Below are 461,373 nucleotides of genomic sequence, written 5' to 3'. Positions count from 1 at the left end.
GGGGGCATGGTCACCACCGACGATCCTGGGCTGCACCGGCGTATGTGGGCCTACAAGGACCACGGCAAGAGCTGGGAAGCGGTCCATGAGCGGGCCCACCCGCCGGGGTTTCGCTGGCTGCACGACAGTTTCGGTACCAATTGGCGGATGACCGAGATGCAGGCGGTGCTGGGAAGACGCCAGCTCGAGCGCATGGCTCAGTGGAGTCAGCGCCGCCGCGCCAATCTTTACGCCATTCTCGACGCCGCAGATCGCTGTCCGGGACTGCGGGCTCCGCGTCCGCCCGAACACATCGTCCATGCCGGCTACAAGGCCTATGTGTTTGTCCGTCCCGAACGCCTGGCCGAGGGCTGGAGCCGCGACGCCATCATGCAGTGTCTCAATGCCCAGGGGGTGCCCTGTTTCAGTGGCAGCTGCTCCGAGGTCTACCGGGAACGCGCCTTCGACAACACTCCCTGGCGCCCGGCGCGGCCGTTGCCGGTGGCCAGGGAACTGGGAGAGACCAGCCTGATGCTGCTGATCCATCCGACCCTGACCGAGGAACAGATGGACAAGACCTGTCGGGTGCTCGAGGAGGTCATGGCGCGGGCAACGCAGCCTGCACTCTGTCCCGAGTGACGCCGCCCCGATTGACGCCGCCCAGCATGACTCGGTCATGAGTCACTCTGTCATGACCCACTCTGTCGCTAGCGGGTCTGTCCTGAGTGACGCTGTTGGAAAGGATCTATCAACGTCGGTCTATCGACGTCGGTCCGTGGAGCGTGGCTGCGGCTAAGCCTCTGGAAAAACCGCAATGGGCAGGGCCTTCGGGTCCTGCCCATTGCGTTTCTGGGGCACCATTTTGGCTGTCTGCCGGGCACCTCGTTCGCCTGCGACGCCGCGGCGATTGGCCAGGCGACTGCGGAAGGAAGGGACGCAAGGCGATGGCCGCTGCAGATGCCCAGGCGTGGCTACGGACGCTAGAGGCGCAGATACAGATGCCCCCAGGCGTAGTTGCTAAGGCTAGAGGCGCAGATCCGCCGCGCCCTTGGGCAGCAGATACTTGAGGTCATACAGCACGTGTTCCGGCTTGCCCCAGCCGCGGATTCGCTCGACCCCGATATCACGGAATTCGTGGTGAGCGACGGCGATGATGACGGCGTCGTAGGCGCCGGGTTCCGGTTCGTCGACAGGGCGAAGGCCAAAGGCGGCCACCGCCTCGTCACGGTCCACGTGGGGGTCGAGCACGTCCACCGCCACGTTGAACTCGCGCAGCTCGTCGATGATATCGATGACACGGGTATTGCGCAGGTCCGGGCAGTTCTCCTTGAACGTCAGGCCCATGATCAGTACCCGGGCATCCTGCACATGGATGCGTCGCTTGGCCAGGCACTTGATCAACTGATTGGCCACGTAGGCGCCCATGCCGTCATTGATACGGCGGCCGGACAGGATGACCTCGGGATGGTAGCCAACCTGCTGCGCCTTGTGGGTCAGATAGTAGGGGTCCACGCCGATGCAGTGCCCGCCCACCAGGCCAGGACGGAAGGGCAAGAAGTTCCATTTGGTGCCGGCGGCTTCCAGCACCTCTTCGGTGTCGATGCCCAGACGCTCGAAGATGATGGACAGTTCGTTGATCAAGGCGATGTTGACGTCGCGTTGGGTGTTCTCGATGACTTTGGCGGCCTCGGCCACGGTAATCGAGCTGGCTCGGAAGGTGCCGGCGGTGATGACCGAGGCGTAGAGCTCATCGACGAAGTTGGCGCTGGCCGGCGTCGAGCCGGAGGTCACCTTGCGGATGTTGGTGACCCGATGCTCGCGATCACCGGGATTGATGCGCTCCGGGCTGTAGCCGGCGAAGAAGTCGCGGTTGTAGCGCAACCCGGACAGCTTCTCGATGACCGGTATGCACTCGTCTTCGGTGGCGCCAGGATAGACCGTCGACTCGAAGATCACGATATCACCCTTGGCAATCACCCTGCCCACCGTGGCACTGGCCCCCAGCAACGGTGTCAGGTCGGGATTGTGCTGGGCGTCGATCGGGGTGGGTACCGTGACGATGTAGACATTGGCGTCGGCCAGCCTGGCCGGCTGATAGGTGAAACTCAGCAGCGGCGCCAAGTTCAGCTCGCCTGGTGTCACTTCTCGCGTGGTATCGATACCGTCGTGCAACTGAGCAATACGCTCGGCACTGATATCGAAGCCCAGAGTGGGGTAGCGCTTGCCGAATTCGACCGCCAGCGGCAGGCCGACATAGCCAAGCCCGATGACCGCGATGCGTGCCTTGTCCAGCGTCAGTGAATGTTCCATGGGGGCCTCGTGTCAGCAGAACCTGGGGGATCGGCGCTAGAGTGGCTTTGCCGCAAGCGCAAGGGGGGCGGGGCTGGGGTCTGCGGCGCCAGCGAGTCGTCGTGTCGGTGAGGACGGCTGGGCCATGTGCTGGCGCCAGACAAGATCGGCGATACCCCCGGTAGGGCTGTAACCGGTAGGCGGCAGGCGCAGCAGTTCCCTCACGCGCTCGAGTTCAGCGCTGTCCAGTGCCGAGCGCAGCTGCTCCAGGTAGGGAGCCAGTTGCGACCAGGACCAGTAGCCTTCGTTGGCGGTCATGATCCGAGGGTGCTCCGAGGGCTGGTCGTTCTGCCCGATCAGCAACTCCTCGTAGAGCTTTTCGCCGGGACGTAGTTGGGTGAAGACGATGTCTATCTCGCCATGGGGGTTGTCGGCCGTGCGAGGCTCCAGCCCCGACAGCCGAATCATCTGCCTGGCGAGATCGAGAATCTTCACCGGTTGCCCCATGTCCAGCACGAATACGTCTCCCCCCTGGCCCATGGCGCCTGCCTGGATGACCAGTTGCGCCGCCTCCGGGATGGTCATGAAGTAGCGGGTGATCTCTGGATGGGTCACGGTGACCGGGCCACCTTGTTGAATCTGGCGCCGGAACAGGGGAATCACCGAGCCGGAGGAACCCAGCACGTTGCCGAAGCGCACCATGCAGAAGCGGGTGGTCGATGATTGCTCTGCCAGCGCCTGACACACCAGCTCGGCGAGGCGCTTGCTGGTGCCCATGACGTTGGTGGGGCGCACCGCCTTGTCGCTGGAAATCAGCACAAAGGTCGATACCCCACTGTCGATGGCCGCTCGCGCAGCGGCCAGGGTGCCAAAGGTATTGTTCTTGAGGCTTTCGACCATGTTGTGCTCGACCATGGGCACATGCTTGTAGGCGGCGGCATGGTAGATGGTGTCCACCTTGAAGCCCTGCAGGATGATGCGAAGACGCTTCTGATCCTGGATCGTGCCGAGAAATGGCTTCAGCTCCACAGCAAGGTTCAGGCTGTCCAGGAACCCCAGGAGCTCCTGTTCGATCTGGTACAGCGAGTACTCGCAGCTATCGAAGAGCAGCAGTTGGCGTGGGCGTTGAGCCAGTATCTGTCGGCACAATTCCGACCCGATCGAGCCGCCGGCACCGGTCACCATGACAACCTGGTCGCGGATATTGGCGTCCATCAGGTCCTGTCGCGGGGGGACCGGGTCTCGGCCCAGCAGTTCTTCGACACTGACGTCACGAATATCTTCGATCTTCGCTCGGCCCTGCACCACATCGTCCAGGCGTGGAATGGTCTGAATCGTGATATTGAGGGGTTCCAGTGACGCCACGATCTCCTGGCGACGTCTGCGTCTGGCACTGGGAATGGCGAGCAGGATCTTTTCGATGTTGAGGCGCTCGACCAGCTCCGCAATATGACGAGGAGAGTGGACCTCTAGACCTTCGACATGGGTACCCTCCATGCCGCGCCAGTCATCGACGAAGGCCACCGGAAGGTAGTCACTTCCCTGGCGAAGAGAAGCCACCAGCTTGCATCCTGCAGAGCCCGCACCATAGATCAGCACCCTGGGCTTGTCCTTCATCAGACGATGCTGGTAGAGGCTTCTCAGGGCAAAACGCGTGCCGCCGGTCAGCAGTAGGCTGAGCAGAAAATAGTCGAACAGGACGCCTGCAGGAAGCGGAAAAAATATCGCGCGGCCAAGCAGGTCAAGCACCAGCGTCGAGGTGGCGACGCCAATGAACAGGGTCACGATGGCGCGGCTGCCGACGTATCTGAGTACAGCGCGATAGAGGCCTAGCTTGATAAACACGACCAAGGAAATCGCCGTGACAAGTACATTCAAGGCGTAGGCGGAAGGGGCGCGCATAAAGGCGCCAAAAAGCCCGTTGATGGCCATGGATACGACGAGGCTGGCCTCGATAAGCATGATATCGGCGGCGAGCTGAAATATCCTTTTCTTGCGACGAGGGAGTCGCAAGGCGGCTTCGATCATGTTGCCCATGGTAGGGATCCCCTGCTTGGAAAATCGTCCATGTTTTAGGATTTTATTTGGACGACTGTGCTGTTTCCTCGTTGTCTGGATTGGCTTTACGACGTGCGATTCTTTTCCTGCATCATATCTGCATTGAAATATTTCACCAGCGTCAAAAAACTCCTATTTCTTGATGGTTTTGATAATTGGTCAGCGAGGTTTAGAGAAGTCATTTATATGCGTGAAATTAGTGGTGTGCTTATGATGTGTTGGTATGAGGTAAGTCAGGTAATCGTGTCGAAATTTCTAGATGTACAAGGGAAATGTTGTCCTCCTCCATTGAAGTAAATGGAAAGGTGTTGATAATGGCGTGTATGCAGAGGTTCCGTAAGATTTACTGTGCAGAAAGTCAAAAAGTGTGCAGTTGTAGGCTGATGGTAGAAGGGGAAAGCGTAGTTGATTGATGCGGCAAATATTATTAGGAGCTTTGCCGTCGAGCATTAGATATTGACCAATCGTCGGACTAGTGGAGCCCTGTTGGTGCTCGGTTCAGGGTGTTTCCAGCACGGCGGTCGAACGTGGCGAGAGTGCCGTGGACGGACCTTGCCAGCACCATGGGAGAGGGAATAGATGAAGGTGCTTGTTACCGGGATGGCAGGGTTCATTGGCTCGACGCTGGCCGCACGTCTGGCCAGTGACGGGCTGGAGGTAGTCGGTGTGGACAATCTCAACGACTACTACGACGTGTCCTTGAAGAAAACGCGGCTGGCACGTCTCGAAAAGCTGCAGAACGTACGTTTCGTGCGGCTGGATCTGGCCGATCGCGAGGGTGTCGGCCGGCTGTTTGCCGACGAGCGCTTCGATCGTGTCGTACACCTGGCGGCACAGGCGGGGGTAAGGTACTCCTTGACCCATCCCCACGCCTACGTGGATGCCAACCTGGTGGGGCACCTGAATGTGCTCGAAGGATGCCGGCACCAGCAGGTAGAGCACCTGCTCTATGCCTCGTCCAGCTCTGTCTATGGCATGAATCAGGTGGTGCCCTTCGCCACACGCGACAATGTCGACCATCCTGTCAGCCTCTACGCCGCGACCAAGAAGGCCAACGAGCTGATGGCGCACACTTACTCCCACCTCTACGGACTGCCGACCACCGGACTCAGGTTCTTCACCGTCTATGGCCCCTGGGGGCGACCGGACATGGCGATGTTCCTGTTCACCAAGGCGATCCTCGAAGGTCGTCCGATCGACGTCTACAACCACGGGGAGATGTCGCGGGACTTTACCTATGTGGACGACATCGTCGAGGGCATCGTGCGCTTGCTGGAAGTGGTCCCCAGCGCGGACCCCGACGCCGGCGTGGTCGACGACTCACCGGATCGCAGCAGTGCACCCTACGCGCTTTACAACATCGGACACGGTAGCCCGGTGGGGCTGATGGACTTTATCCACGCCATCGAGGCGGCACTGGGGCGCAAGGCCGAGTACAACTTCCTGCCGATGCAACCGGGCGATGTTCCTCGGACCTGGGCCGACACCACTGCACTGTATCGCGCTACCGGCTATCAGCCGCGCATCGGGGTCGAGGAGGGCGCGGCTCGATTCGTGGACTGGTATCGCTCCTATCATGGCATCGTCGCCTGAGCCATGCGCACGCCGCCGGGTGTGGCAAGGCACTATCGAGGATGGCCGGCGCAGTCCTCGTCGGCGATCCAGGGGCTGGCACTGTTCGTCTTCCTGTCCAGTCTGCTGACGCTACCCTGGGCGTATCGGTTAACCGGAATGCTGCTGGTGTCACTGGCGGCGATGGCGGTGCTGGTGCGGCGCAGCCTTCCCCGGGACGCCGAGTCCCTTGCATGGGTGGCAATGCTGGCGCTTTTCGGCTGTCAGCTGGTGTTGGACGCGGGGCGTAGCGGGCCGCCCCTGGCGCGTTATAGCGTGCCGTCACTGCCCTGGTGGCCCTGGCTTGGGCTGCTTTTGTTATTGGCATGGCGTGCCAAGCCTCCCTCGCTTTACTGGTGGTGGCGCGGGATTACCCTGGGGGCGGTGCTATCCGGGCTGAAGGCGCTGTATGACCGACTGATCGAGGATGAGCGTCGGGCTGGCGATCTGATCAACGCCATTCCCTTCGGCAATCTCAGCCTGGTGCTCGGGGTGCTCAGCCTGGTGTGGTGGCTCGACAACGTCAGTGAAGGGCGGCGCGGCCTGTTCCTCTGGTGGGCGGCGCTGGGAGCGGTGATGGGTCTGCTTGGCTCGCTGCTGTCCGGCACCCGGGGCGGCTGGCTGACCCTGCCGCTGGTGATGCTGGTGCTGGTCCTGCGCCACGGCCGGCGGGCGCGCCTCTACTGGTCGACGCTTACACCCCACCGGCGCTTCGCCATCCGGATGACCGCCACCCTGGCGATCGGCGTGGCGACCCTGGTGGCACTGCCTCGGCTGTGGGCACTGGCCGAGGATATCGTCTTGCTATGGCGCCAGGGGGCCGTCGACACCAACGCGGGCTTGCGCTGGCATCTGTGGGGCATCGCTGGCGAGGCGTTCGCAGCCAGGCCCCTCTGGGGCTGGGGAGAGGATGGTCTGGTCGCCTGGCTCGAGACACTGGTCGCGGCGGGCCGGCTGCCCGAGGGCATGGCCGGAATCGGGTTCCAGCTTCACAGTGACGTGCTGGACACCGCCGCTCGACGTGGCCTTGCGGGGGTGGCGCTGCTGCTGCTGTTCTATGGGATTCCGTTGGCGAGCTTTGTGCGTCGCCTCGATCATGGCGATGGCCAGTGTCGTGTGCTCGCCCTGTCCGGCGCGCTGATCGTGGTGATGTATGCGGGGTTCGGCCTGACCCAGACGATGTTTCGTGACCCCCATACCTTCAGCGCCTATCTGGTGATGTGCACCGCCTGCTTTGCCCTGCTGAGAACGCGAGGCTGAACTCCCGGGTGCTCGAGGACCGCAGCAGCAGCCGTTGATGCGCAGGCGGAAGAGCGCAGCGTCCAGCCCGCCAGACAGGCACAGTAACAGGCACAACAAAAAGCCGCCCGAATCCGGGCGGCTTTTTTTGACGCTTCCCGTGGACCAGGTGTGGCCTCGGGGAAGCAACCGTCGCTGGCACGTCTGCGCCGAGGCTCAGGCCTTGGTATAGGCAGCGGCGGACTTTTCGATGGCCTTGCGGGCGGCCTCGACACCTTCCCAGGATTCCACCTTGACCCACTTGCCCTTCTCGAGATCCTTGTAGTTCTCGAAGAAGTGGGCGATCTGCTGACGCAGCAGCTCGGGCAGGTCGGTGACCTCCTGAACATCGTCGTAGAGGCTGGACAGCTTGGGGTGCGGGACGCACACCAGCTTGGCGTCTTCGCCGGCTTCGTCGGTCATGTTGAGGATGCCCACCGGGCGGGCGCGGATGACACTGCCGGGTGCGACGGGGTAGGGGGTGACCACCAGGGCGTCCAGGGGGTCGCCGTCGTCTGCCAGGGTGTGCGGAATGAAGCCGTAGTTGGCCGGGTAGAACATCGGCGTCGCCATGAAGCGGTCGACGAGCAGGGCACCCATGTCCTTGTCAATTTCGTACTTCACCGGGGCGTGATTGGCGGGAATCTCGATGGCGACGAAGAGGTCGTTGGGGAGTTCCTTGCCGGCGGGGATGTTGTCGAAGTTCATGCTCGCGTCCTTCGTTGGGCGGATGTCCGCCTGGGCGGCGGAAAAAAATCCGTCGGATTATACGAACCCCGTGACGGGATTACCAATATGGTGGGCGTATCTTGACGCGCTGCAGCAAGGCGCGCAAGACAACCAAAGGACGAGGCGATCCGAGGAGACGTCACTAAAGCACAGTAAACAAAGCCAAAGGCGACTTGTCAGGCATATCAGGGATTCGGTGTGTATCATACCGCCGGTAAAGGCGTCGGCCCCCTGGCCCACGTCTTGTCGCGTCATCCACGCAGGAGTCACAGGAGGTGATCTTGGCCACCGCACGTCTCGCTCTGAGTTATGGGCAAGCCTTTGTGGCGCCCGAACGCCATCGGCAGCGCAGTTCGATGTCGGTGCGCCTGCCGGAAGAGGGCGAGCCCAAGGGTGCCTGCGCGCTGATCAGCGATTCAGCCTCTGGCCATGCCCTGGCCAAGCAGGCGGGAGATCTCAGCGTGCGCGGATTTCTCAACGACTACTACGCCACGCCGGCGCACTGGACCATCAAGGCCTCGGCCCAGCGAGTGATGCGTGCGCTCAACGCCTGGTGTCATGGCATGACCCGCCAGATGGAGGACGGCAGCTATGTGTCGTCGTTGTCGACGGTGGTGTTCAAGGACCGTTGCGCCCACCTCTTTCATGTGGGTGACACCCTGGTGTTTCGACTTCGGGGAGCCGAGTTCGAGCAGTTGAGCCGCGACCACGTCACCGATCTCGGGGGCTATCGCTACCCGGCCAGGGCGCTGGGCATGGATGTCGCTATCGACATCGACTATTCGGAGTGGCCGCTGAAGCAGGGGGACATCTTTCTGTTCACCACCCAGGGGGTGCGTGGGACCCTGATGCCCTCCGACTATGTGCGGCTGATTCGCGAAGATGCCAGTGACCTGGACGCGGCCTGTGAGCGCCTGGCCGAGGCGGCAAGCTCCAGGGCTCGTGAGCGGGGCTACGGCAGTGACCCCTTCTGCTTTCAACTGGTCAGGGTGGATGAACTGCCTGATGCGGCCAGCGACGCTCCCAGTCGGCTGTACGGGGATCTGCCGATTCCCCCCGAGCTTGCGGTGGGTGACCAGATCGACGGACTGGTGGTGGAAGCGGTGATGTCACGCACCGCCCACTCACGGGTCTACCGGGTGCGCGATGTGGATACCGAGCGGGTCTGTGTGCTCAAGGCGCCAAGTCCTGAATTGTCCAATCGAAACGCCTACCTGGAGCACTTCCTGCTTCAGCAGTGGGTGGTGGAGAGGGTTCACTCGCCCTTTGTGGTCAGCGTGGTCGAGCCTTCCCGGTCCCGCCGCCATCTCTACTACCTGATGCGTTACGTCGATGGCATGACCTTGAGCGAGTGGGTCGCGCGCTATCCGCGTGCCAGTCTCGGTCAACGACTCGACATCGCGCTGCAGCTGGGCAAGGCGCTGCAGGCGCTGCACCACCGTGACCTGATTCACCAGCAGGTCCATCCGGACAACGTCTTGATCGATGATCAGGGGCGGGTGGTACTGACCGACTTCAGCGCCTGCCATCTGCGCGATGTCGATGGTCACCGGCGATCCCGCCGGCTGGTGGCCCAGGTGGGTCTCAATGAACACAGTGCGCCCGAGTATGCCCTCGATGATGAGGTCGGCCGGCGCAGCGACCAGTACGCCCTGGCATCCACGGTGTACTGGTTGATCAGCGGACGTCTGCCCTACGCGGTGCCGACCCATCAGCTGCGCAGTCATACCGATCTCGAGCAGTTGAGCTACCGGAGCGTGCGTCATTACCGGCCGGATGTCAGCGCGGAGCTCGACGAGGCCTTGAAACGCGCCCTGGACCCGCAGCGATCGCTGCGTTTTCGGCGCCTGTCGGAATTTCTCTATAGCGTGCGGCCTGGCCGCCAGCAGGTGTCTGAAGCGCCGAGGCGTTCGGTGCGCGCCTGGAAGGAACCCGCCAACCTGTGGCAGGCCATCGCCGGACTGTTGCTGGTGCTGTTGATCCTGTCCTGGTGGCTACGCTAGGGCTTGTCTGAAAAGTGCCTGCGCTCGTCGACTTATCGGAGAAATCCTGGGGCTTTGGTGATCCGTGGCGGGGCCAGCCGGTCTTCCTGACACACCCTGCGGCGTCAAACGAAAAGCCCCGAGGCCTGGCCTCGGGGCTTTTTTCGGTGCATCGCAGGGTCGCGCTCGCCGGGTCTCGGTAGCAGCGACCGGTGGCGTCAAGTGTTACCGGTTTACAGGCTGAATGCCGGCAGACGCTTTTCCACCCGCGCGAGCTTGAGGCGCGCCATCTTCGGCAGGCCGTTCTCGAAGGGAGGGAAGTCCTCGCCCTGGATCAGCGGTGCCAGGTAGGCGCGGCCGGCGTCGCTGATACCGAAGCCATCCTCGCGGATGTACTCGCGCGGCATGAACTTCTCGCGGTTGGCCACATCGGCCAGCGGCGCCGCCTCGATCTCCCAGCGGTAGGGGTTGTCGCTGACGCGCTTGATCGCCGGCATCTGGGCGTTGTGCCCCTCGAGCGCCAGTTCCACCGCCTTGACGCCCACCGCGTAGGCCTGCTCGACGTCGGTCTTGGCGCCAAGGTGGCGCGCGGCGCGCTGCAGGTAGTCGGCAACCGCCCAGTGGTACTTGTAGCCCAGGTCCTGCTTGACCATGCCGGCCAGGGTCGGGGCCACGCCGCCGAGCTGGCGGTGTCCGAAGGCGTCGGTGTTACCGGAGTCGGCGAGGAAGGTGCCGTCCTCGTAGCGTGCGCCCTCGGAAACCACGATCACGCAGTAGCCGTAGTTCTTGACCGCGTATTCCACACGCTCCATCACCTGGCGACGGTCGAAGGGAATCTCGGGGAATATCACCAGGTGGGGTGGCTCACCCTCGCCCTGGCCGGCCAGGCCACCGGCACCGGCGATCCAGCCGGCGTGGCGACCCATGACCTCGAGCACGAACACCTTGGTGGAGGTGGCGCACATGGAGGCGATGTCCATGGAGGCCTCGAGGGTCGAGGTGGCGATGTACTTGGCCACGCTGCCGAAACCGGGGCTGTTGTCGGTGATCGGCAGGTCGTTGTCCACGGTCTTGGGCACGTGGATGGCGGTCAGCGGGTAGCCCATCTTCTCGGACAGCTGCGAGACCTTGAGGCAGGTGTCGGCGCTGTCGCCGCCGCCGTTGTAGAAGAAGTAGCGGATATCGTGAGCCTTGAACACCTCGATCAGGCGCTCGTACTGGGTGCGATGGCTCTCGATGTCCTTGAGCTTGTAGCGACAGGAACCGAAGGCACCGCCGGGCGTGTGGCGCAGGGCGGCGATGGTGTCATCGGACTCCTGGCTTACGTCGATCAGGTCCTCGGTCAGGGCGCCGATGATGCCGTTGTGGCCGGCGTAGACCTTGCCGATGCGATCACTGTTCTGGCGGCAGGTCTCGATGACGCCGCAGGCGCTGGCGTTGATCACGGCGGTGACGCCGCCGGACTGGGCGTAGAAGGCGTTGTGCTGGGCCATGTGGCGTGGGGCTCCTGGTTCTGGATCGTGAATACGGTGAAACGAACAACGTCCCCACGCGGCGTGGCGAAGGGAAAGAATCGGTGGGCGCGTCGCGGTCGGCCAGGCCTTCGTCGGGAAGGGCTTCGCGGACTAAAGCCATCGCGTGGCAACCATCGCCGGGACAGCGCCGGAACATGGTCGGCGATTCTAGCCCATCGGCCTGGTGCCTGCATCCGACGGGCATGACCCGGCGCAGCCGAGCGCCGACGTCGAAGTAAAACAGTGGGCGATCGGCAACAGCGACGAGGGCGTGACGTCGCCTCTGGAGGCCTTTGTCGGGGCATGCTAGGCTGCCGCCAACCTTGAGTGCCGTTGTCTGCCGGGGGCGCCGTGCGCGTCGACTCGGGGACGGGGCAGCAGCAGCGCACCGGAGGCGCCATGCATCTTCATATCGTCGGTATCTGCGGCACCTTCATGGGCAGCCTGGCGCTGTTGGCGCGGGAGCTTGGCCACCAGGTCAGCGGCTCGGATGCCAGCGTCTATCCCCCCATGAGTACCCAGCTGGAAACGGCTGGCATCGCCCTGATGCGCGGTTACGCCGCCGACAATCTGACGACGACACCGGACCTGGTGGTGATCGGCAACGCCCTTTCGCGGGGTAACCCTGAAGTCGAGGCGGTGCTCGATCGTGGCCTGCCCTATGTGTCCGGTGCCCAGTGGCTGGCCGAGCACGTGCTGCCGGGGCGCCCGGTGATCGCGGTGGCGGGCACCCACGGCAAGACCACCACGGCCAGCCTGACCGCCTGGCTGCTCGAAAGCGCTGGGCTGGCCCCTGGCTTTCTGATCGGCGGGGTGCCGAGGAACTTTGGCGTATCGGCGCGACTGGGCGGCGAGCAGGCGCCCTTTGTGGTGGAGGCCGACGAGTACGACACCGCCTTCTTCGACAAGCGCTCCAAGTTCGTTCACTACCGCCCGCTGGTCGCCATCCTCAACAACCTCGAGTATGACCACGCTGACATCTTTCCCGACCTGGCTGCCATCGAACGCCAGTTTCATCACCTGGTGCGTACGGTGCCCGGGCGTGGCCAGTTGCTGGTGGCGGACGACGCGCCGGCGCTGGACCGGGTGCTGGCCCAGGGCGCATGGACTCCGGTGTCGCGCATGGGGCAGCAGCAGGACTCGGCCTGGCGCATCGAGCTCGAGCGTGACGATGCCAGTCGTTTCAGGGTGATCCAGCGGCGGCCGGACGGTGTCGACGAGGATGCCGTGGTCGACTGGGGGTTGACCGGTGACTACAACGCCCGCAATGCCCTGGCCGCCCTGGCCGCCGCCAGCGTGTTCGGCGTGGATCTGGCGCGCGGCGCCGCTGCGCTGTCGCGTTTCGAGACGCCCAAGCGTCGCCAGGAGGTGCGCGGCGAGGTCGGCGGCGTCCAGGTGATCGACGACTTTGCCCATCATCCCACCGCCATCGCGGCGACGCTGTCCGGGCTGCGCGCTTCGACCCAGCGCGGTCGCCTGCTGGCGGTGATCGAGCCGCGTTCCAACACCATGCGTCTGGGCACCCTGCGCGATCGCCTGGTGGACAGCGTGGCCCAGGCCGACCAGGTCTGGTGGTACCAGCCCGAGGGGCTGGACTGGTCGGTGGAGGCACTGGTCGAGGCCTCGCCGATACCGGCGCACCGTCGTGGTGACATCGATGCGCTGGTCGCCGATCTGGTGGCACAGGCGCGTCCTTATGATCGTATCGTGGTGATGTCCAACGGCGGCTTCGGCGGCATCCACGAGCGCCTGCTTAAGGCGCTGGAGGCCGCTCATGGCTGAAGGCTTCAAGTCCCCTGTGACCGTGGCCCTGACCGGCGCCTCCGGCGCCCAGTACGGACTCAGGCTGATCGAGGCGCTGGTGTCGGCGGGGCACGAGGTGTGGGTGATGATCTCCAAGGCCGCGCATCTGGTCATCGCCACCGAGACCGAGGTGTCGTTGCCGCCACGCCCGGCGCTGCTGGCCGAGGCGCTCAGCGAGCGGTTCTCGGCGGCCGAGGGCCAGATCCGCTGCTTTGGCCGTGAGGACTGGATGGCCCCGGTGGCGTCGGGCTCCGGCGCCAGCAGTGCCATGGTGATCTGTCCGTGTTCGACGGGAACGCTGTCGGCGGTGGCCTGTGGCGCCAGCAACAATCTGATCGAGCGCGCCGCCGATGTGGCGCTCAAGGAACGCCGCCGCCTGGTGCTGGTTCCCCGGGAGACGCCGTTCTCGGCGATCCATCTGGAGCACATGCTCAGTCTGACCCGCATGGGTGCGGTGGTGTTGCCCGCAGCACCTGGCTTCTACCACCAGCCGCAGAGCATCGATGATCTGATCGACTTCATCGTGGCGCGCATCCTCAATCAGCTGGGTATCGATCATCAGCTGATGCCAAGGTGGGGCGAGGGTTCCTCCGGGTCCACCGCCAACGACTGAATGCGTAGCTGGCATCGTCATCACAAGACACCGCCATCACCTGGCACCATCTTCACCTGACACCATCATCACCTCGCGCCGTCAGACACCTCTCCAGCGCTGCTCGGGATAAGGAAATCCATGCCCAGTCTGTCCGTTCTCTCTGTGTTCGTTCCGACCTTCTTTCTGGTCTCGCTGACGCCAGGCATGTGCATGACCCTGGCCATGGTGCTGGGCATGACCCAGGGGGTGAAGCGGGCGCTGTGGATGATGCTGGGGGAGCTGGTTGGCGTGGGGCTGGTGGCCTTCTCCGCCGGTGCGGGGGTGGCGGCACTGATGCTCAAGCTGCCGGCGTTGTTTGCCTTGTTCAAGTGGCTGGGTGGGGCCTACCTGGTCTATCTGGGCTGGCTGATGTGGCGCTCCCGGGGGCGCATGGCGATCCCTGACAATCTTGAGGATACGGCGCCGCCGAAGCGACGGGAGCTGGCCATGCAGGGCTTTGTCACTGCGGTCGCCAACCCCAAGGGCTGGGCCTTTTTCGTGGCATTGCTGCCGCCCTTTATCGATCCGGCGCGGCCGGTGCTGACCCAGTTGGCGGGGTTGATCCTGGTGATCCTGAGTCTCGAGTTCAGCTGCCTTCTGCTGTACGCCAGCGGCGGCAAGAGCCTGCGTCACCTGCTCGCACGCGGCGGCAGTGTACGGCTGCTCAATCGAATCGCCGGGACCTTGATGATTGGTGTGGGCCTGTGGCTGGCGCTGGGCTAGGGCTTGTCTGAAAAGTGCCTGCGCTCATCGATGTCTGGACAAGGCCCCGGGCCGCCTTGCCAGAGGTGTCGGTTCGGGGGCGTGTCACTTTCCTATACCGGCGGCAGCCACAGGATGCGTGCGCTGACCAGGGCCAGCGAGCAAAGCAGCAGTGCCGGTAATGGACACGGCGTCAGGGCCGTCCGGTCTCGCCTGAGCCAGGCCAGTTGAACCATGGCGCAGACCACCAGGCCAAGCAGGGCTCCCCCGACGAGATCGCTCAGCCAGTGCACGCCCAGCACGATGCGCGACAATGCCATGGGCACGACGATGGCGATCGCCACCCAGTAGGGCCAGAAGCGTTGGCGGCGTGGCAGCGTCTGGGCGATAAAGGCGGCCGCCATGCCGTACAGGACCACCGCCGTCGAGGTGTGGGCGCTGGGATAGGACAGAGAGTGGACGAGATAGTCAGGGGCGTCCGGACGAAGGCGTCCGATCACCTCCTTGCCCAGGGTGTTGAGCGTGGCGATGGCCATCAGCCCAGCGCTCACGTGGCCCAGTGCCGCCCAGTGACGGCGGCTGGCCAGCCACACCAGCCAGGGCAGTGCCAATGCCGCCACGCCGAGGGTATCTCCCGCCTCGGCCAGTGTCTCGGACAGCGCCAGAAGTCCGGGTAGCTCGAGCCCGCCGATCAAGGCGTGAAGCCGCGTATCCATCATCAGCGGTCCGTCTGCCTGGAGCACGACCAGCGTCCAGGCGCTCAGCGCGGTCAGTGCACCCAGGAGCAATAGCCAACTGGCCAGGGGAGGCTCTTCCTCGTGGTGGGGGGCCAGGGCCTGCCACAGGCGTCTCCCGCCGGGCAGGTGATGGCTGACCCAGGCGAAGCTACGGTAGAGCAGGCCCTGAGGCGAGGCGTGGTGGCGGACCAGCGAGAACAGAAGCGCCAGCACCGCCACGGTGACGCCGAGCGCTGTCAGCCAGGGGTGGAGGTCGTCCGGCAATGCCAGCCACTGTTGCCAGGTTCGACCCAGCAGATAACCGGGCAGGATGTAGGCTGGTGCCCACAGCAGGGCGGAGCCAAGATTGGCCCAGGTGAAGGTCGTCGGCGGCATGCGCAGAATGCCCGCCACCAGCGGCACGATGGGGCGAACCGGCCCGACGAATCGCCCCAGCAGCACCGAAAGAGGACCATGACGCTGGAAGAATCGAGCGCCTCGGGCCAGCCATTCCGGGTGATGCGACAACGGCCACATGGCGGTGACCTGTTCGCGGTAGCGATAGCCGATGGCGTAGCTGGCGCCGTCTCCCACCACGGCACCGGCAAAGGCACAGGCCATGACCCAGCCAACCGCGATGTCGTAGTGGCCGGCCAGGGAGGCGGCGGCGGTGATCAGAACGACGCCAGGCACCACCACGCCGATGAGGGCAAGCGACTCCACCAGCGCGATGGTAAAGATCAGCAGCAGCAACAGTCCGGGCGAAGGCGCCCACTGAATCAACCAGTCCCCGGCATTTCCCACCCTGTTCTCCTTTGCGTTGGGCCGTCGTGATGTTTCGGCATTCTGCCACAGTCAGGGTGGGCAGGAGCGACCGGGTGGGAGGGGAGTGACGGCCAGTGCCTCGCTGCGGCGAGCCAGTCGCTGCTCGAAATGCTGCCAGGGTTCCTTGGCGTTCAGGGCGCAGAGCCGTGAGCGGAGGGTCAAGGGGCCGATGTCCGACAGGCGAACCTCGGACAGCGCCTGTTCCAGTCGCTTGATCACCAGCATGGCACCGCTTTCGGTGGTGTTGGGCAGTACCAGCCAGAAGGTGTCGTGGGATTCCCGTCCCAGAATGTCGTGGTCACGGCAGTGAAGGCGTACCGCCTGGCACAGTTGGTCGAGTTGCGTTAGCTGAGTGCGAGAGCCGTACTGCTCACTGGCGATTTCCAGTTGTGGCAGGTGCAGGATCACCACCGCCAGCCGCTGGTCCAGATGCTGGGCGCGCTCGAACTCCCCGTTCAGGCGCTCGTGCAGGGTGGCGCGATTGATCGCATCGCAGTCGACGTCGCTGGGGTCGGTGGCCCGGTTCAGGTCGCGCTGACGCAGGTATTCCCAGCCGGCCAGGGAGGTGACCGCAAGGAAGGTCAGCAGAAACTTGATTTGATCGAGGCTTGGCGAAGACTGGCCGACCACCATGAGCCAGATCGGCATGACGGCCAGCGCCAGCACCAGAGCAGGGCCGAAGGGCAGTACCAGCAGGATCAGGGTGATCGGTACGCTGATCCAGAAGGCGTCGAACGATGCCTGCAGCACCGTCTGGTCGTACAGTGCCAAGCAGCCGCACAGCAGCAGCAGATAGTTCGAGACGCGCGAGGCTCTTCTGGTATCGAAGACCGCGATCACGGCCATCAGGCAACTCAGGGACGCCGGCAGCAGGATGCTCTCGTATTGCCCGAGCAGATAGTGCCACAGGGCCAGTGACGCCAGCAGCAAGGTCCCCATGACATCGGCACAGACACGCCAGGAACGGACCCACTGGGGTGGCTCGATCATGCGTCGTCCTCCACCACCTGGGTGACAGGGCACTGCTTGTCCAGGGCCGCCAGCACCATGGGCAGGTTGTCCAGATTGGCAATCGATACGGTGCGTACCGTGATCGGCACGGCGATGTCTTCCAGCAGTTCCTGGCGTCGCTGTCTGGCCTGCACGGCGTCTCGACTGGTCAGCATCACGGCGACGGTACGTCCGTTGAGCCGATAGGCGTTCTCGAACCGCTTGATGCGCGTGCAGATGTCCTGGGCGACTCGCCACAGAGAACGTCCATGGATCTGGATCACCACCAGCTCGGCGTGGACGCCGTCACGGGTGGCGCGGCTGTTTTCCCGAGCCAGGTCGCGTTCCAGCTGACTGGCCGACCACAGCGGCAGGCCGGGCGCCAGACGGGCTCTCCTGCGCATCAGGCGTTGCGAATGCCCGCCCGGCAGCGCACGTCCAATCGCAAGAAAGCACAGGCACAGCAAGAGCGCGCCTGCCAGGCCCCAATGGTGAAGGCTCATCTGGGTGATCAGGCTCCACCAGCTTATCCCGGCAAGGCTGGCGTTGAGTATCAGCATCCACTGGGGTTGGGGCAGGATCAACAGGAAAGGCCAGGCCCACAGCCAGGCACCGTTGGCGTCGGGCGATAGCATCACCAGGGCGGCAAGCAGCACGCTGGCCACCACCAGCCAGGCGCGGTAGGCATGGCGGCGGTGGCTGAACTCGATGACGATGCCGGTGATCCCGAGCCACAGCGCGGCCAGACCAAGCAGCGTAGTGTCCAGCGCCCGCGCCGAGGTCGCCGCGCAAAGGGCCAGCAGTGCGGCCGCGGCGAACAGGTTCAGCTTGAACAGGCCGACTTTGTACTTGTTCCGCATGCTGTCTTAATATGATCCTTTCAGTGGTTCACGATCCGCATCACGTCCGCGTTGTCATCCCGGTGCAAGCTTTCTTTCTTTGCCCGGAGACCTCGTTCTACCAGGAGACTCGTTTCACCGTGTCCGACTCATCCGCCAATGCCACCGCCGAGTGCGTCGCCGATATCGACGCCTACATGACCGCCATGGGCCAGGCGGCCCGTGTTGCTGCCACCGATATGCGTCGCCTGCCACCCGCGCGCAAGAACCAGGCGCTCAAGGCGATGGCTCAGGCGCTGGACGCGTCTCGTCAAGAGATCCTGTCGGCCAATCGGCAGGATCTGGCGCGCGGTCGCGACAAGGGGCTCGACGAGGCTCTGCTTGATCGCCTAGCCCTGGATGACGGCCGCATCGACGCCATGATCGAGGGCCTGACCCAGGTCGCTGCCTTGCCCGACCCTGTCGGTGAGATCGATGGCCTGAGCACTCGGCCCAGCGGCATCCAGGTCGGCATGATGCGCGTGCCCCTGGGTGTCATCGGTATCATCTACGAATCTCGCCCCAACGTCACCATGGAAGCCGCCAGCCTGTGCCTGAAATCGGGCAATGCCTGCATTCTGCGCGGGGGCTCCGAGGCCAGCGCGTCCAACCAGGCGCTGGCCCGCTGCATCGCCTCTGGGCTGGCCGAAGCCGGACTGCCCCAGGGCGCCGTGCAACTGGTGGCGACCACCGACCGCGCCGCCGTGGGTCGCTTGATCAGCATGGACGAATTTGTCGATGTGATCATTCCCCGCGGTGGCAAGTCGCTGATCGAACGTATTTCGCGTGAGGCCAGGGTGCCGGTGATCAAGCATCTGGACGGCATCTGTCACGTCTACGTGGACGCCGCCGCCGACCTTGACAAGGCCCGTGCCATCGCGGTCAACGCCAAGACCCATCGCTACGGCGTGTGCAACGCCATGGAAACGCTGTTGGTGAATGCACAGGTGGCGCAGACCCTGCTGCCGACCCTGGCCGCTGACTACGCGGAAAAGGGCGTCGAGGTGAGGGGATGTGCCCGCGCCCGGGCGATCGTCGATCACTGGCTCACGGCGAGTGACGAGGACTGGGCCACCGAGTACCTTGCGCCGGTACTGTCGGTCAGGGTAGTCGATGATATCGATGAGGCCATGGCGCATATCGAGCGCTACAGCTCGCGTCACACCGAGTCCATCGTCACCGAGAACTACAGCCTGGCACGCCGCTTTCTGGCAGAGGTCGACTCGAGTTCGGTCATGGTCAACGCCTCGACCCGGTTTGCCGATGGCTTCGAATACGGGCTCGGTGCGGAGATCGGCATCTCCACCGACCGACTGCATGCCCGGGGGCCGGTGGGGCTCGAAGGGCTGACCACGCGCAAGTATGTGGTCTTCGGCGATGGCCAGATTCGACAGTGAGTGGCGCCGTTCGCTTTGACGTCGAGGGCCGTCCTGCGCACATCGGCATGCTTGGCGGCACCTTCGATCCCGTCCATCTAGGCCACCTGCGCACCGCGCTTGAGCTTCGCGCTGCGCTGTCGCTCGATGGCGTGCACATGATCCCCGCGGCTCAGCCTCCGTTGCGCGATCGGCCCCAGATCACCGCCGAAAAACGGCTCGAGCTGTTGCGCCTGGGGATCGGCAATACCCCGGGGCTGGCGGCGGACCCCTGCGAGCTGGAACGGGAGGGCCCGTCGTTCAGCGTGCAGACGCTCGAGTCCCTGCGTGAGCGCTACGGCCACGAGGCGCGCATCGTCATGGCCCTTGGTCACGACGCCTTTCTCAAGCTGGCGAACTGGCACAACCCGGAAAGGATCTTCGCGCTTGCCCATTTGGTGGTGGTCGAACGCCCCGATCACGAAGCGCCCTTGCCCGAAGCGCTTCGGGCGCTGATCGAGGGGCGCGAGGTCGAGCATGGCGATGCCCTGATGGCCAAGCCCCAGGGCCGACTGCTGCGCCTGTCGCTGCCGTCGCGGATGGCGATCTCGGCCACCTTCGTCAGGCATAGCCTGATGCAGGGAAAGAGCGTGCGCTACCTGCTGCCGCCGGCGGTGGAAGAGCGCATCCAGGCGCAACGCCTGTACCGCGCGGTCTGAGCGCGGCAGCCAAGGCAACACGGTCCGAGAAATTCGATCAGGCGCTGGATTGGCGCTGCCACTCGGCTTCCCAACAGGTACAATGGGAGGTCGATGACTACCCAGTGATGAGGGGCTATGCAGATTGAAGCATTGAAGGCGCTCGTGATCGAGTCGCTTGACGATATCAAGGCCAAGGACGTCGAGGTGCTCGACGTGTCTCGGCTGACCAGCGTGACCGATTGGATGGTGGTGGCGAGCGGGACCTCGACACGACATGTGTCGGCGCTGGCCAACAGCGTCATTACCAACGCCAAGGACAATGGCGTTCAGCCGTTGGGCGTCGAGGGTGAAAACGGGTCGGACTGGGTGCTGGTCGATCTCGGCGGCGTGGTGGTCCACGTGATGATGCCGGACACCCGTGCGCTGTACGATCTGGAGCGACTGTGGTCGGACCTTCCCAGCGATGCACCGGCACCAGAGGAAGAGGCCAAGGCATGAAGGTCCGCCTGTTGGCGGTGGGAACACGCATGCCAGGCTGGGTAACCGACGGTGTCGAAGAGTACCGCAAGCGTCTGCCGCGGGATTTTCGTCTGGAGGTCGAAGAGATCGCCCCGGGCCATCGCGGCAAGAACGCGGATACCGCGCGCGCCGTGGCCCAGGAAGCCGAGCGCATCGAGTCACGCCTCAAGGGTGATGAGCATCTGGTGGCGCTGGAGGTGCTCGGCAAGCCATGGACCACCGAGCGGCTGGCCGATGAGGCCGATCAGTGGCGTCATGCCGGGCGTGATGTGGTGCTGCTGGTGGGTGGCCCGGATGGCCTGGCCCCGACGCTGTCGGCCCGCGCCCACCAGCGCTGGTCGCTGTCACCCTTGACCCTTCCCCATCCACTGGTGCGGCTGGTGCTGGCCGAGCAGCTCTACCGTGCCTGGACCCTGATGGTGGGACACCCCTACCACCGATGATGGCTCCTGCGTCAGACAAGGATTGCCTCTCGCATGCGTAAGCGTCGCGAAACCCTCAAGAACCCCGAGAACGCGCTGCGCATCTTTCGTGTGCGTGCGACGCTTGCCGGGGTGGTCGTAGTACTGCTGTCCGGCCTGCTGGTGGGACGGTTGTGCTATCTGCAGATCGTCCAGCACGAGGTCTACAGCACTCGATCCGAGAAGAATCGGGTGAGGGTGGAGCCGCTGCCCCCGACCCGCGGGCTGATCTACGACCGCAACGGCCAATTGCTGGCCGAAAATCGTCCCACCTACAACCTGACCCTGGTGCGTGAGCGGGTCGATGATCTCGATGCCACCCTGGAGCTGCTGGTCGAGCTGCTGGATCTGCCGGACGAAGAGGTGGACGCCTTCAAGGTGCGTTCACGCCAGCGTCAGCGTCCCTACCAGCCGGCGCTGTTGATGAGTGATCTGACCGAGTCGCAGATCGCCAGGCTTGCGGTCAATCGCCACCGCTTGCCGGGAGTGGAGGTGCAGGCCCAGCTGCTGCGCTTCTATCCCGACGCCGAGATCATGTCCCATGCGCTTGGCTACGTGGGCAGGATCAACGCCGAAGAACTCGAGAGCCTGGATCCGGGCAACTACGCCGGTACCCACTTTATCGGCAAGACCGGGGTGGAACGCTTCTACGAGGATCAGCTGCACGGTCGTGCGGGATTGAGAAAGGTCGAGACCAACGCCCGGGGGAGGGTGCTGCGTGAGCTGGGGCACACCGACCCCGAGCCGGGGCAGGACCTGACCCTGACCCTGGACATGGACATGCAGCAGCTCGCTGTGGATCTGCTCGATGGTCGGCGCGGCGCCATCGTCGCCATTGCGCCCCAGACCGGCGAAATTCTGGCGATGGCCTCGGTGCCTGGATTCGACACCAACCAGTTTGTCACCGGCATCGACGTCAAGTCCTACCGCGGGCTGCAGAGCGATATCGATCTGCCGCTGTTCGATCGGGCGACCCGGGGCAGCTATCCGGCGGGGTCGACGATCAAGCCGTTCATGGCCATGGCCGGGCTGATCGAAGGGGCCGTTACCCCAGACGAGGTCATCTACGACCCGGGCTACTATCAGCTGCCCAATGACGACCGGCGCTACCGCAACTGGCTGCGCTGGGGTCATGGGCGGGTGAATCTCGAACGCGCCCTGGCGGTGTCCAACAACACCTATTTCTATTCATTGGCCCACGAGCTCGGCATCGATCGTATCGACGAGAACCTGGGGGCCTTCGGCTTCGGCAGCCGGGTCGCCGCCGACGTGGCCGGGCAGGGGGATGGTCTGCTGCCATCCAGAGACTGGAAGAAGGCACGCTTCAATCAGCCCTGGTATCCCGGCGAGACGCTGTCGGTGGGTATCGGCCAGGGGTATCTGCAGATCACTCCGCTGCAGTTGGCGGCCGCGACCGCCGTGCTCGCCAATCGCGGCCACTGGGTGCGCCCGCGGCTGGCCAAGCGCATCGGCGACCAGCCGGTGCCGGTTGATCTGCCCGACACGCCGCCGGATATCGAGGCCCCCGAGAACTACTGGACCCGGGTCTTCAACGGCATGGAAAAGGTGTTGTCCGGGCGCGAGGGCACGGCACGGCGCACCGGGGCAGGCCTTCAGTATCGCATGGCCGGCAAGTCGGGTACCGCCCAGGTGTTCTCGCTGGGGCAGAACCAGAAGTACAACGCCGCTGAACTGCGGGAGCGTCTGCGCGACCATGCGCTGTTCATGGCCTTTGCGCCGGTGGAGGACCCTCAAATCGCCATTTCGGTCATCGTCGAGAACGCCGGTGGCGGGTCGACCCACGCCGCGGGGCTGGCTCGGGCCATGGCCGATGCCTGGATTCTCGAACACAACGCCGGTCGTCCGCGCACCGACGAGACCGCCGCCGAGGAGGAAGACTGATGGCCATCGATTTTGTGCGCTCGTTGCGCGGCCACCCGGTGCGTCCCCCTGCCAGCGGTATCGCCCGACGCACCTCGTTCTGGCAACGGATGCACGTCGATCCCTGGTTGCTCGGCATGCTGCTGGTGCTGATGTGCAGTGGCCTGGCGGTGCTCTACAGCGCCAGTGGCGAGAACGTTCACGTGGTCACCGCCCAGGCGATTCGCTTCGGTGTGGCCTGGGCGGTCATGCTGGTGCTGGCGCAGTTTTCACCGGCGACGCTGATGCGCTGGGCGTTGCCGGCCTATCTGGCCGGCCTGGTGATGCTGGTGGCGGTGGAGATCCTCGGTGACGTCGGCATGGGCGCTCAGCGCTGGCTGGTGATTCCCGGCGTGGTGCGCTTTCAGCCTTCCGAGATGATGAAGATCGCCATGCCGATGATGGTGGCGGCCTGGCTCAGTCGCCACGAGCTGCCACCCAATTGGCGCGCGCTGGCAGGTTGCGCGCTGCTGATCGCTCTGCCGGTGGGCCTGATCGCGCGCCAGCCGGACCTTGGCACCTCGCTGCTGGTGGCGGCAGCGGCGGTCTTCGTGATCCTGCTGGCGGGGCTGTCCTGGCGCTTTATCGGTGTCATGGTGGCGCTGGCGGGGGCAGCGCTGCCGCTGTTGTGGATGAATATGCACAACTATCAGCGTCAGCGCGTGCTGACCTTTCTCGATCCCGAAAGCGACCCGCTGGGCGCCGGCTGGAACATTATCCAGTCGACCACCGCCATCGGCAGCGGGGGCGTCTGGGGCAAGGGCTGGCTCGAAGGCACCCAGTCGCAGCTCGAGTTCCTGCCGGAGCGGCACACCGACTTTATCGTGGCCGTGCTGGGCGAGGAATTCGGGCTGGTCGGCATGCTGGCCTTCCTGCTGCTTTACCTGCTGATCGTCGCACGTGGACTGTGGCTGGCGGGCGCCGCCCAGGATACCTTCGGCAGATTGCTGGGAGGCGGCATCATGCTGACCTTCTTTATCTACGTCTTCGTCAATATCGGCATGGTCAGCGGCATTCTGCCGGTGGTCGGCGTACCGCTGCCCCTGGTGAGCTACGGGGGGACGTCCAGCGTGACCTTGATGGCCGGTTTCGGTATTCTCATGGCGGTCAATGCACATCGCCGGTTGCTGCCACGCTAGGGGCTGGCGACCAGGCTAACGGGAGCCCGGAGAGAGGCGGCGACAGTGGCCCCGGGGCCGGCGAGCGAAGCGCTTGCCGGCTTTGCAGGGGCGGCGGCGCCTGCGGGTTCCCCAAGGGAGAAGATCGATGACAGTACCCCTGGTCCAGGGAAGGAAAGGCCTCGGCGCGGCGTTGTGTGGGCTTCTGGCCTCGCTGTCGCTGGCGGCCCAGGCGCAGGATTTCGCCTCGCCGGAGGTCGACGCGATGATGGATCGGCTCGAGCGCCAGGGCGTCTCGCGCCAGTGGCTGGAGCGCGCCATGGCCAGGGCAGAGTTCCAGCCGTCGGTGCTCGAGGCCATGAGCGGTGCCGCCGAGCATCACCTGACCTGGGAGCGCTATCGTGGCATCTTCCTCGGTGAAGAGCGCATCAACGAGGGCGCGGCCTTTATCGAGGCCCATCGTGACGCCTTCGATCGCGCTGAAGCGCGTTATGGTGTGCCACCGGAGGTGATCGCTGCGATTATCGGCGTCGAGACCCGCTACGGGCGTATCACCGGTGATCATCGGGTGCTCGATTCGCTGTCCACGCTGGCCTTTCATCATCCCCGGCGCGGTGAGTTCTTCGAGGGGGAGCTCGAGGCCTTTCTCGACATTGCCTACCAGCAGAACGTCGATCCCGGAGCCTTGAAGGGCTCCTACGCCGGTGCCATGGGCTATCCCCAGTTCATTCCCACCAGCTACCAGGCCTACGCGGTCGACTTCAACGACGACGGCCAGCGCAACCTGTGGACCGATCCGGTGGATGCCATCGGCAGTGTGGCCAACTATTTCGCCGAGCACCGCTGGCAGGCGGGTGGCACCCTGTACTGGGAGGCCGAAGGCCCCAGCTCGGTGCCGTCCTCGATTCGCTTCAACCGCACCGATCCGCCCTATGTGCGTGTTGCCGAACTGGAAGCCCAGGGCATCCAGCCGGTGGAGCCGCTGCCGGGGGATGCCAAGGTGGTGCCGCTGGCTTTGGACATGGAAGACGGCAGCACCCACTACCGCCTGGGTGGGGCCAACTTCTACGTGATCACCCGCTATAACCACAGCCACCTCTACGCCATGGCGGTCACGGAACTGTCGGAGGCCATCGCCGAGGTGCGCTCGCTGGGAAAGCCCCAGTGGTGGCATGCCCTGGACACGGAGGTGAGTTCATGACCCTGCGCGCGCCCTTGTTGCCGACCCTGTCGCTGCTGGTGGCCCTGACCGGTTGTGCCGGCGGCGGCGGTACCGCCCCGGAGACCACTCAGCAGGCGGCCGCGACGCCTCAGGATTCGCGGGCGACGGCGGGTGGGCGCTATGCCATGAGCGGCGACGCCTATCCCGAGACGCCGCCGGACGTCAGTCAGGTGCCGGACGCCGTGCCGCGCGACGAGCCACGCTCACGCGCCGGCAACCGCTCGACCTATGAGGTGTGGGGCAAGACCTACCATGTGCTGGATGAGCCGAGTGGCTATCAGCGCGAGGGTACCGCTTCCTGGTACGGTCAGAAGTTCCACGGCTACGCGACCTCCAACGGCGAGATCTATGACATGTACAAGATGACGGCGGCGCACAAGTCGCTGCCGTTGCCGACCTTCGCCCGGGTGACCAACCTGGACAACGGGCGGTCGGTGATCGTGCGAGTCAACGATCGCGGCCCCTTCCACGACGACCGCGAGATCGATCTGTCCTACGCAGCGGCCGCGCGGCTCGATATTCTCGACCATGGCACGGGCCGGGTGCGGGTCAGCGTGATCGATCCCGATCAGTGGCAGGCCAGTCGCGGCGCGGGTGCCTCGAGCGACTCGGTCAGCGGGGGTGTGCGCGCCGCGCCAGCCAGCGCTGCGGCCAGCGCTGCGGCCAGTACTGGGACCAGAACTACGGCCAGTACTGCAGCCCGTACTGCAGCCAATGCGGCGCCCAGCGCGCCGTCCGCCGCGTCGCCGGCAGCAGGCCAGAGCGCCCCGCAGGCGCCCGCGGCCGGGACTCCCGGCATCTATATTCAAGTGGCAGCCCTGGGGTCGGCGGATAGCGCCCAAGACCTCAAGGCGGATCTGGAGACGCGGTTGAATCAGCAGGTGCGTGTGGCCAGCGCCGCCGGTCTGCACAAGGTGCAGGTCGGGCCGTTGGCGAGCCGCGGGCAGGCGGAGCCGGTCCGCGAACGCTTGCGCCAGGCGGGATTCGCGCAGACCTTTGTCGTCGATGCTCGCTAGGTATCGACGAAGTGCAGCCGACGCCTCGCTGATCGTCCGGCCGGTCGATGCCGGCGGTTCCAGTGAGGCCGGCTGTTGGAAGCATTGTGCGGTGGCCCTGATCACCGCTTTCCCTGATTGTTGTAACGAGACATTTCACCATGATCGCTAAGTCATCCTTTACTCGCCGCTGGTTGCCCGTGGCCTTTGTATGTGCGGCCCTGGTGGCGCCCCTGACGAGTGCTCAGCAGCCCGACTCGCCTACACCGGACGTGCCAGAGCCCCAGGTCATGATCCCGGCACCGCCTCAGCTGGCGGCCAAGTCGTGGATCCTGATCGACGCCAACAGCGGACGAGTCCTGGCCGAGCACAATTCTGACCAGCGCCTGCCGCCGGCCAGCCTGACCAAGCTGATGACGGCGTACCTGGTCGAACGTGAACTTGATCGGGGTAACATCCAGCCCGACGACATGGTGCCGATCAGCGAGAAGGCCTGGCGTACCGGCGGCTCGAAGATGTTTGTCGAGGTCGGTACTCGTGTCTCCGTCGAGGAGCTGCTCCACGGTATCGTCATCGTCTCCGGCAATGACGCCAGCGTCGCCATGTCCGAGTATCTGGCCGGCGGCGAGGCCCCCTTTGCCGACCTGATGAACCAGCACGCCACCCAGCTGGGCATGGAGAACACCCACTACGAGAACGCCACCGGGCTGCCGTCGGAGAATCACTACTCCTCGGCCCGGGACCTGATGCGTCTGGCCAGGCACATCATTCTGGACTACCCGGAACACTACGCCATCTACAGCCAGAAGCACTTCACCTACAACGGCATCGAACAGGCCAACCGCAACCGTCTGTTGTGGCGCGACCCCAGCGTCGACGGCCTCAAGACCGGCTGGACCGAAGAGGCCGGCTACTGCCTGGTGTCCTCGGGCCAGCGTGATGACATGCGCTTGATCTCGGTGGTGATGGGGACCAGCTCAGAAGAAGCCCGCGCCCAGGAAACCCAGAAGCTTTTGAGCTATGGCTTCCGCTACTACGAGACACTGAAGCTGTATGACCGTGGCGCCGTACTCAACACGCCGCGGGTGTGGGAAGGCAGCACCAACGAGCTCAAGGTGGGCGTCGACAATGGCGTCTACATGACCGTTCCGCGCAACCGCAATGACGAGCTCACCGCGCGCCTGGACATCGACAGTGGCTTGACCGCGCCCATCGCCGCCGGCCAGCGGGTCGGCACCATGGAGGTGCGCCTCGGGGACGAGGTGGTCGGCGAGCGTGACCTGGTGGCGCTGGAAGCGGTAGAGCAGGGTGGGCTGTTCAAGCGCATGATCGACAAGGTTCAGCGCTTCTTCAGCGACCTGGTCGGCGGCTGGTTCGACTGATCGTCCCTGTGGTGCGGCCCTGGCGTCAATGCGCGCCCTGTGGTCGCCTGACGCCGGCCGAGGTGAGCCGCCTCGGCCGGTGTCCTTGGTCGTGATGCCAAGGTTGAGTAGAATACTCGGGTATCCATTGTAAGGGGCATCGGATGAACGACAGGACCTTTCGCGATCTGCGCACCCAGGCAGGGCCGGATCCGGCGGATGTCACCATCACCTTTCCCTGCGACTATCCAATCAAGGTGGTCGGAGACGCTGCCGAGGACTTCGCCGCCACCGTCAGCCAGATCGTGCATCGCCATGATCCGACCTTCGAAGGCAGCAGCCTCGAGGTGGTCGACAGTCGCAATGGGCGTTTCCAGTCGGTGCGGTTGACCATGCGCGCCACCGGTGAAGCCCAGCTCAAGGCGCTGTTCGACGAACTCAAGGCCACAGGCCGCGTGCACATGGTGGTGTGATGGAGGCGATCGACGTCTATCATCTGGGGCTCAAGCCCTATCGGCCAGTGTGGCAGGCGATGCGCGAACTGACCGACACCCGAGATGGCGATACGCCTGACCAGATCTGGGTGGTCCAGCACCCGCCGGTGTTCACCCAGGGCCAGGCAGGCAAGCCCGAGCATCTGTTGATGCCGGGCGAGATCCCGGTGGTGGAGACCGATCGCGGTGGGCAGGTGACCTACCACGGGCCGGGTCAGCTTGTGCTGTACCCGCTGATCGATGTCAAGCGTGCCAGACTGGGGGTCCGAGACCTCGTCAGTGCGCTGGAAGACAGCGTGGTCGATGCCCTGGGCGAGCATGGCATCGAGGCAAGCGCCCGGCCTGACGCGCCTGGCGTGTATGTCGGTGAACGCAAGATTGCCTCGTTGGGGTTGAGGATTCGACGGGGTGCCAGTTTTCATGGCATCGCGGTCAATCTCGAGGTCGATCTCACGCCATTTTCGTTTATCAACCCATGTGGCTACGCTGGACTCGAGATGACCCGGCTGGCCGATCTGGTCTCTTCGAGGCTGGACATGGAAGCCGAAGCGCGTCGGCTTTTGCGCACGCTGGCGACGCGACTGGGACAACGCGAACTGATCGAGCGCCCCGGCTTGCCGGGAGTGCTCGACGCCCACAATTTTGACTGATCGCACAGGGCACGCCGAAGGCCGTCACAGCAACGTGTCTCCCGAGCGATCCTCACAGGACAGTGAAATGACAGACAGTTCCGCCATCCAGGCGGCGGCCGCCGCCGCCAAGGCCAAGAAGAACGCCCGCAGCGAAAGGGGAGTGAAGCTTCGCGGCGCCGACAAGGTGGCGCGGATCCCGGTCAAGGTGATCCCCACGGAGGAGATTCCGCGCAAGCCGGACTGGCTCAGGGTACGCATGCCGGTGTCCAAGGAAGTCACCCGCATCAAGGAGACCCTGCGACGTCATGGCCTGCACACCGTCTGCGAGGAAGCCTCATGCCCCAACCTGGGCGAGTGCTTCAACGGCGGTACCGCCACCTTCATGATCATGGGCGATATCTGTACCCGCCGCTGCCCGTTCTGTGATGTGGCTCACGGGCGTCCCAACGCCCTGAACGAGCGCGAGCCGCGCGAACTGGCCGAGGCCATCGCCGAGATGCGCCTGAACTATGTGGTGGTGACCTCCGTCGACCGTGACGATCTGCGTGACGGCGGTGCCCAGCACTTCGTCGACTGCATCCGCGAGATTCGTCGTGATAGCCCGAGCATAGAGATCGAGGTACTGGTGCCGGACTTTCGTGGTCGCATGGAGGTGGCGCTGGACATCCTCGAGACCACGCCGCCCGACGTCTTCAACCACAACCTGGAGACGGTGCCGAGCCTGTATCGCAAGGTGCGGCCGGGGGCCGACTATCAGTGGTCGCTGGACCTGCTCAAGGGCTACAAGGCGCGCCGTCCCGAAGTGATGACCAAGTCTGGCTTGATGCTGGGTGTCGGCGAGACCGACGAGCAGGTCATCGAGGTGATGCGCGACCTGCGTGCACACAACGTGGACATGCTGACCCTGGGGCAGTACATGCAGCCGTCTCGCAATCACCTGCCGGTGGATCGCTGGGTGCCGCCGTCCACGTTCGACTGGTTCGCCGAGCAGGGGCGCGCCATGGGCTTCACCCACGTGGCTTCCGGCCCGTTGGTACGTTCGTCTTACCATGCCGATCAGCAGGCACACGGCATCGAAGTCAAGTAGAGCGAAAGCGGTATTTCAGCTACCCACAACGCCCGGCATTGCCGGGCGTTGTGCTTTTGAGCGTACCCGCTCTACAGTGAATCTCCTACGCGATGTGCAGCTCCGAAAAGAGGGGGCTTCGCAGTACCTGCATTATTGCGCTATATTGCACTGCAACAAGTGCGCAGACGCAAGGATCGCCGCCTGCGCATCACGCAACCCTGGGAGCCTATATGAATGCGTTGATGCCAAGCGCCACCGCGCCCCTGTTCGCGCTGGCGGAACCCTTTGCTCCACTGTTCGACCCCTTCGGCTTCGGCCGTGCCGCGGCCGACTACTGGCGTGACAGCGTCGAGCGCAGCATCCTCTACTGGGATGTCATGCGCCAGCGCGGCAACGAATACCTCGAACATATCGAGAAGACCCGCCCCACCGTACTTGGCTTCGATACCGACATCGTGATGGAAGGCGAGACCCTGCCTCGCCCCGTCAACTATGAGCTTTTGCGCGTGCACCCGCCCGAGGGTGTCGAGACCGATGAACTGGCACGCCCCTTCGTGGTGGTCGACCCGCGCGCCGGGCATGGCCCGGGTATCGGTGGCTTCAAGCCCGACAGCGAGATCGGCATCGCACTGCGCGCCGGCCATCCCTGCTACTTCATCGCCTTCATGCCCTATCCCGTCCCGGGGCAGCGGGTCGAGGACGTGGTTGAAGCCGAGGTCACCTTCCTGCGCCACGTCGCGGAGCTGCATCCCGATAGCGAAAAACCCATGGTCGTGGGCAACTGTCAGGCGGGCTGGCAGATCATGATGGCGGCAGCGCTCGAGCCCGAGCTGTTCGGACCGATCCTGATCGCCGGTGCACCGCTGTCCTACTGGGCCGGGGAGCGCGGCAAGGCGCCGATGCGCTATACCGGCGGCATGACCGGCGGCAGCTGGGCCACCCATATGCTCTCGGACATGGGCGATGGCCTGTTCGACGGAGCCTGGCTGGTGCAGAACTTCGAACGCCTCAATCCGGCCAACACCTGGTGGGACAAGCAGTACAACCTGTACGCCCATGTCGATACCGAAGCCGATCGCTATCTTCAGTTCGAGCGCTGGTGGGGCGGCCATGTGGTGCTGGGTGGAGAAGAGATCCAGTACATCGTCGACAACCTGTTTGTCGGCAATCGCCTGTCCACGGCCCAGCTGGTGACGTCCGACGGGCGCCGTATCGATCTTCGCAACGTGCGCTCCCCGGTGGTGGTGTTCTGCTCACAAGGTGATGACATCACGCCGCCGCCCCAGGCGCTTGGCTGGGTGCGTGATCTCTACGACGGCGTCGACGACATCATCGCCAACGAGCAGACCATCGTCTACTGCGTCCATGACAAGACCGGCCACCTCGGCATCTTCGTTTCCGGCAGCGTCTCGCGCAAGGAACACGCCGAGTTCACCGCCAACATGGACTATATCGACGTGCTGCCGCCGGGGCTCTACGAGACCACCGTGTCCAAGGCCAGCGAGCGGCCCGACGCCGAATTGATCGAGCGGGACTACCTGCTGGAGTTCTCTACCCGGGACCTCGACGACCTGAATCAGGTGGTCAAGCATAGCCCCGAGGACGAGCTGCGTTTCGCCACGGTGGCCAGGGTCTCGGAGATCAATCTGGGGCTCTATCGTCAGTTCCTGCAACCCTGGATTCGTGCCGTGTCGACACCCGAGTCGGCTCGTTGGATGCGCAAGATGCACCCCAATCGCATGGGGTATCGCCTGCTGTCCGATCGTAATCCGATGATGTCTTCGTTGCCGGTCATGGCGGAGTCGGTGCGCAAGCATCGTCATGAACTCGGTGATGACAACATCTTCCGAGTGTATGAGGACATCGGGTCGAGCCTGATCTCGCGGAGTCTGGATGCCTGGCGGGTACTGCGCGATCGCGCCCTCGAGAAGGCCTTCCTTGACCTCTACGGTCAGCCGCTGTTGCAGTCGCTGGTGGGGCTGAAAGGCGCCGTGGAGGGTGAGCGTCAGGTGCCTGGCTCCGAGCCGGAGCGTCGTCGCTTTATCCAGCGTCGCCAGCAGGAGGTGCGCGAGCAGGTGGCGCAAGGCGGCGCCCACGAGGCCGTGATGCGCTCGGTGATCTTCGTGCTGGGTGGTGCTCCTGCTACCGATGGCCGCAATTTCCGCCGGCTGCAGGCGTCGCGCAGCGAGCTTGAGCCGGAGCTGCGGCTGGAAGACTTCAAGCATCTGATGCGCGATCAGTTCTTTATCCTGAAGCAGGATCGTGAGGCTGCGCTGGAGGCCATTCCCGAGCTGCTCAAGGGGCTCGATGCCAGGACGATCGACGGCCATATCGAGCATATCGAGCATGTACTGGCGGCCAGCGGTGAGCTCAGCGAGCACGCCGCCGCTCGTTTCGAGCGTATCAAGGCGCTGTTTGGCAAGGCCCGTCCGGCAACGCGTCGTACGGCCCGCCGCAGTAGTGGGGCCAGTGGTAACAGCCGCACCAGGACGGCGCCGGCTAGCGGCACTTCAGCCAAGCGCGGCACTCGTCAATCTGCAAGCGAAGCTTCCCGCGTCGAAGGGCAGGCCCAGGCCGCGCCCAAGGCCGACGCCGAGCCTGCTGATGCGCCTGCGGCAAAGGCTCAGGCGAGGACCGAGGCGAAGCCGGCTGCCGAAGCGAAGCCTGAAACTAAACCTGAGGCGAAGCCCGAGCCCAAGCCCGAGTCCAAGCCGGCGGCTGAAACTAAACCTGAGGCCAAGTCCGAGACCAAGCCGGCGGCTGAAGCCAAACCTGAGGCCGAGCCCAAGGCTGCCCAGGCCGCCACGCCAACCTCTTCCGAGGTAGGCAATGACGCCGAGAAGGCGCCGGCCGCCACCCGTCGGCGCAGCACCGGATCGCCCCGAGGCCAGCGGCGCAAGCGCTAGTCAAGCGCCTGTCAGCCTTCGATGATCGAGTGTGAGACATCGACCATTCTGCTTGCCCCTGCTTCGTGCAGGGGCAAGTCGGTTCTGAGGGGCGGCTTGTCGGCCGTCGAGGTAAGGGCTAGTCTCTTGGCGATGTCAGGTGGACGCCAGGGCGTCAGTCGTGGGAAACGGCTGGGCATGCGTCTAGCCTGCCTGGGGCTCGAACCGATGTGACTGGCGCGACGTTCGGCGCTGGGTTAGGGTAAGCGCATTTTTCCCGTCCACCATCGGCGGGAGTGGCACATACTGGCGTTCGCCAAGGAGCGCGGCGCCCTGACTACTGTGGAGTACTATGGGCAAGTCTCTGGTCATCGTCGAGTCGCCCGCCAAGGCGAAGACGATCAACAAGTACCTCGGCAACGAGTTCATCGTGAAGTCGAGCGTGGGTCACATCCGTGATCTTCCGACCAGCGGCTCTGGCAAGGCGGCTTCCGATCCCAAGGAGCGGGCTCGCCAGGCGGCCGCGACGCGCAAGATGTCGGCTGAGGAAAAGGCGGTCTACAAGCAGCAGAAGGCGCATAGCCAGCTGATACGACGCATGGGTATCGACCCCGACCATGGCTGGCAGGCCAACTACGAGATCCTGCCGGGCAAGGAAAAGGTCGTGGCCGAGCTCAAGAAGCTGGCGGAGAAAGCCGACACCGTCTATCTCGCGACCGATCTGGACCGCGAAGGGGAAGCCATCGCCTGGCACCTTCGCGAGACCATCGGTGGGGACGAGCAACGCTATCGCCGGGTGGTGTTCAACGAGATCACCAAGAATGCCATCCAGGAAGCCTTCACCGATCCCGGTCAGCTGAACATGCCCAGAGTCGAGGCCCAGCAGGCTCGCCGCTTCCTCGATCGTGTGGTGGGCTTCATGCTGTCGCCGCTGCTGTGGGCCAAGGTAGCCCGCGGGCTCTCGGCCGGTCGTGTCCAGTCGGTGGCCATGCGCCTGATCAGCGAGCGCGAAAGCGAGATTCGCGCCTTCGTGCCCGAGGAATTCTGGGACGTTCATGCCGATCTGGTGACGCCGGACGGCGAGGCCATCCGCTTCGAACTGGTACGTCAGGATGGCAAGACGTTCAGGCCCACCAGCGAGAGCGAGACCCTCGAGCGCATCGCTGCGCTGCGCAAGGCCAGTCTTGCGATCACCTCGCGGGAAGACAAGCCGACCCGGTCCAAGCCCAACGCCCCCTTCATCACCTCGACGCTGCAGCAGGCCGCCAGTGGCCGGCTGGGGTTCTCGGTGAAGAAGACCATGACCCTGGCCCAGCGGCTCTACGAGGCGGGCTACATCACCTATATGCGTACCGACTCGACCAACCTGTCCCGTGAGGCGGTGGAGAGCGTGCGTGACTATATCGGTCAGGAGTTCGGCGATCGCTACCTGCCCGAAGCCCCTAATCGCTATTCCAGCAAGGAAGGCGCCCAGGAGGCTCACGAAGCCATCCGGCCGTCCGAGGTGTCCCGCCGCTCGACCGACCTGGCGGGCATGGAGCGGGATGCCGAACGCTTGTACGAACTGATCTGGCGGCAGTTTGTCGCCTGCCAGATGACCCCCGCAGAGTACCTGTCGTCGACCCTGAGCGTGGTGGTGGACGGCTACGAGCTCAAGGCCAAGGGCCGGGTGCTCAAGTTCGATGGCTACACCCGGGTGATGACCCCCATGGGGCGCAAGGAAGAGGATCAGGCGCTGCCGGATCTGGGCGAGGGCACCCCGATGCACCTCGACGCGCTGGACCCCAGGCAGCACTTCACCAAGCCGCCGGCCCGTTACACCGAAGCCAGCCTGGTCAAGGAGCTGGAGAAGCGCGGCATCGGTCGCCCCTCGACCTACGCCGCCATCATCTCCACCATCCAGGATCGTGGTTACGTCAAGCTCGAGAACCGACGGTTCTACGCCGAGAAGCTGGGCGACATCGTCACCGAGCGACTCAAGGAGTCGTTTCCCGATCTGATGGATTACTCCTTCACCGCGCGCATGGAGGATAGCCTAGACGAGATCGCCGAGGGCGAGCGTAGCTGGCGTGAGTTGCTCGACGCCTTCTATCAGGAGTTTCGCGGGGAGCTGGCCAAGGCCGAGAGCGACGAGGGGATGCGGCCCAATCAGCCGGTACCCACCGATATCGACTGCCCCACCTGTGGGCGAAAGATGCAGATTCGTACCGCCTCGACCGGTGTCTTCCTCGGCTGCAGTGGCTACAACCTGCCGCCCAAGGAGCGCTGCAAGACCACCATCGACCTGCTGCCGGGTGAAGAGGCTGTCGCCGCCGATGCCGGCGAAGAAGCCGAGACCGATGCCCTGCGTGCCAAGGAACGCTGCCCGGTGTGTTCCACCGCCATGGACAGCTACCTGATCGATGAAGGGCGCAAGCTGCATATCTGCGGTAACAGCCCCGACTGTGAAGGCTACAAGATCGAACAGGGCAAGTTCCGCATCAAGGGCTACGACGGCCCGGTCATCGAGTGTGACAAGTGCGGCTCCGAGATGCAGCTCAAGTCCGGGCGCTTCGGCAAGTACTTCGGCTGCACCAGTGACAGCTGCAAGAATACCCGCAAGCTGTTGCGCAACGGTGAAGTGGCTCCGCCCAAGATGGATCCGATTCCGATGCCGGAACTGGCCTGTCAGAAGGTGGAAGACCACTACGTGCTGCGCGATGGCGCCAGCGGGCTGTTCCTGGCCGCCAGCAAGTTTCCCAAGAACCGGGAGACCCGTCCGCCTCTGGTCAAGGAATTGAAGCCCCACGCCGCCGAGCTGCCGGAGAAGTACCACTACCTGCTCGATGCGCCGGACCAGGACCCGGATGGGCGCCCGGCTCAGATTCGTTTCTCGCGCAAGCTCAAGGAGCAGTTCGTGATGACCGACGGCGACAATGGCAAGGCCAGTGGCTGGAAGGCGAGCTGGGACGGTAACAAGTGGGTGGTGGAGGATAAGCGCAAGTGACACCGCGGGCCCGCACCAATCAGTTGTTGTATCAGGCGCAGTTGCTGCTGGACGTGGCGCCGGGTGATGACGAGCACCAGGGCGCCAGAAAGAGGGCCGGCGAGGAGGGCGCCCTGGCGTTGTTCGAGCTGGCGATCGACGCCCTGCTGCGCGACGTCTGCGAGCATGCGCATCTGGCGGAGCATGACTGGCGAAGCCTGTTGCTGGGTGATGACCCACCCGCCGTGGCCGAGGTTCATCGGCTACGTGAGCTGGCCCGCGACGGCAGCAGTTGGCTATACCGTGTCATCGGTCATCTCGAGGCGCTGCACGGCGATGAAGGTGCGAGTCGGCCTCGCTCGCCGGCATTGTCCGGGGTAATTGCCGTGGATCGGCAGGCGGATCTGGGGCAGGAATTGCAGCATTGCCTCGAGGCGGCCAAGGTCGAGATAGCCGCCTTACGCCAGACCAGTGAGGAATGGTAAAGGCAGAGTGTCGTCGGCCGGCGACGCTTCTGTGCGCCGTCGTTTGATAGCTGCGACAGAGCTCGTTTGCCTGCCGTGAAATCGGCCAGGTTCCGCGTGAAGTTCCGCAGAATCGGGATTACACTGCGTCACAGATGTTTTCGTTTATTCACAGTGAGTTTGTCCATGTTCGCCCAGAGTCAACGTCGCCGTTTCATCCAAATGATACTTGGTGCCATGCTGCTACTCCCTCTGGGTGTCAGTGCCAGCATGGACATGGTGGAGGACCAGCTTCGCCGTGCCATTGTCCCGGACTCCTCCAGCGAGATCTGGGTCCTGATCGATAACCAGGAGTCTCGCCTGACGGTGTATCGCGGGGGGGTGGAGCTGGCCCGATACTCACCGATTTCGGTCGGTAGAGGAGGCGCCAAGTCCCAGCGGGTCATGGGCGACAAGACCACGCCCAGAGGCGAGTTCCACGTCAATCGCTTCAACTTCGACAGCAAGTTCGACATCTTCATCGGGCTGGACTATCCGACACCCACCCACGCCAGGATGGCGCTGGAGACGGGGCTGTACAGTCAGCAGGATTACGACGACTATTTCGACTACTATCGCCGGCATCGTAGCCCGCCCCAGCAGACGATCCTGGGCGGTTATATCGGCATACACGGAGTCGGCGATGGGGACATGGACATCCATCGCAACTTTGACTGGACCAACGGATGTGTCGCCGTGACCAATCATGAAATTCGGGAACTTTCCGGCTTGATTGATGTTGGCACTCGCGTCGTCATCCGCTAGTCTTTAGGGGCGCAAGGGACGTTCAAGACTATGGACAAGCGCCGTTGTGTATTATAAAACAGCGTTTGACTCCTGTGCTTAGCAGCACAAGTCGCTGCAAGAAAGGCCTGCCTTTGCAGGAAGCCTGATGGATACATACCCTGATCGGGTATGTTACTGTCACCAACGCAGTACCAAGGAAGACTCAAGGAGAACACCATGACTCTGAAGACTACCCTGAAGCTGACCGCCGCCGCCGCTTCTCTGGCCGTTCTGGCTGGCTGTGCTTCTTCCAGCGCTCTGGAAGAAGTCCGCATGACCGCTGAGTCCGCTCAGGCCGACGCTGCAGAAGCTCGCAGCATCGCCACTCAGGCTCAGAACACTGCCAACCAGGCACAGCGTGACGCTCAAGCGGCCCTGCAGCTGTCTCAGCAGAACCGCGAAGAGATGAACCGCATGTTCGAGCGCTCCATGCGCAAGTAATCGTTTCGCATCCCTTTCGCGGGATTGACCGACAGGACGTCAGGGTTTCATCGAAATCAGGTCGTCCAGGTCATGAAACGATAGGCTGAGGCCCCACCGAAAGGTGGGGCCTCAGTCGTTTGTGGTGTGTGATCATGGCATGACGATTGATGGTGGGCGGGAGCTGCCAGTCAATCGTCTGACCGCTGCCTGTTCCTTCGTCTGACGGCTGCCTGTCTGGCTGCCTGTCCTGTCGCTTGTCTCCTGACGGCTGACTCTCCTCTGCCTGACGGCTGCCTGTCCTGTCGCTTGTCGCCTGACGGCTGCCTCTCCTCTGCCTGACGGCTGCCTGTCCTGTCGCTTGTCGCCTGACGGCTGCCTCTCCTCTGCCTGACGGCTGCCTGTCCTGTCGCTTGTCGCCTGACGGCTGCCTCTCCTCTGCCTGACCACTGACTGCTGCGGATGCGTCGTTTGAGCTGGATCATGGTGTCGCCACCATGCCGACGAGGCTCGCTCTGGAAATGTTGGCGCCAAAAAAAGGCGCCCCTGTCGGGGCGCCGTGCACGTCACGTGCTTGATGTGGTGCCTGTGGTTGCCGGTTCAGCCTTCGTGGCTGACCTGTCCCAGCAGGGCAGGCTCGTCGGCGATCAACTCGATATGGTCATAGAGGCTGCCAGGCAGCGGCTTGGGTTCTGCCGGGGTGGTGGTCTGCATGGCGACCGGCAGGCCGCTGGGCGTCTCCATGGCGCTACGCAGGCGCGCAAAGTCGACGTCGTAGTCCTTGTCCTTGACGGCGGCCTCGACCTCCTCGATAGCGGCGGTCATGTCCTCGATCGGCGCGCCTTCTTCCTCGTCGAGGTAGGGGTAGGCCTGGACATAGAGGTGCTCGTCGGACCAGCCGAGCTTGAGCGGTTCGTTGACCAGTCGGACACGGGTGCCCACCGCGACTTGATCGAACAGATTCTCGACATCGTCGGGCAGCATGCGGATGCAGCCGTGGGTGACGCGCATGCCGACGCCCTCGGGCTTGTTGGTGCCGTGGATCAGGTAGCCGGGGATGCCCAGGCGCATCTTGCGCGTGCCCATGGGGTTGTCGGGTCCGGGCGGCACCACGCCGGGCAAGGGGTCGCCGGCCTCGGCGTGTTCGCGGCGAATGGAGGCGGGGGGATACCAGGACGGATTCTTGACCATCTGGGTGATGGTGGTGGAGCCCAGCGGCGTCTTCCAGTCCATGCGACCCACGGCGATCGGGTAGGTCTGCACCGTACGCGGCTCGCCTTCCTTGGCCGGCGGGTAGTAGTAGAGGCGCATCTCGGCCACGTTGACCACGATGCCGTTGCGCGGTGCATCGGGCAGGATGAACTGGGCCGGGATGGTCACTTCGGTACCCTCGCCGGGATACCAGATGCTGATGTCGGGGTTGGCGCGGGTGATGGCGTTGAAGCCGATGCCGTGCTCGTGTCCGATATCGATGAGGGTGTCTTCCTCGTCGGCTTCGACGGTGTAGACCTCACCGATCAGGTCGCCTTCTTCGGGCAGCAGGTAGTGGCCTCGGGGCAGGTCGTCGGCCGCCGCCAGAGGTGCCGCCAGCGCGCCCACGACGCCACACAGGGTGGCGAGGCGGACGAGTGGCCGGCGAAGTGAAGTCGAAGTCATTGCAGCAGTCTCGATAATGGGTGAAAGCCGGGGATCACCCGGCCGGAATTTGCGGTGTCCTATGTACATAGATTGCCCGCTAATGCGGCGTTGCGCCAGTCCCTTGCAAGGGATGGCTCAGGCCGCCTGAGTCTTTCGATTGAGTTGGTCCAGCAGCGCCTCGACGGCCTCGAAGCGGGTCTCCTCGACGGCCATGTCGGCCTGGAAGCGCAGGGTGTCGGCGCCCTCCAGTCGATAGCGTTCCGGCGCCCCCTGGATCAGCCCCACCAGCGTCAGTGGATCCACCGCGGTCTGGCCGCCGAACAGCACGCGCCCGCGCTCGGCGCCCGCTTCCAGGCGCACGATACCGAGCCTTTCGGCACGCTGCCTGAGGCGGGTCTGGCGCAGCAGCGTCTTGACCGGGGCGGGCAGCAGCCCGAAGCGATCGATCATCTCCACGCGCAGTTCCTTGAGCTCGGCCTCGTTGTCGGCGTTGGCGATGCGCTTGTACATCACCAGACGCTGCTGGACATCGGGGAGATAGTCGTCGGGAATCAGCGCCGGCAGGTTGAGGCTGATCTCGACGCCTTCCTGCAGCGGCGCCTCGATATTCGGAGTGCGGCCTTCACGGATGGCCTTCACCGCCCGGTCGAGCATCTCCATATAGAGGCTGTAGCCCACCGCTTCCATCTGGCCGCTCTGTTCGTCGCCCAGCAGTTCGCCGGCGCCGCGGATTTCCATGTCGTGGCTGGCCAGGGTGAAGCCAGCGCCCAGGTCCTCGGCCTGGCCGATCGCCTCGAGGCGCTTGACCGCATCTCGGGTGATCGAGCGAGGCGGCGGCGCCAGCAGGTAGGCGTAGGCCTGGTGGTGGCTGCGGCCTACCCGGCCGCGCAGCTGGTGGAGCTGGGCCAGTCCGAACTTGTCGGCACGCTCGATGATGATGGTGTTGGCGCTGGGCACGTCGATGCCGGTCTCGATGATGGTCGAGCACACCAGCACGTTGAAGCGCTTGTGATAGAAGTCGGACATCACCCGTTCCAGCGAGCGCTCGGGCAGCTGCCCATGGGCCACCGCGACGCGGGCGTCGGGCACCAGTTCGCGGACCTTCTCGGCGGCGCTCTCGATGGTCTTGACCTCGTTGTGCAGGTAATAGACCTGGCCGCCACGCAGGATCTCGCGCAGGATCGCCTCCTTGATCACGGCTTCTTCGCGCTGCTGGACGAAGGTCTTCACCGACAGGCGTCTGGCCGGTGGGGTGGCGATGATCGACAGGTCGCGGATGCCGCTCATGGCCATGTTGAGGGTTCGCGGGATCGGCGTTGCGGTCATGGTCAGTACGTCGACCTCGGCACGCAGGGTCTTGAGCCTTTCCTTCTGGGACACGCCGAAGCGATGTTCTTCATCGATGATGACCAGCCCCAGCTCCGGGAAGTCGAGCTTCCGAGACAACAGCTTGTGGGTGCCGATGACGATATCGACCTTGCCTTCGCGAACGCGCTTGAGGGTGTCCGTCTGACTGCCGCTGCTGGTGAAGCGGGACAGCAGCTCGATATCCACCGCGGTATCGGCGAAGCGGTCACGGAAGTTCTCGAAATGCTGGCGGGCGAGCAGGGTGGTCGGCACCAGCACCACCACCTGGCGTCCGGACTGTACCGCAAGAAAGGCGGCACGCATGGCGACCTCGGTCTTGCCGAAGCCGACGTCGCCGCAGACGACACGGTCCATCGGGCGCGGTGCGGTCATGTCCTGGATCACCGCCTGGATGGTGACGCGCTGGTCCGGCGTCTCCTCGAACGGGAAGTTGGCGACAAAGCGCGCGTACTCCTCGTCGGGCGGGGTGCAGGCGAAGCCTTCCCGGGCCTCGCGGCGGGCATAGATGTCGAGCAGCTCGGCGGCGGTGTCGCGGATCTTTTCGGCGGCCTTGCGCTTGGCCTTTTCCCACTGTTCAGAGCCGAGGCGATGCAGCGGTGCCAGTTCGTCGTCGGCACCGGCGTAGCGCGAAATCAGGTGCAGGCTATCCACCGGCACGTAGAGCTTGGCACCGTCGGCGTACTCGAGGCTGACAAACTCGGCCGCCTGGCCGCCGGCTTCCAGCGTTTCCAGCCCGCGGTAGCGACCGACGCCGTGGGACTGGTGGACCACCGGGGCGCCGACCTTGAGCTCAGACAGATGGCGTACGGCGAGTTCATTGTCGTCGGTGGCCTTGGCCTGGCGGCGGGTCTGGCGCACGATCTCGCCGAACAGCTCCGTCTCGGTGATCACGCTGAGGGCGGGGGAGCCGAGCGACAGGCCGCTGGAGAGCTGGCCCTCGGCGATGGCCAGGCGAGTGCTGCCGGCGAGGAAGTCGGAAAATCCGTCCACGGCGTGCAGTGCACCGGTAGCGGGGGCCAGGGTCTCTTCCAGCGCTTCCCGGCGCCCCCGTGACTCGGCGACGAACAGTACCCGGCGCTCGGCGTGCTCGCTCAGAAAGCCCTTGAGTGCCGCCAGTGGATCCTTGGCCCGGGCGTTGATCGCCACCTGGGGGGCGTCGCTGGCATCCGAGGGGTGGGCGTGGGGATGCTCGCTGTCTGCCGTCAGTTCGACCCTGGGGTGAGTCTTGATCAGCCCGAACAGTTCCGCTTCCGGGATAAAGGCGCGGTGGGGCGGCAGCAGAGGGCGGGTCGGATCGACGCCGAGATTTTCGTAGCGGCTGGTGATCGCCTGCCAGTGGTGCTCGGCGGCCTCGCGGCAGCCGGACATCAGGGCGACCCGGGTGTCCGCAGGCAGATGGTCGAACAGTGAGGCGGTGGCCTCGAAGAACAGCGGCAGATACTGCTCGAGTCCAGGTGAGGGGATGCCCTTCAGCGCATCGACATAAAGCGGGCACTGGCGTGGGTCGACGTCGAACAGGGTCTCGAAGCCTTCACGAAAGCAGGCGATGGCCGAGCGTGACAGCGAATACTCGTGCGCCGGCAGCAGGTCGATCCGCTCGACCTTGTCGAGGCTGCGCTGGGTGTCCGGGTCGAAGCTTCGGAGGGTGTCGATCTCGTCGTCGAACAGGTCGATGCGAAGCGGATGGTCGCTGCCCATGGGAAACAGATCGATCAGGGCGCCACGCAGCGCATATTCCCCCGGCTCGAAGACGGTTTCCACCGCCCGGTAGCCCGCCCGTGACAGCTGTTCGCGGAAGGTTTCACGCTTGAGGGTGGCGCCGACCTCCAGGGTCAGCACTCGCCCGGCGATATAGTCCACCGGTGGCAGGCGCTGCATCAGGGTATTGATCGGTACCAGCACGATGCCGTGCACGCCGTCCTGCAGATGCCTGAGGGTGCGCAGCCGCGACGAGACGATGTCCTGATGGGGCGAAAAGCTGTCGTAGGGCAGCGTCTCCCAGTCGGGGAAGGGCAGCACCGGCACGTCGGCATAGAAGGCCAGTTCATTCTCGAGCCTCAGCGCCTCGGCGGTATCCTGGGTGATCACCAGCAACGGCGCGTCGGCAGCCAGGCGCGAAAGCGCCAGGGCGCTTGCGCTGCCGGCGGGCGTGGTGAGGTACAGGGTGTCACGTGCGCCCTGGGGATGCGGCGGATCGAGCGGCGAAAAGGTAGGCATAGAGGAAGTCGTTTCGCTGGCGTTCAGAGGTCGAGCAGGCATCATACCAGCCCGATCTCGCTCATGTAGTCAAACCGCGATTTGTGTAACGGGCCTACAGGAGGTGCGACCATACAGTCATTGCCCCTTTCAAGGGGGGAGCCGATAATACGCTCGTTTCCCCATCAGACTTAGAGGTCTCTCGTGAGCCAGCAACACGATATCGTCTTCCAGCAATGGCACGACAACCAGGCCGTGGCCGAGCAGATGATCCCGCTGATCGGCAGCCTGTATCGTCGCAATAACGTGGTCACCACCATGTTCGGACGTTCGCTGTTCAACCGCAGCGTCATCCGCATCCTCAAGGACCATCGTTTCGTCAGGAAGATCGAAGGTACCGAGTTGTCGGTGCAGGATACCTTCCCGCTGGTGCAGGCGATGACCCAGCTGAATCTGGGGCCGGCTCACGTCGATGTGGGCAAGTTGGGTGTGGCTTTCAAGAAGCAGGGCGGTGGCGATGCGCTGGCGTTCATGCGCGAGCAGCTGGCCGAGATCGTCGACTGTCACGATCCTGACGCCGGCAATGGCGAGCCCAAGGACGTGGTGCTCTATGGCTTCGGCCGGATCGGTCGTATTCTTGCACGCGTGCTGATCGAGAAGGCCGGTGGTGGCAATCTGCTGCGCCTCAAGGCCATCGTGGTGCGCGGTCGTGGCGATATCGCCAAGGATCTGGAAAAGCGCGCCAGCCTGCTGCGTCGTGACAGCGTCCACGGCCCCTTCGACGGCACCATCAGCGTGTGTCCGGCGACCCGCACCCTGACCGCCAACGGCAACGTGATCCAGGTGATCTACGCCGATTCGCCGAGCGATGTGGACTACACCGCCTACGGCATCAACAACGCCGTGGTGGTCGACAACACCGGTATCTGGCGCGACGAGGCTGGCCTCGGTCAGCACCTGGAGTGCAAGGGCGTGTCCAAGGCGCTGCTGACCGCTCCGGGTAAGGGCGACCTGAAAAACATCGTCTATGGCATCAATCATGGCGACATCACCCAGGATGATCGCATCATCTCTGCGGCGTCCTGCACCACCAACGCCATCGTGCCGGTATTGAAGGTGATGAACGACGAATACGGCATCGAGCATGGCCACGTCGAGACCGTTCACTCCTACACCAACGATCAGAACCTGATCGACAACTACCACAAGGGTGACCGTCGCGGACGCAGCGCACCGCTGAACATGGTGCTGACCGAGACCGGTGCTGCCAAGGCGGTTTCCAAGGCACTGCCGGAGCTGGGTGGCAAGCTGACCGGCAACGCCATCCGCGTGCCCACGCCCAATGTGTCGATGGCGATCCTCAACCTGTCGCTCGAGCGCGAGACCGACGCCGAGTCGCTCAACGACTACCTGCGCCGCATGTCCATCGACTCGGCCTTCCAGAAGCAGATCGACTTCGTCGACTCGCCGGAGGTGGTCTCCACCGACTTCGTCGGCAACCGTCACGCCGGCATCGTCGACGCCAAGGCGACCATCGCCCAGGGCCGCCACGCGGTGGTCTATGTGTGGTACGACAACGAGTTCGGCTACAGCTGCCAGGTGATTCGTATCCTGCAGCAGATATCCAACGTGGCCTTCTGTAAGCTGCCGCGTCACGCCTAGTCCGTGCCGAGCGGGGCGAGAGTCTCGCGTTGAGGTAGCTCGAATACCCCTTGCCAACCTTGTTTGGCAAGGGGTTTTTCTGTTTGGGATGGAAGCGGTTTTGCAGAATCACGCAGTTCTGCGACGTTCGATCATGTGGTCAATCCACTGGCTTGTCTTTATAATGCTGGGGATTTTTCGGGGTGGTTCGATGTCGCCTCGGCGTGACTGGTGATGCGTGGCTTATAACAAGAATTCCTCTCATTTCCACCGAACCTCCGTCCATTATCTACGATCCATCAACTGGGCGAGTCTATGATCGAAGTCAAGAAAGGCCTGGATCTCCCCATCACGGGAGCGCCGGAGCAGCGTATCGAGGATGCGCGACCGGTGCGCCACGTGGCGCTCCTGGGGACCGACTATATCGGCATGAAGCCGACCATGGAGGTCAAGGAGGGGGACAAGGTCAAGCTGGGCCAATTACTGTTCACCGACAAGAAGATCGAGGGCGTGCGCTTTACCTCGCCGGCCTCGGGTGAAGTAGTGGCGATCAATCGCGGGGAAAAGCGCAGGCTTCTGTCGGTGGTGATCGAGGTCGACGACAGCGCCGAGGCCGAGTCCTTCACGGCCCATGGCCGCAATGCGCTCGAGTCCCTCGAACGTCAGACCGTGGTCGACCAACTGGTGGAGTCCGGTCTGTGGACCGCGCTGCGCACTCGCCCGTTCTCGCGTACCCCGGCGCCCGACGCCGTACCCACCGACATCTTCGTCACCGCCATCGACACCCAGCCGCTGGCCGCCGATCCGTCGCTGGTCATCAACGAGCAGGCCGAGGCGTTCGAGGACGGCCTCAAGGTGCTGGGACGACTGACCGAGGGCAAGGTGTTCCTGTGCACCGCCACCGATGCCCAGATTCCGGGCACCAAGGTCAAGGGCGTCCACCACGAGAGCTTCGCCGGTCCCCATCCTGCGGGCCTGGTCGGTACCCACATTCACTTCCTGTCCCCGGTGTCGCTGCAGCGTCGCGTCTGGCACATCGGCTATCAGGACGTGATCGCCTTCGGCAAGCTGTTCAGTGAAGGCAAGCTGGATCTGAGCCGAGTGGTCGCCGTGGGCGGCCCGCGTGCCGAGCGTCCGCGTCTGGTGCGTACCCGTGTGGGTGCCAGCACTGACGAGCTGCTGGATCACGAGATCAAGTCTGCCGATGACACCCGCGTCATCAGCGGAGGCGTGTTCTCCGGCTTCACCGCCGAAGGCAGCCTGCGCTACCTGGGCCGCTTCCACAACCAGATCACCCTGCTGGAAGAGGGCAACAAGCGTGCCTTCATGGGCTGGTTGTCGCCGGGTGCCAATCGTCACTCGGTACTGGGTATCTACCTGTCGAGCCTGAAGGGCCTGCGCAACTATGCGCCGACCACCTCGACCAATGGCTCCGAGCGCGCCATGGTGCCGGTGGGTGCGTATGAAAAGGTGATGCCGCTGGACATCATGCCCACGCAGCTCTTGCGTTCGCTGATCGTCGGCGACATCGAGTCGGCGATGGAGCTCGGCTGCCTCGAGCTGGATGAAGAAGACCTGGCGCTGTGCACCTATGTGTGCCCGGGCAAGTATGAGTACGGTCCCATCCTGCGTGACAACCTCACCATGATCGAGAAAGAGGCCTGATGATGGGTATTCGACAGACACTCGACAATCTCGAGCCGCACTTTCACAAGGGTGGCAAGTACGAGAAGTTCTATCCGCTGTACGAGGCGGTGGACACTATCTTCTATGCGCCTCCCAGCGTGACCAAGACCACGGCTCACGTGCGTGACGGCATCGACCTCAAGCGCATGATGATCACGGTGTGGTTCTGCACCTTCCCGGCCATGTTCTTCGGCATGTGGAACGCTGGCTGGCAGGCCAACGAGGCCATTGCCGCGGGTTACGACTCCATGGGCGGCTGGCGCGAGATGATCCTGCTGACCTTCGCCGGTGGCCACGATGCCGGCAGCCTGTGGTCCAACTTCGTGCTGGGCGCTACCTACTTCCTCCCGATCTACCTGGTGACCTTCGTCATCGGTGGCTTCTGGGAAGTGCTGTTCGCGATCAAGCGCGGCCACGAGGTCAACGAAGGCTTCTTCGTCACCTCCGTGCTCTACGCCCTGATCCTGCCGGCTACCATCCCGCTGTGGCAGGTAGCGCTCGGCATCACCTTCGGTGTGGTGATCGGCAAGGAAATCTTCGGTGGTACCGGCAAGAACTTCCTCAACCCGGCGCTGACCGGTCGTGCCTTCCTGTACTTCGCCTATCCGGCGCAGATCTCCGGTGATGCCGTATGGGTCGCCGCCGACGGCTTCACCGGCGCTACGCCGCTGTCTACCGCCTACCAGAGCGGTATGGCCGCACTGCAGGACCAGTACAGCTGGTGGGACGCCTTCCTTGGCTTCATTCCCGGCTCCGTGGGTGAGACCTCGACGCTTGCCATCCTGATCGGGGCGGTGGTGCTGATCGGCATGAAGATCGCCTCGTGGCGGATCGTTGCCGGCGTGTTCCTCGGCATGGTAGCGATGAGCTCCATTCTCAACCTGATCGGTTCCGACACCAACGCCATGTTCGCCATGCCCTGGTACTGGCATCTGGTGGTGGGTGGCTTCGCCTTCGGCATGGTGTTCATGGCCACCGATCCCGTGTCGGCGTCCATGACCAACCCGGGTCGCTTCATCTTCGGCGCTCTGATCGGTGTGATGACGGTACTGATCCGTGTGGTCAACCCGGCCTTCCCCGAGGGCATCATGCTGGCGATCCTGTTCGCCAACCTGTTCGCGCCGCTCATCGATCACTTCTTTGTTCAGGCCAACATCAAGCGTCGCGCCAAGCGCACCGCTGTCGTGGCCGAGGAGACCGCCTGATGGCACAAGGTAACAACTCCATCAAGAAGATCCTGACGGTCGCCTTCTCCCTGTGTATCGTCTGCTCGATCATCGTGTCGACGGCGGCGGTGGGACTCAAGGCGCGCCAGGAGCGCAACCAGGAGCTGGACCGCAAGTCCAACATCCTGGCCGTGGCCGACCTGTACGAACCGGGCATGGACGTCGGCAAGGAGTTCTCCCAGGCGGTGACCGCCAAGGTCGTCGATCTCGACACCGGGGAGTACACCGATGAGGTCGATCCCGAGACCTATGACGGCTTCCAGGCCGCCAAGGATCCGGCCCAGTCGCGCACCCTGTCCGGGGAGAAGGACATCGCCGGTCTCGGCCGTCAGGAGCAGTTCTCCACCATCTATCTGGTCGGTGACGAGAACAACCCCGAGCAGATCGTGCTGCCGATTCGTGGCCAGGGCCTGTGGGGCCTGATGCGCGGCTACCTGTCTGTGCAGGGTGACGGCAACACCATCGGCGGGATCACCTTCTATTCCCACGCCGAGACACCTGGCCTGGGTGGCGAGGTCGACAACCCGCGCTGGAAGGCGCAGTGGGAAGGCAAGGAAATCTACGCCTCGAGCGACACCATGGAGCCGGCCATCCAGCTGGTGAAGGGTGGTGCCAGCGAGTCCACCGAGGTCGACGCCCTGTCCGGCGCGTCTCTGACCAGCCGCGGCGTGACCAAGCTGGTGCAATTCTGGCTGAGCGAGGAAGGCTTCGGTCACTACCTGGCGCGCTTCCGCGATGGCGTGGACAGCCAGGCCAGCGCCGACGCCAGCCCCTCTGACGACAGCGAAGGAGCCTGACGATGTCTGCACCGACTCCCAAGGGCGTCATCCTGACGCCTATCTTCAAGAACAACCCCATCGCCCTGCAGATCCTCGGTATCTGTTCGGCGCTGGCGGTGACCTCGAGCCTCAGCGTCTCGCTGGTCATGAGTCTGGCCGTGATCTTCGTGACGGCGTTCTCGAGCATGTTCGTCTCGCTGATCCGCAATCACATTCCGTCCTCCATCCGTATCATCGTGCAGATGACCATCATCGCCTCGTTGGTGATCGTGGTGGACCAGATCCTCAAGGCCTTTGCCTATGAGATGTCCAAGCAGCTGTCGGTATTCGTCGGTCTGATCATCACCAACTGCATCGTGATGGGCCGCGCCGAAGGCTTTGCCATGACCAACACCCCGACGCTGTCGTTCCTCGACGGTGTCGGCAACGGTCTGGGCTACGGCTTCATCCTGATGACCGTCGGCTTCTTCCGCGAGCTGTTCGGCTCCGGCAGCCTGTTCGGCGTGACCATCCTGGAAACCGTGCAGAACGGTGGCTGGTACGTGCCCAACGGCCTGCTGCTGCTGCCGCCGTCTGCCTTCTTCATCATCGGTCTGATCATCTGGGTGCTGCGCAGCCTCAACCCGGAGCAGGTCGAGGACAACGAGTTCGTGATGAAGGAAAACACCCAGCCGAAGGAGGCCGTGTAACATGGAACACTATCTGAGCCTTTTCGTTGCCTCGGTGTTCGTGGAGAACATGGCACTGGCGTTCTTCCTGGGCATGTGTACCTTCATGGCCGTGTCCAAGAAGGTATCCTCGGCCATCGGTCTGGGCATCGCGGTGGTAGCGGTACTGACCATCACCGTGCCGGTGAACAACCTGATCCTCGAGTATCTGCTGGCGGAAGGCGCGCTGTCCTGGACCGGTATCGCCGGCGCCGAGAACATCGATCTGTCGTTCCTGGGTCTGCTGTCCTACATCGGCGTCATCGCCGCACTGGTGCAGATCCTCGAGATGTTCCTCGACAAGTTCGTGCCGGCGCTCTACAACGCCCTCGGCGTGTTCCTGCCGCTGATCACCGTGAACTGCGCCATCCTCGGTGGCACCCTGTTCATGGTCGAGCGCAGCTACAACTTCGGTGAGTCCGTGGTCTATGGCCTGGGCGCCGGTGTCGGCTGGGCGCTGGCGATCACCGCCCTGGCCGGTATCCGCGAGAAACTGAAGTACAGCGATGTGCCCGCTTCCCTGCAGGGACTGGGCATCACCTTCATCACCGTGGGTCTGATGTCCCTGGGCTTCATGTCCTTCTCCGGCATCCAGCTCTGAGTGCCCTGCACCGGGGGCGCTGGCCCTCGGTGCAGGCCCTAACCCTAGCAATAGGAAACCGACATGGTTGATACAACAGTCATCGTGCTCGGCGTCGTCATGTTCACCATCATCGTCATCAGTCTGACGGCGGTGATCCTGGCGGCCCGCTCCAAGCTCGTGAGCTCGGGCGATGTGACCATCGAGATCAATGACGATCCCGAGAACACCCTGACCACCCAGGCCGGCGGCAAGCTGCTCAACACCCTGGCGGCCAACGGCATCTTCCTGTCCTCCGCCTGTGGCGGCGGCGGCTCCTGCGCCCAGTGCAAGTGCCGGGTCGAGGAGGGCGGCGGCTCGATCCTGCCCACCGAGGAAAGCCACTTCACCCTGCGCGAGAAGAAGGTCGGCTGGCGTCTGTCCTGTCAGGTACCGGTCAAGCAGGACATGAAGATCCAGGTCCCCGAGGAAGTGTTCGGCGTCAAGAAGTGGGAATGCGAGGTCATCGAGAACCCCAACGTCGCCACCTTCATCAAGGAGCTGAACCTGAAGCTGCCGGAAGGCGAGGAAGTGGCCTTCCGTGCCGGCGGCTACGTGCAGCTGGTGGCACCGGCCTACGACATCAAGTTCTCCGACTTCGATATCGAGGAAGAGTACCGCGGCGACTGGGAGAAATTCGGTCTGTTCGACGTCTCGCACAAGAACACCGAAGAGGTCATTCGTGCCTACTCCATGGCCAACTATCCGGAAGAGAAGGGTATTCTCAAGTTCAACATCCGGATCGCGACGCCTCCGCCCAACTCCAGCCACCCGCCTGGCCTGATGTCCACCTACGTCTTCAGCCTGAAGCCGGGTGACAAGGTCACGGTGATGGGGCCCTTCGGTGAGTTCTTCGCCAAGGACACCGACGCCGAGATGGTCTTCATCGGTGGTGGTGCCGGCATGGCGCCGATGCGCAGCCACATCTTCGACCAGCTGAAGCGTCTGAACAGCGAGCGCAAGATGACCTTCTGGTACGGCGCACGCTCCTGGCGCGAGACCTTCTACAACGAAGAGTACGACAAGCTGGCCGAAGAGCACGAGAACTTCGACTGGCACCTGGCACTGTCCGATCCCCAGCCGGAAGACAACTGGGAAGGGCCGACCGGGTTCATCCACAACGTGCTCTACGACATGTACCTCAAGGACCATCCGGCCCCCGAGGACTGCGAGTACTACATGTGCGGGCCGCCCATGATGAACGCCTCCGTCATCAAGATGCTGCTGGATCTCGGCGTCGAGCCCGAGAACATCATGCTGGATGACTTCGGCGGCTGATCACACGCCTGTCCGTGTGCCCAAGGGCACCTTGCGAGCCCCGCCCCGTGCGGGGCTCGTTGGTTTGTGCGCCTTGTGATTTTGCCGCGAGAGGAGATCTGGCATAATTGTCGCGCCGACTCGAGAATGCCCCGCTGACTGTCCTGCGAGGACACGGGACCTTGTCGAGTCGGTACCTTCAACGCCTCGGGCGTATGGCGACGGCCATTCGTTGTTCCGCCCAGGGATATCTCTTGTCCAACCGCTGTCCAATGGGAGAAAGGCAGGCGATGGTGTTCGCGACAAAGTGTTCGCGAGAAAGTGACCAGAGCCATCCTGCCCCATCCAGCGAGGAGTCCATCATGACCATCTACCTTATCGTTTTCGGTGCCATGCTGCTGATCATCGGCGCCATGGCGATCGGTGTCATTCTTGGCCGCAAGCCCATCGCCGGCTCCTGCGGCGGGCTCAACCAGCTTGGCCTGAAGGACGGCTGCGAGATCTGCGGCGGCAAGGATGAGGTGTGCGAGGAAGAATCGAAGAAGCGCGCCACCAGTCAGCGCCGCCAATCCGACGAGAATCGCGGACTGGACCTGGGCTACGACGCGACTCGTCGCTGAGCGGCAGTATCGACGCCCCCTGACCATGACGGCGCCTCTCGAGGCGCCGTCCTCATGATAAGCAGTGCCCGGCATCTCACATCCGGGTCGGTTTCCAGGAGAAGGAAGACACGATGGCAGTCCACAACTATGACGTGGTGGTGATCGGCACCGGGCCCGCCGGCGAGAGCGCAGCGATCAATGCGGCCAAGCATGGCAAGCGGGTCGCGGTGGTCGAAAAGCAGGCGCGGGTCGGCGGCAATTGCACCCACTGGGGCACCATCCCTTCCAAGGCGCTGCGTCATCAGGTCCGCCAGATCATGTCGTTCAACACCAATAGCATGTTCCGGGATATCGGCGAGCCGCGCTGGTTCTCGTTCCCCAAGGTGCGTGAACGCTCCCGGGTGACCATCGATCAGCAGGTGTCCATGCGCACCAACTTCTACGCGCGCAATCGCATCGACCTGTATCACGGGATCGCACGCTTCAAGGACGAACACACCCTGATGGTAAGGGGCAGCGGTGAAAACCAGGAAGAGCTGGTAGCGGACAAGGTGATCATAGCCACCGGGTCACGGCCCTATCGTCCGGCGGACATCGATTTTCGCCATCCTCGTATCTACTGCTCCGATACCATTCTTGGTCTGCAGCACACCCCGCGTACCCTGATCATCTTCGGCGCCGGCGTCATCGGCTGTGAGTACGCCTCGATCTTCTCCGGGCTCGGACTCAAGGTGGATCTGATCAACAACCGCGGCAGCCTCTTGTCCTTCCTCGATGACGAGATCAGCGATGCGCTGTCCTATCATCTGCGCAAGCATGGTGTGTTGATCCGCCACAACGAGGAGTACGAGCGCGTCGAGGGTGACGAACACGGCGTCACGGTGCATCTGAAGTCGGGCAAGCGGCTGCGTGCCGACGCCTTCCTGTGGGCCAACGGGCGCACCGGCAATACCGACCAGCTGGGCCTCGAGAACATCGGTCTCACCGCCAACGGCCGCGGTCAGCTGCAGGTCGACGAGCACTATCGTACGGCGCTGCCCCACATTTACGCCGCCGGAGACGTGGTCGGCTGGCCGAGTCTCGCCAGCGCCGCCTACGATCAGGGGCTGAACGCCTGCGACGAGCTGCTGGACCGGGAGTTCCGCTACGTCACCGAGGTGCCCACCGGGATCTACACCATTCCCGAGATCAGCTCCTTCGGTCGCACCGAGCGCGAGTTGACCGAGGCCAAGGTGCCTTACGAGGTCGGCCATGCCTTCTTCAAGGACACCGCCCGCGCCCAGATCACCGGCGATACCGTCGGCATGCTCAAGATCCTGTTCGATCAGGATACCCTGGAGATCTACGGCATCCACTGCTTCGGCGACCAGGCCTCGGAGATCGTCCATATCGGCCAGGCGATCATGCAGCAGGAAGGGGAGGCGAATACGCTGAAGTACTTCGTCAACACCACCTTCAACTATCCGACCATGGCCGAGGCCTACCGGGTGGCCGCCCAGAATGGCCTCAACCGGGTGTTCTGAGCCGGCCAGCACGACCGACAAGAAAGGTGCCCTTGGGCACCTTTCTTGGTCTGGGGTCGGACTATGGGTGCCGGCTGGATCCGGTGCCTGAGCGCTAGGCTCTATCCGAAAAGTCGACGAGCGCAGGCACTTTTAGACAAGCCCTAGGCGCTGTCCGAAAAGTCGATGAGCGAAGGTTAGACAAGGCAAAAATCGGTGAGAAAGCGCAGTTTACGGGGTGTAAATGAGCATTTTGATCCGATTTTTAACGCCGTATTACCGAGCGCAGGCACTTTTCAGACAAGCCCTAGTGCTGGCCGCTCTCGTGGGCAAAGCAAGGCGGCGAGGAGGGCAGGGCGTCTTCCTGATCTTCCTGGTGCAGTGCCTCGAGCAGGCGCTGGCGCAGCTCGGGCAGATGGGTGCTGTCGATATCACGTGCCGCGGTCACCAGCGTCAAGCGGCCACACCGGGCCAGGCGCATCAGCGGATACAGCCGGTCGGGGTGGTCGCGTAGCTCGCCGCGGTAGCGAATCTCGAAGACCCTGGAACTGATCTCCTCAAGCTGATACTGGCGTCGCAGGGCATTGCTGGGTGAGGCCTCACGGTACCACTCGGCAAGCGCCAGGGACTCGCGGCTGCGTCCTCTGGGCCACAGGCGGTCGACCAGTACTCTGGCGCCGTCGTCGGGCTCGGGCGCCTGGTAGACGCCCTTGAACACGATGTCGTAGCTCATCGAGCTCCTCCTTGCTGTTCGTTCAGCGCCTCCCTGGCGCCTTGCTGCCAGGGCCCGTCAAGCGAAGCCGCACGCCTGAGCGCTTCTCGAGCCCCTTTGTCATCGCCTTGGGACGCCAGGGTGAGACCCAGGTTCAACCAGGCCGGCGCCAGCGACGGATCGTTTGCGACAGCGCTGCGCCAGGCGTCGATGGCTGCGTCAGGCTGGCCCGCCGCATGGTAGGCGTTGGCCAGCGCGAAGTGCCCCATGGCCTCCTCGGGAAAGCGATCGACCAGGGCTTGCCAGGCCGGCAGGCTTTGCTCTGGTCCCTGGACTCGTTCGAAGTCCGAGGTCGCCTGGATGGCCGCCTCAGGTGCAATCGTCACCGGCAGCTCTCCTGGCGTCAGTGCCACGAAGGCCCAGCGCTCGGAACGTTGCCAGGTGGCGTCGAAACGCCCGAATTCGGTGGCATCCTGACGGGTGACGCCGGTGCGCAGCAATACCTCTTCGCTCTCGAGATCGTAGCCGTTGACCACCGCGAAGTGCCACAGCGGGAAGGCCGGCAGCGACAGGTTCTGCAGTACCACCACCGCGCGGTCGGCATCGACTTCCTCGAGCAGCGAGGCGAAGCGCGGCGCCAGAGTGAACGGGATTCGCCCGTGCCGGCGACTGGCGGCCAGCATCTCGGGCTGGAAGCTGCCCTTGCGGCTGGGCACGTAGATTTCGGGGATCAGTTGATCGACGCCGACGTCGACCCCTGCATGGTTGAGCACCATGGCCAGTGTGGCCGGGCCGCACTGGTAGTCACGCTGGGGGTGAAAGGGGACGTCTTCGAGGAGCTGGCGTTGGGGCAGCGTAGCGGTGACGCTGTGGTCCAGCTCGGGGGCGCTGGCACAGGCGGTGAGCCACATCACCAACGAAAGAGCGCCCGCCAGGCGGGCGCTCGAGACGAATGAGCGCATCACGCGCATGTCCTTAGCGGGTGAACGGGTAGACGTCGGTCAGACCCAGGATGTCGGTGACCAGCAGGATGACGAAGACCGCGAACAGCACGCCAATGACGCTGGCGCCGGCGGGCATCTGGTCGAGCTGGTCGGCCATCTGCTGAGCTTCGGCGTCGGACAGGGCGGCTACGCGATCCTCGACCTCACCGGGGTCGACGCCCTGGAGTTCGAGTTGCTGGCGTACGTCATCGCGGGCCAGTACCTGATGGATGCGTTCTCGGGCGTCCTGGCTCTGCTGGGAGGCCAGCACGTCGTTGGTCGAGGCCAGCGGGACCGAGGTGGCGGCCCCGGCGCTGGCGGCGCCCAGGGTCAGGCACAGCATCAGAACAGTACACAGCAAGCGGCGCAGTCGTGAAGTCATGGGGGCTTCCTTGTTGATGGTGTCGGGAATTGTTCGATCCTTGGTGATGGCGACATGCATTCAGTGGCATCCTGCCTGCCGGATGCGTTGGCGACAACAAGAGTATAACGAAGGTGGTACAGGAATTTCATGCAGGTTGTTGGTTTCTCTAGCCTAGGCGGATGCAATTGCGTCCTTGATGCTTGGCCTGGTAGAGCGCCTGGTCGGCCCGCCGGTACAGGGTGGAGAAGTCGTCATCGGCATGGCTTGAGACGGCGATGCCGATACTGACCGTAAGGTTGGCGCCGGCCGCCGGTTGGGTCAGGTCGAAGTGCTCGGTTTCGTGGCGAATTCGTTCGCCGACGGTTTCGGCGTTGCGGGCGTCCGCCTGGGGCATCAGCAGGGCGAACTCGTCGCCACCCAGACGCGCCGCCAGATCGCTGCGCCTGGCCACGCGCTTGAGCATCTCGCCGAAGGACTTCAATACCTTGTCGCCGGTGGGGTGGCCGTAGCCGTCATTGATGCGTTTGAAGTTGTCCAGATCCAGCAGCATCAGCGCCACTGGGCTATCCGCTGGGCGCCGAAGGGCCAGCAGGTGGGGGGCCTGGTCGAGCCACTGGCGACGATTGTAGAGCTGGGTGAGGTCGTCGGTCATCGCCAGATAGTGCAGGGCGTTGCTGTGGCGTTCCAGACGCAGCAAGGCGACGAACAGCACCATGCCGACCACCAGTACCAGCGCCGTCAGTACGGTGGCCACCAGTGCCAGGCGTCGATCGAGCTTGCGCTGGTGCGACTCGGTCTCCATCAGATAGATGGCCAGCTCATCGATGGTCGAAGCGAGCCCCGGCAAGGTGCCGTCGATGTCTGCGGTGGTGTCGGAGAGAGGCGAAGGAGCGATCAGGTTGATCGCGTGCTCGGCGCGTTGCAGGTAGCCGACCACGCTGTCCCGCTGGGAGGCGGGCAGTCGCGTGGCGGTGCCTGACAGCAGTCGTAGACGATGGTGGAGGGTATCGGCCACTTGCGTGAGCTCGTGAGCCCGGGGCGAGTTGTCGATGCCGGCAAACTGCTTGAGTGAAGCGATGCTCGCCACATTTTCCTGAGACCGTGCCGTTTCGATGATGAGGGCATCGCGGACAACGCCCATGGGCTGGCGCACCTGGCTCAGGTAGCCGAGCAACAGCAGGGCGCTGGCGGTCGAAAGCAAGGTGACGCCGGCGGCCAGAACCAGCGGGAAGACACGGGTCATGATGGGGGCACTCGCGGTCGCTGGCGACCAGACGCGCTGGGCGCCCAAGGGGTAATGATGCAGGTGCTTGCCCTATTCTATGCGCAGAGTACCCGCAGTGCGGGGTCATACCCCCATTGGCCGGGCTGACCTATCCCATCCTGGCGTCACAGGGGTGACGCCAGGCCACATCATGCGAGAGCAAGGAAGACGAATCGTCGGCTACGGCGCCACGCGATAGGACCAGGCCATTTCTGCCAGCAGTCCACGACCGCCAGCGAGGGTCAGCGCCAGGTCCTGAATGCCCTGTTCCAGCGGCAGGTCCGCTGCGCCCTTGATCGACAGGTCCAGGCGTTGGGCGAACATCAGAAGCTTGTGCAGACGCTTGAGTGGCAGGCGACGGATGGCCTCCTGGTAGGCGGGGCGCCGACGGTCGAAGATCGGAGGCTTCTGGGCCTTGCAGGCGTGCTCGAAGCTCTGGCCCTGGTCCAGGTGCTGATGCAGCGACAGCAGGGTGCGAATCTCGCGGGTCAGGGCCCACAGGATGATCGGTGGCTCGGTACCCTCGGCGGCCAGTCCCGCGAGGATACGCAGGGCGCGCTCGCGCTCGGCTTTCAGGCAGGCATCGACCAGAGTGAAGACGTCGTAGCGGGCGCTGTTCTCGACCCCGCCGGAGACGTCACGGGGGGATACCTGGGCGCCGGGAGGGAGCATCAAGGCCAGCTTCTGCAGTTCCTGGTCGGCGGCCAGAAGGTTGCCCTCGGTGCGCTCACCCAGCAGCCGGGCGGCGTCCAGTGACATCGACAGACCGTGGCGCTGGGCGCGGTCCCTCAGCCAGAAACCCAGCCGGGAAGGGTCGACCGGCCACACCGGAACGAACAGCCCCAGCTTGTCGAGCGCCTTGAACCAGGCGCTCTTCTGCTCGCGGGCGTCGAGCTTGGCGCAGCTGACCAGCAGGATGTTGTCGCTGCCCTGTGCCTGTTCGGCGTATTCCTTGAGCGCCTTGCCGCCTTCCTGGCCCGGCTTGGCGCTGCCCAGACGCAGCTCGATCAACTTGCGCGAGGCGAACAGCGACAGGCTCGCCGCCGACTCGGTGAGGCGGCCCCAGGCGAAGTTGGCCTCGACGTGGAGCACCTCACGTTCCTCGACGCCCGACTCGCGCGCACGTGCCCGGACCTGATCGCAGGCCTCCATGTGCTGCAGAGGCTCATCACCGGCGACGATGATGACAGGGGGTACGGACTTGGAAAGAGCGTCCGGCAGCTTGTCGGCAAAGACCTTCATGGGTGAATCAGGCTTCCTCGATGGCGCGCAGTCGGTCGATCATCTGGCGTACGGCCTCGCGGCGGGCATTTTCCAGGGCATCCGTGCGCAGCTCATCCTGGGACAGCAGGTTGTCGTCGGTGATCGAGAACTCCTCGAGCACCTCCACCGCCTGGCGATCGGCCAGGTAGGCGCCATCGCTTGCACGCTGGATCGAGTAGGGAATCCGCAGCACCAGTTGCTGGTCCTGAGAGCCGGTATCGAGCACGCCGACCTGACGGATGCTGACGTCTTCGCCACCCAGGTTGAGACGCAGCGACGCCGTCTCGTCGACGCGGGTGCCGAGGCTTTCCAGACGCTTGGTCAACTGCTCGGCGAAGGGGGTGTCGGCACCGTCGAGCGCCAGGCTGTCCAGGGACAGCACCTCGCCGCCGACGCCGCGCAGGTGGAAGCCGCAGCCCGCGAGCAGCAGGGCGGCGCCGGAGGCCAGGGTCAGACCAAGGAAGTGACGACGCTGCATGGGAACTCCTTGTCCAGCGTGAGGGAAAAACCGAAGGCACAGCCTTCGGCATCATGTCCTGGTATCACCGACAGTCTGACGCGGCGGGCGAGACGCCCGCCGCGAGCTGTCAGTTGGCGACGATGTTGACCAGCTTGCCCGGCACAACGATCACCTTGCGCAGGGTCTTGCCGTCGGTATGGCGCTGGACGTTGTCGTTGGCCAATGCCAGCGCTTCGACGGCGGCCTTGTCGGCGTCGGCGGGCACCTCGAGGCGCGCGCGCAGCTTGCCGTTGACCTGCACCACCAGCTCGATGCTGTCGCGCGCCAGGGCGCTTTCGTCGAACGCCGGCCAGGTGGCATCGATGACCGCGCCGTCATGGCCCAGTGAGCGCCACAGTGCGTGGCAGGCGTGGGGCGTGATCGGTGCCAGCAGCAGCACGCAGGCCTCGATCGCCTCGCGGCTGACTGCCAGGCCCTGAGGGCTGGTATCGCCGAACTTGGCGATGGCGTTGGTCAGCTCCATCACCGCGGCGATGGCGGTATTGAAGGTGGTGCGGCGGCCGATGTCGTCGCCGGCCTTCTTGATCGTCTCGTGGGTCTTGCGGCGCAGTTCGCGCTGGGCGTCGTCGAGCGAGGCGATGGCGGCGGCATCCAGCGCTGCCGGCGTACCGGCCTCCAGATGCTCGGCGACCAGACGCCACAGCCGCTTGAGGAAGCGGTGGGCGCCCTCGACGCCGGAGTCGGACCACTCCAGTGACTGCTCCGGGGGGGCGGCGAACATCATGAACAGGCGCACGGTGTCGGCACCGAAGCGATCGATCATGGCCTGGGGGTCGACGCCGTTGTTCTTGGACTTCGACATCTTCTCGATGCCGCCCATCTCCACCGGCTGGCCATCGCTGATCAGGGTGGCGCTGAGCGGGCGTCCCTTGTCGTCACGCTTGACCTCGACGTCGGCGGGGTTGAACCACTCCTTGCCGCCGTTGGCCTCGGGGCGGTAGAAGGTCTCGGCGATCACCATGCCCTGGGTCAGCAGGCGCTGGAACGGCTCGTCGGAGTCGACCAGGCCGAAGTCGCGCATCAGCTTGTGGAAGAAGCGGGCGTAGAGCAGGTGGAGGATGGCGTGCTCGATGCCACCGATGTACAGATCCACCGGCAGCCAGTAGTTGGCACGCTCATCCAGCATGGCCTCCGGGTTGTCGGCGCAGCAGAAGCGCGCGTAGTACCAGGAGGACTCCATGAAGGTATCGAAGGTGTCGGTCTCGCGGGTCCAGCCATCGCCCAGATCGCTGAACGCCGGCATCTTCTTGAGCGGCGAGCCGGAAGCGTCCACGCTGACCTCCAGCGGCAGCGCCACCGGCAGCTCGTCGTCGGTGAGCGGCACGGTCTGGCCCTCGGGGCCGTACTTGACCGGAATCGGCGCGCCCCAGTAGCGCTGGCGGGCCACGCCCCAGTCGCGCAGGCGGTAGTTGGTCTTGACCTCGCCGTGGCCGTCGCGCTCGAGGCGGCTGGCGATGGCGTCGAAGGCCGCCTGGAAGTCGAGGCCGTCAAACTCGCCGGAGTTGATCAGGCTGCCGTGCTCGACCCAGGCGCCCTGGGACAGGTCCGGGGCCTGGCCATCGGCGTCGGCGATCACCGCGCGGATCGGGAGTTCATACTTGGTGGCGAACTCCCAGTCACGCTGGTCGTGGCCGGGCACCGCCATCACCGCACCGGTGCCGTATTCCATCAGCACGAAGTTGGCGACATACACCGGCACACGGTCGCCGGTCAGCGGGTGGATGGCCTCGAAGCCGGTGGCCATGCCGCGTTTTTCCATGGTCGCAAGCTCGGCTTCCGAGGTGCCGCCGTGGGAGCACTCCTCGAGGAAGGCGGCGAGTTCGGGCTTGCCCTCGGCGGCCTTGATCGCCAGCGGGTGGCCGGCGGCCACCGCCACGTAGGTCACCCCCATCAGGGTGTCGGGGCGGGTGGTGTAGACCCTGAGCGGCTCGTCGCCATCGACGTCGAAGGCCAGCTCGACCCCCTTGGACTTGCCGATCCAGTTGCGCTGCATGGTCTTGACCTGCTCGGGCCACTCGACCTTGTCCAGATCCGCCAGCAGCTCATCGGCGTAGTCGGTGATCTTCAGGAACCACAGCGGGATTTCCTTGCGCTCCACCGGCGCACCGGAGCGCCAGCCACAGCCGTCGATGACCTGCTCGTTGGCCAGTACGGTCTGATCCACCGGGTCCCAGTTGACGGTGGACATCTTCTTGTAGACCAGGCCTTTTTCCACCAGCTTGGTGAAGAACCACTGCTCCCAGCGGTAATAGTCGCTGTCGCAGGTGGCGAACTCACGATCCCAGTCATAGGCAAAGCCCAGCGCCTTGAGCTGGGCACGCATGTAGTCGATGTTCTCGTAGGTCCACTTGGCCGGCGGTACCTGGTTCTTGATCGCGGCGTTTTCCGCCGGCATGCCGAAAGCGTCCCAGCCCATCGGCTGCATCACGTTCTTGCCCTGCATGCGCTGGAAGCGGCTGACCACGTCGCCGATGGTGTAGTTGCGTACATGCCCCATGTGCAGCTTGCCGCTGGGGTAGGGGAACATCGACAGGCAGTAGAATTTCTCGCGATCCTGATCCTCAATCGCCTTGAAACACTGGTTTTCATTCCAGAACTGCTGGGCGTCGTGTTCGATTTCGTGGGGCTTGTACTGGGCGTCCATCGCGGTCTTCGAGTACCTTGCAATCAAGGCGCGCCCAAGGCGGCGCGCAGGGTATGGGTATCGTCCGGCGGCAGGGTTGTGCAGAATCAAGGTTGATGCGGCCCTGTCACCGGCGCGGCAATGATGCCCGCAAGGATACCCCAGCAGCCCGGGGTCCGGCTATGGTGGGCCGCCAGTGTTCCGTTCGGGTTACCCCGAGCGGTCCTTGTCTGCATCAAGGAGGACACCGTCATGAGTGATCAACATTCTTCGTCCGGCGAACATCGTCTGCGCGACGGCTATGAGCGGGTACTGGCCCGGCTCAAGGAAGGGGCCGAGGACCTCACCTGGGACAATCTGCAGAAGGATCTCGACGACGCCGTGGAGTTCGAGGCGGAGCTCGAGGAGTACACCAAGGACGAACTGGCGCTGCTGAGGGCCTGGGTCGAGCGTGATCTCAAGGACATGCGCCGCTACCTGGCTGCCGGCGGCGAGGGCGTGGCCAGCTGGCTCGGCATCGACCTGACCATCCTGTCGCGCAAGGTGGTCGACTCGCTCTTGTCGATCGCCGATCGCAGCGTGATCGAGCGCGAGCAGCTCGAGGACGACCTTGAGGCCTCCCGTGCCGACTACACCGCCGGCGAACTGGCGGCGCCGGGACGCATGTCCTGCGTGCACTGCGACGCCGTGGTCGAATTGCACGGGGTCAAGCGCATCGAGCCCTGCCATCAATGCGGCCATCGCTACTTTGGACGTGTCGGCTGACGTCCGCCGACCGCGCCGTCGGCGCAATATCAGGTGGCAATCGTCTGGCGTGCGGCTCAGGCCGAGACGGCCTGGGCCAGGCAGGCGATCGCCACCAGCACCAGCGCCGACATGACCAGAGCGTAGTGTAGATTGTGCTTCATCATGCGATAGCCACTGATCCCGTAGCGCCCCTGCAGTGACAGGTTGATGCCCGACAGCGGGCCGACGGCGGTGCCCACGCCCCAGGACGCCAGGGCGACGAAACCGAACAGGGTCTGGTGGGGGCCATCCAGATCCAGCATCGAGGCCAGCACCGAGATGCCGATGATCGGGTGCAAGCCGGCAATGGCGCTGGCGACGATGGCCACATAACTCAGCATGGCAGGCCCCACGCCAAAGTCGGCAAACAGCGTCCAGTCACCGTTGGTGGCGGCGGCGACCAGGATCGAGAGTCCCTTGGTCAGAAGTCCCGCACACAGAAACAGGGTGATTTCGCCGCGCATGCCCGGCAGTCGGTAGTGAAGGTGACGAACAAGGCGTTCTCGGGTCGCTGCAGCGCCCCTGGCCAGGTTGGCGGCCAGCGCCAGTGTCGGCATCAGGAAGGTGATGATGCTGACGATGGTCAGAGACGGTGTAATGACGTAGTGAAACACCATCACCAGCCCGGCCACGCTGGCCGGCATCAGCAGACTGCGGGGGGACAGTGAAAAGCCAGGGACCTCGCTGACGTCGAAGCGGCGTGACAGTTCGAACACGCTGTAGAGGCCTCCGGCAAAGGCCAGCGGCAGTCCGGCGGCCAGCACCGTGGTGTATTCAAGCGATGGAGCCAGGGAGACCGCCACGCCCATGGCGGCGAAGAACGGCGACCACATGGCGGCGCTGGAAAGCCCTCGGTTGAGCCCCAGTAGTTGAACGTCGAGCAGACGACCGCGGCGTTCCAGGCGATCGCCGACCATGAAGACCGCGGACAGGTTGAGGATGGCCCCGAGCAGCTGCACCCCCAGCCAGGTCCCGGCCAGACCTCGGCGCCCGGTCACCGGTTCGCTGTTCGGTGGTCCCTCCGAGGGGCGCCCGATCAAGGCGATAAAGCTCACCCCTACCAGCATGGCCACCACGAAGGCGTTGCCATCGAGCAAGGTGGTGATGTCGGGGGTGGCGTCGAAGCCCACCACCGCCAACGCCAGAAAGGCAAGCCCCAGCACCGCCAGCACGCCGGCCTGCCACTGATTGCGCCGGGGAATGTCCGGCCACATCAGCAGGCTGGCGGCCCACAAGGGCAGGCTGACGCTCCAGCTCGGCAGCCCGTCGAGGCCCAGGCCCGCGATCTGCGTCAGCAGGCCCGCCAACGTCAGTGCGCCGGCCAGGCGGTGTCGCGGAGGAGGCAGAGGCATGCGAGTCATACAGACGTCCCTGTGGTGGTGCGCTCAAGGCGAGGCGGGGTCTGCCACGGCTTCCTGGTCGAGGCATTCGAGCAGCGAGCGGGCGGCGTTGGACAGGGTGCGGTCGCGGTGCACCAGGTAGCCGAGCGGGCGCTGTATGGCAGGCTCCTCGAGGGCCAGTCGGACCAGTCTTTCGCTGGCGATGTCCCGCTCGACCATGGGGTCGGGCAACAGACTCCAGCCAAGCCCGGCCGAGGCCATCATCTTGAGGGTTTCCAGATAGTTGGTCGACTGTCCCACCCGCGGCGTCAGACCGTGTCTGGCCAGCCGCTCGAGGATCAGCTGGCGGGTGAAGGTCAGTGGGCCCGGCAACAGGGCGTCATGCTCGCACAGGGTCGCCAGGGTTACGCGGCTCTCCCGGGCGAGCGGATGCTCCGGGGCGGCAACGAAGGTCATGTCGTCGACCCACACTCTGGTAGCGCGAAGCTGAGGGTCGGGGTGGGCCGACAGGGTCACCAGGGCCACCTCGATATCGCCGTCCAGCACGCCCTGGTAGGCTTGCTCGGAGTCGAGGAAGCGCAGGTCGAGGCGAACCTCCGGGTAGCGCTTGACGTAGCTGCCCAGCACCGGCGGCAGCCGGTGCAGTCCGATATGATGGCTGGTGGCCAGGGTCAGTTCGCCGCTGACCTCGTCGCTCAGGTTGCTCAGGGCCCGGCGGCTGTCGTCGACCATGACCAGGATCTGGCGAGCCCGCGGCAGCAGCAGCCGTCCGGCTTCGGTCAGACTGACGCGGCGGCCGATACGGTCGAACAGGCGGGCGCGCGTCAGCGCCTCCAGGCTGGCGATACGCTTGCTGACGGCCGGCTGGGTGAGGTGAAGCTGCTCCGCCGCGCGGGAGAAGCTGCCGCTGTCGGCCACGGCGAGAAAGGCCTGCAGGCTCTGGGTATCCATGGCAGTGCTCCCGGGTCGGAGGACGAGGAAAAGTGGCGACGGTTTGCCGGGTAATGATGTATTCCACTTGGGAATCGTTTGAATAAATAACATGAATTGATTTTATTGGCGAGTGGCGCGACACTCGACCTATCCCATCCCCGGGCAAGGCCCGCGGGACCGGCAAACGACCGTTTTCGATCAATCGAGAGGGGCGGCTTCAGAACGACCGACAGGCCCACCGCCAGCGTGGCGCCTGGAGCCAAGCCCCCGGAGGAGACACCGCATGGCAGGCCAGACACTCTACGACAAGTTGTGGCGGCAGCACCTGGTCAAGGAGCGCGATGATGGCACCGCGCTGATCTATATCGATCGTCAACTGCTGCACGAGGTGACCTCGCCCCAGGCCTTTGAAGGTCTGCGTCTGGCCGGGCGCAAGCCGTGGCGGCTGGACGCCAACCTGGCGACCCCGGACCACAACGTGCCGACCACCGTGAAGGAACGTTCCGAGGGCAACAGCGGAATCAAGGATCCGGTATCCTTGATCCAGGTGCAGACGCTTGATGATAACTGCGAGGCCTTCGGCATCGAGGAGTTTCGCATCAATGACCCGCGCCAGGGCATCGTCCACGTGGTCGGCCCCGAGCAGGGTGCGACGCTGCCGGGCATGACCGTGGTGTGTGGTGACTCCCATACCGCTACCCACGGCGCCTTTGCCGCCTTGGCCCATGGCATCGGCACCTCCGAGGTCGAGCACGTGCTGGCCACCCAGTGTCTGTTGGCGCAGAAGATGAAGAACATGCAGGTTCGCGTCGAAGGCGAGCTGGGCGAGGGCGTCACCGCCAAGGACGTTGTATTGGCGATCATCGGCGAGATCGGTACCGCCGGTGGCACCGGCTACGCCATCGAGTTTGCCGGCAGCGCCATCGAGAGCCTGTCGATGGAAGGTCGCATGACGGTGTGCAACATGGCCATCGAGGCCGGAGCCCGGGTCGGCCTGATCGCGGTGGACGACACCACCATCGAGTATCTGGCCGAGCGCCCCTTTGCTCCCAGCGGCGAGCAGTGGGACGCCGCCGTGGCCGACTGGCGCGAGCTGGTCTCCGATGCCGACGCCGTGTTCGACAAGGTGGTGACGCTGGACGCTGCGTCCATCGAGCCTCAGGTCAGCTGGGGCACCAGCCCCGAGATGGTCACCGGTGTCAGCGGTGAGGTCCCGGATCCCGCCGAGGCCGGTGACGACACCGCGCGCACCGGCATCACCCGGGCGCTTGAGTACATGGGGCTGTCACCGCGCCAGAAGATCACCGATATCCGCCTCGACAAGGTGTTCATCGGGTCCTGCACCAACTCACGCATCGAAGATCTGCGTGAGGCGGCCAAGGTGGCCCGTGGTCGCAAGGTCGCCGACAGCATCCAGCTGGCGATGGTCGTCCCGGGCTCCGGTCTGGTGAAGCGTCAGGCCGAGGAGGAAGGGCTCCACAAGGTGTTCATCGAGGCCGGCTTCGAGTGGCGTGAGCCCGGCTGCTCCATGTGTCTGGCGATGAACGCCGACAAGCTCGGTGCCGGCGAGCACTGCGCCTCCACCTCCAACCGCAACTTCGAGGGGCGTCAGGGTTACGGTGGTCGCACCCACCTGGTCAGCCCTGCCATGGCCGCCGCTGCCGCCATCGCCGGCCACTTCGTCGATGTGCGCCAGTTTGATTCCACCACCGCTCGCCAGGAGGCCTGAGCCATGCAAAAGTTCGAACGCCTCGAGGGTCTGGTCGCGCCGATGGATCGGGCCAACGTCGACACCGACCTGATCATTCCCAAGCAGTTTCTGAAGTCGATCAAGCGTACCGGCTTCGGCGTCAACCTGTTCGATGAACTGCGCTACCTCGACGAGGGTCAGCCCGGTCAAGACGTCAGCCAGCGCCCGCTGAACCCGGATTTCGTACTCAATCAGCCGCGTTATCAGGGTGCCCAGGTGCTGCTGGCACGGCGCAACTTCGGCTGCGGCAGTTCCCGTGAGCACGCGCCCTGGGCGCTGGAGGACTTCGGCTTCCGCGCGGTCATCGCGCCGAGTTTCGCCGATATCTTCTACAACAACGCCTTCAAGAACGGCATCCTGCTGATTACTCTCCCCGAAGAGCAGGTCGACCGGCTGTTCGCCGAGGTCGAGGCCAACGAGGGCTACCGTCTCGATATCGATCTCGAGCACCAGCGTGTGGTGACCCCCGGCGGCGAGATCCTCGAGTTCGAGGTGGACGCCTTCCGCAAGCACTGCCTGCTTGAAGGCCTCGACGATATCGGCATCACCCTCAAGGACGAGGCCGCCATCGCCGATTTCGAGGCGCGTCATCGCACCGCTCGCCCTTGGCTGTTCCGCGAGCCGGCCAAGGCGTAGACCTGTCTGTCATCGACAGCTGGCCCCGCCCGATGGCGGGGCCTACGATTCTCTCGATCTTCATCTTTCTGCCAGCTTTCAGGAACCCCATCTCATGACCCGCAAGATTCTTGTCCTTCCCGGTGACGGCATCGGCCCCGAGATCACCGCCCAGGCCAGCCGCGTGCTCGAGGCGCTCAAGGCCAAGGGGCTCGACGTGGACGTGGAGGAAGCCCTGGTAGGCGGCGGCGCCTATGACGTCCACGGCGTGCCCTTGCCCGAGGAGACCCTGGCCAAGGCGCGTGCGGCGGACGCCATCCTGCTGGGGGCCGTAGGCGGCCCCCAGTGGGACACCATCGAGGACCTTTCCAAGCGACCGGAGAAGGGGCTTCTGGGGCTGCGCAAGGAGCTGGGGCTGTTTGGCAACCTGCGCCCGGCCATCCTGTATCCGCAGCTGGCCGAGGCCTCGACCCTCAAGCCCGAGGTGGTGTCTGGGCTCGATATCATGATCGTGCGCGAGCTGACCGGTGGTATCTACTTCGGCCAGCCCCGCGGCGTCGAGGAGCGTGGCGGTGAGCGCGTCGGCTTCAACACCTACGTCTACAGCGAGAGCGAGATCGAGCGTATCGGCCGGGTGGCCTTCGAGATGGCGCGCAAGCGTGACAAGAAGCTTTGTAGCGTCGACAAGGCCAACGTGCTGGAGGTCACCATCCTGTGGCGCGAGGTGATGGAGCGCCTGTCCGCCGAGTACCCGGACGTGGAACTGTCGCACATGTACGTGGACAACGCCGCCATGCAGCTGGTGCGCGCGCCCAAGCAGTTCGACGTGGTGGTGACCGGCAACATGTTCGGCGACATCTTGTCCGACGCCGCCGCCATGTTGACCGGCTCCATCGGCATGCTGCCGTCGGCCTCGCTCAATGAAAGCGGCCAGGGCATGTACGAGCCTTGCCACGGCAGCGCCCCGGATATCGCTGGCCAGGGTGTCGCCAATCCGCTGGCCACCATCCTCTCGGTGGCGATGATGCTGCGCTATTCGCTCAACGAGCCTGCCATGGCCGAGCGCATCGAGGCTGCGGTGGGCAAGGTACTGGATCAGGGCCTGCGCACCGCCGACATCGCCTATCCAGGCACTCGCCAGGTGTCCACCAGTGAGATGGGGGATGCGGTGCTGGCGGCGCTTTAACACCTTTGTTAATGGGGCTGGCGCCCGGCAATCGGGCGTCGCCCATCCTGACTGTGCCGGTGGCATCTGAAAGGTGCTGCCGGTTTCTGTATAATGATTGCCTCACTCGATTTCTGGAGGACTTCACATGTTGAAAGTCGGTTTCGTCGGTTGGCGTGGCATGGTGGGTTCCGTGCTCATGCAGCGGATGGTGGAAGATGGAGATTTCAACGGCATCGAGCCGGTCTTCTTCACCACCTCCCAGGTCGGTCAGGCCGGCCCCGACGTGGGTGTGGACGTGCCTCCGCTGAAGGACGCCTTCGACATCGAGGCGCTCAAGGCGCTGGACGTGATCATCACCTGCCAGGGCGGCGACTACACCAAGAAGGTCTATGAAGACCTGCGCGGTGCCGGCTGGAAGGGCTACTGGATCGACGCTGCCAGCACCCTGCGCATGAGCGATGACGCCACCATCGTGCTCGACCCGGTCAACCGCAAGGTGATCGACGCTCAGCTCGACGCCGGTGCGCGCACCTTCGTCGGCGGCAACTGCACCGTCAGCCTGATGCTGATGGGCCTCGGCGGGTTGTTCGAGGCGGACATGATCGAGTGGATGACCTCCATGACGTATCAGGCCGCATCCGGTTCCGGCGCCAAGCACATGCGCGAGCTGCTCAACCAGATGGGCGGCCTGCGTGACAGCGTGGCAAGCGAGCTCAAGGATCCGGCCAGCGCCATCCTCGACATCGACCGCAAGGTCACCGAGGCGATGCGTACTGGCGCCATCCCCACCGACAACTTCGGTGCGCCGCTCGCCGGCAGCCTGCTGCCATGGATCGATTCCAAGCTGGATAACGGTCAGAGCCGCGAGGAATGGAAGGGCTACGTCGAGACCAACAAGATTCTCGGTCGCCAGGACAGCCCGGTCCCCATCGACGGTCTATGCGTGCGTATCGGCGCCATGCGCTCTCACAGTCAGGCGTTCACCATCAAGCTCAAGCAGGACGTGCCGCTCGACGAGATCGAGGAGCGTATCGCCAGCCACAATGAGTGGGTCAAGGTCATCCCCAATGACAAGGACGCCACCATCGATGGGCTGACGCCGACCGCCGCCACCGGCACCCTGAGCATCCCGGTGGGTCGTCTGCGCAAGCTGAACATGGGTGGTGAGTACCTCAGCGCCTTCAGCGTCGGTGACCAGCTTTTGTGGGGCGCCGCCGAGCCGCTCAAGCGCATGCTCAAGGTACTGCGCGAGCGCTAAGGCAAAGCACTATCGGTTCGTCGGGGCGCCTTTTGGGCGCCCCGACGTCGTTCAGGGCCTCTGATGTGCGGGCCCATCGCGTTGTTTACATGATCGATCAGCAGCGGAGCAGGGCGCTTGGGCAAGACCACCGTTCGTTCATTCGTCAGGCGATTGCGCAGGCGGCCAGACGGGCCAGACGTTGCCAATCCCTGGCGCAAGAAACCATTGGCCGACAACCTGACGGCCTATCTCGAGCTGATGCTGGAACACACCAGGGAAACGACCGCTGCTGGCCGGCCCAGACTGCTGCTGGTGGCCGAAGCACTGGGCTTCAAGGGGGGTGGCGAGACGGGTATCCCGTTGTCGAGTCCAGCACTACTTCGCTCTTGTAAGCATCCCTTTATCGAGACGCTGAGGCCGAACCTCGCCCTGGTGCCGGAGGGCGGCAGCGAAGCCACCGCCACCATCGCCTGGGAGTGCTTCGCTCGTCTTGGGCTGACGCCGCTGGTGTGGAACGCCTTTCCCTTTCACCCCCATCAAATAGCGCGGACGCACAGCAACCGCGCGCCACGCGCAGCAGAGCTGCGCGAAGGCATCGACTGGCTCAGGCGGCTTGATCAGCTGGTCGCTGCCCACTCGACGCCGACGATGGTGGCCGGGGTGGGGCGAAAGGGCACCCTGGCCGCCCAGGCTGCCTTTCCCGAGCGCGAGGTCGGCGCCCTGCGTCACCCTTCCTACGGCGGCAAGGCCGAGTTCGAGCGCGGCCTCGCAAGCCTGGCCGAGGTTCTGAAAGGGGCAGTCGTGCACTGACCGAGGACATCAGAGTACGGGAAGCATCGACGCTTCTCGCAGTTGCTCGAGATGGACGCCTTCGCCGAAGACCACTGCCACAGTGTCTGTTGTATCGAGCTCAGGAGCGGACGCCAAATGGCCTTCAGGCGCGTCACCCACGCCAGGCAGGTCACGGGAGAAGTCGAGCAGTTCCGTCGTCGTCAATGCTCTTGATGCACTCACGTTGACACTCAGCAGGGCATCCACCGCGTCACCATCGCCATCGACGACCCTGTAGTGGATGTCGGCTGTTCCAATGAAGTCACTGAGTGGGGTGAAGATGACGTTGCCGGTCGACTCTGTGGCGATGTTGCCTACCTCCTTGCCACCGCGCACCCAGGCCTCCGTCAATCGGCCGCCCTCGGCGCCGAGGGCGTCGTTGGCCAGCACATTGGTTACCAGTGTCCGTCCCGAGAGGATCACCGCCTGATCGCCGACAAGGTCGGGTCGGTCGTCGTCGACCACAATTGACAACGAACCCGTTGCGCCGCGCCCCTGCTGGTCATGCAAGGTATAGCCCAGAGCTAGTCTTAGGTCGTCCTCGACGAGTGGATTCGTGTGGTCCAGCGGTTGAAACAGCGCGATGGTAAATTCTCCTCGGCTCGCCTGCGTCAATTGGATCGAGATGACAGACTGGGCATCACGAGCTGAACTTCCTTCAAGGATGCGACCATTGTCGCTCAGGCTCCAATTCAGCGGGTGCCCTTGGCTGGCCAGGTTTGGCAGCTGATCGGTATGCCACTCAAAGGACTCGAGTCCTGCGCTGCCGACCGAGTACCCCAAGGAGCCGGTTGTCATGGAGGACACCCGGGCGGCATCGTTGAGCCCGCCGTCGATGCCGCCGGCCAGTCCATCTTCGTCGATGACGGCCTTGACCATGCCGGTGGACGGATCACCATCGGTCGCTGGCGTGGACGGTCCCGTCGTCGCTATCGGGGCGATAATCTCGATTTGCCCTTCGCCCAAGGCGACATCACCGTCACCATCGGTGGTAACGATGGCAAAGTCGAGGCTTGCGTCGGTCTCGGAGTTTTTTGCATGAAATCGCCAGTTCCCGTTCTCGAATACTGTCAAGGTGCCGACCGACGTCGTGATTGGTGTGCCGATAGGGTGATTGCCTGACGTTTCGTTGGCGATCTGAACCGCGGTGCTGCCGTAGCCATCGGCACCCGGCTTCTGGTGCCAGAAACCGGTGATATGGTCTCCGGCATCGACGGCGACCGGTGCATCGACACCGTTTGAGGGAGAGTCGTCGTCGATGATCACTCCCAGTCTCGACGATGCCTTATGTCCTTGACTATCTTCGATAGCGTAGGGAATGGAGAAGGCAAGGTCGTCTTCACCGGTGGTCATGGGGTGGTCGAGTGCGCCGAGAAGGCTGAAACGGTAGGTTCCTCGTTCAAGGTCGGTGAGTGCAAGATGCCAGACGGGCTCGCCCGTCAAGGTTTCTGCCAGCAGAGTCCTGCCGCCATCCGCGATGTGATAGTGGACGGACTGTTGACCCGAAGTCAGGCGCGGTAGGCCGTCGGTGGACCAGGAAAAGGGCGTGGTGGCCGATGGCCCGTGGACGCCGTGGTTGTAGGGCAATCTTCCCTGGTGACTTGACGATGATGCGAGATGATCATTTGGTCCCCCAGCGAGACCACCCCGTATTCCATCTTCATCGACAGTGAGACTGCTGGCGATCTCCCCGAAGGGCACGTAGAAGCTTCCAGGATCTGTCGCCGAATCCCGCTTGCTTGTCTGGTGGTTCATTCAGTCATTCCGTGCGATCCAATAGAGTGGAGACGCATGCTATCCAGAGTTTTATGTATACATATCCGAATTTAGTGAATTTAGTTATGTATTGGTCTGTGCTCTTCTATGATGAGTTTGCAGGTCCGTGAGACATTTCTCACAAAGGGGATCGCTACACTCGTCGGAAGGCCAGTGCGGACGCTGTGGTCAAGGGGATGCGGATCGAAATGTGGAGATTTCTTCAGTGTGCTGTAGGACTCTCTCGTGAAATATCTGACGCTTTTCCTCGTCCGGTTTAAGCCTTTGATAGTGTGACTTTCAGTAAAAGAGCATGGTGCTAGCCTCGTGACGAACCAGTGGCGGCGTCAATCGCCAATCAAAGCCAGGGCTGGCGCTTTGTGGCACAGCAAAAACACCCGGCACAAGGCCGGGTGTGGGGTGTATCTGACCATCACTTTAACCACCTACCATCGGGCGGACGTCAGAGCATGTGCGGCTCGGCTCAACTCACCTCGAGCTGTCCATCTTGTAGTAGTCTGGCGAGGAAGCTGTCACTGGAAGCCCCGCCCATGCTGATACCATTGAGTGTGATTACCTGATCTACACCACTGCCGCTTGCTCCCTCCGATCTTACCGATATGACGGTGCTGCTGCCCCGCTGACTGGCATCGAGGTAGTCCGATACCGTGTCTGAGCGTGCGTTCTCGAGGAGATCAGACAGATCGAGCTTGTCGGCTTCAGCGCCGGTGAAGATGTTACCAAGGGTAAAGTCCTTGATCTCGTCTGTTGCCGGATTGCTGGTGCTGCCGGCGTCCAGCGGTTGGTAGGCAATGGTGTCGGAGCCAAAGCCGGTCCAGATTTCGTCATTGCCGCTGCCGCCGATAAGCAGGTCATCACCCCCGCCGCCGATCAGCACGTCGTTGCCACCGCCGCCTCTTAGCGTATCGTTCCCGCCATCGACACGCTCGGTATCCATCAGTGCCAAGTAGTTGTCCTGCACATAATCGATAATCTCGTCTTCGGTCGGTGCAAGACCGTTGCCGGCAGTATTGGACCACGTCAGAAAGTCGATCAAGCCTCCATAGTTGAGCCCATCATGAGCACCCGCCACGAAGATTTCTCCAGTGTCGCCATTGCGCCAACTCAAGTGATCGGAGTTGACGGTATCACCGAAAATGATATCTGAGCGGCTGTCGCCACTGAGAATATCGGATCCGAGCTCTACCTGTGCCTCGCTCAGGGTTCCTTCAAGCAAGGTATTCTGAAAGTCTGTAGCTGTAAAAACTCGCTCTACCTCCCCAGCCTCATCGGTGATCGTACCGTCCTTGTAGCGTTATGTTCTGGTGCCTATGGGGTCGGTATTATCGAGGAACTGAATTTCCTGGTCGAAATTCCCGGGCTCGCCGATGGAGGTGATCGGCCTGCCGATAGCCACAGCCTCGACTTGCACGGAGTCCTTCATCTCGTCGAAGGCCTCGATGGCCTGGGAAATAGGCATCTTCCGACCAAAATTACCAAAACCAGCAGGGGCCCCGGTGTTGTTGTCCAGCCAGGCCGTTGAAAAGCCATCTGTCATGAGGTAGGCAATATCCTCGGCGTTATTGTTTACCGAATCAAAGTAGTCGGTGCTTTTTCTTAGACCTGATTCAGTATTTGTCCCAAGGGTGAGCGAGATGCGGTCCAGGTAGGAGAATAGCGTGGGTAGGTCGGACGGATCCAAGTCACGCATGTCGATATTGCTACGAGCGTCTGCGTCAAATTCGACAAGATTGAAGTTGACGGTCCCTTCGTAGGTGGTGAGCTCGAAGGCAAAACCCTTGATGGCTTCGATCGCGATTTCAATCCGACTAGGCCCTGGCCCGGTTCTACCTGAGCCATCTGCCTGGTAGCTCATCGTAACCGACGTATCCAGAATCAAAGAGATATTGTAGTCGGCGGTCGTGTCGATGATGACGTCCTTGCCGCCAAGGTCTCCGATCAACACATCATTGCCAGAATTGGTCGAGGCAATGTCATCGTCATTGTCACCGACGAATAGCTCATCTTCGGCTCGTTCCAGGGTGACGCCTATGTTGAGTGAATCGGAACTGGTATCACCATCACCGTCGATGACGTCATAGCGGATGGTGGCGTTGCCGGCAAAGTCCGGGTTGGGGGTGAAGGTCAGGCGGCCATCGGGGCGGGTGCTGACCTGGCCGACACTGCTGCCACCCTGGACCTGGGCACCGTCGAGTTCGCCGCCGTCGGCCCCGAGGCGGTCGTTGTCGAGCACATTGACGGTGATCGGGGTGTCGCTGTCGGTACTGGCGCGATCACTGGCGGTAACCGGACGGTCGTCGTCCACCAGCACACGCAGGTTGCCCGAGGCGCGGTCGCCGTCGCTGTCGGTGATGGTATAGCCGACGTTGAAGTTGATGTCGTCTTCACGGTCGGGGTCGCTGTGATCCAGCGGACGCAGCAGTTCGACACGGTATCGACCGCTGTCGATATCGGTGAGCTCTACCCTGATCACCGTATCGCCACGCATGTTGGACGCCGTCAGGGTGTCGGCGGCGCCATTGAGCGACCAGCGTAGAGTACTGCCTTCCGAAGTCAGCGAGGGCAGGCCATTGGTGGTCCAGCGGAAGCTGCCACGGCCATCGTCGCCGAAGTCGTAGCCGAGGGTGCCGGTGGCGACGGTGGCTTCGCCCGCTATATCGCCGGTGCCGCCGGGGATGCCATCCGGCAGGCCGTCTTCATCGAGCACCGCGAGGGATGGCTCGGTATCGGGGTCGCCGTCGGTTTCCGGAGTGGTGGGGATGTCGTTGCCTTCCTCGACGTAGACCTTGAGGTAGTCGCTGACGCTGTCGCCGTCGCCGTCGACGACGTCATAGCGGATGGTGGCATTGCCGCTGAAGTCGGGGTCGGGGGTAAAGGTCAGGCGGCCATCGGGGCGGGTGCTGACCTGGCCGACACTGCTGCCACCCTGGACCTGGGCGCCGTCGAGTTCGCCGCCGTCGGCCCCGAGGCGATCGTTGTCGAGCACATTGACGGTGATCGGGGTGTCGCTGTCGGTACTGGCGCGATCACTGGCGGTGACCGGACGGTCGTCGTCCACCAGCACACGCAGGTTGCCCGAGGCGCGGTCGCCGTCGCTGTCGGTGATGGTATAGCCGACGTTGAAGTTGATGTCGTCCTCACGGTCGGGATCGCTGTGATCCAGCGGGCGCAGCAGTTCAACGCGGTATCGACCACTGTCGATATCGGTGAGCTCCACCCTGATCACCGTATCGCCGCGCATGTTGGACGCCGTCAGGGTGTCGGCAGCGCCATTGAGCGACCAGCGTAGAGTACTGCCTTCCGAGGTCAGCGAGGGCAGGCCATTGGTGGTCCAGCGGAAGCTGCCACGGCCATCGTCGCCGAAGTCATAGCCGAGGGTGCCGGTGGCGACGGTGGCTTCGCCCGCTATATCGCCGGTGCCGCCGGGGATACCATCCGGCAGTCCATCCTCATCGACGATGGCCTTGGCAGGGTGGGTGTCGGGGTCGCCGTCGGTTTCCGGGGTGGTGGGGATGTCGTTGCCTTCCTCGACGTAGACCTTGAGGTAGTCGCTGACGCTGTCGCCGTCGCCGTCGACGACGTCATAGCGGATGGTGGCGTTGCCGCTGAAGTCGGGGTCGGGGGTAAAGGTCAGGCGGCCATCTGGTCGGGTGCTGACCTGGCCGACACTGCTGCCACCCTGGACCTGGGCACCGTCGAGTTCGCCGCCGTCGGCCCCGAGGCGGTCGTTGTCGAGCACATTGACGGTGATCGGGGTGTCGCTGTCGGTACTGGCGCGATCACTGGCGGTGACCGGACGGTCGTCGTCCACCAGCACACGCAGGTTGCCCGAGGCGCGGTCGCCGTCGCTGTCGGTGATGGTATAACCGACGTTGAAGTTGATGTCGTCTTCACGGTCGGGGTCGCTGTGATCCAGCGGGCGCAGCAGTTCGACGCGGTATCGACCGCTGTCGATATCGGTCAGTTCTACCCTGATCACCGTATCGCCGCGCATGTTGGACGCCGTCAGGGTGTCGGCAGCGCCATTGAGCGACCAGCGTAGAGTACTGCCTTCCGAGGTCAGCGAGGGCAGGCCATTGGTGGTCCAGCGGAAGTTGCCACGGCCATCGTCGCCGAAGTCATAGCCGAGGGTGCCGGTGGCGACGGTGGCTTCGCCGGCTATATCGCCGGTGCCGCCGGGGATACCATCCGGCAGTCCATCCTCGTCGACGATGGCCTTGGCAGGATGGGTGTCGGGGTCGCCGTCGGTCTCCGGGGTGGTGGGGATGTCGTTGCCTTCCTCGACGTAGACCTTGAGGTAGTCGCTGACGCTGTCGCCGTCGCCGTCGACGACGTCATAGCGGATGGTGGCATTGCCGCTGAAGTCGGGGTCGGGGGTAAAGGTCAGGCGGCCATCGGGGCGGGTGCTGACCTGGCCTACACTGCTGCCACCCTGGACCTGGGCGCCGTCGAGTTCGCCGCCGTCGGCCCCGAGGCGATCGTTGTCGAGCACATTGACGGTGATCGGGGTGTCGCTGTCGGTACTGGCGCGATCACTGGCGGTGACCGGACGGTCGTCGTCCACCAGCACACGCAGGTTGCCCGAGGCGCGGTCGCCGTCGCTGTCGGTGATGGTATAGCCGACGTCGAAGTTGATGTCGTCTTCACGGTCGGGATCGCTGTGATCCAGCGGACGCAGCAGTTCGACACGGTATCGACCGCTGTCGATATCGGTCAGTTCCACCCGGATCACCGCGTCGCCGCGTACGGTGGACGCCGTCAGGGTGTCGGCGGCGCCATTGAGCGACCAGCGTAGAGTACTGCCTTCCGAAGTCAGCGAGGGCAGGCCATTGGTGGTCCAGCGGAAGCTGCCACGGCCATCGTCGCCGAAGTCGTAGCCGAGGGTGCCGGTGGCGACGGTGGCTTCGCCCGCTATATCGCCGGTGCCGTCGGGGATACCATCCGGCAACCCATCCTCGTCGACGATGGCCTTGGCAGGATGGGTGTCGGGGTCGCCGTCGGTCTCCGGAGTGGTGGGGATGTCGTTGCCATCCTTGACGTAGACCTTAAGGTAGTCGCTGACGCTGTCGCCGTCACCGTCGATGACGTCATAGCGGATGGTGGCATTGCCGCTGAAGTCGGGATCGGGGGTGAAGGTCAGGCGGCCATCGGGGCGGGTGCTGACCTGGCCGACACTGCTGCCACCCTGGACCTGGGCGCCGTCGAGTTCGCCGCCGTCGGCCCCGAGGCGATCGTTGTCGAGCACATTGACGGTGATCGGGGTGTCGCTGTCGGTACTGGCGCGATCACTGGCGGTGACCGGACGGTCGTCGTCCACCAGCACACGCAGGTTGCCCGAGGCGCGGTCGCCGTCGCTGTCGGTGATGGTATAGCCGACGTCGAAGTTGATGTCGTCCTCACGGTCGGGGTCGCTGTGATCCAGCGGTTTGGCAAGCGCGACCCTATAGGACCCGCTGGCAAGGTCCGTGAGCTGGATGGAGATTACACGCTCCCCGGCTGCATTGTTCCCGATAAGCGATCGTCCATTGGCGCTTAGGTCCCAAGAGACGTTGCTTCCCTGGCTCGATAGGCTGGGTAGTCCATTTTTCGACCACCGGAACTCTCCTGGTCCGTCAGGGCCAAAGTTGTAGCCGAGAGAGCCTTCGGTGACGATGGCCTGGCCTGCGACATCGTTGAGGCCTCCCGGAATACCATTGGCCAGCCCGTCCTCATCGACGATTGCCTTGGGTGAGTTGGTCGAAGGATTTCCATCGGTTTCAGGCGTGGTCGGATGTCCATTTTCGCCTCCACCGGTGATATCAATATGGCCATCACAGACAACACGATCGCCATCGCCATCTATCGTGATGATAGAAAAGTCGACTTCGCCGGTATCAACACCGATATCGTCTTTGGCGGTGAAGCTCCAGCTACCATTGGGGCTAACACGAAGGACCCCATGAGGCGTCTGAATGTTTTGACCAATTTCGTACCTTTCGGTGCCGCCATGAAGGGTGACATAGGTATCGGCGACACCGTCAGCGCCACCATTTTGGGACCAGGACGCTGAGAGGCTATCTCCCTCTTCCAGGGACAGTGGACTGTCGACGCGGTTGATAGGGGAGTCGTCGTCGACAAGAATCCCCAACCTTGATGTGGCCTCATGGCCCGCCTTGTCCTTGATAGTGTAGGGGAGTGACAAGACAAGGTCGTCTTCTACGCTGTTGATAGGGTGATCTAACGGGCGTAGGAAAGTGACACTATATTCGCCAGAATTCAGGTCGGTAACCTTGGCATGGAAGACGGGCGAGCCATCATCCAGGCGACCGGTAATGGTTTCCCCGCTGGGAGAGACCTGGTATCGCAATGACATGCCAGAGGATGTTACATCCGGGGTGTCACTGGAGTGCCACGAAAAGGCGCCGGTGGTCGCGGGACCATTTGTGCCGAAGTTATAGTTCAACACTCCCGTCGCCTTGCTGGATTCTCCTTCGATATCATTGGGACCTCCAGCAAGGCCGCCGGGCAGTCCGTCCTCATCGACCTTGATCAAGCTGTCGATATTGCAATTGCAATCAGTAGCTTGTACTGATTTTTTGTCTGCATGGCTCTGACTATTGGAGTTTGCCATCTCTCTATGCTCCGCGTTTTAGTGAACATCAATGCAGAGGTACGCTAGTCGATGCGCGGGCTGGCATATAGTGGACAGTTGGGCATGCAAGAAGACTATATCGTGCCGTTTTGAGTTAAACGCGTCACAATCTACCTATGAAAATTAAGAAAAAATATGGGATCGGTGTTTGCTCTATTTTCATTCCTTTTTTTAGTTATTGAATTTCATGGTAAAAAATAGAAGTGAATGGTTTTCAGGTGTCCTATTATTCCTATTCATATTTTTTCACATTACATGTGGTGCCGTTGTTATCCGGAAAAGTGATAGGTCCCGGGGGGGCTGCATCAGACTTTTAATGCTTTCAAATCCATGATATGGGACAGGTGTCGCCACGTGAGGAGGAGGTTGAGGATTGCAAGACCCTCCCTCCTTGGAGTTTTGAGGTTTTTTCAATTAAAAAAGCTTTGCCGAAGCGGTGGCTGCATCGCTGATAGATGCGCCCCACTGAGAGGAAGTGTATTTCTTCAAAAGAGGCTTTATGATGTTGCAGGTTTAAGTGGTAGTAAATGCTTCTCTTGTTGGGTTGGGTTTTTGGTGGGTTGTTAACTGTTGCTCTGAAAGACACCCGGCGATTGCCGGGTGAATGATTTGTAATCAATTTTGGGCAAACGTTGAGTTTTACGTAATCTCGAGTTGCCCGTTGTTGATCAGCTTGTTGATGTAGTCTTCACCACTTCCATTGAAGTCGACGGTTCCGCCTGTCAAGGTGATGGAAAGGTCCGCATTGCTACCATCTGTGTTTATTCCTCCATCGCTCTTTACTGACAGAATGACTTCGCCATCATCGCCTGAGGCGTGAAGATAATCTAGCACGGTATCTTCGGTTGCATCTTGGAGAAGTTCGCCAAGGTCGAGGCGGTCAGCGTTTGCATCGGTCTGCGGATTGCTCTCTCTAAAAGCAAGGACCTTATCGGAATCCGGTGAGGAATCAGTTCCTGAATGACCGACTTGCCAGACGAAGGTATCACCTCCTCTTGCGCCGATCATGGTGTCACTTCCAGTACCCCCAATCAGTACATCGTCGCCGGCATCGCCGAACAGGATATCATCCCCAGCTTCACCCGAGAGTATGTCATTTCCGCCATCCAAGCCACCAATATCACGGATAGCGAAGGCATTATCCCGTATGTACTCGATAATCTGCTGAACGCTAGGTTCTGCTCCGTCGTTTTCGCTCCATTTGAGGAATTCGATGAGACCTTCGTAGCCGAGACCATTATGGCTGTTGGCACCAAAGGTCTCTCCAGTGTCTCCATTTGTCCAGCTCAGGCCATCGGAGTTGATCTTGTCACCGATGATGATGTCATCTCCGGCTCCGCCCGTCAGAATATCGTCCCCAACGGGAAGGTTGACCTCAGTGGAAGAGCCGGTTTGCAGAGCGGCTTCCAACTCGCCAGATGTCGTGATGTTGACGATCTCTCCTGTGGCATGGGTGACGCTTCCACCACTGACGTTGACGGTCGCGGTGCCACTGACGTTGGTGTTGTCAAGCATGCTGAGTATGGTTGCACCGTTGGCAAATGGTTCAACACTGATGCCTTCAAGAACGCTGTATTCAGCAAGATCTTCTGCGGCGAAGATCGCCTGATTGACGGTCTGTGTTGTGGGCTCGTTGCCAGGACCACCAACGCTATCATCGTTGCTCAGGAAGAATGTTGGTACACCATCGGTAACGAGATAGGTCAGGTTCTCGAAATCATCACGTGACTCGGTTTCGAAAAAGTCGATTGCGTCTCGTATACCGGCCTCAGTGTTGGTGCCGAAAGCGACGTTGATGTCGTCCAGGTGGCTTCCCCAGGCGCCGAGGTCGCTTCCGTCGAAGGACAGGAAGTCTTTCGAAGTGGCGGTGCGATTGAAGTCAACGATCCTCAGATTGATAGTACCTGTATGGTCGGCCAGCTGCTCGGCAAAGGTTTTCAATGCTGCACGCGCAATATCGAGTCGTGTCTGGCCACTGGCGGTCGGGTGGGCAGGGCCCATGGTATTGGACGAGTCCAGCACGATAGCGATGTTGTAGTTCTGAGCGGGCTTGATAATGGTGTTAGTACCACCCAAGTCGCCGATCAACACATCGTTGCCATCGTTGGTGCCATTGACGTTATCGGTATTGTCACCGACGGACAGCTCGTCTGGTACTTCGGTCGTCACGGTGGCGGTACTCGTGATGGTGTCGCCATCTTCATCGGTCACCTGATACTCGATGACCGCATTACCGGAGAAGTCTTCGGCGGGGGTAAAGGTCAGGGTTCCGCCGGGATTGATGGTAACGGTCCCGGTGTCGGCACCACCTACCACTGTGGCACCAGTGATATCCCCACCGTCTGCCCCGAGACTGTCGTTACCAAGTACATCGATAGTGACAGCGGAATCGTAAGGTGTCGTGGCGGTATCCGGTGCGGCAACGGGGACATCGTCATCGATGACGACGTTGAGCTGCCCGTCGGCGGTATCTCCGTCACTGTCAGTAACGGTGTAGCCGACATTGAAGTTCAGGTCGTCCTCCACGCCGTCGACGTTGTGTTGCAGTGGTTTGGATAGGGTGACCTGAAATTCCCCTGTCGAAGTATCGAGCATGTCGATGACCAGAACTCGATTGCCATCTTCGTCCAGGCCGACCAGTGAAAGGCCGCTACTGCTCAGGAAGTAGCGAACGTCCTGGCCGTCGGCGGTAGTGGAGGGCAGGCTTGTGGTGTTGGAGTTCCACGAGAAGCCACCGTTGGCCGCGGGACCGTCATCTCCGAAATCGTAGCCAAGGGTGCCGGCCACGACGGTCCGTTCGCCAGCGACATCTCCGGGGCCCCCGGCATTGCCCCCGGGCAGCCCATCTTCATCCAGCACTACCTTGGCCGGGTTCGTGTCAGGATCACCGTCGGTCTCAGGCGTGGTGGGCTGGTCATCGCCTTCATCGACGTTGACGGTGAGCTGTCCTTCGGTGGTGTCACCATCACCGTCGGTGCCGGTGTAGTCGATGTCGGCGTTGCCGCTAAAGTCCGGGTCGGGCACGAAGGTCAAAGTGCCGTCCGGATTGATGGTGACCGTACCCACGTCCGGGCCGCCTTCGACGGTGGCGTCGGTGATGGTGCCGGGGCCGTCGGCGCCATTGTCGTCATTGCCGAGCACATCCACGGTCACCGGGGTATCGTTGTCGGTGTTGACGGTGTCGTCGTTGGCTACCGGAGTGTCATCGTCGACGGTGACCTTGAGGACGCCGGAGGCGCTGTCGCCGTCACTGTCGGTGATGGTGTAACTCACGTCGAAGTTGATGTCGTCCTCGACCTCGGGATTGGAGTGATCCAGCGGCTTGGCCAGCACAACCTTGTAGGTGCCATTGGCGACGTCGGTGAGCTGCACCGAGATCACCCGATCACCGTTGCCGTCGAAGCCCACCAGCGAGCGACCGTTGCCGCTGAGCGTCCAGGTGACCGGGCTGCCATTGGAGGTCAGACTCGGCAGATTGTTGGTGTTCCAGGTGAAGTTGCCCTGTCCGTCATCGCCGAAGTCATAGCCCAGCGAGCCAGTGGCGGCGGTCCGCTCGCCGGCCACATCGTTGATGCCGCCGGCGATACCACCGGGCAGACCGTCCTCGTCGACGATGGCCTTGGCAGGATTGGTGTTCGGATCACCGTCTGTCTCGGGGGTGGTCGGGATGCTGTCGCCACCCTCGGTGATGTTGACATGGCCGTCGCAGGTGATGCTGTCGCCGTCACCGTCGGTGGTGACGATCTGGAAGTCCAGCGAGCCTTCAGCGTCCGGATCCGCGGTAAAGCTCCAGCTGCCGCCGGGGTTCACCGTCAGGATGCCGTTGCCGGTATCGATGGGGCTACCCAGGGGATAGTCGGTATCGTCACCGGGCAGCTTGACGGTGGTATCGGCAACGCCATCGGCACCACCATTCTGGGACCAGCTGCCGGTCACGGTATCGCCCTGATCGATGGAAGCGGGGGTGTTGATGCCATTCGTCGGGGTGTCGTCATCGACATCGACTACCAACCGTGCAGTAGCCTCCACGCCTTGACTATCCTTGAGGATGTAGCGTAAGGCCAGCAGCAGATTGTCCTCGGTTCCCTCGATGGGGTGGTCCAGGGGGCCAAGAAGTTTGATCTTGTAGCTACCCTGCGCGAGGTCGGTCAAGGTGAGTTGCAGGACAGGACTGCCATCCGGGGTACGTGCAGCAAGGGTCTGGCCGCTTGGTGACACTTGATAGGTCAAGGGCTGATCTGCAGAAGTGAGTGGCGGCAAGTCCGCAATGTCCCAGCGGAACGCTCCTGAGCTTGCGGGACCGCTGGCTCCGAAGTTGTAGCCCAGGCTGCCGGTCATGCTGATCGCTTCACCAGCCGCGTCGTTCGGTCCTCCCCGGATTCCGACCGGCAGGCCATCTTCGTCGAGAGCTACCGATGCGCCAGTCTGGCAATCACAGTTTTCTAGCGTTAGGGCCAGGTTGTCGCTGGCGTGTCGCATTGTCGGGTTGGCGCCCATGTCATGGCTCCTTGAGAAGGCCCGTGGAAGGAAGAGGCACAATAAACCTATGCAATGCGAGGGATCTTCGACAGTGTACCTGTGATACAGAAAATGAGAGGTAAGAACGAAATGTGAAAGAGAGTATTAACTAATTGAAGTTGTTGTGATTATTGAGTTTTATGCCAAGATCAGGAGGCGTGTATTTAAAATCTCCTAACGGATTTGTCGTCAATGTCATTCAAAAATTGAACAAATCGGCAAAGACTTGCTGGTGGCTTATGGTCTTGTAATGGGATAGTCCGTTAATCTTTTTCAGCCAAGCAACATGGTGTCGATAAGCAGGATGGGGGCGGGAGCAGCTGTGAGGATGGCGCATCAATGCAGTGACACAAGATAGATCAGAATAGAAGTCCAATCGAGCTGTTGCCGGTAGCGATATTCGGTCTTGTTCGTAGGCGTTTGTGCTGCAACAGGTGCGCCTTGGCGGAGAGTTCTGAGTCGTCCGGACAAGTGGAAAGTTGCTGCAACTCTGGACACTGCAAGGCCAGCTGGGGCAGTCGCTTGAAAGTATCACCCGGCACGAGGCCGGGTGATGGGTCTTTCAGGTCTAGTGCTAGATCGCACTGTGTGGGAAAGGATCACTCCACGTCGAGCTGTCCGTTCTGGATCAGCTGGTTGAGGAAGTCGTCGCTGGAGGCACCGCCCATGCTGACGCCGGTCAGGGTGATCACCTGATCCGCACCTGAGCCGTCGGCGCCGATGCCACCGTCTGACTTGACCGAGATAACGGTGTCGTTGCCGTCCTGGCTGGCGTGCAGGTAGTCCGACACATCGTCTTCGGTGGCGCCGTCGAGCAGGTCCGACAGATCGAGCTTGTCGGCCTCGGGGTTGCTGGCGGTGTTGCCCAGGGTGAAGTCCTTGATGTCGTCCTCTGCGGGGCTGCTGGTGCTGCCTTCGTGACCCGACTCGTAGCGGAAGGTGTCAGAGCCGGGCCCACCCCACAGTTCATCATCGCCGCTACCGCCGATCAGCACATCGTTACCACCGCCGCCGATCAGCACATCGTCGCCACCTCCGCCCTTGAGGGTGTCGTTACCACCGTCGGTGCGGTCTGTGTCCATCAGCTCTTTGTAGTTGTCCTGGACGTAGTCGATGATCTCGGCGTCGGTCGGTGCCTCACCGTTGCCCTCGTTGACCGACCACTTGAGGAACTCGGTCAGACCTTCGTAGTTGAGACCGTCGTGCTCGCCGGCGATGAAGATCTCGCCGGTATCACCATTCTTCCAGCTCAGGTGGTCGGAGCTCACCGTATCACCGAAGATGATGTCGTCGCGGCTGTCACCGGAGAGCTCGTCGTCGCCCAGCGGCGCCTGAAACTCGGTCTCGGTGCCTTCGAACAAGGAGGTTTTAAAGTCACTGGCGGTCAGGACCTTGGTCACGTCGCCGGCTTCATTTGTGACGGAGCCTTGCTTGAAGCGCTCCGTTACGACCTTCACATCTCCAGTATTGGTGTAGAACTGGAGTTGCTTGGCGACGTTGGCTGGCTCATTCACCGATCTTACCGGGTTGCCGATGGCGATCGCCTCCACCTGGGCGATTTCCTTCAATACATCGGCGGCTTCGATCGCCTGCTTCACCGGCAGGGCTTTCGAGAAACCGCCAATAACGACCGGATTACCATTGTTGTCCAGATAGGCGGTGGAGAAGCCATCGGACATGACATAGGCAACATTGTTGAAGTCGTTGTCCAGCGACTCGAAGAACTCTGTGCTCTTGCGAATCCCCGCCTCGGTATTGGTGCCGAAGTCAAATTCAATGCTGTCCAGTTGTGCGTTGAGCGCATCGAGATCCGACACGTCGAGGCCACGGATATCGATGGTGCTGGTGGCATTTTTATTGAATTCAACCAGATTGAAGTTGACCGTGCCCCCGGAGGCGGCAAGCTCGGCGGCGAAGGCCTTGATGGCCTCGACGGCGATATCCAGTCGGCTCGGTCCTGGCCCTGTCGTACCTGAACCATCCGCTTGGTAGCTCATGGTGACAGACGTGTCGAGGATCAAGGAGACGTTGTAGCTGGCTGCCGGGTTTGTGCCGATTTCCGTACCGCCGAGATCACCGATCAGCACATCGTTGCCGGACTGGGTCGCCTTGGTATCGTCGTCGTTGTCGCCGACGAAGAGTTCGTCGTCCGCCTTCTCGAGCGTGACATCGACATTGACCGAGGCAGAGCTGGTATCGCCGTCGGCGTCGGTCAGGGTGTAGTCGATGACCGCGTCGCCCGAGAAATCCAGGTCCGGGGTGAAGGTCACGGTGCCATCGGGGTTGACCACCACGGTGCCGACATCCGGGCCTCCCACCACCGTGGCGCCAGTGACGGTGGCACCGTCGGCGCCGGTGCTGTCGTTGGCCAGTACGTCGATGGTGACCGACGCCGCACTGTCGGTGCTGGTACTGTCGTCGACCGCGACCGGTGTGTCGTCGTCGACAACGACGTTCAACACGCCTTGGGCGGTGTCACCGTCGCTATCGGTGACGGTGTAGCCGACCTCGAATCGCAGGTCGTCCTCGACACCGGCCACCGGATGCTCCAGCGGCTTGGACAGGGTGACGCGATAGTCGCCGGTGGACGGGTCCAGCATGTCGATGGCGATAACCCGGTTGCCATCCTCATCCAGGCCTACCAGTGACAGCTCGTTGCTGCTCAGGAAGTAGCGAATCTCCTGGCCGTCGGCGGTTGTTCCCGGCAGCTTGGTGGTATCCGGCGTCCAGGCGAACCCACCCCCGTTAGCGGCGCCATCGTCACCGAAGTCATAGCCCAGGTTGCCCGAGACGACCCGTGCTTCCCCGGCGACGTCGCCGGGACCACCTGCGGCACCGCCCGGCAGACCGTCTTCATCCAGAACCGCCGTGGCGGGGTTGGTGTCGGGGTCGCCGTCGATTTCCGGAGTCGTCGGCTGGTCATCCTTTTCGCCCACGTTGACGGTGAGCTGTCCTTCGGTGGTATCGCCGTCACCATCGGTGCCGGTGTAGTCGATGACTGCATTGCCGGAGAAGTCCGGGTCGGGCACGAAGGTCAGGGTGCCGTCCGGATTGATGGTGACCGTACCCACGTCCGGGCCACCATCGACAGTAGCGTTGGTGATGGTGCCGGGGCCGTCGGCCCCATTGTCGTCATTACCGAGCACATCCACGGTCACCGGGGTGTCACTGTCGGTGCTGGCGGTGTCGTCGTTGGCCACCGGGGTGTCATCGTCGACGGTGACCTTGAGCACGCCGGAGGCCGCGTCGCCGTCACTGTCGGTGATGGTGTAACCCACGTCGAAGTTGATGTCGTCTTCGACATCGGGATTGGGGTGATCCAGCGGCTTGGCCAGCACCACCTTGTAGGTGCCATCAGCGACGTCGGTGAGTTGCACCGAGATCACGCGATCGCCATTGCCGTCGAAGCCCACCAGCGAGCGACCGTTGCCGCTGAGCGTCCAGGTCACCGGGCTTCCGTTGGAGGTAAGACTCGGCAGATTGTCGGTGTTCCAGGTGAAGCTGCCCTGGCCGTCATCGCCGAAGTCGTAGCCTAGCGAACCGCTGGCGGCGATGGGTTCTCCTGCCACGTCGTTGATACCGCCGGCGATGCCGCCAGGCAGACCGTCCTCGTCGAGTATGGCCTTGGCCGGGGTGGTGTCGGGGTCGTCGTCGGTTTCGGGAGTGGTGGGCTGGTCGTCCTTTTCGCCCACATTGACGGTGAGCTGTCCTTCGGTGGTATCGCCGTCACCGTCGGTACCGGTGTAGTCGATGACCGCATTGCCGGAGAAGTCCGGGTCGGGTACGAAGGTCAGGGTGCCGTCTGGGTTGATGGTCACGGTGCCCACGTCCGGGCCGCCTTCGACGGTGGCGTCGGTGACGGTGCCGGGGCCATCGGCGCCGTTGTCGTCATTGCCGAGCACGTCCACGGTCACCGGGGTGTTGCTGTCGGAGGTGGCGGTGTCGTCATTGGCCACCGGAGTGTCATCGTCGACGGTGACCTTGAGCACGCCGGAGGCCGCGTCGCCGTCACTGTCGGTGATGGTGTAGCCCACGTCGAAGTTGATGTCGTCTTCGACCTCGGGATTGGAGTGATCCAGCGGCTTGGCCAGCACTACCTTGTAGGTGCCGTCAGCGACGTCGGTGAGTTGCACCGAGATCACGCGATCTCCGTTGCCGTCGAAGCCCACCAGCGAGCGACCGTTACCGCTGAGCGTCCAGGTCACCGGGCTGCCATTGGAGGTAAGACTCGGCAGACTGTCGGTGTTCCAGGTGAAGCTGCCTTGGCCGTCGTCGCCGAAGTCATAACCCAGCGAACCGCTGGCGGCGATCGGCTCTCCCGCCACGTCATTGACCCCGCCGGCGATGCCGCCAGGCAGACCATCCTCGTCGACGATGGCCTTGGCCGGATTGGTGTTCGGATCGTTGTCTGTCTCAGGTGTGGTCGGGACGCTGTCGCTGACCTCGGTGATGTTGACATGGCCGTTGCAGGTAATGCTGTCGCCGTCACCGTCGGTGGTGACGATCTGGAAATCCAGCGAGCCTTCAGCGTCCGGGTCTGCTGTAAAGCTCCAGGTGCCGTCCGGATTGACCGTCAGGGTGCCGTTGCCAGTATCGATGGCGGTGCCCAGGGAATAGTCGGCATCATCACCGGGCAGTTTGACAGTGGTATCGGCGATGCCATCGGCGCCACCATCCTGGGACCAGGTGCCGGTGACTGTATCACCCGGTTCCACTTCGCTGGGAGCATCGATGGCGTTCGTCGGAGTGTCATCGTCAATATCCAGAGCCAGTCTGGCGGCGGCTTCGTCCCCATCATCGTCAGTGATGACATAGCGTACGGAAAACACCAGATTATCTTCGGTACCTTCCTTGGGGTGATCCAGCGGACCCAGCAAGGAAACCTTGTAGCTGCCGGTGGCGACGTCGGTCAGCTTGAGGTGAAGAATAGGTGTGCCGTCTGGAGTGCGTGCTGTGAGGGTCTGGCCGCTGGGGGATACCTGATAGGCCAGCGGCTCCCCGCCCGAGCTGAGCTCAGGAAGGCTGGTCGGGTCCCAGCGAAAGGCCCCGGTAGCTGCTGGCCCGTTGGAGCCGAAGCTGTAGCCAAGTACACCGGACCCGGTAATCGCCTGGCCGGATACGTCTTGAGGCCCGCCAGCGATGCCATCTGGCAGTCCGTCCTCGTCCAGGATCGTCAGGGCGCTAACCGCACAGTCACATTCCACCGCCAGCAAGGCGGCAAGTGTTGAATAGGTTTGTGTCATGCCATTGTCAGAATTCATCGTGATTTCCTTGCTCTTTTATCGTCGCAGAGGACGTGGCAAGTTAAACCTATTCAAGGTTTAGGTGCTCTGACATTGTACTCATGGGCTAGGTTTTAAGAATTGCATGGATGTTTTTCGTATTGGCATAAAGTTCTGTTTTTTGGGGTTTAAATAGAAATTTAGATGCCGCTTTTCGATAGTTTTTGATTTTTTTAATGTTTCGTATGAATCTTTATGCCTGTATTTTAGTCAGAGGTTTTCGTCTTTTTTGTAAGGTTTATCTGATGGTGTTTATAACAAAAGGGGATGGTCTGATGCGTTAAATAAAGATGCATTTAGTGATGCCGTGTTGTCAGACTGGTTGAATCGCTCCCGGTTTCGTGGCGTACCTCATCCACTGGCTCTACCGGCGTGTCTACAGGTTGGGATCCCCCCGCGTGACTGTCCTCCGTGAGTCAGAGAAAGCCGCCACTGGCCGCATGGCCGGTGATAAGGGATAATGCGTGCCTCGTTGTCTCCACCGCTTCCTTTGCTCAGCAGGTCGTATGTCCTTCTTTCACCATCTCGATGAACGTACCCCCCTCAAGGGTCGTCTGGCGCTCAGCGTCGAGTACGACGGTACCCACTATTGCGGTTGGCAGCGGCTCAAGCACGCCCCGTCGGTGCAGGGGGCGGTGGAGAAGGCGCTGGCCAAGGTGGCGGGTGTGCCGATCACGTTGCATTGCAGCGGACGCACCGACTCAGGCGTGCACGCGACCCGCCAGATCGCCCACTTCGACCCGCCGGTGGAGCGTTCCGAAAAGGCCTGGGTGTTCGGCGGCAACGCCAACCTTCCCCGGGATGTGGCGATTCGCTGGATTCGCGAGGTGCCCGACGAATTCCACGCCCGCTTCAAGGCGTTGGGCCGGCGCTATCGCTACGTCATCCTCAACCAGCCGAGTCGCCCGGTGCTGGAGCGTGCCAACGCCACCTGGTGCCGCGACCCGCTGGATGCCGACGCCATGCACGAGGCCGCCCAGGCGCTGGTCGGCGAGCACGATTTCTCGAGTTTTCGTGCCGCCGGCTGTCAGTCGAAGACGCCCTGGCGCCACCTGCACTTTATCGAGGTACACCGCCACGGCCCGCTGGTGGTGGTGGACCTTCAGGCCAACGCCTTCCTGCACCATATGGTGCGCAACATCGTCGGCGCGCTGGTGACGGTGGGGCGGGGTGAGCAGGGCACCGACTACATCGCGAGACTGATGGCACTCAAGGATCGCAAGCAGAGCGACGTGACGGCGCCAGGCTGCGGGTTGCACTTCGTCGACACCCTGTACGACCCCGAGTGGCAACTGCCCGCCGAACCATTGGGGCCGAATCTGCTGGCTTTCCTGGGGGAGTGGACGGGTGAGCGCCCGCTGCCGGACTGCCCCATGGTGGAGTTTCGCCGCGGACGTCCGATCGCCGAGACGCGCAGGGCGGTGCGTGCCGAAGAGCTCGCCGACGCTTCGGCGGCACACGCCGCGGACAAGGAGTCCTGATGATCGCTTCCGCGCACCGTACCCGCGTCAAGTTCTGCGGCTTTACCCGCGAAGAGGATATCGACGCCGCCGTGGCGTTGGGCGCCGATGCCTTGGGCTTTGTGCTGTGGCCCGGCAGCAAGCGAGCGGTCAGCCTGGAGCGGCTGGCCGAACTCGCGGCGCGGGTGCCGGCCTTCGTCACCCGGGTGGGGCTGTTCGTCGATGCCGACGACGAGACCATCGAAAGGGCACTGCCGTGTCTCGACCTGCTGCAGTTTCACGGCAGCGAGAGCGCCGAGGCCTGTGAGCGCTTTGCGCGCCCTTATATCAAGGCGCTGAGAATGCGCGACGGCCTCGATCTGCACGAGGCTGAACGCACCTACGCCGGCGCCCAGGCACTGCTGCTGGACGCCTATCGCCCAGGCGTGCCAGGCGGCACCGGTGACACCTTCGACTGGTCGCGCATCCCGTCGTCGCTGGCAAAACCTGTTATCCTCGCCGGTGGCCTGTCGGCGGACAACGCCGCCGAAGCGATTGACCGGGTGAGGCCCTTTGCCCTCGACGTCTCCGGGGGCATCGAAAGCGCGCCGGGCGCCAAGGATGCAGAGCGCATGCAGGCCTTTATGCGCGCCGTGGGGCAGGGCGACGCCCGCCGCTGAAGCGGCAGCAGGCCCCATGCCCGGTGGCGACCGACCATCACCGACCTTTCATTCAGCCAGTTTATCCGCAAGGAGTCCGACGTGAGCAAGTTCAGTGAACTGACCCAATGGCCTGACGCTCGGGGGCACTATGGGGCCTACGGAGGTCGCTTTGTCTCGGAAACCTTGAGTTTTGCGCTGGACGATCTGAGCCGCACCTACGAAAGCCTCAAGGACGATCCCGACTTTCAGGCCGAATTTGACCATGACCTGGCGCACTACGTCGGTCGGCCGTCGCCGCTCTATCACGCCCGGCGCTGGTCTTCGCAGCTTGGCGGTGCCCAGATCTGGCTGAAGCGCGAGGATCTCAATCACACCGGCGCCCACAAGGTGAACAACACCATCGGCCAGGCACTGCTGGCCAAGAAGAGTGGCAAGCCCCGGGTGATCGCCGAAACCGGCGCCGGCCAGCATGGCGTGGCGACCGCCACCGTGGCGGCGCGGCTGGGCCTGCGCTGTGACGTCTATATGGGCGAGGCCGATACCGAGCGTCAGAAGCTCAACGTCTATCGCATGCGCCTGCTGGGGGCCAACGTCATTCCGGTGACTTCCGGCACCCGTACGCTCAAGGATGCCATGAACGAGGCGCTGCGCGACTGGGTCACCAACGTCGACGATACCTTCTACATCATCGGCACCGTGGCGGGGCCGCATCCCTATCCGCAACTGGTGCGTGACTTCAACGCGGTGGTCGGCCGTGAAGCGCGGCGCCAGTCGCTCGAGCAGTTCGGCAAGCTGCCTGACGCGCTGATCGCCTGCGTCGGCGGTGGCTCCAACGCCATGGGGCTGTTCTATCCCTTCGTCGAAGACGACGGCGTCGAGATGTATGGCGTCGAAGCCGGTGGTGACGGAGTCGAGACCGGCCGTCACGCCGCGCCCCTGGCGTCTGGCGCGCCCCGCGGCGTGCTTCACGGCAACCGCACCTACCTGATGTCCGACGAGGGTGGCCAGGTCAGCGATACCCACTCGATCTCGGCGGGCCTCGACTACCCCGGTGTCGGACCCGAACACGCACTGTGGAAGGACGTCGGCCGGGTCAACTACGTGGCCGCCAACGACGACGCCGTGCTCGAGGCCTTCCGTGAGCTGACCCACGTCGAGGGCATCATGCCGGCGCTGGAATCGGCCCACGCCCTGGCCCACGCCAAGGTGCTGGCGCCGACCCTGTCCCCGGACCAGAACATCGTGGTCAACCTGTCCGGGCGTGGCGACAAGGACATCCTCACCGTTGCCAAGATCGACGGAATCGACCTGTAGGAGCTAGAGAATTCCATGTCTCGTATCGATAAACGCTTTCGTTCTCTCGCCGATCAGGGTCGCAAGGCGCTGGTTCCCTACATCACCGGGGGCGATCCCACCCCTGAGGTGACCGTCGACTACATGCACGCGCTGGTCGAGTCCGGTGCCGACATCATCGAACTCGGGGTCCCCTTCAGCGACCCCATGGCCGATGGCCCGGTCATCCAGAAGGCCTGTGAGCGTGCCTTGAAGCACGGCACCCGCCTGACCGACCTGCTGGCCATGGTGGCCGAATTTCGGCGTCAGGACGACGACACCCCGGTAGTGCTGATGGGCTATCTCAATCCCATCGAGCGCCTGGGTATCGAGCGCTTCGCCCGAGAGGCGAGGGCGGCCGGCGTCGATGGCGTGCTGGTGGTGGACATGCCGCCGGAAGAGGCCGATGAACTGGGGCCCTTGCTGGAAGCCGAGGATTTGGCGCCAATCTTTCTTGTCGCCCCTACCACTTCCCCAGAGCGTGCCGCTACAATATGCGCCCACGCGCATGGCTATCTCTACTATGTGTCGCTCAAGGGAGTGACCGGCTCGGCGAGCCTCAACGCCGACGATGTGGCGGCCCATCTGGCGCCGCTGCGCGAGCTGACCGATCTGGCCCTGTGTGTCGGTTTCGGTATCCGCGACGGCGCTTCCGCCGCGGAAGTGGCAAAGGTTGCCGATGGCGTCATCGTCGGCAGTGCCCTGGTCTCACGCATTGCCGAGCACTGTGACGCTCCCCGCGAGGCCATCGCCGAATTGAAGGCGGTGATGACAGAGATACGCCAGGCCCTGGACGCCTAAGAGGCGATCGGGGAAGAGATTCGACCCTGTCGTCGGCCACCGCCGGCGACCGTAGCAACGGAAGACTTCTGACATGAGCTGGCTAGACAAGATTGTGCCCTCGGTGGGCCGCATTCAGCGCAAGGACCGCCGGGCGAGCGTTCCGGACGGTCTCTGGCGTAAGTGCCCCAAGTGCGAGTCGGTGCTTTACCTGCCCGAACTCGAAAAGCACCACAACGTGTGCCCCAAGTGTGATCACCATCTGCGCCTGACTGCGCGCAAGCGCCTTGACTGGTTCCTCGACAAGGAAGGTCGCGAAGAGATCGCCGCCGACCTCGAGCCAGTGGATCGTCTCAAGTTTCGTGACTCCAAGAAGTACAAGGACCGCCTGGCCGCGGCCCAGAAGGACACCGGCGAGAACGACGCCCTGATCGCCATGCGCGGTTCGCTGGATGGCCTGCCGGTGGTCGCGGTGGCCTTCGAGTTCACCTTCATGGGTGGCTCCATGGGGGCCGTGGTCGGCGAGAAGTTCGTGCGTGCCGCCACTATCGCTCTCGAAGAGGGCCAGCCGCTGGTGTGTTTCTCGGCATCCGGCGGTGCGCGCATGCAGGAAGCGCTGTTCTCGCTGATGCAGATGGCCAAGACCTCCGCCGCGCTTGAGCGCCTCAAGCAGGCCGGCGTGCCCTATATCTCGGTGTTGACCGATCCGGTGTTCGGTGGCGTGTCGGCGTCACTGGCCATGCTCGGCGATCTCAACGTGGCCGAGCCCAACGCCCTGATCGGCTTTGCCGGTCCTCGGGTCATCGAACAGACGGTGCGCGAGAAGCTGCCTGAAGGCTTCCAGCGCAGCGAGTTCCTGCTCGAACACGGCACCGTCGACATGATCGTGCATCGCCACGAGATGCGTTCGCGGTTGGGTGGGGTGCTGCGCAAGCTGACCCATCAACCTGCGGTAGGTATCGCCGACGACAGTGAGCCCGACCTGGTGGACGCCGCCGAAGCCGCCGAGCGTGACCTGGCGGTGGCCATGGCAGACAGTGAAGGCGCCCAGGCCGAGCACGCGCCGGAGACGGCCGAGCAGCAGACGCACAGCGATGAAGCCGATGCTGCCCAAGGCGAGGAGCCGAAGGACGGCGAACGCACCCAGGACACACCGCGCTAGCCCATGGACAACGACGGTCTGCCCACCACGCTGGATAGCTGGCTCGCCCGACTCGAGGCCGCCCACCCCGTCGGCATCGATCTGGGCCTCGAGCGGGTCGCCTGTGTGGCACAGCGTCTCGGTCTGACCGAGCGGCCGATTGCACGCCGGGTGATCACCGTCGCCGGCACCAACGGCAAGGGGTCCACGGTGGCCATGCTCGAGGCGCTGGGACGGGCCCATGGGTTGTCCACGGCGGCCTACACCTCGCCCCATCTGGTGCGTTACAACGAGCGCCTTCGGCTGGACGCCAGCGAGGCCAGCGACGAGGTGCTGATCGAAGGCTTCGTCGCGGTGGAGCAGGCCAGGCTCGCGCCATCCCCGGTCAGCCTCACCTACTTCGAGGTCGGTACCCTGGCGGCGCTGTGGACCATCGCCAGGCGCCAGCCCGAGCTGGCGGTGCTGGAGGTCGGCCTCGGTGGTCGCCTGGATGCGGTCAATGTGGTGGATCCGGATGTGGCCGTGGTGACCACCGTGGCTCAGGACCACGCCGCCTTCCTGGGCAACGATATAGCGATCATCGGCCGCGAGAAAGCCGGGATCATGCGTACCGGGCGCCCGGCGGTGCTTGGCAGTCCTGACCTGCCCTCGAGCGTTGCCGACCATGCCCGTTCGCTGGGTGCGCCGATCTTTGCGCTCGGCGAGGCCTTCGCCCATTCGGGCAGCCATGCAGGCTCTCAAGCAGCACATTGTGCAGGACCTGATGGCGAACAGGGCGGCTGGTCGTGGCGCGGCAGCGACGCGCAAGGCCAGCCGGTCGGCCTGGAACGACTAAGCGATCCCGGGCTGCCGATGGATAACGCCGCTGCTGCGCTGCAGGCACTGTGGCTGGCCCTTGGTGAACTCGATCCAGACGCCTGTCGCCAGGCACTGGCCGAGGTGCGTCTTCCCGGGCGGATGCAGTGGCGCGGTAACTGGTGCCTTGACGTGGGTCACAACCCTCACGCCGCCAACTACCTGGCCGGGCGACTGGCCGAACGGCGTGAAGTGCAAAGGGACGTCCAGGGGCGGACCCTGTGTCTGATCGGCATGCTCGAGGACAAGGACGCCGAGGGGGTCATCGCCGCGCTGTCGCCGGTGGTGGACGCCTGGCTGCCGGTGACGCTCGAGGGCGATCGCGGACGTAGCGCAGCCGACCTGGCGGCACGCATCGAACATCAAGGTGGCACCATCCTTCACCACGCCGATAGCGTCGATGACGGCGCCGACTGGCTCGAATCGTGCGTCGAGCCGGCAGATCGTGTACTGGTGACGGGATCCTTCTTCACCGTGGCTGCCATACTGGCGAGATGGAGCCGCCAGTCCAGTGGCGGTGGCGTCATCGAGGGAGCGACATGAAATACGGAATGCGTGAGCGGATCAGCGGGATCATTATCGTGGTGGCGCTGGGCGTCATCTTCGTGCCGATGTTGTTTGATGAGCCCGAATCCCCCGAGCAGCGGCCGGACCCGGTGCTGACCATCGACCCGCCGGTGGATGTGGAGCGCCGCGACGTGCCTGAGCCCACCCCGCCGGAAGGGCTTGGGCAGATTCAGGCACCGGTTGCCCCCGGCGAGGGCAACGCTTCGCAGGCCGACCAGGGCCAGAGCGAACCCTCCGAGTCCAGCCAGCCACAGCAGGTGGATCCTGAACCGGCGCAGCAGGTGGCCGAACAGGCGTCCTCCGAGCGCCAGGCCGAGCCCGAGGCGGCCCCCGAGGCCAGCCAGCCGCGAGAAGATCCTATCGCCGCCCTGGCGCGCCAGGCCGAGCAGCGCACGACGAGCGGCCCCACCGCGGTGGAAGGCGGTGAGTGGGCGGTGCAGGTGGGCAGCTTCGGCGAGGCCGGCAACGCCCAGCGCCTGATGCAGAAGCTGCGCGACCAGGGTTACCCCGCCTACTCGCGTGAGCGCAACAACTCGCTGACCACGGTCTACGTGGGCCCCTTCGGCGCGTCCGAGGACGCCGAGGGCGTGATGAGCGAGCTCAAGTCCCGGGAAAATCTGCAGGGGCTTCTGGTCAAGGTGGATAGCTGATGCTGGTGACATGGGTGGACTGGGTCTTCGTCGCCGTGCTGGCGCTGGCCGTGGCGGCGGGCTTCGTCCGTGGCCTGGTGCGTGAGGCGCTAGGCCTGGCCAGCTGGATCGTGGCGCTTTTGGCGGCACGCATGTTCGCCGAGCCGGTGGCCGAGGTGCTGGGCAACTGGATCGACAGTCCGGACGGCCGGCTTATCGTGGCCTTTATCCTGATCATCGTGATCACGATCCTGCTCGGCGGCATCCTGATACGGATGATCCAGGCGGCGGTGGAGTGGGCCGGCGCCGGCTTTCTCAACCGCCTGACCGGCGCCTTGTTCGGTGGGGTGAAGGCGGCAGCGGTGTTGACCCTGGTCACGCTGCTGATCGGCTTTACCCCGCTGGATCAACTGACGGCCTGGCAGGATGCCAGCGTGCGCCCGCACTTCGAGCAACTGCGTGACTGGGGCCTTGGCCAACTGAGTGATTTCGAGGGCAGCCTGCCGGACTTTCCCGAGTCCCTGCGCGAGCTGCCCCAGGCAGAACCATCGCCGCCGACCGGTGGCGAGGCAGAGGGATCTGCCATCGACGATGCGAAGCAAGGTGCCACAAGCACGCTCTGACTTCGCCAGTGACAGACGACTCTTGCGCTGGCCCCCGGGCGGCGTTTCACGGTAAATGAGGTAAGTTGAATGTGCGGTATCGTCGGCCTGATGGCCAAGCAGGCGGTTAACCAGGCAATCTACGACGCCCTGACGGTGCTACAGCACCGGGGTCAGGACGCGGCGGGCATGATGACCTGGAACGAGGGCCGTTTCCTGCTGCGCAAGAGCAACGGTCTGGTACGTGACGTCTTCCACACACGCCACATGGCGCGCCTGAAGGGCAACCTGGGCATCGGCCACGTGCGCTATCCCACCGCCGGCTCGTCCAGCGAGGCCGAGTCGCAGCCGTTCTACGTGAACTCTCCGTACGGTCTGGCGCTGGCGCACAACGGCAACCTGACCAATTCCGAGCAGCTCAAGAAGGAACTGTTCTCCTCGGATCTCCGTCACATCAACACAAGCTCGGACTCCGAGGTGCTGCTCAACGTCTTCGCCCATGAGCTGGGCAAGCAGGGGCCCCATCTGCTGCCGGGCGACATCTTCGACGCCGTGCGTCGGGTGCACCGTCGTTGCCGGGGCGGCTACGCTGCGGTGGCGGTGATCAACGGTGTTGGCCTGGTCGCCTTCCGTGATCCCCAGGGCATCCGTCCGGTGGTCTTCGGCACCCGCGATCAGGGCGAGGGGCAGGAAGTGATGATCGCCTCCGAGTCGGTGGCGCTGGACGTCGGTGGTTTCGAGCTGGTGCGCGACCTGGCGCCGGGCGAGGCCATCTTCGTCGACATGGATGGCAACTACCACACTCAGTCCTGTGCCGATCGTCCGCTGCTTGCCCCCTGCATCTTCGAGCACGTCTACCTGGCGCGCCCCGATTCGCTGCTGGACGGTGCCTACGTCTACGGCACCCGCCTGCAGATGGGCCGCAAGCTCGCCGATCGCATCAAGAGCGAATGGCCGGATCACGACATCGATGTGGTCATCCCGATTCCCGACACCTCGCGCACCTCGGCACTCGAGATGGCCCAGCACCTGGGGGTCACCTATCGCGAAGGCTTCATGAAGAACCGCTACATCGGGCGGACCTTCATCATGCCCGGGCAGACCCAGCGCAAGAAGTCCGTGCGCCAGAAGCTCAACGCCATCGATATCGAGTTCAAGGGCAAGAACGTGCTTCTGGTGGACGACTCCATCGTGCGTGGCACCACCTGCAAGCAGATCATCCAGATGGCCCGCGACGCCGGCGCCAACAAGGTATACTTTGCCTCTGCCGCGCCGCCCGTGCGTTATCCCAACGTCTACGGCATCGACATGCCCGCCGCCAGCGAGCTGATCGCCCATGGCCGCAGCGAGGCCGAGGTGGGCGAGCTGATCGGTGCCGATCGTATCGTTTACCAGGACCTCGAGGACCTGAAGGCGGCCTGTCGTGAGGTCAATCCGGCGCTGGCCGAGTTCGACTGTTCGGTGTTTGATGGCAAGTACATCACCGGCGACATCGACGAGGCCTACCTGTCTGATCTCGAGGCTTCGCGCAACGATGGCGCCAAGCAGGATCAGAGCGCTGGCGATCACGCCCTGGTCGGCATGCACAATCAGGACGATATCGACTGATACCCAACAGCGGATCGCAGGGCGCCGTCGACCGGCAAGGGGAGTGCCCCAGGGCACTCCCTCTCGGCACGCCAGAGACGACGGCACCGGGCGAGTGATGGAGACGGATATGCTGGACCCGACGCAGGACGAATGGAACCTCGAGACCCTGGCCATCCGGGCGGGGCACGATCGCACCCAGGAGCAGGAACACTCCGAGCCGATCTTTCCGACCTCGAGCTTTGTCTACGGCAGCGCAGCCGAAGCGGCGCGCAAGTTTTCCGGTGATGAGCCGGGGAACGTCTACTCGCGCTTCACCAACCCCACGGTACGTACCTTCGAGCGTCGCCTGGCGGCGATGGAAGGGGGCGAGCGCTGTGTGGCCACCAGTTCCGGCATGGCCGCCATCCTGTCCACCGCGCTGGCACTGCTTCAGGCCGGTGACGAGATCGTCGCCTCGCGCTCGTTGTTCGGCTCCACCGTCAGCCTGTTCGACAAGTACCTCGGCAAGTTCGGTATCACCACACGCTATGTGGAGCTTTCCGATCTGGACGCCTGGGAAGCGGCGATGACCCCGGCGACTCGACTGCTGTTCGCCGAGACGCCTTCCAACCCGCTGTCCGAGGTCGTCGATATCGAAGCTCTGGCCGAACTGGCCCATCGCCATGATGCCTTGCTCGCCATCGACAACTGCTTCTTGACGCCGGCGCTGCAGCGGCCGCTGTCACTGGGCGCCGATCTGGTGATCCATTCGGCCACCAAGTACCTGGATGGCCAGGGGCGCGCCATCGGCGGGGCCGTGGTCGGGCGTGACAAGGAGCTCGAGGAAGTCTTCGGAGTGGTGCGGACCTGCGGCCCATGCCTCAGTCCCTTCAATGCCTGGATCTTCACCAAGGGACTGGAGACGCTGAACCTGCGGATGAAGGCTCACGCCGCCTCGGCGCTGGAACTGGCGCGCTGGCTTGACGCTCACCCGGCGGTAGAGAAGGTTCACTACAGCGGACTCGAGAGTCATCCCCAGCACCAGGTGGCGAGCCGCCAGCAGCAGGGCTTCGGCGCCGTGGTCGGGGTCGAGGTCAAGGGCGGGCGCGAGCAGGCCTGGTCAGTGGTCGATGCCACCCGCATGCTGTCGATCACCGGCAACCTGGGGGATGCCAAGACCACCATTACCCACCCGGCGACCACCACCCACGGGCGCCTGTCGGACGAACAGAAGGCGACCGCCGGCATTTCCGAGAACCTGCTGCGCATCGCCGTGGGGCTCGAGAATCTCGACGACATCAAGGCTGACCTGGCCAGGGGGCTCGACGCCCTGGTCTAGAGGTTCGCCCGAGGCTGCCATGCTGGAGCCTCCCCATAGTGATGTGTCGAAGCGCTGCTTTACCACGACCGCCGCACGAGTCCGCTCGTCGGCGGTCGTTGCGTTACGGGGGAAGGGCAGTAGCCAGGCGCGCCATATCGCGGTTTTATCGTATCTATCGTTCGAAATTTTTCCACGGTTTGCCGTCTAAAGATGCGTTAAGCTCGATTTCATCGATTAATCAAAGGACGTTGGCATGTGGCGAAATTCACGCCAGGGGTGGGGCCTGTTCGCCATCCTGCTGCACTGGACAAGTGCGCTGGCGATTCTCGGTCTGTTCGCCCTGGGCTGGTGGATGACCGGTCTCGACTACTACAGCAACTGGTACAACCTGGCACCCTGGTGGCATCGTGGCGTCGGCATGTTACTGCTGTTCGTGGTGGCTGGCCGCATTCTCTGGCGGCTGGTGCAGCCATCCCCCGAGGCCCACGGTTCAGCGCTTGAGCGTCGCGGAGCGGCGCTGGGCCATCTGGCGCTGTATCTACTGATGACCACGGTGCTGATCAGCGGGTATCTCATCTCCACCGCCGACGGCAAGGGCATCGCCGTGCTCGACCTGTTTACCGTGCCCGCGCTGATCAGTGACCTGCCGGAGCAGGCCTCCCGCGCCGGCGTGGTTCACTGGTACAGTGCGCTGGCGCTGATCATCCTGTCGGCGGGCCACGCCCTGGCGGCCTTCAAGCATCACTACCTGGACCGTCAGGATACCCTGGTTCGCATGGTCGACCCGCGCCTGGCGCGTCGGGCCAAGCCTGACAAGACCACCGGGGAGCAGGCCTGAGCACGCCAACGTTACCCTGCGACCGCCGGCAAGCGTTGTCCGGACGTCAAGAATCGACCGCCCCGGGGCCGATGCATGACCCAAGGTCGGTATAGAGAAAGAGTGCTGACGCAATCACCGCGTAACCATCAAGGAGAGTGACATGTTCAAGAAGACCGCCATCGCCGCCCTGACCGCTGCTTCGCTGCTGCCGCTGGCCCAGGCCCAGGCCGCCGACTACGCCATCGATTCTGAAGGCCAGCACGCCTTTATCCAGTTCAAGATCAGCCACCTCGGCTATTCCTATATTTTGGGTAGCTTCGAGTCCTTCGACGGTACCTTCAGCTACGACCCGGAAAACGTCGAGGCGGCGTCCGCCGAGGTCGAGGTCGATGTCACCAGTCTGAATACCAACCACGCCGAGCGCGACAAGCACATCCTGAGCGGTGACTTCCTCGACGCCGGTGAGTACCCGACCGCCACCTTTACCTCCACCGGTTTTGAATCTACCGGCGATGGCGAGGGTGTTCTGAGCGGTGACCTGACCCTGCACGGTGTGACCAACAGCATCGAGATGCCGGTGACCCTGCTGGGCGAGGGTGACGACCCCTGGGGTGGCTATCGCGCAGGCTTCGAAGGTTCCACCGAGCTGGCACTGTCCGACTACGACATCGACATGAGCAAGTTCCCCGAGCCGATGCACAACCTTGAGCTCTACGTGACCTTCGAAGGCATTCGTCAGTAACACGCCTTGGTCAACATGACGAAAGCCCCGGGACAGGTGCCCGGGGCTTTTGCCGTTGAAGGAGGCTGAGCGAGGGTTCGTTATGGCTTACCATAAGCGGCCTATCTACCATCCGGAGACACCGTGCACCTAAGTTCCGACTCTACCTCCCTGGGGCGCACCCTGTGGCAAAAGACCTGGCCGATGGCGATCGGAGTGTTGTCACTGCTCGGCTTCCAGCTGGTCGACTCTGCCTTCGTCGCGCGCCTGGGCACCGCCCCCCTGGCGGCCCAGTCCTACACCTTTCCGCTGTCGTTTCTGATCATCGGCGTACAGGTGGGCATGGGGATCGCCATTGCCGCCTTGATTTCCCGGGCGCTGGGGGGAGGCGAAGACGACCGCGCCCAACGTCTGGGCAGCCTGTCGCTGATGATGGGGACAGTCGCCATCGGCCTGCTGGCGCTGGTGTTATGGGCCCTGCAGAGTCCCATCTTCGGGGCCCTTGGGGCCGACGCTCACGCGCGGGAGTTGATTCGCGCCTACTGGGCACCCCAGCTGGTCGCCGCCTGGCTAGGGGCGGTGGTGTACTTCGGCTACAGCCTGTTTCGTGCCCACGGCAACACCAGCTTTCCCGGCAGCATGATGGTGCTGACCAGCCTGGTGAACCTGTGTCTCGATCCGATTCTGATCTTTGGTATCGGCAACTGGGACGGGCTGGGCCTGCCCGGGGCCGCCTGGGCCACGGTGATCGCCTTTGGCAGTGGCCTTGCCTTGCTCGGCTGGCAGTTGAAGGGACGCCACTGGCTCGCGTTCGAAGGCCTCCGGGAGGAATGGCGGCTATCGGGGCGCTCCTTTGCCGGGGTCGCCTGTCCCGCCATGGTCAGCCAATTGATGCCGCCGCTGGCGGCGATGCTGGCGATTTCCACCGTGTCACGCCTGGGCGAATCCGCCGTGGCGGCCTGGGGACTTGCCAGCCGTCTGGAGACGGTGTCGCTGATGGTGGTGCTGGCGCTGACCATGTCGTTGCCACCCTGGCTCGGCCGCTGCTACGGCGCCGGCGACTGGGCCCAGGTGCACCGCCTGATGCGCCTTGCCCTAAAGGTAGTGGTGGTGTGGCAGTTGATGCTGGGTGTGTCGCTGGCACTGGCTTCGCCCTGGGTCGCCCGTGCCCTGGCCGGCACGCCGGAGGTCAGCGAATCGCTGATGGTGCTGATGCGCTTCATGTTGCCGAGCTATGCCGCGCTCGGGGTGTGCATGCTGGTGGTGTCGGCCGGCAATGCCCTCGGCTGGCCGATGCGCGCCATGTTGCTGTCTGCCGCGCGGTTGTTCGTGTTCTACCTGCCATGCCTGTGGCTCGGCGTAACGCTGATGGGCGGTGTTACCGGCCTTGGGCTTGGAGCGGGGATGGGCAACCTGCTGGCGGGGCTTGGCGCCTACCTGTTGCTGCGGCGGACCCTGTCGCGCCCCAAGCGTAGCGGAAAGGGTGAAATCCAGGGTGGTTGAATCAACTGTTTTGACGTAAATGAAGGAAAGGAAAGCCTGTCGCTGGTGATAACTTCGATATCACTGTTCGCGAAAGGTAGGAAAAAAAGAATAAAACACTTCGGGCTCGACCCTATACTCCTCTCATTGCAGGCCGTGGCCATTGGCCACGGCCTATCTCATGCTCAACGCCCGGGATCGGGACGGGCCATCGACAACGAGAACAGAGGAGTGGCGACATGAAGGTACTGGTACTGGGAGCGGGTGTCGTAGGGGTTACCACCGCCTACTATCTGGCCCGTCAGGGACACGAGGTAAAGGTGGTCGATCGTCAGCCCTCCGTGGCGATGGAGACCAGCTACGGCAACGCCGGCCAGGTATCCTTCGGCTTCTCTTCCCCCTGGGCTGCCCCGGGCATCCCCCAGAAGGCGGTCAAGTGGATGTTCCAGGAGCATGCACCGCTCAAGATCCAGCCCAAGATGGACTCGAACATGGGTCGCTTCATGATGCAGATGCTCAGCAACTGCAATCCCGACAGCTACGCCCTCAACAAGGAGCGCATGGTCCGCGTCGCTGAGCACAGCCGCGCCTGCATCAATGCGCTGCGTGACGAGACCGGGCTGCGCTACGAAGATCGCCAGCGTGGCCTGCTGCAGCTGTTCCGTACCGAAAAGCAGGTCGAAGCGGTGGGCAAGGACATGAAGGTCCTCGAGCAGTGCGGCGTGCGTCATGAACTGCTGGACGCCAGCCGCATCGCCCAGGTGGAGCCGGCGCTTGCCCGTGTGCCCGGCAAGTTTGTCGGAGGCCTGCATCTGCCCGACGATCAGACCGGTGACTGCCACCTGTTCACCAATCGCCTGGCCGACTACTGCCGCGAGAAGCTCGGTGTCGAGTTCATGTTCAACACCACCATCGAGCGGCTGACGCGGGTCTCCGGCAAGGTAGAGGCGGTGCACACCAGCGCCGGCACCCTGACCGCCGACGCCTACGTGATGGCGCTGGGCAGCTACTCGCCGTTCCTTGCCCGTGACCTGGACATCCGCCTGCCGATCTACCCGGTCAAGGGCTACAGTCTGACCCTGCCGGTGGTCGACGACGGCGGCGCTCCCCAGTCCACCGTCATGGACGAAACCTTCAAGGTGGCGATTTCGCGCTTCGACGACCGTATCCGTGTCGGCGGCACCGCGGAGCTGGCATCCTACGACCTCAGCCTGGCCGAGAAGCGTCGTGCCACCATTTCCATGGTCGTGCGCGATGTATTCCCGGAAGGCGGCGATCTGGTCAAGGCCGAGTTCTGGACCGGCCTGCGTCCGATGACCCCGGACTCCACACCGATCATCGGCGCGACCAAGTACGACAACCTGTGGCTCAACACCGGCCACGGCACCCTGGGCTGGACCATGAGCTGTGGCAGTGCTCAGCTGCTGTCCGACCTGATCGACGGTCGTACGCCCGCCATCAACCCCGATGGTCTGGCCGTATCCCGCTACGCCGCCTGAAGCCTGAGGCTGTAGAGGCAAGACAAGGCATAACGTCAAGGCACAGCGCCAAGACACAGCCGCCACCGGTAGACAGCCAGAGCAGGGTGGTGCAGCAGTGCTGCCACCCACGCAGCCGCCAAACGACACCCCGACGGGCCCCGCCCGCCGGGGTGTCGTCGTTTGTGGTGACGATTCGGTGTCTTCCTCCACATACCGTACGCAGGATTGTAAACAACGACAGACGTCCACCTCGGGATTGAGCTCATGCTCGAATCACCGTGCCCGACGGACTACGCTGGGAGAGGATAAGTAAAGTTAGCCTCATGAGACGCAGCTATCACCGGCACTCCCGGCCAGGGGGGGCGAAGGCGTTGCCTTCGCGTTATTGAGGCGGTGGTCGCACCACAAGATAGCAGGGCACTTGTCGTGACGTGAAGGAGGCACTACAGGGGCGTGTTCGAGTGACACACCTCGGCGGTAGCCTGCCCGCGAGGAATTCGAGAACTCCCGTTTATTGCGGACGCGTTGCACTCAGAATTAGCGGCCAGAACCTCTTAAGTACAGGAACATGAAGGGGATACCTGATCGCAAGAGGTTCTCGAGCTTGATTTTGTACTTATTTAATCATCAGACTCATCATAGAGGGTAGGTGTCCGCACTGCTGTTGCAGGGTGGTGAGGATGTTGGTGTGAGGGATCTTTTGGACAAAATGGAAAGTTGTCGTTAGTAGTAGGCATTTGACGTCCATAGTGATGGTGAAGTTATCACTTAGCAGATACCGTTGGCCCGTCGCAAGGTCTTGCTGGCGAGAAGGCGAGTGCCAGTTATTACACGACTGATCGGGGCGTTCTGTGTTCTTGCTTGGAATGTCTATGGATGCCAGGCCTAGGTGTAGTGAATTTACCGTGAAAACAAAGTTCATAGAAATATTTATTTTAAGCGCCATAATTATACCGCACCGGTATGATTATACAATATTTTGGAGTTTGAGCATGGATTGGGATACAGTCGCTAGATTTTTATTGGGTTTTGCCGCTATCGTTACTGCATGGAAAACGTTTTTTGATGTTTCTTCCGGAAATAAAATCAATCTAAGAGAAGAGTATAATTTCGCAAAAGGGTTTTTAAATGATTCGGGAAAGGAGACTCTGCATCCATATGTACTTAGTAAAGGTTATCAGGCGATTGCAGGCACGATAGCTGTAAAATCTAATGAAATAGAGTATATTTTATCTCTGAAAGACTCTGTTCAATGCTTGCGCGATTTTATTTTTTCTAAACAGATGTTCGAAAGACTGGAGGTTGAAAGAGACTTTAAGTTGTTTTTTAAGAAAAAGTATAAGACGAAATTTTCTAGGGTGTGGCGTAAGTCATTTTATTCAATATGTTATGTGATTATGTCGTTTTTAGCTCTTTCACCAATGGTTTTATCCAGCATCCTAGGTTTTTCATCCTCTGAGGTGTTACTTAAAGTTATGTTTACACTACCTTTTTTTGGCTTGTATGCATGGCTTTCGATGAAAGCGTGCGTAAAAATAGGTAGAGCAGAATATCTTTTCAATAATCAAAGTCAGTTTGCGTCAAGGGTTTTGTTATAATCATCGTTAATGATTTTAATATGCCGTATGAGCGTTTTTGAAACTTGGCCTTTATGTTGGATTATCTCACCCATTGTTAGATTTATTACAAATAAGTTTCTCCATTGTTGTAGAGGTAGATTGCCCCGAAGGTAAGATGCGAGCTGAAATCATGATTGCAGTTTGTGACGTGTCTGCAAGTGTCGCTTGGTACAAAGTAATTCTAGGTTGCTCAAACGACCATGATCGCCCAGACTTTGATCGGCTTATGTACAACGGAAAAGTATTTTTTATGCTACACCAGCTTCAGGCAGGCGAACATGGTCTCAAGCCACCTGCTAAAGACGCTGTCGGGAATGGCTTCCTTCTCTGGGTCTTCGTCGAAGATTCTAGAGCAGGTATTTCTGCGAGCCAAGCAGCAGGACGCAGAGATTATCGTGCAGCCGCATGATAACTCGCTTGCTGGGTGGCGTGAGTTTACCTTTCGCGACCCAGACGGTTATCACATAGCAATTGCAGAGTCGATGTAAGTGAGAAACCGTCTAACAATTCGTTTGAGCCGAACCCGCTCTGCGGGACTAAAGTAGAGAAGCGCTTGAATTGCAAGGGGAATCTAGTGATATGTTTGGTTGTGCTGGCTCATCCGCTGAAGAGTAGTTTGTGTTATTATTTTGCACATAAGACTGTTAAGTATTTAGCACCTAAATGCTATAAAATTACGCTGGTTGACTTATATGAGCGCAGTTTTTCGCCAGTTTTAACCTGTCATGAGTGAAGGAGTTATTATCAGCCTAAATTTAATGATGGCTTGCTTGTCGAAGAAATATCACAGTTGAAATAAGCAGAATCGCTGATATTGGTATTTCCTACGGCGCTCTCAAAGAGAACGTGCAATATCTTGTCGATAAGATTTTGAATTTTCTCATTGAGACCGCCCACCTGATACATTACACCTACCAAGTAATGGTCAGTTTCAAATCTCTGTCAATACACTCCGGAAGTTTAATGAAACCGTCGAGGAAGTAAGTCGTGTGCCAAGAAAAATACAGTCAGGTCGGCGGTCTCAATGAGCAAGTGCGTGTGGCATCGAACGGGACCTGCAGGGCCGCGCCATTTTTCCTACGCTGAATAGGCATTGGCGTGGGCGATCGTCATGTGGCTCAGGATGGATGGTGCTTAGCGGGACGGCGCCGTCTCGGTGGTATCCGGTATCGAATCGGTGAGCGGGTGGCTGAGGATGGATCAGGCCAACCGAGGCCAGCGATCAAAAGGTGCGGTACACCCAATTGTGCACTCGGTGCACTCGGTGCACTCGATGCGTTCAGGTTCAGGCTCGGGGAGGTGGCGTATGACCAGGCGCGTTGGGTTTCGGAGGCTATGTCTCTCGATGGTGATACTCGCTGGTTCGTCGGCGGCTCTGGGCGCCGGCCTGCCATCGGGGGAGGGCAGGGAGGCAGTCGAAGTGCAGTGCTCGGTGTGCCATCCGGTCAGTCGCATCAGCCAGAGCCTTGGCTACAGCCGTGAGGAGTGGCTCGAGTTGATGGGCACCATGGTGGATCTCTCGAGTGATCCTGCCCGCCGCGGGGCTATCGCCGACTATCTGGCGGAGCATTTTCCTCCCAATGAGCGGCGGGCACCGACGTTGCTTGAGGGAGATACCGATATCAGTTTCAACGAATGGGTGGTGCCGACGCTCGGGCAACGCTCGCGGGATCCCGCCGAGGCGCCAGATGGCGGGATCTGGTGGGCGGGCCAATGGGGAAATCTGGTGGGGCGCATTGATCCCATGTCCGGTGAGATGCGCGAATACCCGCTACCGCCCGGCAGCATGCCTCACTCGGTGACGCTGGATCGTGACGGTGGCGTGTGGTTTACCGGCAACAAGAACGGGACGCTGGGGCGTCTCGACCCGGCCAGTGGGGATATCGAGGTGGTCGACATGCCGGACCCCTCGGTGCGTGATCCCCACACGGCCGTGTTCGATGATGACGGTGTTCTCTGGTTTACGGCGCAGCACGCCAATCGCGTCGGACGCCTCGATCCACAAACCGGTGAGGTCGAACTCGTTGCCATGCCCACCACTGGGGCGCGGCCCTACGGCATCAAGATCGATGCAGAGGGCACACCCTGGGTGGCCTGCAATGGCAGCAACTGCCTGGTACGGGTCGATCCCGACACCATGGCGCTTACCGAAATCGAACTTCCCCACCAGGCAACCACTGTGCGCAGGCTCGATATCGCCGATGACGGCATGATCTGGTACGTCAATTCGGGAAGGGGCCGGCTTGGGCGCTATGACTCCCGCAGCGGTGAGGTGCAGGAGTGGCCGTCGCCAAGCGGCGAGAAGTCTCATCCCTACGCGATCGCGGTACTCGATGGCGTGGTCTGGTACAACGAATCCGGGATGCGTCCCGATGCCCTGGTGCGCTTTGATCCCGCCACCGAGACCTTCCAGAGCTGGGCGATCCCGTCCGGCGGTATTTACGCCGGTATCGTGCGGCATATGCGACCGACCCGGAATGGCGACCTGCTGATTCATCAGAGCGCCACCAATCGCATCATTCGTGTCGAGATCAATCGCTAGGGACCACCGGTTGTTCCGGTACCCGTTACGCCGTCCCCTTCAGGCACCCCGTCGAGAAAGCCTCTCGGCGGGGTGTCTTCGTTTGTTGCCTTGATGGTTGATTGAACATCGTCACATTGACGAAGACAGTCTATGCTTCAAAGGCCAAGTTTACTTAGGAAGAGTGTTCTACGGGGGTAGTCATTCTGATTGAATCCACCAGGAGTACTTGGTAAGTACTTGATAAATTAGCCGAGATGTTTGGTGTCCTGCGGTCGTGGCCCCGGTGCCTTTTTAAGCACATTTTATTCAGGGCTGCGCCGCCAGAAGCGCTTTCCTTTCCGTGTCAGATGAAAGAGGTCAGCGCGGGGACGCTGTCGGGGCGCCTTGCCCGTTATCCAAAGCTCCGGTGTCCGAGCATGTTTCCCTCCTTCCTCGCATAGCACCGGATTCCGGTCGCCTGCCTCCTGTTTCAGTGGGCTGACGTCCCGGAAGTCGACTACCCCCGCTCGGTCATCGTTTCGATGACCCGGGTAGCGTTATTTCTCGCCGAGCTTCTTGTTGACGACCTGTACTGCGCTGCCCTGCGAAGTTGCAAACGTCATTCAACGTCAAGGAGCCAACACATGAACACGTCAAAAGACCCCGATCCCTGCCCATGCCGCTCTCAGGTGGGGCTGGGCAAGGATCGGGCGGAAGAGCTCGTGGTGGCCAGGGTGCCCCAGGGCTTTGAGGCCAACATCAATGTGCGCCTAGTGCCTGGAGGAGACTTCGCGCTCCCCAAGCGTCCTCTGCGCTGCCGTCCTCGCAAGGGAGCGCCCCGTCGGGATGCCGAGCCGCTGGCGTTACCAGTGGAGGTGATGAAGAAACTCCAGGAGGCCGACAAGTTGATGATGGAGTGGTTGGCCAAGGACGAGGCGAACGCGAGCCTATACATGGCGCGTCCTGTCGAGGCCTTGCCCAAGGCCGGTGTCAAATTGTCAAGGCAGGAGCTGAAGGCCGTCGAGCGGGCCCACGGGGAGGTCGAACAGACAGCAGTGGTAGGTCCCGGAGTGAAGGTGGCGGGTTTCAAGGCTGCGGCCTTCCCGCGTGGTCGTATCGGCGAGATCAAGCCGGGTGCGAAGCCGCAGGACGATGATGGCTTTGCTGTTCACAAGGAGGGCTAGTCATGGCACTGGATCGAACAGCCGGTTTTGACATGCTCGTTCAGATTTCCGAGAACGAACTCAACAATCAACTTGCCACGGCCTTCCTCGCCGGAGGGATCTTTCCACCCAGTATCAGCGTGCCAGTCAATGCAGGCGGTGTCAGCGGGAGCGCCGATCTGAATTTCGATACCCCCGTCGCCGACCTGGACCGCCCTCGGCCGAGAATGGGGCTGACCGTTCCCTTTTCCAATTCTCAGCTCCAGATCACCGCGCCCCTGGCGTTGACGGTCGCCCCGATCGGTGGCGCCATCACGGTGGTGGGCAGAATCGCCATGGTGACCGAGGGCAGCAATCAGTTCGCCACCATGGACTTCAATGCCGGTGCGCCCACGGTCAATGTGGCGTTCGATCCTGCGTCGGTGTCACTGCTTGAGCCGCTTCTGGATGTTGCGGGGCTGAGCCTCACGCGGGCGCAGAACATGATGGCGGGAGTCGTGCTCGACCAGCTTCAGTCCAGCATCGGTCGAATCGATCTGACGCCAGCGATCCCGGTCGTCGACGATACGGATGCGACAACCGTCTTCGACATCGATGTCACCACCGTGAACGATACCACGGCACTGGATCGTGATTGCCTTGCGTTCGGTGTGCGCATGTCCAGCGACGGCGGGGGTAATATCAATAACGTCACCTCCAGCTTGATCCCTGCCGGGAGCCAGTCGCTGGTGACGATGAGCAACTTCTGGTTGCTGGCCAGGGTAATGCGCCCACGTATCGCAAGCTCCATGGGCAGACCTGTCACCGATTTCGACACCCCCTTGAGGCTAAACCGCAGTATCCCCGCACCGGGTGGTCAGGGGACGCTTCGAAGTCTTGAGGCTCGCGTTGTCGCCAATCGCATTTCCGTCACGGGACGTGCCACCGACTCGGGTAGTGGTTGGTCGGCGGAGTCGAATTTCTCGTTCTTCATCGATATCGGTCTGGATGCTGGGGCGATCACGGTGACTGCGACCACGCCGGTGGTGGATACCGATGTGGACCTGGCCTGGTGGGTGTGGCTTGCCTCACTCGGTCTGGGAGGTCTGTTCGGCGGTATCGTCGGAGTCATCATTGCCGCCGTGGTGCTGGCGATTGTCGAGGCGGTGGCAGAAGGCATCGCCGATGGTCTGATTTCGGATGGCATCAGCGGGGCCATTGGTGGCCTGCCGGCGATCCCGCTCGGGCCCATCGGTGGTGGTCTGACGCTGTCCAGTATCGTCCTCGATGATCTGGAATTGCGCTCGAGCATCGTGCGGTCGGTCTCGGTGCCGGTAAAACACCAGGGCGGAAACGTCGGTCTCGAAGGGTTCTCGGTGGATCTGGAGAGTGGCGCCCTCAGTGCGGGGGTGCTGCCCGGAACCGATCTCGCCTGGAATCCCGCAAGCGGCTTGAATGCCGTCGGTGGCAGTGGGCTGACGGTGACGGGGACCTCCTTCGGCGCGCTGACGCCGGTGCAGATATCGCGCCTGCCGCTGGCAACAAGCCAGATGTCTTTGGGCCTGATACCCCTCACTTGGCCGCGATGGTTCCTGTTCATGCCTCACCATGAGGTGGTCTTCGGGATGCGCACGTCCGAAGGGCGCCTGGCCAAGTTACGTGCCTGGCGCCAGATCGATCAGCAGGGTGCACTGCATCTGGACTGGATCACCTTCGACACCCCGACGCCATCGCTGGATATTGCGGCACGATGGAGCGTGACAGAGCGCGGAGAGGTGACTGACTACATTGCGAAGGACTGTTCTCGTTGTCGTTCCAGCCCGGTGCGATGGTGCGGCGTGTTTGAAGCCTGGCCCAGGCTCACCGCCTTCCCGGTGGACTACGAGTGGTGCCTGTGTGGGCAGACCCTGGAACAGGGCGATGGCAAGGTGAAGAGCGCGGCAGGCATCATTCCCTATCGACTGGAGGGACGACGCCTCAAGGTCGCGACCGAAATGGGCCAGTCGTTCAAGTGCGAGCTGTGTGTCAGCGCCATCGATGCACGTGGCCTGGAGCTGTACACCTGTATCCAGCTCAGTCAGCCCGGTATCGAGCGACGCTGCCGTTCGTGCAAACCGACTCGCAAGGATGTGTCGGTCAATCTGTTGCCGGTGGCCGCTGAGCTTGCCTACTGGCGACCCTTGCTGCCGCGGGAGCCGCTGGTCGAGGTAGATCCCATCGGCTAGGCTCGAGCCCACAAGAGACGCAAGAAAGTAGAAGGAAAATAGATGGCAGGAGGGGCCGGTACCCGAGCTGGGTTCCGGCCCTTTTTTTATGGATGCGGGTCAGCATGGCATCGGATGGGACCTTGTATCCTGAAATTTTGCCGACATGGGGTATGTCATGAGGTATGGCGTCTGTGGACTTTTCCTGATGCTGGCGCTGTTGCCGGGAGGCGCCGTGGCCCATGATGATCCCTGGACCAGGGACATCAACGAAGCGGCGGTGGGGACCGGTTTCGATGATCCTTTTTCGCAAGGCATCAACGAAGCGGCGGTAGGAACCGGTTTCGATGATGCGTTCACGGAAGACGTCAACGAAGGCGTGATCGGCGCGGGCATCGATGATCCGTTCACCGACGATATCAACGAAGGCGCAGTCGGATCAGGGCACGACGATCCTTTTACCCCGGGTATCAATGAAGGCGCGGTAGGCTCGGGGTTCGATGATCCGTTTACTGAACTTATCAATGAGGGGGCGATTGGCTCGGGTAGCGGTGGTTTCTGATCCGCTCTTGTCAGTGCGGGTCTCTGTCGCAGGTCTCTGGCGCAGGTCTCTGGCGTCAGCGCAGGTCTTTGGTGTCAGCCTGGCATATGCACCGGGAAGGCCGTTGACGTCGTCTCGTGCTACATTGCCAAGTTCGCCGTGGCGGATTGCGATTTCCGTGACGGCCTCGGAGTGTCTTGTCCATCCTCACTGAGGAAAACCGTTGAGCGCCATCGCCACCACACCGACACCGCCGTACTACGCGGTGATCTTCACATCCACGAGAACGCCGGGAGATGACGGCTACGGCGAGATGGCCGAGCGCATGGTCGAACTGGCGGCACAGCAGCCGGGGTTTCTGGGGGTAGAGTCGGCGCGCTCGCCGGGTGAATATGCCGCCGGCATCACGGTGTCCTACTGGTCTGATCTGGCATCCATTCGCGCCTGGAAGGCCAACCTGGATCATCGCGAGGCCCAGGCCAGGGGCCGCGAGCGCTGGTATGCAAGCTACCGCGTCAGGGTGGCACTGGTGGAGCGGGAGTATGGACTCGACGAGACAGCGGGGATGAGCTGAGCAGCGACGTCGCTGTCATGACGCACCGCTAATATGACATGGCCAATAACAAGGCCCCGCCGGGAAAGCTCCTTGATTGCAGCCCGGCGGGGCCTTGTCGTTCTTGCGTATTGCTCTCACGTGCCACGCCACTTTCACCCGACGGGGCTGGCGTTATCGCGTCGCCCTTGCTCAGTGGCGAGCGGTGAGTCTGACAGGGGAGTCGCCCTGGTCGAGGGTCGCGTCGCCGCAGGCGAGTGCGTCAACGACGGGAATGAGCTGTGTGATGACAGCTTCCACGCAATCGTCATCGTAGCGGCGGCCGCGTCGCTTCTTGAAGCCCTGCTCGTACAGTCGCATATGGTGGGTGGCGCTGACGCCGGCCTTGTCCAGGCAGTGGGCGGTGCAGTGCATCTGGCAGCCGTCGAGTGCCACGATCGGTCGCCCGGATTGTGCCTTGCGCACCAGCCCCGGTACGCCGCCACCAACGCCCGAGATGCAGGACATCTCGGCGATGCCGCGATGGTCGAGCGCAACAGCAACGCTGTTGGCGAGCTGGGCCACGTCTGAGCAGCCGGAGCAGGCGTAGACCAGGGGAAGGGGTGAGGGGGTGGCCATGGTGGGCTCTCCTTGTCGGAACATTTTTGGGTGTGTTGTCGGTGTTCAGGTCGTGGCGCTAGCGGGCGAATTGGCTTAGCGGCAGGTAGGGATAGCGCTGGCCGGGCACCACCTGCTGGCCAGGGGGCACCTGGAGATAGCCGTCGGCTTGCGCTGCACTCTTGAGCATATTGGAGCCCTGGTCGCCGGCGATCCTGGCCACCGGGGCGATGTCGCTGTGATCCAGGCGGACACGCAGCCACTGAGTGCGGGTGCGGTTGGCGCGGTAGGTGAAGCCGGCATGCACTGCAAAGCTCGCCAACGGTGCGACGGTTCGGCCCTGTCGACGATGCAGTACCGCCAGGCCCAGCAGGTGCCAGGCGACCAGGGCCGCGGTGGGGTTGCCGGGAAGCCCCAGCAGCGGGGTGCCGGTGGACGCGGACTTGCCGATATAGCCCAGGGTGAAGGGCTTGCCGGGTTTCATCGCCACGCCACTGAGGCTGATGCCGCCAAGGCGCTCGAGGCAGGGCCTGACGTGGTCTTCCTCACCCACCGAGACGCCGCCGGTACAGACGATCAGATCGGCCTGGCGGGCGGCGAAGGTCAGCGCTTCTTCCAGCGCCGTGGCGCTGTCGCTGATGTTGCCAAGGTCCACAAGCTCGGCGTTGTGATCCTGCAGCAGGGCGTGCAGCATGCCGGCATTCGAGTTGTAGATCTGGCCTGGGGCCAGCGGTTTGCCCGGCGTGACCAGCTCCGAGCCGGTACTGATGACGGCGACGCGCACCCGACGCCGGCAGGGCACCTCGGTGATGCCCTGGGCCGCCAGCAGCGCCAGGCGGATGGCATCGAGGGGCTCACCCGGCTCGAGCAGCGCCACTCCCTGGGTCAGCTCTTCGCCACGCCGCCGGATATGGTCTCCCAGGTGCACGTCAGCGGGAAAGTGGATCTGGCCGGCGTCATCGATCCGTACCCGTTCCTGGGGCACCACCACGTCGGCACCGCGGGGAATCGGTGCGCCGGTGAAGATGCGCGCACAGCCGTCGAAGGGCAGGGTGATCGGGGCGGCGCCGGCGGGCACCCGGGCCACCACCGGCAGGGCAAGCCGGTGCTTGAGGTCGGCCAGGCGCAGGGCATAGCCGTCCATGGCGCTGTTGTCGATGCCGGGGACGTCGTGCAGCGCCTTGAGCGGCGTGGCCAGGATGCGGCCACGGGCGTGGGTTGTTCTCAGCGTCTCGGTGTCTTCCAGCGGGCGGGTCAGGGCGATGACCTGCTCGCGGGCCTGCCAGGGATCGATCAGGGTGCGGTCCCTGGTCGGTGTATCACAACCGCAGGTCTCGCTCATGGGGTGACCTCCAGTGCATCGCGCTGGGCCTTCGAGTGGGGCTCGGAAGGCGCCTGGTGATCCACGCTGCGGCTGGTGCAGCGCTGGCTGTCGTTCACCACCATGGCGACGAAGTTGCAGGGCCGGGTGCGGGCATCGAGCTGGGCTGCAAGAATATCGTCCCAGGCCATGGCGCAGGCCTTGGGCGAGCCGGGCATGGAGAACACCAGGGTGCGATCGATCACCCCGGCCACGGCGCGAGACTGGATGGTGGAGGTGCCGATGGCCTCGAAGGAGCGCAGACGAAACAGCTCGCCGTAGCCTTCGACGACCTTGTCGAACAGTACCGTCAGTGCCTCCGGGGTATTGTCCCGTGCGGTAAAGCCGGTGCCACCATTGACCAGCACCACCTGGATGTCGGCACGAATCACCCAGGCGCTGACCTGGGCGCGAATGCGGTAGATGTCGTCGGGGACCAGGGCGCGCTCGGTCAGTCGATGTCCGGCGCCGGCCAGCCGATCCGCCAGCAGGTCGCCGCTGCCATCCTCGGCCATGCTACGGGTGTCGGACACGGTGAGAATGGCGATATCCAGCGGGGTGAACACAGCGCTCGTGGACGTATGAGACATGCAAGAACTCCGGCGGAGAAATCATGAAGGGAGCCCGCCGGACCCTGAGGTCTGGCGGGGGTGTCAGGTGGGAGGGAAGGGGGAGTCGGTACGCGCGGCGCCTGATCGGCGCTCTGTCTGTGCTCTTTCAACGCCCTTGGTGGCGACCTTTCAGCGCCCTCGTCAGCGCATCAAAGGACCGTCGACATCGTCGTCGGCCAGGGTGAAACCCTCGACGCCGATCTCGCTTTCCAGCGCCAGCAGGTAGTGGCGCAGGGCGACTCGTGTGGCCTGTTCGGTCAACTCATGGGCGACCCTGTCCTTGACCTCGGTGTAGGGCAGTGGCTGGCGCTCCAGACGCGCGTCGATCACCACTACGTGCCAGCCGTAGCGCGACGGCAGCGGACGCTCGTGCAGGCCTTCGGGCAGAGGTTCCAGAGCACGGTCGAGCTCGCTGACGGTCTGGCCGCGGGTGACCCAGCCAAGGCTTCCGCCTTCGTCCTTCGACGGGCACTGCGAAAACCGCTGCGCCATCTCGTCGAAGCGCTTGGGATGCTGCTTGAGGGTCTCGATCAGTTCTTCGGCCTTCTTGAACTGCTCGTCACGGGCGTCCAGGTCGTCGGGGGCCGCCGCCAGCAGGATATGCCGGACCTTGAGCCGAGTGGGCTCGCAGAAGCGTTCGGGGTGAGCCGCGTGAAAGCGCACGCAGGCCTCTTCATCGGGCGGGGGGACTTGCAGTTCCTGATCCAGCATCACGGCGATCGCACGCTCGTCGGGCTCGTGCAACGAGCCCGTCTCGATGCCCAGGATCTCGGCGCGCTGGCGCAATAGCTCCTGGATGACCAGGGCGCGGGCCGCCGCCTTGGCGGCGGCCTCGCGATCCGTTGACGGATGGAACTGCATCTCCCCGGCGATGGCGTCCTCGCCGATCACGCTGTCACCGACACGAATGCTGGGACTTGGCGCGTTCGGCAGGGTTTCCACGGGGATGGTTTGCATGACATGCCTCCTCAGGCACGGCGCCGGACGATCTGGTAGCGACGTCCCAGGTAACCCAGGGGAGCACTCCAGGCGTGAACCAGGCGAGTGAACGGGAACACCAGCACGATGGTCAGGCCGACCAGAATGTGCAGGTGGTAGATGAAGCCAATGCCTTCGAGGTGGGAGGCGGCGCCGCCCTGGAAGAAGACGATGGCCTGGGCCCATTCGGCGAGCTTGATCATCACGCCGCCGTCCAGGTGATGCAGGGCGGCGGGAATGGTCAGCAGGCCGAGGGTGACCTGAACCACCAGCAGCACGATGATCAGGTTGTCCATGAAGCTGGAGGACGCCTTGACCCGCGGGTCGGTGAAGCGGCGATGCAGCAGCATGGCGCCACCAATCAGACAGGCGATACCGGCAAGGCCGCCGACCAGGATGGCGAACACCTGCTTGGTGCCGGCGCTGATGAAGGGGGCGTAGACCCAATGCGGTGTCAGCAGGCCGACCAGATGCCCGAAGAAGATCACCAGGATGCCGACGTGAAACAGCGGACTGGCCAGGCGCATGCGCCTGGACGACAGCATCTGGCTCGAGCCGGTCTTCCAGGTGTACTGGCCATGGTCGAAGCGCAACAGGCTACCGATCAGGAAGACGCTGCCCGCCAGGTAGGGATAGAGGCCGAACAGCAGGGTGTGCAGGTAGTTCATGACAGACCTCCAGTGGGTCGAGAGGGCATGGCATCGGGGAGGCGAACGGTATCGGGCTGGATGCTGCCCCGACGTTCGGCGAGGCGCTTGCCCTCGGCGGAGGTCAGCGCACAGTCCTGGTCGGATTCGGCCGAGAAACGCACGGCCTCCTCCTCCCACACGGCGTCGAGGGCGGCGGGGGTGTTGTCCGCCGGCTCTTCCTTGACCGCCTCGCGGTGGAGGTCCACCTGACCCTCGGCGCCGATCAGCGACAGCAGGGTCAGGGTCACCAGCGCCTGATCGCACTGCTTGGCCTCGAGGCGAGCGGTGATGAGCGCCAGGATATGGCTGACGTCACCGATCCAGCGGGCCACCTCGTCACCCTCACGGGTGGAGAGGAACTCCAGCAGCAGCGGCAGGTGGTCGGGAAGCTCGCGGCTGTCCAGGGCAAAGCCGGCGTCCTCGTACTCGCCGAGCAGGTCGACCATGGCCTGGCCGCGGTCGCGGGATTCGCCATGGACATGCTCGAACAGCAGAAGCGAGGTGGCGCGGCCGCGATCGAACTGGGCGACGTAGGCCGCCTGGACGTCCAGCAGGCGGGCATCACCAAGGCGATCGCACCAGTCGAGCAGTGCCTGCCGGGGGGCTCCCCCCGGCAGTGGCATGGCGGCAATCGCCGCCTTGACCTCGGCAAGCCCCTCGATCAGTTCCCGGTCGGGATAGTCGAGCAGCCGGGCCAGGGCGCGCAGCCCCTGGGCGAGTGGATTAGTCATGCTCGACCTCCGGATGGCTGGGGTCGTACTGCTCGACGTTGACCAGGGTGGTGGTCTGCTTGCGTCCGCCAAACAGGCTGGTCTCGTCGCTGCCGCCCTGGCAGCCGTTGCCGAAGGTGAAGCCGCAGCCGCCACGCTCCGGGAAGGCCTCGCGGGCCTGCTCGCGGTGGCTGGTCGGGATGACGAAACGATCCTCGTAGTTGGCGATGGCCAGGTAGCGGTACATCTCCTCGACCTGAGCCTCGCTCAGCTCGACCTCGTCGAGCACGTCGTGGCGCAACTCACCGTCAACGTGCTTGCCGCGCATGTACTCACGCATGGCCATCATGCGCTTGAGTGCGCGAACCACCGGCGCCTCGTCACCGGCGGTGAGCATGTTGGCCAGGTACTTCACCGGGATACGCAGCGATTCGACCTTGGGCAGCACGCCGTCGGTTTCCACGTGGCCACCGTCCACCGCCGACTGGATCGGCGACAGCGGTGGCACGTACCAGACCATCGGCAGGGTGCGGTACTCCGGGTGCAGCGGCAGTGCCAGCTGCCAGTCCATGGCCATCTTGTAGACCGGGGACTCCTGGGCCGCCTTGATCACGTTGTCATCGATGCCGTCACGCTTGGCCTGGGCGATGACCTCGGGATCATTGGGGTCGAGGAAGATCTCGCACTGGCGCTTGTACAGGTCGCGCTCGTCCTGGGAGGCGGCGACCTCCTCGATACGATCGGCGTCGTAGAGCAGTACACCCAGGTAGCGAATACGACCGACGCAGGTCTCGGAGCACACCGTCGGCTGGCCAGACTCGATACGCGGGTAGCAGAAGATGCACTTCTCGGACTTGCCGGACTTCCAGTTGTAGTAGATCTTCTTGTACGGGCAGCCGGACACGCACATCCGCCAGCCGCGGCACTTGTCCTGGTCGATCAGGACGATGCCATCCTCTTCACGCTTGTAGATCGCACCACTCGGGCAACTGGCCACGCAGGCTGGGTTGAGGCAGTGCTCGCACAGGCGCGGCAGGTACATCATGAAGGTGTTTTCGAACTGGCCGTAGATATCCGCCTGGATCTTGTCGAAGTTGGCGTCCTTGCGGCGCTTGGCGAACTCGGTGCCGAGAATCTCTTCCCAGTTCGGGCCCCATTCGATCTTCTCCATGCGCTGACCGGAGATCAGCGAACGGGGGCGCGCCACCGGCTGGTGGCGGCCCTTCTTGGCCTGGTGCAGGTGCTGGTAGTCGAAGGTGAACGGCTCGTAGTAGTCGTCGATCTCCGGCAGGTCGGGGTTGGCGAAGATGTTCGCCAGCACCCGCCACTTGCCGCCGATGCGCGGCTCGATGGTGCCATCCTCGCGCCTCAGCCAGCCGCCTTTCCAGCGCGCCTGGTTCTCCCACTCCTTGGGATAGCCGATGCCCGGCTTGGTCTCGACGTTGTTGAACCAGGCGTACTCGACGCCTTCACGACTGGTCCAGACGTTCTTGCAGGTCACCGAACAGGTATGACAGCCGATGCACTTGTCGAGGTTGAGCACCATGCCCACTTGGGAACGGATCTTCATTTCACTGCCTCCTGGGCGCTGTCCTGTCCTTCGCCGTCCAACCAGTTGACGTGCTTCATCTTGCGCACCATGACGAACTCATCGCGGTTGGAGCCGACGGTGCCGTAGTAGTTGAAGCCGTAGGAGAGCTGTCCGTAGCCGCCGATCATGTGGGTCGGCTTGGGGCAGACGCGGGTGACAGAGTTGTGGATACCGCCGCGGGTACCAGTGACCTCGGAGCCGGGCACGTTCACGATGCGCTCCTGGGCGTGGTACATCATCGCCATGCCGGTCTTGACCCGCTGACTGACCACCGCGCGGGCGGCGATGGCGCCGTTGGCGTTGTACAGCTCGATCCAGTCGTTGTCCTCGACACCGATGGCGACCGCGTCCTCCTCGGACAGCCAGACTATGGGGCCGCCACGCGACAGGGTCAGCATCAACAGGTTGTCGGAGTAGGTGGAGTGGATGCCCCACTTCTGGTGCGGGGTGATCCAGTTCAGCGCGATCTCCGGGTTACCGTTGGGCCGCGGCATCGCCATGGCCTTGGTGGCCTTGGTGTCGATGGGCGGACGGTAGACCAGCAGGCTCTCGCCGAAGTCACGCATCCAGGCGTGATCCTGGTAGAACTGCTGGCGGCCGCTGACGGTACGCCAGGGAATCAGCTCGTGGACGTTGGTGTAGCCAGCGTTGTAGGACACGTGCTCGTCCTCCAGGCCAGACCATGTCGGGCTGGAGATGATCTTGCGCGGCTGAGCCACCACGTCGCGGAAGCGGATCTTCTCCTCTTCCTTGGGCACTGCCAGGTGGGTGTGATCGCGACCGGTGATCTTCGACAGCGCATCCCAGGCCTTCACCGCCACCTGACCGTTGGTCTCCGGGGCCAGTGCCAGGATCATCTCGGCGGCGTCGATGGCGCTTTCGAGTCTCGGCTGACCCTTGGCCGGACCCTCGAGCTTGACGTGGTTGAGACCACGCAACAGCTCGACTTCCTTCTCGGTGTTCCAGCCGATGCCCTTGCCACCGTTGCCGATGCTCTCGAGCAGCGGGCCCACCGAGGTGAAGCGCTCGTAGGTCTCGGGGTAGTTGCGCTTGACCTCGATCAGGCTCGGCATGGTCTTGCCGGGGATCGGCTCGCACTCGCCACGCTTCCAGTCGAGCACTTCGGGCTGGGCCAGCTCGCCGGGGCTGTCATGCTGCAGCGGCAGGGTGACCAGGTCGGTCTCCTCACCCAGGTGGCCGGGGCAGACCTGTGAGAACTTCCTGGCGATGCCCTTGTAGATGTCCCAGTCGCTGCGCGCTTCCCAGGCCGGATCGGTGGCGGCGGTCAGCGGGTGGATGAAGGGGTGCATGTCCGAGGTGTTGAGGTCGTCCTTCTCGTACCAGGTCGCGGTGGGCAGCACCACGTCGGAGTACAGGCAGGTGGTCGACATGCGGAAGTCCAGGGTGGTGAACAGATCCACCTTGCCCTCGGGGGCCTCGTCGTGCCAGGTGACTTCCCGGGGCATGGCGCCGCCGGATTCGCCCAGGTCCTTGCCCTGCAGCCCGTGGCGGGTGCCCAGCAGGTACTTGAGCATGTACTCGTGACCCTTGCCCGAGGAGCCCAGCAGGTTGGAGCGCCACACGAACATGTTGCGCGGGAAGTTCTGGGGGTTGTCCGGGTCCTCGGCGGCGAAGCCAAGACGGCCCTGCTTGAGCTGGCTGACCACGTAGTCGGCGGTGGACATGCCCGCTTCACTGGCGGGGCCTGCCAGGCGCAGCGGGTTGACCCCGAGCTGCGGCGCCGACGGCAGCCAGCCCATGCGTTCTGCACGCACGTTGAAGTCGATCAGGCTGCCGTCGTACTTGTCGGCCTTGGCCAGCGGCGACAGCAGTTCCTTGACCTCGAGCTTCTCGTAGCGCCACTGGCTCGAGTGGTTGTAGAAGAACGAGGTGCCGTTCATATGGCGCGGCGGACGCTGCCAGTCCAGGCCGAAGGCCAGCGGGGTCCAGCCGGTCTGGGGGCGCAGCTTTTCCTGGCCCACATAGTGGGACCAGCCGCCGCCGGTCTGACCGATGCAGCCGCACAGCACCAGCATGTTGATCAGGCCACGGTAGTTCATGTCCATGTGGTACCAGTGGTTCATCCCGGCACCGACGATGATCATGGACCGACCCTGGGTCTTGTCGGCGTTGTGGGCGAACTCGCGGGCGATGCGAATACACTGGTTGGCGGGCACGCCGGTGATCTTTTCCTGCCACGCCGGGGTGTAGGGGCGCAGCTGGTCCAGTGCGGTGGCACCGTCGTCCTCGCCTTCGCCGCCGAGGCCACGGTCGATGCCATAGTTGGCGCACATCAGGTCGAACACGGTGACCGCCAGCACTTCCTTGCCGTCGGCCAGGGTCAGCTTCTTGGCCGGCAGGCAGTGGTGCAGCACCTCGTTGCCTTCGACGTGGTCGAAGTGCTCGTGGGCGATGCCACCGAAGTAGGGGAAGGCCACCTTGGCGACGCTGTCGTGGGCGTCGGCCAGCGACAGGCGCAGGTCGATCTCCTGGCCGTCGGCGTCCAGTGACTCAAGGCTCCACTTGCCCTTTTCGTCAGCGCCGTTCTCGCCCCAGCGGAAGCCGATGGAACCGCGCGGCACCACCAGCTGGTCACGGGTCTCGTCCCAGGCGACGGTCTTCCACTCGGGGTTGTTGTCCTGGCCGAGCGAGGCGTCGAAGTCGGCCGCGCGCAGCTGCTTGCCCGGGGCGTAGGTGCCGTCCTCGCGGGGCTCCAGCGCCACCAGGAAGGGCATGTCGGTGTAGCGCTTGACGTAGTCGGTGAAGTAGGCGCTGGGCGAGGCGAGGTGGAACTCCTTGAGGATGACGTGGCCCATGGCCATGGCCAGGGCGGCGTCGGTGCCCTGCTTGGCGGAGAGCCACTCGTCGGTGAGCTTGGAGACCTCGGCGTAGTCCGGGGTGATCGACACCGTCTTGGTGCCCTTGTAGCGCACCTCGGTGAAGAAGTGGGCGTCCGGGGTACGCGTCTGCGGCACGTTGGAGCCCCAGGCGATGATGTAGCCGGAGTTGTACCAGTCGGCGGATTCCGGCACGTCGGTCTGCTCTCCCCAGGTCTGGGGGGAGGCCGGCGGCAGGTCGCAGTACCAGTCATAGAACGACAGGCAGACCCCGCCGATCAGCGACAGGTAACGGGCGCCGGCGGCGTAGGAGACCATCGACATGGCGGGAATCGGCGAGAAGCCGATGATGCGGTCGGGTCCGTAAGTCTTGGCGGTGTAGACGTTGGCCGCCGCGATCAGGGTCTGCGCCTCGTCCCAGTCGGCGCGGACGAAACCGCCCATGCCGCGGGCACGCTTGTACTGATTGGCCAGGACCGGGTCCTCGACGATGGAGGCCCAGGCGTCCACCGGGTCGGCGTGCTTGTCCAGCGCGCGTCGCCACAGGCTGACCAGCTCCTGGCGAATCAGCGGGTACTTGAGGCGGTTGGCACTGTACAGGTACCAGGAGTAGCTGGCGCCACGCGGGCAACCGCGGGGCTCGTGGTTGGGCAGGTCGGCGCGGGTACGCGGATAGTCGGTCTGCTGGGTTTCCCAGGTGACCAGGCCATTCTTGACGTAGATCTTCCAGCTACACGAGCCGGTGCAGTTCACCCCGTGGGTGGAGCGCACGATCTTGTCGTGCTGCCAGCGGGCGCGATAGCCGTCTTCCCAGTCACGTGTCTCTTCGCGGGTTTCGCCGTGTCCGTTGGCGAATTCCGGAGGACGTTTGGTCAGGTATCTCAGGCGATCGAGAAAATGACTCATGGAGGTCTCCTCAAAGGCCCCCCGAAGGGGGCCTGGCTAGGCGGTCCTTGCGGACTTAAATGTCACGGTCTTGATGGGAACGTCAGTGCTGGGTCTGGGCCGCACCGGCGCTTGGCTTGCGGGTTGGACCCGCATCCAGGTTGAGTTCGATCTCCGCGCCCTTGCGGCTGTAGTAGAACCAGGTCAGGGCGGTGCAGAACACGTAGAACACGATGAAGCCGATCAGCGCCGCTTCGGCGCCACCGGTCAGCGAGATCGAGGTACCGAAGGACTTCGGAATCAGGAAGGCGCCATAGGCGGCGATGGCCGAGGTGAAGCCGATGGTGGCAGCGGATTCGCGCTCGGCGTGGACCAGCTGTTCGGCGGCGGTCAGGTTGGGCATCAGTCGCGGCACTTCCTTGCGGAAGATCGACGGAATCATCTGGAAGGTGCTGGCATTGCCGACACCGGTGGCGAAGAACAGCAGCATGAAGGAGGCGAAGAAGCCGTAGAAGGCGATCGACATGTCCTTGTTCATCAGGAAGAACAGCACGCCGACCACGCCAACAATCATGGTCAGGAAGGTCCAGAAGGTGACCCGGGCACCACCGAAGCGGTCGGCCAGTCCACCGGTCCAGGCACGGCTCAGGGCGCCGACAAACGGGCCAAGGAAGGCGTACTGGAGGGCATCGATGGCCGGGAACTGGGTCTTGGTCAACAGCGGGAAGCCCGCGGAGAAGCCGATGAAGCTGCCGAAGGTGCCGGTGTAGAGGATGCACATCAGCCAGTTGTGCTTGCGCTTGAAGATGACCGACTGTTCCTTGAAGGAAGACTTGGCGCTGGCGATATCGTTCATGCCGAACCAGGCGGCGACGGTGGCGATGGCGATGAACGGCACCCACACGAAGCCGGCATTCTGCAGCCACAGAAGGTCGGTGTCGGACATCGGCTGGCCGCTGCCGGTGAACATCACGAAGCTTCCGGTGGAGATCACCACAGGTACCAGGAACTGCATCACCGACACGCCGAGGTTACCGAGGCCGGCGTTCATGGCCAGGGCCTTGCCCTTCTCACGCTTGGGATAGAAGAAGGCGATGTTGGCCATGGAAGACGCAAAGTTGCCGCCACCGAAGCCACACAGCAGGGCGATGATCGCCATCACCAGGTAAGGCGTTTCGGGGTTCTGGACCGCGAAGCCGATCCATAGCGCTGGCAGCAGCAGCGAGGCGGTGGAAATCGCGGTGAAGCGGCGGCCGCCAAAGATCGGCACGGTAAAGCTGTAGAAGATGCGCAGGGTGGCACCGGAAAGACCCGGCAGGGCGGCCAGCCAGAACAGCTGGTTCGGGCTGTACTCGAAGCCTACCTGGGGCAGCTTGGCCACGACCATCGACCACACCATCCAGATACAGAAGGCCAGCAGCAGGCAGGGGATGGAGATCCACAGGTTACGTGCGGCGATCTTGCGACCGGTGGACTGCCAGAAGGACTCGTCCTCGGGGCGCCAGTCCTCGAGCACGAAACGGCTCGGGGTGGACAGCTCGGGCAGGTCGGTGGACTCGCAGCGATCGCGGGCCTCGATACGCTCGGCCTTGCGGATGGCGTAGTGCATCCACAGGAACGCGGAGGCGACCACGACGAACATCAGCATGAAGCAGCTCTGCCAGATACCGATGACGTCGTTGAGCATGCCAAAGGTCAGCGGCAGGAAGAAGCCGCCGAGGCCACCGACCATGCCGACGGCGCCGCCGACCAGGCCGACGCTCTTGGGATAGTAGACCGGGATGTGCTTGTACACGGCGGCCTTGCCCAGCGACATGAAGAAGCCCAGCACCATGGTCAGCAGGATGAAGCCGACCAGCGGCATGGCGAAGGTGAACTCGACCGGACCACGGACGCCGTCGACGACGTACTGGGTAGGCGGATAGCTCAGCAGGAAGGTACAGATGACCGAGGCCAGGAAGGTCCAGTACATCACACGACGGGCGCCGTAGCGGTCGGACATCCAGCCGCCGAGGATACGGAACAGTGAGGCCGGGATGGTGTACAGCGCCGCCACGATACCCGCCGCGGACAGGCTCAGGCCGTAGACCTCGATCAGGTAGTGGGGCAGCCACAGGGCGAGGGCGACGAAGCCGCCGAAGACGAAGAAGTAGTACAGCGAGAAGCGCCATACGCGCAGGTCGGCCAGGGGCGCGAACTGCTCGGACAACGGCAGACGCACGGCATTGCGCGACTGGTTCTGGGGGTCTTCCTTGGCCAGCAGGATAAAGGCCACGCCCATGATCGCCATGATGGTGGCGTAGACCAGCGCTGTGCTCTTCCAGCCCATTGCCATCAGCAGGAAGGGCGCGCCGAAGTTGGTGACGGCGGCACCGACGTTACCGGCCCCGAAGATGCCCAACGCCGTACCCTGGCGTTCATTCTCGAACCAGGCAGAGGTGTAGGCGACACCGACGATGAAGGAGCCGCCGGCAAGGCCAATACCCAGCGCGCCGACCAGCAGCATGACGTAGCTGTTGGCGAAGGTCAGCAGGTAGACACAGGTGGCGGTGACCAGCATGAGCAGACCGAAGACCCAGCGGCCCCCGAAGCGGTCGGTCAGTACACCGAGAAAGAGTCGGCTGATCGAACCCGTCAGCACGGGGGTGGCCATCAGCAGGCCAAGTTGGGTGTCGGAGAGCGCGAAGTCCTCCTTGATCTGGATGCCGAGAATCGAGAACAGGGTCCAGACGGCGAAGCAGAGAGTGAAGGCGAGTGTGGATAGGCCTAGCGCTCTGTTCTGCTGACGCCGGGGTACGGTGTCATGTTGGAGCATGTGCTTTCCTCTTTAGGGGTGCCGGTTCGGCCCCTAAACCTTGCTACAATGTATCTGTATGGCACTTGATTGTGATCAAGAGAATCGCGTGCTATATCCAGAGCTTTTGCTGAATTACCTCCATGGAGGTATCCGGGTGTTTTTGAGGTGGTCGTCACGTATTATCTGCCCTCTCAGATGGATACGACATTCCGGAATTTTCTAGATGACAAAACCCTTGATCTGGGTCAAAAAGGGACGGTGTGGTAGATGAACGGCGCCTTTTACCTGCGCCGATCACTGATGCTGCGCATGCTGGTCGCCATGGCGGCGATTTCCTGTCTGGCTCTGGTCAGCCTGCTGGGCTCCATCGTCATTGCCAAGAGCGCGGGAGGTTACGCCGACGCCATCAATCAGGCAGGTTCGCTGCGAATGCAGGCCTACCGTCTGCTGGCAACGTCGGAGTTGCTGCCGGCGGATCACCCCAGGCGACGCTGGCAGCACGAACAGATGGAGGCCACGTTGGCTGCCGGGGCGATTCTCGCGCTGATTCCGGTGGACGCCGATGACCCGCTGAGAGAGGCCTACGACAGGGTGGTCGAGTGCTGGCACGAGACCCTGCGCCCCAACAGGGTGGACTTCGAAGGTGGTGACGTCTTTCGACTGGATGATCGGGTCGCCGAGTTCGTCGACAAGGTCGATATCCTGGTGGGAAGGCTGCAAGAATACGCCGAGTCAAAGGTCGTCTTTCTTGAGGTATTTCAGGGGGCGTCGCTCGCCATTCTCGTGGTTTTTATGGTGATGGTTGTCTATCGAATAGTTTGCGGTGTCATGCCACCATTTCGTGACCTTATTCGCGTCGTTAATGGTGTAATGGTCGGCGATTTTTCAGGAAGAACTATCTATCGGGGTAACGACGAGTTGGGCTTGTTATCCCGAACAATCAACAAGATGAATGCCAGCCTGTCGGAAATGTACGGCCAGCTGGAAAAGCGTGTCGCGGCGAAGACCCATGAACTGAAACGCAGCAATGATGCGTTGCGTATGCTTTATTTGACCGCGCGGCGTCTCAATGGGGTGACACCGCTGACCCGGGAAGAGCTCGAGGAAGTGCTGCGCCAACTCGAGGCGGTGACCGACGAAGGCCCCTTCGAGTTGCGCCTGTCCATGGGTGGCAACGGCAAGGATATTGTCAGACTCAGCTCTCGCCCCGGTGCGGAAAGCGCTTTCGTTCAGGCACCAACCCGAGGGCGTGATATATCAGACAAGGCGACTTCCGGACCCTATGCCAACGGCAACGAATACGCGGTCAGGGTGCGCGAAGCCGGTCGGGATTTTGGCGAGTTGCGTGTCCATCAGCCGCCCGGCCATATGCTTGCCCAGTGGAAGATCGAGCTGGTGGAGACGGTGGCCAGGCTGATAGCGGCGGCCTTGTCGCTGTCCGAGAAGGGCGACGAACAGCGTCGCCTGGCGCTGATGGATGAGCGCGCGGTGATTGCCCGAGAGCTTCATGACTCGCTGGCGCAGTCGCTGTCCTACCTGAAGATCCAGGTCACCCGTCTGCAGATGCAGCTCGATCAGCAACGCCACGAACAGGTGGCGCAGGTGGTCGCGGAACTCCGGCACGGTCTCAATTCGTCCTACCGCCAGCTCAGGGAGCTGCTCAACACCTTTCGCCTTCGCATCCACGAGTCGGGGCTGGAAGCCGCGTTGGAGGAAACGGTGCAGGAGTACTCCAAGCGCGGTGACTTCGAGCTGACTCTGAAGGGTCAATGGAGCGGGCTGTCGCTGACCCCCAACGAGGAAATTCATGTGCTGCAGATCGTGCGCGAGTCGCTGTCCAACGTGGCCCGCCATGCACGAGCTCGGCACTGCACCATCAGCCTCGCCGTCGACGACACGGGGCACTATCAACTTTCGGTCACGGATGACGGTGTAGGCATCGGGCCGCAATCGGATCCTTCCATGTCCCACGGGATGGCGATCATGGAGGAGCGGGCACGAAGCCTGAGTGGAAAGCTCACGGTCAGAGGCATCAAGCCCTGCGGCACCGTGGTGACCGTCCGCTTTCTGCCACGTCTGTTGGCGCAGCTACCTGTGGCGTCCGAGTGATGGACTTTCACGGGCGCAAGGTCGCGACGACGTGGCCTGCTGAACGTGTTACCCGGCAGCGGGTCGGGTGAAACCACTCTGGAGATAGCACTATGAGCATGCTTCGATTGATGATCGTGGACGATCACCCCCTGTTCCGGCGGGGGGTGCGTCAGCTGGTGGACATGGATCCTAGCCTGGTGGTGGTCGGTGAAGCCTCGGATGGCGCCGAGGCGGTGCGCAAGGCCGTCGATCTGCAACCCAACCTGATCCTGCTCGACCTCAACATGCAGCCCATCGACGGTATCGAGGTGCTCAGGCGAATGCGTGACGCCCGGGTCAAGAGCCGTATCGTCATCCTGACCGTGTCCGACTCGGACGACGACGTGGTGCGCGCACTCAAGGAAGGCGCCGATGGCTATCTGCTCAAGGACATGGACCCCGAGGAGGTGCTGCGGCTGATTCGCGAGGCCGCCCAGGGCCAGGTGGTGCTGGGGCCGCAGATGGCGTCGCTGCTGGCCAGCGTGGTCAAGGGCGAGCTGCCGGCAGGAGGGGACGACGGCATGTCGTGCCTGACCGCACGGGAGCGGGATATCCTGCGCACCCTGGCCCGTGGCCTGTCCAACAAGATGATTGCCCGGGAGCTGGACATCGCCGAGGGCACCGTCAAGGTCCACGTCAAGCACCTGTTCAAGAAGCTGGACCTGCGCTCACGGGTGGAAGCAGCGGTATGGGCCACCAAGCATGGCCTGGGCTAGGGCTTGTCTGAAAAGTGTCTGCGCTCGGTAATGCGGCGTTAAAATTCGGCTGGTACGCCAGCCCGGTCAGAATGCTCGTTTACACCCCGTAAACTGCGCTTTCTCACCGATTTTTGCCTTGTCTAACCTTCGCTCGTCGACTTTTCGGACAGAGCTCAGTGCTTGCAGGAACAGGCTTGCAGGAACAGTGGTTGCGCTCGGTGGCGCCGGAAGGTTCGTCTCGATACGACAACGCCCGGGGCGGGCCCGGGCGTTGAAGGTTGGCAGGCAGAGCCGGCTGGCAGGGCGTCAGTCGTTGACGGCGGCCACTGCCTTGGCCAGGTACGGCAGGTTCTCCTGGGAGAAGCCAGCGACGTTGGCGCGGCCCGAGCGCACCATGTAGATGCCGTACTCGTCACGCAGACGGTCCACCTGTTCCGGCGTCAGGCCGGTGTAGGAGAACATGCCGCGCTGCTCGGCGATGTGGGCATACTTCTGGTCCAGCCCGTAGGGCTTCAAGGCCTCGACGAAGTCACGGCGCAGGGTGTTGATGCGATCGCGCATCTCGGTGAGTTCCTCGCGCCACACCGCGGCGAGTTCCGCTGAATTGAGGATCTCGGCCACGATGCTGCCGCCATGGGCGGGCGGGTTGGAGTAGTTCTCGCGGGCGACGATGGCGATCTGCGAGCGGACGTTCTCCATCTCTTCGCTGTTCTTCGCCACCACGATCAGCGCGCCGGTGCGCTCGTTGTAGATGCCGAAGTTCTTCGAGCAGGAGCTGGTGATCAGCACGTTGTCGAGGTTCTCGGCCAGCAGGCGAACGGCGTAGGCGTCCTCGTCGAGGCCCTCGGCGAAGCCCTGGTAGGCGAAGTCGACCAGCGGCAGCAGGTCGCGCTGCTGGATCACTTCGAGCACCTGTTGCCACTGCTGGTGATTCAGGTCAAAGCCTGTCGGGTTGTGGCAGCAGGCGTGCAGCACCACCACATCACCCTGGGGAATCTGCTTGAGGGCCGCCAGCATGCCGTCGAAGTCGAGACGGTTGTCGGCATCCACATAGGGATACTTGTGCAGTTCGATGCCGGCGGCGGTGAAGATGCCGTGGTGGTTCGGCCAGGTCGGGTCGCTGACCCAGATGCCCTTGCCAGGCAGTTGGGTCGCGACGAAGTCCGCCGCCAGGCGCAGGGCGCCGGTACCACCGGGGGACTGGGTGACGCTGGCGCGACCGGCCTCGAGCACCGGGGAGTCCTGGCCCAGCACCATCGGCAGCACCACGGCACCGTACTGGGCAGCACCGTGGGAGCCGATGTAGGTCTTGGTGGTCTCGTTGTTGAGCAGCAGGGCTTCGGCCTCCTTGACCGCACGCATCACCGGAGTGTTGCCCTTTGCATCACGGTAGACGCCGACGCCAAGATCGACCTTCTGGGGATTGGTGTCCTTCTTGAAGGCCTCGATGAGCCCGAGGATGGCATCCCCGGGAACCCGCTCAATCTTCTCGAACATTTTAGCTTGCTACCTCGTCGGTTCTGGCCGCTAGGATGAAATCGTTCTTGTGCAGGCCCTTCATCTCGTGGGACCACCAGGTCACGGTGACCTTGCCCCACTCGGTCAACAGGGCCGGGTGATGGCCGGCTTCCTCGGCGATCTCGCCGACGCTGTTGGTAAAGGCAAGGGCCTGCCGAAAGTTGCGGAACTTGTAGCTCCGCTCCAGTTGCATGATGCCATCGCGCTCGACGATCCGCCACTCGGGGATCTGCGCGTGCCACTGTTCGATCTCGTCCTCGGTGGCGTGGGGGGCGTCCCAGCTGCAGGCTTCGCAGGACTGCTCGGTGAGGGTCTGGGTGGTGTCGTTCATGCTGTCTCCTGGTGGTGTCGGTTAGGGAATGTGGATGTTCACGCGTGTTCGCTGCGTCGGTCGTTATCGGCATCGTCCGAGCCGGTAGGCCTGGCCTCGTCGGCTGTTGGCCTGGGCTCTGTCTCTGACTTGGGCTTGGGCGGAAAGCGGGGTTTGAACAGCCCCTGCGCCTTGGCTTCCTCGACCAGCGCCATCAGGTCGCGTTGTGACAGCTCCTCAAGCCGGTCGAGGCTGTCCAGAACGTAGTAAAGGGGCTGCAGGATGTCGATGCGATAGGGGGTGCGCAGGGCATCGAGGGCGTCGAAGGGCGCGTGTACGGGGGTGTCGGACAGGGCGTGCAGGGTCTCCTTCGGCGAGGAGATGATGCCTCCGCCATAGATGCGCCGGCCGTCCGGGGTGTCCACCAGGCCGAATTCCACGGTCATCCAGTAGAGCCTGGCCAGGTAGACCCGGTCCTTGGGTTCGGCGGCAAGGCCGATGCGCCCGTAGGTGGCGGTGAATTCGGCAAAGGCCTCGTTGGTCAGCATCGGGCAGTGGCCGAAGATCTCGTGAAAGATGTCCGGTTCCTTGAGGTAGTCCAGCTCCTCGGGGGTGCGGATGAAGGTCGCCACGGGAAAACGACGGTTGGCCAGCAGTTGAAAGAAGGTGTCGAAGGGGATCAGGGCCGGCACCTGGGCGGTCTTCCAGCCGGTGGCCTGCTCGAGGACCCGATCGACGTCACCCAGTTGTGGAATCCGATCGGTGGGCAGGGCGAGACGCTCGAGGCCATCCAGATACTGCTGGCAGACACGCCCTTCGATCAACGTCAGCTGGCGCTCCATCAGCGTCTGCCAGGTTCGGTTCTCGACCTCGCTCCAGTGGATGACGCCGGCGGCGTCAGGCTCACGGGCCTGATAGGCGGTGGCCTTGGCGGACGGGGTAGGCGAAGAGGGTGCGTGCATGGTGTCTCCCGGCGATTGTCGACTGTTGTGGTATCGAGATTGAGTCGAGTCTAGTCACGGAGGCTTTCGTCACGCAGCCGCGCATTCGGGGGATAGGCGCCGGAAGGCGGCCCTTTTCTGTCAGGAAATCTTTACAGCTGGTGCTCGAGATGGTGTCTATCGACCAAAGATGCAGGACGCGCTCCTCTGTCTTCGATAGGCTGTAACGAAATCTTGACATGCGAGTCAGACCAGCCTGACGGAAACTTCAGATGGTGTGACCCTTTTGCGGAGCCATTCCCTTCATGCGCCTGAGAGTTCACTGCCAGAATCGTGTCGGCATCCTTCGCGACATAGTGGCCCTGCTGGCCGACTATGGGGTCAACGTGGCCCGGGGCGAGGTGGGCGGAGAGCACGGTAACGCCATCTATCTGCACGTACCACAGTTGCTTCACGCCCAGCTGGCGACGCTGAAGCCCAGTCTCGAGCAGGTGTCCGGCGTGTTCGGGGTGCGCCGGGTCAGCCTGATGCCCAGCGAGCGCCACCAGCTCGAGCTTGAGGCGCTGCTGTCGTCACTCTCCGACCCGGTGATGTCCATCGACATGGAGGGGCACCTGGTGGCGGCCAACCGGGCGGCGAGCCAGCTGCTCGGCGTGCGCGTCGACGAGGTGCCCGGGCTGTCGCTGAATCGCTACCTGCCGGAGCTCGACCTGCCGGAAGTGATTCGTCGCAACAATGCTCGGGTCAACGGCCTCAGGATCCGGCTCAAGGACGCCACCTACCTGGCCGATATCGCGCCGCTGCATCGCGAACACCACGACGACGTGGCCTCGCTGGCCGGGGCTGTGGTCACGCTGCATAGCGCCGATCGTATCGGCGAGCGTATCTATCAGGTGCAGCGCCAGGAGATGCGCGGCTTCGAGGCCATGTTCGCGGCCAGCCCCCGACTCGCCTCCCTGATCCACGAGGCGCGGCGCATGGCGCCGCTGGACGCCCCGCTGTTGATCTTTGGCGAGACCGGCACCGGCAAGGAGGTGCTGGCGCGGGCCTGTCACCTGGCCAGCCAGCGCGGTCAGGCGCCGTTCATGGCGCTGAACTGCGCCGGCCTGCCGGAGTCCATGGCCGAGACCGAACTGTTTGGCTATGCCCCGGGCGCCTTCGATGGCGCTCGCCCCGAGGGCAAGCTGGGTCTGCTGGAGCTGACCGCCGGTGGCACCATCTTCCTCGATGAGGTCGGCGAGATGAGTCCGCGGCTGCAGGCCAAGCTGTTGCGCTTTCTGCAGGACGGCGGCTTTCGCCGGGTCGGCGCCGATGACGAGACCTACCTGGACGTGCGGGTGATCTGTGCCACCCAGCAGGATCTGCTGGCCCTGTGCGGTCAGGGGCTGTTTCGTCAGGACCTCTATCATCGCCTCAACGTGCTGTCGTTGAGCGTTCCCCCGCTGAGGGATTGTCTGGATGGCATCGAGGCCCTGGCCGGGCACTTTGTCGACCGAGCCGCGCGCCAGATCGGCTGCGCGCTGCCTGCGCTTTCCCCCACGGCACTGGCGCGCATGGCCAGCTATCACTGGCCCGGCAATGTGCGGCAACTCGAGAACGTGCTGTTCCAGGCGGTGTCGCTGTGCGAGACCGGGGTCATCGAGCCGGCCCATCTGCGGCTGCCGGCCTCGGGGGCGCCGACGGGTCTTGCCGGTATCGAACTGGACGGCTCGCTCAACGACATCCTGGGTGAGGTCGAGCGGCGCGTCTTGGCCTCGCTGTACCCCCAGCATCCGTCCAGTCGCCAGTTGGCACGCCGCCTTGGCGTATCCCACACCACCATCGCCAACAAGCTGAATCGCTATGGCATCACCGGCAGCGAGGGCTGACGGTGAGTGTGAGAGTGAGACTGAGACTGAGACTGAGGGAGCTCGATGCCCCGACGAGGCACCGACGAGGCATCGAGGCCCACTGCTCGCGGTCGAATAGCTGGCGTTCGAATAGCTGGCGGTCGCAAGGCTAGCCTTCGAATAGTGGTGCGAGGGCCTGCCTGACGTCGGTATAGCGGGCGCTTTCCTGGCTGGCGAATCCCGGCAGGCGTCGCGCCTTGGCCTGACTCAGGCGCGGGCTGATGACGCCACACAGGAAGCGGGTAGCAAGCTCCAGGTCCAGCGGCTTGCCTGGCTCGACACTTTCCAGTGCCTGGACCAGGCCCGTCAGCCAGGCGCGCAGTTCGCCCTCGTCCGGGAGCGCCGGAGCCGGGGCGGGCGGCAGGCTGGCGGTCTCGCCGCGACAGGCCGAACAGTGGCCACAGCGTCGAGGGGCATTGGGGTCACCGAACCAGTCGGCGAGTCGCGCGCTGATGCAGTCGTCGGCCTCGAACAGCGCCAGCATGGCGTCGAGTCGCCCGAGCTCGACCCCCGCGCGCTCGACGAACTGCTGATGCAGCTCGGGGGCCAGCCGTCCGGGGTCCACGGCCGCGAGTTTGTGGTAGACCTCGGTCATCTGCTTGCTTTCCAGGCGCATCAGCCCCTGTTCCGCCAGGTAGTCGAGCGCCTTGAGCACCCGCGGGCGGGAGGTGTCCAGGCCGCGTTGCTGGCCCAGCTGGTCGAGGCGTTCGAAGTCCAGCCGATACCAGGTACGGGCCTTGTGCGAGGCATCGAGCAGTGCGCCGAGAAAGGCGCCGCGCTCGCCGGGGAAGCGGGCGAGCAGGGCTTCGGGTTCGATCGCCAGGCTGAAGCGATACTCGGCGAAGTAGCTGTGGCTGGCGCGCACCACGCCGGCCAGTTCCAGCTTGACCAGCAGCGTCTTCAGCGGCAGCTCGCGGATGTCCGAGAGGCGTGACAGGGCGTTGAGCGACAGCTCCCAGCTATCGGAGGCATCCGCCAGGTCGGTCAATACCGCCTCGATGCCCGACAGCGGTGGTACGTCACCATGGATAAAGTTCTCGAGCACCGGCAGGTGTTCACGTCCGGCCAGCATCAGGCACTCCGACGGCTTGCCGTCGCGCCCGGCGCGTCCGATTTCCTGGCTGTAGTTCTCGATGGACTTGGGCAGGTCGAAGTGCACCACCTGGCGGATATCGGCCTTGTCGATGCCCATGCCGAAGGCAATGGTGGCGACGATGCCGGGCAGGCGTCCGCTCATGAAATCCGCCTGCAGTCGCTGGCGGGTCTCACTGTCGAGCCCGGCGTGGTAGGCGGCGACCTCGAGCCCGGCGGCCTTGAGGTAGGCCGCCAGGCGTTCGGCGCTTTGCTGCAGGGTGACGTAGACAATGGTGCCGCCGTTGCCGAGTCTTGGCGCCAGCCAACTGGCCAGATGGCGAGCCCTGTTGTCGGCGGGCAGCGGGGTGACGGCAAGGTCCAGATTGGCGCGGTAGAAGCCGGTGGTGATGACATCGTCAGGCGCGATATCGAAGCCTCGACGCATGTCATCGATGACCTTGGGCGTGGCGGTGGCGGTCAGCAGCAGCACCTGATCGATGCCGAACTCCCGGCGATAGTCGGGCAGTTTCTGGTAGTCCGGTCGAAAGTTATGTCCCCATTCCGACAGGCAGTGGGCCTCGTCGATCACCATCAACGAGACCCGCACGTCGCGCAGAAAGGCGCGAAAGCGTTCATTGCGCAGGCGCTCGACCGATACCATCAGGACCTTGAGCTGGCCGTTGCGGGCCGCTGCCATGACCTCCCGAGCCTGATCGCGATCCTGACTCGAATCGATGCTGGCGGCGGCGATGCCGCGCGAGGTCAGCGTCGCCAGCTGGTCCTGCATCAGCGCCAGTAGAGGGGACACCACCAGGGTGAGGTAGGGCAGGTGCAATGCCGGGAGTTGATAGCACAGCGACTTGCCCGAGCCGGTCGGGAAGATCGCCGCTGCGCTGCGGCCTTCTGCGATGGCGTTGATGGTCTCCCGCTGTCCTGGCCGGAAGTGGCGGTGGCCGAAGACGTTCTCGAGGGTCTGGTCGATGGTGGTGGACATGCTGGCTCCCTGATGGCGGGCCCTGTGACAGCGGCAGGATCGGGGGCAAGGGTACCCAAAACAGTCACTGGCATGAAGCGACGGCGTGCCAGCTCAGCTGGCGGTGTCAGGATGATCCCTGGGGCAGCCAGCGCTGGATCACGCGATCGCGGCCCTGCTGCTTGGCTTCCATCAGGTTGGCGTGGACCTGCTGCATCAGTTGCGCGCTGCTCAAGCCGCGAACGAAGTCAGAGACACCGATACTGACGGTGACCTTGTGGCGACCGATGCCGAAGTCCTGACGAGATATGCTCTCGCGCAGGCGTTCCGCCAGCTCGCGCGCTCTGCCAGCGGGTGTCATCGGCAGCAGCAGGGCGAATTCGTCGCTGCCCATGCGTGCCAGCATGTCCTCCTGGCGCAACTGGCTGGATGCCAGGGCGGCGATCTGACAGAGCACCCGATCACCGAGTCCGCGCCCCCAGGTGTCGTTGATCAGGGCAAAGTGGTCCAGGTCGATCAGCAACAGCGATAGCGGCGTGCCATGGCGGTTGGACATGGAAGTGATCTTGTCGATGTGCCCCATCATCGAACGTCGGTTGGTCAGCCCGGTGAGTTCGTCGGTGCCGGACAGGTAGCGAAGACGTTGCTCTTCGGCGACCTGATCCTCGATGTCCACCAGCAGGCCGTGCCACAGGATGCCCTCTTCGGAGCGTTCCGGCAGGGCCTCCAGCGAATACCAATGCGGGGTGAGTTCGCCGATCGGCAGGCGCAGTCGCGTGGAGACCGGCGACAGCCAATGGGCAGAGTGCTCGATGGCCCGGATGAATTCGCCATAGGCGTCACCCAGCAGATCGCCGAGCCGCTGACGCACGTCGTTGATCGACAGCAGTGGCTCAAGGCGAGTCGTCATCGGGTCCTCACCGGTCACTGCAGGCAGCTGCAGGCGACCGCGCGCGTCTCGCTTCAGGGTGAACAGCACCCCGGGGACACGCTTGAGGCAGGCAAGACTCGCGCTTTCATCGCAGGTCGGGGAGGGTGACGGCGGGTCACGATCTTCCATAGCAGGCAGTCCTTGGCCACGGGATGGCGGGTCAACCCGAGGTATCGGGCCTTCTCCCCCATCTTAAAGGCAGGGTATGGCGGGTATATCAGTCCAAGGGACTAAGAAATATCAGACAAAACTCTGCGTTTGTGGATTACGCCATAGAGGGGAAAGGCTTGAACGTTTTCGCCAGGCCGCTGGTAGCGGGCGTTTGTGGCCAAGTAGCCGGGAGCTGATCGATCGGCAGACATCGGAGCAAGGACAGGATCAAGCATATGCTGGACCGAGAGTGACTAGGCTGGTTCCCGTCATGATTCACCGATAGCGTGCGCATTGCCGGCAACTCCGTGGTTACCGGGGTGCGTCATAGCGAAGCTCTCGCCCCCTGGAAAAGACTACCTGCCACAGTTGCAGGTAGCGCGCTCTGAAGGCTCCGGCACAGATCGCCAGGTAGTAGCGCAGCATCCGATAGGTGCGTTCATTGCAGTGCCGTGTGTTGTAGTGACGTGCAATGTCATGCCAGCAGGCGTCGAGGTTGGCCAGCCACGCCAGCAGGGTGGGATCGTAGTCGGAGCCGAAGTTCTGCCAGTCTTCCACCATCAACGTCTCCTCGCTGTGCTGGCAGATCTGGCGGGCGGACGGCAACACGCCGTTGGGAAAGATGTAGCGATGGATCCAGGGGTCTGCGGTGATGCGAGAAGTATTGGAGCCAATGGTATGCAGCAGTAAGAGTCCGTCATCCGGCAACAGGTCGGCCACCGTCCGAAAGAAGGTCGTGTAGTTGCGCTGTCCTACGTGTTCGAACATGCCGATCGAGGCGATCCGGTCGTACTGGCCTTGCAGGTCGCGGTAGTCGGCCAACTGGATATCGACGGGCAAGCCCTGGCAGCGCTCTCTGGCCAGTGCCACCTGCTCCCGGGATATGGTGATGCCGGTCACGCTGACGCCGTAGTGACGTGCGGCGTGCTGGGCCAGGCTGCCCCAGCCGCAGCCGATGTCGAGAAGGTGCATGCCAGGGCGCAGGGCCAGCTTTCGACAGACCAGATCGAGCTTGGCGAGCTGGGCCTGATGCAGCGTCGTTGCCTGGCGCCAGTAGCCACAGGAGTAGCACATGGTGTCGTCCAGCATATACCGAAACAGGTCGTTGCCGAGGTCGTAGTGAACCTCGCCGACCTGATAGGCTCGGGCGCGACTCTGGAGGTTGAAGAAGCCCGCCTGCAGGCGATAGAAGAGGTGGCTCGCGGCGCTACGCGAGCGTTGGCCCAGACCGTGGCGCAGTAGCCGATGGGCAAGCTGGTCGATACGCCGCGCCTCCCACCAGCCATCCATGTAGGCTTCCCCGAGCCCCAGCGTGCCCTGGTGCAGGATGCGGGCGAACAGATCGGGATGATAGATTTGGATATCGTGGGGTTCAGGTCCGTTGAGGCGAATGCCCGAGCCCTCGAGCAACTGCTCGATGATCCGTCGAGGGCGATTGTTCGGCAGTGCGATGGGATGGGGGCGGGCGTCGCTGGTCATGTGGCCTCCTGGTGTCCGTGCAGGCGGCATGTCCGAGGAAACGAGAAGCGGGCAGGAGAGTTGCCCGCTCCGAAGTGAGGCCAGGTCCGCCACCTCGGCAGGGGCCTGAATCACCTTCGGCTATCTTTATTGTTGCAAAACAGCATAGTTCAGCTGGCATGCCTTTCCAGCGAAGAACGCGGGCGGGTTGGCACAGAATCAAGGAGGCTTAAGTTATGCACGTTATCGTCGATCTTTGCGTGGTCCCCCTGGGTGTGGGCGTTTCGGTCTCCGACCACGTGGCCGCTTGCCAGCGGGAGATCCAGGCGTCCGGTCTCAGCCACCAGATGCACGCCTATGGCACCAATATCGAAGGCCCCTGGGATGAGGTCATGGCGGTGGTCAAGCGCTGCCATGAGGTGGTGCACGAGATGGGGGCGCCACGCATCACCACCACCTTGAAACTCGGTACCCGGACCGACCGCGATCAGAGCATGGCAGACAAGGTCGAGAGCGTGGCACGACGCCTGGGTGACTGACGGCTCACTTCGAAAGCACACTTTACCGCCTGCCCCGACCTCGCGACGCTGATCGCTGCATGAGACGGGGCGCGTACCTTGCCGGGCCCCGTCAGTCCGCAGGTGGCAACAGATGGTGACCGGCCTGGTCGGCCAGGTGGCGGCCGAGTCGCTCCAGCGGCTCGCCGCCGTGGCGCCAGTAGTGCCAGTACAGCGGTACGTCCAGATGCCAGCCCGGCACCACGTCCTCAAGCTCCCCCGTCGAGAGCTCCCGATACGCCTGGATTTCGGGAATGAGCCCGAAGCCGAGGCCCGCGTGGGCCAGGCGCAGAAATCCCTCGACGCTGGCGCAGCGGTGGTGCGGGAAGGGGCCGTTGACGCCATGGGCCGCCATGAAGCGGTGTTGCAGTTGATCGTTGGGCCCGAAGATGATGGCCGGCGCCTGGGCCAGAGAACCGGCGTCCGCGCCCTGGGGGCAGTGTCGGGCCATGAAGTCGGGACTCGCCAGGGCGCGGTAGCGCATCACGCCCAGGGCGATGACCCTGGCGCCCTGAACCGGCATGTCGCTGGCGCACAGGCAGGCAGCCACTTCGCCCAGGCGCATGCGTTCAAGTCCGACCTCCTGATCCTCGATGACCAGATCCAGGGTAATCGCCTGATGCTTGAGGTAGCCGGCGATGGCGCCCGGCCACCAGGTGGCGAGGCTATCGGCATTGATGGCGATACGTAGCTGACGGTGGCCCAGTGCCAGCTGCGGTGCATCCTGGATCAACTCGCCCTCCAGCAGTTGTACCTGCTGGACGTGGTTCAACAGCCGTTGACCCAGTTCGGTCGGTGTCGGCGGGGAGCCCCTCACCAGCACCGGCTGTCCCAGGCGAGCCTCCAGCAGCTTGATGCGCTGGGATACCGCCGATTGGGTCAGCCCCAGCGCGCGGGCCGCGCGCTCGAAGCCCTGGTGGGTCAGCACGGCGGCCAGTGCATCGAGCAGTTTGTAGTCCAGCATGGGCGTCTATCCATGTCCTTGAGTATAAGAAATGGTAATGAGGCAGTGGGAGAAGTGATTTCTCTTATTTACCAGCTTGCCCTAGTCTCTGCCACATCCAGCAGCGCGCAACATCGGCGCAGCGTCGACAATCATCGTGAGGAAGGACAGACCATGTGGCTTTCACTGATCCAGGGCGTGGGCACCGGAGCGGGACTGATCATCGCCATCGGCGCGCAGAACGCCTTTGTGTTGTCCAAGGGACTGAGGCGACAACACGTCTGGTGGGTGGCGGGGATCTGCGCCCTGTGCGATGCCGTGCTGATCGGCCTGGGGGTGATGGGCCTTGGCGCCCTGATCGCCCAGAGCGAAGGGGCCATGCTGTTGGCGCGATACGGCGGTGCCGCCTTTCTTGCCTGGCAGGCCTGGCTGGCCATCGGGCGGGTTCGACGGCCCAGGGGCATGGACGTTGCATCGTCTGCCTCCAGTGCCAGCCTTGCCCAGGTGGTGCTGGCGACCCTGGCGGTGACGTTGCTCAACCCCCAGGTCTATCTGGACACCCTGGTGATGCTGGGCGCCATCGGTTCGCTGCAGGAGAGCCCGGTGGGGTTCTACGTGGGGGCGACCATTGCTTCCTTTGTCTGGTTCTTCGGCCTGGTAAGCGCCGCCGGCGCCCTGGCACCGCGGCTGAAGAGCCCGAGGGCATGGCAGTGGGTGGATGGGATCATCGCCGTGATCATGCTGCTGGTGGCGTGGCAGCTGGTGACGCTGACGGTGTAAAGGTCCCAGCGATAGGCAGCTTGTCATGCCAGCGTGACGTCGTGTAAGGATTTCGTGACGCCTGGGGTGCAGAGCGCACACGGGGTGTCACGCCAGCGCTACAGCGGGCCGACGCGGGGGCGTGTGCGCTACCACCTCAAGCCGCTCCGGGGGGATGGGGGGCGCGTGTCGAGGAGCCTAGGATGGGGAGTGACAATCACAATGACGGAGGCCCACATGACCGCAGTCGCTCCCATCGATACCCACAACCCCATCGGCACCAATGGCTTCGAGTTCGTCGAATACAGCGCCCCGGATCAGGCTGGCATCGACGCCCTGCGCGAGCTGTTTCTCGCCATGGGGTTTACCGAGACGCGCCGCCACCGCTCGAAGCGGGTCACCCTGTTTCAGCAGGAGGGGGTGAACTTCGTGCTCAACGCGGAACCCGGCAGTCACGCCGCCAAGTTCGCCGAGATTCACGGTTCGGGCGCCTGCGCCATGGCGTGGAAGGTAGCGGATGCTCGTCAGGCACTGTCCTACGCCATCGATCAGGGCGCTCGTCAGGTCGACCACCCCGTCGGTCCGGGCGAGGTCGGCATCCCGGCGGTGGAAGGCATCGGGGGTTCGTTGCTGTATTTTGTTGACGATCGGGTCGACGATCAGGGACGCACCATCTATGACATCGACTTCGAACCCATCGCCGGTACCTCGGCGACGGACAACAGCGTTGGTCTCAAGGTACTGGATCACCTGACCCACAACGTGGCGCGCGGTCAGATGGACCCCTGGGCCGACTTCTATACCCGTATCGCCAACTTCCGTGAGAATCGCTATTTCGACATCGAGGGCAAGAAGACCGGGCTTCATTCCCGCGCCATGACCGCACCCTGCGGCAAGATGCATATCCCGATCAACGAGTCCGCCGACGACAACTCCCAGATCGCCGAGTTTATCCGCGAGTACAACGGCGAGGGCATCCAGCACCTGGCCATGGCCACCGACGACATCTACGCCACGGTGCGCGCGCTGAAGGCCAACGGCATTCGCTTCCTGTCCACCCCCGACACCTACTACGAGAAGGTCGATGTGCGGGTGCCCAACCACGAAGAGCGGGTCGAGGATCTGCGTGAGTTGAGCCTGCTGATCGATGGCGGTCCGGATCAGGGGGTGCTGCTGCAGATCTTCACCGAGACCGTGATCGGTCCGATCTTCTTCGAGATCATCCAGCGCAAGGGTAACGACGGCTTCGGCGAGGGCAACTTCAAGGCGCTGTTCGAATCCATCGAGGAGGATCAGATTCGCCGCGGTGTCCTCGACGCCGACTGACGTCGGTCGGCTACAGCCGCTGTCGTCACTGGCGTCTTGTCGGCCAGATGAGCGGCAGCGGATCCTTCGCCAGGTAGGCCCTTGGCCGCGACTTTGCGTCGTCGGCCTGCCCAATCACAACAAAATCCGTCACAATGGCGCGCTGGATGCCCTGGGTCTGTGCTGTTTCAGGCTGTTTTCGGGGCGCCACCGCCATGGTGGACAAACAAAAGTGCGCAAGCGATCTCTGGTGAGTCATGACAACCAATGAACCCTCTCGCACCCAGTGGCTAGGCCGCTGGGGCTTCGTTCTGGCCGCGACTGGCTCCGCTGTGGGCCTGGGCAATATCTGGAAATTTCCGTACATGACCGGAGAGTACGGCGGCGGCGCCTTCGTGCTGGTCTACCTGGTCTGTATCCTGTCGGTCGGTGTGCCCATCATGATGACCGAGATCGCCCTGGGGCGGCGTGGTCGGGGCAGCCCTATCGACGCCATTCGCCGGGTGGTCAAGGAATCCGGAGGCAGTTCGCTGTGGTCGCTGTTCGGCTGGATGGCGATGCTCTGCGGCTTTCTGATCCTGAGCTTCTACGTGGTGGTCGCCGGCTGGTCCTTCGCCTACCTGTGGAAGATGATCTCCGGCGGACTGGTCGGTTCCAGCGTCGATGACATGGCGGCCATCTTCGGCGCCAACAATGCCAACCCCTTCAGCCTCGGCGGCTGGAGCACCCTGGTGACCGTGGCCACCATGGTGATCGTCGGCAAGGGGGTGCAGCAGGGCATCGAGAAGAGCGTCGGCTGGATGATGCCGGGCATGGTGATCATGCTGCTGATCATGATCGTCTACGGCATGTTCTCCGGTGGCTTCGGTCAGGCCGTCCACTTCCTGTTCGACTTCAAGGCTTCCAGTCTGTCAAGCGAAGGCATGCTGGCCGCCATGGGCCATGCCTTCTTTACCCTGTCACTGGCCTCCGGGGCCATCCTCACCTACGGCAGCTACCTGCCGAGACGTGCTTCCATCGGTCGTACCACCCTGACCGTCGCGGTGGCCGATACCCTGGTGGCGCTGATGGCGGGGCTGGCGATCTTCCCGGTGATCTTCGCCAACGGCATGGAGCCCAACAGTGGACCCGGCCTGATCTTCATGAGCCTTCCGCTGGCGTTCCAGGCGATGCCGATGGGCACGCTGTTTGGCATCCTGTTCTTTATCATGCTGTCGATGGCGGCGCTGACCTCCTCGATCTCGATGGTCGAGGCCACGGTGTCCTGGCTCAACGACAACAAGGGCATCAGCCGCAAGGCGGCCGCCTGGGGCACCGGCATCGTGCTGTGGCTGATGAGCACCCTGGCGATGCTGTCGTTCAATATCGGTGCCGACTGGACACTGGCCGGCAAGCACTTCTTCGATTGGCTCGACTTCCTCACCTCGCGTCTGATGATGCCGCTGGGCGGACTCGGCATGGCGCTGCTGGCCGGTTTCTTCCTCAAGAGCGAAGCGGTACGCGATGAGCTGGATCTGCCGGCGGGCGTACACGCCCTGTGGCTGTTCATGGTGCGCTACGTCAGTCCCCTGGGCATCCTGGTGATCTTCGTCGATGCGCTGGGCATCGTCGCTGTGGATTTCGCCGCCCACTGGCTGTGGCTGGCACTGATCCTGGTCGTGATGACCGGTCTTGGTGAAACCCTCAGCCCGAGGCTGCGGCGGACGCTGAGCGCCAAGGGGTAAGACAGTCACCCCACTGACCCTGCCAAAGCCGCCAGAGCGCCGCTTTCCCCGTCGGGGAAGGCGGCGCTCTGGTGTGGGGTGACGACGCCTTGCAGCAGCAATGAAGTGTGTTTTTGGTAATAACGAAGTGGACGCTTAATTCCGACATGGCATAATGATGCCCGTTGTCATCGCCCGTTGTCATCGCCCGTTGTTCACTCTGGAGTCCACCGTCATGAGCCCTTCCCAGTTGCCTGCCCACAGTGGCTTTCCGGCCGGTAGCGTGAGTCTCGTCGGTGCCGGTCCCGGCGATCCTGAGCTTCTGACCCTGCGAGCCTGGCGGCGACTGTGCGAGGCCGAGGTGGTGCTGCACGATCGACTGGTCAGTGAGGAAATCCTGGCGCTGGTGCCGGCATCGGCGGATCGCTACTACGTCGGCAAGGCTCGCTCCGATCACAGCCTGCCCCAGCAGGACATCAATCGCTCGCTGGTCGACTGGGCCCGTCAGGGCAAGCGTGTGGTCAGGCTCAAGGGGGGCGACCCTTTCATCTTCGGTCGTGGCGGTGAGGAGCTTGAGACCCTGGTGGCCGAAGGCGTTCAGGTGGAAGTGGTACCGGGCATCACCGCGGCTTCCGGCTGCAGCGCCTACGCAGGCATCCCTTTGACCCATCGCGATCACGCCCAGTCGGTGCGCTTTATCACCGGGCACTTGAAGGAGGGGGGGTGCGAACTCGACTGGCGGGCGCTGGCAAGCCCCGGTCAGACGCTGGTGTTCTACATGGGGCTTGGCAGTCTCGACTACATCAGCCAGGGCCTGATCGGCGAGGGACTGAGCCCGGACACCCCGGTGGCGCTGGTCGAGCAGGGAACTACCCAGCGCCAGCGCGTCCATCTATCCAACCTGGCTAATTTGCCGAAGTTGAATGATCGGGATATCATTCGACCGCCCACCTTGATCATCGTCGGCAGCGTGGTATCGCTGCACGAGCAACTGGCCTGGTTCGATCATGCGCAAGCGGGGAGTCGTGGGTGGATGCACGGCAAGCATCCGTCACCCCGAGAACGTTCTTCGGATTGAACGTGCGCCATCGCTGGAGACTTCGCACCAGGCTCTGAATCCCCGCGTCTCGCGGGTTACCTGAGGTGAAGATGATGTTGTCCATTTCTCTGCGTCGTATGTTGTCCGGTCGATCGACCATGGCCGCCTGGGCGGCCGCCGTTGTTCTGGCCATGGCGTCGCTTGCGAGCGCGCCGGCAATGGCCCGTGACGACGGAGAGGTTGCTTCCCAGCGCGGCCAGGCTTCCTACTACAGCGATCGCTTCCAGGGGCGTCGAACCGCCAGCGGCGAGTCCTTCGACCAGCAGGCGCTGACCGCCGCCCATCGCAGTCTGCCCTTCGGTACCAAGGTGCTGGTCACCCGTCGTGATACCGGCCAGAGCGTCGAGGTCGAGATCAATGACCGCGGCCCCTTCGTCCAGGGACGGGTCATCGACCTGTCCAAGCGTGCCGCCCGCGAGCTAGGCATGCTCAAGCGCGGCACCGCGCCGGTCCTTCTGACCTACCTGCCCGGAGCTTGACCCGGGGCACCAACAGGGGCCACAAGCATCGGTACGTCGAAACGAAGATGTGCGATCGCAGGTGATCGACCAAGGCCCGCCAGGCAAGCCTGGCGGGCCTTGTCGTGTCTGCGCAACGATGGCAGGGCGCATCGTCACCGCGAGAACTGCTCGATCGCCCGGGTATCGACCGGCTGATCGTGAAATTCGCGCTGCCAGCGGGCGAGCAGGGCGGTGCGCTTCAGCTCATCGAGGGTCGCCAGCAAGCCGGGGCTCAGAGGAATCGGCCTCAGGCCGTCAGGGTAGTCGCGGCGCATGGCAGTGGCGGTGCCCGGGCCATCCAGCTGGGGGTGCAGGGCGCCGAGTTCGCCGGCCTCGGCGATGACCCTTTGGCCGTCGGCGCTCAGTAGGTAGTCGATAAAGCGGCGCGCTGCCCCCGTGTGCGGCGCCTGGCGAGGCACGAAGGCCAGACGTCGAATGACCAGGGCATAGTCGTCGGGAATCACCAGCCTGAGCTCGGGGTCATCGGCGATCCTTTCCCGGGCATAGCTGCCCAGCACGTTGTAGGCGATGTCGTAGCGACCCTGCCTGAGGCCTTCCAGCATGGCGCCGGTGGTATTTACCAGGGCGGTATCTGCCTTGCCCAGCGCCGCCACCAGATCCCAGTAGCGCGGGGACAGGCGTGACTCCTCGATGGCGTAGGTGTAGCCGGCGCCGCTGGAGGTGGGGTCGTAGGTGACCAGGCGTCCTTGCAGCGGCGAGCGCGCCTCGGCCAGCAGGCCGAGCAGATCGGCGCGGCTGTCGACGGGGCCGAGGCGCTGCTCGAGGCGGCGGCTGACCACCATCACGATGGGTTCGAAGGTAAAGGCAAACAGCTCCTGACGCCACTTGGCCGTGTCCGGCCAGCGCTGGGTGATGGCGGTGTCGATGCTCTGGGCGTGACCCTCGTTGACCAGCAGGTACTGCCAGGGCATGGCCGACGAGATGACCACATCGGCCTCTGCGGGGGCGTCGAGAAAGCGCTGATGCACGTCCAGCGTCGAGAAGTTGCGGTAGGTGATGGTGTAGCGCGGATGACGACGATGGAAGTCCTCGAGTAGCGGCAGGGCGTAGGGAATATCCAGGGCTGCGTGGATCACCAGCGCATCTGACGACTCTCCTGTACCTTCGAAGGTGACCTCATCGTAGGCTGGCTGCTGCGAGGCGTTCCCCGGGTATGCCTCGAGGGGGGAGTCGGCCCCTGCCTCGGGTATGGATTGCGCCAGGGACTCATCAGGCAGAAGCGTCCACAGCGCCAGCGACGCCACCAGCGTGACAACGGCGGTCATCCAGGGGGGCAGCGCAAGGGTGCGGGATATCATGGCTGGCTCCGTGAAGGGGCGGACGTCGATCCCTTGTCGACGCCTTCGCCGAATTGCAGGCTGACTCGCAGGCCCGGCGGTGGTGCTTCCCGGGCGTCACCAAGGCTCAGTCGAGCGCCGTGGGTGCGGGCGATGCCGTCGACGATGGCCAGGCCCAGACCCGAGCCTTCGCTGGTGTGTTCACCGCGGTGGAAGGGGCGCAGTACCAGCAGTCGACGCTCGTGGGGGATGCCTGGGCCGTCATCGACGACCGCCAGAGCGATCGGGTCGGCGCTGACCTCGACGGTGATGTGCATGGCACCGTAGTGGCAGGCGTTGTCGATCAGATTGGCCAGCGCCTCGCCCAGCTGCCAGTCGAGCCCCTGCACGTGCACCGGTGCCTCTGGCGCCTCCAGACCAAGGTCGACGCCGGCGCGCTGACAGCGTTGCCAATGGGCCATCACCGCCTCACGGGCGACCTGAACCAGATCGGTGGGGGCCAGTTCGGGCTGGTACTCGGGATTGTCCAGGCGGGTCAGCGACAGCAGTTGCATGGCCAGGCGCGAGGCGCTCTGGCTGGTGGTCTGCATGGCGCCCAGGGCCGAGCGCCAGATGGCGGGGTCGTCCTGGCGCAGGGCCAGTTCGGCCCGGGCGGAAAGTCCCGCCAGGGGGGTGCGGAGCTGATGCGAGGCGTCGCCGATAAAGCGTTCCTGGTTGGCCTTGACCCGACGCATCCGTGCCAGCAGCTCGTTGACGGTGTCACGCAGCTCGGCCAGCTCTCGCGGCAGCGGCAATTCCAGCGGTGCCAGGGTGCGCGGATCACGGGTGCGTATCTGGCGTCGCAGTCGTGTCAGCGGTGCCAGCGCCAGGCGAATGGCGATCAGCAGGGCGGCCACCGACAGCACCGCCACCGCCAGCAGGTAGGCGAGGCTCTGGCGAAACAGCTCGCCGCTGAGCGCGTCGCGCCCCTCGCGCGTGTGGGCGACCCGGATCTCGAAGGGCTCGCGCAGGCGCCAGTCCTCAAGCCGAGAGCGGCGCACCCCGAGGCGCAGAGGCATATCGTGGTAGTCAACGTCGCCATAGACGACGTCGCTCGCGTCCTGGGCGGCGCCTTCGATACCGGGTAGGTCGGCGTTGCCGGTGACCCGCTCACCGCGAGCGTCCACCAGGGTATAGAACACCCGTTCGTCGTGGCGCGAGGCGAGCATTTCCAGGGCCGCCGGAGGCAGGTCGAGCCATAGTCGGTCGTCCTGCCACTGGGCCTGTTCGGCGATCGACAGACTGGCGGCGTCGAGCAGTCGGTCGAAGGCCCGGTCGGCGGTCTGGCGAGCGTCCAGCCAGGCCCGCCACAGCACCACCGAGCCGACGATCAGCATCGGCAGCAGCAGCCAGGTCAACAGTCGGCGATGCAGTGAATCTCCGCTCATGGTGCTTCCAGCAGGTAGCCGAGACCGCGCACCGTGCGCAGGTTCACTCGATGCCCCTGAAGGCGCTTGCGCAGACGATGCACGTAGACCTCGATGGCATTGTCGCCGAGTTCCTCCTCGCCGAAGGCTTCACGCACCAGGGTAGCCTTGTCCACCGGCTGGCCGGCGTGTCGCATCAGGCACCCCAGCAGGCGCTGCTCTCGCGGAGGCAGTGCCAACGCCTCGTCGCCCAGGCTGAAGCGCTGGGCCAGGCTATCGAAGCTGAGTTCGCCCACGGTGATCAGGCCGGAGGGCGCGCGGCGACGCATCAGGGCGCGTACCCGGGCCTCCAGCTCCTCCAGCGAGAAGGGCTTGGCCAGGTAGTCATCGGCACCCAGGTCGAGCCCTCGCACGCGATCTTCTACCGCGCCGCGAGCGGTGAGAATCAGCACCGGGGTCGAGCTGTCGTGGCGCCTCAACGCCTCCAGCACCTCCAGGCCGCCGAGCCCAGGAAGGTTCAGATCCAGAAGTACCATGTCCAGTCGGTGATTTCCCTGGAGGCGGTCGCGGGCGTCGATGCCGTTGTCGAGATGCACAACTTCGTGGCCTGCGATGCCGAGGGCATCGACCAGGGTCTCGGCCAGAAGCCGATCGTCTTCCACCAGCAGCAGTGTCATGCGCGCCTCCCTTGGGTGTCCCGCTGATCGATCAACTGTGTCACCGCCTCGTCGAGCCGTGTCGCGGCGGCCTGTGTGTCCAACCGTCCCTCGGGCCCGGACAGGGCCAGCCAGAGTTCGTGACGACCTTCCAGCGGCAGCCGCCGACACACCATGATGCCTCCCGCAAGGGCCGGCGCCGGAGCGTCGGTGTCGCGAAGGGGCCACTGGCTGCCGGGAACAAGGTCATGGCGCAGGCTCTGATCGGGCAGGGCGGCCAGGCGACATTGAACCACGCCGGCGGTCACCTCGAGCAGGCTGGCGGTGTCGCCGAGTTGTCGCGCCAGGCCGTCGAGCAGCGGCTGGATCAGCGCCGCGAGATCGCGACTGGGGGCGTGGCGACGGGCGAGGCGCACCGGAGCACCGCCAATGCGCCAACGGCCATCCTCTCCACGCTGGGTGTAGTCGAAGCGTTCCAGCGAGGCCAGGAGCCTGAGCAGGGTGCTCTTGTAGAAGCCAGTGGCGTCGGCCAGTTCTGCCAGACTGAAACTATCCTGAGGAGTATCGAAGACCTCCAGGACCGAGAGGGCCCGTTCGACCGCCTCGACGCGATCCTGTGCCATGTGAACCTTCCTGTCGGTGATATCGAATGATGTCGATGGCATTCAACTTTGGTCGGAATTACGCGATCGCGCGTTGACCCGGATGCTGTCCGGGCTTAGCTTTCCATCCAAGGGAACGACGTTCTGCCTTACAGAATTGTAAGCCAGGTGTCAGTTTCCAACAAGTGGAAATCTCGGCGCCGTCTCGGCGTCAATCGCGACGGGATGTCGGCTCGTGCCTCCTGTCAGCAGACAACAACAGAGGACTTCGTCATGTCCATGAACACGCCAGTCAAACTGATCGCCATCGCTGCCATCACCGGCGCAGTCAGCACTGCCGTTGCCTTCGAGCCCGAAGGCAAGGTGGAGTGTCTGGCACCTGCCGATCCGGGCGGCGGCTGGGACTTCACTTGCCGCAGCGTCGGTACCGTGCTCGAAGAGCTGGACCTGGTGCCGCGCGGTGTGCAGACCGTCAACATGGCCGGTGCCGGTGGTGGCGTGGCCTACGCCCATACCGTGAGCAAGCGCGCCGGTGATGACCAGCTGCTGGTCGCGGCCTCCACCGCCACCACCACACGCCTGGCCCAGGGTCAGTTCCCGGGCATGACCGCCGACATGGTCAACTGGGTCGGCGCCCTGGGGGCCGACTATGGGGTCATCGCCGTCAGCGCCGACAGCGAGTACCAGGACCTCAACGCCATCATGGACGCGATCAAGGAAGACCCGCGTGCGGTGAAGTTCGCCGGTGGCAGCGCCAAGGGCGGCTGGGATCACCTCAAGGTGCTGATCGCGGCTCAGGCCGCCGGCGTCGAGAACCTGCCGAGGATCCCCTACCTGTCCTACAACAACGGCGGCGAGGCCATGACCCAGGTGGTCGGCGGCCACGTGGACGCCTTCACCGGTGACATCACCGAGGCCCAGGGCTTCATGGAGTCCGGTGACCTGCGCGTGGTGGCGGTGCTGTCCGACGAGCGTCTGCCGGGCGAGTTCAGCGAGATTCCCACCGCCAAGGAGCAGGGCATCGACGCCGTGGGTCCGAACTGGCGCGGCTTCTACATGCCGGCGGATATTCCTGAAGACGCCAAGCAGTACTGGGTCGACGCCATGGACACCATCTACGAGAGCCAGGAGTGGAAGGACGTCATGGAAAGCAACGGCCTGATGCCGTTCCACATGAGCGCCGGTGAGTTCGAGACCTTCGTCAAGGAGCAGATCGCCGACATCAACCAGCTCTCCAAAGATATCGGACTGATCCAGCAATGAGCATGTTCAACGACCGCGTATTCGGGGTCTTGATGATCGTCCTGGCCGTCGCGTACGGCTGGGGCGCCACCCAGTTTCCCGAACCCTTTGGCGGGGCCGAGGCGGTAGGCCCCGAAACCTTCCCCTACCTGCTGGCCGTCGTGCTGGGGCTGTCCAGCCTGTACATGGTGGTGCGCCCGGATCCTGACAATGCCTGGCCCTGGAGCCGCACCGGCGTCGAGCTGATCATCGCCCTGGTGGTGCTGGTGCTCTACGCGGCCCTGCTGCAGCCGCTCGGCTTCATCCTGGCGACCCTGCTGGCGGTGGGCACCCTGTGCTGGCGCATGGGCGCGCCGCCGGTCAAGGCCTTCATCGTCGGCGGTATTTCCGGCGTGGTGGTATTTCTGATCTTCAACTTTGCGCTGGACCTGCCCCTGCCCCTGGGTGTGCTGTCCTTCCTGGAGGTGGGCTGATGGAAACCCTTGGCTACCTGATCGATGGCTTCGGGGTGGCGCTCGCCCCGCATAACCTGATGTTTGCGCTGCTGGGCGCCTTTCTCGGCACCCTGATCGGCGCGCTGCCCGGACTCGGCCCGGCCAACGGTGTGGCGATCCTGATCCCGCTGGCCTTTACCCTTGGGCTCAAGCCCGAGACCGCCCTGATCATGCTCACTGCGGTCTACGCTGGCGCCATGTACGGCGGGCGTATCTCGTCGATTCTGTTGAATATTCCCGGTGACGAGCCGGCCATGATGACCTGCCTCGACGGCTATCCCATGGCCCAGAAGGGCAAGGCCGCCGAGGCCCTGGCGATCTCCGCCATAGCTTCCTTCATGGGCAGCCTGATCGCCACCGTGGGCCTGATCCTGCTGGCGCCGATCCTGGCCGATTTCGCCCTGACCTTTGGTCCTGCGGAATACTTCGCGCTGTTCCTGCTGGCCTTCGCGACCCTTGGCGGTATCACCGGCAAGAACCCGATGAAGACCGTGGTGGCCGCCTGCATCGGTCTGATGATCGCGACCATCGGTATCGACAATACCGGGGTGCAGCGCTACACCTTCCAGGTGCTTGAACTTTACGAGGGTGTCGACTTCATCATCGCCATCGTCGGCCTGTTCGCCATCTCGGAGCTTCTGTTCTTTATCGAGGACCGTGCCGGCAAGGGCAAGAAGACCATCAAGGTCAACAAGCTCAAGCTTTCCTGGGCCGACATCAAGGGCATCATGCCCTCGAGCATCCGTGGCGGCATCCTCGGCTTTATCGCCGGCGTCCTGCCGGGTGCCGGTGCTTCGCTGGGCAGTTTTATCGGCTACACCCTCGAGAAGAAGGTGATCGGCAAGAAGGGCTACTTCGGTGAAGGTGACCCGCGCGGCGTGGCAGGCCCCGAGGCCGGCAACAACGGCGCCTCCAGCGGTGCCCTGGTGCCCATGCTGACCCTGGGCGTCCCGGGTAGCGGCACCACCGCGGTGCTGCTGGCGCTGCTGATCTCGCTGAATATCACCCCTGGTCCGCTGATGTTCACCCAGAACGCGGATATCGTGTGGGGTGTGATCGCGGCGCTGCTGATCGGCAACTTCCTGCTGCTGGTGCTCAACATTCCGCTGGTCGGTATCTTCGTCAAGCTGCTGTCGGTGCCGCCGATGTACCTGTTGCCGATCGTCACCATGGTGGCCTTCGTCGGCATCTACTCGATCTCCAACACCACCTTTGATCTGTACTTCATGGTGGCCTTCGGGGTCGGTGGCTACATCCTCAGGAAGCTCGAGATCCCGCTGGTGCCGGTGATCCTGGGTCTGCTGCTTGGCCCGGAGATGGAGAAGAACCTGCGCCACGCCATGGACATCTCCGACGGCGACTGGACGATCCTGTGGGACAGCGGCCTGGCCATTGGCCTGTGGCTGTTCGCCGGTCTCGGCCTGATCCTGCCGTACATCGTCGGCCCGATCCTGAGAAAGCGCATGGAGGTTCAGACCGGCCACACCACACCGGGCGATTGAGCGACCCCGCTCCCGGTGGTTGACGAAGGCCTTCGGGCTCGACTCGACTAACGACCTTGGGCGCCCCGATGGGGCGCCCTTTTTTTGTATGCATCATGACCGAGCGGGCGTATGCGGAGGCATATCAGCCCGCTGGCTGGTGTTGTCGGTCATCGATCCAGCTCCTGGCCAGCCAGCCGCCGGCCTCGGCGATCCGCTCCGGTGTCGAGCCGGCGTAGCCCAGCACCAGCCCAGGCATGGCGTCAGGTGCCAGGTAGTGACCCGATAGCGGTGACAGGGTGACGCCCTCGCGCCGTCCGCGCTCGATCAGGCGTTGCTCCTGTGCCCGTGAGGCGAGCCTTGCCACCAGGTGCATGCCGGCCTGGCCGGCCGACAGTTCAAGTCCTTGCTCTACGGCAGGCGCCAGGGCCTCCCTTAGACAGGCTTGACGCTGTCGATAGCAGTGGCGCATGCGCGCGATGTGGCGAGAGAAGTGTCCCTCGACGATAAAGTCTGCCAGCGCTGACTGGGAGACGTACTGGCCTTCCCGATGCAGTCGCGCGTTGGCGCGGCGAAAGTCGTCCACCAGGGCCTCGGGAAGTACCAGGTAGCCGAGCCTGAGGCCCGGGTAGAGCACCTTGCTGAAGGTGCCGACGTAGAGCACCGGACCGCCCCCGGCCAGCCCCTGCAGGGAGGCCACCGGCGCAGTGGTATAGCGAAATTCGCTGTCGTAGTCGTCCTCGATGATCAGCGCGCCGTGGTGGCGGGCGAAGTCGAGCAGGGCGAGGCGCCGTGCCACCGGCATCGTCACGCCGCAGGGGTACTGATGCGAGGGGGTGACATAGATCAGTCGCGGTGGCGGGCTATCCGGGGCGAGAGCCTCAGGCTGCATGCCCTGTGCGTCCACCGGTACCGGGACGGGCGTTAGCCCGGCCATGTTGAAGCAGGCCTTGGCACCGGCATAGCCGGGATCCTCGACCCAGACGCTGTCACCGGGGTCGGCCAGCAGGCGGGCGATCAGCTCGAAGCCCTGCTGGGCGCCCTGGGTGATCAGGATCTGATGTGGTTGGCAATTGACCGAGCGCGATAGACGCAGGTAGTCACACAGTGCCGTCTTGAGGGCGTGATGCCCGCCGTTGGTGGCGTAGCCGAAGGCGTCGAGACTGGCCTGGTGACGATGGCGCCGTAGCAGGCGCTGCCATGCCTCGCGCGGGAACAGGTCGAGGGCGGGGACGCCCGGGGCGAAGGCATCACGGGAGCCCTCCATCTCGCCGCAGCTATCCAGTAGTTGCAGACCTCGCCGAGAATGCCAGCGGCTCGCCTGGATGGGGGCGCCGGGCAACGGGCTGGGTTCAGGCAGTGCCAAAGACGCCACGAATAGCCCGGACCCCGGGCGCGCCTCGACGAAGCCTTCCGCCACCAGGCGGTCCATGGCGGCAAGCACCGTGTTGCGGCCGATGCCGAGGTCCGCGGCCAGTCGTCGAGACGAGGGCAGGGCGCTGGCGGCGGGCAAGCTACCTTGCTGTATCCACTCGCGCAGGGCCGCGTACAGGCGCTGGGACAGCGAACCCCATGGGGGTTCGGCGGCGGGTGGCGCAAGGCGCATGGCCAGCGCTTCGGTGATCCATTCGGCGTGACGGTGAAGGCTGGGCACTGGTTCCCCTTTTCTGGACAGTATTGGTTCTTATGGTGGGACCACTATTGCGCAAGACTGGGTGTCTGTCATCCCGACGAGCCGGTGCGCCTCTGGCCAGCCGGCGCACACGACCGCCAATGTGATAGGTGACTCATGAACCATGTTCGTCCTGCCTGTATCGCCGATCTACAACCCCTGAGTGAGCTGCTCGATGGCTACCGGGTGTTCTATTCACAGGAAAGCGACATCCAGGCTGCCCGCGACTTTCTCCAGACGCGCTTCGCGCTCGCCGACTCGCGCCTGCTGGTCAGCGACAACGAGGGTGTGCTCGAAGGCTTCGTTCAGCTCTATCCGACGCTATCCACGGTACGGGTGGGACCGCGCTGGACCCTGGCCGACCTGTTCGTGGCGCCCGAGGCGCGTGGCAAGGGGATCGGCCGTGAGCTGATGGAGGCCGCCGCGAACCTGGCGAGGGAGCAGGGTGTCGGGCAGTTGACGCTCAATACGCAGACCCACAACCACACCGCCCAGGCGCTGTATGAGTCACTTAACTGGCAACGCAACGACGCCTTCTACGCCTATACCCTGAACCTGGATGACCCTGCGGGCACATAAACTTCTACTTCTCGCAGTCAACATTGATGGATGCCAACCACTCTGAAGGAGCGCGTGACCCTTGTATCAGCCAAGACACTTCGCCATGACCGACGAAGACGCCATGATGGCGGTGGTCCGAGCCTATCCCTTTGCGACCCTGGTCACCGACGGTGACCAGGGGGTGTGTATCGACCACTTGCCGCTGATGGTCGAGCAGACGTCACAGGGCGCGCTGGTGCTGCGTGGACATATCGCCCGCGCCAACGCCCTCTGGCGGCTGGGTGAGGGTGAGGGTGAGCGAGCAGACGCGGGAGCGATCGAGGCGGTGGCGATCTTTCATGGCCCTGACGCCTACATTTCGCCTGGCTGGTATCCCGACAAGCGCCGCCATGGTCGCGTGGTGCCGACCTGGAACTACCAGGTGGTGCATGCCCATGGCCGGCTCGCCTTCCAGCGTGAAAGCGATTGGCTCACCTCGCACCTGACGTCGCTGGTCGATCGCTTCGAGGCGGGCCGGGAAGCGCCCTGGGCGGTGGACGACGCCCCCGAAGACTACCTGGAGGGGATGCGGCGTGGCATTGTGGGGGTGGAGCTCGAGGTGACGCGCCTGGTGGGCAAACACAAGGCCAGCCAGCACAAGCCGTTGGAAGAACGCGAGGGTATCCGCGAAGGCCTTCGAGAGGATGGGCGTTCGGCTCGTGACGCTGCCGTGCTGTGTGGAGATGATCCAGCGCCAAGGTACGAAGGCGATTGACCCCTTGGACTGGCATTCGAGATCGGGCGACTGGTGGGCAAGCACTTGGCTGACTAGTACAAGCCCGGCAGCACAAGCCCAGGAAGAACGCGAGGGTATCCGCGAAGGCCTTCGAGGGGATGGGCGTTCGGCTCGTGACGCTGCCGTGCTGTGTGGCGATCAGCAGCGATGATTCCACCCGCTGGGGCAACAACGATGGGGCAACAACGATGGAGCAAGGACGCGAGATGAATGACTGCCTGAGGCAGGCAACGCTCGAGGACGCCGAAACGCTGGCCTCCCTGGGGCGCCGGACCTTTTACCAGACCTTTGTCGACTTTTACTCGAAAGCGACCATGGAGCGCTATCTGAGTGATGCCTTTGACCTGGGAAGGGTGCAGCGCGAGTTGGCCTGCCCACAGTCGCGATTCTGGCTGCTGGAAGAGGCCGGCCGCAGCGAGACGGGTGAAGCGGGAAAGGAGCGCGAGGGCGTTGCCAAGGGGCCCGTAGCGGTCGGCTATCTCAAGCTCAACTGGGGGGAGGCCCAGACCGATCTGAGCGAGCACAATGGTCTCGAGATCGAGCGCATCTATCTGCTGGCCGAGGCCCAGGGCCGAGGGCTTGGCAAGATGCTGTACGACAAGGCCATCACCGAGGCGCGAGAACAGGCCAGGGCCTTCGTCTGGCTGGGCGTGTGGGAAAACAATCATCCCGCCATCGCCTTCTATCGCTCCCGGGGCTTTGTCGAGGTAGGCACCCACAGTTTTCAGATGGGCGATGTGGTGGACAGGGATCTGATCATGCGGCGTGATCTCTGACGTAGCCATCGCCATCGCCATCGACCATAAGGTCCCATGGATAGAACATCGCTGCACCACGATACTGCGAGGCCACCATCAATGGACAACAACAAGACGAGGGAATCTCTGTGAGTTATCGAATTGCCACCATCGCTGGTGACGGTATCGGCCCGGAGGTCGCGGGCGCCACGGTGCAAGTACTGCAAGCGCTGCTGGGCAGCGACGTGCTACGTTTCGACTGGCTCGACGGTGGGGCGGGGCACTATGACAAGACCGGCGAGGTGCTGCCCCAGTCGACGCTGGACGCCTGTCGGGCCAGTCACGCCATCCTGCATGGCGCCGCCGGGCTGCCGGGGGTGACCTACGACGACGGGACCGAGGTGGGCAACGACCTGCACCTCAAGCTGCGCTTCGGACTGGACCTTTACGCCAACGTGCGTCCGATCCGCCTGCTGCCCGGGGTCGAGTCGCCGCTGAGACACCATCAGCCCGGTACCATTGACTATGTCATCGTGCGCGAGAACACCGAAGGCCTCTACGCCAGTCGCGGCGCAGGGGTGGTGCTGCGCGACGAGATGGCAAGCGACAGCCTGGTGATTACCCGCAAGGGCACCGAGCGAGTCGCGCGCTTCGCCCTGGAGCTGTCACGGCGACGTCAGGGCGCACCGAAGGACGGCAAGCGGCGGCTTACTGTCTGTGACAAGGCCAACATCCTCAGAAGCTACGCCTTCTTTCGCAAGGTGTGCGACGAGGTAGGCGCCGAGTTCAATGACGTCGAACTCGACTATGCCTACGTCGACGCCATGACGGTGCACCTGGTCAAGCGTCCGGACTTCTATGACGTGATCGTCGCCGAGAATCTGTTCGGTGACATCATTTCGGACCTGGGGGCGGCCACCGTCGGCGGGATGGGGGTGTCGCCGTCTGCGGAACTGGGCGATCGCCACGGTCTGTTCCAGGGGGCCCACGGCAGCGCCCCGGATATCGCCGGGCAGGACGCCGCCAACCCCATTGCCACCCTGTTGTCCGGGGCCATGATGCTCGAATGGCTGGCGGTGGAGCACGCCGACGATCGTCTGTCTGACGCCGCCGGTCGGTTGCGTCAAGCGGTGGACGGCGTACTGTCCGATGGCCGGTATCGGCCCCGGGAATTCGGCGGCAATACCGGCTGCAGCGCCTTTACCGAACAGGTGCTCCGCCAGCTCGACCGTCTGCCAGCGTAATGGTACTAACGCGGCAGATTGAACAGAGTGGGCCAGTGATAGATATGTGGTCCATTCTGGTGCCGGCCGTGGCGGGCTGCACCGGTGCTTGGCGCTGTAGTGGTGCAGAAGCAGGGGGCGGGGGAGCGAAGTGCACCATGCATGGTGCAATGGTGCGCCCCGGTGGCGCGAGATGCTCTCTTGTGGCGCAAGGCGGGGTGGGTAAGCCCCCGTCTTGGCCGACGTAATGTTGGAATTTATAAATGTTTTATATGGCTGGCATGGGACTTGCTTGAAGTGGTGATGGAGGTCGACGTCGCAAGACGTCAGGCCTGAGCGATACAGCGGTTTTACCTGAACCGCCTGGCTCCCTCTCGACGATGGTCCATCACAACGACAAGGCAACCCCTGGAGGTTTCCCATGCCCACCGCTTCGATCTCTTCTACGCAGGTTTGTGCCCACCGTTCCAAAGCGCTTTCTAAAAAGGCGCTGGCCAGCCTGGCCGTGTCCACGCTGTCGCTGGCCATCGCCGCACCGGCGCTGGCCCAGGAGGACCCGATCAAGGTCGGTATCCTGCATTCCCTGTCCGGTACCATGGCGATCAGCGAGTCGACCCTGAAAGACACCATGCTGATGCTGATCGAGCAGCAGAACGAAGCGGGTGGCCTGCTCGGCCGCGAGCTTGAGCCGGTGGTGGTGGACCCGGCCTCCAACTGGCCGCTGTTTGCCGAGAAGGCCCGCGAGCTGCTGGCGCAGGAAGAGGTCGACGTGATCTTCGGCAACTGGACCTCGGTGTCGCGCAAGTCGGTGCTGCCGGTGGTCGAGGAGCTCAATGGTCTGCTGTTCTATCCGGTGCAGTACGAAGGCGAGGAATCCTCCGAAAACGTCTTCTACACCGGCGCTGCGCCCAACCAGCAGGCGATTCCTGCGGTGGACTACCTGATGAACGAGGTCGGTGTTGAGCGCTGGGTGCTGGCCGGTACCGACTATGTCTATCCGCGCACGACCAACAAGATCCTCGAAGCCTACCTGAAGTCCCAGGGCGTGGCCGACGAGGACATCATGGTCAACTACACCCCCTTCGGTCACTCCGACTGGCAGAACATCGTCTCCGAGATCAAGCAGTTCGGTGGTGCCGGCAAGAAGACGGCGGTGGTCTCCACCATCAATGGCGACGCCAACGTGCCTTTCTATCGGGAGCTGGCCAACCAGGGCGTCGAGGCCTCGGATATCCCGGTGGTGGCCTTCTCGGTGGGTGAGCAGGAGCTGTCCGGTCTCGACACTGCGCCGCTGGTCGGCCACCTGGCGGCCTGGAACTACTTCATGAGCGTGGATGAAGACGTCAACTACGACTTCATCGACGCCTGGTACGACTACACCGGCGACGACAACGCCGTCACCAACGACCCCATGGAAGCCCACTATATCGGCTTCAACATGTGGGCCGAGGCGGTGCGCAAGGCGGAGACCACCGATGTCGATGCGGTCAAGGAAGCGATCATCGGCGTCTCGGTGCCCAATCTTACCGGCGGCTACGCCACCATGATGCCCAACCACCACATTACCAAGCCGGTGCTGATCGGCGAGATCCAGGACAATGGCCAGTTCTCGGTGGTGTGGCAGACCCCGTCCACGGTGGCCGGCGACGCCTGGTCCGACTATCTGGAAGGCTCCCGCGATCTGATCAGCGACTGGCGTGCTCCGCTTGAGTGCGGCAACTACAACGTGGTGCAGGGTAGCTGCGGTGGTGGCTCAGACGTCGCCTCCAGCGAATAGAACATAACGACAAGGGGCCGGTGTGCACGGCGCACCGGCCCGGATCACGCCAACCCTGCCCGTGGTGCCGTCGGCACCCGGGTGTCTCAAGGGACCTCACCATGAATCTACTTGCAGGTCGTCACTGGCTGAGCGCGCTGGTGCTGCTTTGCCTCGTCGCCCTGGGGCTGGGCCAGGCTTGGGCTCAGGACGCCGGCGCTTCTAAGGCCGCTTCTTCCGACCAGGGGCCGGCGCTGTTGTCGGCGCTGGCCGAGTCCAGCTTCCGCGACAAGAAAGCGGCCATCGACGCCATCGCCGAGAGCGGTGACGAGCGCGCCCGGCGCTGGCTCGAGAGCTTTGCCGAGGGCAAGCTCGCCCGCGTCAAGGACAGCGGCGCTATCGTCGTGGTACTGGAAAATCGCGGTCGCAACTGGCCCGTGGCCGACGCCCTGACGCTGGAGCCGGCGGGCGAAATATCGCGCCGCGAGCTCGACCGCGTCTCCATCAACAACAGTCTCAGGGGCTATCTGGACAGCACCCTGGCGCTGATCGACCTGCGTGTCGACGACCCTGCCCAGCGGCTGGCGGCGGCGCGGGATCTGCTGGGCGAGGTCGAGGCTGACGCCGTCGAGTCGCTGAGCGAGCTGGCCGCCGCCGAGAGCGACCCCGAGGTGGCCGCGACCCTGGAGCAGGCCATCGCCATCGCACGGGTCGAACAGGGGGACGTGGCGGCGGTCGAGGCGCTGTCCGGTAGCCTCAATGGCCAGGCCAGGGCCGCGCTGATGCAGGCCAGCCGCAGCGACGATGTAGCGCTGGCGGAAGCTGCCCAGGCGGCGCTGGCCGAAAGCGAGCAGGCGCTCAAGCTCAACCGCGCCGCCGAGACGCTCTACTTCGGCCTGTCGCTGGGCTCGGTGCTGGTACTGGCGGCGATCGGCCTGGCTATCACCTTCGGCGTCATGGGGGTGATCAACATGGCCCACGGCGAGCTGATTATGCTGGGGGCCTACACCACCTGGGCGATGCAGCAGCTGTTGCCGGGTCAGCCGGGGCTTGCGCTGCTGCTGGCGATTCCGGCGGGCTTTCTGGTGGCGGCGCTGGTGGGCGTGGCCATCGAGCGAGGCGTCATCCAGTTCCTCAAGGGGCGTCCGCTGGAAACCCTGCTGGCGACCTTCGGCGTCAGCCTGATCCTGCAGCAGCTGGTGCGCACCCTGATCTCACCGCTCAACCGTACCGTGGTGACGCCCGAGTGGATGAGCGGCTCGCTGGTGATCAACGAGGCGCTGTCGCTGACCCTCAATCGCCTCTATGTGCTGGGCTTCGCCATCCTGGTGTTTGCCGCCCTGATGCTGGTGATGCGCCGCACCCGGCTGGGGCTGGAGGTACGCGCGGTGACGCAGAATCGTGCCATGGCACGCTCCATGGGCATTCGCGCGACCCGCGTCGACATCCTGACCTTCGCGCTGGGGTCGGGGGTGGCTGGCCTTGCGGGGGTGGCGCTGTCACAGCTCACCAACGTCGGTCCCAACCTCGGCCAGAACTACATCATCGACTCCTTCATGGTGGTGGTGTTCGGCGGGGTCGGCAATCTGTGGGGCACCCTGGTGGCGGGGCTCTCGCTGGGGGTGATCAATCAGGTGCTGGAGCCCTGGGCCGGGGCGGTACTGGCCAAGATCCTGGTGCTGGTGTTCATCATTCTGTTCATTCAAAAGCGCCCGAGGGGACTCTTTCCCCAGAAGGGCCGCGCGGCGGAGGGCTGAGCGATGCCATCATCCCGACTATGGCTGGCTCGCCCGTTCGGCGAGCGGTCGACTCTGATCTTCCTGGCGGTGCTCGGTGCCACCATGGCGCTGGTGGTGGCGGCAAATCTGCTGCTGGCGCCGGAGCATCCGTTACACGTCTCCACTTATACCGTTACCTTGCTGGGCAAGTACCTGTGCTATGCGCTGCTGGCGGTGGCGGTGGATCTGGTCTGGGGTTACCTGGGGATTCTCAGCCTGGGCCACGGCGCCTTCTTCGCCCTCGGCGGCTACGCCATGGGCATGTACCTGATGCGCCAGATCGGCGACCGCGGTGTCTACGGCGATCCACTGCTGCCGGACTTCATGGTGTTCCTCGACTGGGACAGCCTGCCCTGGTACTGGCTTGGCTTCGACATGGCCGGTTTTGCCTTTGTGATGGTGCTGCTGGCGCCGGGCCTGCTGGCGCTGGTGTTCGGCTTCCTGGCGTTCCGTTCGCGGGTCACCGGGGTCTATCTGTCGATCATCACCCAGGCGCTGACCTTTGCGCTGATGCTGGCGTTCTTCCGCAACGAGATGGGCTTTGGCGGCAACAACGGCCTGACCGACTTCAAGGAACTGCTGGGCTTCGACCTGTCCGCCGACGCCACTCGACTGGGGCTATTTATCGCATCCGGCGTGGCGCTGGCGCTGGGTTTCCTGCTGTGCCGTGCCATCGTGGTCAGCAAGCTTGGGCGGGTCTGCGTGGCGGTGCGCGACGCCGAGTCCCGCACCCGCTTTCTCGGCTACCGGGTGGAGCGCTATCAGCTCTTCGTGTTCGTCGTCTCGGCCATGCTGGCCGGGGTCGCAGGCGCCCTCTATGTGCCCCAGGTGGGCATCATCAACCCCAGCGAGTTCTCGCCGCTGTTCTCCATCGAGGTGGTGGTGTGGGTGGCGCTGGGTGGCCGTGCCACCCTCTATGGCGCGGTGATCGGTGCGCTGGCGGTGAACTACGCCAAGAGCGTGTTTACCGGGGTGATGCCGGAGGCCTGGCTGTTCGCGCTCGGTGCGCTGTTCGTGCTGGTGACAGTGCTGCTGCCTCAGGGCATCGCCGGGCTTTTGTCACGCTCTCGCCAGCAAGGCAGCGACGATGACAGCGACACGCCAGCCGACACGCCAACCGACACGCTAGATGCAACCCCCAGGGAGGCCACCTCATGAGCTTTCTTCAGAGCCTGGCCGATCGCGATCGGGTCTTCGACTTCCTGGTCCCGGAACAATCGCCGGTCGACGTACGCCACGGCCCGATCCTCTATCTCGAGGACGTGTCGGTGAGCTTCGACGGCTTCAAGGCCATCAATGATCTCAACCTGACCATCGACGACGGCGAACTGCGCTGCATCATTGGCCCCAACGGGGCCGGCAAGACCACCATGATGGACATCATCACCGGCAAGACGCGCCCGGATCAGGGCAGCGTGTGGTTCGGCAGCCGCCACAACCTGTTGACCAAGAACGAGCCGGAGATCGCCCGGCTCGGCATCGGGCGCAAGTTCCAGAAGCCCACGGTGTTCGAGGCGCTGACGGTGTTCGAGAACCTCGAGCTGGCGATGGCCATGGACAAGAGTCTGTGGCCGACGCTCAAGGCGCGCATGACCGGGGAGGTGCTGGCGCGAATCGAGGAGGTGCTCGAGACGGTGGGTCTGGCGTCGCTCAGTCGCCGCCAGGCGGGCATCCTGTCCCACGGACAGAAGCAGTGGCTCGAGATCGGCATGCTGTTGATGCAGCGCCCTCGACTGTTGCTGGTCGACGAGCCGGTGGCGGGGATGACCGAGCAGGAGATGGAGCGTACCGCAGAGCTGTTATTGAGCCTCGCCGGCAAGCACTCGGTGGTGGTGGTGGAGCACGACATGGGCTTTGTGCGTTCGATCGCGCGCACGGTGACGGTGCTGCATCAGGGCTCGGTGCTGGCCGAGGGCAGTATGGACAAGGTGGCAAGCGACCCCAGGGTGATCGAGGTCTACCTGGGTGGCGACGAGGAGGCGGCATGATCGGACTGGAGCGGGTACCTCAGCAGTCTTCGGTAAGAGCGCTGTACTGGGCGGACGGCGCATCCCGCGGCAGGCTGGCCACGCTGTGGGCGAAGGTCTGCGGCCGGTGGGTGCAGGAGATGGGCAAGGAGGTGGATCGATGCTGAGCATTCGCGGGCTCAATCAGTTCTATGGCGAGAGCCATACTCTGTGGGATCTCGATCTCGACGTGCCCAGGGCGGCCTGTACCTGTGTGCTGGGTCGCAATGGCGTCGGCAAGACCACCCTGATGAAGGCGATCATGGGCGAGGTGCCGATCACCGGCGGTGAGCTTCGCTACGCCGACGGTGTCGCGCTGGAAAGCCGTCGCCTCGAGGATCGCTCACGCCTGGGCGTGGGCTATGTGCCCCAGGGACGCCAGATCTTTCCGCTGATGACGGTGGAGGAGAATCTGCGCACTGGCCTTGCCGCCCGTGGCGATGGCCTGCGCCAGGTGCCCGAACGGATCTATGAGCTGTTCCCGGTGCTCAAGGAGATGCGCCATCGGCGTGGCGGCGATCTGTCCGGCGGTCAGCAGCAGCAGCTGGCGATCGGGCGCGCCCTGGTGATCGAGCCGAAGCTGTTGATCCTCGACGAGCCGGGGGAGGGCATCCAGCCCAATATCGTCGCCCAGATCGGCGAAGTCATCCGTCGGTTGATCGCCGATGATGGGCTGACCGTGCTGCTGGTGGAGCAGAAACTGCCCTTTGCCCGACGCTTCGCCGACCACTTCGCCATCCTCGATCGCGGGCGGAGAGTCGCCGTCGGTGATATCGGTGAGCTCGACGACGCCGTGGTGAAGCGCTACCTGACCGTCTGAGCGGTAGCGCGTCAATCAGGGTGAATCGCTGCACATCAATGGTGCGCAATCGTAAGGTTGCGCACTTTTTTTGTGCGCGACCAAAGGCGTGCTTTTCTCTGGTGCAATCCTTGGTTGTTCTATAAGAAATTGAAAAATAAGTAGAAAAATAGAGATTCGGGAAGCTGGTACGGGGCTTGCACCTTGATTGGGCAATGGTGGTGGCCTTTTTTACTTTCGCTTGCCACGCCGACTCGACGGACCGCCCGGGAGAGCCATGAGCGCGCAGACAACACAGGATTCGACCGATCGGCACGGCCATCGTTTCGACGCAGGACGGCGCTGGGAGGCCAGCCTCGATCTCGGCTTTCGCCATGATGGCCAGGCCACTCGCCTCTATCGGGTGGATCATCGCGGCCCCCTGCGGGTGCAGCGTCCCTTCTATCCCGAAGGCCGCGACGGCACCTGCCACGTCTATCTGCTGCATCCCCCGGGGGGCCTGGTCAGCGGCGATATCCTGGATATCCAGGCGCGGGTGGGCGCGGGCGCGCGGGCACTGCTGACCACACCGGCGGCCAACAAGCTGTATCGGGCCGACCGCAACGCCGTGGCCTGGTCCCAGCGCACTCGTCTGGTGGTCGAGGAGAGCGGGCTGCTCGAGTGGTTGCCCCAGGAAACCATCGCCTTCGACGGCTCGCGAGGGGTGCAGGCCACCGAGATCGAGCTTTCCGGCAGCGCCCGCTGCCTGGGCTGGGAGGTGCTGGCGCTGGGGCGGCCGGCCAGTGACCTGCCGTTTGCCAGTGGCCACCTCGAGCAGCGCTTCCGGCTGTCCCGGGACGGACGACCGCTGTGGATCGAGCGCCAGCCCCTCGACCCTGACCATCGTCGTTTTCACGGCGCCTGGGGGCAGCGAGGGTGCAGCGTCCAGGCAACCCTGTGGGCGGTCGGGCTCGAAGACGAGTCCGCGGCGATCGAACGTCTGCGCCAAGGGTTGGGGCAGGGAGGGAGTGACCTTGCCGGCAGTCCCGGCGCTGGTGAAGCCGAGCGCTGGGCCGTCACTGTGCGTGATGGCGTCCTGCTGCTGCGCTACCTCGGTCACTCGCGGCGCGAGGCCTGGTCGCTGTGCGAGGCGGCCTGGACCTTGCTGCGTCCGATGCTGATGGATCGCGAGGCCTGTGTGCCACGCATCTGGTTTACCTGAATGCCATGCCGGGCGGGCCAGGTGACCCCTGGCCACCCTGACCAACATCGAGGATGAAAGGATGGAGCTGACACCGCGTGACAAGGACAAGCTCTTGCTGTTTACCGCTGGCCTGGTGGCCGAGCGGCGACGCGCCAAGGGGCTCAAGCTGAACTATCCCGAGGCGGTGGCCTTGATCAGCTGCGAGATCATGGAGGGTGCCCGGGAAGGCCTGAGTGTGGCCGAGATGATGAGCCGAGGGCGCCAGATACTGGGGCGTGACGAGGTAATGGAAGGGGTGGCGGAAATGGTCGACGAGGTGCAGGTCGAGGCCACCTTTCCTGACGGCACCAAGCTGGTAACGGTGCACAACCCGATCTCGTGACGCTGCCAGGCCCCGGCTTGATCCGGGGACGACGCGACAGGCTCATACGCTGATACCAATAGGGAGGGCGCGGGATGATCCCCGGAGAATACCAACTGAAGGACGGTGACATCGCCCTGTGCGAGGGTCGCGACAGGGTCACGCTGGAGGTGGCCAATCGCGGAGATCGACCGATTCAGGTCGGATCCCACTATCACTTCGCCGAGACCAACCCGGCACTGGCGTTCGATCGCGACAGGGCGCGGGGCTTTCGTCTGGACGTGGCCGCCGGCAGCGCGGTGCGCTTCGAGCCGGGGCAGAGCCGTGAGGTCACCCTGGTGAGCTTCGCCGGGCGTCGTCATATCTACGGCTTTCGAGGTGAAGTCATGGGCGCGCTGGACGATGCCGGTGCACCCAGCGGCGACAGCGGCCAGGAGGACGCCCGATGAAGATTAGCCGTCAGGCTTATGCCGACATCTATGGCCCCACCGTCGGCGACCGGGTGCGCCTGGGAGACACCGAGCTGTGGATCGAGGTAGAAAAGGACGCCACCCACTACGGCGACGAGGTCAAGTTCGGTGGTGGCAAGGTCATTCGTGACGGTATGGGGCAGAGCCAGCGTCTCGACCAGACGGTGATGGACACCGTCATCACCAATGCCCTGATCCTTGACTGGTGGGGCATCGTCAAGGCCGACGTGGGCCTTCAGGCGGGGCGCATCGCCGCCATCGGCAAGGCCGGCAATCCAGACACCCAGCCGGACGTCACCATCGTGATCGGACCCGGCACCGAGGTCATCGCCGGCGAGGGCAAGATCCTCACCGCCGGCGCCATCGACGCCCACGTGCACTTCATCTGTCCGCAGCTGGTGGACGAGGCCCTGGCCAGCGGCATCACCACCATGCTGGGGGGCGGTACCGGGCCTGCCACCGGATCGAACGCCACCACCTGCACGCCGGGGGCCTGGCACATCCACCAGATGCTCAAGGCCTGCGACAGCCTGCCGATGAACATCGGTCTGCTCGGCAAGGGCAACGTCAGCCTGCCTGAAGCGCTGGAGGCCCAGATCGAAGCGGGCGCCATGGGGCTCAAGCTGCACGAGGACTGGGGGACCACCCCGGCCTCCATCGATACCTGCCTGAGCGTGGCCGAGCGCTACGACGTCCAGATCGCGATCCACACCGACACCCTCAACGAGTCCGGTTTCGTCGAGGACACCCTGGCGGCGTTCAAGCAGCGCGGCATCCATACCTACCATACCGAAGGCGCCGGAGGCGGCCACGCACCGGACATCATCACCGCCTGCTCGAAGGACTATGTGCTGCCGTCGTCGACCAACCCGACCCGGCCCTACACGGTGAATACCGTCGACGAGCACCTGGACATGCTGATGGTGTGTCATCACCTCGACCCCAATATTCCCGAGGACGTGGCTTTCGCCGATTCGCGCATTCGCCGCGAGACCATCGCCGCCGAGGACATCCTGCATGACCTCGGCGTCATCTCGATGATCGCCTCTGATTCCCAGGCCATGGGACGCGTCGGCGAGGTGGTGTGCAGGACCTGGCAGACCGCTCACAAGATGAAGGTGCAGCGTGGTTTACTGCCGGAAGATCAAGAACGTGGCGCCGACAACCTGCGTGCCCGCCGGTATGTGGCCAAGTACACCATCAACCCCGCCATCACCCACGGCCTGGCCGATGAGATCGGTTCTGTCGAGGTGGGCAAGCTGGCCGACCTGGTGCTGTGGGACCCGGCCTTCTTCGGCGTCAAGTCGGCGCTGGTGCTCAAGGGGGGAATGATCGCCATGGCCCCCATGGGCGACCCCAATGCCTCTATCCCGACTCCCCAGCCGGTGCACTACCGTCCGATGTTCGGGGCGCTGGGCCAGGCCGCCGCAGCGACCCGGGTGAGCTTTGTCTCTCAGGCCGCGCTGGATGCGGGGCTCAAGGATCGGCTGGGGCTTCAAAGCCGCCTGGTGGCTTGCCGGGATGTGCGCGCGGTGCGCAAGGGCGACATGAAGCTCAATGACCGTTGCCCGGATCTCAAGGTCGACGCCCAGACCTACGAGGTCACCTGCGATGGCGAGCTTCTGACCTGTGAACCGCTGGACGTGCTGCCGTTGGCCCAGCGCTATCACCTTTTTTGAGTCAGCGATGATGACGGTTTTCGACAGTGCCGCTGACAGTACCAAGGAGTCATCCATGAGTTCGCTATTGTCGCTGACCCGCCGGCTCGGGCCGTTGCCCGTCGGCGAAGGGCAAGACGGCGTCCAGGACACCCTGACCCTGAGCTACGACGATCGCATCAAGGGGCGCCTGCGGGTGACCCTGGACAGTGGGCGTGCGGCGGGTCTGTTTCTCGAACGCGGGCCGGTGCTGCGCCACGGCGACGGTCTTCAGGCCGATGATGGCAGCCGCGTCCGGGTCATCGCTGCGCCGGAACCGGTGGTGACCGCCTGGGTCGCGCCGGGGCCGGACGCTGGCCTTGCGTTGGCTCGGTTGTGCTACCACCTGGGCAACCGCCACGTGACCCTCGGTATCGGCGAGGGCGAGTACCAGGGTGACGCCTGCTGCTACGTGCGCTTTGCGCCGGACCATGTGCTGGAAGAGCTGGCCGAGCGGCTTGGTGCGCGGCTCGAGCACCACCAGGCACCCTTCGATCCCGAGCCGGGCGCCTACACCATGGGTGGGCATTCGCATGGGCATTCGCACAGCGATTCTCATGACCATGGGCACGGGCACGGGCACGGGCATTCGCACGGGCATGGCCATTCACACGGCTCCTCACATGGCTCCTCACATGGCTCCTCACATGGCTCCTCACATAGCCACGCTCAGGGGATCACCTGATGGCCGGGATCGAGTCTGCGTCACAGGCGCACGATGATCTGGCCCTGCTGGGGCTGCTGCAGCTGGTCAGCCCGGCGTTGCCGATCGGCGCCTTCGCCTGGTCCCAGGGGCTCGAGAGCGCCTTCGAACTGGGCTGGGTTCACGATGAGAAGAGTCTTGGCGACTGGCTCGAGGGCGTGCTGGAGGATGGCCTGGCGGTGGCGGAACTGCCTGCCCTGGCGCGACTCGTCGAGGCCTGGCAGCAGGGCGACGAGGATAGGGTGGCGCATTGGGACTGCTGGCTGGGGGCGGTACGCGAGACCCGAGAGCTGCGCGAGGAGGATCGCCAGCTGGGCGCGTCGCTGGTGCGCCTGATGCGCAGCCTGGGGCTGGCGCCCGAAGTCGGCTTGCCTGACGAGCCTGGCTATGTGACCGCCTTCAGCGCCCTGGCGGTAGCCCGCGGGTTGCCGCCGCGACAGGCCATGCTGGGCTTTGCCTGGGCCTGGCTCGAGAACCAGCTGGCGGCAGCCTGCAAGGCGCTGCCGCTCGGGCATACCGCGGCCCAGCGACTGGTCGAGCGGCTGCGTCCGGCGCTGGTCGAGGCGGTGGGGCGTGCCCTGATCATCGACGATGACGACATGGGGCCGGCGCTGCCGGGGCTCGCCCTGGCCAGCGGCCTGCACGAAACCCAGTACTCGCGGCTGTTTCGCAGCTGAGCGAGTGACAACGATGCCATCGATACCGGGGTATCGACGGCGCCATTCTCCGGTCTTCGACACGTCGGGGAATGGCCTTACATGACAGGCAGGAGAACACCATGACCACTTCAACCACTCCCTCCCAGTGCCTGCGCGTCGGCGTGGGCGGCCCGGTGGGCTCGGGCAAGACGGCGCTGCTCAAGCAGCTGTGTCGGGCCCTGCGTGATCACTACGATATCGCCGTGGTGACCAACGACATTTACACCAAGGAAGACGCCGACTTCCTGACCCGCAACGAGGCGCTGTCGCCGGATCGCATCCTCGGCGTCGAAACCGGCGGCTGTCCGCACACCGCGATCCGCGAGGACGCCTCGATGAACCTGGCGGCCATCGACGAGCTGCACCGCCGCCATCCTGGGCTCGAACTGGTGCTGGTGGAGTCCGGCGGCGACAACCTGTCGGCCACCTTCAGTCCTGAGCTGTCGGACCTGACGCTCTACGTTATCGACGTCTCCGCGGGTGACAAGATCCCGCGCAAGGGCGGGCCGGGCATCACCAAGTCGGATCTGTTGATCATCAACAAGATCGACATTGCCGAGCAGGTGCATGCTTCGCTGGAGGTGATGGACCGTGACTCGCGCAAGATGCGTGGCGAACGTCCTTTCGTCTTCACCAATCTGTATGACGGCGTCGGTCTCGACACCATCATTGGTTTCATTCTCGAGCGGGGCATGTTGCCCGACCGGCGAGCCGAGGCAGTGGAAGCCTGAATCGCCCGTTACCACGCAGCCGAAGCGTTGCGTTCTCAGTCAACAAGGAGTCTGTCATGACACAGCGTTCTCGTGTTTCTTCCCGTTCCCTGGCGTTCGCTGGCGCCATGGCCGCTGGCCTTGTCGCACCGCTGGCGCTGGCGCACCCCGGCCACGGCGTCGAGCATGGCGGCCTTGCCGCCGGCCTGATGCACCCCTGGTTAGGGCTCGATCACCTGCTGGCGATGGCGGCTATTGGCCTGTGGAGTCTGGGGCAGGGGGCAGCCATGCGACGCTTTACCCCGCTGATGGCACTGGCTGGCATGCTGGCCGGGGCTGGTCTGGCGCTGTCCGGCGCGCTTCCCGCCGGCGCCTTGCCCGGTGTGGAAGGGGGAATTGCGCTGTCGGTGCTGATCGCCGGGGTCATGGTGGCGGCGCTGATGCGTCTGCCGGCAGCGCTTGGCGGAGGCCTGGTGATCGCCCTGATGACGATGCATGGCATCGCCCACGGCGCCGAGATGCCTGCAGCCGCCTCACTCGTCGCCTACGTGGTGGGCTTTTCGGCCTCGACGCTTGCCATCACCATGCTGGCGCGGGTGCTGGGTGGCTGGCTGGCCAACCGCGAACAGCGCCTGGTGCGTGCCCTCGGCGCTGCCATCGCGGTCTGCGGTGGGGTGCTGGCGCTGAGCTGAGCGATCTCCCACTGACCGTCGATGGTCTCTCGCGCCCGGCCCTGTGCCGGGCGCGAGCGTTTGAGGCTGCTGCATCGCCCTGCCTGCGACGGCGGAGACGGGTACGTGTGTGGGTGAAACGTTTTGGGCTATGCTCGTGCGCCACGGATGAATTCGCCAAGAGGACGCTATGGCCAGGCTGGGACGCACGATCAAATGGAGCGGGGCAGTACTGCTGGTCGCCTGGGCGGGGATGGGGCTGTGGCAGAGTATCAAGCCACTACCGGAAAACGTCGGCAAGGCCTGGCCCGAGCGGCCAGTGGGCGAGGTCGAATTTCTCGCCGATCGAACCTGGTATGACGAGGGTGGCCGTCGCCATCTTGATCAGCACATCTTTGACGAAGCGGTCAACATGATCGAGGGTGCCCGCCGGCTGATCGTCGTCGACATGTTCCTGTTCAATCGCCTCGAGGGCAGTGGCGGGGGCGACTTTCTGCCCCTGGCCGAACGCCTTGCCGATGCGCTGATCGCCGCCCGCCAGCGCCAACCGGCGCCGCGAGTGGTAGTGATCACCGACCCCCTAAATACTCTCTATGGAGGCCAGCGGGTGCCGCTCTATCAGAGCCTGGAGGCGGCGGGGGTCGAGCTTGCCATCACCCGTCTCGATCGCCTGCGCGCCTCCAACCCGCTGTGGTCAGGCCTTTGGCATCTGGGACTGGATCGGCTTGGCAACGACCCGGACGGGGGCTGGCTGCCCAATGCCTTCGGTGGCGAGCCGGTGACCCTGAGAAGCTACCTGGCGCTGCTCAATTTTCGCGCCAATCATCGCAAGACGCTGACGGTGGATCACGCCGAAGGGTGGTCGACACTGATCACCTCGGCCAATCCTCACGACGGCAGTAGCCTGCACTCCAACGTGGCGCTGAGGATCGATGGCCCCGTCGCCCATGACGTCATCGCCTCGGAGGCCGAGGTGGCGTCCTGGTCCGGCGTCGAGTTATCGCAGCCGCCAGCACCTGAGGCCGAGCCATCGGATGGCGCGATGGCGCAACTGCTGACCGAAGCCGCCATCCGTGACGCCGTGCTCGCTCAGGTCGATGACACCGTCGCCGGCGATCGGCTGGATGTCGCTGCTTTCTATGTCGCCCACCGCGGGGTGGTCGAGGCGCTGAAGGAGGCCAGCGGGCGAGGAGTGGCGGTTCGGGTGCTGCTCGACCCCAACCGTGAGGCCTTCGGTTTCGAAAAGGGAGGCCTGCCCAATCAGCCGGTGGCCGAAGAGCTGTTGGACGCGGGCGTTCAGGTGCGCTGGTGTGTCACCGACGGTGAGCAGTGCCACAGCAAGGTGGTGCTGGTGAGAAGGGGCCCGGCGAAGGACGAGCTGGCGGACGCCGTGATTCTGGGCTCGGCCAACCTGACCCGACGCAATCTCGACGACTTCAATCTTGAAAGCAGCGTCTTGCTAAAAGGGCGAGGAGTCGTCGCCATCGACGATATCGGCGCCTGGTTCGACCAGCGCTGGGACTCGAGCGAGGGACGTCGAACCAGCCGAGCCTGGGCGCCGCGGGACGAGGCTGGCTGGTTCGATGGCTGGCGCTATCGATTGATGGAGGCCAGCGGCCTGTCCACCTTCTGACCTCGCTGGTGGGCTGTGCAGGACGGTGGAGATACCGACGCGGGAGCAGGATGTGCCTCGACCGGCCAGCTTGACAGTCCGCCACCCCGCGACCATGTTTCACACGCTGGCCGACGCTCGATTTGACACAATTTCGAGCTCGGCGTGGCGACATCGCAACGCCCGTGTCGGGCACAAGGAGAGTCTTCGATGGAAAAGTTCTGGTTGGTGGTAAAGGTCGTGATCCTGGCGCTGATCGCCATCCTGGTGGTGCAGAACATCGAGATGGTGCAGGTGAAACTGCTCGGCTGGACCATTGCCATGCCGATGGCCCTGCTGGTGGTGGTGATCTACCTGCTGGGCATGATCAGCGGTCGCGGCCTGATGGGGCTGATTCGTCGCCTGCAGGGCAAGGAGCCGCAGCGCCGCTGAGGGCATCGACCCGCGAGCGCTTTCGAGGGTCCTGGTGCCAGGGCAGGCCGAGGCGGCAGTTGTGCTCGAGCTCTGCGATGACCTGGGCGCCCAGCAGCAGGATCACGGCGCCGATCTCGAGGCTCAGAAGCACCACGATCAGGGTCGCCAGGGGGCCGTAGACCGCGCTTACCAGTGACAGGTTGGCGAAGTAGTAGACCAGGGCGATCCTGACCCCTTCCCACATCAGGGCGGCGGCAAAGCCCCCGGCCAGGGCGCGCCTCAGGGAAATGCGTACCACCGGCAGGACCTTGTAGATGGCGCTGAACAGCAGGAAGACGCCGACGAAGCTGGTCAGGTTGAGGGCCGGCTCCGACAGCGAGGCCATGGGCAGCTCACGGCCGTATAGCGCCATCCACAGTCCATTGAGGGTGCTGGCCAGGCTGACCGCCATGGCCAGCGCCAGCAGCGCCGCACTCAGTACCAGCATGAAGGCGTAGGGCAACAGGAAGGAGACCCAGAGGCTGCGGGTGTCCTTGACGTCGGGCTTTCTGAAGATCAGCGCCAGGGCGTCTTCCAGCATGCGAAAGGCGAAGGAGCTGAAGATCAGCAGCACCGGGATGCCGTAGATGCCGATCGCGTCGCGGGAGTCCAGCAGTGCGCGCACCGACTCCAGCATCACCTCGGCGTGGGTCGGGGCGATGTGGCGTGCCTGCATGGCGATCACATTGAGCAGCTGCTGCTCGTCCACGACCTGAGCCATCGCCACCACCATCAGTGCGAACAGCGGAATGGTGGACAGCAGAATATTGAAGCCGACCCCGCCCGCCAGCAGCATTCCCCGATTATGCAGAAAGTGGGTCAGCACCCGCCACATGAAGAAGGCGAGCCGTGGCAGCAGAGTAAAGACGGCGTGTTGGTACCAGCGCGGTGCTGTCATGGGCCCGAATCGTCCTTGAGGGATAGGGCATGATACGCTGGGAGCCAGTGTCAGCGTCAAACCCTTGCCCAACCAGATGGTCAAAGGGCGGGTGTACGCCGGGAGGAACGAGTGGCATCTGCAGACCAGGAATCCCGCACCGAATCCGACGCCAGGCTGATCTACGATGGACAGTGTCCGTTGTGTCGGAGCTTCGTGTCGCGCTACGGACTGTCCAAGGGACGGCTGGATCTCGTTGATGCGCGCCATCACCCCGAAGAGGTCCGGCGTCTGGAGCGTCTGGGCTGTCGCCTGGACGAGGGTATGGTGCTGGAGCTCGGCGACGAGCGCTACCATGGTGATCAGGCGGTACGTATGGCGGCAGTGGCCGGGCGAGGTCGAGGTCCGTTGTCGCGTGGGATGCTGTGGTGGCTGTCGTCGAGACGGCGAGCACGCCTCAGCTATCCGCTGCTCAAGGCCGTTCGTCGTGTCATGCTCAAGGGGCTCGGCGTCGGTCCGATCAGGCCTTGAAGTGTGTCGCTCCCACCGGATGGGGCCGCCGACGGCCTGGCGTTGATCATCAACATTGAGCATCGGCAACGGGCATCAGCACTGGGTATCAGCACCGGGCATCGGCACCGACCAGCGATACTGGCCACCAACGCCGTTCATCTACCGTCATTTATCACAAGCCACCAGGAGGGAGGCAAGATGCAACTAAGTCGACGTCTGTCGGTCCCTCATAGCGAGATCGCCATGAGTGCGATTCGTGCCCAGGGAGCCGGCGGCCAGAACGTCAACAAGGTCGCCTCGGCGATTCATCTGCGCTTCGATATTCAGGCATCGTCGTTGCCTGACGACGTCAAGGAGCGCCTTTTGGCGCTCAATGATCATCGCATCACCCAGGACGGAGTGGTGATCATCAAGGCCCAGTCGGAACGCACCCAGGAGGCCAACCGCGCAGCGGCACTGGCGAGGCTGAAATCGCTGTTGCAGCAGGGACTGGTGATTCCCAAGGCGCGTCGCGCCACCCGGCCCAGCAAGGCGGCCAAGCGGCGTCGCCTCGAAGGCAAGAAGCAGCGGGGCAAGCTCAAGTCGCTACGCGGCAAGCCGGAGACGTAGTGCGTCGAACAGGCGCTGCATCCTGAACGCTTGTGAGGGCGGCTTTCCGCAGACTCCTGCGCTTCGGTAATGGGGCTCGACGCTCTGCGGAAAACATGCTCGGATAGGGTACACGGCAATTTTCTAATGCTCGCTAGCGCGTATTTTTGATGGAGCACACCCCTGACGCGCCCGCAGTCAGGCAGTATGCTGTGATCACTTTGGTCCTCGAACCTCAGGACCCGTCCCACCCCAAGGGAGACCCCCGAATGGAAGAGATCAATCCCGACAAGGACAACAACACCGAGAAGGATGGCAACACCTCCGAGGCGACCCAGTCTTCAGCCTCCGGCAAGGATGCCAAGGAGCTGTTCAAGGACAACCGCGTCAAGGGCCTGGCGGCGGTGGCCGGCGTCAGCCTGATCTGGGCCATCGGTGCCCAGCTCAGCGCCAGTTCCAACGGCGAGGCACGCACTGCCCTGACCAAGGAACTCGATGCCAGCGAGTCACGCGTCGAGACCCTGCGCGAGCAGGTGTCCGGGCTGGAAGAGAGCCAGGCTACCCTGGAAGCCCAGCGTGCCGAGCTCGAGAGCCAGGTATCCCAGTGGGAAGAGGCCGAGACCTCGCTTGAGGAAATGCGTGCCCAGCTCGAAACCCTGAAGGCCGAGGAGGCCGAAGCGCGTACCGCCCAGGCGGCAGCCGAAGAGCAGGCCGCCCAGGTACAGGCCGATCTCAAGGAACTCGAATCCACCCAGGCATCCTTGCAGTCCGACCTGGTGGCGGCGCGCAATCGTCTGGAAGAGGCGCAGAACGAACAGCAGCAGCTGGTGGAGCGTCGTGATTCGCTCAAGTCCGAGGCTGAGTCCTTGACCGGAGAGGTCGATGACGCCGAGAAGCGCCTGAGTGATCTGGAAAGCTCCATCGAAGAGATGCAGAGCGCCGTCGGTTCACTCGAGGAAGAAGTGGCGAGCCTCGAGAGCCAGCAGCAGGAGGCGCAGAAGCAGGCCGAGCAGGCCCAGGCCCGCCTCGAGCAGACGCTGGCCAGCACCGCCGAGCAACGCGAGCAGGCCGAGGCGCGTGTTCGCCAGGCCGAGTCCCGTGCCGAGGAAGCGGTCGCCCGCCGCGATGAGCTGCAGGCCAGGATCGATGAACTCGAGGCCCGTGCCGACGAGCGTCGCCAGCGTCTGGCTCGTCTCAACAATCAACTCGACACCTGGCGCATCGAGCTCGAGAACCTCGATCGTGCCACCGCCGAGCTCTCTGACGGCGCATCCTCCGGTCAAGGCAGCGACAGCGAGGGTAGTGCCGATGAGCAGGCCTCGTCCCAGGGCGAAAGCAGCAGCGGCTCCGTCGAGGTCATCAGCTCCGGGGGTGGCGACCAGAGCAATGGCGACCAGAGTGGTGGCGGCGAAAACAGCGGCGACCAGAGCAGTGATGGCATGAGCCAGGCCGATATCGCCGTTCAGTCGGCGAAGCGGTCGGCGGCAGAGGAACAGTCGTCGCAGGAGCAGGACTCTTCTCAGTCCTCGGGCAACAGCGCGGCCTCGGCCAGCGAGCAGGGCTCCAACGAGAGCGCCGCCGAGGACGAGGACGTGGCCTCGTCCGAGTCCATGGAGAAGACCCCGGGTGGCAGCGAGGGTGATCAGGCTTCTGCCGACGCCTCCCAGAGCGGGGAAGGTTCCTCCGCCGACGCTTCCCAGGCGGATGCGGCCAGCGAAGAGGGCTCCGCCGATGCGGCCGCCGAGGGCGAGGAGTCGTCTACCCAGTGGACCGATGAGGTAGCCTCCGGTGCCGCCGAGGCCGTCGAGACGGTCAAGGACGTGGCCCGTCAGGCTGCCGAGAAGGTGCGCGATGCGGCAGCCTCGGTCACCGACGACGCCAGCACCGAAAGCACCAACTGAGCGTCAGCGAGACGGTTGCCGGCGGTGACGTCGGCAAGCTTGCGGGAAGCAACAGCGGCGGGCCTTCGGGCCCGCCGCTGCGTTTGGCGGTCCCGCTTCGCTTAACCTCGCGCCGCCTGGGCCCTATACTGGCCCGGCGGATTAACCGCGCCCATCTGGAAACAGGAGCGAGACGTGATCGAAGGGGTCAAGCATATCGTTGCCGTGGCATCGGGCAAGGGTGGTGTCGGCAAGTCGACGGTGACCGTGAATCTGGCGCTGGCCATGGCCGCCGAAGGCTATCGCGTCGGCGTTCTCGACGCCGATATCTACGGGCCCAGCCAGGCGCAGATGCTGGGAGTCGGCGAAGGCGTGCGCCCCCAGGCGAGCGGCGAGAACCAGTTCCTGCCGCTGGAGGCCCACGGCATCCAGGCCATGTCCATGGCGTTCATGGTCGACGTTCGCGAGCCCATGGTCTGGCGTGGCCCGATGGTGGCGGGAGCCTTCCAGCAGATGCTCAACCAGACACGCTGGAGCGACCTGGACTATCTGTTCGTGGACATGCCGCCAGGCACCGGTGACATCCAGCTCACCCTGGCCCAGAAGGTACCGGTGGACGGCGCGGTGATCGTCACCACGCCCCAGGACATCGCCTTGCTGGACGCGCGCAAGGGCATCGAGATGTTCCGCAAGGTCAAGGTCCCGGTGCTGGGCGTGGTCGAGAACATGAGCCTGCATACCTGTTCGAAGTGCGGCCACAGTGAGCCGGTCTTCGGCGAGGGGGGCGGAGAGCGCATCGCTGCGGAGTACGATACCCGGGTGCTGGGGCGCCTGCCGCTTTCGATGGGCATTCGTGAGCAGGTGGACGGTGGACGTCCCAGCGTGGTCGCCGAGCCCGACGGCGAAGTGGCGACGACCTTCCGCACCATGGCGCGTCAGGTGGCCGAGCAGATCGACGGTGACGGTGGCGACCAGGGGCCGAGCATCAGCTTCAGCGAGTAAGGGCCAGCGGAGGATGACGCCTGGCGGCGTCGCCGGCTGATCCTCATCAAGCGCCTGTCAGGCGCCTATCACCTTTGCATCGTGACGTGGCAGCGAGGGGCCGCTATCATGTGGCCCCACCGAACGCGTCCACTCTTCGAGCACCCAGCAGGAAGTCCCATGAGCATCAAGTCCGACAAATGGATCCGCCGCATGGCCGAGAACGAAGGCATGATCGAGCCCTTCGAGGCCGATCAGGTTCGCTACGTCAACGACCGGCGGGTCATCTCCTATGGGACCTCGAGCTACGGCTATGACGTACGCTGCGCCGACGAGTTCAAGGTGTTCACCAACATTCACTCGGCGGTGGTCGATCCCAAGGCCTTCGACGAGAAGAGTTTTGTCGACATCAAGGGCGACGTCTGCGTGATTCCGCCCAACTCCTTCGCGCTGGCGCGGACCGTCGAGTACTTTCGCATCCCGCGCAGCGTGCTGACCATCTGCCTGGGCAAGTCCACCTATGCGCGTTGCGGCATCATCGTCAACGTGACGCCGCTGGAGCCGGAGTGGGAAGGTCACGTGACCCTCGAGTTTTCCAACACCACCAATCTGCCGGCCAAGATCTACGCCAACGAGGGCGTGGCACAGATGCTGTTTCTGGAGTCCGACGAGATCTGTGACACTTCCTACGCCGATCGTGGCGGCAAGTACATGGGCCAGCGTGGAGTGACTCTGCCGCGCACCTGAGTGCGAAGAGGCGAGGGCTTACCGCTCACGCGACTGCTGCATGCAAGGCCCACAGACAACAAGGCCCGCCGATCGCTCGGCGGGCCTTGTTGTTTCAGGCGACAGCGCGGCCAGATTTCACCGGGACTCGTCGTCTTCGTCGAGTTCCTCGGCTGCGTCCTCGTGGGACAGTCGCATGCCGCCCGGCGGCAGCGGCTGGCCGTCGATGGTCGCGATGTCGCCCTGCAGGCGCAGACGACCCTCGAGGAACCAGCGTACCGCGATCGGGAAGATCAGGTGCTCACGACTCAGCACTCGCTCCTTGAGGGTCTCTTCGGTGTCATCCTTGTTGACCTTGACCACGGCCTGGATCGCCACCGGCCCGCCATCGAGTTCCTCGGTGACGAAGTGTACGCTGCAGCCGTGCTCGTCGATGCCGTCGGCCAGTGCCCTGGCGTGGGTGTGCAGGCCCTGATAGGCCGGCAACAGCGACGGATGGATGTTGATCATCCGTCCCATGAAGCGCTGGACGAAACGTGGCGTCAGGATGCGCATGAAGCCGGCCAGCACCACCAGGTCAGGCTCGTGGCGCTCGATCACCTTGATCAGGGCGCCGTCGAAGGCCTCGCGGCTGTCGTACTCGCGGTGGGGCAGGGCCACCGCGTTGATGCCGGCATCACGCGCCCGCTTCAGACCGTAGGCGTCGGCGACATTGGACACCACGGCCACGATCTCGCCACCCAGTTCGTCGTGGCTCTGGGCGTCGATCAGGGCCTGCAGGTTGGTGCCACCCCCCGATATCAGCACTACCACCCGTGGCTGGGTGGCCTCTTCCGGGGTGAAGCCGTTGAGCTCGCCCTCGTTCACGCCCTCGCTCATGACGCCGGCATCTCCAGTTGCACCTGCTCCTCGTCGCCCTGGCGCGCGGCGATGTGGCCAATGCGATGGACGCCTTCGCCCTGGGCCTGCAGGTGAGCGCGGATCTGGTCGGCCTGATCTTCAGGTACCACCAGCACCATGCCGATGCCGCAGTTGAGCACGCGGTGCATCTCATGTTCGTCCACGTTGCCCTGCTGCTTGAGCCAGTCGAACACCGCAGGGCGCTGCCACAGGCTGGTATCGACGTGGGCGGTGAGGTCCTCGGGCAGCACCCGGGGCAGGTTCTCGAGCAGGCCACCACCGGTGATGTGGGATAGGGCGTGGACCTGATAGTCGTCGTGGCGCAGCAGTTCCAGCAGCGGCTTGACGTAGATGCGTGTCGGCGCCATCAGGGCGTCACCCAGTGACTGGCCGTCGATGTCGGTGGACAGGTCGGCGTCAGCCACCTCGAGGATCTTGCGGATCAGGGAGTAGCCATTGGAGTGAGGACCGGATGAGCTCAGGCCCAGCAGTACGTCACCGGCGGCGACCTTGGTGCCATCGAGGATCTCGTCCTTCTCCACCACGCCGACACAGAAGCCGGCCAGATCGTAGTCGCTGCCTTCGTACATGCCGGGCATCTCGGCGGTTTCGCCACCGACCAGAGCACAGCCGGCACGTTCGCAGCCTTCGCCGATGCCGCTGACCACGTCGGCGGCGATATCGACGTCCAGCTTGCCGGTGGCATAGTAGTCGAGGAACAGCAGCGGCTCGGCGCCGGCGACCACCAGGTCGTTGACACACATCGCAACCAGATCGATGCCGATAGTGTCATGGCGGCCCAGGTCCATGGCCAGGCGCAGCTTGGTGCCGACCCCGTCGGTGCCGGAGACCAGCACCGGCTCACGGTAGCCGCTGGGCAGCTGGCACAGCGCGCCGAAGCCTCCCAGCCCGCCCATTACCTCGGGGCGGGTGGTGCGTTTGGCGACGCCCTTGATGCGATCGACCAGGGCGTTGCCGGCGTCGATATCGACACCGGCGTCCTTGTAGCTGAGCGAAGCCCTTTCGGGGGAGGAGGAGGAGTCGGTCATGACAGATCCTGTGGAGTCGGTCGACCCGCGGGCGTGGTGCGCACCAGCGGACGAACGTGAGACAATGGGCACGTTGGGGGCGGAGATTGTAGCACTGTGCTTCGGCCATCGCAGCCATGGCACACTATCGGTCGGGCATCACAGGGAATGGTGGTTTCTTTCGGGGAAAAGCGAATGAGCAAGCAGTGGTGGATCGTCGCCGCGGTGGCGGCTGTTGTGCTGTGGTTCTTCGTCAGCATCGAACCGGTGTTGGCGCCCTTCTTCGTCAGCATGGTGCTGGCGTACCTGGGTGACCCTATCGCCGATCGCCTGGAGGAGCGCGGGCTGTCGCGTCAATGGGCGGTCTGCGTCGTGTTTGTGCTGTTGACGCTGCTGGTAGGGCTGACGCTGCTGCTGCTGGTGCCGCTGCTGGGACAGCAGATCGGGCAGCTGGTGGAAGCGCTGCCGGCGGTACTAAGCTGGATTCAGAGCACGGTGTTGCCGGAGCTGCAGTCGTTGACCGGGCTCGATCTCAGCACCGACTTCGATGCACTGCGCAAGGCAGTACTGGAAAACTGGAAAGAAACCGGTACCGTCGCCGCCAGCGTACTGGCCCAGGTGTCGCGGTCGGGTATGGCGCTGGTCGGCTGGCTGGCCAATCTGGCGTTGATTCCGGTGGTGACCTTCTACCTGCTGCTGGACTGGGACGTGCTGGTGGGCAAGGTCAGGCGTCTGCTGCCGCGTCAGTGGGAGCCGACGGCCGTTCGGCTGGCCAAGGAGTGCGACGAGGTGCTGGCGGCCTTCCTGCGTGGCCAGTTGATCGTGATGCTGTGTCTCGGCGTCATCTATGCCATCGGACTGACGCTGCTGGGAGTTCGCTTTGGCCTGCTGATCGGGCTGCTCTCAGGACTTGCCAGCATCGTGCCCTATCTGGGCGTGATCGTGGGGATCTCGGTGGCCGGTGTGGTGGCCTTCTTCCAGTTCGGCGACTGGCTGGTACTGCTGGGCGTGGGGCTGGTGTTCGGCTTCGGGCAACTGGTGGAAAGCACCCTGCTGCAGCCGAAGCTGCTGGGGGACAAGATTGGCCTGCATCCTGTCGCGGTCATCTTTGCGGTGCTGGCCGGCGGCCAGCTATTCGGTTTCACCGGTGTGCTGCTGGCGCTGCCGGTGGCGGCCATGGTGATGGTCATCTTGCGCTACCTGCATGATACGTATAAGAATTCGTCGCTCTATGACGCGGAGCATGAATCCGACAAGGAGCCCTCCGCCGCCAACGAGGAGTCCTCATGAGTCGAGCCCCCGCGCAGTTGCCTCTGGGCGTCGGACTGCGCGACGACGCGACCTTCGACAACTACCATCCGGGTGCCAACGCCACCCTGGTGGAGTGCCTGAGCCATCAGTTCGATGACAACGGCGAGCCCTTTCTGTACCTGTGGGGGGGCGACGGCGTCGGTCGGAGCCACCTGTTGCAGGCGGCCTGCCACCAGGCCTCCGCGCGGGACCTGCGAACCCTCTATCTGCCACTGGAGGAGCTGGGCCACTTCCCGCCGTTGATGCTCGAGGATGTGGAGCGTCTCGACCTGGTGGCCATCGATGATCTGGATCGAGTGGTGGGGCGCAAGCGCTGGGAGGAGGCGCTGTTCCATGCCTTCAACCGGCTGCGAGACAGCGGCAAGCGATTGTTGATCGCCGCGGATCGCCCGCCCCGGCAGCTCGATATCAAGCTGGCGGACCTGGCGTCACGGCTGACCTGGGGCATGACCTTCCACCTCAGGCAGCTGTCCGACGAGGACCGCATGCAAGCGTTGAAGCTGCGTGCCCACCTGCGTGGCATGGAGTTGCCCGACGAGGTGGCACGCTACATCCTGCATCGTGGTGCACGCGAGCTCAGTGAGCTGTTTCGCTCGCTCGAGGTGCTGGACAACGCCTCGCTGTCGGCACAGCGCAAGTTGACCATCCCCTTCGTCAAGAAGGCACTGGACTGGTAGCGGTCTGGGCATCTCCAGGAAAGCTCTCCAGTAAAGCAAGACGGCGACCCACAATGGGTCGCCGTCCTGTTGTCAGGGCCAGGTCGAATCGGTACGCGGTATCAGCGGCTGAGCTGAATCTCGCTGTGGCCACCATTTCTTAGCGTGACTTCCTTGATCACGATCTGGCGGTTGCCACTGGCCGGATCGACCACCGTGCCCGAAACGTAGAAGTCGCCGGGGGGCAGGTCGCGTAGCTGAAAGTAGCCGTTGGTGTCGGTGCGGGTGGTGTGGGTGTATTCGCGGGCCCGTGGGTCGGCGCGTTCCACCGCCCGGCCGGCCAGCGCCTGGGCCGCCGCCTCGGCGGAGTACTTGGTAATCGGTGCGACCGATACCGTTTCGCCACCGCCGATGACCGGGCCTGCGGGGGTGTTCAGGGTGAGTCTGCCGGACAGCACGGCGCTGCCGCTCTTCGGCAGCTGGGCGTAGACGTCGGCGGGGAAGGGGATTTCCCTGGGGACCCTGGCCTGATCGGCGGTGGGCTGGTCGTCTCTCGGGCCCGGCTGTTCGATCGGGGTGTCGGGTTCGCCGATATCGATGACCTCCGGGGCGCGGGACGTGCCGGTGGTGCTGACGCTCTGACAGCCGGTGATCAGCAAGGCGAGGATGGCGATTACCGCCAGGCGGAATCGGCGTGACAACAGCGGGTAGGGTGCCTTCATGGCGCGGTCTCCTTGCAACGAATGTCGTTGGGCCCTGTGTGCTGTCAGCTTATGGAATCGGCGTCGGAATTGCCACGCGTGGCGTGTGCGTGGCCGGATAGGCGTCTGCCGCCTTGCGAGCGTTGTTGCCTGATGGCCTGGCCTCGACGCTGCCTGCAGACGCAAAACGGCCCCCGATCGAAATCGGGGGCCGCTTGGTGAACGACCTGAGTCGTCGAGGCGTCTGCCCGAGACAGCCATGTTTACTTGGTGTTGGCGCTAGCCTTGGTGGCGGTGTCACAAGGCAGCGCCTCGACGCTGCCTGCAGACGCAAAACGGCCCCCGATCGAAATCGGGGGCCGCTTGGTGAACGACCTGAGTCGTTCAGGCGTCTGCCGTAGCCAGATTACTTGGCGTTGGCGGTAGCCTTGGTGGCGGTGGCCTGCTTGACATTCTCTTCGGCCAGCTTCTGGCTCTTGGAGACGAAGTCCTGCTGCAGGGCCACGACCTTCTCGGCGTCGCCTTTCAGGCGCTCGGTCAGGTCCTTGGCGACCTTCTGCTGGCCTTCCATGTAGGAGCGCAGACCTTCGACGTCCTTGACGGAAGTGAAGGCGCGAGCCTGGGCCAGACCGGTCTCGGTGTAGGCCTTGGCGGCTTCCAGCTGGGCGCTGGTCAGCTTCTCGGCGAAGTCGACGGTCAGGCTGGCGTAAGCGCGGGCCGGGCCGAAGAACAGGTTTTCGACTTGCTCGTTGTTGAACAGTGCTTTGGTATCGATAGTGCGCATCATGTGAACCTCCTGGGGTTTCGAACTACTTGTCGGCGATGACCGTGGGACCATTCCCAGTGGTCGATGCCGTTGCGTCGTCTGTTGCAGTGCACAATAGCAGAGGGTTTTGTGCATCGCAACATGGATTGGGTCGAGAATCGGGGGAAAAGGGGTTTGGATCCAAAGAATGCTTGAAACAGCGAAAAAACGACGAAAAGTCCGTTATCTAGCCTTCTTCGCCCTTTGATGGGATACCGGCGTGCAAGTTCACCGTGCCCCTGGATCACCTTCAGCCTAGTGTGGAGACATGACAGCGATGTGATCCCTGCAAGCCTTGCAAGCAGGAAGTCTCGCCACCATGGTATTCAAGAGAAAACGAAGGACCGTACCCTTAACCCTTTGCCTTTGACGATCAGGAGTGATCCATGACGCAGACCCGTATCGAACGCGACAGCATGGGGGAGCTCGAGGTTCCCGCCAATGCGCTCTATGGCGCCCAGACGCAGCGTGCGGTCAACAACTTCCCGGTGTCGGGCCAGCCGATGCCGTCAGCCTTTATCCACGCCATTGCTCGCATCAAGCGAGCGGCGGCGGTGGTCAACGGCGACCTGGGATTGCTGGACGACGATCGTCGTCGTGCCATCGTCGAGGCGGCAGACGCGATCATCGCGGGTCAGCACGATGATCAGTTCCCCATCGATGTGTTTCAGACCGGGTCCGGCACCTCGAGCAACATGAACGTCAACGAGGTGATCGCCCACCTGGCGAGCTCCGATGACTTGAGCGTCGGACCCAACGACCACGTCAACATGGGGCAGTCGAGCAACGATGTCATTCCCACCGCCCTGCACCTGTCGGCGGCGCTGGAAGTTACCGGTACGCTACGCCCGGCGCTCGAGCACCTCAGAGGTGTCATCGACGCCAGGGCAGAAGAGCTGGACGACGTGGTCAAGACCGGACGCACTCACCTGATGGATGCCATGCCACTGCGTCTTGGTCAGGAACTCGGTGGCTGGTCGAGCCAGGTGGGGCAGGCCATCGAGCGTCTCGACAGCGCCATGGTGCGGCTGTGTCGGCTGGCCCAGGGGGGGACTGCGGTCGGCACGGGTATCAACGCCCATCCCGAGTTTGCCGAGCGCATGGCCGCCGAGCTCTCCGCCCGCACCGGGCTCGCTCTGACGCCCAATGACAGCTTCTTTGCCAGCCTTGGCTCCCAGGACGCAGCGGTGGAACTGTCGGGTCAGCTCAAGGGTCTGGCGTGTGTGGTGATGAAGATCGCCAATGATCTGCGCTGGATGAACTCCGGTCCGCTGGCGGGGCTTGGCGAAATCGAGCTTGAAGCCTTGCAGCCGGGCAGTTCGATCATGCCGGGCAAGGTCAATCCGGTGATACCCGAATCCGCCGCCCAGGCCGCCGCTCAGGTGATCGGTCTGGACACAGCCGTGACAGTGGCCGGACAGAGCGGCAACTTCCAGCTCAACGTGATGCTGCCATTGGTGGCAAGCAACCTGCTGACGTCGATCACCCTGATGAGCCAGACATCGCGGCTGCTGGCGGACAAGGCGATCGCGACCTTCAAGGTGCGCGAGGACAACCTGAGTGAGCCACTGGCGCGCAATCCCATCCTGGTGACGGCATTGAATTCGGTGATCGGCTATAACGCCGCGGCGGCCATCGCCAAGAAGGCCTACCAGGCCGGTCGGCCGATCATCGACGTGGCCGAGGAGGAGACCGACCTCGGACGCGATGAGCTCGAACGCCTGCTGGATCCCGCCTCCCTGACCCGTGGCGGTATTCCCGAATAGAGGTGGCGAGGGCGCGGCCGACATGGCGCCTCTTGGAATAGTGCCTCTTGGAATAGTGCCCTGGAATAGCGCCCATTGAAGAAGAAGAGCCTTGCCACGACGGCAAGGCTCTTCTTTTCTACTGCTACCCGTCTTTTCTATTGCTGCGAGTCCATCGTCACAAGCTTTTTCGCCACACGTTTTGCCGCCACATCTGTTACCACGACATGGACATCGCCTGGAAGGCGGGAACTCAACTCGACTGATCGCGCTCCCTGGCTTCCTCGACGGTTTCACGGGCGTCGTGATGCTCTTCGTTGTCGGCGTCCGGGGTGTCGTGCTCGTCGGCTCTGGAGGGGCGATAACAGACGGTGGCAAGGATCGGGAAATGGTCTGAGCCAAAGGCCCGCAGCCGATCCATCTTGGCAAGGGTGAAGTGCTCGCTGACGAAGACATGGTCCAGCGGCCAGCGCAGGAACGGATAGCCGGCGTGGAAGCTCGAGAACATGCCGCGGCCGCGCCGCAGGTCCAGCATGCCGCTGACGCGGCAGAACAGGCGCGTGCTGCGTGACCAGGCAACGTCGTTGAGGTCGCCGGCGACCAGCGTCGGTACCGGGTTCTGGTGGATCTCTTCGGCGACCAGCGAAAGCTCCGCGTCCCGCCACAGCGATTCCTCGCTCTCGCTCGGTGCCGGTGGCCTGGGGTGAAGGGCGCGAAAGCGGATGTGATCTCCGCTTTCGAGTTCCACCTCACAGTGGATTGAGGGGATGTCATCCTGGATCAGCCACTTGACCTCGGGGTCGATCAGCGGGCGACGGGAATACAGGTGCATGCCGTAGAGGTTGTCCAGCGGGACCCGCACGGCGTAGGGGTAGCCGTCTGCCAGGCCGGCATCGAGCTTGTCGCCCCACCATTGGTCGGATTCCAGGGTCAGCACCATGTCCGGGTCGCGCTCGGCGATGATCTCCAGCAGGTCGTCGCTGCGCCGGTTCGGCGTGAGTACATTGGCGATCAAGAGCGTCAGGCAACGCTCCGGGGCGTCGCCCTTGGCGGCCATGACCTGCACCGGCCACAGCGGTGTCCAGGGCAGTACATAGAAAGCCTGGATGGCGAAGACGACCAGGCCGGCCGTGGCAATCCAGAGTGTCAGGGAGTCGCTCGCCAGCGGGCTTGCCAAAGCACAGAACAGCCCGATGAGTCCGATCTGGACACGGGGGAATTCACAGGCCCTGAGCCACCACCAGTGGGACGGAATCCTGGCGATCAGGGTAGCGCCGGCGACGATGGTCACCACCGCGATCAGAAGGGTATCGATGACAAGTGAGAGCATGCAGGGGTCCCTTTTCGGTCCGGCGCACCGGCTCGGCGCAACAATGATGATGACGAGCCTAACGGTCCTCGGCCTTTAACGATAGAGCCAAGGAGCGCCGTTGAGGACCTCAGGCCCGTTCGCGCGATGTCGGTGTGGCACTCGCGAAGTATTCCTCGAGCCGTTCTTGGGCCTCGTCGCCGAACAGGATTCGGGCGGCCTCATCGAGGCCAGGTGACCCGTGCAGGGTCTGAGTGTCCACCACCAGGGCGATCTTGGAGCGGCGGCGCAGGAAGTCCTCGAGTCGTGTGATCATCTCTCGCCGGGCGGCGTGCTCGAGCTCGCAGCGCAGGTATTCGGTACCCTCGATCAACAGCTCTCCCTGTCGCGGGTCCTGGCGGATCTGCTCCAGCATGTCGAAGGCGTTGAGGCCGTAGCGACGCCACAGGCGCTTGCTCAGAGGTTCACTGGACGAGGAAGGGGTGCGCTCATCGAGGCCCAGCAGGCTTGCCTGGTGCAGGAATTCTCGCCTGTCCGTGTTGGAAGGTTCGCCGTACCAGCGGGCGCGGGGCTGTGGCAGCTCGAGGCCTAGTCGTTGCACCTCTCTGACGATCTCCTCGCCGACGTTGAGGCAGTCGGTGAGCTTGCCGCCAAAGATGCTGATATGGCGCTCATTGGCGTTGATGTCGATGGCATGCTTGCGCGACATCTGGAGAAAGTCGCGGCCATTGCCGGCGTTGGCCTTGACCGCCAGCGGGCGCACGCCGCAGCGAGTGGCGATGATGTCCGAACGGTCGAGCGGGCGCTTCAGGCTCAGGCGCTTGTTGATGTTGTCCAGCACGAAGTCGATGTCGGGGTCGCTGATCGCGACCTCCGGGCGCTCTTCCTTGGTGTCGGTGGTGCCGATGCAGGTGCGCGGCCCCATGGGAATGGCGAAGAACAGCCGCCCGTCGTCGGCAAAGAAGGCCAGCACCCGCTGGCGCTCGGACAGCCGTGGCACGATCAGGTGGATGCCCTTGGAATAGGCGTGGTGGTGATCGGTGGTCTGTCGGCTCAAGGCGTTATGGTCGTCCACCCAAGGGCCGGTGGCATTGATGATGATTCCGGCGCGCAGGCTGAAGGTCTCGCCGCTCTGGTTGTCCCGGGCGTCAACGACCCAGCCGTTGTCACTGCGCCGTGCCCCCCGCGACTCGACGTAGTTGGCCGCCGCCGCGCCGTAGTCCAGCGCCGAGCGTACGAAGCTATAGACGAAGCGGGCATCGTTGTCATGCAGGTAGGCGTCGGAGTACTCGAAGCCACCGATCGCCGCACGCGTATCGACCAGTGGCTCGCGTCGGTTGATGCCTTTTGGCGTCAAGTAGCGCGGCAGTCGGGTGAAGGCGTTGCCCATCAGCCAGTACAGCCAGGTGCCCGCCCAGAGCATGCGAGGGTGATAGCGAAAGCCCCTGTCGATGGTGGTCAGAAAGCGAATTTCCTGGACCGTCGACGGAAAGCTCCTGATCAGGTGGTTGCGGCTCTTGCATAGCTTGCGCACCAGCGAAAAGTCATAGCTTTCCATGTACTTGATGCCGCCCCACACCAGATTGGACGAGTGCTGACTGGTCTCGCCGGCGAAGTCGCCACGGTCGATCAAGGCCACCCGGGCGCCCTTGCCGGCCAGCGCGGCGGCGCTGGCGGCGCCGTTGATGCCGGCGCCGATGATCAGTACATCGAAGTGCTCCTCCTTCAGGCGCTGAAGGTTGGCGTCACGTAGTTGCATGCATGTCCCCCGCGGTTCCTGAAGGAGTCGGGACGTAAAGCCCCGGTGTGGTCAGTCTTCGTCGCGCTCCCGGTTCATGGGCCGTTGTACTGCCTTCTTTTCACTCTTCGTCGCGCTCCCAGTTCATGGTCCGTCGCACGGCCTTTTTCCATCCCTTGTAGCGTCGTTCCCGTTCGGCGTCTTCCATGGCAGGCGTAAAGGTGCGTTCGATGTCGCCCCGGGTGGCGAGCTCCGGCAGGTTCCACATGCCCACCGCGATCCCCGCCAGGTAGGCCGCCCCCAGGGCGGTGCTCTCGATGACCCTGGGGCGTTCGACGTCGACCGCCAGCATGTCAGCCTGGAATTGCATCATGATGTTATTGGCGACGGCGCCGCCGTCGACCCGCAGGGCCTTGAGGGTGATCCCCGAGTCCTTCTGCATGGCGTCTATGATGTCTCGCGTCTGGTAGGCCAGGGCGTCCAGGGTGGCGCGGGTGATATGCTCCTTGCCGGAGCCTCGGGTCAGGCCGAAGATCGCTCCACGGGCGTACATGTCCCAGTAAGGAGCGCCGAGGCCGGCGAAGGCGGGGACCACGTAGACACCACCGGCATCCTCGACCTTGCTGGCGTAGTATTCGGAGTCTTCCGCCGAGTCGATCATCTTGAGTTCGTCGCGCAGCCACTGCACCGCCGCGCCGGCGATGAAGATCGATCCTTCCAGCGCATAGGTGACCTTGCCGTCGAGCCCCCAGGCGATGGTGGTCAGCAGACCCGAGGTCGAAGGAACCGGGGTCTCGCCGGTATTCATCAGCAGAAAACAGCCGGTACCGTAGGTGTTCTTGACCATGCCCTTGTCGAAGCAGGCCTGGCCGAACAGGGCGGCTTGCTGATCACCGGCGATGCCGGCGATGGGGATCTGGGCGCCACCGAACATTTCCTTGGCGGTGGTACCGTAGACCTCGCTGGATGGCCTGACCTCGGGCAGCATCGCCCGGGGAATATCGAGGGCCTCGAGCAGTCGGTCGTCCCAGTCGAGCCGCTTGATGTCGAACAGCATGGTGCGCGAGGCGTTGGAGACATCGGTCAGGTGGCGTTCGCCGCGGGTCAGGTTCCACACCAGCCAGCTGTCCATGGTGCCAAACAGCAGATCGCCGGCCTCGGCGCGCTGCTGGGCACCGTCCACCTGGTCGAGGATCCAGCGAATCTTGGTGGCGGAGAAGTAGGCGTCGACCACCAGGCCGGTGGTGTCGCGGATATGGGCTTCCAGCCCCTGGGCCTTGAGCTCGTCGCATAGCGGTGCGGTGCGTCGATCCTGCCAGACGATGGCGTTGTGGATCGGTTTGCCGGTGTGCCGGTCCCAGATCAGGGTGGTCTCGCGCTGGTTGGTGATGCCGATGGCGGCTACCTGGGACGGCTTGACGCCCTGGGTTTCCAGCACTTCTCGTGCGACTCCCATCTGGCTGCCCCAGATCTCCATGGCATCGTGTTCCACCTGGCCTGGCTTGGGGTAGTGCTGGGTGAATTCCTTCTGCGCGATGCCGACGATGCGGGTGTCCTGGTCGAACAGGATGGCCCGGCAGCTGGTGGTGCCCTGATCAAAGGCGAGAATATAGCGTGTTGGCATGTTCCGGTGTCCTGACGGTTGTTGTGGTCGAGCGATACCTTCACCTTCGGTGAGCAGACGGTTTCCGTCTAGTGCTGCCGGCAGGGACATGGCCAGATGCAGCGACGTCGGGTGCCCCTATGCAACGTCGCCGCCGCGGGTGATCAATGGTCGTACGAGGCCACAACAAGTTCGTTATCGAAAATAAAGGTAGCGTTGAGGTCGTGAACGAACAACCAGAGCGCGAAAGTTTTCGATAGCACTTTGGTCGTGGCATCTGGAGAGCAGGGGAAGAACGTCGCCTCGGCTGGGTTTGTGCGCCAAGGCGTCCACGGGGCCGAAGAGGAATCGGGATGGCCTGATGTTTTCGCAAGATGACACAGAGCTGCTGGGCCAGGCCAGGTGCAGGATCAGGCCAGGTGCAGGGCGACCCCGTGTTCCTGCAGTAGCCGTGCGATGGCCTCCGGTGGCTCACGATCGGTGAACAGGGCGTCGAGTTGGGATACGTTGCCCTGGCGCACCACCGGGTTGCGGTGAAACTTGGAGTGATCGGCGGCCAGAAACACCTGACGTGAGTTCTCGATAATCGCCTGAGCGACGCGGACTTCCTGATAGTCGAACTCGAGCAGGGAGCCGTCCTGATCGATGCCGCTGATCCCGATCAGCCCAATGTCCACCTTGAACTGATGGATGAAGTCGATGGTCGCCTCGCCGATGATCCCGCCGTCACGGGGTCTGACCTGGCCGCCGGCGACGATCACCTTGAAGTCTTCCTTGTGATGCAGGATGGACGCCACGTTGAGGTTGTTGGTGATGATCTCCAGGCCCTGATGCTCAAGCAGTGCCTCGGCCACCAGTTCATTGCTGGTGCCGATATTGATGAACAGCGAGGCGTGGTGGGGCACCTGGCGCGCCACGGCATCGGCGATGCGTCGTTTGGCGTCGAGGTTGAGCGTCTTGCGGGTGGCGTAGGCGGTATTGACGGTGCTCGACTCGAGGCCCGCGCCACCGTGGACTCGGCGCAAGCGGCCTTCGCTTGCGAGTGTGTTGAGGTCGCGGCGGATGGTCTGAGGGGTCACCGCGAAGTGATCGGTCAACTGCTCGATGCTGGCGTATCCCTGGCGACTGACCAGTGCAATGATGGCGTCCTGACGCTGCTGCTGGTTCATCCCGATTGCCCTTGTGCTTGGAAGGCCTTGAAAGATGGAAAGCCCTTGTGCCTGAAAGGCCCCTGACAGACGGAAGGCCTCGATAGATGGAAAGCCCTTGTGCATCGATGGCCCTGGAACAGGCAGGCCCTGGTGAATGGAACATCCTGGTACATTGCCGGCGAGGACGTCGCTTTGGCGACGCCGATGAGGCTGTCGTGGATCTCGCTTCACCAGACGCATTCCCGATGATCGTAAACGAACGCGACCGGATTTGGCGATGGTGGAATCGCGCTGCGGTGAAGGCGTTCGAGACGCCGCACGCGCCCCTCGAAGGAAAAAATCATTCGGTGAACTCAAGGGCTTGCAAAATTCTGCCGAAGGCGTAGAATTCGCATCCGTTGTCAGCAGCGAGGGTGGTGACTCCCTCGTTTCGGCAGCCGTGTAGGACCATAGCTCAGTTGGTTAGAGCGCCACGTTGACATCGTGGAGGTCGGCGGTTCAAATCCGCCTGGTCCTACCAGCTAGATCGCACATCGAGTGATGCAGGACCATAGCTCAGTTGGTTAGAGCGCCACGTTGACATCGTGGAGGTCGGCGGTTCAAATCCGCCTGGTCCTACCAGCACTACCTCGCAGTGCCATTGCAAGGCGTATTGCGACGTGCCATCTCGCTTTCCTGCTTCAGGACCATAGCTCAGTTGGTTAGAGCGCCACGTTGACATCGTGGAGGTCGGCGGTTCAAATCCGCCTGGTCCTACCAGATTACAGACAAAAGCCCCGCGGCCTCGCCTCGGGGCTTTTGTCGTTTCTAGGGTCGTCGCCGTCGCCGGTGTTTGGCAACTGCTGCCATCGCCTGATCAACGCAGTGGCCAAGCCGCGGGTGGGCATTGAAGTGAGTGCGCCGCCTCTGGGGCGGCGCGATTCATCCGTTCGGACGGTTCAGGCGTCGCCGAGCCCGCTCAAGCGGCGGAAGGTGGCCACCAGGCGCTCGATGCCGGCCTGGTCGTCTTCGCTGAAGCGCCCCTGGTCGGGGCTGTCCAGGTCGAGCACGCCCCATAGTTCACCGTCCTTGTCGAGCACCGGTACCACCAGCTCGGAGCGCGAGGCGCTGTCGCAGGCGATATGGTCCGCGACCGCGTGGACGTCGTCGACGCGTTGGGTCTGGCGGCTGCGGGCGGCGGCGCCACAGACACCCTTGTCGAAGGGGATCGGATGGCAGGCTGGCTTGCCCTGAAAGGGGCCCAGGGACAGCATGCGCGGCTGGCGCTGCAGATAGAAGCCGACCCAGTTGAGGCGCGGGACTTCCTGCATGATGAAGGCCGAGGTCTGGGCGGCGTTGGTCAGCCAGTCGCCGGAGTCGAGCAGGGCGGTGAGCTGGCGGTCGAGAAGATCGTAGGAAGACATGTCGAGTGTGGCAGTGTCCGCGGGTGAAAACGGCGAGGCCGGCCCTGGGGCCGGCCTCGAGAGGGAGTGCGCGTCAGGCTTACTTCCAGCCAGGAACGGCGGCGCCCTTGAACAGCTCTTCTGCCTTGGCGGCGACTTCGTCGCTCTGGTAGGCGTCGACCAGCTGCTGGATCTCCTCGCGATCCTCGTCGCCACCGCGCACGGCGATGATGTTGACGTAGGGCGACTCGGGGCCTTCCTTGACCAGGGCGTCGTCCAGGGTCAGGCCGGCCGGCTGGGCGAAGGTGTTGTTGATGAAGGCCATATCCACGTCGGGCAGTACGCGCGGCAGCTGGGCCGCCTCGATCTCGCGGAAGTCGAAGTCGTGGGGGTTTTCCACGATATTCAGCGGCGTGGCTTCCAGATTTTCGGGGTCGTCCAGAGTGATCAGGCCCTCGTTGTGGAGCAGGATCAGTGAGCGGCCTTCGTTGGACGGGTCGTTGGGCAGCGCGATGGTGGCGCCCTCGGGCAGGTCCTCGATGCTCTCGTACTTCTCGGAGTAGGCCCCGATCGGGTAGACGAAGGTGCGCCCGGCGATGGCGAAGTCGTAGCCGCGGTCGTTGACCATGGCGTTCATGTAGGGCTCGTGCTGGTAGGCGTTGGCGTCGAGGCTGCCGTCGGCCAGGGCGGCGTTGGGCGTCACGTAGTCGGTGAACTCGATGATCTCGATCTCCAGACCATAGCGCTCCTCGGCCAGATCGGCGGCGACCTGCATGACGTCGGTCTCGGGGCCGGCGACGGTGCCCACCTTCAGGCTGTGCTCATCGGCGTTGGCCTGGCTGATCGCCAGTGACAGGGTGGAAAGCGCCAGGGCGCCCAGCAGTGTCTTGCGCATTTTCAGTGTCTCCCGAAACGGTGTGTGACGTGTGTGGCGATGTTAATGGAATAACACGTCTTTCGCTAATGCAATTTGGTTATTAAGGCCATGCAGGGTGCATGTCACTTGTGGTCACTCTTGCGCACCAGATAGTCACCCAGGCTCTGGAAGGCCTGAACCATGACCACCAGGATGGCAACGGTGATCAGCATGATGGTCGGATTGAAGCGGTTGTAGCCGTAGCGAATGCCCAGGTCGCCAAGACCACCTCCGCCCACGGCGCCGGCCATGGCCGAGTAGCTGACCAGGGTCACCGCGGTGACGGTCAGGGCGGTGAAGATGCCCCCGCGGGCCTCCGGCAGCAGTACCTTGGTGATGATCTGCCACGGGGTGGCGCCCATGGACTGGGCGGCTTCCACCAGCCCGGGAGAAATCTCGTTCAGTGCGCCCTCGACCAGGCGTGCGATAAACGGAATCGCGGCGATGGTCAGCGGCACGGCGGCAGCGTTGGTGCCGATGGACGACCCCACCAGCATGCGCGTGAACGGAATGATCGCCACCATCAGGATGATGAAGGGGATCGAGCGGCCGATGTTGGTGATGATGCCGAGGACCGACTGCAACACCGGCTGGGCCAGGATCTGGCCCGGGCGAGTGACATACAGAAGCACGCCCAGAGGGATGCCGACCAGGGCCGCGATCACACCGGACACCGCCACCATATAGAGAGTGTCGAGGGTGGCTTCGAGGATGAGGTTAAACATCGCGCTGGACATGGCCAAGCACCTCCACTGTCAGGTCGTGAGATTGCAGGTAGGCGAGGGCGCGCCGGGTGTCCTCGGCGTCCCCCATCAGTTCGGCGATCATCAGGCCCAGGGTTCGCTCCTGGATGGACTCGACCTTGGCCTGCAGAATGCTGACGTCCACGCCGCACTCCCGCGCCAGCCGCGAGATCAGGGGAGTGGACACGGCGTCGCCGGAAAACGCCAGGCGTACCACCGGATGCGAATTCGGCCCGGGTGTCTGCTCGAGGCGGTCGATCAGCTCCCTGGGCGGTTCGAGTTCGAGGAATTCGTTGAGGAAGTCGCGGCCGAGCTGAGTGCGCGGGGCGGTGAAGAAGTCACCGACATCGGCTTCCTCGACCAGCCTGCCACCGGAGATCAGGCTGACGCGATGGCAGATCGACTTGACCACCTCCATCTCGTGGGTGATCAGCAGAATGGTCAACCCGAGCTTCTGGTTGATGTCCTTGAGCAGTTCGAGGATCGAGGCGGTGGTGTGGGGGTCCAGCGCCGAGGTGGCCTCGTCGCACAGCAGTACCTGAGGACGGCTGGCCAGGGCGCGGGCGATGGCCACGCGCTGCTTCTGACCGCCGGACAGCTGTGCCGGATACTGCTGGGCCTTGTCGGCCAGGCCGACCAGCTCCAGCAGAGGCGTGACGCGCTTGGTGATCTCGTCGCGCTTGACGCCCATCAGTTCCAGCGGCAGAGCGACGTTGGCGAATACCGTGCGCGAGGTCAGCAGGTTGAAGTGCTGGAAGATCATGCCGATACGGTGGCGCGCCTGATTGAGGGCGGGGCCGGAGAGGCTGGTCAACGTCTGGCCATCCACCTCCACGGTGCCGGAGGTAGGCCGCTCGAGCAGGTTGACGCAGCGAATCAGCGTCGACTTGCCGGCGCCGGACAGGCCGATGACGCCGTGAATCTGCCCCTGGGGTACGTGCAGGTCGACGTCGGCTAGCGCCTTGACGGCGCGTGAGCCGGCACCAAAGGTCTTGGAAAGGTTGGTCAGTCGTATCATCTCAGCTACCGGGTGGGCACCGAGGGACCTGGGCGGGCAAGAGAACGGCAATGGGCAGGCATAAAAAAAGGCCACCCTGACGGGTGGCCATCAACGCTGGACACACCCTTTTAGCTGCACTTCATGCACCGACGCCTTGTGAGCGTCGCGGCACGGGCGCCCGCAATCCGGGTACAAATCGGCGCCTAAAAATGTAGCGGGCAAGGATAGGGCGAGCGAAGGACCCTGTCAATCGTTTACGCATAGCCGCTGGCAAGGTCTTTCGAGGTAGGCGCCACGTCGTAGTGGATCCGCCCGCCGGACGCCGTGACTGGCGATAGGTTTTCTGAACAATAGCGCAAGCGTGGACCTTTGGAGGCGCGGCTTCTAGACTGGGCCGGTTCGGGGAAGGCCCCGTGATGGCAAGGAGATAAAGATGTTCACCGGTATCGTTCAGGGCACCGCCGAGGTGGTCGAGATCAAGGAAGCGGAGGCCTTTCGCAGCCATCTGGTGCGGTTGCCGCGTCACCTGTGTGAAGGCTTGGAGCTGGGCGCATCGGTGGCCCACAACGGGGTCTGTCTGACCGTCACCGATATCGATGGGGATCTGGTCAGCTTCGACCTGATGCGCGAAACCCTGCGGGTCACCAATCTCGGCGGTCTGAGCGTCGGTGATCGCGTCAACGTCGAGCGGGCGGCGCGCTTCGGTGACGAGATCGGCGGGCACGCCATGTCCGGTCACGTCATGGGGCAGGCGGAGCTGGTGGAGCTCGACGAGGCACCCAGCAACCGTCGCCTGTGGTTCCTGTTGCCGCAAGGGCTCGAGCGCTTTGTCTTTGCCAAGGGCTACATCGGCGTGGACGGCATCAGCCTGACCATTGGTGAGTTGCGCAACGATACCCGGGGGCCGGCCTTTTGCGTCGACCTGATCCCGGAAACGCTGGCCCGTACCACACTGGCCGACCGTCGCCCGGGAGACAGGGTCAATCTCGAGATCGATCCCCAGACCCAGGCCATCGTCGAGACGGTAGAGCGGGTCATGGCGGCCAGGGGCTGAGCGTCGACAAGTACCTTTGCAGCCAAGTGCTGTAGCTTTGTGCCGCAGCGCCCGGACGGGCGTCGGCGGTGGTCTCCCTCGCTTGAGAAGCTGCTAACTTAACCGGATGTAACATTCCTTTAAGTGCACCGACCGTGATCAGCGAGGGACTACCATGAAAATGACAGCCAAGGCATTGGCGACAGGCGTGTGCGCCGCAGCGGCGTTGGGAATTGCCACGGCTGCCGTGGCCCAGGATCTGTCTCCCTGGGTGGACAGCGAGGGCACCATCTCCCTGCCGGACAACTTCCGCACCGAGATGGCGCATCTGGGCTCCTGGTTCGTGCCCGAAGGGGACGCCAGTGGCTTCCATAACGTCTATACCGAGCCCGAGAGCGTCGCGTCCTTCCGCGAGAACGGGGTCTTCCCCGACGGCGCCGTGCTGGTCAAGGAGTTGCGGGCACACAGCACCGGCGACTACACCACCGGCGCCGGGGTGAGCTACGAGAACGAGACCATCAAGCAGTGGTTCGTGATGGTCAAGGACTCCACCGACCGCTTTGCCGACAGCAATGGCAGTTGGGGCGATGGCTGGGGTTGGGCGCTGTTCAAGACCGATGATCCTTCCACCAACGTTTCGGCCGACTACAAGGCCGACTGTCTTGGCTGTCATGTCCCGGCCCAGGACAAGGACTGGATCTATACCGAAGCCTATCCGATTCTGGTAGAGTAGCGCGCCTTCGAGAGTCGCCGACATCGGGCGCGGTACGGCGGACTCGCCGTACCGCGCCCGATGTGCGTTTGGCCCCGGCCGATCGTCGAGGGCTGGGATGCCGCTTTATGGGGCGGGCAGCCTTGCTTGACGTGGTGGCGCTGGAGGTCGCGCGGACGACCCTGCGTGCTCCCTGTGCGTTGGCCAGGTTGTGCAGGATCGTCGTGATTCCCTGGACGGCCTGCTATATGGTGTCACTAGTCGCAGGGTGGCAGGGCGCGTTCGGCGAACTCTCGTCCTGGACACTCCCCTATTGACTCCACGTGCAGGACCCAGCGCATGTCCAACCAGCAGCCTGAACCGAGCTCCGGCAAGAGCCCGCTCGATCGCTTCTTCAAGCTCAGTGAGCACCGCACCACCGTCAAGACGGAGGTGATCGCCGGGATCACCACCTTCCTGACCATGGCGTACATCATCTTTGTCAACCCGAGCATCCTGTCCGAGGCGGGCATGGACTACGGGGCGGTCTTCGTGGCGACCTGTGTCGCCGCCGCGGTGGGCTGTCTGGTAATGGGGCTGTGGGCCAACTATCCCATCGCTCTGGCGCCAGGCATGGGTTTGAACGCCTTCTTTACCTACGGTGTGGTGCTGGGCATGGGCTACACCTGGGAGGCAGCGCTGGGAGCGGTCTTCCTGTCCGGTGTTACCTTCTTTCTGCTCAGCATCTTTCGCATCCGCGAGTGGATCATCAACTCGATTCCGATCACCTTGAGACTCGGCATCGCGGCGGGTATCGGTCTGTTTCTGGCCATGGTCGCGATGAAGAATGCCGGCATCATCGTCGACAACCCGGCCACCCTGGTGTCGGTGGGCGATCTGTCCGAGCCGGCCCCGCTGTACGCCCTGGCCGGGTTCTTCGTGATTACCGCGCTGGCCCATCTGCGCGTCACCGGGGCGGTGATGATCGGTATTCTGGGGGTGACCCTGGTGGCCATGCTGCTGGGCCACAATGAATTCAGCGGGGTGGTGTCGATGCCGCCGTCGATCGCGCCGACCTTGATGTCCATGGACCTGGCCGGTGCCTTCGATGTGGCCATGATCAGCGTGGTCTTTGCCTTCCTGTTCGTAGATCTGTTCGACACCTCCGGTACCCTGGTGGGCGTTGCCCATCGCGGTGGCCTGCTCGACAAGGACGGCAAGCTGCCGCGCCTGGGTCGTGCGTTGATGGCGGACTCCACCGCCTCCATGGCCGGTGCTGCCCTCGGCACCTCGACCACCACCAGCTATGTGGAAAGCACCGCCGGCATCGCCGCCGGTGGGCGTACCGGTCTGACCGCCGTGGTGGTCGCGGTACTGTTTCTGGCCAGCCTTTTCTTCGCTCCGCTGGCGGGCTCCATTCCGGCCTATGCCACCGCGGGGGCGCTCCTGTACGTGGCGTCGCTGATGGCGGGAAGCCTTGCCCATGCCGACTGGGACGACGCCACCGAGGCGGCGCCGGTATTGATCGCCGCCCTGGCCATGCCGCTGACCTTCTCCATCGCCGAAGGTATCGCCTTCGGCTTCGTCAGCTACGTGGCGATCAAGGCCCTGTCCGGTCGCTTCAAGGACCTGAACGCCGCCGTGGTGATCCTCGGTGTACTGTTCGCGATCAAGATGATCTACCTCGATTGAGCCCATCGGGCTGACCGGGGCTGGCTGGCCAGGACCGGCTGAGCCGGCAGGTTGGCCAGCCCCGCCGTGCGGCGCCGAGACAAGGCGCCGCATGTGTCATGCATTCTTCTTTCGACCCCTAGCGAGAACCGCCATGAGTATCTACGGCGACTACATCAAGTCCGTCATTCGCACCGTTCCCGACTGGCCCCAGCCGGGTGTCAACTTTCGTGACATCACCCCGCTACTGCAGAACAGTGCGGCCTTTCGCAAGCTGATCGACAGCTTTGTGCACCGCTATCAGGAGATGGATCTGGACGCCATCGCCGCCATCGACGCCCGCGGTTTCATCGTCGGCGCGCCGGTGGCCTACGAGCTGGGCTGCAGTTTTGTGCCGGTACGCAAGAAGGGCAAACTGCCGTTCAAGACCATCAGTCAGACCTACACCCTGGAATACGGCCAGGCCGAGGTAGAGCTGCACTCGGATGCCTTCCGCGATGGCGACCGTATCCTGGTGGTGGACGACCTGATTGCCACCGGTGGCACCATGCTGGCCGCGGCCGAACTGATCAGCCGCAGCGGGGGACATGTGGTGGAGACGTCTGCCATCGTCGATCTGCCGGATCTCGGCGGCTCCCAGAGAATCCGTGACTCTGGCCACAGCGTGTTCGCCGTGTGTTCCTTCACCGAGGACGAGTGACCCATGAGCAGTCAACGCTACCATCGCCATTTCGTGGTGTCCTGGGACCAGCTTCATCGCGACGTGCGCGAGCTGTGTCATCGCCTGATCGAGCGCGATACCAAGGGCATCATTGCGATCACCCGGGGTGGGCTGATTCCGGCCGCGCTGATCGCTCGGGAGCTCAATGTTCGCCTGATCGACACCGTCTGCATCAAGAGCTACGACCATATGGAGCAGGACAGCCTCGAGGTGCTCAAGGGCGTGGATCACGACGGCGAAGGATGGCTGCTGGTCGATGATCTGGTGGACACCGGCAAGACCGCGCGCAAGGTGCGCGAGATGCTGCCCAAGGCGCACTTCGTGACCATCTACGCCAAGCCCGAGGGTCGTCCGCTGGTGGATCAGTACCTCACCGAGGTCGCCCAGGACTGCTGGATCCAGTTCCCCTGGGACATGGGCGTGGCCTACGTCGAGCCCCTGGCGGACCAGCGGCGGTGAGCGACATGGGTCAGGTATTGCCCGACAGCTGGGAGCGCTGGCTCGGAGCCGAGTTCCAGGCGCCCTACATGCAGCAGCTCAAGGCGTTTCTGGCGGCAGAGAAGGCCGCCAGGAAGACCATCTATCCGCACTCGTCGGACTGGTTTCGGGCCTTCGAGCTGACGCCGCTGGACGAGGTACGAGTGGTGATCCTGGGGCAAGATCCCTACCACGGTCCTGGCCAGGCTCATGGGTTGTGCTTTTCGGTGCGCGAGGGCGTCAAGCCGCCGCCGTCACTGGTCAATATCTACAAGGAGCTGGCCCAGGACCTGGGGGTGACTCCGGTCAACCACGGCCACCTCGAGGCCTGGGCGCGCCAGGGGGTGTTGCTGCTCAACACCTCCTTGACGGTGGAGGAGGGCAACGCCGGCTCCCACCGGGGCAAGGGATGGGAGACCTTCACCGACCGCGCCATCGAGACCGTCAACGCCGAGGCGCCGCCCTGTGTCTTTCTGCTGTGGGGCAGCCACGCCCGCCAGAAGAAGGCGCTGGTGGATCAGGAGCGTCATCTGGTGCTGGAGTCGCCGCACCCGTCGCCGTTGTCGGCCCACCGCGGCTTTTTCGGCAATCACCATTTCTCTCGGGCCAACGCCTTTCTCGCCGAGCATGGGAGATCCCCGGTAGATTGGCAGCTGCCGCCGACTCCATGAACGTGTTGGGCGGACGGCGTGGTCGTCCGCCGGCTTTCGGTGCACGCTGCGGGTTAACCTGACGCGGCGTTGCAGGTAGAATGGCGCGCAATTTGTCGCCCGCGTCCATGCGACGAAGGTCGTCCAAGCACCACCTCCCGTTATCAAAGAGGACTCGCCAATGAGCGTCCATGCCATCGATCACCCCCTGGTCCAGCACAAACTCGGTCTGATGCGTGAAGCCGGCATCAGCACCAAGAGCTTCCGTGAACTGGCCGGCGAGGTGGCAAAACTGCTCACCTACGAGGCGACCCAGGACCTGGAGTTGCAGGACTACGACATCGATGGCTGGAGTGGCGAGACCATCACCGTCAAGCAGCTCAAGGGCAAGAAGGTCACCATCGTACCGATCCTGCGAGCGGGACTTGGCATGCTGGAAGGTGTCACCGACCTGATTCCCAGTGCAAGGGTCAGCGTGGTCGGTCTCTACCGCGATGAAGAGACCCTCGAGCCAGTGCCCTATTTCTCCAAGTTCGCCAACGACCTGGACGAGCGCATGGCGGTGGTCATCGATCCGATGCTGGCCACCGGGGGTTCCATGGTGGCCACCCTGGACATGCTGCGCGATCGCGGCTGCCAGTTGATGCGAGTGATCGTGCTGGTGGCGGCGCCCGAAGGCATCCGTCGCGTTCAGGAAGCCTATCCGGATATCGAGATCTACACCGCCTCGGTGGACGAGCGCCTCGACGAAAACGGTTATATCGTGCCGGGACTGGGCGACGCCGGGGACAAGATCTTCGGTACCCGCTAAGCACGCGATATCCCGCCAATGCCACGGCCAGACTATCCAGCGGTGGCATTTTACCCAGTGGTTTCATGCCTATGATCGAAAGCAGACATTTCAGGTGAAATGTCTGCTTTGCTGTGTCCGCAATTCAGTTGGGCGGGAACGCAGTTCAGCCATTGTCCGTCTGGACAGACGCCGCGCTCTCGTTGTGGCTGTCGGTGGTTGATTCAAGAATCAAGGAGGCATGGATGAAGTTGTTGCGTGTGGCAGCTAGTGCTGCAGTAATTCTGAGTCTGGCGGCAAGCGTTCAAGCTGGGGGGATACGCCCCGACTGCGATGCTGAAAAGGTCGCCAAGAATGCGGCACTCGAGGCCACGGTGGGGGTGTCTGGTCGTTGCACCGAAGATCGCGCCGTGGAAAACGCCAAGGACAACGTCAATGATCGTGTCGATGACGCCCGGGACGGGGTCGCGGATCACGTCGGCGATGTTCGGGGTGGGGTTTCCGATCGGGTGGATACTGCACACGACAGCGTCGAGCGAGCGGACGGGAAGGTCGATGATGCGCTGGATAAGCCAGTGCGTACGCTGTTGAACTGACGTCAGCGGGTTCTCCCGCCTCCGTCGTGCGCCCAATGTTCCTTTGCGAACATTGGGCGCTTTTTTTTTCTGGAAACAACATCTGCACCAATGCTCAGCTATCAGAGAGGTGGCTTTTCGCATTAGACAAAAGTTGGTGGCGGTGGAAAAGAAAAGCAAAAACAATAGGATGAGACATAAAAAGGGCGTCTTCTAGCGCGTAGTGGGGCCTTTCGTTTAAAAACATCACGGGCGAGTAGAGATTCTCTACTACCGTACAGATGACGCCCCTCGGAGACGAGGGGAACCTCTGCGCGAAAGAGTACGCCCATGTCCCTGATCCTCGACGGCGTCACCCGCAAGGTGGCGAGCGAGACCCACATCGATGACGTCAGCCTGACCCTGGAGCCGGGTTCCTTCAATGTCCTGCTGGGCCGCACCCTGGCCGGCAAGACCAGCCTGATGCGCCTGATGGCCGGGCTGGACCAGCCGACCCGGGGGCGCATCCTGATGCAGGGTGAAGACGTGACCGGCAAGGGGGTGCGCCAACGCAACGTGGCGATGGTCTACCAGCAGTTCATCAACTACCCCCATCAGAGTGTCTTCGACAATATTGCCTCTCCGCTGAAGCTGGCCCGTGTCGCCAAGAGCGAGATCCAGCGGCGTGTCCACGAGATCGCTGAGCTGCTGCACATCGAAGGCCTGCTCGACCGCCAGCCGCTGGAGCTGTCCGGTGGCCAGCAGCAGCGCACCGCCATGGCACGGGCACTGGTCAAGGACGCGGACCTGGTGCTGTTCGATGAGCCTCTGGTCAACCTCGACTACAAGCTGCGCGAGGAGTTTCGCGAGGAGTTGAGTGCCTTGTTCGCCCGGCGTGACTGCATCGCGGTCTACGCCACCACCGAACCGGCGGAAGCGCTGGCGCTGGGTGGCAATACGGCAATTCTGCACGAGGGGCGCCTGGTTCAGCATGGCCCGACCGCTACGGTGTTCCGCCAGCCGGCCTCCCTGACCGCGGCGGAGATGTTCTCCGAACCCCCCATCAATGTGCTGGAAGGGCGTATCCGCGACGGTGAGGTCAGCTTCGACGACGAGGTGCACTTTCCGCTCGATGAAGCTCTGGCGGCGCTTGACGAGGGCAGCTACCGCTTCGGTGTGCGGCCGGCTCATCTGGCCATGCAGCCCCGGGCGGACGATGACCTGGCGCTTGACGTCAAGGTTGAGCTGGCCGAGATCAGTGGCTCCGAGACCTTCCTGCACGTGGGCAACGAGAGGATGTCGCTGGTGGCGCATCTTCCCGGTGTTCACAGCTTTCGTGTGGATGAGCCGATCACACTCCATGTACCGGTGCATCGCCTGTTCGTGTTCGACATGGATGGCAAGACCCTGCACGTGCCGCCGGAAGCCGGTGACGGTGGGGGGCGTCCGACGCTTCCGTCTTCACGGCAGGCACCGCCGGCTTCGGCGTCAGGGGAGGAGCGCTAGCATGGCCGAAATTCGCCTTTCACAGTTGGCGCACAGCTATTCGGCGTCGCCTTCGACGCGCAGCGACTACGCCATCGAACAGATGGATCACGTGTGGGAGCAGGGTGGTGCCTATGCCCTGCTGGGGCCATCCGGCTGCGGCAAGTCGACCCTGCTCAATATCATCTCCGGGCTGCTGGTGCCTTCCCAGGGCGAGGTGCGCTTCGACGGGGTCATGGTCAACGAGCTGCCGCCTGAAGAGCGCAACATCGCCCAGGTGTTTCAGTTCCCGGTGGTCTACGACACCATGACGGTCTACGACAACCTGGCCTTCCCGCTGCGCAACGTGAAGACCCCGGAGGAGCGGGTTCGCGAGAGGGTCGAGGAGGTCGCGGATATCCTTGATCTGACCGACCGCCTGGCCAGCAAGGCGCGCAACCTCAGCGCCGACGAGAAACAGAAGGTGTCCATGGGGCGTGGCCTGGTCCGAGATGATGTGGCGGCCATCCTGTTCGACGAGCCACTGACGGTGATCGACCCGCAGCTCAAGTGGAAGTTGCGGCGCAAGCTGAAGGAGATCCATCAGCGCTTCGCCATCACCATGATCTACGTGACCCATGATCAACTCGAAGCCTCGACCTTTGCCGACAAGATTGCGGTGATGTACGACGGTCGAATCGTCCAGTTCGGCACCCCGCGCGAGCTGTTCGAAAGCCCCGCTCACACCTTCGTCGGCTACTTCATCGGTAGTCCCGGCATGAACTTCTTCACGCCATGCATCGATGGCGACAACATCCTGATCGACGGCCAGCGCCTCGAACTGTCCGCCGCGATGCACCGCTCGCTGCTTGATGCTCGTGAACGCAGCGACAACCTCAAGCTGGGCATTCGTCCGGAATTCATCGAGCTTGCCGAGGACGGCACGAGCGGCACCCTCAGCGCCGTGGTGGACCACTGCCAGGATCTCGGGACCTACTCGATCTTGACGCTGGCGCTAAACCAGGCGCGCTTCAAGGTGCGCGTGGAGGAGGGCGGGCTCGCGCTTTCCGGGCGCGTATCGGTGCGTTTCCCTGAAAGATGGCTGACTTTGTACGTAGACGAATCCCGGGTAGAGGTGGCGTCATGAATCTCTGTATCGATCTGCAGTGTCGTCCACCGCAAAAGCAAGACCGGTTGGGCCGCTCTCTACGTGCAGATGAATCACGTGTAGAGGTGGCGTCATGAATCTCTGTATCGATCTGCAGTGTCGTCCACCGCAAAAGCAAGACCGGTTGGGCCGCTCTCTACGTGCAGATGAATCCCGTATAGAGGTGGCGTCATGAACAAGGTCCCCAATAATCGCGCCTGGTGGCTGGTGCTGCCGATGCTGGCGCTGGTCGCCTTCTCGGCCATCGTGCCGCTGATGACGGTGGTCAACTACTCGGTGCAGGACGTCTTCGACGCCAATACCCGCTTCTTCACCGGCACCGAATGGTTCGTCAAGATGCTCAACGATCCGGCGCTGCAGGCGGCGCTGGCCCGGCAGTTTGCGTTTTCGCTGACCATTCTGGCGATTCAGGTGCCGCTGGGGGTGGGGATCGCGCTGTTGATGCCCAAGCGTGGGTGGCGGGCGTCGCTGGTGTTGATCCTGGTGACCTTGCCCTTGTTGATCCCGTGGAACGTGGTGGGCAGCATCTGGCAGATCTTCACCCGTGGCGACATCGGTCTGATGGGCTGGAGCCTGCGCCAGATCGGCTATCCCTACAACATCACCTCGAGTCCGCTGGACGCCTGGGTGACCATCGTGCTGATGGATGTCTGGCACTGGACCTCGCTGATCGCACTGCTCTGCTATAGCGGTCTGCAGGCGATTCCAGAGGCCTACTATCAGGCGGCGCGCATCGATCGCGCTTCACGCTGGGCGGTGTTTCGCTATATCCAGCTACCCAAGCTCACCAACGTACTGGTGATCGGGGTGCTGCTGCGTTTCATGCATTCCTTCATGATCTACGCCGAACCCTTCGTGTTGACCGGCGGTGGGCCGGGAAGCGCGACCACCTTCCTCAGTCAATCGCTGGCGATCATGGCCACCGCCCAGTTCGATGTAGGGCCTTCGGCGGCCTTTTCGCTGATCTACTTCCTGATCATCCTGCTGGTCTGCTGGGTGTTCTATACCGCCATCATGAATCTGCAGAAGGACCGGCAGGGAGGGGCGCGCCATGACTGATTCCACGCCATCCAGTCCCGACCAGGTGCGAAAGCGCGCGGAAAAGGAGGCGGCCCGCCGCCGTCGACAGGGCCGTTCGACAGGACGACGCTTTCGCAGTGGCTTCTTGATGCTGGCCTACATCGTGTTTGTACTGCTGCCGATCTACTGGCTGGTCAACATGTCGCTGCAGACCAATAGCGAGATCCTCGGCGAGCTGACCCTGTGGCCGCAATCGCTGACCCTGGCCAACTACGCCAAGATATTCACCGACCCGAGCTGGTACATGGGCTACGTCAACTCGATTACCTATGTGTTGATGAACATGGCGATCAGCATGAGCGTGGCGCTGCCGGCGGCCTATGCCTTCAGTCGCTACCGTTTCATCGGTGACAAGCACCTGTTCTTCTGGCTGTTGACCAACATGATGGCGCCGCCGGCGGTGTTCCTGCTGCCGTACTTTCAGCTCTACTACACGGTGGGCCTTTTCGATACCCACATCGCCGTGGCGCTGGCCCACTGTCTGTTCAATATTCCGCTGGCGGTATGGATCCTCGAAGGCTTCATGTCCAGCGTGCCCAAGGAGATCGACGAGACCGCCTTTATTGATGGTTACAGCTTCCCGCGCTTCTTCGTCCAGGTGTTCATTCCGATGATTCGCTCCGGCATCGGCGTGACGCTGTTCTTCCTGTTCATGTTCTCCTGGGTCGAGCTGTTGCTGGCACGCACTCTGACCTCCACCGAGGCCCAGCCCATCGCCTCGGTGATGACGCGAACCTCGACCGCCTCGGGCATCGACTGGGGCACCCTGGCGGCGGCCGGGGTACTGACCATCGTGCCCGGCATCGTGGTGGTGTTCTTCGTGCGCCATCACATCGCCAAGGGCTTTGCCCTGGGCCGGACCTGAGGAGCACCGACATGGACTGGATGGTATGGACCCTGCCCACGGCGATCTTCTTTGGTGTCATTGCGCTGTTGCTGGTGGTCATGACGACCTGGGAGCTGGTATCGCCGACGCGGGAACGGCGCGGTTTTCTGCCGATCAGCACCACCCGGGGGGACCGTTTCTTCATCGGCATGCTGTCGGCGGCCTACATCCATCTGGCGGTCGTGGGCTTCACCAGCCTGAGTCTGTGGCTGGCGCTGGGCGTATCGGTGGTGTGGATGCTGGTCCTGCTGCGATGGGGCTAGCGGGGGCCAGGCTCCCTTCGACGACAACGATCGACCTGACGGTCGACGACAACAATAGAGGTGACCATGAACGCTAGACTCAAGCTGACCAGACTAGGTGCTGTGGGGCTATTGCTGCTCAGCGGCGGCGCCCTGGCCCAGGACGATCGAACGGCGGTGATCGAGCGCCTGGCCGACGAGGTGTTCAAGGACTCGACCCTGAGCCGCGAGGAACGCATCGCTGAACTGGAATGGTTTGCCAAGGCTGCCGAGCCGTTTGAAGGCATGGAGATCAACACCGTCGCCGAGGGCCTGACCACCCACACCTGGGAGCGCGACGTGCTGGCGCCGGCATTTACCGAGCTGACCGGTATCGAGGTAACCCACAACATCATCGGTGAAGGTGATGTGGTGCAGAACATGCAGACCCAGATGCAGTCGGGGCGCAATATCTATGACGCCTACGTCAACGACTCGGACGCCATCGGTACCCATATTCGCTACGGCTCGACCATCAACCTGAGCGAGGCCATGGCCAACGAGTGGAAGGACCTGACGCTGCCGACCCTCGATCTGGACGACTTTATCGGCATTCAGTACACCACCGGGCCCGACGGCAGCATCTACCAGCTGCCCGACCAGCAGTTCGCCAACCTCTACTGGTTCCGCTATGACTGGTTCCAGCGCGATGATCTGAAGGCACAGTTCAAGGACATCTACGGCTATGATCTGGGTGTGCCCACCAACTGGACGGCCTATCAGGACATCGCCGAGTTCTTCAGCGAGCACGTCGGCGAGATCGACGGTCAGAAGGTCTACGGCCACATGGACTACGGCCGTCGGGATCCGTCGCTGGGGTGGCGCTTCCATGACTCCTGGTTGTCCATGGCCGGCATGGGCAGCCCCGGGGTGCCGTTCGGCAACCCGGTAGACGACTGGGGCATTCGGGTCGATGAAGAGAGCCACCCGGTGGGGGCCAGCGTCAGCCGTGGCGGCGCCACCAATTCACCGGCCTCGGTGTTCGCCGTGACCAAGATGGTGGAGTGGCTTCGAGACTATGCGCCGCCCGAAGCCCAGGGCATGACCTTCGGCGAGGCCGGGCCGGTGCCGGCCCAGGGCAACGTGGCCCAGCAGATGTTCTGGTACACCGCCTTTACCGCCGACATGGTCAGTCCCGATGTGGCGGTGACCGACGATGAGGGCAATCCCAAGTGGCGCATGGCACCGTCTCCCACCGGCCCGTACTGGGAAGAGGGGATGAAGGTCGGCTATCAGGACGTGGGGGCCTGGACCTTCTTCGATTCGACGCCGGAGGATCGGCGCAGCGCGGCCTGGCTGTTTGCCCAGTTCACCGTGTCCAAGACCGTCTCGCTGGAGAAGCTGATGGCGGGGCTGACGCCGATCCGCCGGTCCGACATCTTCTCCGACCAGATGACCGAGATGGCGCCGAAGCTGGGTGGCCTGGTGGAATTCTACCGCAGTCCCAACGAGTCCAACTGGACGCCTACCGGCACCAACGTGCCTGACTATCCGCGCATGGCGCCGCTGTGGTGGCAGAATCTGGCCCCCGCGGTCAATGGCGACATCTCCGCCCAGGAGGCGCTGGATAATCTGGCCGGTGACCTCGACAACATCATGGCGCGTCTGGCGCGGGCCAAGGTGTTTGCCACCTACGCGCCGGTGCTCAATGAACCCAAGGACCCCGAAGAATGGTTGAGCCAGCCCGGCGCGCCCAAGGCCAAGCTGGACAACGAGATGCCCCAGGGCACCACGGTGCCCTACGAGCAGATGATGGAGGAATGGATGTCGGCCGGTACCCGTGAGTAGGACGGAGGCTTGTGCGCAGGTGACGGCGCTTCGTAGGTCGCCTTTCGTGCATGGCCCCTGATGTGCAGGACGCCGGGCCCTCGCTGGAGACAGCGGGGGCCCGCTGCCTTGTGGGCAATACATGGTGCCGGCTGGATAGCACAGGCTGGATGAGAGGAGCGTCTGCCAAGCGTTGGCGGTGGCGTCCAAAGACGCGCAAAATTTTGCCGAAACGTTGCGCGTGCGTTGGTACCATAGCCGGCGTTTGTCCACCGCGGAGCCCTCCATGTCAGACCCCTCGTCCTCTTCCTCGCCCGTCGCCCCATCGGCGGATTCCTTGCCTCGACTGGCGCTGGTCGGTGCCCAGATGCTGTTCGTGGCGTTCGGCGCCCTGGTGCTGGTGCCATTGCTGACCGGCCTCGATCCCAACGTCGCCATGTTCACCGCCGGTATCGGCACCCTGGTGTTCCATCTGACCACGCGTCTGACGGTTCCGGTGTTTCTGGCGTCGTCCTTTGCCTTTATAGCCCCTATTCAGGGCTCCATCGCCCACTTTGGTGTCTCCGCCACCCTGGGCGGGCTGATCGCTGCCGGTTTCGTCTACGTGGCGATCTCCCAGGCGGTTCGGCTGAAGGGGACGGGGTGGCTGCATCGGCTGCTGCCGCCGGTGGTGGTAGGACCGGTGATCATGGTCATCGGTCTTGCCCTGGCGCCGGTCGCGGTGAGCATGGCCACCGGCGAGAACAGCGAGACCATCGGTTACACCCAGGCCATGGTGCTGTCCATGTCGAGCCTGCTGGTGACGCTGATCCTGGCGGTCTTCGGGCGCGGTCTGTTGCGCCTGGTGCCGATCATGGGGGGGATCGTCACCGGCTATCTGATGGCATTGCTGATGGGGGTGGTCGACTTCAGCCCGGTACGTGAGGCGGCCTGGCTGGCGTTGCCATCCTTCACCGCGCCGAGCTTTCACTGGGCGGCGGTCCTGTTCATGATCCCCGTCGCCATCGCGCCGGCGGTGGAGCATATCGGTGACATGGTGGCGATCGGCTCGGTGACCCGCCGCAACTACCTGGAGAAACCAGGCCTTCACCGCACCCTGTTGGGCGACGGCCTGGCGACCATTTCGGCGGCGCTGTTCGGTGGGCCGCCCAACACCACCTACTCGGAGGTCACCGGGGCGGTCACCCTGACCCGTGCCTTCAATCCGATGTTCATGGTGTCCGCCGCACTGGTAGCCATCACCCTGGCCTTCGTCGCCAAGCTGGGGGCAGTATTGCAGACCATTCCTACCCCGGTGATGGGCGGGATCATGACCCTGCTGTTTGGCTCCATCGCGGTGGTCGGCATGAATACCCTGGTGCGCGCCGGCAAACCCCTGACCGCCCCGCGTAACCTGGTGGTGGTCTCGCTGATCCTGGTGTTCGGCATCGGTGGTATGCAGTTCGGCGATGGCCAGTTCGCCCTGCAGGGGGTCAGCCTCGCCGCCTTGATCGGCATCGCCCTCAACCTGGTGTTGCCCCGGGCCAGCGAGGACGAATGAACCCTGCTATTACCATGGCCCGGCGTGACAGCCGGGCCATCGGCTGTTGGCGACAGGCCACTGACAATCATGCCCTGTCGAAGGCTTTTCTCAATGGTGGAGCTGCTCTCCACCATCGGAGACGGTGGGGGGGGGGGCAGGTGTTGGCGACAGGGCACTGACGATCATGCCCTGTCGAAGGCATTTCTCAATGGTGCAGCTGCTCTCCGCCATCGGAAAAGGTGGGGGGAGTGTTCGCACTGACAATCACGCATTCCTGATCCCCCAGGTTGCGAAACCGATGGGGCAGGCGTGAGTCGAAGTAGTAGGCGTCGCCGGGGCCGAGCAGACCTGTCTCGCCGTTGACGGTGATCTCGATCTCGCCGGCGATGATGACGCCGCCTTCCTCGCCGTCGTGTTCAAGCATCTCTTCGCCGGTATCGGCTCCGGGCGGATAGCGCTCGTGGAGCACCGACATGCGTCGGTCCGGGCGTCTGGCCGCGACAAGCCGCCAGGACAGATGGCCATCGCCGATCTCGGTGAGCTCCACGGCGCGATAGAAGGGGCTGGGGTGGTTCGGTTCGTCACCCGCGAAGAAGGCGCTGATCGATACCGGCAAGGCGTCAAGAATCTTCTTAAGCGAGCTGACCGATGGGCTCACATTGTTAAGCTCAATCAGCGAAATGGTGCTGTTGGTCACACCGGCTCTTTTCGCCAGTTCGCGTTGAGAAAGCTGCTTTTCCTGTCGTAGTTGGCGCAATCTGGCGCCGACGTCGAAACTGTCTTCCATCCTGTTTCCCGTCTCGGCAAAGCCGATGTTGTGCATAATGATGGACACATGATACCCGCTAACGTCGCTGTCCGACATCCCTGACGTCTACTGTCTACCCCGATACGCTCATGGCAGCCTGCGGGTGGCTAAGGCATCATGGAGGATGCTGTCGACGACCAATAAAAGAGGTGCAATGGTGGCGAGGCTGGACGCGAAGGAGATAAGCGGCGTGGTTCTGGCGGGAGGCCAGGGGCGACGCATGGGGGGAGTCGACAAGGGGCTGGTGCCGTTCGACGGCAAGCCGCTGGCGGCGCACGCCGTTGCCTGTCTGAAGCCCCATGTGGCTAGCGTGATGATCAATGCCAATCGCCATCTGGACGAGTACGCGACTCTCGCCGATCGAGTGGTCGAGGATCACCAGGCGGGATACCACGGACCCTTGATGGGCATCTACAGTGGTCTGGTCGCGTCCTCTACGCCCTGGGTGGTGGTGGTGCCCTGTGACAGCCCGGCGCTGCCCGCCGATCTGGTGCCCCGGCTGGTGGCTGGCTGGCGCGATGGGCTTGATATTGTCGTCGCCCATGACGGCGAGCGGCTGCACCCCGTGGTGGCGTTGCTGTCCCGTCACCTGCATGAGGATCTGGCGGCGGTACTGGAGCAGGGCGAACGCAAGATCGACCGCTGGTACGATCGCCACCGCTGGGATCGGGTCGACGTCAGCGACTGCGCTGCCGCCTTCGCCAATCTCAACACCGAAGAGGAAAGGCGACGGCTGGAGGCGTGTCGCCAGGAGCGTGACTCATGACGCAGGCGCTGAGCTTGCGCCCCGATCAGCCGCTGTTGGGCATCGCCGCCTGGAGCGGGACCGGCAAGACCACCCTGCTCGAACGTCTGGTACCGATGTTGAAGGGCGCCGGGCTCAAGGTGGCGGTGATCAAGCACGCCCACCACCGCTTCGAGGTAGACCAGCCTGGCAAGGACAGTCATCGCCTGCGTATGGCGGGGGCCGAACCTATCCTGATCGCCTCCCGCGCCCGGCTGGCATTGATGATGGAGACGCCGGGGGGCGAAGAGGCCGATCTGGCAACCCTGCTGGCCATGGTCGCGCCGCTGGAACCGCAACTGGTGCTGGTCGAGGGCTTCAAGGACTGGCCTTTGCCCAAACTGGAGCTCCATCGGCCGGCGCTGGAAAAGCCGCTGATGGCGGAAGACGATCCATGGATTCAGGCCGTCGCCAGTGACGCGCCCCTGGCGACAAGGGGCGATGTGCTCGATCTCAATGATCATGACGCCATCGCCGCCTGGGTCCAGGCCTGGGTGAGGCGTTGGCCCGAGTGGGTTGTCGCGCACCAGGGAGGAGAACCGTCATGACAACGCTCTCCTGTTTCGATCTTGGTGAGCGCATGCTCGGCGTCGAGGAGGCGCGCGATGCCCTGTTGACGCTGGTGGCTGGTCGCCTGGCGGCGGAAAAGGTGCCCCTGGCCAGGGCCCATGGCCGAGTGCTGGCCGAGGCGGTAGAAGCGCCTTTCGATGTGCCCGGGCATACCAACTCCGCGATGGATGGGGTGGCGCTCAACTGGTCGACCGAGGGCCCCGGCGAGGTCTTTCTCCAGGTGGGAGAAGCCCTGGCGGGGCAGCCTTTTCAGGGTCGCCTGGGCGACGGTGAGTGTATTGCCATCACCACGGGGGCGCCCTTGCCGCCAGGGGCCGACACCGTGGTCATGCTCGAACAGCTCGAGCGAGATGGCGATCGTGTGAGGGTGACACGCGCCGACCGCGTCAAGCAGGGGCAGAACGTGCGCCAGGCGGGCGAGGATCTGCGTGCCGGCCAGGTGGCCATTGCAGCAGGCAGGCGCCTCGAAGCCGCCGCGCTTGGCCTGCTGGCTTCTCTCGGGCAGGCCGAGGTCCGGGTGCGGCGACGTCCTCGGGTAGCCGTGTTCTCCACCGGCGATGAGGTCACGGCACCCGGTGAGGCACGCGCCCAGGCGGCGATCTATGATGCCAACCGCTATTCTCTGATGGGGTTGTTGCAGGAGCATGGCGCCGAGGTGATCGATCTCGGCATCGTCGCCGATGACACCGACGCCCTGGTCGAACAGCTCGCTGACGCCGCCCGGACCGCAGATCTGGTGGTCTCCAGTGGCGGAGTGTCGGTGGGGCAGGCCGACCACACCCGGGAAGCGGTGGAGCGTCTTGGCAGGTTGACCCTGTGGCGGATCGCCATGCGGCCAGGCCGGCCCATGGCATGTGGGGTGATTGGCCCCGACGAGACACCCTTGCTGGGACTGCCGGGTAACCCGGTGGCCTGCATGGTGACCTGTCTGGTGTTTGTGGTGCCGATGCTCGCGGCTCTGGAAGGGCGCTCACCCACTCAGCCACGCTGGAAGGCCGTGGCCGGTAGCGCCTTTCGCAGCAGGGTCGGACGTACGGACTACAGTCGCGGTGTCTTTCACTGTGATGCGGACGGGACCTTGCGGGTGGTCAATACAGGCAATCAGGGTTCCGGTATTCTGTCGTCCATGGTCTCGGCCAATTGCCTGGTCGAGATTCCCGAGGATACGGACTCGGCGTCCATCGATGATATCGTGATGGTACTCCCTCTCTTTCGATTTTCCTGAGGCTTGAACATGACGCTTTCCCATCTCAACGCACGCGGCGAAGCCAACATGGTCGATGTCGGCGACAAGGCAGCGACCCGACGGGAGGCGACGGCGACCGGAAGCATCTCCATGGCGCCGGAGACTCTGGCGCTGTTGAGCGATGGCAAGTTGCCCAAGGGCGACGTGCTGGCGACCGCCAGGATTGCCGGTATTCAGGCCGCGAAACGCACCCACGAGCTGATCCCGCTTTGCCACCAGCTGGCGTTGTCCAAGGTCAGCGTCGACTTCGAGATCGACGCCGAATCCAGCTGTGTCAGGGTGTCCGCCACCTGCCGTCTGACCGGACGGACCGGGGTCGAGATGGAAGCCCTGACGGCCGTATCGGTGGCCTGTCTCACCCTTTACGACATGTGCAAAGCGGTGGACAAGGAGATGGAGATCGGCGAAATCCACGTGGATGCCAAGCAGGGCGGCAAGTCCGGTGACTATCTGCGTCGGAGCGCGACCGCTGCGACGGCAACGCCGATCGTGACCAGCCCCGAGAACAGCCCGGCGTTGACCCTGGGGCTTGCGTCCGCCGCGGAGCAGTGTGTCAGGGTGAAGTGCCTGGCTGAACTGCGCGAAAGGCTTGGCGTCGGTGAAGCATCGGTGCCCCTGGACAGGTTGCCCAGTGCCGATGTTGCCGGTCTCAAGCAGGCACTGAAGACCCTGGATGATCGCTTCAAGGGGCTGGATGAAGGGCGTGTGCTGTGCGCCGTCAATCAGGTGATGGCGAGTGACGGTACCCGTCTGACCTGTGAGGACGAGGTGGCCTTCTTCCCGCCAGTGACAGGAGGCTGATCGATGATACGCGTGCAGCATGAGACCTTCGATGCAGGTCATGAACAGCGCCGGATGCTCGAACATCGCACCGACATCGGAGCGGTGGTCAGCTTCACTGGACTGGTCAGGGACTTCAATGAACGTCCGGACGTCACGGCGCTGACGCTTGAGCATTATCCCGGCATGACCGAAGCGTCGCTGGCCGAGATCGAAGCTGAGGCGCGACAGCGCTGGCCGCTCGATGAGGTAACCCTGATCCACCGGATCGGTCGTCTGGAGCCCGGTGATCCCATCGTACTGGTGGTGGTGGCCAGCGCCCATCGGCGTGCCGCCTTCGAAGCCTGCGAATTCTTGATGGACCATCTGAAGACCCGGGCGCCATTCTGGAAGAAGGAGCACACCGAAAGCGGCGATTACTGGGTATCTGAACGTCGTCAGGATCATGATGACGCCAAGCGTTGGGAGGTCGCTTCGCAATGACACAACAGTTGATCGATAGTTTCGGTCGCCGGGTGACCTACGTCCGATTGTCTGTCACCGACCGCTGCGACTTTCGCTGCGTCTACTGCATGAGCGAGGAGATGACCTTCCTGCCACGTGCCCAGGTGCTGACGCTGGAGGAAATCGCTCAGGTGGCGCAAGCCTTCACCGAGCTCGGCGTGGAAAAGATTCGTTTGACCGGGGGGGAGCCGCTGGTCCGTCGCAATATCGAGCAACTGGTGTCCAGTATAGGGGCATTGCCGGGGCTTCGGGACTTTGCCATGACCACCAACGGGGCGGGCCTGAGGCGGCATGCCGAGGCGCTGCGCCAGGGCGGCATGAAGCGTCTCAACATCAGCCTGGATTCGCTGGATCCCGAGCGCTTTCGACGCCTGACGCGTACCGGTGACCTCGACAAGGTGCTGGACGGTATCAGCGCCGCTCGGCAGGCCGGCTTTGAGCGCATCAAGCTCAATGCGGTGGTGCTCAAGGGGCGCAACGAAGACGAGGTGCTGGATCTTGTCGAGTTCTCCAGGGCAGAGGGGCTGGATATCAGCTTTATCGAGGAGATGCCGCTGGGCGATGTGTCCGACCATTCCCGTGCCGAGACCTATTGTTCAAGTGACGAGGTGCGCGAAAGGATCGAGCAGCGCTACCCCCTGATGGCCACGACGGAAGCCACCGCAGGGCCTTCTCGCTACTACCGTATGGAGGATAGCGAGACGCGGGTCGGATTCATCTCGCCCCATAGCCATAACTTCTGTTCTTCCTGCAATCGTGTTCGGGTCACGGTGGAAGGGCGTCTGCTGCTGTGCCTTGGTAACGAGCATTCGGTGGATCTCAGGGCGGTATTGAGGCGCTACCCCGGTGACATGGAGAAGCTCAAGGCCGCCATCGTGGAGGCGATGCCGCTAAAGCCTGAGCGGCACCATTTCACCACCGATGGGGATGTTCAGGTGGTTCGCTTCATGAACATGACCGGTGGCTGACAGCGCTTTCGCCAAGTGACCGTTTGTTTCCTTACCTGCGCGGGCGCCTTGGGCGCCCGCTCTTTGTATCCTGGCCGCTGTCTTTTTTCCTCGAGGTGTCAGCGTTTCAACCAATATTGACCGGTCAAGGGGGGACTGGGCTCGTCCAATGCGCTCGCTGTTGACGTATAAAGACCGCCAATATTTCGGTAATTGACAAGGAAAAATCTCCAGCATTTCTTGCCAAGAGTGGCCGGTTGCATATACTTTTCTTCAAGTGAATTGCGGCGTGCGCCGCTTGGTGTCAAAGCTATGGAGTGAGCTATGTCCAGCGAATCATTGGAACGCATTGCGAGAAACAAGAACGTGGCACGGGCAGCGGCTCGTCAACTGAGCATGGAACAGCTGCAAAAACTGGCGGAAGTGGTCGAGGAGGTCATCGATCAGAAGCGCGACGAGGAGCGCCAGCGCCAGGAAGAAGAGATGCAGAAGGCCCAGAAGCTGGCGGAGATCCGTGAGCAGATCACCGAAGCCGGCCTGTCGCTGGATGATCTCGTATCGGAGCAGCCCAAGCGCAAGCGTGGACGTCCGCCCAAGAACGCCAAGTAATACTGGTAGCGCAGGTGTGGTCACGCGAGTTCGGTTGACCTGACCTTGCACGGACGTGTCGCGTCGCCAGTGCAGCTTGGCCGCTGTGTCACCAAGGCGCGTGCATGACGCAAAGCGCGTGAATGGTGACGGCACGGCCACAAGTACGGCGAACGTCGAGCCGCGACCGGCCCTGGAAACGTCCAGGGCCGGTTGTTTTGTTTATAGGGGGGAGGCTCAGACGTCGCCGGCGATGCCTTCGATATCGCTCGCCATCAACTGGAGTTCGACCTGTGGCAGACGCTGCAAGTGTTCGCCCAGCCAGGCCTGAATACGAGGGTAGAGGCCACGACGGAGCGCCGACAGGGTATCGACGGCCAGGTCGTCGAGTTGTTCGTCGAGCCAGTCGATGAAATTGTCCTCGTCCAGGGGGCTGGTCTGGCTTGAGTCGATCATCAGCCGGCCAATTCTGGCCCAGCCGGTGTCGGTCGCCACCAGGCTGATGGCGAGGAAGAGTACGCCGTGGCGATTGCGCGCATGTGCCGGAGATTGACGCCGGTCGATGCCTCCGCGTTCGATGATGCACTGAGACAGAGGGAAGCTTTCCTCGCGGGTCAGGCCGCCCTGGTCGAAGCGGATCAGATCGCCGTTGCGAGGTGCCAGCGGAGCCTCGATGCCCAGGCGAGAGGCCAGTTCCTGATGCGCTGACTGATGGTTTTCCTCGCCATGGACCGGCAGCAGCCTGGTCGGCTGGAGCCAGCGATAGAAGCGTTCCAGTTCCTGCTGTGCGGGGTGCCCGGAGGCATGCAGTTCGGGGTGGCTGGCATCATCGATGATGGTGACCTGAAAGCGCGCCAGGCCGCGCTTGAGCCGCTCGATAAGGTGCTCGTTGCCGGGAATGGCCTTGGCCGAGAAGATGACGGTATCGCCAGTGGTCAGCTCGAAGTGGGGGTGCCTTCCCTGGGCAAGGCGCGACAGCGCGGCGCGGGGTTCGCCCTGGCTCCCCGTGGCAATGACCAGTACTTCCTCGGGTGGTAGATAGCCCAGGTCGCTGACGGGCACCAGCGCTGGAAAGTCGTCGAGATAGCCCAGTTGCCTGGCATGGCCCACCATGCGCTCCATGGAGCGCCCGAGCAGGCTGATCCGACGTCCGCAACGAGCAGCGGCGCGGCCGATGGCCAGGACCCGAGCCAGATTGCTGGCGAAGCAGGAAACGACAACGCGGCCCTGGCAGCGGGAGATGGTAGACACCATGGCCCTTGCGACCTCGCCTTCACTGCGTGAATGGCCGGTCACGTTGGCATTGGTGGAATCACCCACCACCAGATCGACCGGCGCGAGGGCGCGAAACAGATCTTCGTTCACCGGCTGGCCGATCAGCGGCTCTGGGTCCAGTTTCCAGTCGCCGGTATGCAGGATGCGCGAGTTGCCTGCCTGAATGAGCAGGGCGCAGCTTTCCGGGATGGAATGGGTCAGCGGCAGGAAACGGAGGGAAAACCCTGCGATGTCCCTGGCGTCCCCAGGTTCGATGACGTCTATCGCGTCGGTGGGAAGTCCCCGTTCGCCGAACTTGACGCGCAACATGGCGGCGACCAGAGGGGTCGCCAGAATAGGGCAGGCCCAGCGTGGCCATAGCCAGGCGGCGGCACCGATATGATCTTCGTGGCCATGGGTAATGAGCAGCGCCTGCGGACGGATGCCGCGGGTATCCAGTATCGAGGTGTCCGGCACCTGGAGCGGCTCACCAGGAAGGTCCTGGCGAATAAGCATGCCACAGTCGACGGCAATCCAGGCGTCCTGATAGCCGTACAGGCTTAGATTCATGCCGATCTCGCCACAGCCTCCCAGGGGCAGAAAATGCACCGGTGGGCGGCGTCGTGGTCGAATCTGGGCTCGCGGAATCGGCATCATGCTCGGCATCGTGGACGGTGTTCATTTCACTATACGGGATCGACCGCGCACGACTCAACGCGAGAGGTCAAAGGACCCGTGCAGCGGTCGTTCGCCATCTCACTTTTCGCTACAATGCATGCCCCGAATGGGCGTGCTCATCGCCCCTCCCCATGGTGGTGCAAGGTTGGTCACCGAGAGTTGGTCCAAGGATACAGGTGTTATGTCCCATTTCTATCGTCTGGTCGTGTCGTGTCCCGATCGACTGGGTATTGTCGCCAGGGTGTCGAACTTCATTGCTGGCCACGGTGGTTCCATCACCGAGGCCAATCAGCACTCGGACCTGGCCTCTGGTCGCTTCTTCATGCGCTACGAAATCCTGGCCGACTCCATCGGCATGTCGAAGGAAGCCCTGTGCGAGGCCTTTGCGCCGGTAGCGCGTGAATTCGAGATGGACTGGGCGCTGCGCGACACTCGTCAGAAGCGTCGCGTCGTGCTGATGGTTTCCAGGGAATCTCATTGCCTGGTGGATCTGTTGTATCGATGGACCGCTGGAGAGCTCGATTGCGAGATTGCGGCGGTGATTTCGAACCATGACGACATGCGCAAGATGGTCGAGTGGCACGGTATTCCCTACCATCATGTGCCGGTTTCGGCAGACGACAAGAGTGCCGCCTTCGCCGAGGTCGAGCGTCTGGTCGAGGCGTCCGAGGCCGACAGTATCGTGCTGGCGCGCTATATGCAGATTCTTCCGCCTGATCTGTGCGAGCGCTACAGTGGGCGAGTCATCAACATTCACCATAGCTTCCTGCCATCCTTTGCCGGGGCCAAGCCTTATCACCAGGCTTACCAGCGCGGCGTCAAGCTGATTGGTGCGACCTGCCACTACGTCACCGAGGAACTCGACGCCGGGCCGATCATCGAGCAGGATATTCACAGGGTCAGTCACTGTCATACGCCGGATGACCTGGTGCGTTTCGGGCGCGATGTAGAAAAGACCGTGCTGGCACGGGGGCTGCGTTGGCACCTCGAGGATCGGGTGCTGATCCACGACAACAAGACCGTCGTCTTTGCCTGAGCCGGCATCAAGGGCGCCGGCCGTTCTTTCTACGCCCGGCGCCTGGTCCGGTCACTCACCCAGGCATGCCAACCGAGCCGGAATCGCCCGCACAGGTAGGCAGCAGGAAGAGGAGGGGCCATGTCCTTTGCTCAGGTGATCCTTGCCCCCTGGCTGATCTGGGTTTGCGCGGGGGTGGCGTTGTCGGCCCTGGTGCTTGCCCTTTTCCAGCGTCCCTGGCGCGCCCTCTTTCAAGATACTGGCCTGCAGCATCGCTGGCTGGCGGCAACGCTGATGGTGGCGATGCTGTGGCAACTAAGGGCCCAGGCGGTCGATTGGCTCAGTCTGCACCTGCTGTTCACCACTCTGATGACGCTGGTCTTTCGAGGCCCCCTGGCGCTCTTGAGCTGTCTGCTGGTCAATCTGTCACTGGTGCTGACCGGGCGCGTCGCCTGGCCACTGCTGGGCGTCAATCTGGTGGTCACCGGCCTGGTACCGATGCTGGTGACGGTGCTGATCTGGCGCCTGGTCGATCGACGGCTGCCATCTCATCCCATGGTTTTCCTGTTTATCGGCGGGTTCTGGTGCGCGGCGCTGTCGGCACTGGCTTCGGGGCTCGCGGTGCTGGGGTTGACGCGGCTCGGCGCCAGTGACCCGTCAGCGTTATTCCAGGCCAGCGAGTACGCGCGTTTCCTGCCGCTGCTGATGCCGTCGGAGGCCTTTATCAGCGGCATGCTGCTGAGCATTCTGATGTTCTACCACCCACACTGGGTCGCCACCTTCAACGACAGCCGTTACCTGGACGACGATGGTCGCGGCGGCCGGGGCCCGTGAGCTGAGCAGGGCCGGCGACCTTGCCTCAGGCGGGTTTGATCTGGCGTGACGGTTGCGGTGTCCGGTCCGCGTGGCGGGCGCAGTCCGGATTGTAGTGCAGCCCCCGGGATTCTCGCCTGGTGCAGGCGCTGGCGACCGTCAGACTGGCCAGAGTGAGCGCCTGGCGACAGGCGTGCAGCTCGACACTCGCGGCGCCGCCCCGAGTCAGGTCATGAAACTCCGATTCCAGTTGCTCGAGGGTCGTGCGTGCCTCGGCCAGCCCTTCGTCCTGGCGCACGATGGCGACCCTCGCGCTCATGATCTGGCGGACGCGCTGGCGCAACGAGGCGAGTTTCTCGCTGGAAACCTGTCGATCTCCGGTTGTTGCGCTCGGCCGTGGTGTCAAGGTGCGTCCCGGCGCCGGCTCACTCAGGTGGCGAGCGGCGGATCTGGCGTAGACCAGGCACTCGAGCAAGGAGTTGCTGGCCATGCGATTGGCGCCGTGCAGTCCGGTGCAGGCGACTTCGCCGATGGCGTAGAGCCCCGCCACGCGCGTGGCTCCCCGATGGTCGGTGGCGACGCCGCCGCAGCTATAGTGGGCCGCCGGCACCACCGGGATGGCCTGGGTGGTGATATCCAGGCCACGTGTGAGGCAGTGGGCGTGGATGGTGGGGAAGTGGTGACGTATGGCGGCGTCGCCGAGGTGACGGATGTCCAGCAGCACATGGTCGCTCGAGGTGCGCTGCATCTCGGCGTCGATGGCGCGGGCGACCACGTCTCGCGGGGCCAGTTCGGCGCGCTCATCGATGGCGGGCATGAACCGCTCGCCACGCACGTTCAGCAGCAGGCCGCCTTCGCCTCTTACCGCCTCGCTGACCAGAAAGGGCGGTCCCTGTGGATCGAACAGGCAGGTGGGGTGGAACTGCTGGAACTCCAGGTTCATCAGTTCGGCGCCGATCTCCCAGGCCATGACCATGCCCTCGCCACTGGCCGGGGCGGGGCTGGTGGTATGCAGGTAGAGCCCGCTGGCGCCGCCGGTAGCCAGGACGGTGTCCTGGGCGACAAGGTCGTGAGGGCGCTGGTGGGCGTCCAGGCAGCGGGCACCGCAGCAGGCGCCCAGGTCATCGGTGAGCAGTTCGACGGCGATCAGGTCGTCGCGCAGCGTGATCTGCGAATGGGCGCGCACCCGGGCCAGCAGGGTGTCGGTCACGGCCCGGCCGGTGGCGTCGTCGGCGTGGATGATTCGGCGAGCGTTGTGGCCGCCTTCCCGCGTGAGGTGGTAGGGATAACCGCTGGCCGCCTCGGGATCCGGCGTGAAGGGCACGCCAAGGCTCAACAGCCAGGCGATGGCGTCGGGGCCGTTTTCCACGGTGAAGCGCACCGCCGCTTCATCGCACAGCCCGTCCCCGGCAATCAGGGTATCCTGGATGTGGGCCTCGATGTCGTCCTGAGGCGACAGCACCGCGGCAATCCCACCCTGGGCCCAGCGACTGGCACCTTGCGCCTCGACACCGGGGCGCAGCAGGGTGACCGGCCGGCGATCGGCGATCTCCAGGGCCATCGCCAGACCGGCGACGCCGCCACCGATGATGAGGACGTCAAGAGGGGCGTTTGCCATGCGTGGTTCCTTCCTTGCGGTCGAAAGAGGGGGCTCGGTGGAGCCCGTGTCGGGGGGCGCGGCGGCGCAGGCGCCTGCTGGGTAGCCGCTCGAGTCCGCCCAGGCGGCGGGCGGTCGCTTCGGTCAGGCGGGCCAGCTCCCGGTTCAGCCAGAGATAGCCGCTGGGGCTGAACAGCATTCTGCCATCCTCGGCGCGTGCCGTGGAGGCGAGGTCGGCGAAATCGTCCAGCGCGAAGGGCGTGACCTCGAGCGTGACCGGGCGTCCGGTGCGCACCTCGAAGGCGAGGGTGCCGAGATCCCGCGCCAGGGCGTGCTGCTGATCGCGCAGTCCTGCCATGGCATCGATCTGTTCGTGACCGGCGCGCGTGGTCCAGTGGGTCTCGAGCAATAGCTCCAGGGTGGACAGCATGCGTCGCTGGTAGGAGATCAGCTCGTCGACCTCGCTGCGGGTCAGGCGTCCTTCGCGGTGGACCGCGTCGGTCAGTCCGCGCTGCTTGACCAGCAATTGGCTGGCGGCCTTGAACAGTGCCTGGGTATCGATGCCCGGTGCCGATGTGGCGCTGGTGTGGGTGTGATACAGCCGCGCCATGCGATCCAGACAGTCGGCCAGCAGGAAGCGCAGCATGTCGGTGGCCTTGTGGGGCAGGAAGACCAGGGTGGCGCCGATGCCGACCAGGGTGCCGAGCAGTACGTCGGCGCTTCGCCAGAGTGCCACGCTGAGCTGCTGCGAGCCGTCGCCGATCACCAGCAGCAGGCTGATGGCGAACATCAGTCCGCTGTAGGCCTGGCGACCGCCGAAGACCACCCAGGTGGCGATGGCGATGCCGATCAGCGCGCCGAGTTGTACCCCCCAGCCTGGCAGCGGGAGGATGATCAGCGCCAGGCCGAGGGCTGCGCCGATCAGGGTGCCGGCCAGGCGCTGGCGCCCCTTGTCCAGTACGCCCCCGATATGGGGAAGGTTGCCCATCACCATGACCGTGCTCACCAGCGCCCAGCCGCTGTGCTGGAAGGGGAACGTCTGGACGATGGCAAATGTCACGATCAGTGCCAGACTGACCCGGAGTACGTGGAAGAGGCGGCGATGGCGGTGATTGATGAAAGGGTCGCGCAGGCGTCCGAGCAGCATGGTTCAGCCTCTCTGTCGGCCTGGGGCCGGCTCTCGAGCCGGTTGAGGGTGGGCGGTGGGAGGCGCCGTCATACGCTGTCCGAGATCGTCGGGCAGGGGATCTCGGGGTAGAGAAGCATTGTCGCTCAAGATGCTGAAGACCGTGCAGTGCTGATGAAAATGGGGATGAAGTTTACCACGCAGGCTCGCGTGCCGTCCCGAGCCAAATGGTGTCTCGAGGGACGGTGTCCAGGTGGCTGACAACGGAAAGGGGCCCCGTCCCTGGGGCCCCTTTCATCATGGTGAGTCATCGTGGTGAGTCATGGTCGCACGTCATGGTCGCACGTCATGGCCGCACATCATGACTCAGCGTCAAAGGCTCAGGCGGCAGCGTCCTCTTCCATCATCTTGTGAATGAGCTCCTTGAGGTCCTCGACCTGTTGCTCGAGGGCGTCCACCCGGTCCTCTTCGCTGTTCTGCTGGGCTTTCTCCTCGATTTCCTGCATGTGCTCCTGCAGGGCTTCCGAATCCATGGCGAAGGTGCTGCCCGCCATCACAAATGCGGCGATCATGGTCGTTCCGACTAGCGTGCGTTTCATGTGGCATCTCCTGGAAGTCGTCCCTGAACCCTGTGAAGGCCCGCGCTCACTCCATCGAGGCGATATGGCGCTCTGCCGTCCGTGAACTGAACTGGCACAATTCACTATAGGAGGTATTTCTTTATTCGCCATTATTGATATTTCGGCGCAAGCGATGAGCAAGGATGTGGGGAACGATGAGAAGGCGATGAGAAAGCGACGAGAGGGCGATCAGAGGATGATGAAAGACGGTGCGGGGCAGGGAAAGCGTCTGGCGTGCAACGCCAACGGCAAGATGGCTAAAGTGGGCTAGGCGACCAGAACGCGACCAGAACAGCACCACAAGGCAGGTCGTCAAGGGAGTGAGTCACGTAAGACATCGATAGGGTTGGTGCCCGGAGCCGGGCTCGAACCGGCACGGTGTTGCCACCGAGGGATTTTAAGTTCGATCTGATCTAATTGGCGGCCGCGCTTGCAATGCGGTTTTTATGAAAATCAGTCACTTAAAGTTGCGTAATGCTGGACATAGCTGCCTCTCAGGCATTGACTGTGCGACCAAATTGCGACCATATTAAGGTACGGTGAGATTTCTTGGTGACAACGACTTTTACTTAGGAACGGGACAAAGGCGTCTAGCAAAGCATCTGACTGGTATTTTCACAAGCAATGTACTAGAGATCTAGTCATTGCTTAGCTTCTTTTATGAGTTGTCTAGTTGTTTTTTATTACTTTTACGGAGTGATTTTCCAGAATTGTGCAGGTGTGAGCAACGTTGTGGTCCTACGAGCTTTGCTATGTCAGCATATACTATATGAATTGCTGAAACAGGAACGCTTTTGTTAGAATAAACTGATGGTTGCGAGCAAGATGAGCTTAAGGAAAAGTTAGAGCTGCTCAGGGAGATACTGTCTTCTATAGAAATTATATCTAAGTCTACCGATTGGCGAGATGATAGAAGCAGGGTGAGAATTGGGCGATTGTCTCATACTGGCATGCTTCTCATCGATGTTATAGAAGACTTCACGTCACAGAGGCGGCGTGATGGTCATCAACAATGATGATGCAGGGAATGGAGATAGTTAAAGATAATGTATTGCCTATTTTTGCGTAGAAATTCCCACTGATTTCATATAAGTCTCAAAGGCAATGCAGGCTGCTTTGCAGCGAGCATCAACCTCACTTTCGAGTGTATCAAGTACATGTCGTTGGGCACCCGGCTTGTACTCCACAATGTCCCACTCGATTTCTGACCCAATCTCGCTGTAATGCGCTTCTACCTTGATGGATGTTGTGACATTCATAGCGTCTCTCCAAGTCTTCTATGTTCCTGAGTGTAACAGTATTTTGAGACATTGGGATGCTCACGCTCGGACCAGCATAGAGAAGTGAAAAAAGATAGTTTTAAGGCCTGGTTGCGGCGCGTTCGAGCACAGGTCAGTGAATTTTGGCTCGCAGGGGCAGGGCTCATGAGAGAAGAAATAATAAGCTTTACAGCTGTAGATGGTGGATGGGAGCTGTTCTGTAGAAACTGTTACACGCTAGAGTTTAACCACTACTCAGATTCTCCGTGGCTCCAATTCGAAATTCAGCCTGAAACAAAAAATGGGGGACGCTACACCGTCAGGTGCCGCGTATGCCGCCATGTATCGCGACGAAAATCGCTGCATCCGGATAGTCTTCGACCATCTTAGATTCGGGTTGCGAGCAAGGTAGTGGCGCTGGCGGAAAGGTTATAGCAGATCGTAGATTGTGGATCGCACCTCGTACCGCTCTGATCTACGCTGAGCCAAGCACTTTGCTTTCAGGAGACAGGGATGCTCACGCAGATGATCAGTTACCAGGTTGTGGAGAGCGGGCTGGAAATGCGTTGCCTGGTGTGTCAGACCGTCGAATTTCAGGAGACAGGGCGGCAAGGCTGGAGGCTTTTCGAAGTGGTGCCAGACGGTCCTTGGGGCAGATGCTTCATCATTACGTGCAGGGCCTGTGGCCACAAGAACCTGCGCGCCTCTTTGCAGCCTGACTGGTATGGCTGAGGTGGGCAGTCAGCTACGACATCATGCTGTGACGCCATCTCAATGAGCCCCGGTGCTCGTGAGCCTGGTGTCTTTGGTAGTCGGCAGGCCGACGGCTGAGCCTGCAAAGACTTACTCGGCTAGTACCGCTTCGGCACAGAAGCTGACATTATGTTCTACGCTAAGCACTAGGAGGCTAGGCGTAGGATAGTCATGTTGGACATGCCGATGATCAATTTTGCGACCGTGGAAGGCGGCTGGGAAATGTACTGCCTGAAATGCCACTCTGCCGAGTTCAACGTCACGGATCGCTCACCGTGGAGCCAGTTCGAGATCCGGCCGGGTGCCCCGCATGGGAGGTACTACATCATAAAATGTCGTTCATGTGGCCACGAGGCTCTCCGAAATACACTGCAGCCGGATTGATGAAGCCCTCTGCAGGACTGATACATGCCCGTGGTTGCAGGGCTGGCGGGAAGAAATGTGCTCTACCATACACCAGGCCATACACGGTGCCGTCGGCTAGGCTTGGGTGGGAGGCTGTTCTAGAGGAAATGGTAGCACGCCATGGGCTACCCTATGGCAGGTCGTGTTGAGCGCCATCCCTGGCGCCCAGCTTAATCCCAGCCGAGATTACCACCAGCGCCGGCCATGATGCCGAAAATCCTCGGCGGACGTTGGGTGTACTCGGTACCGTCCTCGTCCGTCACGGTGTATTCCGCACGGGGCGAGACAGATTCATACTTGGCCAGTGCCCCGGAATCGCCTTCAAACTGGTCAATCAGCCGGCGGGCCGTACCCTCACCGCTGTACTCGGTTTCGGCCAGCACCTCGACACCGGGCATGCCTCGCCATTGATCCACCTCGTGGTCACGTAGCCGGGCATAGACCATCACCTTGTCACCGCTGACCTGAGCTGGCGTTCGGGAGAACGCGGTAATCACCGGCGGCTGGGCAATGCTGCCGTCCTCGGTCTGAGCCAACATATCTGGCTCGGTGGCGGCCAGGTGCTGCACCAGGGCCGGGAAGTTAGGTACGTACAGAATCGCGTCGATCATAGCAGTGTCCCCGCAGTGGCAATGGCTGCGCACACGGCAGCCGGAGTGAATACGTCAAGAAAGGAGTCCCGGCCCCATCCAGTGGTCAGCCCTTCGTGCCAGCGTACCGGCATAGGGCGGCCCCAGGACCAACCACGCAGGGTGGCCAAGCGGTACTCGTGCTGGGCAATCTCACGTCCCAGGAAGACCGCCACCGGCACAATGCCGGCAGCGATAAGGCCGAGTACCGGCCACAAGGCGATCTGGATCAAGACAGCAATGGCAGCGTGTTCCAGGTGCGTTCGGTTCATGCCGTCAATGCCTCGAGTTCGGCGGCGGACAGGGCGCGAGGGAACAACTGCACGTTTGAGTAGCTAGCAACTATCTGTAGAAAAAAACTATTAGAGCCTATAGCAAGCGTCTTGTTTCCGGGGCTTTGAAGGTCGTCAGGGCACTGCACAGATCTCGACTGCCCCCCGGATGAAATAATCAGTGTATAAGTGCCGTCTCCATTTGCTGAGGCAGATACGGCAACTCTGTTTTTAGTGCCGTATATCGCATCAACCGGCGAATTCACCAGATCACCGTTTGACGAACTCCCTAGCCTAAACTGAAACCCGGTATTTGTATTACCTCTAGCGAGAATTTCTAGCTTGATCCCGCTCGACTGGTAGTAAAACACCTTGTCGCCGCTATTAGCCCACTCGGGATTTAGCTCAACGAGAAGTGACCAACTGCTAGGGTTAAGTTCGCTGTTAACCATCCTCAAAACCCTATCAGCCCCCCGCGTCACCGGCGCGCCATCGGTGGGTATATAGCTGGTGGGGGTGGTGCCCTCCTCGAGCTGTGCACCCCACACGGTGACTCCTGTACCACTGGCACCCCCTGCATAGACATATGCCCTAATGTTGGTTGATTGGCCAATGGTGGCGCTCAGGTAGACTCGCCAGAAATCACCGCAATCCTTCACATCTGCACGAGCATTGCTGTATGTTCCATAATCTCCAATAAAAACGACTTCGCCTGTTGTCGCGTTAATTTCTGATGTGGCGGTATTGCCAGATTCGCTGGAGTCTCTTATTTGAAGTCTTGCCGTTACGTCTGTCTTTTTTACAAAATATGAAATAACGTAACTAGACGACGATGTAGGTACCGCAATACTTTCAAAAAAACCACCGCTAGATGCCGAGATTGTATACAGAGTTGCCTCACCGAGGCCGTCTGGCGAGGCCTGCCCCGAAGAGTCCACTGTCGCCGAAAAAAGGGTCCATGTTGTGAAGTCGATTGAGTACGGAAGAAGATTCGTCGCCCCTCCCTCAATCAACGCCCCCAGCGCTTCGCCCGTCTCAGGGTCATAGTGATAAGCGACGGTGTCCGGCGGCACTTCCACCAACGTACCTTGCGGGCCTGGCACAAACTTGGGGGAAGATCGCTCAGCCGTGAACATATCGTCTACCGATACGCCGTGTTCCAGCCGTCGCGTGCCCAGCATGTAGGTCTGTGTCTTGAAGTCGGACAATAGAGACGGTACCGGCTTGTCCGTGTCTCGCTGGATCAGCCCAAGCAAGGCGGTCTCGCGCTTGTCTACGGTGGTCAGCACGTCGTCACGGGCCGCCAGTAGGTCGTTCGTCGCACCGGCGATGCTGCCACCGGTGTAGTTGCGCACGGCGTCCACAAGGGCGGTGTGGCGCGTTTGAAGGTTGTCGATGCTGTCTTGCAGTGCGGGGTCGAGATCGGCCATGTCAGGCTCCAAAGTAGTCGATGGCGTAGCGGACGTGCCGGTCCATGGAGGCGAGAGCGCTATCTACGTCGCTCATGGCGGAATTGAGTGCTTGCTCGGCGGCTGCGAACTCGCCTCGGGCGGCATCGAGGGCGTCTTGCTCGTCCTGAGCCTCGACAGCGAGGTCGTCGAGTAGCGTGATGGCTTCGGCGTCTGTCATGCGTCCTCCGGGCATGAAAAAGCCGCCTCGAGGGCGGCTTGGTAGTCGTTGAAGGCGTGGTGCATCTCCGCTGGCGTTTCAGCTTGACGAATGCGGTGCTTGGCCCGGATCCGTTCGGCCTCGCGCGCTGCTTCAGCGTCACACCATCGACGCCGAGCGGCGGTGACGCTATCGATGGCCGCCTGTAGGGACACGCCCAGGGCATTGGCCTCAGCCCTGAGCAGCGGGCCGCCGCCGGCTTTGGCCTCCTGCCATTTCGCTTCGCGCATCGCGACAACCGACGGCAGGGGGCCCGGCACAGCCCCGTCGACTTCAGCCAGGTAGTGCGATCGGGCCGCCTCTACGTTCGCGTGCTGCTGGATACTGAGCCTAGCCATTGACGACCACCTCCAGCGTCTCATCAAGGTGAGGGGCGGCGCCCATGAGCTCGACCGTGTACGTTCCTGGGACATCAAACGCCAGCTCCGTGGGGGCGTCGTCGGCAACAATGCTGCTGGAGCCGACTGTCACTTTCGTCCCAGCGGCCAGGCCCTCAATGGTGACCACCAGCCCATCGACGGTGATGCTCGTGCGTTGCGGCTGTTTCGCCTTGATTTCTCCATCATCGAGGTCCACATAGTGAGCCGCATCATCGAAGCCGGCGGGCACCTCCACGTACCCTTGCGAGGCATCGCATTGCAGGTCGATTACCTTGTCCGGGCACTCGACGATGTACTCAATCATGCCAGTGGCCTTTTCGTATATCGCCGCGATCATCGCTTGGCCCCCATTCCAATCAGGGTGCAGTAATTGACCCCGGTGTTGCCGTAAGCGCGCTTGCTCTGAACTTTAATGGTTACAGTGCCATTCCTTGTGCCGGCGTCGATAATCCCCTGAATGGATGGATCATTGCCGGCCATTTCGTACTTCACGGAGCCGTTCACTACCCATCGCCAGTATGTGTTGGAGTATCCCGACACACTGGCTGAGAACCAGGCGATAGCTCGGCCCCCCTCGGGGTTGAACGAAATCGAAAGCGTGTCCTTCCAGCTGCCCTGATTGCTGATCGTGGAGGTTCTACTGGAGCTGACAGGTACGGTGACAGCCTGTCCCTTGATCTGCAGCGTGTCGACATAGGCGTCCCCCGTGTAGATGCGGTTGCCGTTGATACGCGTGCTGCCTGGACGGGTCCAGTAATCAACACGGCTTTTCGCGCTATTGCCATTGTTGGCTCGGTCCCGAACTGTCGAAGCGCTGGTGCCCGCTACGCGTGAAGTGTCGTATGCAGTATTGCTTGCGGTTCTGTCTGCGTCAGAAGGCGGTTTGGTGCCAGCTATCTCGGAATAGCTCACGCTGTCCTTGCTCGCGAGAGCGCCTGCTCCATTGACCTGCGAGAACTCGACAACACCGCGAAAGGTGAAGTCGGAATTGATCTCGCCGCCGGTCGGCGTGAGCAGCCATCCCTCCTGGCCGGGAACGTAGTTGTCCGATTGGCCGCGCTTCACCACGAGCTGTTCGACGTCGATGTACTCAGCCTTGAGCTTCCCATCCTCAAAGATGAACGTGCCCTGGCCGTCGCGCAGCTTGGTGAACACCAGCGACTGAATCAGCGCCTCTTTGAGGTAGGTTGTGCCGTCATCGACGATGAAGGGGATCACCTCACTGTCAGCGAGGCCGGGCTGAGCGATGTAGAACTGATCGGCACGAACCGCAAACTGAGACTCGTCTCCGTCGTTCGACAGGCCGATACCCGAGACATACCCGTTTGCGTCGAGACGCAGCGTCCACATGGCATCGATGCGACCCGTTTGGGTGTTGATGCTGGCTTGGGTTTGCTGCTGGACGCTGGCAATCTCGTCGCCGAGCTCAGCCTGCACCGTCGTGATCTGCTGGGCTAGGGCAGCGCCGTCCTCCACGCGGGCTTGCTGTTCGGTCTGGATGCCAGCACGACTGCTGGCGGTACCAACGTTAATCGACTCGAACTGGATGGCCTCGATCTCGTCGCCTTCCTGGCGCAGGCGCTCCAGGGCGCGAATCGCTGCGGACTGTTGCTGGGTGGTCAGCGTCAGGATGGACTGAGCCTGGGCCAGCGCTTCGTCTTCCTCGACTCGGGTCTGCACCTCCTCCTGAAGTGCAGCGGTGGTGTCGCCAGTTGTCGACTCGACGGTGTCCAGGCGTGACGCTAGAGCAGCGTCCGCGCTGGTCCGAGCGTTCTGCTCACTGGTCAGGCCGGACTCTACCTGGCCGGTGCGAGCGGATAAGCTGGTCAGCTGCGAGGATAGCGCCTGGTCGGCATCAGCGCGGGCCGTTTGCTCGGCAGTAATCGATGCCATATTGCCATCGACGTCGGCGCGCAGTGCGGTGATATCGGACGCCATTGCGCTATCGGCGCTTGCGCGCGCCTGCTGCTCTGTCACCAGGCCAGCGGTGTTGTCATCTACCTCGGCCTGGAGCGCTGACAGGTCGCTGGCGAGCGCCTGGTCACCCTCGACACGGGCCTGCTGCTCAGCCTCGATGGCCGCCGTGATCTCGAGGATCTCGCCGGCAACGCGCTTCACGCTGACGGCATCGACAATGACGCCCAGGCCAGCACCAGAGGTGTCAGCCCAGATAGCGATGTGGTCGGTTGTGCCGCTCCCGCCTTCGGGCACCACATAGCTGAACTCGAACACCTGCCAACTGGTGGTCGGCGTGAATCGATGCCAGCCGCTGTCGCCGGCGCCATTGGTGCTGTAGGTCACTGCGAATTCAGCCGATGCGCTCGCATCCGGCTGAACCGCTGCCACGCGCACCGTCACCTCGTATCCCTCGAATGCCGCAGAGGCGCCCGCCGGGATGGGGGCATGCGTAACACCCGTGGCGCCGCTTGAGGCCGGGGCGCTGGCCGTGGAGGTGAGCAGGGCCGACTGCATGCCGCCGTAGACGTTCCCCGTTTCGGCGGTGAGGGTGTCGGTACCGGCGACGACCCACTGGTTGAAGTCGGTGCCGGCCTCGAAGCCGCTGGCAAACTGGGGTAGCGCATCCACCTTGGCGGATAGCTCCCCGATCTGAGAGGCCAGCACACTGTCGCCATCCACTCGGGCTTGCTGTTCGGTGGTGATCCGAGCAGCCTGCTGGTCAATCTCCGCCTCGAGGGCATCTGAACGGGCAGCGAGGGCGCTGTCACCGTCAGCGCGCACCCGCTCCTCAGTACGGATTGAGGCCGTGCGGTTGGCCGTCTCGACGTTCAACGCCTCGTAGATGATGGCGTCGAGTTGCTCGCCCTCCTGCTGGACCCTCTGGAGTTGGCCAATGTAAACGCTGTGCTGGCCAGTCGTTTGGGTCAGGCCATCGAGACGCTCAGCAATAAATCCGTCCTCGGTCTCTCGGGCCTCTTGCTCGCTGACGATCGCGCTCTCGGCGGCGTCCAGTCGATCGGCCAGCTCACCGTCCACGACCTCCAGGTCGTCACGGGTCTGCTGGAGCGATTGCTGGACACTGCTGACTCGCCCATCCAAGCGAGCAGTTTCGCTGGTCAGCGTGGACTGCACGCCATCTACGCGGCCGTCGATACGCTCCACTTCGGCGGCATTCTCGGCGACGCCTTGAGCGGTTGAGTCGATCTTCTCTCCCAGGGCGGGAAACAGATCGTCTTGCTTGATCTCACCGCTGATCACCGACATGATCGCGCCCGGATCGTTGTCGGTGGTGGCCGCCAGCGCGTAGAAGGACGACGTGAAATTTACGGTCCAGCCGCGGATCCAATAGTAGTACGTGGTGTCGGGCTCCAGGCCTACATCGGTCCATGACATGCCGACGCCAAGGCGGACAGCGCTGGTTTCGACGTCACCGAGGGCCAGCGGCAGGGTGGAGCGGAAAAACTCCCACTGCGAGCCGGCGTAGACCCCCTGAGGGATCAACACCATCTCGAAGGTGCCTTCGCGCACGTCCACGGATAGCGGCGCAGATACTGCCTGCCCAGTGACCAGCAGGGTGACATTCTGGGACCAGTCTGAAAACAGGGCGCCATTGCGTGCGCGCACCTGGATCTCGTAGTTCTCACCGTCCTGCACGTCGCGGATCGTCAGCGTGCCGGAGGGCGTGAAAGGCCCCGCCTTTTGCCACTGACTTTGCCCGACCACGCGATAGCGCGCCTCGATCTCCAGGGAGGGCAGGCCCACCTGAGCCGAGAACGCATAGCTCACCCGGATCAGCGTCTGGAACGAGCCATCGGGGTTCCGATGAGATGCCGACTCATCGCCGCGAACGGCTGTGATCTTCGGCACCGGCGGACGTATCTGGTCTACCGGGATCGGGTGCGTGATGCCCGGGTCGAAGTCGGGTGCTGACGAGAAGTCGTAGATGTCAGTCGCCGCCGGCACCAGGGTCAGGTCAGCGGTGAAGTCACCGCCGTGCTCGATCTTTGAAACCTTGCAGTCGATGGATTCTTTATCGAGGACGCCATAGAGCACGAGGTCGCCCACCTGCACGTCGATGGGATCGGACAGGGTCAGTTCGTTGGTTTCACCGATGTTGGTCGAGGTGACGACGGTGGTCGCTTGAGGTCCGTCATGCCCGCGGACGCGCACGCCATAGGGGCGCGAGGTCTCATACTGGACGGTCTCATCCAGCGTGATCGTCAGGCCGCTGACGGACGTTACTCGGGCCTGCCCGAGGCCGACAGAGATCACATCGTAGGCCAGGGCAACGCGGTTCCCGCGCATGACGGCCAGGTTCTCCCAGTCCATCTGAACGCGGTGGGTCTCCGGGCGGAGGATGGCCTGGCGGATGTGGTACATGCCGTGGTGGTACGCCTCGGCGGCACTGGCCACGCCCTGGGTCTGGAAGTCCTCGAAGCGCGTCGCGTTGCTGGCGTTGTAGCCGTCACGGTACACAATGCGCTCGGCGTCGGACCAGGTGTCCGGGTCGATATACTTCACGCGCAGGGCGTGGGGCATGTCCTGGAACTGCCGAGAGGACGAGAACCCAATAGCATTACGCGGCGAGATCGCCTGCACCACAGGCTCGTTCGGATTGTCCCGCACCACGCCAAACAGGCCGTCCTGGAGGGCGAACGAGGCCTGGCCGGTGGAAGCGATGGCTTTGGCGCGCTCGAATAGCGTCTCGCTGGCGTCGTGCACCCAGTGGTAGCTGAGCCCTTGGGTCCCGCAGAACAGCGCCCACTCCCGAATGCTCGCGATGTCGATCTGCCCTTCACTCACCGGGCGCCCGACTTGCTCGCCGGTGAGGGCGTCGAGATAGGCCCATGCTGGATTGCTGGTCGCCTGCAGCGAGAACGAGGAGCCGTTGTAGACGCGAAGGACCGCCTGGGTCTTCACGTTCAGCTGATCGATAACACCATTGAGCTGGTCTGTCGCACGAATGCGCAGAGCCAGGAGCACATGGTCACCTTTGTACGCTGGGCCCGGCTGAACGGAACGCAGCACGGACCACTGGCAATCCGAATAGACCGCTTGCTTGCCGCCGTGGAAGGAGCGATTCCGCGTGACCCGGACGTCATACTGGCCCTGCGACACCTTCCAGCGGCGGTTGACGCGCTTGGTGTCCTTGGTGGGGCCATCAATGATCCAGGCGCTATCCTTCACGATCCACGAGTCGGAACCGGTCGGCCGGTACTCGATGCGGAACTCGACCTTGGTTTCTGACGTGGAGCCCTTGCTGTTGATAGAGAACAGGCCCTGCGGGAAAACGAGGTCCAGGCTGATCTCTTTGGTGTTGGACGCAGTGGTACGGGTAGCGCTGACGCCGTCGTAGACCCAGACGTCGTCCTCGTAGTCCGGGTTCGGACTGAGCGCGACGCCGACCGCTTCCTCGTCGATATCGGCATAATCGAGGGACAGCTGGCTGGCGGTGCCGATCTCCCACTCGACGTCGTCATACTGGCCGATCTCAGTCTCACCGATGCGGATGGCGTCGCCTACATTGGTGCTCTGGTTCAGGCGAGCGTAGCCTGCACCCACACGCCGCCCCGCGACCTCGAGAGGGCCATAGCCCAGGCACAGCAGCATCCGCAGATACTGATCGTTGCCGGCAATCTCGGTGACGGGATTGGCCGCCAGCTTGGGGTACCAGCGCGGATTGCCATAGACCCGGGGCACGACGCCGTATGGGTCGGCCTGGTTGCGGGTGCCGGTCAACGACTGGCGAACATTGGGAGACGGCACGGCGCCGGCCTGCTCCGGCGATGCTGGAGGGATCAGGGCGTTGACTGCCAGGTTTCCAGCAAGAGTCACTGCGGCGCTAGCAGCAGCACCCGCCAATGCGCCGGTTGTGGTGCCTACCCCGCCGAAGGCCGCTGCTGCCGCGCCGCCGGTGTAGGCGGCGAGCACAGCCACTGCAATGATCGCCACAGCGCGACCAATATCATCCTCGGGGTTGGCGTACAGGGTGACCACGCCATCGGCAGGCAGAGGCGTGCTCCAGTCCTCGCGAGACCACACTTCACCGTCGACCTGGGCGAAAACGTTCACCGGCAGATCGCCAAAGGTTTCGTACAGGGTCGCGCCGTCCGGAATTTCGGCGCTGTAGCATTCACTCCGCAGGGGATGCGGACGGGCGACAATCGTGGTCATACCGATAAAATCCTTCGATACGTGAGCGCCAATAGGGGCGGGTGTATTGCTCGATGCAGGCGTCTTTCTGGCGGGTCGTGTGGAGCATCCACCCCGGTGCGATGACCAGGCCGATGTGGTTGGGGCGCCCATCAACGTTGAACAGCACGGCGTCCCAGGGCTCCGGGGCGGCCACTCTGCGCCAATCCACCAGTCCACCCTGGATCATGGCCGCGGTCACCGGCGTCATGGTGTCGGTGTACCCAACATGCTCTGGGATCTCGATGGCCAGTCGGTCGGCGTAGACGAGACGCAGGAGGCCGTAGCAGTCATATCTCGGGCCACGGCCACCCGACTGAAACGGAAGCCCGATGTACTCGCTGACGTCGAGCATTAGAACAGCCCGGGGGCAAGGCCAGGGTTGAATATCTCGGCGACGGCGGGCTCGTTGAGGATGTCCATGGCGTAGCCAATGGAGAGAGTCACCACGTCCACCCCGATATCCGAGTTGAGCAACACGAAGTCGAGCGGGCCGATCTCCGGCGTGACTGCGCCGCCTTGCACGCGCACGATGTCCAGGCGAACGCCGGGCGGAGAGTCCACGCTCCGAAGCAGATCGACCAGCGTCCGATCGACGTTGTCGACCCTCATCTCAACGGTGGGGATGCGCTCTTCAGTGTCCGAAGGCAAGGTCAGCTCGAAGGGCAGGCCGATGTAGGTTTGCCCATTGAACTGAATGTTCTCAGTGTTGTTGACGATGCGCGCAGGCTCAGACATCTGGGCGTGAGTGAACTGGACACAGGCCAGCATCATGGCGCCGCTGTTCTGAGCGAACAGCTCTCTCATCGTATCGGCAGAGATAGAACGAACGGCCACGGCGATCTCCGGGCAAAAGAAAACCCGCCGAGGCGGGCTAGGGTTGAATCTCGAGGGTTAGAGATAGGCGGTAGTGCGTCGCTCCGGCGCCAACCGGTGCCAGCTGGTAGGGCGGATCGCCTTTCAGTAGCACCGACACCGTTGCTCCGGTCCTCGGGTGCGGAATATCGAAGGGCAGGGCGCCGGCTGCAATGTCGTCTGAGTAGAAGGCCTCGAACGTCGGGATCTGGTCGCGCGTCAGATGACACTCAAACGGCACCGTCATGGTCGCTGCAGTGAAGCGCCGCCGGGTCTTGGCCGGGCCGCTGTCCATCGAGGACCGCAGCACCTGGCTCTGCGGGGACTCGTTGTAATTGGCCGCGAGCGTCTTCTGAGGGAGGGAGGCGGGCCAACTGGGCATTATAAGGGCCTCCGCTTCTGCCGATAGTTGCGGGACATGGTCGAATCCATGGTGCCGTCGTTGAACATGCTCTTGACCTCGTCGCGTATCAGGATGCGGATCTGCCGCCGGCCATCGGAACTTCGGCTTTCTTGCACCTCCGGCTGCGCGCCGCCTTGTCGCTGGTCGATCACCTGGACGACGGTGTCGCTGATGGCCGTTGGCGAGCCTCCCACTAGGCCTCCATTGGCATAGCCGGGCATGTTGTTGAGGCGCTCGAGCATAGGCAGGACGCCTGGCCGTTTCACCACTTCTCGGCGCACAACAAACTCTTCACCATGAACTACGCCTTTCGGTTCGTACTTGCCGCCAGGGCCTGTCCATCCACCCTCCGCAAAGCCCTGGAAGCTGCCAGCGCTCGAAGAGCCGTATGAAGCTCCAAACGCGCTCCCGCCTGACGCGCTACCGAAAGCGCTGCCGATCAAGCCGCCCCAGTCAAAGCCTGAGATTGCCTCTACTGCGGGCTCGGTGATGCTCTTGCGAACCGCAAGGCGAGCGATGTCCTCGGCAATGCCGGCCAGGACTTCCCGGAAACCCTCGCCGCCCACGATGGCGTCCTCGAACGCGCTGGAGAAGGTCAACCCGAGATCCCGAGTGAGGTCGTCAGTCTCCTTGACCTTCTCCGCCAGCCCGCCGGTGGCGATCTGCTCCATGAAGCCGCCGGTCAGCTCTGCCGAATACTGTGTGCGCAGTCGCTCCTGGGCTTCAGCAAGGCGAAATGTTTTGTCAGCGGCAGCTTTGAGGTCGAGAAGATTCATTTCCTCCCGAAACTGCCGGTGGGCAGCTTCAAGGGGGAATAAGCGATCGATCAGGCGCTGCTGGGATTCAGCGAGCTCTTTTGTGGCTTTGTCTGCTTCACTCGTGCTCTCTGCCAGGGTTCTTAAGCTGTTGGTGGGCTTTATGCTGCTTTCGCCCAGCGATTCCAGGCGATTCTCAAGCTGGACAACAGCCTCGTCGTAGCTGGCAATCTCTGTTTCGATTTGCCGCACGGCTTCCACTGCCTGATTTCGCCCCGAGCCAGCGCCTGGGCCGATGCCGACATAGCCCGGCCCAGGGCCTTGCATCTGGATGGCATCTCGCTCCGCTCGCGCGGTCTGCGCAGCTCGCTGTAGGTCCGCGATATCAGCCGAGAGCTTGGATATGCCGTTCTTGAGCGCTGCCTCGCTGTTCATGTTGATTGAGTCTGTCAGCGCGTCAACAGTGGAGGTAACTGACTCAATTTTAGGCTGCACTAGGCCCAGTTCTTCTCGGAAGTAGTAGATGCCTCCGGCCGCCACAACGGCTGCGCCTACGGGGCCGCCAAGCAGTGCTATCGCACCTGATGCGGTCCTTACCGCAGCGCCCATCGCAAGCTGTGCAGTAGCCGCTGTACCACTGACTCCTGCCAGGCGGGCGAGAGCAGCCTGGTAGGCGAGGGTCTGTCCCAGGGCGGCCAGCTTGGCGGCGGTAGCAGTTGCCAATGCCCCGGACAAGCGGCCCGCCATCAGCACGGCCAAAAACTGCGCACCATCCACCAGCGTGTCTATGTTGTCCGATAGGCCAACAATGGCATCACCTGCGAGCCCGACAGCGTCGTTCAGCCCTTCGCTCGCTCCCACCCATTCGAGAATTTTGTTTCGTGACACAGCCATTTTCTGGCCAAACGTTGCAATCGACTGGCCAAACGCCTGGTCGATACTGACCGCTGCGCCCTCCATGGCGTCGATGATGACCTGGGCAGTGATGCCGCCCTCAGCGGCAAAGTCTTTCAGCTCACCAGTGGTCATGTCGAGAGAGTTAGAGATGGCCCTCATGATCTCCGGCGCTTGCTCAGCCACTGAGTTAAATTCATCACCGCGAAGCGCCCCAGCAGCCAGGCCCTGAGCAAGCTGAGTGATAGCGCCGGCAGACTCGTCCGCAGTAGCGCCGGACAGCGCGAACGACTTGTTGATGGAGTCGGTAATTCCGAGCAGGCGCTCGCTGGAAATGCCCAGCTCTTGGGTTGATTTCTCTAGGCGGGTATACAGATCGACGGTTGACTCGTAGGTAGAGCGCGAGTCGTTAGCGATCTGGAGTAGCTCGCGCTGTGTCTTGGCAAGCTCGTCGCTAGAGCTGGTCACCTGGCGAATCTGATTTGTGGTGTTGGACCAAGCATCGGCATATCGGATCACCTCGCCGGCACTGGCAGCGCCAACGAGACCGGCCAGCGCCCCGGATGCCGCAAGTGCAACGCCGCGAAGCCGGGACGTCTCCGCCGCCACTCCGCCGAGGCTCCCGGCAGCTCGATCTCCAGCCCGATCGACATCGACGAGCCCACGCTCCACGCGCTTTAACGACCGCTCACCGCTACGGCTATCGATCACCAGCTCAAGGCGGCTGGAATAAGGCATCACAATCTCCAAGCATAAAAAAAGCCCGCTATGAGCGGGCCTTATGGTTTTTCGGGAGGATGGCTAGAGTTCCGCCTTAAACCGGGTTAACTCGCCTGACGACGGGTCAAGATACCATCTGCGCGCAATGTTCTGAGGTTCGCCACAGAACATGAAGTAATATGGCTCCCCGGCTACTCGGGAGAATCCGCCATTATTCCGCATCACCTCAGCATCACAGTCATCTCTTCCGCTTAGTTCGACGATTGCTTCGGTAAAAGCATCTTTGTACTTCTCTGCGTCTTGTGACAAAGCCGCAATAGATGCGGCCTCTTCCTCGCTAATCGAGTCCCCACCACAACCTGTTAGAGCCATCGCGACTACTGCGGCGACAATACACCCTTTCATGACCAGCCCTCGCCATCCTCGCCAGCACGGGTATTTTTTCGCACTGCCTCGAAGTATATACGTGCGTACTGATCTCCGAGCCATAGAGACATGCGGGCCATCAACGTGCTTGAGTCAAAAAACTTTGCAATGATGTAGCGGCGCGCTGGCTGACCGTCGCGGGGGATTTCGTTCTCTATCTTCTTTTCGACAACTGCACCATTTTCCTCAGCCGCAGAGATGATCTTCTCGATCAAGGCCTCACCGTCACTGGGCGTTAGGCTCTTTATCTCAGCGAGCAGTTTGCGCTCCTCCTCTAGTTTCTCAACAAGGTCTTCGGGCACGAAACCATTCAGCTTGTCTTTGATCCGCAATCCGGCGGTTTCCGAGGTAACGTCATGGAAAGTTCGGTGAGCTTCGCTGTAGTCGCGGTAGTAGGGCGCATGCTTCTTTTTCATGATGCCTCCGTGCGTGTTTTCCCCAGCGTAGCGAATAGGGCAGGGCGAGGCTAGGTTCTGCTTTCCATGTATACCCAGTCCATCTCACGCATAACGTTAATGTACTCATCTGCTGAGCAGGGTAGCACCATCATCTGGCGCAAAGCAGCCATCTCAGACAACGGTATGGGCTGAATGGCGCCGAAGCCGGCAGGTCTTGATGGGGAGAGGAGGTCGAACAGGTGCAGCCAGAAGGCACAGCGCTCGTCGATCTCTGGCGGCTCAACCTGCTTTGAGAGATTGAGCGCCTTTGCGATCGTGGCGAGCTTGGTTTCTCGCCCGGCTGTTGTCAGGCGGTACTTGAGCGCTGCCGCGGCTTTTTTCCTTGGTCCTCAATGTCCTCACGACGAAAGTTGGACAGGTCGTTGGCCTGACTGAGAATGCGCGCCACCAGATCAGGGTTGTCCAGCATCACCTCAACGGCATTTTCGATGCTGTAAGGGATCGGTTCGCCGCTATCGTCTTCGACGCCGCTCCAGTCTCGCAGAACGCCGGTGGCGATGGCCGTGTACAGGGCGCGCTCTTTCTCAGCTGGCTCGATCTTCTTCCGATAACCGGACTCCTCCAGCGCCTGCTCGTAGATGGGGTTGCCAGCTCGGGCGACCTTGAACTGGCCGCCCATGATTGCTAGCCAAACGCCTTGAGTGAAGGCGTCAGGTGAGTATCGTTTTGCATTGAAAGCCATCGGGGATTCCTTATACCAGCACGCGGGTGACTTTGATGGGAGTGTTCTTGGCGGTGTAGTTGAGCGACACCTGGACGATGTCCTCATTGCCACCGTCCGGCAGCTCGCCGTCGATCTCGATTTCTGGCAAGTCGAAGGTGTAGCTGTTGCCGGCGGCATCGGTCAGAGGGAAGGACACGCCGATAGCCTCGCGGGTCAGCATCTTCTTCCATTGGTTCCAGGCCGCCTTGCTCCAGGCCATGGTGAGCGAGCCGGAGACGTTGGCCGATGTGGCAATCAGGGCGCCGGGACCGGCCTTGCCGAGGCAGCGTTGGGTTTGCAACGTGTTGTCGATGGACATGGACAGGGCGCTGATACAGGCCTCGCCGGCCAAGGTGGAGCCGTCGACCAGAATGTCGCCAACACTGGTGGCGGAGCCCATCGCCACGGTGGTTGTCTGAGGATTCACGGTGCCAGCAGCGGTCGGGTCGGTCTCGCCGTCCTCATAGCCGAGGCCCATGCCGGTGAAGCTGCAGGTCACCTTGCCTTCTTCGGGGATGTCGAGCTGCATGGCACCGATGTGCACGCCCTTGAAGGTTGAGTAGACGCCGATGTCTTTGAATGCCTTCACGATGGTGAAGGCGTGGCGGTCAGCACCAATCTCCAGCACATCAGTCGCCCAAGTGCCGTAGAAGGCTGCCTCGAGCAGCTTGTCGAACGTGCCCGCGCTCATCTCGCCGGCCAGGTCGCCGGAGTAGTCGAGGCTGGTGATGATGCCGCCGCCCTGCATGCGCGTCTCACGTTTCTCGGCAGAGACCTCGGTGGAGACGTTGGGCGTCAGGGTATTGCCGGTGAGGCGCAGGGTGTCCCAGGTCGCCGGATCGGGCGTTTCCCCAGGCGTGGACTCGGGAGCGAGGTAGGTTGCGATCTGAGAACCGCTGGACATGATTTTTCTCCAGGCATGAAAAAAGCCGCTCAAGGCGGCTCGGAGGTGGGCGGTGGGGTGGTTTAGCCGACGCGGAAGGGTGTCGATACGTTCAGTTGGTAATTGCCGTCAGAAGGGCCAGCGCGCTGCACTGACGAGGCAAGCGTCTCAAGGTGCCCGGTACGCCAGAACTGCAGGTGCGCAGCCAGGGAGTCGGCGATCTGGTACGCCTGCCGGCTGCCCTGATTGTCCTTGGTGAACACCTGGCACATGATCAGCCCGGGGCGGCGAACGCAGGGTTCGGAGCCGAGACCAGCGACGAAGCTGTCGCCGTGCTGGATGGTCAGCCTCACCCATGGCTCTTGGTTGGCGATGGCCGTATCTACTGCGTCACCGTTGGGAGCGCCGTCATAAGCCACCGGCACGCCATCCCAGGCCGCCATCCGTGTCGTGATGGCGATGCGGATCTCGTCGAAGGTCATGTGTTCTGCGCTCGCAGGTTGTCGAAGGTGATGGCGTAGACGCCGGCGGGGGCTTGAATGCTGTAACCCGCTGGGGTCGTCTTCCCAGCGGGCTTATAGATGAACTGGCCGAACTCGATAGCCTCCGCATAGGGAAGATTCGACTGCACGTAGATCACTTCCCAAGCGGTGCGCACTGACTGGATCTTCGCGGACCCCTTGGCAAGGGTGGCGCTGCCACTCCTATCGGTGTCCTCCAGGCTATAGCCATTGTCCGGTGTGGCAACGCTTACGCGGTGACTGCCGCGAAATGCACCGGTATCGACCGGCGAACGCTCGATGACACCGCTCAACGCCTGCAGCGCCGTGGCCCGCAAGCGCTTGTTCTGCTGGGCTTCGACCTCGCGGGCGAAGCCAGAGAGTGACTTGCTCCAGCCCTTGCGTGCCATTACTCCCTCCAGAGGTAAATAGCCCGGCACTTTGGCCAGGCTGCTAGAAGCTAGCGTGATCGTAAGCCACCGTAAGGTTCCAAAGCTTGCTGTAAGTCCTCAATGAGGGCCACGCCAACTCCCTCCGTTCTGCGTAGCTCCTGGTGGGATAGCTTCACGGCTTGAGCAACGGTGGATATGCCAAAGTGACGGAGGAAAGACTTGGTCTTTGCCCGCTTGACGAGATCGTGAACGTTGATAGCGGACCATTCCTGCTCTTTGTGAGCCAACTCCCGCTCTTTCAACATCTCCGCCGCGATGCTGTAAGCGGTTCGTGCAATCGCTGCCCGATGCCGGGTGTCGGAGTTGAGAAGCTCTACGCCCTCGGCCGTGACCAGAGACTTCATCGCCTCAACGGCAAATTGATCCAGCAACTCGTTGTCATCGCCCATTATGTAACCGCCAGGTAGAGGTGGTGTAGCTATTGTAGCCGCTTGTTCCAATTCAGTTTACGGTCTCCTGAGCTGAATCGTCCAGGTGGCCTTGGCGGGGTCCTGCCCAACGTTGACCACCAGCATGCCGTCGATGGTGTCGTCGATCGTCGGGGTGTCGCTCACCTCGTTCTGCAATGCGGTCAGCTTTACGTCGGTGCGCCGGATGTGCTGGTCATCGACCTCTTGGATCGAGTACCCGCCGAACACGCCGCGCCCGGAGTAGGTCGCCGTTGTCTCGGGATAGGTGCCCTCGATGGGGTCGAACTCGCCCGATACGACAGTGCGCGAACCGGTGAACGTCGTCACCGCGTCCGCTAGCTTGGTGTCGAACGCCTTGCCGACCTTCGCTTGCACCTTTTCACGAATACCCATCACGCCCTCCGAACAGCAAAGGTGGAGCCACCGCCGGCGGTGAGGTAGGGCCGGAGCAGATCGTTGACCAGTCGCAGCGTGCCGGAGCTAGCCGAGGCGCCATCTTGATACTCTTCCTCGACTTTAACGCCATCAGCATCGACCATCTCGCGCTTGAGGCTTGGCGCTCGATCGCCGTAGAGGTTTCCGGCAGCAGCATCCTGCGCCAGATAGGCGCCGGCCTGCTTGATGTCGTCCTCGACGGGATCAGAGGCCATGACACCACGGGCCGACAGCCAGGCGTTAGCCTCGAGGACAGCGCGGGTCTTGTCGCCATCTCCTTCCCAGCCAGCGGGCAGCAGGGCGTCAACGTCTGCGACGGTGATGTACTCGGTCATGTCATGTCTCAATCAGGTGGGCGAGAAGGGCTTCGATCTCCGCAATGCCATCAGTCCCGCCGGTAACGATGGCGAAGGCGCGAGCATCCATGGTCGTGTACTCGCCAGCCTGCCAGCCGAGATATGCCTCAAGAGACGGCGTGTCCGAGCTCGTGCCAGCAGTAGAGAAAGACCCGCTCGTTTGCTCGGCACCGTTCTTGCGCAGCCAGGCCGATGCATTGGCGTAGTCCAGCAGCGCCGAAGCGGTGAACGGCTCGTCGACTGCAATGACCTCCGCCTGCACGCCTGGCTCGAAGGGGTCCTCATCCAGCCTGCGACCAGCTGCTTGCAGGTAGGTCGTGGCTCTGGTGTTCAGCCTGGCCCGGGTGCCAGTGCTTGATGTGCCGGTCGAGAACCAGATCATCGATTTATCGGCGCCGGCCAACTCTCGGTACGCCCCGGCGAAGGCTAGGTACAGGCTCGGTGAGTTCTGCGCAAGGCTCAGCGGCAGGTCGTAGTAGTCGTCGACACCATCGAATTCAAGGCGCCAGTTTCCAACCGAACCTCGAAGCGTGCCCGGCGCGGGCGTGGTCGCGTGATTGCCTCCACCCGAGAGGTCATCGATTCGGCCAACCGGGTCGCCATCAGCCGTTGCCGGAATCGTGCCGGCCTCGTCCTGCCAGAGAATCGTGTTGCCCTGGTAGTCAGGCTGGATGACGTAGAGAGCACCAAGCTGCCCCGGCGCGAAGGCTGCCGCGACAGCCTCGCCGATGTAGTCGGGCTCAGGTTGCGGCGACTGGGGTGCGGTAGGGCGGCGCTGTTGCACGCGGAAGAATTCTGATGCCGCCAGGCGGCGCCGATCTCGCGCAGTGCGAGGCCGATTGATGCGTGTAGCCATGTGGCCTCCTGGCAGCAGATTCGGTGGGCGGCCGGAGCCGCCCGTTGCATTACTTGCGAGCGGCCTTGCGCTGCTTGTTGCGGAACTCGGCCAGCTCTTTCGGGCTCACGCGCTGACCAGGGACAAAGCCGTCCTTGTTGGTCTTCTGCGCAGCCGGCTTGGCTTGGGTTTCGGTGGCATCTGCCATTGCGATCACCTTTCAGCTATCGGATGAAGGGAAGAAGGGCGCCCGAAGGCGCCCGTCGATCAGTTGTGCACGAAGAAGGCGATACCGACGTTCTCGCGCTCGAACTCGCGCGACCAGTTGGCGGCAGTCTCGAACTCGGCGATGGTCGGAGAGAGGTCAGCGACAGAGGCGTCGGTGAACTTGTAGCCCTCGGGGTGCATCAGCCACTCCTTGCGCTCCCACAGGGTCTCGATGCCAGCACCGTTACCGGCGGCCTCGTCAAACTCGATGGCCACAGGACGACGCGGAGAGCCTTCGCCGTAACCGATCACGCCCTGACGGTAGAGCACGGACACGTAGCGGAAGCCGCTGGTGGTGCCGGCGATGACCGGGAGCTTCTTGTCCTCGACCACGCGGAAGCCGTTGTAGGTCGGGATCATGATCCCAGTGTTGGCATCCTGGATGTACTCGATGGCTTGCTGCTTGATCATCTGGGTCAGGGTGTCCGGATGGACAGCCAGGAGAGCCAGGTTGTCGGCAGATTCGCCCATAGTGGCGCGAGCGTCGACGAAGCCGTCGAAGCTCCACTTGTTGTCGGCAGTCGCGTTGGCGCCGTCCTCGGTGGAGGCGTCAAAGATCATGTCACCTGATCCGGCATCGTTCTGGTTGAACAGGCCGAGCGTGATGGCCTGGACGCGAGCGGCGAAACGCTGCTCCCAGTACGCGGAGGTGCGCGAGGCGATCTGGCGCATCGGGTCTTCGTTGCCGATCAGGCTTGAGACCAGGTTGGCCGCTTGCCAGCCGTTGTTGACGAAGATCTTGCGGGCCGCCATCTTGCCGGTGCCGATCTTGTCCGGGGTGGCCTTCTGGGTCGGGTCGTCGCTGGAGTTGTTCTCGCTGGATGCGTCGAGATCCTTCCAGTACGGAATCGAGGTCAGGCCGCCTTCGCCATTGGCGCGCGCTTGAAGCTCGTTGCTGGTCACCGCAACGCCAGATGCGATGTAGGCGTTTCGATCGGTGCGGTCTTCTTGCAGGTACGAGAGGTAGACGTCCTCGTCGAACTGCACATCGGAAAGTCGAACAGTTGCCATTGTGAGGCTCCTTGCTTATCGGTTGGCGAGCGCCTGGCGGAACCCTTCGGGGTCACGCTGCTTGAACTCGATGCGCTCTTTTTCACTCATGTCAGAAAGCTTCTTGCCGGCGGCGCCTCCGCCCTGGCTGCCGGGGGAGCCCCCTCCCGACGCCTGACTACCAGCCAGGTAGGCGTCATAGCGCCCGGACTCCTGGATGGTCTTCTCCAACTGCTCCAGCGAGGTAATGCCGTCACCCGAGACAGTGACCTTGCCGGATTCGTTGTCGTAGTCGAACTCGAAGCGAGTCTTGAGCAGGTCGCGCAGGTCCTCATTGCGGGTGCCGCCGGCACCGAGCCGGGTCACCACGTCATTGAGCGCGCTTCCGACCTTCTCCTTACGAATGTCGCCGACGAGCTTCTCGTACTGCTCGCGCTGCTCCTGCTGGCGTTCGGCCATCAGGCGCTCGAGCTTTTCGTAATCGCCATCGCGCTTGGCCTTTTCTTCTTCGGCCTGCCGCTTTTCTTCGTCGATGGTCTTAATCTTGTCCGCCAGCTCGCGCTTCTCTTCTTTGAGCTGCTGGTTGGTGACCTTGAGGCCAGCCACCTCGTCGTCGATGGCCTGCTTGTGCTCGGCCTCGGTGTAGACGGTGATCGTCTGGCCTTCGTGCTCTACCTGGATCGGCATCATCAGCTCCTGTGTTGATGCGTTCGCCCGCGGCCTGCGGGCAAAAGAAAGCCCCGCTCGATGGCGGGGCCGTGGTGTGTGGTGGTGTCAGGACATCGTCAGGTCATACCTGGCCGCCAGTTCGTCAAGCGTTAGGGCTCGGCCCATGTCGTCGGTGAACTGGTCGATGCGCAGCTTGCCGGAGCGGAACAGCGCTGCCCGGCGCGGACCCAGCACGTCGTCCTGGAATTCCTTGGGCTGCCGCTTGAGCCAGCCGCCATAGGTGACGCGAGAGTCGACCGGGCCATTCATAGACGCGCGGTCGCCTACCTGGGCCAGTCGGTACTGCTCTTTGATCACCGGGCGCATCAGGCTGCGGCATCCGTAGTGAGCAGGAGGGCGGGGGCCTTGGCCGAGCGGGTAGACCTCACCGTCACGCGATCGGCATACCGGTGTCGTGCGCCCATCGAGGGTACTGGTCCACTTCTCGCCTTCGATGATGTCGCTGTTGGCGGCGAACACCTCGTTGCGGGCAGCGCCTCCGATGCCATTCACCGCCGTGCGAATCACCGTCTCGGCCTGGCGCCGGCTGCGGGTGGTGACCATACGAGCCACGTCGCGGGCCATGTCCTGCTGCGTACGGCCCTCAATCACGCCAGCCTGCACCGTGCGCAGGGCGTCGCGACCAACAGCTGTTGAGAGCTCGTCGAACATCTGAGGGACGGTCAGTCGCTTGACGGTGTCACCCGATACCAGGGTGAGCTGTCGCCGGGTGGTGACTGCCGCCACCATGTCGGTATTGATGCCCTGGGCCAGGTCGACAGTGACTGCAGCACCGAGCAGGCGTTGGGTAAAGTCGATCTCCTGGGTGGCGAACGCCTCGAGCTCCAGCTGCTGCTGGATGCTGTCGGTGGCCTCGGTGACCAGCACCTGGATGTCGCGCTCCAGGGTAAGCATCCTGCCCATGGCGAACTCGGTAGCGTCGCCGGCAGCGATGCGGGCCCGGAGGTCCTTGGCCAGCTGGCGGAGGATCGGCAGGGCGCGCTTGATCTGGCCGCTGCTGAGGCGCTGAATCATCACCTGGTGGCGAATGAGCCGCTCCAGCAGCTTGAGTTCGGCTGTCATCAGATCACCCCGAGGTCAGTCCCACCTGTGGCCACGTCCGCGTCGATTTCTTCATCGGTGCGTTCGGGATCAATGCCGCCAGTTCGGCGCCGCCAATCGCGATAGTCCTTCTTGGCGATCAGGCCGCGATCCAGCTCCTGGATGCGGGCGATGACCTCTTGCGGGTCGGCGTCCTCGGCATAGAACTGCTGGTTCAGCTCGAACTCGATGGTGTCGACCGGTTCAATGGCCTTTCGCGTCATGAAGGTCAGGGCCCACTGCAAGCAGTTTCGCAAGGCGTCTGAAACGTTGGTCGCTATGGTCGAGAGGTTGGAGTTTTCCGCGCCACTACGGGCTCGCACCGCCTCTGCCGTTTCGTTACCGCTGCGCTGCTCAATCAGCCGGGCGCCAATCGACAGCATCTGCTCCTCTTTGCGCTTCATCCCCTCCATTGGCATGGAGTTTGGTTGCGCCTGCACAAGGTTCATTGAGCCGCCGCCCTGGGTGACCACGCCTTCACGAGAACCCCAGCGAATGCCGTTCGGGTTGAGCTCTTGCCAGTCTTGGGTGCTGGTCGTCCCTGCATCAACGTGAGGCATGACCTGGCCAACGGTGAAGGAGGATTCTTCCCAGTCTGCGCTGTTGCGGTAGTGAGCAATATTGAGGTTGGCAATGCCCAAGAGCATGGGCTTGTTCGGTGCCTCGTCGTTGTTGACGGCTCCACCGAACTGGAACGGAATAATCGGCCAGGCCTGACCATTCCCCATGCGCGGCTTCACTTTTGTGCCCGCCGGCTGTCCGTCCCGGTAGACCTCCTGGGTGTAGACCCCATCCTCGAGGCGCAACACGCGGTACTGGTATTCAGGGTCGCTCTGGAATTCGTCTTCCGACTTGTCGAAGGTTTCTCGCAGCACTACCAGGGTCAGGAGTTCGCCTTGGCGTTTCCAGTTGATGATGTTGTCGCTGGTGTAGTGGCGGAAGCTGGCCTTGAGCCCTGCGCTTTGCTCTTTCGTCAGGCCGTCCTCGGCCTCGGGGAAGTCGACGAGCACGCCATGGCTGCCTGCCTGCATCAGATAGGAGCAGAACAGCTTAGCGAACTGCTCCAGACTCATGCCTGACCCATCGGCGTCATCCTGCAAGTACTCGATGGCTTGCGGGAGCTTGGATTCTGGCGGCTTGCGAAAGATCGCTCCCAGCATGCCGTTGTGGGTGCGGGCCGTCACATCCAGCCAGACAGCGCCCTCGCGGTACTCCTTCGTGCGCTTCTCGTCGTTTGGATCAGGGTTGCGCAGATATTGTTGGACCGACTCATCGCCCGCCACGGCATCACGGACACGCTGCGCCTGCCTCTCGTGCGCAGCGTAGAGACGATGCTGAGTATCGACGGGCATGGATTACCTCACAGACTGAATTTGATGGGCCCAATGCTGGCCGGCTTGTTGATCGGGAAGCGCTTGGCGATGAAGTAGCCGCCTGCGTCCGGGGCGTGATCGAGCCCCTGGGTCTTGTCAGGCGCGCCGTGCTTGTCATAGGCCTGCTGCTCAAGGCACGCCGTGTACGACGGGCAGCGGCGCACGTTGACCCGGTATCGGCGCTCTCCCTTGGCATTGCAGAAGGCGGAGCACATGGCGGTGATGCGATCCCTGACGCTCGGGTTACTGCTGTCTACCTCGACGGCAAAGCCAGCCTGGCGGAGCAGGGCAAGATCGTTGGTTGAGGCGTCGACCGTCTTGCGGCCCTTGCCCGAGGCATCGGGGTAGACGGTGATCTTGTGCTCGGGGTAGCGATCCTTGATCAGGTCGATCATGGCCGGGGTGTCCAACACACCGGTCAACTCGCCCACTGCCAGGGGGTCGCCGTCGCGGATGACATGGATCACCGCGCTCATCTGCTGGACGTTGAAGTCCATGCCGACGTGCAGGTGCTCGCCACGTTGCTCCACCGCATCGGTGTCGTTCAGCTCACGCGAGAAGGTGTGATAGACGGTGCCGCTCGTCAGGTTGACGAACTCGCCCATCAGGTAAGCCTGCAACAACGCCTCGGGGTAGATGTCACGCAGCGAGTCGACGTAGCCCTCTGGAAGATGCGGGTTCGACTCAGTCGGTGCCTGGATGATCCGGTAGCCGGGCCCTGGCTCACGCTTCCATGTCTGGTACACGAAGCGGAAGCCCTCGGGGGTCGTGGTCACGCCGATGGTGTTGGGCTTGCCGTCGGGCTTCTTCTGTCTGTTGCGCGACAGAATTCGGCGCCACACCTCAGCAGCGTCGCCGGCCTTGAGGGTATCGAGCTCGTCAACATCAGCGTCGGCGTGCTCGTAGCCGATGATCCTGGCCGGGGCATCCATGGAGCGGAAGAAGATGCTGCCGTAGCCCTCGATGCTGATGTAGTTCAGCGGGGACTTGTAGAGCTTGTACGGCACGCCAAGGCGCGTCAGCACCTCCTCAAAGCGAGGGAAGGCGATCATCCGCACCAGGTCATAGGTCGGCTCGTAGAAGCCGCGATTCAGGCCTGGGTACTTGAGCTTGCCGATGATCGAGCGCAGCACTGCCGCCTCGGTCTTGCCCGCGCCGAACCCTGCAACCATTGCCGGGAACCGGTCTTCCGCCATCATGTAGTCGTACTGCGGACCTGATGGCTCAACCTGAGGCATGCGGGTTTACCACCTCGATATGAATGGGTCGGTCTTTGTCGCCCAGGCCGTTGTCCGCAAACATGCCCAGGTGCTTGGCGATCTTCTCCAAGGCGCTGTTCTTGTCCCACAGCTTGATCTTGTGCACGTACTCGATGTCAGGCTCTTCGCCATCGGCACCGGGCAGCATCTTGGTCACCACCTCGACGCTCTGCACGGCGGCTGCGATGTCGTCGTCCAGATCATGAACACTGCGGAGCTGGCCACCGGCGGTGAATAGCTTGCGGATGTCGGAGAAGCCAAGCCGGGCGAGCTCTCGAAGCACGCGGTCTTGCGTCACCTCGGTACGCTGCTCGCGATCCTTCATGCGCTGCTGAATCGCTGATTCGATGTCAACATTGGTCAACAGACGCTGACCCTGGGACTTGGCCGTTTTCTCGCTGTACCCGGCGCGTATTGCCGCCTGGGTGGCGTTCAGATCAATCAGGTACTCATCCACGAAACGAGACTGCCGTGCTGTCAGCGCGACAGCCTCCCGGGCAGTCTTCTTGGTCATGGTTGCCTCATCGAATAGGGACCGCCTGAGCTTTCTCAGACGGCTGGTACGGAGTGCAGCGCTTCACAGCGTCCGCCCTTGGTAGGTGGGGACCACCTCCGGGTGCTGCAGGGTGTTTAGCGTGCTGAGCTAGGGCCTGGGTGGGTACGGAGCGACCGCTAAGCTCAAGCGTCTTACATCAGCCTTGGGCATGGGCGTGCATCGAAACCGTTGCTATACCGATGAGTAGGCTGTTGCCATAGGTTCGTTCTCAGCATACTCTGCCACCGCCTTAGTCGATCTGTAGGAGACCTGGAGGTGGACAAGTATTTGGTCGAGAGCTACCTAACCGCTAAGAGCCGGCGGGTGCGGTGGGCGGTAGTTAAGCTTTCTCAGCACTACAATGAAGAGTCAAGAGAGGTTGTTTCGCGGCACGTCCTGGAAGAAGAAGCTCGTGCCGAAGCGGCAGCTCTATCGTTCAATGTGGAGCCTGCCACCTAGGCTATGCTAGGGGTGACCCTTGTGATTGCGAGGTAGCTCCACAATGCCTGCTAGATTTCAGGTTCGCTCAGTGCTCACTGACCCCGACAGCACTAAGGTCGATTACTGGCAGGTGGTCGATACGCACTTAAACGACGACGTCATTGCTTCTTACCACGACTGCGAAGCAGCTGAACGAGAAGCCGAAAAACTCAACCGCGATAGCGAGGCTGACTGAATAGCTGTCGGGCTCACTTTGTTCTGATTGCATCCATGAACGTGCGGGGCTGCTGCCCACGCTCGAGCGCCTTGTTTACGGTGCGCTGGCGGACGTTGATGCCCAGGGCGGCACCCATGGTCACGAATAGCCAGATCAGCATGCCAGTGAACTCGGGATCACCCACGACCGCGGGGTCGATCACTATGGTGTAGGCCATAACGGCGGACAGGGTGCCCAAGGAGAAAGCGAACACCCAGCCCAGGGCAGGGCGCCAACCGCTCTTGAACCAGCCCTCGTGCTCCAGCTCGGCGCGCATGGTGCGCTGTGTCTCGGTCAGTCGAGCCGTCTGCTCGGCGGCAGCGGCCTTCTCAGCCTCGAGGCGCATAGCCTCCAGTGCCTGACGATGCTCGTTGTTGAGGCGGACCAGCTCAGCACGCTTGGCAGGGTCCTGAGTCGCTGCCACCAGTGCAGCAGGATCGTTCTCGATGCCCAGCGCAGAAGTAACCATGAGAGACGCACCAGCTGCGGCGCCGCCCACAGCAGGACCGCCAAGCGCAGTGGCCACGGCAGGCGCGTACTTGGCGACTTCTTCAACGGCTGATCTCCAGTTCATCACCGGTTCTCCAGGCGCGACACCCGGGCACCCAGGGCATCGATGCGGCTGTTGATATGATCGCGGTACATGGCCGCGTCGTTGATCGTCATGTAGTCGTTGCCGACCTCTCGCAGATCAGCACGAAGCTGTTCCGTCAGGGCAATCAGTTGACTGATGCGCTCGTCCTGGCGAGCTGATGTCTCGATCAGGGTCAGGGTGGTGTTGCCTGACCAGGCGAGCAGGCCGACGACGAGGGCTAAGAGCACGGTTTGCACGTGCCTCTCGAGGATAGGCTTGGCCTTCAAGGCAGTATCGGGACTCGTTTCAGACATCCCGCCTCCTGGGTGGGCCTGCGTATGGGAATAGGAATCAGGGCCGCGAGACTCTGACGGTCTCGTCAAGCCAGTGAAACTGGACGCTCTCAGGCGTCAGGAATAGGTCGCGCTCTGCCGCTCGGCGCCGGGTCAGGCCAGCCAGTACGCGGCCGCCGGCTTTGTTCCAGCGGGGAAGCTCGTCAGCGGCGCCACGGTAGTCGCAGGTGTTCAGCTTGCGCAGCAGGGTAGAACGCTCCAGGGCACCGGGGCCGACGTTGTAGGTGAACGAGACCAGAGCGTCGAACTGGTTCTGGTTGAGCGGCACGGCCACCAGGCGCTCGACGTCGTCCTCGAACCGGGCAACGTCATAGCGGAGTAGGGCGAACGCCTCATCCTCGGTGATAATGTCGCCGGGCTGTACCCGGGAACCATCGGGGTACCGGGTCGTGCCCAGGCCGATGGTCCAGGGATGGCCGCCAGTGCCAGGATCTGGATATGACTCAAGCTCGAGGCCCTCGAACTCGGCGACCAGGTTCAGTCCGCGCTGGCTGGTCTTCATGGCGACACCTCGGGGAATAAAACAGCCCGCACGAACGGGCAAGGACACCAGGCTGCGGCGTCATTCAGGAAAGGGTGCCGCCCGACCAGGGCGAGGGAAGGCTCGCAGGGCGGCATAACGAACTACGCCCCGGCGGGAGGCCAGGGCGCAGGAACGAAAAAGCCCGCCGGTGAGGGCGGGCCTTGATATTTGATACTGCTGGCTCTTGACGGTCGTACTGCGAGCCTACATGAATTGTAGGTTGCGAATGGAAAATGTCAAGCGATTCCTGCTTTTGCCATCAGAATTGCTTCGATTCGCGCATTTTTGGCAGCATCCTTGATCGCTTGGCCGTCCTTGAACATCGGCTTTCGCTCTTTGGTCTCCCGCCGCTCCCTACGTGGCTCCTTGGCGGCCTCGATGCGGGCCAGCTCGCGCTCTGCGTCGTCGGGGCGCATGGGGAAGACGTGCTGGCTGTTGCGGTGACTGCGTGGCACTTCGGTCTCGACTACCGATACGACCGTCTGCGCCGCGTCGACACATGCACCAGGCCATCCAAGCATCTGGGCGTAGCTGCCCAGGGCGGCGGCCACCTGATCGAATGTGGCGCACCAGGGGCCCTCGAGCCGGCTATCCATCTTCGCCGCCTTGATCATCAGGGCCATCAAGCGGCGGGTGGGCAGTTTGCCCAGCACCACCCTGGCCACCTCGTGCCAGTAGCTGTTCGGGATTCCCTTCTCGTAGGCAACGAGCATCTGGTCGTGCCGGCCACCACCGCCGCCTCCGCAACCGATCATGGCCACAGGCGAGTGCGCGTGCCAGCCCGGGCGCCGATGGAGCAGGTCGAGGCGTCGCTCCAGCTCCAAGTCGATCAGGCGGTCAACGTAGGCCCGCGCTGCGTCATCAGTGTGCTCGGGGTGCGCCTGCTTGGCATGGTCGCGCAGATCGCTCATGCTCATGCGCCCGTAGTCGTAATGTCGTTGCTTGGTCGCTGCCATCATGCCGCGCTCTCCCGTTTTGCTCGTGCTTTGGCTTCGCTCGCCGTGCTGTGTTCGCTGATGTTTTGGAACCCTCGCCAGAGGGTGTAGCGGTCGACGCCGCTGTGAGTCGTCTTGCAGATCACGAATTCGCCGCTTTGGATCGAGTAGGCGCTTTTCCGTGACCACTTCACGACCGGCGCCTCGGGTCGTTGTGGTAGCGCCGGTCTGGCGGGCGCTCGGATTGCTTGTCGCTCATACCGCCTCCACCGGGATGATCTCTACCCAGGTGCCGGTTTCGCTCTTTCGGTCGATTTCAGGCGGCTCCATGATGATGCGGCGGACGTACTCGCCTCGGTCGTCGGGCAGAACGCCAGCGGCCACCAGTGCGTCCTCAACGTGCTTCACGTTGGCCGAATAGTTGGATGTGTCCCTCATGCGCTGACCCTGTCCAAGCCGAGGCTGGAACACGAGGTCGACCATGCCGTTGATCGGCTTTATGCCCGCGCAAGCTGCTTTGGCCGCCCAGGCTGCGTCTTTGACTTCCCGGCTGCGGGCGAACCTGTTCTGGCGCAGAGCCACATTGGTGCTGCTGGCGAGGTACGGCACGAAGATGCGCACGCGATCGGAGACCGATTCCTCGTGGCGGAGCAGGGCATTGTCGGCGTGGTCAGCCATGGGCATCCTCCTTGGCGGCGATGAACTCGAGGGCGTCGGCCAGGGCGCCGACGATGGGCTCGTCTGTGAAGTGGTCGAGGCCGCGGTTGATGGTGTCGATCAGCCACCTTGGCTGTCGGGCCTGCATCTCGGGGCTGGCATGGATCGCCTGATGGCACTCCCGGCAGGCGGGCATGGCGAAGCTGTCCGGCGCTGTGTTGCCCATGCCAGACAGGCCCCAGTGAAGGCCGATACAGTGATGGGCGTCAGTGGCGCGGCCATCGCAGACGCAGCAGGGGAGGGACCGGACGAACGCCAGGTAACGCTCACTGCGCCACCGTGTGTCGCTCGACGCCTTCTGTGCCGCCTTGCGGCGCTTCTGCAAAGGCTTGCGGGCCATCGGCGCCCGGTTGCGGAGTGGCGTCTTCCGCTGGAGGGCTGAGCGCTTCATGAATCCCTCCTGTCGATCTGCTCGAGAAAGCTGCGCATCTCCTCGCGGGCCCGGCGCTTCTCCTCGCGCTGCGCCCAAGCCAGGGCGGCACAGGCGCCGAGGCAGGACACGATGGCGAAGGCGAATAGGGCGAATGTCGGGGTCATGCAGCGGCCTCACGGTATTCGTCGAACACTCGCAGGGCGGGGTCGCTCCACTGGACACCATGCTCGGCCCCGAAGGCATCGATCAGGATCAGCAGGTCGGCGAAACGTTGCTTGGTCATCTTCGAGGTGCGGCCGCCGATCATGACGAAGCCGCTCTCGAGGCCCGGCACCACGTCCTGACGCTCCAGGGCAGCGCTAAAAATGTCCTTCCAGGCATCCTTGGGCAGATACCGGCCATACCACTCAACCTGCCGGCTGACGTCGGCCAGCACGGCCCATAGGCGGCGGTTCTGGTCGAGGCTGCGCTGGTTTTTGGGCCGGCGAAGCACCAGCTCGACAGGGCCTGCTTCCAGGCCCCGGCTAGCCATTCGGGCCGCCATCTGGATGACGCCGCCCAGGTCCCGCAGGGTGGCGATCTGATAGGTCAGCTCTTTGCTGCTCATGCCACCTCCTCGCGGTACGCTTTGTCGTAGCTCCAGGAGGGCGTGATGATCTCCAGGGCGCTTTGAGGGCGTCCCTTGACGCGGCGGACACGAAACTTGCCCTCTCCGCATGAGAAAACGCCGTATCGCCTCCCGCTGATCTCGGCACGGTTCACAGCCATGTGCACGGCGTGCGCTGGGCAGTCAGTCATGGTTGATCGGTAGTTGCACTTGATGGCGGCGTTCATGCGGCGGCCCTCCTGCGCATGCTCATGATCAGGGAGCGGCGACGCTTGGCATTCTCCCTGGCCCAACGGCGGTAGTTAGGGCCCAGCACGCCGATCTGCTTGTGGACCCACGAATTGCTGACCTTGTAGCCGATGGCATTGAGGTAGGCAGTGCACTCGGAGCAGTTCATGCCCTTGAAGTCGATGCAGTCGCCCAGGATGTCGTGGATCTCGGCCACCAGGGCTACGTCTTTCCGGCGAAAGGCCCCGACCCGCTCCGGGTTGCACAGCCCCATGTCTGCGGCCTTGCCCCGCACCGAAATGCGGGAGCGCCCCAGCTTGTCGGCTGCCTGTTGGTAGGTGGCACCGCTGGCAATGATCTGCTCGAGCCTGTCCAGCTCCTGGCGTGTCCAGGGTTGGCGGGGGCCGGCCTGGCGAGTCAGGCCCAAGTCCCACGCCTTGTGGTTGACAGAGCTCTTGGTCCGGCCAAGCTCCTCGGCGATGGCTCGGTGGGTAACGCCTTCGGCCAGGCGCTGGCGAAGGGTGGTCAACTCGGCCTCGGTCCAGATGCGCCCGCTCATGCATCACTCCCTTCGGCGAGAATCCCTTTGATTCGAGCGATGGTTTCTTCGGTGCTCTTCGGCGGCTCTTCGCCACGGGTTCGCCAGAAATCCTCCGCCTCCTGCTGAGCCTTTCGCTCACTGGCCTCTTGGGCCTTGCGGATATCGCTTTTCATCTCATCGCTTTCGAGAAGGGCTACCCGGTCATCCAGCGCGCCGCCCTCGAGGAGTCGATTGCACAGCGCCTCGTACTCGGCAAAGAACACCTTGCGCAGCCGGTATCGCTCGCCTTCGCTGGAGCAGTGGCGAAGATCCCACGAGCCGGTGGCAGTGGTGGCGTCCATGACGGCCTGGTGGCTCCAGTGGTGCTCCATAATCCGGCCTGCGTAGGTGCAAGCCTCGCGGAAGGCGATCTCGGGTTCCGGCAGCCCGAAGTCTTTCAGGCTCGGCTTGAAGATTCGGCAGAGCTCAGCGATGGATGGCGGCCAGTTCCCGCCCTCGAGCTTGATTTCTTCAATGGCCATGTCGAGCGATTCCATCGTCGGCAGTGATGACCACCTCGCCATCGAAAATCCGAGCTCCCGCTTGGCCAGTTGAAGCATCTCGTTCGTCGAGAACGACATCCGCCAGGTCCTCGGAAAAATCGCCTCCAGCCGAGTAAACGCCCGGTTCACCAGCGCCTGAATCTCCTCCTTGCGCTCCTCCTTCGTCGAACAGGCCTTCCGCCCAGGAGGTGTCGTAGGGGTCTGCGAGGCTCGCTGCGACACGATCCTGCTCTGCGCGACGGTTGCCAGCTGAGATGCGGTTTTCATGACGAGACTCCTTGAGCTTCTTGACCTGGATTTCGAGCTGATCCCACTTGGCGCGCAGCTTGGCGGGGCTGAGGATGACGCCTGACCAGAACTGGTGTTGGGCAGTCCAGGTGATCAGGAAGCGGATTTGTTCGACGGTGCGCTCGTCACGGGTTCGCATCAGGCGAAACTCGTTTGCCCAGGAGCTCATGTTCGGACGCTTGGGGTTGGTCAGGTCGGCACTGATGGCGGCGAACATTTGCTCGGCCATCTCGTGGTCAACGGGGTCACCCCATTTCTTCGGCGAGGATTTCTTCGAGGACTTTCTAGAACCTTTAGGTTCTAGAGTGTCTGTAGTGTCTGTATTTGTGTCCCCATCTTGGGGACGTTTTTCGTCCCCATTTTGGGGTCGGTGTCCCCAAGTTGGATCGGGCTTCCGTTTTGGGGACACCCGGGACTTTTGAGCCGAGAAATCCCACTCGCTGATGCGGGTATTGATGCCGATCGGTGCCTGCGAGCCGCCATCGCGACGAAGAACCTTCTTGGCCAACAGGCCGTTCACGGCTTCGCTGCAACGCTTCGACGTCAGGCCGGTCATCTTGGCCAGTACGCTTTGCGAGAGGCGTGCTGAGGAGCGATCCCACCCGAAGGTGGCTCGCTCTACTGCACGGACGACACGGGCCTCTCTGCTCGTCAGAGGGGCCTTGCAAAGCGCCTCGACGATAGCGTTGGCAGTACGGACATATCCGTCTTCCAACTGCGCACCTCTCTTTTCCCTGGGCGCCTCGGACGCGCTTGGGAACTGGAATATCTGAGCGGTATCTGTCATGATTCACCTATCACCTTGAGTTGTGATGAAGCCCCGTTCTGGTTGGTCGCCGGCGGGGCTTCGTTGCATCAGGCCTTGGCCAGTCTCGGCTCGGCCATTTCCTTCAACTCGCTGCGCAGCGCGCACAGCTTCTCGATGGCTACGTCGACAGCACGGTCGATGGCCCACGCCTCATTGGCGTCAACCTTCCCGTCTGCCAGCGCGGCCTGAACCTCTTGGGCAACGTTGCCCACTGCCACCTGCTGGTGGATGATCCGGTCGCACAGAGAGGCGTCGTCGTCCGGCTTGTCGGCAGGGACCGCCATCAGCCCCATGTCAGCCAGGATCTCGCTCAGGCAACGGGCGTCTTTGGTCAGCACGGCGATATTGATGAAGTCGGAGAGAGTCAGGCGGACGGGGTAGTCCGGATCGACTTTCTTGCGCAGGCGGGAGTCATCCATCTTCAGGCCACGGGCCACAGTGGCGAACCCGCGCTCCTTGACCACCTGCCTCATGCCTTCTGTATATAAATCCATGTCCGGACTCCCTACTGGTGCTGCCTCTCACTGTTTCGGTGGAGGGGCTAATCTGTGGTTGTGGTTAGGCGGCACGCTTCTTGAGCTTCGAGTGCATCAGGTCGATGGAGCGGCCAACCGAGTAGCTAGGATTGGCGATCGCGCCAGTGCGGATGCGATAGATGGTTGAGATGTCGCATCCGGCCTTCTCTGCGACCGCCTTGTAGGTGGCCCCGGATGCCAGAATGGCCTCCAGCTTCTTGGCCAGTTCTTCGCCAAACATGGCGGAGCCCTCTTGGTGTGGGTATATGCTCAGGATATGCATTCATGCATTTAAGTCAAGGGCAAATGCATTTGCCGTATGCACCGCCTCGCGGGATCATTGCACTCATGCAAAACAAGCCCGTTCGAGAGATTCTTCAGCAGCTCATAGCTGAATCAGGTATGCGTGCCATCGATGTGGCGCGTGAGTCAGGCGTGGCGCAGTCGACGCTATCGCGAATCCTGAGCGGCAAGATCGAGCACCCTACGGACCGCCAGATAGCCAAGCTGGCGGAGTTCTTTGGCGTGTCCGGGGATCAGATGCGGGGAAGGGAGGCTTTGAAGCCTGGCGCTGCAAAAGTTTCAGAGCACCCGGCGTTCAAGGAGTCGAACGTTGCTCCGCCGCCGAAGATGGAGGGCTATGTGCCGGTCATCTCATGGGTCCAGGCCGGAGCCTGGACGGAAGTGTGCAACGTCGACTATCTGAGCGACGAAGTCGTGCCGCGCCCGCCGGCATGCTCCGACAGGACCTTTGCGCTGCGGGTGAAAGGGCAGTCGATGGCCCCCAGGTACAGCCCAGGAACCATCATCTACGTCGATCCCGATGTGATGCCATTCGATGGTGATGACGTGGTGGCCGTCCTCACGGACAGCAATGAAGCCACGTTCAAGCAGTACGTTGAGGAGCCTGGCGAATCCAAGATGCTCAAGGCACGCAACCCCAACTGGCCTGAGCCATGGGTGTCGATCAACGGTAATTGCGAGATCATCGGCGTAGTGATTGCTGACCTGAGAATGCGGGTTCCGCGGTCGCAGTGAGCAAGCTGTGGCGAAGGAGGGGTAGCTTTGGACGCGAATGAGGTGGAGGTGGCGGCTAAGACGCACGCGAAGCTTATTCGCAATGAGGTCGCGAGGGAGATGATTGAATGCCCTGTCGGCAATGACGAAGAGCCGCCGATAACGATTCTTATGGCGGGCGCTCCAGGGGCCGGAAAGACCGAAGCATCCAAAGAAATGTTGAGAGATTTTAATATCTTGCGGCTTGATCCAGATGACCTTAGGTCGAGGTTTCCGCAGTATGACGGTGGAAACTCAAGCCTTTTTCAAGGAGCAGTCTCGCTCGTTGTTGAGCGTGTGTTCGACAAGCTGGTGAAGAGCAGGAAGAGCTTTCTCCTAGATGGGACCTCTGCTAATCTCAACAAGACGCGGAGCAACATCGCTAGGGCGGTGCGTGCTGGGAGGCACGTGAGGCTCTGGTATGTATACCAAGACCCTGCTCTGTCGTGGACGTTTGTCGAGGCTAGAGAGAAAACCGAAGGCAGAGGGATACCCTTGGAAGCCTTTGTTGATCAGTACTTTAACTCCCGCTTTGTCGTACGAGAGATGAAAGAGGAGTTTGGCGATGAATTGTATGTCGATGTGCTGGTCAAAGACCTTGATCAAGACGAAACTAAGTACTACGAAGACGTGGCGAGCGTGGATGATGTCTGTCCCAGTTCGCGAACACGCGATGAATTGAGAGAGATTCTCAATCAGAAGGAGGCTTGAGGTGATGTCATCACGGACCCAGGAATCAACACGCGGAGCTAGTCTCTCGCACTATCTGCGCACATCGTCTGCCGAGGAGAAGAGCCGGTACTTTGAGGCCGCCCTCAAGCGCGCAGCAGAGCAGCAACGGTCTGTCATTCGAGAGGCCCGCATGAGCTGCCCTAGATAGACGCTCAACAACTTCCAAAGACCCGCCCGCGAGGCGGGTTTTTTGTTCCCGCCTGTAGCGCTCCCGCTCGATAGCCGCCCTTGAGGCGGTTTTTTTATGCCCGGAAAACAGGCGCCTGCATAAAGGGCGCATTTTTTTTGCAAGAAATATGCATTGATGCATTGACTCAGAATGCACAGGTGCATATATTTGGAAGCGTGGACAGGGCAGCAGCCCACCACCGGCCACCTGGCCACGCTCTTTAACAATCTGACGTAGTAATCGCACAGCTATCCCGCATGCAGAGGCGTGAAGACCACCAGAAGAATAGGTCGGCGTCGCGGGGCATCCCCCTAAAACGGTTGGGGGCTGTAGGGCTGCTGGGGGACACCTGCCTCAGGGGCTACCGATGGCGACATCGGCGGTGCGAGAGAAACGAATTCCGACGCCCTGCACAGCGGGGCGTCATCCACCAGCCTTCTCGCCGAGAGGGCTGACGGATGACAACCAGGAGGAATCGCCATGAGCGAAGCACGGCAAGAATCACGACTGAATATCGAGGTGGATCCGAGCGCGGTCAGCGGGGTGCTGGCGGACCGGCTGGATGAGATGGCCGATGACGGCATGACGCTGACGCCGGACGACCTGCGCGACTGGGCCGCCCGGCTGAGGGGTGAGGCTACTTCTTCCGAGTGAAGGTGAAGCCCTTCGAGCCCTTGAAGGTGCGCTCTATCATGTCGCCGACCTGTTTTTCGGCCTCATCAGTCGCACGTTTTCGCAGCTCGGCCATCACCTCGGCCTTGTCGCCGATCTCGGTCTCACAGGATGCGCAACGGATCATCTGATCCTGCTCTTCGTCGTCCGGGATTCGGAACTGATCGCTTCCGCAGTTCTGGCATTGGGCTGACACACGAGTCATCGAGCTTTCCTTATGTTGCGATGTGGAAATCACAGCATAGGGGATGCGCGTCACCTGCGCAGTGGTGAGGCAGCCGGGGCTGACCGGCAACGCGATCCGCTACGCAGTGCGGCCCAGCGCCCCGGCAGAGGCTGACAGTATCTGCCCATCGGGAAGGCAGTCGGCGGGAGCGGAGCCGGCTGGTGGGGTTGAGCGAACGGCTTAGCGGCCGGGATCGACACGCCTCACGCCCTGGCTGATCACTAGGGCGCAGAAATCCAGGTAGCGCTCACGGTTCGACACCGTGTGGCTGCCTTCCCGATGCACCCGCATCACCATCTGTTCCCTGCATTGCCGCTCACCCGAGCGGCTTTTTTATGGGCCTCATTCAAGGAGGGCAGCACATGAACCCAATCCGCGAGTTCGCCGTCTGGGCGGTCAGCATGCTGCCCCCTGACGCATCGAACGAGACCATCGCCATCACCGTAATGGGCTCGTTTTTCGCATTCTTCACAGCCCTGGGCGGCCTGGCTGGCCTGCTGGGGTGGATCTGCACGAGGGGTAGGGCATGACACCGGATTCTTGCTGGGTCGCGGTGGCGGCCCTTCTCTACGCCCTGGCATTCATCGGCGCCGCTTGGTGCGGCAGGAGGTAGGTATGTGCACGAGTGGATGGAGCAAACACTCGAGGGATATCGAGGCCCTGCGAGACGCTGGCCGAGAGCCTGGAGCGTACCCGGTCGATGACGCGATCAAAGAGGCTCTGATGGCTGACCAGCTATCGATGGACGGTCTGATCATGGCCGTTGCCGAGGTGTTTCTGAGCAACGGCTATCGGGGCGGCTCGGAGGTCAATCGAGCGATCGAGATCGCCCTGGATCAGCACTACCGGAGGAGGGCGGCGGCATGACGTTCACGACCACCGTTGCCGGTATCCCGTGCCGGTGCCAGGTGACGCTCTACAGCCCTGGGGTGCCGATGCGCACCACTGGGTTTGGATTCGGTGACGCCGATCCACCAGAGCCGGAGGAGTTCGAGTTCGACATCCTCGACCGGGGCGGTTACCCGGCTGCGTGGCTCGAGCGGAAATTGACCGACGACGATTACGACCGGCTGCTCAGCGAATACCACGAGAAGCAGGACGCCTGGGCGGCATGAGAAAGCCCCAGCCGATGGCGGTCGGACTGGGGCGGATACCAACAGTATCGAGGAGAGGGTAGCGCAATGAGCAACGCAGTAGCCACTATCCGGCAGGACATCTACGACACCCGAGACTCGTTCGCCGCGGTGCTGAGTGAGCCGGGCCTCAGCTTCGAGAGAGAGGCGGGTTTCGCCGTTCAGACAATCCAGGCGAACGACTACATGGTCAAGGTGGCCATGGGGAATCGTCAGTCGGTGGTGAATGCGGTGACCAATATCGCTGCCATCGGCATCAGCCTCAACCCGGCGAAAAAGCAAGCCTATCTGGTGCCGCGAGACGGCAAGATTTGTCTCGACATCAGCTACATCGGGCTGATGGACCTGGCTATGGCCACCGGTGCCATCCGGTGGGCGCAGGCCGAACTGGTGCTGGCCAACGACAACTTCGCCTTGCAGGGCATGGATCGCCCGCCGCTTCACAGCTTCAACCCGTTCGCTAAGGATCGCGGCGACGTGGTGGGCGTCTACGTCGTCGTCAAAACGTCGGACGGCGACTACCTCACAGAGACCATGAGCGCGGACGAGGTAAACGCCATTCGTGATCGCTCGAGCGCCTGGAAGGCCTATCAGTCCAAAGGCAAGTCGTGCCCCTGGGTTACCGACTGGGGGGAGATGGCAAAGAAGACGTGCGTGAAGCGGGCCTACAAATACTGGCCCAAGACGGAGCAGCTCGAGCAAGCGATCCACCACCTCAATACCGAGGGTAACGAAGGCCTAGCGCCGGATGGCCCACAGCGTGATGAGGGGCTTGGTCAGCGATGGGTTGATCAGGCAACCAAGGCTGAGACCACTGAGCGGTTAGCAGAGGTCTGGCAAGCCGGTCTGGCGGACATCAAGAAGGCCCGAGACATGGCGGCCTATAGCGAGTTCAAGGCGGCGGTCGAGAAGCGCGGGGAAGCTCTCAAGCAGGCCGAGGCCAATACCATCGAGGGGGAAGCCCAATGCGAATCATAGAGTGCGATCAAGGTAGCGCAGATTGGCACCTGGCACGAGCTGGCTGCATTACCGCCAGCATGTTTGAGGCTGCCCGCGCCAGGCTCAAGAGCGGCCCAAAGAAGGGACAGCCTACTGAGAAAGCGCGGGACTATGCATTCCGCCTCGCAATCGAGCGCATAAGCGGGCAGCCCCTCGACGAAGGGTTCGAGACCTGGGCGATGAAGCGCGGCCACGAACTCGAGCCCATGGCACGGATGGAGCACGAGATGGCCACCGGGCTGATCGTCCAGCATGCAGGGTTCGTCACGACTGATTGTGGGTTCTTCGGCGCCTCGGCTGACGGCCTGATCGATCCCGACGGCGGCAGCGAATACAAGTGCTTTGTGGCGCCGGACAAGCTGCGCGCATTCCACATCGACAACGACATCAGCACGGTCGTGGATCAAGTCCAGGGCGGCATGTGGATCACTGGGAGAAAGTGGTGGCACATCGGCCTGTATTGCCCGGCACTGGAGCCGATCGGCAAGCAGCTCTGGTTCAAGGAGTTCGAGCGCGACGAAGAGTACATCGGCCAGCTCGAGGAGGACCTGATGGCCTTCAAGTCGATGGTGGATGAATACGAACAACTGCTGCGAAGCAAAGCAGCGTAGGAGGAGAGCATGACCGCAGTAGCTGAGAAAGAATCGACAGAGCTGGTCACAGTGCCGTCCAAAGAGACGGCGCTTGAGGTGTTCAAAGCTGACAAGGGCTTGGACCCCTACCTGGCAGCGATCCGCGAGGAGCTGGATGCATTTCTCGCCGAACCGCCCACCCTGGATACCGCAAAGGGACGACAAGCCTACGCCTCCATGGCGCACAAGATAGCCCGCAGCAAGACTGCAATCGACAATATTGGCAAGGAGCTGGTGGCCGACCTCAAGCAATTGCCAAAGACCATCGACGCAGAACGGAAGCGGTGGCGTGACCAGCTGGACGCATGGCGCGACGAAGCGCGTGGGCCGCTGAACGAGTGGGAGGCCGCCGAGGAGGCGCGCAAGGAGAAGCACGAAGCCGGAATCCGGCATATCAGGGATTGCGCGATGGGCCTTATCGGCGGCGAGCCCCAGCCGTATGGCCTGCTCTTCCGAGAGCTAGAAGAAAAGGTTGTGATTGACGAGTCATGGGAAGAATACGAGGCAGAGGCCCACAGAGCAAAAGCCGACGCGATGGCGACCTTGAAGGCTACGTTCGCTGAACACCAAAAGCGAGAAGCAGAGCAGGCCGAGCTTGAACGCCTTCGCCAAGAAGCGGCAGAGCGCGAGCAGAAGGAGCGCGAGGAACGCATTGCCCGAGAGGCAGAAGAACGGGCGCGCCGTGAAGCCGAGGCGGCCGCCCAGGCAGAGCGTGACGCGGTCGCTCGCCGAGAAGCCGAAGCCAAGGCGGCAGCAGAGCAGCGTGAGCGCGAGCACCAGGCAGCAATCGAACGCCAGCGCCGGGAAGCAGAAGCAGAGCGTCAGCGCATCGAAGACGAGCACCGCCGTCGCGAGGAGGAGCGCCTGGCCGAGGAGCGTCGCCAGCAAGATGAGTTGGCCCGACGCCAGGCCGACAAGCAGCATCGCGCCCGCATCAACCGCGCCGCCCTTGAGGCCATGATTGACGGTGGGATGCCGGAAGACTGCGCCAAGACGGCTATCACGCTCATTGCGAAAGGGCAGATACCCAGCATCACCATCAACTACTGACAGGCCCCACACCGGGGCCTTTTTTGTGGGAGGCGGTATGGAACAACACCAATGGAAGACCACAGAAAAACAGTACGTGAAGCACCGTCTCGATGAGGGCGCCACCTACAAGGACATCGCAACAGAGTTGGGGCTTGGGCGTGACCAGGTATGCGGCCTTGCCAGGCGCAGTGGGTTTACTGATCCCATTCGCCAAGGGGCGTGGCGTCGGCGCGACTGGACGGACATCGATCGAACGGTGCGGGACTGCATCGAAGTCCAGTGCATGTCCATTCGTCAGGTCGTCAGCTACCTGCGACTTCAGGGCATATCGACCTGTTATTCCAGCATCAATAACCGGGTCAAGCTGATGCCCGCTTCGGTCCAGTTTCAGGCCAGCGTCAACGCGGCCCGTCGCCAAGCCAGCAATGCCTATCGAATGCGCTTGCGGATCAAGCGGGCGGCATGAATAAACGCGCCGTGCCCGGTGGCGCCAATGACCGGAGCCGAGGCCAGGCCACCGTGTCTCAAAACGGAGTCAGCCCGCTGGCCGCCGTCTCCTCAGCTCCACCCGTGCTGAGCGCGGGCGAGCTCACTGCACAGCAGTAGGCGGCAGGGCGGGCCGGGTGCCGCACGTGAAGCGGCAATTTCTTTCCAGCCTCGGCACGCGCCGGGGCTTTTTCATGGGAGCACGATCATGTGGTTCAAAAATCTCCATCTCTACCGCGTTCACAGCGCCCATATCTCAAGCCTGGAGTGGCTCGAGCAAGCGCTGGGCGAGCAGGCGTTGCGCCCCCTCAGTGGCAGCGAAGCACGTCGCGTTGGCTGGGTGCCGCCGGCCGGGCGCGGCGGTGACCACTACCTGCATGAGCTTCAGGGGCATCACCTCATGAGCATGTGCCGGCAAGAGCGAATCCTTCCCGTCTCAGTAGTGCGAGAAGAGGTCGAAGAGCGCGTCGAGGCGATCGAGGCGGAGGAGTGCAGAAAGCTGCGCCGCCAAGAGAAGCAGGCAATCAAGGAGCAGGTTTACGAGGAACTGTTGCCGCGGGCATTCGTGCGGACGCAGCGATTCGACGTGTGGTGGGACGTGAGTCGCAACCTGATCGGCGTGGCCACCTCGAGCCGCAAGCGTGCAGAGGAAGCCCTGGACCTTATGCGCGAGACGCTGGGCAGCCTCAAGGTCACACCGCTTGCTACGCAGACCCTTCCGATGCGCGCCATGACGACTTGGCTTACGGACCCCGGCAGCCGGCCGGTCGACATGCAGATCGGGGATCAGGTCGAGCTCAAGGCAAAAGGTGATGACGGAGTCGTGCGCGGCCGCCAGGTGGACTTGGACAGCGATGACATGCAGCACCTGCTGGAGAGCGGGCGCCAGGCAAGCAAGCTCGCCCTGGTGCTCGAGGGGCGTATGACCTTCGTGCTCCACGACGACCTGGCCATCAAGGCAATTCGCTTCGATGACACGCTGATTGACGAGGCGAACGAGGCTGATGACGGCGATGACGCGGTAGCCCGCCTCGAGATCGACTTCCTGCTGATGGCGAAGGCCCTGGGCGAAAGCGTGGATCGCGTCGTGGAGTGGATGGGCGGCGAAGCCCAGCAGTACGGCGCGGGCCACAAGGATGACTTGCTGAGGCAGGGCGCCGCATGACATCAGCCGAGTGGGTCGAAGACATCGAGGTTTGGGGCGAGGTCGGCGCCAGAGCTGTCGAGCAGGCGCTGGCCGATCAGATGTGGAGGGAGTGGGTATGCAACGAGTAGACAGACTGCGCGGCCTGGTGTCCGTGCAGCAGGAGATGAGGGTGCGGGAAGGGCTGCCGGTGCGGTTCAGCGCCCGGCATGTGGCGGCGGGCCTCGGCGCCGTGATGGGCCAGTACCGGTTGGTGAAAGCGCCGGAGGCAGCGCAAGAGGCGATCCGGCAGTGGCACGAGCACGGGCGGATTCAGCGCGACGGCACGCTCGACGGGATACCGGCATGGAGGAAGGCGGGATGACCGCGGCCATCATTCTCGGCCTGCTGATCATGGCCGGCGGGGCGCTGGTCCTGAGAGAGGCGAGGCGGGCTTACAGAGAGCAGCGGAGAAGGGTATGAGCAGTTCGATTGAAGCGCTACAGCAGCGGCTGGAGCAGGTGGAAGCCGAGAGGGGCGCGCTGGCGGCGCATGTGGAGCGGCTTACCCGCTACTCGAAAGAGGCGCGGCTTTGCCTTGATCACGCAAGGGTCTTCATCTCCACGCGGCAGAAGATGCACGAGTGCGGCAGAGAGGCCCATGACGAATGCCTGGCATGTCTTACCCAGTCCCTGGAGGACACTCCCGCCACCAGCCTCGCCCGCCGCGATGCCAGGGTGAAGGCGGAGGCGCTGGAGGCACTGGCGAACAGCCTAAACCTAAGCTTTGACAGAAATATTATCAGCAAAAACGGCATTTTAGAAAAGGCCGCCGAATACCGCCAACAGGCCGAGGGAGGTGGCGATGAGTAGGCAGGCCGGGTGGTACTGGGTGAAGACGGACTGTCTCGGTCGAGAGCCGAGAGTGGAATGGGACTGCCTCTACTGGTGCACGGAAGATGAAGGCGAGGCCGCTTGGCTGTGCGCAGCAGGCGTTGATTTTGATGACGACGTGCTCGAGATCGGCCCCCGCATCCCGTCGCCGGACGAGCCGTGGCAGTGCGTACCGGTAGAGGCGACGCGAGATATGAGGGACGCGGTTTACAAGAAGACAGGAAGTGTACAGATCATGGCGGACGCCTGGGCGGCTTGGCCTGACATGCTCGCAGCGGCGCCGAAGCCGGGAGGAGGCGATGAACCTTAGCTGGTGCGGTTCCTAGTATGCCAGGTATAGGTTCAGCGGCGCCCGTGGAAAACAGAGTGAGCCTGGTGAGCATCATTGTGCCCACCCGAGCAAGGGGTGCGGGGTATAGTAGGGGAAACGCAAAAACTGGAAGCCATTTATGTCCTTCGATGTTGACGAGCTACTGTATCTAGCCGCTTTCCCTACTCGTGCAGAAATTCTTAACGTGGTCCAAAAATTCGACCCGATCTGTGTGTCTAGGATTTCTGAGGTGCTATCTCTGACTCAGAATCAGACGACCAAGCATCTCACCAAAATGCGCGAAGCAGGTCTTGTAAAGGCGGATCGGTCAGGCCGTACCGTGTACTACCGCCTTGCAGATGAACCTTGTTTGCGCGACTTCCTTGAATGGCGGCGACGATACCGCCAGTGAACTGCCGATCATCATGCCGCCCACCGAGGCGGCTTTCTTTTGCCCTGAAGGAGAGCTTGATCATGACACCCCTGATGCCGCCGAGCGAGGTGGCGGAACTCTTGGCCATCAGTGAGCGCAAGGTCTACGCGATCAAGCACCTGATTGGCTATGTCGCCCTGGGCGGCAACGTACGGTTTGAGCGAGAGGCGGTCGACGCTTACATTGAGAGCTGCAAGCGCGGCCCCTCACGAGAGGAGCAACAAAAATGGGTATCACGGTTCGATACCGCGCATCTCGGAGAAGGTGGATCGTCACCGAGTCGGGTGAGCGCGGCAGATATCAGCGAACGTTTGTCACGGAAAAGGAAGCAAAGCAGTTCGCAACGAAGCGAGAGGCTGAACTGAACGAGGCTCAATTCAATGGCCTCATGGGAAGGCAGGAGCGAAGAACCTTCATGGAGGGTCTTCTGCGCTGGGTCGACGAGTACGACACGAACAGCCAGGGCGCGAGCATTCGTGCAGTCGCCCGCTGGTTCGACGAGAACGCGCAAGACGTGCTTCTTGGTCAAGAGGTGTTGGATGCCGCCCGGTCGATGCAGAAAGATATGCGCAGGAAGCGGCTCAGCCAAAGCACGATCAATAACCGGACCCAGGTGGTCAAGCGAGTTCTGAGCCTGGCGTATCGGGAGTGGGATTGGCTGGATCAGCCGCTGGACGGCAAGCTGCGCAAGCCTACCCCGAAAAACGAGCGCCACGTCTACCTGACCGCAGGGGATATTCGGCGTCTGGTTGAGGCTGTGCCGGAAGAGTATCCGGAGGAGCGGCGAATCATCACGCTGGCTGCTTTGACGGGACTACGCCGCGGCGAACTCCTGTCGCTTGACCATGGCAACATCCAGGGTGGTCGCATCGTGTTGCGACCAGGGCAGACCAAGAGTGGCAAGGCCAGGGTCGTGCCGCTGCCGGAGGATGGTGCGGCATTGGTGGCCAACCTGCCGTTTGCATCTGACGCTCATCAATTGCGTAAGGCGTTTGAAGCTGCCCGGCGGGCTATAAAGCGTGATGATCTGCGCTTTCATGACCTTCGCCACACCTACGCCAGCCTGCTAGCTGAGGCGGGGGAGGTGATGACGACGGTGCAGGCGCTACTTGGCCACAGCAGCTTGGTGGTGACCAGCCGGTACGCGCATATGTTCGACTCGCGCCTGGATCAAGTGGCTGGCAGGCTGCCGAAGCTTTGCGACCAAATTGCGACCAGAGAGGAGGGTGTCGAGGGACTAGGTAGCGTAAGGCATTGAAACGATTGGTGCCCGGAGCCGGGCTCGAACCGGCACGGTGTTGCCACCGAGGGATTTTAAGTCCCTTGCGTCTACCAATTTCGCCATCCGGGCAGGAACGTCGCCAGAGGTAAGGCGATAGGGTCCGAAGGGATCGGACACGGCTTCTGGGAAGCGGGGCACACCTGAAAGGAAAAATGGAGGCTGGAGTCGGAATCGAACCGGCGTACACGGAGTTGCAGTCCGCTGCATAACCACTCTGCCATCCAGCCTCATGAGTCATCCATCGTCTGATGATGGAGCGGGAAACGAGATTCGAACTCGCGACCCCAACCTTGGCAAGGTTGTGCTCTACCACTGAGCTATTCCCGCCTGACTCGAGGACGTATTATACGGATAAGTCGGTGACTGTCAAACGCTTTTCCCTGAATTTTCGAATAGGCCCCGGATCGCCAGAGCGCTGCCTACAGTGAGCGGCTCAGGTGCGGCCAGGCGGCCCGCAGGTACTGGATCATCGACCACAGCGTCAGTATGGCGGCGGCGTACAGGGTGACAACGCCCAGTTCGGCGATCAGGTGGCCGGGAGGGAAGGCCAGCAGCAGCAGCAGGGCGACCATCTGCAGGGTGGTCTTTACCTTGCCGATCCAGGACACCGCGACCGAACCGCGCTTGCCCATCTCCGCCATCCACTCGCGCAGTGCCGAGATGACGATCTCGCGGCCGATGATCACCAGCGCCGGCAACGTCAGCCAGGCGGCGTCGTAGCGCTCGATCAGCAGTGCCAGCGCCACTGCCACCATCAGCTTGTCCGCCACCGGGTCGAGGAAGGCGCCAAATGGCGTCGACTGGTCCCACTTGCGCGCCAGATAGCCATCCAGCCAGTCGGTGATGGAGGCCAGGCCGAACAGGGCGGCGGCGGTCAGCATGCTGTATTCGAAGGGCAGGTAGAACAGCACCACCAGCAGGGGGATGAAGACGATGCGTGCCAGGGTCAGAATATTGGGAATGTTCATCGATACCGCTGTCCTTGCTGGAGGGGGGCGACAAGAAGCGACGGACGACGTTGGCGCCCGTCAAAGTGGTTCATTCTATCCGTGATACCTCAACTCATCCATGCAGGGCACGATGAATTGTGTCTGCCATGGTGGCGCTGATGCCGGGGACCCGAGCCAGTTCATCGCGGGTGGCCTGCTTGATGCCCTGGAGTCCGCCGAAGAAGCGCAGCAGTTCACGTCGGCGTTTGGGGCCGACGCCGGGGATATCCTGAAGCGTCGAGGTGCGCCTGGCCTTGTCGCGCTTGGCACGGTGGCCGGCGATAGCGAATCGGTGCGATTCGTCGCGGATGTGCTGGATAAGGTGAAGACCCGGCGAGGTCGGTGGCAGCGCCAGAGAGCGATCCACGGTCTCGACAAAGAGGGTCTCGAGGCCAGCCTTGCGGGTGGTGCCCTTGGCCACCCCGAGCAGGATCACGCCGTTGATGGCGAGCTCGGCGAGCACCTCCCGCGCCATGTTCAACTGGCCCTTGCCGCCGTCCACGACCAGGATGTCGGGTAATACGCCTTCCCCTTCGTTGAAGCGCTTGAAGCGACGAGTCAGCGCCTGCTGCATCGCTGCGTAGTCATCGCCGGCGGCGACTCCCTTGATGTTGAAACGCCGATAGTCGCTCTTGCGCGGGCCGTCCTGGTCGAACACGACGCAGGATGCCACCGTGGCCTCGCCGTGGCTGTGACTGATATCGAAGCATTCGAGCCGTTGCGGCGTCTCGTCGAGCTCGAGTGCCTGGCGAAGATCTTCGAAACGTTTGGCGAGCTGGGTCTGGTTGGCCAGTTGGCCGGCCAGTTGCTGCTCGGCGTTGGTGCGGGCGAGTTCACGCCACTGGGCGCGGTGACCGCGGACCTTGTCGGTCATGCGTACCCGGCGTCCGGCATGCTCGCTCAGCGCCCGGGCGATCAGTTCGGCGTCGGGTACGGCGTGGCTGGTCAGCACTTCAGTGGGGATCTCCCGGGCCTGTCCGAGGTAGTACTGGCTGACGAAGTCACCCAGCAGTTCCGGCTCCCCGAGATCGAGGCTGTTGGCGGGGCTGTAGTGCCGCGCCCCCAGCAGACGCCCCTGACGAATCGACAGCACCGAGATGCACAGGGCACCCGGCTGGGAGGCCAGGGCAAAGGCGTCGGCGTCTCCGCTGCCGGTATCCACCACCTGGCGCTGCTGCAGACGGCGCAGATCCTGCAACTGGTCGCGCAGACGTGCCGCTTCCTCGAAGTCGAGGGCCTGGCTTGCGGCCTCCATGTCGCGGGTCAGCTCCTGGCTGACCGATTCGCTGCGTCCCTCCAGGCACTGGATGGCGTGTTCGATGTCGCGGCGGTAGTCTTCTTCGCTGATGTAGCCCACGCAGGGGGCGCTGCAGCGCTGAATCTGATACTGCAGGCAGGGCCGGGTGCGGTGTGCGAAGACGCCGTCCTCGCAGTTGCGGATACGGAACACCTTCTGCATCAGCGATAGCGTTTCGCGCACGGCGCCGCTGGAGGGATAGGGCCCGAAATAGCGGCCGTCATCGTGTCGGGTCCGTGCTCGCTTGTGTTCCAGAGCCGGGAAGGGATGACGGTCGGTGACAAACACGAAGGGGTAGGACTTGTCGTCACGCAACAGGATGTTGTAGGGCGGTCTGAGCTGCTTTATCAGGGTCTGTTCGAGCAGCAGCGCCTCGGTCTCGCTGTTGGTCACCGTGACCTGGATGTCGTGGATGCGAGCGACCAGCGCCTGAGTCTTGGTATTGAGTGCGCCACGGAAATAGCTCGCCAGGCGGGCCTTCAGGCGACGAGCCTTGCCGATATAGAGGGTATTGGACTGGTCATCGAACATCCGGTAGATACCGGGTGATTCGCTGACGGTCTCGAGAAAGCGTCGGGCATCGAAGGTCATGGTCTGGTAAGGCTCACCCTGTCACATCACGTCAGGGAGCTCATGCTACCAGAGCCTGGCGGGGGACGTATCGTCCCCGACGGCACATTGGGTAAGAGCCTCAGGCTGGCTTCTAGTCTTCCTTGAAGCCTTCGACAAGCCCATGCCGCAGCCCCAGGTGGGTCAGGGCGACATCGGAATTGACGCCGAGCTTTTCGAAGATGCGATAGCGGTAGGTGTTGACCGTCTTCGGGCTCAGGAACATGCGATCGGCGATGTCGGCGACGCGTTGGGCGTTGACGATCATCATCGCGACCTGAAGCTCGCGCTGGGACAACTGATCGAACGGATTTTCCTCGTGGTCGATGCGCGACAGTACCAGCCGTTGAGCGATCTCCGGGCTGACGAAGCGCTGTCCGGCGAACACCGCGCGGATGGCCTTGACCATCTCGTCGTGCTGGGAACCCTTGCTGATGAAGCCGTGGGCACCGGCCTCCAGCAGCCGCTGGGCAAAGGCTTCCTCGATAAAGGCCGTCAGCACAAGAATACGGATGTCCGAGGTCAGTCGGCGGATCTTGCGAGTGGCCTCGAGCCCGCCGATGCCCGGCATGCGAATGTCCATCACCACCACGTCGGGATTGAGGCGGCGAGTCTGAGCAATGGCCTCTTCTCCGTCCGCGGCTTCCCCGACGACATTGATGTCCTTCTCTGCATTGAGCAGATGAACGATGCTGGTGCGTACCAGGTGATGATCGTCAGCGACAAGAACCCTGATCAATGCCGATACTCCTGGAAAAGGTGAAAACTGGGATCATGGATTTGACCGAGGCGAGCCAATGCTCATTGCGGGGTCTTCTCATGATGATTCGCAGTAGACTGTCACAAATTGATCCTAAGGGGAATTGGGTCTCAGGGGGGCGACGGCGTTTTCAGCATAGCTGCATTGATAGTGTGCTATATCTCTGATAGCGGAGCGCCGCGGTTTCGGGCGCTTGCCGCCCGGGACTGCTGCATGAGCCCCAACGTCCCGGTTGGCTTGATGTGATGCCACCTGTCGTGTCATTTCATGTTACCAGCCGCAGGGCGGGTGTGCAGTGTCGTAGGCGTGAACCGGGCGCCGCCACGGCGAGACCATGGAGATGGTCGGGCGAAACCGTCATGCGGACGCGCCGGCAGGCTATGCTGAACTTGACCAGCGTCAATGAAAGCACGATTGCGTCCACGACACGCCTTGATCTGGTGCGCGGTGGCTGCGTAGTGCGTCCCCGCGTCCCGATCGAGTCCTCTGGATGGCCAGTCTGGCCAAGGTTGCGCCATGTCCCGTCCCCTGTCTGAACAAGACTCCCTGCTCGCCGACAAGTTGCGTTTTCGCCTGGCGCGCCCCACCAGCGCCTACGATGTCGTTGGCTATCGTTGCACGGGGACACCTTGCGCCCCGCCAGGCGCGCGCGAAGCCGTCTGGGCCAGGGACGACTACCGTTGTCGCTTTTGTGGCTTTCGCAGTGCCAAGTATCAGCAGGCGGTGACCCTGGGGACTGACAGTCGCAATGTCGATGATCTCGAGACGGCCTGTCTGTTCTGTGATCAGGTGAATCGCCTGGACCTGGTGCCTTCCATGCGTTCCGGTGTACTGGTGTGGCTGCCCGGCGTGACCCAGGCGGACCTCAATCGGCTGGCCCCCGTCATTTTTGCAGCGCGCCCCGACAGGCGGCTCCAACTGCGAGCACGCGCCCTGCTTGATCGTGTGATGGAGGCGCGAGCCACCGCCAGAGAACGCTTCGGTAGCGACGATCCACTGACCTTGGTCGAGTTGCTGAGAACGGGGGAAGAAGCGCGAGCGGACGGCCTGATGCAGCAAGGCTTGCGCCTTTTTCCGCTGGATCGGCGGGTCGTCAGTCAACAGGGGCTTTGCTTCAATCAGTTCCCGCAGATTCTGGCGTACTGGCGCTCGAGGAAGGGCCCGCTAGGGGGCGAGCGAATCGCCGAAGCGCTGGCGATGGGCGAATCGCGGCTGATGGCCGGGGGCGGTTCAGATGCCACCGCCTCTTCGGTTCCGTCGTCCTGACGTCCGTAGGTTGGTCAGTCCAGCGGCGCGTGGATGCGCTCGGGCAATCCGGCAGCGATGGGTTCGTCATCGAGCATCTCTATGTTGCCGCTGGCGCTCAGCATGAAGCGGGCGAGAAAAAAGGCGTCGGCATAGTAGAGCGTCGCCAGGTAGCGATAGACGTCTTCGTCATCGGCCGGGTCCTGGCGCGGCGCGTGACAGCTTCCGGCGATGATGGCCTGAATATCGGGATGGACCGGGAGCAGCGGATCCTCGAGCGAATCGACAATATAGAAGGGACCGTCCGGCCCTCTGACGAAGAAGCAGAAGAAGCGCAGGTAGCCGAGCGCATTGGCGGCGCAAAGCTGGATCGGCTGGCGAGCGTTCAACTCGTGGATCGGCGGGGCAGTACCGTTCAGCCGGGTCAGCGGGCGCGGCGCGTGGTCCCCAGCCGCACCTTCCTCGATGAAGTACAGCGCCAGGCCCTGCGTCCAGTCGGGATGTTGCAGGCGTATCAGGGTGGCGTCGGGGTACCAGGGCAGTCGGCAGGCGTCGGCCACCAGTCTGTTGTCGGCGAGATGCTTTCCATCGATACGGCTGCCGCAGGGCCAGTGGGACTCGACAAATGCCGGCCTGCAGCGCCGCCAGGGGTACTGCCAGGGATTGCTTTCCAGCGCCGGGGCGAGAGCGCTGCGGGCAATCGCTGGATCGGGGACCATGTCGTTGGGCGAGGTGCCTGCGGACTGTTCCTGGTCCCCATCCGCCGCAGGGGCGCACAAGGCCGCCACCGCCTTCTCGATAGCCGCGGTGGACTGACCCGCGCCTTCGAGCCAGGCAAGTATCCTGGGGTCGGCCACCGGGCCGTCCTCGAGGGCGCGTCCAGCGTCGTCGCGAGTGCATGTCCGGGTCAGACGGTCGGCATAGACCTGGGCGACGCTGCGTCCGTCGCGGGTTCGCACGGCCGCATCGGCGTTTCGCTGAATCAAGGCCAGCGCCAGTGGAAACTGGCCTAGTGACAGCGCGATCAGCACCGGTGCGTCGCGGTCACGAGTGCTCATGTCAATATCGGCGCCGGCGTCTGCCAGCACGATAGCGATGTCCTTGTAACCGCCTTCGGCGGCCAGTTGCAAGGCGGTGACGCCTGGCTGTTCTGCGCAGGCATCGACCTCTACGCCGGCGGCTGCAAGACGTTCGACCAGGGGCTGACGGCGGTGCTGCACGGCGAGGTGCAGGGGGCGCCAGCCCTCGGCGTCGCTGGCGTCACAGTCTGCCCCCGCCATGATAAGCGTCTCGACCAGGTCCAGCGCGCCGCCGACACAGGCCAGGTGGAGCAGATTGGGGGCTAGGGGCGCCTTGGCGCTTCCTCTTGTGGCAACGCCTGGCTCGGTTGCCCGCTCGATGAGCAGGATCTTGGCCGCCTCGCTCGCGCCCGTGAGGCAGGCGAGCTGCAGAGCGCTCATGGCGTGCTGGTCGAGGGCGTCCACCGATACGCCGCCGAGATCCAGTAATACCGTGACGACCTCGGCTCGATTGGCCAGGGCGGCCAGGTGAAGCGCCGTGCGGCCATCCGGGGTGGTGGCCTGCATGTCGGCCCCGTGGCGAGCCAGCAGCCTGATTGGCTCGGCATGTCCCTGATCGGCGCACAGGTGCACCAGGTTCCAGCCGGCAAAGGGGCCGTGACCAGCCCAGTGCAACAGGGTGTTCGGGTCGCTGCCGGCGCGTAGCAGTACCTCGGCACAGGCGACATGACCGCTGGTCACCGAGGCCTGCAGCGCGGTCTGATGGATCGGTTGCTCTGCCTTGGTGGCCTTTCGATGGTCCCTGCCGTCGAGTTTTGCACGCGTCTGGCAGAGCAGTGCCAGGGTGTCCGGGTGGCCGTGCTCGGCGGCTAGATGCAGTACCGTGCGGCCGTCGCCGATCGTCGCGGCGGGATTGGCCCCGTGCTCGAGCAACAGCTCGGCCACCCTGGTGGCGCCGCGGGCGGCGGCGATGTGCAAGGGGGTGTGTTCGAAGTCGCCGCGCTTGCCTGACGGGACTCCCTTTGCGCCTTCCTTGTGCCAGGCATCCAGTCGTTCCCGGGCGCTGCTGTCCTTGTCCCAGTCCGCGGCGAGGGCGAGGGCATCGAGGGCGGCGCCGTGTTCGATCAGCCAGCGGGCTATTTCCGGATGATCATTGTAGGCGGCCAGGTGCAACGGCGTGGTGTCGTTGGCCAACCTGGCGTCGATCTCGAGTCCTTGGGCCACCAGCGCCTCGGCGGCCTTCACATGATTGCCGCGGGCGGCGAAGTGCAGATAGCTCCAGTGCGTCTGATGGGGGGCTGCCGGGTCGGCCCCGAGGGCAATCAGGTGGCTGATGGTGTCGGCTCGATCGTTGGCGATCGCCTGTTGCAGCGGGGTCTGGCGGTTGGCGTTGGGGAGGTCGGGGCACTGGTCGCGTTGCTGTATCAGGTAGTCGAGCACCCTGTGCTGGCCGGCGAGCGCGGCCAGGTGCATCGGTGTCTGGCCGTGGGGCGCTTGCTGCGCGTCCAGACTGGCCCCGGCTTCCACCAGACGCTGCAGGCAGTCGACGGCTCCTGCCTGTGCCGCCAGGTGTACGGGGCGCCACTGGTCCTCGTCGGCGTGGTCAGGGTCGGCTCCGGCCGCCAGCAGCGGTTGCAACAGGTCGAGACGGTTTTTCCAGACCGCCCAGAAGGTCGCGGTTCGGCCATCCTTGCGCGGCAGGTCGACCGCCTCGGGCCTTCTGGCCACCATTGCCTCGATGATATCGGCGCGCTGGTAGAAGGTGGCCAGGATCAGGTGTGTCGGCTTGCGAGGGCTCTGGGTGACCGCCGCAGCAGGATCGGCTTCCAGCAGCATCAGGGTGAGGCAGAACTCCCGCAGGCGGGCAAGCTCCTTGGTCGATGGCTGGCCTTCGCCGAGCACATCATGCCAGATCGCCAGCACCCGGGCCGCGCGATCCAGGTAGAGCAGGCGATAGGCGTTCCAGCGCGCGGTGTCGGGCGGGCTGGCAAGACAGTGCTCGGCTTCCCCCACCAGTTGACGGACGCATTCGCGTACCGGGCGCTCCCGTTCCAGCCACTCGCTGGCCTGGGGCCAGTGGTGGAGTACCGCCTCGTGGACCAGGCGGACACGCCCGTGGCGTTCATCGATCAGCAGGCGCCGCTCGCGCAACGCCCGGGCCAGTTGAAAGGCGTCTGTGGCATCCGCCGCGGGGAAGACCGTGGCGGGTAACGTAAAATGCTTTTCGCCGACCTGGCGCCAATCCACCAGGCGACGCAGCAGGTCACCGACGACGCTATCCGACCACAGTGCGCCGGACGCCGCCTTGGCCTGCTCGAAGGCCTCATTGGCGAGTTGGGTGATGGCGCCTTCGATACTGTCGTGGCCCTCGGCGTTGGCGGTGTCCAGTACCCACAGGGGGGGCTCCCGCTGGTGGTCGCCCCCGTCGGGGGGACGAGGGTGACCGGTGGTCTGGAAGGCCTCGGAGCCAGACGCGCTCTCGGTGAAACCTGCTCTGACGCTGGTGCCGAGCCCCAGGGTGTCGTCGTCGGCCTGGCGGTCACCACTGCGGCCAACGCTCGTGGTGATACCGTCACCCAGGGACGCCGAGTCAGCGATGGTGGCTTCCTCGGCGAGCCGCAGGCCGTGCTCGTAGAGATTGCGCAGCGCCAGTGACAACAGCGGCAGCAGGCTGTCCTGGGCGTCGCCTCGACCATGATGGCCGCGAATCCGCTGGATATTGTCCTTGAGCCGGGCCACCAGGGCGTCGCTGATGGCCAGGCGTCCGGTCAGCCGAAAGGGCTTGCGAATGATTTCGTCGAGACTGTTGTCTGGAGGAAACGACATCCTCGTTACCTGGCCAGTGGCATGGAGTTCGTTGAGCAGACTGTCACGCTCCACCAGCTCCTGACGGTTTCCCTGGAGAGTGACAAAGATGCCCAGGCGTGGGGCCAGGGCGCGGCATGAATGGGTCGCGTGGAGCCACTGCACCAGCGGATCCCAGAACTCGGCTTCCTGCTGTTCGCCATACAGAGCGTCGACGATCTCCTCGAACTGGTCGAACCCCAGCAGCAGACGAGGAGGTCGAGCCAGGCGCGTGGTGGCGGCGTCCAGCAGCAGACACAACTCCTCGTTCAGGGCTTCGATACGCAGGTCCGTTGACGTCCTGCCCAGCAGACGGCGAGCTCTCCTGGCAGTTGGTTCATCGCACCAGCCGGCGCTTTCCAGGCGTTTCACGATGGCGTCGAAGAGCATCGTCAGCACGCATCTGTCGCCGCTTGCTGCGTCCGTGGCTCGGCTATCCGGGGCCAGGTCGGAAGGGCGCAATATGCAATCAAGGCAGCGATGATCGGCGCTGTCCGCTACCAGGGCTCCGATGATGCCGGCACGCAGGAACGACGACTTGCCCGAGCCGCTTCCGCCCTCGACCCAGACCACGGGGACCCGGTCCTGCTGGTTCCAGCGCTGCTTGAGTTCCTCTCTCAAGGTGCTTCGCTGGTCGGAGCGTCCGCAGAAAAGCGCGTGGTCCCCGACGTCGTAGGACTCCAGACCCTTGAAGGGGTCTCGGTCCGACGCCGTCAGGGCCAGGTTCAGGTCCCGCTCCATGAAACGTCTCAATTCACCGATAAAGGCGTCCTGAGAATCGATGACACGAATGACGTGGCCGCGACGTTGCACGAAGGCAACCAGATTGATCAGTTGCTTGAGCTGCTGGGTGCGGTCTTCCAGTCGCCTGGTGATACAGGCTGAGTCTGTTCCGCACTTGTCCTGGCATTCATGAAAGTGACGATAGTTGCCCCAGGCGGCTTTCAGTGGCTCGGTGGTGTCCAGCAGGTCCCTCGGCCCGACCAGACACAGCAGCAGTGGCAGTGCGCGAGATCCGGCCGATGCCTCCTGGCGCTGTCGCTCGCGGTAGGCCAGGGTGGCCAGCAGTTCAAAGGTGGAACCGGTAAGGGCGAATCCACCACGGTCGGCCCAGGCGTTGTCCCAGGGAATCACCAGGCCTGGGGTATCGCCGCCGTCGTCGGGCTTCATGGGATCGAGGACCCGCAGGTCATCGATGGGGTGCTGGCTTGCCAGAGGGCTACCGACCTTTTCACCGAAAAGGCAGATCACCCCTCTGCAGAGGGGGTCCGAGGGGTGGGGAATCTGCTGCTGGGCCGGCACCGCATCATCGAAACCGTCTTCGGCGGTATCGACCTCCCAGGCGTAGAGCCGAAGGCCGTGATCGTCGGCGGCCTGGTGATGCAGCGTCTCGATCTCGTCCCGGCAGACGCGGCGCAGGTAGGCCACGTCACCGGGTGACGCAAGAAAGATGCTGGGGTTTTCCAGCGACGGAAAAGTGTTTTCAGATGAACCGGTTGAACCGCATGAGCCGGCTGTCCCGGGAGGGGGGAGGTCGGTCGCTGTGGCGTTCGGGGGCTCGCGGGAGACGTCGCTCATGGGCTGGGTCCTGTCCCGGGCGTCAGGCCCACTGCGCCAGCAGTCGATCCAGGAAGGCGGGATCGACCACCGGTGGTGGCGTAGGCTTGGGCCGTGCCGGACTGACTCTGCGCAGACGACGTTGCGGACGCAGCGCCTGGGGCATGATCTCTCGGCTGCTGTCGTGCAAGGGGTTGCGGTCGAACTGGCCACGAAACAGCGGGTCGCTGCGGTATTCCGGTCGCCTGGCCAGGCGTGCCTCGTCGCCGGCGATCAGCAAAAGCATCTCGTCAAAATCCAGGTCGAGCAGCTCCTCCGGGCGCGGGAAGCCGGTCAGGGTCGCCAGGTCCATCGCCGCGTTCATGTTGGGTACGCCAAAGGACTGCACCACCCGACAGTTGTTGAGCATGGTCTGCCAGTCCTGGGGATACAGCTGTCGCAACTGGCTCATGTCCTGCCAGAAGCTCCAGGTCTGCAGGCCGTAGCCGCGCAGCAGGGTGATGGCCTGTCGCAGCTGCGGCAGAGGACCGAGCTGGGGCGCTTCGTCGAGCAGGAACAGGGTGCGCAGCGCTGGCGCCCGGCGTCGGCGCACCACCGCCGCGATCAGCACGCCGATCCACAGTCTCAGCAGGCGGCCGTGGGATTCGAGCTTCTCCGGGGGAATCACCAGGTAGATCGACACCAGTTCCCCGCGGGTGACGTCATCCAGCGAAAAGGTGGAGTCCTGGGTGGCCTCCAGTACCGCTTCGCCGCGCAGGAAGCCGAGACTGTTCTGGGCGAAGGCCATGTAGCCGGCCAGGGTGGTCTCGGCCGGCAGAGTCAGACTGGCGGCGGTGGCTTCCAGGTCCGGATCCTGCATCTGGCGCATGCGCTCGGCCAGCTTGGCCAGCTCTTCGGTATCCTGGCTGACCATCTTGCGTAGCTTGCCGAGCAGCCCCTTGCGCTGTTCCGGCTGGCTTCGGATCAGGTAGAGCAATAGACCATTGAGCACCTGCTGGGCGCGCTGCAGCCAGAAGCGGTCACGGCCGTCGAAGCCGTGTGACTCCATCATCAGCTCCGACAGCATGGCGATGTCATCGAGCTCGGTGCGTGAATTGGGGATGACGATGTCGGTGGGGTCCAGCCGATCCGCCGGCAGGTCGGTGATGCCCATGGGGTCGAGCACGATGACCCTGTGGCCCATCTGGCGGCGACGACGGGCGGTCACCGCCGCGTTCTCGCCCTTGGGGTCGACCACGATCACCGGCCCCGGATAACGCAGCAGGGTGGGGATGATGCAGCCGGTTCCCTTGCCCGAGCCGGTGGGGGCAATGGTCATCAGATGGCCGCTGCCCTCGAACAGGATCGGATCGAGCTGCTCCTGGTTCGCGTTGGTGGTGGGTGCCCCGATGCGGAAACCGAACGGCTGATGAGGCTGGCCCTGCTCCAGCGACCAGCCCACCAGCAGACCGTCCCCCTCCACCGATGACGGCAGGCGACGAGGGGGCAGAGGCGAATCATCCGGTACCAGGGTCATGGTGTGGGGTCCTCGTTGGCAGGCAAGGGGGCTCAGCGCAGGTAAGCTGATTCAGGGCAGGCGCACCGCGCCGATAAAGCGTTCCAGTCGCAGCGGCAGATCGTCGAGCAGGGTGCGGTCCTCTTCCATGTGGACCTCGCCGTCGCGCAGCACCGTGAAGTCGCAGTCCCACAGCGAGCGCCCGTAGACCACCGGTACCTGGATATGCCAGGCGACGACCGGACTGTCGACGTCGCTGTTGAGAGAGCGCTGTTCAGCCAGATCCCCGCTGTGCAAGGTCATGGGGGCTGGCGCGTCGGCTTCGTCGTTGGCGCATACCACACGGGGGGGATAGCTCACCTTGGACAGCGCTTGACGGACCGCATCGAGCGCCTGAGGCGGCGGATCGGCATCGACCCAGGGAAAATAGTCGGCGGATTCCAGCACACGAAAACGGCCGCTCTCGGCACCTCCGATGATGAACCCGGTGAACAGGTGCAGGTATTCCAGCGCCGCGGCCGGGGAGGTGGCAGGATCGCCATAGACACTGTTCAGTCGAAACAGCGCCTTGCTGGTCAGGTCCAGCGGCAAGACACCGCTCTGGCCATAGATGAAGGCGAACAGGCCGGGGCCTTCTTCGGTCTCCAGCAGGACGTCGCAGAGCAGATGGCGGCGATAGCACAACAGTGGCATGGCGCGGATCGCCAGGGCGGTGAAGCACTCGCAGGTGGGCCGGATATCGTCGGCGAGCTGGGCCTGGGTCAGGTCCAGCAACAGCGGCAGACTGTCCTCGGCGGACAGCGTCTTCCAGTCCCCCGGGACGGGCGGCACGCTGGGAAAGGCCTGGTCTGCAGGCGTGAGGTGCTTCTCGAGAAATGTCTCCCAGCGATCTCGGTCCATGCAGGCCTCCGCCTGTATTGGGGCTACCGCTTCAGAAGCCCCGGTGGTGCAGCAGGGGCCGGGGGGCTGTCTTCACCCTAGATAGCCGCCGTCGTCTTGGCAACGGCTTCGGCGCCAATCAGAGCGTCAAAAAACTGGTTCTTCGTGATCATGAATTCCGTGCCAAGGCGGAGTAAGTCAGCCGCTATCTTCTTATGTATAGGAGAGGTGAGGCGGGAGGCCATCGACGATGGCGTGTGACCCTGAATCGAAACAGTGCCTGAGCGAGCGCGAGCCCGCCGGCTTCGGTGGCGGGGAGAACCTGTATCAGGTGCTGGAGACCTGGGGCACGGTGAGCGCTCTGTTGTTGGTGCTGCTGTTGTTGGTGCTGGTGCTGCAATATCGCAGGCGCTGGCTTGGTCGTCTTCCGCAGTTTGCTGCGGCAATGGTGCTGATACTCGGCAGTTATCTCGCGACTCACGTGGATGACGGCCCGGGGTTGACCAACGTCTATCGCACCTTGCAGCTGTTCGCCGGCCAAGCGGATTGGACGAGCACTCTGTTGGCGCGTGCTCACGGTGAGGGTCCGCCAGACTGTCTAATACATGGGGTTCGACTGCTCGGCCTGTTGGCCACGCTGTCGCTGGTGTTGGCGCTGTTTCGCAATTGCCACGGGGTCCTGTTGGAGGCTACCGCCAGAATCGTCCATGGCAAGGGGCGCGTCGTGGTCTGTGGTCTGGGTGAGCTAGGAATGCAGTTTGTCGAATCCTACCACCGCCAGGGACAGGGATTGCCCTTATTGCAGCGCTTGCGACACCGCAGCGGGCTGGTGGTGATCGAGCAGGATGCCTCGAATCCCGGTATCGACTGGTGCCTCGATCGCGGCTATCTGGTGTTGGTGCGCGACGTCTTTGATAGCAGGATTCACCAGCGCGCCTGCATGGGGCGTGCTCGAACCATTCTGCTGACCCTTCCCGATGATACCCGCAATATCGAGCTGGCCATTGCCATTCGCAATGGGTGCTTCACACAACGGCCATCGTCGAACGACCTCAACGACAGCCGCACCATACTGATGGTGCACGTGGACGATATTGCCCTGGCGCGTCGGGCTGAGGACGCCAGTCGGCTGTCGCTGCAACAGAGCGTCAGCCTGCGTTTCTTCAATCTGTTCGAATCCAGCGCGCGTCAGGTGTTGGCGAAGCACGGACCGGACATCTACGCTCGGGTGGCCGACGCCGATCGAATCCACATCGCCCTGTACGGCGACAATCCCATGGCCGAGGCGTTGATCATTCACCTCTTGCAGCTGTCTGCCGCGATGCAGCATGGCGGTGCCTCGCTGTGCATCAGCCGTTTTACGCGAGAACCAGGAGACGCCTGGCCGGATTCACTGGCCGAACTGCCGGCGCGCGAGGAGCTTGCCTCCTGGGTGGAGTTTCGACGCTACCCTCTGGAGGATGCGTGTCGGGTACCGAGGGCAGGCCTCACCGAATGCGCGCGTTTCGCCGGGACTCCTCCGACACAGCACTTTGTGTGCATCGATGATGACAGCCTGTCGGCACGGCTTGCCCTGGCACTAAGGGGCGAATTGCTATCCCGTGAGCCGTTTTGCGTCAACGCAGAGATCCGCCCATGGAACGCCCCCGTCTTTGTCAGGCTCAAGAGGCGTCAAGGACTCGCCAGGTTGTTCGATGTCATGACTCGGTGTCAGGCAGGGACTCGTCAGGGCGACGCCAGGCGCTACGAGATACCCGATGGCCTGACGCCCTTTGGCATGCTCGACGAGGTCATGAAGTGGGAAGCGCTGGTCAATGAGCGCCGCGACAATCTGGCTCGAACCTTCCATGAGCAGAGTTACAGCCCGATGGCAGCAGCGCCAGGCAATGTCTGGAAAAAGCAGACCAAGGTGGGGTGGGAGGAGCTTAAGATATTCTTCAAACGCTCCAATCGAGCCCAGGCCGACCACGTACCGGTCAAGCTGCGGGCACTCGACTGCGTCGCCTCAGAGCCTTCGGTGGTACTGACACCTGACGACGATGGTGACAGGCCACAAGGGCGGAGCGAGGCAAAGAGCATGATCGAGAGGGCCGCAAAGGATGCCCGGATCAGCTCGGAGCCGGTCTGGGGCCTGGCGTTTGAGCCTGAGCATCATCGCCTGCTGGTGGCTTTCGGCGGCGAGTACGAGGCCTTGCCGAGCAATGTCATGCAGTGGGATCTGCCCCACGGGCAAAAGCACCAGGCAAACTCCTCGCTCAAACCGTGCGAGGACTGGAAGTCTGACGGTGAGCAACGAGTCGAGGCAGGGACAGATCTTCGTCTCGATCGACTTGCGGAATCCTGGGTATCAGCCTGCTTTGGCCTTGGCGTGGTGGACAAGGGTGGCCGGCTATCGTCGCCACGCGAGGGAGAGCTGCAGGTGGAGACTCCCGATGGTGGACAACAGTGCATCGTGCTGGAGCAGGGGGCGCGGCTGACGGCGCTGGCGCTGCTGGTGGAAGAAGGTGGCGATTGGTGGGTAGCCATTGGTCGAGCGAGCGGTGCTGTAGAAATCGAGCGTGGGCCATCGCGACCCGCCCACCTGATACTGGGCAGCCCCTGGCAGCGCTTGCTGCTTTCGAGGCGCCCACAGCCGGCGGAACACCAGAATGCGACGGTGACGGCCTTGACGCCCTGGGAGCGACTGTCGCGAGTCGAGCATGATCGCTGGAACCTCTTTCACTATCTGAATGGCTGGCGAGGCGGGAGCCCGCGCGTCGATCCGGCCCGTATCCACGACAACCTGGGGTCCTGGGACGACTTGGCGGACCAGACCCGGGGCTACGACCGCAAGGGCATCATTCAACTGCCGATGCTGCTGGCCGAAGCCACACGTCATCAGCAGACGGTATGCCGCTGTATCCGAATCGGTGTGACGGGAAGTTTTCGCCACCCCCGGGATCGTGTGACCCAGGACAGTGACGTCAGACGTCTATGTCGGGAGCGACTGGGCGAGGCATCCCTCGATCGGGAAGAACGCTGTCAACGACGCAAGCAATCGACGAAGACGTCAGTGGTCGATCTCAAGCCATTGTTGGATCGAGCCGCCTCGATTGCCGATGGTATGCCGATCCGTTACGAGATCCATAGTGCCCTCACCGAAGGACCAGAGCGTGAGTTGACCGGCTATCTGATCGACGCTTTGGACGCTGATCTGGCACTGGTGCTGCCGCTGCCCTTCGAAATTCTTTACCGGGATTTCGCTGAGGATGACAGGCATCGGCTGGATTCGGTGGAAGAATATTGCGCCATGGCGGCCAGGGCAACGTGTTCTCTGGAAATGCCAATGCGCTTTGGCAATCTTGAACGGTTGGGTCATCGCCGTGATATGGAGGAGCAAAGGTGCCCGTTGTACCAGCAGTACCAGTTGGCGGATGCCTGGTTACTTCAGTATTGCGACCTGGTGCTGGCCGTAGATAGCTGTCGGATGACCCGGCTGGAATCTCTCATTACCGATCCACCAGGAAAGACACAATGGGACAGACTACGACCGATCCTGCCTGGTGATGTCTTGCATACAAGAAACCTCCTTGGGCTGAGACCTCTTGAAGATGGAACGTACAGGCTGGTGGCACATAAATCTCAGACCATGTCGAACCGCCAAGAAGATCGGGCCTCTCGATAGGGAGTGGCGGAGTGACTCAAAAGGGGGGGACGCCACTGAAATGCCTGAAGGCCCGTTATAAAGGAAGCGGAGGCTAGAATCCGGGCACCAGTTCCCGCTCGCTGTAGATCATGCTCCAGACCTTGAGGTCGTCGGCCATGGTCAGCTGCAGCTGACCGAGCAGACGACGGACCACGGGGCGCTCCGGTGTGTTCAGGCGAGAGGTCAGCTTGCTGCCCAGGCGCTTCAGGCGTTGACTCATGCGCCGGGACTGCTGAGCGGCGGCGCGTAGATCACCGGTGGCGCGGATGCCGAAGATGGCCGCGCCCAGCACCGGCAGAAATCCGCCGAGCAGGGTGGCTACGGGCTTGTAGAGCTCCGCCGGAAGTGCCGGACCGTTGAGGTAGACCAGATAGCACACCAGATACAGGACGCCGCTGGCCAGCGTCAGCCAGAGCGCCCCCTTCGCCAGGTACTCGAGGCGATCGTCCTGAGTCTCCAGGCGCTCGGCGGTTTTTCGGTGATAGCCGATCTGGCCGTCGATCTCTTCGTGCAGGGCCACGTCCAGGGCCCGCCTGAGGCTATCACCGGAGACGACGGCGTCGGGTGGGCCGATTTCCCGCAGCGAGCAGCGCACGTACCAGGGAATCCAGTCGAAGCGACCGTTGTCCACCGGCGGCTCGGCGGCGCCGACGGGTGAGGTACCGATCAGCAGCGATAGTCGTGCCGGTCGGATCGCCTCGGCCAGGCTGCGGTAGGCCAGCCATCGGCTCTGCCACTGCCCACGACGCCCGAGCCAGGTGATGAACAGGATGCTGGCGATGATCGCAAGCTCCATGCTGACCAGCAGCGCCTTGACGCCCTTGCTGTCCCACGCCAGCACCGCCAGCAGACCCACCAGCACGGCGAGCGCTGCCAGCAGGAAGTTGGTGGTGTAGGCGCTGCGAAAGAGGTGAGCGTAGTCGATGGCGCGATTGTCTGCGGCGATCCAGCGTTGTCGCAGGCGCTGGTCCAGGGTCGCCTCGTAGCTATCACCGCCAAGATGGTGTGCGGCTCTGAGTGTTTCCTTCCAGGCTCCGCTGCGTTCACATTCAAGCCCCAGGTCGACCGATGCGGCGAAGGGTACGTCGCGCACCAGCAAGGCACGCAGCCACTCATGAACACAGTAACGGGTGCGCGGCCGTGGGGTCTGGCGGGCAAAGTCGCCAAGGCCCTTGAGCGGGCAGCTGGCGTCGTCGGGGCCGCGGCCCAGTAACAGCAGCTGCTCGAGTCGGTCGTTCAGTAGCTGGCTGATGGCACCTGGCGTCAGGGCTTTCCAGTCGCCGTCGTCCAGGGGCTCGACGACGTGCTCTCGGGGGACCCACAGGTGCAACTGGCCCTGCAGGTCGAGCCACAGTGTGATCAGGCCACGCAGGCGTGCCTCGTCGATGATCTCGGCGGTACCTCCACGTCCTCGTGAGGGCTTGCCGTCCCATACCGCCAGCAATACGTCGGAATGCGCCAGCACCAGATGGCCGGCCGCCTCGTAGCCGGCTTCCCGTTGATCGCCGGGCTCGCCGAGGTCGAGTTCGGTACAGCTGGTCACCGCCGGATGCTCGAACCAGCGCCAGTAGTCGGCGAGGGCGTCGCCGTCGAAGTCGTCGGCGTATTGCCGACGTCGAAAGGGCAGGATCAGGTTGATCTCGTAGCCACGTGAGGCCGCCGCCTCGGCGACCAGCCGGTCGGCGCCCTCGGCGATGGCGCTGGCCAGTCGCATGCAGGCAGGCTCATCGGCATAGAGGCCGGGTTCGGCCTGTTCTCCCAGTCGGCGCGTATCGGCGGCGAGGCGGTCGAGTATGTCCTGGGCCGCCTTGCCCAGCGCGTCGTGGTCGGCCTCCACCAGGTCCTTGGGACGGTGCCCGGTCACGCCCACGCGCAGGGTGAGTCGAGGGGCAAGATAGGCATTGTCGGTCACGGCGTGTCTCCGGGCTCGTCGAAGGGATCCTCTGGGGATTGCGTCGTGGCTTACTGGAGCATAGGTGAGGTCGCCTCGTTTCGCCGGCCAGCGAGTCTGACGGCAGGCTGCTAGTGTCGAGGGCTAGGTATTATTTGCCGTTCGACGCCAGCGGGACCGGGTTCAGGTCAGTGATGTCATGGGAATGTTCGATAAGCTCTTGGATCTGAGGGTAGGCGTCCATGATCGTTCGAAGACGCCTGCAAAGCCCCCGCTGCACTGGCACCTCGTCATGTCCGACGTTGGTGGAGCATCGACCAAAGTCTCGTCGTCACTTCCTTGCATGGGCCAGTGGGGACAACTAGATTCAGTCTCGGTGGTATGACACGTATACAGTCGCCCAGGCGTGGAGCCTGTCGATTCGATTGCGTGCATCCACCTTGCACACTCCACACGCCACAAGAGCCCGGGAGAACAACAAGATGCGCCCCAATCACTGCCAGCCGCCCGCTCGCTTCATTCGTCGTAGCCTGATCGCCGCCATGGTCGGCGTCAGCCTGTCGGCGGCCGCCCAGGCGGAAACGCTGACCTTCGCCCACGTCTACGAGACCTCGGAGCCCTACCACGAGTGGGCCGTCTGGGCCGGCGAAGAGATCGAGAAACGCACCGATGGCCGCTACTCGGTGGAGGTGCACCCAGCCTCTTCACTGGGCAAGGAAGCCGACATCAACGAGGGGCTGAGCCTCGGCACCGTCGACCTCATCTTTACCGGCAATCAGTTCGCCGGCCGTTCCTACGGTCCAATCGGCATCGCCGGTGCGCCCTACATGTTCCGTGACTTCGATCACTGGCAGGCCTACGTCGACAGCGACCTGTTCGCCGAGATCGCCCAGGGCTATGAGGACGCTACCGGCAACGTGCCGCTGGCGATGAACTACTACGGCAAGCGCCACACCACGTCCAACGAGCCGATCAATACGCCGGAGGACATGCAGGACCTGAAGATCCGCGTCCCCAACGCGCCGATGTACATGATGTTCCCCGAGCAGGTCGACGCCAATCCCACCCCGATCGCCTTCGCCGAGGTATATCTGGCCCTGCAGCAGGGTGTCGTCGACGCCCAGGAAAACCCGCTGCCCACGATCAAGGCCAAGGCCTTCTACGAGGTGCAGGACGTCATCAACCTGACCGGTCATATCACCGACTCCCTGATCACGATTGCCGGCGGTCCGCTGTGGAATCGCCTGTCCGAAGAGGATCGGCAGATCTTCCGCGACGTCTATGAAGAGGCCGGCGAGAAGATCACCGCCGACATCGTGCAGCAGGAGCAGGACCTGGTGGCCTGGTTCGAGGAGCAGGGCGTCACCGTCAACGAGGTCGACACCGCACCGTTCCGCGAGGCGGTGATGCCGGCTCACAACGGTGACGCGGCGACCTGGGACCAGGAAACCTACGATCGCCTCCAGGCTATCGGCCAGTAAACGACGGAGGGGAGGGCGCCGTGCGCCCTCCCTCGGGAGATCCTTCATGACCCGACCTGACGTGAGTGACCCTGGCGTCGAACACGAGACCACCAGCGCCTTCGAGGTGCCCGATGACGACGACCGGATCCGGCCGGGTGACTACGGCATCGAGGACTATCTGACGCTGGTGGTCTTCTGGCTTCTGGCGTTGGACGTCTTTGTTCAGTTCTTCAGTCGCTACGTGCTCGGCAACTCCATCGCCTGGACCGAGGAGATCGCCCGCTACCTGCTGGTGGCGGTGGGCTTTCTCGGCAGCGCCATGGCCGCCCGCAAGGGCTCGCATATCGCCGTGGAATTCTTCTATCGCTACCTGTCGGAGCCCACCGCCCGGGTCATGTGGACCCTGGTGGATCTGGTGCGAATCGCCTTTCTCGGCATGCTGGCCTGGATCACCTGGCAGCTGGCCCAGCGCACCAACTCGATGATGGTGTCGGTGGACCTGCCCAAGAGTCTGCTCTATTACGTGGTGCTCTTCGGGGTGGTGCTGATGCTGGTGCGCTCGATCCAGCTGGCGGTGCGTCACTGGCGCACCGGCGAGAGTGAATTGATGTGTCGCGATGAAGACGACTGAGCGCCTCGAACAAGGAACAACCCCATGACTGAAGCAATGATCAGTGCCCGGCGCGGATCGCCAGTGCCCCCGGTGGTGGCGGCACTGGCGGTCGTCGGCTGCATCGCGCTGGCGTTTTTCGAGAACTACCTTTCGTTTCTGTTTGCCGCCCTGTTCACCCTGCTGGTCTGCGGGGTGCCCATCGCCATCAGCCTGGCCGGCTCCTGCCTGATGTACGTTCTGCTGACAGGACGCGTGCCCGACGTGGTCGTAGTGCACCGCATGGTCAACGGCATCGATAGCTTCCCGCTACTGGCGATCCCTTTCTTTATCCTCGCCGGCAACCTGATGAACAACGGCGGCATCACCACCCGCATCTTTGACTTCGCCAAGGCGCTGATGGGCTGGATGCGTGGGGGCCTGGGCCACGTCAACGTCGGTGCCAGCATTGTCTTCTCGGGGATGTCCGGTGCCGCCGTGGCCGATGCCGGTGGCCTCGGCACCATCGAGATCAAGGCCATGCGCGACGCCGGCTACGATCAGGAGTTCGCCGTAGGCATCACCGCAGCGTCTTCGACCATCGGCCCGATCATTCCGCCGAGCCTGCCCATGGTCATCTACGGGGTGATGGCGTCGGTCTCGGTGGGGCAGTTGTTCGCCGCCGGCCTGGTGCCGGGCCTGCTGATGGGTCTGACACTGATGGTGATGATCACCTGGCTGTCACGGCGTCGCGGCTACCAGCGCGATGCACGGTTCTCGGTCTCGGTGCTGGGCAAGACGTTCTCGCGGGCCTTCCTGTCGCTGCTGACCCCGGTGATCATCGTCGGCGGCATCGTCACCGGTGCCTTTACCCCGACCGAGGCGGCGATCGCGGCGGTGGTCTATGCGCTGATTCTGGGGGGACTGGTCTACCGTACCCTGACCTGGCGGCGACTGTTGAAGGTCAGCATGGAAACCATCGAGACCACCGCGGTGATCCTGTTCATCGTTGCCGGCGCCTCGATCTTTGCCTGGATCCTGACCAGCAACCAGGTCACCCAGCACGTCATGGGGCTGCTGGGACCCTTCCAGGACAATCCCATCGCCGTGCTGCTGATCATCAACCTGGTGCTGATCGTGGTGGGCTGCTTCATGGAGACCATCGCCGCCATCACCATCCTGGTGCCGGTGCTGCTGCCGGTAGCGGTGGCGTCCGGGGTGGATCCGGTGCACTTTGGTGTGATCATGGTGCTCAACCTGATGATCGGCCTGTTGACCCCGCCGGTAGGCATGGTGCTCTACGTGCTGTCGCGGGTGTCGCATATCTCCTTCGAGAAGTGCATGCGCGGCACCCTGCCTTTCCTGATCCCTCTGGTGGTGGCGCTGTTGCTGGTGACCTTCATTCCGGCGATTTCGCTGTGGTTGCCGACGCTGGTCTACCGCTGAGTCCCGGGTCGCCGCTGCGGCGGTGACGCGGTATGGCCGAGTCAAGGCGGCGCCGAGCGATCGGTGCGCGCCTTGCGGCCCTTATCCCCCTCACAAGGAATCCCCATGAGTGTCAGTCAATACGAGGCCTGTCGGGTCGATTACAAGGATCTGCATCGCTTTATCGAACAGGCGCTGACGGCCGCCGGCGCCGATCAGGCCTCCCGGGAAGCGGTGGCCAAGGCGTTGGTCACGGCGTCGCTGATGGGCACCGACAGCCACGGCCTGAGGCTATTGCCGCACTATCTCAACGCCCTGCAAGGCGGGCGGATCAAGGGCAGCCCGACGCCGAGCATCAAGCAGCGTCTGGCCGGCACTGCGGTACTGGACGCCGATGATGGCTTCGGCCATCTGGCCGGGTATCGGGCCATCGAGCATGCCGTCAGCATGGCCCGGGAGGTCGGCATCGGTGCGGTGGCGGTCGGCAACTCGTCGCACTTCGGTGCCGCTGGCTGCTACGCCCTCGCCGCGGCAGAGCAGGGCATGCTCGGCATGGCCTTTTGCAATTCCGATCCGTTCGTCCTGCTCCACGGTAGTCAGCGGGCCTTCCACGGCACCAATCCGATCGCCTTCGCTGCACCGGTGGCCGGCGAGGATCCGTATCTGCTGGACATGGCCACCAGCTCGGTGCCCATGAATCGGGTGCAGCAGTATGCGGCCATCGGACGGCCCTTGCCGGCGGATATCGCCGCGACCAGCGACGGCAGCACAACCACCGACGCCCGCCAGGTCAGCGCCTTGTTGCCGGTAGGTGGCGCCGGCTTTGGCTTCAAGGGGGCCGGGCTTGGCGGCATGGTCGAGGTGCTGAGTTCGACCCTGGCCAACATGGTCCACGGTTTTCGCCTGCTGCCGATGGGCGGGCCGGACATGTCGACTCCCCGCGGCGTCGGCCACTTCTTTCTGGTGATGGACCCGGGCGCCTTCGAGGAGCGCAGCGCCTTCGAGCGTCGCCTGGCCGAGTACCTCAAGGATCTGCGCGAGATGACGCCGGTAGAGGGTCAGCGGGTGCTGGCGCCGGGGGATCGCGAGTGGCAGACCCGCGACGAGCGCAAGCAGACCGGCATTCCCCTGGACCATGCCCAGCGCGATCAGTATCGCCAGATTGCCGAGCGCTTTGCGCTGGCAGCGCTGACCGAGCACTGACCGAGCGCCGTCGAGGTTTGGCCTGGCCCGGGGGGTGAGTGTGCCGCAGTGACGCCTTGCTGCCCAGGGGGTGCGCCTTGCAGTACCATGTGCGCCGTGTCCCGGAGACGCTCCGGGTGATGGATCGAGGGAGACCCGCGTCGATGAGCAAATATCGGGTGGAGCGCAAGACGCTGTCCGAGCAGGTGGCCGAACAACTGGAGGCTGAAATCCTCGAAGGGCGGCTGGGCGAGAACGACCAGTTGCCGTCCGAACGTGAATTGATGGAGCAGTTCGGGGTCGGGCGCCCGGCCGTGCGGGAGGCGCTGTTCTACCTGCAGCAGCTAGGCCTGATCGCAATCAACAGCGGCACCCGGGCACGGGTTATCCGGCCTACCGCCGAGGCCGTGATGGCGAGGCTGTCCGGGGTCACCCGGCAGTTGTTGGCCAAACCCGAAGGGCAGCAGTACTTTCAGGAGGCTCGGGCGCTTTTCGAGGTCGCGCTGGCCCGTCAGGCGGCGCAGCACGCAAGCGATGAGGAGATCCAGGCGTTGCGCGACGCTCTGGCGCATCAGCGTTCGGTGATCGGCGATGATGCCGCCGTCAAGCGGGCCGATAACGACTTTCATGGCGTCCTGGCGAGTATCGGGCACAACCCCATCTACGACGCCATCCATCAGGCACTATCCGAGTGGCTCGATGACCGTCGCGCCCTGGCGCTGCAGCAGCCCGGGGAGGACCTGGCTGCCCTGGAAGCCCACACCGAGATCGTCGAGGCCATTGCCGCCCGGGACCCGGAAGCCGCCGAGGCCGCCATGCGACGGCACCTCGATCGTCACTACGGCACCTATATGCAGCTCAAGCAACGCCTCAAGAGTCGCCAGGACGACGCCTGAGCCTGAGGGAGCGGAAGCACCCGTGCTGCACCGGGCAGCGAGAACGGCCTTGGGCCAAGGGCGTGAGCCGAAGCCATACGCCGCCGCCGGATGACATCCGGCGGCGGCGTGTTATTGAAGGGTACCTTGTTTGAGTGAGCCGCCAGCCTGGACAGGACGTGGTCAGTTCGAGGACAGGGACGATGTCGACGCGGAAGCCGTCGATGGGAAAGCGCTGGCCAGGCGTGGTACGTCCCGACCCTGGCGGGCGGCCATCTGTACCACCGGCGCCAGCCTTCGCTCCAGCTTCTGGGGATGATTCTGGGCGATATCGGCCAGTCGGTGGTCCAGCCATGGATTGCGGAAACGATCCAGAATGCTGTCGACGTAGTCCTCGAGTTCCATGCCCGGAAGTTCCTGATCGAGCACCGGTACCACCTCCTGGCGCAGCATCTTCTCCAGTTCGTCTCCCAGGCGGGGGTCGTCTATCGCCTGGCGAACCAGTGTCACTTCCTCGCCGAGACCGAGATCCATGACGCGAGCGACCAGCCAGGTATGAGCCAGGTTCAAGAGGTGCAGCTTGCGACGCTCGAAGGGACGGATATCGTCGACCAGATGTACGTCCGGGTGGGAGAACGGCATCACCAGCCCGGGCGTTTGCTGAATCGCCCAGAGGCCATAGGGCTCGGCGACGGCGCCCACCGGATCCAGCTCGGCGGAGACGATGCGGTCCACCAGGGTCACCGCCCACACGCAGTCCCGCTCGAGCCATGCGATGAAGCCATCGTCGTCGTAGTGGGCCTGTGCCAATTCCAGGATGACGTCCTTGAGCTTGAGGGCGTTGTCGGTCAGAAGCTCGCATGGCAGCAGGGTGACGCCGGGACGGCCGGCGTCGAAGCGTATCTTCAGCAGGTGCGTCAGCTTGGCGGGGAAGCTCTCGGGGCAGTCCCGCCGTGGGCCATCGCCCGCCGGGACCTGATAGCCCGCCTCGGAGGTGTTGGAGACCACGTGAGTTACCTCATCGCGAAAACGCCGCTCCACTTCTGCCCAGGCTTCGCTGGCAACCAGCGCGGTGGTGATGCTGTCGACCTGATGGGTGGTATCGATCAGTTCGCCATCCCGTCGGCCGCGCATCTTGACCGGGTAGACCGGGTCCCTGGCCAGGGCGTGGGCCTTGGTTCGCCCGGCCGCACGGTCTGAGCTCTGTACCGCAATGATACGGATATCACTGCCGTGTTCGTCCCGGGCCTGGCTGGCGAACAGGTCGACGTGGGCCAGCAGAAAACGGCCGATGCCGAACTGCATCAGGGTGACGGTGGTTGCGTTTTGCATGTTGCCAGTCTCTCTCAAGGGAAGCTCACAGGCTCTCTCACGGGGACGCTCACAGGCTCTTTCACAGGAACGCTCACAAGGACACCCCGCGCTTCCAGGGAATGAAGTCGTGCTGGGCCAGCCCCACGGCGCGGGTGGTGTAGCGCCCAGACGCGGTCTCGATGCACAGCGCCAGCAGGTCATCGGCGAGCTCGTCGATGGAGGCCTCGCCCCGGATCACCGCTCCGCTATCGAAGTCGATGATGTCCGCCATGCGGCGGGCCAGGTCCGAGTTGCTGGCGACCTTGAGGGTCGGTGCAACGGGGTTACCCGTGGGCGTGCCGAGCCCGGTGGTGAAGATCACCAGGTTGGCGCCGGAGCCGACCAGGGCAGTGGTGGACTCGACATCGTTGCCGGGACTGCACAGCAGCGCCAGGCCGGGCCGCGTGGCGGTCTCGGTGTAGTCGAGGACCTCGACCACCGGGCTGTCGCCGCCTTTCTTGGCGGCCCCGGCGGACTTCATGGCATCGGTGATCAGACCATCGCGGATATTGCCCGGCGAGGGGTTCATCGAGAAACTCGCACCGACGGCGTCGGCGTGGCGCTGGTAGGCCTGCATCAGCGACGAGAAACGTTCGGCGGTGGCGTCGTCGACGCAGCGCGACAGCAGTTCGTGCTCGACCCCGCAGAGCTCGGGAAATTCGCTGAGGATGCCGCTGCCGCCGAGGGCGACCAGGCGATCGATGACACCGCCCACCACCGGGTTGGCCGACAGACCCGAGAAGCCGTCGGACCCGCCGCACTCCACCCCGATACGCAGGGCCGATAGCGGCGCCGGCTGACGGGTCACCTGGTTGGCCTCGCGCAGGCCATCGAAGATGGTGCCCAGGGCCTGTTCGATCAAGGCGTCTTCGCTGGTGCTGGCCTGTTGCTCGAGGTAGTGCACCGGGCGCAGGCCCTGCGGGTCCTTGCTTGCCACCGCCTGCTTGAGCATGGCGATCTGGGCCTTCTGGCAGCCAAGGCTCAGCACCGTGGCGCCGGCCACGTTGGGGTGGGTGATGTAGCCCGCCAGCAGGTTGCACAGCGCCTGGGCGTCGTCGTCGGTGCCGCCACAACCCAGGGTATGGGTCAGAAAACGCACGCCATCCACGTTGGGAAAGGGCGAGGAGGGAGGCTCGGTCACATGGCTCGGGCTATCGCCATGCAGCATCTGGCGTGCCATCTGCTTGTAGTCGCGGAAAGGGTCGTCACCCAGGGCGTCCGCCACACACTGGCGAAGCACCTCGATATTGCGGTTCTCGCAGAACACCAGCGGCACCACCAGCCACAGGTTGGCGGTGCCCACGCCACCGTCCGGACGATGGAAGCCGTCGAAGGTGTGATCTTCGAAGGCGGAAACGTCCGGTGCCTGCCAGTGCTCCCGGCGGGTGACCGGGGTATCCGAGTGGGTGAAGTGCTCCAGGTTGTCGGTGCGGATCACGCTGCCACGGGCGATCGCCCGGGTGGCCCGGCCGACGGTGACGCCGTACATGGTGACGGTGTCACCGACGGCCAGATCCTCGAGGGTGAACTTGTGCTTGTGGCGGACGGCTTCCACCAGCGTCAGGGTGTCGGCACCCTCGTCGATGCGGTGCCCCTGGGGCAGATCGCGCAGGGCGACACGCACATTGTCGGCAGGATGGACCCGCAGGCTTTCCTGGGCGGGCTGGTCGCTGGCGATGGTCGCGTTGGACGACGCTGCCTTGTTCGATGCAGCGGTGGTCGATGACGTGGTGGTCGATGACTGTGTGGACATGGGACGGTCCTCGGCAAAGGCGTTGACGTTGTTATCGTGACGGCCTGGTGATCGGGTGCAGCAGATGACGGTGGTTGCCGTACGCCGCCTGGTGAAAGAGTGTTCGGTGCCCGTCGAAGGGGGCTTGCCGGTCCTGGTGCCGACTTATCGATCGAGGTGAATCATCGCCTTGATCACGCCGGCCTCACCGCCGCACCACACCGGCATGGACTCCGGCAGGGCCTCGAGCTTGGCACGATGGGTGATCATCGGGCGCACCTGGATACGGCCTTCTTCCAGCAGTTCGGTGACGCAGTCGAAGTCTTCGCGGGTGGCGTTGCGGCTGGCGAGCAGGGTCAGTTCTCGGCCGTGAAAGCTCGGGTCGTCAAAGCGAATGTCTGACTTGACGATGCTGACCAGCACGTAGCGGCCGCCGTGTCCGGCCAGGCCGAAGCCGGCCTCCATGGCGCTCGGATTGCCGGTGGCGTCGAACACCACGTCGGCCAGGGCGCCGTCGTTGAGACTGGCCAGGCGCGCCTGCGGATCGTCCTCACCCACTACCAGGGTCTGCTCGAAGCCGAGCGCTTCGCGGCAGAAGGTCAGGCGTTCGGCGCTGGTATCGAGCAGCAGCACTCGTGCACCGCGGGCCCGGGCGACCTGGGCGACGCCGATGCCGATGGGTCCGGCGCCGACCACCGCCACCAGTTCATCCGCTTCCACCGCGGCCCGGCGCACCGCGTGGGCACCGATGGCCTGGCACTCGATCAGTGCCAGCTCGTCTGGTTCCAGTGCCGGGCAGGCCACCAGATGATCGACCGGAACCTTCAGCCACTCGGCCATGCCGCCGTCGCGATGGACGCCGATCACCTGCATCGCCTGACAGCAGTTGGTCTTGCCGCGCCGGCAGGCGCGACACTCGCCACAGTGCAGGTAGGGGATCACGTACACCGGCTGGTGCTCGAGGCGGGCACGGGTCGCCTCGTCCACGTCGTCGGCAAGGGCCTCCACCGTACCGGCCAGTTCGTGCCCCAGCACCCGGGGGTATTCGAAGTAGGGTTGGTTGCCGCCGAAGGCGTGGATATCGGTGCCGCAGACCCCGATGCGCGAAATGCGCACCAGGGCCTCGCCGCCGGCAAGCTCGGGGCGGGGGCGCTGTTCCAGGGCCATCTGCCCTGGTTCGACGCACACCGCCACGGTCATGGGCTGGTCGGACTGGCTCATGCGTTCGAATCCGCCACGACCTTCTGGGTCTGCACCCCGAGGCCCTCGATGCCCAGGCGCATGGTCTGACCCGGACGCAGGAACACCGGCGGATTCTGGCCCAGGCCGACACCAGGCGGCGTGCCGGTGGAGATGACGTCGCCTGGCTGCAGGCTCATGAAACGGCTCAGGTAGCTGATCAGGTAGGCCACCTGATAGACCATGGTGCGGGTATTGCCGTCCTGGTAGCGCTTGCCGTCGACCTCGAGCCACAGGTTAAGCGCCTGGGGATCTTCCACCTCGTCCGGGGTCACCAGCCAGGGGCCGAGGGGACCGAAGGTGTCGCAACCCTTGCCCTTGTCCCAGGTACCGCTTCGCTCGAGCTGGAATTCCCGCTCGGATACGTCGTTGATCACGCAGTAGCCCGCCACGTGGTCGAGGGCGTCGGCTTCGTCGATATAGCGACCGCCCTTGCCGATCACCACGCCGAGTTCGACCTCCCAGTCGGTCTTGGAGGAATCGCGGGGAATGATGACGTCGTCGTCAGGGCCGCAGATGGCGCTGGTCCACTTGTTGAAGATCACCGGTTCCGGTGGCACCTCGGCGCCACTCTCGGCGGCGTGGTCGGCGTAGTTGAGGCCGATGCAGATGAACTTGCCGACCTGACCGACGCAGGGGCCGATACGGGTGTCGGCGGGAACCTCGGGCAGGCTTTCCAGATCGAGGCCGGCGATGCGCGCCAGGCTGTCACGTCCGAGGGTCTCTCCGGCAACGTCGTCGATGACGCCGGACAGGTCACGGACACGTCCGTTGGCGTCGAGAATACCGGGAGCTTCCTGGCCGGGGGCGCCGAATCGCAGCAGTTTCATGGGGTGTCCTTTGTCGTTGATTGGATGGATGTTTTTGCTGAGTTGATGGTGTTATATCGCGCCGATGTCATCGCTTTGCGTCGATCAGTGTCGTCACGCCAGCCAGCCGCCATCGATGATCTGGCTGGTGCCTGTGGTATACGCCGATTCATCCGAGGCCAGATAGACGGCCAGTGCGGCGATCTCCTCGGGCCTGCCCAGGCGTCCCATTGGCTGGCGGTCGAGGAAGGCCTGGCGCACCTGGGCTTCGTCCTGTCCCTGAGCCTCGGCCTGGGTGCGAATACGCTGCGCCAGGGAGGGCGACTCCACGGTACCCGGGCAGATGGCGTTGCAGCGGATGCCCTGAGTCACGTAGTCCGCCGCCACCGAGCGCGTCAGACCGATGACGGCGGCCTTGCTGGTGCCGTAGGCAAAGCGTCCGGCAACACCTTTAAGGCTGCTGGCGACCGACGCCATGTTGATGATGCTGCCACCACCGGCCTCCAGCATACCGGGAAGAAAGGTCGAGATGGTGTGGTACATGGCGGTGACGTTGATCGCCATGGAGCGCTCGAAGTCCTCGATGGAGCACTCCAGCAGGCTGCCGCTATGCACGTAACCGGCACAGTTGAACAGGATGGTCGGTGTCGGAATCTTCGCCACCAGCTCGGCGATCGCCGCAGGGTCGGTCACATCCAGGGTGTGGCAGCGGACACCCCGGCGATCTGCCAGATCCTCGAGCTTGGCCGGATCGAGGTCGGTGGCGTGGACCTCCGCGCCCTCGTCGATAAAGCGCTCGACGGTGGCGCGACCGATGCCCTGGCCGGCGGCGGTGATCAAGGCGGTCTTTCCTGACAGACGCATGATGTCTCCTGTTGGCAGGGGCGACGAGGTTGTTGTCATGGCGGCGAAACATCAGGTGTCGTAGTGACGAAGGCCTGGTGCTCTCCCTCTAACGGAAGCTTGCTCGTGTCGCGGTTTTCGCTAGGTGGTATGACAGGCTGCTAGCATGACGTTATCCGTAGTATGGCGCAGGTTGGCTGGATTGCAATTGGCGCCAAGGGCCGACTTTGGTCGCAAAGGATCAAGAGAGCCGGGGTAGCGGAATATGGCTGATAGCAAAGAGCGGGGACGGAGATCGCTGGTCCGCGGGAAGAGGGCGCCGAGAACATAAAAAAAGGCGGCCGGGGAGGGCCGCCAGGAGGGCAGGGAACGCAAGAAGGATGGCGGATATCGCTGCCGAGAGACATCCTTCTCTCGGGGCAGCCCCTATGCCACTTCTGGACTCCGGGGCGAATCCAGTGGCTCGCCGGTAGACGTACCCTGCAAGGCCATAGGGTGACGCAGGGTCACCGCCATCGCTTCATGCTCGGTGGTGCCAGGTGCTTGTCTTGCCGGCCTTCGTGCTACTGGGTATCGGGTGTTTATATGTCTATACGGCCGGCTGCGGTGCGCATGTGAACGTACCGCACGTTTCTACATAGCACCTTTCATTGGCACCTTTCATTGGCACCTTTAGGCACCATATTCCAGATGGTCCCCGTTCCTGACTCTGACTCCCTGGCCGATGGTTCAGGCCCTGGACTGTCGGAACGGGGGCGGACAGGCGATCAGCCGTCGTTGCCAAGCTGGGACTGGGTGCCGCCACCGGCGTCGTCGCCGGCGCCCTTGCCGGCGGTCAGTACCGGGTAGTACTGGGTAAAGACGAAGTCATCGGCTGCCGCCGCCGCGTGGCAGGCGTTGCAGGCTGCGGTGGGGAAGGGCGCCGCAGTCTCCTTGAGGCTCGAGTGGTCCGGCGTCGAGAAGCTGTAGTAGGCCCAGTTGCCGGGCTCGTCCGGGAAGTGCTCGCTGCTCTTGATGGTTGCCTCGAGGCCGATGTACTCGCCCATGAAGTAGCCGTTGCCGCTGGCCGCCTGCTTGCTGCCGACGCTGATCAGCTCCTTGATCATGATGGCGCCATCGCGGAATTCACCGGTCTCCTTCCAGTGATCCCAGCTTTCCGGATCGATGTAGACGGCGTGGAACTCGGGGAACGGCGCCTTGCCGTTGTTCATGTCATTGGGCGTGAGCGGGGTACCGACGAACACCCATTCGCGGAAGCCGGTGGGTCGCGTGAGCTCCCCGTCGGTGATCTCGAAGTAGGTCTCGGCGACCGCGTCGAAGGCGATCAGGCTGGCGCCCATGGCGGTGGCGATGGCGGTGAGACGGGAAATCCTGAGCATGGTCTGTCCTCCTTGGTCACCGAGGCGCACCTGGACGCATCCATCCACGGGTGCTGCGCTGACGGCGACGAGTCACGGCAAGGGCGGCGCAGGCTTCTTGGGTGGCCTTTGGCTTGCTCCCTGTCCTTTATCCGGGCCTTGAGGCCCTTGTCTGATGATGGTCGATGTTCGTTGGTCCCCTCGCTCGCGCGAGTGCAGCGATGACGTTGCTGGCTTGTTACTGGCCTTGCGTTGTTCCTGACCTTGCGCTCGCTATGCAACACGCCTTGAGCAAGAACAACCGTCATATCTCGATTCACTGACTGACATCGGCGGGAGGGGTCTTGAAGGTATAAGTCAGAGCCATGTCACTCGCCATGTCCGGCGCGGGAACTCGCATACCGCATGCGCAAATGCTTGAGTAGCAGCGCGTAATGGCACAGTTGGCGGCCAGAAACAAAAAAAGCCTCGCCGAGGGCGAGGCAGAAGGGAGATGTCGGTTCGTGCGGGTCTTGCGTGGTGTCAGCCGCGCTGGTGGGCGAGCCAGGCGCGGATACCGTAGGTCCAGGGGGGCAGCTGGTCGGAGCGTTCGACGCGATTGACCAGTGCGCCCAGGCGAGGCGTCGAGATGGTGACCACATCACCCAGGTGATGGGTAAAGCCCTGACCGGGCCCGTCGCGGTCCTGAATCGGCGAGAACATGGTGCCGAGAAACAGCATGAAGCCATCGGGGTACTGGTGATGGGCGCCGATGGTCTGGCCGACCAGATCCAGCGGGTCGCGGCTGATCTCGCGCATGTCGCTCTGGTCTTCCAGCAGGAAGTCGTCGTCGTTGCCCTCGATGCGCAGGCTGACCATCGCCGAGCGCACGTCGTCGATCGAGAAGTGGTCATCGAACAGGCGAATGAAGGGCCCGATGGCACAGGAGGCGTTGTTATCCTTGGCCTTGCCCAGCAGCAGGGCGCTGCGTCCTTCGACATCGCGCAGATTGACGTCATTGCCCAGCGTCGCGCCGCGGGCGTTGCCCTTTGCATCCACCGCCAGCACGATCTCGGGCTCGGGGTTGTTCCAGCGCGATGACGGGTGCAGCCCCACCGCCGCGCCCTGGCCCACCGCGGACAGCGGCTGCGACTTGGTGAAGACCTCGGCGTCGGGGCCGATGCCGACCTCCATGTACTGGGACCAGGCGCCACGGGACTGAAGCTCGGCCTTGAGCGCCATGGCCTCGTCGGAGCCGGGACGGATCTTCGACAGGTCACCGCCGATCACGCGCTTGAGTTCCTCGCGCAGCTCGCCGGCGCGGGTGGCGTCGCCACCGGCCTGCTCCTCGATGACGCGTTCCAGCAGGCTGACCGCGAAGGTCACTCCACAGGCCTTGATCGCCTGGACGTCGCAGGGGGCGAGCAGGTGAGGGGCGCGCTGGGGTGTCTGGCAGGAATTTTCCAGCAGGCTGTCCAGGCTACCCAGGGACTCGCCCTCGGCGTTGGCGATCAGCTCGGCGGCGTCGTCGCGTTCGAGCAGGTCGGCCATGACATTGATGGTGGCCGACAGGTCGATAAGCTGGCCGTCGCGAACGGTTACCAGGACGGGGCCTCGCTGGTCGTCGCGCCACACTCGGCCGACCAGCAGGGCACGGTCGGCGTCGTCGGGCAGGATGTCGCGGGCGGTAAGGCGGGGACTCATGTTAGGGCCTCTATCTGTTGAAAAGGGGAAGTCGATGGCTCAGCGCTGCATTCTCGGCAGGATGCGTCCGGGGCTCATCAGGCCGCGGGGGTCCAGCAGGCGCTTCAGGCCACGCATGATGTCATGCTCCGGCGCCGACAGGCTTTCGAGGAAGTAGGGCTGCTTGACGCGACCGATGCCGTGCTCGGCGCTGATGCTGCCGTCGAACTCGGCGACAATGGCAAACAGCTGCTCTTCCAGCTCATGCAGCAGACTGCGCTTGTCATCGTCGTCCAGATGCGCCGGCGGCAGGATATTGAAGTGCAGGTTGCCATCGCCGACGTGGCCGTAGGCGATGACCTGAGAGTCCGGCGAGGCCTCGGCGATCGCCGCCTCCGCCTGGTCATGGAAGGCGGTAAGCTGCGAGATCGGCAGCGAGACATCGGTACGCAGGTGCTCGCCGCGGCGCTGCTGGCCTTCCAGCATGGCCTCGCGCAGCTGCCATAGCTGGGCCGCTTGGGTGTCGCTTGTGGCCAGCACACCATCCTCCAGCAGGCCGTCCTCGAGTCCTCGCTCGAATAGCGCCTCGATCATGCTGTCGAGATCGGCAGGCCCGCTGGCGGCGACTTCCATCAGCACGTACACCGGGTGGGGTGCATCCAGCGGGTCCGGCAGTGAGGGATCGGCCTCCAGGGCAAGCTCCATGCAGGCCCGCGGAATCAGCTCGAAGGCGGTCAGCAGGTCGCAGCAGCTGCGTCTTGCCTGGGCGTAGAGTTTCAGCACCGAGGCCACGTCGGGGCAGCCGATCAGCGCCGTGCGTGTCACCTGGGGGCGGGGGTAGAGCTTGAGTACCGCGCCGGTGACGATGCCCAGGGTACCCTCGGCGCCGATGAACAGCTGCTTCAGGTCGTAGCCGGTGTTGTTCTTGTGCAGTGCCTTCATGTCGTCGAGCAGACGGCCGTCCGGCAGTGCTACCTCGATACCCAGTACCAGCTGGCGCATCATGCCGTAGCGCAGCACGTTAAGGCCGCCGGCGTTGGTGGCGATATTGCCGCCGATCTGGCAGCTGCCCTGGGCGCCGAGGGCCAGCGGAAAGGTGCAATCCTCGGCCTCGGCGGCGTCCTTGATGGTCTGCAGTACGCAGCCGGCGTCGACGCTCACGGTGAAGTTGATCGGATCGATGGAGCGAATTTTATTAAGCCGCTCCAGGCTGATGACCAGCTCCGGTGTCTGGCTGTCCGGCAGGGCACCTTCGACCAGACCGCTGCCGCCGCCCTGGGGGACCACCGGAATATCGTGGCGATGGCAGTAGCCGAGTACCTGCGCCACCTGCTCAGAGGTCGCCGGGCGAGCCACCGCCAACGGCAGACCGCCGCGGGCGCCGGCCCAGTCGACCCGATAGCGCTCGAGGTCGTCTGTCAGCACGCCGGTGCTGCCCAGGGTCTCTCGCAGAAAGGTCAGCAGGTCGTCGTTGGCGCTCATCGGGGGCTTCTCCGCTTGGCGGGCGGCCAGGGGCCGCCCAGGTTGTTCAAGTTCGGGGTTATCGGAACCACAGCACCACTCCAGGGAACAGCAGGAACACGACCAGCAGTGCCACCAGGGTGAAGTAGAAGGGCAGCAGGCTCTTGACCAGGCTTTCCATGCCGACCTTGCCGACGCCACAGCCGACATAGAGCACGGTGCCCACCGGCGGGGTGATCAGGCCGATACCCAGGATGAAGGACATCAGCACGCCGAAGTACACCGGGTCGATGCCAAGCTTCACTACCACCGGCGTCATCAGCGGTGCCAGGATCACCATGGCAGGGGTCAGGTCCATGAAGAAGCCCACCACCAGCAGGAAGGCCGACAGGATCAGCAGCAGCAGAAGCTTGTTCTCGGTGATGGCCGACAGGCTCACTACCAGTTGCTGGGGAATCATGTTGGCGGTCAGAAGCCAGGCCAGCACGCTGGCGAAGGCCAGCAGCAGCATGACCACCCCTGTCAGTCGACCGGTGCTCACGCACAGCTCGAAGAAGCGCTTGAGCGACAGGCTGCGATAGACGAAGAAGGACACCGCAAAGGCATACACCAGCGCGATGGCGGCGCTCTCGGTGGGGGTGAAGACCCCGGTGAGGATGCCCCCGACGATGATCACCGGCAGCAGCAGCGCCAGGATGGCGTCCTTGAGGGCACTGGCGAGCTCCGGGAAGGAGAAGGCCTGGCCCTTGCCGTTCTTGCGTGACTGCACGTAGGTGGTGGCCGCCAGTCCCAGGGTGATCAGGATACCGGGCACGATGCCGGCCAGGAACAGCTGGGAGATCGAGGTGTTGGTGACCACGCCGAACAGGATCATCGGGATAGACGGCGGGATGATGATGCCGACCACCGAGGCCGCGACCACGATGGCGGTGGCCATGGGCGCGCTGTAGCGATGCTGCTTCATCGGCTCGATCATCATGCTGCCGACCGCCGAGGCGTCGGCCACGGCGGAGCCGCTGATGCCGCCGAAGAACATCGAGGTCATCACCGCCACCTGACCCAGACCGCCGGCGACGAAGCCGACCATGGCGCTGGCCAGTCGGACCAGACGGGTGGCGATGCCGCCCTCGCTCATCACCTCGCCGACCAGGATGAACAGCGGAATGGCCAGCAGCGGAAAGGAGTCCAGGCCATTCACCGCCTGGGCGACGATGGGCGACAGCGAATAGTCGGAATAGAAGAAGATGAACAGGCTGATGGCGCCGAGGCCAAACGAGATCGGCATGCCAATGACGATGCAGATGGCAAGTCCGATAAGGATGCTCCACAGGATCATGGTTCGGACCTCCTGAGCAGGGCCACCAGGGCCAGGGTGTTGGCGATCAGGGTCAGCCCTGCCATCACCGGCATGGCGCTATAGAGCCAGGTCTTGGGGATGCCGAGCATGGGGGTGGCGCTGGTATAGCCGGAGATCAGCTCCTTGAAGCCGAGCAGGATGCAGATGCAGACGAGGTAGATCACCGCCACGGCGGTCAGTCCCAGCACGCGGCGCAGCCCGGCCGGGGCCAGGTCCTTGAAGTAGGTCACCGCCACGTGTTCCTTCTCGAGGCTGCCGAGCCCGGCGCCAAGCAGTACCAGCCAGATGAACAGCACCCGGGACAGCTCCTCGGCCCAGGCGTAGGAGGTATTGAGCACGAAGCGACCGAAGACGTTGGCGGTCACGCAGAACACCACGCCGAGCACCAGCAATCCGACGGCGATGCGCAGCGTGGTAATCAACCACCCCAGGAGTCCCGGGGTGGAAGTGGAGGATAGGGTGGTCATGGGTCACCTCCGTGGTGACGACGACCCCGCCGCCGACAGTGGCGGGGTCGGGCTAGGGCTTACTGGGAAACAGCGCGGATATCGTCGATCAGCTCTCCGCCGATCTTCTCGCGCCACTCGTCATAGACCGGCGACAGGGTCTCCTGGAAGGTGGCCACCTGTTCCGGGGTCAGCTCGGTGATGTTCATGCCCTCGTCCATCAGCTCCTGCTTGATCTGGTCGTTGAGGGTGCGGCTGACTTCACGCTGGTAGTCGCCCATCTGCTTGGCGGCGTCGGACAGCAGATCCTGATAGCCCTCGGGCAGACGGCTCCAGAAGCGCTCGGAGACCAGGGTGATAAAGGGCGTGTAGACGTGGTTGGACTCGGTGGCGTAGTCCTGCACTTCGTTGAACTTGGACGATTGAATGGTGATCCAGGGGTTCTCCTGGCCGTCGACCACGCCCTGCTCGAGGGCGGTGAACAGCTCGGCGAAGGACATCGGCGTCGGGTTGGCGCCCAGGGTCTTCCAGATATCCAGGTGGATCGGGTTCTGCATGGTCCTGACCTTGAGGCCATCCAGATCCTCGGGCGAGGCCACCGCGTTCTGGCTGTTGGTCAGCTGGCGATAGCCGTTCTCGGCCCAGCCGAGGGCCTTGAGTCCATTGGTGCTGGCGGTTTCCAGCATGCGATCACCGATCTCGCCGTCGAGCACCTCGTCGGCCACTTCCGGGGTGGGGAACAGGAACGGCAGGTCGAAGACCGCGAACTCCGGGAACATGTTGACCAGCGGCGACGTGGACGGCGAGGTCATCTCCAGGGTGCCGGACTGGAGCGCGCTGACCGCCTGGAGGTCATCGCCAAGCTGTGCGCTGTGGAACAGCTCGACCTGGATATGGCCGTCGCTGCGTGCCTCGACGATGTCCTCGAAGTACTCTAGGCCACGGTACTGGGCGCCGGACTGGGTGGTGCCGATGCTGAACTTGAGGGTGTAGTCGTTGCCGTCACCTTCGGCCACGGGTCCGTCGACCTCGGGGATCGGCGGCATCTCGCTGGCGGCCTGGGCGGTGGCAACACCACCCAGCGTCAGGCTGCCGATGGTCAGGGCGGCGATGGCCGCGCCCAGGCGGCGACGGGTGAAGGGGGCGACGGACGTTGTGATTGTTGTCATGCTTCTCTCCAATTTGCGTGGCGTGCTGGCCATTGCGTAGCGCTCTGGCCCTTGCTTGGCGTGCTGGCCAGCGGCCCCGGGAAGCGTTTCATCCCGGGGCCGCTGGCCGGTGGAGCGGCTCAGGCGTCTTGCCAGGCCGCGCCTTCGGGGTAGCGATGCATCTCGAGGGACTCGGGCTTCATGGTGATGCTGTAGCCCGGCGCCTCGGGCACCAGGTAGCGACCCTGACGGATACGCACCGGGTCGACAAAGTGCTCGTGCAGGTGGTCGACGTACTCCAGCAGGCGACCTTCCAGCGAACCGGAGACGGCGATGTAGTCGAACAGGGAGATGTGCTGGGTGTATTCGCACAGGCCCACGCCGCCGCCGTGGGGGCAGATCGGCACGCCGTACTTGGCCGCCAGCAGCACCACGATGATGACCTCGTTGAGCCCGCCCAGACGCGCCGCGTCGAGCTGACAGAAGTCGATCGCGCCGGCCTGCAGCAACTGCTTGAACATCACCCGGTTGTGGCAGTGCTCGCCGGTGGCGACGCCGATGCCACCCTCCAGGCCGCCCCTGAGGCGACGACGGATCTCGGCGTGACCGAGGATGTCGTCGGGGCTGGTGGGCTCCTCGATCCAGTGAGGATTGAACTCTGCCAGACGGCGCATGTTGACGATGGTCTCGTCCACATCCCACATCTGGTTGGCGTCCATCATCAGGGTGCGTTGTTCGCCGATCTCCTCGCGCAGGATCGCCGCGCGCCGGCGATCTTCCTCGATGTCGCCACCGACCTTCTGCTTGAAGTGCTGCCAGCCCTCGGCCAGGGCTTCGCGGCACAGTCGACGCATCTTTTCCTCGGAATAGCCAAGCCAGCCTGCGGAGGTGGTATAGCCGGGGTAGCCCTCGGCCTTCATCTCGGCCTCGCGCTCGCCCTTGGTGCCGGCCTTGCGACGCAGCAGGGCGATGGCCTCCTCGGGGGTGATGGCGTCGGTGACGAAGCGGAAGTCCAGGCAGCGCACCAGCTGTTCCGGGCTCATGTCGACCAGCAGCTTCCAGATCGGCTTGCCTTCACGCTTGGCCCACAGGTCCCAGATAGCATTGACCAGGGCGGCGCTGGCCAGGTGCATCACGCCCTTTTCCGGACCCAGCCAGCGCAGCTGGCTATCGCCACTGGTCAGCTCGCGCCAGAAGGTGCCCATGTTCGCGGTGATGTCCTCGAGCTTGCGGCCCACCAGGGTGGGTGCCAGGGCGTTGACCGCAGCGACGCAGAGATCATTGCCGCGGCCGATGGTGAAACTCAGACCGTGGCCCTCGTCTTCCTGATCGGTGTGCAGGATGACGTAGGTGGCCGAGTAGTCCGGTGCCTCGTTCATGGCATCGGAGCCATCGAGCTGGCGTGAGGTGGGGAAGCGGATATCGCGGGCGTCGACCCGAGTGATGGTGGTCATGCTGGCGGCCTTGTGGTGAATATTGTTGGTTGTCCGACGAGTGGCCAGGGAAAGCATCATGGGCGTCGATCAGCGGTTGGCTGCTTGCGGAAAGCGCCTCCCTCTCTGGTTGCTCTCCCGTTCCTCTGTTGCTGCTGTCTCGTCGTTCTATTGTCAGTGAGGGCAGTCTAAACAGAGCGCTAAAAGAACGGCCAATCCAAGTTTTTGGCCATTTGATAACCTCAGGTTATCATGTGTTTTTCAATCATCAGGATGATGCGCTACATGCCCCATGACAGCGGTATTCACGCCAAGACGTGGCTACGGATCAGGCATATGGTATTGCTGGTCGCCTTGGACGAAAGTCGTAACATGCACGCGGCTGCAAGGCAGCTGAATATCAGCCAGCCGGCGGCCAGCAAGATGCTCAAGGACATAGAGGGATTTCTCGGAATACCGCTGTTTCTGCGTGAGCCCGGGCGGATGGAGCCGACCGACGCCGGTGTGACGGTATTGCGCTATGCACGGCGTCTGCTCAACGACACCGATCGGCTGGTCGAGGAACTGGCTTCACTGCGCGAAGGTGGGCACGGTCGGCTGGCGCTTGGCTCGGTACCCGGTGCCGCCCCGGTGATGTTGCCAAGGGCCATGGCGGAGCTGAAGTCGCACCGGCCGCGGCTCGCCATCTCGTTGATCGAGAACTCCAGCGATCGACTGCTGGTGGATCTCGAATACAAGCTGCTCGACGCCGTCATCGGCCGCTACACCGAGCCGTCCCAGCGTCATCTGTTCGACTTTCTGCCGCTCAAGGAGGAGCCGGTGTCGGTGGTGGCGCGACCCGACCATCCGCTGTGTCAGGGGACGCCTGAGTTGGCCGAGGTGGCGCGCTGGCCCTGGGTGCTGCACCCCATGGCGAGCCCCATGCGCGGGTTGTTCGAGGCGGCCCTGGCCGAGGCCGGCGTCGCCTCGCCGCGCAACGTCATCGAGACCACCTCCACCCAGGCCTCGCTTCAGCTGGTGGCGAGTACTGATACCCTGTCGCTGTTGCCAAGCTCGGTGGTCAAGACCACCTTCTCTCAAGGCCGTTTCGCGGTACTGCCGCTGACCATCGGTGAGCCGCTGGGCTACTACGGCGTGCTCACGCGCAAGGGCGAGCCCTGGCCTGAACTGCTGACCGAGTTTGTCGCCAGCCTGGTCGGAGAAGAGGATGCGCCCTGAGCAATATCGTGGGCAGGAATGATCGTGGGCGTGAAAGGATGTTTCTGGGATGTCTTGGCCAATAAGTTGGGCGTTTCATGCCGGCAATAATGGCCAAGATATTCGCCGAATAAGCGTGAAATGTTACCGGCGGTTTATCGGATGTGATCGCAAAGGCAGGAGGAGGCGGTGGCGGGAGGATGTCTGGATAGGTAGTTGGATAGGTGTCTTGATAAGCGACGTGATGTGGGGGTAAGTGTGCCAATAGCCGTCGTTGAATCATGAGCCAAGGCAGTCGTTCCCTGCGTGTCTTTATCGGGGGATTCGGGCCGCAGGACGATGACAGAAAGACGGGGCCATAAAGACCGGGACAGAATGACAAGAACAAGAAAAAGAAGACGAGACAGGAGGCGCCGATGATCGGCGCCTCCGTCCGTTCGCTTCAACCATGGCTTCAGCTACGTCTTCAGCCATGTCTTCAGCGATGTTTTCAGCCATGTCTTCAACTACGTCATTTCAAGACCCTTGGTTGAAGACGTGTGCCAGGCGGTTTACGCCTCGCGCTTGCCGTCCACCAGGCGGCTGACGTTCAGCGGGTTGCCGTCCTTGAGCGCCTGCGGCAGCAGGGCGTCCGGCAGGTTCTGATAGCACACCGGGCGCAGGAAGCGGTGGATGGCGGCGCTGCCCACCGAGGTGGTGCGCGAGTCAGAGGTGGCCGGATAGGGGCCACCGTGGACCATGGCGTGGCACACCTCGACCCCGGTGGGCCAGCCGTTGGCCATCACCCGTCCGGCACGCCGCTCGAGGATCGGCAGCAGGCCACGGGCCGCGTCGATGTCGCCGTCGTCCATCTGCAGGGTCGCGGTCAGCTGGCCCTCGAGGCCCTCGGCCAGTGCCTTGACCTCGTCCAGGTCGGCACACTCGACCACCAGCGAGGTCGAACCGAACACCTCGGCCTGCAGCGCCTCATCATTGAGGAAGTCGCTGGCCTTGGCCACGAACAGGCCGGCCTGGCACTGGTTGGGTCCGTCGCCCTGGGGGCCGCGCGCCACTTCACGGGCCTTGTCGCTGCCGCCCAGGGTGTTGACTCCCTGGGTGTAGGCGTCGTGGATGCCCGGCGTCAGCATGGTCTGTGCGCCGGCACCCTTGACCGCTTCGGCGGCGGCCTCGACGAAGCCGTCCAGCGCCTCGCCCTTGACCGCGATCACCAGCCCCGGGTTGGTGCAGAACTGGCCGGCCCCCATGGTCAGCGAGCCGACGAAGGCCTCACCCAGCTCCTTGCCACGGGCCTTGAGCGCCTCGGGCAGCAGGAACACCGGATTGATCGAGCTCATCTCGGCGTACACCGGGATCGGCTCGGGACGCGCCTGGGCGGTCTTCATCAGGGCGGTGCCACCGCTGCGCGAGCCGGTGAAGCCCACCGCCTTGATCCGCGCGTCGCTGACCAGGCCCTGGCCGACCTCGCGACCGGAACCGAACAGCAGCGAGAACACGCCTTCCGGCAGTTCACAGCGGGCCACCGCCTTCTGCAGCGCGCGGCCGACCAACTCGGAGGTGCCGGGGTGGGCGGAGTGGGCCTTGACCACGACCGGACAGCCGGCGGCCAGGGCGGAGGCGGTGTCGCCACCGGCCACCGAGAACGCCAGCGGGAAGTTGGAAGCGCCGAACACCGCCACCGGACCCAGCGCGATATGGCGCTGGCGCAGGTCGACCCGCGGCATCGGTTCACGGTCCGGCAGGGCCGGATCGTGCCGCACGTCGAGCCATTCGCCGGCGCGCACCACCGAGGCGAACAGGCGCAGCTGGCCGCAGGTACGGCCGCGCTCGCCCTGCAGACGTGCCTGGGGCAGGCCGGACTCCTGCATGGCGCGCTCGATCAGGGTGTCACCGAGCGCCTCGATCTCGTCGGCGATGGTCTCGAGAAAGGTCGCACGGGCCTCGAGGCCGGTCTCGCGGTAGCTATCGAAGGCCGCCCAGGCCAGTTCGCAGGCGCGCTCGACCTCGGCCTTGGAACCTGCCTTGTAGCCAGGCTCGAGGGTCTCACCGGTGGCCGGATTGACGGCGTGGATGGGCTCGCCCTTGGCCTCGACGGCCTGGCTGCCGATCAGCTGCTTTCCTTCCAGAGTCATGTTGGCTCCTTTTCGCTTGCGGGGATGGGGTTGTCGGTGTGCTGTCTGGTACCAGTGTCAACGCCGGCTCGACCTGCGTTCAATGCTCGTGTCGTCATTGTTCGGGACAGTCGAAGCCTGTCTCCGGTCGATTACATCGGCGTGACGCTGGTCTGTTCTTCGTCCTCGGTGGGCGGCGCCAGCGGATTGCGCAGTGGACGCCCGAAGGCCGGTAGCTCGATCTCGTAGCGCTCGCCCGGTTTGACACTGACACCGTCGGCGAAGCTCAGGGTGGCGGTGCCGAAAAAATGGACGTGGACGTCACCGGGCCGACGGAAACCTGGGTACTTGAAGTGGTGGTGCTCCAGGTTGGCGATGCTGTGCGCCATGTTGTCCTCGCCGGTCAAGAACGGCTTCTCCCACAGGGTCTCGCCGTCTCTGGTGATACGCGAAGTACCCTCCAGATGAGAGGGTAGTTCACCGATCAGCAGTTCGGGGCCGAAACTGCAGGCGCGAAGCTTCGAGTGGGCCAGCCACAGGTAGTTGTAGCGTTCGGTGATGTGATCCGAGAATTCGTTGCCGATGGCGAAGCCCAGCCGATGGGGGAGGCCCTGATCATCGATGAGGTAGAGCCCGGCGAGTTCGGGCTCTTCGCCTGCATCCTCGGCAAAGGATGGCCAGGGCAGCGGCGCCTCGGGGGCCACCACGCAGTCGCCATCCCCCTTGTAGAACCACTCGGGCTGGGCGCCCACCTGGCCTTCGGCGGGCTTGCCGCCCTCGACGCCGAGCCTGAACATGCGCATGGAATCGGTCAGCTGGGCGTCGTCGGTTTCGGACGAGTCGGCGTGCATGGCGCTGCGGGTATCGGCGCTGCCCAGATGGGTCAGGCCGGTGCCGGTGACCAGGCAGTGCGCGGGATCCGGATGGGTCAGCGGCGGCAGTAGCTGACCGCTCGCGACCAGATCGGCGTAGTCGAGGGTCTCGTCACCGAGGCTTTCCTTGAGCGTGGTCGCCAGGCCCTTGCCCTCGGCCAGCGCACGGCGTGCCAGGGTATAGGTGTCGGCGTCGGTCAGTCGCACACGGTCCGGTCCTTCGACCAGGGCGGCCCTGACGCTGCCCTGGTGGCGGCACTGGATGATGCGAAGGGTCTCGGGGGTGTCATGATGCATGGCGATATCCTTGCGTGACGTGGGCGCCTTGTCCCGGTTCACGGTTGGCCCCAGAGGCATCTTACGCCTCTGGGGTGGTGTATGGTCAACATACAAAGGTATGGGTTGACGTTATGGAAAGGTGGCTTTGCTGGCGTCTAGCCTGGCGCCTGGTCTCGGAGAGGGGCCGATCCGCTTCATTGCACCAGCCACATGGCCATCTCGGGCCACACCAGCAGCGCCGCGAGTACACATAGCTGCAGGGCGATAAAGGGCAGCACCGAGACGAAGATGTCCTTGAGGCTGATCTCCGGTGGCGCCACGCCCTTCAGGTAGAAGGCCGCGGGCCCGAACGGCGGCGACAGGAAGGACACCTGCATGTTTACCGCGAACAGGATGCCGAACCAGATCGGGCTGTAGCCCAGCTGCACGATGATCGGCACGAAGATCGGCAGGGTCAGCATGGCCACCCCGATCCAGTCGAGGAACATGCCGAGCACGATCAGGATCTCCATCATCACCAGAATGATCACGATGGGCGAGACGTCCAGATCCATGATCATGCCGGAGATGAAGCGGTTGCCGCCCATCAGGTTGTAGACCCCGACCAGGGCGGCGGCGCCGATGCCGATCCAGATGATCATGCCGCAGGTCACCAGAGTCTGGGACAGGCTCTGGTGCATCATCGAGAACGAGAACTCGCCCCGGGCCAGCACCGCCAGCAGCACGCCGAACACGCCCATGGCCGCCGCCTCGGTGACCGAGGCCACGCCGCCGTAGATCGAGCCCAGCACCATGAAGGCGATCAGCGCCGGCACGATGATCGAGCGCAGCGCGGCGCCCCTGGAGGCGAAGCCGGCGTTGCGGTCCTCCTCGCTCATCGGCGGGCCCATGGCGGGGTTGCGCAGGCAGCGCACCAGCACATAACCGATGTAGGACAGCATCAGGATCACCGCCGGGGTGATCGCCGCGGTAAACAGGTCGGCGATGGAGACGCTGGCGATCAGGCCGTAGATGATCAGCACGATGGACGGCGGCATCATGGTACCGAGCGCCCCGCCGGCGCAGACCACGCCGATCGACAGGTGCTTGTCGTAGCCGAGGCGGAGCATCTGCGGCAGCGCCAGGATGCCGAGCAGCACGATCTCGCCGCCGATGATGCCGGACAGCGCGGCCAGGAAGAACGCCACCACCACGGTCTGCACGGCGACGCCCCCGGGCAGTCGCCCGGCGAACACACGCATGGCGTTGAACAGATCCTTGGCGATGCCCGATCGGTCGAGCAGCGAGGCCATCAGCACGAACATCGGCACCGCCACCAGCGAGTACTCGGTGACGAAGCCGTAGACCCGGCTGGTCACCAGCGGCAGGGCGTTGGAGCCGAACCAGCCGAAGGTAAAGGCCAGCGCCACCAGGCCGGTAATAAAGGCCAGCGGCAGGCCGGTGACCAGCAGCGCGAAGATGGCGCCGACCAGCAGCAGGGTTCCGTCTGCGATGCTCATCAGTCAGCGCCTCCTTCGGGTGCGTCGGGGGCGGGCTTGCCCTTGATCGACTGGATCAGGTGGATCAGCGCCTGGACGCACATGATCGCCACCGCGGCGAGGATCATGCCCTTGACCAGGGCCGGGAACGGCGGGTTCCAGGAGGTGCCGGAGCGCTCCAGTTGCCACTCGCCGAGGGGGTTGTGGGAGGCGCCGTAGAACATCACCCAGGCGGCGTAGGTCATGCCCAGGCAGAAGCCGAAGGTGACCAGGTCATTGAAGCGGTCGAGCCACAGCCGGAACCTCGGGCCCACGGCGTCGTAGAGCACCTTGACCCGGATATGGCGGTTGGAGGCCAGCGCCGCCGGGCCGCCGAGACAGAAGCTGACCGCCACCAGCATGACCACGGTCTCGTGGACCCAGGAGGTGGGCGCGCCGAAGCCGTAGCGCATGATCACCTCATAGACGCTGATGGCCATGGCGATGAACACCAGCCAGGCGGCGAACTGGGCCACCCGGACCACGCCACGATCGAAACGACTGCGCACCACATCGGGGGCACGCTCGGGCGTCCTGTCCGTTGACGGGTCGGGGTTCGGGCCGCGAGAAGGCTCGGGTGAAGGATCATGCGAAGGCTCGTGCGAAGGCTCTTGTGACGGATCAGGCGGCCGCCCGGCGCCGTCATGTGGCGATCCGGCGGGGGTGTTGTGGGAGGAGGGAGGCGTCATGGTTGCTCCAGGCCGCTGGCGGCGTTGGTCAACAGGTTGAAGGTCACGACCACGGGGGCGGTCAGCAAGTCGTCACGGATCTGCCCCCCGGTGTCAGCAGGCTGGACCGGGGGGCAGGGCCCCCATCGGGGGGACAGGACGGCTGGCGAGGCTTACAGTTGGCCGCGGGCGGTCAGGAAGCCGGTGGCGGCGTCGTAGACCTTCTGGGTCATCTCGTTCTTGCCGGCCCACTCCTGCCATTCCTGTTCAGCCGCCTGACGGAAGGCCTTGCGTTCTTCGTCGGGCAGGTCGAACGGGTGAACCTCCGGGTCCTCCTGGAGACGGGCAAGCGCTTCGATATCCTGGGCCTTGAGTCGGGCGATCAGGTCGTAGGCCATGGCGTCGAAGGCGGTCTCGAGGGTGGTCTGAAGGTCTTCGGGCAGGCCGTCCCAGATATCCTTGTTCACCGATACCGCGATCATCGGCATGGAGTGGAAGCCCGGGTACAGCGGGTAGGGCGCAAAGGCGTGGAGGCCCTGGGCGTCGTTGTTCGACAGCACCGTGGAGTCGGCGGCGTCGATCACGCCCTTCTCAAGGCCGGTGTAGACCTCGGAGCCCGGCAGGTTGACCGGCGTGGCGCCGATGCGCTCGAAGATGTTGTAGACCATGCCCTGGGGCGCACGAATCTTGAGTCCCTCGAAGTCTTCCAGCGACTCGATGGCCACCGTGGACGGGATCGACTCCAGCGGGAAGGTCGCCGCCGCCACCAGATGGGCGCCGTAGGGCTCCACCAGCTCGTTGTAGAGATCTTCGCCGCCGGCGTTGTTCATGAACTCGAGGAAGTCATAGGGGTCGTTCCAGGCGCCCACCAGGTTGCCGAGCATGCCGAAGGCCGGGTTCTGGCCGGAGAAGTAGCTGGGGTCGGTCATATGGCCCTGCAGGATGCCGGAACTCACCGCCTGCAGGGTTTCGGTGGGACCGACCACCGAGTTGATCGGCAACACCTCGATGGCCACACGGCCATCGGTCATGGTCTCGATGCGCTCGGCCCACTCCTGCTTGATCTTGAAGCTCGGCTCGCCGGCGGTCTCGGAGGCCTGGAAGGTCCACTCGTATTCGGCGGCCTGGGCACTGGCGGCAGCAGTGATGGCGATGGATGCCGCACCGATGGAGGCGGCAAGACGGGAAAGCCTGGGGATAGCTCGCATGGTCGATCTCCCTGATGAGAGCGTGATCGTTATTGGTGTGGCGGCAAGTCTTGACCGAGTTGCGAGTATGTTCAACATATACTTTCGTATGTGTGTACTTTGTGACGCCCGCGACGTAGGCTTGCCCAGGACCCGACGAGCGGGTCGGTATTCGCCATGACGTCAAAGGCCAGCGATTGGCCCGAGACAGCAGGCAGACCGGTTGCCGCTCGCCCCGTGACAGAGTTGAAGGAGCCAGGCAATGGCCGATAGTGATCAGGATTCCCCAAGCGTGGGTGTCGAGGCAGCAAGCGACGAAGCGGCGACCGAAGTGCCCCGGAAGGCACGCTTTCGTAGCGCCGAGTGGTTCGGCAGTGCGGACAAGAACGGCTTCATGTACCGCAGCTGGATGAAGAATCAGGGGATTCCTGACCACGAATTCGATGGCCGCCCGATCATCGGCATCTGCAACACCTTCTCCGAGCTCACGCCGTGCAACGCCCACTTCCGCAAGCTGGCCGAGCACGTCAAGAAGGGGGTGCTGGAGGCGGGCGGCTACCCGGTGGAGTTCCCGGTGTTCTCCAACGGCGAATCCAATCTGCGTCCCACCGCCATGTTCACCCGCAACCTGGCGAGCATGGACGTGGAGGAGGCCATTCGCGGCAATCCACTGGACGGCGTGGTGTTATTGACCGGCTGCGACAAGACCACTCCGGCGCTGTTGATGGGGGCGGCCAGCTGCGACATCCCGGCCATCGTGGTCACCGGCGGGCCGATGCTCAACGGCAAGCACAAGGGCCGGGATATCGGCTCCGGCACCGTGGTCTGGCAGTTGTCCGAGGAGGTCAAGGCAGGCAAGATCTCGATCCACGACTTCATGGCTGCAGAGGCCGGCATGTCACGCTCCGCCGGCACCTGCAACACCATGGGCACGGCCTCCACCATGGCCTGCATGGCGGAATCGCTTGGCGTATCGCTGCCCCACAATGCGGCGATTCCTGCGGTGGACTCGCGCCGCTATGTGCTGGCGCACCTGTCGGGCAATCGCATCGTCGACATGGTCAAGGAGGACCTGCGGTTGTCTCGGGTGCTGACCCGGGAGGCCTTCGAGAACGCCATTCGCACCAACGCCGCCATCGGTGGCTCGACCAATGCGGTGATCCACCTCAAGGCGATCGCCGGACGCATGGGCGTCGAGCTCGAGCTCGATGACTGGAACCGGGTAGGGCGTGGCACCCCGACCATCGTCGACCTGCAGCCGTCGGGGCGCTTTCTGATGGAGGAGTTCTACTACGCCGGCGGGCTTCCGGCGGTGCTGCGGCGCCTCGGTGAGGCAGACCGCCTGCCCCACAAGGAGGCGCTGACGGTCAACGGCCAGACCCTGTGGGACAACGTCAAGGATGCGCCGCTCTACAACGATCAGGTGATTCGTGAGCTGGACAACCCGCTGGTGGACGACGGTGGCATGTGCGTGCTGCGCGGCAACCTGGCGCCCAAGGGAGCGGTGCTCAAGCCCTCGGCGGCGAGCCCCGAGCTGATGCGTCACCGTGGTCGCGCGGTGGTGTTCGAGAACTTCGACGACTACAAGGCGCGGATCAATGACCCGGATCTGGAGGTCGATGCCGACAGCGTGCTGGTGATGAAGCACTGCGGTCCCAAGGGCTACCACGGCATGGCCGAGGTGGGCAACATGGGCCTGCCGGCGAAGCTCCTGGCCCAGGGCGTGACCGACATGGTGCGGATCTCGGACGCTCGCATGAGCGGTACCGCCTATGGCACCGTGGTCCTGCATGTGGCGCCGGAGGCGGCGGCCGGCGGTCCCCTGGCGGCGGTAGAGAACGGCGACTGGATCGAGCTGGATGCCTACGACGGGCGTCTGCATCTGGACGTCGACGAGGCCGAGCTCGAGCGGCGCCTGTCCGCCAGCGATCCCACCGAGGCGTCGCGCCGTATCGCCTCCAGCGGCGGCTACCGTCAGCTCTACATCGAGCACGTGCTGCAGGCCGATGAAGGCTGCGACTTCGACTTTCTGGTGGGCTGTCGTGGCGCGGACGTTCCGCGACACTCCCACTGAGCGCCCCGACCTTCGCACCCAATGGCAGACCGTTGCCGCTCGCATGCCGGCGGCAACCGCAGGAGAACACCATGACCCAGCGCCCCCGCCTTACCCCCGACCAGCTGCGTTCCCGCTGGTGGTTCGACAACCCCGACCACCCGGGTACCACTGCGCTGTGCATCGAGCGTTACCTCAACTACGGGGTGACCCTCGATGAGCTGACCTCGGGCAAGCCGATCATCGGCATCGCCCAGTCCGGTTCCGACCTGACCCCCTGCAATCGTCACCACATCGAGCTGGTCAAGCGGGTCAAGGATGGCATTCGCGCCGCCGGCGGGGTGCCCTTCGAGTTCCCCCTGCATCCGATCCACGAGAACGTGCGCCGGCCCACCGCAGCACTGGACCGCAACCTGGCCTACCTGGGCCTGGTGGAGGTGCTGCACGGCTATCCGCTGGACGGCGTGGTGCTGACCACCGGCTGTGACAAGACCACCCCGGCCTGCCTGATGGCGGCGGCGACGGTCAACATTCCGGCCATCGTGCTGTCCGGTGGCCCCATGCTCAACGGCTGGCGGGGCAACGAGCGGGTCGGCTCCGGCACCATCATCTGGGAGCTGAGAAAGCGTCTGGCCGCCGGCGACATCGACTACGCCGAGTTTCTTGCCCGGGCCAGCGACTCGGCGCCTTCGGTGGGCCACTGCAACACCATGGGCACCGCCTCCACCATGAACTCCATGGCCGAGGCGCTGGGCATGAGCCTGCCGGGGTCGGCGATGATTCCCGGGCCCTACAAGGAACGCGCGATGGTCGCCTACGACACCGGCGAGCGCGCGGTCGAGATGGTATGGCAGGACCTGCGTCCGCTCGACATCCTGACGCGCGAGGCGTTCGAGAACGCGGTGGTGGTGTGTTCGGCGCTGGGGGGATCGTCCAATGCGCCGATCCACGTCAACGCCATCGCCCGCCATGCAGGCGTTGCCCTCGACAACGACGACTGGCAGCGACTGGGCCACCGGATTCCGTTGCTGGCCAACGTGATGCCGGCGGGTGCCTATCTGGGTGAGGAGTTCCATCGTGCCGGCGGGGTGCCGGCAGTCCAGCACGAGCTGCTCGAGCGCGGACTGCTGCACGGCGACGTCACCGGCGTCGACGGCCGCCGCCTGGCCGACAGCATCGCGGGCCGCGAGACCCTGGACGAGGAGGTCATCCGACGCTTCGACAATCCGCTGGTCGAACACGCCGGCTTCCTGAACCTCAAGGGCAACCTGTTTGAGTCGGCGCTGATGAAGACCAGCGTGATCTCGCCGGACTTTCGTCGGCGTTTTCTCGAGAACCCGGAGGACCCGGAGGCCTTCGAGGGCCGGGTGGTGGTGTTCGACGGCTCCGAGGACTACCACGCCCGCATCGACGATCCCGAACTCGGCATCGACGCCAGCACCATCCTGATCATGCGTGGGGCGGGACCGGTGGGCCATCCTGGCGGCGCCGAGGTGGTCAACATGCAGCCGCCGGAGGCGCTGATTCGCCAGGGGATCGAGTCGCTGCCGTGTCTGGGCGACGGGCGTCAGTCGGGGACCTCGGGATCGCCCTCGATCCTCAACGCCTCGCCGGAAGCCGCCACCGGCGGGCCGCTGGCGCTGGTCCAGACCGGCGATCGACTACGCGTGGACCTGGGCCGTTGCGAGGTCCGCCTGCTGGTGGACGACGACGAAATCACCCAGCGTCGACAGCGTCTCGACGCCCAGGGCGGCTATCCCTATCCGGCCCACCAGACGCCGTGGCAGGAGATACAGCGCACCCTGATCGAACCACTGGATCGCGGCATGACCCTGCGCGGCGCCGACGCCTACCGTGACGTGGCGCGCCAGAGTCCGCCCAGGGACAATCACTGAAAGGGTGATCCTCGCCCTTGTCTGGGCGCCCGCCAGGGCCTTCGCAGCAGCACACCAGGGCTGACCCGACCTTTTACCCGGTGGTAGTTAGGGTGGCGACAGGTCCCTGGCGTAGCTGGGGCAGGGTTGGTCACGCCCCTCGGCTCAATTATGCTGTGCTCCTTGATTACGTTGAGGTCTCCGCGGGGACCGCTCCAGGAGGCAGTAATGCGGCAGTTTCGACTGGGCGTGGCCGGCGCCGGCAAGATCGTCCGAGACCAGCATCTGGACGCCATCTGTGCCACCGAAGGACTTGAGCTGGTGGCGTCGGCGGACCCTCATTCGCGCCTGGATGGCGTGGCGTCCTTCGCCAGTCTCGAGGAGATGCTCGACGCGGAACCGGATATCGACGCCGTGGCGATCTGCACCCCTGCCCATCTGCGCCACAGGCTCGCCAGTCAGGCGCTGGCCCGTGGCAAGGCGGTGCTGTTGGAAAAGCCGCCGGGTGCCACCCTGGCCGAGGTGCAGGACCTCAAGGCACAGGCCGAAAAGGCGGGACTTACGCTGTTCGCCGCCTGGCACTCGCGCTTTGCCCCGGGCATCGCCGCGGCCGCTGACTGGCTCGCTGGACGCCGGGTAGAGAGCGTCGATATTCGCTGGCACGAGGACGTGCGGGTGTGGCATCCAGGCCAGGCCTGGCTGTGGGAAGCCGGCGGCATGGGGGTGTTCGATCCGGGCATCAACGCCCTGTCCATCGTTGCCGCACTGCTGCCCGATCCGTTCTTCTTGAAGCGGGCCAATCTGGTGGTGCCCGCCAACGCCCAGACACCCATCGCGGCGACGCTTGAATGGCGTACCGCCGATGGCGTCCTGTTGAGCGGTGACTTCGACTTTCGCCACGAGGACCCGCCGTGCTGGGAGATGACCTTCGTCACCGATGGGGGAACCTTGACCCTGGAGGCGGGGGGCGCCCGTCTTATCGTCGATGGTGAGACCCTGATCGATGAGCCGGAGCGCGAATACCAGGGGGTCTACGCGCACTTCCACAGCTTGCTCGAGGCTGGCCACAGCGATATGGACATCACGCCGCTGCAGCAGGTGGCCGACGCCCTGATGCTGGGGCATCGTCAGGCCACCGAGGCCTTCGTCGACGATGATGGCAGCGCCTGAACACGCCACTTCGCGTCGATCTCTCGATGACCCACGACGTCGTCGCTCACTTGGTGTGAGCTGAACCCGCCAGAAACAGTGGGTTATTCGTCAGTGGCGAATTCGTCGTGGCGAGCCAGCAGCTGGCACAGTACCTGGGCGGCAGCGCCGCGGGCGGCGGTCGCCAGGCTGTCGTCGAGGATGCGCACCGGGATCGGCGGCGCTTGTGGCAGCAGATGGTTCTGATGACGAGTGAAGAACGCAAGCGCCGGGTCCAGCAGCGGTGCGCCCAGCTTCACCAGCGAGCCACCGATGACGATGCGCTCGGGATTCAGGGTGAGGTGGAGATTGAGCAGCAGCAGGCCCAGGGCTTCCCCTGCCTGGTTGAGGGTCTCGGCCACCAGGTCGGGGTCGCGGTGATGCTTGATGCCTTCGCTCAAGGAGGCGCCGGCCTCGATACCCAGGGCATCACGCAGGGCCCAGCCACTGACCAGGGTCTCGGCGCAGCCGTGGTTACCGCAGTGACACGGCTTGCCCCCCGGCGCCAGGAGTGTGTGACCGATCTCGCCGGCCAGCCCATGCACGCCGCGAATCACCCGGGGTGGCGTGCCTTGCACCACCAGCCCGCTGCCGATCCCGGTAGCCGCGCTGACGTACAACAGTGACGACGGCGTCGCGGCCTCCTGGCCGCTGGACGGGCTGCAATAGAGCTCGCCAAAGGCCGCCGCCTTGGCCTCGTTGTCCATGCACCAGAATCGTCTCGAATCATCGCCGAGTTCCGGCAGGCGCTGCCTGAGCATCTCGAGCAGCGGGACGTCTCGCCAGCCCAGGTTGGGCGCCAGGCTAAGCCGCGACTGCTCCGGCGACGTCGGCCCCGGCACCGCCAGTCCCACACCGAGCAGCGTCCTGTGTGAAAGCGCCGTCCGGATCAGCTCGCGCACCATGGGCACGATCTGATCCAGGGTGTCATCCGGCCGGGTCGGCACCACGGCCTGGTGTCGCTGGGCCAGGATCTGGCCGTGAAAGTTGATGGCCAGCACGTGCAGGCCATGGACCCCGATCTCGATGCCCAGGATGGCATGGCTGTCGGGATTGAGGGACAGCGCCCGTCCGGGGCGGCCGCTACCCCCACGCAGCAGATCGCCTTCGACCAGCCAGCCCTGGTCCAGCAGCGTCTGCACGGCGGCGCCGACGGTTACCTTGGTCAGGGCGGTGCGCTGGGCAAGCTCGGCACGGGTCAGCCCGGGCTGGCGGCGCAGCCACTCCAGCAGAGAGGCGCGGTTGCGTGACTTGAGCGCACCAAGGTCGCCGGCGGTGGAAGAGGCGGTCATGAACGAAAGTCTCCGACCCTGTCAGGGATGGGGAAGGTCGCGTCGAGTGTATCAAGGCGGGCGACGGGCCGCAGCGCCGGACTTTAGGGCTTGTCTGAAAAGTGCCTGCGCTCGGTAATACGGCGTTAAAAATCGGCTGGTGCGCCAGCCCGGTCAAAATGCTCATTTACACCCCGTAAACTGCGCTTTCTCACCGATTTTTGCCTTGTCTAACCTTCGCTCGTCGACTTTTCGGACAGCGCCTAGCGCCGTACAGTAGCGCCCGGCTGCATCGACCGACTGCATCGGCCGAACAAGGATCCTGAGTGAATCCGTGCGACGCCTGTGCCGCTTTTCAGAAGAGCACTGGATTTCAGAAGAGCACTGGGCGCCATCAAGCTCCTTTCCGCAGGGAGGCTACTGTTCGACATAAGTGCAATGGCACAAGGCGTCCGACTCGACAAGACTGTGCACTTAGTTAGGACAATTTACTAACGAAATATTAGTAAAGAGAAATAACAAACATCTCTCGTCGAACGAACGGATCTCGCCAGACGAAAGGCTTCGCCAATCGAAAGATTTCGCCAATCGAAAGACTTCGCCGATCGAAAGGCGAAAGCGGTGACAGACGCCGCCTCCGGCAGGCCAAGCCGATACGTCGACGAGCGCAGGCGCTTCCAGGCAAGTCCTGGATGGCTTAGGTACAACCCCTACAACAGCAACGGGAGTCACGCTGACATGACGAAGGAATCTCGAGCGCCGGTGGCGCTTTATCCAGGCCTTGCGGGCAGGCGGGTGGTCATCACCGGTGGCGGCTCGGGAATCGGAGAGGGGCTGGTGGAGGCGTTTGTCGAGCAGGGCGCCGAGGTGCACTTTCTCGACCTCGCAGAGGCGCCATCACAGGCGCTGGTGGCGCGTCTGACCGAGCAGGGTGCCGGCCGCGATCGGCTGCAATTCCATCACTGTGACCTGACCGATCTGGCGCGTCTCGACGAGGTGCTGAGCGCGATCGGTGATGTCGATGTGCTGGTCAACAACGCGGCCAACGACGATCGCCATCGTCTGGCGGACATCACCCCGGCCTATTTCGACGAACGCATCGCCGTGAATCTCCGCCATCTGGTGTTCGCCACCCAGGCGGTGGCGCCGGGGATGGCCAGGCGTGGCGGCGGTGCGGTGATCAACCTCGGCTCGATCAGCTGGCACCTGGGCCAGGCAGGCCTGGCGCTCTACGAGACGGCCAAGGCCGGCATCGAGGGGCTGACCCGGGCGCTGGCCCAGGAACTGGGTGAACAGGGCATCCGGGTCAACTGCGTGATCCCCGGCAACGTCAAGACGCCGCGCCAGTCCCGCTGGTACAGCGCCGAACAGGAGGCCCAGATCGTCGCCGAACAGAAGCTCAAGGTGCGCCTCGAGCCTCATCACGTCGCGGCGATGGTGGTATTTCTCGCCTCCGACGCGGCCAGCGGCTGTACCGCGCACAACCACTGGGTGGACGCCGGCTGGCTGTGACCCAGCCTTTCTTCCATCGCGATATCACAACAACAAGGAGTTCAGCATGCCTATCGTATCCTCACCGGCGGACGCCGCGTCGCTCAAGCGACAACGCTATGTGTTCGCCATCTGCTGTATCGCTGCCATCGGCGGTTTTCTGTTCGGCTTCGACAGCGGCGTGATCAACGGCACCGTCGATGGTCTGCAGACGGCCTTCGACTCCGACAGCGTCGGCACCGGCTTCAACGTGGCCTCGATGCTGCTGGGCTGCGCCATCGGTGCCTTCTTCGCTGGCCGCCTGGCCGATCGCTACGGCCGTCGTGCACTGCTGATCGTGTCGGCGGTGTTCTTTCTGGTCAGCGCCTGGGGCTCCGGGGTGGCGACCGGCTCGCTGGAGTTCGTGATCTACCGGGTGCTTGGCGGCATGGCGGTGGGTGCGGCCAGCGTGATGACGCCGGCCTACATCAGCGAGGTGGCGCCCGCCGAGCGGCGCGGACGGCTGGCCACGATCCAGCAGGTGGCGATCATCTCGGGGCTGTTTATCGCCTTCGTCAGCAACTATCTGCTGGCCAACATCGCCGGCGCCTCCACCGCCAGTCTGTGGTTCGGCTTCGACGCCTGGCGCTGGATGTTCTGGATCGAGATGCTGCCGGCGGCGGTCTTTCTGCTGGCACTGCTGGGTATCCCGGAGAGCCCGCGTTTTCTGATCAGTCGCGGACGCGACGACAAGGCGACACGGGTGCTGGTCACCCTGCTCGGCGAGCAGGCGGGGCAGGCCAAGGTCGCCGAGATCAAGGCGTCGCTGAACGCCGACCATGTGCCGAGCCTCAGGGACCTGATCAACGCCACCAGTGGCAAGTTGCACGGCATCGTCTGGGTCGGTATCGGGCTGGCGGTGTTCCAGCAGCTGGTCGGGATCAACGTGGTGTTCTACTACGGTGCGGTGCTGTGGCAGGCGGTGGGCTTCTCCGAGGGTGATGCCCTGCTGATCAACGTGATCAGCGGTGCGGTGTCGATCGGCGCCTGTCTGATCGCCATCGCGCTGATCGACCGCATCGGTCGCAAGCCGCTCTTGTGGGCAGGTTCGGTGGGCATGGCGCTGACCCTGTGCCTGTTGGCCTACGCCTTCTCCACCGCCAGCATGGTCGACGGAAAGCTGGCCTTGGCCGGTGACATGGGGGTGCTGGCGCTGCTGGCGGCCAATGCCTATGTGCTGTTCTTCAATGTGTCCTGGGGGCCGGTGATGTGGGTGATGCTCGGTGAGATGTTCCCCAATCAGGTGCGCGGTTCGGGACTGGCGGTCTCGGGGCTGTTCCAGTGGCTGGCCAACTTCGCCATCACCATGACCTTCCCGATCATGCTGGCGGGAATCGGCCTTGCCGGGGCCTATGGTGTCTACGCCTTCTTCGCGGCCTGCTCAGTGGTGTTCGTGATGAAGTGGGTCAAGGAGACCCGTGGACGGGAGCTTGAGCAGATGGCCTACGAATAAGGTCCGCGCTCTGGGGTGACGTGACGGCCAGCGAGCAGGATGGCCAGGGCGAGCAGGGGCGGTTGGCCTGCAAACAAGGCGCCAGTCACCCCGATGGTCAGGACCCCGGCGAGATTCACTCGCCGGGGTCTTCTCGTATTCGGCGACCGACAACGGGCGGTAACTTGCGTCTGTTCGGAAGGGGAAGCGCGACAGGGCTGCGACTCAGCCCGTGGGTGGCAACTCCAGGTCGCTGCCGAGCACCGAGTCGCCGGGTTTGATGCCCAGGGCGTCGGCGGTACCGGCCAGCACCGCCTGGGCGGCGCGAAAGGCGTCCTGGGGACGCCGCGTGCGTATCGCCTCCATCAGCTCGCGGTGACGCTCGAGGCTGTCCTCGGGGTCGCTGGCGCTTTCGTTGGAGGTCTCGATCAGCAGGTAGATCGAGGGGCGCAGGATATGCGAGAGCTGGGACCAGACGATATTGCGGGTGGCCTTGAAGATGGCCACATGGAAGGCGATGTCGTGATCGCTGTGCAAGCGCTTGGCGTCGCCCTCGGCGGCGTTCATGGCGCTTTCCATGCCCTCGAAGGCCTCCTCGATGGCGACCAGATCGCGGGCCGTCGCGCGGCGGGCTGCGGTCATCGCCACGTAGGGCTCGACGTCGAGGCGGAAGCTCAGGATCTCGCGCTGGATCTCGGGGTTGGGAGCCGCGTAGCGGGTCATCCAGTCGGTGACCGACGGGTCGAGGATGTTCCAGGCCTCGACCTCGCGCACCTTGGAGCCGTGGCCGGAAATGCGTTCGATGATGCCCACGTCCACCAGCTGGCGCAGGTCGCTCCTGACCGCCGAACGGTTCAGTGCAAACTGTTCGGCCAGGTCGACCTCCTTGGGCACGAAGTCGCCGGGGCGATAGCGTCCGCCGAAGATGGCCTCGGCCAGGTAGTCGGCCACGCTGGGGCGTTTGCTGTTGCTGCGAGATGGGACGGCCACTGACTTGCTCCTGGCGAATGCAGTGACGATGCTAGCGAATGTGCAACATAGTGACAATGCGCCTTAGCGACAATGGGGCATAGCGACAATGGGGCACAGTGACAACGGGGCATAGCGACAATAGGGCACAGTGGCAGCGCTGGTGGGCTCGCGGGCAGGCAGTCTAGAGGGAACCGTCTTCTCAGAAGCCACTCTCGCGGATCACCACCGAAGCGAGCCAGGTAGTGAACTGGCCGACCAGGCTCTGACGCTCGGCGTCGATGTGCAATTGGCCAGCGGCCTGCCTGCCGCCTGTCCAGGGGCTGTCCAGGCGGGCTTCGATCGCGATCAGCGCGCGTTCAAGACGCAACTTGCCGCGCTCATCCGGGTCCTCGTAGGTGGACAACGGGCCGCCGTGGCGTGCCGCCAGCAGGGGGTGACTCAGGTGCTCGGCGCGGGTGGCACCGATGCTGGTGACGTGTCCGGCCAGTGCTCGGGTGTGGCCCTCCACCAGAAAGCGCACCCGGGTGCCAGGACTCAGGCGGTGGACCTCGCCCTGAGGCACGTAGGCATCGATGACCCAGGTCGAGGGATCCACCAGTACGCCCAGCGGCTCTCGGGTGGCGACCCATTGTCCAGGCGTCTGTTGGCGATCGAAGCGCTGCCATTTGCCGGCGAAGGGGGCGTTGATGACCAATCGCTGCTGCTCCCGCCGGGCGGCCTCTCGTCCGCTTTCGCTGACGCGGTGTAGCGCCAGGGTAGCGCTGTCGCGATGGCGCCCATCGTCGGCGTCGAGCAGCCCCGCCAGTTCGGCCTCCAGCAGGTCGAGCTCGCTTTCCTGGGCCAGCTCGCGACGTCGGATATCCGGCTCGCTCAGCCGCACCAGGGCCGCCTCCCGCTCGACCCGCCCGGAGGCGGCGATGGTCTCCAGGCGTGCGGGAAACGGCGAGTACAGGGTCAGTTCGCGCTCGGCGTGGAGCACGCCAGGCCCGCTGACGCGGGTCTGCAGGGGCAGGCAGGCCAGCAACAGCAGGAAGCCTAGGGCGAACAGCCAGGCCAGGCGAAAGCGCCGCGGGACGGCGCGGCGATGGGACCACCAGTGCTGCAATTCTCGGGTGACGGGCATCAGGATGAACCAGGCTATTTCCACGGCGAACAGGACGATGCCCAGCGCCTTGAAGAACAGATGATAGACGGCCAGGGCGATGCCGAGGAACAGCACCAGTCGATACAGCCAGGTGGCGAAGGCGAACAGCACCAGCGAACGTCGCTGATGTCGGGGGAAGGGCTCGGGCCAGGCCTCGTCGAGCCCCAGCAGTCGACGGCGCAGCCACACACGGGCCTGGGCGCCGGCGCGCTCGTGCAGGTTGGGGAAGTCGAGCAGATCGGTCAGCACGAAGTAGCCGTCGAAGCGCATGAAGGGACTTGCGTTGATCGCCAGGCTCAGCACCCAGCTGGTGGTGGCCAGGTACAGAAGTGCCGAGTTGACGGCGCCCGGCTCGGTCAGCACCCAGCCAAGGGTCGCCAGGCCTGCCAGGCCAAGCTCCACCAGCATGCCCGCCGACGAGATCGCCAGCCGCGATCGACTGCGCCTGAGCTTCCAGCTCTCGCCGGTGTCGGTGTAGAGCATCGGCCACAGCACGATAAAGGCGACGCCCATATGCGCCACCCTTACCCCCAGACGGGTCGCCACCAGGGCATGGCCGAGCTCGTGGCAGGCCTTGGCGACCACCAGCGCACAGGCGAAACTGAGCATGCCCGACAGCGAGAAGGCTTCCATCACCGCGTGGGTAAAGTGGTCCCAGCGGCGCACCACCAGCACCAGCCCGAGCAGTCCGAGCAACAGCACCGCCGTGACCATGCCACGGCTGAACAGCCAGGGCAGGGCGCGCACCACGGCGCCGAGAAAGCGCTGCGGGCGCACCAGCGGCAGGCGAAAGAACAGATAGTGATGCAGCCACCAGGACAGCTTGCGCCAGGCGGCGCCTGTGGCGGCCTCGCGGGCCAATCGGTCGGTAGCGTCGGGCCCGGCCCGCAAGAGACGGTGATGCTCGAGAAAGTCCACTAGTTCGAGCACCTGCTCGAGCGACGGCTGCATCGGCGTCTGGGCGGCGATCTCGTCGCGAATCCGCGCGGGACTCGCCCCCCAGCGCGCCAGACACTCGAACTCGAGCCAGCCGATCCGGTAGAAGCGATTGGTCACCGGGTCCTGGATCGACCACTGGGGCTCGCCGTGGCGATCACGACCCGCATCCACCAGCACCAGGTCCTCGCGCAGCGGTGGCGGCGGACGATTCGCCCGTTCATCGACGCCGGCGGTGTGATGGGCCATCGTCGCGCTAAAGGGGCTGGCGTTGGCTTCCGTGGGTGAGGCAGCCGCGCTATGGGAAGCCCCCGGACCATGGCTTGCGGGTGTCGCTGAGGCCATGGCTACCACCCCGTCCAGGCGCGCAGGGCCGACAGCGGCCGGCGCAGCAGGTAGTAGCCGAGACTGACCTCTTCGCCGTAGACCTTGGCGGTGCCGTGCAGCCCCAGGCGTACCTTGTTCGCTGTCGAGTCGGTCTGGGTATCGGTCCCCTGGTCGAGGCTCTGTCCGGCGCTGTCTTTCACCTCGGTCGGCGCAAGCTCGGCCAGCAGGCGATAGGCGGCGACGCCATCTGCGTCGGTCGAGGCTTCGTAGCTGGTCTGGGTGAGGCGCGCGCCGATCGGTTCCAGCGGCCGGGCGCTGAGGAATACCTTGACCTCGGCCCCCTGTGCCAGGGTGATGGCGTCGGCGGCGGCCAGCTGGATCTCCACCGCCGGCTGATCGGGGTCGGCCAGGCGCAGGATGCGCTCGCCGGTGGCGACGGGGCGTCCTTCCCAGTCGTCGGGGTCGCTGTAGACCGCGACGCCCGCCGTCGGAGCCGTCACCAGGGTGCGTTCGAGCCTGGCCTCCAGTGCCTCCAGTTCGGCCAGGCGCTGTGCCTGCTGGCGCCTCAGGCGGCTTATGTCGGCGAGCCGTGAGCGGTCGTCGAAGGCCAGGTTGCCGGCGGCGTCGAGCTCGGCGCTGGCCACCTCGAGCTGACGCCTGAGTACCTCGGCGCGGCCTTCGAGTTCGCTACGATCCAGGCGAAACAGGGGGGTGCCGGCCTCGACGCGTGAGTTGGGTTCCACCAGCATCTCGGCCACCACACCGTCCAGCGGGCTGGTGATGGCGGCGCTGTCCAGCGACACGATCTCGGCCGGGGCCAGGGCCGACTGGCGCACCGGCAGGAACATCGCGGCGATCACCGCGACCAGCAACAGCCAGCCGAGCCGACGACGCGGTAGCTGCCAGGCGCGTCGGCGTGGCGCCAGGGCAAGCCAGCAGTAGCGCCAGGTGGCGGCCAGGCCACCGAGCTGCTGGCGCAGGGCCTGGGGCGGTGGCTGCTCGAGCAGAAACAGCGCCCAGGCATGGTCGCTGGACGAATTTCGGTCGACGTCGGCGCCGCCGGGACCCAGCGGCACCAGCCACAGCACCTCTGGCCACCACTGGGCCCAGCCCTCGGCCAGGTCCTCGGGGAGTTCCAGTTGATCGCGCAGCAGCAGCCTGGGGCCATCGATGTCGTGTTGATCGAGCAGCCAGGCGCTGAGCCTTTCCACCCAGTTGACGAAGGGGGTGCGCTCGGTGGGCGTGGCCAGCCCCGAGACACAGCGCAGCCTGAGCGCGCCCCGGGCATGGCCTTCCAGCACCAGGGCCTGACGAAAGCGCAGCAGTGGATAGGGGTCGTTGGCGATGGAGAAGGCCAGGGTGGTGCGCGAGTCGGCGTCCAGCGCGCGATCTCGCAGGGCCAGGCTCAATGACGCCAGCGACGCCGGGCGTGGGTGTTCGCTGGCGCTCATGGCGTGCCTTCGTCGCTGTCCTCTGTGGTGGGCGATTCGGCCACCAGGGTGGCACGCCCGGTCATGCCCGGCATCAGCTCGTCATGGGCCTGGTCGAGGCGTGCCTCGAGCTCGACGGTCTGGGCCACGGCATCGATGCGGGCACTCACCGCGCTGAGCGTGGCGGCGTAGCGCTTGCCGGTCTCGCTGACGTCAAGACTGAGTGGCTGGCCTTCGCCGAGCTCGGCCAGGTGCGCCGAGGGGGCATTGAGCCGGACCTTGAGAGGGCCATCACCGACCAGATCGACGATCGGCGTGCCGGCGGCCATGGTCTGAAAGGGCTTGACGTGAACCGCGGCGATGCGCCCGGCGAAGGGTGCTTTCAAGGTACAGCGATCACGCTGGACGGCGGCAAGGTTCAAGGCGCTCTGGGCCTTGTCGACCTCCGCGCGGGCCAGCGCCACCTCGAGATCGCCCACCGCGTCCAGGCGGCGCAGGCGGTCCTTGGCCTGGCTGTTGAGCCGGGCTACGCCGAGTTCGGTATTGGCCACGTTGACCCGGGCCTGCTCGATTCGGCAGTCGAAGCGGGCCAGCACATCGCCCTCGGCCACCGTAGCACCCAGCGACACGGCCAGCTCGTCCAGGGTGCCTTCCATGCGGCTCGACAGGGTCGCCTCCTGCTGGGGGGCCAGCAGGGCGCGCATGGTCAGCTCGCCTCGGTTCTCCTGTATCGGCTGCTGGGCCGATGCCAGCGCCGAAAGCCCGAGCAGGGGCAGGGCGAGACCGAGGAGCATCCCGGCCGAGCGCGGGCGAAGACGACTAGACGGCATCGGTGCCCCCCTCATCGGCGCCCGTCCCAGGCTGCGGGCGACGCGGCTCCAGGGTGGGCCCGCCGGCTGGTGCCGGTGGCTGGCCCGGGTGAGGCGCAATGATGCCCTGGCGCTCGTGGGTGGTCATGATCCGCTCGATCTCGCTGGCCAGGGTCTGTACATCGTGCTGGGCGACGGTCTCGGGCAGCACGTCCAGGCCCACCGAGTTGAACAACCGGCCCCAGGCGGCCTGGGCGCGGGAGTAGGCCGCCTCGCGCTGGTACTGGGACAGCAGATAGCGGCTCTCGGCGCGAATCACCTCAAGCTCCGAGCCGATGGAAGAGGAGGCCGCGGCCTTGGCGTAGGCCAGCAGGTCCTCGTCCACCTCGAGGCTCTCGTCGCTGTACTCGAGCTCTTCGCGGGCCAGGTGGTAGCGCAGGGCGCCCACCCGAACCTGGGTCAGGACCGCCATGGACAGCGCGGTACGGCGCAGGTCGTCGGCGTCACCCTGGGTGTCCTGGGCTTCGTTCAGATCGGGATAGGACAACAGCTTCAACAGGTTCAGGGACACATTGACGCCGGTCTCGGTCCAGTCGTTGTTGTACAGGTAGTCGTTGGAGTCATACTCGATGCCCGCGCTGACCGTGACGTTGGGCCACAGCCTGAGCTTGGCGGCTTCCAGGTCGTTCTGGTTGACCCGCTTGCGGTACCACTCCTCCATGATCTCCGGGCGGTGCTGCAGCGCCAGCTGTTCCAGGCGCTCGATATCGCTGACGTCCGGGGGAAGATCCGGTTCCGGTTCGTCGGCCAGGATCAGGCGGGTACCAGGGGGCAGCGACATCAGTGCGGCCAGTTCGGTCTTGGCCAGCTCCAGATCCTGGCGGCGCGCGGTCAGCAGGGTGGTGGAGTCGAGCAGCGCGCGCTGGTAGGCCAGCACCTCCTGGCGTGGCAGCAGCCCCTGGCGCTGGGCCTCACGGGCGGCGTCCAGCGCTACCTCAGTGCGCGCCAGCAGCACATTGAGGCGAGGAATCAGGCGTTGGGCGGCGAGTGCGCGCCAGTAGGCGTTGCGCACGTCGCGCAGCACGTTCTGGGCGACCTTGCGCCGACGTTCCTCGGCCATCAGCATCTGGTCGGCCTTCTGCTGGTTCTCGTAGTAGGCCAGGCCGAAGTCGAGCAGGCTCCAGGACAGGCCAAGGCCCGCGGTGGAACGGTAGCGCTGCTCCGAGGTGGAAGGACGCAGGCTTTCCTCGCCGTCCTCGATACCGATGGAGGTGCCGCCGGAGTCGTTGCTGCGATCGCTGTAGCCGGCCTCGGCGACGATGCGTGGCAGCAGTTCATGGCGCGAGACGTCACGCAGGTTCGAGGCCAGGGCGCTTTCCATCAGCTTCAGGCGATAGTCGAGGTTGTACTTGAGTGCCCGGGCGGCGGCCTCGTAGAAGGTGACCGGCTGATTGAGCGGCTCCTGCAGGCGATACATCTGGGCCTGGTCGCTGATCGCCCGCTGACGGATCTCGGTGGCGTCGAAGGGCTGGGGCTCGAGGCTGGAGCAGGCACTCAGGGTCAGGCCGGCGGTGACCGCCAGCGTGGTGAGCGGTAGTCGATGCATGCGGTGTCCTTGTCGTTCGAATCTCACAGGTCCTGCTCCCCTCGCAGCGGCGCGGTGGAGCCGGCCATGGCCGTCAGTTGTGCGCGAAAGCCTGCAGCGACTCTGGGAGAGGCGCCGGAGGTCTCATCTGGCCCGCGCCAGCCGTCCTGGGCCAGCGCTGCTGGCGCGAGGCGATCGTCCTGGTCACCATCGGCGATCCATTCGGCCCCCGGCGGCAGCACAGGCCGGCCGTCATCTGCCGCGTCGCGGTTCGGCGCCTCGGCCGAGCCAGGTCGAGCGTCGCCCGGCGTCGAGCTTCGCGTCGGAATCGTCGGTTCGCCATCGGCACCAGTGGCGTTGTTCAGCAATTGTTCGCGGGTGGGAGCGTAGAGGGAGGGATCGGCCAGCAGGCCATCCGCCGTCAGGTCGGTGCGGCCGTGGCGACCCAGCATCAGCAATTGATCCTGCTCGGCGTACAGGCGACTCAAGGCTACGCCGCGTAGCACGTACTGGCCTGGCACCTCACCCAGGCCGTTGGCCAGCGACGGGATCTGCGTCTCCAGCGGCCGGACCAGCCAGGGCTGGGCGCCGTGGGACAGGCGCAGGTAGTCGAAGACCTGGCGGCTGTTGCGCTCGACTTCCGGGGTGACGTAGACCACAGGGTCGACATCGCCAAGGGTGGCGCGCGACTGGCGCCCATCGTCCGGGCGCAGGAAGTGGGGGCCGGCGCCATCCCTGATCGGAATATAGGGTGCGGCGATATCCAGGGTCAGGGTCAGGGTGGCGGTGTCGCTGGCGCCGGCCTGGTCGGTCAGGGTGTAGACGAAGACCTCCTGCAACAGCGGACCCAGGCCGCTGGCGCGCAGCACCTCGCTGTTGGTGCGGTCGATAAAGTAGCGGTAGCTGCCGTCCGCCTCGATGATCAGGGTGCCGTAGCGGCCCGCCAGGCGCTCGCCGGGCGCCGCGCTGACGCCATCCTGTGCCACCAGGGTGACCCTCTGGGTCTCGCCGTAGCGCTCGGCGTCGACGTCTGTGTCGTTGGGCAGCACATTGCCGGTGGCGTCGGGGCGGCTCGCGCCTCCGCCGATGTCCACGGCGTCGCCGCTGTCGTCGCGGGCCGTCGGTGCGTCGTTACGCCCATCGATGGTGATCGTCAGGCTGGCACTGGCGGGGCCGCCCCAGCGGTCCTCCAGCGCATAGGTGAAGACGTCGACCAGGGTCTGGCCGCTTTGACGCAACGCCTGGACCTCCGGGTTGTCGTCATCGACCTGGTAGCGGTAGCTGCCGTCGGCCTCCATCACCAGGCTGCCGTAGCGGCCCTTGAGTGCCTTGCCGAGGGTGCCTTCGGTGCCGGCGCTTGGGTCATCGCCGGTGCGAACGCCGGTCACCGTCAGGTTGGGGCCGAGCAGGTTGACGCCGAGGTTGATGTCGCCATCGACGTCGCTGTCGTTGTCGAGCACATTGCCCACGGCGTCCGTCCCGGGCGTGGCGTTGTCGCGGCCACCGGCCTCCACCGCCAGGCCATCGTCGGCGCCGGGCACCGGCGCCTGGTTCTGGCCGCGCACGAACACCGTCAGTTCGGCCAGGTCCACCAGTCCCGCCAGATCACGGGCCTCGTAGGTAAAGACGTCACGGCGGAACTCCAGCGGGCCAAGCCCGAGGATCTCGGCGTTGGTCTGGTCGACCGCGTAGCTGTAACTGCCGTCGGTGGCAAGCGTCAGGGTGCCGTACTGGCCTGTCAGGGTTATCGTGCCGGCGCTGGGGGTGGACAGGGCCCCGCCTGCGGCCTCGGTGCCGGGGCGGGCGCCACTCACGGCCAGTTGGTCACCGGCGTCGATATCACTGTCGTTGTCGAGCACATTGCCGCTGGGATCACGGCCGGTGCCCTGATCGCTGTCGGCCACCGCCAGGGCGACGTTGTCGGCGGCCACCGGGGCATCGTCGCGTCCCTCGATGGTCACGGTCAGACGCGCCGTGGTGCTGGCACCCAGGGGGTCGACGCTGCGGTAGACGAAGACCTCGGTGAGGGTATCGTTGGCGGTTCTTAGGGCCTCCACCGCCGGATTGCTGTTATCGACCACGTAGGAAAAGCTGCCGTCGGCGTTCAGGGTCAGGGTGCCGTAGCGTCCGGCCAGCGGCTGGCCGGCGTTTACCGTGGTGGTGTTGAAGCGGACCTGATCGACACTCAATGGCTGTCCATCCACGTCGTCGTCGTTGGTCAGGACATTGCCGCTGGGGTCGACGCCCGTGGTGGCGTTGGCGGTACCCCCGGCTTCCACCGCGATGGCCTTGTCGGCCACCGGGCTCGGCGGATCGTTGGCGCCGGTGACGATGACCACCAACTCGGCCAGGTCCGCATTGCCGGCGGTGTCGATCAGCCGATAGGTGAAGGTCTCGCTCAGGGTGGCGCCTGCCGCCAGTGCCTGTACGGCGGCGTTGTCGACGTCGACCACGTAGCGGTAGCTGCCGTCGGCGTTTACCGTGAGGCGCCCGTACTGACCATCGACGCTGGCGCTGACGCCACCGAGGCCGGTCATGGCGCCGCCGGCCGTCTCGCTGCCGGGGCGAATGGCGCCGACGGCGAGTGCACCCTGGTCGATGGTATCCACGTCGGCGTCGACGTCATCGCCGTCGTCATCAGCGATCAGATTGCCGGTGCCGTCTACCGCCGGCGTGGCGCCGTCGGTGGACGGTGCCTGGGCGCTGGTGGTGTTGTTGGTGGCGACGGGGTTGTCCTGGGCGCCTTCGATGGTGATGGTCAGCACCGCGATGTCATCGAGTCCCTCGGCGTCGGTCACCAGGTAGCTGAAGGTCTCGCTCAGGGTATCGCCCACCGCCAGGGCTTCGACGGCTGTGTTGTCGTCAGCGATGACGTAGTTATAGCTGCCATCCGGATTGATGGTCAGGGTGCCGTAGCTGCCGTCTATGGCGGTGGCACCGGTGACGTCGTCAAAGCTGCCGAGAGGCTCATCGCCAACACGGATCCCGGACACCGCCTTGGTCTCGCCGTTGAGGTCGACGTCGGTGTCGTTGGTCAGCACATTGCCGGTGGCGTCCTGGCCGGCGGTGGCGTTACTGATGCCACCTTTCTCGATGGCCACGCCGCCGTCGTCGACGCCCACCGGGGCGTCGTTGGCGCCTTCGATGGTGATGGTGATGGTGGCCTGGGAGGTGACGCCCGCGCGATCACTGATTTCATAGACGAAGGACTCGGGCAGCGTATTGCCGCTCAGCCTCAGGGCCTCTACGGCGGGGTTGTCGTTCTCGAGCTGGTACTCCGCCGAGCCGCTCGAGGAGATCACCAGGGTGCCGTAGGTGCCGACGATACGGGTGGGCGAGGCGGGGTCGCTGTTGACCGCCTGAAGTGAGCCCGCCGTGGTGCCCGCCCGGACCACCGTCAGCACGTCGGGGTCGGCGTCATTGAGGTCGGCGTCGGTATCATTGAGGATGACCAGGCCGTTGGGGTCGATACCGCCGAGATTGAAGCGTCCCCCGGCCTCCACGGCGATGGCGCTGTCGTCGGTGGCGACAGGGTCGTCGTTGACCGCAATCACTTCGATGCCCAGGGTATCGCGGTCGGTCAGGGCGTCGGCGTTCTCGCCGGGGGTGCCATTGCCGCTATCAGGGTGGTCGCCGAAGTTGCCGTTGTCGCTGGTGACGATGGTCAGGGTATCGTCACCATTGAAGTTGGCGACGCCGGTATAGGTCAGGGTGGCGAGGGCGGCGTTGATCTGGGTGACGCTGCCGGTGAGGATCAGCTCGCCGGTGCCGCTGCCTGACACACTGGCGCCACCGGCGCTGGAAGCGTTCAGGGTGCCGTTGTTCACACTCAACGTCGTGGTCAGGTTCTGGGCCCCGCTGGTACCGGGTGTCAGGGCGTCGGGATCGGCAATCGAGATGCCGGTGATGGCAAATTCGATGTCTTCGTCACCGGAGACCGGCGAGCCCGGCAAGGTGTGCACGGGGGCATCGTTGAGTTCGACATAGCCGATATCGGCGTCGAAGGTGGTGGCGCCGTCGACGTTGCCGGTGATCAACGACAGGCTGCCGTCGCCGAAGGTGCCACCGTCGGAGTCGATACGTGCCTTTAGTTCGCCGGCACTGCCGTCGGTGAGGCTTTCGCTGGCCGAGATCCGATAGTTGCCCTTGGGCAGCACACCGAAGGCGTAGTTGCCGTTTGCGTCGGTGAGCGTGGTGTAGCTGACGTCGTCGGCGTTACCGAAGGTATCATCGCTGCCTGCCCAGGTCAGGGTCACACTGACGCCGGCCAGACCATCGCCATCGGGTGCGGTGCTGGCGTCGGCGGAAAGGGTGTCATTCCACAGGGTGCCTTCGACAAGGCCGAGACTCGCCCCGGCGGTCAACACATAGTCATTGAGCCCGCCGCTGCCGTCGGCATCGGTACGTTCGCCCGCTGCCGTGCCGTCGGCGCCGACATCACTGCCACCAAAACCATCGAAACTGCCGTCGTCGGGCAGGCTGGACCAGGCAAGACGGGCCTCGGCGGCGGTGGCCGCCACCACCGCATCGTTTGGTACCTCGACGCGATAGGACACGCTGACCTCGCTGCCCGGGTCGAGTTGCGCAAAGGTGAGCTCGATACCCGTGGCGGTGGCGTTGGCCAAGACTCCGGCCGGCAGGCCGCCCAGGCTGTAGCTCTGGCCATCGATGACCACACTGTCGATGACATAACCGCTGCCAGAGGGGAAGGCGTCGGTCAGCACCACTTCGTAGGCGGGCATGCCGCCGTTCTGGGTAAAGGCAACGGTGACGCTGGCGGTACCGGTGGTGTCATCCGGGGCGGGATCGAAGGCCACCACCGTCTTGGTCATCTCGGTAAAGGACGGCTCGACGATACGTTCGTAGATTTCCTCGCTCTGGAAACTGGTGCCGTCGCGGCTTTCGGTAACGACCATGCCAAGCTCTGTCCCTGCCTGGTTGGTCGAGACGTTGTCGACCCGCACATTGAACTCGAGCGAAATGCCTTCCTTGTCGAGGTCATTATCGGCGTTGGTGATGGTGCCCAGGTCGATGGTCAGGGTGCGTCCATCGCCGCTGATGGTGTAGCGGGCAGGGTCGAGCACACTCTCCGGTCCGCCGCTCAGGTCACTCTGGATGTACCCGGCCTCGGGGGACTGGCCATTGCCCTCGACGGAATCGGCGTTGGTGTTCAGGTTGCTTGTCAGACCGCCATCGTTGGCGATGAAGGCCATCAGGATCTGGTTGGCCGTCTCCGGGAGAATGGTGAGACCTTCATCGACCTGAACCGTCAGTTGATAGTTGTCCGTAGTGCCTTCGGGCAGCAGCGCCACCACCCGGTAGCGGATGATTTCACCCACCGCGACGTCTTCGCGGGTGTCGCCGGTCGGATCTGCAGCAGCGGTGCTGTCCAGCCCGCCGACGCGGGACACCTGCAGTGTCTGAGCGATCGGGATCGCCTGGATATCGATCTGCCGATAGTCGTTGAGGGAGCCATCCCCCAGTTCCCCGTCGGCTCCTGTCCGTTCGGTACCATTGCTGGAGCTGGTCTCGTCGAGACTGGTCCAGTCGACCCGGGCCTCGGAGGTCAGGTTGGCCAGATCCGCGGCAGTGGCGCCCACGGTGCCACCGATGGTCAGGGTGATGGAATGGCCGCTACGCAGGTCGAGATCGAATCCACTCTTGAGGCTGAGTTGATAGCCGTCGGTGTCGTTGCCGGTGATCTCGAAGTCACCCACGGCGGGCCCGTTGGCGTCACTGAAACTCACCGCCTCAAGGCTGACGCCGTCGAGTTCAGCAGGTAGCTGGACAGACAGCCCCAGGTCGAAGGCGTCGACCCCCGAGGTGTTCGAAAAGGTGACGGCGTACTCGATGGCGTCACCAGAGTCGACTCCGAGACCCGGGTCGGAAGGAGTGGTCAGCGCCTGTTCGATGCTGACCGTGGGTTCCACCAGGGTGGTGGTCGGGCCCGTACCGGGCTGACTGACGTCGCGATCCACGGCGGTGCTGCCGTTGACCTCGTCGCCGTCGTCGTCCTGGTAGGTCAGGCTGGCCTTGTGTTCGTGCTCGGTACTTTGCTGGTTGTCGAGGGTATTGCTGGCGATCAGGCGTACCCGCAGCACGAAGGTGTTGTTGCCGGTGTCGTTGTCGCCGGTGGCGCTGGCGGCGCTAAAGGTGTACTGGGCATCGACGCCGTCAGCGCCCAGGGTGCCGCCGCTGCCGGCAAGCGCGCTGACGGAGACGCTGCCGGCGAAGTCTGCGCTCAGGTTGTCGCTGCCGGCGGCCAGGGTGATCAGTTCATAACCCGAGCCATTGAAGCTGGTATCCAGCGCCATGCCCGGCGGTATCAGGTCATTGATCACGAGGCTCTGGGTAGTGCCTTCCGGCAGGGTCACCACGATGTCGTAGAGCATCGACTCGCCGACCACCAGGTCGGCGCCGTCGGTGTGGCTGGCGCTTGAGTCGTCGTCAGTGGCGGCGCCGCCGTCCGCGAAGGTGGTGGTGATGGTTGGCGCCGCCACCTGCTGGGTCGCGTCGTCATCGAGATCCGTCGGGGTAAAGTCGCTGCCACCGTCGACGCTGGCGTAGTTGGTGAGCGTTGCCGTGGTGCCGAGGGTGCGACTGGCGCTGACCGCCGCGGCCACGGTCACGTCGTAGGTGATGACGATGATGTTGGTGCCAGCGGCGTCGCTGGCGCTGCCATCCCGCCCGGCCTGCAGGGTGGCCTGGCCGCTGTCGTCGAGCAGGGTGATGGTGTTGCCACTGACGCTGTAGTCGGTGCCCTCGATCAGCACGCTGCCGTCACCGAGCGTCAGGGTCAGGTTGGCACCGCCCAGGCTGCCACCGACAAAGGCCAGGTCCGTGGGCAGCGCGATCTCGGTCGTCACGTCGAAGGCACCACCGCCGCCGGTGTTCTCGAGCAGCGTGGCCAGGCGCAGGGTGTCGCCGGCGTCGATGTCGGTGACGTCGCCGTCCACCGCCGCCGGGTCGGTAATGCTGCCGGTGAAGGGCGCACCCGCCGTGCCGGGCGCATTCCAGCTGCCGCTGGTGCCGCTGACGCTGCCGTTGGTCGAGGACACCACCCCATGGGTGATGGTGACGACCGGCTCGGCCACCGACTACACCTTGACCACGTCCTGGGTCACCAGTTCTGTCTTGTCGAGGGTGGTGGTCTGGCGCGATTCGGCCAGCACATCCAGCGAGCGGCCATCGGCGAAGGGCTGATCCCCCACCGTCATGGTAAAGCTCAGGGCGATGGTGCTGGCCTCTGTGGTGCTGAGGTCCGCCAGGGTAAAGACGATGGCGTTGCCATCACCGCTCGCTACGCTGGTGATATCGCCCGCCCAGCTGTTGTCTGCTGCCAGGGACCACTGGCCGGGGTCAGTACCTTCCGTCCAGCTGATGCCCGAGGTGTCGAGCAGCGGTAGCGGCAGGTAGGCGATCAACTGGAAGTTTTCGTGGTCGCCGGTGACCAGCTCGTAGCGCAGGGTGAAGGTCACCTGGTCGCCGGGGGCCAGTTCGCTGGCGCCTCCTTCGATGGCGATGTCCACCTGGCTGGTGGGCACTGTCAGTTCGGTGCTGGAGTCGTCGGTCTCGCTTTCGCCGGTCAGGTTGTTCGGGTTGAGCAGCAGGGTGGCATCGACCTCGGCGGCATTGCCCAGGCTGTCGCCTTCGTTGATGGCAGGGTGGTCGGTCACGTTCGCGTAGGCGTCATCGATGACCGCGCGATAGCTGATCAGCGCACGGGTGGCGCCGGCGTCGATCACCCCATCGAAGGCGGCGTCGCCGGCGAGCCAGGCCTGGTCATCCAGGGCGTTCTCGATCGACTGGGCGATATCGAAGACAAGGGTGGTGGTGCCATCGGCATTGACGCTGGTGGTGACCACCAGATCGATGGTGGTGGCGTCATCACCGCTGTAGAGGATCAGCGTCGGGGTGCCCTCGAGGGTCTGGCCATTGCCGAGGGTATCGGTGACGACAAGTTGACCGTCGAGCTGGGTGTCCTCGCCGAAGGCGAAGTAGTCCGACAGTGCCATCTCCAGCTGGTATTCCAGGGTATCACCCGGGGTCAGGCCGCTGGTGCCGGTATCGATGGCCAGGGTGGCGGTCTTTTCCAGGGTGATCGACTTGGCAACGAAGCTCAGCGCATCGCCGGTTCCCTCGAAACTGACCTTGCCGTCGGGGTCGTCGGGATTGCGGTCGCGATCGTCCAGCGGCAGCCAGACGCCGCTGCCGGTGGGGGCGTCAAAGGTGATCGTCTGGTCATTGCCGGTCACCGGGTCGAGGACAGGATCGCCGTTGGCATCGGTCTCCGGCACATAGAAGTCGACCCGGCTGGACTGGGCCTCGGTGAGGTTGTCGTAGGTCACCGTGTAGGAGGTGATGAAGGCATCGCTGTCGATCAGCGCCTGGATGGTCAGATCACCGGTGTAGGTGTTGCCGCTGGCCAGGGTGATGGAGGTCAGGGTGCCGTTGCCGGGATCGATGGCGGTGACCTGAACGTTGTCCGGCACCGGCTGGGTGATGACCACGTCGGTCAGGGTCTGGGCGGTGGCACCGGCACCGGCCGGTCGCACCGTGGTGACCAGGCTGTGGGGGTAGTTCTCGCCGGTGGTGGTGTCGCCCTCGCTCATGTCGAGGCTCTGCTCCACCGCTATGACCGTGGGGGTGATGGTGAAGGCGACCGCGCTACCGATCAGGCTGGGGTCCTGCTCCGGGTTGGACAGGGCATCGTTGCCAAGCTCGAAGCCGGCCATGGCCTGGATGACCAGGTCCGGGCTGCCGTTGGTCTGGGAGGTATCGGCCAGTTCGCTCAGCTCGCCGGTAAAGGTGACGTCGATGCTTGGCTGGTCGCTGGTCAGGCTGGCGAAGGGCAACGCCGCCACCACCAGGGTGTCGCCGGCCTGGGCCCCATAGGCCGAGGCCAGCACGGTGATCGGGTCGCCATTGGCGTCCTTTGCCAGGGGATGCACCGCCTCACCGTTGGCGTCGAAGGTCACCTGGTAGAGGTCCAGTTGCCCCCCCAGGTAGCTGGCCGAGGTGATGACAATGCCATCGTCGACCTCGGCGCCTGCGCCGTCCTTGCCGGTGGCGGGCACGATCAACTGGACAAAGGGGGCGTAGCCCTCCTGGGCAGTGGAAGCATTGGACACGCTGACGGTGAACTGAAATTCCTCGCCCAGCGGCACCTCTGTTGCAGATTCGCCGAGCGACGCCGTGGGCTCGGCGTCGGCCAGCAGGCCATCCAGGGTTGCCAGGGCGGCGAGTGCTACGCCACGGTCCTCAGCCAGCTGCCCCTGTTGACGCTCCAGTTCCCAGTCGCCGCCCAGGCCACTGTGGCCGGTATCATCGGCGGAGGCGCCCACGTCCATGCCGGTGGCATTGGCGAGGCCTTCCACCAGTTCGAGCCCTGCGTCGGTGGCGCCGATGCGACAGCCGTAGAGCAGCAGGTCGGCGTCGGCCGTCAGTGCCTCGCGCCACTGGCCGAGGCTCGCCGTCAGGCTCGTGAGAGTGTCGTTGCCGACCCGGGTATCGCCGAGCTGAAACTGTCCTGAGGCGCCGTGGCTGAAGATCTCCACGCTCTCGACCTGGTCCATGCCGGCCAGGGCTGCGGTGATGGCCTCGATACCGTTCTCGTCGGCGTCCACCTCCAGCAGTTCGGCGTCGTCGGCAAGACCCTCGCGGATCGTCTGGCGCTGGGCGTCGGAGAGGCGGGCGTCCACCACCACCAGGTGGCGAGCCGGCGCTCCGCTACCACGGGGGCTGTCGCTGTCGCCTTGGGTGGCCGGTACCTGGCCATCGCCGTCTGTCGGCTGGTGCTGGTTGGGTTTCCCACCGTCGCCATCGCTGGCGGGGTCGGGGGTGGCCGCCATGGCGCCATCGAACAGCAGGCGTGGCTCCAGCGCGATCAGCCGTGAACGAGTTCCCTTCATACCGACTCCTGCCTTTCCTTGTTGTCACTGTATCGATGGCAGATGACGCTTTTAATGCCATTTCTGCACAATACCCTAAACATAGACGTTGAATCTCTATTCTGTGCCGAAAAAGTGGAGGGGTAGCTACCCAGATCAGGACGGTAGTGACAAGCCTATGGTAGGCGGCTGACGCCAAGGCCCCAGCCCTTCACTCGAGGGTTGGCAGGGCTCTTTTTCGGGGGAGGGCGAATGCCAGAGGTGCGCGCTGAAGCAAATAACGTGAGGGATAACGCTGAAAACGATATGGAATCGCCGACGATCCCGGGATGGACGTGAGTCGAGGACGGGCGAGCCGAGCAGGCGCGTGAGGAAAAGTAGAAAATGCACCCTGTGCCGGCGGTCGATCGACGTTGGCCGGCACAGGGAAGGCGGGAAGGTCACATCGACATGGGCGTCGATGCCGGTGCGGATGGCGAAGCGACGTTACACCCGACGTGGTTGTCCAAAGGGGCGCCAGGCGCGACGTACCGGTTGTACCCCCGGAAAGTGGTGCTCGACCTGACGCAGGCACAGCGTCAGCACGATGGTCAGCAACAGATAGACGGCGGCGATCAGCAGCAGTGGTTCGTAGGTCAGGAAGGTCTCGTCGCGAATGATGTTGGCCGCCTGGAGCAGATCCATCATGGCGATGGTCGAGACCAGCGGGATCGACTTCAGCAGCAGGATCATCTCGCCGGTGAGGGTGGGCAGACACAACTGTACCGCGCGGGGTAGCCACAGACGCCAGAATACCTGGAACGGGCTGAGGCCGAAGGCCCGCCCGGCCTCGCGCTCGCCAGGCGGTACGCTGAGCAGGGCACCGCGCAGGATCTCGCCGCTGTAGGCGCCGACCGAGAGGGTGAAGGTAAGGGTGGCGTAGAAGAACGGGTCGCGCAGCAAGCCCCAGAAGATGCTGTCCTGGATGCCGGGGATGCCTTCCAGCAGCCGACCCACGCCGTAGTAGAAGAAGAAAAGCTGCACCAGCAAGGGGGTGCCGCGAATGACCGAGGTCACCGCCGTGGCCGTCCAGGCCAGCGGTCGGGGGCCCCTGATGCGTGCCATGGCCATGCCGACGGCCAGGGTGAGGCCGGCGATGGCCGACACCAGCAGCAGCCACAAGGTATTGATCAGGCCTTCGATGAGGTATTCCTGATAGAAAGGGTCGCTCAACCAGCTGAAGTCCATGTCAGGTCTCCCGGGGCTGGAGGTGAGAGTGAGGCTGGCCGCGTTTGACACGCCGTGAACGTCCAAAGGGCGCAATGAAATGACACCAGCGCATATCAGGTCTCCCGGGGCTGGAGGTGAGAGTGGGGCTGGCCGCGTTTGACACGCCGTGAACGTCCAGAGGGCGCAATGAAATGACACCAGCGCATATCAGGTCTCTTGGCTCTGGGGCTGTCCACGCCTGACCCGGCGCTCGATCAGCGCGAAGACCAGGTTGGACGACAGCGTCATCATCAGATAGAGCACACCGGCGGCGGCGTAGAACAGAAAATGCGCACGGGTGCTGGCGGCGGCCTGTTGGATGGTGAAGAACAGTTCGCTGTAGCCGATCACGCTGATCAGGGCGGTGTCCTTGATCAGGATCAGCCAGAGGTTCGACATCCCTGGCAGGGCGTTGGGCAGCATCGCCGGCAGGGTGATGTGGAGAAAGCGTGCCCAGGGGGAAAAGCCGAAGGCGTCGGCGGCCTCGAGCTGGCCCTTGGGGATGGCGGAGATGGCGCCGCGGAACACCTCTGTCATGTAGGCGCCCTGGACGAAGGCTAGCACCCCCACGGCGGTGACGAAGCCGTTGATGGCGACCTGCCCGGGCAGGCCGAGGGCGTTGGTCAGGGCGGTCAGCGCCTGGGAGCCGGCATAGTAAAGCAGGATGATCAGCAGAAGCTCCGGCACCGCACGCACGCCGGTGGAGTAGGCGCCGCCGATTCCGCGCAGCCAGGCGTGTCGAGACAGCCGGCAGGCGGCACCGACAAAGCCAAGCAGCACGCCGATGGCGTAGGCCAGGCAGGCGATCTGCAGGGTGGTGAGGGCGCCGTCGAGGATCGGTCCGGCCCAGTCGGCCAGCCCCTCCTGAGAAGCGTTGTTCATGGAGCATTCTCGTCGTGGGTGAAAGTCGCGATGGCAGCGGGCCTGGTGCGCATCCGGCGTCTGTTGCCGGCGTTCGACCAGGCCACGGCCTCAGGGAGAAGCGTCGTTCACACGAGCGCGTCGCCGATAGGTTCTGGGCTTTAGACGAAAAGTCGACGAGCGATGGTTAGACAAGGCAAAAATCGGTGAGAAAGCGCAGTTTACGTTTGTAAATGAGCATTCTGACCGGTCTGGCGCACCAGCCGATTTTTAACGCCGTATTACCGAGCGCAGACACTTTTCGTACAGGCCCTAGCCCACGCAGACGTCGGTGCCGAAGTAGCGCTCGGACAGCTCGCTGCAGATGCCCTGCTGATTGACCGCCTCGATGGCGGCGTTGACGTCCTCGGTCAGGGCGTCGTCCTCCTGGCGCAGGCCGATGCCGACGCCTTCACCGTAGGCCTCGTGGTGCGGCGCCGTGGCCTTGATCTCGAAGTCGGCGGCTTCATCGCGTTCGACCAGCTCGATCATGGCGATCTCGTCGGCCAGGATCAGGTCCAGGCGGCCGGAGAGCAGGTCGCGATTGACCTGTTCGGCCTGGTCGTACAGACGGATGTCGACGCCGCTGTCACGCAGGGCGCGACGGGCGTAGGTGGCGTTGGTGGTGGCGCTCTGCACCCCCAGCACCTTGCCGTCCAGGCCCTCGGGCGGCTCGATCTCCAGTGAGCGGGCGGCGACGTAGGCACCGGGCGTGAAGTAGTAGGGCGAGCTGAAGTCGATGACTCGCAGGCGCTTCTCGGTGATCGACATGGAGTTCATGATCATGTCGATGCGTCCGGCCTTGAGCGAGGGGATGATACCGCTCCAGCCGGTCGGGGTGATCTCGCACTCACGGCCCATCTGGTCGCAGATGGCCGATGCCAGTTCCACCTCGAAACCGGTCCAGTCACTGTCGGAGGAGGTGTAGGTGAAGGGCGGATAGGGTTCGGCGGAGATGCCGATCTTGAGGGGCTCGCCAGCGTCCTGGTTGGCTGCCTGGTCGGTCGCATGGGCGCTGCCGATGGTGGCGGCAGCGAGTGTCGTGGCGAGCGCGACGCCCAGGGCAAGGCGACGAGCGAGGTCGGCTGACGGGCGCAGGGAATGGGATACGGTCATGGGAACTCCTGGTTGTTGTGTGACTGGCAGTCAAGCTGCGGGGGCGATGAAGCGCCGGCAGCGTTCGTTGTCGCTGTGTTCGAAGATGCGCTCGGGGGAGCCGGCTTCGCCGACGACGCCGCGGTCGAGAAACACGATCTGGTCGGACACCTCCCGGGCGAAGGCCATCTCGTGGGTCACCATCAGCATGGTGCGCCCCTCGTCGGCCAGGCCGCGGATGACCCCCAGCACCTCGTTGACCCTCTCCGGGTCCAGCGCCGAGGTGGGCTCGTCGAACAGCAGGATCTCGGGCTCCATGGCCAGCGCTCGGGCGATGGCCACGCGCTGCTGCTGGCCACCGGAGAGAAAGGCCGGGTAGGCGTCGGCGCGCTCGGCCATGCCGACGCGCTCCAGATAGTGGGCGGCCAGGGCGTTGGCCTTCCTGCGTGAGATTCCCTTGACCCGCACCGGGGCCTCGCTGACGTTGCCGAGCACGGTCAGGTGCGGCCAGAGGTTGAACTGCTGGAATACCATGGAGACCTTGCCGCGCAGGCGTTGCAGCTGATGGCGACTGAGCGGCATGTCGGTATGGCTGCTGCGGGGGCCCTGCTCGGTGAAGCGGATGCGTTCATCGGCGATGGACAGGCTGCCCTGCTGGGGTCGCTCCAGCAGGTTCATGCAGCGCAGCAGGGTGCTCTTGCCGGAGCCACTGGCGCCGATGATGGTGGTCACAGTGCCTTCGGCGACGCTCAGGGAGACGTCGCGCAGCACGCTGGTGTCCCCGTAGCGCTTGACGAGGTGACGAGCCTCGACCACGGGGGAGGTCGGGCTCAAGTCGTCGCTGGTGGTGACGGATGGTGGCATAGGCGACTCAGGGGCTGGTGACAAGACAGGCATCGGCAAATTCACGAAGCCGTGTTGCGGCGCGACTCAGGCGCTCCGGGGGCTGGGTCAGGCTCAGCCTCACAAAGCCAGCCGCCGAGGGGCCGAAGGCCTCACCGGACAGCACCGAGATGCCGCATTCGTCGAGCAGGCCATCGGCGAACTCGGCCGATGACAGACCAGTGGCGCGGATGTCGACCATCACGAACATGCCGGCGTCCGGGCAGATCGCCTTGACCGAGTCGGCACCGTCTAGGGCGCGGCAGACGCTGTCGCGGCGTTCACGGTAGGCGGCGTGCATGGTGGCAAGCTCGGGGAGGTCGCTGTCGAGCGCGGTGATCGCCGCGTCCTGGATAAAGTCCGGGCAGCCGTACAGCATGCACAGCGCCAGATTGTCCAGGTGCTCGATCAGCGCCTCGGGCGCGACCACCCAGCCCAGCCGCCAGCCGGTCATGGCGTGGGACTTGGACAGGCTCGAGATCACCACGCTGCGATTGGCCATGTCGGGCAGCGCCAGCGGGCTGTGGTGCTCGCCCTCGAAGACCAGCTCGGCGTAGACCTCGTCGGAGATCAGCCAGAGGTCATGGCGGTGACACAGCTCGGCGATCTGCTCCCACTGCTGCCGGGTCATCGACTGGCCGGTGGGGTTGTGGGGGCTGTTGAGCAGGATCGCCCGGGTGTTGTCGGTGATCGCGGCGGCGATATCGGCCACGTCGAGTCGAAAGCCGGCCTCTGGCCGCAGCGGCACTCGGGCCAGTCGTGCACCGGTCGACTGGATCACCGCCTCGTAGGTGACGTAGCTCGGCTCCGGCACGATCACCTCGTCGCCAGGGTCGAGCAGGCACTGGGCGGTGGCGTAGAGCCCGCACTGGGCGCCGGCCATCACGATCAGCCGCTCGGGGGACACCTCGACACCCTGATGGCGACGATAGTGGCGGCTGATGGCTTCGCGCAGCTCACCCTTGCCCTGGACGTCGGCATAGTGGGTCGCGCCGCGGTCGAGGCTTTGCTTGGCCGCCTCGATGATCGGGGCGGGGGTGGTGAAGTCGGGATCGCCCACCGACAGTACGGTGATGTCTTCACCGCTGGCCTGGCGCTTCAGCGCACGCACATGGATGTCCCAGGCGGCGGCGCCTTCGCCGGCGATGCGTTGGGTCAGGGCGGAGACTTTCATGGTGAAGGGTCCTTGTTGTCGGAAGCGGCGGGAGCGTCGATGCCGAGGCGGCGCAGTTCCGCCCGCCAGGCAAGCTCGGTGCCCTGGGGGCTCGCGGCCCAGTCGTCGTACTGGCGGGCGACCTTTTCGCAAAGCTCAGGACTGGCGCTGACCAGCGCCGCCCCGGTGGCCTGGGCCGCGAGCTGGGCCTGGCAGGAGCGCTCCAGGTCGCGCATGCGCAGAAAGGCGTCGCCGACGCTTTCGCCGACCACCAGCAGGCCGTGCTGGCGCAGGATCATGCTCATGTGCTCGCCGAGGTCACGTACCAGCCGTTCGCGCTCGTCCAGGTCGAGGGCGATGCCCTCGTAGTCGTGATAGCCGATGCGTCGATAGAACTGCATCGCCCACTGGTTCAGCGGCGCGAGGCCCTGCTCGAGGCAGGACACGGCGACCCCGGCGACGCTGTGGGAGTGCAGTACACAGTGGGCGTCGGGACGCGCCGCGTGGATGGCGCTGTGGATGGTAAAGCCGGCCGGGTTGATGCCGAGGCCGGTGGGATCGTCGAGCACCTGGCCGTGCTCGTCGACAGTCACCAGAGAGTCGGCGGTGACCTCCTCGAAGCGCAGACCGAAGGCATTGAGCAGGAAGCGCCCCGGGGCGACTCGTGCCGAGATATGGGTCGAGATGCCATCGTCCATGCCATCCATGGCCATCAGCCGGTAGGCCGCGGCCAGGTCGCGGCGGATGCGCTGCTGGCGGCTGTCTTCGCTCACAGGCTCGCCTCCAGGGCGGCCAGGGCGTCATCGCCGTCGCGGGTGGTGACGCCTTCGAGGAAGGCAGCGCGCTTGTCGGGATGCTGCTCGAGCCACTCTCGGGCGACCTCATCGAGGTCACGCTCCTCGAGGCTGAAGGCCTTGATGAACTCGCTCTGCTCATGCGCGCTGAACACGAACTGGTCGAGCAGTCGGGTCAGGTTGGGATTGGCCTCGGCGAACTCGCTGGCGACGATGGTCTTGACGTCGCTGCGGCCGTTGTCGGGGCCGAACACGCCTTCGCTGTCGTCGAGAATGTGCACGTCGTACTCGGGGATCATCCAGTGAGGCGTCCAGCCGTAGAAGACGATCCAGCGTTGTTCGTTCACCGCCGCCTTGACTTCGCTGAGCATGCCGGGGGTCGAGGAGGACATGACCTCCCAGTCACCGAGCCCGTGGGTGTCGCTGTCGATGGCGGCGTGGATGAAGTCGGTCACGGTGGAGCCGCTTTCGATCGAGTAGAAGGTGTGCTCGAAACGCTCGGCGTTCTGCGCCTCGCCCAACTGGGAAGCGTCGGTGATACCGGCCTCGGCCACGTAGCCGGGCACGGCGAATCCCATGCGCGCGCCGGTCACGTTGTTGCCCAGATCGACGATGGCGTCCGCCGCCATGGCGGCGTCGTAGCTTTCCTGCTGGGCCGGCAGCCAGCCGGCCAGAAAGGCGTCGCTGTCGCCGGTGGTCAGGGTCTTGTAGCCCACCGTGGAGCTGAGCTCCTGGCGTTCGACCTGGTAGCCCAGGGGCGCGACGAGCTGCGCCAGGATCTCGCTCTTGACGGTGACCCCGGGCCAGGGCGGGACGACCAGGCTCAGCTCATCGTCGCGGTCAGCGGCCTGGGCGGAGGCGGCGGCAAGGCCGAGCGCGGCTGCCAGGGCGATGGAACGGGGCTTGTGCGAGAAACATCGAGTCACGGGGAACTCCTTCGTTATTTTATGAATGCATAAGTGATGCATAACTGATGCATAAGTGATGCATGGTCGGGACGCCGTCGATCCGCTCGGCGCCGGCGTCCTGCCTCAGTGTTCGAGCTGGCGACACCAGGCCAGGGCGTCGATCTCGACGATCAGCGGTGAGCCGGCATCATTCAGGCTTGAAAGCGCCGACGCCAGGTCGTCGGCGCCGGCGGCCTGACGATAGCGGCAGTCGAAGGCCTGGGCGAGGGCGGCGAAGTCCGGGGGAGCCAGATCGACACCCACGTGAGCGACACCGTCGGCGCTCATGTAACGGCGTATCTCGTCGTAGCCGTCGTTGTTCCAGATCAGGATCGCCAAGGGCCTTGCCAGGGCGGTGTCGGCGCAGGCCGCATCGCTCGAATCACGGTCGATTGACCCCTGCTCGGCGCGAGCCCGGTCGGCCTCCAGGGCGATATCCCGGGCGGTGGCTAGCTCTCCCAGCACGAACTGCAGGCCGCCGTCGCCGACCAGCGCCACCACCGGCAGATCCGGTCGTGCCAGTCCCGCGCCCAGGGCCGCAGGCAGGCCGTAGCCCAGGGTGCCGAAGCCGGTGGCGGCGTTGAACCAGCGACGTGGCGCCGGGCGCCTGGCCACCACGTTGCCGGCGTACACCGGGCCGGTGGAATCGCCGACGATGATCGCCTCGGGCAGTACCTCGTCGAGGGTGGCAAACAGCGGCCGATAGCGCGCGAGCTCCGGGTCATCGGCGAGGGCCAGCTCGTGGCGCACGCGCTCGCAGCGCTCGCGACCGACTTCTCGTTGTGGCCGGCCTTCATCTTCGCCGCGCTCCAGTGCGACCAGCAGGGCCTCGGCGGTCAGCCCGATATCGGCCACCAGGGCCAGGTCGGCGATGTGACTGCGCGCCAGCTGCTCGGCGTCCAGATCGACCCGGATCAGTCTGCCCTCGAGCTTGAAACCGTCGTCGAACACCAGGTCGTAGTCGGTTTCGCCGAGTTCGGTGCCAAGGGCCAGGATGACGTCGGCCTGCCGGGCCAGTCGGCGTGTCGCCGGCAGGCTGGCGGTGGCGCCCAGGTCCAGCGGATGGTCGGCACCGAGCAGCCCGCGGGCATTGATGGTGGTCAGGGTGGGGGCGTCCAGGTGTTCGACCAGGGCGGTGACGCTGGTGGCGGCGGCGCAGGCGCCACCTCCCACCAGTACCAGCGGGCGCTGTGCCTCGCCCAGCAGTCGGCTGGCGGCCGCGACGGCCTGGGGCGCTGGCGCCGGGGGAAAGACGCGCATCACAGCAGGCATCGGTGCCTTGACCGGGGCGGCGAACAGATCGATGGGGATCTCGATATGCACCGGCCCCGGGCGTGCGCCCTGGAACACGGCGAAGGCGCGGGCCAGCACTTCGGGCAGCGCCTCGGGATCGAGCAGGGTATGGCTGAAGCGCGCCACCCCGGCCAGGGTCTGGCCCTGATGGGGCATCTCGTGGAGACGGCCCTGGCCGCGCCCAAGCGTCGACACGGTATTGACGCTGGAAATCACCAGCATCGGTACCGAATCGGCCAACGCCTGGCCCATGGCGGTGGCGATATTGGTCATGCCCGGGCCCGTGATGATAAAGCAGGCGGCGGGTCGCCCGCTGGCCCGGGCGTAGCCGTCGGCCATGAAACCGGCGCCCTGTTCGTGGCGTGGCGTGAAGTGGCGAAGTCGCGAATGCTCAAGGCCCCGGTACAGCTCGACGGTGTGCACGCCGGGAACGCCGAAGACGGTGTCGATTCCCTGGGCCTCGAGCAGCTCGATCAGGCGCTGGGCGCAGGTGGTCATCGGCAGGCCTCCCGGTCATTCGCCAGGGGCTCGGGGCTCGAGTCGCTGTCCTCCACCACGCTCGGCAGGCCACCGAAGGGTTCGCGGCCCATAACGTTTTCGATCATCGGCAGGAAGGCGTCCAGTGGCAGGGTGTCGTAGTCGGGGTCGAAGCTGGTCTGGTCCCAGTCGTCGCAGAAGCGCACCGTGCGGGCGTAGGCCGGGTGGTCGCGATAGGCCTCACGGGCGTGGCGATCCTGGCCGAAGAAGTGGCGGTAGTGGTAGCCCTGAAACAGCTCGTGGTGACGGATCATCCAGACATTGAGCGGGTCGACGAAAGGCTCGAGGATGGCGGCGGCGATCTCGGCGTGATTGGCCGGGGCCAGGTCGTCGCCGATGTCGTGGAGCAGGGCACAGACCACGGTCTCTTCATCGGCGCCGTCACGCAGCGCGCGGGTGGCGGTCTGCAGACAGTGCTCGTAGCGGTCCACCGGGTAGCCGTGGGTGTCGCCCTTGAGTCGCTCGAGATGGGCGAGCACACGACGGCAGGCGTCGCTCTGGTAGGCACGAAAGTGCCGGTCGATCAGGCGCCACTCTTCGGCGGTGCTCTGGTCAAAGCGCGCGAAGCGGGCCTGGGTCAGTGCGAGATCGCTGGTGCTCATGCGCTGGCCCCCTGGGTGGTTCGTGCGAGGTTGTTGGCGGCACCGGCTTCCGAGTCGTGTGCGGGCTTGAGCCGATCCTTCAGCAACAGGCGTCGACTGGCGGTGCTGTCACGATCCACGTAGCCCTGGCGCAGGTGGCGTACGCCGCCTTCGAGCTGAAAGGCGGTACGCCCGTGCAGCAGGCGGTAGTTGTCCATGATCAGCATCTCGCCAGGGGACAGCTTGAGTTCGAGGGTGAGCTCGGACGAGCGAATCAGTTGGTAGAAGGCCTTGCGGGCGGCGTAGTAGCGGCGCAGCAGGGCGCTGTCCATCAGGTCGATACGCTCGGTGCGGTTGGAGTAGCGTACCCGCGTCACCTCGCCCCGGGCGTCGAGCTCGATCAGCGGACCTTCGCTCTCCAGACGGGTGGTCTCGTCGTGGTAACGAAAGCGCGGGGTCACTTCGGTCAGGCAGGCGAAGGCGTCGGGATCCTGCTGACGCAGGCGTCGAGCGGCCTCGAAGCCGTCCACCAGGGTGCTGTCGCCACCATCGGCGGCGTTGGTCAGACAGTGCAGCCAGATGTAACCGGGGATCGGATCGCGATAGGGGTTGTCGGTGTGCGGCTCGAGGCCACGCTGGGTCATGGTCAGGTCGTAGGCGTTGGCCACCGACTTGACGTCGGCGATGCCGCCCCAGTTGGTCCGGCGCAGCGGGCCGATACGGTCGATCAGCGGCTGCATGCCGTCTTCGCTGACCGGTACATCCGTGACGCGCACGAAACCGAAGCGATGCAGCTGGTCGAGCAGATCGAGCAGCGCCGGATCGCTTTCCAGTGCTTGCTTGAAGCTGGCTTGCGGGGGTGTGGCGAGCGTCGAGTCCCAGTACACCCGTGAGGCGTTGTCGTCCGAGCGCTGGCAGCGCACGGCATCCTCGAGCTCGTCGATCGTGATGCTGCCTCGATGGCCATCGGAGAAGGCCACGACCAGCCGCTCATCCTGGACGTCTGCCTTGGTGAGGATCAGATCCAGCGGTAGTTCGGCGGCCTCGATCAGACGCTGCCCGGTCTGGGGGTCCAGGGTTTCGGCATCGGGCAAGCGTTCGCGCAGCCACAAGGCATCAAGACGGTGATGCCCTTCACCAAGGGTCAGCGCCAGTTGGTGGCCGTCATCGGTCAGTTGCGGGGGCGTCTGCTGGGTCATCGTCGAGGCTCTCTCCGGATTCGATCGGTCTGGCATTGTAGGAGGCTCACCAGGTCGAGGAAGGGCGGTTCGACACCTGGCGTCGCTGTCTGGGCTACAGGTTACTGTGCTATTTGGGATACAATTTGATCAAATTCGCCATAGCCTTGATAAAATTCGCCCCATGTCGGACGTTGAACACCACTTGCACAGTGACATAGACAGCCACGCCAACAGCCACGCCAACCGCCAGGCAGACAGCGAGGCCCGCTGGCCCGACAGCCATCCCTATCCGCGTCCGGACTCGCCGCCGCTGTTGTCGCCCGACCAGGCCGAACACACCCTGGACGTGTGGCTGGTGCCCAAGTTTTCGATGCTGACGCTGTTCTGCCTGCTCGAGCCGCTTCGGGTGGCCAACCGTTTTGGTCGGGATCTGTTTGCCTGGCGCCTGCTGTCCGCCGATGGCGAGGCGGTGACGGCCAGTAATGGCGTACGCATCGATGTCGATGGACGTCTGTCCGAAGTTACCGAGGCCGACTGGTACCAGGGGCTGGCGTCAAAGGGGCGTCTGATGGTGGTGTCGTCCTATGAGCCGGAAGCCTGTATCGGTGCCGAGGATCTGGCGCTGCTCAAGCGACTGGCGGCCCATGGCGTCTGGCTTGGGGGGGTGGACACCGCACCCTTTATCCTGGCCAGGGCGGGCGTACTGGAGGGCTATCCGGTGGCGCTGCACTGGGAAAGCGTGCCGGCCTTTCGCGAGGAGTTCCCTGAGCTGGAAGTGCGAGCGGACAGCTACGTCTGGGAAGGCGGACGTCTCACCGGCTCCGGCGGCGCCGCCAGCATCGACATGATGCTCGAGTGGATCGTGACCCTTTATGGTCCTTCGCTGGCCGAGGCGGTGGGGCGACAGATCGTGCATTCGCGGCCAGCGGAGGCGAGGGGAGCCGCAACATCGCAGCAAGCAGCAGGGAGGGCTGGGGCCAGCACCGGCTGGGTAGCGGATCGGGCTTCGCCCAGGGAGCTGCCGCGTGGGGTGCTGCGCGCACTGGCGGTAATGGAGGCCAATCTCGCCCAGGCGCTGCCGATTCCCGACGTCTGTCGTCTGGCGGGCCTGTCCCAGCGCCAGTTGACCCGGCTATTCGTGCAGGAGTTCGGCGAGACGCCCAAGCAGTGCTATCTGAACATGCGGCTGGACCAGGCCCAGCGCATTCTAGCCGACAGTCGCATTGCGGTGACCGAGGCCGCGGTGGCGGTGGGCTTCAGCCACCTGGCGCACTTCTCCAGGGCTTACCGCAAGCGCTTTGGCGAGGCGCCGAGCGTGACCGCCCGGCGTGGGCTGCGGCCACCGGCGCCGGCGGAAGGCTAGCCGGTGGCCTGGCATCGCTGCTAGGCCTGTCCGGCCTCGGCCAGTTCCCGCTCGCGGCGACGGCGCTGGACGATGCGATAGCGCGAGCGCACCTCATCGCGCTCGAGGTAGCAGCCCTGCAGCCAGCGGTGGCCGGAGTCGCCTTCAAAGGCGTCCCGAGCGTGCAACAGGCGGCGATTGTCGAAGATCACCAGGTCGCCGGGAGCGTAGGTGAAGCGCATGGCGAAACGGGGCTCGCGCAGGCGCTGCTGGAGCGCCATCAGTGCCCGGTAGGCCTCCTCGACCTGGTCGAAGTCGGTCATCAGCGGGCCGCGCAGGAAGTCGGCGATGCGCACCTCGAGCAGTTGCTGCTGTTCATCGAGCACGATCATCGGCGAGTGCCAGACGTAATCGGTGGTCTTGGCGGTATTGGCGTAGCGCCAGTGGACGCGAGTCAGGGTAGCGAAGGCCTCGGGGTCTTCCTCGCGCAGGGCCTCGGCCACTGCGAAACCATCGAGCATTACCGCCTGGCCGCCGGCCACGCTGTTCTCGAGACAGTGCAGGAACTGAAGACCGGGATGGTACTCGCGGGTCGGCAGGTCCACGTGGGGCGGCAGGGCAATCGAGGTGTAGGCGTTGGAGTCCGGGTCCGGCTTGGCGCGAACGTTGAACAGGGTGCCGAAGTTGGTGGCCCGCAACGGCCCGAAGCGCTCGGCGATGTTCTCCAGGGTGCCGGGCTCGGTGGGCAGGCCGCGTAGCCGCACGAGGCCGTGGCGCAGCAGCGCGTCAAGCGCCGGTGCCAGGATCGTCTCTTCTTCGGGGCTGTCGGTCTGCGTCGCGGTCCAGCCGCCGGCGTCCAGGGTGACCGGTTCCTTGTCCTGGCCGCCGAGCCAGGTCTCGACCGGTACCAGCGGTGCCAGCGGATCCTCGGTGTTATCGTAGTCGTGGGCTCTCAGCCAGCCGGGGTGAAAGCGCAGGCTGCGCTGTTCCGGCGTCATCAGCAGTTCGACGGCGCCGCTGGCGTCCAGCGTCGCTTGGGCAATTTCCGGCCAGGCGTCCAGGCTCGACAGATCGAGGATGCGCTCCCTTGTCGCTGGATTGATGGTGCTGTCGTCGGCGGCGTTTTCGCGCAGCCAGACGCTGTGATAGCGGCTGACACGGCCGTCCTGCCAGTTCACGGTCAGCACCCTTGGCGTCGAGGCTACGCTTGCGATGGGCACCTCGATGGGCCAGGCGTCATAGTCCGGGGTGCGCGGTAGATCGACCGACGCGGACTGCTGGTGTTCGCTGGTGTGCTGTGGCTGGTTCATCGGGACTCCGTCGAAGCTGGGACGGGCGCGTGGTGCGTCATGGATGGCAGCGCCCGCGCTGTGCGTCATGGATGGCAGCGCCGACTGGCGCTCAAGTGGGGACCAGCTTGCCTGTCAGGCAGCACCGAAGTCGTGCATAAATCGACAGGTATCGTGCAGAGTCCGACATGCCAGGCATGCCAACTGGCCAAGGCGAACAGGGCAACAGACAGAAGGCCCGTGTCAAAGGAGGCGTCGTCTTGGCTCCCGGGGGCTGGCGCCGAGTTGTTGTCGACTGCGGGCGAAAGGCGCGGGTGAAGCTCGAAGATGGTAGGCCAGTGTCAAAGGAGGCGTCGTCTTGGCTCCCGGGGGCTGGTGCCGTGTTGTTGTCGACTGCGGGCGAAAGGCGCGGGTGAAGCTCGAAGATGGTAGGCCAGTGTTAAAGGAGCCGTCGTCTTAGCTCCCGGGGGCTGGCGCCGTGGTGCTGGCGAAAGGCGCGGGTGAAGCTCGAGGCGGACGCGAAGCCGCTGGCCAGGGCGATGTCCATGACGCCGTGACGGGTGCTGGTCACCAGATGGTGGGCCAGCGCCAGGCGGCGCTCCAGATACAGCCGGCTCGGGGTACGGGCCAGGTGGTGCTGACAGTCTCGCTCGAGCTGACGCTCCGACAGGCCGATCTGGGCGGCCAGTTCGGCGATGGCCAAGGGGGACTCCAGGTGGCTGTCCATCAGGCCGATGACCCTGGTCAGGCGTTCGGGCAGCCGCTCGAATTCGCTGGCGTCACGCTGGCGACTGGCCGGCAGGCGACGATGGTCGTGCACCAGTTGCTGCTTGACCCGCCGGGTCAGGGCATCGCCGTGGCGGCGGCGGATGGTGTCCAGCGCAAGGTCAATGGAGGCGCTGGCGCCGGCGCCGTAGAAACCGACCGGGCCGACCTCGTAGAGCGACTCCACCGCCTCGATGTCGGGATGGCGACGGCGAAATTCGGGCAGGCTTTCCCAGTGCAGGGTCACGGTGTCCTCGATCAGACCGGCGTCGGCCAGGCAGAAGACGCCGGTGTCCAGCGCCCCAAGGCAAGTGCCCTGGGCCCGGCGGTGCGCCAACCAGTCCTTGAGCGGCTGGTCCACCGCAGCCATCGGCTCGAAGCTTGTGCACACCGCCAGACTGGGCAGCCAGGGGGCATTGTCCAGGTCATGCTCGACGCTCAAGGGAATGCCGTTGCTGGCGGTGACCGGCTCGCCGTTGCGGCTGATCAGGTGCCAGCGAAACAGCGGCTGTCCGGCCAGGCGGTTGGCGATTCGCAAGGGATCGATGGCCGAGAACAGCGCCACCATGGAGAAACGCGGCAGCAATAGAAAGCCGATGGGTTCCGGGACAGGGCCCTGGTAGGTCAGACGCATGGAGGCCTCGTGGATGGTAGGGCAGGACGGCGCAGGCCACGCCAGGATCGGTGGTTCGGGTATCGGCGCACCAGTGTCAGCGGATTCAGGATCGGCCCGGTCCGCTCCGCGATGCAAGGGTGCCACCCTCGTGCGCTGCCCTCAACTCAGGGCGCAGGCGAGACACGGCCAGTCAGGAGGCGCAGCCCCACTCTACTCAGCCTTTGGACGTTATCGTCGATGCCCTCATGCTATGCTGCGCCGCAGTCACGGGCGTCGGTAAGGAGGCGGACAGCGATGGTAGAGCTCAGTGGTCAACGCCTGGAGGCGAGCGCCGGTGAAATCGAGCAAGCCGAACAGCGGCTGGGTTTTCTGCTGCTGCCGCAGTTCTCGATGATGGCGTTTTTCTCGGCGGTGGAGCCGCTGCGCATCGCCAACCGCATCGCCGGTCGCGCTCTTTATGACTGGACGCTGATCGGGCTGGGCGGAGGGCCGGTGACCGCAAGCAACGGCATGACCCTGCTGGTGGACCACCCCATGGAAGACGTCCGCAATCTGCCGTGGCTGGCGGTATGCAGCGGCTTCGATCCGGAATTGTGGATCGGCCACGGGCTCAGCGCCTGGCTCAACCGGCTCGACCAGGGGGGCTGCTGCATCGGCGCGCTGGACACCGGCGCGGTGGTGCTGGCGGAGGCCGGCTTGCTCAGGGGGCATACGGTGACCCTGCACTGGGAGACGCTGCCCACCTTCAACGAACGCTATCCCTCGATTCGCACCTGCGACGAGCTGTTCCTGCTGGAGGAGCGGCGCTTCTTCTGTGCCGGTGGCGCGGCGGCCATGGATATGACCCTGGAGATGATCGCCCGTCGCCACGGTATGGCGCTGGCGGTGGACGTGTCCGAACAATTGATTCACGACCGCCTGCGCTCGCGCACCGACCAGCAGCGAATGAGCCTGGTCAGGCGTCTTGGCACCCACCAGCCGCGGCTGGTCGATGCGGTAGCGCTGATGGAGTCGCACCTGGAAACGCCCCTGCCGCTGGCCGAGATCGCGCGCCGCAGCCGCGTGTCGAGTCGCCAGCTACAGCGCTTGTTTGCCGATGTGCTGGGCACCTCTCCCAGTGCCTACTACCTGTCGCTGCGCCTCAAACGTGCCGCCCAATTGCTCAAGGATACCGACCTCGATGTGCTGGCGATCGGGCTCAGCTGTGGATTCGGCTCGGCGTCGAGTTTCAGTCGCGCCTTCCGCAGGGCGTTCGGAACGGCGCCGCAGGCCTATCGACACCACGGCTGACCGGGCCTCAGGTCAGATCTCGGCCCACATCCGCAGCAGATTGGCCAGGCTCTTGGAGATGCTGTCGAACTCGGCGGTCTTGCCGTCGCGCTCGAAGATCTGGCGGCGAGTGGTGTCGAGGTCGAACAGCACTTCACGTTGTTCAGGATGGCGTACCTGGCTCTGCAGCCAGCCCACCGCGGCCAGTCGTTGCCCCTGGGTGACCGGGTCGACGCGATGCAGCGTCGAGGACGGGTACAGGATCATCGAACCCGCCGGCAGCTTGAAGCGCTGTTCGCCCTGGGTGGTCTCGGTGACCAGCTCTCCACCCTCGTAGCTGTCCGGATCCCCAAGGAAGATGGTGAAGGACAGGTCGGTGCGCATCGGCCCCTGGGGGGTGGGCATCACCGCGTCGTCGACGTGATTGCCGTAGGTCATGCCTTGCTGGTAGCGACTGAACATGACCGGCTTCATTCGGCGCGGGCGCGCGGCGATCTGGAACAGGGTGTGTGCGGACAGGGTCTGCATGACCTCGTCACGCAGGGCGGCGATGGCGGGCTCCTGGCTGCTCGCCTGCTGGTTGCGCTTGACCGTGCGCGCATGCCAGCCGGCGGTCTCCCGTCCGTCACGAAAGTCGCTGGCGTCCAGTGTCTGGCGAATACGCTGGAGCTGGTCGTCGGTCAGCACCTTGTCGATACACAGAATCATCGGAGGCTCCCGCAAATGCCCGTCAGTATACCCGACTGTTAATCGTTTGCATTACACTTCGTGACACGCCAGTCTAGTGGGCAGGCACCTGATGGTTTGACTGGCGCAGACATTGCCAGATCGGACATGGGTTTGCGGCAAGTGGACCCTGGTTCCATCGAGCGCAAGCCCTGAACAAGAAATTGGCCCCATGTAGACGTAGAAGGAAGGAGCACCCCATGACGCAAGAGACCCGTACCAAGCTGTGGATTGGTGTTGGCGCCAGCATCCTGCTCGGATCCAGCGCCGCCTGGGCCGACCATCACGGCGATGGCGACGATATTCACAAGGACGACACTGCCTACGAACAGAGCCACGGAGGTGAAGGTGGCGAAGGTGGCGAAGGTGGTGAAGCCGGCCACGGTGGCGAAGGTGGCGAAGCCGGCCACGGCGGTGAAGGCGGCGAAGGCGGCGAGCACGGCCACGGCGGTGAAGGTGGTGAAGGTGGTGAAGCCGGCCACGGCGGTGAAGGTGGCGAAGGTGGCGAGCGCGGCCACGGCGGTGAAGGTGGCGAAGGTGGCGAGCACGGCCACGGCGGTGAAGGTGGTGAAGGCGGTGAAGGTGGTGAAGGCGGTGAAGGTGGCGAGCGCGGCCACGGCGGTGAAGGCGGTGAAGGTGGCGAACACGGCCACGGCGGCGAAGGCGGTGAAAGTGCCTCCCTCGCCAGCGATCCCTATGCGGTCTTTGCCTATCTGACGGCGTCTTCCGGTGGTGAAGGTGGTGAAGGCGGCGAAGGTGGTGAAGGTGGTGAAGGTGGCGAAGGCGGTGAAGGTGGCGAAGGTGGCGAAGGCGGCGAAGGTGGCCACGTCGACGCGGCCAACCCTGGCGTCTACACCACTGAGCTCGCGCTGATGCTCGGCCACCTTGAGGTCGCCAAGGAGCTCTACACCGAGGGGGCCAAGACCGCGTCCTACCCCCACTTTGGTCATCCCTACCACGAGGTGTACCCCGGCATCGCGCCGGCGCTTGAGAGCCGTGGCATCGACGCTTTCGATACTGAGCTGGAAGCCTTCTCCGGCAAGGTGCAGCAGGGCGGTGACTGGAGCGAGGTCGAACAGGATTACGCATCGCTTCGCGAGACCATCCTCTCGGCCATGGCCGACGTCGACGATGGCCTCGAGCAGGATGCGGGCTTCCAGGCCAAGGTCCAGCTGGCGCTGTTGAAGACCGCGCTGCACGAGTACGAAGAAGCCGTGCATGACGGCGAGTTCAACAACGTGGTCGAGTATCAGGACGGTCGTGGCTTTGTGCTGACCGCCCGGGAGTCGCTGGAGCGCCACGCCGACATGTTCCGACAGGCGGGTGCCTACGACGCCCTGGTCGAGGGCTACGACGGGCTGCTCGAGGCCTGGCCAACGGCCAAGGCGCCGGAGTCTCCGGTGATGACGGTAGGCGAGCTGTCGGCGGCGATGTTCCCGCTGGAGGCCGAATTGGGCAAGTTCTGATGGAACTGCCCTCGAGCTAGCCTCCCAGAGCTCGCGTGAAGGGGCCGGCGTCTGCCGACGCTGGCCCCTGGACGGAAGTCCGCCAACCACACCTGGTCATGACGCAGACAGGGCCTGTTTCCAGGCCCTGTTTGCGTTGGTCGTTGGGGTGGCACTCGACAATGCGGCTCAGGAGTCCTGGCCCTGCCTGTCGCTCAGATCATCGTGCCTGCCTCGGATACGCACCAGGAAGGCGGCGACCAGGGCGAAGATACCGAAGGCAACAGGCACGGCGGCGACCGAGATCAGGGTCAGAATGACCTTGAAGATGTCGCCTTCCAGCCAGTTGATCACCACCGCCAGGGCGGCCATGGCAACGATCCAGAAGGCCCGTGAGCGGCGCACCGTCAGCATCTCGCAGACCAGTCCCGCAGAGTCGGCGCTGGTGACGAAGAACAGCAGGATGTTGAGCGCCAGGACGGCCGACAGCACGCCATGGCTGTCGAGGGTCGCCATCAGGGCGAAGACGTCCTCGGAGCCGGTCTCGAGTCCGCCGAGGCCGAAGGTGGTAAACCACAGGCAGGAGAACAGGCTCGGCACCAGCATCACCCCCAGTACCAGCTGGCGCAGGGTGCGGCCCTTCGAGATACGCGCGATGAATACGCCGGTGAACACAAACCAGCCGTACCAGGCGGCCTCGAAGGCGTACAGCCAGTCCGCCAGCCAGGCCTTGTGCTCGGGATCGCCGAGGCCGATATCGGTCGCCATCGCCGGGTACTTCACCAGGTATTCCGGCAACAGTCGGGTGAAGGTGCCGAGGATGTCCAGCGGTGAGGTCAGAACGAAGACGCTGACCATCAGGAACAGGGCGAACAGCGTGTTGTAGTTGCTCAGCCACTTGATGCCACGCTGGAGCCCCGAGGCGCTGGAGGCGATCGCGAACAGCGACAGCACCAGGATGATCAGGGTGGGGCTGGCGTCGATGCCGAAGAACTGCTCGAGGCTCTGTTTGAGCGGATCGGTGGCGTAGGAGAAGGTCAGCGACAGGCCGATGACGGTAGATACCACCAGGCTGACCAGGTTGAGCTTGCTGAGAAAGCCGCCACCAAGCAGCGTTTCGGCGGGCTTGTCGATGTTCAGGTTGTACATGGCGTGAGCGAAGATCACGCCGATCGCCAGATAGCCGGCCCAGGCCAGCAGACCCCAGTGGTTGAAGGCGTACAGCAGGGCCTGGTCGGTGCTGTGGCCGGCATCGACGTGGTAGCGCGGTTCCAGCACGCCCCAGGTCACCAGGCCGATGCCCATGCCGGTGGCGAACAGCATGCCGAGCCAGGCCAGGGTGGAAAACTCGGGATCTCCCTGGCCGAACCTGAGCCGCCCCAGGGGGGTGAACATCAGCACGGTAAAGACGATGGAGGCGGCGAAGGCCGGGTAGGTGAAGATGAAACCGAAGTTGCCGATGACGTTGACCTTGATGGCGTCAAGCAGCGTCTGGAAGGGGCCTGGGGCGAGGGCGGCAAAGGAGATCAGGGCGATGACGGTGGCCACGGTGGCGACCGAAGTGGTGATGTTCTGGTTCATTGGCGTCTCGTTGTCGTTTTGGAGGGGCGGGCGGTCGGCGGTGTCCTCGGTTGGGCAGGTTAAAGGCGACGAAAATGTGCTGGATGGTCGATTCAAGCACTTGAAAAACCAGGCGTTTAGAGAAAAGACTCTAGTCAAGATGTGCGGCAAGCGCACGGCAGAATGCTCGCCAGGCAGCCTCCATCGCAGGCAGTGACGAGCGCGCGTGCAGGGCGCCGTGCAACATGCCCTCGGCCATATGCACACCGATCTGGTGGTGGCAGCGGCGCCATTCATCCAGTGTTGCCAGCAAGGGGGGCGTCAGCGGGTCATGCTCCACGGCGAGGCACTCGATGGCCCGGCTGGCGGGCAGGTCGTCGCCGATTCGGCGAGCCTGTTCGGCGATCATTGACCAGGCCGCCAACACGTCCTGCCGGCTGAGCAGCGGCGCGTCCGGTCCGAGGCTTGTGTCGCTTGGCGTGCCGAGCAGCGGGTAGACCAGGCCCAGGGGGCTGTCGTCGGCAGCACGCCTGGCGGCGTCCAGCACCAGCCGGGCACCGGCGCTGTCGCCGACCAGGGCAACCGGCGCAAGCCGCCGACGGACCACCTCGACATCGTCGAGCAGCGCGAGATAGCTCGCCTCGGGCATCAGCCGGTAGTTCAGGCTGACCACCTCTCGCCCGAGGGCCTGGGCAAGACCGGCGGCGACACCCTGGTGGCTCTCTACCGAACCGATGGTGAAGCCGCCACCGTGGGCGTAGAGCACCACGCCGTCGGCGCCGAGGTGCGGCCGATAGCGGCGCACGCCGACGCCGTCGATGACCTCGTCGGTGACTGCGATCGTGGCCGGTACGGGGCCGGCGAAGCTGGCGCAGAGCTCGTCGTAGTGGCGCCTCGCCTGGTTCATCGGCATCGTCGCCATGGCGTCGAGCCCGGCCTGGAAACGTTCGGCGAAGTCATCGATGGTCATGGTCTGGTGTTCCCTGGCCGAGTCTGCGCTGATGGCGCGTTCAGCGTCGGACGATGCCGATACGCCGCCCGAGCCCCTCGGGAGCGGGCGATGAGATGACCGGCAGCGCAGCGATGGCGGTGTCCACCGCCTCGGGGAAAGGTCCCGGGCGCCCGCTGTCGAGGTCGATGCCCATCAACATCTGTTCGCTGGTGGCCAGCAGCTGTTCGCTGCTGTACAGCTCGAACCACAGATGCAGGCGCTTGGCGTCACGATCGACCAGCGCGACCTCGACCTGAAGGGGCTGCCCCTGGTGGGCCTCGCGCAGGTAGCGCAGATGGGTCTCCAGGGTGTAGAGGGTGTAGCCGTGCCGGTGGCGACCGGCCTCGTCGAGGCCGATGCGCTCCATCAGGGTATCGACCGCCAGGGAAAACACCCTGGCGTACTCGGCGTCGTTCATATGGCCGTTGTAGTCGACCCAGTCAGGCTTGACGTCGGTGTCGAGCAGCGCCATCAGATGCGCCCCTCGAGGCCTTCCGCCTCCGGCCAGTACTTCTGGACCAGCCCGAGCAGTTCGACCAGAAAGTCGTCACGACGGCGATCCAGCTCGGACACGCTGCGACCCGCGGCCTGGTGCTCGCAGCCCTCGACCACCCGATCGATCAGCTCGTCGGTCAGCTCCGGCGCCTCGAGCTTGGTCCAGGGCAGCTTCAGGGCGGGGCCGAACTGTTCCAGCATGTGGCGCATGCCCTGATCGCCGCCGGCCAGATGGAAGGTCAGGAAGGTGCCCATCAGTGACCAGCGCAGGCCGCAGCCGTAGACCACGGCGGCGTCGATCTCTTCGGTGGTGGCGACACCGTCGTTGACCAGATGCAGGGACTCCCGCCACAGCGCCTCCATCAGGCGATCGGCGATATGCCCTTCGATCTCGCGACGCACCACCAGCGGGCGCATGTCGAGTGCCTGATACAGCGCCTGGGCCCGCTCGGTGTGCTCGGCCTGGGTGGCCTCGCCGCCGACCAGCTCGACCAGCGGCAGCAGATACACCGGGTTGAAGGGGTGGGCGACGATGACCCTGCCGGGCGCGTGCTGACAGCCCTGTTGCAGGTCGCTGGGCTTGAAGCCCGAGGTCGAGGAGCCGATCAGCACCTCAGGCGGCGCCGCGGCGTCGATCTGGGCCAGGATGCTGCGCTTGAGCTCGAGGCGCTCGGGCACGTTTTCCTGGATCAGGTCGGCGCCGTCCACTGCGGCTTCCAGCGAGGTCGCAAAGCGCAGGTTGTCGGGGCTTGCGCCCTCGGCCAGGCCCCGTTTTTCCAGTGACGGCCAGGCATTGTCGACGAAGGCACGGGTGCGTGCCTCGGCCCTGGGGTCGGGGTCAAAGGCGGCAACACGCCAGCCGTTGGCCAGGGCGCGAGCGATCCAGCCGTTGCCGATGACGCCGGTACCGATGACGGATAGCTGTTTCATGCATCACCTCCAGCGCTGTCGCCGGCGATCTGACCGGTGGACGGGTCGCGCAGCTTGAGGAACTTGCGGGTTTCGGCCGGGGTCATCACGTTGGCGCCAAGGTGGTTGATCATCCGACCGGCCTTCTCGACCAGCTGGGCGTTGGAGGCCAGTACTCCCTTTTCCAGGTAGAGGTTGTCCTCGAGGCCGACGCGGGCGTGGCCGCCGAGCAGTACCGCCTGGGCGGCCATGGGCATCTGGTGGCGACCGATGCCGAAGGCCGCCCAGTTGGCGTTGGTCGGCAGCTTGTTGCGCATGGCCAGCATGGTCTCGGTGTCGGCCTCGGCGCCCCAGGGGATGCCCAGGCACAGCTGGTAGAGCGGGTCACCGTCGATCAGGCCTTCGGCCTGGAGCTGGCGGGCGAACCATACATGGCCCAGGTCGAAGCACTCGAGCTCCGGCTTGACCCCGGCGGCCTGCACCAGACGGGCGTGTTCACGCAGCCAGTCGGCGGAGTTGACGTAGATCATGTCGCCAAAGTTGAGGCTGCCGCAGTCCAGGGTGCACAGCTCAGGCAGCAGCTCGCCCACCGGCTCATGGCGCTGGGCCGGGGTCTGGATGTCGGTGCCGGGGCCGCCACGGGTCGGATCCTGGCTGTCCGGAATCCAGTCCCCGCCACCGCCGGCGGTGATGTTCATGACGATGTCGGTGTCGGCCTCGCGCACCCGCTCCATCACCTCGCGGAAGTGATCCAGCGAGTGGCTGACGCCACCGGTCTCGGGGTCGCGCACGTGGATGTGGGCGATGCTGGCGCCGGCCTTGGCGGCCTCGATGCAGTCGTTGGCGATCTGCTCGGGGGTGACCGGGACCTTGTCGCTCTTGGCGGTGGTGTCGCCGGCGCCGGTCACGGCGCAGGTCAGAATGACGTTGCGGTTCATGATGCTCTCCTCGTCGTGAATGGGCGCAGTGTGGCGAAGATGACGGCCTGTCACTTGGCGCCAAGCGTCGTTTCGTTGACGTCATGCGACATCCTTGGTGTCGCTGCCAATCTGTGCCAGAACAGGCGTGATGAGGAGGGTAGGGAGAGTGCGGGGAAAGGATTCGGCAACGAGCGCCACCAAGTAGCACGTTCATCGACGTATCCCTTCACCTCTGTATTGGAATAGAGACCCATGACCGACTTTACTCAGCACGATCTGTCCAGCGCCCCCGAAAAAAGCCGCCCCCTGCTCGAGAAGGCGCAGAAGGAGATGGGCATGATCCCGGCCCTTTATAGCGTGATGGCCGAAGCGCCGGGCGTGCTGGAGGCCTACCAGCGACTGCATGAGCTGTTTCTCGCCTCGAGTTTCGATGCCGCCGAGAAGACGGTGGTATGGCAGGCGATCAACGTCGAGCATGATTGCGAGTACTGTGTGGCCGTGCACACGGCGGTGGCCAGCATGATGAAGGTGGACCCCGCCATCACCCAGGCGCTGCGCGACCAGCAGCCGCTGGAAGACGCTCGTCTGGAGCTGCTGCGCCAGACCACGCTGGCCATCGTGCGTGATCGCGGACGTCCGGATCCGGCCGTGGTGGAGCACTTCCTCGAGGCGGGCTTCAGCCGGCAGCAGCTGCTGGATATCGTGCTGGGGGTGAGCCAGAAGATTCTGTCGAACTACGTGAATCACCTGGCGGACACGCCCATCGACGACGCCTTCAAGCGCCACGCCTGGACGAAGGGGGCTGCAGATACCGACGCGGCGGCCTGATCGAGGGGGCCTGATCGAGGGGGCCTGATCAAGGGGGCCTTCACCGGCGACGTGGTGGCGTGCAGCCAAGCGGCAGACTGCCGTTTGCATAGGCCTTAGGTAACAACGACCGCCGCTGGCAAAGGCAAAGGGTAAAAACGAATAGTGGCAAGAGCCGATACGCCCAAGAGCCGATAGCAGAAGCACCAAGGGCGCCCGCTGGGCGCCCTTGGCATATCTGGCTGGTGTCAGGAGACCGCCGGGCTATTAATCGCCTGTCTATTTACCGCCTGGCTGTTGATGGCTGGCGACACCCAGACAGCAGCGTCGGTCGCTCGCTTTAGACCTCAGGCGCTGGCGTGAAGGTCGGCGGCGCCGACACCATAGAGGTCAAAGGCCAGTTCACGTCCGGTGGTGGTGAGCACCAGCCGCCCCTGGCTATTGTGGGCCACCAGCGCCTGGCGCAATAGGCGGCGCAGACGCGAGGCCTGGGACCGTGAGCGGGTCAGGGAATCGAGCCGCTCGGCGCTGAGCCCGCGACTGGGCTGGGTGATCGCCTCCAGCACCTCGCCATCGCGGTAGAGATCCTCGATGAAGGCGGTGAGGTCGATGCGCTGGGCGGTGTCGTTGTGATCAGCGGTGAGGGCCATGGTCCCATCCCGAATAAGAAGATGGGACCAGTATACGACAATCGTCGAATTAGACCAAAGTCTATAAGTGCGTCGACCAGGATCTCAGCCGTTGACCTGACCCAACATCAAGAACTCCAGCAGCGCCTTCTGGGCGTGCAGGCGGTTGCCGGCTTCCTGCCAGACGACCGCGCGGGGATCGTCGAGCAGGGTCTCGCTGATCTCCTCACCGCGGTGGGCCGGCAGGCAATGCAGGAACAGCACGTCCTTGGCGGCGGCGTCGAGCATCGCTTCGGTGACCTGGAAGCCGGCAAAGTCCGCCTCGCGACGAGCCTGCTCTTCCTCCTGGCCCATGGAGGCCCAGACATCGGTGGTGACGAGGTCGGCGCCGGCCACGGCGGTCATCGGGTCGCGCTCGATCACCACCCGGTCACCGGCGGCGGCCAGGATATCCTCGCGGGGGTCGTAGCCCTCGGGGCAGCAGATACGCAGTTTGAAGTCGAACTGGCGAGCAGCGTTGATCCAGGAGTGGCACATGTTGTTGCCGTCGCCGATCCACACCGCGGTGCGGCCCTTGACGCTGCCGCGCAGCTCGGTCCAGGTCATGACATCGGCCAGCAGCTGGCACGGATGGTAGTCGTCGGTCAGGGCGTTGATCACCGGCACGTCACTGGCGGCGGCGAATTCCTCGAGACCCTGGTGGGAAAAGGTCCGGATCATCACCGCATCGACCATCTCCGAGAGCACCCGCGCGGTGTCACCGATGGGCTCGCCGCGCCCAAGCTGGGTGTCGCGCGGTGACAGAAACAGGGCGTGCCCGCCAAACTGGGCCATGGCGGTCTCGAAGGACACCCGGGTACGGGTCGAGGATTTCTCGAAGATCATCGCCAGGGTGCGGTTGGTGAACGGCGTGTAGGTCGGGCCGTGGGCCTTGAGGCCGTTCTTGATGGTGATGGCGCGCTGGATGAGGTAGCGCAGTTCATCCTGGCTCAGGTCCAGTAGGGTCAGGAAGTGGCGGGTGGCCATGGCATCTCTCCAACGAGGTAAAAAACGACCATCCTAGCCAGCCCCGAGGGGATGCGCAACGCGCCGCCGGGCCGTACAATGCGGCCATGCAAAGGCCGAGTGTGGCCATCGGGTATTGCCTCCTGCGAGGTAGTCCGCCGGGGCCGCATTGAAAATGGGGCGGGATGCCCCCATTGTCCCGGTCTGCGTCACTTAGCAAGGGCGAGCAAGCCAAGCCCGTTTCAACGAGGAGCCGTGATGAGTACCACCGTCGAGAATATTCAGCGCCAGATCAGTGAAAATCCCATCCTGATCTACATGAAGGGGTCTCCGCAGCTGCCGCAGTGCGGCTTCTCCGCCCAGACCGTGCAGGCGCTGATGGCCTGTGGCGAGCGCTTTGCCTTCGTCAATGTGCTGGACAACCCCGACATCCGCGCGGAGCTGCCCAAGGTGGCCAACTGGCCGACCTTCCCGCAGCTCTGGGTGGAAGGCGAGCTGGTCGGCGGCTGCGACATCGTCGTCGAGATGCACAACAACGGCGAACTCGAGCCGCTGGTCAAGCAGGCCGCCGAGCGTGCCCGCCAGAACGAGGAAGGCGCTGCCGACTAAAGAGCGCTGTTGGTGGCCGTGCGCCCGCCAGGCCAACGCCTCTCCATAAATCGTTGTCCGGCGGGACCGCGTCGACCGGCTGCCGCGAAAGCTTCGCACCTACGATAAAGGCCCCGATGGTCATCGACCATCGGGGCCTTTATCGTCTTGAGACTTTAGTGGCCGAAGGGGATCAATCCTCTTCCATGCCTTGCTCCTGCTGGGCCAGCCGCCATCCTCCCAGGTCCTTGTAGCGATTGACCATGGCGCAGAACAGCTCGGCGGTGCGCTCGGTGTCGTAGCGGGCCGAGTGCGCGGCGTTGTTGTCGAACTCGATACCGGCGGCGCGACAGGCTCGGGCGAGCACGGTCTGGCCGTAGACCAGGCCGGCAAGCGACGCGGTGTCGAAGCTCGAGAAGGGGTGGAAGGGATTGCGCTTGATCTCGCAGCGATTGACCGCGGCATTGAGAAAGCCGTGGTCGAAGGCGGCGTTGTGGCCCACCAGGATAGCTCTGGTGCAGCCATGGGCCTTGATCGCCTTGCGCACCGGACGGAATATCTCGCCGAGTGCCTCGGATTCGCTGACCGCCACCTGCTTGCGCAGCGGGTCATCGAGGCGGATGCCGGTGAAGTCCAGTGCTGCCTGCTCCACATTGGCACCGGCAAAGGGTTCGATGTGGTAGGCGAAGGTGGCGTCGGGCAACAGGTTGCCTTCCGGGTCCATGGTCAGGGTGACGGCGGCGATCTCCAGCAGGGCGTCGGATTCCGGGTTGAAGCCGCCGGTCTCGATATCCACCACCACCGGCAGAAAACTGCGAAAACGTTGCGCCATGAGTTCGCGGGCGATCAGCTCGCTCATGCACCTCTCCTTGTCGGGCCGTGTGGGGTCAGGGGGCCTGGTTAGTGCAGGCCGAAACGGCGAAAGTCTAGCAGTTTGGGGCAGCGGCGTCCCGTGGCCGGTATTCGGCACCCCAGATGCACGCTATAATCGGCGCTCTTCGGGCGTTATTCGCGCCGCGAATGCGTTGGTCACACCATGGTTGGTTACAAGAAGGAGCCCCTAGCATGTCCGATGTAAAGAAGGTCGTGCTCGCCTATTCCGGCGGACTGGACACATCCGTCATCGTCAAGTGGTTGCAGGAAACGTACGACTGCGAAGTGGTGACCTTCACCGCTGACATCGGTCAGGGCGAGGAAGTCGAGCCTGCCCGTGCCAAGGCCGAGGCCCTGGGCGTCAAGGAAATCTACATCGAGGACCTGCGCGAAGAATTCGTGCGCGACTATGTCTATCCGATGTTCCGCGCCAATACCATCTATGAGGGCGAGTACCTGCTGGGCACCTCCATCGCCCGTCCGCTGATCGCCCGCCGCCTGATCGAGATCGCCAACCAGACCGGTGCCGACGCGATTTCTCACGGCGCTACCGGCAAGGGCAACGATCAGGTTCGTTTCGAGCTTGGCGGCTATGCGCTCAAGCCCGGCGTCAAGGTGATCGCCCCCTGGCGCGAGTGGGACCTCAACTCCCGCGAGAAGCTGATGGCCTACTGCCAGCAGCACGATATTCCGGTGGACTTCAGCAAGAAGAAGAAGTCCCCGTACTCCATGGATGCCAACCTGCTGCATATCTCCTACGAGGGCGGCATCCTCGAGGATCCCTGGGCCGAGGCCGAGGAAGACATGTGGCGCTGGAGCGTGTCGCCGGAGGCCGCCCCCGATACCCCGACCTACGTCGAGCTGACCTTCGACAAGGGTGATATCGTGGCCATCGACGGCGAGCCGATGAAGCCCCACGAGGTGCTCGAGAAACTCAACAAGCTGGGTGGCGACAATGGTATTGGCCGTCTGGACATCGTCGAGAACCGCTACGTCGGCATGAAGTCCCGCGGCTGCTACGAGACGCCCGGGGGCACCATCATGCTGCGTGCCCACCGCGCCATCGAGTCGCTGACCCTGGATCGCGAAGAGGCTCACCTGAAAGACGAGCTGATGCCGAAGTACGCCGAGGTGATCTACAACGGCTACTGGTGGAGCCCCGAGCGCCGCATGCTGCAGGCGGCCATCGACGAGACCCAGAAGAACGTCTCCGGTGTGGTGCGCATGAAGCTCTACAAGGGCAACGCCATCGTCGCCGGTCGCCGCTCCGACGAGTCGCTGTTCGACGAGTCCATCGCCACCTTCGAGGATGACCAGGGCGCCTACGATCAGAAGGACGCCGAAGGCTTCATCAAGCTCAACGCCCTGCGTCTGCGCATCGCTGCCGGCAAGGGTCGTCGTCAGGACTGAGTGGTAACGTCGCGCGACAGGCCAAAGGAGTTCCCATGCTGAAGCAACTGTTCGGAGCGCTGTTCAAGGGGGACGGCAAGTCGTCGTCCCGGGCCGCGCCCGAGGCCGAAGCGGTCGAGTACCGTGGTTACCTGATCATCTCGCAACCCGAGGAGCAGGGCGGTCAGTTCCGCGTCAGCGGTGTCATCCGCAAGCCCATCGAGGGCGGCGAGACCCTGGAGCATCGGTTCGAGCGTTCCGACCTGGTGCCGGGGCGGGAAGCCTGTGACGCCCTGATGCGTCAGAAGGCCGAACGCTACATCGATGAAGTCGGCGACGAGATGTTCGAACCGCGGTGATTGCTCACCGCGACAACGGCGCCCTCCGGGGCGCCGTTTGTGTCTGTGGGGCTGTTGTTTCAGGCAGGTCGTCGCCGCGCCCGTCAGCCCATTCAATACGCCCCGGCCCATGCCGGGGAGAGCCACACCTCAGGCCATTGCCTGTCTCAGGGAAAGACCCGCCTCAAGGCATGACTCGTTCCAAGGAGAGCCCCATGATCGTCGTGCACCATCTGGAAAATTCGCGTTCACTGCGTATCGTCTGGCTGCTGGAAGAGCTGGGCGTGGACTACGAGATCCGCCAGTACGCCAGAGATCCGAAGACCATGCTGGCACCCGCCGCACTCAAGCAGGTGCACCCGCTGGGCAAGTCCCCGGTGATCACCGATGAAGACGCAGGTAGCCGCGTGGTGGCGGAGAGCGGCGCCATCATCGACTACCTGCTCAGGCGCTTCGATACCGAGCATCGACTGTGGCCCGAGCCGTCAAGCGCCGACACCACCGACTTCGTGTTCTGGATGCACCACGCCGAGGCCTCGGCCATGCCGCCACTGGTCATGAATCTGGTGTTCAGCCGGCTCGGCAAGCCGCCGGTGCCGGCACTGATGCGGCCCCTGGGCCGGCTCTTTGCCGAGGGCGTGCGCAAGCAGTATCTGGGGCCGGAGATCCGCCGTCTGATGGACTTCTGGGAGCACAGCCTGGAAGGGCGAGAATGGTTCGCGGGCGAGCACTTCAGTGCCGCCGACATACAGATGAGCTTCCCGCTGCTGGCGCTGGAAGGTCGTGGCCAGCTCGGCGACCACCCGCAGCTTGGCGCCTTTGTCGAGCGCTGTCGCCAACGGCCCGGCTATGTCCGCGCCGTCGAACGGGGAGGCGAACTGTCGCTGTAACCTGGTGCGGAAGGCCGCTCGCGCATCGCCTGGCAGAAAGGATCCTGTGGGTATGGCCGAAGGACCGTCTGGGAAGGACCTTGCATGAGGAGCGTGACAGTAGGAGCGTGCACGAGGGGTGTGCTACCAAGCGCCTTGCCTGACAAGGCATTGCGCCTGCTGCGTTGCTCGGCATTCGCTGGAGCGAATATTCATGTCGGCAAGTTATGAACATGAAAATTATTATTCATTGCAAGCATATTGAGTTTGCTGCTCCGAGCGGGATAATGGGCGTCAACACCCACCTAGGAGGTCAAGATCATGCTGAGGTCCCTGACATTTGCCGGTGCCTTGCTGGTGGCAGGCTCCGCCCAGGCGCTTGAGGTCGATCCGCTGGTCAGCCCCGCCTGGCTGAGCGAGCATCTGGACAACGACAATCTGGTGGTGCTGGACATTCGCTCCAGCATCGACAATGGCGGCGATCGCTCGAGCTTCGAAGACGCCCATATCCCGGGCAGCCTGTACTCGAGCTATACCGAAGACGGCTGGCGCGAGAGTCGTGACGGCGTCACCGGGGTGATGCCGCCGGTGTCGAGTCTACAGCGGTTGATCGGTGGGCTCGGTATCGACAACGACGATACCGTGGTGCTGGTGCCGGCGGGCACGGGTGCCACCGACTTCGGCAGCGCCGCACGGGTCTACTGGACCTTCAAGGTACTCAGCCATGACCAGGTGGCGATCCTCGACGGTGGCTTTGCGGGCTGGAAGGAACAGGGGCTGGAGGTCGTCAGTGGCCCCGTCGAATATCCCGACCCGGTGCGCTTCGAGGGCGAACTGGACGAGTCACTGCTGGCCACCACCGAAGAGGTCGAGGCCGCACGGGAGTCCCAGGGGCAGCTGGTCGACGCTCGCCCCGAGGATTACTTCAAGGGGGACAATCAGTCGCCGGCGGCGGCGGCTCCTGGCACCATCCCGGGTGCCTTGAACCTGCCTCACCAGAGCCTGCTGGCCAACGATGGCGGCGCCTGGCGTCTGGACACCGCCCAGGTGACCTCGCGGATACAGGCGGCCGAGCTGGACGCCAGCGCCAAGACCGTGGCCTTCTGCAACACCGGCCACTGGGCCGCCACCGACTGGTTCGTGCTCAGCGAAATCGCCGGCTTCGACAATGTGGCCCTGTATGACGGCTCCATGGCCGAGTGGACCCAGGACGAGTCACGCCCGTTGGCGGTGGCCAAGCAGGGACTGGGCAAGGTGCTCGACGCTCTGGGCCTTGGCGACGACTGATCGCCCTGAGGATCCGGTTGCCCTGAGGCTCCGGTTGGCGCCTTGTTAAAGCGTCGATTTCGCGCAATTGCTGCGCCTTTGCTACGTTATCGTTGCCTCGCTTCTGCGTCCGTGCCGTACCTGTTGCTGGATGGCAGGGTTTGACGCTATCGCCACGCCGCCGACCCCGGGTCGCCGGCGTGGCCCTCTCATCACGAGTAGATCACTACCATGACACAGACTTCCGCTGCGGCCCTCGTCCAGGGCCGCCTTCCTGTCGATCGTTTCGTCGTCGGCGTGGCCCTGGCCGGGATGCTGATCCTGGGCGGGCTGGTGTGGCTCGAGACCGCTCCTTTCCTGGTGGCGCTGTTCGGCGTCGGTATCGCGCTGGGGATGGCGCTCTACCATGGGGCCTTTGGCTTTACCGCCGGCTGGCGCAACCTGGTCACCAAGCGTCGCGGCGCCGGCATGCGTGCCCAGTTGATCCTGTTTGCACTGACCTCTGCGCTGATGATTCCGCTGCTCGGCAGCGGAGAGCCCGGCATGGTGGGCGCGGTGGCGCCCATCGGCACCTCGCTGGTGGTGGGCTCCTTCGTGTTCGGCCTGGGCATGCAGTTGGGTGGAGGCTGTGGCTCAGGCACGCTGTTTACCGTCGGCGCCGGCAACCTGCGCATGCTGGTGACACTTGCGTTCTTCATCATCGGTGCGGTGGTCGGTTCGATCCACCTGCCGTGGTGGCTCGACCTGCCGAGCCTGGATCCTGTCAGCCTGATCGACAGTGTCGGTGTCTTCGGCGCCATCGCGGTACAGTGGGCGGGACTGGCGCTGGTGATGCTGTGGGTCAATCGAGTGGAACGCCGCGCCCACGGTTCGCTCGAGCGCTCCGAGCTGCGCCTGGCACCTGCCGAAGGCGGGATGCTGCGCACCCTGGTGCAGGGACGCTGGCCCTTCGTCTGGGCGATCCTGGTGCTGGCGATCGGCAACACCCTGACCCTGGCCATCGGCGGGGCGCCCTGGGGCATCACCTTCGCCTTCAATCTTTGGGGCGCCAAGGCGTTGCAGGCCATCGGCGTGGACATGAGTCAGTTCGAGTTCTGGACCTGGGACTACCCGGCCATGGCGCTGGCCGATTCGGTGCTGGTGAACATCACCTCGGTGATGAACTTCGGTTTGCTGCTGGGTGCCATGCTGGCGGCGGGTCTGGCCAATCGCTTCAATGAAGCCAGTCGCAAGCCCATCGAGGGACGTCAGTTCCTGGCGGCGATCATCGGCGGCCTGCTGCTGGGCTACGGTGCCCGCCTGGGCTTCGGCTGCAATATCGGCGCGCTGTTTTCGGGACTGGCCTCGGGCAGCCTGCACGCCTGGGTGTGGTTCGCCTGCGCCTTCGTCGGCTCGCTGGTGGGGATTCGCCTGCGCCCCTGGTTCCGACTGCCCAACTGATCGACCGACCCACTGATCCATTGTTCAAGGTGATTCCCATGAAAGCCGCCTATCATCGAAGCCGCGTCATCGGTCTGTTGCTGGCGATTCTGGTACTGATCATGGCCGACCACCTGGCCAGTCCCACCTTCGCCTTCAACATGGGCGACGGCCACGCTCGCACCTCGCTGAACCAGCGTGACGCCAGCGCCTGTGCTCCCTGTGGGGCGCCGTGCCCGTCCACTCGCCAATAGGGCTTGCATGAAAAGTGCCTGCGCTCGGTAATACGGCGTTAAAAATCGGATCAAAATGCTCATTTACGGCTTGTAAACTGCGCTTTCTCACCGATTTTTGCCTTGTCTGACCATCGCTCGCCGACTTTTCGTAGAAAGCCTGGAATTATGCCTGCGCTCGGTGACGGTTCTCGGTCCAGGCCCTTTGGGCTCACCCTAGTGTGAAGGCATTAGCGATAAAAGAGGCGCCCCTGCCAAGGCAGGGGCGCCTCTTGTGGTCGTCAGTCTGACGGGGAGACGATCATTCTCGTGGGTCCTGTTCGCGGCGGGGGATCTTCGGCCCCAGCGGCCCGAGCCACAGCCAGACCTGGAGCACCACCAGGGTCGGTAACAGCCAGGTCGGCGCGCCCACCGTCCACACCAGCACCTGGTGGATCATGAAGGCGGTCAGGCCGCCGAGCAGGCCAAGCACCGGGAACATCAGTGGCCGCTCGGAGCCCGGGCGGCCACTTAGCCGGAACAGCGAGCCGGTGAAGGCGCCAAAGCTCACGGCCATGGCCAGCGGAATCCAGAGTTGCTGTAGCACTTCCTGCATCGTTAACCGCTCATGTTGAGACTTGGGCCCTCAGGCTAACGCGTCTGGCCGCCGGCTGCGCTTGAACTTTGGCGTAATTCGCCTGGCTTCCGGCTTCCGGCTTCCGGCTTCCGGCTTCCGGCGCTGCATCCTTGGTGATGGCGCTGTCGCCGGCGAGCGCTTTCGTCTGTGGTGCTGGGGGCCAGGACGGGCGAAAACCGTCGCTGGGTGCAGTCGCGGCCCATGCAAGGTCTAGATGTCGGTCTTGTCCTTGAACTCGCACAGATCCTCGATGACACAGCTGCCGCAACGTGGCTTGCGCGCCACGCAGGTATAGCGGCCATGGAGGATCAACCAGTGGTGGGCGTCCTGGCGAAACTCGCGGGGCACGTGGCGCACCAGCCGTTCCTCGACCTCCACCACGTTCTTGCCCTTGGCGATGCCGGTGCGGTTGGAGACCCGGAAGATGTGGGTGTCCACGGCGATGGTGGGCTGGCCGAAGGCGGTGTTGAGTATCACGTTGGCGGTCTTGCGTCCGACCCCGGGCAGGGCCTCCAGCGCCGGACGGGTGGCCGGTACCTCGCCGCCATGGTTCTCGATCAGCAGATGGCAGGTCTTCATCAGGTTTTCGGCCTTGGTGTTGTAAAGGCCGATGGTCTTGATGTGTTCCTTGAGCGCGTCGATCCCGATATCGATGATCGCCTGGGGTGTGTTGGCCACGGGGAACAGGCGAGCGGTGGCCTTGTTGACGCCGACGTCGGTGGCCTGCGCCGACAGCAGTACCGCGGCCAGCAGTTCAAACGGTGTGCTCCAGTTGAGCTCGGTGGTCGGCTCGGGATTGTGGGCCCGCAGGCGGGTAAAGATCTCGTGGCGTTTGGCAGCGTTCATGCTCGTCTCTTTGGTTGGCAAGCCAGGGGCTGAATCGACAGCGGGCCAGGCCGGGCGGATCTTCAGCGCACGACCCCGGTAACCCGCACCCGGCGTTCGTCCCTGGGCGTCCGGGTCGGCGCCGGGCGGCGGCGCTTCACGGCGTCGTCGATGGCGTTCTTGGCGGCGATCAGCAGCCCGGTGACCAGAAAGGCCCCCGGGGGCAGCACCAGAAACAGCATGCCGCCATCACCCGGCAGGTGCAGTGTCCAGTCACCGGCTGCGTCGCCCAGCAGCAGGTCCATGCCGGCGAACAGGGTGCCTTGCCCCAGCAGTTCGCGGATACCCCCGATCAACACCAGCACCAGAGTGAAGCCGAGGCCGTTCATCAGGGCGTCGAACAGCGCCAGCTTGAGCGGTTGGCGGGAGGCAAAGGCCTCGACCCGAGCCAGGATGGCGCAATTGGTGACGATCAGCGGCAGGAAGATGCCGAGCACCTGGTAGAGCTCGTAGGCCAGCGCCGCCATGGCCAGTTCGACGCAGGTCACGAAGGCAGCGATGATCAACACGAAGGCCGGCAGGCGTACCTCAGGGCGTACCTGGTGGCGCAGCGCCGAGGCCGAGGCGCTGGCGCCGAGCATCACCCCCAGGGTGGCGATCCCGAGCCCCAGGCCATTGACCACACTGCCGGTGACGGCCAGTAGCGGACACAGGCCGAGCAACTGGACCAGGGCGGGATTGTTGCTCCACAGCCCCTTGATGGCGATGTCGCGAGCGTCGCTGCGGGTCATGGGCTGGGCTCCTGGTTACTGGCGTCTGGCGTATCACGCGGCGACCCGGCAGTCAGCACCGCTTCGTTCACCGCCTGGATGACGGCGCGAGAGGTGATGGTGGCACCGGTCAGGGCTTCGATGGCGCCCTGCGGGGCCAGGTCCAGCTGGTGGCGCGCGAGGCCTTCGAACTGATCGATCCAGGGGCCCTTGCGGCGCTCGATGGCGTCGCCGAGACCCGGCGTCTCGCGGTGATCGACGACGCGCACTGCCGTGACACGCCGCTGCGGTGTCAGTGCCACCAGCACCTCGACGGGGCCTGCGTAGCCGAGCGCTGAAGAGGGTTGCAGGGTGGCGAGCAGCGTGCCGCTTTCGTCCAGCGCCTGCCAGCCTTGGTCACCGGCCGGCGCCGGCACCAGCCTGGCGGTGCCCTGAGGCGCCAGGCTTTGCAGCAGGGCGTCCTGGTGGGCCTGGCGATTGGCCTCGATACGCCCCTCGCTGAGCGCCTGGGTCAGGCTGACCGCACCCAGGGTCACCAGGGCGAACAGGGCAAGTTTCACGGCCAGTGTTCGCGGAGCCGACGTGTTGCTATCAGGGCTATTCATCAGCGCAGTCTATCAGTGCTTTCCAAGTGAGGCGGTCGTCCATCAGCGCTCTTGACCAAGGCGGGTCGCTGGCTAGCCGTCACCGTTGTGCCTCCGGGTGGCTCGAGCATTCGATGGCCGGTCGGGCACCAGCTGGTCGAGCAGGGGGGCGGCCAGGTTCATCAGCAGCACGGCGAAGGCCACGGCGTCGGGGTAGCCGCCATAGGCACGGATGATCATCGTCAGGGCGCCGATGCCGGCACCATAAGCCAGGCGTGCACGACGACCGCTGGCGGCACTGACAGGGTCGGTGACGATAAAGAAGGCGCCGAACATGGCCGCGCCCCCGAGCAGGTGGAAGCCGACGCCGCCGCTGGCCGACAGTTGATCGAACAGCCAGGCGAGCAAGGCCATGGAGGCGAGCATGGACAGCGGCAGGCGCCAGTCGATCAGCCGGCGGTAGAGCAGGTAAAGACCTCCGGCCAGCCAGGCCACGGCGACGTTGCGCCAGGCCTCCAGCGCCGCTGGTGCCACTAGCTCGGCGAGGCTGGCGTCTGCGGCGCGATGGCGGTAGGCGTCCAGCGGTGTGGCACCGCTCAGCGCATCCAGTGCGGCTGGTGGGTGCTGGCCCAGCCAGCGTGCCAGCCAGGTCGAGGGCTCGACGGCGTCGGGGCCGAATAGCCCCGAGGGTGCGGGCCACAGGCTCATCTGGGTGGGGAAGGACACCAGCAGGAGGGCGTAGCCCACCATGGCGGGGTTGAACAGATTCTGGCCGAGCCCGCCGTAAAGGTGCTTGGCCACCGCCACGGCGGCAAGCGAGCCGATCAGGATCAGCCACAGGCTGGTGCCCGCCGGCAGCGCCGCACCCAGCAGTACCCCGGTCAACAGGGCGCTGACATCAGCGATGGTTGGCGAGACGGGCCGCCGACGCGCCGCCAGCATCATCGCCTCGATCAGCACACAGCAGGCCGCTGCGGTGATGACGTTGGTGACGACGCCAAGGCCGAAGAACCAGCTCTGGGTGATGAGTCCGGGCAGGCAGGCCAGCGTCACCCGACGCATCAAGGTAGCGCTGTCGTGTCCACGGCGAGCGCTGTCTGCGCTGGTGTGGCGGTGAAGGTGGCTCATGGCCGTGTTTCCTCCTGACGGGCGGCCTTGAGTCGTGCATCGGCGGCGGCGAGGTGCTGTCTGGCGGTATCCAGCTGAGTCTCGAGGTCGGCGAGGACATCCGCCGATTGCTGCTGCTGGGCGGCGCGCTCCAGCGCCTTCTCAGCCTTGCGTGCCGCGGCCTTGGCGGCTGCCTGGGCGATGCGCAGGCCACGCACGTCCGCGACGCTGGCGGTTCCTTTGGCGTCGGCTGAGCTATCCTTGGCGCTGCTTGCGTCACGCTGCTGGCCGCGCCGGGTGGCGGCCTGACGACGGGCCTGGCGACGTGCTTCACGCTCGGCCGCCTCGCGCTGCTCGCGGGCCTGGCGTGCCTCGAAGCGGTGGCGGGCCTGGTCGGCCCGGGCGCTCTCGGCGCGCGCGGTGCGCAGGCGCTGCTTGGCCTCGCCGAAGCCGTTGGCCAGCGGCAGGTGGCTGGGGCAGACGTAATCGCAGGCGCCGCACTCGATGCAGTCAAACAGGCCGTTGGCCTCGGCCTTGTGGTCTTCGCCTGCCTGGGAGTGCCACCACAGTTGCTGAGGGGCAAGGCCCGCCGGGCAGGCCGGCTGGCAGTCGCCGCAACGGATGCAGGGGCGTGCGGGGGGCGGCGTCGGCAGTTCAGCCGCGTCAGCGGCGATCAGGCCGTTGGTGGTCTGGGTGATGGGTTGGTCAAGCGACCCGATCGCCTGACCCATCATCGGCCCGCCTTCGATCACCCGCGACAATCTGGTGCGATCGAGGCCGGCGTCCTCCAGCAGGTGTTCAATGGCGGTGCCCAGGCGCGCGGTGACATTGCCGGGGCGTGCCAGTGCTCGGCCCGCCAGGGTCAGGGTGCGCTCGATCATCGGCTTGCCGAGCGCCACCGCGTCGTGGATGGCCGCCAGGGTCCCGGGATTGTGACACAGCACGCCGGCGTCCACCGGCAGCTGGTCCGAGGCGAGACGGCGGCCCAGCAGGCGCTCGATCAGCTGGCGCTCGCCGCCGCTGGGGTAGCGGGTGGGGATCACCTCGAGCCGTGCCGGGCAGGGCAGCTCGCCTAGCCGGGCCCGCACGGCGCTGGCCGCCTCGGGCTTGTCGTCTTCGATGCCGATGACAATAGAGCCGGCCCCGGTGGCATGGGCCACCATCGCTGCACCGAGCAGCACCCGGTCGGTGTGCTGGCGCAGTGTCTGGTCATCGGCGCTCAGGTAGGGTTCGCACTCGGCGGCGTTGACCACCAGGGTATCGATGCCCGCCTGGCGTGCCGCGCGGACCTTGAGATGGGCCGGAAATCCGCCGCCGCCCATGCCGGCGATGCCGGCGTCGGCAATTCGTTGGATGATTTCGCCGGGGGCCGCGCCTTGCCAGTCGAGCGGCGGCAGCCAGTGGTGCTGTGAAGCGCCGTCTGCTTCGATCACCACGGCGGGTCGGTGTTGTTCGCCGGAGTCCGCTTCGTGGCCAAGGACCAGTGCGCTGACGTGGCCCGAGATGCTGGCGTGCACCGGCAGCGCCAGGTGGCCGACGGCGCGTGCCACTGGCTCGCCGGCACGCACGTACTGGCCCGGCTTGACGATGGGCTGGACCTCTCGCCACGGCTGGTCGCGGCCATCTTCCAGCAACAATGTCACCCTGGCCGGTAGCGGCGGCGTGCGTATGCCCAGGTCGCGGGTCTGCGACTTGCGGGTAGGGGGCAGCACGCCGCCGGCGGGCCGGGTACCCGCCGACAGTGATCGCCAGAGTCGCTCAAGTACTGCCATGAAGCGTCTCCGTGGTGCGGTCGCTGGCGATGATGCCGGCGGTCCAGCGGGGTTGTGGCTCTCTTGGCAGCATGTCGATGCAGTCCACCGGGCAGGGGGCGATACAGAGGTCGCAGCCGGTGCATTCGTGAGCGATGACCGTGTGCATCATCTTCGAGGCACCGAGGATGGCGTCCACCGGGCAGGCCTGGATGCACTTGGTGCAGCCGATGCATTCATCTTCCCGAATAAAGGCCACCCGGGGGGTATCGTCGGCGTCGCCGTCGAGCGCCAGCGGTTCCCGACCAAGCAGTTCGGCCAACTCAAGGATGGTTGCCTCGCCGCCCGGTGGACAGCGATTGATCGCCTCTCCCTGCTCGACGGCTTCGGCGTAGGGCCGACAGCCGGGATAGCCACACTGGCCACATTGGGTCTGGGGCAGCAGGGCGTCGATCTGCTCCACCAGGCCATCCTCGCCGTCCTTGAAGCGACGGTTCAGCCAGCCCAGCAGTCCGCCGCAGACGCCGATCAGCGCGACCATCAGGACCACGCCGACAAGACTCGTCAGGCTCATGGAGAGCCCCCGGTGGCAAGCCCGGTAAAGCCCATGAAGGCCAGCGACATCAGGCTGGCGGTGATCATGGCGATGGCCGCACCGCGAAACGGGCGCGGTACATCGGCGCCCGCCAGGCGTTCGCGCATGGCCGCCAGCAGGATCAGCACCAGCGAGAAGCCCAGAGCGGCGCTGAATCCGTACAGCAGCGCATCGAAGAACCCGCCGTCGCGACCCAGGCTCAGCAGCGCCACGCCCAGCACCGCGCAGTTGGTGGTAATCAGCGGCAGGAAGATGCCAAGCACCCGATGCAGCAGGGGGCTCAGATGGCGGACCATGACCTCGGTGGCCTGGACTACCACGGCGATCACCACGATAAAGGCGATGGTGCGCAGGTACTCAAGATCCAGCGGCACCAGCAGATAACGGTGCAGCAGGTGACTGGCCGCCGATGACAGGGTCAGCACGAAGGTGGTGGCAAGGGACATGCCCAGCGCCGATTCCAGCTTCGAGGACACCCCCAGGAAAGGGCATAACCCGAGAAACTGCACCAGCACGAAGTTGTTGACCAGGGCGGTACTGACGAGGACGAGAAGAACGTCGGTCATGGAATACACGAGGTAACGGCCGGCGGGCAGGGCCCCGCCGGCGCATGGGCGTGATGGAACCCCTTAGCTGACCCGCTGGCCGGGTTCTGCGCCACTGTGGGGTTCGAGCAGATAGATGCCGTCGTCGTTGCCAGCCGCCAGCACCATGCCTTCGGAAACACCAAAGCGCATCTTGCGCGGTGCCAGGTTGGCCACCATGACGGTCAGCTTGCCTTCGAGGGCCTCCGGCGAATAGGCGCGACGGATGCCGGCGAAGACCTGACGGCTTTCGCCGCCGAGATCCAGCGACAGCTTGAGCAGCTTGTCGGCGCCTTCGACGTACTCCGCCTTGGCGATGCGGGCGATACGCAGGTCCACCTTGGCGAAGTCGTCGAAGCTGATCTCGTCGGCGATCGGCGTCTCGGCCAGCGGGCCCTTGGGCGTTTCCTTGAGCTTCTGTTCTTCCACCAGATCCTCCTTCGATGCTTCGATCATGGCATCGATACGATCGTTCTCGACCCGGGTCATCAGCGGCTTGAACTTGTTGACGGGGTGATCGCCCAGCCAGGTCTCGCGGCTGTTCCAGTCGAGGGTGTCGAGATTCATGAACAGTCTGGCCTGTTCGGCCATGGCCGGTACCACCGGGGCAAGGTAGACCATCAGCTGACGGAACAGGTTGATTCCCATGGAGCAGATGTCGAGCACTTCCTGCTCGCGGCCTGCCTCCTTGGCCAGCACCCAGGGCGCCTGGTCGGCGATGTAGCTGTTGGCCTCGTCGGCCAGCTCCATGACCTTGCGCATGGCGCGGCCGAACTCCCGCTGTTCATAGTAGTCGGCGATCTCGTCACCGGCGGCGATGAAGCGTGCCAGCATGTCCGGCTCGGCGCAGTGATTCGACAGCTGGCCGCCGCCGAGCTTCTTGACGAAGCCGGCGCAGCGGCTGGCGATGTTGACCACCTTGCCCACCAGGTCGGCATTGACCCTGAGCGCGAAGTCCTCGAGGTTCAGGTCGAGGTCATCGACCCGGGAGGTGAGCTTGGCGGCGAAGTAGTAGCGCAGGTACTCGGGATTGAGATGCTCGGCGTAGGTCGCGGCCTTGATGAAGGTGCCGCGTGACTTGGACATCTTGGCGCCGTTGACCGTGACGAAGCCGTGGCAGTTGACTGCGGTGGGGGTGCGCATCTCGGCCCCATGCAGCATCGCCGGCCAGAACAGGGCGTGGAAGTAGACGATGTCCTTGCCGATGAAATGGTAGACCTCGGCCTTTGAATCGCGCTCCCAGTAGCTGTCGAAGTCCAGCCCCTCGCGCTCGCACAGGTTCTTGAAGCTCGCCAGGTAGCCGATCGGAGCATCCAGCCAGACATAGAAGTACTTGCCTGGCGCGTCAGGAATCTCGAAGCCGAAGTAGGGCGCGTCGCGGCTGATGTCCCACTCGTTGAAGCCGGACTCGAACCATTCCATCAGCTTGTTGCGGATCTGCGGCTGGACATGGTCGTCCTTGATCCAGGCACTGAGGAAGTCGGCGAAGTCAGGCAGCTTGAAGAAGTAGTGGGTGGAGCTGCGGACTTCCGGGGTGGCGCCGGAAATAGCCGATACCGGATCGATCAACTCGGCAGGGGTATAGGTGGCGCCGCAGGCCTCGCAGTTGTCGCCGTACTGATCCGCGGTGTGGCACTTGGGGCAGGTGCCCTTGATGAAACGATCGGCCAGGAACAGACCCTTGACCGGATCGTACATCTGCTCGATGTCACGGGTGGCGATGTGCCCCTTGTCGCGCAGGCGCTTATAGATAAGCTCGCTGAAGTGGCGATTTTCCTCGGAGTGGGTCGAGTGGTAGTTGTCGAAGGCCACGCCGAAACGGGCGAAGTCCTGCTGGTGTTCGCGGGATACGCGGTCGATCAGCGCCTCGGAGGTGATGCCCTCCTGCTCGGCACGCAGCATGATCGCGGTGCCGTGGGCGTCATCGGCGCAGACGTAGTGGCACTGGTGGCCGCGACTCTTCTGGAACCGCACCCAGATATCCGTCTGGATGTACTCCAGCAGGTGGCCCAGGTGAATGGCGCCGTTGGCGTAGGGCAAGGCGCTGGTGACCAGAATCTGGCGCTTGTCGGGTGCGGTGATGGACATGGTGTGACGTGATATCCCGTTGAAAATCAGGCGACGATTGTAGCTAGGATCGAGGTCGTGTGCATCCGCTATCGTGCTTGGGCGCAGCCATGAAAGAGCCGTTGTGCAGACGGTGCATTGTCAGGAGGACGCCACCAGCAGGCCGACATGCTCAAGGCCTCGGTCCTTGAGGTGCAGCGCCTGGAGGCGGCTCATGACGCCCTGGTCACAATAGAGGAGATAGCGGGTGTCGCGATCCAGCGCATCGCTGCGGGTCGCCAGTTCATAGAAGGGAATGTGATCGACGGGGCAGGCGAGTGGCCCAAGCGGACGGCGCTCGACGTCGTCCGGGGGCCGCACATCGATGACCCGGGTCGCCGTTCGGGCGAAGTCGTGGAGCCCTCCAAAGGAGACTTCTGCCAGGGGCTCCTGGGAGGGTGCGCTGACGCCTTTGGATACTGGCGCATCGACAGGCTGGCGAGTGGCGCTGGCCAGGGCGCGATCCAGCAGGTCGGCCGGTAGCCCGGCCTCTGCCGCTTGAAGCTCCTTCAGCGACGCCTTGACCCTGGGGCGACTGGACATCCCGCCGCAGTACTCGGGCATTCGGCTCGACGCCTCAGCGGTAGCGATCCGGTGGGCCTCATCGATGATGGTCTGCTTGTCATCGGTCAGCAGCGGTCGCAACACCGGCAGGTGGCTGGCGCGGTCGATCAGGCCGAGGTTGGTCAGTGTCTGACTGGACACCTGGGCGATCACCTCTCCTGTCACCAGGGCGGGGATGCGCGCGCGTTGCGCGATTCTTGCGGCGGCCTCGATCATCAAGCGCTTCAGCACCAGCGACACCAGGGCATCGGGTACCTCGCGACGCAGTGTCTCGACCACTTCCTCGAAGGGAACGGTGATGAAGTTGGCCTTATGGGAGGCACTGTATCGCTGCCACAGGTCTCGGGTCAGCGCCTTGACCGCCTTTTCCTGTTCCTGTCCGCCAAAACGAAAGAGGACAAACTGACACTTGATGCCGCGCCTGAGCATCCGATAGGCCGCCACCGGAGAGTCGTAACCCCCGGACATCAGTACCAGCGCCTCTCCCTGGGTGCCTAGTGGAAAGCCACCGAGGCCCGGCCCAAGGTCGACTTCCTCGATCAAGGTGTCGCCATCGATCCGCAGTGGCATCACTAACTCGGGGGTGCTCAGGTCGACCCTGGCATCAGCAGCATGGGCGAGCAGCGCTGCGCCCAGCGCACGCTCCACCTCCACCGAACCGAAGTCGTGATGTCCCTTGCGCTTGACCTTGACCTTGAAGCGCTTGCCTTCGATATCCGATACCCGTTCGCACGCCAGTTGTTCGATGGTGCTCCGCCAGTCCCCAAGCGGCCTGTTGCGCGTCCTGGCCACGCGCTGAACGCCCGGTATCCGGGTCATGCTCGCTTCGAGTGCCAGACGATCCTCGCGCGCAAGGCCCCGCGGAAGTCTTACGACCAGATGGTCCCATTGGGCAACGACTTTGGTCTTGGGCTCCTGGCGTCTGAGTGCATTGCGCAGGTTGGTGGCAAGGCAGCGACCCATGTGCCGTCTCACCGAGGCGGACTTGGTGGTGAGGTCGGCAGAAAGGGAAAGGCGATATTCCATGGTGTGAAAGCCGGGACTACGATGTAAGAATAGTAACGTTGATCCAGATCAAGTTTGATTGAGATCTTCAAGATTCCGCCGATGGCAGCTTGGGCGATCGGCGGGGGCAGGAGCAGAGCGATAAAAGTCCGTCAGTACAGCGCTTTTTCTTCCTGAACGACCTCTTTTAGAAGCTCCAGGAAGAGCCGGTCGGCTTCGGAGTGCTCCTCGGCGCTGTCAGGGATATGAATGCTGGTGGTATCCGATATTTCGTTGGCAATGTCGGCCATGACGCTACTGTCGCTACCGCTTTCCAGGTGTCGGCGGGCGATCTCGAGAGAGGTCTCCAGGACCTTGGGATCCTGTAGCAACTTCTTGATAAAGCCGGTTAGTTCGTTGATGACACGGGTTTTTTGAATTTCGGATGAGGCCATCGGTAACTCCTTGGCTAGGCACTTGATCCAAGGGGTTACGATAGCATGTTTGCGTACTGCTACGGGACAGGTTTGCCGTAGAACGATGGGGTTGGCTCTGTCAAGAGGGGTTTCGCCGGACAAGGAGGGCGCTGGACAGTCTGTTGTTACTGAATGTGATCAAATGTGCGAGAATTGTAGTTGTAGTTGGATGGGATATTAGCAGCGTTGGGGAAGCGCTCGACAATCGGCGCTACAGGGAAACTGCTCGCCCATCCCGGGGATGATGAGAATGGTAGCGCCGAAGCAGCACGGTTGGTCCAGCAGATTACGGGGTTGTTGGGCTAGTTCGTTGGTACTAGATTCAACTGTACTGGCTGCGGCCATTGATAATTAAGGGAACACGAATGAAAACGATCTGCCGAGAAGCTCGCTCTTCCATGTTGCGGCCGCTGGTAAGTGCCATCGCATTGGCCTCTACGTCAATGCTGATGGGGTCAGGAGTCATGGCCCAGGACGCGCAGGCATTGCCGCCTGGCACTACGTCGCCGGGGGCGGCGACCCTGCGTGACGTCGTGGAGCAGACCATCAATACCAATCCCGAGGTGCTGGCTGCCTGGAACGGCTTCCAGGCTGCGGGGCACGACGAACGAGTGGCCTTCGGAGGCTACCTGCCTCAGATTGACGTCAATGCAGGCGTTGGCCTCGAGGATCGCCAGAACGATCAACAGGGCAGCTACGATACTGACTATGCTGAGGTGACGCTGAACCAGATGATCTATGACGGCTTCGCTACCGCCAGCGAGGTGGAGCGTCTAAGCCGGGCAGAACTGGTTCGCTACTACGAGCTGCTGGGGGCGAGTCAGGACGCGGCGCTGGACGCGACCAACGCCTATCTTGATGTTCAGCGTTACCGCCGCCTGGTGGGCCTTGCCCAGGAAAACTACCAGAAGCACCTGGAGGTCTATCAGCAGATCGAGGCCCGTGCGCTGTCCGGCGCCGGTCGTCGTGTCGACCTTGAACAGATCAGCGGTCGTCTGGCACTGGCCGAATCGAACCTCATCACCGAAGCGTCCAACCTGCACGATGTATCTGCGCGTTTCCAGCGTCTGGTGGGGGAATTGCCGCCGGAAGCGCTTGCGCCGGCGCCGACCTTCGCCGAGCAGCTACCCGCTGACGTCGCCCAGGCGTTGCAGCTTGCCTACGAGGGTAACCCGGACTTCCATGCCGCCATCGAGAATATCGAGGCGGCTCGCGCCGAGCGTGAAGGCACCAAGTCACCCTTCCATCCCAGGCTTGACCTGGTGGGCCGCAGTGGTACCTACAAGGGCAGCGATACCGACGGTGACTTCATCTCCGATAACGATCATGAAGACCGTCACAGCATCGAACTGGTAGGTAGCCTCAATCTGTACCGCGGCGGCAGCGACCTGGCGTCGTTCCGCGCCGCCAGTGATCGTGTCGAGCAGGCGGTCAATCTGCGTGACAAGGCCTGCGTCGACATCCGTCAGACCACCACCATCGCTTACAACGATACCCGTCGTCTACGCGACCAGCTCGAGTATCTGAACGAGCACCGTCAGACCACCGACCGTGTTCGCGGGGCGTACAAGCAACAGTTCGACATCGGTCAGCGTTCGCTGCTCGACCTGCTGGACATCGAGAACGAGTACTTCGAGGCGAGTCGTGCCTATGTGAATGCGCAGTATGACGTCGCCCTGGCCGATGCCCGTACCCTGCGTGCCACCGGAAGCCTGCTGGAAGTGCTCGAGGTGCGCAAGGATGGGTTGCCGACCCTCGCCGAGCTGGACAGCAACGGTGTGTCGATTACGCCGGATATCGTCTGTCCGGCGGTAGGCCCCCGGTCCTACAGCATCGAGGAGCTTACCGGCTCCACACGGGCTCCGGACGTCGTCATGCCTGCGGACGCTCTGTTCGAGATCAACAGCTACGTCCTCAGCGCGAGAGCCAAGCAGGAACTGGGTGCGCTGGCCGATCGCATCCGTGGTCGTAACGACCTGGTCCGGGTATTCATCGCTGGCCATGCGGACATCTCCGGTACCGATGCCATCAATGACCCACTGTCACGCAATCGAGCGGCTGCGGTGGGTGAGTACCTGATCAGTCAGGGGGTCGATCCATCCTTGATCGAGACCGAGGGCTATGGGTCACATCGCCCGGTTCAATCCAACGCCACCGTCGAGGGCCGCCGGCAGAACCGTCGAGTGGAGATCACCCTCGAGCGCAGCGGCGAGAATCTGGACATGGGGGCCTTGCCTGGTTTTGCCGGTAATGACAGCGTGTCACTTGCCTGGGCGCGAGGGGTCGAGAACCACAGCCTGGAGGGCTAGAAACTCAGCGGAAGATAGCGCCCCCCTTGGGGGCGCCATTTCCCGAGATGTGAATGCAACTGCCACGTTCTGGTCCTTGCATTGCAGCAAAGGGAGCCGTGACGACTGCAGGGATGACAGGCCGGGTCGCACGGGAAGGACGTTCTGGTACAGCCATCGGCCGACAGAGAGGTTTACGTGGACGATTCACGAGTTGCGGATGAAACGGAAATTACAACACCTGACGCGCAGGAACAGGATGATGCCAGAGGCCCCGTCAAGGATGAATTGCTGGAAGTGCTGCTGTCGATTGCGCACTACCACGAGCATGATGTAAGTGCCGATTCCCTGACAGCGGGGCTTCCGCTTGAAGATGGCGCACTGACGCCCGGGATCTTTCCCCGAGCGTCGGAACGTGCCGGGCTGACGGCGCGAATCGTCAAGAGTCGCCTGGTGCAGTTGAATCCCGCGCTATTCCCCGTCGTGCTGTTGCTGGAGCCGGGGCGAGCCTGCGCATTGCTGGATATCGACGTCAAGGCGCGTACCGCGCAGGTGATTTATCCCGAACTGGGGCAAGCGTCGGTGGAAATCTCGCTGGACGAGCTTCACGAGCGGTACAGCGGGACGGCGATCTATACGCGTCCGCGCTTCCGTTTCGATGCCCGTTCAAAGGATGTCAACGAAAAGCGCTCTGGGCATTGGTTCTGGAGCGTGATCAAGGAAAACAGGCGCCTTTATCGTGACGTGATACTGGGCTCTGTCGCCATCAATATCTTCGCGCTGGCGATGCCCCTGTTTGTTCTCAACGTCTATGATCGCGTGGTGCCCAATCACGCCACCGAGACGCTGTGGGTCCTGTCCATCGGTGCCTTGATCGTCCTGGCGTTCGATTTGACCCTCAGGTTGATGCGTTCAAGCTTTGTCGATCTTGCGGCCAGTCGTGCTGACGTCAAGCTCTCGTCGCGTATCATGTCACGTGTCATGGGGATGCGGATGGAGGCCAAGCCTGCCTCGACCGGTTCCTTTGTCTCGATGTTGCAATCCTTCGAGTCGGTTCGGAGCTTTATCGGCTCCGCCACCGTGATCGCCATGGTGGACCTGCCGTTCGTTCTGATGTTTATCGCTATCATTGGTCTGATAGGCCCTGCATTGGTCATTCCGATCGTGGTCGGCGTGCTGTTTATCTTGCTCTACGCCCTCGGTGCCCAGGGAAAGTTGCACGACCTGTCGGAAACCACCTTGAAGGTAGGCGCGCAACGCAACGCCACCCTGGTGGAATCGGTCTCCCAGCTGGAGACGGTCAAGACGCTGCGGGGCGAGAGCCGAGTGCAGGGGCAATGGGAGCAGGCCAGTGCCTTCCTATCGCGCACCGGGGCTCAGCTGAAGTTTCTCGGTACATCGGTCACCAGTATTGCCCAGTGGACCCAGAATACTGTCGGTATCTGCGTCATCCTCATCGGCGTCTATCTGATCATCGATGGGAATCTCTCCCAGGGTGGTCTTATCGCTGCCTACATGCTGTCGTCTCGTGCGCTGGCGCCGGTCAGCCAGGCCGCCGCACTGCTGGCTCAGTATCATCAATCGGCCACGGCCCTGGAGTCGTTGGATAGAGTGATGGAAATGCCGGTGGAACGTGAGGAAAAGAGCTATATCGATCGTCCCGCCGTCAAGGGATTGGTGAAATTCGACAAGGTCACCTTCCGCTACCCCCAGGCCGAGAATGACAGCCTGCGCGACGTATCCCTGTCGATAGCGCCAGGCCAGAAGGTGGCGCTGCTGGGGCGCGTAGGTTGTGGCAAGACCACATTGCAGAAGTTGTTGCTCGGTCTGTACCAGCCGACGTCTGGTGCCGTGCTGATCGATGATGTGGACATTCGTCAGTTTGATCCCCTGCAGTTGAGGCGTCATATCGGTTATGTGCCCCAGGACGTTCGGCTGTTCTACGGTTCGTTGAAGGACAACATCATCGCCGGTGCCGGTAGTGAAGGGGTGGATGACGATCTTCTGCTCAAGGCCATCCGTATCAGTGGGCTCGACGGACTCGTCAGTACTCACCCCCAGGGCGTCGAACTGCAGGTGGGCGAAGGCGGACAGATGCTCTCGGGAGGTCAGAAGCAGGCGGTAGCGATCGCCCGTGCCATCGTGCACGATCCGGCGATCTTGTTGCTTGATGAACCGACCAGCGCCATGGATCACGCCAGCGAGGAGGCCTTCAAGCGTAACCTCAAGGACTATGCCGGCGGCAAGACGATGGTGGTGGTGACTCACCGCACATCCCTGCTGTCGCTGGTGGATCGTATCGTGGTCATCGACTCCGGCAAGGTGGTGGCAGATGGTGAGCGTGACAGCGTCATGGATGCGCTGCGCAAAGGCCAGATCGGGAGGGCCAGCTGATGTCCAGCAAGAGTGCTGAACAGAAGGGATTCGAAGGCGTCGGTCGCGTATCACGGAAAGGTGGCAAAGTCTTCCGTCCCTTTATCGATAGATTATTCGCACGCCGTGTCAGCGCGTCCCATCTCAACAGAGACTGGGCGAGTGACGCTGACTGGGCGCGAATGCAGCAGGATCCACTGCGCGCCAGGCTGATGCTTTACATGGTTGTGGTCGCGATCATCTGCGTCATTGTCTGGGCGTGCTTCGCACCGATCGATGAGGTGACGCGGGGCAGTGGCAGGGTCATTCCCTCCAGCCAGCTTCAGCGTGTGCAAAGCTTCGATGGTGGCGTGGTTCAGGAGATTCGCGTCAGCGAAGGTGACTTTGTTTCCACCGGCGATCTGCTCATGCGCATCGACCCGACGCGTTTTCTCTCGAACTTCAACGAGAACAGGGCCAAGGCAGAAACCTTGCAGGCCAAGGCCGAGCGGTTGAGGGCGTTGGCGACCGGGTCCGAATTCTCTCCATCGGAGGCATTGATCGAGCAGGCGCCGAATATCGTCTCCCGCGAGCGCGAGCTGTATCACAGCAGTCTGGAAACGCTGGACGAGCAGAAGCAGATATTGCAGGAACGACTGGAGCAGCGTCGGGCAGAGCTCAACGAGGCAACTGCGCGTCGCAACGCAGCCAGTCGTGAGCTGAATCTCGCTAGCCAGGAACTCAATTTGACACGCCCTCTACTGTCCAGCGGCGCGGTCTCGGAGGTCGAGGTGCTGCGTTTGCAGCGTGAGGTTTCCAGGGCCAGCGGTGAGCGCAACCAAGCGGCGGCCCAGGTGTCGCGGCTGGAGTCGGCGATTCAGGAAGCGCTGGGCGAACTCCGCGAGGTAGATGCGAAGGCGCGCAATGAATGGCGTCAGGAGCTGTCGGCGACCCTGGGTGAACTGTCAGCACTCGATGAGTCCAGCGAGGGGCTTCAGGACAGGGTGCGTCTCTCGGAGATACGGTCGCCGGTCGACGGCGTTGTGCAACGCCTGGCGATCAACACCATCGGCGGGGTGGCTCAGCCCGGCCAGGAGGTGGTGGATATCGTTCCCACCGACGACGCTCTGGTGGTCGAGGCGAAGATTGCGCCACAGGACATCGCGTTTCTGCGCCCGGGTCTGCCTGCCACCATCAAGCTGACGGCCTATGACTTTTCCATCTATGGCGGACTGGATGCCCAGCTGGAGCACATCAGCGCGGACACCACCACCGATGAAGAGGGTAATACCTACTATCGGGTTCGTGTGCGCACCGAAGACAGCGCGGAAGCCGAAGCGGTGGATGTCATCCCCGGCATGACCGCTCAGGTGGATATCCTGACGGGCAAGCGCACGGTGATGCAGTTCCTCTTGAAGCCGGTACTGCGTGCCTGGGGTAACGCGATGGGAGAGCGGTGATGACTCGATACCTGGTCTATCAAGGAAGTAGCGAGGTGCCGCGCTGGAATGATGCCTTCAGTGATCTGGAGGTGGTCGCTCCTCACAGTGTCATCGACCATGCCGTCAAGGGCGATCTGGCCTGGGTGGTGGTAGAGGCTGGTGACTGGGCGGGACTCTGCACACGCCTGACCACCAAGGGTGTGCTGGTTTCGGTGCTGTCCTTCAATCCACATTCCGCCGAGGCATACCAGGCCTTCACCGCCGGCGCGAGGGGGTATGTCCACGCACTTTCGACACCTGAAGTACTGCGTCAGGTCGATGTCGTGGTGCGGCACCGGGGCATCTGGCTATGGCCCGAGTTGATGGACAGCCTGGTGGGAGGCGTCTTCAAGGCGATGGGGGGCGCTCCGGCCGTGCATCACGATATGCTGGAGGGCCTGACGGAGCGCGAGAAGGATGTCGCCCTGGCCGTCGCGGAGGGGCAAAGCAACAAGGTGGTGGCGAGGGAGCTAGGGATTACCGAGCGTACCGTCAAGGCCCATCTTGGTGCAGTCTTTCGCAAGTTGGGCGTCAAGGATCGTATGCAGCTGATCCTGCGCCTCTCCAGGGACCGTCAGTGAGGCGTGCTCTCGAAACAGAGCGGGGGGTGATTCGGGATCGTGCTATTCCTGTCACTCCTTGCTTGTACTCGTTTTCCACACAGTAACCTCGTCTCTTTTCCCGCCTGAAAGTCAATTTTCGGCTTACGCCGACTTCTCCGCGTGTTTGATGAATAGACTGTCTTGTAAGAGATGGGCTGTAACCTTGCTGATCATTACACCTTAAATATGCGGTAATGATTCGTTGGGATTGAGTTTGCCATGACCTGACCTACTAGACAGTATCGCCCGCATGGGCCCCCCCCTATTTTCTGTGAGAAACCCAACAAGCAGAAAACGCGGGGCCAGACCCATGAACATCATTGTTACCGTAGGAACTGTGTGGATTGTCGATCAGACCGGGGAGAAACAGGTTGCCAGGCCCGGAGATGTGCTGAAGCCAGGCCAGTGGCTCGTTACCGGTGATGATGGTCGAGTCGTTGTTGGAGAGCAGCCGGGGCGAGCATCGCTTGTGCTCGAGGCCGGCGAAGTGCTCGAGCTGCCTCTGGGACAGGGTGACGCTGAATCGGACCAGCTAGATACCCTTCTTCTTGCACAGATTGACTCGAATGATGCGGCAGAGACTTCTGCGCTCGACGAAGAGCGGCTGGAAGAGGTCCTGGATGCCATTGAATCCCGGCAGGACCTTCTTGATGCCTTTGATGATCCAGAAGCGGGCCCAGGGATTGGTGGTGGCAACAATGAAGGCAACTCGTTCGTCCGGCTATTGCGTATCCTCGAGCAGGTCTCTCCGCTTTCGTACGAGTACGGCCTGAACTCGGCTGATGGTCAAGAACCTCACCTGTTCCTCGGCGATATCGTGGACGGCGACAATCCCGGCGAAGACGAAGATGGCGAGAATGAAGATGTATCGCTGGAGGGGCTTGAAGGTGGGCCCGATGGCTCTGGTATCGCCCCGGACGGCGACGATCTACCGGGAGGACTGGAAGGCGCCGAGCTGGTGGTGCGTGAGTCGGGACTGGCCCAGGGAAGTCAGCCTTCAACAGACACCTTGCAGCAGTCCAGCAGTTTCAACTTCGACACTCCCGACGGTCTAGGCACGCTGACGTTGGGAGGTGCGCTCTCCTTGACGCTGGCGGACCTTCAGGCCCTGGAGGCGACTCCCAGGTCCCTCGATACGCCCCATGGCATCCTCTGGCTGGATGGTTTTCAGGGGGACGCCACGGGGGGCACCGTGCTCTACCACTTCGAGCTGACCGCCGCTGTCGACAATGACGGGACGCAGGGGGCGACCGGTGGTGGATTTCTTGAACAGATCGACGTAACGGTAACGGATGGAGATGGCGACGGGCGCTCCGCCAGTCTGGATGTACTGATTGTCGATGATGTTCCCGGCATCGAGCTGGGCGGTCCCGCCGAGGTGGGGGAAGGCAGTACCATCGAGGGGAGCTGGGGCGCCGTCGATGGTGCCGATGGCGTCGCCAGCCTCGTTGTGTCAGTGGCGGGGATCGATGAAGCCTTTGCACTGGGCCAGGAGATCGTGCTCGAGGAAGGACGGTTGACCGTCAGTGGAGACGGAACCTGGTCCTTTTCTGCAGCGGGTGGTCTCGACCAGGGCGCAGCACCATCACTGTCGTTCGGTCTTGTTCAGACCGATGGTGATGGAGATCAGACTCAGGCGCGCCAGACTATCCAGATCCTCGACGCCGCTGGTCCCGTTACACCCAACGAAGGGGGAAACCCGGACGCGGCGCCGGCTGAGGTGGCGCTCGACGAGGACGGCCTGGATGGTGGTATCGCCGGTGGAGGAGGCGACGTGGCAGGCGAGGCCACGGTGATCACGGGTGTGCTCGGCTACGACTTCGGCGATGACGGACCGGCGGCCGAAGGGGCCTTCGTCTGGTCTCTTGCGGGACTCCCAGCGTTGAGTTCTGCCGGCGAGTTGCTGAGCTATACGGTGTCGGATGACGGCTTGACCCTGGTGGCCGCCATGGAGTCAGGCGATGAGGTGCTACGCATCGCGGTAACGGACCTTGCCAGCGGTGCCTTCGAGGTAACCCTGGCACGTCCGCTGGACCATCCAGAAAACTCGACAGAGGACGACATCACGTTGGCGGTGAGCTATACCGTTGTCGATTCCGATGGTAGTCAGGCCGTTGGTGGCCTCGATATTCGTATCGATGATGATGCTCCAGAGACAATCACTGCGGAGCCGTTGGCGCTCAAGAACGGTAGCATCGGCGATATTGCGCTGGAAGGCGGTTATGGCGCGGATGGTCAGGCCGGGCCGATCTCCTTTGCCGGTGAATTGAGTGGGGCAGCGGTCGAGGACGTCAACGGTAACGTCATCATGTTGGAGGGCAGCCCATTGGTCTGGCAGTTGAGCGACGATGGGGCCGGGCTGGTAGCGGTCACCTCGACAGGCCAGACGGGGTTTTCCATTGTGCTGGACGAGGCCAGCGGTACGGCGAGTGTGGCGACAGAGGAGGGTGAGCTGTCTGTTTCCACTCGCCTTGAAAGTGGGGTAGATGGTATCTCTCTTACCGAAAGTACAAACCAGGGAGTGGTGGATATCTCTGATGACGATGTCGACGGCCAGTTGGTCTTTTCATCTGCGAACGGTATCGATATCTCAAGCGGAGCGCTTGGGGTCGGGTCTGGCCGGATCAGTGAAGGGGATCAACTGCGTATCGATATGGTGGAGGGCGCAAGTGATGCGGAAGGGGCGGTAATTTGGGACTCTCATATTCGGGTAGGGGAGTTTAGCCAGACTGTACTGCTTGATGGTGCCGATAACGCCCGTGCCAGCTTCCAGCTTCGTGCTCTGGCTATCGTGGCAGAGGACGGGCAAGATCAATTCCTGCCGCTATCATCGAGCGATTTTCGTGTTCTCGATCAGCGCGGTATTGATGTGACGTCCGAGGTCAGGGTGGAAGTTGCTGGTGATGGGCTGGCCGTGGAGGGGCTCCAGGATGGCTGGACATTTGTCGTCAGCCGGTCTGAAGGCATGCAGGCGCTTGTTGTAGACGGAGGCAGTGGTGAGCCCTTTGCACTGGGCAGCGTTTCAGTGACCCGCGGGGCGTCGTCTGGTGATGCTGAGCTGTCGCTGGCGCTTGAGGCAACCGACAGTGATGGTGATCAGGCAGATGGTGAGCTGATACTCTCCCTTGCCGGGCCTGGCGAGCTTCTGGTCAACAACAACGCCAACAACGGGATAGCCGCAAGTGGAGGCGATGATGTCATCGTTGCCGACAAGGGCGGAGCGTCTACCATCATAGATCCTGCAGGTGACTATAATCTTTCGTTCATACTCGATTCTTCATCGAGTATGAAAGAGGAGGTCGATACACTTCGTCCTGATGGTTCTGGAAACTATACTCGCCTCGAACTTCTCAAGGCTTCGATGCTGCGGCAGTTGGAAACCCTTGCTGACTTTGATGGGACTCTGAATCTTCAGCTGGTTGATTTTGATGGTATAGCCAGGAGCCCCGTGGTGTTCGAAGACTTCGGACAAGAAGACCTGGAGGCAGCGCGCAGCTATATTCTCGGTATGGGCGTTGGTGGTTCCACGAATTTTGATGCTGGTTTTGTTGCAAGCAAGGACTTTCTTGCTGCCATGTCCGAGGCCAATAGCTTTGAGTCCACAGCGGTTTTTGTCACCGACGGACTACCCACGGTATGGTTGGACGACGATGGCAAGGTGGTTATTCCTAGCCCCCTCAATCCCGGGTCACTAGCTGCGGTGGAGGAGTCGGTTGCATCGTTTCAGGAGTTGCTGGAGTTTGCGGATACAGTCCATGGCATTGGTATTGGGCAAGATAGCCTGGTGGATTATATCCGCTACTTCGATAATACAGATGTCCTGGCGAACGAGGTCGAGACAACGCTGGAAGATGGTAACGCCTATACCGGGTCTGCTGGCGAGATTAACGTGGTAAACACCGAGGACGATCTTAATCTTGCGCTTGATACTGGATCCAGTATATCGGAGCTGGAACCTCTGGGGAGTGACCAGGTATTTGCGGGGGCCGGAAACGATCTCGTCTTCGGCGATACCGTCAACTCTGATGCTCTAGGATGGGTCAATGGCGAAACCGAAGAAGAGTTTGCATCGGGTGAGCATGATGGGTTGGGGTATGAAGGGCTCTATGAGTTTCTCAAGTGGTCTCCGGAGCATGGCAATGGATCGGCTCTCGGAAGTGACGATATAAAGGCTTACATACTTTCCAACGTGGAGGCTCTGACCAATCCCGAGCGCCAGGATGGAGGGGACGATGAACTCTATGGCGAGCAGGGTGACGATATCCTGATTGGTGCGGCTGGGCAGGACGTCCTCGTCGGAGGGCAAGGTGATGACATTCTATGGGGCGGGCTAGATAGCGATAGATTTACCTGGGAATCCGGCGACGTAGTGCCTGATACCCCCTCCGTTGATCGGATCGAGGACTTTGCACTTGGCATGACAGAGCAAGGTGACAAGCTGGATCTGAGCGGTCTGCTTGTCGATGGAGCGTCATCTGATCTTTCTAGCTACCTGATTGCCTTGAATGAGGGCGATGATATCGTGTTGAAGGTCAAGACCTCAGGTGGTATCGACGCCTCTGGAAGTAATGCGGATCTGACTATCGAGTTGGGTGGCGTCGGGTCTGCTGGCAGCGGTGATCAAGTGCTTCAGAAGATGCTGGATGACGGTCAACTGATAGTGGATTGATATCTGTAGGGTGCAAGAAGGCCTGGCTATGCCAGGCCTTTTTTTATTGGTTTTCTGCAAGGTCCCTGGATTGCTTTTTTGGGGTTGAAAAGCACGTCCTGGTTGCGAAGTGAAATTCATTGTTGAACAGAGTTTCTCGTAAAGAGTGAAAAGAAGGATTCTTGAGTCTTTTTCCGCCTTGAGTAACTTCAAAATTTTGCCGTTACGATCTTTTGGCTCTTTTGGTTGTATGGCTTGTCCTTGAGTACAGTGTGTGTCGTCCCCTGGCTTACATATTTTGTGTCTTATGCACGCAAGCATGTCAGGTACAGGGAAACTATCATGGAAGATGCCGTAATTGTTGCTGTTTCGGGTGAGGTCTGGATTCGAGACGTCGAAGGAAATGTGCAGGTAGCCAAGGTCGGCGATCGCCTCGAAGAGGGTAGCGTTCTGGTGACTGGCCCGACGGGCGTGGCACGGCTCGATTTGGGCGAGAGCGGGGCGCCGCTTGTCGTCGATGCCAACCATCAGTTGAGTGTGCCATTTGGCCAGGGGGATGGAGCCGACTTTCCTTCAGGCGAGGTGCTTGGGGAGGAGCGACTCGATCACCTGTTGAGGGCGCTCGATGGAAACTCTTCTGAAAACTCGGATTTGTTGCCCCAAGGCGGTTCGCCGGGGGGAGGGGGAGAGGGCAATGAGGGACATGAATTTGTACGACTGCTGAGAATCGTAGAGAAAGTCACTCCTCTGAAATACCAATTTGACCTGCTGCCTCCCGATGAATTGCAGCCCAGGGCCGGGGGTGCCAATACCCACGATGGAGATCTCGAGCCTGAAGCTGGTATGGATGACACCCCCACCACGCCGGATAGCGACGGCGATCCGGCGACCCTGGCGCCCGAGAGCCTGCTCGATGAGGACGGTCTGCCCAAGGGAATCGCCGGTGGCCCCGGCGACGCGCCGGGCACCGATGTGGTGGTCACTGGCTCGCTCGGGTATGACTTCGGTGAGGATGGCGCCGCCGCTGAAGGCGCCTTCAGCTGGACCACCGATGGCCTGCCGTCGGTCACCAGTCAAGGGGGAACGGTCACCTGGACGGTGTCCGATGATGGTCTGACCCTGAGTGGGGTTGATGAATCCGGCGAGCCGGTGCTGACGGTCACGGTGACCGACCCGGCCAAGGGGGAGTACGAGGCCACCTTGCATCAGGGGCTGGATCACTCGGATCCGACCAGCGAGGACGATATCGTGCTGACGCTGGGCTACGAGGTCACCGACAGCGATGGCGACTCGGCCAAGGGCAGCCTGGTGCTGACCGTGGACGATGACATGCCGGCGGTGACCATCGCAGGCCCAGAGACGCCGGATGAGGACGGCGGCCTGAGCGGCACCTGGAATGGCAATGGTGGCGGCGACGGGACAGGCGAGATCACGGTGACCCTGCCCGGAGACGAAACCGAGTACCCGCTGGACACGCCCATCGACACAGACGGTGGCACCCTGGTGGTCAAGCCGGACAATACCTGGACCTTCACCCCGGACGAGCCCGGTGAAGACGGCGGCAAGCCAGGCAAGGCGCCGGGCTTCGAGATCACCATCACCGATGGTGACGGCGACAGCACCACCGCCACCTATGTACCGCCGGCCCCGGACGACACCCCCACCACGCCGGACAGCGACGGCGATCTGGCGACCCTGGCGCCCCAGAGCCTGCTCGATGAGGACGGTCTGCCCAAGGGAATCGCCGGTGGCCCCGGCGACGCGCCGGGCACCGATGTGGTGGTCACTGGCTCGCTCGGTTATGACTTCGGTGAGGATGGCGCCGCCGCTGAAGGCGCCTTCAGCTGGACCACCGATGGCCTGCCGTCGGTCACCAGTCAGGGCGAGACGGTCACCTGGACGGTGTCCGATGATGGTCTGACCCTGAGCGGGGTGGATGCCTCCGGCGAGCCGGTGTTGTCAGTCACGGTGACCGACCCGGCCAAGGGGGAGTACGAGGCCACCTTGCATCAGGGGCTGGATCACTCGGATCCGACCAGCGAGGACGATATCGTGCTGACGCTGGGCTACGAGGTCACCGACAGCGATGGCGACTCGGCCAAGGGCAGCCTGGTGCTGACCGTGGACGATGACATGCCGGCGGTGACCATCGCAGGCCCAGAGACGCCGGATGAGGACGGCGGCCTGAGCGGCACCTGGAATGGCAATGGTGGCGGCGACGGGACCGGCGAGATCACGGTGACCCTGCCCGGAGACGAAACCGAGTACCCGCTGGACACGCCCATCGACACAGACGGTGGCACCCTGGTGGTCAAGCCGGACAATACCTGGACCTTCACCCCGGACGAGCCCGGTGAAGGCGGCGGCAAGCCAGGCAAGGCGCCGGGCTTCGAGATCACCATCACCGATGGTGACGGCGACAGCACCACCGCCACCTATGTTCCGCCGGCCTCGGACGATACCCCCACCACGCCGGATAGCGACGGCGATCCGGCGACCCTGGCGCCCAAGAGCCTGCTCGATGAGGACGGTCTGCCCAAGGGAATCGCCGGTGGCCCCGGCGACGCGCCGGGCACCGATGTGGTGGTCACTGGCTCGCTCGGTTATGACTTCGGTGAGGATGGCGCCGCCGCTGAAGGCGCCTTCAACTGGACCACCGATGGCCTGCCGTCGGTCACCAGTCAGGGCGAGACGGTCACCTGGACGGTGTCCGATGATGGTCTGACCCTGAGTGGGGTTGATGAATCCGGCGAGCCGGTGCTGACGGTCACGGTGACCGACCCGGCCAAGGGGGAGTACGAGGCCACCTTGCATCAGGGGCTGGATCACTCGGATCCGACCAGCGAGGACGATATCGTGCTGACGCTGGGCTACGAGGTCACCGACAGCGATGGCGACTCGGCCAAGGGCAGCCTGGTGCTGACCGTGGACGATGACATGCCGGCGGTGACCATCGCAGGCCCAGAGACGCCGGATGAGGACGGCGGCCTGAGCGGCACCTGGAATGGCAATGGTGGCGGCGACGGGACCGGCGAGATCACGGTGACCCTGCCCGGAGACGAAACCGAGTACCCGCTGGACACGCCCATCGACACAGACGGTGGCACCCTGGTGGTCAAGCCGGACAATACCTGGACCTTCACCCCGGACGAGCCCGGTGAAGACGGCGGCAAGCCAGGCAAGGCGCCGGGCTTCGAGATCACCATCACCGATGGTGACGGCGACAGCACCACCGCCACCTATGTACCGCCGGCCCCGGACGACACCCCCACCACGCCGGACAGCGACGGCGATCTGGCGACCCTGGCGCCCAAGAGCCTGCTCGATGAGGACGGTCTGCCCAAGGGAATCGCCGGTGGCCCCGGCGACGCGCCGGGCACCGATGTGGTGGTCACTGGCTCGCTCGGTTATGACTTCGGTGAGGATGGCGCCGCCGCTGAAGGCGCCTTCAGCTGGACCACCGATGGCCTGCCGTCGGTCACCAGTCAGGGCGAGACGGTCACCTGGACGGTGTCCGATGATGGTCTGACCCTGAGCGGGGTGGATGCCTCCGGCGAGCCGGTGTTGTCAGTCACGGTGACCGACCCGGCCAAGGGGGAGTACGAGGCCACCTTGCATCAGGGGCTGGATCACTCGGATCCGACCAGCGAGGACGATATCGTGCTGACGCTGGGCTACGAGGTCACCGACAGCGATGGCGACTCGGCCAAGGGCAGTCTGGTGCTGACCGTGGACGATGATAGTCCGGTCATCGCCGCCACGATTGACGGTGATGAGGATAGCGTGACCGAGGGCACGTCAGTGCAAGGTAGCTGGACCGGTGGAGTTGGTGCCGACGGCGGGAGTGTCGTGGTCAGAGTCCCGGGAATACCTGACGGCTTCGCCCTTGGAGACAAGATCACGACTGAGCTCGGCACTTTAGTGGTGTCTCCTGATGGGACCTGGACGTTTACGGCAAAAGATGGACTCGATCAGACCGACGAACCCTGCCTGGAATTTACACTGGAAGGTCTAGATGCTGACGGCGATCTGGCACAGTGCACCATCAGCGTTCCGATTGTGGATGGAGCGGGCCCGGTGACACCCGACTCGGACGGTGATCCTTCAACTGAAACTGTATCCGTCACGGTGAACGAGGATGCGCTTCCAGGTGGTAATGCGGGAGGCGAGGGGGATCTGGCCAGTGCCAGCGATAGTGCGACTGCGAATCTGGGCTTTAACTATGGTGCCGACGGAGCCGCTTCTGAGGGGGCCTTCCGATGGAGCCTTGACGGACTTCCGACCGTGACCAGCCACGATTCACCGGTCGAGTTTGCGGTGAGCTCAGACGGGCATACGGTGATCGGTAGCAATGCGGATGGCGAGCGGGTTCTGACAATAAATCTGTCAGATGCAGAAACCGGTGATGTTGTGGTCTATCTCAGCAAGGACGTGGACCATCCCGAAGGGCAGCAAGAAAATAATCTATCGCTTTCTCTCGGGTACACCATCACTGACAAAGATGGTACTCAGGCAGAAGGATCGCTTGAAGTAGTGATCAATGACGATACGCCTACCATCGCGACATTCGATCCGGAAAGCTTCATGGCCTCGATGGGAGCGGCTGCCCGGTCGGCTGAGCTGCCATTATTGCCGGAGGAGGATGAGCTGGCCTGGAGTCTGGGGGAGCCCGCTTCCAGCGCTGACAGCTCTCACGCCATGGCGGTCGATGCCTCGGGCAACATGCTGGATCTAAAAGAGTTGCTCGAAGACATCGATGATCTGGAAGGTGGTGAAAAGGTGCTGGCCATCGCAGATGGTGACGACACCGTGGTCCACGTAAAGCTGGATGGAGGGCTCTTGCAGGACGGCAGCAATGCGGATGTCCAGGTGACTCTGACGGGGGTCGCCATGGACGGAAGCAGTGACGACTTTCTGGTCAGGTTGCTGGAGAGTTCACAGTCGGATATCGAGTGAGCGAGTGCCAGCGCGCCCGGCTATAGCCGGGCGTGCTGGCAGGATGACGGCAGTGCTTTCTGGAGAGACAGGAATGTCAGGCCGGCTGCTGTCGGTCAACCGCAGGTTGCGGTGACGCCAGTCGTTGCACCATAGCCGTCACCATGCGGCTGGAGTGATCCGCCGCCTGCTCGAGGAATTCTTCGAAGGACAGGTGGTTGTCACCTTGCCCGGCGATATCGGATAAGGCGCGAATCACCACGAAGGGGCAACCGTAGAGATGGCAGGTCTGGGCAATCGCGGCCGCCTCCATTTCTGCCGCCAGCATGGTGGGAAAGCGGGTGCGGGTGCGCGAGACAAGATCGGGGCACGCCATGAAGACGTCGCCGGTTGCGATCAGGCCCTCGACCACCTTGACCTCAGCCATGCCTTCGACGCAGTCCCGTGCCACCCGAACCAGGCGCTCATCCGGGAGATAGGCCGCCGGCATGTTGGGCACCTGGCCATGTTCGTAGCCGAATACCACCGCGTCGACATCGTGGTGGCGCACCTCGCTGGACACCACCACGTCGCCGATCGACAGTCCTTCGCCGAATCCGCCAGCGGAACCCGTGTTGATGATCGCCTCGGGCTGGTAGTTGTCCAGCAGCAGCGTCGCCCCGATGGCGGCGTTGACCTTGCCGATTCCGGATTGCAGCAGTACGACCTCGACCCCATGCAGGCGGCCGATGTAGAAGGTGGAACCGACGTGGGTGCGGGTCTTGACGTCTTCCAGTTGGGCCGCCAGTTGGGCGACTTCCTGTGCCATGGCTCCGATGATGCCAATGCGTTTCATGCGATTCCTCTTGAGGTGGAGCCTCGGCTCAGGCGAAGACCTGGTGCCACTCGTCACGCTTGGCCAGCAGGCCTTTTGCCAGCTCCTGGGCGCCTTCCAGGCTGTGGGATGCGGCCCAGCCACACTGCATTTCGTTGCAGGCTGGGACTTCGGTCGCTGACAGCACGTCGTTGAGCGTACCCTCGATCAGTGCCAGCACGTCGTCGTAGTCGTCGTGGTTGATCATGGCGATATAGAAGCCGGTCTGGCAGCCCATGGGGCTGATATCGACAACCTTGTCCGAGTGGTTGCGCGACAGCTCGGCCATCAGGTGCTCCAGGGAGTGCAGGGCAGGCATCTCCATGTGCTCCTTGTTGGGCTGGCAAATCCGCAAGTCATACTTGTGGATGCGATCGCCGTTGGCGCCGGTCTTGATATCTGCCAGACGCACATAGGGGGCGCGAACCTTGGTGTGGTCGAGGTTGAAGCTCTCGACATTCATCTTCTTGTCGCTCATGGAGTGTCTCCGTGATCCGGTGTTGGATGAGCGCGATGCTACGTCAATTGAGTCCATCACGCATGGATGTCACAAGTGCAGGTTCAGGCGTCGGGAGTTTCGCGATGCTGGCCGTCATGAATGTCTGCGGCCATCAAGGTGTTTTCCAGCAGGCTGGCTACCGTCATCGGGCCAACGCCACCCGGTACCGGTGTGATGTGACCAGCACGTCGGGCAGCCTCGTCGAAGTCGACGTCGCCCACCAGGCGTCCATCTTCCTGTCGATTGATGCCAACATCGATGACGATCGCGCCGTCACGTACCCATTCGCCCTTCACCAGTCCTGGTTTTCCGACCGCGACCACCAGCAATTCCGCCTTGCGCACCTGGGCCTCGAGGTCGCGGGTAAAGCGGTGGCAGACGGTGGTCGTGCAGCCCGCCAGCATCAATTCCAGTGCCATCGGCCGTCCTACGATATTGGAGGCACCGACCACCGTGGCGTCGAGGCCTCGCACCGCCAGACCCGAGTGATGCAGCAGCGTCATCACGCCCTTGGGGGTGCAGGGGCGCAGCAGCGGCAGACGTTGGGCCAGCCGTCCCAGGTTGTAGGGATGGAAGCCGTCCACGTCCTTGCTTGGCAGAATGCGCTCGAGGATAGGGCGAGCGTCCAGGTGGTCGGGCAGCGGAAGTTGAACCAGAATGCCATCGATGGATGAGTCGGCGTTGAGCTGGTCGACCAGGGCTTCGAGCTCTGCCTGTGAAGTGGAAGCGGGCAGGGCGTGTTGAACAGATGAAATACCCGCCTGCTCGCAGGCGCGATGCTTGTTGCGTACATAGACGTGGGAGGCGGGGTCTTCACCGACCAGCACCACAGCAAGCCCCGGGATGCGTTCTCCGGCATCGATCCGCGCCTGTACCTGACGGGCGACCTGCTGGCGTACTGTGGCGGCAATGGACTTGCCATCGATGAGCTGGGCGGTCATGGGGTTCCCTCGGTCAGAAGTGGGTGTGCTGGATGAAATTGGCGGCCACGGATTTTCGCACGCTCCGCCATCCAGGCAAAGCTTGAGCCCGAATGACAACAGGAATGTCTCGGTAGCCTGTTGACTTGGCGGGAAAGTTCCGTAGAATACGCAGCGCTTGCAGAGACTGCTTCGGCGGTTTGCATGGCCGAGCGGCTGGCCGGCGGGGTGTAGCGCAGTCTGGTAGCGCGCCTGCTTTGGGAGCAGGATGTCGGGGGTTCGAATCCCTCCACCCCGACCACAACAGCTTGTTGGAGAAGAAGTTTTTCTCGAAAAGCGGGTTGTGGTGAAGAGTTCGGTTCTGTAGAATGCGCCTATAGCTCAACCGGATAGAGCAACGGCCTTCTAAGCCGTAGGTTGCAGGTTCGAGTCCTGCTGGGCGCGCCAGTAAAGTTTGCTGGTGGCTGCTTTTGACAGGCTCGGGCAAAGGTTGTAGCGGTATTGTCCTGACATGGTGGATGTAGCTCAGTGGTAGAGCCCCGGATTGTGGCTCCGGTGGTCGTGGGTTCGATCCCCATCATCCACCCCATTCAGGCGATGCAAGTGTGGTCAAGCCCGAACGTGGGTTCGGTAGCTGACAGGTTGTGGTGGATGTAGCTCAGTGGTAGAGCCCCGGATTGTGGCTCCGGTGGTCGTGGGTTCGATCCCCATCATCCACCCCATCAACCTGATTCCTTCCCCGAGTTTCTTTCTTGAACAAGTCGTTGTCGAATCTGAAGCTGGCAGGCCAAGTTGCTTGTCCGGCGTCTTGTCGTGCCTGTGTTTCGCCCTCGTCGGCGGTCGTGTCGTCATTCGGTGGCCACGAATTTTCCGATAGCCCCTTGTAAAAGACATGCCAGGCCCCATGTTGTGGGCGTTGGCGCTTGCCAGTGCCCGGCGGGATTCTTAGAATCTCCCCTTTGACGTTTTCAATTTTTCAGTACGCCCCCAGTCGGTAGAGGATTATTCATGCAAGTTTCCGTCGATACGACCTCCCAGATCGAACGCCGCATCAACGTCCAGGTGCCGGCCGCCGAGATCGACGAGGCCGTCGCCGCCCGTCTCAAGGATGCCGCCAAGAACGTTCGTCTCGACGGTTTCCGCAAGGGCAAGGTGCCGATGTCGGTGATCCGCCAGCGCTATGGTGCTGATGTGCGCAACGAGGTGGTGGGCGAGGTCATGCGTGAGCGCTATGTTCGCGCCATTACCGATGAGAAGCTCAATCCGGCCGGCTACCCGCAGATCGAAGCCACCGTCAACGAGACCGGCAAGGACCTGGAGTTCACGGCCACCCTCGAGGTCTATCCTGAGTTCGAGCTGGCGACCATCGAAGGCGCCGAGGTCGAGCGTCCGGTGGTTGAAGTGACCGATGCCGACGTCGACGAGATGATCGAGACGCTGCGCAAGCAGAACGCTGCCTGGGAAAAGGTCGAGCGTGCTGCAGAGCAAGGCGATCAAGTCAATATCGACTTCCAGGGCTTCCTGGGTGACGAGCCGTTCGAAGGCGGCAGTGCCGAGAGCCATGATCTGGTGCTGGGTTCCGGCAGCTTCATCCCCGGCTTCGAGGATCAGCTCGAAGGTGCCAAGGCGGGTGAGGACAAGGTCATCAGCGTGACCTTCCCCGAGGACTACCAGGCAGAGCAGCTGGCCGGCCAGGAAGCGACCTTCAAGGTCAAGGTCAACGCGGTCAAGGGTCAGGCGCTGCCGGAAGTCGATGCGGAATTCATCGAGAAATTCGGTGTCGAAGGTGGTGACGTCGAAGCATTCCGCGCCGAGGTCAAGAAGAACATGAGCCGCGAGGCTGACCAGGCGGTCGAGAATCGCGTCAAGCAGCAGGTGCTCGAGGCCCTCAAGCAGGCCAACGAGATCCCCGTTCCCGAGTCGCTGGTCCAGCAGGAGGTCGATGGCCTCAAGCGTCAGGCGGCGCAGCAGTTTGGTCTGGGCGAGGACTTCGACGTCAGCCAGTTGCCCAACGAGCTGTTTACCGAACAGGCCAAGAGCCGCGTGCAGGTCGGTCTGCTGCTGGCTGAGGTGATCAAGGTCAACGAGCTGGATGCTTCCGACGACGAGATCAAGGCAAAGGTCGAGGAGCTTGCACAGCAGTATCAGGAGCCCGAGCAGGTCGTCGAGTACTATATGGGCAACGAGCAGATGAAGACCCAGGTCAAGTCTGCACTGCTGGAAGAAAAGGCCGTCGACGCTTTGCTCGATCAGGCCAATGTGAAGGACGTGGAAATGTCCTACCAGCAGGCCCTGGCTGCCGCGCAGCAGCAGCCGGGCGACGAGGCGGAGGAAGGCGAGGACGCTTGAGGCGCCTCTCCTGGCCGGCCCCGTCGGGCCGGCTTCGTCGTTTTGTCACGCAAGGAAACAAGGACATCTCCTCATGAACACCGAGTTCGATATCAACGCTGCCGGCGGCCTTGTGCCCATGGTGGTCGAGCAGAGCGCCCGCGGCGAGCGTGCCTACGACATCTACTCCCGGCTGTTGAAGGAGCGGGTGATCTTCCTGGTGGGGCCGGTCGAAGACTATATGGCCAACCTGCTGGTCGCCCAGCTGTTGTTCCTGGAGTCCGAGAACCCGGACAAGGACATCCACCTTTACATCAATTCGCCCGGCGGTTCGGTGACGGCGGGGATGTCCATCTACGACACCATGCAGTTCATCAAGCCTGACGTCTCGACCGTCTGTATCGGTCAGGCGGCGAGCATGGGAGCCCTGCTGCTGGCCGGTGGTGCCGCTGGCAAGCGCTATTGCCTGCCCAACTCGCGGATGATGATCCACCAGCCGCTGGGTGGCTATCAGGGGCAGGCCTCGGACATCGAGATTCACACCCGTGAAATTCTGGGCATCCGCGAGCGACTGAACCAGATCCTGGCGCACCACACCGGCCAGGATATCGAGACCATCGCCAAGGATACCGATCGCGACAACTTCATGAACGGCGCCCAGGCCGCGGAGTATGGCCTGATCGACGCAGTGCTGGATAAGCGCCCGGCATCCTGATAGCGTGATAGCTCGCGCGATGACTACGTGATTACCGGTGGCCCCTGGGGCCACCGCTGCCAGAGAGGTACGCGAATGGCCGACGGCAAAGGCAAGGACGACAACGGCAAGCTTCTGTATTGTTCGTTCTGTGGCAAGAACCAGAACGAAGTACGCAAGCTGATCGCCGGTCCGTCCGTTTATATCTGCGATGAGTGTGTCGATCTCTGCAACGACATCATTCGCGAAGAAGTTCTCGATGCCGATGCCGAGAGCGACGAGGAGCGTCTGCCCGTTCCGCGCGAAATTCGACACACTCTCGACGACTACGTGATCGGTCAGGACCGCGCCAAGACGGTGCTGTCGGTGGCCGTGTACAACCACTACAAGCGTCTGCGTCACAGTGGCAAGGATGAGGTCGAGCTCGGCAAGTCGAACATCCTGCTGATCGGGCCCACCGGTAGCGGCAAGACTCTGCTGGCGGAGACCCTGGCGCGGTTGCTCAATGTTCCCTTCACCATCGCCGATGCCACCACGCTGACCGAAGCGGGCTACGTCGGCGAGGATGTCGAAAACATCATCCAGAAGCTGCTGCAGAAGTGCGACTACGACGTGGACAAGGCCGAGCGTGGCATTGTCTACATCGACGAGATCGACAAGATCTCGCGCAAGTCGGACAATCCGTCGATCACCCGGGACGTTTCCGGCGAGGGCGTGCAGCAGGCGCTGTTGAAGCTGATCGAGGGCACCACGGCCTCGGTGCCTCCGCAAGGTGGTCGCAAGCATCCGCAGCAGGAATTTCTGCAGGTCGATACCGGCAATATCCTGTTTATCGTTGGCGGTGCCTTCGCCGGCCTCGACAAGGTTATCCGGGATCGTGCCGAGACCGGTGGCATTGGCTTCAATGCCGAGGTCAAGAGCAAGGATGAGACCAAGGGTGTCGGCGATCTACTGCTGGACGTGGAACCCGAGGATCTGGTCAAGTTCGGCCTGATTCCCGAGTTCGTCGGACGTCTGCCGGTCATCGCAACCTTGACCGAGCTGACCGAAGACGCGCTGATTCAGATCCTGACCGAGCCGAAGAACTCGCTGGTCAAGCAGTACGCTCGGTTGTTCGATATGGAAGGCGTCGAGCTGGACTTCCGCGAGGATGCCCTGCGCGCGGTGGCCCACAAGGCAATGGCGCGCAAGACCGGCGCCCGTGGCCTGCGTTCGATTCTCGAGTCGGTGCTGCTCGACACCATGTACGAGATTCCCTCTCTCGAGGGCGTCAGCAAGGTGGTTATCGACGCCTCTGTCATCGGTGGGGAGAGTGACCCCCTGCTGATCTACAGCCAGGCCAGCGACGCTGAGGAAGACACTCGCGTGGACGGCACCGACGGCTAGTCCGTCAGCGCTTCCCGCGACGCCGTCAAAAGGGGCCGCAGACGCGGCCCCTTTGTCTGCCGGAGCCTTCGATGGCGATTCGGCTAGGCGTTTCCCCTTGCAATGCCTCGGGGCTGCCCCCATCCCCTTAGGTTTCACCCGCTAAGTTTGAGGAACGTCTGCGATGCAGCAGAACGCCGAACAGACTATGAGTCTGCCCCTTTTGCCACTGCGTGACGTGGTGGTATACCCGCAGATGGTCATCCCCTTGTTTGTCGGCAGAGAGAAGTCGATTCAAGCGCTGGAAGCCGCCATGGCGGATGACAAGCGGGTCTTGCTGGTCGCCCAGCGTGAGGCGAGCAAGGATGATCCCGATGACGAGGATCTGTTCGCCATCGGCACGGTAGCCGAGATCATGCAGCTGCTGAAACTCCCGGACGGTACCGTCAAGGTACTGATCGAGGGGGAGTCTCGCGCCAATATCGGTGAGATCTCGGTAGCCGAAGAGGGTTACTCCACGGCCCAGGTGATACTGCGTTCCAGCGAACCCCTGAGCGAGCGTGAGCAGGAGTCGTTGGTGCGGGTGCTGCTCAACCAGTTCGAGCAGTACGTCAAGATGTCGAAGAAGGTGCCCAACGAGGTACTGAATTCGCTGTCCGGGATAGAGGATCCCAGCCGCCTGGTGGATACGATCTGCGCCCATCTGTCGCTGAAGATCGGCGACAAGCAGGAATTGCTCGAGATGGATCGGGTCCGCGATCGTATCGAGCACCTGATGGCGCTGATCGAAGCCGAGATCGACCTGCTGCAGGTAGAGAAGCGCATTCGCTCCAGGGTCAAGGACCAGATGGAGAAGTCCCAGCGCGAGTACTACCTCAACGAGCAGATGAAGGCCATCCAGAAGGAGATGGGCGAGCTCGAGAACGCGCCAAACGAGGCCGACAAGTACGAGCAGGCCATCAAGGACTCCGGGATGCCCAAGGAGGCCGCCGACAAGGCCAACCAGGAGCTCGGCAAGTTGCGCATGATGTCACCTTCCTCGGCGGAGGCGACGGTGGTGCGCTCTTACCTCGACTGGCTGGTGTCGGTACCGTGGAAGAAACGTACCCGGGTCAAGCACGATCTGATCAATGCCCAGAAGGTGCTCGACGAGGACCATTATGGACTGGATGAGGTCAAGGAACGCATCCTCGAGTATCTGGCCGTGCACAAGCGGGTCAAGAAGCTCAAGGGGCCGGTGCTGTGTCTGGTGGGGCCTCCCGGCGTCGGCAAGACCTCGCTGGGCAAGTCCATCGCCCGGGCGACCAATCGCAAGTATGTGCGTCTGGCCCTCGGCGGCGTGCGTGATGAATCGGAAATCCGTGGGCATCGCCGGACCTATATCGGCTCTCTGCCCGGAAAGCCGATCCAGCGCATGGCCAAGGCGGGGGTGAAGAACCCGTTGTTCCTGCTTGACGAGGTCGACAAGGTCGGCATGGACCATCGTGGAGATCCTGCGTCTGCGCTGCTTGAGGTGCTGGACCCCGAACAGAACAATACCTTCAGTGACCACTACCTGGAGCTGGACTACGATCTGTCGGAAACCCTGTTCATCTGTACCGCCAACTCGATGAATATTCCGGGGCCGCTGCTGGACCGCATGGAGGTGATACGCCTCCCGGGGTACACCGAGGATGAGAAGCTGGCCATTGCCACGCGCTATCTGGTGCCCAAGCAGCTGGCCGCCAACGGCTTCAAGGAAGATGAGCTGAGCTTTGGTGAGGATGCGCTGCTGGAGCTGATTCGCTACTACACTCGCGAAGCCGGCGTTCGCGAGCTCGAGCGGCAGATCGCCAAGGTCAGTCGCAAGGTGTTGCGTGAGCGGCTCGAGAAGGAAGGCAAGGAAGGCGCCCTGGGCTCGCAGACGCTGGCGGCCGAGGATATCGAAGCCTACGCTGGCGTGCGGCGTTACAGCTACGGTCTGGCCGACCAGCAGGACCAGGTCGGTCGTGTGACCGGACTCGCCTGGACCTCGGTGGGAGGTGAGTTGCTCAATATCGAGTCGGTGGTGACGCCTGGCAAGGGGCGTCTCAACAAGACCGGTTCACTGGGTGACGTCATGAAGGAGTCGGTGAGTGCCGCCCAGACGGTGGTGCGGGCCCGCGCCGAGGCGCTGGGGATCGATCCCGAGCGGTTCGAGAAGGAAGACCTGCATATCCACGTGCCGGAGGGAGCCACCCCCAAGGACGGCCCCAGCGCGGGTATCGCCATGGTGACCGCCATGGTCTCGGCTTTCTGCAACCGTCCTGTGCGTTGCGACGTTGCGATGACCGGTGAAGTCAACCTGAGAGGCGAAGTCATGCCGATCGGTGGGCTCAAGGAGAAATTGCTGGCGGCCAGGCGCGGTGGTATAAAGACGGTGCTAATACCCGAGGAGAACCGTCGCGATCTCAAGGAGGTCCCTGAAAATATCAAGGATGCTCTGACGATCCATCCGGTTCGCTGGATTGATGAAGTGCTCGAGCTCGCTCTGTCACAAAAGGTGGATCAAAAAACCGACGATTCACTGTCGACAGAGTCGTCTGCGACACACTCAATGGTCAGCACACACTAGTGACGTTTTTTCCATGATCTTGGGTGTAGAATGCCGAGTTCATGCGGATTGGCAAGGAAGGTTGCTTGACAGGTCTTTTGCAGCATTGCTATAAATTATCGCCATGCTGCGATCGAGCCTGTCGGCAAGAAGTATCGCCGTTTCGAATTTTTTTCTGTAATAGTCAAGGGGTGAAGTGTGAACAAGTCCGAGCTGATTGATGCCATTGCCGCGTCTGCCGATATTCCGAAGGCCGCCGCTTCTCGCGCGCTGGATGCTATGGTGGAATCCGTGACCGAGAGCCTGAAGCAGGGCGACAGCGTTTCACTGGTTGGCTTTGGTACCTTCTCCGTCAAGGAGCGCGCTGCACGTACCGGCCGCAACCCGCAGACCGGTCAGCCGATCGAAATCAGTGCCGCCAAGGTGCCGAGCTTCAAGGCCGGCAAGGCTCTGAAGGATTCCGTCAACTAAGACGCGTGGTCTCGGCGGCACGTCGAGCATCGTCACGTTGACACGAGTCTGGCGGCCACCGCCTACGCCGGACTCGCCAAGGGCGCATCGCTATCGCGGTGCGCCTTTTTCATGAGTTTGGGGGAGGTCGCGCCAGGCCCTCGGGTGCGTATACTGGTGCGCGACGAATCCCCATCCTTTCGCAGAGGCATGCATGCTGCAGAGTATTCGCGACCGATCCCAGAGCTGGATCGCAAAGATCATCATTGGTGCCGTGATCGTCACCATGGCACTGTTTGGCGTAGAGTCGTTGATTGGTCTATTCGGACAATCCGGCGACGAGGTCGCCACGGTCAATGGTGAGCCCATCAATCGCCAGCAGGTCGAACTGAATGTCCAGCGCGCCATGCGCTCCAACCAGGTGCCTGCCGACCAGGAGCGCGCGCTTCGCGGCGAAGTGCTTGAAGGCTTGATCAGTGACCGCTTGATGATCGATTACGCCAAGAATGGCGGACTAGCGGTTTCGGACAATCAACTCGACCAGTTGATCGTCAGTCGCCCGGAGTTTCAGAATGCCGATGGCCAGTTCGACCAGGAGCTCTTCCGCAGCCGTCTATCAAGTGTCGGCTATACGCCATTGTCCTTCCGCGAGCAGCTCAGTCGTGACGTCATGCGCGGGCACATTCAGCAAGGCCTGATCGCCAGCGACTTCACCTTGCCAGGTGAACGCGAGCGGCTTGCCGAGTTGCAGCGCCAGACGCGTAGTTTCCGCTACCACCGGCTGACCGAGGCGGACCTCGAGGCGCCTGTCGAGGTGTCTCAGGCGGAAATGACAGCCTACTACAACGAGCATCAGCAGGAATTCCTGCGGCCGGAGCAGGTCAAGCTCGGTTACATCGTGCTCGATCAGGAGGCCATGGCCGCCGATATCGAGGTGAGCGAGGAGGACCTGCGCGAAGCCTGGGAAGCCCAGGCGGAGAACGCCGATCGTCAGATATCACATATCATGGTGACCTTCGGCGACGAGCGCAGCAGAGACGAGGCCGAGGCCCGTATCGAAGCCATCAAGGCGCGACTGGCCGATGGCGACGCGTTCGACGATCTGGCGGCCGAGTTCTCCGATGACACATCCACCAGCGACGATGGTGGCGATCTTGGGGTGATCACCCGGGGTATCTTCGGCGAGGCCTTTGAAGAGGCCGCCTTTGCCCTCGACGAGGGCCAGGTCTCCGAGGCGGTCGAGACCGACAACGGACTGCACCTGATCAAGGTGACCGAGATCGATCGTGCGGACTTTGCCTCCGAGCGTGACCGTCTGCGTGATCAGCTTGCTCAGGCACAGGTGCGTGACGCCTTCAATGACAAGGCCCAGCAGTTGATCGACGAGAGCTTCGCTGCCGACGATCTTCAGAGTGTGGCTGACGACCTTGGACTCGAGCGTCAGACCAGTGATTGGGTCGGTCGTGAAGGCGCTGAAGGCGTACTGGCCGAACCTGGCGTGATGGACCAGGCCTTCAGCGATGAGGTGCTTGGAGAGGGCTTCAACAGCGAGGTCATCGAGTTGGATGGTTCACGGCGTCTGGTGCTGCGGGTACTCGATCACCGCGACGCGGCGACGCTCCCGCTGGAGCAGGTGAAGGACCAGGTCGAGGCGGCGGTGCGTCAGGCCAAGACCCGCGACGCCTTGATCGAGCTTGCCGAAGAGCGAGTGTCGCAGCTGCAGGGGGGCCAGTCGCTGGATATCGATTGGCAGCGTGCTGACAACATCAGCCGTCAGGACGCGCCCAGCGTACCCGATGCAGTGCTGACCACCGCGTTCAAGCTGCCGCATCCTGAAGAGGGCCAGGTGGTTTACGGCCGGGCGGTCGATGGCGCCGATGTCAGTCTTATTGCCCTGGAGAGCATTGGCCAGGGTGAGGGTAACCAGCAGATGGAGCAGTTTGTCGCCAGCATGGCCGAGCGGCTGCGTGCCCAGGCGGTGCTGGATGGCCTGTTGACCCATCTACGCGATACCGGCGAGATCGAGCGTTACTAGCCAACTCGTCTAGCCAGCGCGGAGAGGGGCCGCACGCGTGTCGCGGTCCCACTGCTGTCGAAAAGGAGCGCCAGATGGCGCTCCTTTTCGTTGGCGCCGGCCTGTGAAGTCCTGTTGGAACGATTGTTGGAGAGATGTTTCGGGTATTGCGTGCCTGCTCGATGGTTCTTTTTATACCGTTATCTTATTTGGTCGTCATCTGCTGTCAATCTTCTAGCCCGGAGCCAAAATCCGTCATGCAACCACTGGCCAGCATCCCCACCCATGTCATCACCGGGTTTCTCGGCAGCGGCAAGAGCCAGTTGATCCGCCATTGGATCGATCGCAAACCCGTTGGTGAGCGGTGGGCAATCCTGATCAATGAGTTTGGTCAGGTGGGCATCGACCAAGCGATAGTCGGGGAGCGCGACGACGTTACCGTGCAGGGGGTGCCAGGAGGGTGTCTCTGCTGTCAGGTGGCGACGGTCTTCCGCTCGGTGCTGGTGCAGTTGCTGCGCCGCGAACGGCCAGATCGGTTGTTGATCGAGCCCTCCGGGCTCGGTCACCCGGCCGGCCTGCTGGAGGTGCTGGGGGGCGGCGATCTTGCCCAGGTGCTGGATCTCCGCCAGGTCATCACTGTGCTCGATGCACGTCGTCTCGATGATCCCAGAGTCACGAACCATTCCACCTTTGTCGATCAGTTGGCAGTGGCCGAGGGATGGGTGCTGTCCATGCAGGACCTGCTCGAGGACGAGCATCGCCAAGGGGTCGAGCGATGGCGCCAGGAGAGTGGCTTGGCACCATCCTGGATGGTCGAAAGCGGCGCGAAAGGGTTGCCGATCAGCCATCTGCTCGACTCCCCGGCGCGAGGCCGTCAGAACGCCCGTGGCGATGCTCAGAGTCTGCTGCTGCGTCGGCCTTCGCTGCATGCCGAGGCGATCGACTCGTCGCCAGGCACGCCAGAGGCCCCGGCGCCCATCGCCGATGGTGCAGCAAGACAGAACGGACACGGTCTGGGTTATCGCTCCGCCAGCTGGCATTGGCACCGCGAGGAGTGTTTCGATCTCGCAGCGCTGGAGCAGTGGTGGAAGCAACTGCCATCTGGCGTGCGGGTGAAAGGGGTCATGCGAACCGGCCGGGGCTGGCGTACCTTCCCGCTTCCGTCCGTTCCCGGCAACGAGGCTCAGGCGTCCTGGCGCAAGGATTCGCGGCTCGAGATGATCTGGCCAGAGGATATGGAACTCGACATCGATGGCCTGGAGCGGGCGCTCGAGCGGTGTCGATGTCGGCCGTCGGGTGAGGCGGGGCCGGACGCCTGAGCGTCCGGCGTGTCATCGACGCCCGATGGCCCGGGGCGGGCAGGGCGTCGATAAAGGCTGGGTCAGAAGGAAAAGCGGTTGAGTGATGGGGCCTCGCCGTCTTCGATGCGCACCTCCCAGCCCTGATCGTGGGCCCAGTCGCCGACCACGATACGTTGCGCCGACACGGGCTCGCCGTGAGGGCCGGCAAGGCTCAAGTCATGCACGGCGGGACGATGGGTATGACCGTGAATCAGCCGGCGAACCCCGTGGGCCTGCATCACGTCGACGACTTCCTCGGGGGTGACGTCCATGATGTCAGCGGCCTTGGTGCTGTTGGCCTCGCCGGACTGCTGACGCAGCTGGCTGGCCAAGGCCAGACGCTCCGGGATCGGCATGGCAAGGACTCCTGCCTGCCACTGCGGGTCACGGGCCTTGGCGCGAAACGCCATGTAGGCTTCGTCGCTGGTGCACAGGCTGTCACCGTGCATCATCAGGGTAGGCTCACCGCCAAGGTCAAGTCGTTGCGGTTCGTCGAGCAGGGTGGCGCCGGCCCGCTGGGCGAAGCTTTCGCCCAGCAGGAAGTCGCGGTTGCCGTGCATCAGGAAAAGTCGCATGCCGGCGTCGCTGGCAGCCTTGAGGCGTTCGGCCACCTGGCAGGCCAGTGCCGCGTGGCCAGACGGATCCGCGGCGCCGAGGTCCATCAGGTCATCGCCGATCCAGGCGTCGAAGATGTCACCGATCAGGTAAAGGTCGGTGCCTTCGGCGGTGTTGCGCTCGAGGTAGTCGAAGAATCCCTGGGTGATCTGCGGCGCCTCGGGATGCAGGTGCAGGTCAGCGATCAACAGAGTGGTCATGGTGTTCATGGTCTCCTGAACGCAGCACGCCCGCAGTGCGGGCGTGCTCGGTGGAAAGACAGGAGGATCAGGCGTCGTCCTTGACGTAGGCGCGCTGGATGATCACGTCCTCGGCAGGCACGTCGGCGTGCATGCCGCGTCGGGTGGTGGCCACGTCCTTGATCCGGTTGACCACGTCCATGCCGTCGACCACACGACCGAAGACACAGTAGCCCCAGCCCTGCATGTTCTTGCCGGTATGATTGAGGAAGTCGTTGTCGGCCACATTGATGAAGAATTGGGCGGTGGCGGAGTGAGGGTCCTGGGTCCGCGCCATGGCCAGGGTGCCGGTGGCGTTCTTGAGGCCGTTGTCCGCTTCGTTCTCGATGGGGTCACGCGTGGGCTTCTGCTCGAAGTTGCTGTCGAAGCCGCCGCCCTGGACCATGAAGCCGTCGATCACGCGATGGAAAAGGGTGCCATCGTAGAAGCCATCGCGGACGTACTGCTCGAAGTTGGCCGCGGTCTTTGGCGCCTCTTCATGGTTGAGTTCGATCGAGATGTCGCCAAAATTGGTCTGCAGAATGATCATGGAGTGGTCCTGTAGCGTTTACAGCGCCTCTTGGCGCCTTTCTCGTTCTCGGCCCGGCTTGGCGCCGGGCCCTGGCGTGACGCTATAATAGCCGTTTTGCTTCGCAGCGCGAAGCCGGGGGCGGATCTGTGCCCTTCAAAGCCCTTACTTCACCAGAGGTTGATTCATCAACATGACCACCGAGACCAGCAACGCGCCGAATTTCATTCGCAATCAGATTCGCGAGGAAATCGAGGCCGGACGGTCACAGAAGATCGTGACGCGATTCCCCCCCGAGCCGAATGGCTTCTTGCACATCGGGCACGCCAAGTCGATCTGTCTCAACTTCGGACTCGCGGAGCAGTTCGGTGGTGACTGCCATCTTCGCTTCGATGACACCAACCCCGCCAAGGAAGAGCAGGCCTACATCGACGCCATCAAGGAAGACGTGCACTGGCTGGGCTTCCAGTGGGCGGGCGACATTCGTTTCGCCTCCGACTACTTCGACCAGCTCTACGCCTGGGCGCAGCATCTGGTGAAGGAAGGCAAGGCCTATGTCGATGATCTGTCTCCGGACGAGATTCGCGAATACCGCGGTACCCTGACCGAAGCCGGTCGCCCCAGTCCCTACCGCGACCGCAGCGCAGAGGAGAACCTCGATCTGCTCGAGCGCATGCGCCAGGGGGAATTTGCCGAAGGCGAAAAGGTGCTGCGCGCGAAGATCGACATGGCTTCGCCCAACATCAACCTGCGCGACCCGATCCTGTATCGCATTCGGCATGCCAGCCACCACCAGACCGGCGACAAGTGGAAGATCTATCCGTCCTACGACTTCACCCACGGGCAGTCTGACGCCATCGAAGGGATTACCCACTCGGTCTGCACCCTGGAGTTCGAGGACCACAGGCCGCTCTACGAATGGTTTCTGGAGCAGCTGCCGGTGCCGGCCAAGCCCCGGCAGATCGAGTTTGCGCGCCTGAATCTGAACTATACCCTGACCTCCAAGCGCAAGCTCAAGCTGCTGGTCGACAACGGCATCGTCGATGGCTGGGATGATCCGCGCATGCCTACCATCTCCGGGATGCGTCGGCGCGGTTATACACCGGCGTCGATTCGCAAGTTCTGCGAGATGATCGGTGTGACCCGGGCCGACGGCGGTCTGGTGGACATCGCCATGCTGACCCATGCCATCCGCTCCGACCTCGAGGACAATGCGCCTCGTGCCATGTGCGTGCTGAAGCCGCTCAAGGTGGTGTTGACCAATGTCGACGCCGACCACGAAGAGGTCTATGAGGTGGCGGGACACCCGGCCCGTGACGACATGCCGGTGCGCCGTATCCCCTTTACCCGAGAGCTGTGGATCGACCGCGACGATTTCATGGAAGAGCCGCCGAAGAAGTTCTTCCGTCTGGCCCCGGGCAAGGAGGTTCGCCTGCGCAACAGCTACGTGATCCGTTGCGACGAGGTGGTCAAGGACGAGGCTGGCGAGATCCAGGAGCTGCGTTGCAGTGTGGACTTCGACACCCTGGGCAAGAACCCGGAAGGGCGCAAGGTGAAAGGGGTCATCCACTGGGTCAGTGCCAGCCACGGGGTGCCGATCGAGGTGCGGCTCTACGACAATCTGTTCCTGGTCGAGCAGCCGGACAAGGACAAGGACGCCGATTTCCTCGAGCACCTGAACCCCGAGTCGCTGGTGACCGTCCAGGGTGTCGGCGAGCCGAGCCTGGCCGATGTCGGCAACGAGGATCGCTACCAGTTCGAGCGTGTCGGCTACTTCTGTGCCGACCGCTACGCCAGCCGCCCCGATCACCTGGTGTTCAATCGCACGGTCGGTCTCAAGGATACCTGGGCCAAGATGCAGAAGAAGGGCTGACATGCAGATCTACAACACGCTGAGCCGCACCAAGGAAGAATTCACGCCCATCGAGCCGGGCAAGGTACGCATGTACGTCTGTGGCATGACGGTGTATGACTTCTGCCACCTGGGACATGCCCGGGTCATGGTCGCCTTCGATGTCATCAGCCGTTATCTGCGCCATCGTGGCTATGACGTCACCTACGTGCGCAACATTACCGATATCGACGACAAGATCCTGCGTCGCGCCGAAGAGAACGGCGAGAGCATCGGTGAACTGACCGAGCGCATGATCGACGCCATGCACGAGGATGAAGGTCGGCTGTTTGTCCAGCGTCCGGACCAGGAGCCCAGGGCCACCGGTCACGTGGCCGAGATCATCGCCATGATCGAGGTGCTGATCGACAAGGGCTTTGCCTACGCGCCGGGTAACGGCGATGTCTACTATCGCGTGCGCAAGTTCGAAGGCTACGGCAAGCTCAATAATCGTAACCTCGACGATATGCGCTCCGGCGCCCGCGTCGAGGTCGACGAGCACAAGGAAGATCCGCTGGACTTCGTGCTGTGGAAGGGTGCCAAGCCGGGTGAGGCCAGCTGGGCCTCTCCCTGGGGCGAGGGGCGTCCGGGTTGGCATATCGAATGTTCGGCAATGTCCACCTGCTGCCTGGGCAACACCTTCGACATCCACGGTGGAGGTCCGGACCTGACCTTCCCGCACCACGAGAACGAGATCGCCCAGAGCGAGGCGGCCACAGGCGAGCGCTACGTCAATACCTGGATGCACGCCGGAGCGGTGCGGGTCGACAGCGAAAAGATGTCGAAGTCACTGGGCAACTTCTTCACCATTCGCGAGGTGCTGGAGCACCACGATCCAGAGGTGGTCCGGTATCTGCTGGTGGCAAGCCACTATCGCAGTGCCATCAACTACGCCCCGGAGGCGCTTGGCGAGGCACGCAAGTCACTCGAGCGCTTCTATACCGCGCTTGACGGTGTCGCGCTGCCGGCGGAAATCGAAGTAGGGCCGGGCGACTACGCCGCACGCTTCAGCGCCGCCATGGACGATGACTTCAACACGCCGGAGGCCCTGTCGGTGCTGTTCGAACTGGTACGCGAGCTCAATCGTGCGCGCAAGGAAGGCAGCGATGACGTTCCTGCCCTGGCGCTCGAGCTCAAGCGTCTGGGCGGTATCCTGGGCTTGTTGACCCAGGAGCCGGCCGCCTTCCTCAAGGGTGGTTCGGTAGCGCTGTCCGAAGACGAGATCAATGCGCGTATCGCGGCTCGGGCGGAGGCCAAGAAGGCCAGGCAGTTCGCCGAAGCGGACCGCATCCGCGACGAGCTCGCCGCCCTGGGGATCGTGCTCAAGGACTCCCGCGAAGGTACCACCTGGGTGGTCGACAAGGGCTGAGCTCAGCCCGTAGTCGCCTGTCGCTTGTGCACCGCACGGGGCGGCAGGGGGACCTGTCGGGGCCAGTCGTCGCCGACCACGAAGATGCGCCGTCCGCATGCCGCGGGCGGCGCATTTTTCATGTCCGGGGTGGCAGGCTCATCGGCATCCTGGCCAAGGACCCATGAGCCATCCAGCGGCGGGTCCAGTGCCTCTCGCTCGAAGCGCAGGGTGTCCTCGGTCAGCATCACCTGTACCGGTGTCGCATAGGTGGCGAAATGTGCCGCCAGCGCCCGTGTCAGGTCGTCACGGCTGCTCCAGTGTCGCGGTTGTGGCGGGGCCAGCCAATGGGGTTTCGCCAGGCAGGTACCGAAGCGCATGTTCTCGAACTGTCGGCACAGGGCCGACCAGTCGCGCCAGTGACACCAGAGCCCCTGTAGCGCCGAATCCGGCACGCCGCGGGGTAGCGCCATGGGACAGTGCCAGGGTTGAAACAACACCCCGGGCATCGCCAGGTGGGCCTCGATTCCGTGTTGCAGTGACGCCAGGGGAGCCCCTTTGATCGTGTTGGCGGGGCTGTCATTCAGGCCCAGACGCAAAAGCTCTCGGGCGCGCTGGCTCTGCAGCAGGGGCAGTTGATGATGCAACAGATGGCTGACCTTCAGCGCCAGGCTGTCCAGCCCCCCGGGGCCTATCCAGCGACAGGTATCGCTCGAGTCCCCCGGACCGCAGGGGAGGCCGAGAAAGAACTTGATCGCCACTTCCAGGTGTTGAAGGCGCCCACCGGCGTTGCGGTAGAGCAGGTCCAGTTCGCCCAGGGTCCGCTTTTCTTCTCGAATAGGCACATTGTGAGCCAGCAACTCGGTAGCCGGTGCCGTAGAGAGCAAAAATTGCCAAAGAAACTCGTGATATTGTCCAAGCCGGGTGGTGGCGGTGCGCCCCACCATCGCCTCAAGTGCGCTCGGGTCGGCGTCGATGGCCGCCAGATAGGCGTGTCGGTGCTCCGGCTCGCCCAGCCCGAGCTGGGTCAGACTCGGACGCCCGGGCCAGTCGGTGTCGATCAGGTCGGGAGCCGTCATCAGCCATGCCAGATCACGCACCATGGGATGGTTGGGTACTGCGCCGAGCTGGACGGCGGTGGTTGCGCCTTGGCATGAGGTCATGATGGACTCACGTTGGTGAAACGTTCAGCAGGCTTGGCCTTGCCTCCTTATACTCAGCATACACACACAAGGAATTGGGTGAGATATATGAAACGTCCCCTGGTGTTAGCCGTGATGGTCGCCTCTGCCCTGGCGGGGCAGGTTCAAGCACAGGACCCGCTGGTGGTGTCCTCCAAGATCGATACCGAGGGCTCCGTGCTGGGTCAGATGATCCTGCAGCGCCTGGAAGCGGCAGGGCTCGAGGTCGAGGATCGGCTTCAGCTTGGCGGCACCAGCATCGTGCGCGAGGCCTTGATCAACGGCGAGATCGATATCTATCCGGAATACACCGGCAACGGTGCCTTCTTCCACGACATGACCGACAGCCCGGTGTGGCATGACGCGGACAAGGCCTATGAAACGGTGAAGAGCAAGGACGCCGAGCAGGGGCTGGTATGGCTCGAGCCGGCCTCGGCCAACAATACCTACGCCATCAGCGTGCGCGGAGACGTCGCCCGTGACAACGGGCTCGAGACCCTCGAGGACATGGCTGACTTCATCAACCAGGGGGGCGAATACAAGCTCGCGGCCAGTACCGATTTCGTCGAGTCCGCCTTTGCCTTGCCGGCGTTCGAGGAGGCTTACGGCTTCTCTCTGGACGATGATGACCTGCTGGTACTCTCCGGGGGCAACACCGCCGCGACCATGCGCGCCGCGGCCCAGCAGACCAGCGGCGTGAATTCTGCGATGACCTACGGCACCGATGGTGGCCTGCAGGCGCTGGACCTTACCGTGATGACCGACACCAAGGGTGTTCAGCCGGTCTATCAGCCGGCTCCCGTCGTGCGCAAGGAGGTGCTCGAGGCTCACCCCGAGATCGAAGAGGCTCTGGCGCCGGTGTTCCAGTCGCTGGATCTGGAGACCCTGCAGCGTCTCAACGGTGACGTGGCGGTGAACGGTCTGGACCCGGCGAAGGTGGCCGCCGACTACCTGTCGACTCTCGAGGACTGAGCCATCGGTCTCTTGAGTGCAGTGAACGGTGAGCGCGGCAATACGGTATTGCTGACTCTGATGTTGGTGGGGCTCGGTGCCTGGTGGGCCTTGCCTGTGGTCAGCGTCGCACCGAATCGTATCGTGCCCGGCGAGGCTCTCTACGCCTGGGAGGTGGCCGGGCCCGCCATGGCGCTGCTGGCCAGCCTGCCCATGGGCCTTGCGGCATTGTCGGCGCGTAGCGCTGACCCCGGCTGGCGCTCGCTTGGGCTGGTGCTGCTGGCGCTGGCAGGCCTGCCGCTGTGGCTGGTGTTGGCGGTGCACCAGCTTATCGATCCTGAGCTGCCCCAGGCGCGGCTCGGGATCGGTTCAGGCATCTGGTGTGCGCTGTTTGTGCTGATGTTGGCGCTTTTGGACCTGCGGACTCGACAGCGGCTGTCGACCGGGGTGTCCTGGCTCTTGATGCTGACTCCGCTGGCGCTGCTCGCCGTCTGCCTGCCGCTGGGGCTGAATCGTCTGGCGTTGTGGCAGGAGTACCAGGGCCGTGCCGATGACTTCTGGCTGGCCATCGGCGAGCACCTGCTGCTGGTCACTACCACCGTCGGCGTCAGTCTGGTCCTCGGCGCCGGCATCGCGCTGCTGATGCGGCGCTATCCCGAAGCGCAACGGGGCGCCTTCGCGGTACTCAATTTCCTGCAGACGATCCCCAGTCTGGCCTTGTTCGGCTTGTTGCTCGGACCGCTGGCCTGGCTTGCCAATCGCTACCCCTGGGTCGATTCGCTCGGCATCAGCGGCATCGGTTGGGCGCCGGCGCTACTGGCCCTGGTGGCCTACAGCCTGTTGCCGATGGTCAGAAACACCTTTGTTGCCCTGGAGGGCGTTTCCCCCGGTGTGATCGAGGCGGCGCGCGGCATGGGCATGAGTCGGTTGCAAATCTTCTTTCAGGTGCGCCTGCCACTGGCGGTGCCGGTACTGCTGGAAGGGGTGCGCATCACCACGGTGCAGGCCATTGGCCTGACCGCGGTGGCGGCCCTGATCGGCGCCGGTGGGCTCGGGCGTTTCATCTTTCAAGGGCTGGGTCAGGCGGCCATGGATCTGGTGCTGTTGGGGGCCTTGCCCATTCTGGTGATGGCAATACTCGCCGATGCGGTACTCGGCAACCTGTCGAGGCGACTGGGGAGAGGAGAGGCCGCATGATCGAATTGATCAATATCAGCAAGCGTTTCGGGTCGACCACTGCGGTGGACAGCATTTCGCTGAAGGTGGAGAGCGGGGAGTTCTGCTGCCTGGTGGGGACCTCCGGCTGCGGCAAGTCCACTACCCTGAGGATGATCAACCGGCTGATCGAACACAGCGATGGCGAGATCCATATCGACCAGCAGCCCATTCGCAGCTTCAGGGAAGAGACGCTGAGGCGTCGGATCGGCTACGCCATCCAGAGCACCGGTCTGTTCCCCCACTGGACCGTGGCGCGCAACATCGGCCTGGTGCCGCGACTGCTCAAGTGGCCAAAGGCCAGGATCGACGCACGGGTCGAGGAGCTGATGGCCTTGCTGGGGCTGTCGATGGACGAATTTGCCAGCAAGTACCCCGACCAGTTGTCCGGGGGGCAGGCGCAGCGGGTCGGGGTCGCCCGCGCCCTGGCGGCGGACCCGGATATCCTCCTGATGGACGAGCCGTTTGGCGCCCTGGACCCGATCACCCGCGAGAGCCTGCAACTGGAGCTGCGTGATCTTCAGGCGCGGCTGGGCAAGACCATCGTATTCGTGACCCACGACATGGACGAGGCCCTGACCCTGGCTGACCGGCTGGTGGTGATGCACGAAGGGCAGATCATGCAGCAGGGGCATCCATTGAGCGTGCTGAGAGACCCCGCCAACGATTTCGTCGCCTCGTTGCTGGGGGGCGAGGATCGCGGCCTCAAGGAAGCAGCGCTGCTGCCGGTCAGCGAGCGGATGATGCCCCTGGGCACCGGTGGCGTGGCGCGCGAGCGGATCGACCAGGGCGCCTCGCTCAGGGAGGCGCTGTCGGTGATGCTATGGCGCCGGGTCGAGCGCCTGGCGGTGGTCGATGACGATGATATTCCGATCGGCGAACTGAGCTTTCGTCGGCTGGTGGGAGCTCGGGGCCATGACTGAGCACTGGGCCAGCCGCTGGCGGGTCCCTGTCATCTGGGGGCTGTTGCTGCTGGCGGGTTGTCTGTTGATGGGGCAGCTGGAAGCGCTGTTTCGCTGGGTCGAGCCCGATAGCCGTGACGTGATCTTCTCGCGGGTGGACTTTCTGGTGTTGCTGGGACGCCATCTGCTGGTGGTCAGCGTTGCCGCCGTGCTGGCCACCTTGATCGGGGTGGGCGGCGCCATCGCCGTCACTCGTCCGGGAGGACGCGATTTCCTGCCGCTGGTCGCCCAGGTGGCATCGCTGGGACAGACGTTTCCTCCGGTGGCGGTACTGGCACTGGCGGTGCCGGTGCTGGGTTTCGGTACCCTGCCCATCGTGGTGGCGCTGTTGCTCTATGGTCTGCTGCCCATCGTGCGTAACACTCTCGCCGGGATCGAGGGTATCGATCCCTCGGTGCGGGAGGCCGCCCGTGGCATGGGCATGACCAGTGGCCAGATCCTGCGCCAGGTGGAATTGCCGCTGGCGGCACCGGTGATCCTGGCCGGCATTCGCACCTCGGTGACGATCAACATCGCCACCGCCGCCCTGGGTGCTACCGTTGGTTCAAGCAACCTGGGGGACCCGATCATCTCCGGTATTGTCAATGGCAACACCGCCTACATCGTCCAGGGCGCGGTGCTGATTGCACTGCTGGCGCTGACGGTGGACAGCGTGTTCGCGCGCCTGGCTCCTGCTCGCCGGGCCTGATGGCGTCGACCGGGTCTGAACACCGAGACCTGGTCCGCTTTCCCTTTCCTGATCCCCGTATCCGCGAAGCCCCCGTGCAGAGAGGGGGGGCTTCGTGGTGGCCTGCGTCTCTCCCACCAGCCAGTCTCCCCGTCACGGTGGCCCGGTTCGGGCGTCCCATGTTGCCCGCCGCAAAGCGGTCCATCGAGGCAATTCGAGACGAATTTTCGACCAAAGTCGCGGCTAGGCAGACGTCTCAGTTTACGTTAACGTCAAGTCAGTGCGTTGGTCCCGCCACGGGCAATCCCCTGGCAAGGGGCGGGAATAAAGACAACACTGCCCTCAAAAGGGGCAAAGGAACAGCACGATGACGACGACCGCACAGACCCACCGCCCGGACTTTCTGTCCGGCGACGAATACAGCATTCCCACCTATGCGGTGCTATCCCAGGATGGCACCCTCCATGACGGCGCCGAAGGGCCGGATCTCGAGCGCGACAAGGCGCTGAGAATCTACCACGCCATGGTGGCCACCCGGGTGCTGGACGAGCGCATGATGGCGGCGCAGCGTCAGGGACGCCTGAGCTTCTACATGCAGTGCACCGGCGAGGAAGCGGCGGTCATCGGCAGCGCCGCCGCCCTGGACGACGCCGACATGATCATGGCTCAGTACCGAGAGCAGGGCGCCTTGGCCTATCGCGGCTTCAGCTTCGACGAGTTCATGAACCAGTTGTTCGGCAATGAACTGGACTACGGCAAGGGCCGGCAGATGCCGATCCACTATGGGTCGCGCAAGCTGCACTACATGACCATTTCATCACCGCTGGCGACTCAGATTCCCCAGGCCACGGGCTATGCCTATGGCCAGAAGCTGGCAGGAGAGGGCCTCTGCACCATCGTCTATTTTGGTGAGGGCGCTGCCTCCGAGGGCGATTTCCACGCGGCGCTCAATATGGCGGCGGTACACGAAGCGCCGGTGATCTTCTTCTGTCGCAATAATGGCTACGCCATTTCCACGCCGTCGGTGGAGCAGTTCGCCGCGGATGGCGTGGCGCCCAGGGCGCTGGGATATCGCATGCACGTGATCCGCGTCGACGGCAACGACGTGCTGGCGGTCTACCGGGCCACCGAAAAGGCACGACGTCTGGCGGTGGAGGAGAACAAGCCCGTACTGATCGAGGCCATGACCTACCGTCTGGCGGCCCACAGCTCTTCCGATGACCCATCGGGCTATCGTTCGCGCAAGGAAGAGGACGCCTGGCGGGCCAAGGACCCGATCCGGCGCATGCAGCTGTGGCTCGAGGCCCAGGGCTGGTGGAGCGAAGACGAGGAAAAGGCGTTGCAGGACGAACTGCGCCGCGAGGTGCTGGAAACCATGAAACGGGCCGAAAAGCGCCCACCTCCGGCGATCGATACCATGGTCACCGACGTCTATGCCGACGTGACGCCTGCGCTGCAGCATCAGCTCGATGCTCTCAAGCAGCATGTTCGTCGCTACCCGGAGGCCTATCCGCGTGGGGCCAGGTCGCTGGACCCGGCGTTGAGCCATCGCGATGCCGACCAGGGAGGGGACTGAGATGCCGACCATCAATATGCTGCAGGCTATCAACCAGGCGCTGGACATCGCCATGGCCGAAGACGACAAGGTGCTGTGCTTCGGTGAGGACGTCGGGGGCTTCGGTGGCGTCTTCCGTGCGACCAGTCACCTTCAGGAAAAGTACGGCAAGGCGCGCTGCTTCAACACGCCATTGGTGGAGCAGGGCATCATCGGCTTCGCCAATGGGCTGGCGGCCCAGGGATCGGTGCCGGTGGCGGAGATCCAGTTCGCCGACTACATCTTTCCGGCCTTCGACCAGATCGTCAACGAGACCGCCAAGTTTCGCTACCGCTCCGGCGATCTGTTCAACGTCGGCGGGTTGACCATCCGCGCGCCCTACGGCGGTGGTATCTCCGGTGGCCTCTATCACTCCCAGTCGCCCGAGGCCTATTTCGCCCACACCCCGGGTCTCAAGATCGTGGTGCCGCGCAATCCCTACGAGGCCAAGGGCCTGTTGCTGGCCGCCATTCGTGACCCAGATCCCGTGCTGTTCTTCGAGCCGAAGCGCCTCTATCGCGCCTCCACCGGCGAGGTCCCGGAAGAGGATTACCAGCTGCCGCTGGGAGAAGCCGAGGTGACCAAGGAAGGAGCCGATATCACGCTGCTGGGCTGGGGGGCTCAGATGGAGGTGATCGATCGGGCGGTGGAGATGGCAGAAAAGGACGGGGTGTCCTGCGAAGTGATCGATCTGCGCAGCATCCTGCCCTGGGACGAGGATACCGTCGCCGAGTCGGTACTGAAGACAGGCCGCCTGGTCATCACCCACGAGGCGCCCCGCACAGGGGGCTTCGCCGGAGAAATCGCCGCTGCCATTCAGGAGCGCTGCTTTCTTTACCTGGAGTCGCCGATCCAACGGGTGACCGGCATCGATACACCTTTTCCGCTGACGCTGGAGAAGGAGTATCTGCCCGACCATCTGAAAATCTACGAGGCCATCAAGACCTCACTCCACTACTGAGACGGCGCCGGGAGCCAAGACATGACAGAGTTCAAGCTGCCTGACATCGGCGAGGGCATCGTCGAGTGTGAGGTGATGGAATGGAAGATTGCCGAGGGTGATACCATCGCCGAAGACCAGCCTGTGGTCGAGGTGATGACGGACAAGGCGCTGGTGGAAATCACCGCCCCGGAAGCCGGCGTCGTTACCAGGCTGCACGTGGCGAAGGGTGAAATGGCGCGAGTCCATGCGCCCTTGTTTGCCTATCGTGGCGAGCATCAGGGCGGCGATGGTCAGGGCGAAGAGGCCCAGCGTGATGAGGGTCAGACTGAAAGCGAAGGCAATGCCCCGGCGCAAGCCGCCAGCCCGAAAGAGGCGCCTGTCCATAAGCCGGCAGAGCCAGTAGAACCGCCGTCGAGCTCCAGCAAAAAGGGCGGTGCGGGGCGACGGGTGGACTTTATTCTGCCCGATATCGGTGAGGGCATCGTCGAGTGCGAGATCGTCGAATGGCACGTGGCCCAGGGGGACGAGATCAGCGAAGACCAGCGACTGGTCGATGTCATGACCGACAAGGCCATGGTCGAGATCACTGCGCCGGAAGATGGGGTCGTCGCCGAGCTGTATGTGGCCAAGGGCGAGATGGCCAAGGTCCATGCGCCGTTGTTTGCCTATCAGGTGGCGGGTGCCGCCGCTGGTGAAGCGCCGGCGGTCGAGGAGGCGTCGCCCCCGACCCCGACCCCGACCCCGACCCCGACCCCAAAGAGTGACTCTCCCGTGCACAAGACTGCGTCCGAGGGGGGCAAGGGCCCCTACGGGCGCATCCCGGCGAGCCCGGCGGTACGCCGACTGATCCGAGAACACCAGCTGCGACTCGAGGACATTCCCGGCAGCGGTCGCCAGGGCCGCGTGTTGAAGGAAGACGTGCTGAGCTTTCTCGATGGCGCGCGACACAGCGGTGCCGTCTCCGCGGCCGATTCCGGGTCCGATTCCGGGGCCGAGTCAGCAGGGACGGGCTCTCCCGCCGGCACCGATGCAACAGCCCGCGACGAGGGAGAGGTGCGAGTGGAACCGCTGCGCGGGGTCCGGGCGGCCATGGCGCGCCAGATGGTGGCGGCGGCCAGCAGCGTGCCGCACTTCCAGTACGGTGAAGAGATCGACGTCACCGACCTGCTGGCCTTGCGCGGCCGGCTCAAGCCCCAGGCCGCAGCCAGGGACGTCAAGCTCACCCTGATGCCGTTTTTCATCAAGGCGCTGGCGTTGGCGATCGATGAACATCCCCTGGTCAATGCGCGTCTCAATGACGAGGCCACCGAAATCCACTATCCGCCCCACTGCAACGTGGGCATGGCGGTGGACGGCAAGGCCGGCCTGATGGTGCCCAATATCAAGGGCTGTGAGCGCCTGAGCCTGCTTGAGATCGCCGCCGAGGTGCAGCGTCTGACCGAGGCCGCGCGCGAGGGGCGGGTGGCTGCCAGCGACCTCAAGGGAGGCACGATCAGTATTTCCAACATCGGTGCCCTCGGCGGGACCTATGCCGCCCCCATCATCAATATCCCCGAGTCGGCGATCGTGGCCATCGGCAAGACCCAGTGGCTGCCACGCTTCGACGAGGCAGGGCAGGTCGTGCGTCGGGGCATCATGACGGTGACCTGGGCCGGTGATCATCGCTTGCTGGATGGCGGCACCATCGCGCGTTTCTGCAATGCCTGGAAAGGCTATCTCGAGGACCCTGAAAGCATGCTGCTTCACCTGTCCTGAACGGTTGTGACGGCGTGCGCCCGAGGCGCCGCCGTGGCATCGTGTATCGGTGGAGGATACCGCCATGCCCCAGGCCCCGTTGCAGCAGTTCTACATCCCGGAAGATCAGTCGATCTACCTGCTCAGCCAGGACGACGCGCGCAAGCTCAAGGAGTGGGTCGCGCTGTGTCGTACCCAGCTCGAGCAGCTGGGCTATCGGCGCATCGAGCTGGTCGGCAAGGGCGCCTACGGTTTCGTGTTTGCCGGGGTCAGTCCCGACCAGCGCCATCACGTCTTCAAGTTCAGCCGGGTCACGTTGCCGCAGCACCTGCAGGATCGCCTCGAGGAAGAGGCCTTCATGCTCGAGCAGGTGGTGCATCCCCGTGTGCCGGCGCTGGTCGCCTATCAACGGGTGCGCCACCAGGCGATTCTGGTGATGGAGCGGGCTCCGGGGCTCAATCTGGAAGAGGTATCGCTGCGTCAGGGTCGGCTGTCACCACGGCTGGTGGTGCGTATCGCCACCCAACTGGCCGATATCCTGCGTGAGCTGAGGCGTGAAACCACCCCCGCCGGCGCCCCGAGAAAGCCGGTGGTCCATGGCGACATCAAACCGTCGAATCTGGTGTTTGACGCCCGCGACGAAACGGTGGCGCTGATCGACTGGGGGTCGTCGGTATTTGCACAGCTCGACGCACGGCTGCAGTTCGTCACCGCCAACGTGATGGAGCTGATGTCCGACAATCTGCAGCAGACCAACGCCAGGCTCGGGGACGTCTATTTCATCGGCGAGGACCAGCTTGGGGGCGCGCTGTCATCACCGCGCTTCGACGAGCAGGGTGTCGCCGGGACCCTCTATGCGCTGGCCTCGGCGCAGTCCTGCCGTTTTGGACATCGCGCCATCCCCGCCACCTCGCTGGGTTTGCCGATGGAGTTTGCCAGGACCCTGGACGGGATGCTCGATCCCGACCCCGAGGTGCGGTTGAGGGCCGGCGACCACTTCATTACCGAAATGCCGCGCCTGGGACGGTTGGTGATGCTCGATCTGCCGCGGCCCCAGGAAGTGGCACAGGTGCCGGTGTGGAGCCGCGCACTGAGTCGCGAGATCGATACCGTGGTGTACAGCTCGCGCAAGGCATTTCTGAGGGAAGAGGGCGTGGAGGAGACGCTCAATGACGTCAACGATGTTCAGCTGGATCGCTACTATCGCAACTTCATGCAGGGCATGGGGGAGACCGAAAAGGCCTTTCTGGCCGCCGTCAGCCGGCTGGGCAAGTACCCGGTGGTCGGGGGGCTGGCGGTGCGCTGGGAGGCCGATGGCGTCTATATCGACTCGTCATTGAATCTGCACGATGCAGGGCTCAAGCGAGCCTTCGTGGCGGCGGTCAACAACATGGTGACCCTGGCGCGGGCGATCCATCGGCGGGGCATCTTCAAGAGCTGCCTGTTCAATGCCCGCGATACCCTGCACCTGGAGCGTACCAGTCCGGATCACCCCTTCGTGGTCGATCCGTCGCTGAAACTGTCCTATGAGGTCAGCGCGGTGCCGGAACTGGAGGATCGCTCCCGTCTGCACAGCTATTTCGAGGACGGTCCCGACCCTGAGGAATTGCTGGTCCTGCCGGAGGCGATCATCACCTCGTTGCAGGCGCTCAATGATATCCACCACACCGGCATGATCATCTTCGAGGTGCTGCCGTCGCATCTCAAGATTCACCACCACTATCGGCTGCTCGACCCTTCAAGGGAGCAGGAATTCCATGACTGTCTCGAGGACATCGTCGATGCGGTGAAGCTGATCGAGGGACTGGGTATCTCCGGCTTCATGAAGATGCCTTACAAGGACACGCGGTTCTTTCCCCACGTGGCACGTCAGCCGGAACGCTACTATCCTCGCGACCCCAGAGCGGCGCTGGCAAGAGCGATGTCCGAGCAGCCGGCCGGGGGGGAGTCAGAAGCGCTGCGAGAAGGTCTGCACCAGGCGCAGCGCTAGCCAGACGTTCGACGCGCTCTCGCTATTGAGCCTCCCCGCGCGTTGTTCACCTTTCGATGATGGAGGGAGGAGGCGACGAGTCGTCAGGCGCCGAGCCCGCTTTCGCGCAGCAGTTGATCGATGGAGCGCTCTGCACGCTGGCTGCCGGCGCCCTCGTGGGCCAGCTCGGCTTCGAGGACCTCGGCGCCTTCGCTGACCAGACGTTCGATCAGTGCAGCCTTCGACAGGCCGGTCTTTTCGGCCAGGAAATCCAGGCGTGCCTCCAGGTCCCGCGAGAATCTGAGTAGATGGGGCATGGTATTCCTCCGGTGGCAACGCGTACGGCTATCAGATTTATGAAAAGTCTAGGTGTTACGGGTGACAGTCCGGTGACAATCCCAGGCCCTGTCCAGACGGTGCCCGCGTCCATCGAGGTTCAGGACCAGGCACGGTGCTCTTCCAAGTGTGCAGCTATCCGTCTGGCGCTGTCGCTCTCCCTTGGGGAGTAGCTCACTGCGCGCCGAGGCGGGAGTGTGGCCCTTCTTTGAGAGCAGGTGAGCGCAGGCCCACTGCCTTGCTCCAGCGTAAGCGCAGTCATGGTGACTCAATCCAGGCCGCGCCGAGCCATCACTTCGGTGATGATCGGTACCGGCGTCATCAGATGGTCACGCATCATGCGCCGGGCCTTGCCGGCGTCCCGACTCAATACCGCCTCGGTCAGTGCCGCATGTTCGTCACGCTTGACCGCCAGGGCCTCGCTGGAAAACACCGTCTCGCGAAGCCACAGGTGGCGGTAGCGCTCGACCTGGTCGAACAGGGTGTCGCGCACCTGCATCAGGTGAGGCGAGTTGCAACCGGCCACGATGGCACTGTGGTAGGCCTTGTGGCGACTGTCCCAGATATCGAGCAGCTCCTCGGAGGAGCTGACGCTTTCGACCTTGGCCAGGGTGTGCGCGGTAGCGATGATATCGGCTTCCCAGCGATCGTCACCGCGTTGGATGGCCAACTCCAGCATCAGCCCCTCGAGCTGGGCGCGGGCATCGTACAGATCCTCGAGCTCCGCCAGCGACATGGGGGCCACCCGATAACCGCGTTGACTGATGGCAACCACCAGGCGGTCGGCAACCAGCTGGGACAGGGCTTCGCGCAGCGGCCCCACGCCCAGGTCGTAGCGTTCTTTCAGCCTTGCCATCAACAGCTTTTCGCCCGGGGCGAAGACACCACGAATGATGTCCTGCTTGAGCCAGCGGTAAGCGCTGATGGCGAGGTTCTGCTTGGGTGAGTCTTCCATCTCGTGGCCCGTCCATGTATCACCGGGCCATCTTACCGCAATGCCGACAATGTCGATATTCTCCTAAGGCATCGGTCGGCACCCAGTTGTGTCGATGGCAGCAAGTGTGGCTTTCCTATCTGCGGCAACGATGGCTAGAGGCCGACCCTTCGACCCGCAAGAGCGACACGGCTCCGGACTCGCCTGGTAGTTGTCGGGCAGCTACCGGGCAGCTACCGGGCATCGTCCGGCGAGGCGAGTCTGGTGGATCAGTCCCGGGTGCGTCGAAGCTCCGTCCAGGCGGCATAGGTACTCAGGAAGACGCGGCCGGTCAATTCATCGAGAAAGTCGGAATGCTTCAGCCGGTCCATCACCGGCCCCTTGACCTCGGCCAGGTGTAGGGTGACGCGAGAGTCCTTCAGACGGGCGTTGATCGCGTCCAGGCTTTCCAGCGCCGAGGCGTCGATCAGATTCACCGCAGAGCAGATAAGTACCACGTCGCTCAGCTCGGGGCGCTGTGCCACCAGGGTATAGAGGGTGTCTTCGAGATAGCGGGCGTTGGCGAAATAGAGGCTTTCGTCGACCCGGAACAGGGCGAGATGGCTGACGGTCTCGACCTGGTGCCGGGTGATCGAGCGAAAGTGCTCACTGCCAGGGATGCGACCGACGATGGCGCTGTGGGGGCGACTGGTACGGTACAGGAAAAGCGCGATCGAGAGACCGACCCCGGCGATGATGCCGGCTTCGACGCCTTCCACCAGCGTCAGCAGCATGGTCACCGCCAGGGCCGAGAAGTCGCTGCGGGAGTAGCGCCAGGTCTGGCGAATCAGCGGGATATCCACCAGCGTCAGTATGGCCACGGTGATGGTGGCGGCGAGGGTGGCGATCGGAAGATGTTCCAGCAGGGGAGTGAGCGCCAGTGTCACCACACCAATACCGATGGCGGCAAACAGACCGGCCATGGGGGTGCGTGCACCAGACTGCTGATTGATCACGGTGCGTGACAGTCCGCCGGTGACCGGCATGCCGGCGGTGACAGCAGCGGCCAGGTTGGCGCCGCCGAGTCCGATCAACTCCTGATTGGGGGAGACGCGCTCGCGGCGCTTTGCGGCCAGCATCTGGGCCATCGAGATGGACTCGACAAAGCCCACCACACTGATCAACAGCGCCGGCACCAGCAGCGCGTGCCACAGGCCCAGCTCGAATGTCGGCAGACCGAAGGCTGGCAGGCCGGCGGGGATCTGCCCCACGGTCGCAACCCCCCTGGAGGCAAGATCCCATCGCCAGCTGATCAGCGTGGTGACGACCACCGCTGCCACGGGACCTGCGCGTACCAGCATGCTGGCAGGCCCCCTGGGCAGGCCCAGTGCCGTCAGAGCGTGTTGCCCATAGCGGCGGGTCGCCCACAGGAAAAGCAGGGTCGAGGCGCCCATCGCCAGGGTCATCAGGTTGGTCTGGTCGAGGTGGGATAGCTGGCTGTAGATCAGTGCCAGGGCGGTATAGCCGCCGGCCTCGATGCCCAGCAGGTGAGATAGCTGACTGATGGCGATCAGCAGCCCCGAGGCCGAGAGAAAGCCACCGATGACCGGGTGGCTGAGAAAGTTGGCGAAAAAGCCCAGGCGCAGCATGCCCATGGCGGTCAGCATCAGTCCCGACAGCAGTGCCAGCACCAGCGCCGCCTCGACGTACGCGGCGCTACCGGGAGTGGCCACCTTGGTCAGAGCGGCGCCAGTCATCAGAGCGATGATCGCCACCGGGCCCACCGCCAGCGACCGGCTGGTGCCCAGCATGGCGTAGACCACCGCCGGTAGCAGACTGGCATAGAGTCCTACCACGGCAGGCAGACCCGCCAGAATGGCGTAGGCCAGCGACTGGGGGATCACCATGACGGTGACGATGATACCCGCCAGCAGATCGCCCCACAGCAGACGCGGCGTATAGTGTGGCAACCAGGCAAGAATCGGGAGGTAACGCTTGATCATGGAAATGCCGACGTCCTAGTCAGGGTATTGGGGGCCTGGCGCAGGCGCTTGCCGAGAAACCTCTAGCCTAGCCGAAAGCGCTGAGCCAGTAGAGTCTTGTCAGCGCAGGCTCCTGGTGCGCTGCATGAAATTCAGGTCCAGATGACGTTTCAGACGGCTGGCCAGTCGTCCGCCCCACCAGGCGTTTCCGTAGAGCGCCAGGGCTTCGCCGTGGCCGAGATTGACGATGGACAAGGCCCGCGCAGGCGGGCGGTAAGAGGCCAGTGGCGCCTGCGGGTCCAGCGATGCGACCAGGTTCCGGGCCAGTACGGGGCCCTGACGAACCCCGTGGACGCCCAGCCGTGGCAAGGGATGGTCGATCAGTGCAGCACAGTCTCCGCTGGCAAAGACGCCGTCGGTCCCCTGGACCTTCAGCGACGGGTCGATGGCGATGCCGCGACCATCGATCGTCGGCAGGCCGAACCTCTCGAGTCCTCGCGGAGGACCCAGCCCAGTGGCGTCGACGATGTCAGACGCCGGCAGCTGTCGGTCATGGTGGCTGTCGACGACAAGGATTCCGCGACGCTCCAGGGCTGCCAACAGGTAGCGTCGGGCTCGCACGGGCGCTTCTGGCAAGGGGCCCGAGCCGCGATGTCGCAGGCGAATGGTCAGAGCACCAGCGGCGACCTGGTGGCGGCGGCCGAGCGCTTCGATGGCGCAGGCGATCTCGACCCCGCTGGCGCCGGCACCGAGAATCTCGACACTCACCGACTGTCGGCGCTGAAACCGACGCTCGAGGCTGCGCCGCAGCCGCACCAGATGTGGGATGGGCTTGATCTGCCAGTGTGTCTGCTTGTCGCCTGGTAGCGAGGCTGCGCTATCGCCGCTGGCTTCATCATCGCTCGACCGCAACACAGGAGCAGAGCCCAGATTCAGCCCCAGTCGATCAAACGCCAGAGAAGTCCCGTTGGACAGCAGCGCCTGGCGCACGTCGGTGCTCAGCGCACAAAGACGCGCCCTGACCAGTGCAACCCCTCGCCCATGACAGAGCGTCGCAGGATCGATCCTGTCGGTCGCAGGTGAATGGTCGCCGGCCAGCACGCCGCTGGCCAGGCCCGAGTACCAGAAGGCGCCGGGGTCGACCAGGGTGACATCGAAGCGCGACAGCAAGGAGCTCTGGTGCAGTAGATGCAGGTGGGCGTGGCCTGCCCCGATCAGCAGCAGCCGTGGCTTGCTGCCGATAGCGGTAGGGCGGGATCGCGCGGTGGTCGAGGACATGGGCGGCCGTCATCCTGAAAGCGAGTAGCGATCATCCCGGCTGACATGCGCGAGGTCAAAGACGGTGCGCGCTGGACCTAACCCTATCTTCATTCCATCGCTACCTCCAAAGGGAGCGCGAGGGGAACATCGGTGGCTTCTAGGCTTCATCTACGGGGCGAGACAGCACTTGATCGAACGTCGCCAGCAGACGCTCCCGTGGGAGCCTTACTCATGCACATCCTGCTGGGGCGTGCCCTCTCCCGTGGTTGAGGTCACTGATACTGGTGAGACTCAGGAGACTTGTGCCGACCGCCCTTGGCCTGCTGGCCATGGTCGCTTCTGCGATGCTATCGGGTGATGAACTGGACGAGTCGCAGGGTGCTTCACTGACACTGTTGACCTCTTACCACCAGGGGTACCGGTGGAATGACGATGTGGTCAGCAGTGTCGAGGCGCGTTTTCGTCACGAAGCCAGCGCAGACCGACAACTGCTGGTGGAGTATGTCGATGCGCTGCGCCTGGCTCGGCCGCTGGCCCATGAGGCCCTGCTCCAGCGATTGACCGCCAGCACCTTGAATGAAAGCGGCAGTCTGATCATTGCCGATGACCCCGCCATGGCTTTCTATCTGGAGTATCGTGACGAGCTCCCCTGGCCGCGCAAGGTGGTGGCACTGGGACTCAATGATGACCGCTTCAGGGAGCAGGCCCAGGCGCTTGGAGTGAAACTGCTCAAGTCCTACCCGGTCATGGCGCAGTCGCTCAATATGCTGGTGGAAACCTTTGGCTCACCGGTGCCTTTGATGCTGCTGGCCGAAGACTCCGAACACGCCTTCAATGTCGTCGATGACATGGTGGAGGTGATCGGCAGTGTCGCCGATGTGACCCTGGTCGATGTGGTCACTGGCTGGACCCCGGAAGAGGTGATCGAGCGATTGTCGCGAAGCCCGCCGGGTACTCGACTGTACATGCAAGGGGGGCAGGACTCCGGTTGGTCCGAAGGGGCGGGAAGTACCGCCCATCGACTGGAAGCGCTGGCCGCCCAGGGCTATCCGGTGTTCTGCCATTTCGAATTCCAGATGGCGATAGGCTGTGCCGGCGGGGCGATTCTCGATGTCGACTTCCTTGCCCACGCCGCCGTGGAGCTGGCGCTGACGCCAGCCTTTGACCTGGTACCGGCCAGTTCCTCGGTGATGGCCCAGCGTCACCTGATCGATGCCCGCTGGTACCGTCTGTTCGAAGGCCATGACAACCTCCCGTTCCAGTGGATCGGCGTTCGCGGACGGCTGGAGCAGGTCGCGCGGGAGTATCGTCAGGCGTTGTATGGGGTGTCGGTGGTGGCGGTTGGCTCGCTGCTGGGCGTGGGGGCCTTGCTGGTGGCGCGCAACAGGTCACGACGTCTTCGTCGCAAGTTGATGGTCGATCAGCGCTTTGGTCTGCCTACCAGGCTGGCGTTGGTAAGCGACTATCGAGGCAGTCGATGCGAGGAGGTGGAGTGGCTGTTTGTGCTGGTCTCACCCGAACTCAGGAGCTATCGCAGGCGCTTTGGCAGCGGCAGCCTGGAGGGTCTTCTACGGATCAGTATCGATGTCTTCAAGGCGCACCTCCCCAAGGGCTGGCGGCTGTATCTGGGGGGCGAAGAGCAGCTGATCGGCATGGTCCCTGCCCAGGCCCACGGACCCGATGTGGAATCCCAGCTCGATAGCTACCTGGCCCTGGTGGGGCAGTTTCAGCAACGCGACAGCGCACGGGTCCTGCGCTGGCATGCCAGTGTGGTGGTGGTGCCCGGCCATTCCACCGACTTGACCAACTGTCTGGCTTCGCTGGAAGAGGGGGTGCAGCGGCTGGAAAGCGAAGGCTGGGTACGTCCGGTGCTCAGGGTGACCGCGGCGGGTCCCTATCACGAGACTCAGCTGCGTTGGCTGTGCCGGCAGGTCAGTCTGCTGATCGAGAATCCCGGCAATCAATGGCGTCTGGTGGCCCAACCCAAGATGGCGCCCTCGAGCAGAACCCTGGTCGGTGCCGAGGTGTTGATCCGCTGGTGTCATCCCGACGCGGGCAATATTCCGCCACCGGAGTTTCTTCCGGTCATTCTGATGCTCGGCCTGGCGGAGCGTTTCGACCGTTGGGTGATCGGCCGCACCCTCGACTGGCTGATGGAACTGCGAGGCGCGGCCTGGGTCGGTACCGTCTCGGTCAATGTCCACCTTTCGACGCTCGTGGCCGATGACTTCCCCGATTTCATGGTGACTGAACTGGCGCGACGTCGGCTGCCTCCACGCTGCCTGGCACTCGAACTGGTGGAGCACGAGCATGTCGATGACGTCGAGCGGGTTCAGCGACAGATGAGGCGGCTCCACGAACGCGGTATTGGCGTCGCCCTGGACGACTTCGGTAGCGGCTACACGGCCTTCAACCTGCTTCAGCGCCTGCCCTTGGCGGCGATCAAGCTGGATTATTCATTACTCCACGCCGCGCGGCGTTTCGATCAGGCGCGACAGGCTTATGCGGCGCTGGTGGGACTCTGCCATCGCATGGAACTGACGGTGGTGGCGGAAGGCGTCGAGACCGTCGAGGACGCAAGTTGGCTGATCACCCTGGGGGTCCAGGAAGGGCAGGGCTACTTCTTCGCGCCACCGATGGAGCTGGAGGATCTGGTCGCGGTCTATGGCGAGAAGCCAGCGGGCCCGATGCCGACGACGGTACTGCGTCAGGTGGGCACTCGGCGCTGCTGACGCAGGCTCGACCAGGAGTAGAGCGCCAGCGCGATCCAGATCAGCACGAAGGTAGTAAGCTGCTCGACCGCCAGGGGCTCATTGAACACCCACAACGCAATCAGAAACTGCAGCGTCGGGTTGATGTACATCAGAAATCCCAGAGTACCGAGGGTCAGCCGGCGCGCAGCGCCGGCAAAGGCCAGCAGCGGCAGGGCGGTCAGCACCCCGGACGCCATCAGCAGCGCGGCGCTGTAGGGAGCGGTGAAGAATAGCGCCCCGTCGAAGTGGCTGGCCGGAAGCTGTTGTATCAGCAGCAGCGCCAGTGGAAGGAGCAGCAGCGTTTCGATGAACAGGCCCGACAGCCCGTCCAGCGCAAGCTGCTTGCGCAGCAGTCCGTAAGTGCCGAAGGACACCGCCAGGCACAGGCTCAGCCAGGGCAAGGTGCCCAACTGGAATAGCTGCAGCACGATGGCACCGAGGGCAAGGCCAATGGCCAGGCGCTGCGTCGGCGCGACGCGTTCCTTGAGCACCACCACGCCCAGCGCCACGTTGACCAGCGGTGTCATGAAATAGCCCAGGCTCGCCTGCAGCACCCGGTGAGTCTCTACCGAGTAGATATAAAGGCCCCAGTTGGCGCCGATGAGCAGAGCGCAGGCGAGCGCCGGCAGCAGTTGTCGAGGTGCCTGGCGAATATTGGCGATGACCGACCAGCGCTTGAGCAGACTGATGACCAGTGCCAGAAACAGGCACGACCAGATGACACGATGGGCGAGTATCTCGAGTGCACCTACGCCGTCGAACAATGCGAAGAAAAGGGGGAATCCACCCCAGGTGCCATAAGCCAGCAGCGCAAAGGCGACGCCCTGGGCCGAGGGTGTGGAGAGTCCTTTCATGCCGCGAATTCCCGTTCAGAGTTGGTGCCGATGTTGGTATTGACGTTGGTATCGATGTTGGTAGCGAAGGTTGAGCCGATCGTCGCGTCAGGCCGGATGACGGTGGAGTTTTCCGGGGCCTGGGGCATTCGACCGTTGCCACCTGCTGCGACAAGGCGCTGTGTCGTTTAGGCTAGGGGGACGACGTCAATTGATGAGACTACCATGACACAGCTGCGTACGACGCTTGTCCAGTGCAACCTTCACTGGGAAGATCCCGAGTCCAACTGCCGGATGCTGGAGGACAGCCTGGCGGACCAGGGCGCCAACGATACCGACCTGATCGTGCTGCCGGAAATGTTCGCCACCGGGTTCACCATGAACTCACGCGAGATGGCCCAGCCCATGGCGGACAGCAGCGTGGTGGCATGGCTTGTGGATCAGGCTCGCCAACGAGGCTGCGTGGTTACCGGCAGCGTTGCCATCGAGGAGCAGGGCGAGTACTTCAACCGCCTGGTCTGGGCGCGACCGGACGGCGACATCAGCTGGTATGACAAGCGCCATCTCTTCCGCATGGCAGGCGAGCATGAACGCTACGACATGGGTCGTGAGCGCGTGATCGTCGAGCTCAATGGCTTCCGCATCCTGCTGAGCGTCTGCTACGACCTGCGCTTTCCGGTATGGCTGCGTCAACGCCAGAACCCATCGACCCACTTCGAATATGACGCCCTTCTATGTGTTGCCAACTGGCCGGCGCCGAGGCGCCATCCCTGGCGCACGCTGCTGCAGGCGCGTGCCATCGAGAACCTGGCCCCGGTGATCGGTGTCAACCGCGTCGGTGAGGACGCCAAGGGCCTCGCCTACTCGGGTGACTCCATGTTGATCGATGCCAAGGGTGAGGCGCTGATCGACGAGGCGCGTGATGAGCCCTTTATCAAGACCGGTGTGCTCGACCGCGACGAATTGGCGGCATTCCGGGAGAAGTTCCCGGCATGGCAGGATGCCGACGCCTTTCAACTCGCCGATGACGAGGCCAACTGATGCGTCTGGACCGCTTTCTCAGCGAGACCACCGACCTGACGCGCAGCCTGGCCAAGCGGGCCCTGGTGCGCGGGGAGGTAACGGTCAACGGCGAGCTTGAAAAGAAGGCTGCGCGACATGTGGCGAGTGATGAAGAGGTGCGCTGGGAGGGACGACTTCTTGAGCTGGTTGGACTTCGTTACATCATGCTGCACAAGCCCGTCGGGGTGGAGTGTACGGCCAGACGGGGACTCTACCCGCGGGCGGTTGACCTGATCGATCTGCCCAAGGCCGAGCGTCTGCAGCCGGTAGGGCGACTGGACGTCGACACCACTGGCTTGCTGTTGTTGAGCGACGATGGCCAGTGGTCCCACCGCATCACCTCGCCTCGCCATCGCAGCGCCAAGATATACCAGGCACTGCTGGCACGGGACCTGGACGACCCTGACGAGGCCGTCGCACGTTTTGCCGAGGGCATCATGCTGGAGGGCGAGGAGACCCCGACGCGTCCCGCTACCCTGACCTGTCACGGGCCGAGGGAGGTCGAACTCGCCATCGTCGAAGGGCGTTATCATCAGGTCCGTCGCATGTTCGCCGCCATCGGCAACCATGTCGAAACGCTGCATCGCCACACGATCGGCCCCTTGACCCTGGATGCGTCACTCGAACCCGGCCAATGGCGCGAATTGACAGCCGAGGAACGCGAGCTGTTTTAAAAGCGCGGGGCCGGGCGCTGGTGTGAGAGCGCTGGTTTGGATTGCAGCAGCGGGCGCTGGTTTGACTGCGCGGGGCCTGGCGCTGTAGCGAGAGCGCTTCAGGCCCCTCCAGGCGGCTTCCCCGGCCGGCTAGTCGTTCTCGTGAGGCGTGGCGAGTGCGATGCGCGCCCGCCCTGCGTGCTTGGCCCGATACAGTGCGCTGTCTGCCATCGCCAGCAGGCAACTCGGATCGTCGCTGGTGGCCGGGAAGCTGGCGATGCCGCAGGATACCGATACCGTACCCAGGCTCTGGCCCTCGTGGCGGAAGCTCGCGCTGGCCAGGGCGTGGCACATGCGCTGCATGCGATGGTGAGCGTCGTCGGCCTCGGCGCCGGGCAACAGCACGACGAACTCCTCTCCACCAAAGCGACAGACCACATCGATATCACGAAAGCTGTTGGCAAGCATTCTGCCAACCCCTTCAAGCACCGTGTCACCCGCCGCATGACCATAGCGGTCATTGAATTTCTTGAAGTGGTCGATGTCCAGGATGACCACCGCCAAGGGACTCTTCTTGCGCAGCGAAATGGCCGTCTCGTGGGCAAAAAGCTCGTCGAAGTAGCGACGATTGTGCAGTCCGGTCAGATCATCGCGATAGGATAGCGCCGATAGTTCTTCCTGCAGGGCGATGCTCGACAGCACCAGGGCCAGGCGGCTGACGCCGAGTTCGATGAAGCTGCGGGTGCGATCCCAGTATTGCGGGCGCTTGACCAGTGGCCCGTCGGGCACGACGCAGATCACGCCCAGTCGACGATGCTGACGATCCGGGCCGGTCAAGTCCAACGGGAAGACCCAGTGAGGCAGGTTGTCGGGAGGGGAAGGTGCCGAAGGGTCCGAGGGCGGCCTCCTGGTGGAGATCGTGAGCAGGTCATCCAGGGCGGGCAGGCTTTCTTCCGTGCGCGTTCGAAGCGGCGGAATCGCGGTGGTGTCCAGACAAGCCGGGGGGCGATAGGTGGTGGGCCAGAACAGTTCCAGCGTCATGTTGTCCGGCTGATCCTGAGGCCGGTAGAAGGCGCCCTGCATCGGTTCCAGTATCTCCGGCATGGCCCGCTGGGTCAGGCATAGTGCTTCCTCGAGGCTGGTACATGCCTGCAGCGTGTCGATCAGACTGGCCAGTCGTTGGGTCTTGTGGTGTTCGGTGGCCAGCACCAGGGCACGTTGTCTCTCCTGTTCTGCGAGGCTTTCCAGTTGCCGGGTACGCTCGGCCACCTCTTGCTCGAGGTGATCGTTGAGTCGCTGCAACTGGCGTTGGGAGCGAGCATAGTGGCGCGTGGAGATGACGATCATGGCGACGATGAAGGCCAGGGCACCAAGATGCACCGGTACACTGATCCAACCCACGAGACCATGGGCCACCAGCATGTCGGTGATGGCGATGGCAGCAAAGATGGCGTAGCTCGCGACGATCAGGCGTTGGTCGCTGTCGAACTCTCGTCGATAACGAAACAGCCAGCGTGCCATGTAGGCCAGCGCCCCGAGCAGTATCAGGTCGAACAACGGAAAGGTCGGAGGAAGCGATATCACGTCCAGCATCGCCAGCGCCGGGGCGATGATGGCGTATGCCAGCAAGCCGAGCCACAGACGTCGCATGCCCCGACGCGGGATCTGCGGAAACCAGTGCTCGAGGATCAGCGCCATGGCCACCGGCAACGAAAAATAGGCGATGGCGGCCACATAGTCCCACGCCAGGGGCGCGAACACGATCAATTGGCTGGCGTCGCTCTCGGCCAGCACCATCAAACCGACGGCCAGCGAGAAGAGCCCGAGGCTACCCAGTCGCCAGCGTTCGGGCTGGGTCAGGATCAACACGAGCGCCAGGGCTGCGACGATCAGGCAGGCAAGCGCGATCACCAGTTCGCCCTTGGTGGCCTCGAGAATCGAGGGCAGTATCCGTGACTGTTCCATGATCACGACCTTGCCCCAAAGCCCGATGTCCTTGTAGGACGACTTCAGGCGCAGGTACAGGGTCTTGCCCTGGGTGGGCGAGGGCAGCTCGATGGCGTGCCAGGTCCAGCCGGCGAAGGCCCCGGCGTCCGGTCCTTCGAGCTGACCGTGGCGATAGACGTGTTGCCCATCGACGTAGGCTTCGGCGACCAGGTTGAGGCTTGAGACGAACAGCGCCGGCTGAAGCCAGTCACCGGCGGGCAACTCCCGACGCAGCCAGAGGCTGTCGCGACCGTCACGACCAGGGGGATTGCCGATGCCCTCCAGGGACTTCCATTCCCCTTCAGCGGCGGTGAGCCACTCAAGCTCTCCGTCAGGAGTGCGGGGCGAGTCCCCCCAACGATATTGCCAGTCATCATTCAACGCGAGCTCGCCAGCCAGTGCCTGACTGCCGGGCAGCCAGAGCAGGGCGAGTACAAGAAGCGTGATGCAGCGGAACATGGCGAGACCTATGGACGGTAACCCGGCCAGTATAGAACGAGGTGGCAATAACAACATTCGACGGGATAGTCGAAAGAATAAACGTTTGGGGCCTGGACGGCCCCAGTCCCGGCATGAACCGCCATGGAGCGCATTTGGCTGCAACCGCGCTCAGATGCCATGCCTTCTACCACCCCTGTCGGGACACCTCCTGTCAGCCTTGCTTCAACCCTGGGGCTCAAGCCCCGCCGCCTTGACCAGAGCCCTGGTGTAGGGATCGGCCGGCCGGGAAAGTACGTCCATGCAGGGCCCCTGTTCGATCAGGCGGCCTTCCTTCAGCACCATCACCCTGTGGGCCATGGCGCGCACCACCGCCAGGTCGTGGCTGATGAACAGATAGCTCAGTCCGCGCCGTGCCTGGAGGTCCCTGAGCAGGGCGATTAGTTGTTTCTGCACTGTCCTGTCCAGTGCCGAGGTCGGTTCATCGAGTACGATCAGGCGCGGCTCGAGGATGATCGCTCGGGCCACCGCGATGCGTTGGCGCTGGCCGCCGGAGAACTCGTGGGGATAGCGTTGGGCGACGTGTTCCGGGAGCTCCACCTCACGCAAGGTCGCACGGACCCGAGCGCTGACTTCCTGCTCGGAAAGCTCAGGCTGATGATAGCGAAGTCCCTCGCTGATGATATCCGCCACCGGCATTCGCGGAGAGAGAGAGCCGTAGGGGTCCTGGAACACGATCTGCAGATTTCTGCGCTGCTGGCGCAGCGCCTTGCCCGATAGCTGATCCAGCCTGGCGCCGGCGAAGTCGATGATTCCCTTGGCCTGGTTCAGGCGCAGCAGAGCGGAGGCCAGGGTGGTCTTGCCGGATCCCGATTCGCCGACCACGCCCAGGGTCTCGCCGGCGGCGATGTGCAAGTCCAGCGGGGCCAGCGCCTCGAAGCCAGGCTGGGGACGCTGGAACAGGCGTCGGCGCCGTTCGAAGGTGACGCTTAGCTGGCGGGCCTCGATCAGGGTCGGGGCATCGCCACAGGGGGTCGGGACACCTTCCGGCTCGGCGTCCAGCAATTCCCGCGCGTGGGCGCTCTGGGGTGATTGGAAGACCCGCTCGACGGTCCCGGTTTCCTGGTGCTCGCCATGACGCATGACACACACACGGTCGGCGTGTCGACGCACCAGATTCAGGTCGTGGGTGATGAACAGCATGCCCATGCCGTGGTGATCACGCAGCTCGGCCAGCAGGGCGAGCACCTCCTGCTGTACGGTCACGTCCAGGGCGGTGGTGGGTTCATCGGCCACCAGCAGTTCAGGCTGGTTGGCGATGGCCATGGCGATCATTACCCGCTGACGCTGCCCGCCGGAAAGCTGGTGGGGCCAGGCATCGAGCAGTTCCTCGGCTCGCGGCAGTTTTACCTGTTCCAGCAGTTCGCGGCAGCGGTGGCGAGCCCCGCGGCCTCGCAGGCCCTGATGCAGGCGCAGGGTCTCCGCCAGCTGTCGTCCGATGGAGTGCAGCGGATTGAGCGAGGTCATCGGCTCCTGAAACACGAAACCGACGCGGTTGCCGAGCAGCCCCTGCCATTTGCGCGGCGTCAGCCGCGACAGGTCGGTGTCGCCGAGCCATCTACCGCCCTTGATCGTGGCGTTGGGCGGCAGCAGGTTGAGCGCGCCAAGCGCGGTGACCGACTTGCCGGACCCCGACTCACCCACCAGCGCCAGGGTCTCTCCGCGCCTGACGTCCAGCGACAGTTCCTTGACCACGGTGGTGTCGCCGAAGCCGATCGACAGCCGATCCAGCGACAGCAGGGTGTCATTGTTCATGCGCGGGGCTTCCTTGCGGTGTCGTGTTGCCGCTGGCGCTGTTGACGTGGCGCGGATCGAAGGCGTCGCGAATCCCCTCGCCGATGAACACCAGCAGCGACAGCATGACCGCCAGGGTCATGAAGGCGGTAATCCCGAGCCATGGCGCCTGGAGGTTGTTCTTGCCCTGGGCCACCAGCTCGCCCAGGGAAGGCGAACCTGGCGGCAGCCCGAAACCGAGAAAATCCAGCGCCGTGAGGGTGGTGATGGCGCCGGTGAAGAGGAAGGGTATGAAGGTCAGGGTCGCCACCATGGCGTTGGGCAGCACATGGCGCCACATGATCAGATGCGACGGCAGCCCCATGGCCTTGGCGGCCCGTACATACTCCAGATTGCGCGCACGCAGAAACTCGGCACGCACGATATCCACCAGTCCGAGCCAGGAAAACAGCAGCATGATCCCGAGCAGCCACCACAGATTGGGTTCCACCAGGCTGGCCAGGATGATCAGCAGGAACAGCACCGGCAAACCCGACCATATCTCGGTCAGGCGCTGGCCGATCAGGTCGACCTTGCCGCCGAAATAGCCCTGCACCCCACCGGCCAGCACCCCCAGCACCAGCGACCCGGCGGTCAGCACCAGAGCAAAGATCACCGACAGGCGAAAGCCGTAGATCACCCGCGCCAGCACGTCACGTCCCTGGTCATCGGTACCCAGCCAGTGGCGGCCATCCGGGGGGGACGGCGCAGGGTGGTCGAGATACTCGTCCAGGGTGTCGTAGGAGAACGGAATCGGCGCCCACAGCATCCAGCCATCCGACTCGATGGCGTTGCGGGTAAAGTCATCGTGATAGTCCGCCGCGGTCGGCAGAAAGCCGTCGAAGACGGTATCCGGATAGTCGACCAGCATCGGGAAGTACCATTGCTGCTGATACTGCACCAGCAGCGGCTTGTCATTGGCGATGAGTTCGGCCCCCAGGCTGAGCACGAACAGAAGGCCGAAGGCCCACAGTGACCACCAGGCACGGCGCTGGTGGCGAAAGACGGCGAGGCGACGGCGGGTGATGGGAGAAAGGCTAGGCACGATCAGGATTCCCGTGTCTCGAAGTCGATGCGCGGATCCACCCAGACGTACGTCAGGTCGGATACCAGTTTGAGTATCAGACCGATCAGGGTGTAGAGGTAGAGGGTGCCGAAGATCACCGGATAGTCACGCTGCATGACCGCCTCGAAGCCGAGCAGGCCCAGCCCGTTGAGCGAGAAGATCACCTCGATCAGCAGCGAGCCGGTGAAGAAGATCCCGATCAGCGCCGACGGCATCCCGGCAATGATGATCAGCATGGCGTTGCGGAAGACGTGGCCATAGAGCACCCGCCTGTCGCTGGCACCCTTGGCCCGGGCGGTCAGCACGTACTGGCGGTGGATCTCGTCGAGAAAGCTGTTCTTGGTCAGCATGGTCAGGGTGGCGAAACTGCCGATGGCCGAGGCGCTGACCGGCAGCACGATATGCCACAGGTAGTCCTTGACCTTGCCCCAGGCGCTGAGCTCGGAGAAATCCGGTGACGTCAGCCCTCGCAGCGGGAAGACGTCGAAGTAGCTGCCGCCGGCGAACAGCACGATCAGCAGGATAGCGAACAGGAAGCCAGGAATGGCGTAGCCGACGATGACCAGGCCGGAGGTCCAGACATCGAAGGCGGAGCCGTGTCTCAGGGCCTTGCGTACACCCAACGGGATCGACACCAGATACACCAGCAGGGTGGTCCACAGACCTAGCGAGATCGACACCGGAAGTCGCTCGAACATCAGGGTGGTGACCGCCTCGCCGCGAAAGAAGCTCTCGCCGAAGTCGAAGGTGGCGTAGTCCACCATCATGTCGATAAAGCGTTCATGGGCCGGCTTGTCGAAGCCGAACTGCTGCTCAAGCTGGGTGATGAACTGCTCGGGGATCCCGCGGCTGCCACGAGACTCGCCGCTATCGATGGTCTCGCCGCCACCGCCCTGCAGGCGCGTACTGGCCTCGCTGGAAAAGCCCTCGAAACGTGCCAGCAACTGGTCGATGGGCCCGCCCGGCGCGGCCTGGACGATGATGAAGTTGAGCAGCATGATCCCCAGCAGGGTGGGGATCATCAGCAGCAGACGGCGCAGTACGTAGGCACCCACGGCATTTCCTTGAGGATTGGGTTTGCCAAGGCGAAGCGTCGTTTCGCACGACGCTTCGCACCACCAGAAACATTTTCTGTATCAGGGCCGCCGGCGTGGTCGGGCCTGCCGTTCGGGCTGGACACGTGCGCCTGCCCTCTGAATCTTTGACCTTCTTACCACAGCACGGCGCCCCTGGGCCGCCGTTGAATCAACGGCTACGCTGACGATCCTCGATGACCGCCTCGCGTTCAGGGTCTACCCACCAGGCGCTCAGGTCCAGCGTGTACTCGGGGAAGGGCTCCTGCCAGGCAAACTTGTCCCACACCGCGATGCGGTGGGCGGCCAGATGGAACTGCGGGACCACGTAGAAGCCCCAGCGCAGCACTCTGTCCAGCGCCTGGGCGGCGGTGTCCAGTGCCTGGCGCGAGTCGGCGGCGATCAGGCGATCGACCAGAGCGTCGATGACGGGATCCTGAAGGCCGATCAGATTCCGGCTCTGGGGGCGTTCGGCATACTCGCTGCCCCAGAACTCACGCTGTTCATTGCCGGGACTCAAGGACTGCGGAAAGCTGCCCACCACCATGTCGAAGTCGAAGCTGCGCAGACGATTGAGGTACTGATTGACGTCGACGGTACGGATATTGCCCTGCACTCCCAGTCGGGCCAGCCTTCGCAGCAGCGGTTGGGCGATGCGCTCGAACTGGGTGCTGTAAAGCAGGATCTGGACGTGCAGTGGCTCGCCATTCTCGGGGTCGATCATTACCCCGTCACGGGCCTCGTAGCCGGCCTCACGCAGGAGTTCCAGGGCCTTCCTCAGGCGTGGACGCATCTCCTGTGGCTGCTGCATCGGCAGTGGCTCGCTGAAGACGCGCTCCGGCAGCTGGTCGCGGAAGGGCTCGAGCAGTGCCAGCTCGTCTTCGGACGGCAAGCCGGTGGCTTCCATCTCGGAATTCTCGAAGTAGCTGTCGGTGCGCGCATAGGCGTCGTAGAACAGGTTTCTGTTCAGCCACGGGAAGTCGAAGGCAAGAGTGATCGCCTCGCGCACGCGGCGATCCTGAAACTTGGCCTTGCGCAGGTTCATGACATAGGCCTGCATGCCGGCGGGCTGGCCGTCATGGACCTGAAGCTGCCTGACGAAGCCCTGCTCGCGCGCAGGGAAGTCGTAGGCCGTGGCCCAGTTGCTCGCGGAATTCTCGAGGCGGAAGTCGAGATTGCCGGCCTTGAAGGCCTCCAGTGCCACCGTCTGGTCGCGATAGTAGTCGTAGATCAGCCGTCCGATATTGTGTCGGCCGACGTTGACCGGTACCTCGCTACCCCAGTAGTCGTCGACGCGCTCGTAGACGATGCGGCGGCCCGGATCGACCTCGGCGATCCGGTAGGGGCCGGAGCCGAGCAGCGAATCGCGGGTCACCGCCTCGAAGTCGCGATCACGCCAGTAGTGCTCAGGCAGGATCGGCATCTGGCCCAGGATCAGCGGCAGTTCGCGGCTTTCGCTGTCACCCAGATCGAAGTGCACGGTGTCGCTGTCGATGGCGGTGACGCTGTCGACATCGCTGTAGTAGGCGCGGTAGAAGGGCTGCCCCTTGGTGGTCAGCGTCTCGAAGCTGAATACCACGTCCTGGGCGTCCACGGGTTCGCCGTCATGGAAGCGCGCTTCGGGGCGCAGGTCGAACTCGACCCAGCGCCGTTCGGGGTCCAGGCGGATACCCTCGGCCAGGAGCCCATACATGGTGAAGGGCTCTCCCGGGTTCGATTCGAGCAGGGTATCGTAGATCTGTGTAAGGCCAGAGGCTGGCGTGCCACGAACAATAAACGGATTGGTCGAATCGAAGCTGCCCTGGGCGGCGCGAATCAAATCACCGCCTGACGGAGCATCAGGATTGGCATGGGGAAAGTGGCGAAAGTCAGCCGGCAGGGCCGGCTCACCATAGAGCGGAAGGGCGTGCACGGTGGGCACGCTGGAAACGTCTGCGGCCTCGCTGGCGGTCGCCAGCAGGGCGCCCAGCAGGCAGGCGCCAATTGCCACCTGTCGCATGGCGGTGGAGTCCTTGTCCTGAGGGGCGCCACCGTGGCGCCCGCTTTACCGACCGGAAAGTGTCAGTTGCTGACCGGGTTGAAGAGCCTGCGGGTTGTCGATGCCATTCCAGCGTGCCAGGTCCCGGGGCGAGATGGAATGAAGCATGGCGATGCGGTTCAAGGTGTCTCCGCTCTCGACGACATGGGTCTCGTCGGAGGCGCTGGCCACTTCGATCTGCCCCAGGTTGCTCAAGGCATTGCGCAGGGTGGCGGCGCTCTCTGCCGGCACCAGAATCTGACGGGTGTGACGCGGGTTGACGTTGCGCGACTTGAGTCCGGGGTTCAGTTCGCTCAGCTCGTGGGTGGTCACTCCGGCCAGAGCGGCTGCCTTGTTCAACGAGATCGGTGCGGTGACCGAGACCTTGGCAAAGGCCGCCGAGCCGCTGATCTCCGGAAGGTTGACGCCATAGCGCTCGGGATCATTGATGATCCGCGAGATGGCCATCAGCTTCGGCACGTACGCCATGGTCTCCGAGGGCAGGTTGAGATCCCAGTAGTCGCCGGCGAGTCCGCGAGCCTGTGCCGCACGGCGGGCATTGTTGACGGTGCCGGCGCCGGCGTTGTATGCCGCGAGTGACAACTGAAGGTCGCCCTCGTACCACTGATCCGCCTGCATCTCGATGTAGTCCAGGGCGGCGCGGGTGGAGGCCACGACATCATTGCGGCCATCCCAGGCACCATTGCGCTTGAGGCCGAGGGCGTCACCTGTACGCGGCATGATCTGCCACAGTCCGACGGCGCCAAAGTGGCTACGTGCCTTGGGATCGAAGGAGCTCTCGACGAAGGGGATCAGCGCGATCTCGCCCGGCAGACCACGAGATTCGACCTGCTGGGTGATCCAGGCGAGCCAGGGGCGGGCGCGCTCGGTGATCTCCGCCACGTTATGGGGGCTGTCCTGGTAGTAGTCGATCCATTCCTGCACGCGGGCATTGACCGGCTGGTCCTGCCACTGGAAATCCGCCCGCAGACTTGTCCAGGCATCCTGCGGCTCGAGTTCCAGGGCATCCCAGAAGTGGCGAGTCAGGTGTTGATGCGAAGGCGCGGCGTTTGCGTCAGCGCTGGTTCCGCCATATGGCATGGCGCCACCGGGGGGGAGTGGCGAGGCCTGGGATGTATAGGCACCGGCCATCAACGAGCCAAGGAGGGCCAGACTGCTGGCCGCGCCAAGAAGTCGTCTACGGGTCGTGTGAAATGTCATGCGTACAGAAACTCCTGGCCCGCGATGCTTATCGCGGGCGTCCTGTGGGACGATGGTTCAGGACGCCGAGCCGTTCAGAAGGAATCCTTCCAGGCTCTTAGCGTGGCAAAGGTGGCGTCCGTGCTATCGGTCGACCCATGGGCTGAGGCAGCGCGCTTGACATCTTCATCATCGCAACGAAGGAAGGGATTGATGCGGCGCTCACGTTCCATCGTTGTTGGCAGCGTGGGTCGGTCCAGATCTCGTGCCTTCTGACATTCGTCGAAGGCGGTGGCAACGTCGGGGTTGCCGGGGTTGGCCGCCTTCGCAAAAGCGAGGTTGGCCAATGTATATTCGTGCGCGGAGAATACCAGTGTATCCGCCGGCAGGGAATTCAGTCGGTCGAGGGACCCCTTCATCTGCTCCGGGGTACCTTCGAACAGGCGTCCGCAGCCACCGCTGAACAGGGTGTCCCCACAGAACAGCAGCGGCGGGATGCCTGCGGTAAAGAAGGCCAGATGGTCCAGGGTATGCCCAGGCACCGCCATCACCTCGAACAGGCGGCCCATGACGCGAAACTCGTCACCGTCACGCACGATCTCGTCGACGCCTGCGATCTCGGGGTTATCCGGCCCGATCACCCGGGGCGAATAGCGCTGGATCAGTTCGGCAACGCCGCCGGTGTGGTCATGGTGGTGATGGGTCAGCAGGATGCAGCCCAGGCTCAGCCCTTCACGTTCGAGAAAGCGCAGAACAGGTTCGGCGTCACCGGGATCCACGACGCAGACCTCTTGACTCGAATCCTGGCGCAGCAGCCAGATATAGTTGTCGCTAAAGGCTGGAATCGGTGTCACGCTTAACATGGTCGGCAGGGTCCTCGGAGCGAGCCTTGAGCGGGCAGCATCTAGCTGGGCGGCCGGCGCAGACTTCAGTAAACTTCGTTTTTTCGCCTTGCAAAATCAGACACTTTGGAGGCACAGGTCGACTATGTCAAATGCGTCGGAGCCGATGGAGCTCGCGTGCCTGGTGCGGCACGCTCGACGCTATTGGTCCAGTGACAGCGGATGCGCCGTGCGGCGTTCCGAGCGAGCCTGCCTGGGCCCGCTGGCCGAACGCTGGTGCGGCCAGCACGGTCTTGAAATGTCACTGGCCGAGCCACTGGCCGACATGAGCGCGGTGCGCCACTGGATACGGTGGTCTCCGACCAGGGAGCTGGCGGAAAGTTGCAGCACGCTGGTTTGCCGCCCTGAGCGCTTGGCACTGCCCGACGGAGCGATGGACGTGGTGGTGCTCAATCACTTGCTGGAGGTGGTGTCCCACCCCCACCAGCTTCTGCAGGAGGCCGCCCGGGTGGTCTCGCCGCAGGGGCGACTGGTACTGCTTGGCTGGTCCCCGCTGTCATCGTCGGGCTTGATGAGGGTGCGGCCTCGCCGCCGGCGGCAGATGCCGGGACAGGGCGTATGGCGAACGCCGCGGACGATGAAGGACTGGCTTCAGTTTGTCGACTTCGAGATCGAGCGGGTAGACTACTGCCGATTTCGCCTGCCGGGGCTCGCCGGTGGCAATGGCATGCTGGAGACCCTTGGCCGGCGCCACAACCTGCCCCTGGGCGATTGTTATATCATCCAGGCTCGCTGCCGCTCGCAGCTGGCCTGTACCCAGGGAAAACGCCCGCTGTTCGGCTTGCCGGTCGGTAACACCGCACTCGGTACCACCAGGCTCGAGCCCAGTGTGCGGCAGACCCCCAAGCAGAAGAAGGTAGCAATGCGTTGACCACTCCCGATTCACTCCCTGTCGTGACCATTTACACCGACGGGGGTTGCCGCGGCAATCCCGGACCCGGCGGCTGGGGAGCGCTGCTGGAAAGCGGGGATCACCGCAAGTCGCTCAAGGGCGCCGAGCGTGATACCACCAACAACCGAATGGAGCTGACCGCCGCGATCATGGCGCTGAAGACGCTCAAGCGCGAGTGTCACGTGGATCTCTGGACCGATTCGGAGTATCTGCGCAAGGGCATCACCGAATGGATCCATGGCTGGATCAAGCGTGGCTGGAAGACGGCTTCCAGGCAGCCAGTGAAGAACGCCGATCTGTGGCGCGAGCTGCATGAACAGACACGCCGACACCAGGTCAGCTGGCATTGGGTCAAGGGGCACAGCGGCCACCCTGGAAACGAGGCTGCCGACGCCCTGGTCAACGAGGCCATCGACGAGTTGCTGGAAGGCGCCTGACGCCGTCGGCCTACACCCCACAGCCCATCCGACTTCAGGGACCCAGAATGCGACAGATTGTACTGGATACCGAGACCACCGGTATCGAGACTCGCGACGGCCACCGTCTCATCGAGATCGGCGCCGTGGAGATGATAAACCGGCGTCTGACCGGAAATTCCTACCATCAATACATCAATCCCGAGCGTGAGATCGATGCCGAGGCGATCGGTGTCCACGGCATCACCAACGAGCGGGTCGCCAATGAGCCGGTGTTCGCCGAGGTGGCGGCCGACTTCTGGGAGTTTATCCGCGGGGCCGAACTGGTCATCCATAACGCGCCCTTCGATGTCGGCTTCATCGACCACGAATTCAAGCTGTTGAAGGCCACCCACCCCGAGCTATATGCAGGGCCCGTCAAGGATCACTGTCGTATCCTCGATACCCTGACCATGGCAAGGGGACTGCACCCGGGGCAGCGCAACAGCCTCGACGCGCTTTGCAAGCGCTACGACATCGACAATGGTCACCGCGTGCTGCACGGGGCCTTGCTCGATGCCGAGATCCTGGCAGACGTCTATCTGGCGATGACCGGTGGGCAGACCGCCCTGACCCTGGATGCGGGCAACGACAGCGACCAGCAGGCGGCGGTGCCCGGCGAGCTTTCGGTGCGTCGGCTGTCATTGGAGCCGGGGCGGCTGAGCGTGGTACGCCCGACAGAGCAGGAGATGGCGGCCCATCTGGCCAAGCTCGACAAGGTGCGTGGAAAGGCAGGTGAGTGTCGCTGGGACGACCTGGACCCTGCCTACGCCGGCCCTGGCAGCGCCACGCAGGACGGTGCCTGATGCTGCATCGAGAGCTGCCAAGAGGTGTCGAGTCGGGGCGTATCATTCGCCTGGCGAAAGGCTGTATTGCGCCTGGCCTGGACAATACGCCGCTGGGGCCGGTCGAGCCCTGGGATGAGCGTGTTCAGCCGTTGTGCTGGTGGTCGGACGAACCGGTGGGGCTGCGTCTTGAAGACAGCCCAGGCGCCGACTGGCCAGACGGCCGTAGCTGGCTGTCGAGGTTGCCCGAGTCATGGTACGGGCTGGTGTCAACGGCGCTGCAGGTGGGTGCCTGGATGGGCAATCACCGGTTTTGCGGGCGTTGCGGCAGCCAAGCGAGGCGTCTGGAGCACGAGTTTGCGATGCACTGCGACAATTGCGGCCATCGCAACTACCCGCGCATCTCGCCCTGTATCATTACCCTGGTGACCCACGGGGAGTCGCTGTTGCTGGCTCGTAGCCCGCGTTTTCCACCCGGACGCTATTCCACCCTGGCAGGATTCATCGAACCGGGAGAGTCGGCTGAGCAGGCGGTTCATCGCGAGGTCCACGAGGAGGTCGGTCTGAAGCTGGGGCGGCTGCGTTACATTCGCAGTCAGGCCTGGCCTTTTCCCCACTCCCTGATGCTGGGCTATCTGGTCGAGGCGGCAAGCCGACGCATCGTGATCGACGGCCACGAGATCGAAGACGCCGCCTGGTTCTCGCCACGGCAGCTACCGCAGTTGCCGCCGCTTTATTCGATCTCGCGGGAGTTGATCGAGTTGCACCTGTCCGAGGTGCGTGACGGTCGGTCCTGACGGGCAGTCGCCGGGAGGGGCCACTGCCCATTTGAGCATCACTTCTCGGGAAACAGCTCGGTCAGGCGGGTCGCCAGCATGATATTGCCGGTCGCCTTGAGCTTGCCGGTCATGAAGGCTGTCATGCCGTTGATATCACCGGTCATGATGCCCTTGAGGGTGTCGCTGCTCATGCTCAGGCTGACAGAGGGATCGTCGTGCTCGCCCTGCTGGATGTCCAGTGCGCCATCGTCGATGACGACATAGTGATCCTCGGTATCGCTGAAATGGAACTGGAAGATCTCGTGCATGCCCTGGGCAGCGTCGGGATTGAAGCGAGAGCGTAGCGTATCGAGTGTCTGTGACATGAGAATTCCTTGCAGTTGTGTGAGTCGCTGTCAGGCAGCGTATTTCAAACGAGTGTTTCAATCAAGGCCGGGCGCCGTTCAGGGTCTATGACCGTCAAGGTCCAGGTCTTTGCAGAATTGTGCCGGCTGACAGGGAGAGAGCGATGGAAGACTGGCTGGGTGAGATCCTGACCTTTTTTGTTCAGCTGCTGCTGGTGGCGGGGGTCGTGCTGTTGGCGCTGATCGTGCTTGCCCGGGCCAAGGGTGGCGGCAGTGTACCCAGGGAGCAGCTCAGGATCGAGGACCTGGGTCAGCGTCAGCGTCAGTGGCGTGAGCGTTTGATACAAGCCAGGACAGGCACAGAAAAGCGGTCTCGTCTGCGCTGGCCGTGGCGTCGGGATGCTAAGCCCAGGCAGGATGAAGCTGCGGAATCGAGCGCCACCACCTGGGTGATCGATTTTCATGGCAACCTCAAGGCCAGCGGCGTGGACCGCCTGGCTCGCGAAGTGTCCTTGCTGCTTGGTGTGGCTAAGGAAGGGGACGAGGTGGTCATTCGGCTGGAGAGCCCCGGAGGCCTGGTCCACACCTATGGGCAGGGTGCGGCGGAACTGCACCGGCTCACCGAGGGGGGCCTCAAGACCACGGTCTGCGTGGACAAGGTAGCGGCCAGCGGCGGCTACCTGATGGCGTGCAACGCACAACGCATCCTGGTGGCCCCGTTTGCGGTAATCGGCTCCATCGGGGTGGTGGCCCAGATCCCGAATGTCCACCGCCTGCTCAAGCGCCATGACGTCGATGTGGAGCTGGTGACCGCCGGGCGCTACAAGCGCACGCTCACCGTGCTGGGCGAAAACACCGAGGAAGGCAGAGACAAGCTGCAGGCGGACCTCGACGCCATCCATGCCAAGTTCAAGGACTACGTCGACCAGCGCCGCTCCGCCGTGGATATCGACGCCGTGTCCACCGGCGAGGTCTGGTACGGAGAAGAGGCCGTGTCCAGAGGGTTGGCGGATGAGGTCACCACCAGCGAGGCTTATCTCAGCAAGGCGATGGAACGTGGCAAGGTGCTGAGCCTGAGGCTTGCGGCGGTGCCATCACTGGCCGAGCGTCTTGGTTTTTCCGCCTCTGGCATGGTCGAGCAGGCGCTCGACCGGGTGGAAGAGCGTGTCGATGCGTCCGGCTGGGAGCATCGGTAGGCGAAGCGCGCGTCGCGGTTCATAACATTGGATCGCAATACTGCCTGAGCTGAGCCGCCCCAGCTCCGCCTGTCCAAGTCGTTCTATCCATCGAGCGAGCCCGATGCCCTCCAGCGAGGGCTATCGGGTGCGAAGCGCCTGACCAGAGTCTGTGGTCGCGCTTCAGTCGTCGTTGGCGGCGTTCATCTTGACGATGGCGGCGATCATGATGCTCGCGCTGTCGCCTTGCAGTGAGTAGTAGATGGTCTGGGAGGAGCGCCGAGTACTGACCAGCTCGGCTCGCCTGAGGATGGCAAGGTGCTGGGATAGGGCCGACTGGCTCAGGCTCAGGCGTTGATTGAGCTCTGTCACGGACAGCTCGTTGCCTTCAAGTAGACACAGGATTCTTAGGCGATTGTCGTTGGCGATGGCTTTCAGCAGGCCGCTCGCTCTGTCTACCACGGCATCTCCACCCTCAAGCAGGCGGCCGGCAACACGTTGTGAGCTGTTCATCAGCACTCTCCCTTGCAGCGGTGACTGACACGAATTGCACCCGTTGGACGTCGTGGCGCTAGGCGCCACCCGAGATGGACGGCAATAGGGATCGAGGTGTTGTGCATGGATGGCTTGTCATCCTCATTGAAGAGATCCGCTAGTCGGATTCGGCGTATCCGGCTCCTCGGAATAGTGTTGGTCCGGGGCGCAGGACACCTTTCATTTGGTCGCTGATGAAAGCCGAAGCCTTTCTTTCCGTTAGTGATTAAGAAACTTCTCAATAATAGCGCATTGTTGAAGTAAACGCGTCTTAAACGCGTGTTTGTGACCGTTTCGGCAGAATTAGATAATAAGTTTTTCAAAATGTGTCCATCTCGTTGTTTCTTGTATTTGTATTTAGCAGATTGACAATATTGTGCAATATCAGGTTTCCCTGGGTATCCGGCATGACACATCTGGTGCCTGGATCTCCAGTTATCTGATTGTGCCCGTCTATCCGGGGTGGCCTGAGGGTAAAGGGGAAGGGTTCGAGCAAGGGAGTGCTGGCAAGGCGCAGGCTTGTCTCGTATAATTCCTGCCGCCAAATTTGCACCCCACGCGGTGGCGCGAGACTTTTCGCCATCCGGCTCGAAATCTTGCGCCATCTGGCCTGGAATTCAGAGCCATCCGGCTTGGGATTCTGAGCCATCCGGCTTGGGATTCTGAGCCATACGGCTCGGCCCGGTCGGTGCGATTCGCGTCAGTCGTCGTGTGCCACTGAGCAGACGATGGCGAGTCGACGGCGAAACAGCACCAGGTATTGCTTGAGCAGGCATGCCGCAGCGCCATCCAGAGGTATCTCAGCCGGGCGTGCCTGTACCCGTATTGTGGTTGTTCCCAGGGTTCCCTCACCCCTTGCGAAAAAGGAATCATGATGTTCACTCTGTCCTTCGAACAGCGCCGTCGTCTGCTGGCGTTGATGGTCGTTTTCCATATCGTCGTTATCGCCGCCAGCAACTACCTGGTCCAGTTGCCGTTTACGGTGTTTGGCTTGCACACGACCTGGGGCGCTTTCAGCTTTCCCTTCATCTTCCTGGCAACCGATCTGACGGTACGCCTGTTCGGCAAGGGGCCGGCCCGCGCTATCGTGATGCGCGTGATGCTGCCCGCGCTGGTGGTGTCGTACGTTGTCTCGGTGGTCTTTCCGCAGGGCGGCTTCGCTGGCCTTGCAGCATTCGATGGTTTCGATCTGTTCGTCGCCCGTATCGCACTGGCCAGTTTCATGGCCTACCTGCTCGGACAATTGCTCGACGTGCAGGTCTTCGACCGGCTCCGGCGACTCAAGCACTGGTGGGTGGCGCCGGCGGCGTCGACCCTGGTCGGTAATCTGGTCGATACCGTGGCGTTCTTCTCCATCGCCTTCGAGGCTGGCCCTGACCCGTTCATGGCGCAGCATTGGCCTGAAATCGCAGCGGTCGATTACGCCATCAAACTTGCGATCAGTCTGGCCTTTTTCCTGCCCCTGTACGGCGTGCTGCTGCGTTATCTGAGCCAGCGACTGGTGGCGGTGACCGGCAGTCAGGACGTCTGGCCGGAGCAGGTCGCTCGGGGAGAGGGGCGCTGATAAGGGCCTCGATCCCCGGCGGTTGAGCCTGCTGGGCCGGTGTTACGGTCTGGTTCTGCTCTGGTTCTGATCTGGTTCCGATCTGGTTCCGATCTAGCCCCGCCCTGGTTTGCTCTGGCTGTGCTTGCTGCCTGGCTCCGCGCCCCGCCTGGCACGTTCAGTACTATGCTGGTGTCGTGAAGCACGACGTTCTACCGGCTCTCTTCCAACCTTCGATCGCTCAAAGGAGTGCAGCTATGACGGTTTCCCTGGAATATACGGACAGTGGTGGTCAGGGAGAGCCATTGGTCATCGTTCATGGCCTGCTGGGTAGCGCCGACAACTGGCGCTCCCATGTCAAACAGTGGTCAGGCGAGCGCCGTGTGATCGCCCTGGATCTTCGCAATCATGGCCGGTCTCCCCATGCCGAGGGTATGGACTATGACCAGATGGCCGAGGACGTGGCAGCGGTGATGGACCGCTGCGGCGTCACCAGAGGGCACCTGCTTGGCCACTCCATGGGCGGCAAGGTGGTGATGACCCTGGCCAGGCTGCATCCTGAGCTGGTGGCGTCGCTGATCGTTGCCGATATCGCGCCGGTCGCCTATGAACACCGTCACGATAGCGTCTTCAGCGCACTGCGGCGTGTCGAGCAGGGTGAGCCCACCGACCGGCGAGAGGCCGATGCCTTGATGGCTAAGGTGATCGACGACAAGCCCACTCGCATGTTTCTGGCTACCAATCTGGTGCGCGGCGACGATCGCGTACTACGCCTGCGGGTCAATCTCGATGCGATCGAAGCCGGCTACGGCCAGATCATGGCCCCTCCGGGTGGCGAAGGAAGCATCGATGTGCCGACGCTGGTGTTGCGCGGTAGTCGCTCCGACTACGTCGCCGATGACCTGCTTGAGTCGCTGCGCGCCGTCCTGCCCAGGGCCGAAGTCAAGACCCTGGACGCTGGTCACTGGCTTCACACCGAGCGCGCGCAGGAGTTTCAGGAGCAAGTGGCCGAATTTCTGGCCTCTCTGGACGACTAGCCAGTGCAATCAAGGCGCCGGTGATTGGCCGGGGTCCTGGTCCAGGTGCCGCTGATTAGCCGGGGTCCTTGCCCAGGCGCCGGTGATTGGCCGGGGTCCTTGCCCAGGCGCCAGTGATGAGCCGGGGTCCATGCCCAGGCGTCTGTGGTTTAGCCGGGGTGCTTGCCCAGGCGCCAGTGATTAGCCGGGGTCCTTGCCCAAGCGCGAGATCGGGGTCAAGCGTTCGACGATCTTCTGGTCATGTAGATAGCGCTCCAGGCGACGATAGCGGCCGTGGTCCATGGCGCCGGGGCGCAGGCTGAGTCGGCGCCTGATGTCGGGCCAGGCCTCGGCATTGGCGGGGCTGTCCATGGTCGGCTCGAGTCGAGTCATGATCTCCCAGCTCGCGGCGGGATGGTCGATGATCCAGCGCGTGGCTTGTTCCAGTGCGTCGACGAAGGCGCGAATGGCGTCCTTCTGTGCCTGAAAGTGGTCCTGGTTGGCCACGACGACCAGGCCGTCATGCACCGGGATACCCAGTGTCTCGGTCGGCATGGCGCGGGTAGCGATGCCGAGGTCGGCGAGCTCTCGCGGCAGGGACAGTGCCGCGCCGCCGATGAAGGCATCGATCCAGCCTTCGTTCATCGCGCGTATCACGCTGAAGTGCACGTCCTTGGCCTCGACATGGGACAGGTTCAATCCTTCGTGTTGAAGGATGGCCCTGAGCAAGACGTCTTGTCCCGAGCGCTGCGCGTAGCCGATCCGGTGATCGATCAGTCCCAGCACCGAGTCGATGTCCGCATCTTCGCGTACCAGCAGCGCCGACAGTGGCAATTCGCTCAAGGTGGCAACCCTGATGATGGGGCGCCCCTGGTCCACCAGCCGGTGCAAGGTGAGCTGGTCGGTCAGTGCCAGATCCGCCTGGGATGCCGCCACCAGCTTGGCAGGTACGTCGGGATCGGCGGGGGTCTGCAGCACGACGTTCAGTCCGCGCCGCGAGAACAGCCCCCTCTCCTGAGCCACCAGCAAGGCTGCGTGCTGCGGCCCGGGTGACCATTCCAGCACCACAGTCAGCTCGGTGACCGGCGGCGGCGCGATCGGATCGGCAGGAGCCGCCGTGGCCGACGGTGCCACCGGCATCGCGGGCGTGTCGATACCGGGTCCACCAGGCAATCCACGGTAGCGCTCGAGAATATCGCTCACCACCGCCGCGTCGGCGCTCGAGGGGGGCGTTCCGTCGACCCGCTCGGAAGAAGTCTCGACCTGTTGCTCCTGGGCAAGGGGCGGCGCTGTCTGTTGCTGCGCTGCGGCTTCAGCGGGCGCCTCCGGCTCGGCCAGGGCAGGGGGCAACGCGCCGAGGCTCGCCAGCAGCAAGCTCAAGCCCGCAAGCCGGATTAGCCGGTGTTGCCTGGGCGACGACTTGGGCATCAACAATCTCCATGGGTCAGGCATTCGTACCAGCGCGCTAGTGTATCCAAGGGCGAGCTTCGTTCACCAGCGGCATCCATCAACATCCTGGTAATTCGAAGTGCCTTCGATGAATCACGTTACACTCGACAGATCGCGGCGTGGGGCCGGGCGTGAGACAATCATGATGAACGTTGCAAGGGATACGCATGGATTCGATCAATAGTCTCTTTCTTCTGTGTGGAACTCTGATTGCGCTGAGTGTGCTGGCCAGTCGGCTTTCCGCTCTGGCCGGCGTGCCACTGCTGGTGCTGTTCCTGATACTCGGCATGCTGGCGGGTGAAGACGGCCTGCTGGGTATCGACTTCGACAACTACTCGCTGGCCTTTGTCATCGGCCATCTCGCCCTGGCGATGATCCTGCTGGATGGTGGCCTGAGGACACGGCTCAAGACCTTTCGCGTCGGTTTCAAACCCGCCCTGGGGCTCGCTACCGTCGGGGTCTTCATCACCAGCGGTCTGGTCGGTCTGCTGGCGATGTGGGTCTTCGATCTATCGTTGCTGCAGGGCCTGCTGGTCGGGGCCATCGTCGGTTCTACCGACGCTGCGGCGGTCTTCTCGATGCTCAGTGGCAGAGGGCTCAACCTCAATGAACGGGTCGGCGCCACCCTGGAAATCGAGTCCGGCACCAATGATCCCATGGCGATCTTTCTCACCCTGGTGCTGGTCGAGGCGCTGGTGGGGGACCTCGGTGGCCCCCTGGACATGCTGCTGTTCTTTGTTCAGCAGTTCGCCATGGCCATCGCCATCGGGCTTGGCGCGGGCTGGCTGATCGGTCGCTTGCTGCGCTATGTGGATCTTGCACCGGGACTTTACTCGCTGCTGGCCCTGGCGTTGGGGTTCTGCGTCTTTGGCTTGACCAGTGCCCTGGGGGGCAGTGGCTTCCTGGCGATTTATCTGGCCGGATTGATGATCGGCAATCAGCCGGGGCGGCACCTCAACTTCATCTTGCCGGTGCATGACGGACTGGCCTGGCTAAGTCAGATCGGGCTATTTCTGGTGCTTGGCTTGCTGGTGACACCTTCGGCACTGCTGGAGGTGCTGTTGCCTGCATCGGTGGTAGCCCTGGCGCTGATCTTCGTGGCGCGTCCGTTGGCGGTGGTGCTGACGCTCAAGCCGTTTTTCCATTTCCGCTGGCGCGAGGTGGGATTCATTTCCTGGGTGGGGCTTCGCGGTGCCGTGCCCATCGTGCTGGCGATCTTTCCTGTCATCGGTGGCGTCGAGCAAGCCGGCCTCTACTTCAATGTGGCCTTCGCGGTGGTGTTGCTGTCGCTGTTGATTCAGGGCGGAAGCTTGCCCTGGATGGCACGCCGCATGAAGGTCATGGTGCCGGACAGTGCCACTCCCAATCATCGGGGGCCACTTGGCATCCTGCCTGAAAACGACTTCGAGATGTTCGTCTACAAGGTCGAAAATGCCGATCTCGAAGACGTCCCGATCCGGCTGCTGCGCTTTCCCTCAGGTGCCTTGATCTCTGCCCTGTTCCGCCAGCACGTGATGCTGCACCCCAAGGGCAGTACACAGTTGCGCATCGACGATATCATCTGTGTCATCGGCAAGAGCGACGATCTGCCAGCATTGAACCGGCTGTTCAACGGCGACGCCAAGCATCGCCAGCAGCGAGCCTTCTTCGGCACCTTTACCCTGGATGCGGACGCCAGGATGGGCGATGTGGCCGATGCCTATGCGTTGACCCTGAGCCCCGGCGAGGCCTCGCTGACACTGGGCGAATTCATGGGGCTGCGCTTGGGCGGGCATCCGGTGGTCGGCGACGACGTCGACTGGCATGGCATCCACTGGGTGGTGAGCGAGATGGAAGGCAACCATATCACCCGTGTGGGCCTGCGCCTCTACTGAGGCGCAGCGTTCCCGTTTCGGAAAGCATCGAGCGGAAAGCATCGAGCGGAAAGCATCGAGCGGAAAGCATCGAGCGGAAATAACCGGGCGGAAATTATCGAGCGGGGTCTATCGAGAAAGCCCCTTGCCAAGATGCCCTGGAAGAGCCCGTCAGGGCACCAGCAACTTGAACTGCAGCGAAAATTGGTCTTCGGGCACGGCGTAGTCGTCGGCGAAGTTGTGTTCATACAGACCACTGATCTGCAGCGGGGAGTCTCCCAGCTTTACCAGTTTGCTGAGTCGGCCACCCACGGGCAGGCTGCTCCAGTCGCTGTGCTCCCAGTCGTAGGTGATGTTCATCTCCGAAGTGCCCACTGACCAGCCCTGGCCGAGCCCGAGATTGATGATGGGCTGCAGGATGCTCAGGTTGACGTCCTCGCGATCGTCCTCACCGGCGACACTGAAGATGTTCTGGTTGAAGGCGCCATACAGGAAGGAGCCCCGCGAGGCCGCAAACCCGACCGCCGGACCCAGACCCCACTGTTCGGCGCCACGATGCTCACCGCCGGTCGGCAGAAGGGCGACCACACCGAAGCCAGAACGACCCCAGGAGTGTTCGAAGGTGGTGAGGTCGAACACCGTAGAATCGCTAAGGCCGGTGGAACCGCCGGGATCCTCGGTCAGTGAGGGCACCGTCAGGCGAAAGATGTGCTGGTGGCCCGCCAGCCGGTAGGGCAGCGCCGTTCTGAACTGGACGATGTTCTGTGAATCATTGGTGCCGTGGACTTCCGGGCTCCAGGAATTCTGTAGCTGGAAGTTCATCAGTGGCGCAGTGGGGTCGGAGGCGGCCTGTCCGAGTTCCTGCTCGGCCAGGACGCCGGGGCTGATCGCCAGTGTGCCGATCAGCAGCGCGGCACCAACGGATCTGCTGGCTAACGGAACGTTCACCCTCAGGCCATTCTGTTCGCAGAGCTCGCCGCCCCGAATCCTGACTCTTCCCTGATGCATCCCGACATTCCCCCAGCCGATGAGAGAGCCCCTGCAACGCGGGCTCGATTGCTATTTCGGCATAGTGTAGTCGGTCTTGCATGTAATATGCGTTTTTGTGCTTATCTGCCGGCGGGCGGATCGGCAGGGTCCTTGTTGCCAACCGTCCCCCGGACAAACCTGTCCCAGGATTTACCAGGCCCCCTGGTCGATCATGGCATTGGCGACGCGCCTGAATCCCGCAATGTTGGCGCCCAGCACCAGGTTGTGGGGCTCGCCGAATTCCTCTGCGGTGGACGCACAGCAGCGATGGATATTGGCCATGATCGCCTGGAGGTGGGCATCGACCTTCTCCAGCGGCCAGATCTGCATGCTGGCGTTCTGCGCCATTTCCAGTTGACTGGTGGAGACGCCGCCGGCGTTGGCCGCCTTGCCGGGGGCGTAGGCGATGCGGGCCTCCAGCAGACGGTCCACCGCCAACGGCAGGGTCGGCAGGTTGGCCCCCTCGCATAGACACTCGAGCCCATTGGCGAGCATCGCCTCGGCGTCGGCCAGGGTGACCTCGCCCTGGGTCGCGCAGGGAAAGGCGACCTGGCCAGGGATGCGCCAGACGGCGTGGCCGTCGGCGGGGTAGTCGTCCAGCGCAATGAAGCGTGCCTGGGGGTGATCCTTCAGATAGCCTTCCAGCGAGACGCGCTCGACCTCCTTCAAGCGCTTGAGAGCGTCCAGATCGATGCCGTTCGGGTCGTGGAGGCAGCCGCCCGAATCGCTGCAGGTGATGGGCAGGGCATCCAGTTGATAAAGCTTCTCGATGGTATAGATGGCGACGTTGCCCGCGCCGGAGACCAGGCAGGTCTTGCCGCGCAGTTCCTGGCCCCGGGCTGCCAGCATGTGCTGGGCAAAGTAGGCGGCGCCGTAGCCGGTGGCCTCCTTGCGGCCCAGCGATCCGCCCCAGTCCAGCCCCTTGCCGGTAATCACTCCTTCGTGTCGCCGCGTCAGGCGCTTGTACTGGCCATAGAGGTAGCCGATCTCTCTGGCGCCGACGCCGATATCGCCCGCCGGGACATCCACGGTGGGTCCAATATGGTCCACCAGTTGGGTCATGAACGCCTGGCAGAAGCGCATGATTTCCCCGTCGGAGCGTCCGCGTGGGTCGAAGTTCGCGCCGCCCTTGGCCCCGCCGAGTGCGAGCCCGGTCAGTGCGTTCTTGAAGATCTGCTCGAACCCGAGGAACTTGATGATGCTGGCATTGACACTGGGGTGAAAGCGCAGTCCTCCCTTGTAGGGGCCGAGTGCCGAGT

At 63.6% G+C, this 461,373-nt stretch carries 394 protein-coding genes, 10 tRNA genes and 1 pseudogene (2 of these 405 running past the window's edge); 209 read left to right on the top strand and 196 right to left on the bottom strand.

Annotation, left to right across the window (positions count from 1 at the left end; translation table 11 throughout):
- Positions 1–618, top strand: the 3' portion of a protein-coding gene (locus tag NKF27_RS12430) for a DegT/DnrJ/EryC1/StrS aminotransferase family protein (RefSeq protein ID WP_253552023.1). The gene continues 576 nt to the left of window position 1, outside the view; 618 of the gene's 1,194 nt are visible here — the last part of the coding sequence; the start codon falls outside the window, past its left edge; it ends in the stop codon at positions 616–618.
- Between the two features lie 384 nt (positions 619–1,002).
- Here NKF27_RS12430 and tviB read toward each other — a convergent pair whose 3' ends face one another.
- The gene (tviB, locus tag NKF27_RS12425) at positions 1,003–2,289 is read right to left on the bottom strand and encodes a Vi polysaccharide biosynthesis UDP-N-acetylglucosamine C-6 dehydrogenase TviB (RefSeq protein WP_045993356.1); all 1,287 of its coding nucleotides are present in this window, start codon (positions 2,287–2,289) and stop codon (positions 1,003–1,005) included.
- A 36-nt stretch (positions 2,290–2,325) separates the two neighbouring features.
- The gene (locus tag NKF27_RS12420; protein ID WP_253552022.1) at positions 2,326–4,305 is read right to left on the bottom strand and encodes a nucleoside-diphosphate sugar epimerase/dehydratase; all 1,980 of its coding nucleotides are present in this window, start codon (positions 4,303–4,305) and stop codon (positions 2,326–2,328) included.
- A 600-nt stretch (positions 4,306–4,905) separates the two neighbouring features.
- On the opposite strand from NKF27_RS12420, the gene NKF27_RS12415 reads away from it, so the two are divergent.
- Positions 4,906–5,919 carry an NAD-dependent epimerase gene (locus NKF27_RS12415; RefSeq protein WP_253552020.1) on the top strand — a complete coding sequence of 338 codons (1,014 nt, stop codon included), beginning with the start codon at positions 4,906–4,908 and terminating at the stop codon, positions 5,917–5,919.
- A gap of 3 nt (positions 5,920–5,922) precedes the next feature.
- Entirely contained in the window at positions 5,923–7,197 is a 1,275-nt protein-coding gene (locus tag NKF27_RS12410; protein ID WP_253552018.1) for an O-antigen ligase, read from the top strand.
- Positions 7,198–7,392: 195 nt separating this feature from the next.
- Here NKF27_RS12410 and ppa read toward each other — a convergent pair whose 3' ends face one another.
- Positions 7,393–7,923 carry an inorganic diphosphatase gene (gene ppa, locus NKF27_RS12405; RefSeq protein ID WP_045993354.1) on the bottom strand — a complete coding sequence of 177 codons (531 nt, stop codon included), beginning with the start codon at positions 7,921–7,923 and terminating at the stop codon, positions 7,393–7,395.
- Between the two features lie 302 nt (positions 7,924–8,225).
- Here ppa and NKF27_RS12400 point away from each other — a divergent pair, with 302 nt between their 5' ends.
- Complete coding sequence (locus NKF27_RS12400; protein WP_253552010.1) at positions 8,226–9,947, top strand: bifunctional protein-serine/threonine kinase/phosphatase; 1,722 nt, start codon at positions 8,226–8,228, stop codon at positions 9,945–9,947.
- Positions 9,948–10,159: 212 nt separating this feature from the next.
- On the opposite strand, the gene NKF27_RS12395 is transcribed toward NKF27_RS12400, so the two are convergent.
- Positions 10,160–11,419, bottom strand: coding sequence for a 6-phosphofructokinase (locus NKF27_RS12395; protein WP_045994172.1), 1,260 nt, complete (start codon positions 11,417–11,419; stop codon positions 10,160–10,162).
- A 420-nt stretch (positions 11,420–11,839) separates the two neighbouring features.
- Between NKF27_RS12395 and mpl the strand changes: the two genes are divergently transcribed.
- The 3 genes from mpl (at position 11,840) to NKF27_RS12380 (ending at position 14,600) form a co-directional block, all read left to right on the top strand.
- Positions 11,840–13,222: a UDP-N-acetylmuramate:L-alanyl-gamma-D-glutamyl-meso-diaminopimelate ligase gene (mpl, locus tag NKF27_RS12390; RefSeq protein WP_253552008.1), complete on the top strand. Its 1,383-nt coding sequence runs from the start codon at positions 11,840–11,842 to the stop codon at positions 13,220–13,222.
- Positions 13,215–13,856, top strand: a complete 642-nt coding sequence (locus NKF27_RS12385; RefSeq protein WP_253552005.1) for a flavin prenyltransferase UbiX — start codon at positions 13,215–13,217, stop codon at positions 13,854–13,856. The genes mpl and NKF27_RS12385 overlap by 8 nt, the downstream gene beginning before the upstream one ends.
- Positions 13,857–13,976: 120 nt before the next feature.
- Positions 13,977–14,600, top strand: a complete 624-nt coding sequence (locus NKF27_RS12380) for a LysE family translocator (RefSeq protein ID WP_253552002.1) — start codon at positions 13,977–13,979, stop codon at positions 14,598–14,600.
- 92 nt (positions 14,601–14,692) lie between these two features.
- Here NKF27_RS12380 and NKF27_RS12375 read toward each other — a convergent pair whose 3' ends face one another.
- Genes NKF27_RS12375 through NKF27_RS12365 form a run of 3 tightly spaced genes read right to left on the bottom strand, consistent with a single transcriptional unit; the run spans position 14,693 to position 17,970 of the window.
- Positions 14,693–16,099, bottom strand: coding sequence for a bifunctional DedA family/phosphatase PAP2 family protein (locus NKF27_RS12375; protein ID WP_253552000.1), 1,407 nt, complete (start codon positions 16,097–16,099; stop codon positions 14,693–14,695).
- Positions 16,100–16,150: 51 nt separating this feature from the next.
- Positions 16,151–17,110, bottom strand: a complete 960-nt coding sequence (locus NKF27_RS12370) for a diguanylate cyclase (protein ID WP_253551997.1) — start codon at positions 17,108–17,110, stop codon at positions 16,151–16,153.
- Positions 17,107–17,970 carry a hypothetical protein gene (locus NKF27_RS12365; protein WP_253551989.1) on the bottom strand — a complete coding sequence of 288 codons (864 nt, stop codon included), beginning with the start codon at positions 17,968–17,970 and terminating at the stop codon, positions 17,107–17,109. Before NKF27_RS12365 ends, NKF27_RS12370 begins: the two co-directional genes overlap by 4 nt.
- 176 nt (positions 17,971–18,146) lie before the next feature.
- Between NKF27_RS12365 and NKF27_RS12360 the strand changes: the two genes are divergently transcribed.
- The 17 genes from NKF27_RS12360 (at position 18,147) to NKF27_RS12280 (ending at position 37,415) form a co-directional block, all read left to right on the top strand.
- Entirely contained in the window at positions 18,147–19,385 is a 1,239-nt protein-coding gene (locus tag NKF27_RS12360) for a glutamate-5-semialdehyde dehydrogenase (protein ID WP_253556474.1), read from the top strand.
- Positions 19,386–19,432: 47 nt separating this feature from the next.
- On the top strand, positions 19,433–20,062 hold the full coding sequence (nadD, locus tag NKF27_RS12355) for a nicotinate-nucleotide adenylyltransferase (RefSeq protein ID WP_253556473.1): 630 nt from the start codon (positions 19,433–19,435) through the stop codon (positions 20,060–20,062).
- 117 nt (positions 20,063–20,179) lie between these two features.
- Positions 20,180–20,542, top strand: a complete 363-nt coding sequence (gene rsfS, locus NKF27_RS12350; protein ID WP_253551987.1) for a ribosome silencing factor — start codon at positions 20,180–20,182, stop codon at positions 20,540–20,542.
- The gene (gene rlmH, locus NKF27_RS12345; protein ID WP_253551985.1) at positions 20,539–21,006 is read left to right on the top strand and encodes a 23S rRNA (pseudouridine(1915)-N(3))-methyltransferase RlmH; all 468 of its coding nucleotides are present in this window, start codon (positions 20,539–20,541) and stop codon (positions 21,004–21,006) included. Before rsfS ends, rlmH begins: the two co-directional genes overlap by 4 nt.
- Before the next feature lie 33 nt (positions 21,007–21,039).
- Positions 21,040–22,926, top strand: coding sequence for a penicillin-binding protein 2 (mrdA, locus tag NKF27_RS12340; protein WP_253551984.1), 1,887 nt, complete (start codon positions 21,040–21,042; stop codon positions 22,924–22,926).
- Positions 22,926–24,083, top strand: coding sequence for a rod shape-determining protein RodA (gene rodA / locus NKF27_RS12335; protein WP_108132837.1), 1,158 nt, complete (start codon positions 22,926–22,928; stop codon positions 24,081–24,083). Before mrdA ends, rodA begins: the two co-directional genes overlap by 1 nt.
- 127 nt (positions 24,084–24,210) lie before the next feature.
- Complete coding sequence (gene mltB / locus NKF27_RS12330; protein ID WP_253551982.1) at positions 24,211–25,263, top strand: lytic murein transglycosylase B; 1,053 nt, start codon at positions 24,211–24,213, stop codon at positions 25,261–25,263.
- A complete protein-coding gene (locus NKF27_RS12325) occupies positions 25,260–26,300 on the top strand; it encodes a septal ring lytic transglycosylase RlpA family protein (protein WP_253551980.1) in 1,041 nt (346 codons plus the stop codon). The genes mltB and NKF27_RS12325 overlap by 4 nt, the downstream gene beginning before the upstream one ends.
- A gap of 140 nt (positions 26,301–26,440) precedes the next feature.
- On the top strand, positions 26,441–27,661 hold the full coding sequence (locus tag NKF27_RS12320; RefSeq protein ID WP_253551978.1) for a D-alanyl-D-alanine carboxypeptidase family protein: 1,221 nt from the start codon (positions 26,441–26,443) through the stop codon (positions 27,659–27,661).
- 143 nt (positions 27,662–27,804) lie between these two features.
- Complete coding sequence (locus tag NKF27_RS12315; protein WP_045992676.1) at positions 27,805–28,113, top strand: YbeD family protein; 309 nt, start codon at positions 27,805–27,807, stop codon at positions 28,111–28,113.
- Complete coding sequence (gene lipB, locus NKF27_RS12310; protein ID WP_045992675.1) at positions 28,113–28,784, top strand: lipoyl(octanoyl) transferase LipB; 672 nt, start codon at positions 28,113–28,115, stop codon at positions 28,782–28,784. The genes NKF27_RS12315 and lipB overlap by 1 nt, the downstream gene beginning before the upstream one ends.
- 67 nt (positions 28,785–28,851) lie before the next feature.
- Positions 28,852–29,853 carry a lipoyl synthase gene (lipA, locus tag NKF27_RS12305; RefSeq protein ID WP_253551976.1) on the top strand — a complete coding sequence of 334 codons (1,002 nt, stop codon included), beginning with the start codon at positions 28,852–28,854 and terminating at the stop codon, positions 29,851–29,853.
- Between the two features lie 224 nt (positions 29,854–30,077).
- On the top strand, positions 30,078–32,741 hold the full coding sequence (locus NKF27_RS12300) for a DUF3141 domain-containing protein (RefSeq protein WP_253556472.1): 2,664 nt from the start codon (positions 30,078–30,080) through the stop codon (positions 32,739–32,741).
- Positions 32,742–33,072: 331 nt separating this feature from the next.
- A complete protein-coding gene (gene topA / locus NKF27_RS12295; RefSeq protein WP_253551959.1) occupies positions 33,073–35,706 on the top strand; it encodes a type I DNA topoisomerase in 2,634 nt (877 codons plus the stop codon).
- Positions 35,703–36,170 carry a DUF6586 family protein gene (locus NKF27_RS12290; protein ID WP_253551956.1) on the top strand — a complete coding sequence of 156 codons (468 nt, stop codon included), beginning with the start codon at positions 35,703–35,705 and terminating at the stop codon, positions 36,168–36,170. Before topA ends, NKF27_RS12290 begins: the two co-directional genes overlap by 4 nt.
- A gap of 216 nt (positions 36,171–36,386) precedes the next feature.
- A complete protein-coding gene (locus tag NKF27_RS12285) occupies positions 36,387–36,953 on the top strand; it encodes a murein L,D-transpeptidase family protein (RefSeq protein WP_231498647.1) in 567 nt (188 codons plus the stop codon).
- Between the two features lie 198 nt (positions 36,954–37,151).
- Entirely contained in the window at positions 37,152–37,415 is a 264-nt protein-coding gene (locus NKF27_RS12280) for an Lpp/OprI family alanine-zipper lipoprotein (RefSeq protein ID WP_045992670.1), read from the top strand.
- A 579-nt stretch (positions 37,416–37,994) separates the two neighbouring features.
- Here the strand turns inward: NKF27_RS12280 and NKF27_RS12275 are convergent.
- Both NKF27_RS12275 and mfd read right to left on the bottom strand, forming a co-directional pair.
- Positions 37,995–39,050: a L,D-transpeptidase family protein gene (locus NKF27_RS12275; RefSeq protein WP_108132833.1), complete on the bottom strand. Its 1,056-nt coding sequence runs from the start codon at positions 39,048–39,050 to the stop codon at positions 37,995–37,997.
- 117 nt (positions 39,051–39,167) lie between these two features.
- Positions 39,168–42,617 (bottom strand): transcription-repair coupling factor, encoded by a 3,450-nt coding sequence (gene mfd / locus NKF27_RS12270; RefSeq protein ID WP_253551953.1) that lies wholly within the window; start codon positions 42,615–42,617, stop codon positions 39,168–39,170.
- 183 nt (positions 42,618–42,800) lie between these two features.
- On the opposite strand from mfd, the gene NKF27_RS12265 reads away from it, so the two are divergent.
- The 9 genes from NKF27_RS12265 (at position 42,801) to sthA (ending at position 52,636) form a co-directional block, all read left to right on the top strand.
- Positions 42,801–44,258, top strand: coding sequence for a glyceraldehyde-3-phosphate dehydrogenase (locus tag NKF27_RS12265; RefSeq protein WP_253551950.1), 1,458 nt, complete (start codon positions 42,801–42,803; stop codon positions 44,256–44,258).
- Positions 44,259–44,552: 294 nt separating this feature from the next.
- Entirely contained in the window at positions 44,553–45,902 is a 1,350-nt protein-coding gene (locus NKF27_RS12260; protein WP_253551946.1) for a Na(+)-translocating NADH-quinone reductase subunit A, read from the top strand.
- Positions 45,902–47,128: an NADH:ubiquinone reductase (Na(+)-transporting) subunit B gene (locus tag NKF27_RS12255; RefSeq protein ID WP_045992665.1), complete on the top strand. Its 1,227-nt coding sequence runs from the start codon at positions 45,902–45,904 to the stop codon at positions 47,126–47,128. Before NKF27_RS12260 ends, NKF27_RS12255 begins: the two co-directional genes overlap by 1 nt.
- Positions 47,128–47,946, top strand: a complete 819-nt coding sequence (locus NKF27_RS12250) for a Na(+)-translocating NADH-quinone reductase subunit C (RefSeq protein WP_108132830.1) — start codon at positions 47,128–47,130, stop codon at positions 47,944–47,946. Before NKF27_RS12255 ends, NKF27_RS12250 begins: the two co-directional genes overlap by 1 nt.
- A 2-nt stretch (positions 47,947–47,948) precedes the next feature.
- Positions 47,949–48,617: an NADH:ubiquinone reductase (Na(+)-transporting) subunit D gene (locus NKF27_RS12245; RefSeq protein ID WP_045992663.1), complete on the top strand. Its 669-nt coding sequence runs from the start codon at positions 47,949–47,951 to the stop codon at positions 48,615–48,617.
- Between the two features lies 1 nt (position 48,618).
- The gene (nqrE, locus tag NKF27_RS12240; RefSeq protein ID WP_045992662.1) at positions 48,619–49,236 is read left to right on the top strand and encodes an NADH:ubiquinone reductase (Na(+)-transporting) subunit E; all 618 of its coding nucleotides are present in this window, start codon (positions 48,619–48,621) and stop codon (positions 49,234–49,236) included.
- 63 nt (positions 49,237–49,299) lie between these two features.
- Positions 49,300–50,532, top strand: a complete 1,233-nt coding sequence (gene nqrF / locus NKF27_RS12235; protein ID WP_045992661.1) for an NADH:ubiquinone reductase (Na(+)-transporting) subunit F — start codon at positions 49,300–49,302, stop codon at positions 50,530–50,532.
- Between the two features lie 341 nt (positions 50,533–50,873).
- Positions 50,874–51,131, top strand: a complete 258-nt coding sequence (gene nqrM, locus NKF27_RS12230) for a (Na+)-NQR maturation NqrM (protein ID WP_045992660.1) — start codon at positions 50,874–50,876, stop codon at positions 51,129–51,131.
- A gap of 113 nt (positions 51,132–51,244) precedes the next feature.
- On the top strand, positions 51,245–52,636 hold the full coding sequence (gene sthA / locus NKF27_RS12225) for a Si-specific NAD(P)(+) transhydrogenase (RefSeq protein ID WP_045992659.1): 1,392 nt from the start codon (positions 51,245–51,247) through the stop codon (positions 52,634–52,636).
- A 286-nt stretch (positions 52,637–52,922) separates the two neighbouring features.
- On the opposite strand, the gene NKF27_RS12220 is transcribed toward sthA, so the two are convergent.
- From NKF27_RS12220 to leuS, 7 genes are all read right to left on the bottom strand, one after another.
- Complete coding sequence (locus NKF27_RS12220) at positions 52,923–53,348, bottom strand: DUF488 domain-containing protein (protein WP_253551943.1); 426 nt, start codon at positions 53,346–53,348, stop codon at positions 52,923–52,925.
- The gene (locus tag NKF27_RS12215) at positions 53,345–54,289 is read right to left on the bottom strand and encodes a PA2778 family cysteine peptidase (RefSeq protein WP_253556471.1); all 945 of its coding nucleotides are present in this window, start codon (positions 54,287–54,289) and stop codon (positions 53,345–53,347) included. The genes NKF27_RS12220 and NKF27_RS12215 overlap by 4 nt, the downstream gene beginning before the upstream one ends.
- A gap of 13 nt (positions 54,290–54,302) precedes the next feature.
- Positions 54,303–54,692 (bottom strand): PA2779 family protein, encoded by a 390-nt coding sequence (locus tag NKF27_RS12210; protein WP_045992681.1) that lies wholly within the window; start codon positions 54,690–54,692, stop codon positions 54,303–54,305.
- 148 nt (positions 54,693–54,840) lie between these two features.
- Entirely contained in the window at positions 54,841–55,917 is a 1,077-nt protein-coding gene (locus NKF27_RS12205) for a GGDEF domain-containing protein (protein ID WP_253551940.1), read from the bottom strand.
- A 201-nt stretch (positions 55,918–56,118) separates the two neighbouring features.
- Complete coding sequence (holA, locus tag NKF27_RS12200; RefSeq protein ID WP_253551931.1) at positions 56,119–57,180, bottom strand: DNA polymerase III subunit delta; 1,062 nt, start codon at positions 57,178–57,180, stop codon at positions 56,119–56,121.
- Between the two features lie 7 nt (positions 57,181–57,187).
- Positions 57,188–57,679 carry an LPS assembly lipoprotein LptE gene (gene lptE, locus NKF27_RS12195; protein ID WP_253551926.1) on the bottom strand — a complete coding sequence of 164 codons (492 nt, stop codon included), beginning with the start codon at positions 57,677–57,679 and terminating at the stop codon, positions 57,188–57,190.
- 109 nt (positions 57,680–57,788) lie between these two features.
- Positions 57,789–60,365, bottom strand: coding sequence for a leucine--tRNA ligase (leuS, locus tag NKF27_RS12190; RefSeq protein ID WP_253551923.1), 2,577 nt, complete (start codon positions 60,363–60,365; stop codon positions 57,789–57,791).
- A gap of 231 nt (positions 60,366–60,596) precedes the next feature.
- On the opposite strand from leuS, the gene NKF27_RS12185 reads away from it, so the two are divergent.
- A complete protein-coding gene (locus NKF27_RS12185; RefSeq protein WP_045992653.1) occupies positions 60,597–61,109 on the top strand; it encodes a zinc ribbon-containing protein in 513 nt (170 codons plus the stop codon).
- Between the two features lie 56 nt (positions 61,110–61,165).
- Here the strand turns inward: NKF27_RS12185 and NKF27_RS12180 are convergent, their stop codons facing one another.
- Positions 61,166–62,482, bottom strand: coding sequence for a hypothetical protein (locus NKF27_RS12180; protein WP_253028631.1), 1,317 nt, complete (start codon positions 62,480–62,482; stop codon positions 61,166–61,168).
- A gap of 33 nt (positions 62,483–62,515) precedes the next feature.
- Positions 62,516–63,421 carry a LysR family transcriptional regulator gene (locus NKF27_RS12175; protein ID WP_253551921.1) on the bottom strand — a complete coding sequence of 302 codons (906 nt, stop codon included), beginning with the start codon at positions 63,419–63,421 and terminating at the stop codon, positions 62,516–62,518.
- Positions 63,422–63,686: 265 nt separating this feature from the next.
- Here NKF27_RS12175 and leuC point away from each other — a divergent pair, with 265 nt between their 5' ends.
- The 5 genes from leuC to NKF27_RS12150 all read left to right on the top strand — a co-directional run bounded on the left by leuC (position 63,687) and on the right by NKF27_RS12150 (position 68,986).
- The gene (gene leuC, locus NKF27_RS12170) at positions 63,687–65,132 is read left to right on the top strand and encodes a 3-isopropylmalate dehydratase large subunit (RefSeq protein WP_253551910.1); all 1,446 of its coding nucleotides are present in this window, start codon (positions 63,687–63,689) and stop codon (positions 65,130–65,132) included.
- 3 nt (positions 65,133–65,135) lie between these two features.
- The gene (gene leuD / locus NKF27_RS12165; protein WP_045992650.1) at positions 65,136–65,789 is read left to right on the top strand and encodes a 3-isopropylmalate dehydratase small subunit; all 654 of its coding nucleotides are present in this window, start codon (positions 65,136–65,138) and stop codon (positions 65,787–65,789) included.
- Positions 65,790–65,883: 94 nt separating this feature from the next.
- Positions 65,884–66,954: a 3-isopropylmalate dehydrogenase gene (leuB, locus tag NKF27_RS12160; protein ID WP_253551898.1), complete on the top strand. Its 1,071-nt coding sequence runs from the start codon at positions 65,884–65,886 to the stop codon at positions 66,952–66,954.
- Positions 66,955–67,081: 127 nt separating this feature from the next.
- Positions 67,082–68,194, top strand: a complete 1,113-nt coding sequence (gene asd / locus NKF27_RS12155; protein ID WP_045992648.1) for an aspartate-semialdehyde dehydrogenase — start codon at positions 67,082–67,084, stop codon at positions 68,192–68,194.
- Between the two features lie 207 nt (positions 68,195–68,401).
- A complete protein-coding gene (locus NKF27_RS12150; protein ID WP_253551895.1) occupies positions 68,402–68,986 on the top strand; it encodes a uracil-DNA glycosylase in 585 nt (194 codons plus the stop codon).
- Positions 68,987–68,995: 9 nt separating this feature from the next.
- Here NKF27_RS12150 and NKF27_RS12145 read toward each other — a convergent pair whose 3' ends face one another.
- The 3 genes from NKF27_RS12145 to NKF27_RS12130 form a co-directional block, all read right to left on the bottom strand.
- Positions 68,996–70,762, bottom strand: coding sequence for a cadherin-like domain-containing protein (locus NKF27_RS12145; RefSeq protein WP_253551893.1), 1,767 nt, complete (start codon positions 70,760–70,762; stop codon positions 68,996–68,998).
- A 484-nt stretch (positions 70,763–71,246) separates the two neighbouring features.
- Complete coding sequence (locus tag NKF27_RS21175) at positions 71,247–71,999, bottom strand: type I secretion C-terminal target domain-containing protein (protein WP_301271158.1); 753 nt, start codon at positions 71,997–71,999, stop codon at positions 71,247–71,249.
- Between the two features lie 78 nt (positions 72,000–72,077).
- On the bottom strand, positions 72,078–76,106 hold the full coding sequence (locus NKF27_RS12130; protein WP_253551891.1) for a tandem-95 repeat protein: 4,029 nt from the start codon (positions 76,104–76,106) through the stop codon (positions 72,078–72,080).
- A gap of 447 nt (positions 76,107–76,553) precedes the next feature.
- On the opposite strand from NKF27_RS12130, the gene NKF27_RS12125 reads away from it, so the two are divergent.
- Positions 76,554–76,832 carry a hypothetical protein gene (locus NKF27_RS12125; protein ID WP_253551889.1) on the top strand — a complete coding sequence of 93 codons (279 nt, stop codon included), beginning with the start codon at positions 76,554–76,556 and terminating at the stop codon, positions 76,830–76,832.
- Between the two features lie 1,221 nt (positions 76,833–78,053).
- On the opposite strand, the gene NKF27_RS12120 is transcribed toward NKF27_RS12125, so the two are convergent.
- Both NKF27_RS12120 and NKF27_RS12115 read right to left on the bottom strand, forming a co-directional pair.
- Entirely contained in the window at positions 78,054–81,911 is a 3,858-nt protein-coding gene (locus tag NKF27_RS12120; protein ID WP_253551887.1) for a tandem-95 repeat protein, read from the bottom strand.
- Positions 81,912–82,531: 620 nt separating this feature from the next.
- Positions 82,532–87,193, bottom strand: a complete 4,662-nt coding sequence (locus tag NKF27_RS12115) for a tandem-95 repeat protein (RefSeq protein ID WP_253551886.1) — start codon at positions 87,191–87,193, stop codon at positions 82,532–82,534.
- A 527-nt stretch (positions 87,194–87,720) separates the two neighbouring features.
- On the opposite strand from NKF27_RS12115, the gene truA reads away from it, so the two are divergent.
- The 21 genes from truA (at position 87,721) to NKF27_RS12010 (ending at position 111,198) form a co-directional block, all read left to right on the top strand.
- On the top strand, positions 87,721–88,695 hold the full coding sequence (gene truA, locus NKF27_RS12110) for a tRNA pseudouridine(38-40) synthase TruA (protein WP_253551884.1): 975 nt from the start codon (positions 87,721–87,723) through the stop codon (positions 88,693–88,695).
- A complete protein-coding gene (locus NKF27_RS12105; RefSeq protein WP_253551882.1) occupies positions 88,695–89,333 on the top strand; it encodes a phosphoribosylanthranilate isomerase in 639 nt (212 codons plus the stop codon). The genes truA and NKF27_RS12105 overlap by 1 nt, the downstream gene beginning before the upstream one ends.
- 81 nt (positions 89,334–89,414) lie before the next feature.
- Positions 89,415–90,629, top strand: a complete 1,215-nt coding sequence (gene trpB / locus NKF27_RS12100) for a tryptophan synthase subunit beta (protein WP_253551880.1) — start codon at positions 89,415–89,417, stop codon at positions 90,627–90,629.
- Between the two features lie 15 nt (positions 90,630–90,644).
- Positions 90,645–91,448, top strand: a complete 804-nt coding sequence (trpA, locus tag NKF27_RS12095; protein WP_253551878.1) for a tryptophan synthase subunit alpha — start codon at positions 90,645–90,647, stop codon at positions 91,446–91,448.
- Between the two features lie 73 nt (positions 91,449–91,521).
- Entirely contained in the window at positions 91,522–92,589 is a 1,068-nt protein-coding gene (gene accD / locus NKF27_RS12090) for an acetyl-CoA carboxylase, carboxyltransferase subunit beta (protein ID WP_108133030.1), read from the top strand.
- 3 nt (positions 92,590–92,592) lie between these two features.
- Positions 92,593–93,966, top strand: coding sequence for a bifunctional tetrahydrofolate synthase/dihydrofolate synthase (gene folC, locus NKF27_RS12085; RefSeq protein WP_253551876.1), 1,374 nt, complete (start codon positions 92,593–92,595; stop codon positions 93,964–93,966).
- The gene (locus NKF27_RS12080; RefSeq protein ID WP_253551875.1) at positions 93,963–94,640 is read left to right on the top strand and encodes an SPOR domain-containing protein; all 678 of its coding nucleotides are present in this window, start codon (positions 93,963–93,965) and stop codon (positions 94,638–94,640) included. Before folC ends, NKF27_RS12080 begins: the two co-directional genes overlap by 4 nt.
- A complete protein-coding gene (locus tag NKF27_RS12075) occupies positions 94,640–95,242 on the top strand; it encodes a CvpA family protein (protein WP_071211105.1) in 603 nt (200 codons plus the stop codon). Before NKF27_RS12080 ends, NKF27_RS12075 begins: the two co-directional genes overlap by 1 nt.
- 69 nt (positions 95,243–95,311) lie before the next feature.
- On the top strand, positions 95,312–96,829 hold the full coding sequence (gene purF, locus NKF27_RS12070; protein ID WP_045992459.1) for an amidophosphoribosyltransferase: 1,518 nt from the start codon (positions 95,312–95,314) through the stop codon (positions 96,827–96,829).
- Between the two features lie 109 nt (positions 96,830–96,938).
- A complete protein-coding gene (locus NKF27_RS12065; protein WP_239452535.1) occupies positions 96,939–98,129 on the top strand; it encodes an O-succinylhomoserine sulfhydrylase in 1,191 nt (396 codons plus the stop codon).
- A 235-nt stretch (positions 98,130–98,364) separates the two neighbouring features.
- Complete coding sequence (locus NKF27_RS12060; RefSeq protein WP_045992461.1) at positions 98,365–98,949, top strand: cytochrome b; 585 nt, start codon at positions 98,365–98,367, stop codon at positions 98,947–98,949.
- A gap of 142 nt (positions 98,950–99,091) precedes the next feature.
- Positions 99,092–99,673 (top strand): YceI family protein, encoded by a 582-nt coding sequence (locus tag NKF27_RS12055; protein WP_108448841.1) that lies wholly within the window; start codon positions 99,092–99,094, stop codon positions 99,671–99,673.
- 183 nt (positions 99,674–99,856) lie between these two features.
- On the top strand, positions 99,857–101,155 hold the full coding sequence (locus tag NKF27_RS12050) for an MATE family efflux transporter (protein ID WP_253556467.1): 1,299 nt from the start codon (positions 99,857–99,859) through the stop codon (positions 101,153–101,155).
- Between the two features lie 218 nt (positions 101,156–101,373).
- Positions 101,374–102,633, top strand: coding sequence for a D-amino acid dehydrogenase (locus NKF27_RS12045; RefSeq protein WP_253551866.1), 1,260 nt, complete (start codon positions 101,374–101,376; stop codon positions 102,631–102,633).
- A gap of 974 nt (positions 102,634–103,607) precedes the next feature.
- Positions 103,608–104,213: a hypothetical protein gene (locus tag NKF27_RS12040; RefSeq protein WP_253551864.1), complete on the top strand. Its 606-nt coding sequence runs from the start codon at positions 103,608–103,610 to the stop codon at positions 104,211–104,213.
- A gap of 37 nt (positions 104,214–104,250) precedes the next feature.
- Positions 104,251–104,643, top strand: a complete 393-nt coding sequence (locus NKF27_RS12035; RefSeq protein WP_253551862.1) for a hypothetical protein — start codon at positions 104,251–104,253, stop codon at positions 104,641–104,643.
- A 1,011-nt stretch (positions 104,644–105,654) separates the two neighbouring features.
- Positions 105,655–106,776: a hypothetical protein gene (locus NKF27_RS12030; RefSeq protein WP_253551860.1), complete on the top strand. Its 1,122-nt coding sequence runs from the start codon at positions 105,655–105,657 to the stop codon at positions 106,774–106,776.
- A gap of 605 nt (positions 106,777–107,381) precedes the next feature.
- Positions 107,382–107,921, top strand: coding sequence for a hypothetical protein (locus tag NKF27_RS12025; protein ID WP_253551858.1), 540 nt, complete (start codon positions 107,382–107,384; stop codon positions 107,919–107,921).
- Positions 107,922–107,923: 2 nt separating this feature from the next.
- Positions 107,924–110,104 (top strand): hypothetical protein, encoded by a 2,181-nt coding sequence (locus tag NKF27_RS12020; protein ID WP_253551856.1) that lies wholly within the window; start codon positions 107,924–107,926, stop codon positions 110,102–110,104.
- Positions 110,105–110,291: 187 nt separating this feature from the next.
- Positions 110,292–110,645, top strand: a complete 354-nt coding sequence (locus NKF27_RS12015; RefSeq protein ID WP_253551854.1) for a hypothetical protein — start codon at positions 110,292–110,294, stop codon at positions 110,643–110,645.
- Between the two features lie 202 nt (positions 110,646–110,847).
- A complete protein-coding gene (locus NKF27_RS12010; RefSeq protein WP_045994429.1) occupies positions 110,848–111,198 on the top strand; it encodes an antibiotic biosynthesis monooxygenase in 351 nt (116 codons plus the stop codon).
- A 171-nt stretch (positions 111,199–111,369) separates the two neighbouring features.
- Here NKF27_RS12010 and NKF27_RS12005 read toward each other — a convergent pair whose 3' ends face one another.
- The 9 genes from NKF27_RS12005 to NKF27_RS11965 all read right to left on the bottom strand — a co-directional run bounded on the left by NKF27_RS12005 (position 111,370) and on the right by NKF27_RS11965 (position 124,250).
- The gene (locus NKF27_RS12005; protein WP_253551852.1) at positions 111,370–111,795 is read right to left on the bottom strand and encodes a putative zinc-binding protein; all 426 of its coding nucleotides are present in this window, start codon (positions 111,793–111,795) and stop codon (positions 111,370–111,372) included.
- A 58-nt stretch (positions 111,796–111,853) separates the two neighbouring features.
- Positions 111,854–113,116 carry a gephyrin-like molybdotransferase Glp gene (gene glp, locus NKF27_RS12000; RefSeq protein ID WP_253551850.1) on the bottom strand — a complete coding sequence of 421 codons (1,263 nt, stop codon included), beginning with the start codon at positions 113,114–113,116 and terminating at the stop codon, positions 111,854–111,856.
- Positions 113,113–113,724 carry a molybdenum cofactor biosynthesis protein B gene (gene moaB / locus NKF27_RS11995; protein WP_253551848.1) on the bottom strand — a complete coding sequence of 204 codons (612 nt, stop codon included), beginning with the start codon at positions 113,722–113,724 and terminating at the stop codon, positions 113,113–113,115. The genes glp (NKF27_RS12000) and moaB overlap by 4 nt, the downstream gene beginning before the upstream one ends.
- Positions 113,725–113,886: 162 nt before the next feature.
- A complete protein-coding gene (locus NKF27_RS11990; protein WP_253551846.1) occupies positions 113,887–114,702 on the bottom strand; it encodes a peptidylprolyl isomerase in 816 nt (271 codons plus the stop codon).
- A gap of 11 nt (positions 114,703–114,713) precedes the next feature.
- Positions 114,714–115,391 (bottom strand): respiratory nitrate reductase subunit gamma, encoded by a 678-nt coding sequence (gene narI, locus NKF27_RS11985; RefSeq protein WP_253551845.1) that lies wholly within the window; start codon positions 115,389–115,391, stop codon positions 114,714–114,716.
- Positions 115,388–116,143: a nitrate reductase molybdenum cofactor assembly chaperone gene (gene narJ / locus NKF27_RS11980; RefSeq protein ID WP_253551843.1), complete on the bottom strand. Its 756-nt coding sequence runs from the start codon at positions 116,141–116,143 to the stop codon at positions 115,388–115,390. The genes narI and narJ overlap by 4 nt, the downstream gene beginning before the upstream one ends.
- A complete protein-coding gene (narH, locus tag NKF27_RS11975; protein WP_253551841.1) occupies positions 116,136–117,692 on the bottom strand; it encodes a nitrate reductase subunit beta in 1,557 nt (518 codons plus the stop codon). The genes narJ and narH overlap by 8 nt, the downstream gene beginning before the upstream one ends.
- Positions 117,689–121,456 (bottom strand): nitrate reductase subunit alpha, encoded by a 3,768-nt coding sequence (locus NKF27_RS11970; RefSeq protein WP_253551839.1) that lies wholly within the window; start codon positions 121,454–121,456, stop codon positions 117,689–117,691. The genes narH and NKF27_RS11970 overlap by 4 nt, the downstream gene beginning before the upstream one ends.
- Positions 121,457–121,538: 82 nt before the next feature.
- Positions 121,539–124,250, bottom strand: a complete 2,712-nt coding sequence (locus NKF27_RS11965) for an MFS transporter (protein WP_301271157.1) — start codon at positions 124,248–124,250, stop codon at positions 121,539–121,541.
- Positions 124,251–124,499: 249 nt separating this feature from the next.
- Here NKF27_RS11965 and NKF27_RS11960 point away from each other — a divergent pair, with 249 nt between their 5' ends.
- Together NKF27_RS11960 and narL are read left to right on the top strand one after the other, a co-directional pair.
- Positions 124,500–126,341 (top strand): histidine kinase, encoded by a 1,842-nt coding sequence (locus tag NKF27_RS11960; RefSeq protein WP_253551837.1) that lies wholly within the window; start codon positions 124,500–124,502, stop codon positions 126,339–126,341.
- Positions 126,342–126,433: 92 nt separating this feature from the next.
- Positions 126,434–127,078: a two-component system response regulator NarL gene (gene narL / locus NKF27_RS11955; RefSeq protein ID WP_045994022.1), complete on the top strand. Its 645-nt coding sequence runs from the start codon at positions 126,434–126,436 to the stop codon at positions 127,076–127,078.
- Positions 127,079–127,366: 288 nt separating this feature from the next.
- On the opposite strand, the gene NKF27_RS11950 is transcribed toward narL, so the two are convergent.
- From NKF27_RS11950 to phhA, 3 genes are read right to left on the bottom strand one after another with little or no spacing between them, the layout of a single operon-like run.
- On the bottom strand, positions 127,367–128,557 hold the full coding sequence (locus NKF27_RS11950) for an amino acid aminotransferase (protein WP_253551835.1): 1,191 nt from the start codon (positions 128,555–128,557) through the stop codon (positions 127,367–127,369).
- A 1-nt stretch (position 128,558) separates the two neighbouring features.
- Positions 128,559–128,909 (bottom strand): 4a-hydroxytetrahydrobiopterin dehydratase, encoded by a 351-nt coding sequence (locus NKF27_RS11945; protein WP_045994020.1) that lies wholly within the window; start codon positions 128,907–128,909, stop codon positions 128,559–128,561.
- 38 nt (positions 128,910–128,947) lie between these two features.
- Complete coding sequence (phhA, locus tag NKF27_RS11940; protein WP_253551833.1) at positions 128,948–129,850, bottom strand: phenylalanine 4-monooxygenase; 903 nt, start codon at positions 129,848–129,850, stop codon at positions 128,948–128,950.
- A gap of 284 nt (positions 129,851–130,134) precedes the next feature.
- Here phhA and NKF27_RS11935 point away from each other — a divergent pair, with 284 nt between their 5' ends.
- Entirely contained in the window at positions 130,135–131,697 is a 1,563-nt protein-coding gene (locus tag NKF27_RS11935) for a sigma-54-dependent transcriptional regulator (RefSeq protein WP_253551831.1), read from the top strand.
- A gap of 130 nt (positions 131,698–131,827) precedes the next feature.
- Here the strand turns inward: NKF27_RS11935 and NKF27_RS11930 are convergent, their stop codons facing one another.
- From NKF27_RS11930 to cfa, 3 genes are all read right to left on the bottom strand, one after another.
- Positions 131,828–133,786, bottom strand: coding sequence for an ATP-dependent DNA helicase RecQ (locus NKF27_RS11930; protein WP_253551829.1), 1,959 nt, complete (start codon positions 133,784–133,786; stop codon positions 131,828–131,830).
- 106 nt (positions 133,787–133,892) lie between these two features.
- On the bottom strand, positions 133,893–134,825 hold the full coding sequence (locus NKF27_RS11925) for a GGDEF domain-containing protein (protein ID WP_253551827.1): 933 nt from the start codon (positions 134,823–134,825) through the stop codon (positions 133,893–133,895).
- Positions 134,826–135,158: 333 nt separating this feature from the next.
- Entirely contained in the window at positions 135,159–136,325 is a 1,167-nt protein-coding gene (cfa, locus tag NKF27_RS11920) for a cyclopropane fatty acyl phospholipid synthase (RefSeq protein WP_253551825.1), read from the bottom strand.
- Between the two features lie 215 nt (positions 136,326–136,540).
- On the opposite strand from cfa, the gene NKF27_RS11915 reads away from it, so the two are divergent.
- Positions 136,541–136,843 carry an MTH1187 family thiamine-binding protein gene (locus tag NKF27_RS11915; RefSeq protein WP_045994015.1) on the top strand — a complete coding sequence of 101 codons (303 nt, stop codon included), beginning with the start codon at positions 136,541–136,543 and terminating at the stop codon, positions 136,841–136,843.
- 91 nt (positions 136,844–136,934) lie between these two features.
- Here the strand turns inward: NKF27_RS11915 and NKF27_RS11910 are convergent, their stop codons facing one another.
- Positions 136,935–137,825, bottom strand: a complete 891-nt coding sequence (locus tag NKF27_RS11910; protein ID WP_045994014.1) for a LysR family transcriptional regulator ArgP — start codon at positions 137,823–137,825, stop codon at positions 136,935–136,937.
- 153 nt (positions 137,826–137,978) lie between these two features.
- Here NKF27_RS11910 and NKF27_RS11905 point away from each other — a divergent pair, with 153 nt between their 5' ends.
- The 5 genes from NKF27_RS11905 to NKF27_RS11885 all read left to right on the top strand — a co-directional run bounded on the left by NKF27_RS11905 (position 137,979) and on the right by NKF27_RS11885 (position 143,149).
- Positions 137,979–138,584, top strand: coding sequence for a LysE/ArgO family amino acid transporter (locus tag NKF27_RS11905; RefSeq protein WP_222516537.1), 606 nt, complete (start codon positions 137,979–137,981; stop codon positions 138,582–138,584).
- Between the two features lie 216 nt (positions 138,585–138,800).
- Entirely contained in the window at positions 138,801–139,889 is a 1,089-nt protein-coding gene (gene hppD, locus NKF27_RS11900) for a 4-hydroxyphenylpyruvate dioxygenase (RefSeq protein WP_253551823.1), read from the top strand.
- Positions 139,890–140,125: 236 nt separating this feature from the next.
- Entirely contained in the window at positions 140,126–141,592 is a 1,467-nt protein-coding gene (locus NKF27_RS11895) for a sodium-dependent transporter (RefSeq protein ID WP_253551822.1), read from the top strand.
- Between the two features lie 214 nt (positions 141,593–141,806).
- Positions 141,807–142,649: a uroporphyrinogen-III C-methyltransferase gene (gene cobA / locus NKF27_RS11890; protein WP_253551820.1), complete on the top strand. Its 843-nt coding sequence runs from the start codon at positions 141,807–141,809 to the stop codon at positions 142,647–142,649.
- Positions 142,650–142,801: 152 nt separating this feature from the next.
- Positions 142,802–143,149 carry a septal ring lytic transglycosylase RlpA family protein gene (locus tag NKF27_RS11885; RefSeq protein ID WP_108448868.1) on the top strand — a complete coding sequence of 116 codons (348 nt, stop codon included), beginning with the start codon at positions 142,802–142,804 and terminating at the stop codon, positions 143,147–143,149.
- A gap of 134 nt (positions 143,150–143,283) precedes the next feature.
- Here NKF27_RS11885 and NKF27_RS11880 read toward each other — a convergent pair whose 3' ends face one another.
- Genes NKF27_RS11880 through NKF27_RS11865 form a run of 4 tightly spaced genes read right to left on the bottom strand, consistent with a single transcriptional unit; the run spans position 143,284 to position 147,153 of the window.
- The gene (locus NKF27_RS11880; protein ID WP_253551818.1) at positions 143,284–144,489 is read right to left on the bottom strand and encodes an ABC transporter substrate-binding protein; all 1,206 of its coding nucleotides are present in this window, start codon (positions 144,487–144,489) and stop codon (positions 143,284–143,286) included.
- Positions 144,486–145,895 (bottom strand): sensor histidine kinase, encoded by a 1,410-nt coding sequence (locus NKF27_RS11875; RefSeq protein ID WP_253551816.1) that lies wholly within the window; start codon positions 145,893–145,895, stop codon positions 144,486–144,488. Before NKF27_RS11875 ends, NKF27_RS11880 begins: the two co-directional genes overlap by 4 nt.
- Positions 145,892–146,551 (bottom strand): response regulator transcription factor, encoded by a 660-nt coding sequence (locus tag NKF27_RS11870; RefSeq protein WP_045994009.1) that lies wholly within the window; start codon positions 146,549–146,551, stop codon positions 145,892–145,894. The genes NKF27_RS11875 and NKF27_RS11870 overlap by 4 nt, the downstream gene beginning before the upstream one ends.
- Positions 146,548–147,153, bottom strand: a complete 606-nt coding sequence (locus NKF27_RS11865; RefSeq protein WP_253551810.1) for a helix-turn-helix domain-containing protein — start codon at positions 147,151–147,153, stop codon at positions 146,548–146,550. Before NKF27_RS11865 ends, NKF27_RS11870 begins: the two co-directional genes overlap by 4 nt.
- A 252-nt stretch (positions 147,154–147,405) precedes the next feature.
- Between NKF27_RS11865 and NKF27_RS11860 the strand changes: the two genes are divergently transcribed.
- Genes NKF27_RS11860 through NKF27_RS11850 form a run of 3 tightly spaced genes read left to right on the top strand, consistent with a single transcriptional unit; the run spans position 147,406 to position 150,370 of the window.
- On the top strand, positions 147,406–148,395 hold the full coding sequence (locus tag NKF27_RS11860) for a tripartite tricarboxylate transporter substrate binding protein (protein WP_253551809.1): 990 nt from the start codon (positions 147,406–147,408) through the stop codon (positions 148,393–148,395).
- Positions 148,392–148,847 (top strand): tripartite tricarboxylate transporter TctB family protein, encoded by a 456-nt coding sequence (locus tag NKF27_RS11855; protein ID WP_045994006.1) that lies wholly within the window; start codon positions 148,392–148,394, stop codon positions 148,845–148,847. Before NKF27_RS11860 ends, NKF27_RS11855 begins: the two co-directional genes overlap by 4 nt.
- Complete coding sequence (locus tag NKF27_RS11850; protein WP_045994005.1) at positions 148,847–150,370, top strand: tripartite tricarboxylate transporter permease; 1,524 nt, start codon at positions 148,847–148,849, stop codon at positions 150,368–150,370. Before NKF27_RS11855 ends, NKF27_RS11850 begins: the two co-directional genes overlap by 1 nt.
- A gap of 124 nt (positions 150,371–150,494) precedes the next feature.
- Here NKF27_RS11850 and NKF27_RS11845 read toward each other — a convergent pair whose 3' ends face one another.
- Positions 150,495–151,955, bottom strand: coding sequence for a PLP-dependent aminotransferase family protein (locus tag NKF27_RS11845; RefSeq protein WP_253556466.1), 1,461 nt, complete (start codon positions 151,953–151,955; stop codon positions 150,495–150,497).
- A gap of 183 nt (positions 151,956–152,138) precedes the next feature.
- On the opposite strand from NKF27_RS11845, the gene NKF27_RS11840 reads away from it, so the two are divergent.
- The 20 genes from NKF27_RS11840 to NKF27_RS11745 all read left to right on the top strand — a co-directional run bounded on the left by NKF27_RS11840 (position 152,139) and on the right by NKF27_RS11745 (position 170,193).
- The gene (locus NKF27_RS11840; RefSeq protein WP_253551803.1) at positions 152,139–152,600 is read left to right on the top strand and encodes a GNAT family N-acetyltransferase; all 462 of its coding nucleotides are present in this window, start codon (positions 152,139–152,141) and stop codon (positions 152,598–152,600) included.
- 61 nt (positions 152,601–152,661) lie between these two features.
- Entirely contained in the window at positions 152,662–153,336 is a 675-nt protein-coding gene (locus NKF27_RS11835) for an FMN-binding negative transcriptional regulator (protein WP_301271156.1), read from the top strand.
- A gap of 227 nt (positions 153,337–153,563) precedes the next feature.
- Complete coding sequence (locus NKF27_RS11830; protein WP_253551800.1) at positions 153,564–154,133, top strand: N-acetyltransferase; 570 nt, start codon at positions 153,564–153,566, stop codon at positions 154,131–154,133.
- A 110-nt stretch (positions 154,134–154,243) separates the two neighbouring features.
- On the top strand, positions 154,244–155,338 hold the full coding sequence (locus tag NKF27_RS11825) for an isocitrate/isopropylmalate dehydrogenase family protein (protein WP_253551799.1): 1,095 nt from the start codon (positions 154,244–154,246) through the stop codon (positions 155,336–155,338).
- 400 nt (positions 155,339–155,738) lie between these two features.
- Positions 155,739–157,094 (top strand): urea ABC transporter substrate-binding protein, encoded by a 1,356-nt coding sequence (urtA, locus tag NKF27_RS11820; protein ID WP_083970372.1) that lies wholly within the window; start codon positions 155,739–155,741, stop codon positions 157,092–157,094.
- A 101-nt stretch (positions 157,095–157,195) separates the two neighbouring features.
- Positions 157,196–158,830: an urea ABC transporter permease subunit UrtB gene (gene urtB / locus NKF27_RS11815; RefSeq protein ID WP_253551798.1), complete on the top strand. Its 1,635-nt coding sequence runs from the start codon at positions 157,196–157,198 to the stop codon at positions 158,828–158,830.
- A gap of 3 nt (positions 158,831–158,833) precedes the next feature.
- Positions 158,834–160,009 (top strand): urea ABC transporter permease subunit UrtC, encoded by a 1,176-nt coding sequence (urtC, locus tag NKF27_RS11810; protein ID WP_253551797.1) that lies wholly within the window; start codon positions 158,834–158,836, stop codon positions 160,007–160,009.
- Positions 160,006–160,839, top strand: a complete 834-nt coding sequence (urtD, locus tag NKF27_RS11805) for an urea ABC transporter ATP-binding protein UrtD (protein ID WP_045992499.1) — start codon at positions 160,006–160,008, stop codon at positions 160,837–160,839. The genes urtC and urtD overlap by 4 nt, the downstream gene beginning before the upstream one ends.
- On the top strand, positions 160,836–160,985 hold the full coding sequence (locus NKF27_RS11800; RefSeq protein ID WP_253551796.1) for a hypothetical protein: 150 nt from the start codon (positions 160,836–160,838) through the stop codon (positions 160,983–160,985). The genes urtD and NKF27_RS11800 overlap by 4 nt, the downstream gene beginning before the upstream one ends.
- A complete protein-coding gene (urtE, locus tag NKF27_RS11795) occupies positions 160,979–161,677 on the top strand; it encodes an urea ABC transporter ATP-binding subunit UrtE (protein WP_108448800.1) in 699 nt (232 codons plus the stop codon). Before NKF27_RS11800 ends, urtE begins: the two co-directional genes overlap by 7 nt.
- Positions 161,678–161,933: 256 nt before the next feature.
- Positions 161,934–162,857 carry an urease accessory protein UreD gene (locus tag NKF27_RS11790; protein WP_253551795.1) on the top strand — a complete coding sequence of 308 codons (924 nt, stop codon included), beginning with the start codon at positions 161,934–161,936 and terminating at the stop codon, positions 162,855–162,857.
- Between the two features lie 61 nt (positions 162,858–162,918).
- Positions 162,919–163,221 (top strand): urease subunit gamma, encoded by a 303-nt coding sequence (gene ureA, locus NKF27_RS11785; protein ID WP_045992496.1) that lies wholly within the window; start codon positions 162,919–162,921, stop codon positions 163,219–163,221.
- A gap of 74 nt (positions 163,222–163,295) precedes the next feature.
- On the top strand, positions 163,296–163,649 hold the full coding sequence (locus tag NKF27_RS11780) for an urease subunit beta (RefSeq protein WP_045992495.1): 354 nt from the start codon (positions 163,296–163,298) through the stop codon (positions 163,647–163,649).
- On the top strand, positions 163,646–165,349 hold the full coding sequence (ureC, locus tag NKF27_RS11775; RefSeq protein ID WP_253551785.1) for an urease subunit alpha: 1,704 nt from the start codon (positions 163,646–163,648) through the stop codon (positions 165,347–165,349). The genes NKF27_RS11780 and ureC overlap by 4 nt, the downstream gene beginning before the upstream one ends.
- Before the next feature lie 55 nt (positions 165,350–165,404).
- Positions 165,405–166,052: an urease accessory protein UreE gene (ureE, locus tag NKF27_RS11770; protein ID WP_253551783.1), complete on the top strand. Its 648-nt coding sequence runs from the start codon at positions 165,405–165,407 to the stop codon at positions 166,050–166,052.
- Positions 166,052–166,747 (top strand): urease accessory protein UreF, encoded by a 696-nt coding sequence (locus NKF27_RS11765; protein ID WP_108133081.1) that lies wholly within the window; start codon positions 166,052–166,054, stop codon positions 166,745–166,747. The genes ureE and NKF27_RS11765 overlap by 1 nt, the downstream gene beginning before the upstream one ends.
- 101 nt (positions 166,748–166,848) lie before the next feature.
- The gene (gene ureG / locus NKF27_RS11760) at positions 166,849–167,499 is read left to right on the top strand and encodes an urease accessory protein UreG (protein WP_045992492.1); all 651 of its coding nucleotides are present in this window, start codon (positions 166,849–166,851) and stop codon (positions 167,497–167,499) included.
- 56 nt (positions 167,500–167,555) lie between these two features.
- Positions 167,556–168,170, top strand: coding sequence for a HupE/UreJ family protein (locus NKF27_RS11755; RefSeq protein ID WP_253551782.1), 615 nt, complete (start codon positions 167,556–167,558; stop codon positions 168,168–168,170).
- Positions 168,171–168,339: 169 nt separating this feature from the next.
- Positions 168,340–169,782 (top strand): phospholipase D-like domain-containing protein, encoded by a 1,443-nt coding sequence (locus tag NKF27_RS11750; protein WP_253551780.1) that lies wholly within the window; start codon positions 168,340–168,342, stop codon positions 169,780–169,782.
- A gap of 189 nt (positions 169,783–169,971) precedes the next feature.
- Positions 169,972–170,193 carry a DUF1049 domain-containing protein gene (locus NKF27_RS11745; protein WP_045992490.1) on the top strand — a complete coding sequence of 74 codons (222 nt, stop codon included), beginning with the start codon at positions 169,972–169,974 and terminating at the stop codon, positions 170,191–170,193.
- On the opposite strand, the gene NKF27_RS11740 is transcribed toward NKF27_RS11745, so the two are convergent.
- Positions 170,129–171,112 (bottom strand): YihY/virulence factor BrkB family protein, encoded by a 984-nt coding sequence (locus NKF27_RS11740; RefSeq protein ID WP_083970369.1) that lies wholly within the window; start codon positions 171,110–171,112, stop codon positions 170,129–170,131. The two genes, NKF27_RS11745 and NKF27_RS11740, sit on opposite strands and share 65 nt — an antisense overlap.
- 111 nt (positions 171,113–171,223) lie before the next feature.
- Here NKF27_RS11740 and NKF27_RS11735 point away from each other — a divergent pair, with 111 nt between their 5' ends.
- The 5 genes from NKF27_RS11735 to dcd all read left to right on the top strand — a co-directional run bounded on the left by NKF27_RS11735 (position 171,224) and on the right by dcd (position 175,800).
- Complete coding sequence (locus NKF27_RS11735; protein WP_045992489.1) at positions 171,224–171,622, top strand: DCC1-like thiol-disulfide oxidoreductase family protein; 399 nt, start codon at positions 171,224–171,226, stop codon at positions 171,620–171,622.
- A 180-nt stretch (positions 171,623–171,802) separates the two neighbouring features.
- Positions 171,803–172,213: an alternative ribosome rescue aminoacyl-tRNA hydrolase ArfB gene (arfB, locus tag NKF27_RS11730; protein ID WP_045992488.1), complete on the top strand. Its 411-nt coding sequence runs from the start codon at positions 171,803–171,805 to the stop codon at positions 172,211–172,213.
- 248 nt (positions 172,214–172,461) lie between these two features.
- Entirely contained in the window at positions 172,462–174,093 is a 1,632-nt protein-coding gene (locus tag NKF27_RS11725) for a hypothetical protein (protein ID WP_253551778.1), read from the top strand.
- Positions 174,094–174,270: 177 nt separating this feature from the next.
- Positions 174,271–175,074, top strand: coding sequence for an iron-sulfur cluster carrier protein ApbC (apbC, locus tag NKF27_RS11720; RefSeq protein WP_204248941.1), 804 nt, complete (start codon positions 174,271–174,273; stop codon positions 175,072–175,074).
- 159 nt (positions 175,075–175,233) lie between these two features.
- Complete coding sequence (gene dcd / locus NKF27_RS11715; RefSeq protein ID WP_045992486.1) at positions 175,234–175,800, top strand: dCTP deaminase; 567 nt, start codon at positions 175,234–175,236, stop codon at positions 175,798–175,800.
- 117 nt (positions 175,801–175,917) lie between these two features.
- Here dcd and purN read toward each other — a convergent pair whose 3' ends face one another.
- Positions 175,918–176,658: a phosphoribosylglycinamide formyltransferase gene (purN, locus tag NKF27_RS11710; RefSeq protein WP_124804864.1), complete on the bottom strand. Its 741-nt coding sequence runs from the start codon at positions 176,656–176,658 to the stop codon at positions 175,918–175,920.
- Complete coding sequence (purM, locus tag NKF27_RS11705; RefSeq protein ID WP_108133088.1) at positions 176,655–177,728, bottom strand: phosphoribosylformylglycinamidine cyclo-ligase; 1,074 nt, start codon at positions 177,726–177,728, stop codon at positions 176,655–176,657. The genes purN and purM overlap by 4 nt, the downstream gene beginning before the upstream one ends.
- Before the next feature lie 174 nt (positions 177,729–177,902).
- On the opposite strand from purM, the gene NKF27_RS11700 reads away from it, so the two are divergent.
- A complete protein-coding gene (locus NKF27_RS11700; RefSeq protein ID WP_045992483.1) occupies positions 177,903–178,997 on the top strand; it encodes an AI-2E family transporter in 1,095 nt (364 codons plus the stop codon).
- Complete coding sequence (gene hda / locus NKF27_RS11695) at positions 178,994–179,695, top strand: DnaA regulatory inactivator Hda (protein ID WP_045992482.1); 702 nt, start codon at positions 178,994–178,996, stop codon at positions 179,693–179,695. Before NKF27_RS11700 ends, hda begins: the two co-directional genes overlap by 4 nt.
- Positions 179,696–179,796: 101 nt before the next feature.
- Here hda and NKF27_RS11690 read toward each other — a convergent pair whose 3' ends face one another.
- Together NKF27_RS11690 and NKF27_RS11685 are read right to left on the bottom strand one after the other, a co-directional pair.
- Complete coding sequence (locus NKF27_RS11690) at positions 179,797–180,396, bottom strand: carboxypeptidase-like regulatory domain-containing protein (RefSeq protein ID WP_253551773.1); 600 nt, start codon at positions 180,394–180,396, stop codon at positions 179,797–179,799.
- Positions 180,397–180,781: 385 nt separating this feature from the next.
- On the bottom strand, positions 180,782–181,159 hold the full coding sequence (locus NKF27_RS11685; protein ID WP_253556465.1) for a phasin family protein: 378 nt from the start codon (positions 181,157–181,159) through the stop codon (positions 180,782–180,784).
- Positions 181,160–181,566: 407 nt separating this feature from the next.
- Here NKF27_RS11685 and NKF27_RS11680 point away from each other — a divergent pair, with 407 nt between their 5' ends.
- The gene (locus NKF27_RS11680; RefSeq protein WP_253551771.1) at positions 181,567–182,946 is read left to right on the top strand and encodes a lyase family protein; all 1,380 of its coding nucleotides are present in this window, start codon (positions 181,567–181,569) and stop codon (positions 182,944–182,946) included.
- Between the two features lie 232 nt (positions 182,947–183,178).
- Here NKF27_RS11680 and NKF27_RS11675 read toward each other — a convergent pair whose 3' ends face one another.
- The 4 genes from NKF27_RS11675 to NKF27_RS11660 all read right to left on the bottom strand — a co-directional run bounded on the left by NKF27_RS11675 (position 183,179) and on the right by NKF27_RS11660 (position 188,744).
- A complete protein-coding gene (locus NKF27_RS11675; RefSeq protein WP_045992479.1) occupies positions 183,179–184,255 on the bottom strand; it encodes an endonuclease/exonuclease/phosphatase family protein in 1,077 nt (358 codons plus the stop codon).
- A 109-nt stretch (positions 184,256–184,364) separates the two neighbouring features.
- The gene (locus NKF27_RS11670) at positions 184,365–185,993 is read right to left on the bottom strand and encodes a glycerol-3-phosphate dehydrogenase/oxidase (RefSeq protein ID WP_253551769.1); all 1,629 of its coding nucleotides are present in this window, start codon (positions 185,991–185,993) and stop codon (positions 184,365–184,367) included.
- A 100-nt stretch (positions 185,994–186,093) separates the two neighbouring features.
- Positions 186,094–187,596, bottom strand: a complete 1,503-nt coding sequence (gene glpK, locus NKF27_RS11665; protein WP_222516522.1) for a glycerol kinase GlpK — start codon at positions 187,594–187,596, stop codon at positions 186,094–186,096.
- Between the two features lie 389 nt (positions 187,597–187,985).
- The gene (locus tag NKF27_RS11660) at positions 187,986–188,744 is read right to left on the bottom strand and encodes a DeoR/GlpR family transcriptional regulator (RefSeq protein ID WP_108133093.1); all 759 of its coding nucleotides are present in this window, start codon (positions 188,742–188,744) and stop codon (positions 187,986–187,988) included.
- A gap of 107 nt (positions 188,745–188,851) precedes the next feature.
- Here NKF27_RS11660 and NKF27_RS11655 point away from each other — a divergent pair, with 107 nt between their 5' ends.
- The 4 genes from NKF27_RS11655 to NKF27_RS11640 all read left to right on the top strand — a co-directional run bounded on the left by NKF27_RS11655 (position 188,852) and on the right by NKF27_RS11640 (position 189,485).
- Entirely contained in the window at positions 188,852–189,112 is a 261-nt protein-coding gene (locus tag NKF27_RS11655) for a hypothetical protein (protein ID WP_253551767.1), read from the top strand.
- Positions 189,113–189,169: 57 nt separating this feature from the next.
- Positions 189,170–189,246 (top strand) — tRNA-Val (locus NKF27_RS11650).
- A 24-nt stretch (positions 189,247–189,270) separates the two neighbouring features.
- A tRNA-Val gene (locus tag NKF27_RS11645) sits at positions 189,271–189,347 on the top strand.
- 61 nt (positions 189,348–189,408) lie between these two features.
- A tRNA-Val gene (locus tag NKF27_RS11640) sits at positions 189,409–189,485 on the top strand.
- 179 nt (positions 189,486–189,664) lie between these two features.
- Here NKF27_RS11640 and NKF27_RS11635 read toward each other — a convergent pair.
- The 4 genes from NKF27_RS11635 to NKF27_RS11620 all read right to left on the bottom strand — a co-directional run bounded on the left by NKF27_RS11635 (position 189,665) and on the right by NKF27_RS11620 (position 192,785).
- On the bottom strand, positions 189,665–190,129 hold the full coding sequence (locus tag NKF27_RS11635; RefSeq protein WP_045992475.1) for a GAF domain-containing protein: 465 nt from the start codon (positions 190,127–190,129) through the stop codon (positions 189,665–189,667).
- Positions 190,130–190,208: 79 nt separating this feature from the next.
- The gene (locus NKF27_RS11630; RefSeq protein WP_045992474.1) at positions 190,209–191,003 is read right to left on the bottom strand and encodes a MetQ/NlpA family ABC transporter substrate-binding protein; all 795 of its coding nucleotides are present in this window, start codon (positions 191,001–191,003) and stop codon (positions 190,209–190,211) included.
- Positions 191,004–191,107: 104 nt separating this feature from the next.
- Complete coding sequence (locus NKF27_RS11625) at positions 191,108–191,761, bottom strand: methionine ABC transporter permease (protein WP_045992473.1); 654 nt, start codon at positions 191,759–191,761, stop codon at positions 191,108–191,110.
- Positions 191,742–192,785, bottom strand: coding sequence for a methionine ABC transporter ATP-binding protein (locus tag NKF27_RS11620; RefSeq protein ID WP_045992472.1), 1,044 nt, complete (start codon positions 192,783–192,785; stop codon positions 191,742–191,744). The genes NKF27_RS11625 and NKF27_RS11620 overlap by 20 nt, the downstream gene beginning before the upstream one ends.
- Positions 192,786–193,200: 415 nt before the next feature.
- On the opposite strand from NKF27_RS11620, the gene NKF27_RS11615 reads away from it, so the two are divergent.
- From NKF27_RS11615 to NKF27_RS11545, 15 genes are all read left to right on the top strand, one after another.
- Positions 193,201–193,821 (top strand): riboflavin synthase subunit alpha, encoded by a 621-nt coding sequence (locus NKF27_RS11615; RefSeq protein WP_253551765.1) that lies wholly within the window; start codon positions 193,201–193,203, stop codon positions 193,819–193,821.
- 154 nt (positions 193,822–193,975) lie between these two features.
- Complete coding sequence (locus tag NKF27_RS11610; RefSeq protein WP_231498667.1) at positions 193,976–194,533, top strand: cytochrome P460 family protein; 558 nt, start codon at positions 193,976–193,978, stop codon at positions 194,531–194,533.
- Positions 194,534–194,851: 318 nt separating this feature from the next.
- Positions 194,852–196,183, top strand: coding sequence for an NCS2 family permease (locus NKF27_RS11605; protein ID WP_045992468.1), 1,332 nt, complete (start codon positions 194,852–194,854; stop codon positions 196,181–196,183).
- A gap of 133 nt (positions 196,184–196,316) precedes the next feature.
- Positions 196,317–196,862 carry an adenine phosphoribosyltransferase gene (locus NKF27_RS11600; protein WP_253551763.1) on the top strand — a complete coding sequence of 182 codons (546 nt, stop codon included), beginning with the start codon at positions 196,317–196,319 and terminating at the stop codon, positions 196,860–196,862.
- Positions 196,863–196,865: 3 nt separating this feature from the next.
- Positions 196,866–197,342: a xanthine phosphoribosyltransferase gene (gpt, locus tag NKF27_RS11595; RefSeq protein WP_045994212.1), complete on the top strand. Its 477-nt coding sequence runs from the start codon at positions 196,866–196,868 to the stop codon at positions 197,340–197,342.
- A gap of 5 nt (positions 197,343–197,347) precedes the next feature.
- A complete protein-coding gene (ung, locus tag NKF27_RS11590; RefSeq protein ID WP_253551761.1) occupies positions 197,348–198,031 on the top strand; it encodes a uracil-DNA glycosylase in 684 nt (227 codons plus the stop codon).
- Between the two features lie 160 nt (positions 198,032–198,191).
- Positions 198,192–198,821: a uracil phosphoribosyltransferase gene (upp, locus tag NKF27_RS11585; RefSeq protein ID WP_045994211.1), complete on the top strand. Its 630-nt coding sequence runs from the start codon at positions 198,192–198,194 to the stop codon at positions 198,819–198,821.
- Between the two features lie 224 nt (positions 198,822–199,045).
- Positions 199,046–199,396, top strand: coding sequence for a hypothetical protein (locus tag NKF27_RS11580; protein WP_253551759.1), 351 nt, complete (start codon positions 199,046–199,048; stop codon positions 199,394–199,396).
- A gap of 309 nt (positions 199,397–199,705) precedes the next feature.
- Entirely contained in the window at positions 199,706–200,860 is a 1,155-nt protein-coding gene (locus NKF27_RS11575; RefSeq protein WP_253551758.1) for an ABC transporter ATP-binding protein, read from the top strand.
- Position 200,861: 1 nt separating this feature from the next.
- Positions 200,862–201,965, top strand: coding sequence for an ABC transporter ATP-binding protein (locus tag NKF27_RS11570; RefSeq protein WP_253551756.1), 1,104 nt, complete (start codon positions 200,862–200,864; stop codon positions 201,963–201,965).
- Positions 201,966–202,157: 192 nt separating this feature from the next.
- Entirely contained in the window at positions 202,158–203,045 is an 888-nt protein-coding gene (locus NKF27_RS11565) for a carbohydrate ABC transporter permease (protein ID WP_045994208.1), read from the top strand.
- Between the two features lie 109 nt (positions 203,046–203,154).
- Positions 203,155–203,931: a carbohydrate ABC transporter permease gene (locus tag NKF27_RS11560; RefSeq protein ID WP_253556464.1), complete on the top strand. Its 777-nt coding sequence runs from the start codon at positions 203,155–203,157 to the stop codon at positions 203,929–203,931.
- 11 nt (positions 203,932–203,942) lie between these two features.
- Entirely contained in the window at positions 203,943–204,215 is a 273-nt protein-coding gene (locus NKF27_RS11555; protein WP_108133102.1) for a DUF2160 domain-containing protein, read from the top strand.
- A gap of 66 nt (positions 204,216–204,281) precedes the next feature.
- Positions 204,282–206,021, top strand: coding sequence for an ABC transporter substrate-binding protein (locus tag NKF27_RS11550; RefSeq protein ID WP_045994205.1), 1,740 nt, complete (start codon positions 204,282–204,284; stop codon positions 206,019–206,021).
- A 265-nt stretch (positions 206,022–206,286) separates the two neighbouring features.
- Positions 206,287–207,540 carry a uracil-xanthine permease family protein gene (locus NKF27_RS11545; protein ID WP_045994204.1) on the top strand — a complete coding sequence of 418 codons (1,254 nt, stop codon included), beginning with the start codon at positions 206,287–206,289 and terminating at the stop codon, positions 207,538–207,540.
- A gap of 187 nt (positions 207,541–207,727) precedes the next feature.
- Here NKF27_RS11545 and NKF27_RS11540 read toward each other — a convergent pair whose 3' ends face one another.
- On the bottom strand, positions 207,728–208,309 hold the full coding sequence (locus tag NKF27_RS11540; protein ID WP_253551754.1) for a cupin domain-containing protein: 582 nt from the start codon (positions 208,307–208,309) through the stop codon (positions 207,728–207,730).
- Between the two features lie 175 nt (positions 208,310–208,484).
- Here NKF27_RS11540 and mobA point away from each other — a divergent pair, with 175 nt between their 5' ends.
- From mobA to NKF27_RS11505, 7 genes are all read left to right on the top strand, one after another.
- Positions 208,485–209,096, top strand: a complete 612-nt coding sequence (gene mobA / locus NKF27_RS11535) for a molybdenum cofactor guanylyltransferase MobA (protein WP_222516516.1) — start codon at positions 208,485–208,487, stop codon at positions 209,094–209,096.
- Positions 209,093–209,662, top strand: coding sequence for a molybdopterin-guanine dinucleotide biosynthesis protein B (mobB, locus tag NKF27_RS11530; protein ID WP_253551750.1), 570 nt, complete (start codon positions 209,093–209,095; stop codon positions 209,660–209,662). The genes mobA and mobB overlap by 4 nt, the downstream gene beginning before the upstream one ends.
- Positions 209,659–210,909, top strand: a complete 1,251-nt coding sequence (gene glp, locus NKF27_RS11525) for a gephyrin-like molybdotransferase Glp (RefSeq protein WP_253551748.1) — start codon at positions 209,659–209,661, stop codon at positions 210,907–210,909. Before mobB ends, glp (NKF27_RS11525) begins: the two co-directional genes overlap by 4 nt.
- Positions 210,910–210,918: 9 nt before the next feature.
- Complete coding sequence (moaC, locus tag NKF27_RS11520) at positions 210,919–211,731, top strand: cyclic pyranopterin monophosphate synthase MoaC (RefSeq protein WP_045994199.1); 813 nt, start codon at positions 210,919–210,921, stop codon at positions 211,729–211,731.
- Positions 211,732–211,734: 3 nt separating this feature from the next.
- Positions 211,735–212,193, top strand: a complete 459-nt coding sequence (moaE, locus tag NKF27_RS11515; protein WP_108133107.1) for a molybdopterin synthase catalytic subunit MoaE — start codon at positions 211,735–211,737, stop codon at positions 212,191–212,193.
- Entirely contained in the window at positions 212,190–213,182 is a 993-nt protein-coding gene (gene moaA, locus NKF27_RS11510) for a GTP 3',8-cyclase MoaA (protein ID WP_108133108.1), read from the top strand. Before moaE ends, moaA begins: the two co-directional genes overlap by 4 nt.
- Positions 213,183–213,485: 303 nt before the next feature.
- Positions 213,486–213,770 carry a hypothetical protein gene (locus tag NKF27_RS11505; RefSeq protein ID WP_045994196.1) on the top strand — a complete coding sequence of 95 codons (285 nt, stop codon included), beginning with the start codon at positions 213,486–213,488 and terminating at the stop codon, positions 213,768–213,770.
- Between the two features lie 216 nt (positions 213,771–213,986).
- Here NKF27_RS11505 and NKF27_RS11500 read toward each other — a convergent pair whose 3' ends face one another.
- Complete coding sequence (locus NKF27_RS11500) at positions 213,987–215,573, bottom strand: ribonuclease J (RefSeq protein WP_108448864.1); 1,587 nt, start codon at positions 215,571–215,573, stop codon at positions 213,987–213,989.
- Between the two features lie 289 nt (positions 215,574–215,862).
- Here NKF27_RS11500 and purU point away from each other — a divergent pair, with 289 nt between their 5' ends.
- On the top strand, positions 215,863–216,717 hold the full coding sequence (gene purU / locus NKF27_RS11495) for a formyltetrahydrofolate deformylase (RefSeq protein WP_045994195.1): 855 nt from the start codon (positions 215,863–215,865) through the stop codon (positions 216,715–216,717).
- Positions 216,718–216,837: 120 nt separating this feature from the next.
- Positions 216,838–217,530 (top strand): energy-coupling factor ABC transporter permease, encoded by a 693-nt coding sequence (locus NKF27_RS11490; protein ID WP_045994194.1) that lies wholly within the window; start codon positions 216,838–216,840, stop codon positions 217,528–217,530.
- Positions 217,531–217,555: 25 nt separating this feature from the next.
- Here NKF27_RS11490 and nadB read toward each other — a convergent pair whose 3' ends face one another.
- From nadB to NKF27_RS11335, 31 genes are all read right to left on the bottom strand, one after another.
- Complete coding sequence (gene nadB / locus NKF27_RS11485; protein WP_108448780.1) at positions 217,556–219,127, bottom strand: L-aspartate oxidase; 1,572 nt, start codon at positions 219,125–219,127, stop codon at positions 217,556–217,558.
- Positions 219,108–220,253, bottom strand: coding sequence for an FUSC family protein (locus tag NKF27_RS11480; RefSeq protein ID WP_253551746.1), 1,146 nt, complete (start codon positions 220,251–220,253; stop codon positions 219,108–219,110). Before NKF27_RS11480 ends, nadB begins: the two co-directional genes overlap by 20 nt.
- A 359-nt stretch (positions 220,254–220,612) precedes the next feature.
- Entirely contained in the window at positions 220,613–220,831 is a 219-nt protein-coding gene (locus NKF27_RS11475) for a hypothetical protein (protein WP_253551745.1), read from the bottom strand.
- Positions 220,832–221,907: 1,076 nt separating this feature from the next.
- Positions 221,908–222,111, bottom strand: a complete 204-nt coding sequence (locus NKF27_RS11470; protein WP_213227044.1) for a hypothetical protein — start codon at positions 222,109–222,111, stop codon at positions 221,908–221,910.
- A 1,328-nt stretch (positions 222,112–223,439) separates the two neighbouring features.
- Entirely contained in the window at positions 223,440–223,880 is a 441-nt protein-coding gene (locus NKF27_RS11465) for a hypothetical protein (protein ID WP_253551743.1), read from the bottom strand.
- Complete coding sequence (locus NKF27_RS11460; RefSeq protein WP_253551741.1) at positions 223,877–224,170, bottom strand: hypothetical protein; 294 nt, start codon at positions 224,168–224,170, stop codon at positions 223,877–223,879. Before NKF27_RS11460 ends, NKF27_RS11465 begins: the two co-directional genes overlap by 4 nt.
- Positions 224,167–225,600 (bottom strand): hypothetical protein, encoded by a 1,434-nt coding sequence (locus NKF27_RS11455; protein ID WP_253551739.1) that lies wholly within the window; start codon positions 225,598–225,600, stop codon positions 224,167–224,169. The genes NKF27_RS11460 and NKF27_RS11455 overlap by 4 nt, the downstream gene beginning before the upstream one ends.
- A gap of 1 nt (position 225,601) precedes the next feature.
- The gene (locus tag NKF27_RS11450) at positions 225,602–225,799 is read right to left on the bottom strand and encodes a hypothetical protein (protein ID WP_253551737.1); all 198 of its coding nucleotides are present in this window, start codon (positions 225,797–225,799) and stop codon (positions 225,602–225,604) included.
- On the bottom strand, positions 225,796–226,176 hold the full coding sequence (locus NKF27_RS11445; protein WP_253551736.1) for a hypothetical protein: 381 nt from the start codon (positions 226,174–226,176) through the stop codon (positions 225,796–225,798). Before NKF27_RS11445 ends, NKF27_RS11450 begins: the two co-directional genes overlap by 4 nt.
- Entirely contained in the window at positions 226,169–226,522 is a 354-nt protein-coding gene (locus NKF27_RS11440; RefSeq protein WP_253551734.1) for a hypothetical protein, read from the bottom strand. Before NKF27_RS11440 ends, NKF27_RS11445 begins: the two co-directional genes overlap by 8 nt.
- Before the next feature lie 29 nt (positions 226,523–226,551).
- On the bottom strand, positions 226,552–232,350 hold the full coding sequence (locus NKF27_RS11435) for a host specificity factor TipJ family phage tail protein (RefSeq protein WP_253551732.1): 5,799 nt from the start codon (positions 232,348–232,350) through the stop codon (positions 226,552–226,554).
- Positions 232,310–232,723, bottom strand: a complete 414-nt coding sequence (locus NKF27_RS11430; RefSeq protein ID WP_253551730.1) for a C40 family peptidase — start codon at positions 232,721–232,723, stop codon at positions 232,310–232,312. Before NKF27_RS11430 ends, NKF27_RS11435 begins: the two co-directional genes overlap by 41 nt.
- Positions 232,723–233,205, bottom strand: a complete 483-nt coding sequence (locus NKF27_RS11425; RefSeq protein WP_253551728.1) for a DUF1833 family protein — start codon at positions 233,203–233,205, stop codon at positions 232,723–232,725. The genes NKF27_RS11430 and NKF27_RS11425 overlap by 1 nt, the downstream gene beginning before the upstream one ends.
- A gap of 37 nt (positions 233,206–233,242) precedes the next feature.
- A complete protein-coding gene (locus tag NKF27_RS11420; protein ID WP_253551727.1) occupies positions 233,243–233,605 on the bottom strand; it encodes a hypothetical protein in 363 nt (120 codons plus the stop codon).
- Positions 233,605–236,013 carry a tape measure protein gene (locus NKF27_RS11415; RefSeq protein WP_253551725.1) on the bottom strand — a complete coding sequence of 803 codons (2,409 nt, stop codon included), beginning with the start codon at positions 236,011–236,013 and terminating at the stop codon, positions 233,605–233,607. Before NKF27_RS11415 ends, NKF27_RS11420 begins: the two co-directional genes overlap by 1 nt.
- 383 nt (positions 236,014–236,396) lie before the next feature.
- Positions 236,397–236,837, bottom strand: a complete 441-nt coding sequence (locus NKF27_RS11410; protein ID WP_253551724.1) for a hypothetical protein — start codon at positions 236,835–236,837, stop codon at positions 236,397–236,399.
- Between the two features lie 328 nt (positions 236,838–237,165).
- Positions 237,166–237,561, bottom strand: coding sequence for a hypothetical protein (locus NKF27_RS11405; RefSeq protein ID WP_222561347.1), 396 nt, complete (start codon positions 237,559–237,561; stop codon positions 237,166–237,168).
- A 10-nt stretch (positions 237,562–237,571) separates the two neighbouring features.
- Positions 237,572–238,519: a phage tail tube protein gene (locus tag NKF27_RS11400; protein WP_253551722.1), complete on the bottom strand. Its 948-nt coding sequence runs from the start codon at positions 238,517–238,519 to the stop codon at positions 237,572–237,574.
- 29 nt (positions 238,520–238,548) lie between these two features.
- Entirely contained in the window at positions 238,549–238,947 is a 399-nt protein-coding gene (locus tag NKF27_RS11395) for a phage tail terminator-like protein (RefSeq protein WP_253551720.1), read from the bottom strand.
- Positions 238,944–239,375 (bottom strand): hypothetical protein, encoded by a 432-nt coding sequence (locus tag NKF27_RS11390; RefSeq protein WP_253551718.1) that lies wholly within the window; start codon positions 239,373–239,375, stop codon positions 238,944–238,946. The genes NKF27_RS11395 and NKF27_RS11390 overlap by 4 nt, the downstream gene beginning before the upstream one ends.
- Positions 239,376–239,425: 50 nt before the next feature.
- Entirely contained in the window at positions 239,426–239,806 is a 381-nt protein-coding gene (locus NKF27_RS11385; protein WP_253551716.1) for a hypothetical protein, read from the bottom strand.
- A 57-nt stretch (positions 239,807–239,863) separates the two neighbouring features.
- Positions 239,864–240,220, bottom strand: a complete 357-nt coding sequence (locus NKF27_RS11380) for a glutamate 5-kinase (RefSeq protein WP_253551714.1) — start codon at positions 240,218–240,220, stop codon at positions 239,864–239,866.
- Positions 240,220–240,597 carry a DnaT-like ssDNA-binding protein gene (locus tag NKF27_RS11375; RefSeq protein ID WP_253551705.1) on the bottom strand — a complete coding sequence of 126 codons (378 nt, stop codon included), beginning with the start codon at positions 240,595–240,597 and terminating at the stop codon, positions 240,220–240,222. The genes NKF27_RS11380 and NKF27_RS11375 overlap by 1 nt, the downstream gene beginning before the upstream one ends.
- Position 240,598: 1 nt before the next feature.
- Positions 240,599–241,474: a hypothetical protein gene (locus tag NKF27_RS11370; protein WP_253551703.1), complete on the bottom strand. Its 876-nt coding sequence runs from the start codon at positions 241,472–241,474 to the stop codon at positions 240,599–240,601.
- Between the two features lie 49 nt (positions 241,475–241,523).
- Positions 241,524–241,661 carry a hypothetical protein gene (locus NKF27_RS11365; RefSeq protein WP_253551701.1) on the bottom strand — a complete coding sequence of 46 codons (138 nt, stop codon included), beginning with the start codon at positions 241,659–241,661 and terminating at the stop codon, positions 241,524–241,526.
- 59 nt (positions 241,662–241,720) lie between these two features.
- Positions 241,721–242,731 carry a hypothetical protein gene (locus NKF27_RS11360; RefSeq protein ID WP_253551699.1) on the bottom strand — a complete coding sequence of 337 codons (1,011 nt, stop codon included), beginning with the start codon at positions 242,729–242,731 and terminating at the stop codon, positions 241,721–241,723.
- Positions 242,732–242,746: 15 nt separating this feature from the next.
- The gene (locus NKF27_RS11355; protein WP_253551697.1) at positions 242,747–243,397 is read right to left on the bottom strand and encodes a hypothetical protein; all 651 of its coding nucleotides are present in this window, start codon (positions 243,395–243,397) and stop codon (positions 242,747–242,749) included.
- A gap of 87 nt (positions 243,398–243,484) precedes the next feature.
- A complete protein-coding gene (locus NKF27_RS11350; protein ID WP_253551695.1) occupies positions 243,485–244,501 on the bottom strand; it encodes a minor capsid protein in 1,017 nt (338 codons plus the stop codon).
- On the bottom strand, positions 244,501–245,871 hold the full coding sequence (locus NKF27_RS11345; protein WP_253551693.1) for a DUF4055 domain-containing protein: 1,371 nt from the start codon (positions 245,869–245,871) through the stop codon (positions 244,501–244,503). The genes NKF27_RS11350 and NKF27_RS11345 overlap by 1 nt, the downstream gene beginning before the upstream one ends.
- Positions 245,872–245,879: 8 nt before the next feature.
- Complete coding sequence (locus tag NKF27_RS11340; protein ID WP_253551691.1) at positions 245,880–247,130, bottom strand: terminase family protein; 1,251 nt, start codon at positions 247,128–247,130, stop codon at positions 245,880–245,882.
- Positions 247,117–247,665 carry a terminase small subunit gene (locus NKF27_RS11335; protein WP_253551690.1) on the bottom strand — a complete coding sequence of 183 codons (549 nt, stop codon included), beginning with the start codon at positions 247,663–247,665 and terminating at the stop codon, positions 247,117–247,119. The genes NKF27_RS11340 and NKF27_RS11335 overlap by 14 nt, the downstream gene beginning before the upstream one ends.
- Before the next feature lie 550 nt (positions 247,666–248,215).
- On the opposite strand from NKF27_RS11335, the gene NKF27_RS11330 reads away from it, so the two are divergent.
- Entirely contained in the window at positions 248,216–248,362 is a 147-nt protein-coding gene (locus NKF27_RS11330; RefSeq protein ID WP_222568922.1) for a hypothetical protein, read from the top strand.
- Positions 248,363–248,375: 13 nt separating this feature from the next.
- Here NKF27_RS11330 and NKF27_RS11325 read toward each other — a convergent pair whose 3' ends face one another.
- From NKF27_RS11325 to NKF27_RS11260, 14 genes are all read right to left on the bottom strand, one after another.
- Positions 248,376–248,852 carry a 3TM-type holin gene (locus NKF27_RS11325; protein WP_253551688.1) on the bottom strand — a complete coding sequence of 159 codons (477 nt, stop codon included), beginning with the start codon at positions 248,850–248,852 and terminating at the stop codon, positions 248,376–248,378.
- A 104-nt stretch (positions 248,853–248,956) separates the two neighbouring features.
- Positions 248,957–249,271 carry a hypothetical protein gene (locus NKF27_RS11320; protein WP_253551687.1) on the bottom strand — a complete coding sequence of 105 codons (315 nt, stop codon included), beginning with the start codon at positions 249,269–249,271 and terminating at the stop codon, positions 248,957–248,959.
- A 37-nt stretch (positions 249,272–249,308) separates the two neighbouring features.
- Positions 249,309–249,812 (bottom strand): lysozyme, encoded by a 504-nt coding sequence (locus NKF27_RS11315; protein ID WP_253551685.1) that lies wholly within the window; start codon positions 249,810–249,812, stop codon positions 249,309–249,311.
- Between the two features lie 257 nt (positions 249,813–250,069).
- Positions 250,070–250,792: a hypothetical protein gene (locus NKF27_RS11310; RefSeq protein WP_253551683.1), complete on the bottom strand. Its 723-nt coding sequence runs from the start codon at positions 250,790–250,792 to the stop codon at positions 250,070–250,072.
- A 231-nt stretch (positions 250,793–251,023) separates the two neighbouring features.
- Entirely contained in the window at positions 251,024–251,446 is a 423-nt protein-coding gene (locus tag NKF27_RS11305) for a hypothetical protein (RefSeq protein WP_253551681.1), read from the bottom strand.
- Positions 251,439–251,876, bottom strand: coding sequence for a DUF968 domain-containing protein (locus NKF27_RS11300; RefSeq protein WP_253551680.1), 438 nt, complete (start codon positions 251,874–251,876; stop codon positions 251,439–251,441). The genes NKF27_RS11305 and NKF27_RS11300 overlap by 8 nt, the downstream gene beginning before the upstream one ends.
- On the bottom strand, positions 251,873–252,022 hold the full coding sequence (locus NKF27_RS11295) for a hypothetical protein (protein ID WP_253551678.1): 150 nt from the start codon (positions 252,020–252,022) through the stop codon (positions 251,873–251,875). Before NKF27_RS11295 ends, NKF27_RS11300 begins: the two co-directional genes overlap by 4 nt.
- Positions 252,019–252,465: a recombination protein NinB gene (locus tag NKF27_RS11290; RefSeq protein WP_253551676.1), complete on the bottom strand. Its 447-nt coding sequence runs from the start codon at positions 252,463–252,465 to the stop codon at positions 252,019–252,021. Before NKF27_RS11290 ends, NKF27_RS11295 begins: the two co-directional genes overlap by 4 nt.
- Entirely contained in the window at positions 252,462–252,692 is a 231-nt protein-coding gene (locus NKF27_RS11285) for a hypothetical protein (protein WP_222569786.1), read from the bottom strand. Before NKF27_RS11285 ends, NKF27_RS11290 begins: the two co-directional genes overlap by 4 nt.
- Positions 252,689–253,252, bottom strand: a complete 564-nt coding sequence (locus tag NKF27_RS11280; protein ID WP_253551674.1) for a hypothetical protein — start codon at positions 253,250–253,252, stop codon at positions 252,689–252,691. Before NKF27_RS11280 ends, NKF27_RS11285 begins: the two co-directional genes overlap by 4 nt.
- On the bottom strand, positions 253,249–253,854 hold the full coding sequence (locus NKF27_RS11275; RefSeq protein WP_253551672.1) for a hypothetical protein: 606 nt from the start codon (positions 253,852–253,854) through the stop codon (positions 253,249–253,251). Before NKF27_RS11275 ends, NKF27_RS11280 begins: the two co-directional genes overlap by 4 nt.
- A complete protein-coding gene (locus NKF27_RS11270; protein WP_253551670.1) occupies positions 253,745–254,851 on the bottom strand; it encodes a replication protein in 1,107 nt (368 codons plus the stop codon). Before NKF27_RS11270 ends, NKF27_RS11275 begins: the two co-directional genes overlap by 110 nt.
- Before the next feature lie 68 nt (positions 254,852–254,919).
- Complete coding sequence (locus NKF27_RS11265) at positions 254,920–255,345, bottom strand: phage regulatory CII family protein (RefSeq protein WP_253551669.1); 426 nt, start codon at positions 255,343–255,345, stop codon at positions 254,920–254,922.
- An 85-nt stretch (positions 255,346–255,430) separates the two neighbouring features.
- A complete protein-coding gene (locus NKF27_RS11260) occupies positions 255,431–255,628 on the bottom strand; it encodes a helix-turn-helix transcriptional regulator (RefSeq protein WP_045993444.1) in 198 nt (65 codons plus the stop codon).
- A 107-nt stretch (positions 255,629–255,735) separates the two neighbouring features.
- Between NKF27_RS11260 and NKF27_RS11255 the strand changes: the two genes are divergently transcribed.
- The 3 genes from NKF27_RS11255 to NKF27_RS11245 all read left to right on the top strand — a co-directional run bounded on the left by NKF27_RS11255 (position 255,736) and on the right by NKF27_RS11245 (position 257,998).
- Positions 255,736–256,425: a LexA family transcriptional regulator gene (locus tag NKF27_RS11255; protein WP_253551667.1), complete on the top strand. Its 690-nt coding sequence runs from the start codon at positions 255,736–255,738 to the stop codon at positions 256,423–256,425.
- Positions 256,426–256,452: 27 nt separating this feature from the next.
- Positions 256,453–257,154: a zeta toxin family protein gene (locus NKF27_RS11250; protein ID WP_253551665.1), complete on the top strand. Its 702-nt coding sequence runs from the start codon at positions 256,453–256,455 to the stop codon at positions 257,152–257,154.
- A gap of 670 nt (positions 257,155–257,824) precedes the next feature.
- Positions 257,825–257,998 (top strand): cyclase family protein, encoded by a 174-nt coding sequence (locus NKF27_RS11245; RefSeq protein ID WP_253551664.1) that lies wholly within the window; start codon positions 257,825–257,827, stop codon positions 257,996–257,998.
- Here the strand turns inward: NKF27_RS11245 and NKF27_RS11240 are convergent.
- Positions 257,982–258,221: a hypothetical protein gene (locus NKF27_RS11240; RefSeq protein WP_253551662.1), complete on the bottom strand. Its 240-nt coding sequence runs from the start codon at positions 258,219–258,221 to the stop codon at positions 257,982–257,984. The two genes, NKF27_RS11245 and NKF27_RS11240, sit on opposite strands and share 17 nt — an antisense overlap.
- 383 nt (positions 258,222–258,604) lie before the next feature.
- Here NKF27_RS11240 and NKF27_RS11235 point away from each other — a divergent pair, with 383 nt between their 5' ends.
- The 13 genes from NKF27_RS11235 to NKF27_RS11175 all read left to right on the top strand — a co-directional run bounded on the left by NKF27_RS11235 (position 258,605) and on the right by NKF27_RS11175 (position 266,541).
- Entirely contained in the window at positions 258,605–258,772 is a 168-nt protein-coding gene (locus tag NKF27_RS11235; RefSeq protein ID WP_213226956.1) for a hypothetical protein, read from the top strand.
- Positions 258,773–258,965: 193 nt separating this feature from the next.
- Positions 258,966–259,109, top strand: a complete 144-nt coding sequence (locus NKF27_RS11230) for a hypothetical protein (protein ID WP_213226952.1) — start codon at positions 258,966–258,968, stop codon at positions 259,107–259,109.
- Positions 259,106–259,357 carry a hypothetical protein gene (locus NKF27_RS11225; RefSeq protein WP_253551660.1) on the top strand — a complete coding sequence of 84 codons (252 nt, stop codon included), beginning with the start codon at positions 259,106–259,108 and terminating at the stop codon, positions 259,355–259,357. The genes NKF27_RS11230 and NKF27_RS11225 overlap by 4 nt, the downstream gene beginning before the upstream one ends.
- Positions 259,358–259,423: 66 nt before the next feature.
- Entirely contained in the window at positions 259,424–260,353 is a 930-nt protein-coding gene (locus tag NKF27_RS11220) for a recombinase RecT (protein ID WP_253551658.1), read from the top strand.
- On the top strand, positions 260,341–260,985 hold the full coding sequence (locus tag NKF27_RS11215; protein WP_253551656.1) for a lambda exonuclease family protein: 645 nt from the start codon (positions 260,341–260,343) through the stop codon (positions 260,983–260,985). The genes NKF27_RS11220 and NKF27_RS11215 overlap by 13 nt, the downstream gene beginning before the upstream one ends.
- Before the next feature lie 9 nt (positions 260,986–260,994).
- On the top strand, positions 260,995–262,056 hold the full coding sequence (locus NKF27_RS11210; RefSeq protein ID WP_253551654.1) for a hypothetical protein: 1,062 nt from the start codon (positions 260,995–260,997) through the stop codon (positions 262,054–262,056).
- 37 nt (positions 262,057–262,093) lie between these two features.
- A complete protein-coding gene (locus NKF27_RS11205; protein WP_253551652.1) occupies positions 262,094–262,504 on the top strand; it encodes a hypothetical protein in 411 nt (136 codons plus the stop codon).
- A 228-nt stretch (positions 262,505–262,732) separates the two neighbouring features.
- A complete protein-coding gene (locus NKF27_RS11200; RefSeq protein WP_253551650.1) occupies positions 262,733–263,689 on the top strand; it encodes a recombination-associated protein RdgC in 957 nt (318 codons plus the stop codon).
- A gap of 97 nt (positions 263,690–263,786) precedes the next feature.
- On the top strand, positions 263,787–264,032 hold the full coding sequence (locus NKF27_RS11195; protein WP_213226942.1) for a hypothetical protein: 246 nt from the start codon (positions 263,787–263,789) through the stop codon (positions 264,030–264,032).
- Between the two features lie 94 nt (positions 264,033–264,126).
- Entirely contained in the window at positions 264,127–264,519 is a 393-nt protein-coding gene (locus NKF27_RS11190; RefSeq protein WP_253551648.1) for a hypothetical protein, read from the top strand.
- Positions 264,520–264,989: 470 nt separating this feature from the next.
- Complete coding sequence (locus tag NKF27_RS21245; protein ID WP_108450200.1) at positions 264,990–265,262, top strand: metalloregulator ArsR/SmtB family transcription factor; 273 nt, start codon at positions 264,990–264,992, stop codon at positions 265,260–265,262.
- Between the two features lie 62 nt (positions 265,263–265,324).
- Complete coding sequence (locus NKF27_RS11180; RefSeq protein ID WP_253551646.1) at positions 265,325–265,648, top strand: helix-turn-helix domain-containing protein; 324 nt, start codon at positions 265,325–265,327, stop codon at positions 265,646–265,648.
- A gap of 50 nt (positions 265,649–265,698) precedes the next feature.
- On the top strand, positions 265,699–266,541 hold the full coding sequence (locus NKF27_RS11175) for a site-specific integrase (RefSeq protein ID WP_253551644.1): 843 nt from the start codon (positions 265,699–265,701) through the stop codon (positions 266,539–266,541).
- A gap of 6 nt (positions 266,542–266,547) precedes the next feature.
- On the opposite strand, the gene NKF27_RS11170 is transcribed toward NKF27_RS11175, so the two are convergent.
- The 6 genes from NKF27_RS11170 to NKF27_RS11145 form a co-directional block, all read right to left on the bottom strand.
- Positions 266,548–266,634: transfer RNA gene (locus NKF27_RS11170), tRNA-Leu, on the bottom strand.
- An 84-nt stretch (positions 266,635–266,718) separates the two neighbouring features.
- Positions 266,719–266,792: transfer RNA gene (locus NKF27_RS11165), tRNA-Cys, on the bottom strand.
- A 25-nt stretch (positions 266,793–266,817) separates the two neighbouring features.
- Positions 266,818–266,892 (bottom strand) — tRNA-Gly (locus NKF27_RS11160).
- A gap of 92 nt (positions 266,893–266,984) precedes the next feature.
- Positions 266,985–267,533, bottom strand: coding sequence for a CDP-diacylglycerol--glycerol-3-phosphate 3-phosphatidyltransferase (pgsA, locus tag NKF27_RS11155; protein ID WP_108133171.1), 549 nt, complete (start codon positions 267,531–267,533; stop codon positions 266,985–266,987).
- Between the two features lie 94 nt (positions 267,534–267,627).
- On the bottom strand, positions 267,628–269,442 hold the full coding sequence (gene uvrC, locus NKF27_RS11150; protein ID WP_045994189.1) for an excinuclease ABC subunit UvrC: 1,815 nt from the start codon (positions 269,440–269,442) through the stop codon (positions 267,628–267,630).
- Between the two features lie 112 nt (positions 269,443–269,554).
- Positions 269,555–270,199: a response regulator gene (locus NKF27_RS11145; RefSeq protein WP_045994188.1), complete on the bottom strand. Its 645-nt coding sequence runs from the start codon at positions 270,197–270,199 to the stop codon at positions 269,555–269,557.
- 537 nt (positions 270,200–270,736) lie between these two features.
- On the opposite strand from NKF27_RS11145, the gene NKF27_RS11140 reads away from it, so the two are divergent.
- Complete coding sequence (locus tag NKF27_RS11140; protein ID WP_253551643.1) at positions 270,737–271,486, top strand: hypothetical protein; 750 nt, start codon at positions 270,737–270,739, stop codon at positions 271,484–271,486.
- A 14-nt stretch (positions 271,487–271,500) separates the two neighbouring features.
- Here NKF27_RS11140 and NKF27_RS11135 read toward each other — a convergent pair whose 3' ends face one another.
- From NKF27_RS11135 to NKF27_RS11125, 3 genes are read right to left on the bottom strand one after another with little or no spacing between them, the layout of a single operon-like run.
- Complete coding sequence (locus tag NKF27_RS11135) at positions 271,501–276,906, bottom strand: ankyrin repeat domain-containing protein (protein WP_253551641.1); 5,406 nt, start codon at positions 276,904–276,906, stop codon at positions 271,501–271,503.
- Positions 276,907–276,928: 22 nt separating this feature from the next.
- Positions 276,929–278,401: a type IV secretory system conjugative DNA transfer family protein gene (locus tag NKF27_RS11130; RefSeq protein WP_253551639.1), complete on the bottom strand. Its 1,473-nt coding sequence runs from the start codon at positions 278,399–278,401 to the stop codon at positions 276,929–276,931.
- Positions 278,402–278,452: 51 nt separating this feature from the next.
- Positions 278,453–279,280 carry a hypothetical protein gene (locus NKF27_RS11125; protein WP_253551632.1) on the bottom strand — a complete coding sequence of 276 codons (828 nt, stop codon included), beginning with the start codon at positions 279,278–279,280 and terminating at the stop codon, positions 278,453–278,455.
- Between the two features lie 229 nt (positions 279,281–279,509).
- Between NKF27_RS11125 and NKF27_RS11120 the strand changes: the two genes are divergently transcribed.
- Positions 279,510–282,923: an NAD-binding protein gene (locus tag NKF27_RS11120; protein WP_253551630.1), complete on the top strand. Its 3,414-nt coding sequence runs from the start codon at positions 279,510–279,512 to the stop codon at positions 282,921–282,923.
- Positions 282,924–282,996: 73 nt separating this feature from the next.
- Here the strand turns inward: NKF27_RS11120 and NKF27_RS11115 are convergent, their stop codons facing one another.
- The gene (locus NKF27_RS11115) at positions 282,997–284,856 is read right to left on the bottom strand and encodes a DUF4231 domain-containing protein (protein WP_253551628.1); all 1,860 of its coding nucleotides are present in this window, start codon (positions 284,854–284,856) and stop codon (positions 282,997–282,999) included.
- 461 nt (positions 284,857–285,317) lie between these two features.
- Between NKF27_RS11115 and NKF27_RS11110 the strand changes: the two genes are divergently transcribed.
- The 5 genes from NKF27_RS11110 (at position 285,318) to nanR (ending at position 290,390) form a co-directional block, all read left to right on the top strand.
- Complete coding sequence (locus NKF27_RS11110) at positions 285,318–286,316, top strand: sialic acid TRAP transporter substrate-binding protein SiaP (protein ID WP_045995038.1); 999 nt, start codon at positions 285,318–285,320, stop codon at positions 286,314–286,316.
- Between the two features lie 46 nt (positions 286,317–286,362).
- Positions 286,363–286,929 carry a TRAP transporter small permease gene (locus NKF27_RS11105; RefSeq protein ID WP_253551626.1) on the top strand — a complete coding sequence of 189 codons (567 nt, stop codon included), beginning with the start codon at positions 286,363–286,365 and terminating at the stop codon, positions 286,927–286,929.
- A 24-nt stretch (positions 286,930–286,953) separates the two neighbouring features.
- Entirely contained in the window at positions 286,954–288,333 is a 1,380-nt protein-coding gene (locus NKF27_RS11100) for a TRAP transporter large permease (protein ID WP_108450206.1), read from the top strand.
- Between the two features lie 105 nt (positions 288,334–288,438).
- Positions 288,439–289,515, top strand: coding sequence for an Ldh family oxidoreductase (locus NKF27_RS11095; RefSeq protein WP_253551624.1), 1,077 nt, complete (start codon positions 288,439–288,441; stop codon positions 289,513–289,515).
- Between the two features lie 143 nt (positions 289,516–289,658).
- Positions 289,659–290,390, top strand: coding sequence for a transcriptional regulator NanR (gene nanR, locus NKF27_RS11090; protein ID WP_108133181.1), 732 nt, complete (start codon positions 289,659–289,661; stop codon positions 290,388–290,390).
- A 162-nt stretch (positions 290,391–290,552) separates the two neighbouring features.
- Here nanR and NKF27_RS11085 read toward each other — a convergent pair whose 3' ends face one another.
- The 12 genes from NKF27_RS11085 to NKF27_RS11030 form a co-directional block, all read right to left on the bottom strand.
- Positions 290,553–291,701: a mannitol dehydrogenase gene (locus NKF27_RS11085; protein ID WP_253551622.1), complete on the bottom strand. Its 1,149-nt coding sequence runs from the start codon at positions 291,699–291,701 to the stop codon at positions 290,553–290,555.
- Between the two features lie 73 nt (positions 291,702–291,774).
- Positions 291,775–293,475 carry a UxaA family hydrolase gene (locus NKF27_RS11080; protein ID WP_253551620.1) on the bottom strand — a complete coding sequence of 567 codons (1,701 nt, stop codon included), beginning with the start codon at positions 293,473–293,475 and terminating at the stop codon, positions 291,775–291,777.
- 144 nt (positions 293,476–293,619) lie between these two features.
- Complete coding sequence (locus NKF27_RS11075) at positions 293,620–294,675, bottom strand: zinc-binding alcohol dehydrogenase family protein (RefSeq protein WP_253551618.1); 1,056 nt, start codon at positions 294,673–294,675, stop codon at positions 293,620–293,622.
- Positions 294,672–295,523: a fumarylacetoacetate hydrolase family protein gene (locus NKF27_RS11070; protein WP_253551616.1), complete on the bottom strand. Its 852-nt coding sequence runs from the start codon at positions 295,521–295,523 to the stop codon at positions 294,672–294,674. The genes NKF27_RS11075 and NKF27_RS11070 overlap by 4 nt, the downstream gene beginning before the upstream one ends.
- A 93-nt stretch (positions 295,524–295,616) precedes the next feature.
- On the bottom strand, positions 295,617–296,366 hold the full coding sequence (locus NKF27_RS11065; RefSeq protein ID WP_253551614.1) for an SDR family oxidoreductase: 750 nt from the start codon (positions 296,364–296,366) through the stop codon (positions 295,617–295,619).
- 746 nt (positions 296,367–297,112) lie between these two features.
- Positions 297,113–297,724 (bottom strand): cytochrome P460 family protein, encoded by a 612-nt coding sequence (locus tag NKF27_RS11060; protein ID WP_253551612.1) that lies wholly within the window; start codon positions 297,722–297,724, stop codon positions 297,113–297,115.
- Positions 297,725–298,225: 501 nt separating this feature from the next.
- Positions 298,226–299,386: a fumarylacetoacetate hydrolase family protein gene (locus NKF27_RS11055; RefSeq protein WP_253551610.1), complete on the bottom strand. Its 1,161-nt coding sequence runs from the start codon at positions 299,384–299,386 to the stop codon at positions 298,226–298,228.
- Between the two features lie 39 nt (positions 299,387–299,425).
- Positions 299,426–300,847: an FAD-binding oxidoreductase gene (locus NKF27_RS11050; RefSeq protein ID WP_045995048.1), complete on the bottom strand. Its 1,422-nt coding sequence runs from the start codon at positions 300,845–300,847 to the stop codon at positions 299,426–299,428.
- A 58-nt stretch (positions 300,848–300,905) separates the two neighbouring features.
- Positions 300,906–302,162: a TRAP transporter large permease gene (locus tag NKF27_RS11045; RefSeq protein ID WP_124804836.1), complete on the bottom strand. Its 1,257-nt coding sequence runs from the start codon at positions 302,160–302,162 to the stop codon at positions 300,906–300,908.
- Positions 302,159–302,650: a TRAP transporter small permease gene (locus NKF27_RS11040; RefSeq protein ID WP_045995049.1), complete on the bottom strand. Its 492-nt coding sequence runs from the start codon at positions 302,648–302,650 to the stop codon at positions 302,159–302,161. Before NKF27_RS11040 ends, NKF27_RS11045 begins: the two co-directional genes overlap by 4 nt.
- A 59-nt stretch (positions 302,651–302,709) precedes the next feature.
- Positions 302,710–303,798 carry a TRAP transporter substrate-binding protein gene (locus tag NKF27_RS11035; protein WP_108133190.1) on the bottom strand — a complete coding sequence of 363 codons (1,089 nt, stop codon included), beginning with the start codon at positions 303,796–303,798 and terminating at the stop codon, positions 302,710–302,712.
- Positions 303,799–303,917: 119 nt separating this feature from the next.
- Positions 303,918–305,231, bottom strand: coding sequence for an L-fuconate dehydratase (locus NKF27_RS11030; protein ID WP_045995055.1), 1,314 nt, complete (start codon positions 305,229–305,231; stop codon positions 303,918–303,920).
- A gap of 264 nt (positions 305,232–305,495) precedes the next feature.
- Here NKF27_RS11030 and NKF27_RS11025 point away from each other — a divergent pair, with 264 nt between their 5' ends.
- On the top strand, positions 305,496–306,428 hold the full coding sequence (locus NKF27_RS11025; protein ID WP_253551608.1) for a LysR family transcriptional regulator: 933 nt from the start codon (positions 305,496–305,498) through the stop codon (positions 306,426–306,428).
- A gap of 530 nt (positions 306,429–306,958) precedes the next feature.
- On the opposite strand, the gene NKF27_RS11020 is transcribed toward NKF27_RS11025, so the two are convergent.
- The 5 genes from NKF27_RS11020 to NKF27_RS11000 all read right to left on the bottom strand — a co-directional run bounded on the left by NKF27_RS11020 (position 306,959) and on the right by NKF27_RS11000 (position 313,059).
- Positions 306,959–308,536, bottom strand: a complete 1,578-nt coding sequence (locus tag NKF27_RS11020; protein WP_108133191.1) for an aldehyde dehydrogenase (NADP(+)) — start codon at positions 308,534–308,536, stop codon at positions 306,959–306,961.
- Between the two features lie 131 nt (positions 308,537–308,667).
- The gene (araD1, locus tag NKF27_RS11015; RefSeq protein WP_253551606.1) at positions 308,668–309,684 is read right to left on the bottom strand and encodes an AraD1 family protein; all 1,017 of its coding nucleotides are present in this window, start codon (positions 309,682–309,684) and stop codon (positions 308,668–308,670) included.
- A gap of 176 nt (positions 309,685–309,860) precedes the next feature.
- Complete coding sequence (locus tag NKF27_RS11010; protein ID WP_253551604.1) at positions 309,861–311,165, bottom strand: TRAP transporter large permease subunit; 1,305 nt, start codon at positions 311,163–311,165, stop codon at positions 309,861–309,863.
- Positions 311,165–311,872 (bottom strand): TRAP transporter small permease subunit, encoded by a 708-nt coding sequence (locus NKF27_RS11005; protein ID WP_253551602.1) that lies wholly within the window; start codon positions 311,870–311,872, stop codon positions 311,165–311,167. The genes NKF27_RS11010 and NKF27_RS11005 overlap by 1 nt, the downstream gene beginning before the upstream one ends.
- 152 nt (positions 311,873–312,024) lie before the next feature.
- Entirely contained in the window at positions 312,025–313,059 is a 1,035-nt protein-coding gene (locus NKF27_RS11000; RefSeq protein WP_045994710.1) for a TRAP transporter substrate-binding protein, read from the bottom strand.
- 241 nt (positions 313,060–313,300) lie between these two features.
- Between NKF27_RS11000 and NKF27_RS10995 the strand changes: the two genes are divergently transcribed.
- The 3 genes from NKF27_RS10995 to NKF27_RS10985 all read left to right on the top strand — a co-directional run bounded on the left by NKF27_RS10995 (position 313,301) and on the right by NKF27_RS10985 (position 318,135).
- Complete coding sequence (locus NKF27_RS10995) at positions 313,301–315,112, top strand: IlvD/Edd family dehydratase (protein ID WP_253551600.1); 1,812 nt, start codon at positions 313,301–313,303, stop codon at positions 315,110–315,112.
- Positions 315,113–315,183: 71 nt separating this feature from the next.
- A complete protein-coding gene (locus NKF27_RS10990; protein WP_253551598.1) occupies positions 315,184–316,986 on the top strand; it encodes an IlvD/Edd family dehydratase in 1,803 nt (600 codons plus the stop codon).
- A gap of 207 nt (positions 316,987–317,193) precedes the next feature.
- The gene (locus NKF27_RS10985) at positions 317,194–318,135 is read left to right on the top strand and encodes a Gfo/Idh/MocA family protein (RefSeq protein WP_253551596.1); all 942 of its coding nucleotides are present in this window, start codon (positions 317,194–317,196) and stop codon (positions 318,133–318,135) included.
- A gap of 83 nt (positions 318,136–318,218) precedes the next feature.
- Here NKF27_RS10985 and NKF27_RS10980 read toward each other — a convergent pair whose 3' ends face one another.
- A complete protein-coding gene (locus NKF27_RS10980) occupies positions 318,219–319,445 on the bottom strand; it encodes an ROK family transcriptional regulator (protein ID WP_253551594.1) in 1,227 nt (408 codons plus the stop codon).
- A gap of 717 nt (positions 319,446–320,162) precedes the next feature.
- Here NKF27_RS10980 and NKF27_RS10975 point away from each other — a divergent pair.
- Together NKF27_RS10975 and NKF27_RS10970 are read left to right on the top strand one after the other, a co-directional pair.
- Complete coding sequence (locus tag NKF27_RS10975; RefSeq protein WP_108450222.1) at positions 320,163–320,936, top strand: SDR family NAD(P)-dependent oxidoreductase; 774 nt, start codon at positions 320,163–320,165, stop codon at positions 320,934–320,936.
- Positions 320,937–320,982: 46 nt separating this feature from the next.
- Entirely contained in the window at positions 320,983–322,407 is a 1,425-nt protein-coding gene (locus tag NKF27_RS10970; RefSeq protein WP_253551592.1) for a sugar porter family MFS transporter, read from the top strand.
- Positions 322,408–322,611: 204 nt separating this feature from the next.
- Here the strand turns inward: NKF27_RS10970 and NKF27_RS10965 are convergent, their stop codons facing one another.
- The 17 genes from NKF27_RS10965 to NKF27_RS10885 all read right to left on the bottom strand — a co-directional run bounded on the left by NKF27_RS10965 (position 322,612) and on the right by NKF27_RS10885 (position 350,108).
- Complete coding sequence (locus NKF27_RS10965) at positions 322,612–323,376, bottom strand: FadR/GntR family transcriptional regulator (RefSeq protein ID WP_231498686.1); 765 nt, start codon at positions 323,374–323,376, stop codon at positions 322,612–322,614.
- 181 nt (positions 323,377–323,557) lie between these two features.
- On the bottom strand, positions 323,558–325,687 hold the full coding sequence (locus NKF27_RS10960; RefSeq protein ID WP_253551590.1) for an HlyD family efflux transporter periplasmic adaptor subunit: 2,130 nt from the start codon (positions 325,685–325,687) through the stop codon (positions 323,558–323,560).
- Between the two features lie 98 nt (positions 325,688–325,785).
- The gene (locus NKF27_RS10955; RefSeq protein WP_253551588.1) at positions 325,786–327,216 is read right to left on the bottom strand and encodes an efflux RND transporter periplasmic adaptor subunit; all 1,431 of its coding nucleotides are present in this window, start codon (positions 327,214–327,216) and stop codon (positions 325,786–325,788) included.
- Positions 327,213–328,025: an efflux RND transporter periplasmic adaptor subunit gene (locus NKF27_RS10950; protein WP_253551586.1), complete on the bottom strand. Its 813-nt coding sequence runs from the start codon at positions 328,023–328,025 to the stop codon at positions 327,213–327,215. The genes NKF27_RS10955 and NKF27_RS10950 overlap by 4 nt, the downstream gene beginning before the upstream one ends.
- Positions 328,015–329,610: a TolC family protein gene (locus tag NKF27_RS10945; RefSeq protein WP_253551584.1), complete on the bottom strand. Its 1,596-nt coding sequence runs from the start codon at positions 329,608–329,610 to the stop codon at positions 328,015–328,017. The genes NKF27_RS10950 and NKF27_RS10945 overlap by 11 nt, the downstream gene beginning before the upstream one ends.
- A 23-nt stretch (positions 329,611–329,633) precedes the next feature.
- Complete coding sequence (locus NKF27_RS10940) at positions 329,634–336,683, bottom strand: VCBS domain-containing protein (RefSeq protein WP_253551583.1); 7,050 nt, start codon at positions 336,681–336,683, stop codon at positions 329,634–329,636.
- Positions 336,684–336,686: 3 nt separating this feature from the next.
- Positions 336,687–339,500: a DUF4347 domain-containing protein gene (locus tag NKF27_RS10935; RefSeq protein WP_253551581.1), complete on the bottom strand. Its 2,814-nt coding sequence runs from the start codon at positions 339,498–339,500 to the stop codon at positions 336,687–336,689.
- Between the two features lie 465 nt (positions 339,501–339,965).
- The gene (locus tag NKF27_RS10930) at positions 339,966–340,706 is read right to left on the bottom strand and encodes an ABC transporter permease (RefSeq protein WP_253029240.1); all 741 of its coding nucleotides are present in this window, start codon (positions 340,704–340,706) and stop codon (positions 339,966–339,968) included.
- 189 nt (positions 340,707–340,895) lie between these two features.
- Positions 340,896–341,609 carry an ABC transporter permease gene (locus tag NKF27_RS10925; RefSeq protein ID WP_045994541.1) on the bottom strand — a complete coding sequence of 238 codons (714 nt, stop codon included), beginning with the start codon at positions 341,607–341,609 and terminating at the stop codon, positions 340,896–340,898.
- A gap of 291 nt (positions 341,610–341,900) precedes the next feature.
- Positions 341,901–342,743, bottom strand: a complete 843-nt coding sequence (locus NKF27_RS10920) for a transporter substrate-binding domain-containing protein (RefSeq protein WP_253551579.1) — start codon at positions 342,741–342,743, stop codon at positions 341,901–341,903.
- Between the two features lie 30 nt (positions 342,744–342,773).
- Positions 342,774–343,586: an amino acid ABC transporter ATP-binding protein gene (locus NKF27_RS10915; RefSeq protein WP_253551578.1), complete on the bottom strand. Its 813-nt coding sequence runs from the start codon at positions 343,584–343,586 to the stop codon at positions 342,774–342,776.
- A 7-nt stretch (positions 343,587–343,593) separates the two neighbouring features.
- On the bottom strand, positions 343,594–344,778 hold the full coding sequence (locus NKF27_RS10910; RefSeq protein WP_253551576.1) for a pyridoxal phosphate-dependent aminotransferase: 1,185 nt from the start codon (positions 344,776–344,778) through the stop codon (positions 343,594–343,596).
- Positions 344,775–345,530: a class II aldolase/adducin family protein gene (locus NKF27_RS10905; protein WP_222569465.1), complete on the bottom strand. Its 756-nt coding sequence runs from the start codon at positions 345,528–345,530 to the stop codon at positions 344,775–344,777. The genes NKF27_RS10910 and NKF27_RS10905 overlap by 4 nt, the downstream gene beginning before the upstream one ends.
- A complete protein-coding gene (locus NKF27_RS10900; RefSeq protein WP_231498688.1) occupies positions 345,527–346,438 on the bottom strand; it encodes an ABC transporter substrate-binding protein in 912 nt (303 codons plus the stop codon). The genes NKF27_RS10905 and NKF27_RS10900 overlap by 4 nt, the downstream gene beginning before the upstream one ends.
- Before the next feature lie 144 nt (positions 346,439–346,582).
- Positions 346,583–348,289 (bottom strand): 5-guanidino-2-oxopentanoate decarboxylase, encoded by a 1,707-nt coding sequence (locus NKF27_RS10895; RefSeq protein ID WP_253551574.1) that lies wholly within the window; start codon positions 348,287–348,289, stop codon positions 346,583–346,585.
- Positions 348,286–348,909, bottom strand: a complete 624-nt coding sequence (locus NKF27_RS10890) for an HD domain-containing protein (protein WP_253556463.1) — start codon at positions 348,907–348,909, stop codon at positions 348,286–348,288. The genes NKF27_RS10895 and NKF27_RS10890 overlap by 4 nt, the downstream gene beginning before the upstream one ends.
- Before the next feature lie 17 nt (positions 348,910–348,926).
- Positions 348,927–350,108 (bottom strand): TauD/TfdA family dioxygenase, encoded by a 1,182-nt coding sequence (locus NKF27_RS10885; RefSeq protein WP_253551572.1) that lies wholly within the window; start codon positions 350,106–350,108, stop codon positions 348,927–348,929.
- A 292-nt stretch (positions 350,109–350,400) separates the two neighbouring features.
- Here NKF27_RS10885 and NKF27_RS10880 point away from each other — a divergent pair, with 292 nt between their 5' ends.
- On the top strand, positions 350,401–351,453 hold the full coding sequence (locus tag NKF27_RS10880; protein WP_253556461.1) for a GlxA family transcriptional regulator: 1,053 nt from the start codon (positions 350,401–350,403) through the stop codon (positions 351,451–351,453).
- 20 nt (positions 351,454–351,473) lie between these two features.
- Here the strand turns inward: NKF27_RS10880 and NKF27_RS10875 are convergent, their stop codons facing one another.
- Positions 351,474–352,742 (bottom strand): TauD/TfdA family dioxygenase, encoded by a 1,269-nt coding sequence (locus tag NKF27_RS10875; protein ID WP_253551570.1) that lies wholly within the window; start codon positions 352,740–352,742, stop codon positions 351,474–351,476.
- 418 nt (positions 352,743–353,160) lie between these two features.
- Positions 353,161–354,120 (bottom strand): GlxA family transcriptional regulator, encoded by a 960-nt coding sequence (locus NKF27_RS10870; RefSeq protein ID WP_253551568.1) that lies wholly within the window; start codon positions 354,118–354,120, stop codon positions 353,161–353,163.
- Positions 354,121–354,396: 276 nt separating this feature from the next.
- Here NKF27_RS10870 and NKF27_RS10865 point away from each other — a divergent pair, with 276 nt between their 5' ends.
- On the top strand, positions 354,397–355,392 hold the full coding sequence (locus tag NKF27_RS10865; protein WP_253551566.1) for a GlxA family transcriptional regulator: 996 nt from the start codon (positions 354,397–354,399) through the stop codon (positions 355,390–355,392).
- 12 nt (positions 355,393–355,404) lie between these two features.
- Here NKF27_RS10865 and NKF27_RS10860 read toward each other — a convergent pair whose 3' ends face one another.
- Entirely contained in the window at positions 355,405–356,079 is a 675-nt protein-coding gene (locus NKF27_RS10860) for a Fe2+-dependent dioxygenase (protein ID WP_045994549.1), read from the bottom strand.
- Positions 356,080–356,297: 218 nt separating this feature from the next.
- On the opposite strand from NKF27_RS10860, the gene NKF27_RS10855 reads away from it, so the two are divergent.
- A complete protein-coding gene (locus NKF27_RS10855) occupies positions 356,298–357,563 on the top strand; it encodes a hypothetical protein (protein ID WP_253551564.1) in 1,266 nt (421 codons plus the stop codon).
- A gap of 168 nt (positions 357,564–357,731) precedes the next feature.
- Here NKF27_RS10855 and NKF27_RS10850 read toward each other — a convergent pair whose 3' ends face one another.
- From NKF27_RS10850 to NKF27_RS10830, 5 genes are all read right to left on the bottom strand, one after another.
- Complete coding sequence (locus tag NKF27_RS10850; RefSeq protein ID WP_045994800.1) at positions 357,732–359,123, bottom strand: BCCT family transporter; 1,392 nt, start codon at positions 359,121–359,123, stop codon at positions 357,732–357,734.
- A gap of 130 nt (positions 359,124–359,253) precedes the next feature.
- Positions 359,254–360,072 (bottom strand): alpha/beta hydrolase fold domain-containing protein, encoded by an 819-nt coding sequence (locus NKF27_RS10845; protein WP_253551562.1) that lies wholly within the window; start codon positions 360,070–360,072, stop codon positions 359,254–359,256.
- 40 nt (positions 360,073–360,112) lie between these two features.
- On the bottom strand, positions 360,113–360,565 hold the full coding sequence (locus NKF27_RS10840; RefSeq protein WP_253551561.1) for a thioesterase family protein: 453 nt from the start codon (positions 360,563–360,565) through the stop codon (positions 360,113–360,115).
- Positions 360,565–361,518 (bottom strand): L-carnitine dehydrogenase, encoded by a 954-nt coding sequence (locus tag NKF27_RS10835; RefSeq protein WP_253551559.1) that lies wholly within the window; start codon positions 361,516–361,518, stop codon positions 360,565–360,567. The genes NKF27_RS10840 and NKF27_RS10835 overlap by 1 nt, the downstream gene beginning before the upstream one ends.
- A complete protein-coding gene (locus NKF27_RS10830) occupies positions 361,515–362,435 on the bottom strand; it encodes a 3-keto-5-aminohexanoate cleavage protein (RefSeq protein ID WP_108133355.1) in 921 nt (306 codons plus the stop codon). The genes NKF27_RS10835 and NKF27_RS10830 overlap by 4 nt, the downstream gene beginning before the upstream one ends.
- A 234-nt stretch (positions 362,436–362,669) precedes the next feature.
- On the opposite strand from NKF27_RS10830, the gene NKF27_RS10825 reads away from it, so the two are divergent.
- A complete protein-coding gene (locus NKF27_RS10825) occupies positions 362,670–363,245 on the top strand; it encodes a carboxymuconolactone decarboxylase family protein (protein WP_253551557.1) in 576 nt (191 codons plus the stop codon).
- Between the two features lie 326 nt (positions 363,246–363,571).
- On the opposite strand, the gene NKF27_RS10820 is transcribed toward NKF27_RS10825, so the two are convergent.
- Positions 363,572–363,874, bottom strand: coding sequence for a hypothetical protein (locus NKF27_RS10820; RefSeq protein ID WP_045994794.1), 303 nt, complete (start codon positions 363,872–363,874; stop codon positions 363,572–363,574).
- A gap of 84 nt (positions 363,875–363,958) precedes the next feature.
- Positions 363,959–364,879: an ornithine carbamoyltransferase gene (gene argF, locus NKF27_RS10815; protein ID WP_045994793.1), complete on the bottom strand. Its 921-nt coding sequence runs from the start codon at positions 364,877–364,879 to the stop codon at positions 363,959–363,961.
- 237 nt (positions 364,880–365,116) lie between these two features.
- Here argF and grxD point away from each other — a divergent pair, with 237 nt between their 5' ends.
- Entirely contained in the window at positions 365,117–365,467 is a 351-nt protein-coding gene (grxD, locus tag NKF27_RS10810) for a Grx4 family monothiol glutaredoxin (RefSeq protein WP_045994792.1), read from the top strand.
- Between the two features lie 172 nt (positions 365,468–365,639).
- Here grxD and rnt read toward each other — a convergent pair whose 3' ends face one another.
- Positions 365,640–366,305 carry a ribonuclease T gene (gene rnt, locus NKF27_RS10805; RefSeq protein ID WP_045994791.1) on the bottom strand — a complete coding sequence of 222 codons (666 nt, stop codon included), beginning with the start codon at positions 366,303–366,305 and terminating at the stop codon, positions 365,640–365,642.
- Positions 366,306–366,511: 206 nt separating this feature from the next.
- Between rnt and NKF27_RS10800 the strand changes: the two genes are divergently transcribed.
- The 6 genes from NKF27_RS10800 (at position 366,512) to NKF27_RS10775 (ending at position 371,854) form a co-directional block, all read left to right on the top strand.
- Positions 366,512–367,729, top strand: coding sequence for an argininosuccinate synthase (locus tag NKF27_RS10800; RefSeq protein WP_045994790.1), 1,218 nt, complete (start codon positions 366,512–366,514; stop codon positions 367,727–367,729).
- Between the two features lie 35 nt (positions 367,730–367,764).
- Entirely contained in the window at positions 367,765–368,067 is a 303-nt protein-coding gene (locus NKF27_RS10795) for an HlyU family transcriptional regulator (protein ID WP_045994789.1), read from the top strand.
- A gap of 194 nt (positions 368,068–368,261) precedes the next feature.
- Entirely contained in the window at positions 368,262–368,936 is a 675-nt protein-coding gene (locus NKF27_RS10790) for a glutathione S-transferase family protein (RefSeq protein WP_253551555.1), read from the top strand.
- A gap of 300 nt (positions 368,937–369,236) precedes the next feature.
- The gene (locus tag NKF27_RS10785; RefSeq protein ID WP_253551553.1) at positions 369,237–370,202 is read left to right on the top strand and encodes a sulfurtransferase; all 966 of its coding nucleotides are present in this window, start codon (positions 369,237–369,239) and stop codon (positions 370,200–370,202) included.
- A gap of 210 nt (positions 370,203–370,412) precedes the next feature.
- Positions 370,413–371,621 (top strand): YeeE/YedE family protein, encoded by a 1,209-nt coding sequence (locus NKF27_RS10780; RefSeq protein ID WP_253551551.1) that lies wholly within the window; start codon positions 370,413–370,415, stop codon positions 371,619–371,621.
- Between the two features lie 38 nt (positions 371,622–371,659).
- Positions 371,660–371,854: a hypothetical protein gene (locus tag NKF27_RS10775; protein WP_045994785.1), complete on the top strand. Its 195-nt coding sequence runs from the start codon at positions 371,660–371,662 to the stop codon at positions 371,852–371,854.
- 280 nt (positions 371,855–372,134) lie between these two features.
- Here the strand turns inward: NKF27_RS10775 and NKF27_RS10770 are convergent, their stop codons facing one another.
- From NKF27_RS10770 to NKF27_RS10720, 11 genes are all read right to left on the bottom strand, one after another.
- Positions 372,135–372,428 (bottom strand): hypothetical protein, encoded by a 294-nt coding sequence (locus NKF27_RS10770; RefSeq protein ID WP_253551545.1) that lies wholly within the window; start codon positions 372,426–372,428, stop codon positions 372,135–372,137.
- Between the two features lie 231 nt (positions 372,429–372,659).
- Positions 372,660–373,295, bottom strand: coding sequence for an endonuclease III (gene nth, locus NKF27_RS10765; RefSeq protein ID WP_253551543.1), 636 nt, complete (start codon positions 373,293–373,295; stop codon positions 372,660–372,662).
- Positions 373,296–373,357: 62 nt separating this feature from the next.
- The gene (locus NKF27_RS10760) at positions 373,358–374,065 is read right to left on the bottom strand and encodes an electron transport complex subunit E (protein ID WP_253551541.1); all 708 of its coding nucleotides are present in this window, start codon (positions 374,063–374,065) and stop codon (positions 373,358–373,360) included.
- The gene (locus NKF27_RS10755; protein ID WP_185696463.1) at positions 374,062–374,604 is read right to left on the bottom strand and encodes an RnfABCDGE type electron transport complex subunit G; all 543 of its coding nucleotides are present in this window, start codon (positions 374,602–374,604) and stop codon (positions 374,062–374,064) included. The genes NKF27_RS10760 and NKF27_RS10755 overlap by 4 nt, the downstream gene beginning before the upstream one ends.
- 117 nt (positions 374,605–374,721) lie before the next feature.
- A complete protein-coding gene (locus NKF27_RS10750) occupies positions 374,722–375,756 on the bottom strand; it encodes an RnfABCDGE type electron transport complex subunit D (protein ID WP_253551539.1) in 1,035 nt (344 codons plus the stop codon).
- Positions 375,753–377,507 carry an electron transport complex subunit RsxC gene (rsxC, locus tag NKF27_RS10745; RefSeq protein WP_253551538.1) on the bottom strand — a complete coding sequence of 585 codons (1,755 nt, stop codon included), beginning with the start codon at positions 377,505–377,507 and terminating at the stop codon, positions 375,753–375,755. Before rsxC ends, NKF27_RS10750 begins: the two co-directional genes overlap by 4 nt.
- Positions 377,494–378,060 carry an electron transport complex subunit RsxB gene (gene rsxB / locus NKF27_RS10740; RefSeq protein WP_108133363.1) on the bottom strand — a complete coding sequence of 189 codons (567 nt, stop codon included), beginning with the start codon at positions 378,058–378,060 and terminating at the stop codon, positions 377,494–377,496. The genes rsxC and rsxB overlap by 14 nt, the downstream gene beginning before the upstream one ends.
- Complete coding sequence (rsxA, locus tag NKF27_RS10735) at positions 378,057–378,647, bottom strand: electron transport complex subunit RsxA (protein WP_045994778.1); 591 nt, start codon at positions 378,645–378,647, stop codon at positions 378,057–378,059. Before rsxA ends, rsxB begins: the two co-directional genes overlap by 4 nt.
- A 63-nt stretch (positions 378,648–378,710) precedes the next feature.
- Complete coding sequence (metG, locus tag NKF27_RS10730) at positions 378,711–380,753, bottom strand: methionine--tRNA ligase (protein WP_253551536.1); 2,043 nt, start codon at positions 380,751–380,753, stop codon at positions 378,711–378,713.
- Between the two features lie 120 nt (positions 380,754–380,873).
- Positions 380,874–382,361, bottom strand: a complete 1,488-nt coding sequence (gene thiI / locus NKF27_RS10725) for a tRNA uracil 4-sulfurtransferase ThiI (RefSeq protein WP_301271155.1) — start codon at positions 382,359–382,361, stop codon at positions 380,874–380,876.
- A 131-nt stretch (positions 382,362–382,492) separates the two neighbouring features.
- Positions 382,493–382,774 (bottom strand): hypothetical protein, encoded by a 282-nt coding sequence (locus NKF27_RS10720; protein ID WP_253551526.1) that lies wholly within the window; start codon positions 382,772–382,774, stop codon positions 382,493–382,495.
- A 485-nt stretch (positions 382,775–383,259) separates the two neighbouring features.
- On the opposite strand from NKF27_RS10720, the gene NKF27_RS10715 reads away from it, so the two are divergent.
- The 7 genes and pseudogenes from NKF27_RS10715 (at position 383,260) to NKF27_RS10690 (ending at position 399,122) form a co-directional block, all read left to right on the top strand.
- Entirely contained in the window at positions 383,260–385,104 is a 1,845-nt protein-coding gene (locus NKF27_RS10715; protein WP_253551524.1) for a TolC family outer membrane protein, read from the top strand.
- 210 nt (positions 385,105–385,314) lie between these two features.
- Positions 385,315–387,477 (top strand): type I secretion system permease/ATPase, encoded by a 2,163-nt coding sequence (locus NKF27_RS10710; protein WP_253556459.1) that lies wholly within the window; start codon positions 385,315–385,317, stop codon positions 387,475–387,477.
- Positions 387,477–388,895, top strand: coding sequence for an HlyD family type I secretion periplasmic adaptor subunit (locus tag NKF27_RS10705; RefSeq protein WP_253551522.1), 1,419 nt, complete (start codon positions 387,477–387,479; stop codon positions 388,893–388,895). Before NKF27_RS10710 ends, NKF27_RS10705 begins: the two co-directional genes overlap by 1 nt.
- The gene (locus NKF27_RS10700) at positions 388,895–389,497 is read left to right on the top strand and encodes a response regulator transcription factor (RefSeq protein WP_253551520.1); all 603 of its coding nucleotides are present in this window, start codon (positions 388,895–388,897) and stop codon (positions 389,495–389,497) included. Before NKF27_RS10705 ends, NKF27_RS10700 begins: the two co-directional genes overlap by 1 nt.
- A 331-nt stretch (positions 389,498–389,828) precedes the next feature.
- Positions 389,829–394,187: a retention module-containing protein gene (locus tag NKF27_RS10695; protein WP_253551518.1), complete on the top strand. Its 4,359-nt coding sequence runs from the start codon at positions 389,829–389,831 to the stop codon at positions 394,185–394,187.
- A gap of 321 nt (positions 394,188–394,508) precedes the next feature.
- A pseudogene (locus NKF27_RS21240) lies at positions 394,509–394,919 on the top strand (retention module-containing protein); the annotation flags it as partial.
- A gap of 90 nt (positions 394,920–395,009) precedes the next feature.
- Positions 395,010–399,122, top strand: a complete 4,113-nt coding sequence (locus NKF27_RS10690; RefSeq protein ID WP_253551516.1) for a hypothetical protein — start codon at positions 395,010–395,012, stop codon at positions 399,120–399,122.
- A 76-nt stretch (positions 399,123–399,198) separates the two neighbouring features.
- On the opposite strand, the gene mtnN is transcribed toward NKF27_RS10690, so the two are convergent.
- From mtnN to folD, 3 genes are all read right to left on the bottom strand, one after another.
- Positions 399,199–399,936: a 5'-methylthioadenosine/S-adenosylhomocysteine nucleosidase gene (mtnN, locus tag NKF27_RS10685; protein WP_253551514.1), complete on the bottom strand. Its 738-nt coding sequence runs from the start codon at positions 399,934–399,936 to the stop codon at positions 399,199–399,201.
- A 28-nt stretch (positions 399,937–399,964) separates the two neighbouring features.
- Complete coding sequence (locus tag NKF27_RS10680) at positions 399,965–400,432, bottom strand: S-ribosylhomocysteine lyase (protein WP_108133369.1); 468 nt, start codon at positions 400,430–400,432, stop codon at positions 399,965–399,967.
- Between the two features lie 83 nt (positions 400,433–400,515).
- Positions 400,516–401,394 carry a bifunctional methylenetetrahydrofolate dehydrogenase/methenyltetrahydrofolate cyclohydrolase FolD gene (folD, locus tag NKF27_RS10675; RefSeq protein WP_108449403.1) on the bottom strand — a complete coding sequence of 293 codons (879 nt, stop codon included), beginning with the start codon at positions 401,392–401,394 and terminating at the stop codon, positions 400,516–400,518.
- 203 nt (positions 401,395–401,597) lie between these two features.
- On the opposite strand from folD, the gene NKF27_RS10670 reads away from it, so the two are divergent.
- From NKF27_RS10670 to NKF27_RS10620, 11 genes are all read left to right on the top strand, one after another.
- A tRNA-Pro gene (locus NKF27_RS10670) sits at positions 401,598–401,674 on the top strand.
- A gap of 69 nt (positions 401,675–401,743) precedes the next feature.
- Positions 401,744–401,820 (top strand) — tRNA-Arg (locus NKF27_RS10665).
- 67 nt (positions 401,821–401,887) lie between these two features.
- Positions 401,888–401,962 (top strand) — tRNA-His (locus tag NKF27_RS10660).
- Positions 401,963–402,020: 58 nt separating this feature from the next.
- Positions 402,021–402,095, top strand: a tRNA-His gene (locus NKF27_RS10655).
- Positions 402,096–402,381: 286 nt separating this feature from the next.
- Entirely contained in the window at positions 402,382–403,722 is a 1,341-nt protein-coding gene (tig, locus tag NKF27_RS10650; protein ID WP_253551512.1) for a trigger factor, read from the top strand.
- A 73-nt stretch (positions 403,723–403,795) separates the two neighbouring features.
- A complete protein-coding gene (gene clpP, locus NKF27_RS10645) occupies positions 403,796–404,416 on the top strand; it encodes an ATP-dependent Clp endopeptidase proteolytic subunit ClpP (protein ID WP_045993752.1) in 621 nt (206 codons plus the stop codon).
- Between the two features lie 75 nt (positions 404,417–404,491).
- A complete protein-coding gene (gene clpX / locus NKF27_RS10640; protein ID WP_045993751.1) occupies positions 404,492–405,781 on the top strand; it encodes an ATP-dependent Clp protease ATP-binding subunit ClpX in 1,290 nt (429 codons plus the stop codon).
- 163 nt (positions 405,782–405,944) lie between these two features.
- On the top strand, positions 405,945–408,353 hold the full coding sequence (lon, locus tag NKF27_RS10635; protein ID WP_253551509.1) for an endopeptidase La: 2,409 nt from the start codon (positions 405,945–405,947) through the stop codon (positions 408,351–408,353).
- Positions 408,354–408,530: 177 nt separating this feature from the next.
- Positions 408,531–408,803 (top strand): nucleoid-associated protein HU-beta, encoded by a 273-nt coding sequence (gene hupB, locus NKF27_RS10630; protein WP_045993749.1) that lies wholly within the window; start codon positions 408,531–408,533, stop codon positions 408,801–408,803.
- A 193-nt stretch (positions 408,804–408,996) separates the two neighbouring features.
- Positions 408,997–410,817, top strand: coding sequence for a SurA N-terminal domain-containing protein (locus tag NKF27_RS10625; protein WP_045993748.1), 1,821 nt, complete (start codon positions 408,997–408,999; stop codon positions 410,815–410,817).
- Between the two features lie 236 nt (positions 410,818–411,053).
- A complete protein-coding gene (locus NKF27_RS10620) occupies positions 411,054–412,115 on the top strand; it encodes a GTP-binding protein (protein ID WP_253551504.1) in 1,062 nt (353 codons plus the stop codon).
- Positions 412,116–412,177: 62 nt separating this feature from the next.
- Here the strand turns inward: NKF27_RS10620 and NKF27_RS10615 are convergent, their stop codons facing one another.
- Together NKF27_RS10615 and NKF27_RS10610 are read right to left on the bottom strand one after the other, a co-directional pair.
- The gene (locus NKF27_RS10615; protein WP_367399238.1) at positions 412,178–412,960 is read right to left on the bottom strand and encodes a UDP-2,3-diacylglucosamine diphosphatase; all 783 of its coding nucleotides are present in this window, start codon (positions 412,958–412,960) and stop codon (positions 412,178–412,180) included.
- 58 nt (positions 412,961–413,018) lie between these two features.
- Positions 413,019–413,519, bottom strand: coding sequence for a peptidylprolyl isomerase (locus NKF27_RS10610; RefSeq protein ID WP_045993746.1), 501 nt, complete (start codon positions 413,517–413,519; stop codon positions 413,019–413,021).
- A gap of 172 nt (positions 413,520–413,691) precedes the next feature.
- Between NKF27_RS10610 and NKF27_RS10605 the strand changes: the two genes are divergently transcribed.
- Together NKF27_RS10605 and cysS are read left to right on the top strand one after the other, a co-directional pair.
- A complete protein-coding gene (locus NKF27_RS10605; RefSeq protein WP_253551502.1) occupies positions 413,692–415,371 on the top strand; it encodes a glutamine--tRNA ligase/YqeY domain fusion protein in 1,680 nt (559 codons plus the stop codon).
- A 1-nt stretch (position 415,372) separates the two neighbouring features.
- Positions 415,373–416,758, top strand: a complete 1,386-nt coding sequence (gene cysS, locus NKF27_RS10600; RefSeq protein WP_108133375.1) for a cysteine--tRNA ligase — start codon at positions 415,373–415,375, stop codon at positions 416,756–416,758.
- A gap of 2 nt (positions 416,759–416,760) precedes the next feature.
- On the opposite strand, the gene NKF27_RS10595 is transcribed toward cysS, so the two are convergent.
- Entirely contained in the window at positions 416,761–417,900 is a 1,140-nt protein-coding gene (locus tag NKF27_RS10595; protein WP_253551501.1) for a DUF1853 family protein, read from the bottom strand.
- Between the two features lie 87 nt (positions 417,901–417,987).
- Here NKF27_RS10595 and NKF27_RS10590 point away from each other — a divergent pair, with 87 nt between their 5' ends.
- The 8 genes from NKF27_RS10590 to NKF27_RS10555 all read left to right on the top strand — a co-directional run bounded on the left by NKF27_RS10590 (position 417,988) and on the right by NKF27_RS10555 (position 427,974).
- Positions 417,988–418,890 (top strand): ABC transporter substrate-binding protein, encoded by a 903-nt coding sequence (locus NKF27_RS10590; RefSeq protein ID WP_045993742.1) that lies wholly within the window; start codon positions 417,988–417,990, stop codon positions 418,888–418,890.
- Between the two features lie 21 nt (positions 418,891–418,911).
- Positions 418,912–420,066 (top strand): ABC transporter permease, encoded by a 1,155-nt coding sequence (locus NKF27_RS10585; protein ID WP_367399265.1) that lies wholly within the window; start codon positions 418,912–418,914, stop codon positions 420,064–420,066.
- On the top strand, positions 420,063–421,007 hold the full coding sequence (locus NKF27_RS10580; RefSeq protein WP_253551499.1) for an ABC transporter ATP-binding protein: 945 nt from the start codon (positions 420,063–420,065) through the stop codon (positions 421,005–421,007). Before NKF27_RS10585 ends, NKF27_RS10580 begins: the two co-directional genes overlap by 4 nt.
- Complete coding sequence (locus NKF27_RS10575) at positions 421,000–421,734, top strand: ABC transporter permease (protein WP_045993739.1); 735 nt, start codon at positions 421,000–421,002, stop codon at positions 421,732–421,734. The genes NKF27_RS10580 and NKF27_RS10575 overlap by 8 nt, the downstream gene beginning before the upstream one ends.
- A gap of 346 nt (positions 421,735–422,080) precedes the next feature.
- Positions 422,081–423,289, top strand: coding sequence for a thiamine pyrophosphate-dependent dehydrogenase E1 component subunit alpha (locus NKF27_RS10570; RefSeq protein WP_045993738.1), 1,209 nt, complete (start codon positions 422,081–422,083; stop codon positions 423,287–423,289).
- Between the two features lies 1 nt (position 423,290).
- On the top strand, positions 423,291–424,268 hold the full coding sequence (locus tag NKF27_RS10565; protein ID WP_045993737.1) for an alpha-ketoacid dehydrogenase subunit beta: 978 nt from the start codon (positions 423,291–423,293) through the stop codon (positions 424,266–424,268).
- Positions 424,269–424,289: 21 nt separating this feature from the next.
- Complete coding sequence (locus NKF27_RS10560; RefSeq protein ID WP_253551497.1) at positions 424,290–426,005, top strand: dihydrolipoyllysine-residue acetyltransferase; 1,716 nt, start codon at positions 424,290–424,292, stop codon at positions 426,003–426,005.
- 64 nt (positions 426,006–426,069) lie between these two features.
- Positions 426,070–427,974: a protein kinase gene (locus NKF27_RS10555; protein ID WP_045993735.1), complete on the top strand. Its 1,905-nt coding sequence runs from the start codon at positions 426,070–426,072 to the stop codon at positions 427,972–427,974.
- A gap of 83 nt (positions 427,975–428,057) precedes the next feature.
- Here NKF27_RS10555 and NKF27_RS10550 read toward each other — a convergent pair whose 3' ends face one another.
- From NKF27_RS10550 to NKF27_RS10535, 4 genes are all read right to left on the bottom strand, one after another.
- Complete coding sequence (locus NKF27_RS10550; protein ID WP_045993734.1) at positions 428,058–428,270, bottom strand: ribbon-helix-helix protein, CopG family; 213 nt, start codon at positions 428,268–428,270, stop codon at positions 428,058–428,060.
- Positions 428,271–428,557: 287 nt separating this feature from the next.
- Positions 428,558–429,244 (bottom strand): DNA-binding transcriptional regulator CsiR, encoded by a 687-nt coding sequence (gene csiR, locus NKF27_RS10545; protein ID WP_108449393.1) that lies wholly within the window; start codon positions 429,242–429,244, stop codon positions 428,558–428,560.
- Between the two features lie 248 nt (positions 429,245–429,492).
- Positions 429,493–431,205, bottom strand: a complete 1,713-nt coding sequence (locus tag NKF27_RS10540; protein ID WP_253556388.1) for a SulP family inorganic anion transporter — start codon at positions 431,203–431,205, stop codon at positions 429,493–429,495.
- A 99-nt stretch (positions 431,206–431,304) separates the two neighbouring features.
- Positions 431,305–432,462: an NAD(P)/FAD-dependent oxidoreductase gene (locus NKF27_RS10535; RefSeq protein ID WP_253556387.1), complete on the bottom strand. Its 1,158-nt coding sequence runs from the start codon at positions 432,460–432,462 to the stop codon at positions 431,305–431,307.
- 284 nt (positions 432,463–432,746) lie between these two features.
- On the opposite strand from NKF27_RS10535, the gene NKF27_RS10530 reads away from it, so the two are divergent.
- Complete coding sequence (locus NKF27_RS10530) at positions 432,747–435,176, top strand: EAL domain-containing protein (protein WP_253556386.1); 2,430 nt, start codon at positions 432,747–432,749, stop codon at positions 435,174–435,176.
- Here the strand turns inward: NKF27_RS10530 and rarD are convergent.
- On the bottom strand, positions 435,152–436,051 hold the full coding sequence (gene rarD, locus NKF27_RS10525) for an EamA family transporter RarD (protein WP_108449389.1): 900 nt from the start codon (positions 436,049–436,051) through the stop codon (positions 435,152–435,154). The two genes, NKF27_RS10530 and rarD, sit on opposite strands and share 25 nt — an antisense overlap.
- Positions 436,048–436,179, bottom strand: a complete 132-nt coding sequence (locus NKF27_RS21170) for a hypothetical protein (RefSeq protein ID WP_301271191.1) — start codon at positions 436,177–436,179, stop codon at positions 436,048–436,050. Before NKF27_RS21170 ends, rarD begins: the two co-directional genes overlap by 4 nt.
- Positions 436,180–436,255: 76 nt before the next feature.
- Between NKF27_RS21170 and NKF27_RS10520 the strand changes: the two genes are divergently transcribed.
- On the top strand, positions 436,256–437,071 hold the full coding sequence (locus NKF27_RS10520) for an amidohydrolase (protein ID WP_253556384.1): 816 nt from the start codon (positions 436,256–436,258) through the stop codon (positions 437,069–437,071).
- Positions 437,071–437,766: a pseudouridine synthase gene (locus tag NKF27_RS10515; RefSeq protein WP_253556383.1), complete on the top strand. Its 696-nt coding sequence runs from the start codon at positions 437,071–437,073 to the stop codon at positions 437,764–437,766. The genes NKF27_RS10520 and NKF27_RS10515 overlap by 1 nt, the downstream gene beginning before the upstream one ends.
- A 129-nt stretch (positions 437,767–437,895) precedes the next feature.
- On the opposite strand, the gene NKF27_RS10510 is transcribed toward NKF27_RS10515, so the two are convergent.
- The 7 genes from NKF27_RS10510 to gloB form a co-directional block, all read right to left on the bottom strand.
- Positions 437,896–440,190, bottom strand: a complete 2,295-nt coding sequence (locus NKF27_RS10510; RefSeq protein WP_253556382.1) for a diguanylate cyclase — start codon at positions 440,188–440,190, stop codon at positions 437,896–437,898.
- Positions 440,191–440,394: 204 nt separating this feature from the next.
- The gene (locus NKF27_RS10505) at positions 440,395–441,984 is read right to left on the bottom strand and encodes an ABC transporter ATP-binding protein (RefSeq protein ID WP_253556381.1); all 1,590 of its coding nucleotides are present in this window, start codon (positions 441,982–441,984) and stop codon (positions 440,395–440,397) included.
- Entirely contained in the window at positions 441,974–443,047 is a 1,074-nt protein-coding gene (locus NKF27_RS10500) for an ABC transporter permease (RefSeq protein ID WP_253556380.1), read from the bottom strand. Before NKF27_RS10500 ends, NKF27_RS10505 begins: the two co-directional genes overlap by 11 nt.
- Before the next feature lie 2 nt (positions 443,048–443,049).
- The gene (locus tag NKF27_RS10495; protein WP_083970510.1) at positions 443,050–444,123 is read right to left on the bottom strand and encodes a microcin C ABC transporter permease YejB; all 1,074 of its coding nucleotides are present in this window, start codon (positions 444,121–444,123) and stop codon (positions 443,050–443,052) included.
- A gap of 190 nt (positions 444,124–444,313) precedes the next feature.
- The gene (locus NKF27_RS10490) at positions 444,314–446,140 is read right to left on the bottom strand and encodes an extracellular solute-binding protein (RefSeq protein WP_253556379.1); all 1,827 of its coding nucleotides are present in this window, start codon (positions 446,138–446,140) and stop codon (positions 444,314–444,316) included.
- Between the two features lie 45 nt (positions 446,141–446,185).
- Positions 446,186–447,379, bottom strand: a complete 1,194-nt coding sequence (locus tag NKF27_RS10485; RefSeq protein WP_213227911.1) for a transglycosylase SLT domain-containing protein — start codon at positions 447,377–447,379, stop codon at positions 446,186–446,188.
- A 74-nt stretch (positions 447,380–447,453) separates the two neighbouring features.
- Complete coding sequence (gene gloB, locus NKF27_RS10480) at positions 447,454–448,221, bottom strand: hydroxyacylglutathione hydrolase (protein ID WP_045993722.1); 768 nt, start codon at positions 448,219–448,221, stop codon at positions 447,454–447,456.
- Between the two features lie 208 nt (positions 448,222–448,429).
- Here gloB and NKF27_RS10475 point away from each other — a divergent pair, with 208 nt between their 5' ends.
- From NKF27_RS10475 to nudC, 4 genes are read left to right on the top strand one after another with little or no spacing between them, the layout of a single operon-like run.
- Positions 448,430–449,131: a methyltransferase domain-containing protein gene (locus tag NKF27_RS10475; protein ID WP_253556378.1), complete on the top strand. Its 702-nt coding sequence runs from the start codon at positions 448,430–448,432 to the stop codon at positions 449,129–449,131.
- 23 nt (positions 449,132–449,154) lie between these two features.
- On the top strand, positions 449,155–449,589 hold the full coding sequence (gene rnhA / locus NKF27_RS10470; protein WP_231498692.1) for a ribonuclease HI: 435 nt from the start codon (positions 449,155–449,157) through the stop codon (positions 449,587–449,589).
- Between the two features lie 47 nt (positions 449,590–449,636).
- A complete protein-coding gene (dnaQ, locus tag NKF27_RS10465) occupies positions 449,637–450,413 on the top strand; it encodes a DNA polymerase III subunit epsilon (RefSeq protein WP_253556376.1) in 777 nt (258 codons plus the stop codon).
- Positions 450,413–451,189 carry an NAD(+) diphosphatase gene (gene nudC, locus NKF27_RS10460; protein ID WP_253556374.1) on the top strand — a complete coding sequence of 259 codons (777 nt, stop codon included), beginning with the start codon at positions 450,413–450,415 and terminating at the stop codon, positions 451,187–451,189. The genes dnaQ and nudC overlap by 1 nt, the downstream gene beginning before the upstream one ends.
- A 38-nt stretch (positions 451,190–451,227) precedes the next feature.
- On the opposite strand, the gene NKF27_RS10455 is transcribed toward nudC, so the two are convergent.
- Positions 451,228–451,536, bottom strand: a complete 309-nt coding sequence (locus tag NKF27_RS10455) for an SCP2 sterol-binding domain-containing protein (RefSeq protein ID WP_045993717.1) — start codon at positions 451,534–451,536, stop codon at positions 451,228–451,230.
- A gap of 143 nt (positions 451,537–451,679) precedes the next feature.
- Between NKF27_RS10455 and sohB the strand changes: the two genes are divergently transcribed.
- Positions 451,680–452,711 (top strand): protease SohB, encoded by a 1,032-nt coding sequence (gene sohB / locus NKF27_RS10450; protein ID WP_253556372.1) that lies wholly within the window; start codon positions 451,680–451,682, stop codon positions 452,709–452,711.
- Between the two features lie 162 nt (positions 452,712–452,873).
- On the opposite strand, the gene NKF27_RS10445 is transcribed toward sohB, so the two are convergent.
- Positions 452,874–453,203: a metalloregulator ArsR/SmtB family transcription factor gene (locus tag NKF27_RS10445; RefSeq protein ID WP_045993715.1), complete on the bottom strand. Its 330-nt coding sequence runs from the start codon at positions 453,201–453,203 to the stop codon at positions 452,874–452,876.
- Positions 453,204–454,098: 895 nt separating this feature from the next.
- Between NKF27_RS10445 and NKF27_RS10440 the strand changes: the two genes are divergently transcribed.
- Entirely contained in the window at positions 454,099–454,788 is a 690-nt protein-coding gene (locus NKF27_RS10440) for a 7-cyano-7-deazaguanine/7-aminomethyl-7-deazaguanine transporter (RefSeq protein WP_045993714.1), read from the top strand.
- 236 nt (positions 454,789–455,024) lie between these two features.
- Positions 455,025–455,804, top strand: a complete 780-nt coding sequence (locus tag NKF27_RS10435) for an alpha/beta fold hydrolase (protein ID WP_253556370.1) — start codon at positions 455,025–455,027, stop codon at positions 455,802–455,804.
- A gap of 180 nt (positions 455,805–455,984) precedes the next feature.
- On the opposite strand, the gene NKF27_RS10430 is transcribed toward NKF27_RS10435, so the two are convergent.
- Complete coding sequence (locus NKF27_RS10430) at positions 455,985–457,211, bottom strand: ABC transporter substrate-binding protein (protein WP_253556368.1); 1,227 nt, start codon at positions 457,209–457,211, stop codon at positions 455,985–455,987.
- Positions 457,212–457,399: 188 nt separating this feature from the next.
- Here NKF27_RS10430 and NKF27_RS10425 point away from each other — a divergent pair, with 188 nt between their 5' ends.
- Entirely contained in the window at positions 457,400–459,106 is a 1,707-nt protein-coding gene (locus NKF27_RS10425) for a potassium/proton antiporter (RefSeq protein WP_253556366.1), read from the top strand.
- A 150-nt stretch (positions 459,107–459,256) separates the two neighbouring features.
- On the opposite strand, the gene NKF27_RS10420 is transcribed toward NKF27_RS10425, so the two are convergent.
- On the bottom strand, positions 459,257–460,033 hold the full coding sequence (locus NKF27_RS10420) for a hypothetical protein (RefSeq protein WP_124804776.1): 777 nt from the start codon (positions 460,031–460,033) through the stop codon (positions 459,257–459,259).
- A 231-nt stretch (positions 460,034–460,264) separates the two neighbouring features.
- Positions 460,265–461,373, bottom strand: partial view of an NADP-specific glutamate dehydrogenase gene (gdhA, locus tag NKF27_RS10415; protein ID WP_253556365.1) — the 3' portion only. It continues 244 nt past the right edge of the window; 1,109 of the gene's 1,353 nt are visible here — the last part of the coding sequence; its start codon lies beyond the right edge, outside the window; the stop codon is at positions 460,265–460,267.

It is taken from the genome of Halomonas sp. DN3 (assembly GCF_024137905.1).
In the GTDB taxonomy this organism is placed as follows: Bacteria; Pseudomonadota; Gammaproteobacteria; order Pseudomonadales; family Halomonadaceae; genus Halomonas; species Halomonas litopenaei.
The sequence above is the reverse complement of the archived record's forward strand: the minus strand, read 5'-3'. Positions and strand labels throughout refer to the sequence as shown.

Excerpts from the sequence above, each read along its gene's own strand:
- folD (WP_108449403.1), bottom strand. The coding sequence starts at position 401,394 with ATGACCGCCCAGCTCATCGATGGCAAGTCCATTGCCGCCACAGTACGC.
- NKF27_RS11000 (WP_045994710.1), bottom strand. The coding sequence starts at position 313,059 with ATGCGAGCTATCCCCAGGCTTTCCCGTCTTGCCGCCTCCATCGGTGCG.
- NKF27_RS10590 (WP_045993742.1), top strand. The coding sequence starts at position 417,988 with ATGAAACGTCCCCTGGTGTTAGCCGTGATGGTCGCCTCTGCCCTGGCG.
- NKF27_RS11615 (WP_253551765.1), top strand. The coding sequence starts at position 193,201 with ATGTTCACCGGTATCGTTCAGGGCACCGCCGAGGTGGTCGAGATCAAG.
- leuB (WP_253551898.1), top strand. The coding sequence starts at position 65,884 with ATGACCCGCAAGATTCTTGTCCTTCCCGGTGACGGCATCGGCCCCGAG.
- hppD (WP_253551823.1), top strand. The coding sequence starts at position 138,801 with ATGACCGCAGTCGCTCCCATCGATACCCACAACCCCATCGGCACCAAT.
- nanR (WP_108133181.1), top strand. The coding sequence starts at position 289,659 with ATGAGCAAATATCGGGTGGAGCGCAAGACGCTGTCCGAGCAGGTGGCC.
- NKF27_RS10830 (WP_108133355.1), bottom strand. The coding sequence starts at position 362,435 with ATGAACCGCAACGTCATTCTGACCTGCGCCGTGACCGGCGCCGGCGAC.
- NKF27_RS12250 (WP_108132830.1), top strand. The coding sequence starts at position 47,128 with ATGGCACAAGGTAACAACTCCATCAAGAAGATCCTGACGGTCGCCTTC.
- NKF27_RS11480 (WP_253551746.1), bottom strand. The coding sequence starts at position 220,253 with ATGCTGCTCGGACGCCTGCGCGACCCTTTCATCAATCACCGCCATCGC.
- NKF27_RS11490 (WP_045994194.1), top strand. The coding sequence starts at position 216,838 with ATGTCCTTTGCTCAGGTGATCCTTGCCCCCTGGCTGATCTGGGTTTGC.
- argF (WP_045994793.1), bottom strand. The coding sequence starts at position 364,879 with ATGGCCACCCGCCACTTCCTGACCCTACTGGACCTGAGCCAGGATGAA.
- NKF27_RS10750 (WP_253551539.1), bottom strand. The coding sequence starts at position 375,756 with ATGAGCCACCTTCACCGCCACACCAGCGCAGACAGCGCTCGCCGTGGA.
- purM (WP_108133088.1), bottom strand. The coding sequence starts at position 177,728 with ATGACCGACTCCTCCTCCTCCCCCGAAAGGGCTTCGCTCAGCTACAAG.
- NKF27_RS21170 (WP_301271191.1), bottom strand. The coding sequence starts at position 436,179 with ATGCCCCAGGCCCCGGAAAACTCCACCGTCATCCGGCCTGACGCGACG.
- NKF27_RS11235 (WP_213226956.1), top strand. The coding sequence starts at position 258,605 with ATGAACCCAATCCGCGAGTTCGCCGTCTGGGCGGTCAGCATGCTGCCC.
- NKF27_RS11925 (WP_253551827.1), bottom strand. The coding sequence starts at position 134,825 with ATGGAAGATCGTGACCCGCCGTCACCCTCCCCGACCTGCGATGAAAGC.
- NKF27_RS11555 (WP_108133102.1), top strand. The coding sequence starts at position 203,943 with ATGGACTGGATGGTATGGACCCTGCCCACGGCGATCTTCTTTGGTGTC.
- NKF27_RS11285 (WP_222569786.1), bottom strand. The coding sequence starts at position 252,692 with ATGAACGCCGCCATCAAGTGCAACTACCGATCAACCATGACTGACTGC.
- NKF27_RS10955 (WP_253551588.1), bottom strand. The coding sequence starts at position 327,216 with ATGAGCGCCAGCGAACACCCACGCCCGGCGTCGCTGGCGTCATTGAGC.
- NKF27_RS11505 (WP_045994196.1), top strand. The coding sequence starts at position 213,486 with ATGTCCAGCGAATCATTGGAACGCATTGCGAGAAACAAGAACGTGGCA.
- NKF27_RS11030 (WP_045995055.1), bottom strand. The coding sequence starts at position 305,231 with ATGACCACCATCACTCGGGTCGACGCCCGCGATATCCGCTTCCCCACC.
- NKF27_RS11200 (WP_253551650.1), top strand. The coding sequence starts at position 262,733 with ATGTGGTTCAAAAATCTCCATCTCTACCGCGTTCACAGCGCCCATATC.
- NKF27_RS11265 (WP_253551669.1), bottom strand. The coding sequence starts at position 255,345 with ATGAGGCAGGTGGTCAAGGAGCGCGGGTTCGCCACTGTGGCCCGTGGC.
- NKF27_RS11635 (WP_045992475.1), bottom strand. The coding sequence starts at position 190,129 with ATGTCTTCCTACGATCTTCTCGACCGCCAGCTCACCGCCCTGCTCGAC.
- NKF27_RS11085 (WP_253551622.1), bottom strand. The coding sequence starts at position 291,701 with ATGCAAAACGCAACCACCGTCACCCTGATGCAGTTCGGCATCGGCCGT.
- NKF27_RS11305 (WP_253551681.1), bottom strand. The coding sequence starts at position 251,446 with ATGGCTGACCACGCCGACAATGCCCTGCTCCGCCACGAGGAATCGGTC.
- NKF27_RS12040 (WP_253551864.1), top strand. The coding sequence starts at position 103,608 with ATGGATTGGGATACAGTCGCTAGATTTTTATTGGGTTTTGCCGCTATC.
- gloB (WP_045993722.1), bottom strand. The coding sequence starts at position 448,221 with ATGTTAAGCGTGACACCGATTCCAGCCTTTAGCGACAACTATATCTGG.
- NKF27_RS10445 (WP_045993715.1), bottom strand. The coding sequence starts at position 453,203 with ATGAACAGCTCACAACGTGTTGCCGGCCGCCTGCTTGAGGGTGGAGAT.
- narH (WP_253551841.1), bottom strand. The coding sequence starts at position 117,692 with ATGAAGATCCGTTCCCAAGTGGGCATGGTGCTCAACCTCGACAAGTGC.
- araD1 (WP_253551606.1), bottom strand. The coding sequence starts at position 309,684 with ATGCATCATGACACCCCCGAGACCCTTCGCATCATCCAGTGCCGCCAC.
- NKF27_RS10690 (WP_253551516.1), top strand. The coding sequence starts at position 395,010 with ATGGATGACACCCCCACCACGCCGGATAGCGACGGCGATCCGGCGACC.
- nqrF (WP_045992661.1), top strand. The coding sequence starts at position 49,300 with ATGGTTGATACAACAGTCATCGTGCTCGGCGTCGTCATGTTCACCATC.
- NKF27_RS12075 (WP_071211105.1), top strand. The coding sequence starts at position 94,640 with ATGCTGGTGACATGGGTGGACTGGGTCTTCGTCGCCGTGCTGGCGCTG.
- NKF27_RS11780 (WP_045992495.1), top strand. The coding sequence starts at position 163,296 with ATGATCCCCGGAGAATACCAACTGAAGGACGGTGACATCGCCCTGTGC.
- lptE (WP_253551926.1), bottom strand. The coding sequence starts at position 57,679 with ATGCAGCGTCGTCACTTCCTTGGTCTGACCCTGGCCTCCGGCGCCGCC.
- NKF27_RS12050 (WP_253556467.1), top strand. The coding sequence starts at position 99,857 with ATGGCGATCGGAGTGTTGTCACTGCTCGGCTTCCAGCTGGTCGACTCT.
- NKF27_RS12175 (WP_253551921.1), bottom strand. The coding sequence starts at position 63,421 with ATGGATACCCAGAGCCTGCAGGCCTTTCTCGCCGTGGCCGACAGCGGC.
- NKF27_RS11675 (WP_045992479.1), bottom strand. The coding sequence starts at position 184,255 with ATGCTCTCACTTGTCATCGATACCCTTCTGATCGCGGTGGTGACCATC.
- NKF27_RS10845 (WP_253551562.1), bottom strand. The coding sequence starts at position 360,072 with ATGACCATCGATGACTTCGCCGAACGTTTCCAGGCCGGGCTCGACGCC.
- NKF27_RS10980 (WP_253551594.1), bottom strand. The coding sequence starts at position 319,445 with ATGACCGCCTCTTCCACCGCCGGCGACCTTGGTGCGCTCAAGTCACGC.
- NKF27_RS11195 (WP_213226942.1), top strand. The coding sequence starts at position 263,787 with ATGCAACGAGTAGACAGACTGCGCGGCCTGGTGTCCGTGCAGCAGGAG.
- NKF27_RS10715 (WP_253551524.1), top strand. The coding sequence starts at position 383,260 with ATGGCCCAGGACGCGCAGGCATTGCCGCCTGGCACTACGTCGCCGGGG.
- NKF27_RS11205 (WP_253551652.1), top strand. The coding sequence starts at position 262,094 with ATGGAACAACACCAATGGAAGACCACAGAAAAACAGTACGTGAAGCAC.
- NKF27_RS11950 (WP_253551835.1), bottom strand. The coding sequence starts at position 128,557 with ATGTTCGAGAAGATTGAGCGGGTTCCCGGGGATGCCATCCTCGGGCTC.
- NKF27_RS11325 (WP_253551688.1), bottom strand. The coding sequence starts at position 248,852 with ATGGTTACTTCTGCGCTGGGCATCGAGAACGATCCTGCTGCACTGGTG.
- NKF27_RS12255 (WP_045992665.1), top strand. The coding sequence starts at position 45,902 with ATGATGGGTATTCGACAGACACTCGACAATCTCGAGCCGCACTTTCAC.
- NKF27_RS10620 (WP_253551504.1), top strand. The coding sequence starts at position 411,054 with ATGCAACCACTGGCCAGCATCCCCACCCATGTCATCACCGGGTTTCTC.
- NKF27_RS10510 (WP_253556382.1), bottom strand. The coding sequence starts at position 440,190 with ATGTTCCGCTGCATCACGCTTCTTGTACTCGCCCTGCTCTGGCTGCCC.
- nadD (WP_253556473.1), top strand. The coding sequence starts at position 19,433 with ATGCTTGGCGGCACCTTCGATCCCGTCCATCTAGGCCACCTGCGCACC.
- NKF27_RS12120 (WP_253551887.1), bottom strand. The coding sequence starts at position 81,911 with ATGGGCGCCAACCCGACAATGCGACACGCCAGCGACAACCTGGCCCTA.
- NKF27_RS11130 (WP_253551639.1), bottom strand. The coding sequence starts at position 278,401 with ATGACCCTGGTACCGGATGATTCGCCTCTGCCCCCTCGTCGCCTGCCG.
- NKF27_RS11315 (WP_253551685.1), bottom strand. The coding sequence starts at position 249,812 with ATGAAGACCAGCCAGCGCGGACTGAACCTGGTCGCCGAGTTCGAGGGC.
- NKF27_RS11905 (WP_222516537.1), top strand. The coding sequence starts at position 137,979 with ATGTGGCTTTCACTGATCCAGGGCGTGGGCACCGGAGCGGGACTGATC.
- nth (WP_253551543.1), bottom strand. The coding sequence starts at position 373,295 with ATGAACGCTGCCAAACGCCACGAGATCTTTACCCGCCTGCGGGCCCAC.
- moaB (WP_253551848.1), bottom strand. The coding sequence starts at position 113,724 with ATGTCTCATACGTCCACGAGCGCTGTGTTCACCCCGCTGGATATCGCC.
- NKF27_RS10825 (WP_253551557.1), top strand. The coding sequence starts at position 362,670 with ATGACCGACTTTACTCAGCACGATCTGTCCAGCGCCCCCGAAAAAAGC.
- NKF27_RS10850 (WP_045994800.1), bottom strand. The coding sequence starts at position 359,123 with ATGAACCAGAACATCACCACTTCGGTCGCCACCGTGGCCACCGTCATC.
- NKF27_RS11765 (WP_108133081.1), top strand. The coding sequence starts at position 166,052 with ATGGCCGGGATCGAGTCTGCGTCACAGGCGCACGATGATCTGGCCCTG.
- ureE (WP_253551783.1), top strand. The coding sequence starts at position 165,405 with ATGAGTTCGCTATTGTCGCTGACCCGCCGGCTCGGGCCGTTGCCCGTC.
- lipA (WP_253551976.1), top strand. The coding sequence starts at position 28,852 with ATGACAGACAGTTCCGCCATCCAGGCGGCGGCCGCCGCCGCCAAGGCC.
- NKF27_RS10610 (WP_045993746.1), bottom strand. The coding sequence starts at position 413,519 with ATGATCATTCTGCAGACCAATTTTGGCGACATCTCGATCGAACTCAAC.
- NKF27_RS10925 (WP_045994541.1), bottom strand. The coding sequence starts at position 341,609 with ATGAACAACGCTTCTCAGGAGGGGCTGGCCGACTGGGCCGGACCGATC.
- NKF27_RS11420 (WP_253551727.1), bottom strand. The coding sequence starts at position 233,605 with ATGCCCAGTTGGCCCGCCTCCCTCCCTCAGAAGACGCTCGCGGCCAAT.
- NKF27_RS10885 (WP_253551572.1), bottom strand. The coding sequence starts at position 350,108 with ATGACCCAGCAGACGCCCCCGCAACTGACCGATGACGGCCACCAACTG.
- mpl (WP_253552008.1), top strand. The coding sequence starts at position 11,840 with ATGCATCTTCATATCGTCGGTATCTGCGGCACCTTCATGGGCAGCCTG.
- NKF27_RS11395 (WP_253551720.1), bottom strand. The coding sequence starts at position 238,947 with ATGACCTTCGACGAGATCCGCATCGCCATCACGACACGGATGGCGGCC.
- ureA (WP_045992496.1), top strand. The coding sequence starts at position 162,919 with ATGGAGCTGACACCGCGTGACAAGGACAAGCTCTTGCTGTTTACCGCT.
- NKF27_RS12145 (WP_253551893.1), bottom strand. The coding sequence starts at position 70,762 with ATGAACCACCAGACAAGCAAGCGGGATTCGGCGACAGATCCTGGAAGC.
- rsxB (WP_108133363.1), bottom strand. The coding sequence starts at position 378,060 with ATGAGCCTGACGAGTCTTGTCGGCGTGGTCCTGATGGTCGCGCTGATC.
- NKF27_RS11445 (WP_253551736.1), bottom strand. The coding sequence starts at position 226,176 with ATGGCTAGGCTCAGTATCCAGCAGCACGCGAACGTAGAGGCGGCCCGA.
- NKF27_RS11550 (WP_045994205.1), top strand. The coding sequence starts at position 204,282 with ATGAACGCTAGACTCAAGCTGACCAGACTAGGTGCTGTGGGGCTATTG.
- thiI (WP_301271155.1), bottom strand. The coding sequence starts at position 382,361 with ATGGAATATCGCCTTTCCCTTTCTGCCGACCTCACCACCAAGTCCGCC.
- NKF27_RS10570 (WP_045993738.1), top strand. The coding sequence starts at position 422,081 with ATGACGACGACCGCACAGACCCACCGCCCGGACTTTCTGTCCGGCGAC.
- metG (WP_253551536.1), bottom strand. The coding sequence starts at position 380,753 with ATGTCCATCACCGCACCCGACAAGCGCCAGATTCTGGTCACCAGCGCC.
- NKF27_RS11240 (WP_253551662.1), bottom strand. The coding sequence starts at position 258,221 with ATGACTCGTGTGTCAGCCCAATGCCAGAACTGCGGAAGCGATCAGTTC.
- NKF27_RS10935 (WP_253551581.1), bottom strand. The coding sequence starts at position 339,500 with ATGAAGGGAACTCGTTCACGGCTGATCGCGCTGGAGCCACGCCTGCTG.
- NKF27_RS10950 (WP_253551586.1), bottom strand. The coding sequence starts at position 328,025 with ATGCCGTCTAGTCGTCTTCGCCCGCGCTCGGCCGGGATGCTCCTCGGT.
- NKF27_RS12275 (WP_108132833.1), bottom strand. The coding sequence starts at position 39,050 with ATGACTTCGACTTCACTTCGCCGGCCACTCGTCCGCCTCGCCACCCTG.
- rsxA (WP_045994778.1), bottom strand. The coding sequence starts at position 378,647 with ATGACCGACGTTCTTCTCGTCCTCGTCAGTACCGCCCTGGTCAACAAC.
- NKF27_RS10695 (WP_253551518.1), top strand. The coding sequence starts at position 389,829 with ATGAACATCATTGTTACCGTAGGAACTGTGTGGATTGTCGATCAGACC.
- hda (WP_045992482.1), top strand. The coding sequence starts at position 178,994 with ATGAGTCGAGCCCCCGCGCAGTTGCCTCTGGGCGTCGGACTGCGCGAC.
- NKF27_RS11365 (WP_253551701.1), bottom strand. The coding sequence starts at position 241,661 with ATGGCAGATGCCACCGAAACCCAAGCCAAGCCGGCTGCGCAGAAGACC.
- NKF27_RS11340 (WP_253551691.1), bottom strand. The coding sequence starts at position 247,130 with ATGCCTCAGGTTGAGCCATCAGGTCCGCAGTACGACTACATGATGGCG.
- NKF27_RS12215 (WP_253556471.1), bottom strand. The coding sequence starts at position 54,289 with ATGCGCTCATTCGTCTCGAGCGCCCGCCTGGCGGGCGCTCTTTCGTTG.
- NKF27_RS11700 (WP_045992483.1), top strand. The coding sequence starts at position 177,903 with ATGAGCAAGCAGTGGTGGATCGTCGCCGCGGTGGCGGCTGTTGTGCTG.
- NKF27_RS12315 (WP_045992676.1), top strand. The coding sequence starts at position 27,805 with ATGAACGACAGGACCTTTCGCGATCTGCGCACCCAGGCAGGGCCGGAT.
- NKF27_RS10795 (WP_045994789.1), top strand. The coding sequence starts at position 367,765 with ATGCTGAAGCAACTGTTCGGAGCGCTGTTCAAGGGGGACGGCAAGTCG.
- NKF27_RS11960 (WP_253551837.1), top strand. The coding sequence starts at position 124,500 with ATGAACGGCGCCTTTTACCTGCGCCGATCACTGATGCTGCGCATGCTG.
- NKF27_RS12380 (WP_253552002.1), top strand. The coding sequence starts at position 13,977 with ATGCCCAGTCTGTCCGTTCTCTCTGTGTTCGTTCCGACCTTCTTTCTG.
- NKF27_RS11870 (WP_045994009.1), bottom strand. The coding sequence starts at position 146,551 with ATGACACTGCTGCTGGTGGAAGACGATCGGCTTCTGGCCGAGACCCTG.
- NKF27_RS11500 (WP_108448864.1), bottom strand. The coding sequence starts at position 215,573 with ATGAATCTAAGCCTGTACGGCTATCAGGACGCCTGGATTGCCGTCGAC.
- NKF27_RS10705 (WP_253551522.1), top strand. The coding sequence starts at position 387,477 with ATGTCCAGCAAGAGTGCTGAACAGAAGGGATTCGAAGGCGTCGGTCGC.
- lipB (WP_045992675.1), top strand. The coding sequence starts at position 28,113 with ATGGAGGCGATCGACGTCTATCATCTGGGGCTCAAGCCCTATCGGCCA.
- NKF27_RS11040 (WP_045995049.1), bottom strand. The coding sequence starts at position 302,650 with ATGACCACCCTATCCTCCACTTCCACCCCGGGACTCCTGGGGTGGTTG.
- narJ (WP_253551843.1), bottom strand. The coding sequence starts at position 116,143 with ATGACTAATCCACTCGCCCAGGGGCTGCGCGCCCTGGCCCGGCTGCTC.
- NKF27_RS10840 (WP_253551561.1), bottom strand. The coding sequence starts at position 360,565 with ATGGCGCTGCTCGACACCGACGTCAAGCCTGACTGGGTCGACTACAAC.
- NKF27_RS10990 (WP_253551598.1), top strand. The coding sequence starts at position 315,184 with ATGACCCAGCGCCCCCGCCTTACCCCCGACCAGCTGCGTTCCCGCTGG.
- purN (WP_124804864.1), bottom strand. The coding sequence starts at position 176,658 with ATGAGCGAGGGCGTGAACGAGGGCGAGCTCAACGGCTTCACCCCGGAA.
- NKF27_RS10855 (WP_253551564.1), top strand. The coding sequence starts at position 356,298 with ATGACGCAAGAGACCCGTACCAAGCTGTGGATTGGTGTTGGCGCCAGC.
- NKF27_RS10440 (WP_045993714.1), top strand. The coding sequence starts at position 454,099 with ATGTTCACTCTGTCCTTCGAACAGCGCCGTCGTCTGCTGGCGTTGATG.
- NKF27_RS10625 (WP_045993748.1), top strand. The coding sequence starts at position 408,997 with ATGCTGCAGAGTATTCGCGACCGATCCCAGAGCTGGATCGCAAAGATC.
- NKF27_RS10770 (WP_253551545.1), bottom strand. The coding sequence starts at position 372,428 with ATGCAGGAAGTGCTACAGCAACTCTGGATTCCGCTGGCCATGGCCGTG.
- NKF27_RS11275 (WP_253551672.1), bottom strand. The coding sequence starts at position 253,854 with ATGTCGTTCTCGACGAACGAGATGCTTCAACTGGCCAAGCGGGAGCTC.
- NKF27_RS11605 (WP_045992468.1), top strand. The coding sequence starts at position 194,852 with ATGTCCAACCAGCAGCCTGAACCGAGCTCCGGCAAGAGCCCGCTCGAT.
- NKF27_RS12180 (WP_253028631.1), bottom strand. The coding sequence starts at position 62,482 with ATGCCTCTGCCTCCTCCGCGACACCGCCTGGCCGGCGCACTGACGTTG.
- NKF27_RS10565 (WP_045993737.1), top strand. The coding sequence starts at position 423,291 with ATGCCGACCATCAATATGCTGCAGGCTATCAACCAGGCGCTGGACATC.
- NKF27_RS11680 (WP_253551771.1), top strand. The coding sequence starts at position 181,567 with ATGACGCAGACCCGTATCGAACGCGACAGCATGGGGGAGCTCGAGGTT.
- urtD (WP_045992499.1), top strand. The coding sequence starts at position 160,006 with ATGAGCTTTCTTCAGAGCCTGGCCGATCGCGATCGGGTCTTCGACTTC.
- NKF27_RS12125 (WP_253551889.1), top strand. The coding sequence starts at position 76,554 with ATGTCCATTTTCGCCTCCACCGGTGATATCAATATGGCCATCACAGAC.
- NKF27_RS11050 (WP_045995048.1), bottom strand. The coding sequence starts at position 300,847 with ATGAGCGCCAACGACGACCTGCTGACCTTTCTGCGAGAGACCCTGGGC.
- csiR (WP_108449393.1), bottom strand. The coding sequence starts at position 429,244 with ATGGAAGACTCACCCAAGCAGAACCTCGCCATCAGCGCTTACCGCTGG.
- NKF27_RS10910 (WP_253551576.1), bottom strand. The coding sequence starts at position 344,778 with ATGAAAGTCTCCGCCCTGACCCAACGCATCGCCGGCGAAGGCGCCGCC.
- NKF27_RS10425 (WP_253556366.1), top strand. The coding sequence starts at position 457,400 with ATGGATTCGATCAATAGTCTCTTTCTTCTGTGTGGAACTCTGATTGCG.
- NKF27_RS11390 (WP_253551718.1), bottom strand. The coding sequence starts at position 239,375 with ATGGCACGCAAGGGCTGGAGCAAGTCACTCTCTGGCTTCGCCCGCGAG.
- NKF27_RS11565 (WP_045994208.1), top strand. The coding sequence starts at position 202,158 with ATGAACAAGGTCCCCAATAATCGCGCCTGGTGGCTGGTGCTGCCGATG.
- NKF27_RS11790 (WP_253551795.1), top strand. The coding sequence starts at position 161,934 with ATGAGCGCGCAGACAACACAGGATTCGACCGATCGGCACGGCCATCGT.
- ppa (WP_045993354.1), bottom strand. The coding sequence starts at position 7,923 with ATGAACTTCGACAACATCCCCGCCGGCAAGGAACTCCCCAACGACCTC.
- NKF27_RS11220 (WP_253551658.1), top strand. The coding sequence starts at position 259,424 with ATGAGCAACGCAGTAGCCACTATCCGGCAGGACATCTACGACACCCGA.
- NKF27_RS11430 (WP_253551730.1), bottom strand. The coding sequence starts at position 232,723 with ATGCTCGACGTCAGCGAGTACATCGGGCTTCCGTTTCAGTCGGGTGGC.
- grxD (WP_045994792.1), top strand. The coding sequence starts at position 365,117 with ATGAGTACCACCGTCGAGAATATTCAGCGCCAGATCAGTGAAAATCCC.
- NKF27_RS11380 (WP_253551714.1), bottom strand. The coding sequence starts at position 240,220 with ATGGGTATTCGTGAAAAGGTGCAAGCGAAGGTCGGCAAGGCGTTCGAC.
- NKF27_RS11060 (WP_253551612.1), bottom strand. The coding sequence starts at position 297,724 with ATGCTCAGGATTTCCCGTCTCACCGCCATCGCCACCGCCATGGGCGCC.
- glp (WP_253551850.1), bottom strand. The coding sequence starts at position 113,116 with ATGAGCGAGACCTGCGGTTGTGATACACCGACCAGGGACCGCACCCTG.
- leuC (WP_253551910.1), top strand. The coding sequence starts at position 63,687 with ATGGCAGGCCAGACACTCTACGACAAGTTGTGGCGGCAGCACCTGGTC.
- NKF27_RS12410 (WP_253552018.1), top strand. The coding sequence starts at position 5,923 with ATGCGCACGCCGCCGGGTGTGGCAAGGCACTATCGAGGATGGCCGGCG.
- NKF27_RS10930 (WP_253029240.1), bottom strand. The coding sequence starts at position 340,706 with ATGGACTTCAGCTGGTTGAGCGACCCTTTCTATCAGGAATACCTCATC.
- NKF27_RS11125 (WP_253551632.1), bottom strand. The coding sequence starts at position 279,280 with ATGGACCGAGATCGCTGGGAGACATTTCTCGAGAAGCACCTCACGCCT.
- NKF27_RS11450 (WP_253551737.1), bottom strand. The coding sequence starts at position 225,799 with ATGACAGACGCCGAAGCCATCACGCTACTCGACGACCTCGCTGTCGAG.
- NKF27_RS10985 (WP_253551596.1), top strand. The coding sequence starts at position 317,194 with ATGCGGCAGTTTCGACTGGGCGTGGCCGGCGCCGGCAAGATCGTCCGA.
- gpt (WP_045994212.1), top strand. The coding sequence starts at position 196,866 with ATGAGCAGTCAACGCTACCATCGCCATTTCGTGGTGTCCTGGGACCAG.
- nadB (WP_108448780.1), bottom strand. The coding sequence starts at position 219,127 with ATGGCAAACGCCCCTCTTGACGTCCTCATCATCGGTGGCGGCGTCGCC.
- NKF27_RS11100 (WP_108450206.1), top strand. The coding sequence starts at position 286,954 with ATGACTGAAGCAATGATCAGTGCCCGGCGCGGATCGCCAGTGCCCCCG.
- NKF27_RS12300 (WP_253556472.1), top strand. The coding sequence starts at position 30,078 with ATGCCAAGCGCCACCGCGCCCCTGTTCGCGCTGGCGGAACCCTTTGCT.
- urtC (WP_253551797.1), top strand. The coding sequence starts at position 158,834 with ATGCCATCATCCCGACTATGGCTGGCTCGCCCGTTCGGCGAGCGGTCG.
- NKF27_RS10575 (WP_045993739.1), top strand. The coding sequence starts at position 421,000 with ATGACTGAGCACTGGGCCAGCCGCTGGCGGGTCCCTGTCATCTGGGGG.
- NKF27_RS11255 (WP_253551667.1), top strand. The coding sequence starts at position 255,736 with ATGCAAAACAAGCCCGTTCGAGAGATTCTTCAGCAGCTCATAGCTGAA.
- nqrM (WP_045992660.1), top strand. The coding sequence starts at position 50,874 with ATGACCATCTACCTTATCGTTTTCGGTGCCATGCTGCTGATCATCGGC.
- NKF27_RS12205 (WP_253551940.1), bottom strand. The coding sequence starts at position 55,917 with ATGACCCGTGTCTTCCCGCTGGTTCTGGCCGCCGGCGTCACCTTGCTT.
- purF (WP_045992459.1), top strand. The coding sequence starts at position 95,312 with ATGTGCGGTATCGTCGGCCTGATGGCCAAGCAGGCGGTTAACCAGGCA.
- tviB (WP_045993356.1), bottom strand. The coding sequence starts at position 2,289 with ATGGAACATTCACTGACGCTGGACAAGGCACGCATCGCGGTCATCGGG.
- NKF27_RS10430 (WP_253556368.1), bottom strand. The coding sequence starts at position 457,211 with ATGCCCAAGTCGTCGCCCAGGCAACACCGGCTAATCCGGCTTGCGGGC.
- rarD (WP_108449389.1), bottom strand. The coding sequence starts at position 436,051 with ATGAAAGGACTCTCCACACCCTCGGCCCAGGGCGTCGCCTTTGCGCTG.
- NKF27_RS11935 (WP_253551831.1), top strand. The coding sequence starts at position 130,135 with ATGCGCCTGAGAGTTCACTGCCAGAATCGTGTCGGCATCCTTCGCGAC.
- NKF27_RS11005 (WP_253551602.1), bottom strand. The coding sequence starts at position 311,872 with ATGACGCCTCCCTCCTCCCACAACACCCCCGCCGGATCGCCACATGAC.
- NKF27_RS11190 (WP_253551648.1), top strand. The coding sequence starts at position 264,127 with ATGAGCAGTTCGATTGAAGCGCTACAGCAGCGGCTGGAGCAGGTGGAA.
- NKF27_RS11370 (WP_253551703.1), bottom strand. The coding sequence starts at position 241,474 with ATGGCTACACGCATCAATCGGCCTCGCACTGCGCGAGATCGGCGCCGC.
- NKF27_RS10580 (WP_253551499.1), top strand. The coding sequence starts at position 420,063 with ATGATCGAATTGATCAATATCAGCAAGCGTTTCGGGTCGACCACTGCG.
- rlmH (WP_253551985.1), top strand. The coding sequence starts at position 20,539 with ATGAAGGTCCGCCTGTTGGCGGTGGGAACACGCATGCCAGGCTGGGTA.
- NKF27_RS11080 (WP_253551620.1), bottom strand. The coding sequence starts at position 293,475 with ATGTCCACACAGTCATCGACCACCACGTCATCGACCACCGCTGCATCG.
- ung (WP_253551761.1), top strand. The coding sequence starts at position 197,348 with ATGGGTCAGGTATTGCCCGACAGCTGGGAGCGCTGGCTCGGAGCCGAG.
- NKF27_RS11045 (WP_124804836.1), bottom strand. The coding sequence starts at position 302,162 with ATGATCCTGTGGAGCATCCTTATCGGACTTGCCATCTGCATCGTCATT.
- NKF27_RS11230 (WP_213226952.1), top strand. The coding sequence starts at position 258,966 with ATGGCTGACCAGCTATCGATGGACGGTCTGATCATGGCCGTTGCCGAG.
- NKF27_RS10895 (WP_253551574.1), bottom strand. The coding sequence starts at position 348,289 with ATGACCACCTGCGCCCAGCGCCTGATCGAGCTGCTCGAGGCCCAGGGA.
- NKF27_RS11345 (WP_253551693.1), bottom strand. The coding sequence starts at position 245,871 with ATGCCCGTCGATACTCAGCATCGTCTCTACGCTGCGCACGAGAGGCAG.
- NKF27_RS10435 (WP_253556370.1), top strand. The coding sequence starts at position 455,025 with ATGACGGTTTCCCTGGAATATACGGACAGTGGTGGTCAGGGAGAGCCA.
- arfB (WP_045992488.1), top strand. The coding sequence starts at position 171,803 with ATGCAACTAAGTCGACGTCTGTCGGTCCCTCATAGCGAGATCGCCATG.
- NKF27_RS12260 (WP_253551946.1), top strand. The coding sequence starts at position 44,553 with ATGATCGAAGTCAAGAAAGGCCTGGATCTCCCCATCACGGGAGCGCCG.
- NKF27_RS10680 (WP_108133369.1), bottom strand. The coding sequence starts at position 400,432 with ATGAGCGACAAGAAGATGAATGTCGAGAGCTTCAACCTCGACCACACC.
- NKF27_RS10615 (WP_367399238.1), bottom strand. The coding sequence starts at position 412,960 with ATGAACACCATGACCACTCTGTTGATCGCTGACCTGCACCTGCATCCC.
- NKF27_RS10700 (WP_253551520.1), top strand. The coding sequence starts at position 388,895 with ATGACTCGATACCTGGTCTATCAAGGAAGTAGCGAGGTGCCGCGCTGG.
- NKF27_RS11475 (WP_253551745.1), bottom strand. The coding sequence starts at position 220,831 with ATGAAACGCACGCTAGTCGGAACGACCATGATCGCCGCATTTGTGATG.
- phhA (WP_253551833.1), bottom strand. The coding sequence starts at position 129,850 with ATGCACGCACCCTCTTCGCCTACCCCGTCCGCCAAGGCCACCGCCTAT.
- holA (WP_253551931.1), bottom strand. The coding sequence starts at position 57,180 with ATGAAGGTCTTTGCCGACAAGCTGCCGGACGCTCTTTCCAAGTCCGTA.
- NKF27_RS11840 (WP_253551803.1), top strand. The coding sequence starts at position 152,139 with ATGAACCATGTTCGTCCTGCCTGTATCGCCGATCTACAACCCCTGAGT.
- NKF27_RS11070 (WP_253551616.1), bottom strand. The coding sequence starts at position 295,523 with ATGAAACTGCTGCGATTCGGCGCCCCCGGCCAGGAAGCTCCCGGTATT.
- NKF27_RS11280 (WP_253551674.1), bottom strand. The coding sequence starts at position 253,252 with ATGAGCGGGCGCATCTGGACCGAGGCCGAGTTGACCACCCTTCGCCAG.
- NKF27_RS10595 (WP_253551501.1), bottom strand. The coding sequence starts at position 417,900 with ATGACCTCATGCCAAGGCGCAACCACCGCCGTCCAGCTCGGCGCAGTA.
- NKF27_RS12365 (WP_253551989.1), bottom strand. The coding sequence starts at position 17,970 with ATGCGGAACAAGTACAAAGTCGGCCTGTTCAAGCTGAACCTGTTCGCC.
- NKF27_RS11300 (WP_253551680.1), bottom strand. The coding sequence starts at position 251,876 with ATGAAGCGCTCAGCCCTCCAGCGGAAGACGCCACTCCGCAACCGGGCG.
- NKF27_RS11470 (WP_213227044.1), bottom strand. The coding sequence starts at position 222,111 with ATGAATGTCACAACATCCATCAAGGTAGAAGCGCATTACAGCGAGATT.
- NKF27_RS11010 (WP_253551604.1), bottom strand. The coding sequence starts at position 311,165 with ATGAGCATCGCAGACGGAACCCTGCTGCTGGTCGGCGCCATCTTCGCG.
- NKF27_RS11885 (WP_108448868.1), top strand. The coding sequence starts at position 142,802 with ATGGCGTCGCTTGCGAGCGCGCCGGCAATGGCCCGTGACGACGGAGAG.
- NKF27_RS11410 (WP_253551724.1), bottom strand. The coding sequence starts at position 236,837 with ATGAAAAAGAAGCATGCGCCCTACTACCGCGACTACAGCGAAGCTCAC.
- NKF27_RS11540 (WP_253551754.1), bottom strand. The coding sequence starts at position 208,309 with ATGGAAGACAGTTTCGACGTCGGCGCCAGATTGCGCCAACTACGACAG.
- rsxC (WP_253551538.1), bottom strand. The coding sequence starts at position 377,507 with ATGGCAGTACTTGAGCGACTCTGGCGATCACTGTCGGCGGGTACCCGG.
- dcd (WP_045992486.1), top strand. The coding sequence starts at position 175,234 with ATGAGCATCAAGTCCGACAAATGGATCCGCCGCATGGCCGAGAACGAA.
- NKF27_RS11210 (WP_253551654.1), top strand. The coding sequence starts at position 260,995 with ATGACCGCAGTAGCTGAGAAAGAATCGACAGAGCTGGTCACAGTGCCG.
- NKF27_RS11270 (WP_253551670.1), bottom strand. The coding sequence starts at position 254,851 with ATGACAGATACCGCTCAGATATTCCAGTTCCCAAGCGCGTCCGAGGCG.
- narL (WP_045994022.1), top strand. The coding sequence starts at position 126,434 with ATGAGCATGCTTCGATTGATGATCGTGGACGATCACCCCCTGTTCCGG.
- NKF27_RS12115 (WP_253551886.1), bottom strand. The coding sequence starts at position 87,193 with ATGAATTCTGACAATGGCATGACACAAACCTATTCAACACTTGCCGCC.
- NKF27_RS10970 (WP_253551592.1), top strand. The coding sequence starts at position 320,983 with ATGCCTATCGTATCCTCACCGGCGGACGCCGCGTCGCTCAAGCGACAA.
- NKF27_RS11055 (WP_253551610.1), bottom strand. The coding sequence starts at position 299,386 with ATGAGTCCCCGCCTTACCGCCCGCGACATCCTGCCCGACGACGCCGAC.
- nqrE (WP_045992662.1), top strand. The coding sequence starts at position 48,619 with ATGGAACACTATCTGAGCCTTTTCGTTGCCTCGGTGTTCGTGGAGAAC.
- NKF27_RS10820 (WP_045994794.1), bottom strand. The coding sequence starts at position 363,874 with ATGGCCCTCACCGCTGATCACAACGACACCGCCCAGCGCATCGACCTC.
- NKF27_RS11685 (WP_253556465.1), bottom strand. The coding sequence starts at position 181,159 with ATGCGCACTATCGATACCAAAGCACTGTTCAACAACGAGCAAGTCGAA.
- NKF27_RS11620 (WP_045992472.1), bottom strand. The coding sequence starts at position 192,785 with ATGATACGACTGACCAACCTTTCCAAGACCTTTGGTGCCGGCTCACGC.
- NKF27_RS10865 (WP_253551566.1), top strand. The coding sequence starts at position 354,397 with ATGGTAGAGCTCAGTGGTCAACGCCTGGAGGCGAGCGCCGGTGAAATC.
- NKF27_RS11630 (WP_045992474.1), bottom strand. The coding sequence starts at position 191,003 with ATGCGCAAGACACTGCTGGGCGCCCTGGCGCTTTCCACCCTGTCACTG.
- NKF27_RS12395 (WP_045994172.1), bottom strand. The coding sequence starts at position 11,419 with ATGGCCCAGCACAACGCCTTCTACGCCCAGTCCGGCGGCGTCACCGCC.
- moaC (WP_045994199.1), top strand. The coding sequence starts at position 210,919 with ATGACGCTTTCCCATCTCAACGCACGCGGCGAAGCCAACATGGTCGAT.
- NKF27_RS11600 (WP_253551763.1), top strand. The coding sequence starts at position 196,317 with ATGAGTATCTACGGCGACTACATCAAGTCCGTCATTCGCACCGTTCCC.
- NKF27_RS12320 (WP_253551978.1), top strand. The coding sequence starts at position 26,441 with ATGATCGCTAAGTCATCCTTTACTCGCCGCTGGTTGCCCGTGGCCTTT.
- lon (WP_253551509.1), top strand. The coding sequence starts at position 405,945 with ATGCAGCAGAACGCCGAACAGACTATGAGTCTGCCCCTTTTGCCACTG.
- NKF27_RS11035 (WP_108133190.1), bottom strand. The coding sequence starts at position 303,798 with ATGACAACAATCACAACGTCCGTCGCCCCCTTCACCCGTCGCCGCCTG.
- NKF27_RS11360 (WP_253551699.1), bottom strand. The coding sequence starts at position 242,731 with ATGGCAACTGTTCGACTTTCCGATGTGCAGTTCGACGAGGACGTCTAC.
- NKF27_RS12080 (WP_253551875.1), top strand. The coding sequence starts at position 93,963 with ATGAAATACGGAATGCGTGAGCGGATCAGCGGGATCATTATCGTGGTG.
- NKF27_RS10760 (WP_253551541.1), bottom strand. The coding sequence starts at position 374,065 with ATGACCCGCAGCGACGCTCGCGACATCGCCATCAAGGGGCTGTGGAGC.
- ureG (WP_045992492.1), top strand. The coding sequence starts at position 166,849 with ATGACCACTTCAACCACTCCCTCCCAGTGCCTGCGCGTCGGCGTGGGC.
- NKF27_RS11435 (WP_253551732.1), bottom strand. The coding sequence starts at position 232,350 with ATGACCACGATTGTCGCCCGTCCGCATCCCCTGCGGAGTGAATGCTAC.
- cfa (WP_253551825.1), bottom strand. The coding sequence starts at position 136,325 with ATGACCAGCGACGCCCGCCCCCATCCCATCGCACTGCCGAACAATCGC.
- NKF27_RS10975 (WP_108450222.1), top strand. The coding sequence starts at position 320,163 with ATGACGAAGGAATCTCGAGCGCCGGTGGCGCTTTATCCAGGCCTTGCG.
- NKF27_RS12185 (WP_045992653.1), top strand. The coding sequence starts at position 60,597 with ATGAGTGATCAACATTCTTCGTCCGGCGAACATCGTCTGCGCGACGGC.
- NKF27_RS12045 (WP_253551866.1), top strand. The coding sequence starts at position 101,374 with ATGAAGGTACTGGTACTGGGAGCGGGTGTCGTAGGGGTTACCACCGCC.
- NKF27_RS11545 (WP_045994204.1), top strand. The coding sequence starts at position 206,287 with ATGTCAGACCCCTCGTCCTCTTCCTCGCCCGTCGCCCCATCGGCGGAT.
- rsfS (WP_253551987.1), top strand. The coding sequence starts at position 20,180 with ATGCAGATTGAAGCATTGAAGGCGCTCGTGATCGAGTCGCTTGACGAT.
- rodA (WP_108132837.1), top strand. The coding sequence starts at position 22,926 with ATGGCCATCGATTTTGTGCGCTCGTTGCGCGGCCACCCGGTGCGTCCC.
- NKF27_RS11225 (WP_253551660.1), top strand. The coding sequence starts at position 259,106 with ATGACGTTCACGACCACCGTTGCCGGTATCCCGTGCCGGTGCCAGGTG.
- NKF27_RS11915 (WP_045994015.1), top strand. The coding sequence starts at position 136,541 with ATGCACGTTATCGTCGATCTTTGCGTGGTCCCCCTGGGTGTGGGCGTT.
- NKF27_RS11385 (WP_253551716.1), bottom strand. The coding sequence starts at position 239,806 with ATGGGCGATGACAACGAGTTGCTGGATCAATTTGCCGTTGAGGCGATG.
- tig (WP_253551512.1), top strand. The coding sequence starts at position 402,382 with ATGCAAGTTTCCGTCGATACGACCTCCCAGATCGAACGCCGCATCAAC.
- NKF27_RS11175 (WP_253551644.1), top strand. The coding sequence starts at position 265,699 with ATGGAGGGTCTTCTGCGCTGGGTCGACGAGTACGACACGAACAGCCAG.
- NKF27_RS11465 (WP_253551743.1), bottom strand. The coding sequence starts at position 223,880 with ATGATCGACGCGATTCTGTACGTACCTAACTTCCCGGCCCTGGTGCAG.
- NKF27_RS12105 (WP_253551882.1), top strand. The coding sequence starts at position 88,695 with ATGATCGCTTCCGCGCACCGTACCCGCGTCAAGTTCTGCGGCTTTACC.
- NKF27_RS10870 (WP_253551568.1), bottom strand. The coding sequence starts at position 354,120 with ATGCGTCTGACCTACCAGGGCCCTGTCCCGGAACCCATCGGCTTTCTA.
- dnaQ (WP_253556376.1), top strand. The coding sequence starts at position 449,637 with ATGCGACAGATTGTACTGGATACCGAGACCACCGGTATCGAGACTCGC.
- NKF27_RS12055 (WP_108448841.1), top strand. The coding sequence starts at position 99,092 with ATGTTCAAGAAGACCGCCATCGCCGCCCTGACCGCTGCTTCGCTGCTG.
- NKF27_RS21245 (WP_108450200.1), top strand. The coding sequence starts at position 264,990 with ATGTCCTTCGATGTTGACGAGCTACTGTATCTAGCCGCTTTCCCTACT.
- NKF27_RS10920 (WP_253551579.1), bottom strand. The coding sequence starts at position 342,743 with ATGACCGTATCCCATTCCCTGCGCCCGTCAGCCGACCTCGCTCGTCGC.
- clpX (WP_045993751.1), top strand. The coding sequence starts at position 404,492 with ATGGCCGACGGCAAAGGCAAGGACGACAACGGCAAGCTTCTGTATTGT.
- NKF27_RS12420 (WP_253552022.1), bottom strand. The coding sequence starts at position 4,305 with ATGGGCAACATGATCGAAGCCGCCTTGCGACTCCCTCGTCGCAAGAAA.
- NKF27_RS11655 (WP_253551767.1), top strand. The coding sequence starts at position 188,852 with ATGGCCCTGGAACAGGCAGGCCCTGGTGAATGGAACATCCTGGTACAT.
- NKF27_RS10875 (WP_253551570.1), bottom strand. The coding sequence starts at position 352,742 with ATGAACCAGCCACAGCACACCAGCGAACACCAGCAGTCCGCGTCGGTC.
- NKF27_RS12360 (WP_253556474.1), top strand. The coding sequence starts at position 18,147 with ATGACCGCCATGGGCCAGGCGGCCCGTGTTGCTGCCACCGATATGCGT.
- accD (WP_108133030.1), top strand. The coding sequence starts at position 91,522 with ATGAGCTGGCTAGACAAGATTGTGCCCTCGGTGGGCCGCATTCAGCGC.
- glp (WP_253551748.1), top strand. The coding sequence starts at position 209,659 with ATGACAACGCTCTCCTGTTTCGATCTTGGTGAGCGCATGCTCGGCGTC.
- NKF27_RS11625 (WP_045992473.1), bottom strand. The coding sequence starts at position 191,761 with ATGTCCAGCGCGATGTTTAACCTCATCCTCGAAGCCACCCTCGACACT.
- nudC (WP_253556374.1), top strand. The coding sequence starts at position 450,413 with ATGCTGCATCGAGAGCTGCCAAGAGGTGTCGAGTCGGGGCGTATCATT.
- ureC (WP_253551785.1), top strand. The coding sequence starts at position 163,646 with ATGAAGATTAGCCGTCAGGCTTATGCCGACATCTATGGCCCCACCGTC.
- NKF27_RS10785 (WP_253551553.1), top strand. The coding sequence starts at position 369,237 with ATGCTGAGGTCCCTGACATTTGCCGGTGCCTTGCTGGTGGCAGGCTCC.
- NKF27_RS10780 (WP_253551551.1), top strand. The coding sequence starts at position 370,413 with ATGACACAGACTTCCGCTGCGGCCCTCGTCCAGGGCCGCCTTCCTGTC.
- NKF27_RS11140 (WP_253551643.1), top strand. The coding sequence starts at position 270,737 with ATGTCCCGTCCCCTGTCTGAACAAGACTCCCTGCTCGCCGACAAGTTG.
- NKF27_RS10790 (WP_253551555.1), top strand. The coding sequence starts at position 368,262 with ATGATCGTCGTGCACCATCTGGAAAATTCGCGTTCACTGCGTATCGTC.
- NKF27_RS11800 (WP_253551796.1), top strand. The coding sequence starts at position 160,836 with ATGATCGGACTGGAGCGGGTACCTCAGCAGTCTTCGGTAAGAGCGCTG.
- leuS (WP_253551923.1), bottom strand. The coding sequence starts at position 60,365 with ATGGACGCCCAGTACAAGCCCCACGAAATCGAACACGACGCCCAGCAG.
- leuD (WP_045992650.1), top strand. The coding sequence starts at position 65,136 with ATGCAAAAGTTCGAACGCCTCGAGGGTCTGGTCGCGCCGATGGATCGG.
- NKF27_RS12415 (WP_253552020.1), top strand. The coding sequence starts at position 4,906 with ATGAAGGTGCTTGTTACCGGGATGGCAGGGTTCATTGGCTCGACGCTG.
- NKF27_RS11580 (WP_253551759.1), top strand. The coding sequence starts at position 199,046 with ATGAAGTTGTTGCGTGTGGCAGCTAGTGCTGCAGTAATTCTGAGTCTG.
- NKF27_RS11375 (WP_253551705.1), bottom strand. The coding sequence starts at position 240,597 with ATGACCGAGTACATCACCGTCGCAGACGTTGACGCCCTGCTGCCCGCT.
- mobA (WP_222516516.1), top strand. The coding sequence starts at position 208,485 with ATGGTGGCGAGGCTGGACGCGAAGGAGATAAGCGGCGTGGTTCTGGCG.
- NKF27_RS11610 (WP_231498667.1), top strand. The coding sequence starts at position 193,976 with ATGAAAATGACAGCCAAGGCATTGGCGACAGGCGTGTGCGCCGCAGCG.
- NKF27_RS10515 (WP_253556383.1), top strand. The coding sequence starts at position 437,071 with ATGCGTCTGGACCGCTTTCTCAGCGAGACCACCGACCTGACGCGCAGC.
- NKF27_RS12210 (WP_045992681.1), bottom strand. The coding sequence starts at position 54,692 with ATGACTTCACGACTGCGCCGCTTGCTGTGTACTGTTCTGATGCTGTGC.
- NKF27_RS11245 (WP_253551664.1), top strand. The coding sequence starts at position 257,825 with ATGAGCGAAGCACGGCAAGAATCACGACTGAATATCGAGGTGGATCCG.
- NKF27_RS11990 (WP_253551846.1), bottom strand. The coding sequence starts at position 114,702 with ATGCAAACCATCCCCGTGGAAACCCTGCCGAACGCGCCAAGTCCCAGC.
- NKF27_RS11295 (WP_253551678.1), bottom strand. The coding sequence starts at position 252,022 with ATGACCCCGACATTCGCCCTATTCGCCTTCGCCATCGTGTCCTGCCTC.
- cobA (WP_253551820.1), top strand. The coding sequence starts at position 141,807 with ATGAGCCCTTCCCAGTTGCCTGCCCACAGTGGCTTTCCGGCCGGTAGC.
- NKF27_RS11020 (WP_108133191.1), bottom strand. The coding sequence starts at position 308,536 with ATGACTCTGGAAGGAAAGCAGCTGATCGGCAGCCAGGCCGTCGAGGCC.
- NKF27_RS10555 (WP_045993735.1), top strand. The coding sequence starts at position 426,070 with ATGCCCCAGGCCCCGTTGCAGCAGTTCTACATCCCGGAAGATCAGTCG.
- NKF27_RS11460 (WP_253551741.1), bottom strand. The coding sequence starts at position 224,170 with ATGAACCGAACGCACCTGGAACACGCTGCCATTGCTGTCTTGATCCAG.
- NKF27_RS11725 (WP_253551778.1), top strand. The coding sequence starts at position 172,462 with ATGGAAGAGATCAATCCCGACAAGGACAACAACACCGAGAAGGATGGC.
- glpK (WP_222516522.1), bottom strand. The coding sequence starts at position 187,596 with ATGCCAACACGCTATATTCTCGCCTTTGATCAGGGCACCACCAGCTGC.
- NKF27_RS10520 (WP_253556384.1), top strand. The coding sequence starts at position 436,256 with ATGACACAGCTGCGTACGACGCTTGTCCAGTGCAACCTTCACTGGGAA.
- NKF27_RS11910 (WP_045994014.1), bottom strand. The coding sequence starts at position 137,825 with ATGCTGGACTACAAACTGCTCGATGCACTGGCCGCCGTGCTGACCCAC.
- NKF27_RS10960 (WP_253551590.1), bottom strand. The coding sequence starts at position 325,687 with ATGGCCCATCACACCGCCGGCGTCGATGAACGGGCGAATCGTCCGCCG.
- sthA (WP_045992659.1), top strand. The coding sequence starts at position 51,245 with ATGGCAGTCCACAACTATGACGTGGTGGTGATCGGCACCGGGCCCGCC.
- NKF27_RS10915 (WP_253551578.1), bottom strand. The coding sequence starts at position 343,586 with ATGCCACCATCCGTCACCACCAGCGACGACTTGAGCCCGACCTCCCCC.
- moaA (WP_108133108.1), top strand. The coding sequence starts at position 212,190 with ATGACACAACAGTTGATCGATAGTTTCGGTCGCCGGGTGACCTACGTC.
- NKF27_RS11560 (WP_253556464.1), top strand. The coding sequence starts at position 203,155 with ATGCTGGCCTACATCGTGTTTGTACTGCTGCCGATCTACTGGCTGGTC.
- NKF27_RS12015 (WP_253551854.1), top strand. The coding sequence starts at position 110,292 with ATGCTGGCGCTGTTGCCGGGAGGCGCCGTGGCCCATGATGATCCCTGG.
- uvrC (WP_045994189.1), bottom strand. The coding sequence starts at position 269,442 with ATGACCTTCGATGCCCGACGCTTTCTCGAGACCGTCAGCGAATCACCC.
- NKF27_RS11215 (WP_253551656.1), top strand. The coding sequence starts at position 260,341 with ATGCGAATCATAGAGTGCGATCAAGGTAGCGCAGATTGGCACCTGGCA.
- NKF27_RS11970 (WP_253551839.1), bottom strand. The coding sequence starts at position 121,456 with ATGAGTCATTTTCTCGATCGCCTGAGATACCTGACCAAACGTCCTCCG.
- NKF27_RS11405 (WP_222561347.1), bottom strand. The coding sequence starts at position 237,561 with ATGGCTTTCAATGCAAAACGATACTCACCTGACGCCTTCACTCAAGGC.
- NKF27_RS10860 (WP_045994549.1), bottom strand. The coding sequence starts at position 356,079 with ATGATTCTGTGTATCGACAAGGTGCTGACCGACGACCAGCTCCAGCGT.
- mfd (WP_253551953.1), bottom strand. The coding sequence starts at position 42,617 with ATGCCTACCTTTTCGCCGCTCGATCCGCCGCATCCCCAGGGCGCACGT.
- NKF27_RS11850 (WP_045994005.1), top strand. The coding sequence starts at position 148,847 with ATGGAAACCCTTGGCTACCTGATCGATGGCTTCGGGGTGGCGCTCGCC.
- NKF27_RS11755 (WP_253551782.1), top strand. The coding sequence starts at position 167,556 with ATGACACAGCGTTCTCGTGTTTCTTCCCGTTCCCTGGCGTTCGCTGGC.
- pgsA (WP_108133171.1), bottom strand. The coding sequence starts at position 267,533 with ATGAACATTCCCAATATTCTGACCCTGGCACGCATCGTCTTCATCCCC.
- NKF27_RS10775 (WP_045994785.1), top strand. The coding sequence starts at position 371,660 with ATGAAAGCCGCCTATCATCGAAGCCGCGTCATCGGTCTGTTGCTGGCG.
- mltB (WP_253551982.1), top strand. The coding sequence starts at position 24,211 with ATGACAGTACCCCTGGTCCAGGGAAGGAAAGGCCTCGGCGCGGCGTTG.
- urtE (WP_108448800.1), top strand. The coding sequence starts at position 160,979 with ATGCTGAGCATTCGCGGGCTCAATCAGTTCTATGGCGAGAGCCATACT.
- NKF27_RS11845 (WP_253556466.1), bottom strand. The coding sequence starts at position 151,955 with ATGCGCCTTGCGCCACCCGCCGCCGAACCCCCATGGGGTTCGCTGTCC.
- NKF27_RS11105 (WP_253551626.1), top strand. The coding sequence starts at position 286,363 with ATGACCCGACCTGACGTGAGTGACCCTGGCGTCGAACACGAGACCACC.
- NKF27_RS11120 (WP_253551630.1), top strand. The coding sequence starts at position 279,510 with ATGGCGTGTGACCCTGAATCGAAACAGTGCCTGAGCGAGCGCGAGCCC.
- NKF27_RS11290 (WP_253551676.1), bottom strand. The coding sequence starts at position 252,465 with ATGAGCAGCAAAGAGCTGACCTATCAGATCGCCACCCTGCGGGACCTG.
- NKF27_RS10490 (WP_253556379.1), bottom strand. The coding sequence starts at position 446,140 with ATGCGACAGGTGGCAATTGGCGCCTGCCTGCTGGGCGCCCTGCTGGCG.
- NKF27_RS11945 (WP_045994020.1), bottom strand. The coding sequence starts at position 128,909 with ATGAACGACACCACCCAGACCCTCACCGAGCAGTCCTGCGAAGCCTGC.
- NKF27_RS11855 (WP_045994006.1), top strand. The coding sequence starts at position 148,392 with ATGAGCATGTTCAACGACCGCGTATTCGGGGTCTTGATGATCGTCCTG.
- NKF27_RS11075 (WP_253551618.1), bottom strand. The coding sequence starts at position 294,675 with ATGAGCCAGTCCGACCAGCCCATGACCGTGGCGGTGTGCGTCGAACCA.
- NKF27_RS12025 (WP_253551858.1), top strand. The coding sequence starts at position 107,382 with ATGAACACGTCAAAAGACCCCGATCCCTGCCCATGCCGCTCTCAGGTG.
- NKF27_RS10540 (WP_253556388.1), bottom strand. The coding sequence starts at position 431,205 with ATGATCAAGCGTTACCTCCCGATTCTTGCCTGGTTGCCACACTATACG.
- NKF27_RS11965 (WP_301271157.1), bottom strand. The coding sequence starts at position 124,250 with ATGCTCCAACATGACACCGTACCCCGGCGTCAGCAGAACAGAGCGCTA.
- NKF27_RS11110 (WP_045995038.1), top strand. The coding sequence starts at position 285,318 with ATGCGCCCCAATCACTGCCAGCCGCCCGCTCGCTTCATTCGTCGTAGC.
- NKF27_RS12005 (WP_253551852.1), bottom strand. The coding sequence starts at position 111,795 with ATGGCCACCCCCTCACCCCTTCCCCTGGTCTACGCCTGCTCCGGCTGC.
- folC (WP_253551876.1), top strand. The coding sequence starts at position 92,593 with ATGGACAACGACGGTCTGCCCACCACGCTGGATAGCTGGCTCGCCCGA.
- NKF27_RS11570 (WP_253551756.1), top strand. The coding sequence starts at position 200,862 with ATGGCCGAAATTCGCCTTTCACAGTTGGCGCACAGCTATTCGGCGTCG.
- NKF27_RS11875 (WP_253551816.1), bottom strand. The coding sequence starts at position 145,895 with ATGAGCGGAGATTCACTGCATCGCCGACTGTTGACCTGGCTGCTGCTG.
- NKF27_RS11690 (WP_253551773.1), bottom strand. The coding sequence starts at position 180,396 with ATGAAGGCACCCTACCCGCTGTTGTCACGCCGATTCCGCCTGGCGGTA.
- NKF27_RS11740 (WP_083970369.1), bottom strand. The coding sequence starts at position 171,112 with ATGACAGCACCGCGCTGGTACCAACACGCCGTCTTTACTCTGCTGCCA.
- mtnN (WP_253551514.1), bottom strand. The coding sequence starts at position 399,936 with ATGAAACGCATTGGCATCATCGGAGCCATGGCACAGGAAGTCGCCCAA.
- purU (WP_045994195.1), top strand. The coding sequence starts at position 215,863 with ATGTCCCATTTCTATCGTCTGGTCGTGTCGTGTCCCGATCGACTGGGT.
- narI (WP_253551845.1), bottom strand. The coding sequence starts at position 115,391 with ATGAACTACCTGCACACCCTGCTGTTCGGCCTCTATCCCTACCTGGCG.
- NKF27_RS10485 (WP_213227911.1), bottom strand. The coding sequence starts at position 447,379 with ATGACATTTCACACGACCCGTAGACGACTTCTTGGCGCGGCCAGCAGT.
- mrdA (WP_253551984.1), top strand. The coding sequence starts at position 21,040 with ATGCGTAAGCGTCGCGAAACCCTCAAGAACCCCGAGAACGCGCTGCGC.
- NKF27_RS11745 (WP_045992490.1), top strand. The coding sequence starts at position 169,972 with ATGGAAAAGTTCTGGTTGGTGGTAAAGGTCGTGATCCTGGCGCTGATC.
- NKF27_RS12280 (WP_045992670.1), top strand. The coding sequence starts at position 37,152 with ATGACTCTGAAGACTACCCTGAAGCTGACCGCCGCCGCCGCTTCTCTG.
- NKF27_RS11320 (WP_253551687.1), bottom strand. The coding sequence starts at position 249,271 with ATGTCTGAAACGAGTCCCGATACTGCCTTGAAGGCCAAGCCTATCCTC.
- sohB (WP_253556372.1), top strand. The coding sequence starts at position 451,680 with ATGGAAGACTGGCTGGGTGAGATCCTGACCTTTTTTGTTCAGCTGCTG.
- NKF27_RS11135 (WP_253551641.1), bottom strand. The coding sequence starts at position 276,906 with ATGAGCGACGTCTCCCGCGAGCCCCCGAACGCCACAGCGACCGACCTC.
- NKF27_RS12285 (WP_231498647.1), top strand. The coding sequence starts at position 36,387 with ATGCTGCTACTCCCTCTGGGTGTCAGTGCCAGCATGGACATGGTGGAG.
- moaE (WP_108133107.1), top strand. The coding sequence starts at position 211,735 with ATGATACGCGTGCAGCATGAGACCTTCGATGCAGGTCATGAACAGCGC.
- NKF27_RS12220 (WP_253551943.1), bottom strand. The coding sequence starts at position 53,348 with ATGAGCTACGACATCGTGTTCAAGGGCGTCTACCAGGCGCCCGAGCCC.
- NKF27_RS11350 (WP_253551695.1), bottom strand. The coding sequence starts at position 244,501 with ATGACAGCCGAACTCAAGCTGCTGGAGCGGCTCATTCGCCACCAGGTG.
- NKF27_RS11335 (WP_253551690.1), bottom strand. The coding sequence starts at position 247,665 with ATGACCAAGAAGACTGCCCGGGAGGCTGTCGCGCTGACAGCACGGCAG.
- NKF27_RS11355 (WP_253551697.1), bottom strand. The coding sequence starts at position 243,397 with ATGCCGATCCAGGTAGAGCACGAAGGCCAGACGATCACCGTCTACACC.
- urtA (WP_083970372.1), top strand. The coding sequence starts at position 155,739 with ATGCCCACCGCTTCGATCTCTTCTACGCAGGTTTGTGCCCACCGTTCC.
- NKF27_RS11895 (WP_253551822.1), top strand. The coding sequence starts at position 140,126 with ATGACAACCAATGAACCCTCTCGCACCCAGTGGCTAGGCCGCTGGGGC.
- NKF27_RS11670 (WP_253551769.1), bottom strand. The coding sequence starts at position 185,993 with ATGCAACTACGTGACGCCAACCTTCAGCGCCTGAAGGAGGAGCACTTC.
- NKF27_RS10720 (WP_253551526.1), bottom strand. The coding sequence starts at position 382,774 with ATGGCCTCATCCGAAATTCAAAAAACCCGTGTCATCAACGAACTAACC.
- NKF27_RS11865 (WP_253551810.1), bottom strand. The coding sequence starts at position 147,153 with ATGGCACAGGATCGCGTCGAGGCGGTCGAACGGGCCCTCTCGGTCCTG.
- NKF27_RS11750 (WP_253551780.1), top strand. The coding sequence starts at position 168,340 with ATGGCCAGGCTGGGACGCACGATCAAATGGAGCGGGGCAGTACTGCTG.
- NKF27_RS11455 (WP_253551739.1), bottom strand. The coding sequence starts at position 225,600 with ATGGCCGATCTCGACCCCGCACTGCAAGACAGCATCGACAACCTTCAA.
- NKF27_RS11095 (WP_253551624.1), top strand. The coding sequence starts at position 288,439 with ATGAGTGTCAGTCAATACGAGGCCTGTCGGGTCGATTACAAGGATCTG.
- NKF27_RS10800 (WP_045994790.1), top strand. The coding sequence starts at position 366,512 with ATGTCCGATGTAAAGAAGGTCGTGCTCGCCTATTCCGGCGGACTGGAC.
- NKF27_RS12020 (WP_253551856.1), top strand. The coding sequence starts at position 107,924 with ATGGCACTGGATCGAACAGCCGGTTTTGACATGCTCGTTCAGATTTCC.
- NKF27_RS12370 (WP_253551997.1), bottom strand. The coding sequence starts at position 17,110 with ATGATCGAGCCACCCCAGTGGGTCCGTTCCTGGCGTGTCTGTGCCGAT.
- upp (WP_045994211.1), top strand. The coding sequence starts at position 198,192 with ATGAGCGTCCATGCCATCGATCACCCCCTGGTCCAGCACAAACTCGGT.
- NKF27_RS11930 (WP_253551829.1), bottom strand. The coding sequence starts at position 133,786 with ATGTCCACCACCATCGACCAGACCCTCGAGAACGTCTTCGGCCACCGC.
- NKF27_RS12325 (WP_253551980.1), top strand. The coding sequence starts at position 25,260 with ATGACCCTGCGCGCGCCCTTGTTGCCGACCCTGTCGCTGCTGGTGGCC.
- NKF27_RS11180 (WP_253551646.1), top strand. The coding sequence starts at position 265,325 with ATGACACCCCTGATGCCGCCGAGCGAGGTGGCGGAACTCTTGGCCATC.
- NKF27_RS11310 (WP_253551683.1), bottom strand. The coding sequence starts at position 250,792 with ATGATGGCAGCGACCAAGCAACGACATTACGACTACGGGCGCATGAGC.
- NKF27_RS10535 (WP_253556387.1), bottom strand. The coding sequence starts at position 432,462 with ATGTCCTCGACCACCGCGCGATCCCGCCCTACCGCTATCGGCAGCAAG.
- NKF27_RS11440 (WP_253551734.1), bottom strand. The coding sequence starts at position 226,522 with ATGATTGAGTACATCGTCGAGTGCCCGGACAAGGTAATCGACCTGCAA.
- NKF27_RS10505 (WP_253556381.1), bottom strand. The coding sequence starts at position 441,984 with ATGAACAATGACACCCTGCTGTCGCTGGATCGGCTGTCGATCGGCTTC.
- NKF27_RS10605 (WP_253551502.1), top strand. The coding sequence starts at position 413,692 with ATGACCACCGAGACCAGCAACGCGCCGAATTTCATTCGCAATCAGATT.
- NKF27_RS10455 (WP_045993717.1), bottom strand. The coding sequence starts at position 451,536 with ATGTCACAGACACTCGATACGCTACGCTCTCGCTTCAATCCCGACGCT.
- NKF27_RS11830 (WP_253551800.1), top strand. The coding sequence starts at position 153,564 with ATGAATGACTGCCTGAGGCAGGCAACGCTCGAGGACGCCGAAACGCTG.
- NKF27_RS12065 (WP_239452535.1), top strand. The coding sequence starts at position 96,939 with ATGCTGGACCCGACGCAGGACGAATGGAACCTCGAGACCCTGGCCATC.
- NKF27_RS10835 (WP_253551559.1), bottom strand. The coding sequence starts at position 361,518 with ATGAAACAGCTATCCGTCATCGGTACCGGCGTCATCGGCAACGGCTGG.
- NKF27_RS11415 (WP_253551725.1), bottom strand. The coding sequence starts at position 236,013 with ATGCCTTATTCCAGCCGCCTTGAGCTGGTGATCGATAGCCGTAGCGGT.
- NKF27_RS11880 (WP_253551818.1), bottom strand. The coding sequence starts at position 144,489 with ATGATATCCCGCACCCTTGCGCTGCCCCCCTGGATGACCGCCGTTGTC.
- NKF27_RS11065 (WP_253551614.1), bottom strand. The coding sequence starts at position 296,366 with ATGCGTCTGTCAGGAAAGACCGCCTTGATCACCGCCGCCGGCCAGGGC.
- NKF27_RS10560 (WP_253551497.1), top strand. The coding sequence starts at position 424,290 with ATGACAGAGTTCAAGCTGCCTGACATCGGCGAGGGCATCGTCGAGTGT.
- asd (WP_045992648.1), top strand. The coding sequence starts at position 67,082 with ATGTTGAAAGTCGGTTTCGTCGGTTGGCGTGGCATGGTGGGTTCCGTG.
- NKF27_RS10550 (WP_045993734.1), bottom strand. The coding sequence starts at position 428,270 with ATGCCCCATCTACTCAGATTCTCGCGGGACCTGGAGGCACGCCTGGAT.
- NKF27_RS11575 (WP_253551758.1), top strand. The coding sequence starts at position 199,706 with ATGTCCCTGATCCTCGACGGCGTCACCCGCAAGGTGGCGAGCGAGACC.
- truA (WP_253551884.1), top strand. The coding sequence starts at position 87,721 with ATGTCCTTCTTTCACCATCTCGATGAACGTACCCCCCTCAAGGGTCGT.
- trpA (WP_253551878.1), top strand. The coding sequence starts at position 90,645 with ATGTCTCGTATCGATAAACGCTTTCGTTCTCTCGCCGATCAGGGTCGC.
- urtB (WP_253551798.1), top strand. The coding sequence starts at position 157,196 with ATGAATCTACTTGCAGGTCGTCACTGGCTGAGCGCGCTGGTGCTGCTT.
- NKF27_RS11660 (WP_108133093.1), bottom strand. The coding sequence starts at position 188,744 with ATGAACCAGCAGCAGCGTCAGGACGCCATCATTGCACTGGTCAGTCGC.
- NKF27_RS10995 (WP_253551600.1), top strand. The coding sequence starts at position 313,301 with ATGGCCGATAGTGATCAGGATTCCCCAAGCGTGGGTGTCGAGGCAGCA.
- NKF27_RS12385 (WP_253552005.1), top strand. The coding sequence starts at position 13,215 with ATGGCTGAAGGCTTCAAGTCCCCTGTGACCGTGGCCCTGACCGGCGCC.
- mobB (WP_253551750.1), top strand. The coding sequence starts at position 209,093 with ATGACGCAGGCGCTGAGCTTGCGCCCCGATCAGCCGCTGTTGGGCATC.
- NKF27_RS11025 (WP_253551608.1), top strand. The coding sequence starts at position 305,496 with ATGCCCCATGACAGCGGTATTCACGCCAAGACGTGGCTACGGATCAGG.
- NKF27_RS11260 (WP_045993444.1), bottom strand. The coding sequence starts at position 255,628 with ATGTTTGGCGAAGAACTGGCCAAGAAGCTGGAGGCCATTCTGGCATCC.
- clpP (WP_045993752.1), top strand. The coding sequence starts at position 403,796 with ATGAACACCGAGTTCGATATCAACGCTGCCGGCGGCCTTGTGCCCATG.
- rnt (WP_045994791.1), bottom strand. The coding sequence starts at position 366,305 with ATGAGCGAGCTGATCGCCCGCGAACTCATGGCGCAACGTTTTCGCAGT.
- NKF27_RS12060 (WP_045992461.1), top strand. The coding sequence starts at position 98,365 with ATGTGGCGAAATTCACGCCAGGGGTGGGGCCTGTTCGCCATCCTGCTG.
- NKF27_RS11860 (WP_253551809.1), top strand. The coding sequence starts at position 147,406 with ATGTCCATGAACACGCCAGTCAAACTGATCGCCATCGCTGCCATCACC.
- cysS (WP_108133375.1), top strand. The coding sequence starts at position 415,373 with ATGCAGATCTACAACACGCTGAGCCGCACCAAGGAAGAATTCACGCCC.
- topA (WP_253551959.1), top strand. The coding sequence starts at position 33,073 with ATGGGCAAGTCTCTGGTCATCGTCGAGTCGCCCGCCAAGGCGAAGACG.
- NKF27_RS12245 (WP_045992663.1), top strand. The coding sequence starts at position 47,949 with ATGTCTGCACCGACTCCCAAGGGCGTCATCCTGACGCCTATCTTCAAG.
- NKF27_RS10945 (WP_253551584.1), bottom strand. The coding sequence starts at position 329,610 with ATGCATCGACTACCGCTCACCACGCTGGCGGTCACCGCCGGCCTGACC.